This is a genomic window from Alteromonas sp. 38 (genome assembly GCF_902506055.1).
Lineage (GTDB): Bacteria > Pseudomonadota > Gammaproteobacteria > Enterobacterales > Alteromonadaceae > Alteromonas > Alteromonas lipotrueae.
Genome location: NZ_LR733300.1, coordinates 1326441 through 1787813, shown reverse-complemented (window position 1 = coordinate 1787813; position 461373 = coordinate 1326441). Strand labels below are relative to the sequence as shown.

Below are 461373 nucleotides of genomic sequence, written 5' to 3'. Positions count from 1 at the left end.
AGCACTCAACGGATGCAGCCAAACACCACCTTGTGAAGACATTGTAGAAGTAAATCGCCAATTGCATGTATGCAAAAGTTTGTCGAAAATTATGAATGACAACCGCTACCCGCAGCAAGCTATGTCAGCGAAAAAACGTTATGAAAGTGAATGCGAGAACTTCAGATACTATCGCGATGATTACGACACTATTTGTAAAGGAGACCAACAAGCCATTGGAAAAAATACGAAAGCGGTGGTTAACAAGGAAAGTTTGCCCCCTAAAGATCACTAAGTAGATGGGTCTTTTTTAATACCCAGCTTTATTATGGAAAGCCGTGCCTGCACCTTACAAACACGACTAGGTTTTATTGGCGGTGTGGTTTTGATTTAGCCATGTTACGGTATGGTGTAGCGCTTTGTTCGTAGTATCATCTATTTAATGAGGCGTTATCAAGTAGACGAGAAAAGGATATAAACATGTCGAAACGCGTTGCAGTGCTAACTTCAGGTGGTGATGCACCAGGAATGAATGCTTGTATTCGAGCTATTGTTATAGCCTGTGAGAGACAAGGGTTCACTCTGTTTGGTTATCAGCATGGATATAATGGCTTACTTGAGCAAGAGTACGAAATACTTGCGCCTCAAGCAACGCACAACCTCATACAACAAGGAGGTACCGTGCTGCACAGCGCCCGCTGTGAACCGTTCAAAACCGACGAAGGTGCAAAAACTGCGGCGACTAACCTTACTAAACTAGAGATTGATACCCTAATTGTGATTGGCGGCGACGGGTCTTTTAGAGGCGCTGATCACTTAGCAGATTTTTGGCACGGTCAAATTATTGGTATTCCCGGCACAATAGATAATGATGTTGCTGGCACTGATGCCACCATTGGTTATTACACCGCTATCGATACCGTTGTCTCATCAGTCGATAAAGTGAGAGACACCGCAGACGCTTTTGAACGCATTTTCATTGTAGAAGTGATGGGCAGACACGCCGGCTTTCTTGCATTAAATTCAGCCCTCGCCTCGGCAGCCGACTATGTTATTTTACCAGAAACGTTTAATCAATGTGACTTAGAACTAGACAAAATTACTGAGCAAATTGAGAAGAGAAGACAACGCAAAGGCGCAATTAGTTTTATCATAGTGGTAGCTGAAAATGTCTGGCCTGGTGGACTTAACGATTTGGCCGACAAACTGGTATATAAAACCCAGTCTGAAGTTCGCCCTGTTACGCTAGGCCATGTACAGCGAGGGGGGTCACCGGTAAGTCAAGACAGGTTACTTGCCACTAAGTTAGGCACTTATGCGGTGAGTTTAGTGGGCAGTGACACCAATGGTATTATGGTAGGTGAACTCAATGGTACGCCTAGTGAAATTGCCTTAACGGAAACATGGGAGAAGGATAAACCCTTAAATCCTTCGAGCATGGAAACTATGCTTTCTATCATGAATGAACGATATTAAAAACGTTCATTACATGATAATAGGCAGCAAAAAAGTTACGCATAACCAAATTTAATCTGTTAAATTATTAAGTTAGCTATATTCCTTTACGCACATAAAAATGCCCGATTTCTCGGGCATTTTTAATCAGCTTTTTTTCACTGCCAGCTGAAAGCTAACGCGCTCACGGCTTTTAGCTCTACATTTTCATAGCGGCTTTTACTTTGTCTCTATGACTTCGACTTACTTTTAGTTCGGTGTCATTTTGCAAAATAAGGTGATATTCACCACTAATATGACTTACCAACTTTTTCACGAAACGAATATTGGCGATAGCTGAACGGTGCACTCTAACAAACCATTGAGGGTTAAGCTCTTGCTCAAGCTCCTTCATGGTTTTACGCATAATGTGCATACCATCTAATGCGTGAACACACATATAATCACCCGCGGCATCTATCCACTGTATGTCTTGTACATTCACTCTGGTGACTTCAGAACCATCTTTGATGGCTAAAACATCTGGGTAAGGGTTGGTTTCTACCGGTTCACCATTAGCAAGCTTACGTAAAATTTCTTCACAATCGTCGCCAGTAAGTTCAGCCACTAAATTCACTAAGCGTTTAGACTGCTCATCTTGATGCTGTGTGGCGAAGTATTCTCTCACTTTCACTAAGGCATCTTTAAGGCGTTCGTCATCAGCTGGCTTTAATAAATAATCTAATGCATGTACATCGAATGCTTTAATCGCATAACTGTCATAAGCGGTGACAAACACGACCATTGGAATAGGCTGATTGAGCTCTCGCAGCTTATGAATAACCTGAAAACCATTTAGCCCAGGCATTTGAATATCAAGAAATACTAAATCAGGCCGAAGTTGTGAAATGCTACTTACCGCTTCTAGCCCATTTTGACACTCAGCAAGTACCTGAATGTCGTCATGACGTTCTAGCCTAGCGCGAAGTCCACGGCGGGCGAGTGGTTCATCGTCTACCACTAAGGTTTTAATTACTTGCTTTGTCATGCGCATACATCCTTTACTTCATAGGGAATACGAATTCGAACCCGTACGCCCGACGGCTGATTATCTTCAATAGAAAATGCGAAATTGCGTTGATACAGTGAATGCAATCTCTCTTTAATATTTGCCAGTCCAACACCATTTTCACGGCTTAACTGACCATCTATAATGTCGGCACCGGGCCCATTATCAGCCACATCCATTAGCAAATCGTTTCCAAACGCTCGGGCTGTTATAGCAATTTGACCGCCGTTCTCCATTTTAGAGATGGCGTGCTTAACCGAATTTTCAATAATAGGCTGTAATATCATGCTAGGAACAAGTGCGTTTTCACATTCTTCATCGATATTCCAAACCACTTCTAGTCTGTCATCAAATCGCACTTTTTCAATCTCAAGATATAATCGCAAGGCTTTTATTTCTTGGCCTAAAGGTACTCGCTTAATGGGGTCGTTATCCAAAGAATAGCGTAAAAAGTCGCTCAAGCGAGAGACCATCGCTTCTGCAGTATCGTTTTCTTTTAGTAACACCAAGGTAGAAATAGCGTTTAACGTGTTGAACAAAAAGTGAGGATTGAGCTGATAGCGCAGCATCTTAATATGTGCCTGATGAGCCATGGTGCTGGCTTTAAGCGCATTTTGCTTTTCTTTTTGTAACATCTGGAAGTTTTTAATGCCGAAGTAAACGCCACTCCAACAGCCCACCATGATGAGCGAATTAATAGTATTGGTAAAATACATATACCACGCATCGGGCCGATATCCGTGCTTGTAAATTTCCCAATAGTTTATGTTTTTAACCACAGCCCACAATAACGCTATCAAGTAACAGGACGCTATCACTGTCAACAGCATGTTTAACGGCGACTGTTTTCTTGCCCAGCGATAAACGTATCGCAATGGAATAGTTAGCAACCAGCCAGCGTACGCATTGAGTAATATTATAAATACCCAAATTGGTCGTACATCGTGAAGAAACGAGCCAATATAATAAATGATGGCAAAACCTGCCCAGCCTGCGCTGTGCAAAGTCCAAAATAACCTTTCGTTACTTTCAATAACGCGCTGAAAGCGGCTCACATGTTTACCAGTGGTTGAATTGATTGATAGATTATACGCAAGGTAAGCCCCTTGCGGAGCATCTTGGTCGTACTTCATATGCGACTTGTCGCACGCTTTGCTAAGATTAGTGACTGCAACTAATAACTAATATTCAATCTCTTAAGCCAATGCATCCACCACCATGCAGGACCCACAAGTAAAAATTGAAGATCTTCTAAAAATGAGGGCTTTTTACCTTCAATTTTATGACCTATAAATTGCAGTATCCACATTACAATAAACAGTGATAGACAGAACAGCCAAACACTTACGCCATAGTAGGCAATCAAATTAATACCACCGAAACAAGCTATGGTAAGCAGTGTCATGGCCGCGCCAATTGGCCCAGACAATTTGAAATAATAAAATAGGATTGGAATGGCGATAATATGCGCCCACGTCACATTGAAATCGGCAATGAAATCGGGCACCGGTACGGCCCAAATAAGTCCTAAAGTGACAAAATAGATGCTGGGCACCGCAATGGCATGAATAAGCACATTGGTTTTATTTTGATGGCTTTCGTTATATTGCAGTAATAGCTTTTCAATCGTTCTCATAGCAAATTCCACTTATTGTTATAATAATTGTTTTATTTTTTTGTTGTGAACATCGTATTAACTAATTAGCGTATGGCCTGCTAACAGCGTATTGACGGCATCGTCGTCGCTATCGAATTTCAAGCCATAATAAACAAAGTCTGATTCTAGCTGGTTATTTTTAACAGTGGCATTCAACGTGGCCTCTTTACCATCAGTTGAATAAACTAATGCAATTTTAGTTTCATCAATCATGATTGGCCATTCAGGCTTAAGAGGTAAGGCTATGCGGCAGCCATCGTTAGAAATATCCACTATAATACCGGTCACATGTTCAGACTCAGGAAAAGCTTCACAGGAGACTTTAACCGCAATACCAGGCTGCGCCCGCTTATTGGCACGAAGGCCTATCGATTCGATTCGACGAGGAAAGCTGGTAATCAACAACCCTGAGGGCTTAGCCAGTAATTTGAGTACTTTTACTCTAAACGCTATGACCTGCCCGGCGTCACCTTCCAGTACAAAGCGTACAACAACGTCATTGCCCACCGTCAGTAAGTCTCTAACAACCATCCATTTTGCAGAAGTGGGGATCTGGAATATCATGCAAGTAGCCAGTTCCATTCCTACATAGGCGGTTTTTACCCGCTTGGGCGCCGTTGGCGTCGTAATTTGTAAATCTACCACTGTACCAGGCGGCAACGCACACAAATTATCGACGTCTTCTCGGTTAAGTTGGCTACTTACTGCATTATCTGTCATGTATTTAAGAACGTTCTTATTATACTTAATGTAAATGTAACCAATTTTGTGTCGGCTGACAAAACCTTCTCTATCAGGCATGATGTCGCCATATTCTTAAGATACAAATAATTTCTCTATAAAGGCCACTATGAATAGTCCTTCACTTCACTACCAACTGTCAATTTACTCATGGCAACAACATTTGTTTGATGTAACGCTAACTGTGCCACCTCACGATTCACAAACTTTATCATTAACGTTACCGTCTTGGATCCCAGGTAGCTACATGGTGAGAGACTTTGCCAAAAATATAGTGTCGTTAACAGCTATAAATACTGCCTCGGGCGAACCGATTGCATGCACTAAGTTAGATAAACAAACCTGGCAAGCCGATACCCGTGGTGACGAAGTCACTATTACTTATCGAGTACATGCCAACGACTTGTCAGTACGTTCGGCGTTTATTAACGACGAATATGCGTTTATTAATGGCACCAGTGCATTCCTAAGCGTTGAAGGCTTTGAACAACAACCATGTAAACTACAAATCATTAAACCTGCTGTGGCTAATTGGCGTGCCTATACCAGCATGCCAATGACTGAAGATATGCCTGATAGCTGGGAATATGAAGTTAAAGACTATGCTGAATTTATCGACCACCCTCTTTATATTGGGGTATGTAACTTCCATAGTTTTGAAGTGCAAGGCGTTACCTTCGAGTTGTTATTCTCCGGCAGAAATAACCTAGACATCGAGCGGATCGCAAATGATTTGACCCCAATCTGTAAGCACCATATGCAGTTATTTGGCGACCCGCAACCTATTAAACGTTATTTGTTTATGACCTTGTTGGCAGATACTGGCTTTGGTGGTTTAGAGCACCGTGATTCCACCGCCCTACTCTTTCCTCGTTTCGACCTTCCCATGGTGGGCGAAAGCGATACCAAAACCGACGGTTACATTACGTTTTTAAGTTTGTGCAGCCATGAACTTTTCCATACATGGCATGTTAAGCGAATTAAACCAGAGGTAATGGTTAAACCTGATTTGCAAAAAGAAACTTACACCAATCAACTTTGGATTTATGAAGGCTTTACCAGCTTTTATGACGACGTAACCTTAGCTCGCGCAGGCACTATCGGGCCACAAAAATATTTAGATATTGTGTCACAGAACATAACTCGTCTGCTTCAAAATACGGGTAGGTTTAAACAATCGGTAGCAGAAAGTAGCTTTGATGCATGGACAAAATTTTATAAGCAAGATGCCAGTGCTGCCAACGCTATTGTCAGTTACTACACCAAGGGCGGCATTATTGCTTTTGGGTTAGATTTATTGCTACGTGAAAAATCGAACAATGAAATTACTTTAGATTTGTTATTGCGTCATTTATGGGATCAGTACGGCCGAGACGAAAAAGGTACTCCCGACAATGTTATTGCCACGCTGTGTAAGCAAGATTTTAACATTGATATTTCTGACTATCTAGCCGATGTGGTATACGGTACGCAAGATGTGCCGTTAGAGAATTGGCTATCGAACATTGGCGTTGAATTACTCACCCGTAGCAAAGTATCTGCTGACGATAAAGGTGGAAAAACAAGCGCCGAAGGCATGAAAAGACAATTAGGTGCTAACTGTAAGCCAGCCCCGCTAGGGTTAACGGTTACTCAAGTCTTTGAAGGTTTAGCTGCTGCCGACGCAGGTATCATGGTTAACGATATCATTATTGCCGTAAATGGTTTTGTAGTTAACCAAGCGAAATTACAGCGTATATTAGATGCGACAAATACTGGCCAAGTTAGCCTTTCGCTTATTCGAGATGGCCGATTGATTACAGGCCATCTTGATATAAGAAACGCACGAGAAGATGTGTGCAACCTTTCAATTGTGGATGAGAGCAAATTTTCTGCATGGTTGGGGCTTAACTAACCATTTTTGATTATTCTTTGCTTATGTAGATTTACGCCCTTGTAGATTGGCACCTTTGCAGAATCGCATATACGTTGGGATACTAGTAGATATAAAAAAGGGCTACCGTATGGGTAGCCCTTTTAATTTTTAGGAGATGGCGGGAGCCGTTAGCCTTTTCAGGCGTTCTCGCTCTATTCTGGCGTTCCCGACACTACCGTCTGTGGATCGAGGCGCATTTTGCCCAAGTTGATTCGCCAATCTAGGTGTGGACCCGTTGCTCTACCCGTAGCGCCAATGGTGCCAATCTGCTCGCCTTGCGCAACCGTATCGCCAACTTTCACAGTGATAGAGTCTAAGTGAAGGAAAGTAGAAAAAACACCCATTCCATGATCAAGAATTAACGTGTTACCTGAATAATATAAATCTTCTGCCAAGGTTACTGTGCCTTCAACGGGCGCGGTAACCGGCGCGCCTGTTGGCCCACCTACATCAACGCCAAAGTGTGGCCACTTTGGCACACCATTTAATACACGCTGGCTTCCGTATACACCGGTTATCGGCCCTTTTGCGGGCCACTCAAACCGCGTAAACAATGCGTCGGCATCGGTCACTTTACTTCGTGCAATAGATACATTGATGTTGTCTTGCCTAATTCTTTCAAGCACTGCTTTTGGTGGTGTCACCATCTTAGAATCAAGCCCGTCTATACGTTGAATGTTGTATTCACGTTTAGTAAGAGTAATATCCCGTGCTAATGTGGTGCCATCGGTAAGTTCAACTTTAAGCATGTGAGAAAGGCTTGCATCACGGGGGAAACCAAACACGAATTTGCCTTCGCTATTTAGCGCTAATGTTTCTCCATCAAGGGTAACGTTAGCATCAGGGGCAACTTGCCCTCTTATCAAACTCCCTTGTGTTAGGGTGCCATTTAGCGTAATCCCGTCTTGCTGCGCGTGAATAGCAGTCAAGCTACTACCAATTAAGAGTAAGGCTGACAAGCCAGCGGAACGCGCTGCTATTTTAAGTGAGTTAATTACACTAGATTGGATAGGCTTTACACCCATAACCCAAGAACTCATTACCACTCCTTTTCGTATTTTCATCGCATTTATTTCGTATTTATACCGTTCTTGTATCGTGTGTCAGCCAATAGCCTATACCGATTTTGCTTACCATACTGAAACAAAAAACGAGGTAATTAGTCAGACACCATAGCGCCTTTACCCACACCTTCATAAGCCACTACTTGGCAATGATTGTTGGGAGTACGTTTCTTTTGTTCAACTAACAGATACTGGGCTAAACATTCCACCGTCGAATCTGTGGTAATCACTTCACAATCGGCCTTAGGAATAAGTAACTCAAAGTAGCCTTGTGATGATTCGTAAGCGAATGAGAAGTAGTCGCTAGGTGAAGCGACTGATCCGGTTATTTTGCGGTCTTCGTAGGCTATTTCATCTTCGGTAGTCGCGATGTAGATATCGTCCCAGCGGTTTGCCCAATAAGCTTGTTCTTGTTCGCTAATTTTACCATCAAGGTAAATATCGATGCGTGAACGATGGCCATGCGCTATGCGCTGACAGTTTCCATCATGCTTTTTTAACCCGTGGGTATAATGATAATACGGCGACGCTATCACTTCGGTGCGAAGCTTTAATGTAATATTATCAACGTTTTCTGGTAAGTGGGTGGCAAGCACCTCTTTTAGGTAAACGCTCACCGATTCCATAGTCACCACATCTGAATACAAAAAGGCATAGGCTTCTGCTGGGCAGCGAAGCATGATTTCTCGGCCGTCTTCACAGGTAAAGCGCACTTCAACCTGTTCATTCACGTCATCATGGATAACTGTCGCGCCCGCATATTCTGCAGGCACAAGCAATTTATGATCGACATATTCATCAATCAGTCGTTTCAGGTCTTTCTTAACAATACCAAAATCCTGAACCATACTCTCTTCGTTGAGTTCACCGGTTAGGATTACATCGACAATCCAGCTTTCACCTACCATGCCGCGTTTGGGGCAAAGGTAAGAAAAGTCCATTACTGTCAAATCGTTTACAAATAGTTGCATGACACCCTTGTATCGTGTTCGTTTTCTGTTGTTAGTATACGTTTTTTACGTGTTAAACGCAGTGATTAGTCCATAGAAGATTGGCGATTAAGCTGATCTTTTAAATTGGGTGGTATACCACGAATAGTTAAGGTATCGGTGGCAGGGTCGTAAAATACCCGATCGCCCATCAGTTTGCGCTCAAAGCTTACCGATACGCCGCCGCCCTGCCCCGTAAATTTCGCAAGTTGTTTTAGTGCAGCGGGATCGGGCTGAATTTCTTTTTCAAGCGGTACTTCCATAGACTGGGTAAATGAAGAAAAGTTGCTGCTGGTTTCTTCGTTTGACGGCAGCCTGTTTGCTAACTCCTCTACCGATAAGCTTTCGCCTGCGTCTATTTTTTCTTTGAAATACGTTTTCACTTCTTCACGGTGCTGGTGTTGCTCTTGCGGATCTAACGACTCACTGGCCAAATAGGCATCTACAGAAGAAATCAGCTGCTTATTTTGCTGCTTCACATCAACCAGTTCTTCACAGCCAACAAATTGCATAAAGAAGTCAGACACTTTACGGCCCATACGGCCTTTAATAAAGCTAACATAACGCTGCTGTTCAGGTTGGATATCCCATTGGGTTAAGTCGATGCGAACCGCAAGTTGCATACGCGCCAAATCTAAATGCTCTCGAGAAGACAAATCAAGTGAATTAGTCACTTCAACGTGAGAGCGAGTATTTAACAAAGCAATCATTAAATATTGAGTCGCCAAAAACTCATACTGGCAAAAAATAAGAAACCCTGTTTCTACGGTGCCTGTATCTATTAACGTTTTCACTAATCGCTTAGTAGCTGATAACGAAAAGCTATGAAATGCTTCTTCTACATTTTCGCCGCCAGCTTTTTTCTGCGCTAGGTAGTTTTTCAAACCTTCGGAAAATTCTGCTACGTTATCTGTGTTTTCTTCATTGCTTTGCGAAACAAAGTGACCAACCCCTTTACCGGGTTTGGCATTAAAGCTGTGGTTTATTTGGTGTGCGAGAAGCTCAATTTCTGGCGTTACCGCCAAACAATTATCACGAGGAATAGCTTCTATTTTATCCTCGTTATTAACGACTAAACGGTGTACAACAAAGTGATGAATCAGTGCACTCATAGCGATTAGGGTGTCCTGTTGCTTAAAAAATGTTAGAAAAACTAACGGAATTGCGGGATTTTAGAATGAATGATTGTTATCACTCAAACAACGATTATAATCATTTTACGAGTAAAACCATTCTTTTTATCAAAGAAATCATGAAAAAGAGGCGTAACAGTGCCCCAGAACAGTCGTTATACCAATGCTGAATTTGAAACCTTAATGAATAAAGTCATTCTAACCCTCGAAGAGAACGATGCGGGAAGAGACTTATCGCTAATGGTATTAGGTAATGTAATTACCCATATTTTACAGACTCAGGTTAGTCCTGACAAACGCGAAGCCATGGCAGATCAGTTTGCTAATGTGCTCAAGAAGAGTGTTCAAGGTTAAATAGGCTTTTTTATGATTTTAGCCGAATCTCCTCGCCGCCAGCGAGTGACGAAATTAGTTAATTGGGGCCATTGGTTCGCGCTAGCGAATATCATAATAGCCATTGTTATAGCTTCTATTTTTGTGTTTTCTTCACCTATGCCAGGCACGGGTTTGGGTACACTCTATTTGCTTACCAATTGGTTAGGCCATATTGGCTTTATGACCTTTTTTGGTTTTGTTATTTTTATTCTACCGCTTTGTTATTTGGCAACGAACCCAAGGGCCATTAAAGCCAGTGCATCTATTATAGCTGCGGTTGGACTTGCGCTATTGGCATTTGATGCTTTGTTATTTAACCGCACCGGCTTTCATATCAGTTTTCACGCTGCCGATTTACTTAAAACAGAAGCTCAAACGCAAATAAGTGAATTCTACTGGCAACAGTGGGCTTATTTATTCATGCTTTTTTTAGTGTGGTTGGGTTTCCAGCTTATGCTAGCCAATGCTATTTGGAAAAGAGTCGAGCGTTTTTCACAGCATAAAATCGGTGTGCCGGTAGCTAGCTTTTTCGTGGTCTGTTTTGTCACCAGCCATGCAGTGCATGTTTGGGCCGATGCCGAACTGTATCAACCCATCATCAAGCAAGATAATATGTTCCCGCTGTCGTACCCTGCTACCGCTAAAACAACCATGTCTCGTTATGGGTTGCTCGATTTAGCCGCTTATGAAGAGCGAAAGCAACTGCAATTTAATACCGACATTCACAATATTAGCTACCCTGCAGAGCCTGTTTATTGTTCTATCGATTCCGGTAAAAACATGACAGTGATAGTGCAGATTGATGATGCCCCAATTTCTGGTATCGACACGCTAGGGCTCAATGCGTTAGAAAACTATCATTCTACCGCCAGTAGTTTACAGGGATTAATAACCACCACCTTGTTTGGTGTGCCAGAGATTTATCAAGACTCACTGAGTAGAAAGCGCCCTGTGCTGCTAGCCTTACCGGTAGGCCTAGGAATGCCTGTATCCATTCATTTTGATGAAAGTTTACCTGACGATTTGTTCGAAAGTTATCGCCAGCCTCTTTCAAACAATCATAATGGCTTACACTTAGCGTTTTTACCTGCATCTGCGATTGAGGGATACGTAACGCAAGGTATGCTGCAAACCAATAAGGTGATGATTGCTACCGGCTACGGCAATGAAAGTTCACAAGGCATGCTTTACAGTAACATGTCGCTAAGTGCCGATATTGCCAGCACTGAAGATCTTGCGCCAACGATTATGAACGCCCTTGGATGTGCGGCACCAACAACCTTCTACTCTACCGGTCAAAACTTATTGAACCCAAGCCGTAAGTGGTTAGTAAGTACCTCTGGTGAGCGTATCGTGGTGTTCCATAATGGTAAACGAACTGATGTGTTGAGTAATGGTAGTTACGAAATTACTGAGGTTGCAACGGGCAAGCGCAGCAATGCCCCGCTGAATGTCGATTTATTAAGCCAAGCTATCAAGCACTTATCTCGGTTTTCTAACCAAAACTAAAACGTAAAAGGCGCCAAATTAGGCGCCTTTTTTGTATCTATTCAATTTCATTTTATTACACATCCAGCGAAAATGCTTTGAGCGAACGGCTTTGTTTTCTCTTCATACTGGCTACCCGTCACTATGGACGCTTCATGCGTTAGCCATTAGCGAGCATGTATCAAAAAGTGGGTTATACGCTATTGGGAACAGGTATATCGTTCAAAGAGGTGACTTGAGTAACATTTTCTAACGCTGCAGTGGTCGGCGGGGCTTTGCGGGAAACATAATAACAGTGAGATAAACTAACGTCTTGCCCTGCTTGTATATCTCGCCAACTATCGCCAACCATGATGCTTAAAGGTAGTGAAATAGAATGGTCTTCTGCAGCCTGTTTTAGCATACCTGGACTAGGTTTTCGGCACGCACACTGTTTTTTGTACGCGCCAATACCATGCTCTGGATGATGAGGGCAAAAATACACAGAAACCTCACCAATACCAGCTCGGTGAAAGTCTTGCTGAACTTCGCTCATCAAAGCATTAAAATCGTCTTCAGAATACAAACCTCGTGCAATACCCGACTGATTAGTCACGATGATAATTTTATAGCCCGCATTCTCAAAGCGCTTTATTAGCGGGAAAATGCCGTCTACATAGTCAAAATCTTCGTACCGTCCCACATAACCATGGTCGACATTAACAATGCCATCACGGTCTAAAAATAAGGCTTTAACAGTGTGTGAACCCATTTTATCTTATCTCTTCAAATACATTCAGACGGTTTCAGCCAAGCTTGAACACGAAAATCAACAGTAACTTGGCTTAGTTTTTCAACAATGTCGGCCAATCTATCCGGTGGTAAACGCCAGTAATACGGCGTCATTTTTATCAACGCGATTTTTTGTTCATTGTTGTCGAAATGCAAAGGATAATTTACTGTTTCATCCATAGATTGTACGAAACCCACCCGTTCTTCTTTTTCTACAGCATGTTTTGCAGGGTTGTCATATACCAGCGACTTTAATTCGAACAAATGCATGGGTGCAGGATCCACGGTAAGCAAGAGCCCACCTGCTTTCAACACCCGTGCATACTCTTCACTGCTTCCGGGGGCAAAAACCTGAATAACTACATCTTGAGTATTCGATTCAATGGGCAAATCAAAGCTACTGGCGACAACAAACTGCTGTGATTTATAAGCCTTAGCCGCTAATTCCACCGCAATTTTCGCGATATCACTACCACTGCCAGTAGTGTGAATATCTTTAGCTTCTAAACCTGTTACTAGGGCGTTTAGGTAACTCCCTTCCCCACACCCTGCATCGTAGATCGCAAGCTCTGGGTTTGTATTCACACTGGTATTTTCACTATTGCGGTTATCGTTATGATATTGCGCCACTATATCGGTCATGCGTTGCTTCAACGGTCCATAACCATTGAGATCGTGGAACTCTCTTCGAGCGCGAACCATACTTTTGTCGTCACCAGGTGACTTCGAGTTTTTAAACTGTACAGGAAGAAGGTTAACGTAGCCGGCTTTCGCTTTGTCAAAACTATGGTTATTGCTGCATTGAATGACCGAGGCACTAATATCGATTGGGCTTCGGCAAAGTGGGCATTGCCACATAAAAAGAGTCCACTGTAAAACTGTCTAATACTGGCGGCGAGTTTACCAAACTTCACCGCCGGTGTCGTGACTGCTTCAGCGTTGCTACTAAGTTGTGAAAGAGCTTAACGCGAAGTTCCCCTCACACTATGAAACATGGCTACAAATCAGCCAATGGGTGAGCTTCATTGGTCCAGGGTGAGTCAAAGAAAGATGCAACCACCTCTTCTGGTACATCTTCTACTTTTTTGTACTTCCATTTTGGCGATAAGTCTTTTTCTATCAGTAGTGCGCGTACGCCTTCCTGAAACTCCCCGTATTGACCACAGCGACAAGACATAATTGCTTCCATACGAAAGCAGTCAGCTAAAGATAATTGTGCACCACGCTTGCACTCTTCAAACACTAAATGCGCGGTTATGGCCGACCCTTTAGCCAATGTAGATTGCGCACGGCTTAACCACTTATCTCCGCTAACATCTGCTGATAATAGGTTATTAACCACATCAGTAACGTTGTCTGGTTCACACCACTTCTCAATAATCGCTCGGTGAGATTCTACATTTGCAGGAAGCTGACTTTCTGGTGTGTTAAGGCCGTTTAAAATGGCGGTGACTTGCCCATTGAGTGGGGTTGATTCGTCATTGAGTTTCCACGAGTAATTCTGAAGCGCGTCAAACATAGCGGGTTGTTGGTCGGACGCTACCAACACGTCAGCTAATTCTACGTAACACGCGTCTGCTCCATTCATTTGAACACCGGTAAGCCCCAAGAAAAGACCAGTGTTTCCTGGTAAGCGTGGCAGAAAATAGCTGCCTCCTACGTCAGGGTACAATCCAATGGTAATTTCGGGCATTGCTAGGCGGGACGTTTCGGTAACCACACGGTGACTCGCACCACAGATTAACCCCATTCCACCGCCCATGACGATTCCAGAACCCCACACAATAATGGGTTTGGCGTAATGATGAATGTTATAATCTAGGGTATACTCTGTACGGAAAAAAGAGGCAAGAAAATCAGGGATTTCGCCATTTGATTCCAGCATTGCGTTGTACATGGATACAATATCACCACCGGCACAAAATGCTTTTTCTCCTGCGGCTTTTAACACTACGCAGACAAGATCGTTTCTATTTTCCCACGCTTGTAATGCGTTTAATAACAAACTCGCCATTTCTAAATCAAGCGCATTTAGGGCTTTGGGCTTATTCAGTGTAAGCACGCCAATAATATGTCCTGAGTGCGTTGCGATTTCTTCAACAACCACCACTGATTCTGTATGTTCCACTTTGTACTCCTTGTTGCATCACCGATTTTTGCCACCGCGCCTTATATCACAGAACGCTGGTTTCATCGCTTAGCAAGCGCCTACCAATGATGACTCGCATGATTTCGTTTGTGCCTTCCAATATTTGATGTACCCGCACATCTCTTACGTGGCGTTCTAACGGATACTCTTTGATATAGCCGTATCCACCATGTAACTGTAACGCGTCGTTACACACCTTAAAACCCACATCTGTCGCAAATCTTTTCGCCATTGCGCAATAAGTACTGCTATCGGCATGTTTGCTATCAAGCTTACTGGCTGCCATTCTCACCATTTGACGGGCAGCGACCAATTCAGTTGCCATGTCAGCTAGTTTGAATTGCAACGCTTGGAAAGTAGCAATGGGTTTTCCAAACTGCTCACGCTCAGTGAGATACTGTCTGGCGACATTAAGCGCTTGTTGCGCAGTTCCTATTGAGCATGTTGCTATATTAATTCGCCCACCGTCTAACCCTTGCATGGCCATTTTAAAGCCTTGCCCTTCATCACCTAAACGACACGACGCATCAATTTTTACGTTGTCGAAAGTGATCATTCTGGTTGGCTGTGCATTCCAGCCCATTTTCTCTTCCGCTTTACCGTAAATAATACCTTCGGCATCAGCGGGAACGGCAAAGGCGCTTATACCTTTTGCCCCGTCTCCCCCCGTACGAGCCATTACCACAAGTACATCGGTACTTCCTGCACCAGAAATAAACACTTTTGCGCCGCTAAGCACATAGCCATTTCCTACTGGCGTAGCTTTGGTTTTTAATGACGCAGCGTCTGAGCCAGCACCAGGTTCGGTTAAGCAGTAAGAAGCAAGTTTCTCCCCCGACACAAGTACCTCACACCATTGCTTTTTAACGGCTTCTTGGCCCCAAGTCGCAATCATCCACGTGGCCATGTTGTGAATTGTCAGCATGGCGGTAGTGGTGGTGCAACCCATGGAAAGCTGCTCAAAAATGATTGAAGCATCAAGGCGTGACAAGCCCAGCCCGCCTTCTGATTCAGGGGTATATAACCCACAAAAACCGAGTTCCCCCGCCTTTTTAAGTGCCTCAACGGGAAAGTGATGGTCTCGGTCCCATTGTGCAGCATTCGGTGCAAACTCCTGCATCGCGAACTGGCGAGCAGTTTCTTCAAAGGCGAGTTGATCATCTGAAAGGTCGAAATTCATGTTACTTGCCCTTCTGGGTAATAAAATTGGTAATTATTCACGGTTGATTTAAGTAAAATTCAACCATTGAGTATTTAGTCGTAATAACAGTATCTAACAACTTACCTTCACGTAAACGTAAACATCAAAAATAATTAAAGTTAATGTAAAATATTTGTGACAAATATGCAGGAATTTTACCCTGCTTTCTAACTTCACTAACGCAAAAATAATAAATAAAGACATACAGTTAGAAAGTTAAACTTACGGCTAATGCACTTTACGCCCAGCGCTGATAAGCTATGTTTATTAAAACACTACTAAACTGACATCTCTTGGATTATCGGATTGCTATCGTTGAAGATAACGCAACTGCGCGCACTACGTTGCGAGGTCATCTACTACCCATTGCAAAATTAAACGTTAGCAGTTTTGGATCAGGTGTTGAGCTTAAATCGGTGCTACGTAAGCAGCATTTCGAACTCATTATTATGGACTACCACCTAGGTCAAGGAAGAACTGGGGTTGAGTGGATACAGGGCCTTAAAGAGTCGGGATTTATTCGTCCTGGAACAGGCCTCATTTTTCTTACCTCAGATCGTTCGCCCCAAACCATTGGCCGTATAATGGATTTGCAACCTGATGCGCTAATTATAAAACCTTACACCATTGCGTCATTGTCCCGACAAATTAAGCACTATTTAAGCTATCGCCAATATATTGAGCCCGTGTTACGAGAAGTGGATAATAAACAGCGACCTTCTGCCATTACATTATTGCGTAAGAAATTGCGGGAGGGCGTTCCTCTCAGGCTTGTTTCAGATGTGGGTAAACTTTACGCCAAGCTCTTATTTGAAAACGAAGATATTTTGCCTGCAATGCGTGTGTATGAAGATGTACTCACTCGCTCAGATAAAGTGCTTTGGGCTCAATGGGGCAAAATTAAGTGCCAGTATGCGGCGGGTCTTTGGCCCGACTGCCAAGACGAACTCAGTGGCATGGTAACGTCAAGTCTAGCGCGTGACAGCGCATTTGAATGGCTGGCTTCTTTATCTTTTGAGCAAAAATCTTACGAACAAGTAGAAACCTATTTAGGTCAGATAAAATTCAGTGAACTTAGCTTACCTGCTACTAGGTTAAAAACTATCGCGTATCAAAAACAGGACAAAGTGGTAGAAGCCATTGACCTGTTACAAAAAAAGCGCGCTATGCATCGCAGTGCCAAAGACAGGTTTAACGATTTCACTTTCGAATTAGCGGAATTTTATTTACTACTTGCAGAAGAAGCGCCTAGTACGAATAGAGAAGAAAGCTTAAGCCAAGCTCGTAAGTTAGTTGGCTTGGCAGGTCGCAGTCAGAGTGATCGCCAACTATTACAAAAAAGAGATTATCTACTGGCCTTTTCAGCCATTTTAGACGGCGAAGATCATAAAGCTACTCACTTACTAGAAAGTGACTACATGGATGATTACCTTCGTACCGAGCCTTCAATGCTGGTTATTGCCGCTAAAGTACATCATGGCTTAGGCGAAGAAGGAAAAGCGAGCCAATTGCTTGCCCTTGCAAAGCAGAAGAATTCTGAGCTGCAGATCATATCGGAGCAGGTTGCTAACGACGACCTTATTTTTAGTGGTGGGGAGCGTCTGAGCCTTAATCATGACCAAGCAGTCATGCTAAATGAAACCGGTACCCAGCTGTTTATGGATAAACACTACTTACCCGCTATGAAGCATTTCTATGATGCATTGAATTTATCGCCAGAAACGGCAGCATTCGGGCTTAATTTACTGCAGTGTATGATTGAATCAGACACCGCCGTTTATCGTAAATACGGAATTCCTAAACTACTTCGCATTATTGCTGATATGGCACTTTCAGATAGTAATCATCATAGGCTCACCCAATTAAACCTAACGGCCCAAGCTAATGCAGAAAAGCTTATGGCCCCTGCTATCAACGAAGACAACAAGCACCATTAGACGTTAGGTATAAACTGACCGAGTGTGCTCATACTAATGGTATGTTATTTCAACCGCATTAGTAGGCTGGATGTATCCCAGCGATGGCCACCCATTTTTTGAACGTCACCATAATATTGGTCGACCAGGGCCGTTAGCGCTAATGTCGAGCCATTTCGACGCGCCTCATCAAGGGCAATAGATAAATCTTTTCGCATCCAATCAACCGCAAAACCATAGTCATAATGGTTTTCGAGCATAGTAGCCGCACGATTTTCCATTTGCCAAGATTGCGCAGCCCCCTTACTGATAACATCGATGACTGCATTACAGTCTAACCCTGCTTTTTGACCAAAATGAAGCGCCTCTGCTAGCCCTTGAACAATGCCGGCAATGCAAATTTGATTCATCATTTTTGCTAACTGACCACTTCCACTTTCACCTAACAATTGACTGTGTTTAGCATAGGCAGAAAATACAGCTTCAGCACGGTCATAAGCCTTTTGTTCCCCCCCCACCATGACTGTGAGTAAACCATTTTCAGCACCGGCCTGGCCACCTGACACTGGCGCATCTAAAAATGCGATGGACTGCTTTTGACATAGCGAAAACATTTCACGCGCTACTTCTGCCGACGCGGTAGTGTGATCTATCAGCAATGTACCCGGCCCCATCGTACCTAGGGCTTGGCTTGCAACGTCTTTAACATCATTGTCGTTACCTACGCACATCAACACTATATCAGCATCTTTTGCGGCTTCTGCTGGGGTTAGGGCAAGGGTGCCTTGACACTCTTTTACCCACTTTTCGGATTTCGCTTTTGTACGATTATACACAGTAACATTGAAGCCTGATTTTGCCAGATGCCCCGCCATGGGATAGCCCATCACACCGAGCCCTAGAAAACTGACGTTAATCGAAGCGTTATCGATAAGTGAACCTGCAGTTGAAGACGTTGTAAATGTATTATTTGGCATAGTGTAACTCTCTTCATAACTGATTATACTGAAGCGAAGTGTAACAAACTTTCTGATTACTAAAACACATCAATAACTAAAATAAAGAGAAGCGCTATGAGCATATACAGTCACCAAGTGATTAAAAATAACGGCGAAGCTATTGCCATGTCAGACTTCAAAGGCAAAGTGTTACTTATCGTTAATACCGCCAGTAAATGTGGTTTTACTAATCAATATGAAGGTTTAGAAAAACTCTATAAAGCATATAGTCCGAAGGGCTTCGAAATATTGGCATTTCCTTGCGATCAATTTGGTCACCAGGAACCGGGCTCAGATGATGATATTGCTCAATTTTGTAATATGAACTTTGGTGTTTCTTTTCCATTATTAAAAAAAACTGACGTTAATGGAACGCAAACCCATCCTCTTTACGTTGAATTAAAATCACAAGCACCTGGTTTACTTGGCTCTAAACGCATAAAGTGGAATTTCACTAAGTTTCTTGTCGATGCTAACGGAAACGTGGTTAAGCGTTACGCCCCAACCACGAAGCCGAGTGAAATAAGTAATGATATTGATGGACTATTGAAAGCCTAAATTTTTATCGTTTTTTGGATAGGGAGTGCAGTGTAATGAAAGTCGCGTTTTTTAGTGCCAAACCTTATGAAGAAATTGTTTTTAAGGCAGCAGCCACAAGCTTAGAAAAGGCCATGAGCCTAGAAGGGACTGAACGAGAAGACGGCCTTCCCCCTACTTTCTCCCCTATTTCTTTTACTTATTTCCCTCATCAACTCACCGCTGAGACTGCCTTGCTGTGTCAAGGCTACGATGGTGTCTGTGTTTTCGTCAATGATGAACTTAATGCGAAAACTTTATATATCTTGCATGAGGCTGGTATTAAACATATTGCGTTACGCTGTGCTGGCTTTAACAATGTCGACATCGCCACCGCAAATGAATTGAGCATCAGTGTGTCGAGAGTGCCCGCCTACAGCCCTGAAACGGTGGCAGAGCACACGCTAGCACTCATTCTTACGTTAAATCGCAAAACACACAAAGCCTATAACAGAGTAAAAGAAGGCAACTTTGAATTGGGCGGTTTACTGGGTTTTACTCTACACAATAAAACAGTAGGTGTGATAGGTACAGGACGCATTGGCCAAGCGGTTATTCGGATTTTAAAAGGTTTTGGTTGCAATATCTTATGCTACGATCCCTACCCCAATAAGCAACTCAAACAAGAAGGCGTAGTTTATACGTCACTAGAATCGCTTTTTAGCCAAAGCCACATTGTTACCCTTCACTGCCCACTTACCGAGCAAAGCTATCACCTTATCAATGAAGCGAGTATTGCCCTAATGCCCAAAGGCGCCATGCTTATAAACACATCACGGGGAGGATTAATTGATGATAAGTCGGTAATCAATGCGCTAAAAAATGGGCATTTGGGTTATGTAGGTTTGGATGTGTATGAGCGAGAGTCAGAGCTATTTTTTAGCGACCATTCTCAAGACATTATTCAAGATGACGTGTTTCAGCGTTTACTAACGTTTCCCAATGTATTGGTAACCGGGCATCAAGGCTTTTTCACCAAAGAAGCTTTGAGTGAGATTGCCGCCATAACCCTAGATAACTTGTGTTTTATCGCCGGTGACACACGACGAAACGTTCAAGACAATATGGTTAAGCACATAAGTTAACGGGCTTAAGGTAATGAGAATAGCTTAAAGGAAATAGTAGGAAAGTAGCCATTTCGCTACTTTTCCAAGACAAGATGAAAATACTTACCTAGCCACATAAACGGCTCTGTTTGGTTGTAGGTTCGTTCTAAGCTTAACAACCCTTCAAACTGGGTGGTTTGATGTTCTGGGTTCTTCAAGTAATCATGAAAACATCGTATGCCGGTTTTCGCTTTTACCTTAAAACCAATAGACTCACAAAAATCGCTGGCTTGTTTAGCCGGTAACGGATTTTTAGGGTTAAGGCGAACTTGGTTCCTGACTTTCATACCTTGCGCAATGTAATCAAAATTACCATAAATAGCGTTGGTCATTAAGTTTGCATCACGGTTAAAAAAGCTCAGGCTTAATATTGCTCCTTCACGCATGTTGTCATATAAAAACTGAATAGCTTGGTAGGGCTCATTCAACCATTCCAAAACAGCGTGGCAAACTACAAGGTCATAGTGTTCCATATTTTGAATATCTAACAAATATTGATGTTGAATATTCACGTTTGGAAACGTTTTTAAATTGTCTTTGGCATGAACCAATACATCTTCTGACCCATCAGTTAGGAACACACTATGCCCAAACGATGCCAAGTGAGCGGCCATCACACCTGTGCCGCCGCCCACTTCTAGCACCTTTTTAGGCAGTGCACTTTCTGTTACTTCAACGAAAGGGGCTAAGGCTTCACAAAGCATAATTTGCCTAAGTTTGCCTTTTGTAGTGCCATAGATGTTATCGGCAAACTTTGCGGCTATACCGTCAAAAATATGATCTAATTTTTGTGTCATGCTGGATTTGGAATATCGATAAAAGATACGTCGAGGTTAAACTCGATTTGAATGTGCTCGCCTAATGCCTTCACGCCGTAGCGTTCAGTGGCATGATGACCCGCCGCAAAAAAGCTAATGCCCATTTCACGCGCCGTATGAATAGTTTGTTCAGACACTTCACCGGTAATAAACGCATCTACCCCTGCCGCAACAGCTTGCTCGATAAAGCCTTGACCGCCGCCTGTACACCAGGCAACGGTTTTAATAGCTTTAGTATCATCACCTTCCGCTAATACAGCTCGTCCTAACTTATCAGCTAAAAGCTGCTGTAGGTCATGCTGAGACATTGGGCTTTCGAATTCCCCTTCCATAACCACACCCGTAGGTTTTACGCCGCTTAGGGCTTGCACCTTGTCAATATTAAGCAGTGCCGCAAGCTGTCGGTTATTCCCAAACTCGGGGTGAACATCTAACGGTAGATGGTATGCGTATAAATTGATATCGTGTGCAAGTAACGCCTTAATGCGCTTTTTCTTCATGCCGGTAATTGCTTGCGACTCGCCTTTCCAAAAATAGCCATGATGCACCACGATGGCATCGGCATTTTCTGCAATGGCGGCATCAATCAAGGCTTGTGAGGACGTTACCCCTGTTACTACACGTTGAATTTCTGGCTTGCCTTCAACTTGCAGACCATTAGGGCAATAGTCGCTAATCTCATGGGCTCTAAGTGTGCCATCTAGATAGCGTTTAAGTTCAAGGTTACTTACTGACACAAACACTCCGGTTAACTGTTATAAAATCAGTTCAACAATCATGTTAAACCTATAGAATTGTTAAGCATTATACTAATTTTGAACGGCTACTGCCGTCCTTTCTTATTACACATGCCAGCTACCACTCACCGTTCTTATTTAAAATATCCGTAATGGACTTTGCAATTTCCCAGCGCGGTGTATCACTTGAGTTACTCAGTATAATTATTGCGTTTTTACTGTCTGGATATGTAAGCACTAGCGATTTGTACCCACGAATACTACCTGGATGCCTAGCGACTTTCCCATATTCATTCTCATAAACCTGCCAACCTAGTGCCATGTATATTTCACCCCACGTGGTTTTTACTTGTGGCACTAACATCGCATCGAAGGAATGATTATCTAAAATGACAGGATTGTTGTTAAGCGTGAGCGTAAGCCATTGGCTTAAATCGTATACGTTAGCAATGAGGCCTTCACTGGGGTTAAAAGCTAAGTCATAGGGTCGCTGCTCAAGCTTGTCTATTAACTTTCCCCTGTAGGTTGGATGCGTTTCAGCTAAATTTTCATCTGAGCCATCATAAAAATGACTTTTTCTGATTTTTGCTGGCTTAAAAATATTGTCATAGATGAAAGCGTCATAGCGCTGACCACTAACTGAGAGAATGATCTCACCCAACAGATTATAATTAGTGTCACTATACACAAAGCTGTGACTTTCAGACTCTTCGGGGACAGCGCCTCCCATCAATTCTAAATAACGCTTCAGCGATCTACCTTGTTTAGCACTCGCAGGCCTAATAACGTCCGTTAAGCCTGAAGAATGGGTGAGTAATTGCTTTATAGTGATTTGAGACTTTTCAAGCTGTGGTATGTATAAACCCACTTCGTCATCGAGGCTTAATTTTCTTCGCTCTACTAATTTCATTATGGCTTGCGCAGTGAAAAGTTTAGAAATTGACGCAGCCCTGAATAGCGTTTTATCCGTTGTGGGCTTGGTTAACTTCTCATCTAGGTAGCCGAAACCTTCAATATAACTGACTTTGCCGGCAGTAATGATAGCTACTGCCATTGCGGGAATAGTAAACTCACCTCGAACTTCATCCAAGTACTGAGTCAGTTCCTTATGACCGCCTTGTTCGGCGGAAATAGCATTTACTGAAAAAATGAATAGTGTTGAAATAGTAAATTTACGGCATATATACCCAAACGCGTATTCAGTATTCACAAAGGGTTTCCCTACTCATAGCCAAAATTAAAAATAACTTCGGCTATGCCGTTTTAAAATGAAAGTAGCGGTTGATTCACGATGAAGGTAAAGGACGTAGTTACCAGAATTTTAATACGTTTGCTGCCAGATAACCTACACCTATACCAAAGCACATCATAGAAATTGTTCTAATGAACTTCAAAACCTTTGAAGCATCGTATATTTGTTTACCTTTGAGTAATGAATCAATTATATGATCCTGCCCCGTAATCGACAAAATAATGGAAGCCACGAAAAAACCGAGGGATACATAAAGATCTTTATCTGCTTCTATGGCTTTCAATTGAACAAGAACGACGATTGCACCAATAGCAGCGGAAGATAACCACGCATATTGTTTTAGTAATTCAAAATGTAATTCTGTGGTAAGGGTCTCATTTTTGATTTTATTCTGTTGGGCTGAATCTAGTTCCGGTTTTTCTTCTAATTCCAATGAATCCATTATAAACATCCAATTTTAATGTAGATCTACACTCATTGATGAGGCTAATAATACTTTTGCAATTTTCTTACAGGAGATGAACCAACAGCGTCTCATTAGTTGAGTTCAATTTACCGACTTTGTCTAGCAGGTTCAAACGTATCATATCTTGGCAGCGCAGCATCTAAGTTGTCCCAGTTTGCTTTTGACGTAACAAAGTTGTGAGAGATGGGTCTTTCTGAAATATCTGAATCTACAATACCAAGCCGAATTCTCAGTTTTTCAGGATTAGCTGCATTTGAACTATAAATGGGCGATGCACAGGTAGAGCAAAAATGTCTATTTTTACCTGGTTTAAATTCGTAAGTAGCAAGTTTCTTCTGTGGGTCTATTAGGCGGAATTCGTTAGCATTGATAAAGCCATTGGTGGCATAGGCAGTACCACTATTCTTTCTACAAAGTGAGCAATGACAATGAATGATGTCATCTATCGAGCCTAAAATCTCGACGCTTATTTCGCCGCACAGACAGGTTCCGTAATACATATATACTTCCTTTTACTTAATCCCCATCTAGAATGCATGTTATCCAACCTCGGTAACTTGACACTCTGACCCCATTTTTTAGTTATTTTGTGTGATGCTACCAGCAACACCTTGTGCTACAAACGGTACTAGGTGACTGATCACCTCTTCAATATTCACATGCTTGTGAAAATCTGACTCAGCGATTTCTGTCAACGCTCGACTTGAAGCCATTGAGAAGACAAAACTACCCATTGCAAAGTGCAAGCGCCAGAAAAGCGCTTCTTCAGGTAGGTCGGGTAAGCACTGTTGAATAGCGTCAACCAAGGCTCTAATTGTTTCGCCATAATCGTTCATAATGAAACGGCGCAAATGACCTTGGGTTTCGTTATACCCTCGACCCAATAGCTGAACAAAAATGGCTGTGCCCGACGGTCTTAGCACATTGAGTTTCAACATAGGAGGAATAAGTGCATACAATAAGGTAGCAACACCTTCGCTACCGGAAGATACTTTATTGTTGGCAAGGCAGGTATTCACTTCAGGCATCAAAACATCGAAATACCTTTTTAGCACTGCCTGAATAAGGTTCTTCTTACTACCAAAGTGATAATTGACTGACGCTAGATTAACCTCGGCTCGAGTCGTAATCTCGCGCATCGATGTCTGCGTGAACCCTTGCTCTGAAAAGAGCAGTTCAGCAGCATCTAAAATATCAGCTTTAGTTTGCTTCGCCATTTTTTATTTTTCTTTAACCTAAGTCTCATCACGCCCGTTCCTTCATGTAAAAACGACTCGGAACGGGGCAAAAAGGTTACACATAACCACAAGAGAATGCTGTAACCTATTATTTTATATTAATTATTATTAAAACCAGTGCCTTGCTTTGTTCCAAGTCTGCATGACTACCCGTTCTGCAACAGCTGCAACCGACAGCCCTAGTTTTTCTGCCACATTCTTTTTCAACGAGTACTTAACCTTAAATATTTCGCGCTCTGGGAAGTGCGATAAAATGTAATCGTCTGAGGTTGAAAGCGCATCTACCAAACCTAGTTCTTTTGCTTTAACACCAGGCCAATATTCACCCGTTGCCACTTTCTCAATGTTCATTTCAGGGCGCTGACTATGAACGAAGTCTTTAAACAACGTGTGAATTTCTTCAATTTCTTCTTTAAATTTTGCACGCCCTTCGTCATTATTTTCGCCAAACACGGTAAGCGTTCGCTTGTATTCACCTGCCGTATGTTGCTCAAATTCCACATCGTTCTTCTTCAATAATTTATTGAAGTTTGGCAATTGCGCTAACACACCAATTGAACCAATGTACGCAAATTGAGACGCTAACAATTTATCTGCCACACAAGCCATCATGTAACCGCCACTTGCCGCTACTTTGTCTACCGCGATGGTTAATGTAAGGCCTTTTTCTTTGATGCGTTGTAACTGGGAAGCCGCTAATCCGTAACCATGTACCACGCCACCGCCACTTTCTAAGCGAACAAGTACTTCATCTTTTTTGTTGGCTACACATAAAATAGCGGTAATCTCTTCACGTAAGTGCTCAACCTCATTAGCATCCATAGAGCCTTTAAAATCAATCACAAATAACCGAGATTTTTCTTCTTCATCGCTAGCTTTTTTACTTTTGCTTTTGGCCTTATCTTCTTTCTTCTGCTTTTTAGCTAGTTGCTTCAATGCTGCTTTGTCGAGCAACACTTGCTTCGCATAATGGGTAATGTCCTTTAGTTGCTCTGACAGTGAGATTATTTCTAACTGACCTTTACCTTGTTTCTGCTTACTTGCAACGCCAACGATGGTCGATACCACGATAATAAACGCGATAACCAAGGTAACGGCCTTAGCCACAAATAAACCGTATTCGTACAAAAACTCCAAACCTATCTCCTAGTACAAAATAAAAGGGTCTGTTATAAGACCCTTCATAACGACCTTATTGTCCGAATTAGAACTAACATTAAGGCGACTTTATATAATGGCGCCTATAATAGCAGTCTAATTTTCCTCTGACGATAGGGTTAATGTACTGATTGTATTTGCAGATATTTCTTCGTCGGTAAAATACAAATCACGTAACGTGGGTTGAGACGAATAAAGTTCAGTTTGATCAGTTGAATGTTCACTGCCATAAGCCCTAGATTGAGAGTATGAAAGAAGTCCCCTTCCTTTTGGCCCGTCTTCAGTAAAGTTAATGACCATCATCCAACTGCTACCATAATTTATATGATAGCCCTCTGCTTCTGCGCTCATAATGGTATTGCTGTTAAGCGGTGCATAGGTATGTCTTGGCAGTAAAGTTCCATTGTTGTTAGGCACAATACTAAAGACATTAAAACCACCTTCGATGTTATGTGCACCAGCCCATGGAAGTTTTACACCCGATGCCGTGCCATTTGGCAGGCTTCGCTCTACAAATTGTACTTCACCTAAGGTTGCATCAAGCGCTACACCGGCTTGGTTAACAACCTGAACTGCTGCAGCAAATTGATTAATTGTGGTGTCATTCTGCAATAAACCACTTGGCGTGGTAACAGGGTTATCAACAGAAAACGGTGTTTCCCACTGGGGATCCCTGTCAAATTGAAACGCAAACTCTCTAAATACGTGCGCCCCAACACTGTCTTTGTTCATGGTGCCATCCCACGAGGCCAATGCTGCACAGCCAGCGGAGATATCCACGTCTTCACCATTTACCGTAACAGGATCACTACCTTGGGCTGTACAAGCTTGAAGTAAGCTAGGCAACACCATATCGGCCAACATGCTTCGGTTGTTAAGTAGCAAGGTTTCCACTTCGTCAGGCGTAAATGTGTTGTCACTACCTGCTTCAGATTCTATAAATTGCTGAGCTAAGCGTGATCGCAGACTTTGTTGATTTTCCACATTGCCATAAAGTGGCGAAACTCCCGTGATAGGTGACGATAAATTTGTTAACCAAAAGCTGTTGTTTGAGTTTTGAACTGAATCTGTTCCCTCATATTTTGGTGCTTCCTCGTAAGGTACAGGTCCATCGAAATCAAACGCAGAGGCAAAACCGGGTAGAACAGTAAAACCCGCTGCTATTTTAGTTTGTACTAAAACAGGATTAGTGGTTAATTCTGAAATGGCGGTTTCAGTTAAGTTAGGGACGGTAGAATCGTCAATATAAAATACCTGACCGTCCGCTGAAGCAGACATGGTATTGTTAAAAATAACACCATCATAGTCTTTGAAGGCTTGTTTGAACTCCTCCATAGAGCCCGCCATATTCATCGCTAGCCAGTGATCAACAACATCCAAATTCGGCAAATTTGCATCTTTAATGGCAAACGCATTAGTGTCCGTCCACTCAAAATTACCCGGCACTTCAATCATAGGCCCGTAATTTGTGTAATAGGCTGTTTTGTTGAGCATGATGGTTTGGCCTGGTGCCACCGCTACCTCAATCTGCATTGGCTTCTCGTAAATGGTCCGTTTACTACCATCAACCCTATGAGTAAGGCCCGTATCATCATCTTCATCTAACGTTAATTGATAAACGACAAAGTGCTCAGCTGTAGAAAAGGTGTGTGTCCACGCAACGTTTTCGTTGAAGCCTATATTCACCGCACCTGGTAACCCCGTCAAAGAGCCACCTATTACGTTTAAATAACCTGGTATTTGCGTATGGAACTGCCAAAAACGTAAATTCCCTGTGTGAGGAAAATGGGGGTTCCCTAAAACCATTCCCATACCGTTAGTGGTTTTGTCGCTCCCTAGTCCCCAGCCATTTGACCCCATGTCTTGTGGATTTTTTTCCGGCAGTACTACGGTAGGGTTAATGTTAAACGGCACAGCGTTTACTTGCGTATTGGCCGCCATGGCAGTAGGTGATGCCGCTGCCTTTTGTGAAACGGTGCTCGTGCTTGCCGCAGGTGTAGGTAAGTAACTTTCCCCTTCAGGCGCAGCTAAAAACATTGGGCCTAAAAAGTTAGCAGCACCTGGTAATAACGCAACACCCAGTGAGTACGTTAATAAATCAGTACTGTCGATATCATTTACCCAAGGCTGCCCAGCACACGACTGATCTTGGTCAGCCACAGGCGTGTCCGCTAAGTAACGATTGTAACCTGCAGTATAACCTTGAAACATGGCTCTTGAGTTTGCTGACATGCGCGCCAAATTCTCTTCAGCCAATGCACGAATACCCAATGTTAAAAAGCCGAAATCATTAATAAGGTGCTCTGAATCACCACTGCCCGGTTGGTTGTCAGGACCGAAGTATTTCGAGCGCTCAGAATTATATTTAATAATTTGATCTGCCAAAATACATAAATTATCTTTAGCAAACGCATAACCCACCCCGTAGGCCATACTTTCTAGATTATCCGCTTTAACGTGAGGCACACCGTAAGTTGTCCACGTTATGTCAGCCGTTAATACACCATCTGTATCAAAAGCGGGTACCGGTGCTGGTGTAGGTTCAACGGGAGTTGGCTCAGGAGTGGTTGGCGTTTGCACGTTATCAAAATTATTATCGTTCCCTCCACAACCTATTAGTGTGGCAGCAATAGAGGCTGCGAGAAGTGTACGATATGGCAATATACGTTTCTTTGGTATGTTCACAAACTGTCCCTTATTGTTGTAATACTCGAAATCAAGATCCTGTATCCTTCTTTCTTCAACAGATCCGACCAATTAACACTACATTAACAATAAGAAACATTCAAACAACATTTTGATTTTTAGCTTAAATAAGCAAAAAAAAAGACCGACATAAGTCGGCCTTTTCATGTTTATGACTCAACTAGTTACATATCACTAATTTGATACAACAGTCTCATCAGTAATGGGTAAAACCGTAGCGTCAGAAGAGATATAACCTGCTACTTCTCGTTGCATTTCAGCCGTAACTGCCGTGCTCGCTGCTGGGCTTAAACTTGATGCATGCGCACCACTGTTAAATAAAACCAAGCCGCTTAATGCATCGGTACCCGATTGGGTAGTCGTCACCTGATTTAAACCAATGGTATTGGCAAGCGCTAACTGACCAGACAATGGCAAAGATGTACTTACTGGTATGACTTGGTCTGGTAAGTTTTCTTCCCCGCCGTCACCTACCACTGTCATCATGTGTACTGGTGTAGTTTCACCAAGCGTAGTGGCATAGTTAGTTGGGTCACCAGCGTCCATAACCGTTTGTGCAGCAAATGCGAATTCAGCAAATACCGCATTAACTTCTGCAGCTTGTTCATCGCTTAAGGCATCCATAAATGCGCTTACCGCACCCACTAACTGTGCTTCTGAAACATCAGTTGTGCCATAAAGCTGAGTTAACAAGGCAACAAAATCTTCAGACGACTGAGATAACAGCAATCCTTTGATAAGCGGACCAAAGGTAGCAGACTCAAGTAAGAACTGAGCTGCACCGCCTCCAGGAGACTCTAACGAGGCTTGTTTAACAGCATACATGCCGTCTAACGCGCCTAATGTCTCTCCCATGCTGGTGTTAGCCACTGCGGCAAAGTTACCGCCCGTAATAGCGCCTAATGATACACCCATGATAGATACACGAGACATATCAAATGACACGTTTTGGGTTGCAGTAGCATCAACTACCGCGTTCAAACCTAAACGTAGGCCCAATAAATCAGACACGCTTTGACGCAGGTTATCACGCGCAGTTGGCAAGCTTGCCAAGTTCATGTAATGAGTAGCGCTTACGGTTGTAGCATTGATGTCATCAGTGCCGTCGCCGTCTAAATCATAACCACGAGTACCGTGAAGTGGTTGGTCGATAGCCACTGAAGCAATACCTGCCAACGACAAAGTCCCCGTAATGGCTAGCATATCTTCTTTCTTACTCGTAATACCATGCGCTAAAATCACTACAGGCCAACCCGCTTCTGGCATACTGACAGAGAAGCCAAGTGCACCAGCAATCGCTGGGTCTGGAATTGTCACCTGCACATCTAACGTCTCTTCACCCATGTTTCCGCCAGTCATCTGAGGGAATGGGTTAAACTTAGTGATATTACGGGCGTTATCTAGCATTTCGCCATTAACACGTAAATCAGATAAGCCTAAACTTGAACACGTTTCGAAGTTTGGACCAGGTGTGGCACTAGCGAGTACTTCATCAGAAGCCGTTGCTAACACAATACCGCTGTCGCAGGCTGCTTGCCAAAATTCATTAACTGGCGCTGTTGGGTTTTCTGCGCTTGGAACACCTAGGAAATAAGGAAGCGACACGCTACCCTCATAGCGTTGTGCTGCACAAAACGGACCCGCTTCGGCAAGTATGCCAGTAGACACAGCCACAGCGAAATCGTTAACCGCACCCCATTGGGCAGATAACTGACCAGACACGGTACCCGCTAACCCAGCACACGTTTCAAGTGCACTGAAGTCAGTGGCTTCAATAACAGGTACTAAGGCTGCTGCCTCTGCTGGTAAGTTATCTATTCCGACTGAAACCGCACCAGCGACTACTTCTTCTGTGACTAAATTTAGCGCTTCCATCGCTGTAGGTGCGCTGTCAACGTCTCCTACTACAATAACAGGAAGTGCTTCACCCGCGGTTGGGTCTCCAGCAGCAGCGCGTGCTGCAAACTCACCTACCATTACTTTTTTGATGGTATCGAGTGAATTCGCAATTGATTGCGTGGTGAATGCAGAAACATAGGTGATATCTTCACGCTCATAACCTGCACCAATCACTGGGTTTACCAGTGAGTTCACAATGCCTTGAAGCAATAATTGATCATCACTTGATAATGGCAGTGTATTGATATCTTGTCGTGTTGAATCCCACGATGTAGAGCCTTGTACAGACTTACCAGACGAATCTTTCAACGCGGTGGTCATTACCAACATGTGACCTTGAGCCGGCTTCAGTGGCTTTAATGGCACAAAGGTAATTGTTGATTCATCAGCAAGAGAAAGCACATAATCTTCGCCGTAAACCAACTGATCGCCAAGCTTACAACCCGCAGAAGGCGTCGTGATTTGCGCGCAATCTGGATCGTTTAAATCCAACCCTAGGGTTGCTTCAAACATCAACACGCCAGCCGCCAAGGTAGACGCGTCAAGTGAAACACCTGCCGGCGTCTCTACCGATATAGCAAATGGATGCTGTGTTGACCATCCGTCTAGTACATTAAGTGCGTTTTGTGGGTCAGCAAAGTTAGTTGGATCGTCTACCGGAATGTTAAGGGTATAATCGAAAAAGCCGTCATCCCCTGGTAGCATTAGAAGATCATTAGGTATATTTAAATCGCCACTAGCGGGATCAAACACGATACGTGAAAATGGTGTTTGGACCTCTGTCTCGGCCTGAATATCGGACAGGGTATCATCGGAGCCGCCACAGCCTGTTAGACCCAGCGCAAGGGCCACACTGGAACTTAATATGAGTTTTCTCATTCTTACTCCCTACAAGCATTGTTGTTATTCTGTGTATCTAAAACTCGCATTGCTTGTAAGCTGGCACCTTTAACGCCTTGTTCTTACTGCAAACTCACCGAGCTTCAAACATGTTAGACCAGTTGTATCTCCCTCAATCTTATTAACTTTGTTGCAACTTTGCAAAGTTTTGTTAACGCTAAACGTTATTTTTTTTTACGTTTGGTGTTTTTATACTTCGAAAGTTTTACTTATTGCGTAGTGTGAGTATCATCTGCACCTATATAATTTGAACCTATTGCGCAGATAACTATATGCGAATTTATTAAGGATACTGATGAACGATTATCAAGCCCCTGCCGATTTATTAAAGGGTAAAGTCATTCTTATCACAGGTGCTGGCGATGGCATCGGTGCTCAAGCAGCGCGGACTTACGCAAAACATGGTGCCACCTGTATTTTATTAGGCAGAACCGTCTCTAAGCTAGAAGCCGTTTACGACGAAATCGTAAATGCTGGAAGTGCTGAACCTGCAATAGTACCGCTAGATATAAAAGGCGCAACACCGTCACACTATCAACAAATGACGCAAACCATTATAGACCAATTCGGTAAGTTAGATGGTGTGTTACACAACGCTTCTGTGCTTGGGCATTTAAGTTCTTTTAAAGATATTGAGCAACAAGAATGGCTTGATGTGATGCAAACCAACGTAAATGGTACGGTTTTCTTAACGCAGGCGCTAATCCCTGCCCTAGAAAAAGCTGACAATGCATCGGTTATTTTTACTACCTCTAGCGTTGGGCGAAAAGGTCGCGCGTTTTGGGGGACTTATGCGGTATCGAAGTTCGCTACAGAAGGTGTCATGCAGACGTTATCTAACGAGTATCAAAATAAGTCGCTACGCTTTAACTGTATTAACCCAGGTGGCACACGCACCAATATGCGCGCGCAGGCTTTTCCTGCTGAAAACCCTGATACATTGAAAACACCTGCTGACATCATGCCTATGTATCTTTACCTCATGGGTAACGACAGTATTGATGTGAATGGTCAATCTCTTGATTGCCAACCTAAGCGCTAAAAGTGACTACCAACACATAGCCATAGAAAAAGCCGCGTAAACGCGGCTTTATAATAGTGATACTTTATGTTTTCTTGATGGCGTGGCTTAGTCGCCTATTTTAGCCCACGTATCACGTAACCCTACCGTGCGGTTAAATACAGGCTTATCGTCTGTACTGTCTGCATCTAAACAAAAATAACCAGTACGCTCAAACTGCCATGCACCTGCTTCAGGCGCACGACTGGCAAGCCCAGCTTCAGCCCAGCCAGTCAGAACCGTTAATGACTCTGGGTTTATCACATCAGTAAAGTTCTCTTCAGCGGCGGGGTTAGGCACGTTGAACAAACGATCGTACAACCTAAACTCAGCTTGCTGCGCTGTTCCTGCGTCAACCCAATGGATAACGCCTTTAACCTTGCGGCCATCAGCCGGGTCTTTACCTAGCGTGTCAGCATCATAGGTACAGTAAACCGTGGTTACGTTACCTTCTGCGTCTTTTTCAACACGGTTAGCTTTAACCACATACGCATTACGTAAGCGCACTTCTTTATCTAGCACTAAACGCTTGAACTTTTTGTTTGCTGACTCGCGAAAATCTTCTGCTTCAATCCAAATTTCACGACCGAAACTAATTTCGCGTGTGCCCATAGCCTCATCACTAGGATGATTTGGCGCTATTAAAATTTCACTGTCGTTTTCTGGGTAATTTTCAATCACTAATTTAATAGGATCGAGAACTGCCATCGCACGAGGTGCGTTCACGTTTAAGTCTTCACGAACACACGCTTCTAGCATGGACATTTCTACCATGTTGTCCATTTTAGTCACGCCAATACGCTTGCAAAATTCACGTACTGAACCCGCGGTATAACCACGACGACGTAAGCCTGCCACAGTCGGCATGCGAGGGTCGTCCCACCCACTCACGTGATTTTCTTCAACCAGCTGAATTAATCGACGTTTGCTCAATACGGTGTATTCAAGGTTAAGACGTGAAAACTCATACTGACGTGGTGTGCTGTCAATAGTAATATTTTCAATCACCCAATCATACAAACGGCGGTTGTCTTGGAACTCCAAAGTACACAAGGAATGGGTAATACCTTCAATCGCATCCGAAATACAGTGCGTAAAGTCGTACATGGGGTACACACACCATTTGTCACCCGTTTGATGATGGTGGGCGTGTTTAACACGGTAAATTACCGGGTCACGCATGCACATAAAAGGTGAAGCCATATCTATTTTGGCGCGAAGGCTACACTCACCCTCTTTATATTCGCCCGCTGTCATCTTAGCGAATTCACGCTGATTGGTTTCAACGTCGGTATCACGGAATGGGCTGTTCTTACCTGGCGCAGTCAATGTGCCACGTAGTTCGCGCATAACGTCTTGAGTAGAAAAGTCGACATAAGCTAGGCCTTTGTCGATTAATTCATTCGCAAAACCATGAAGCTGATCGAAATAATTTGAAGAGTAACGCTCTTCACCATCCCACTCAAAACCCAACCATTTAACGTCTTCTTTGATAGAGTTAACGAAAGTAATGTCTTCTTTTGCTGGATTTGTGTCGTCGAAGCGCAGATTACAAGAACCTGAGTAATCTTGAGCAACACCAAAATTTAGGCAAATAGACTTTGCATGACCAATATGCAAAAAGCCATTTGGCTCCGGCGGGAACCGAGTTTTAATACTCTCGTGCACACCATTGGCAAGGTCTTTGTCGATGATCTGACGGATAAAGTTGGTCGGACGGTGCTCAGTCTCGGCCATTCGCGTGTTCCCCTTAGCGTTTGAATTAACGTTTAAAAATAATCTTAACGTTTAAAATTAATTAATATTGTGGATTAGTATAACACTGACCTAAAACTGACAACCACGTTTTATTACACCTAGCCTTACAAGTGATTAGTTTTAACGCGATGAAACGTTTTTTTACTGTTTCTTGTATTAAAAAAAGGCGTGTGACTAGCAAATAAAGCGTGGTTAGAGGAAAGTATGGTATCTTTCTTCTTGTCGACAACTCGGTCGTAGCAGACAAACATGGTGCCCATGAAAGAAAAAGCAACCTCTTTTGATATTGCACATTTGGCAGGCGTTTCTCAATCAACAGTATCAAGAGCACTGAATAACAGCCCCTTGGTAAATCAAGAAACCCGTGATCGGGTTCAGCGCATTGCTCGCGAACTTAATTATAAAGTTGATAAGAATGCCAGTAATCTACGCAAGCAAAAAAGTAGCACCATTGCACTTTTGTTGTTTGAAGATCCCACCTCAGATGATTCAATGATTAACCCTTTCTTCCTCGCCATGTTAGGAAGTATTACCCGTGCCTGTGCGGCTGCGGGTTACGACTTGCTGGTGTCGTTCCAAAACTTGGAAGATGACTGGCATGCAGAATATGAAGACTCAAATAAAGCAGATGGCATAATTTTATTGGGTTACGGTGATTACACCGATTATCGCAGTAAAGTGGCACAACTTGAGTCACAAGGCACACATTTCGTTCGTTGGGGCGCACCCGATGCCGCTCATCCAGGTGTGAGTGTTGGCTGTGATAATTTTCAAGGTGGTTACAGCATTACCGAACACTTAATCGCCCTGGGTAGAACTCGGTTTGCGTTTATCGGCGATTCAGGCAATGAAGCCCCTGAGTTTATGGCTCGTTTTCAAGGTTATACAGAGGCGCTAACAAGCCATAATTTATACGAAAGTTCGTTGCAAAGTGATGCGGTTTCTACCGAAGAAGCTGGCTTTGATGCTATTCAAGGTATGTTGAACGATGCTAAAACTAACGAAGCAGACTTACCTGACGCTATTGTTTGCGCATCTGATCTTATTGCTATGGGCGTTTTGAGAGCGTTAAGGCAAACAGCGCTTAAAGTGCCTGACGATATTGCAGTGGTAGGTTACGATAATATTGCTGTATCGGCCTTCACGACCCCTGCGTTAACTACCGTTCAGCAAAACACAAAGCTAGCCGGTGAATTATTGGTCAGTACGTTAATTAAAGCTATTTCAAATGAAAAGGTGGAAGATTTTCTCATGCCAGCGGAAGTCATAATTAGGCATTCATGTGGGGCAAAAACCTAGGCAACCTACGAGCCTTGGCTGCCTAATTTAATAAGCCTGGCTAACTCGCTAGGCTAACTATCTTAGGTTAGCTATCTTGAGCTGCTTAGTTATAGAATATGCCCCGCTAAAACATGATTTACAAATAATGAAAAGGCGCTTGTTGTTATTAGTATTAAACGAGCAACAAGCGCTTTTTTATTGCGAGGTAAAATTTACTGCGCCGACATTTCCTTAATAAGCGCCGCTTCTAGGGCATCTGAATCTAACGCCCCTTCCCTAACCCATACTTGAACGCCGTTGGCGGGCACTGAGGTTGTTAACGCGTCACCGGTAACCAATTCACGTGTTTCGCCAGACAACTGCTCAGTCCATGTGCCAGCTTGCATATATTCATCAACACTGAAATCGGCAGGTTTATCGGCCTTATTGAGCAGTACCAATGCGGTTTGTTGTGCACTATCACTTTGTAAAACACGGTAAAATGTGGCTTCATGCCCGGCTAATTCAAGATTGAACTGCAAACCTCGTTGAAGTGCTGGTGTGTTTTTACGCACATTTGCAATTTTAGCCAATTCGGTGGCAATAGGATGAGACTTTGCGTTGTCTATATTATCTTGGCCAAAGTAATTGCGGTTACCTTGGTGTTCAGACGTACCACGCATAAAGCCAATTTCTGACCCTTGATACACCACAGGAATACCACGAACCGTAAACAACCAGTTATGGGCATTAATAAAACCATTGTCGGTAGCGTTAATACGCGCCATGTCATGGTTGTCATAAAAGGTAGTTAAATCATAAGGGTTATTATAAGGCCCATGGGTTAAATACAAGGTGTCGGCTAAGGTAGCGAAGTCACTTTCAAGTGGCTTTTCGAACACCTTTACCATGGCTTCTTGCATCGGGAAGTCGAGCACACTTACCGCTCCATTTTTTGGAAGTGTGTGCTGCGCAATAAAGTTCGCATCATATTGGAAGCTTTCGCCGAACATAAAGAAGTCGGGATGCTCTGCCCTCACCCGGTCAGACATTTCTCGCCAAAAGTCATGAGGTACGTGTCGAATGGTGTCGATACGAAACGCATCCGCGCCTTGTGAAATCCAGTAAAGGTAACTATTGATAAGATAATCTCTTACCTTGGGGTTTTGATCATCAAGGTTAGAGAGTTTTACCAAATCTGGGTAATCATGAAAAAATTCATGCAAGGGATTATTTTTGGGGTCTAAGTCTTCAGGGGCTAGATTCTGGTGATCAGCAACTAATTCGCCTTCTGCATTATAAATTTCACCGTATCCAGGTTGGTCAGAGGGCATGGTAAAGCTTGGCGTACCGTGGTTTGCCACAATATCAAATACCGATTTTAAACCAAAGTTTTCACGCATTTGTGTGGTGTATTGCTTCACACTTAAGTCGCTACTTATCAAATGCTCATCAGCTTTATAAAAATTAGTCGCCCAATAACCGTGGTAGCCCGTTTTGCCGCCGTCTTTAAAAGCGCCGCCATAGGTGATTTGTTCATCTCCACTAAATGATTGGTTTGGATTTTCTAGCACGGGTGTCATCCATACCGCCGTAAAACCCATATCACGAATATAGTCGCCATTGTTTAGCACCCCTTTGAGGTCGCCGCCCATATAGCCGACATAGGCTTTTTCACCGTCAGAACTTTCCATAGGTAGCTGCCAAGTCGGAAACTCCCCGCCTTGTTCTTCATGGTTATTACTGGGGTCGCCATCAACGAATCTGTCAGTCATTACAAAATAAATTGCTTCGCTGGCAAACGGTGTGGTGGTGCCTAAAACTGTGACTTGTGTATTAGCTTTATTAGTAGAAGCTGCTGAAGCTGACATGGCAGATTTAGCTTCTGCCTTGAGCTGTGGCGAATCCGTAGAAATAGACGCAGACGAATTAGCACAACCTGTTATCGTGCCTACTCCCAAAGCAAGTGTAACGGCAACGGTAAGGTTTTTTACTTTATGAATCATTATGCTAGTTCCTTATCAGCGACTTCAGCTTCTACTACGTCGTGTTCTTTTACGAAAAATACAGCGATGGCCCCCAATAACATGGACGCTCCGGCGACAACAATAATGTATTTAGCTTCGTTATCGAACACACTACTTAAAATCCAGCCTGCGGTTAAGCCAGACACTATCTGTGGTGCGGCTACCGTGAAGTTAAATATGCCCATATAAACGCCGGTTTTGTTGGCCGGTAACGCGCCCGCTAGCATGGCATAAGGCATCGCTAAAATAGCGGCCCATGCAATCCCTACCCCAATCATTGGGATAAGAAGCTTCACTGCCCCAAGGGGCACGGTAACTTCAGTAATCAATAAGTTTACATTCACCATGGTGAGGTCTTGGAAGAACAGAAAACTAACGTAGCTTAAGCCACCTAAAATTAACGCCCCAGCGTAAATAGTTTTTCTGCCAAACTTGTCGGCGAGTCGAGCGAGAAATACTGAGAAGACGGCTGCGAATACCGAATAAGCAGCAAACAATATACCCACCCAGTCACCGGCTGCGCCTTTAGCGGCTACAATAGCGTCGGGTACTTGAGCAACTGAGGCAATGTGCGCTGGATCCCACCATATTTTGTCCACTCCCCAAATGTGCTGGGTAATTGCAGGTGTGGTGTATACCCACATAATAAATAGCGCAAACCATGAGAAAAATTGCACTACGGCAAGTTGCTTCATGGTTTTAGGCATATGAATAACCAAGGAAAAAAATGCTTTCATACGCTCGATAAATGGTGCTTTTGGCGTAATTTCTGGCTTAACGTCATTTTCAGTGCTTAGGCCTTTGTATCTATTGTACTCTTCGGGCGAGTATTCCTTGGTGCGAAAAACAGTCCAGATAACCGTACCAAGCAATACCGTAGCCCCAATATAGAAAGCCCAAATAACAGACGGTGCGACTTCTCCCATTTGCGCAGTATTTTCAAGGCCAACCACGTTAGTTAACACAAAGGGCAAAATTGAACCTATTACTGCACCAATATTGATTAGCAACGATTGTATGGAATAACCAATGTTACGCTGCGACGGTGGCACCATATCCGACACTAAAGAGCGGAAAGGCTGAAAGCACACATTAAACGATGCATCCATTAGCGCGACCATCAGCGCCCCCATTAGCATCGGCGCTAGAAAGGCCACAAATAAAGGCGCATTAGGTAATAAAATCATACCTAGTACTGCAGCTACAGCACCTGCAAGAATAAAAGGTCGTCTTCGACCTAAACGGTTCCAGGTTCTGTCAGACGCTGAGCCAACAATAGGTTGTACAATTAACCCCATAATTGGCGCTACTAGCCAGAAAAGTGATAATGAATGTAGGTCTGCCCCTAGGTCGGAAAGGATTCGGCTCACATTGGCATTTTGCAGCGCAAAGCCAAATTGTACGCCAAGAAAGCCAAAACTGACGTTCCATATTTGCCAGAAAGAAAGGCGTGGTTGAGTTGCTTGCATATTTTGCTCTATTTATTGTTTTACTTAGATAATTCGCATTAATGCGCAATAAAAACGGTTGCGGACATAGCCGGTAAAGATATGGTATCAGTGGTTTTGTATGACTTACCATCGCTTACACGCGTTAACGTTTTGTGTGAAGACAGCATTTCGTCATAGGTAGTCATCGGTAAATCCACAGTCTCTTTATTTAAGATAACCATAATTTTGTCACCTTGCGTTTCATTTGGCGTTAGTGCGCTAATCTTACTATTTTTCTTGCCCTCGGGTGTTGAAATAGGTTCACGGAAAAACGTATAAACACCATCAGTTGGGGCGTAATGTTTAAGAGAGCCTTCAAATTGTAAAGGGTGTGTTTTTCGCAGTTGAAGAAGTTGTTTGATCCGTTGCTGAGCCCAACGTTCATCGGTAGTTAATCCTTTGCCAGTAAATGCATTTTTCTTACTATCAGAAGGCCAACCGCCTGGAAAGTCAGAACGAATAATGCCGTGGTCCTCACTGCCCTCGTTTTGCATGAGTATTTCGGTGCCGTAAAACACCTGAGGTATCCCACGAGTCGTAAGCAGTAACGACATCGCCATATTCCACTTTTCTACATCATGACCAAGTTGTGTATAAATTCGACTCATGTCATGGTTGTCAGGAAATATAACCAAGTTGTTCGGATCGCCGTAAAGAAAATCAGTGGCGAGTGTCTCATATATACTGATAAACCCCGAATTCCAACTTTCTTCGTTAGTCAGCGCCTTAATGACTGCTGCTTGTAGTGGAAAATCCATGACGGAAGGCAACGCGCTATCGTAGTCATCATGTCTCTTACTCCCTGCTTGCCAATAAGCTGTTATAGCAGGGTTAACTGACCATTCTTCTCCTACTATATTGAGCTTCGGGTACTCACTGATTAGACGGTTCGTCCAATCGCTTAAAAAAGCTTTATCGGGGTACGAATACGTATCTACTCGAATCCCACTTAAATTAGCACTTTCAACCCACCAAATGGCATTTTGGATAAGATAGTTTGCAAGATGAGGATTGCGTTGATTTAAATCTGGCATGGTAGGTACAAACCAACCATCGCTAAACCCTTTGATATCACTTTTTATCGCATGAGGGTCGTGAAGTGACTCACGTTTATGCGTAGTACCAATAAACTTACTATCATTGTTTATCCAGTCACTTGAAGGGGTATCTTCCATCCATTTGTGATTGCTACCTATATGGTTGAGAACCATATCCATGATAACACCAATACCCCGTTTATTTGCTGCGTGACTTAACATCAAGAAGTCTTCGTTAGTACCATAGCGAGGGTCAATTTGGTAATAGTCTGTAGTCGAATAACCATGATAGCTATATGTATCCATAGCGTTTTCAAGAAGCGGCATGGACCACAGTTGGGTAAAACCTAACGCTTCTATGTAATCAAGATGCTGAATAATACCTTCAATGTCACCGCCATGCCGACCGCCTTTTAACGAGCGATCCGCCTTGTCGATAAATCCCTCAATATCGTCGTTGTCTTTGTCGCCATTAACAAACCTGTCTGGAGCAATCAAGTAGATAGCATCTCGCGGACCAAAACCTTTTCGTAACGCAGAACCATCCCTTCTCTTTTGCAACGAATAACTAATGTCGCGTGTAGAGCCATCAGTATCGACAAATCGGAGTTTGACATCTCCAGCTTTTGCTTTTGAAGTATCTAATGTAACGAACAAGTAGTTCGCGCTTTCAAGTGCATGCTTTTCTCGAAGCACAACGTCGCTATTAACAATTGTAACCGTATCATCAGCTATATCGTCGCCATAGATCATCAGTTCAACATTACTATCATGCATACCTACCCACCAGTTAGGTGGGTAAACGTCTAAACTACTTTCTTGTGATGAATAACAGTTAAATACGGGAAGTATTAATGCAGATGTAAAAAGTGCCATTAGAACACTTTTTCGCTTTGGAATGCCTATTGGACGAACGGCCTTATTTACGCGGTTTAAATTGAACACATCAACCCCATGTTAAAATTACGTTAAGTGAAAGACAGAATTCAGATACTAACCTGCGCTTTGATTTGAACCAATGTTATGCATACGTATTCACGAATCGACAAGTAAAAATCCATGCGAATTAACATAAATAGAAGGTTTTGATTCTGCAATCGAAGCAAAATTCACACAAGTAGTTAAAATTCGAATACTCTTGTTTCTAATCCGTTTAATGAAAGTGTCGCTGTGTAATTCGAACCACTGAGATTAAATGTTATTCCTTTATGAGAAAGTAAAGGCTCAAGAGTGAGTTCAGTGGTATTTTTTTGTAGTGTAGAAATAGGAATGGTTAACGTTATAGTGCCAGAAGATTCTGTACTAAAGTTAGCAATAACAACTATACCATGCTCATTTTTTTTTCTCACAAAAGCAAATTGCGTTTCCGTGTATGCTGTGCTGTCTGCGGCGAGATTCAATGCATGTAGGCTTTCATATTTTCCGGTTACAGCAGGATTAGTAGCTACAATACCCATAGTCTCTTTATAGAAATTGTGTAATGCTTTTTCTTCGCTTGAAGACTGGCCTGCGTCAAACTTGCCACCATTCATAAACCGCTGATGTGCGGGCACACCAATATAGTCAAAAATTGAAGTACGACTAGGGTCGCCAAACCCCGCTTCTTCACTACCGTCCTCACCTAAATCCTGACCAAAATACAATAGGGTTGGTGAAGCACTTATCAGTGCGCTAACGGCAAGCGCAGGTTTACCTTTTTCTGCACTTCCAGCAAATTCTGGACTAGCGATACGTTGTTCGTCGTGGTTCTCGAGAAAGTGCAGCATATGAGTCGCAATATCGCTAACTTCATCGTGCACACTAACCAACTCACTTACCTTACCCTCTCCTTTCATTATCGTTTTCAAGGTGTCATAAAAGCCCACTTTATCGTAGAGATAATCCATCTTTCCTAGCTGAATGTAGTCTCTGTATCTATCGGGTTGATAAACTTCCGCTAGCAAAAACGCATCCGGGTTTCTGTGTTTAATGGCGCTGTTTAAAAATGACCAGAATTCTACGGGCACCATTTCAGCCATGTCGAACCGAAAACCATCAACGCCTTTATCTAGCCAGTAAATGGCGATGTCTCTGAATTTGTACCACGAATCAGGTAACGATTTATCAGCCCAAAAAGCGGCATGCTCTTCTACAGGCATATTCCGATAGGCTTCTGGTAACTTAGGAAAGTCGTAGCTTCCGTCTGGTTTTACGCCGTAATTAATCTTAACGGTTTCATACCAGTCGTTAATATCGGGCTGTGGTGCTCGACTGCCGTTGCCCGTCCATTTAGCCGGAAATTCATCAAACTTTCCGTCAACCAAATGATGCTGATTTTTTTCAGTAGCTTTGCCGCCTAAAACGGTATCTGCAACGCCCTCTGGCAATACAAAAGGTGTTTTGGGTATGTAATAGAAATTATTGTCTCGAGAATACCCTTGCGATGTATCATCGTTAGCACCGAAGTTATCATGGCGTGGCGAAAAAGATTGATAACGGCGTGCAACATGATTAGGCACTATATCGATAACCACTTTCATACCGTGCTGATGAGTGCGCTGGATAAGCGCTTCAAATTCATGTAACCGATTTGCGGGGTTATCTGCTAAATCAGGGTTAACGTTGTAATAATCTTTAACTGCATAAGGTGAACCGGCACGCCCTTTAATAACATCAGGATCATCGTCAGTAATACCAAAATTAAGGTAGCTGGTAGCAAGGGCATGATGTGGTACACCGGTATACCAAATATGAGTGGTACCTAAGGCTTTAATACTTTGAAGCGCTTGTGGCGTGAAATCACTAAATTTCCCCACACCATTTTCTTCGATTGTGCCCCAAGGTTTATTGGTTGTATTGGTATTCCCGAACAATCGAGTAAAGACCTGATATACCACGGGCTTGCCAGAATTAGAGGGAATTTCTGTCACTGAGTTATTCGCGTTCTCATTTTCCATGAGATCGGCTCCTGACTGTGGGTAAGCGATACAGGATAATAGGCCTAGAGATAAAACCGCTACCGTTAATTTCTTAAACTTTGAGCTTTTGTCAGCGCTTATTAGAGGAGTTTGTGCCGCGTTTTTTGCCACACTTTTGAGCACGTGGAGGTGATTTGTATTTTTGATATCTAACACTACAAGCATACCTTTGTATTGGATTGCCAATAGCATACTCGTTAAGGGAATGTTAAAACAATTCCATACGTATTCAGTAATAAATTAATACGATGTGATTGCTTTGTTCCGTTTCCCTTGTTCTTCGATTTGTCCCTCAATCTGGAATATTTTAGTCGTCTATAGAGAAAAAAGTGCTCAAAATTATACAGATACTATGCCGCTTTACTGGCAGTAAATTCTTCTGCTTTCATGGTGGCACCAAACATATTTTCAGTTAAGCTGCCGGCAAGATCATTTTTAATTCGCAATAAAAAGCTACGCAGCGCCGGTGTTAATTCACTCTCGATAGATTTTGGCTTAATGCGATACACGGCACGCAAGCCGTTGTAGTCAATTGGGTCGCCCAAACGTTCAAAATTAAACCCAAACATTTTTAATCGGCGTGCCAATTTAGGCTCCATCAATACGTAGGCATATTCCATTTCCTGTTCAACGCAAATGCTTAGGGCGATGAAGTAGAGCGCCAAAGACAAATAAGGTATGTGTTCCAGCAGCACGCTTTCCGCTTTACTCACTTTCTGTTTACCAGAAGGCTTGAATGGCGCTTTAGCTTTAAGTTGTCTGACTCTAAACGACTTCGGAATAGCTAAACGAGAAATTTCACAGATTGAAGTTCTACCAAGCTGAGCGGGCACTAACGCTTTGTCTTCAATAGCGTGAATACACTTTTCCTCTAGCGGTAAGGCTTGGTTGCGAAGAGCAGGCATAATGATACGAATCGTTCCTGCACAATCCCCTGTTGGTAAGTGTTTGATGTAACAATTGACAGAATAGTCATCATATCTATCAATTTCCAAGCCCGTAGAGCGCTCTTTTTCGAAGTTCATTTCTTCACAATAAACTTCGTGCCTTGTGCTGAAACATGTCTCTCGGTCTTCGTTGTTTTGTGCTACCACAAGTGAGTAACGACTAAAGAAAAAATTTGATAGCTCATCCATCTGTTTTTTCTTTCTTTTGTTTCTCAATTTCTTCAAGTTAGAAGAAATATGGTTATGAATTGTTTTTAATTTATTTAGCGAAGTAGCGACACGTTTTTTCAATTTTTGGTCCTCTATAGATTTAGCAGGCCCAGTTTGAAAAGCATGACAAAAGCTCACCTTGTGCTCACACACAATTTCACTCTCGAATACAACGATTCAAACCGATTTATAGTTTTGATTGATTATTATTATCCCGGCTCTCACGTATGAGGCTATTACCTGAGATATACTCTGATTTTGCTAAACGATCGTAAAGAACAACGTTAGCGGTAGCAGCTAGATTCATACACGAATAGGTGGGTATGTAGACAACATGGTCACACCACTCAAGTACGCTTTTATCTAAACTGCCATCTTCTGGTCCGAAAATGTACATTGCATTTTCGGGGTGTTTAAATTCTGGTAAAGGTAACGCCCCTTCTACTAGCTCTATGGCTACTACACTTGCATTTTCTGGCACGACCTCTTTTAAGTCATCAACGCCAATAGTAGGGATCTTTTTATGGAAAGCCTTCGTATCAGCATTAAAGTTCTTTGCAATCCGGTATCTGTATCCGGTGTAAAACACACTTGATACTCCGTAACAACCTGCAGCTCGTAAAATTGAGGCAACATTAACGGGGTTTTTCGGGTTCACTAACCCGATACTTACTGTTTGCTTTGAAAGCGAAAGGGAACTCACACGACCTCTTTTTATTATTCTGTTATTTTATTGCGCAATAGTTTTTTGATACTGCCACTTTGGGTACTGCTATGTCACGCCATTCTAATTTATTAGTTAGCTAGGTATCGCTTAATATTGTTATACTTTAGTTTATTTACGCGACGGTTTTATTACTGTGTGTAATCTGCGATTCTACTTTCGAGTTCGATATAACTCGTCTTGCCATCCGTCTTCCCTGCCCATAGCCACGCAGTAATTTCTTTTTATCCATTGTTAAGCGCCTAACGCAAAATGCTTCATCAGGCGCTATGACCGTAATCGTGCAGTCAGACGGCGGATTTAAAAGAAAATTCAATGTTTCGTTATAAATATTTGATCTTTTCCTCATCTTATCTAGTAAGGCAGGTTGACCGCCATACATTTTTTCTAACAGCCACGCTGTTTTCACTGTAGGTTTTGTAAAGCCCTTAGGTTGAGAGAGCACCACAGTAATCTCACGGGCACCCATCTCATAAGCTTTTCTTACCGGTATAGCATCAGCTACACCGCCATCAACATAGCGTTTGCCCTCTATGATGGGCTGCTCTCTGAACGCTGTTGGAATGGCACAGGATGCCACCATCAATGCATCAACATTTGCTTCCGTTGCTTGAATGTATTCACATTCACCCGACTCGACGTTGGTGATCCCTACATACAATGGCATGGCTGCTTTTTCACCTGGCGCTGGTATACCTAGTGACTTCTTAGAATGGTGCAATAACCAATGTACATCAGTCATATGCCCACCCTTTATAAATCTCATTGGGCTAAAAAATTCTCGTTTAGTGGCGTATTGCGTAATAATGGTTTTGCTAAGACCGGGCATTCTAGCCACGTAAGTGGAAAGGTTAGTTGCTCCCGCTGAAACTCCTATAGCGAAATCGAACGGATAGTAGTTTTGTTCCATGAACTTATCCAATACGCCAGCTGCAAAAACTCCGCGCATCGCACCACCTTCTACCACTAAAGCTGATTTCATTGTTTCAATCTCCGTAAACGCAATATGTCGACCTTACTGCTTAATTAATCCATCTACTGTAGCGCCCCTAGCCATGTGAAGCCCAGGGATGACAATGTCACTCAAACAGACCTTTCGACGCGCATACCTTTCGTTAATGCGCAGCTGTGCATAATCATGCACTTTTACTATGTTGCAATGACATGTGGCGACCGCCTATAGCGTAGGTTAAATAAAGCAAACTATGTTCCAATAGCGCAAAATTTTATTTTGCCGGAATCGGACGAGAAAGATGTAAAAGAAAAGCTGATTTGCTTGTTGGAAAAAATGGTTTAACAAATGAAAAAGCCGTGGAAAACCACGGCTTTAGTTTTTAACTAAATTTTGAGGATTATTTAGCGTTTACGGTAAGTGTAGGCGACTGACCATTAGGGCCAGATACTTTAAATTCGTATAGCCCTGCATCACTGACTTCAATAACGAGATTATTGTTGCTAAATGACAACACTTTTGGCTGCCCTGGGGTCACAAGGTTAGATGTCGCATCATTTGGATTACCCAAGTTAACGGTATTCCAATCTTCTGATGCCACTTTAAACTCTGCACTTCCTACGCTGAGTTCAATGTCTACCGTGTATTCACCATCACCTTGATAGGTAAATAGGTCAGTGGTTCCCCACCCGTTCATCCCACCACGAACGTATACTTCCGTGTCACCGAAATAGGCCTCTTTATACACACCTATAGTAGGGTTATTCTCGTCATTCACATCAAAAACAAACACATAACGGTCAGCTTCTTCAATGGTCAGAAGCAGATTATCGTTTGTTCTTGCCAAGGCAGTCGTTTGGCCAACGTTTACATTTTTATCCGCGTCATCAGCACTTAAAGCACCAAAGTTAACCGTATCCCAATCTTCAGAAGCGACTTTGAATTCATAACTACCAGGGTCTATGTCCATTGTCACCATATAGATACGCCCCCCTTGATACAGAAGTTCGTCACTGGTGCCCCAATCGTTTACTGCACCTCGAATAAACACTGGTGTTCCAACATAGGGCTCTTCGTTAATCACCGTTAGCACCGGTGATTCAGATTCAGAGGCATTAATGGTAAATAAATACGTGGCGTTTATTGCTGGCGTGAATGCTAAATTATTGTTGGTCCGCGCTAACACTTTAGGCTCATTTTCTATCAGCGCAGCATCATCACCTTCTGCAGCACCAAAGTTAACCGTTTCCCAATCTTCTGAAGCAAACTTAAAGCCGTAAGTGGTTCCACCCTCAAGGGCAACGGCAACTTCGTATACGCCATCACCTTTATAAATGAATGGGTTATCAGTCGTCCAACCGTTCATATCGCCGCGAAGGTAAGGGGTAGTCTCGCCATAAGGCACAACATCCGGCGCACCAGAAGTTGCATAGGCCCATAACCCATAACCTTGTGCGCCTGATTGTGGCTTCACAAATACAGCAATAGTCAGTGCTGGAACGGTGAAAATACCATTCCCGTCTTCTGCTTCGTTAAACGTTGCCCCTCGAACCGCTTCATCACTTGAGTTCATTTGCAGTGCATGTAATGAAAACCCAGTTGCGGTATTAATACTAATGGATTTCGTTTCGTACCCCGTATTCACAAGCACAACAATGGCATCATTTTGCGTATCAAGATCGGCGCGGGCTTCTCCGTCAGTGTCAGCGTCAGAAGCAACACCGTCATCAATGCTCATGGCTATCAAACCTTTTTGCTGGTTTGAACCAATATTATGAAAGCCAATACGGTCGATGATGTCGTCAGCGGAGGTTAAACGAAATAACGGACTTTCCATACGAATGGCAAGCAACTCGTTAAATACCTCTGACGCAAATATGATGTCGACCATAGATGCATCACGTTCTGGGCTATAAATAAACTCCCCCATTTCTTCCCAACGAACTTCATTGTCTTCAGCTAACGGTAAACCCACGTTCCAGTTATTGGTTTCATAGGTAAAATCAACGAAATTGAACCAATCACCTGCGTCATAGGTGTTTCTGTCCATAGACTTAGATCGCAGTAAATCACCGCCCATCTGTAAGAATGGAATACCTTGCGACACAAGCGGAATACCGATAGCTACGTTTTGTGCACGTACGCGCTCACTCAACGAAATGTCCATTGGTAATGTATAGTTCAGCTGATCCCATAAGGTTTCATTATCATGTTTAGATACATAATTAATAATGTCGGCTGGGTCTAATGCGTAACCACCTAGGTTACTGGTATTGCTAGCTACGCCTGCCGAGGTTTCAAGCACATAGTCTTGCAGTGTGCCTATCATGCTCATTTTCACTTTGTCTTGGTCGCTTAACAGCGCGTCAGACTCAGGTGAAAAGATATTACCTTGGCGAATAGCTTCACGAATTCTATCGTTGTACGTGCCTATTTGCGTACCGGCCATATTCAACTGGTTCGCTTGTTCGTAGCCTCTGTCGATGCGCGTCCAGCCCTCACCGTAGAAGTAATTATCTTCATCTAATGCTTGTACGCTGTTGCGCAATTGCAACATCGTTTCTTTAGAAGCTTGGCTCATGATGTCAAAGCGAAAAGCATCGTATTTGTAATGCTCGGTCCACAGGAGTAATGAATCCAGCATTAATTTTTCCATCATTACGTTACGCGGTTCAGTATCATCACAGCAGGTTTCACGAACAATATCACCGGTGTCGGTTTCATAACGATGGAAATACCCAGGTACAACTTTGTCCAGTATAGATTTCGCAAACACGCCAGAAGCATTGGTATGGTTGTATACCACATCTAATGCAACACGAAGTCCCATCTCATGCAGGGCTTGAATCATTGCCCGCATTTCGACAATTCGTTCTACACCTTCTGCATTTGATGCATAGCTACCTTCTGGTGCGTTGAAATGATGTGGATCGTACCCCCAGTTGAAACCATCAATAGCACGCATATCACTTGTGAGCTGCTGTGCTTTCGCTGCTTCAGCGAGAGGGTCGTAGCTGTTATATACATCAATAAGTAATATGGCACTGTTTTCTTCCTCACAAACCACGGCATCCGCATTAAGGCGACATAAGTCTGCTACCGTGTCGAATAAACCAACGGTCTTTGTTGGGTCTTCATCAATGGTGGCAATATCGTTTGCGGGCAGCACATGGAAGTAGTTTAAGCCTGCCTCAACCAATTTTTGTAGATGTAAAACAGGGGCCGTGTTTTGCTCTGTAAATGCTAAATACTTACCACGATTTGCTTCGCTTGTAGACATATCGCGAATACTGAAATCACGAACATGGCCCTCATAAATAACCGCATCTTCAGGGTTTTCTAATGTAGGAATGTTCTGAGTATCCCACCCGTCTGGTTTTAAATCATCATCTGATAAGTTCACAAAGCGAGAGAAGCGGCCATTGGTGCTAAGGCTTACCGAATAAGGGTCTGTAACTTCAAGTACTTCTACCGCCCCCGTTTGCGGATGAAAAACCGTGACTTCATAGCGATAAAGTTGTCTATCTAACGACATATCGCCTTCAAATTGCCAGATACCTGTATTAGTGTCGCGCGTCATCGTATAGCGACTCGCCAGGGTTTTATTGTCGTTGTAAGTTAGCAAATCTACATTTTGCGCTGTGGGGGCCCATACCGATACAGCAATACCCGTGTCAGAATAAACGGCACCTAAACTTGCTTCGTTTGCATCTTCATCACCCGCGGTATAGATAGCATCTATAGCCTTTGCGTTTTGTAAGCCTGTTGCTGCTATTAGAACCCCGTCACTGTCATACCCCCCTACTACGGCCTGAGTGGTTAAGACAGTTTTAGCGTCCTCTAGGCTCCAGTCTCCTTCCCAAGCCTGAAGTGCCGCTAGGTTTTCAGCTTCAGCAGTTTGGTTTTCATCTAACGTGGCAGGCATTAACGCTATTGAGGTGCCGTTGATACCATCTTCCAGTGAACTCTCTAAGTCAGCATTCGCCGAATAGTGAAGCTTCACGGTAGATACGGTATCAGCCACATTCCACAATATCGTGTTAGCATCTAACCAATGTGCACCAAAACCTTCTATATCTACAGGCTGTGGCCCAAGAGACATAATGGGGTATTCAAACAATGTGGGCTCCCCTGACAACGTAAAGTTCATACGCACGTACGTTTCGTCATCTTGAACTAGCGAAGCTTGAAAGTCTGAACCGCCCAGCTCTTTACCGGCATCGTCAGTGCCTAAGTGAATGATAAAATTGTGGCAGTTATCAAAATTGTCTTTTAAATCTAATACCCAATACGCACCATAATTAGGATCGATACCCGTATGTTGACGTCCGTTTGCCCAGTCAGTATCTGCATCGGCATAAGCGTCGCATTCATCATTGTTCCATGTATGTAAACGCCAGCCTTCGTACGCGGGGTCGTTTGTGGAATTATCAGCATCAACAGCCGCGCGGTTGTAGTATAAAACTGCTTGATTATCGGCAGGGAAAAATACCGGTAGTGGCAAACTCGGATCGGCGCCAACTACACACGCATCATTAGTTTCATTAGGTACCGTGGGTGCATCACATTGAATAGGCGGCGGCGCGACGCACGCTGTGCCGTCTGCATTAGGTACGTTTGGTACATTACAAGTCAGTAAATTGTTCGAGCCAGACTCAACACCTGAGCCTCCACAACCTACTATAAAGAGCGCCGTTAGGATAAGCACTGCAATGCGCCACATCTTCAGCATTGATATTGGTTTTGTTAACATGGATAACTCCAAATTTTTCTTTTTCATAAACGCAGTATTGGCAGCGATAGCCTTTGGTTTCAGCTTCTGGGAGATAGGTAAAATGCTCATAATTGATATGTCATCCCCAAGTAATACTGCGTTCCGAAAAACTGAATGGTGCCGGTTTGTTCAGAAGAGGTGAAATAGCTTTTGGTAGGTTCGTCGGTAACGTTGTTAACTTGAAACAATACGCTCCAATTGTCGTTAATTTCATAGGATGCTTGGTAATCAACAACCAGTTCAGAATCAAAATTCACGGTTTGATCGTTTACTGCCACTTGCTCAGACACAAAGAAATCGCGATAACGCCCAGATAAGCGAGTTTCAAACCCTTCGTATTCCCAAAATAGCGTTACCGTGGCCACATTTTCAGATAAGCCAGGCAAGCTATCCGAATACACCGAACTACTCAACGTACGTTGAATTTCACTTTCCGTGTATGAGTAACTAGCGGTTACCCCTAAACCAGACCAGAAGCTTGGCAACATGCTATAAATTTCAGTGTAGGCAATTTCAACACCGCGAATATAGCCACCTTCAGCGTTATTCACTGCCGTGCTATAGCTGCCATTTTCTGTAGGAACCGTAACAAAAATAGGGTTGCCATCAGCATCCCGTGACAACTCAGCCTCTTGCCCTACAAATTCAGGCTCAAGATACACAGGAACCTGAACCGACTCTGGCACCACAATGCCGTTGCCACTAAAATCATAAGGTTCTATGTTAATTTCTTCGATGAAAGATTCTATGTCTTTGTAGAATGCCGCCAGTATTAACGCCCCTTCGGTATCATCAAAATAGTATTCCCATGAAATATCGTATTGGGTGGCATAAAAAGGTTCTAGGTACGGGCTATTTGTCGCGTTCCCGTTTACCTTGGCGGTAGGTTGCGACAAGGTCACTTCCCCGGAATCTCTATCTTGCACTGCGGTTACCGTTTCAACGGTGGTAGAAGCGTTTGCCGCAAATCTATTGATAGGCGCACGGCCCATCACTTTAGCTGCGGCTACTCTTAGTTGCGTATTATCCGTAAGCGCAAAATTTAGGTTGATAGACGGCAACACATCGTCGTATTCGTGAGTAAGCGTTGTGAAGCGATAAAAGTTGTTAATAAGGCCGGCATCGTCGGTAATGTTTTGCGCGCCAGCGGTGGGATCACTGACTTCAACTGTGACACCGGTTTCTGGATCGGTAATTAACGATGTGGCACGCTGGTAAGTGGTAGAGCTTTGTTTTGTTTTTACGTAACGAACACCCACATTTCCGGTTACAGGCATACCCGCAATCTCAGTACTGAGTCCCGCCATCAAATAAGCGGAGTTTACAGTTTCAAAGACCTGTCCACTTTCTTGCATAGTCCAAGATGTAGACGGCCCCGTACCTGGACCATTAATCACGCCAGCAGCCCCTGGCCCCCAGGTTTGAACTGGTTGAGGATAGCCACTTGGAAACCATGCATTAAGTGCACTGTTTAAATCTACCGACAAATAGCTTGGGAAATAACTAAAATCGCCAGCCCAATCAACTTGCTCTACCATGTCATCCGTTAAACGCAGCGGTGGCTCACTTGCAGAAAACGCACTGTCGTTTCCGTATTCAAATACCGAACGATCGTTACTGTACTCTCTATCGGAATAGCGATAGCCAAACTCCAACCCAGTCACGATGGGCATATCGACAAAATATTGGAAATCTACCTTATAAGCATCAAGCTCGTCTTTGTTAACAAATGGATAAATGCCGTATTTACTGACCATCACCCTATCGATATCGGAAAATGCATCTGCTTGATTAAAGGCTAAATCAGGAAGGTTGTTGCCATTCAACAAATACGAGATTTGAACGTTCTCATCAAACACTGGGCTGACAGCGTTAGCATCTTCACTGACTAAAGACCATAACAAGCCATTACGGAAATCACTTTTCGCGGTGGAACGAGACACATCAAATTGCACCGATAAGTCAGCACTAATTTCCCAATCTGCGTTAATACCAAAGTTTTCAACGCTATCGAAATCTTGGTTGTCGTCGTTAACTAACTCAACTCGAGTAAAGCTACTGTCTGTTCGTGAGAAAGTGCCACCAATCACACTATTGTTTACAATAACAGGGTTCGTGATGCCTGCCGTTATCCCCCCTAGCTTGACTCGATACCCACGGGCAAATTCTTCTGAATCGAACTTAGAGATAAACGCATCGGCTTTTAAGGTGAAGTTTTCTAATGGCGCCCACTCTATGGCTGCAACGTAACCGTCGCGAGTTTGCTCGCCACCCTTGTGTTGAATCTCAAAGCCTTCAGAAATAAGCTCACATTCTGGGCAGTCGGTGCCAGCTCTGTCGTTGTCACCTTCAATACCATCTACATCAACAGCCCCGTTATACGCTAAACCCACAAACTGAGTAGAAACACTGGGTTGGAATAAGCGTGCATAACCTAGGGATAAACCGACGGTGTCGTCCATGAACTTTCCTTGATAGGAAAAGCTCAATCGATGACCAAATTCGCTCGCATCCGATATCTCACTGGCTCGGTCGTTATACATGCCACGCATATTGGCACTGAACTTATGCTGCTCCTCCATGGCTAACGGGCTTGCTGTCTTCAGCTCTACCGTTCCAGCGATTCCCCCTTCAATCAGTGATGCTTTAGGCGATTTATATACACTCGCTTCGGTGATTAACTCTGAGGGGTACTGGTCGAACTCAATGGCTCTGCTTCCACTGGTAGACACTTGCTCACGTCCATTTAATGTAGAGAACACAAAGTCACCCGCTAAACCACGAATGTTAATCTCGGCCGCTTGGCCCCCTGTACGAACTGCAGATATACCTGGCAATCGGGTAAGCGCATCTGCCATAGATACATCAGGCAAACCGCCCAAATCATCAGCAGAAATTTGTTCTGACACCGTGTCAGAAAAACGCTTTTGGTTGAGTGATTGTATGAGGCTAGTACTAAACCCCCTCACCTCTATGCGTTCGAGCGTTTCCTCGGATATATCGTCGACCGGTATATCTTCACCTGTTAATTGGCTACTCGATTGATTGTTACTATTTATCGCAGATTCGCTGACTTCATCAATGGTGTCTTCTTGCGTTTGTTGAGCGTATGCTGGCAAAGTAAATGCCAACCCGCTGCTGACCAACGCCACCATGATGGGCTTAAGTTTGAATGTTCTCATTGGTGCCCCGTTCCTTATTTTTTATCAACGGTTTGGGAATACCACACCCAAACCCGTCACTTATGGTTCTGCCATAAATAGTATCGGGTTGTATAAAAAGAGAGCAACACTATGCATACGTATTCATTTACATTAAATTTACACAAAATTAAATATTAGCAGCAGCTAACTTAATTAGGATAAGTAAGATATTGAATTGCAATGAGGAAGGTCCCCCTCAAGAATAACTTAAGGGGGAAATGGAGTCGTTGACGGCTTCGGAATGTTAAATAACGAGGCGCGATTTATGGTGATTTACAGCAAGACACAGTAACTTGCATCACAGCACACAGGCCAATTAAATTAAAAGCTTACAGACGTTTTATTTGCACTATCAATCATTGATTGAATGTATGCGTCATGAGTGGGTAGCGATGCTATTGGTTCACGCTTAATGTTATACAACGACGATAGCATGGCTTGCGTTTTCTCATCTGAAAAGCTATTCGCTAACCCATGATAGTCTTCAGGGACTAGCCCTTGCCCATACATAACTTGCAGCCAAGAGCTCTCTAAAAATAAGTCATTTTGTTCACGCACTAAATTGCCATTTTGTTTGAACAACGCCATTTTGTGAGTTAACGAATCTGGCAGGGTTAAATGGCGCATATCGCGCCAAAAATCACTGTCTTCGCGTTCATTTAAACAATAATGTAATACTAGAAAATCTCGTATTTGTTCAAATTCTACTTTTGATTGTGCGTTGTATTCTTTAACCGCACTATCTGAGATACCTTGGTGCGGGAAAAGCTTAATTAACCTCACGATAGCTGATTGAATAAGGTGAATACTGGTAGACTCCAAAGGCTCTAAGAAGCCAGAAGAAAGCCCTACCGCGACCACATTTTTATACCATTGTTGTCTACGACGGCCAGTAGTAAATTTAATGAGTTTAGGATCGCCCAGTGGTTTAGTGTCAAGGTTAGCCATCAAGGTGTCGTGGGCTTGGCTATCACTCATATAGCGTGAACTATATACGTGACCATTGCCATTACGATGTTGTAAAGGAATTCGCCACTGCCAACCAGCACTGTGCGCGATAGAACGGGTGAAGGGTGCGGTATTTTCATGGCGTTCAGAAGGTACAGCAATGGCGGAGTCACAAGGCAATAAATGAGACCAGTCATCATAGCCTGCCCCCAGCGTTTCATTAATTAACAGCCCTCGAAAACCTGTACAGTCAATAAACAAGTCCCCTTCAATGGCATGGCCATTTTCGAGATGTAATGCTTTTACATTCCCACTGTGTTTGTGTCTTGATACGTAGCTGATTTTACCTTCAACACGTTTAACGCCCAGCCCCTCGCTAAGTTTACGCAGGTATTTAGCATACAATGAAGCGTCAAAATGATAAGCAAAAGGAAGCTCTAAAACCGGGTCTTTCGCGTTAATACGTGCAAATTTACCTGCCTCAGCCGCTAAATAGTTAAGGTCATATTCCCACAAATCATGTTTTAAACCCTGCTGACGTGCTTTTAGCCAGAAGTGATGGAAATGACAGAACGCCATGCTTTTGCCTGGCGCACCAAACGTGTGGTAGTACTGTTGCCCCTGTTGCTTCCAGTTTTCAAAGCGAATTGCCAGCTTAATGGTGGCCTTGGTATCGCGAAGAAAAGTGGCCTCGTCAATACCCAGCACTTGATTAACTAGTCTAATGGGCGGGATGGTGGCCTCGCCTACGCCTACTGTGCCAATAGCCTCAGATTCGACCAGGGTAATATTCACTGCGTCGCCAATGACTTTTTTGAGCAATGCCGCTGTTAGCCACCCTGCTGTGCCGCCGCCTGCAACTACAACACGTTTTACCGGCGTTTGCTTAGCTTCTTGGTGATCCCTTGAATGTTGATCGGTTGCCTGTTGGTTCGCTGCTGTTTTATTTGCTACTGCCATACTCAGCCCTTACTACTTACTTCACCACACTGTAGATGGTTTACTTGTGCTTTTACAATAAAAAACCACCTTTTGCTTCGCCGCCAAAATGCATATTCGAGCGCTGAAACAACAAGGTGGCTTGTATTTATTCTAATGTTAGCTTTCGCTCAACCATTAGAAGGTATAGTTAAAGCCCAACAAGTAGTTAGTACCGTAAGATTGATATTGAGTAATTTGACGAGAATCCGCCTGAGACGCTTGAATATCATCTTCATCAGTTAGGTTTTGCGCTTGGAAAGTAACACGTAGGCCTTCCAGAGACTCAATACCAGACTCACTAAAGTCGTATCCGATTTGGGCATCAACCAAGGTACCGCCTTGCTTAGTAGCATCTACCAATGCCAAGCTAGTACCACGTTCTTCCGTTAAGTAGTCATCACGCTTGGTTGCTGCAACACGGAACTCGAAACCATTGCTTTCATAGAAGAACGTCATGCTGTATGACTCTTCAGACAAGCCTGGAATACGGGTTTCTGTTTGCGTTGGTGCTGCGTCTACTTCACCTTCCATGAAGGTTGCACTTGCGAACAAGCCAAAGCCTTCTAGTGACTCATGAAGCAATTCACCTGGCAATGAACCTTGTAGTTCATAACCGCGCACATAACCTTCGAAACCATCTAGTACACTGCCTACAGAACCTAGGAAAGTAGCAGGCGTTTGCCCTTCTGAACCTTGGTGTAAATCAGGAATGTAAACATCAGAGAAATCCGTAAGTACGCTAGTATCGCGATGCCAGTTTTTAATATCTTTATAGAAGAATGATGCCGCTACATAACCCGTATCCGAGAAGTAGTTTTCATAAGCGATATCTAACTGGTTAGCTTCAAGGGGCTTAAGTTCAGGGTTACCTGAGCTACCACTCCAAGGGCCATTTTCAGGATCGGTACTGGTAATTTGGTTATCATTAAACGCGAAAGACGCTTGCGTATTTGGACGCATATCGTCCATACGTGGTCTTGAAATGACTTTACCTAATGCGAAACGTACAAATTGACCTTCGGCAACTTCTGCTGAAAGGTTAAGCGTTGGTAGTACATCAGTGTAATCAGCGCCGCCCGAAACCGGTACCGCTACTGTCATACCATCAGCATCTGACGTGGTTGAAAAACCCGTAGATTGCTGGTCAGCATTAACCACTTGTACACCCACGTTACCGCGAATATAGATATCACCTACTTCCATTTCTAAATCAAATTTAGTGTAGAAAGTCAGCAACTCTTCATCAACCGTATAGCTATCACCTAAACGATCGTTTTGCACCAGTTTAGCATCGGTAGCAATGTAATAACCGCTTTGATACAAACCTAGAGAATCATAAGCGAGAATTCCGTCTATACCAATGAAGTCCAGGGGTACTACACCCAGTACATCTGGAATAGCGGCATCACCAGGATAGCTTGGTGCGGTTAGATATGCGCCATCATTTTCTTTGGTTTTGCTACGATCTGAGTAAATAACACCCGCAGACATGCCAGTTACTACGCCCCATTCAACGTACCCTTTAGCATCGAAACGATAGGTATCAAGGTCTTCTTCATAATGCGGTTGGTTCACGAAACCGTCTTGTGCGTCGGCACCAATAATAGGTGCGCCCCAGGCTTGTGGACCTGCAAGACGAATTAAGCTTTCATCAGTAAGGTCGACAGGTGCAATGCTTGGGTGATCAGAATATACCGCGCCGGTAGACGTCATTTCCCAGCTACGAGCAGTAATAGGACGTCCATCAATTCCTGCACGGCCTACACCTGAATAACTTTCCACATCGATAATGTCTTTTTCAACTTTACCGGTAGAGTAGTCGAACTCTAAGGTCCAGTTATCATTTAAGATGTATTCTGCATTCACGCCTACCGTCGTTAAATCGGCTTCTTGAGTACGAGCATCGTTACGAATCACTGAATAGAAGCCATCGTAGTAACCTGAGGTTACTAAGCTATCTTCAACACCAGTAATGGTATATTCGCCAGTACCCCATTCAGCACCGCCTTCTTCAAGACCACGACGAACGTCATCTTCTACGAAGTCGATATAAAGCGCATCTACTTGAACATTTAGTTTATCTGTAGGCGCCCATTCAACTACAGCGGCGATAGAGTCACGCTCTAACATTGCTGAACGTGCAAATGAGTCATGCCCACCTAAAATGGTAGTACCTTCTGTAACGTCAACACCGTCAGCGGCATTATCCGCGTTTGCACCTGCATAACCCCAACCACGGAAATGTTGTTCTTGACGTGGTGATTCCATACTAGCAACAGTAAGAGCAAGACCAATAGTATCGTCAGCAAATTGATCAACGTAGTTTACTGAAATACGATGTCCGCTATTGTCGAAGTCTGGGTTTGGTGAATCTTCAGCATTCTTTTCGTAGGTGCCGTTGATAGCGAATGTACTTTTAGCTGCAAGCGGACTAATGGTTTGAAGGTCAATTGAACCACCAATATTCTGGGTGGTCATGCCAGCTTCTGCTGTTTTATAAACAACAATGCTAGAAATGATTTCAGTTGGGTAGAGGTCGAATTCAACGCCGCGGTTGTCGCCCATACCTAATAATTCACGACCGTTTAGTGATGTACCTACGTAGTTTTCGTTGAAACCACGTACTGAAATACCACTTGTACGACCGTTTCTACGCTCACCGGCTAAGCCAGGCAAACGTGAAATAGATTCTGCAATACTTGTATCTGGTAATTTACCGATGTCTTCTGCGGATAACGCTTCAACAATAGAGGTGCTATCCATTTTAATCGCTTGAGCGCGTTGCAAGCTGCCACGTATACCGCTAACTTGAATAACTTCAACATTAGCTTCATCAGCTACTTCAGAATTTTTTTCTTGTGCAAATGTAGGCGAACAACCAAAAGCTACGCCACCAGTGATCAGCGCAACCTTGATGAGATTTGGTTTAAATTGATTCATAAAACAGGTGTCCCATTCAGTTATATTTGTTGTCTTTTTGTTATTTTTATGACAATCGAATGACAATGTATCCAGTCGCTGATAATCCTATAGAGCACACGGGCTTTGCACAATTGCTTGCATACGTATTCATAGAAAATATTCAACACCTCATTAACATTAACTCTCATGAAATTATTGAAATTTAACAACAAAATTACGCAACATCGCCGCTAAACTGACCTTTTGTTGTAATTTTGTTACGGCACTTAGCCATTTTAAGACGGGTTATGCAAGGTTTTAAATATAGATGACGAATGCCAAATTAGGGATATTACTAGTAAGGAATTTTCTGTTGACCATCAATAATCAGGCACAAAAAAGCCCGCTAATTAGCGGGCTTCACTTAAACACTTGCGTGCGCTTTGCTAACTACCAACCCGTAGTTTCGCGAAGTGCCTTGCCGATTTCAGCAAGAGAGCGAACGGTTTTAACGCCCGCGTCTTCTAGTGCTTTAAATTTCTCATCAGCTGTACCCTTACCGCCAGCAATGATTGCACCAGCGTGACCCATGCGCTTACCTTCAGGTGCAGTAACACCCGCAATGTAAGAAACAACAGGCTTAGTGACGTTAGCTTTGATGAATTCAGCAGCTTCTTCTTCTGCTGTACCACCAATTTCACCAATCATAACGATAGCTTCTGTTTGAGGATCATCTTGGAATAACTGTAGGATGTCGATGAAGTTTGAACCAGGAATTGGATCACCACCGATACCAACACAGCTAGACTGGCCGAAACCTTCGTCAGTAGTTTGCTTAACCGCTTCATACGTAAGTGTACCAGAGCGAGAAACAATACCTACTTTACCAGGCTTATGGATATGAGCAGGCATGATACCAATCTTACACTCTCCAGGAGTAATAACACCTGGGCAGTTAGGACCAATCATGCGAACGCCTTTAGCATTTACGTATTCTTTAACGTAAAGCATATCAAGCGTTGGAATACCTTCAGTAATACAAACGATAAGCTCGATGCCAGCATCAGCAGCTTCAACGATTGAATCTTTACAGAATGCAGCAGGTACATAGATAACAGTCGCAGTTGCGCCTGTTGCTTCTACCGCTTCACGTACTGTATTGAATACTGGAAGACCTAGGTGCTCAGTGCCGCCTTTGCCTGGTGTTACACCACCAACCATTTGCGTACCGTAAGCAATGGCTTGCTCAGAGTGAAAAGTACCTTGACCACCAGTGAAACCTTGACAGATTACTTTGGTATCTTTGTTAATTAATACAGACATTATTTGCCCTCCGCAGCAGCAACAACTTTCTGTGCTGCATCAGTTAGCGACTCAGCAGCAATGATATCTAGACCAGAGTTCGCTAGAACTTCACGGCCAAGCTCTGCGTTTGTACCTTCAAGACGTACAACAACAGGAACACTAACGCCAACTTCTTTAACCGCGCCAATGATACCTTCAGCAATCATGTCACAACGAACGATACCGCCAAAGATGTTAACTAAAACAGCTGAAACGTTGTCGTCAGATAAGATGATTTTGAATGCTTCTGCAACACGTTCTTTAGTCGCGCCGCCACCAACATCTAGGAAGTTAGCTGGCTTGCCACCGTGTAGGTTTACGATGTCCATTGTACCCATTGCTAGGCCGGCACCGTTAACCATACAACCTACGTTACCGTCTAGCGCAACATAGTTAAGTTCGAACTCAGCAGCATGCGCTTCACGTGCATCTTCTTGAGTAGGATCTTGCATAGCTTTAACTTTAGGCTGGCGATATAACGCGTTGCCGTCTATAGCTAGCTTAGCGTCAAGACAGTGAAGGTCACCATCTTCTTTAATTACAAGCGGATTAATTTCAATCAATGCAACATCAAGATCTTCAAACATCTTAGCTAGGCCAAGGAAAATCTTAGTGAATTGTTTGATTTGAACGCCAGAAAGACCAAGTTTAAACGCCATTTCGCGGGCTTGGTAAGGCTGAGCGCCAACAATTGGGTCGATTTCAGCTTTAAGAATTTTCTCTGGTGTTTCTTCAGCAACAGTTTCAATCTCAACGCCACCTTCAGTAGAAGCCATAAACACAACACGACGGGTTGTGCGGTCAACTACTGCACCAAGGTACAATTCGTTAGCGATATCTGTGCAAGTTTCAACAAGGATTTTGCTCACAGGCTGACCATTTTCGTCAGTCTGGAAAGTCACCAAATTTTTGCCAAGCCAGTTTTCTGCGAAAGCTTTAATTGCGTCAGTATCTTTAACTAACTTAACGCCACCTGCTTTACCGCGACCACCTGCGTGGACCTGACATTTAACTACCCACTCACTTCCGCCAATGCGGTTAGCGGCCTCTACAGCACTTTCTGGAGTGTCTGCTGCGTATCCTTCAGAAACAGGTAGACCGTATTCTTTGAATAGCTGCTTACCTTGGTATTCATGCAAATTCATGGTGTTTCTATCCGATTTTTAGTAAGACAAAAGCCGCTTTCGCGACTTGATTAATTAGACTGATATTATAGGGCGAATATCAGCGTTGTGGCAGCAACGCGACTTACATTAATAAGAAACGCAGCTGCACACAAGACTAAGAGAGGAAAGCCTTACACGTCTAATAGAAGGCGTGTTGGATCTTCAAGCATCTCTTTGATTGTTACCAAGAAGCCTACTGACTCTTTACCATCAACAATACGATGGTCATAAGACAGGGCGAGGTACATCATTGGCAGAATTTCCACCTTACCGTTAACAGCCATTGGACGATCTTGGATTTTATGCATACCCAAAATAGCGCTCTGTGGCGGGTTAATGATAGGCGTAGACATCAATGAACCAAACACACCACCGTTAGTGATAGTAAAGTTACCGCCTTGAAGGTCTGCCATCGACAATTTGCCATCACGGCCTTTAATTGCCAATTCTTTAATTCCTTTCTCAACACCAGCCATACCTAGTGTATCCGTATCTTTTAAGATAGGCGTAACTAGACCGCGAGGTGTTGATACCGCGATAGAGATATCGAAGTAGTTGTGATAAACAATGTCATCACCGTCAATCGATGCATTCACATCTGGGAAACGTTTAAGTGCTTCAGTTACCGCTTTCACGTAGAAAGACATGAAACCTAAACGAATACCGTGACGTTTCTCAAAGCTCTCTTGATACTGCTTACGAAGTTCCATAATTGGCTTCATGTTAACTTCGTTAAACGTAGTTAGCATAGCAGTAGAGTTTTTAGCTTCAAGTAAACGGGTTGCAATCGTTTTACGAAGACGTGTCATAGGTACACGTTTTTCTGTGCGATTACCCGTAGGTAATTCAGCTGTTTCAGCTGCAGCTGATGGCGCTGAAGCCGCTGGTGCACTGCCACCCTTAAGGTGTTTTTCTACGTCTTCTTTAGTGATACGGCCATTTTTACCCGTACCTTTAACTTTCGCTGCATCTACGCCTTTTTCTGCCAATAAGCGGCGAACCGAAGGACTCAGTGCATCGCTGCTGTCATCTGAATCATCAGATGTAGCGTCAGACGACTCAGATGCTGCTGCACCTGACGTTGCGCCTTCAACAAATTTAGCAATCACTTCTTCAGCTGTCACTGTTGCGCCTTCTTCGGCAACAATTTCAGATAGTGAGCCATCAGCTGGCGCTACCACTTCTAGAACGACTTTATCAGTTTCGATATCAACCAAGTTTTGGTCACGGCTTACCGCTTCGCCTACTGCAACATGCCATGTGGCGATGGTTGCATCAGCTACCGACTCTGGTAATACAGGTACTTTAACTTCTGACGTTTTACCGCTAGCTGCAGGTGCTGCTTCTTTTTTAGATTCAGCTTTCGATTCAGATTTAGCTGGCGCAGCGCCACCCTCTTCTAATTTAGCAATAACTTGCTCGCCTAGTACCGTTGCACCCTCTTCATTAAGAAGCTCACCGATAGTTCCGTCGGCTGGTGCTACAACTTCCAGCACAACTTTATCAGTTTCAATGTCAACCAGGTTCTGGTCACGCTTTACCGCGTCGCCGGCCTTTACGTGCCAAGTTGCAATGGTGGCATCGGCAACTGACTCTGGTAGGACCGGAACTTTTATCTCAATTGTCATCATTGTTCCTTATTTAATAGTGAGTGCGTCTTCAACCAGCGCTTTTTGTTGCTGATTGTGAACGGAAACATAACCTACTGCAGGTGAGGAAGATGCTTCACGACCTGCATATGTTAATTTGGCGCCATCTGGAATTGCTTGCCAGAAGTGGTGTTGACTGCAATACCAAGCTCCTTGGTTTTGCGGTTCTTCCTGACACCAAACCCAATCTGTAACGTGGCTGTATTGTGCCACAACTTTAGCGCATTCTTCTTGTGGGAATGGATAAAGTTGCTCCAATCTTACGATTGCAACGTCTGTTTGTTCATTTTTACGGCGCTGGTCAAGCAAGTCGTAGTAAACCTTGCCTGAACACATCACCACACGCTTAACGTCTTTCGGATTAATATCGTCAATTTCGCTAATTACGTTGTGGAATTTGCCTTCTGCTAACTCTTCAAGAGAAGAAGTCGCAAGCGGGTGACGCAATAAGGATTTAGGCGACATAACAATAAGCGGTTTACGCATAGGCCGAACCACTTGACGACGAAGCATGTTAAATACTTGCGCAGGTGTTGAAGGTACACATACTTGCCAGTTGTGATCAGCACACATTTGCAAGAATCGCTCAAGACGAGCCGAGCTATGCTCAGGACCTTGACCTTCGTAACCGTGTGGAAGCAGCATAGTTAGACCACATAAACGGCCCCACTTTGCTTCACCTGAACTCAAGAATTGGTCAAATACAACTTGTGCGCCGTTTGCGAAGTCACCAAACTGAGCTTCCCATATAGTTAAGCACTCAGGTTCTGCAGTCGCATAACCATATTCAAACGCCATGACCGCTTCTTCTGATAGCACAGAGTCGTAAATCTCAATCTTCCCTTGGCCATCACGAATGTTTTGCAGTGGCATGTAGGTCGAGCCATCAGCTTGATTATGCAATACCGCATGACGGTGGAAGAAAGTACCACGGCCAGAGTCCTGACCTGTCATACGAATATCTTCACCTAAATCAACTAAAGATGCATAAGCCAGATTCTCTGCCATTCCCCAATCAAGTTTCTTCTCACCGTTCACCATGGCCTTGCGGTCTTGGTATAGCTTGTTTACACGAGATTGAAGTTTATGACCTTCAGGGAAACTTGTTAGCGCTTCGCCAAGTTCCTGAAGTTTTTCAACACTGATAGCGCCGTCATATGGGGTATCCCAATCATGACCTAGGTATGGAGACCAGTCTACACTGTGCTCTGTCATCGGACGCCATTCTTCAACGACACATGCACCATGATCAAGTGCAGCGCGATATTCTTCTAAATAGCGGTCAGCATCACGCTGCTCAATAACACCTTCAGCAATGAGCTGATCGGCATAAATAGCGCGAGGTACAGGATGCTTCTTCACTTTCTGGTACATAAGCGGCTGAGTTGCATTTGGCTCGTCAGCCTCGTTATGACCATGACGGCGATAACACACTAAATCGATAACCACATCACGCTTGAATTTATTGCGGTATTCAAGTGCGAGCTGTGTCACAAAAGCAACCGCTTCTGGGTCATCAGAGTTAACGTGGAAGATAGGAGCCTGAACCATTTTCGCAATGTCAGTACAGTATTGCGTAGAACGGGTATCTTCTGTTTTTGACGTTGTAAAACCAACTTGGTTGTTCACCACAATACGCACCGTACCACCCACGGCGAAACCGCGAGTTTGTGACATATTGAAGGTTTCTTGAACTACGCCCTGCCCAGCAATCGCTGAGTCACCGTGGATGGTGATAGGAAGTACGGTGTTAGTATCGTCGTTACGACGTTCAAGACGCGCACGAACCGAGCCCATTACTACCGGATTTACAATTTCAAGGTGAGACGGGTTAAATGCAAGCGCTAAGTGAACATTGCCACCTGGCGTAGCAAAATCTGATGAGAATCCAGCGTGGTATTTAACATCACCTGCGCCTAATGAATCATCATGCTTACCGGCGAATTCATCAAACAATACTGATGGGTTTTTACCCAACACGTTGACTAGTACGTTCAGACGACCACGGTGAGCCATACCAATAACCACTTCTTTAGTGCCTGCAGCACCTGCATTAGTGATTAGGTTTTTAAGCATAGGAACCAATGCATCGCCACCTTCCAGTGAGAAGCGCTTGGCACCTGGGAATTTAGACCCGAGGTACTTTTCCATGCCGTCAGCAGCCGTTAGCCCTTTTAGCAGGGTTAGTTTTTCATCTTTAGAAAACTCTGGCTTTGCTTGCACTGACTCAATTTTTTGCTGTAACCAGCGTTTTTGGTCTGTATCGGTAATGTGCATATACTCAGCACCGATAGAACCACAGTATGTTCGGTTAAGTGATTTAAATAACTCACCTAATGACAGCGAATCTTTACCAATGGCAAAAGACCCTACGTTGAACACACTGTCAAAATCTTTATCAGAAAGATTATGGTGAGACAGTTCTAAATCACGAACGCGCTCTTGTTTCCATAACCCTAGCGGATCGAGGTTGGCATGCTGGTGACCTCGGAAGCGAAAGGCGTTGATAAGCTGTAACACTTTAACTTGCCTGTCATCCGAGACCGGAGTGCCTTCAACTGGTGCGCTCGACATTCGTGCTGTCGGGCCTAGAGCAGCTAGCTTCCTAAACTGATCTTTAACACTAGTATGGTTGGTTTCAAGTTCAACGCCTTCGACCTTGGGGAGGCTATCAAAGATTTGACGCCAAGTATCGGAAACGCTCTGCGGGTCTTCCAAATACGATTCGTACAATTCTTCAACATAGGCAGCGTTGGCACCTGCCATATGCGAGGAATCCCACCACGCTTTCATCACGCTTTCTTGCATTTAATTTGCCTTGCTACGTTTTGTAAATTCTATTAACCATCGGTTTGTATTATAAGGTTATTCGTGACATAACCAAGCGTTATACCGATGAATACAAAAAAAAATAGCCATCACATCCGGATGGCTATTTAGAGCATTGCTTTCTGTTACTCAGAAGTAGACAGAATATAGTACTTAAACAGCCCGTTGTAAAAGCATAGACTTAATGTGTCCAATTGCCTTTGTCGGGTTTAATCCTTTCGGACATACACTTACACAGTTCATAATACCGTGACAGCGGAATACGCTAAATGCGTCATCTAGGTCGTTCAAACGTTCATCGGTTGCAGTATCACGGCTATCAATAAGGAAACGATAAGCGTGAAGCAAACCAGCAGGCCCGATAAATTTATCGGGGTTCCACCAGAACGATGGGCACGACGTAGAACAACATGCACATAGAATACATTCATACAGTCCATCAAGCTTAGCACGTTCTTCAGGAGACTGAAGGTGTTCTCTTGCAGGAGGCTGTTTATCATCGTTGATTAAGAATGGCTTAATCTTTTCATATTGGGTGTAAAACTGTGTCATATCCACCACAAGGTCGCGTACTACTGGCAGACCTGGAAGTGGACGAACAACAACTTTACCTTTGCCTAATGCAGACAATGGCGTAATACAGGCAAGACCATTCTTACCATTCATATTCACACCGTCTGAACCACACACACCTTCACGGCACGAGCGGCGGAATGATAACGTTGGATCCTGCTCTTTAAGAGCAATAAGTGCATCCAACACCATCATGTCACGACCTTCCTCTACTTCTAGAGTGTAGTCTTGCATGCGTGGCTTGTTATCAACATCAGGGTTGTAACGATATATCGAAAATTGTAATTGCATGATCGTTGCCTCTCTTAATATGAACGCACTTTAGGCGGGAAAGCTTCCCGAAGCTTAGGCGCCATATTGACATCACGTTTAAGCATTTTTTCAGTATTCGGATCGTAAACGCTGTGGCATAACCAGTTCTCATCGTCACGGTCCGGGAAATCGAAGCGACTATGTGCGCCACGGCTTTCCGTTCTGAAGTTCGCTGCTACTGCTGTGCTGTACGCGGTTTCCATAAGGTTATCAAGCTCAAGACATTCAATACGCTGAGTATTGAAATCGGCACTCTTATCATCAAGGCGAGCATTCTGAAGACGTTCACGAATTTCACCAAGTTGCTTAAGGCCGTCTGCCATGGCTTCACCTTCACGGAATACTGAGAAGTTAAGCTGCATGCATTCTTGCATATCTTTTTTGATTTGAACCGGATCTTCGCCCTTACCTTTCTCTGAGTTTTCCCAGCGATTGAAGCGAGACATAGCCAGTTCAAGGTCAGACTCTGATGCTTCGCGGAATGGCGATACATCAGAAAGGGTTTTACCTAAGTGTAGACCAGTCGCACGACCGAATACTACAAGGTCAAGTAGTGAGTTACCGCCAAGGCGGTTAGCACCGTGTACAGATACACATGCAATTTCACCACAAGCGAATAAACCGTTTACTACTTTATCGTTACCGTCTGCATCAACAGTTAGACATTGACCGTCTACGGTAGTGGGAATACCACCCATCATATAATGACACGTCGGTATTACAGGAATCGGTTCTTTCACTGGATCAACATGAGCGAACGTACGAGAAAGCTCAAGGATACCTGGCAGACGTGACTCAAGTACGTCTTTACCAAGGTGATCAAGTTTAAGTTTACAGTGAGGACCCCAAGGGCCGTCAAATCCGCGACCTTCACGAATTTCAGTCATCATTGAACGTGCAACAACGTCACGACCAGCAAGGTCTTTCGCGTTAGGCGCATAACGTTCCATGAAGCGTTCACCGTCTTTATTAAGCAGGTAACCACCTTCACCACGGCAACCTTCCGTTACTAGCGTACCAGCACCGGCAATACCCGTAGGGTGGAACTGCCACATTTCCATATCTTGTAGTGCGACACCAGCACGAATTGCCATACCAACACCGTCACCGGTATTGATGTGTGCGTTAGTGGTAGAAGCGAAAATACGCCCTGCTCCACCCGTTGCTAATACGACTGCTTTAGACTTGAAGTAAACTACTTCGCCTGTCTCGATATCAATAGCAGTACAACCAACAACATCACCGTCTTGGTTTTTAACTAGGTCGAGTGCATACCACTCAGAAAAGACCTTTGTTTTATTCTTTACGTTTTGCTGATAAAGCAAATGCAGCAAAGCGTGACCAGTACGGTCAGCGGCGGCTGCGGTTCGAGCTGCTTGCTCGCCACCAAAATTTCTTGATTGACCACCGAAAGGACGTTGGTAAACCTTACCATTCTCAAAACGTGAGAAAGGCAAACCCATGTTCTCCATCTCAATGATGGCTTCTGGGCCGGTTTTACACATGTATTCAATAGCGTCTTGGTCACCAATGTAGTCCGACCCTTTTACGGTGTCGTACATGTGCCATTCCCAGTTATCTTCATGGGAATTACCTAGCGCAACAGTAATACCACCTTGCGCTGATACCGTATGTGAACGGGTAGGAAATACTTTAGACAGTAGTGCACATGACTTTCCAGATTCTGAAATCTGTAGTGCTGCACGCATACCAGCGCCGCCAGCGCCAATAACTACTGCGTCAAACTCGTGAACGGGTAAACTCATCTTACACTCCCCACAATACAAACAGACCAACAGCGACGTAACCAAAAGCAATGATGTTTAGAACATACTGAATGATTGCACGCAAACCAGACGCCTTCACATAATCGGTAAGTACTTGCCAAAGGCCAATACGAACGTGGATCATGATGGCGATAAGTGCTGCCAATGTGAACACTTTCATCGCTAGCCCAGAAAATAATCCGCGCCACTCAATGAAAGTAATATTATCAGTGGATATAAAAAACCACGCCATGAATACCGTATAAGCAAAAATAATTGCAGCGGTAGTACGTAGTGAAACGTAATCTTGAATACCATTACGCTTTAAGCTTGCTTGGTTGCCTAGCATAGTGCTACTCCCAATACTACTGTCAGCACAATCCAAAGAGCGATAGCTATTTTGGCGCTGAGGTTTCCTGACTCCAACTCTTCCCAGTGACCTAAATCCATAACTACATGTCTTAGGCCGCCTAAAATGTGGTAAGTCAGCGCTGATAAAGTGCCTATTGCGATCACTTTTCCAATGATACCGTCCATCATCGCTTGTACGTTCGCAAACCCTTCAGGCGAGGAAACAGATACTGCCCATGCCCAAATAACAAAGAGTAATGCGAAGAACATTGCGACACCGGTAACACGGTGGAGAATTGACGAAATAGCGGCAGGCGGAAATTTAATAGTATTGAGTTCTAAATTTACTGGTCTTTGCTTTTTCACAATGTATGCCTGTTTAATCCGTAGGGATAATGAATTACTCACCGTTATTATGTCCTGTGCGAGTTAATTCGTTTATTACCTGTTAATTACCTCATCCAATGAGTTGTTAACAATTTGTGAATTATTCTTTAATACATTTAACAGAATAATTATTCTGTTTTAATGCACCGCTGAGTATATCCAGCACAGTATATAATTACAATTTTTTGTGCTGTAGTAAGACTTTAGTCTTTTTTGACAAATCTTCCTGATAAACACAAAGAAAAGTAGTCACAAATACTAACAACAAGCATGGAATGCTTAATAAACAAGGCACTAAAGTGTATCAGCACTAAACTAGAATAACACTATTTTCACTAGCAAAATTAAGGTCTTTTAATGAAAACGACCAATTCTCAATCGACAAAAGGTTAATTTTTCGGCTAAGCTGTTAATAAATTTGGTAAACGGTGGTTTACCTTTTGCCAAAAGACATTGATAATTACCCCGAAACGGGTTTAGTGCGATTACCAACATGTTAACGATAGAGATTCCGGCTGAGCATTATAAATCTCAGTAATTCGGAATATTTATTGTGCATAAATGCAATTAAATTGACTTATTGGTACATAATAAAGTACAAATACGCCACTTTTCCCCAACGAAACGAGCATTTTCGCCCGTTTTCGCTGCAAACAGAACCATTCTGAGGAGAGCATTTTATGGCAGATCAGAAAGCCATTCTTAAAGCCGGCGGTAAGGAAATCGAGCTTCCTATCTTGTCTGGCACCGAAGGACAAGACGTAATCGACGTTCGTTCACTTGGTCAACACGGTTACTTCACCTACGACCCTGGTTTTATGGCGACAGGATCTTGCGAGTCAGCTATTACTTACATTGACGGTGCTGCTGGTGTGTTACTACACCGTGGTTTCCCCATTGAAGAACTAGCGCGCGATGCAGACTACCTTGAAGTTTGTCATATGCTTCTACACGGTGATGCGCCGTCTAAAGAAGAATATGAAGAATTCAAATCGACAATTACACGCCACACCATGGTACATGAGCAAATTAACATGTTCTTCCATGGCTTCCGTAACGATGCCCACCCTATGGCAATGTTATGCGGAACTGTTGGTGGTATGTCATCTTTCTATCACAGCGACTTAGACGTTTCTAACGATGAAGAGCGTAAACGTAGTGCACATCGCTTAATCGCGAAAATGCCTACCTTAGTAGCCATGTGTTACAAGTACAACATTGGTCAACCGTTCGTTTATCCACGTAACGATTTGAGCTATGCAGCTAACTTCTTGAACATGATGTTCTCAGTTCCTGCTGAAGAATTTGAGATTAGCCCTGCGGTAGAACGTGCAATGGATCGTATCTTTACGCTTCATGCTGACCACGAGCAAAACGCATCTACCTCTACGGTTCGTCTAGCTGGTTCATCTGGTGCCAACCCTTACGCATGTATTGCGGCTGGTGTTGCTTCACTTTGGGGCCCTGCCCACGGTGGTGCGAACGAAGCATGCCTAAATATGCTTGAGGAAATTGGAACTGTTGATCGCATTCCTGAGTTTATTGCACGTGCTAAAGATAAGGCTGACCCGTTCCGTCTTATGGGCTTTGGTCACCGTGTTTACAAAAACCACGATCCTCGCGCAACAGTAATGCGTGAAAGCTGTCACGAAGTACTTAGCGAACTTAATGTTAAAGATCCACTACTTGAAGTAGCAATGGAACTTGAAAAAATTGCATTAAGCGACCCGTACTTCGCAGAGAAGAAGTTGTTCCCTAACGTAGATTTCTACTCAGGTATCGTACTTAAAGCTATTGGTATTCCTACCAACATGTTTACATGTATCTTCGCCCTGTCTCGTACAGTAGGTTGGATTTCACACTGGCATGAAATGATGAGCGATCCAAAACAAAAAATTGGTCGTCCTCGTCAGCTTTACACTGGTCACAACCAGCGTAAATACACGCCATTAAAATAAGCATGAACAAGTAAGTTTTTGTTCATAAAATAGCGCCTTACGGCGCTATTTTTTTAGCCTCGTTTTAATAAAATAACTCTTTGTACATTTATTTTATTGAAATGACGTCAGAAGGATTGTGTTATATGCCCTACTCTATTGTGTTGCTTGGCGTGGCTGGGCTCATCCCTTTTTTAGCTATGCCAATAGCCTACTCTCTTAATCTTTTGTCATTAACCCAAAGCGCTGTTTATTTTATGCAGTATTCTGCGGTTTTACTGTCATTTTTTGGTGGTATTCATTGGTGGGATTCCATCAGCAACCAGCGTTATGGTAATCAAATGTATGCCGCGATGTTACCCAGTATCATCGGTTGGCTTTGTTTGGTATTTAGCCACGACCCGAAAACCCTAGGGGTACTTTCGCTTAGCTACGTCGCAATATTAGTTTACGATAAATTCACCTTAAGTTTGCCTAAAGGCCAAATAGTGAGCTACATCAGTTTGCGTATAGCTCTCACCTCTGTTGTGGTGATCAGCCATGCTTGGATGATTTACCTTATTACCTAATTTTCACAGTAGATATAAAGCACTTATTGTTGGGTAATATCACTCGTGGACGCCAATTACTAAAACGGCACTTGCCGGTAACACAAAAAAAAGCGCAGTCATTATTAACATGACTGCGCTTTTTTATGTTCCGGGCTTTTTTATTTCAGTGCTTGCTCGGTGTGTTCAACAACTTAAAAGCAAACAGAGATATTATTCGTCACGTATAACCGAAAGCAACTCAGCAGTTTTCTCTTCCATCAACGCTATATCGCCTCGGCTTTCTACATTTAAGCGAATCACCGGTTCGGTGTTCGACTTACGCAAATTAAAGCGCCATGTGTCGAATTCCAACCCTAGGCCGTCGGTAGTATCGATAACCGATGCATGCGGTTTATATTTAGACGTCGCGCGCTCAAGCGCGGCATCCGCGTCTTTAAGCTTGCTGTTAATCTCTCCTGACGATGGAAACGCTTCAATACGCGCTTTAACCATGCTCGACAACGATTGTTTTTTAACACACACAAGTTCGGCAATTAACAACCAAGGGATCATGCCAGAATCGCAGTAAGCAAAATCTCTGAAATAATGGTGCGCACTCATTTCACCGCCATACACCGCGTCTTCTTTACGCATACGCTCTTTAATAAACGCATGACCTGTTTTCGACTTAATGGGTGTACCGCCAGCATTCGCTACTATATCTTCGGTATTCCAAAATACCCGTGGGTCATAAATAATTTTACTGTCTTGGTTCTTCTCAATGAACGCTGCTGCAAGCAAGCCAACAATATAATAGCCTTCAATGAAGTTGCCGTCGGCATCGAACAAGAAACAACGATCGAAGTCGCCATCCCACGCTACACCAAAGTCCGCGTTATGTTTAATAACAGCATCGGCGGTATCAGCTCTGTTCTCAGGTAACAACGGATTGGGAATACCATGAGGAAACGTGCCATCTGCTTCGTGGTGCACTTTAACGAAGCTAATTGGAACTTGTCTGCTCGCTAACTCAGCTTCAATAGCATCTAGCGCTGAACCTGCTGCTCCATTGCCTGCATTAACAACTATTTTAAGTGGTGTGAACGAATCAAGATTCACGTAAGACAACATGTGGTCTACGTAGGCTGACATACAGCTGTCTTCTACATAGCTTCCTGTATCAGTTAAATGTGAAACCTTAATGTGTGCATGACCATTATAGAAAGCATCAGCGTCAATCGCCTCGCCTTGGGTATAGTAGGCAAGACGCTGTGAAACGGCTTCATCGCTTAGCTGTTCAGCACGCTCTTTAATTGAATTTAAGCCAGTGTCGCCACTAATGGGTACAGAATCAGCTTTAACCAACTTCATGCCATTGTAGTTAATGGGGTTGTGACTAGCGGTCACTTCTATTCCGCCATCAACACCTAAGTGTTTAGTCGCGAAATATATCTCTTCCGTTCCTGCCATACCAATATCGGTAACGTTTGCACCAGCATCAATTAGCCCTGCGCTCAAGGCAAGTTTTAAGGGGGTAGATGTTAAACGAACATCACTGCCTACCACTACCGTTTTCGCTTTTAACTCTTCAGCAAAGGCATAACCAATGCGGTAAGCCGTTGCTTCATCAAGTTGGCTGTTAAGCTCACCGCGTATGTCATATGCTTTAAAGCATGTAATTGGTTTAGTCATGTATTAGAGTCTCTGTTCCCTGTTAAAGCTATCATTGGTCACTAATGTTACAAGAAAAGTAACGAATATCATTATAAAGTAGATGGTATAAAACCCCTCACCTTCGCGCAATGCGCTTTTGAAATTACTAAGCAATTAAGCTCACTTTATTTCTTCTCTGTTGTGGGGAGCCATCAAATCTTGTTTTGGGCCTACAGGAATAACTTGAGTAGGGTTTACCATGGTGTGACTGTAATAATAATGACGTTTGATATGATCAAAATTCACCGTATCCGCCACACCCGGATATTGATACAACTCTTTCATGTAGGCATACAAGTTCGGGTAATCCGCTATTTGACGAATATTGCATTTGAAGTGCCCATGATACACCGCATCAAAACGAATTAAGGTGGTGAACAAGCGCCAATCCGCTTCGGTAATTTGATGGCCCACTAAATAACGCTGCGTAGACAATCGTGTTTCTAACGTATCTAACGCTTCAAATAAAGTATTAACGGCGTCTTCATAGGCACTTTGCGTGGTAGCAAAACCCGCCTTGTACACGCCGTTATTAACAGCGTGATACACCAACTTATTAATATCGTCTATTTCTTCGCGTAGTGGCGAGGGATAAAAATCTTGTGTATCACCCGTAAGCGTATTGAAGTCACTGTTGAAAATACGAATAATATCTGCAGATTCATTATTCACTATGGATTGGGTTTGTTTATCCCATAAAACAGGAACCGTTACCCGCGTGGTAACATCATGTTTTGCTTTGGTGTATAGCTGATGCAGATAATCATAATGATATAGCTTATCACCGGTGCTACCTGGGTATTCAGTAAAACGCCACCCGTCACCTAGCATATCAGGGTTTACCACTGAAACATCAATATGTTCAGTGAGCCCCTTTAGCTGCCTTAAAATTAGCGCACGATGGGCCCACGGACAGGCATAAGCGACATAAAGATGGTATCGACCAGACTCTGGTGGGTGTTGGGCTCCTGCCTCACTGCCTATCGCACCTCTAAATTTCGACTCTTGGCGCTCAAACTTACCGCCGTTCTCACGCGTGTCGTACCATTTGTCTTGCCATAGTCCATCTACAAGCAATCCCATTTATTTCTCCAAGCATTCGTTTTAAAACGTGTTATTCAAACATGTATAGCTTTGAACGTAATGTCGGTATTTTTGGATTTAACTTCCTAGTTTTTAGAACGAATGGGTATAGCAAGTCTACGTAGTGTCCATTTTATCGATGATGGCTCTGGCAATGGGCATGGCGCTAGTAGCCGCAGGAGAAGGTGCATTACCAACGTGTAATACCCTATCAGTTGATAAGAATTCAAAGTCCCCCATCATTTTACCCGTTTTAGACACCGCTTGCGCCCTGATCCCTGGCCGATAGTAGTGTAAATCCTCTTCATTAATCGAGGGGCAATATTTTTGCACTAAACTTGCGTAATAAGATTTGCTTACGCTACTTTTGATTTCTGATATTACACTGGATTTAAACTGCCAGAGCAGTCGCCATAACCCTTTGTATGATAAGGTTCTGAAAATTTCGCTGTAGGAAGGAAGCGAGTGATAGGCTTCTCGACCAGGCGCTAACACCGCATTTGGCCCCACCGTCGTATAACCGCCTATCATTTTCGTTAAGTGAACGCCCAAAAATGGCATATCGGGGTTGGGTACAGGATATATTAATCTTTTGCTAACGTTATCGTACTTAGAAGATAAGCGATAATACTCCCCCTTAAATGGCACTATTTTGAAATCCGGGGTTATTCCTTGCTTTCTAATTAAGTCGTCTGCATACACACCCGCGCAGCAAATAACCCTATCAGCTTCTGTGCGTCGTTTTACACCATTCACTTCGGTTAACAGCGATACGCAGTTGTCATGTTCGTCGATGGCATGAACCCGTGTATTGAAGTGTGCAGTCACGTTTGAATTTTCGATTGCGACTGCCATTAGCGATTTTGTGATAGCCGTAAAGTCGGTAATGCCTGTAGAATTAACTAATACCGCTTCTTTACCCGTAATATTAGGCTCCATCGAGTGTAGTCTAGATTGAGTAATACGTTCAGGGCTTAAATCGTTTATTTCGCAGTTTTTGAAAAGGTTATCAAGCTTTTGCACTTCATCATTGTTGGTCGCCACTATGAGCTTACCGCATTGCTCAAAAGGTAAATGATGGTCTCTACACCACGCAATGGTATCTTGTAACCCTTGCCTACAATACGTAGACTTTAAGGAACCAGGCGAGTAATACACGCCAGCGTGGATCACACCCGAATTTCTTCCGGTTTGATGAAAAGCAGCAACAGGCTCTTTTTCAATTAACTGAACCTTGTGCTGTGGATTGCGCTTTTGATACTCATAAAGTACCGCAGCACCCACTATCCCAGCCCCTATAATGACAATATCGTACCGTTTTGACATGTCTTACTTACTGTTTAAAGAAGAACCCTTGCAATATTACGCTTTTTTGCGATCATGCGCCCCTTAAGTAAAAGCTTTTAATTTTTGTTTCAACTGCTGTGTTATTTTGCCCCCGTCAGGTGTTGGCGGAGCAGTTTTGACAGCGCGGTTTAGACAAAGCGACTATTGGCTTAGCAAGAACTGGAATACATAGTGAGTATATTGGAAAATCAAAGGTTTGGCGGCATCGTGCGCCTATACGGCGAAGAAGCCGCAGAAAAACTTTCAATGAGCCATGTGTGCGTTGTGGGGATTGGAGGAGTTGGTAGCTGGAGTGCAGAAGCACTTGCGCGTTCTGGTATCGGTAAAATCACCCTGATTGATTTAGATGACATATGTGTAACCAACACTAACCGGCAAATTCACGCTATGGCCGATACTATAGGCGAAGCAAAGGTCGATGCTATTGCACAGCGTATTAAACGCATAAACCCAAATTGCGAAGTGGTATGCATTGAAGACTTCGTCACACCAGAAAACACGGCAGAACTGTTAACCCAAGCTATGCATGCCGTTATCGACGCAACTGACAGCATAAGGGCGAAAGCTGCCATGGTAGCCCACTGCAAGCGCGCTAAAATACCCATTGTGACTGTGGGTGGTGCCGGTGGGCAAATTGACCCTACCCAAGTAACTCGGGGCGATTTATCGAAAACCACCCAAGATCCTCTTGCGGCCAAATTGCGCAGTGAACTGCGACGCAATTACAATTTCAGTAAAAATCCTAAACGCCGCTTCGGGGTTGAATGCATCTATTCAACCGAGCAGTTGCGTTATCCCCAACCTGATGGCAGCGTGTGTTATAACAAATCGGCAATGGAAGGCGGAACGCGACTTGATTGTGCAGGCGGTTTTGGCGCGGTTGTAACGGTAACAGCCACCTTTGGTATGTTCGCATCAGCCAGTGTAATCAATCGCTTAACGGGTCATAAATAGACAAACGGGAATAACTACCGCACAATGTTATTAGCAGGTTTAAAAATGACGATAGCTAACATCATAGTATCGCGTAAAGGTTAAAAGAGAAGGATAATAAAATGTCACCTATAGAGCTCGAACAATTAATGAAGGACTGCGCTGAAGATGCGGTTGCTGCAGCGCAAGAAGAGTTCAATTTAACCTTAGATTACTCTGCTGAAAGTGTTTCGCTTGTCGATGATATTTTACTTAGTTTTTTAGACAAATATCATGACAGCGCGTTAGAAGATGAAGCGGTTTTCACGATTTGTAATATCTTTGGGGCCTATTTAGGAGAAACGTTCCAGCGTTTTGTGGGTGGAACTTGGCTTTATGACCAATCGAACCCTGATGCGCCATACGTATTATTAGTAGTGGGTGAAAACTCCTATGCCTTTGCCGGTATTTGCTACGAGCGACTAGTAAACGACAGCCAAGTCAGCGTAAAGGCTTATTTCGATCAATCTGTGGGTAATCATCGCCAGTAAGCATTACTTTGTATTTTTCGTGTGGGGCGAATACCTTTTTGCCTCACGCGCTAATCACATTTTTGTCTTTCTGATTTATTAGTGATTTATTCCCATTTTATTCGCAAAGTGGCTTTTTCCAGTCTTGCACCATCCAGCGCAAATGCCGACTTCGGCTAATACAATATAAACTGATAATAGACACCACCACCTTAATGGCAGTTATCATCTCAAACCCCCAATGTACCGACACAATATGATAAAACTGCACACTCAACGACGCTATCACGCCCACTAAAATAAGTGGCAACAATGCGCGAGACCACCCTGTGATCCCCTTTTTCCATAGCCTTTCACGTTGCGATATAAGCACAAGCCCTAGCACTATCGGCACACTACTGAGTAACGCCAATCCTAAACTTTCACTTTGCGGATAAAATAGCTTAAGTAACGCTTCTGTTTGCGACCGCGAGGCCAGCGAAAAAATAAACGCAATCCAGTCCAAACTAAAGAGTGCCAGTATCACGTACAGCCATTTAGGCGGTAAAATTCGGCCAGATTCATCATAATATTTTAATGGCAGTTTAAGCATGAAAAACAAATAGCCTTGCTTCAGAGAATAATTAATAACCCAGTTATTATTGGGCTAATAATGCAAACTTAAAGCGCTAAAAGAAAATATCAGGCAATTTGGCATATTTATAAATGTTTTAATATAAACGACACGGCTTCAGGTGATTTAAACGAATTGTGCTTAGACACAACAATGAGTCTTTCTAAGGCCTCTGGTATATCGGCACTTTCGTAGGTCACCACGCCATCAGTGAGTAATAAACACACTTCCCTTCTTTCACATTCGGTTTCTTTTTTCGACCCAATAATGGAATAGGCTTTTCCTTGAATAGGCATAGGATACAGGGTGTTCATTAATGGGTGACCCGGCTTTAATGAATCAAGGCTCTTAAATTTAGTGTCGGTTAAATAGCTCTGCATGTCTGACTGAACAATGTCTACCCCATTTTCATCGAGCAAACCAACAAACATGTTTTTAAGTTCATAGGGTATTTGTACCAACGATGAACCAATATAACCTATCGCGGATGCCGCCAGCGCTGAACCTTTATGGGGCGTATCTAAATAAAAAACCGTATTAGTGTTGAACCTGGGTGCAAAGAAAAAAGTATCTCGAATATCTTCGGATATCGCTTTTTCAAGCTGCTCAGGAGGTACAGCAAAGGTGGTATTCCAAAAGGCGTCGCCAGGCGATACCGTAAGTAATTTGGTTATAAGCCCTCCTAAACTGTGCCCAATAAATACCGCTTCGCGAGTGATAAGTGGGTTATCAATAGTGGCCAGTAGCGCATCAAGCTCTCTTCGAATTTTCATAGCGCTATACAGTGGTGGTTGGCCTGAAGGGTAAAGCACATGCCAAATTTGATACCGTTCGTTCAACCATTCGTCATTCATTACTGCCATAGTCAAATAACGCCAAATTAATGGGTCGGAATTAAGACCATGGATCATAATAAGGGGAATTTTGGTGTCTGACATTTCCCCAATAACATAAATTCCCCTAAGGGCTTTTGCTTGCTTAGTACCCACAAAGCCTTTCCAGCGAAGCCCTCCGACTATCGCATCATTGAGTAAGGCTAAATAACTGGCACTTGGAGAGTACCGAGCCATGTAGGCGTTATTACCCACACGAACCGTGGTTCGGCCATGAATTTTCTGAGCATCTAACGTTATGTGCACCTCGTTACCGTCTAGCTTAATGTCCTGAAACATCAATGTGTAACTGCTGTACGTACCTTCTTGAGGGTAATAGGTCTGTTCAGTTTCTGTGGCTGCTTGTTCTCTTACTACCACGGCAACGCCGTATTCTCCTAGAATGTTGGGTTGCAGCGCATCTTCTGAAGGAAGCATTCTAGAAGCGAAAATTATGGGATGATCTAAATTTAAATGGGTGTGAAAATGGGCTTCATCTTCTTTTCCCGACATCCGCAATGTCAGCAAACTCATTAGCGCATCTCGATGACGTTTTAGTGCAAATTGGCGCTCGTCAGCACTAACATCATCCCGCCCAAGTAGCGCTTGTGTACACAACAAACTATTAATTAAGTCTTCTGACGAATGAGGCAATATGGTCACGCAACCCCAATAAAGTTCACGGGTGGTGTGCTCAAGAAAATCAAGGGTGTATTCTGGCGCATCAGACAAGCGCAAGGTAAGTGATGGTCGCTCAGGTTTATAATAGTCGGAAGAACATGATGCTAAACCAAGCATAACCAAGCTAAATAAGATGGGTAACGCATTGGTGCACTTATAACAGCCCATGAAGCCCTGCCGTAAATCCTAAATGAGAAGAGCAAAAGAGTATGATGAATTTTTGTTCAGTATTCCACTAATAGGCAGTAATGTTCTTAGTTGAAAAAGTTTTACCTCAAAGAGCTGCGAACCCGCCATACTTACTGTATAATCCGCGGCCATTTTAGGCACAAGTAGCGTCGTTTACCGGGTGATATTTTAGATGACTGTAGAAACCTTTAATCCAAGTAAAGCAGCAAACAAAACCACTACTTTAGAAACACCAGTCAAAACACTGACTGAAAATCGTAGTACAGGTGCAAGCAACGGCGCCCGCATTGGGTTTGTCAGCTTAGGCTGCCCAAAAAACTTGGTAGACTCCGAACGCATTCTTACGCAGTTACGTACCGAGGGCTACGATGTTGTTCCTACATACAACGATGCTGATTTGGTTATTGTTAATACCTGCGGCTTTATTGATGCGGCGGTAGAAGAGTCACTTGATACCATTGGTGAAGCGCTCAAAGAAAACGGCAAAGTCATTGTAACTGGCTGTTTGGGCATTAAAGAAGATGAAATCCGTGAAGTACACCCTAATGTACTGGCTATTACCGGCCCTCACGCTTATGAGTCGGTAGTTGAGCAAGTTCACGAACATTTACCTAAGCCTCAACATAATCCGTTTGAACATTTAGTGCCCGATCACGGTGTTAAACTTACGCCTCGTCATTACGCGTATTTAAAAATCTCAGAAGGTTGTAACCACAGGTGTACTTTCTGCATCATTCCATCGATGCGTGGCGACCTTGTAAGCCGCCCTGTGGGCAGTGTTTTAGACGAAGCAAAGCGTCTCAAAGCCGCTGGTGTTAAAGAGCTATTGGTTATTTCACAAGACACCAGTGCATACGGTGTTGATGTGAAGCACAGAACAGGCTTCTGGGATGGCATGCCCGTTAAAACTCACATGCAACAGTTGTGTGAAAAACTGGGTGAAATGGGCATTTGGGTGCGTCTTCACTATGTTTATCCCTACCCACATGTCGATGACCTTATTCCACTCATGAATGAAGGTAAAATTCTACCTTACCTTGATATCCCGTTTCAGCATGCCAATAAGCGTATCTTACGTTTAATGAAACGCCCTGGTAGTGCAGATCGCACCCTAGAGCGCGTTAAGAAATGGCGTGAAGCCTGCCCTTCATTGGTTATCCGTTCAACCTTTATCGTAGGTTTTCCGGGTGAAACCGAAGAAGAGTTTGAAGAGTTACTCGACTTTATTCGTGAAGCACAGTTAGATCGTGTAGGTGCATTTGCTTACTCACCGGTTGAAGGTGCTCGCGCCAACGACTTACCTGATCCTGTGCCTGAAGACGTTAAACAAGAACGTTTAGCACGCTTCATGGAAGTTCAGGGTGAAATTAGTGCACAGCGTTTACAAGCGCGCATTGGTAATGAATACCAAGTGGTTATCGACAGCGTAGACAGCGAAGGCGCTGTAGGCCGAACTTATGCCGATGCGCCTGAAGTTGATGGGCTAGTTCACCTTAATGGCGTATATGACGTGAAACCTGGTCAACGGGTGTGGGCTGAAGTCATTCATGCTAACGAACACGATGTGTGGGCGGTACTGTCTGAAGATCAAGACGAAGACGAAAGCCAAGATTAATCGTAGAAGAGGCCATTAGGCTTTCAACATGCTGATCGTAATAGTGACAATATAAGAAACAAAAAAACCGGTAGTTCCTAAAGAGTTACCGGTTTTTTAATCTTGTTATCGTATGTCAAAAACACAATCAGACACTAGTTGCCACGCACTTACCAAGGCAGTTCGTCGCCATTTGAATGAATGAATCGCCCTGCGTTATCAAGGGTCATTTCTTCGATACGAGCGACCAATCTCTCAGCCGAGGTATCGGCATCAATATCGCCGCTACCATTCACCATTTCAGTTTGAACAAACCCGGGGTGAAACAAACCAACCGCTATTCCTTGTGGCTTGAGATCGTTTGCTAGTGACACACCGGCTGCATTTAGCGCCGCTTTCGACATTCTATACCCGTAGTAACCGCCAGAAGTGTTATCAGTCATAGAACCCATTCTGCTGGTGATCATGGCTATCTTACTGTTGTCGGCCATTGATGGAAGAAGGGTTTGTGTGACAAGCAGAGGCCCCATGGCATTCACTCTAAACTGATAATCTATGGTATGGGGTTCCCAGTCTTCTAAGGTTTCTCTGCCTAACACACCCGCGTTATTAATGAGCAAATCAATCTTAACGTCTGTTAATTCCGCTAAACTATCTGCCAGCGTATCTGGCTGCGACACATCAACACCGGTTATCACTTTAACGCCAGCTGAATTCAGCTCATCACAACTATTGCGACAGGTGGCGTACACTGTCGCGCCTTTCGATTTGAATTGCTTAACTAGGGCTAGACCAATACCGCGGTTGCCCCCTGTAATGACTACGTTCATTTTAACGCTCCCTATTTATATGCTGCACGCTACAAATACCAATGCTATAAAGAAAAAAGTCGATGACATGTATTCACAATGAATGCCAGTGTTAACCAGTTATTGGCAACGCTTAATTAGCCTTTCAGCAGGCTAATCATTTTTGCATTTGAATACCGGAATATCTTTTGGCTTTTTTTGATGATTACTCGTTTTTTTCAGCCGCTAAAAAAGCGAATAAAAAGCGCGGCTTACCCTAATGATGCCAGCAAACGCGCAAGATCCTCAGGCGTGTCTATGCCAACGGGTGGTTTAGCATCTGCTACGTCGCAATGGATTTTGTCGCCATACCACAATGCCCGAAGCTGCTCGAGAGACTCAATTTGCTCAAGGGCACTAGGCTGGTAACTTACGTACTGCTGCACGTATTGTGCACGGTACGCATAAATGCCTATATGTCTAAAATACAACTTAGGATCAGCACTTTGACGGTTTTCCATCATACGATCACGTTCAAATGGAATGGCCGAACGAGAGAAATACATCGCCTCTTGATGTGCATTTACCAGTACTTTAACCATATTAGGATTGAATACATCGTCGCTTTCTAAAATGGGCGTAGACAAGGTCGCCATCACACATTGAGGTGCATTCGACAAATTATTTGCTACTTGCTTAATATTTGCCGCGGGTATGAAAGGTTCATCGCCTTGCACATTAACCACTATGCTATCAGCGGCAATGTTTTCTTTCTCTATCACTTCTGCTATGCGTTCGGTGCCTGACTGGTGTGTATCGGCCGTCATACAAACATGAGCAAATTGGTTAGCGGCATCGGCAATACGCATATCGTCAGTGGCGACTATTATTCGCTCAGCCCCCGCCTCAGTGGCTCGCTCCACCACATGCTGAATCATGGGTTTACCGTTAATATCAGCCAGAGGTTTACCTGGAAAACGGCTAGAGCCATATCGTGCGGGAATAACTACTGTAAATGCCATCACACACCTATCGCGTTGCGTCTACTTCATCGAGTGTCATTACCGTTGCTTTGCTTTCGATAAGCACCGGAATACCGTCTTTAATGTCGTAAGCCAAACGGTCAAAGCGGCAGATTAGCTTATCTTTTTCATCATTAAGCACCAACTTCCCTTTGCACACTGGGCATGCCAGTACTTCTAATAATTTGTTATCAAATGCCATTGTATTTCCTTGCTTGCTAAGGCGTCATTGTTAAGCCGGCATTAACCAGCTTGTTATCTATTTGTGTGAAAAACTTCTGATCGATATTTGCTGAAACGGGCAAATACCAACAATCGTTGTGGGCGATATCACTTACCTTCACCGCATCTTTTTCGGTCATTAGCACAGTACCTGATGGGATTTCATCTGCTGTAAATTGGTGATGGTCAGGGAAAGGTAACGTGCTTGACAGCGTTAGCCCCATACTCTTTAACTGCGAGAAAAAGCGTTCAGGCGCACCAATACCCGCCATGGCAGTAATAGTCTTACCGGATAAGCTAGTAAGCTCAGTCTGCTCAGTGGGCTTTGTTACAGAGCACACTTCTGAAGCCTCTAGGTGCATAAGGTACTGAGGTGTTTGGCCTGCTTTAAGGTTTGGTATCTTATTGTCAGCACGGTTATGCACGATGGCATCTACGGTTGCCAGCCGCCAGTGACCTTCCCTAAGCGGCCCCATAGGTATTAAAAAGCCACTGCCGGTTAACCGTTCGTCCATTACCACCACTTCAACATCTCTTGCTAACGCATAATGTTGAAGACCATCATCACAGATAATGAGGTCGCAATTAAGATCATTTGAAAGATAATCTGCGCCTCGGCTACGTATAGGGTCAATCACCACGGGTACTTGACTTCGAATGGCCAGTAGTCGAGGTTCATCCCCTACTTCACTGGCATCATCATTCGCGGTGACTTGACGAGGGTAATAGCTAGACTTACCGCCATACCCTCTACTTAAAATACCAACTCGAATACCTTTTTCGCGATAATACTGCGCGAGTGCAAGTACTACGGGGGTTTTACCGTTACCGCCAACCGAAATATTGCCTACTACAATAACCTTAGCACGGCCGCGATACACTTTTTTCAGGCCTGTAGAGAACAAAAATCTACGAAAAGCTGATATCAGCCAGAAAAGTATCGCGAGTGGCAATAACAGCCACACTAGCGGGTGACCAGCGTACCAGCGCTTCACCATACGGTTCACTTAGTTATCACCAAACTGTAGCGCGTGAAGCTGCGCATAATGCCCACCTTTTTCAAGTAGCTCCTGATGCTTACCACTTTCAATAATGCGACCTTGCTCAACCACCATGATAGTGTCGGCATTTTCAATCGTCGATAACCTGTGTGCTACCACAATACTGGTACAACGTTTTTGCAATGTTTCTAGTGCATCTTGAATAAGCCTTTCCGATTCCGTATCTAGCGCCGAGGTCGCTTCGTCTAAAATCAGAATAGGCGCATCGGCTAAAATAGCGCGGGCAATAGCGATACGTTGACGTTGGCCGCCAGATAACATAAGACCATTTTCACCAATAACGGTATCGATACCTTCAGGTAAATTACCCAAAAACTCATCGACGTGAGCCATTTTGCAGGCTTGCTCAATTTTGGCCTGCGACACGGTTTCTTTTGCACCATAAGCAATGTTATTGGCAATAGAATCGTTAAACAATGTTACGTTTTGCGACACTACCGCAAACTGCGCCCGTAGTGATTTTAAATCGATACTGTCTAAAGGGTTGTCATCCAACCTGACTTGCCCACTTTGCGGGGAATAGAACCGGGTAAGTAGCGACGAAATGGTCGACTTTCCGCTTCCAGAACGCCCTACCAAAGCAACAGAGTGGCCAGGTTCTGCGGTAAACGAGACGTTCGTTAACGCAGGCGAATGCTTGCCTGGGTAAGTAAAGGTCACATCATCGAATTCAATTTTTCCAACTGCACGCTCTACTTTTATGTCGCCTGAATCGGCTTCGTTTTCCCTATCTAATATTTCAAATACGCTTACGCAGGCAGTCATGCCTTTTTGAAACTCATTATTAATCGTCGTCAGTTGCTTCAAAGGTTTTAGTAGCATCACCATACAAAACACCACGTTGATAAATACACCCGCAGAGAGCTTTTCAACCATGCCCGGCGTACTGGCAATATAAAGCACTACGGCTAACGCAACAGACGCAATAACCTGAATAGACGACACACTTAAAATTTGGGTAACCGCAAGCTTCATGGTTTGTTGGCGGTTATTATTATTTTTCTGCTCGAAGCGTTTTTGTTCGATGGTTTGCCCACCAAACATAATGACCACTTTATGGCCTTTTACCGCCTGCTCTACCGCAGAGGTTAAATTGCCCATCGCTTGTTGAATGTTTCGACTCACCACTCTAAACCGCTTACTCACGAATGAGACAATAACGGCAACTAAAGGGCCAATTAACAAGAAGATAATAGATAACTGCCATGAGTAATAAAACATTACCGCGAGTAGTCCAATAACAAGCGCCCCTTCCCGAACCAAGGTTAACAAGGCTTTACCAGAAGCATTGGCAACTTGTTCGGTGTCGTAGGTCACTTTACTAATTAACGCCCCCACTGCTTGGGTATCGTGGAATGACACCGGTAAATGGATATATTTATCGAACAACTGTTGTCGCATACGCATGACGACCTGCGCACCAATCCACGTTAATGTATAGGTACCAAGAAAGTTAAATAGACCCCGTAACAAAAACAAAGGAACTATCGCATACGCAGCTAATCGTAAGTACGCCTGATCATTTTTCCCTAGTGACTCGTCAATCATGGGCTGCAATTGTGCAAATACGAAAGTATCTACTGCGGAGTAGCCCACCATGCCAATAACGGCAACGAAGAAAGGGAGTTTAAATTCACGCAGATAGCGTAAAAAGCGTTTAACCTGGAAGGCCGACGGATCGGTTTGTTGCATCAAAGTGTTTTAACCTGTTCGTTATTCATTACTTTCACCCTAGCTATTGTACTAGTACTTGAGTAATTTCCCTAATCAACCCCATGCTTTGCTTAGAAATTGTCCTCATTTTTCAATTCAGATTCTGAAGAAACAAGGTGCCTAGGCGTGTAACTTGGCAAATACCATCGGTTTTGGGTGTCCTTTCGTTCTGAACTAACTATATAGTCACCTTCTGCGAACTCAAGTCGAATGAAACCAAATTCGCTAGTGGTAAACTGGCGAACGCCATAATGCTGGTAGCGAGAAAAAACAGATTTGCTTGGAAATTTCCATCTATTTTCATACCCTTGGGTATAAATAACCACATCAGGGGAAACACTTTGGATCCATATATCGGTGGATGAGGTTTTACTGCCATGATGTGGTGCAATTAACACATCAGCACGTACTGTCATTTTTTTGTAGTTACTTTTATCATCTTGAAAGCCGTTTTTTCTCGCATCAACTCCCACTGCCATTCGCCTTTTTTCTGCATGCAGTATGGCATACTCACTTGCTCGTTCAATATCACCAGGAAGCAGAATACTGTGGTGTCCATCATCAATTTTAATCACGCAAGACATGGCATTACTGTCTTCTTGATTCCCTTTTACAGGCCATAAAAAGGTAAGTGTTAACCCTTGCCAGTTTATTACCCTACCGCGCTCACATCCCTCTATCGGGCTTATCCATGTTGGTTGAATACCTTTGTTGTCTAACCAGGCTTTGAATGGTTTTTCCCCCCCTGCGTGATCAGTATCACCATGACTATGAATAACCATATCTACTTGTTCACTGTTATTTCGCTTGAGGAATGCAGGTATAACCTTACTCGCTAATGGCGCTTCACCGTTATACATAGGCCCTGTATCAATAATGATGGCTTGGGGCCCCTTTGTTAGCGCAATTGCCGTTCCCTGCCCAGCATCAAACACATTTACAAACCAGCGAGTTGGAGAAGAATGAATAAAGGAGAAGGTAACGGGGAGTATTAGCAATAACACACAGACCCATTTGTATCGCCACCTGGGTAATATTGTTAATAACATGGCGATAAGCAGGCAAATCACTGTGCCTGTGGTGGGATAAAAGTGAATAGCGCTTATTGGCCAAGATGCCGCTTCGCTCAAACACGCTAAAAGCCAGCCTAATACCCTATCTATTTTGAGTAACACCCAAATAGCAAAACCTAAACTGGCAGGAATATAATACCCCGCCATCACGGCAAGCAATGCAACAGGAAGAATAAGTGTAATGATAGGCAATACAAAGAGGTTAACGAAAATCCCTATAGTACTAGCCGTACCAAACCATAATAGGGTGATAGGCGCCATCGCAATACTAACCCCTAACTGCATGCAGCATAATGCCTTATACCAAGGCATTGCTTGAAACCGAAATCGCCAATTAAGCAGCCAAATACTCATCACCGCGCCAATACTTAAGTAAAAGCTGGCTTGCAGCAACGACAAAGGAAACAACACAATACAAGTGAACAGCATGAAAACGCCCATATGAAATGGCCGTAACACACTATTGAATACAGCAAAGCCTATACCCACTAACAATAAAACAAAGGCCCTTACCACAGGCAGCGCCATACCGCTTAACATGACATAGAGGGCCGCACTAATAATCAAGGTTGTTAATACGTAGCCCCTTAGGTTTATAAAAGCATACTTCCCATTCGCCATGCTGCTGGCGAAAAGAATCACCGCACTACAGGCATAAAATGCCGTCATGGCGATAATGGATAAGTGCATTCCCGATATACTGAATATATGTGCGGTACCCGTTTGCCCAATGGTTTGCCAGTCTTCTTTGGTCAACAGACTACGTTCCCCAATCAATAACGCCTGAAACCAGCGCATTTGAATAAGGGGCAGTGTAGATAAAAAACTCGACATATTGTGACGAGTGCTATGGTTGTGAACCACGGTTTCACTGTGTAACTGTTTGATATAACCCGTAGCAACAATTTCTTGGCTGGCAAGGTATTGTTGCCGATTGAAGCCTACTGGGTTGAGGGTTCCGTAGGCAGGTTTTAATTTCGCTATGGCAGTAAATTTGTCGCCGTTGTGTAAGCATATGCCCGTCACGCGATGGCTCAATGTCATTTTTCGAGTGAATTTCAGTGCTATATCGTCTATGGCTTTGACGTTGACGACATACGCCATAAATCGCTGTTTATCTTTTTCATACCCTGCGCTTTGGGAAGGTTTAGATATTCCTACGTTTGCTACACTTTCGATTTTTTCCGAGGTTTGTGTATTTACTCTATTTTCTTGGCTACCCACGGCGCTTTTTTGACCACTGAGACAGCCGCCATGGTCAACTACCGCATTAATTGTGACATCTTGTTGAATTTTGCTCTGTGGTAGTTGCCAAGATAGGTGCCAATACCCTAAACTCGCCAACCATGTAGCACCTATTAACGCGCCACTAACTACAATAAGGCCAAATTTCATCCAACGAGTTTGCTCGTTACCACTTATTGTTTGTATGTGAAAATTACGCATTGAAAGGAACAGCAGTACACCACCACCTATGGCCAGCGTCATCACTACGTTTAGCGATGGCAACGTGGGCCATAAAGCTGCGGTTGTTGCGCTAACACAAAAACTGCCACACCAAATTGTGATACGATTTACCATTGTTTTACGTAGCAATAAATATAGTTGGCTGAATGTAGCCCACAAGTTGATAGTTAACGAACGAGTGTTATGCCAAAGAAATTTATTAGACGTTTCCTGCCCGAACCGCAGGCTGTAAAGAACAACAAAATTCTGCGCGTATTTGGCAGCGTTTTGCACGAACCTAATTTATGGCATTTAAACAGACGTTCAGCGGCAGGCGGGTTTTGTATTGGGCTGTTTTTTGCTTTTTGGCCTGTGCCCTTTCAAATGTGGCTTTCTGCGGGTGTCGCCATTCCTTTTCGTGCGAATTTGCCGCTATCGGTAGCCACAGTGTGGGTAACCAACCCCTTCACCATTCCGCCCATATTTTATGCTGCATATAAAATTGGTTCTACTGTACTTGGGACCAAGCCTGAACACTTTGAATTCCAATTCAGTTGGCAGTGGGTAGTGGAAAGTATCAGCACCATTGGCCCCGCATTTTTGGTTGGCTGCGCAATTTGTTCCATTATCGCCAGCGCTGTGGGGTACTTTACACTTAATTGGATTTGGCGCTTTCAGGTAAAGAAAGCATGGGAGCGCAGAAGATTGGCTCGTGCAAAAGCGAAATTGCAAGCCCAGTAGCGTGCTCACCCTGCCGACACCCAGGCAGACAAACACGTAAATAAACACGAAAAAGGCGCTTTTAAGCGCCTTTTTTACATTTGAATGGTTTACGTTCTGTTAATGCTGGCTGCTCATGCTGTACTAATTATAAAGGCTAGTCATGCTCTGCTAAAAAGGCGAGTAATCTAGCTTCATCCCACACGTCAACATCTAGCTCTTGTGCTTTGGTCAACTTAGAGCCCGCTTTTTCACCCGCGACCAAAAATGAGGTATTTTTCGATACCGAGCCTGCCACTTTGGCTCCCAACAATTGCAGTTTCGCTTTTACATCAGAGCGGCCCATTTCGCTTAGTGTCCCTGTTACTACGCAGGTTTTTCCATCCAGGGGTAACGCACTTTGTGGTTTTTTCTCAATTGCAGGCCAATTAATACCCGCCTCTAGTAAGGCGTCGATAACATCGGTGTTGTGCGGTTCGTTGAAGAAGTTATGCAAATGCGCCGCAACAATAGCGCCTACATCTTGCACTTCAATGAGTTCGTCTTCGCTCGCATTACGAACTGCATCAAGGGTTTCAAAGTGCATAGCAAGATTAGCCGCAGTAGCCTCACCGACTTCCCTAATGCCTAACGCATATAAAAACTTAGCAAGCGTTGTGGCTTTAGATGCCTCAAGAGAAAGCAACAATTTCGCAGCAGACTTCTCAGCCATTCGCTCAAGGCCTACCACATCGCCCAATTTAAGCTGAAAGAAATCTGCAGGGCTATGTACTAAATCGGCATCCACGAGTTGGTCGACCAACTTATCGCCTAAACCATCGATATCAAAAGCTTTTCGAGAGGCAAAGTGCTTTAACGCTTGCTTGCGCTGCGCTGCACATATTAAACCACCGGTACAGCGAGCAACCGCTTCATCTTCTAATTTTTCAACATTTGAGCCACAAACTGGACAGGATGTAGGAAAGGCAATGTCTCTCACACTGTCATCCCTTTTAGCTTGTACAACAGAAACCACTTGGGGAATAACATCGCCTGCACGTCGAATAATAACGTAGTCGCCTACTTTCACCCCTAGTCGGTCAATTTCATCTTGGTTATGTAGTGTGGCGTTTGACACAGTAACACCGCCAACAAACACGGGCTCTAATCTTGCCACTGGCGTTATTGCACCGGTACGTCCTACTTGAAACTCAACATCTAACAGTTTGGTTATTTCTTCTTGAGCAGGGAATTTCTGCGCAATGGCCCAGCGCGGCGCGCGTGCCACAAAGCCTAATGTTTGTTGTACGCTAATATCATCAACTTTAAACACTACGCCATCAATATCGTAAGGTAAGTCGTCACGAAGGGTCAATATACGCTGATAATACGCTAAGCAGCCTTTGCCTCCCTCTGCGGTGTCGATATCAGGGCATAAGGGTATACCCCACTCACCTAACTGCGCTAATCGCGCACTATGATGATGTGGAAGCTCAAAATCCTCAGGCGTAACCACACCCAAAGAATAGGCGTAAAACATTAACGGGCGTTTCGCTGTTACTTTTGAATCAAGCTGTCTAAGGCTTCCAGCGGCAGCATTACGCGGATTAGCGAAAACTTTACCGTCGTTAGCACGCTGATAATCATTAAGCGCTTCAAAGCCCTTTTTAGGCATAAATACTTCGCCGCGAACTTCCAATCGAGATGGGTAGTTTTCGCCGCGTAATTTAAGAGGAACGTTAGCAATGGTGCGAACATTGGTAGTAATGTTCTCGCCAACTTGGCCATCACCCCGAGTCGCTGCACGTACCATTTCGCCATTTTCATAAAGAATACTAACCGCCAACCCATCAAGCTTTGGTTCGCAACTAAAACCGAGTTCTTTATTGTCTTTCAGGCGATCGTAAATACGTTTTTCAAACGCCAATAGCGACACATCATCAAACGCGTTATCAAGTGATAACATAGGCACTTCATGGGTAACTTGCTCGAAAGCAGAAAGCGCAGAGCCCCCCACTTTTTGACTTGGCGAACTTACACTCTGCAATTCAGGGAATTGCTTTTCGATGCTAATGAGTTCCTGCATATCTCTATCATATTGCGCATCGGGCACTGTAGGGGCATCGAGTACATAGTATTGATAGTTGTATTCATTTATCTGCCCACGAAGTGATTCGGCGCGGGCTTTTGCTTGTTCTAACGTGTCTGACATGATGATACTTGCGTGTAATTTTTTAAAAGAAATGGCGGTTTCACTCTGCTAACTAAAACAAAAAGCAGCACGCTCACTCAATGCTAATTGAGTGACTGTACTTAACGCCAAATAATTGTCCTAATGGTAGCATGAGAAAACAAAAAAGGGCCGCTAAAAAGACAGGCCCTTTATGCAAATTTGTAGGAATTGACTACTGGCGGGTAATCATACGTTTGCGTTCAAACTCACGTATTTTTTCCATGTATTGCTGTAAACCTTGTTTAGTTAGCACACTACGACGTCCATCAAGCACTTGAGCACCGAACTCATCCGCCAACTTACGTGCAGCGTTGTGCATCATATTGAACACTTGATGAGGGTCGCCCTCAATGGGCAGGATCATAAACAGAGAAACACCCTGCGTGTTAAACGTTTCGAGACTATCAATATCGAAAATTCCAGGCTTAAACATATTAGCCAAGCTAAATAATACCGGCCCTTTACCATTTGAATTGACATGACGATGGAAAATATCTTGGTCACCAAACTTAAAGCCAAGCGTTAATAGCATTGGCAACAAGGCCGCGCCAGCTATTGGGTCGTCCTCGGGGGCTTTCACGTTGAGTACGAGTACTTCTTGCTCAACTTGCTCAGAAGCGCCGCCGTTTTGGGTGCGGCTGCCAGAAGCAGTAGCACTTTGCATACTGTTATCTTGGCTGTCTTTACTGGTACTTTCTGCGCTTCCTGCATTGGCTGCACTCCCTGCACTATCGTCAAAATCGATACGCATTTGATCATCGCCAAATTTAGGCTCTTGGCGCTTACGGGAAATAGGTTTGCTGCGCTTTCCTTTCATAAAGCGCTTAGCTTGTTCACCTAGGCCGCTGGCACTAACGACTTCAGCACCTTCGCTTGCCTGATTTGGGGTCTCTTTGTGGCCTGTTTGCGCAGTATTACCCGACACAGATTGTGTTGCCGGTGAGTCCAAACTGAAATCATCAATTTCTGGTGAGTTGTGTTCAGGCGTTGGTTGGCTATTGCCCGCATCAGGAGACACTGGTGTACTGTCTATAGCACTATAAGTCGCAGAAGGCTGGTTGGTAGCGGCAGTTTCAACTTCGCTAGCAGGTTCATCTTCGCCTTCTCGTAATAGAAAACCTGGCGGTTCTGGGAATGCATCTGAACTAAATCCATCATCTTCACTGGCAGGGGCGGAAGTGCTTTGAAGGTGTGGCTTTGGATTAGACACCACCGAACCATAAAGCTTAGGTTTATCGGCTACCTTTTCTTTCGGTGTATTAGTGTCGGAAGCGGAATCTTCAGCGCTCGATCCAGTACTAGAGAAATTAGCTTCTTTCTGCGTAGAATCAGCTAAAGGATCACCCGTTTCATTGTAAGGCGATGTTTTATCCGATACGTTATTAACATCACGCTCAACACTAGCATCGCTATCATCGGTGCCATCGCTACCATAAAAACTTTTTGCTTTGGAGGTACTCGCCGCAGTGTGATTGTCATGGCTAGATGCATCATCTACGTTTTGCTCATCGCTTGTATGAAAGCTGTCTTGTGAATTTCCTTCAGCACTGCCGGCGCTAACCACGCGAACTTGGCCAATACCTAACTCGTCAAAACCTTTTGATTGCGAACTCTCTTCCTCGCCAGTATCTGCCCACTGACGAGGTTCAACCCGAGGTTTACTGCTCGGCTTACCGTTTTTGCGAATTTTCCAAATACCGTGCGCAAGCACTGCAATTATAAAGCAGGTACCTGCAAACAATAGTGATAGACGTAATTCATCTTCCATTTAGCTTCGTCGCCCTTTGTTATGCTTCTGCGAAAGCCATTGCTTGTTCAACATCAACCGCTACCATCCTAGACACACCAGGCTCTGCCATGGTAACACCGGTTAAATGACTTGCCATTTCCATCGCAATTTTATTGTGGGTGATATAAATAAACTGTACCGTTTGCGACATTTCTGAAACCAAGTTACAAAAACGCCCAACGTTAGCATCATCCAATGGTGCATCAACTTCATCCAGCAAACAAAATGGTGCTGGATTAAGCCTAAATATCGCAAATACCAATGATAAAGCGGTTAACGCTTTTTCTCCACCGCTTAAAAGGTGAATTGTACTATTTTTCTTACCAGGAGGGCGCGCCATGATAGTCACCCCAGTTTCTAGCAAGTCATCGTCGGTTAACGCTAAATAAGCAGAGCCTCCTCCAAACACTTTTGGAAACAGGGTTTTCAAATCTTGGTTCACTTGCTCAAACGTAGTAGAAAAACGGGTACGGGTTTCTTTATCTATTTTACGTATTGCGCTCTGCAATGTGTCTAACGCATCGGTTAAGTCATGATATTGAGTATCAAGGTGTAACTTTCGTTCCGATTGGGTATCAAATTCTTCTACTGCTGCTAGGTTCACCGCCCCTAACCGTGACAAACTGCCCTGCGTGCTTTCAAGTTCCTTCTGACACTTTGTTTCATCTGCCGCGTCAGGCAGTGTTTCAAGTATAGATTTGAGCGACTGCTTGCTGTCTTCTAGCTGTTCCAAAATAGCGGAAGCACGCACTTTAAAGCCCTCAATCTCAATATTGAGCTTTTCAATGCTACTCGTGCGCTCTTGAATGTCTTTGGCTAACGCCTGTTGACCTTTTTCTGACTCACGCAGCATTTGTTCTATTTCATCATGCTTAGATTGGTACTCGGAACGCTTGTTTTCAAGTTCACTTTTTTGTGTAAGCAGTTCTTGTAGTTGGACTTTTTGAACCGCTTGTGGCGCCGACAAATCTGTAAGCTCTTTGCTTAGCGTATCTCGTCTTGATTGATAGTCGGTTAGCTGTTGTTGGTTACGCGTTACCTGTTGGGCGTATAAGTTCTGATGACTTTCCAATTGCTGTACTTTTAATGCCATTTCATGAGCCTGATGTGTTAACGACTCTACCTTACTACGAAGTTGCGCCACCTTATTATCAAATTGTTCTCGGTTATTTTGCGCTTCGCTAACGCGCTCTTCGTATTCCGATAACTGCGCTTCATGAATTTCAAGCTGTTCAGATAATGTTATAAGCTGCGCATCTTCTTTACTCAACATGACGTTTTGCTTGCTTAATTCGTCTTTAAGTTTTGCGCTTCGCGCCGCTAACTGCTCGTTTTGCATCACCAAGACAGACATGGCATTGGTATGCTGAACTAGGGTATTTTTAAGGTTCTCATAAGTGAGTTTGGCATGGTCACTTTGCTCAGTATTACGACTAACCAGCACAGTGGCCTCTTCTACTTTTGTCAGGGCTGATAATTTATCGTTTTCAATACGGTTAAGCTTTTCACTTAATTCAGCCAGCTTTGATGCTCTATGTAACACGCTGTTTTCAACTTCACCGCCCCGCACTACCCAATCTTTAGCACACCACAGACCTTCTTCTGAAAGTACGGACATTGTGTTTTGAAGGGTGCTGACCATATTCACTGCATCAGCGTTGGTTTCACACAATAGAATATGATTGAACGCTTCTGGCACCCGTTCGTTTGGTAAAACGGCAGCCAAGGTGTTGGGTTGTTTTACATCGGTGAAAGCTGATTGGGCAAACACCCGCCCCCCCATGGGCAAAAGCGGTATATGATTAACTAAGTCGTTTATTTCAAGAGAACCGGCAATATAAGGTTGATGCCAATAGCGCAATACGGTTTCCACACAGTCATTCAAATGTTCTGGCACATTCAGCTGCTGCCACAACAATTGTAAGTCGCTATGAATGTCTGAATTACTGGTAGCTGCATCGTCTTGTAGTGCAGACAGTGCCGCAATTGTAGATTGTACAGATTGTCGTTCGCCGTCTCGCTGTCTATGCAATGTGTCAGCTTGTGCTAAGGCTTGTTGACTGCTTTTAAGGGCTTCTTTGGTGTCGTTGTATTGTTCCAACGCCTCGCTTACCTGAACTTCGGCTTCATCAATTTGCGCGGACAACATGGCAATGCGATCGGCAATATCATCGGTATCAAGCTGGCTAAGCTCATCGTTCAGTTCACTGATACGCTGCGAAGTACGAAGCTGCATGTTCATTGTCGACTGAATTTGACTATGACAGGTTTGCACTTCTTGCTTTAAACGATGATAAATTTGTTCGTGCTCGCGACTTTGTGCACTGAAATCACGGCGTTCTTGCTCGGCATTTTCAAACATGTCTTTGGCTTGCGCCAAGGCTTCATCATTTAACTCTTGCTGGGGCACCAAGTTGTCTAAACCCGATTTAGACGTGGCCAATGCTTGGTTAGCTTCATCTAACCCAGTGACTAACAAGTTTGTTTGCTCATTCAACGTGACAAGTTCGGCCTCAATTTGCTGTTTGCGCTGCTGACTATGCAATTCGGTTTGTTCAATGCGAGTAATAGCGTTACTGGTGGTAAATAGCTGCTGCTGTACATCATCGGCAGCTTGTTTGTTTTGCGCCAGTTGCTCTTTGTAGGTGAGCATGCCCGCTTCATCGCCATGTTGCCGTAACACTAATGCATCAAGTGCTTGCTGGTGACCTTGCAGCGCCTGCTTTAAGTTTTCAGTTTGTTCGCTATTTTTTAAAAAGCGAATACCCGCTAATTGCCCCTTCAGTTCACGCACTTTCTCACGCAACATTTTATAACGGGTTGCAGTCGCGGCTTGGCGCTGAAGCTTTTCAAGTTGTTGACCAAGTTCATCACGCACATCATTTAACCGCGCTAGATTATCTTGGGTGTGGCGAATACGATTTTCGGTTTCCCGCCTTCTTTCTTTGTACTTGGAAATACCGGCCGCTTCTTCGATGAAAATTCGCAGCTCTTGCGGCTTAGATTCTATTAGCCGAGAAATCATACCTTGTTCAATAATGGCGTAAGAGCGAGGCCCTAACCCTGTGCCCAAAAACAAATCGGTCACATCACGACGACGACATTTAGTGCCGTTTAGAAAATAGGTAGATTGGGCATCGCGGGTAACTAATCGTTTTACCGACAATTCACTGTAGGTCGCATATTCGCCGCCAATTCGCCCTGCACTGTTATCAAAAAATAACTCAACACTGCACTGCCCCACAGGTTTGCGTGCGGTAGAGCCGTTGAAGATAACGTCGGTCATGGCATCGCCACGTAAATTCTTAGCAGAACTTTCCCCTAACACCCATCGTACGGCATCGATTACATTCGACTTTCCGCACCCATTTGGGCCGACAACAGCGGTCATTTCACTAGGAAAAGGAATTGTGGTTGGGTCTACAAAGGACTTAAAGCCCGCTAGTTTGATCTTTTTTAAACGCACAACAATACCTTACGCACTAAAGCTACGTAACAAGATGCGCCCCGTTGATATGGGTTAAATGTTATAAAAGAAATATTTAGCGTATTGGCTAAGTGCATTAGGAAGCACATTTTTATGGTTTTTATTATGCTTGGACTTTACCAAATCTAACAGCTTGTAACAATTACCATTTCGTTTGCGTTAGGGTGTTACGTATAATGTGTAAATAACTATGTTTTAGTAAAAGCTTTAGTAAAACCGTCTTAGTAAAACCGAGCACTGGAGTAATGATGAGTTCGCGAAGTGGTATACATTATTTTTTTGAAGGGTTTTCATTAATCAAAACTAAAGGCTTAAAACGCTTTGTTTTTGTTCCTTTGGCTATCAACATTCTGCTTTTTTCCGCCGCATTCTATTTTCTATTTGGTCAAATTGAATACGGCATAAGCTATGTGATCAACCTAGTGCCTGAATGGCTGGGCTGGATTAAAACAGCAGTGAATTTCTTTTTATGGCCGTTAGCGGTGTTAAGTGTACTGCTTATATTTGCCCTGATATTTGGCACACTTGCAAACTGGATTGCTGCGCCTTTTAATGGTGTATTATCAGAAAAAGTTGAGCGCCACTTAACTGGGCAAGCGATGGGTGACGATGGATTACTCGACCTTGTAAAAGACATTCCTCGCACCTTGGGCCGAGAATTCACAAAACTATTTTGGTATATCCCTCGTGCTATAGGCTTCTTAATACTGTTTATATTTGTGCCTGTGTTCGGACAAATTCTGTGGTTCTTATTTTCAGCCTGGATGATGGCAATTCAATACTGCGATTACCCTTACGATAACCACAAAATTGATTTCAAGCGTATGCAAAATCATCTATCGCAGCATAAAGGCAAATCGATGTCCTTTGGCATTATGGTGAATATCTTTTCACTTATTCCCGTGGTGAACTTTATTGTAATGCCAGTCGCCATCTGTGGCGCTACATCAATGTGGGTCAGTGAACTACGTGATGAAGCATTAAGAAATCGGGTTTAACACTCTATTCTTCGGTATTGGTTTTAGCGTCTGTATTCGCATTGGTAGCAGCATCGGCTGCTGCCTCCCCCGCATTCATTTCACCACTCGCCTTGTGGCTTTCGTAGGCTGCAAGCCATTGCCCGGCCTCTTGGGGTTGTCCGCTTTTATGAAAAGCCTGAAATAAGTTCATTGAAATAGGCCGCTGCGCCGCAGGGTTTGCCAATTGCCCTTGCCACAACGACAAATACAAATCGGGTATGACACCACTATCATGGTGCTCCATAAATGTGATCACACGGCTAGGCTTGTAACTAGTGACATTAATTGCACCACAGGTTTTAGCGGTACCTACCCGTAAAGGTAAAAATTTTTCTTTGGCTTTTGTTTCCCAGCGATTCACCGTGTTTTGAGGATAATAAGCAATGGCGCCGTCCATGGTAAGATTAGGCGGTGCAAACGTGTTTAACCCTTCTTTGGTGCAGTAACGCCTTGCGGCGTTGCGTGACAACGCATATTCATCAATAAAACCAGCGAAGTGCGCCAGTTCGTGTACCATCACCGAGTAAGCATCGCTTATATCTAAGTACATCACCCCATTTTGAACATTGGCTTTGCCCTGCTCCGATACCACGATGGCATGGGTAACATCCCGAGCCTTAACAATTGGCGCCAGTGGCTTCACGTTGCAGGCAAGATTACCTTGCCCTTGAAAATTAGCGTTACAATCAAGCACATTATTTTCAAGCCATAAAGGCGGCGCGATACATAGTGGCAGTTCACTCAACCGCTCATCGTTCACATAGTCTTTATATAACTTATCAGCACGAGCAATTGTGGCCAAAGAAGTGGCCACAAGTTGTATTCGCTGGTGACACGCCGTATTCGTTTGCCATAAATATTGAGGTACATTTGAAGGTGTTGTTGGGCTATAGCGCTTGATGACAGACGCCATCTGCTGCGCTAATTTATGACCTTCCTTAGCGGCGCGCTGAATAAATACCTTTGCGTCGTCACGATTATTTTCATCCCACAATAACCTGCCGTACTTAAAAGCACTTTGCATATCATCCATGGCCGTTTTTTGAAGCCAAGGTTTTGCCAATTCTGGTTGAGCGTGTAACAGATACCAATCAGCGAGTGCAGCTTGAGCAGGCATATAGCCTTGTTCAGCCGCTCTAATTAACCATTTCTCTCGTTTTTCTGGGTTCTCAGTCGCCATGGCAAAGGCGAGTTGCGCTTCGGCGACATTACCAAGGGCAGCTAAACGAACCAGCCGATCTGAAGCGGCCTCCTCACCTAGTAATTGGTATAACGCCCATGCTGCGTCAGCATTATTAATTGAGGCTAACTGCTCAAGCCAATATTGGGCATTATTTTTAGTTGCTACATTGATAAGAAGGTGTTGTGCTTCTTCGCTGGCATTGTCGTTGCCCTGACTTGTACCAGATTGTTCATGATTTTGCGCCGCAAGCCATAGCAGCGCGTAAACGCTTTGCTTTAACGGCCGAGCTTTATTTGATGAAAGTGAGTTACTCGCGGGAGCGCTAGCAGTTGAATCAGCGCTGGCTGAATTAGAGCTAAGTGGATCAGAACCGGCTTGTTCGGGTGCCAATGCATCAGATAACTTAGGCTCGGTTGTAATAGGTTCGGCTAAGAGAAATTGCTTATCATAAGCGTGTATTGCCGAGGTAGCATTACGCACTAACTGCTGCGTGTAACGGCCGCTGTCGCCCGCTATCAGCAACAGCGCTATTATCGCTAATGTTAATCCACGCATTGTCTAGACGCTGTTACTCTTCAGCGTCTGACGAACGTTGACGAAGACGGTTAAGCTCCATTCGAGCGTAACGATGTTCAACATAATCAAAGACGTTGGTGCTCAGCGCCAACTTAAAATAGTTAGAAGCGATACCATTGTTGCCATCTTGGCTATGGTACTTACCTAAATAAAAGTACGCTTCACACAGCCTATCAGTTAATGCTTTTTGACTCTTTACACCGTCGAGTAGCGAATTAAGCACTGCGTTTTCATCAACCACGCCTAAAAATAAATCGGTTAGTGTGGTGGCCCAATGTTCATTATTTAATTCTGGGCGAATAGCCGCTAAATAAGCCTGACCTTCTTCTGGCGATAAATCGTAATGGGCAAAATACGCCCACAAGGCACGAAACGGGTCAGAATTATCCTTTTGTAAAAACCGGCCTAAGTCTTCTATAGCCAATTCCGATCTACCGCCGTAATACAAGGCAATGCCACGGTTCAAAAAAGCGAAATCATATTCAGGGTTAATTTCTAGCGTAGAATCGAAAGAATCGTAGGCTTGTATAAAGTCACTTTGCTGAATGTAGTGAATGCCCATAGAGTTATAGGCTTCTGCAAAATCGGGCTTAAGGTTGATAGCCTGACTGTAATCAAACTGTGCTAACCCACCTAACCCAACGCTGTCGTATAGCATTCCGCGTTGTAGGTGAAGTTCTGCTTTGTCTTCATCAGACAAGGCGCTGCTACCCAAAATTTGATTGTAACGGGCAATAGCCATTTCAGAGCGAGGATTAACTGGCGCTGGCTCTGCTAACAGTAAATTACCCATTTGTGGCTGGCGAGAAACTTCTGGAGTTTGTGCACAACCGCCTAAAATACCAACAAGTATGAAAAAAAAGATGAGACTAACGTTTCGACGCATGGTAAAAAAGCATTCTTAAGTAAGAAAAAACATCCCGCGTTACAGATGCGTAAGCGGCTTTATATGCCGCCAACCTTCTCGCATTTAGTGTAAAAAGTAAAGTTATAAGTCGGGAGAATGTAGGTAGTTATGGATAATAAAAAGATAAAAAAACTAATAGAACAAGCACAAGAAGTACAACAACACTCGCACTCCCCCTATTCTAATTTCAAAGTGGGTGCAGCTGTACTTACTGAGTCGGGTGATATTTTTGCAGGCTGCAACGTAGAAAGTGCCGCTTACCCTCTTGGGCAATGTGCTGAGGCTAGCGCCATTGGAAATATGGTTAGCCACGGCCACAAACGCATTCAATCTATTGTTGTGGCAAGTCAGAACGATGAATTTTGCTTTCCTTGTGGAGGCTGTCGACAAAAAATTGCAGAATTTGCCCCAGACGATACCCCTGTGGTGATGGTCACTAAATCGGGTAAAACCCACGAAACCACCATTGGTGAACTACTGCCTAATGCGTTTAGAGCGCACGATTTAGGCAAGTAGTTAGGTTTAGGCTTGATATTTAGGTATAAGGTCTTACGCGGTTATTTTAAATTTTATAAAGCCGCGTAAGGCTTACGCTTTTCACCCGTGATATTCTATGTTTCATCCCCCCCCCTTTTATTTTTATGCATTGCTTAATTCACGCTCAACCCAAGTGCTTTTTTAATGACTAGATCTTGTCAGCACATTTTCGGCGCAGCAGAACGAGTAATATTTAAGATCAATCCATTTTGATTGAACGCTAATGCTACTTGGTCACCAATTTCAATGCCTGTGGCAATACGCTGATGCGCTCTCATACTCGCGACAAGATTATCAGATAGGGTTATTTGCTTTGACGAGCAATCTACTAACGTCCATTGATTATTGATGTTCGTAAGTGTCGCTACGCTTGTTCTTACCGCATTCAATGTGGCTAGCTGTTGTTCGTAAGCTCTGCTGTAAGCCTTATATTTTCTGTTGTAATCGTTACTATCTACATCGGCTATTTCATCGCTAAAACCGTGTATTTCAAGTGCAACATCTATAGTGGCGATATCTGCAGTATTGCTTACCTGGCTGTTAAAATCGTAAATGCCTACCAATATCACCAAAACAAAAGCAGCCGCACCAAATGCAAACCAGTCCTTATGCCAACTTCCTACAAGTTGCCAAAAGCGTGAACCTTGCCCAAAACGTGAGTATTCATGGTGTTTTGCATTATTTATTAACTTACGTTTAATGCGACCTGGCACTTTGCGTTGGTTTTTACTGTGCTGATATGCCTGACCGAAGTGTTCATTTTCGTCGTTCATGATTGTGACTCCAATGCTTTTTTAAGCTTTTCCCTTGCATAACGAAGACGTGTTTTCACTGTCTCATGAGGGACACAACAAATTGTACTTATCTCGTGTACGCTAAACCCTTCTTGCTGTAAGGAAAATGCTTCTTTCTGCTCGAAGGGTAACCGCTTTAACAGTTGGTGAAAGTCAGGTACCTCATCTAACGGATTACTATCAGACACCAAGCTTTCAACCTGATTACAATGGTTACTTTGTTGATATTGCTTTCTACGTTCATCTAGCAGGGTGTTGCGGCCAAGGGTGAAAAGCCAGCCCAGAAATTTTCCTTCCTGGCGATACAAGTGCTTTTTTTCTATTACCTTTAGCCACGTTTTTTGAGTTATATCTGCCGCCATATCTGCGTTACTCAACACCAGCAAATAGTAATACAATGCATTGCTATGTTGATCGTATAAACGAGATAACGCTTTAGGTTCCCCCGTACGCGCATATCGTTCCATTAAGCTTTCATCGCTTAAGGGTGCACTGAACCAATCTTTTACCGATATCAGCAGCCCTGCTCTGGCATAACTCATACGCGCTCCCTTATTCACCTTGAAGAACTAAGTAAAAACCAATCAAAACATGCTATTGACGAGCGGATTCAAAACGAAAATCTAATACAACAAACATATCATGTTGAGCCACTGGCACACCATTTTCTATTTTTGGTTTATATTTCCATTTTGACAAGGCTCTGCGGGCTGCACTGTCGAACACACGCTTGGGCTCGGCGCTAATAATATGAATATCTTGTACCGTACCATTTGACGCTACCGTAAAACCTAATTTCACCCATCCTTCTATACCATCTCGCAACGCCTCTTGGGGAAAAGAGGGATCTACTCGAAATTGCGGTGAAGCTTGCATATCCTTTTGTCCACTTTGAAAATTAGGATTTATATTCACCGTATTGTTGGTAAATTGAGGGGTAAACTTAAACGTTGTATCAGTATCATTGGGCGTAGGATCTGCTTTAGGTATTTCCATAGGCGGCTGAGCTACAGGCTTCTCCATGGGTTTTATAGGCGTACGTACAATCACTTTAGGATCGTCCAACGTCAGTACAATCGGCCCAACAGTTTGATACTCCGTCACTTTACCCCCAACCTGTTCGTTCTCTATCAATTTAGCCATAACGGCAAATAAAACAAAGGTGATAACTACACTCACTGCTATGTAAATAAGTGGCTTAACGCTGAAGGGGCGAAGTACATCATGTTCTGTAAAAGTGTTCATATTGCTCTCCCGTTTTCTTACATAACGAAACGCGATGGCAAAAGGGGTGAATTCTTTTTATATTTAAATTAAAACTGCATGCGGGCAACCACTGGTATGACCATTCAGATTGATAAATTGACTCTTCTTCATGTGCTAATACTATATTCAGTCTCGTAGACCGGTGAAACCTGAGCAGCTTACGCTTATTAATGAACGCTTATCAATAAGCTACGAATGCGCTAAAGCGGCTTGCTGACGTTTCCCAAATAAATTTTGCTGCGTTGATTGTTCGTTTAAAAACCTATCGAGTTTTTAAACACATTTTGCGCACTACTATGGAATATAACTGCCCATGACCACTAACACTCAAGCGTTATTTACCCCTTTTAAACTTAAAGGGCTATCGGTAGACAACAGAATTGTAATGGCACCGATGACTCGCGAATTTTCTCCTGAAGGGATTCCTACCACAGAAGTTGCTGATTACTATCGCCGCCGGGCAGAAGGTGGAACAGGACTAATTATCACCGAAGGCACTACGGTAAACGATCCGGTAGCCAATATGAGCCTTCGGATTCCGGTCTTTCATGGTGACAAGGCGCTTGCCGGTTGGGAAGAAACCGTAAAGGCGGTACATGATGTTGGTGGTAAAATTATGCCTCAGCTTTGGCACGTAGGAATGGCTCGTGTTGCTGAAAAAGCCCCTTTCCCAGAACTGCCTAGCGCAGGCCCTTCTGGCTTATTTAAGCCTGGTAAGCAAGGCGCAGAGCCAATGACTCAACAACATATTGAGTCTGTAATCGGTGCTTTCGCAACCGCTGCGGCAGATGCTAAACGCATTGGTTTTGATGGTATTGAAATTCACGGCGCACACGGCTATTTGATTGACCAGTTTTTCTGGAGCGGCACTAACGAGCGCACCGATGAATGGGGTGGCAGCATGGCGAACCGTGGTCGCTTTGCGGTAGAAATTATTAAAGCGATCCGCGCCGCAACCTCACCTGATTTTCCCATTGTGCTTCGTTATTCACAATGGAAACAACAAGATTACACAGCACGCCTAGCAGAAACACCGCAATTACTTGAAGAATTTTTAGCGCCGCTTAGCGATGCAGGAGTAGATGTTTTCCATTGTTCACAGCGCCGTTACTGGGAAAATGAATTCGAAGGTAGTGATTTAAACCTAGCAGGATGGACCAAAAAGCTTACCGGTAAGCCAACGATTACCGTAGGTTCAGTAGGTCTTAACGATGATTTCTTTGGTGCGTTTACGGGTAAAGGTTCTAACACGCGTGCTATCGATGATTTGATTGAACGTTTAGAAAAAGGCGAGTTTGATTTGGTAGCCGTAGGCCGCGCCCTACTCCAAGATGCCAGTTGGGCAAATAAAATCAAAAACAACCAGCTTGATGAACTAGAGGAATTCTCAGGGAAAGCCCTCGCGTCGCTTACATAAGCAGTTATACAAGCTCGTGCATAGGCAGTTCCATAAGCATTTATATTAATGTTTGTGGAACCTTTGCGCGTTCACTCAATAAATTCGCTAATGTTCTGGCTGACTTGCTCGCTAACATACGTGCACGTACATAGGATTGTTTAAGTGGCAACATCCAGAATGGCTGACAACACTACACTCATCATTGACCGTTTAACCAAGCAGTAATCTTCACTATGACACAACCCATGCCGTCTAATAAGTTAGCTAAAAATACACTGCTATTAGCCGCAGCTGCCATTGGTTTTGCGCAAACCGTTCTGTTCGCAATTTTAGCACCGCTGGGTAGAGAAATTGGCCTAATAGAAGTGCAAATTGGCGCCATTATTTCTTGCTCATCTCTCACATTATTTTTAATCAGTCCTTTGTGGGGGCGTGCTAGCGATCGCTGGGGTAGACGGAAAGTACTCTTAATAGGATTGTTTGGTTATTCTGCGGGTACTTTGGTTTTCGCGGGTGTATTCCAAGCTGCACTATTAGGCCTTCTAGCTCCTTTAGCAGCGCTTGTCTTACTTATCATTACGCGAGTGGGCAATGCCACGGTAATGGCTGCTGTATCGCCTTCAGCAAGTGCCTACATGGCAGATATCACTACGGTAGAAGAGCGAGTAAAGGGGATGGGCGCGCTAGGTGCTGCAACCAATATTGGCTCAATTTTGGGGCCTGCCATTGGTGGGTTGTTGGCCAGTATAAGTTTACTTACGCCGCTTTACTTTTCTGTGGGTGTAACCGTTGCCGTCGCGGTATTAGCCATGTTCTCTTTGCCCGTATTGCCTAAGCCTACACATACTTCAGCACCCAAGAAGCTTAAATACACTGATCCTAGAATATTTCCATTAATAGTAGCAGGCGTATTGTTGTTTATGGGCTTTGCCATCGTTCAGCAAACTATAGCCTTTCGGTTTCAAGACACCTTCGGACTAAACAGCACCCATACCGCCAAAATTGTAGGCTTCAGTTTAATGATTTCTGCCGCATCTGCGTTGTTGGTTCAAATGCTGGTTATTCCTCGATTAAAGCTTCGCCCTTTCACCTTATTACGGCTCTCAATGCCCATCATGATGATAGCGTTTGCTATCTTAGCTTCTGGTGAAACTAAACTTCAATTTATGTCAGCCATGTGCGTATTGGGTTTGGGGTTAGGCATAGCGGGGCCGGGTTTTATGGCTGGGGTATCGGTAGCGGTATCATCAGATGAACAAGGTGCTGTAGCAGGCATCGCTGGCGCCTGCCCACCTTTGGGGTTCGCAGTAGGCCCGCTTTTAGGCTCATATCTTTACGCTATAGATGCCTCGCTGCCCTACTGGTTTTCGTTCAGCTGTTATTTGTTGGTGTTTTTCTTCACGCTAAAATTTAAAACACGCCATTAAAACAGGCTATGGCATTAACTGGGCTCACTACTTTCTACTGGTCACTTCTAGTGGTAACTTTCTACTTAAATCGTTTTACTAACGTCTATGTAAGGCTCTTGATAAACAACAGCGCTGCTAAACATGCGCTATTTTCTGACCACAATCTCTTCGGCTTCTGTTACCGTTTTTGCGTCGGCCCGTTCAATAACTTTAAGTAATGTAGTTTGAATAGTTTCATCGGTTCTTGCGTCAGTCTTGCTGGCAAACTTCTGCTCTTGTGGCGCAACGCCTTCTTCGGCAATAAATCCCATCACTACTTCGTTTGCACAATCAGGCGTTTCGCCATAATACGTTAAAGTAATTTGTGGGTAGCCTTGAAATCCTTTCTTTACCCTTTTAGCAATGCGTTTTGTCGATTTATCTAAATTCATAATAGCTCTGGTAGGTCATTGTTCTAATGTTCAAAGCATTACATGTAACCTGTTCAATGTCGCAGGTTATTTACTAATAAATACCTAATTCACGGTAACTGGCATAACTGTTGGCTATTAAAAGTGGGTTATTATGAACAAGAAAGCTGATACAACGACGGCAAGGCCCACCAATGCACACCATGCATTACTGTGCTGATTACTACTACGGCCACCAAAATTTCGGCCTTCACTTTCCCGTCCGTTCTCACTTTCTGAGCGCCGTAGATTATTTTGTTTTGGGTATCCGCCAAACGTGACCGCTTTGCAAATAGGCCAACCTACCCAATAGCAAACTGTCCAAAAAAACAATTCAATAATTAGGTAACCAGCTGCCCTGAAGAGACCTTTGGCTACTTCCCCTACAATAACTTCTTCCATCATCATTCCCACGTGTATGTGACGCAGTTTGAGCCGCTTATAGATGCTTCTAGGTGAATTGAAAGCGACACGCCCGCTGCATTTAGCTTAAGAGCAGCATAAGCAATAGCTGCTTTGCTGACAAAGAGTGAGGTGTAACGAGATATGTTGCGTGCCTTTCTAGGTGTAGTCTTTCTAGGCGTAATCTAGAAGCTCAAAAATGGGCGTATAAGTTTGTGCTACTAAATTGCGCTAAACGAAAGCTTTAGCGGGCATGCTTCGTTAATCCAAGGTTATGTTTTTGACGTTTGCACATCGTTTTTTAGTACCAGTACGATTAGCAATATAATTGCTAACGGCGGCACGAGTGCAGCAAAGAAAGCTACGACTGCGGTAAGATTAGGCGATTGGGTTTTTCGCTTCCCTAAGTAATAGCCAAGCGCAGCCATGAGTAAAGCAAATACAACAATAACTTGCCCAAACAATGTCGCATTGATATTCATAACAAGCGTTCCATTTTATTATCTTAGTAAAATCAACCTTAGCGGAGGCGATGGACGTCTTACCATCGCCTTTACGTAAAGTTGAATATTTTTACACGAGGAGTTAAACGATAAAGAAGCGAGTGAAAGTGTAGCTTAGTTAACGTTAATGCTGCCTTTGTCTATCTGTTGTACTGCGGTGTATGGAATAACAATAGTGTCAGCCACAATAGAAAACGCTGCATCAATAACAAAGAAAGGGACATTCCCAAACGTAGAACCGATATTTTCACGTCGGCTTGGTTCACCGTTTAACAAACATATATTGTATGAAAAACCACTATATACACGAGGTATTTCTTCGCAGTAACTTTTCTTACCTTGATGTTCAATTTGAACATGGTTGTTGTCAGGAGAAATTGTTTTCACAGTCGCACAAGAGCAACATGCTAAAGATAAGATGGCGAGAGGTAAAACTTTCATATACTACTAATTCCATTTATTAAGTAAGCATTATCAAACTAATGCTGATTTCATCAAGAGTTTCATTAATCACCGGCACCATTAATCACCGGTCACCTTAGCGAACGGCAATGAGGGGTATCATTGCCCGGCCCAATACCCGATTAAGATACCCAATTAAGATACCCGACTAAAATTCACGACAAAGGCGTGAGTCATATTCATTTTTTAATGTTATCACTGCCTGGAGTTCATATTCAAATCCGATGCAGTTTAATCATTAAACTGTTATGTATTTAAATCAAACATTCAAAATGTTTGATAAAGGTCAAATTGTTCAATAAATAAACGACGTATTCTATTGGTGTGATAGCATCTTTTATTGAGCGAGCATCAAGTGACACATTCAACCAAAGAACAAATAGATGCGATGCATGTTGGCGTTATTGTGGCGGTAAGAGGGAGTATTGTTGATATCCGTTTTACTAATCAACTGCCAGACATCCACACCATCATTTACGCTAATGACGGTAAAATAACGTTAGAAGTGGTTTCTCAACTCTCGGCAGAAAAGGTACGCACTATTGCGCTAACGCCTACCCAGGGCTTAGCTCGCGGTATGTTAGTAAAAAGTTCACAAGGCCCGCTAAAAGTGCCCGTTGGTCCTTCAATACTCACCAGAATGTTCAATGTGTTTGGTGAAGCTATTGATGGCAAACCCTTTATTAATAACACAGAGCGGCGCAGCGTTCATCAATCCCCTCCTCCCCTTGTTAGTATTTCCAGCCAGCTACAGATATTTGAAACCGGCATAAAAATCGTTGATGTTCTGTGTCCGCTTGAGCGAGGCGGAAAAGCGGGCCTATTTGGTGGCGCTGGCGTGGGCAAAACCGTTTTGCTCACCGAAATGATCCACAACATGGTAAGCCACCAACAAGGCGTAAGTATATTTTGCGGTATAGGCGAACGCTGCAGAGAAGGTGAAGAGCTTTATCGCGAGATGAAACAGGCTGGAGTGTTAGACAACATGGTTATGCTATTCGGGCAAATGAACGAACCTCCTGGAAGCCGCTTTAGAATAGGTCACAGCGCGCTAACCATGGCTGAGTACTTTCGTGATGACGAAAAGAAAGATGTGCTATTACTCATCGACAACATATTTCGATTTATTCAAGCGGGTTCTGAAGTGTCTGGCCTAATGGGCCAAATGCCATCACGAATGGGTTACCAACCCACCCTCGGCACTGAATTATCAAGTTTAGAAGAACGTATCGCCAATACACAAAACGGTGCCATTACGTCTATTCAAGCAGTCTATGTACCTGCTGATGACTTTACCGATCCAGCAGCGGTGCATACTTTTTCTCACCTATCAGCAACCTTAGTACTATCACGCAAACGCGCTAGTGAAGGCTTTTATCCTGCCGTCGATCCGTTGCAGTCAAGTTCAAAACTAGCTACGCCTAATGTGGTTGGTGATAGACATTATCAAATAGCACAACAGGTTCGTCATATTCTTGCCCAATACAATGAATTAAAAGACATCATTGCCATGTTGGGGTTAGAACAGTTATCTAAAAGAGATCGAAATGTTGTGGCAAGAGCCCGTCGATTAGAGCGCTTTTTTACTCAACCATTTTTCACTACCGAGCAATTTACTGGCATGAAAGGAAAGTTCGTGACTATCGAACAAGCATTAGAAGGTTGCGAACGCATTTTAAGCGGTGAATTTGACGAGCATCCCGAAAGCGCGTTGTACATGATTGGCGATATTAATGACGCGATTAGCGGTCATAAAGCACCTAAAACAGCATCAGATGAGGCACATCATGCAGGTTAATATTCTTTTACCCAATCAAATATTTGCCCAGCTTTCAGGCATCAGCAATCTGATTGTTGAAACCCCTTCAGGAAGTTTTGGCATTCTGCCTCACCGTTTAGATTGTATCACCCCCTTGGTACCAGGAATTTTAACTTATCAATGTAATAACCAATCCCCGCAGTTTATTGCTATTGACCAAGGGGTGTTAGTGAAAACGGGAAAGCAAGTCTCTATTTCCGTTAGAAGAGCAATAAGTGGGAAATCCCTTGAAACCTTGCAACAAGCGGTTACCCAAGAATTTATTCATCTGGATGAAGAGCAACAAGCCCTGCGGGCTGTGTTAGCTAAGTTGGAAACCGGGTTTCTCAAACAATTTTCATCACTGTCTCAGCAGTAGCTTTATGGATAAACCACCCATTAAAGCTAAAAACAATAAAACGCCACGCTCACAGAACATGTCTCATCAAGTAGAAAAGAAAGTGGCATTAAAGTTATATGCTAAGCGCCATAAACACCCAGGCGTGTGGTTTGGATTAGGGTTAATGGGTATTGTGGGTTGGTCTGTAGCACTTCCCACACTTTTGGGTATTGCATTAGGCATTTGGCTTGACGCCAGTATTAGTGATTCTCGCGCTTATACGCTTATATTTTTGCTGGCAGGGTTAACGTTGGGCTGTTTTATTGCGTGGAATTGGGTTAGCAAAGAGTATGCAGCAATGCATAGCCCTACCGTCACCATGAAGGCCAACACTAAGGCTCCCACTAAGGCAAACACTGTGCCCAAAACGAAAACAAGTAAAGAAAACGAATAAGGAGCTACTTAGCAATGATACCCATCGAAAATTTAAGTTTAACCTCACTTATTTTGCCTTTTCTAATAGGCACAATGCTAGGTTGCTGTTTTTTCTATGCCCTGTGGTTTACCGTGAAAAAAGGCATGAATGCCACGCAGCCAGCGCTATGGTTCTTAAGTAGCTTATTGCTACGCATGGGGACGGCAATCAGTGTTTTTTACTGGGTGGGTAATAATGATATTTGGCGTCTATCAGCCTGCTTGGCAGGTTTTGTGATAGGCAGAATATTAATGACTAAAATCACTAATAACGCCAATCCTACCGGCGCAGAAAAAGGAGCACTACATCATGCACCTTAGCCCGGATGAAATTGTGTATTGGCAATATGGCGTAATTAAACTGAGCGCTACGCTTGTTTTTACTTGGGTCATTATGGCGATACTGGTGGTTAGCGCCTATTTTATCACTCGTAACCTCAATAAAAAGAATCACCGCTCACGCTGGCAAAATGCCTTAGAAATAATAGTCATCACCATCAATGACCAAATTTCAGATGCAGGCTTAGATAAGCCGCGACGCTACATGGGGTTTCTGGGTACATTGTTTTTGTTCATTGCAATGGCAAATCTATTGACTATTTTCCCTGGATTTGAGCCGCCTAGTAGCTCCCTATCCACCACCCTTGCGCTGGCTTTTTGTGTATTTGTATCTGTGCCTTTTTACGGAATAAAAAACAAAGGGGTGAAACAGTATCTACTTTCTTACACGGAACCCACGTATTTCATGTTGCCCTTCAATATTGTAGGCGAGTTGTCACGCACCCTAGCCCTTGCCGTACGCTTGTTTGGAAACATGATGAGTGGCGCCATGATCTTAGCCATTCTACTGGTTATTTCGCCGCTAATTTTTCCTGTTGTTATGTCACTGCTTGGCCTGCTGACCGGTATGGTTCAAGCCTATATCTTTTTTGTATTGGCATCGGTTTACATTGCCGCTGCCAGCACGGTTAGTGCGAAAGCCTCCCTTACCCTAACGCCACCACAACAAAAGGCAGAATAATGGACAGTCTTACGTTAATAGCAATTTGCTCAATTATCACCGCAGGTCTTACCATAGGTATTGGTGTGCTGGGGCCATCGCTTGCAGAAGGAAAAGCAGTTGCCAGTGCGCTAAACGCGCTTGCCCAACAGCCCGATGCGTCGCCCACCATTACCCGTACTTTATTTGTAGGGCTCGCCATGATTGAGTCAACTGCTATCTATTGCTTTGTAGTCTCAATGATTGTGTTATTCAGTAACCCGTTTTGGAATTATTTTATTGCCCAAAATGGAGGCTAAACCATGCCTATCGATTGGTTTACTGTTATTGCACAAATTATCAATTTTTTGATATTAGTGTGGCTGCTTAAGCGCTTTTTATACCAGCCTATTCTTGATGGCATTGATGCCCGTGAACATAAAATTGCTAGTGTTCTATCTAATGCCGAGACCCAAAAGAAACACGCAGAGAACCTTGAAGCTCAATATAAAGAAAAACTAACCAATATAGATGCTGAACGTTCAACCATTATTGAATTAGCCAAAGCAGAAGCACACAAAGCAACCTTAGCCGCCTTACAAGATGCAAAAGCACAAGCCGATGCGTTATCAATAAAACGCACCAATGCGCTGAATACTGAAATTCAAATGTTACAAAACGAAGTGATTGATAAAAGCGTGAAAGAAGTGTTTGCCCTTAGTCGTAAGGTAATAAGCGAACTCGCAGACCAACAACTTCAAGATAAAATGTTCGACAAACTTTTATCGCACCTTAAGGCCCTTAGCGAAGTGCAACACCATGAGTTATGCCTAGCTATCAAAAAAAACCAAGGGCATGCCACAGTACGTAGTATCGCCCCTTTATCACAACCACAATGTGAGCACCTAAAAGCATGTTTAGAAGACATACTAACTGACCACCCCTCCCAACGGGCTACTGAACAGGCTGGCGGCGATAGCCTGACTATAACCCTCAACTTAGTGGTAGACCCTCAGTTAATTGCGGGTTTAGCACTTAGCTTTGGCGGTTGGAAACTCAGTTGGAGCGCTAATGAAATGTTGAGTGCATTGCAGCACGAGGTAGAGCTGTCTATTGATGCTCAGTATGAAGACAATGGCGCAAATATGCCCGCCGACAACGAACACCATTCGTTAAGCGCTAACCGTTAAGGTCATAACATGAACGACGCTAACAACAATGCCTTAAAAAAACGCTATCAATATGTGTTCAATCAACTTGAGTATATTCGAGAATCGCATATTCCGGATTTCAGCTTACAAGAGATGGGCACCGTTGAAAGCGTATCCGCTGGCATTGCTATTGTGTCAGGCTTATTCGGGGCTGGTTTTGAAGAATTACTGCTTTTTCCGAACGATATTTACGGTATAGCATTTAATATTGATGAGCATGAGATTGGCGTCATTATGCTAGGTGACTACACAGCGCTGCATGCGGGTGATGAAGTAAAACGCACCGGCCGCGTGATGGATATAGCCGTGGGCAATGAGTTGATAGGCAGAGTTATCGATCCATTAGGCAATGCGCTAGACGCTAAAGGTAATATTGTTACCCGCGAACGGCTCCCCATTGAACGACCTGCGCCAGACATTATGTCACGTTCCCCTGTTACAGAGCCTCTACAAACCGGTGTAAAAGCATTGGATGCGTTGTTACCCATTGGTCGTGGCCAGCGAGAATTAATACTGGGCGACCGTCAAACGGGCAAAACAGCGATAGCTATCGACACTATTTTAAATCAAAAAGACGAAAACGTACTTTGCATTTATTGCGCCATAGGGCAAAAATCGGCGTCTGTGGCCAAAACCATCACCACATTACAACGCAACCAGGCATTAGAATACACAGTGGTTATGGTAACAGAAGGAAATGATCCCCCCGGGCTCGATTACATTGCACCTTACGCGGCAACCAGCATTGCCGAGTATTTCATGCAACAAGGTCACGATGTTCTTATTGTTTACGATGACTTAACGCAGCATGCGCGCTCTTATCGTGAACTATCATTACTCCTTCGCAGACCACCTGGACGCGAAGCATTTCCAGGCGATATTTTTTATCTGCATTCACGGCTGTTAGAGCGTGCCACACACCTAAACGAAGCACTAGGTGGCGGCTCACTCACCGCCCTGCCTATCATTGAAACTGAAGAGCAAAATATGTCGGCTTATATACCGACTAATTTAATCTCTATTACTGATGGGCAAATATACTTATCGCCTACTTTATTTTCTCTTGGTGTGCTACCCGCAATAGATGTAGGGAAATCGGTATCTCGTGTTGGCGGCAAAGCACAGAAACCAGCGTTTAGAAAGGTTTCAGGTGCCCTAAAGTTAGCGTATGCCCAATTTGAAGAACTAGAAACCTTTGCACGCTTTGGTGCACGACTAGACTCCGATAGTCTTTTGGCTATTGAACACGGCCTACGCATTCGAGCTTGTATGAAACAAGCGGAATCTCATCCCTTTTCAGTAGCCGCACAAATTGCCATTTTACTTGCTCTTACTAAAGGGCTGCTCGATACCGTTTCACTCAGGTTAATTGATAGCGCACAAGGTTCAATCATTGATGGGCTTGGTACGCTCGCCCCAGTATTGTATGAAAAATTAGCAACAGCACAGCCATTATCCGATGAAGAAAGCGACACTGTAATAACGATGATAAAGACAAAACTGGCAAGTGTGGCATCAACTTCGGATGTTAAAACGCTATCTGTCAACGAGCGCTAACATGGGAGAGCTAACATGGGAGAGTTAAGCAGCGGCTTACAGCGCAAAATTAATAGTGCCAATGACTTAAAGTCGGTGGTGAGAACTATGAAGGCAATGGCAGCAGCGAATATTAGCCAGTATGAAATGGCGGTTGCAGCACTTGATGATTATTACAAAACTGTACAGCTCGGGTTAGTTGCTTATTTTCATAGTAATCAAATAAATAGCAAAGCAGTAAACTATTCAACAGTGAACAAAACAACGTCTTTAGGCAAGGTAGGGTTCATCGCCATTGGTTCTGATCAGGGACTAGTCGGTAAATTCAACGACGCCTTGGTTTCCCATCTGCTTAACACTATGAACACGCTGCCAGGCGAAAAGCGGGTGTGGGCTATTGGTGAACGTATTCAAACTCACTTAAGTAGTTTGAATATACCTCTTGAGCAGCCTTTTGCGCTCCCTAGTTCAATTAATGCAGTAACAGGGCTGGTCACTTCATTGCTGCAAGAAATAGAAGCACTGCAGCAATCAAATGAACTATCTGCACTACACATTGTATTTAATCGTAGTTTACCCAACGCAAAATACGAGGCATGTAGTCAGAAGGTATTGCCGCTTGATAGCGAATGGCATCAAAAGCTAATCGTAACGCGTTGGCCTTCCCGCTGTTTACCTCAGTTGCTTACTGATACAAAGAGAACGTTTAGTGCATTAATTGGCGAGTATTTATTTTCTACCTTGTATAGGGCATGCACTGAATCATTGGCTAGTGAAAACGCAAGTAGATTAACTGCTATGCAACGTGCCGAAAAAAATATAGAAGAAATTCAAACCGAGCTTTCCCGACAATTTCACCGCCAACGGCAGCAAGGCATTGATGAAGAGCTTTCCGACTTAGTGAGTGGGTTTGAGGCCCTGTCTGAAAATTATAGAGATGCCAATTTTTGAAAAGCAAAATGAGTTGTTTGTTTAACAACTTAGGTGTTTTTAATCTCAGGGATTAGCTCCAGTAAATCGGTCGCCCCTACATCTAAACCGCGCTGCGATAGTAAGGTAGTAATTTGCCCACGGTGATGTGTTTGATGGTTGAATAAGTGCTGTATAAGCTGACCGAAGTTTTTTGTATATGGTGAGCCCGTAGTATCTCGAAATGACAAGTCAGTCGTTAGCACTTCGCTTGATAATGCATTGGCGAAGGCCACAATAGACTCATCCACTTTTGCTCTTACGGTACGAAGTGCTGTTAAATCCTCAAAAAGCATTTCATCTAGCGTTTTAGGAAGTGGCATTGCCACTACGCAGTCTAACTCGTTGAACTTATCAGGATGCTGTGCAAATCGCTGAAGCCAAATAATATCGGCAACCAATATGTGGTTAAGCGTGCCTAAGATAGATCCAAAAAAAGCCCCCACATCTTCACTCAATGCGGCTGGGCTCAATTGCGATGCAGCTGAATATACAGACTCGTTCATCCACTGATTGTATTGAGCCATCAATGTGAAGCTATTTTTTAAAGACATAAACGTTCCTAAGACATGTTGCTTCGTTTAGTTAACGCCAATTTAAGTTCATCTAAGTACCCTTCAAACGGTTTCCACTGCTGCATACCCGTTTTGTATATTGGCTGGCGTACTTGTTCTGAACTTGGGGTTTTAATCACTCGTTTGGTTTCATAGAAAGACAAACAAGCAGGTTCAAATGGCAAGCCACAAAAATCAAGAATACGATGTACTTGTCCTTCCAAATCTTCAAGCACATCTTCGTGCTGTACAGTAAGAATGTGATCGGGCAATACCTTATGCCAGTGGTTCATTAGCTTTTCATAAGCGCAATAATAACGGCCAATATCATCTAACGAATAGCTGAACTCCTGCCCTTCCCCGAATAACTGCTTAAAGCCACTGAAACAACAATCCATGGGGTCGCGTCTAGCATCAATAATTTTCGCGTTCGGTAAAATGCGCTTTATAAGCCCAATATGTACAAAGTTATTCGGCATTTTATCAATAAAGAAAGGCGCTGCTTGGCGATACGCTTGAGTTTGCGCCATGTATTTTTCGCCAAGGGCAATGCACGCTTCATCAGATAAATCGGCAAGATTATACGGGTACGCTTTCTTTTGATTACTTAAGCTAGAGGCAATGCCTAAAATATCATGTAGCTCCATGGTGCCATCTACCATAGAGTGAGACGCCAAAATTTGCTCTAGCAACGTAGAGCCCGCCCTTGGCAAGCCAACAATAAAAATAGGATCTGGTGCATCACAACCACTAAATTCACTCATTAATTCGGCATCGCAGGCCAATGCTTGCGCTTCAAGTGCCGCTTCTGTGCGGGTAATGTCGAATCGATGCGTGCGCTTTTTAAGGCTGTTACCTTTAGCATAATAATCAAACGCTTTGTCGGCCTGCTTGGCATCTTCAAAGCCTTTCCCTAGTGCAAAGCAAAGGTGAATTCTGTCGTCTAGCTTTGTCGTTTCTAACGCTTCTTGAAGTTGCATAACCGCCAAGGCGTTATCATCAAACCGATAAGTTTTCGTGTTAGCTAGGCTCCAATACGCATCGCCAAAATCAGGTGCGAAGTCGGCGGCTTTTTCATAAGAAGCAATGGCCTCTTTCACGTCTCCCTTTGCTTTTAACGAATGCCCGAGGGCAACCCACAGTGCGGGGCGGTCTTGTTTATCGGCCAGTAAGCTATGATAAATACCAATCGCTTCTTCTAACTCACCTACACCCACGAGAGCATGGGCTAAACTTACCTTTATAGAAAAGCTATTTGACTGTTGTGCTAAGCGCGCTCGTGCAACCTTTGCGGCTTGCGGAAATTTGCCCAGTTTTGCCAGTAGCCCCTGATAAGCCGCTTGGGCTTTATCGTTTTCAGGGTAAAGTGCAACACAGCTTTCTAGTAAAAACTCAGCATCGTGATACACCTTTAGCTGTACGCCTAATTCTGCCAGTAGCATCATTGCTTCAGGGTGATGTTTGTTTTTGGCTAAAAACTGACGGCAGACCTGCTCTGCTTTATGCAATTGACCTTCGTGCATAAGGTCGTGTGCGCCAAGCAAGGGTTTGGGCAAGCTTTGCAGGAAACTGATGTGCTGCTGCGCTAATAGAAGGGCTTGGGGTTGATTGTCACGCTGATATACCGCTTCAAGTTGCTGCCACGCAGCTAATAACGCTGGATTAAAACGGGTTGCTTGATAAAAAGCATTGGCAGCTTCGCTGTGGGCATTGTCGCGAGCATAGCAGTAGCCCAACTCTTGAAAGCCTCTACCATAATCAGGGAACAAGCCGACTAACTGTGAAAGCGTAGTAATAGCATTTTTGATATTCCCGGATAGTCGGTACGCCACTGCCATGACATACATGGCTTCGCGGGTTGCATCTTCGCTGGGTTTAGCATCAAGAAACTGCTTACTCTGCGCAATAACATGCTGATGATTAGACTGCATCAAACTTTGTTTTAACGCAGAAAGGGTTTGTTGTTCTTGTGAATTCATAAATACAGCATGCCTAAAAACATAAAAAAACGGCATACCCTAAGGAATGCCGTTTTAGGTAGGTGTAACATGTTACATCAAACTCAAATTACACCAAAGTCAGATTACACCCAATGGGCTTAGTAGTAATCGTAAGAGAAACGAACACCAATAGTGCGTGGACGATTCGTTACTACCTTAGGTGTAAACTGCTGAGTATCAATATTTAATATCGCGCTTTCATCAAACACGTTATCAACATAAAGCTCGGCTTTCCAGACATCGTTAGTCACACCAACGGCTAGGTTAGCTAGCATGTAAGATTCTTGTACGTAACGGCCACCTTCAAATACGTCACCGTTAGAGTCGGTGTAGGTTACCCCTTCGTAAACATCAGCATGCTTCTCAATTTTAAGGCCAGAACCTGTGCCGTAAATAAGTTGCGTCGCATCTTCCATTACGTAAGCGTCCATTACCATGCCAGCATAACGGTCACCCGTGTAGCTTACAGAGCCATTCACATAACCACGCTTGTCACCTTCTAGTTCGAAGAAATAACGCGCGTTGATGTTACCCGAGAAGCCTGCAGAATAAGGAAGCTCAGAGCCTACACCCGCGGCAATGCCTTCTAGTTCAGAATTTACGCTGGTTAGTTCAGTATTTAATAAACTAAATGCTGCGTTAATCACTAAGTCGTCTGTGGCTAACCAAGTAATGTCAGCATCCAAACCTTGAATCTCTGCATCACCAACGTTGTCGGTAAATACTAAGAAAGAAATGTTAGTTGGGTCGAAACGTGACGTTTGTAAGTCAGAAATTTCAGAGTAATACGCTGTAGCGTTTACACGTAGAATACCGTCTAAGAAGTCACCCTTCACACCTAACTCGTAATTATCGAGGGTATCTGTGGTTGAGTACACTGGAATCCGGAAGTTTTCAAATGCACCGTTTTGGTTTTTCGCCAAACCACCACCAACACGGTTGGTTACTGGCGGACGGAAACCTTCTGAATAGTTAGCAAACAATAGAACATCATCGTTAACTTTCCAATCTAGTGAGAATTTGAAGATAGTATCGTCAACGGTAAGTACACCATCGCTACCAAGCAAATCTGTTTCTAGCTGACCACTAGCAATAGCAGCATTTACTGCATCTGGGTCTAGGCCTACCGCAGCTAGCTCATCTGGGTCAAGTGAACCAAATGCTTTAACACGACGTGTTACGTCAACGGTAGAGGTTGAACCTGTGTAGATATCATCTATTTGATACCAACGGGCACCAACACTCGCGGTTAGTGAATCGGTAATATCGTATTCAAACTGACCAAATACAGCAATTTGCTCAACGGTATGGGTAATATCGTTGATAAAGCTAATTTCGGATGGGAACGGGCCTCCATCGCTGTTTATACCATCAGTACCTACTAGGGTTTTTTGTAGGTTGTTGAAGCCGTATTGTGTAAGCTCGCCGTCAGTATTAGCAATTTTGAACTGCCCTACTGTTGCCACTTCCTGGTCATCATAGAACAAACCAGCCGTTACGCGCCAAGGTGTATCCATGGTAGTCACAAAACGAAGCTCGTGAGTTGAACGGGTTGTGGTTGTATCTTCTCTAAAATACTTGGTTGGATCTAGACAACGCTGATCTTCAGCTTCAACGCCAGACTCATAGTGGTTACACACATAATACGCTGCGAAAGCACCGCCATTGGTGTAGCCCGTGTAATCAGCTAAGGTATCGATTTCACGATCTAAATAACCACCTGTGTACACAAGGTCTAGTTTTTCTAAACGACCTTCTAATGTCCAAGTCGTTAATCCGAACTCATCTTTGTTTTCTTCTTGAGCAAAACGAATTGCTGAGCTTTCGCCTTCAAGGGTTGGGTCGTAAGCAAATACACCTTCAGTATCTAACGTTTGTTGGGTGTGCTGAACTAGCAAATCCCAATCATCATTAAATTCATACAACAGACCAAAACGAGCACCTGTGTACAAAGCATCGTTGAAATCATCTTCAACTAACGCATCGTTCTGAGGTGATACTACAGAGGCTTCTTCGTTTGAATTGATAGCAGGGTTAGTTACGCGGTTTTGATCCATAGCAACCGGATCAGCAAGTGGGCCGCCAGAGATACGGTCGATAACTACCGCGCTTCCAATGTAACCACCTTCGCCTGGCACGTTCATCACGTTATCAATCCAGCCGCCTTGCTTATCGTTGTAAGCCGCAACGCGGAAACCTAACTTGTCGGTAAGTGGCATATTGAAGTAAGCCGTTACCGAGTTACTCATTTCACCGCCTTTGGTGAAACCAATATTGGTATCAAAACCAGCACCAAAACTGTTTAGGTCGGGTTTATTCGTGATCAAACGAATTGTACCTGCCTGAGAGCTTGCACCGAACAAAGTACCTTGTGGCCCAGGTAAGACTTCAACACGCGCAACGTCAGTAGCGTACACGTCTAGGTTACGACCAGCCATTGATACAGGCTGTTCATCTACATAGAAAGCAACGGAGGGTTGTAATGCTTGAACTGAAGATAACATGATATTTGATTGGGTAGTTGCCGCGCCACGAATATAAATTTCGTTTTGGCCCGGGCCTGTGCCCTGAAACACTACGTTTGGAAGGAATTCAACGTAGTCTTGAAAATTATCAATGCCTAAATTTTCGAGTGCTTTACCATTAAGTGCAGTAACGGCGACAGGTACATCTTGGATAGATTCGGCGCGTTTAGTGGCTGTAACTTCTATAGTTTCAAGTTTCGCTGGCGCTTCAGATTCTTGAGCGAGCAACGGTGAAGATGCCAATGCAGCAACAATTGCACAGCTAAGCTGAGTTTTACGCATAATGTGTGTTTTCCCTATTAGGTGATTTTTTATTCTTTGAACAGTGTTTACTTAAAACACTTATCAATAATAACATTTCTATTAACCCACAAACCAAGATTAATTTCTACTCTAACGATTATTTATTAACTTATACTTTAGTTTTTACCCGTTCTATAACGTGAATTTATAAAAGTGCTATTCATTTAAAGAATCAGCTCTAATAATTACAATCAAAGTTTATAAAAGTTGTTCCATACTGTATATTTCTGCGTAATAACTCTAAGTCGACAGAAAAGAGAAAGGACGAGTATTAGCGTGAGCGAAACTGAGAACACATCACCTTTAAACAAACCCGTGTTTTACACATCTTCCATAATTATTGCCTGCCTGCTCATTTTTGCGGCAGCTTTGCCTGAAACTGCAGATTCACTTTTCAAAACTATACAATCAGTCATTGTGACTAATGGCAGCTGGTTTTATGTACTTACGGTAGCAATTGTATTGTTATTTGTAGTTTATCTGGGCATGTCTCGCTATGGTGAAATTAAGCTGGGCCCCGACCACGCATTACCAGAATTCAAGTTCACTACGTGGCTATCTATGCTATTCGCTGCCGGTATGGGTATAGGACTTATGTTTTTTGGTGTCGCCGAGCCCCTGATGCACTTTTTAGCACCACCGACGGCCCAAGCTGAAAGTATTGATGCTGTGCGCGAAGCAATGAAAACGACCTTTTTCCATTGGGGTGTGCATGCTTGGGCAATTTATGCTGTGGTGGCGCTGATATTGGCCTACTTTGCATACCGACAGAATTTACCGCTAACCTTACGTTCTGCCCTATACCCGTTAATCGGTGACAGAATTTACGGATGGCCAGGCCATGTTGTCGATATTTTTGCCGTTACCTCTACCGTGTTTGGTGTTTCAACATCACTAGGGTTAGGCGCATCTCAAGTTAATGCGGGCTTTAATTACTTATTCGGCTTACCTTCAAATACCACTGTTCAAATAATAATTATGGCAGCGGTTATCGGCTTAGCCGTCATCTCTGTAGCAACAGGACTAGATAAAGGTATTCGTATTCTATCTGAGACCAACATGGTTTTAGCCATTTTACTGCTTCTTATCGTTCTAGTATTAGGCCCAACAGTATTTTTACTACAAGCCTATATGCAAAATACGGGGGCGTACTTATCTGACTTAGTTAGAAACACCTTCAATTTATTTGCCTATGACAAAACTGATTGGATTGGTGGCTGGACCATCTTCTATTGGGGCTGGTGGTTAGCCTGGGCACCTTTCGTAGGCTTGTTCATTGCGCGTATTTCATACGGTCGTACTATTCGTGAATTTATCTTAGGTGTGTTACTTATCCCATCTGCCTTTACGCTTTTCTGGATGACTGTATTTGGTAATGGTGCTATCGACCAAGTACTCGTGCATGGTAAGGATATATTAGCCACCATGGTCAACGAGGATAGTGCTGTCGCGCTATTCGTGTTCTTAGAGCAATTCCCGTTCTCGTCGGTATTAAGCTTTATTGCCGTAATAATGGTAATCGTGTTCTTTGTAACATCGTGCGATTCTGGGGCAATGGTAGTAGACATGCTATGTTCGCATGGTAGAAACGACACGCCACTGTGGCAGCGAATTTACTGGGCTGTTGGTGTAGGTGTGGTAAGTGCGGTTCTGCTCTATGCGGGTGGTTTGGGGGCACTTCAAACCATGACAATTGCATCGGCACTGCCCTTCGCAATAGTGTTACTCATAGCGATAGTGGGGCTGTTGAAGGCGCTACGGGTAGAAGCCTATAAGCGTGAAAGCTTACAAGTGCTTGCCGGAACGCCGCAGCATAATGACGGTGATAAAAACTGGAAAGATAGGTTAGAGAACATAGTAACCTTTCCCGATGAAGCCGTAGTTAGGCGCTATTTACAGAAAATTGTGAAACCCGCCATGACAGAAGTTGGGAAAGAGTTCGAAACACAGCAATTTGAAATTGTGATTGATGAAACCGAAGAGGCGTTGATGTTAACCGTCACTATGGGAAGCGATCCTGATTTTGTATACGCAGTGTACCCTTCGGTTACTCATCAGCCAGAATTTGGCCCGAGTGACATGCCAGAGGTAGACGAAGGCGAAAAGCCCACGTACTATCGCGCAGAAGTTCACTTAAGTGAAGGTGGTCAAAACTACGACATTATGGGATGGTCTAAGATCTCAGTCATTAATGACGTTATTGATCAATTTCAAAAGCATCAACACTTTATCCATTTGCTTAAGTAGTTTGGGTTAGGGTTGCAGATTTATTAGGAATAAAATGCGAAAAGAAGAAGAATTGTTGGTTGCTCTACGGCGCGTGATCCGCGCCGTCGATTTACGCAGCAAGCAGTTGAGTAAGCATGTTGGGCTAACAGGCCCACAATTATTGGTAATGCAAAATATTCAAGAGAAGCCAGGTATTATGGTGCGAGAAATTGCTGAGAACATAAACCTGAGCCCTGCGACCATTACTAATATTCTTGATCGCCTTGAAGGCAGAGATTTAGCAACCCGTATTCGAAGTACACAGGATAAGCGCAAAGTTGGCGTATTCCTTACTGAGAAAGGAAAGGTAGCAGTTGTGAACGCGCCTCGCCCACTTCAAGAACACTTCGTGGAGCGTTTTTCGCAGCTAAAAGAATGGGAGCAAAGCCAAATGGTTGCTACTGTTCAGCGAATTGCGAGCATGATGGATGCAGAAGATATTGACGCATCACCGTTTCTTGAGCTTGGTAGTATTTCAGAAAAACTTAACTAGCGCTTAGTGCAGATTGTTTGAGTTAATTAGCTCGGGCAGTGCTTACGATAAACTGAAACAAAACAGCCAGCATATGCTGGCTGTTTTTATTTGTACTCATAAAAACTTATTTCTACGGGTAGAAAATCTCTATTTAACGGGCTTAACCAAAGCTTCAATCAGTTTGCTTGCCAGTTTGTCTATCAGTGGCCTTCAAAGGGTTAACCCTGCCGCCAGTCACTTTATCGGCGCGGCCTTCTTCTTTGGCTTTTTCAGCGCGGCGTTTTCTAATTTCTTTAGGGTCGGCAATAAGTGGGCGGTAAATTTCTATTCTGTCGCCATCCTTAACAGTATCGCGCAATTTAACCACGCTGCTCCAAATGCCGACTTTGGTGCTCGATAAATCAATATCTGGGTATTCATTTAACAGGTTCGAAGCATGGATTACCTCTTCCACTGTTGCGCCTTCCTTTATCGACACATCAACCAAAGATTGCTTAGTAGGAAGTGCATAGGCCACTTCAATATGCATTAAGCCTTCACTCACGCGTAAACACTCCTAGCACGTTCGGTGAACGCTACAACCATATTGGCCGCCAAATTGTTGAAGATTTTGCCAAACGCCATTTCTACTAACTTATTGGTAAATTCAAACTCAAGGTTTAACTCTATTTTACAGGCTTCGTCAGATAACGCTGAAAACGTCCAACCGCCGGTTAAATAGCGAAACGGACCATCGACAAGCTGCATATCTATACGCTTACCTGGTTCAAGTTCGTTATGGGTAGTGAACCACTGCTTAATGCCTGCTTTTGCCACTAACAATGAGGCTTTCATGTTTTCACCAGATGCTTCTAAAACCTTGCTGTCTCGACAACCTGGTAAGAACTGCGGGTAAGCCGCAACATCGTTTACCAAGTCGAACATAGCCTGGGCGCTGTGTGCTACCAATGCACTGCGTTGTATACTCGCCATGTACTTCACTATATAAATACCGAAAGGCGCATTATATCATAGAAAAAATACCACAGAAAAAACCCTTCTCTCATCTTCGCTTTTTCCGTTTCGCCCCCACATCGTTATGTAAGGCCACAATACCTTTTTGCACTAAAAAATATTAGTAAATGAACTAATAAATATTGCTATAGGTATACAGACATTCTTACGACAATCAGTATAATAGCGAGCATGAAAAAGAATAAAGCCAACAAAAACACCACAGGTACCATCGCGCAAAACAAAAAAGCGCGCCACGACTATTTCCTAGAGGACAAATTTGAAGCAGGTATTCAGCTTCAAGGCTGGGAAATTAAAAGTATTCGCTCAGGTAAAGTTAACATTTCCGATTGCTATGTGATTATTCAAAATGCCGAAGCTTATTTAGTAGGTTGTCGCATAAGCCCGTTAAACCAAGCCTCTACTCACGTTGTGTGTGAACCTGAACGTGCGCGTAAATTGTTATTGAAAAAGCGCGAACTAGACCGACTTATGGGTGCAAGAGACCGACAAGGTTACTCTATTGTAGCCACCGCCATGTATTGGAAGAAATGCTGGGTTAAGTTAGAAATCAATCTTGCCAAAGGTAAGCATGAACGAGACAAACGAGACTCATTGAAAGATCAAGACTGGCAACGTCAGAAAGAAAGAATGATGAAACACAGCGTTTAACGCTGTGTTTTACTTTTAGCTGCTCATTATTTATTGGGCTGATGCGCCCTAATATCACTTGTACTTGCACTAACTGAACTAGCACTTACTTTACTCGTATTATCAGCGCTAACGTTTTTGCCACTGCTATTTTCTTGGCTAGCAAGCTGGACACTACCATTTTTAGCAATAACATCACGCTTAGTCATAGACTTGCGGTGCAACATATCAAGCACTAAGCTCCACAATGGCGATGGCGAACGCAAGGTTGTTAAATTATTACCTAAACGCCTTAGCTGACGGCGAACCATTGCCATGTTTGCTAAACTTGCTAACGATTTATCTTTCCACGTACAGTGTGGAATAACACCAGAATAACGCCATTCTTGCTGCCATTTCTTGGCTAAATCAGGGGTAATGGCCAACGCACTGGCTAAACCCACCAGTGAACAACCTTGCTGAATCACTTCTTCAGCAACCTCAGCCCGCTTGATCCCCCCCGTTGTCATTAACGGAATATCGGTTTTAGTTTCAAGGGTGTGCGCAAATTCTAAGAAGTAAGCTTCACGTGCAAGCGTGGTATCGTCTCGAGTTTGCCCTTGCATGGCCGGCGCTTCATAACTACCGCCTGACAATTCCACTACATCAACACCTAATGCTTCTAAACGGCGTACTACTTCACAGGCATCATCAAAACTAAACCCATTGCGCTGAAAATCAGCAGAATTAAGTTTCACCATAACAATAAAGCCACTTGGGCATACCGCGCGAATTTGGCTAACAATATTAATCAGTAAACGCGCACGATTGATAATAGAACCGCCCCACTCGTCTTGTCGCTGATTGGTTAGTGGCGATAAAAATTGGGTGAGTAGATAACCATGGGCCGCGTGAATTTCAACGCCATCAAAACCCGCTTTTTGCGCTTGCACTGCGGTTTCGACAAAGCGTTTGCACACATCGTGAATGTCTTGGCAGGTCATTTCTTTTGGAACGGCAAACAGTTTTGAGTGTTTACCCATCTTAAGAGGTACAGCCGAGGGCGCGATGGCTTTGCCTTGCATAGCCTTAAATACCTGACGACCAGGGTGATTAATTTGCATCACCGCCAGCGCGCCATTTGACTTAATAATTTTAGCCCAGCGCTCGAACGGTTCTAAGGGAGAGTTTTTATCTAGCACAACACCGCCCGGGCCTGTCATCGACTCGCGATCGACCATCACGTTGCCCGTAATAACCATGCCCAAGTTTCCATGCGCCCAGTACCGGTAAAGCGTATACAGCGCACTACCAGGAAGACAGCCCGCACTCGACATGTTCTCTTCCATCGCCGCTTTTACAAGGCGATTACGTACCACTACCCCGCAAGGTAAGGTATAAGGCGTATATATTATTGAGTCTGAAGGCATTGGCACATCAATTGTAATTTTAAGCCGGTACACTTTAATGGTTATTGACGATAAATGCATCTTTTGAAAGCAAAATATAAAGAAATCATTTAACCGCAAGCAAGTTATGTTATACTTCGCTTTCACACTCGGGGCTGATTAGGATTCGACAGGATCTTGGAAGCCGGAGGTGCATGCAGAGGTGCGGCTGGCCTCTTAAAAAAGCCGCATACAAATAGTCGCAAACGACGAAAACTACGCACTAGCCGCTTAATAACCGGTATAGGCCCTTCCACCACAGCTTTGTTTGCTAGCGTGGATTCGGAAGGTCATCCAAGCAAACTAGCGAGGGAAACTCTCCTGAGGTTGAACCGCGAAATAGTATCGGGACAGCTACCAAGAACCCTGTTTGTCGGGGTCTAAAGTAGTTAAAGAAAAGACAAACTAAGCATGTAGTACCAAAGGTAGACATTTTCTGGACGCGGGTTCAAATCCCGCCAGCTCCACCAATTCTACATTTAAAGACGTCCTAGGGCGTCTTTTTTTGTGTCCGCACCGCAGTAAAATCAATAACTTAGCGTATTTTAACGTTCAATAGCTTCCCTTAGCTTCTTTGATTTTTAGGTACACCATTGGGTACACTACGCAAACTAGATGAAATTGGTGTACCCATTATGGCAAAAGTTACTACACGACTATCTGATAAAGAAATCAAATCTGCAAAGCCAAGCGAAAAAGAATATAACCTGTTTGATGGTGATGGCCTACGACTTCGTATTAAGCCAAATGGTTCTAAAAATTGGATATTTAATTATTACAGGCCTACTAGCCGTAAAAGAGCTAACCTCAGTCTAGGCAAGTACCCTGACCTATCATTAGCGAATGCTCGTAAAGCAACGCTTGAAGCAAACGAATTACTTGCGCAAGGCATAGACCCTCAAGAAGAGCGCAAACGTCAGCAACAGGAATATATGTCTGTCCACCAGCATACATTCAGTAACGTAGCTAAAGAATGGTTTGAAATTAAAAAGGACGATATTACACCTGACTACGCGGTTGATATCTGGCGCTCTTTAGAGCTACACATATTCCCTTCAATATCGAAAGTTCCGGTAAGTGCTATTACTGCCCCACAAATTATCGACTTACTTAAGCCAATTGAGGCTAAAGGCAGTTTAGAAACAGTAAAACGCTTATCACAGCGTCTAAATGAAATAATGAACTTCGCTACAAACTGTGGATTTATTCAAGCTAACCCACTTGTAGGAATTAAAGCAGCGTTTAAAAAGCCGAAAAAGGAAAACATGGCTGCATTGAAGCCAGCAGAACTACCTGAGCTTATGGGAGCAATTGCTAACGCTAGTATTAAGCGAACCACACGCTGTCTTATTGAGTGGCAACTCCACACAATGACAAGGCCGAGCGAAACATCTGGTGCTATGTGGAAAGAGATTGATATGGAAAGTAAGGTTTGGACAATTCCGTCGGAACGTATGAAAAAACGCAGAGATCAGCGTATTCCACTTACTGACCAAATGTTGGCTATTCTCGAAGTTATGAAGCCAATCAGCGGCCATCGTGAGTTCATATTCCCATCTGACCGTGACCCCAAAAAGCCATGTAATAGCCAAACAGCAAACATGGCCCTCAAACGAATGGGCTTCGCTGACCGACTAGTTAGCCACGGCCTACGATCATTAGCGAGCACCACGCTAAATGAACAAGGTTTTGACCGCGACTTAATTGAAGCAGCCCTTGCCCATGTAGATGACAACCAAGTGCGAAGTGCTTACAACAGAACTGACTATATTGAACGCCGTCGTCCGATGATGAATTGGTGGAGTGAACATATTATAGAAGCCGCATTAGGTAGCTATTCTGTAACTAAGATCAGATACTAAAAAAACTTTCTAATGCATTCGTGAGACGGAACCTCACTTTACTTTTTAATATCTCAATACAAAAACACGTTTAGTCGGTGTTTCTCAGAATTTTTTGTACCGCCTCGGTGATGACATAATCTGGAAATCGCACGATTTCCGTTCCGTTTTCTAATAATTTTTTGGTTGGTTCACTGTGCTCTATACAAATTTTTAAACACCAGCCAAAAGCATGCTGCAAATCTAGGTCTTCAGGTACGTCATTCTTATAAAACTCGGAAACAGTCATAAATGTGATCCCTGCATCATCTCCCTTGAAAGTTTTTAATTGTGAAGTAAGTGTATTAAGCACTTCTTCGTGTTTCGCAAACCTTTCTTTAGTCTCTCGCTCGAGCCTTTCCCTCTCACCAATTTCCATCACGAGAGTTTTAGCAATTTTCATTACGTCAGATTCTTTCGTCACTATTGGAGGCGGGTACTCGCCATGTTTCAATATAGACGGCACTACATCATGATAGAGCCAGCGTTGAAATTTTTTACCTGCAGCACTTTTGTCGTGTGACAATACCCGGAACAACCCTGGTTGCGTCACGAATAACTCTTTTTTATCGAGATGGGAAAGCTCTTCATTTTCTATATAAATGAACTCGTCACTTTCTAAATCTTCTAAGCGACCTTTAATTATACTTAAGATCGACTGAGGCTTTTGTGTAACATCAATTTCCGTATTTTCACGATTCAGCGCGTTTTGAACATCTATAAGAGATATGTAGAGGATATCACCCCGCATAATAGTCTTGATGTCTGATAAACCTTCGGAGCCTTCGTAGCAAACCTTTATCAAACTGCTTTCCATTTCAACCCTTAAAATTTGATTAGATATTTAGCTCTATTCAAGAGCCACGATAGAGAGGTATATCACATCACTGAATGCTAAATTTTTCAAGTTTGCTGTGGTTTTACACCAGCTTTGTTCATTTTTCCGAGAGCGGTATAATAGCAACTAATTTTATAATAAATCAGGTCTATAAAATTTCAATGATCCTTCCCTGGTTTACATAGTATTTCAGATGGGCTAATAAATCACCAGCTTCTTGTTACATATTGTAAGCGCTACATGTTACTAACTTTGGTAAAAAAAATTGTTAATACACTCAAGCAAATTTTATTTCCACTAGTTTAACTTGATAAGTTTAGTCTTCATCTAATGAGATATAAATTCGTTCTATATTCCAAGGCTCAATGATTTTTCTATTTTTCTGTGAGTTCCAAAAGCACTTTCCAAACAATATTATTCCAGCACCTTCTACATCGCGTTTTTCAGCTATTTTAAAACGCTTAAGTAGGTTGTCTCTGTGTCTGCTAATTGGAATACCTATATCATCGCAATCGGCAGGATTTAACCACTCTATTTCTGAATCGGAATGCGAAATCGTGCCCCAAAACATCTTAGGCTTCGCACTTCTAGAGTTATCAGCAGCTTCTGCGTTAGCGAAATTTACAAACAAATTTTTAGCTTTGTAATGATACTTATCGTCTAAAAGAATCTTAGCTTCAGAGTCCCCCAAGTCGCTTCCGCGCATCAAGCTATTTAACGCTTTTTCCATACCTAACTTATTGTTTATACCAGCAGCAGTTGAGCTCGAGTTTGATTTACTGTCATTAATGTCCCTCGGTTCAGCCTGAACATTTCTAGCGTGATTACTTGTTATTGATAAGCTCAAATCACTCGTAAAAAATTCAAAATGTACTTCCTCTGAATGAATCAGAATTTCATTTACCTCCCGAGAGTGACTTACCTCGCGCTCGAGCTGCTTTGATGGACGCCCTTCACCGCAGCCTTCAACGTGATATCTCGATCCAAAGCAAGCGGCTTTACCATCCTTACTTTTTTTTCTATAGAAGGCCTCTGCTCCACATTTAGGATTTGGACACTGTAAATACTGCCTCAATTTCCCTATATCTGAATCTGATAGCCTCTGAAAACTTAAAATGTTGTAAATCTTGCGCTCTTCTCCATAAGTACACACAGCATCAATCATTTAATCGTCCTCTAAGTTAGTGTAACCTAATGCTTTTTCACCACTTATACAATCCAGTTGGAACGTATTACCACTTTGATAATACAAAATTTAAATAATAATAACTGGTATATAGATAATAACCATATTCACTTACTGCTTTCGAATGCACTATTTGATTGGTGACTGGAGAATAAATGTGACTAATTTGAATAAGCATCAAAAACTTGCCTGGTGCCACGCTGCTTTGATATTGACCAAAAAAGTTCCTATTGGCAGTACCTCTGCGAATAATAAACTGAAAGATATGTTGTTGAATATAGGCTCTTTGGAAAATATTTATGACCAATATTTTGGAATGTTTCCAATAGAAGAAAGTATCCATACTCAATTAGAAAAGTCTTACAGCAAACTCAATTTCGATTTTAAAGTAATCACAATAAAAGACCCTGAATATCCACGAAAGTTACTTTCTGTAAACGGCGCGCCTCCAGTACTGTATTGCCGTGGCGATTTAAACCTTTTAAACGCAGATAAAACAATCTCATTTGTTGGGACACGCGAATTATATAACCCAGAGCACATAGAGCACGGGGATATTGTGATCGCTAGATTAATAAAAGCCGGTTATCAAGCAATCGTCAGTGGGTTAGCTGCTGGGTCAGATACATTAGGGCACCAGTCTGCATTAAAACATTCAGGTAGAACAATCGCAGTTCTAGGAACACCTTTAGATAAATACTTTCCAAAAGAAAACAGAAAGCTACAGGATCTAATTGCTGAGCAACATTTGATTGTATCCGAGTACCCCATAGGTATTCGAAGTTTCGGCTCTTACTTTGCAAACAGAAATCTAACAACCGTAGGACTATCAAGTGAGGGAGTAATTGTGGCGCGCGCGGGTGATAGAAGTGGAACACAGCATGCTATCAAGCATTGTGTTGAGCAAGGTAAACAGTTATATGCATTAGAAAACAATATATATGAGCCTGATTATCAGTGGGTTCGGAAGTATAAAGACGTTTTGAAAATAATAAACCGATAAGTTTGAGATAATTACAAAGGACGGTAAATGAAGCTACTCATATTCGATTTAGACTTAACTCTTGTTAACACTACCAATTGCCAGGATTATTTAAAAACCGCAGCCGGCAGAGAACAGATTGTTACTCTGTTGAACACTAGGGAAGTAGCAACATCGTTGTATTTTCCTGATACCGCTGAATATATAAATTCACTCGTCGCGCGATTTGAAAGTGGTGAGACAGATGCGCTTCCAATTATTGTTTCAGATTCGCCAAAACCGTACTGCGAAGCAGTTTTAGCGCAACACGGAATTAATATAAATTCTGAATATATTTTTGGCTCATCTCATAAGCCTTGTGTAAAAATAGAAGAAATATATGCGACTATTGACTCTTACTGTCTGGATGAGCTTGGTCCAGAAAAGAGTTTGGTAATTGGGGATAGCGCGAGAGACATTCATTTTGCGCATATTATTGGTTCCCCCTCTATTTGGACCGCCTGGAGCTATATCGAATCTGATTATATGTTTTCGCCAAAAAGTGCTATACCGACTTACGATGTATCAAACCTAAATCAACTAAAAAATTTAGTAGAATCATATCTATCTGACTGGGAAAAAGCATGTGAGTATCAAAAAATAGATTTTAAGAAACACTGGAAAATTGAGTCAGTTAACATAGATAATTTTACTCAGCACCAAGTAGAAGATATTGGCTTTGTTAAACATTATGTCCCAGAAGCGCTAAACACTAACAATCAAGAATATATATCAACATTCTTTGAAGTTCATTGGATGATGAAACCGGCTAAAGATGTTCGTAAAAGTGATCTATGGAATAACACTCCACAACAATTTTTCACAAAGAATGGTCAATTCACTAAAGCCAACCGCTTGATGAGTGCAGCAGGAAGTTACAAACACCAATTTATGGAGTGGTTAGATCAGAAAGGTATAACAGGGAAAGTGTTACTTGTTCCCGTGCCAAGTAGTGTTCCAGCGGAATGTAATAGGACGCACACTATGAATCTAATAGCCCAATGGTGGACAAACTGGCTAAATGAAACAACGCCCAAACCAAACTATGAACTAGTACACCAAGAGCTAGTCGTAGAACGTTTTCAACCCAAGGAGCCTTCTCATAGAACGAATGGTGAACGGTCTATCGAAGTGCAGCTTTCCACGATGGGAGTCTTTACTGAAGCGAAGAGTGAACTTGTTGATGATATTTCAAGTGTCATATTTTTGGATGATGTCGCGACTTCCGGTCAAAGCATCAATGCAATGGCTACAATCTTTCGAGAGCTCGGTGTGGTGCACCACGATATTCCGCTGTTCGGCTATGTTTGGTTCAAAACCCACCACCCTACTCCAGACATTAATTTAGATGAGCTAATTGCTCTTGCCGATAGAGTCGCTGCTGAAAACTGAGAAAATGAAAGCCCTTTTTAAACGTCTCTTTAGGCGACTTACAAATGGGCTTACATTTATGCGTTTTATCGAGCTACTTTTTACAATTATTACCTGGGATAGGCTTTAAAATTTTCAGGTTTTAACTTGAAGTTTTGGTTCACTGGACCATTAATAGCATAAAACTCTGCTGTTTTATTTGCTTCATCTAAGTTGTAAACACGATAGATCCAGTACTGATCACCTTTTTCTAAGGAAACGTTACATTCGTTCTGTGATATGAAGAATGGAGTTCGTTTTGACAGTTTGGTTGTCTTTACCTCAATAAACTTCTTCGCACCATATACATCAAATGAGACAATGTCATAGCCTGCACAATCATTCGTCACGGCCTCGTGCTTCACCAGTTCTGCCAAATCCCACCGGCCCTGCGCTGTTAAAGTCTGAACTTCATGCTGTAATATTAACTTTTCACCTGCTAGTCCTAGGTTACGGTTCTTGTCATCCCGCTCGGCCCAATCTATTTTGGTTTTATGCGCTGATCTGCTTTTTAATTTTTGGCCTTCGTTAAGGTGAGTGGGCGCATCTCTTTTAACCAACGTCATAGAATCAACATCAGATATAAGTGAATCCGCTGATGAGTGACCATGGTCCCATTCATATAGTGATCTTAAAACTTCGGGCGCAGGTGACTGATAATTTAAAACCTTAAAAATAACCTCTACCGGTTTATCTTTTCTGTCGAGTGGATAGCTATAATTCACGTAATATAACTCCCCGACAAATGTGAATGGTTGTGATTTACCTCTAAGTTTTTCTTTGACTCGAGCAAAAAGAACCACAGGACTTCCATTGATAATCATTTGCATATGCGGGGTTTGAGGTGTGTTGTTATTTTGCGACTCCCATTGGAACATCTTTCCGCCAAGAGTGAATCTATCTCTATACTTATGCTCATTTTCTTTGCCACCCTTATCTAGAGTAACGAACAACACAACACAATTCTGAAAACGAGCCACTCCAGAAATATCTCTTCCTTGCCCGGGGACTAGGACTTCTCCAAAACTAAATGACTCTAACTTTGAAAATGACTGGCCAATTTTAAATCTCGAATAGTTAAAGAATTCATCTTCGCGCTTAAGGTTGATTTCTTTTTTCTGTTTAGATTCAATATTGAACCCTAAGTTTAAAAGAGCTCGGAAACACTCGCTTTCAACTCCACCTTTAAAGTGCTTAGAGAGAACTTTAAACCCATAATAATTGCTCAACGCTAGACCAAAAATGGCTTTTGGTGGATATCTCTTCTTTTTAATTATTACATCATAATTTGTTGAGTCATCGAAAGATTCTATTTTGCATCCAACGTTTTCATATTGAATTGCTGCTGCTTCAATATCTTGTGTTGATAGTGGTTTAGCTAAAGTGGAGATACCTTTAATTAAGCCGGATTTCTCAGAAATCGTGACGTTATTGCCTAACTTTTTTTTGAGTTCCATCGATATATTCCCTTTCATTACACTCTAGTATTAAACAGTTTTTTTTGGGATTTCCACAGGTGAATTTTATTTGTTCCAATGCCTTTTTACAGTCGCAATACCCAAGTCGAGAACCTCTGCAGTCCTTGACTGAGACAGCCCTTCAGCTTTCTTGGCCTGAACCGAGAGTGTTGTTGCCTTTGCCACTGGCCGACCGAGTTTTCTTCCCTCTGCTTTCACTCGCTCAAGCCCTTCTTTTGTTCTCTCTCTAATCCTATTACGCTCGAACTCAGCAAATGCTGAAAACATTTGCAGCATCAGCTTTCCTTCTGCGCTTGAAAGATCAGCCACCGGCAAATCTAAGCAAACTACTTTTACACCTTTTCCAGTTAGTAGATTTATAGTACTTTGTACATCTATGTTATCTCGCCCCAAACGATCCAGCTTTAGGACAACAAGCATATCCTCTTTTTCCAACTGGTGATTGATAAGCATCTTAAACTTCTCTCGCTTCAATGCTTCGACCGACCCAGAAACAGTTTCGCTAACAATTCGTGAATCAATCACTTCATAACCTTTCTGACGAATAGCTATGACTTGGTTTTCTGCCGTTTGCTCTGTGGTAGAAACTCGACAATAAGCAAATATACGCATTATATATTCAACTCTCTTTTTGGAATCATTTAATGGGGCATCATATACTTTTGGTATCATTTTTAAAAGACCCTATTTTAATGATACCGATCCAGTAATCAAAAAACTGGTATCAACATACGAATGTTTATTGATACCAGCTGAGATTGACCTACTTATGGAAATTATATATTCCCTTTCATTTGCTGGAACTGCATGAACTGTTTAAATTGTTCTTCCATATCAGGTGAAGTATTTTGTGTAGGCTTCGACAGTTTTCGAAGCAGTTCGGCTTGTTTATAGTCGGGAACATCTCCATAACTATAAAAACTTGTAAGTACACTTTCATGCCCTAGATTCTGACTCCACGCCTTAAACTCTTCTGGTGTCTGACAAAGCTTCTCACCTAATCGCACTAAGGTATTTCGAAAACTGTGTGGATTGAAATATGGTAATCCAGCTAGGGCGAACGCTTGCGCAAATATTTTACGAATCGGATTGGCATTGCTCCAATGCTCTTCAAGTAACCCTACCGCTTCAAATTGCTGATTAGCATCATGAGCCAGCTTTGTTTTTGGAAACAATGGTGAATTCTGTTTGTATCCTAATTCAGTCACTAAGTAATCAACCCAATCAGCTAGTATTTTATGTGGCAACTCTCCTACTGGGAAAAAGTAAGTAGTAAATGTTTTACTAAATTTAGTATTCACGTCTCTAGCATCTTGATAAAAGCTATTGTCAGCGAGGTCAACATGCTTAATTTTTGCAGAGGCAACTGCTCCGTCTCGCGCACCAGTCAATATAACAAATGCTATTAGAGCTCTGTCTCGCATTTCAATTGAAGTCGAACAAGCCATTCCTTCTAGAGTTTTAACGATTTGTTCAATTGTCGCCACACTCCTTTTACGCTTTGCATTTCCAATTCGAGTGTCTTTTTCCGATAGATTGAAATATTCGATGTCACTATAGTTAACTTTTGCGCGATATCCTTTTTGAGTAGCTAAGTACTGGAAAAACGCTTTTAGGTGACGGGTCGCTGTAAGCACAGTTGCCTTACTCAGTTTTTCACCAGTTGCTAGAGACTTTTTGCTAAGAAGATTCTTCTTAAAAGCAATCGCATGCTTCGCCCTAAATTTCCTAAAGTCTAAATACCCTGTGCAATCTTCAAAGCGATTTATAGATTTGAGAGCACCATCAACCGTCGAGTCATCTAAGCGCTTAGCTTCCTTCAAAAACTTTGTATATTCGTAGATAACTCGGGCATTATTTGTACTATTATTTTTCATCACTAGAAACCTCGCTGAAAGGACAATTTAAGAGCTTTTGTCCTCTTAGGACTATGTGTTTTTCTGCTATCGGTAATTTACCCTTCAGATCTTTCCAAATATCATTGACGTCGCGCCAAGAAACATATTTATTCATTCGAGTGTCACACTCTTCGCAAGCACCCGTCATGTGCGCCATTCCTGCTGGTTTAGCGATAAAGAGCACTGAATCGACTATGGGCTTCATTGGTTGCTTGCAACGGAAACAGCACATTTCATGATTCTCACAATCAAACATTGTTGCTCTACGCTTTTGCTTTAGATGGACCTTCAAATCTGCCCCATTTATCAAGAGAGGACGCTTGGCGTCAATGACTGGTAAGCCCACTCGAATCCAATTGCGTACTGTTTTATAGTGAACACCTAACGTTTCGCTGACATCAGCAACGGTATAGTTTCTATTGCTTTTGATACGGTTTGCTGTGAATCGTCTAGTCATGGCTACACTCCTTTGATTCAGCAACACGAGCATCAAGCCAATGTGCTATATCGGTGTGTAACCAACCTACAGCTCTCTCTCCTAAAGAAATGGAAAGCGGAAAGCTACCTTTATTCATACGTAGATAGATAGTACTGCGCGATAGACCAGTCACCTCAATGACTTCTGGTAACCGCATGATTTTATAAGACATAGTAAGTCCTCTTGGTTTGTTATTGGATGACCAAGAGGTTAAGATGAAAAGCTTGTTAAAAGGCTCATATGAGCCAAGCAAAAGCTCATATGAGTTTTTTACATAATCAAATAATTAGGGGTAATAACAACAATTTTGTGTTCGCCTTTCTCACAGTTTTGGAGCCATAGTCTATTGGCTACACCTTTTTAATTGCTGAGAAGGAGTTTCGATGTACTAGCTATCTTCATTCTAAATTGCTTACAATGTTCAACAATGAAAAAGCGAGAGAGCACTGGACTCCTCTGTCTTGCACTAGAACATTTTACAATCAACGAAGGGATTTTTAGCTAATGTATAACTTGCTAGTTACCGCGAGAGAAGGCGATTGGGATAAAGGACATTATGAGTTCGACAAGAGTCGAATTTTAGAATACACAAATGAAAAAATAGCCTTTGCTCTGAAAGATTTAACTAGCTCCAATATCGAAAAACTAAAAAGCTACCCAACTGTCTTCGCCTATGAGGGTGAGAAATCTGATTTTCAGATAGGCTCTATCCAATCTATCAAAGAGCGTGGCCGAAACATTCTGATAGAGTTTGAGTTTAGGGAGGATATCCCTCCTATTCCATTTGAAAAAATCAAGCCAATAGCGTCGCTACTGGATATCCGAAGTTGGGAAATGAACAGGACTCACTGGGCAGTTAAGGAAGAAAATCTATTCACAAGACTTCGGAAGATTGGCATAACAGTTAACGAGACGACGCCAAAAAAACTCAATCAGGGACGTCCAACAGCAGACAAATCGAAAAACCCCAAAATTACAACAGTACAGGGATTTATCGGAAAAGTACTTTCTCTTGAAGAGAGGGACGGCAACGAGGTCTTTTATAGAGGCCACTCTGATAAGATAAAGTACAAACTAGAACCATCTTTATTTCGGAGAGATGAAGAAGGAAATTACTTGTATAAAGACAATGAACACGTAATTTACCGAGAGTTGTTAGTTTCAAATTCAGCTGACTTTCAATCAGATGTTTATACGCTCGATAGTCTAGTACGAATGCAGCATTATTCACTTCCCACAAGATTGCTCGACATAACTTCTAATCCTCTAATCGCGCTTTATTTTGCTTGTAAGTCTTCGATTAACAAAGAAGGCGAAGTTGTGGTTTTTTCAATGAACAGAAAAAATGTGAAGTATTTTGACTCGGATGTTGCAAGCTGTGTTGCTAATCTAGCGCGTCTCCCTCAGACAGAGAAAGGCCAAATTGATTTCGATAGTGAGATTTTCAATGAGCAGCCAGCAATAAAGCGACTCCTTCATTTCATTAAGGAAGAAAAGCCTTTTTTTGAGCCCTCTATAAAGCCAGAAGATTTAAGAAGAATCATTTGCGTAAAAGGTAAACATAGCAATGATAGAATCTCATCACAGTCTGGTGCATTTCTGCTCTTTGGATTGGATGCTGTTTTTGATGAGGAAGGTACACCTGACATTAGCGTTTCGAGAATCACAGTTACAAACAAGAATTCAATACTTGAAGAGTTAGATTTACTCAATATTAATGAGAGTACTGTTTTTCCATACATTGAAAATTCAGCAAAATATGTTGCTCAAAAATTCAAGTTTGATAAAGCACGGTCATCGACGACTAAACATGATGGATGATTAAATAATATTTTATTTATACTTTATCTGGCTAAGTAAGAGTAAAAGGTTTCCCGTTGACCTTTTTAATTAATAAAATAAGCGTAGTTACTAAAAGGCGTTGTCTTACAAACAGAGAGAAGTTGAGCGTGACTCAGTATTCTCAGACCTCCCCCCTGTTTTATAAAGGAGTTTGAATGATCAAAATAGGATCAAAGGTGTGTCATATTGGGAGCTTAGAACATGGAATTGGAGAGGTAATAGAAATTGATGAGAATAATGGGAACTGTGAAGTAGTCTTCAAGAACGCTTCTTTTACAGGTGTCTCAAGTAAGAAGTTTGCTTTAGTAAGCGAGCTTTCTCCTGAACAAAAAGACTCTTTAACTAAAGTGCTCTCGAAGCAAGCACAGCAAAGAAATAGATTTAAGCCAAAGCAAAAGACTCCATCAATGAAGTTGCAAGATAAAGCCTTTGTAGTCATCGGGGGGATATTCTTTCTATTTTTCATTATGGTTGTAATTCGAGAGCTTTCTGGCAGCGGTATCCCATGTAATATTCAATATGAAAAGGCATGGGCTGCCTGTAACAATGATTATAACGGAAAGTGCGCATATTTAGGTCCTAAGTACAAACCATCATGTAGCGTTAAGAGTAATGAATTTTATCGTAACTAGTGGGTACAATCGTCACCAGCTAATTGATTTGAAAAAAATTAAAACTCATACCTGCTTAACAGGTATGAGTTGACCAAAACCTAAATATCTTCAACTTCACTCAATATTTTTCGCACAGTATTATTACATAGTGAGATCCCAGCATGATCCATCATATACCTTAATGGAGTTGTACCTCCCTTTTTACCAGGGTCTATACCATGTCCATGTAACAATACATTGATGAACTTTAGATAACTTCTTCTTTCTGGATGGTGAATCGGCCTATCTTCGTTTGTTTCTGATGAAGGAAGATTATTTATTGACGAAATAAAACGCTGAAGTTCCGTAGTTTTCAAAACGAGCTGATACGAATGTCTATCAAGCGGAATAGTGCTGCTGTTTTCGCCTTCCTTGAAAGGGTTGACTAATTCTGCAACTTGCTCAATTTCGTCAATACTGAAATTTTCAAATACTGTAAGCGGGTCATCAAACTGACTTCGACTCGTTAAGCCTTTCGACTTTAATAAGCTTTCTAACCTAGCCTCTTTTGATATTTGGGATTCTTCTGAGTTCGATACAAGGAGGGATTCCAAGAGTTTATAAACTCTGCCTTCGTGCTTTACATAGAAACCACTAAGTTCAGAAAGAACAGGACAATCTTCTTGAATCGCTAGTTGATAGAGCTTTCTTATTTCAAACCGTTCTTCGCCAACCATTGCTAAGTCATAGATACCGTCAAAAATATGTACTTGCTCATCAACTTCATCTGCCTGGACTGGTTCAATTTGTTCTTCATCATCTACCAGTTCAAGCGCTGGAACTAAATCGACTTTCTTAGCATAAGCCTGATTCGTTAAGCGGATTGATATACCCAAGTTGCCGTCTAACGCTAGCTCATATATGTCAGCGACTGATACCTGATCTTCAAAAGCCGAGGACAAATAATTGGCCGAGTCATTTAAAGAGAGATACTGTTTTAATTTCAAAAGTTTTTTCATTAATTTAACTTCACAGGTTTAGAAATTAGCAGCTACCGTTCAGATAAAAATTCACCTGATTACGTGCAACTACATATGGTTTATCAATTGGCGCTGACCGCCAAATTATCCCGTATCCTGAAGACTAAAACTATGAAAAATGAAGAAACTTAGGTTTAAGTAAAAAAGATAGGTACACCAGTGGGTACATGAAGAAAAATCAAACGGGGAATTATATTTAATATACAGATACTTACACAATCAATTCAACTTACGCCAGCCCACCAATTCAATAAATTAAGACGTCCTAGGGCGTCTTTTTTTATATGCCAATTCAACATTTAAGAACGCCTTATGGTGTCTTTTTTGGTGTTCGCTTTACGCATTGAAAAATCAATAACTTAGTGCACATTAAGGTTCAACAACTTCCTTTAGCTTCTTTAAATTGTAGGAACACGATTGGGTACACTATGTACAAAGGCAACCTACTACCAATCATCCAATCAGATAGGTTTACATTTACTAATAACCACAAGCAAAGCCGCATGCAACTTTTCTAATTTTAAATATGTCTGTCTTATTTAAAGCTCTGCCTTGTTTACCTGCTCTCGATAGGCTCGAAAACCTAACCCAGTCCATCTTTTAAATGCTTTCGCAAAGGCGCTGGCATCGTTGTATCCTAAGTATCGAGCAAGGCTTTCCTGTGTCACGTCTGGCCTTTGTATTTGACTTAGCGCATGTTGCTTGCGTATGGCCTGCGCCATAGTTAAGTAATTGGTTTCAGTCTCTTGAAGCCTACGTAAAAGCGTTCTTTCACTCACCGCTAAGCTAGCCGCTATTTGGCTACGAGTTAGCCAGGGCTGATTGAGCAATAGAGCTTCTACCTTTTCTAAGAAAGAGTGTGCAGTCAGTTGATTAAGTTGCTGACTTGCCAGTTCCAGCATTTGCGCTTGAATAGCGGGGTTCACTTCTCGTTGCTTAAAGTGCCAATCATTATCGCTGTATATAATGGCGTTTTGAGATTGATTAAAACTGACTTCCGCTTCACCAAAAACCTCATTATACAATGCTGTTGGTGCCTGCTGGTCGTGTTTAAAACAAACCGCTACTGGTGTGATATTTTTACCTGCTACCCATCTGGCACCTGTGGCAATACCCGCCATGATTGCTTCTATACGAACATCTACTGCAGCAGTAAACTTAGGTTCGTAGCGCACGCCCCACCCCAGCTTGTCACGAGACTTGGCAAATTGGCCTCCTTCTCCAATTAACGGTGAGTAACTAATAAGGCTGTCTACAGCCACACTTAGTGAGGGACTACTTAACAACAAAAAGCCCAAGGTGTCGAAGTTTTGTGGTTGCATGGCTAAACCAATGTGCATGCCAATGCCTTTGCTACCGTGTCGTTCGACCTCTAACCACAGTTTATCCTGAAGCATCAAAGGCAAGCGCTCTTCACCTTCGTGCTGTTGAATATTAGCCAGAAGCTTGCCTTCCATACGAATACCCAATTGTGCCAATTGGTTAAGAATTGCTTGCGTAAAGCTTTGAGTAACACTAGCTGCCATTATCTGCCCGAGTTTCCAAACTATTTTATAAATAGCATACTCAAGCTGTCCCAAATTAACTAGTTAATTGTCCTGTGTTAGCAAGGCAACCAAATCAACATCCTGTTAACCTTATTGTCATGTAGTTAACAGAGACATTCATCATGAATCCTTATGTGGTTATTGGAGCCGGGCCAATGGGCCTATGTACAGTGCGCCGATTAGTTGAAAAAGGCATTGATGTGCTGGGGTTGGAAGCGCACAGTGATGTGGGTGGGTTGTGGGACATCGATAGCCCCACCAGCACTATGTATCAATCTGCGCATCTTATTTCGTCAAAACGAATGACAGAATTTGACGACTTTCCTATGCGTGATGATGTGGCCACCTACCCAAAGCATGACCAGCTAAAAGACTACTTTCAGGCGTATGCGACGCATTTTGATCTTTATCGTCATTTCCAATTTAACTGTTGGGTAGAGTCGGTGGAGCCGCTCAATGGTCAGTGGCGAGTTAGTTATCGGCAAAATGATGCTCTACACCATATCATTGCCGCAGGTGTTTTACTTGCCAACGGTACGTTGCATCACCCGAATATCATAGACTTTCCCGGCAACTTTGAGGGTGAGCAAATACACAGTGCTCACTATAAAAATGCGGATAGTTTTGCTAATAAACGCGTGCTGATCGTAGGTTGTGGGAACAGCGGCTGTGATATAGCGGTGGACGCAGTTCATAGGGCGAAACATGTCGACATGGCAGTACGCCGAGGCTATTACTTTTTACCTAAGTTTGTCGCCGGCATGCCCACCGACACATTAGGCGGAAAAATTCGCTTACCCAACTGGTTAAAGCAACGTGTAGATGGCACCTTAGTGCGCTTAATTTCAGGTAAACCTAGCCATTTCGGGCTGCCAGATCCCGACTATAAAATGTATGAATCACACCCTGTGGTTAACTCGTTATTTTTACATCATATTGGCCATGGTGACATCACAGTTCGTCCTAATGTCGAGCGCTTAAGCGAAAATGGAGCGTATTTTACTGATGGTAGTTATGCACAATACGACCTTATTTTACAGGCGACCGGCTATAAGCTGAATTACCCCTTTATTGATAAACAGTATCTCAATTGGGTAGGCGATGCGCCGCAACTCTATTTAAATGTGTTTAACCCTCTACACCCCAATTTATACGTCATGGGTATGGTAGAAGCGGCCGGATTAGGCTGGCAGGGGCGCGATGAACAAGCCAAATTGGTGGCCAATGTCATAGATTTACAACGAAATCAAAATCATGCTGCAGAGACATTTTTTGATAAAGTGAAGCTACAAGCAAGCCAGCGAGTAGACGGCGGTATGCGGTATTTACCGCTAGAGCGCATGGCGTACTACGTGCATAAGGCTGATTATTTGGCGGCGTTATCAAGCGAAATGCAACAGTTGGGACAGGGAGTCTAAATGTCGTCAACTAGCCTCTTTGCTTTAAATTCTGTACTAGCCATGATGATGTTTGGCATTGCATTAAGCCTCACAACCGATGATTTCCGCCGAATTTCAAGACAGCCTGTAGGGCCGGTGGTGGGAATGACTGCACAATTTGCTTTATTGCCTGCTTTAACATGCCTGCTCACTTGGTTACTTCCTATGCCAAGCGAAATAGCGTTAGGCCTACTTCTGGTAAGTTGCTGTCCTGGTGGCAGCTTTTCAAATTTAATGACCTATTTGTCAAATGGAAATACCGCAATGTCGGTCAGTATGACCGGTGTGGCTAGCTTACTTGCCTGTGTACTCACACCACTAAACTTCATGTTTTACGCGGCTCTGAACCCGCGTACACAACACTTGCTAAATAGTATCTCGGTATCAACCACTGATATGCTGTCGGCGATTGCCTTTGTTTTAGCCTTTCCATTAGCACTTGGCATAACCTGCGCCCGAATTTGGCCGTTATTTGCAAGAAAAAGCGAGCCATTTTTTCGGTTTGTTTCTTTGTTGACTTTATTTGGGTTTGTGGCGATTGCGCTTTTCATGAATTGGGACAAGTTTATCGCCGGTGCTAGCCTCTTTTTGCTTGCCGTAGTAGCACACAATGCGCTTGCTCTTTTCATCGGTTGGTCTGCAGCTCGTATATTGCATTTGCCCCCTGCTGATACCCGAGCTATCACCCTAGAGGTCGGCTTACAAAATTCCGGCTTGGGTCTGGGCATCATTTTCACCTTTTTCGCTGACTTAGAGGCCATGGCGGTTATTGCCGCTACCTGGGGTATCTGGCACCTTATCTCCGGCTTGAGCCTAAGCACCTTTTGGCAATTAACGGATAGAAAAAAAGCCCTTCAACACACGTCTGAAAAGAAGTATTTCTATGGCTCTTAATATTTTAATTACTGGCAGCGAAGGCTATATAGGTCAACGTCTCATTAGCGCACTTGCTAGCAACCACAACACGGTGGGCGTAGATATACGACCATCTTCAAAACAAGCCTACCCTTATCATGAGTTGGACATCAGAGATCCACATCTAAGCGATATCATCGCTCAACACAACATTACTCATGTCGTCCATTTAGCCAGTGTGATGCAAGCGAGTGACGATCGCGTAAAAGATTATGATATTGATGTAAATGGTACGGCTAACGTACTAGCAAGTTGCATTAATAATCAGGTGAAGCATATTACGGTGTCTAGCAGTGGCGCCGCTTACGGCTATCACGCCGACAACCCTGACTGGCTGAATGAGCAAGAGCCTCTGCGCGGTAATGACCATTTTGCCTACAGTCAGCACAAGCGTTTAATTGAAGAGATGTTGGCAGAATTTCGAGTCGCACACCCTGCGCTCAAACAACTGGTTCTGCGCCCCGGTACGATACTAGGGAAGCATACCAATAATCAAATTACTCATTTGTTTACTAAATCAAAAATACTTGGAATTAAAGGGTCGCCCTCGCCTTTTGTCTTTATATGGGACGAAGATGTGGTGAATATTATTACGAACGGGGTAACTGAAAGCCTTACCGGACAGTTCAATTTAGCCGGCGATGGCGCTATGCCGATCTCTGAAATTGCCCAAGTCCTCAACAAACCTCTTGTACAACTACCGGCAACAGTTGTTGCTGCTCTACTTAGAGTCGGCCACGCTCTACGTCTTACCCAATATAGTGCCGAGCAAGTTGACTTTTTACGCTATCGCCCGGTATTGGACAATAATGCACTAAAGACAGGTTTTGGTTACGTGCCGAAAAAAACATCACGGGAAGTGTTTGATTACTATGTTGCGCATAATCCCCACGTAAGAAACGATAAATGAAGCAAAGCACACCAATGCGACCATGGGCGCTAGTAACCGGTGCAGCGTCAGGGTTAGGTTTAGATTTAGCTAAACAACTGGCAACGGACTACCAACTAGTTCTGGTAGACTTGCAAATTGATGCTCTGACTCGCGTAGCCAAGTCGCTTCAATGCCATCATCATTTCGTTTGTGACCTAGCCGATCCAGCTGCTATCGTCGCGTTGGCCGAGTCAATTGCACAACAACACATTACCCTTAGCGTGCTAATAAATAACGCGGGTATTACCCATCGTTCGCTCGCATCACTTACCCAGACATCTGTTATAGAAAAAGTAATGCGTGTAAATTATTTTGCGCCTGTTCAGCTTACCCAGATGCTTACGCCCCATTTAAGCCGAGACGCTAACATAGTGAATATCAGCTCTATGGCGGGTTGGATGCCGGTGTTGGGACGCGCTGGATATTGTGCCTCTAAAGCAGCCCTTCACCAGTACTTTGAAACCCTACGTGCTGAGTGGCAAGGTAATGGAAAGCACATTCTTATGGTGTACCCTAGTTTTTTAGATACGCCCATTGAACACAACGCTTTAAACGGGCTTGGTAGCAAAGCGACGCATAAGAGAACTATGGTTGGGGCCATGGGCAGTAGCAAAGACATGGCATCACAAATTATTTCAGCTATGAATAAAGGTCAACAGCGGTTAATGCCAGACTGGTTTACCCGTGTTTCCGCTTTGCTTTATCGCTTAACGCCTAACGTTTACTTGTACCTTATGCGCCGCCGCTTAAGTCGTGAATTGAGTTCACCACAATGAGCTTTGTTATCGTCGCTATTGGTGTATTTATTGCCTTTGCTGTGGAAGCTATGACAGGGTTTGGCAGCATCGTTATCGCCTTATCAATTGGTGCCTTAGTGATGGATATCACCCAATTGATGCAATGGTTGGTACCCTTAAACATAATGATGACAGGCCCACTGGTATACCAACATCGACATCATATTGATCATGACCTCCTGTTTAAACAAATTTTACCATTTATGGGAACAGGTACTTTAACCGGGTTGCTTGTAATAGATTACATACCCGCTGAATACAGCAAAGGGCTTTTCGCTTTAATAATTTGTTGGTTTGCTATTCGCTCGCTTGCCCAACTAAACGCCCCCGCCCACAACCATCTTGCCCGCAGGTCGTTAATATTCTCTGCCGGTATTACCCATGGCTTGTTTGCATCAGGTGGCCCGCTTCTGGTGTACGCCTGTGCAAGAACACCAATGGCCAAAGAAAGATTTCGCGCCACCCTATTAAGTGTGTGGCTCACTTTGAATACTGGCCTTTGTGTGTGGTTTTTGTTGTTTGAAGGACTAGCATCACAGACGAAATCCATCATGTGGTTGGTGCCTTGTGTTATAGCAGGTGCATTTTTGGGTAATGCTTGGCACAAAAAAGTGAGTCAGGCGTTCTTTTCTCGGTTGGTTTTCGTGATGTTATTGTTAGTGGGAGTACTCCTGTTAGTTAAAACTCTCAGTCAATTTCTTTAACGTTTAACTCTTTGAAACCTATCACTGCCTTTCAGAGCAACGCAGCTGCGCTTTCTATCAAGCAGATACTGATTTGTAGTATAGCTAAGACAGTCATAAAACGTATAACTAACAACATAAACCTGCTTATCTTGTTTAGTGTATTAAGCCCCAATGTAGGGGCTTTTTGCATTTAATGGGCAAACATAAAGTGAAACAATCATTTGAGCGATAAATCTAGACTTTCTGTGGCGCTAGCGATAGAAATATGATGCGTTAGTAGCGTATAATCGCTGCATAATAAAAAGCCACTATTCAATGTTGCTGCCTGAATATGTTTTGTTCACTAGGCTCACTTTGATTCAAAATATTCCTACTACACCAAGTTGCTGTATCGAACGTTAACGTAAATACGTTAACTGCTTTCTATTGCACAAGTTCTTACAACGTATTTGTGATTGATGAGGCATACATTATTCCTCACCATCAAATTTTAAGGTATTTATGTCTGCATCACCTTCAAACCAAAGCGCCGTGATTTGGCCTATTTTCGTTATGGCTCTGGGCACATTTGTTTTAGGGCTGACAGAGTTTTCATCTATGTCGATGTTGCCTCTCATCGCCGAATCTTTCGCTGTCACGCCATCAATGGCCGGTAATGTAATAAGCGGCTATGCCATTGGTGTAGTCATAGGTGCGCCGTCGTTTATGTTACTTACCAACAAGACGAATAGACGCACTTCCCTTATTATCTTTGCGGCAATGATGTGTGTGGCTAATGGCTTAAGTGCTATCGCCTCTAGCTTGCCAGAGCTGGTGTTTTATCGCGTATTGTCTGGGTTACCCCACGGCGCTTATTTTGGAACCGCACTATTAATTGCCGCTAATATGGCACCAGCTGGTAAACGGGCCAGCTATATGTCGATGGTGTTTGCTGGTTTAACTATCGCCACTATTGTCGGTGTGCCTATGGCAACCTTGATAGGGCAAAATATGAGTTGGAGAGTGTGTATGGCGCTAGTCGCAGCCCTTGCACTCGTTACCATTGCACTTATTTATATGTTCGTGCCTAGCAGCCCAGTCACCACGCCAACGAACTTACGAGAAGAGTTTGGCGTGCTTAAGAACAAACTCGTCTGGTCTATTTCGGGCATCATATTTGTAGGCTTTGGTGGCGTTTTTTGTATTTATACCTACCTTGCCGATACCATAATAAACGTGACTAAATCTCCGGAGGTAACCATTTCGGTTGCCATGATGATGTTCGGTATTGGTACCACCATCGGTAATTGGTTTATTAGTAAACTCGCTGATAAATCTCCTCTTCGCACCACAGGTATTGCGTTGCTATGCAGTATTGGTGTGTCTGTTATATATGTGTTTGCGGCGAGTAATATTTGGTGGCTTTACCTTACTGTATTTCTACTTGGCGCCAGTGTAGGCTTAGCCGCCGTTATTCAGTCTATGTTGTTAGATATTTCACCCACTGGGCACGCAATGATAGGTGCTCTGGTGCAGTGCGCATTTAATACGGCAAATGCAATTGGCCCAATGTTAGGCGGCGCACTGTTGGCATCGGGTGCTAGTTTCAATGAAACAGGCTACGGATCGGCTATGTTGTTCTTCGGAGGTTTTATATTGTGGGCGCTTAGTTATCTACAGCTGCGTAATCGCAATCCTGCCCTTGCCACTAGCTAAAAATAAAGGTAGCAGAGTACACTTGTTTTATTAATGTACTCTGCTACCACTTCTACTATGCTTCTATCAACTTTGTAGTACACAAAGTCCATAATCTACAAATCAACATATCCTCACCCCAAAGTTTTTTTATTTTCAGCTAGATTCATTTTTACAACCTTAAATTGAGTTGAACTAAAAGTTATTTTTAACAATCCAATCAAAATCTTAAAAATAAAGATCTGTAAAAAACAAAAAAGTCGCATCAGCCAAGTCAACGCTGGTGTTATATGCTAGCGTGATTCCGCAAGCATAAGCAATGCGCAAGCCCAGTGTCTATACAAGCAAAGTTACTTAAACATAACATCGCTGTTCCGGACGATATGTCTGCGATAGAGGCCGTAGTAGTTCAGGCGCGGTCAAAGAAGTCAGGTCGTTTCAAGTGTCCGGTGCAATTAAAGCTGAACAAGTCGTTCCAAAATGAGTTTTCCTATAAAAAATAAATCATGTTCGGCTAATATTTAAAATAGGTGTCTATATTTTGCAGGTAATTCATTTATTTTTCGAACAAAAATATCTTTGTAAAATATTTCAGCAGCCTCGCTCTGCAATTGAATTTGTCCCTCTCGTAAAGGAGTGATCATTCCTCGATCATCAACTGTACGAGAATTTTTCAGTACCATTACCACTTTTCCGTTGACTATGTGTAAACTTTTTCCTTCAAAACAAACCAATTCAATTTCATTCCATTCACCCTCAGGTTCCTCAAAATTCTCTTTGCGCAAAACAAAACCAGAGATATCTTGCCCTGAACCAACTGATATAAATTGTTGAGACTCATCTGCTATTGGATTCATTATGTGTTCTGGAATGTATGCGCGAACATCAATTGCTGAATTTCCCTGATTCCAGTAATCACCTACATGCCCTAGCATAATTTGGAACTCCTGAGAAACCTTCCAAGTTCGCCAGTAATCCTTGCCGTGCTCCCCAATTGCATGATAGAGGATACCGCTGTCTTTGAGTAGTTTTTCTCTAGGAGGGTAGACTTTCCTTCCCCATTTATACTTCAAGCGAAACTGGTAATTTCTATAGGACTTTTTTGTCGTCAACCCCCCATAAATCTCCCCACTTACCTTTAGTATCGGAGTATCTCCTTCTAATACAACATATATTCCGTAGTCATTTGGCGAGTCCAATAGACCAATCGGCTCTAAATTATTGCCATTGTGATCTTTTGGTATTGCTCCGTTATAGTTAATTTGGTGTTTATAACTAAGGAAAGCCTCCCAATCGCTTAATTCCGGATCAAGTAATGATTTCCAATTCAATTCTTGAGTATTATTTGACAATGCCAACGCTGAATAAAGAGAAAAAATTAAGATTGTCGCTATTTTTAGCATTAGATACCCCAAATTAATAATAGTCCCCATGAAATTGACCAAGCAAATTAAGGAAGAAGAAAATTTAAATACTTCACTACTATACTTTTTGTTTGCACGTATGATTTCGCTTGGTGGTCTCACGCGAATTCAATTCCCCAGTCCCCCAATACAGATAAAATATTGTCAGCTAGAAATAGCTTTTTGACGAATAGTTTCTATGTCTTTAAGGAAATTAAGTGAGTCTTTCCAAGTTACAACATCAGATTGTGTTTCGCCCTGTCTGATGCGTTTACAAGCGTGGTCAATTTGAAATTCAAAGCCGCTTCCTTTGCGATTATCTTGAAACCTTTCCTCTATCTTATCGTCTCTCATCAAAGAGCACTCTATGCTACGAAAAAAGTCAGGGATGCAAATTGTACCTTCGGTTCCAATTAAATGGCCGCTATTGGGTAGACGTGCTCTGAAAGACGTGTGCAAGCTTGAAATGCTATTCTCGTATTTAAGTTGCCAAATCACATCGTCATCTACCCCATTAGGTGCCCTGTGTATATTTCCTTGCATTTCTTTTGGAGCAGATGCATTGAATAGTCTATTGAAAGCGATTGGGTAGATTCCCATATCGAACAAGCAGCCCCCAGCGAGTTTTGGATCATATTCTCTGCCTGATTCACAGTAGGGAACGTGGTAGCCAAAATCACACTTTAGATGAATCAATTCGCCTATTTTTCCGCTTCTATACCAATCTCTCGCTTTTTTTATTGCAGGAAGAAACCATGTCCACATGGCTTCCATCAAGAATACTTTTTCTTCTGTGGCAACACTCATTAGCTCTAATAACTTGCTTTCACTGGTTGTAATGGGTTTTTCACAGAGGATGTGTTTACCTGCACGCATTGCCGCAACAGCATGCTCGAAATGAAAAGTATGAGGAGAACCTATATATACTGCATCAACGTTCTCGTCATTGAATAAAGCTTGGTAGTTGTCATAAGTGGTTTCTACTGAGTGCTCCAATTGAAACCGACGTGCTTTCTCATCATCTCGGCTTGCGACAGCGGCTATCTCGGTGTTTACACAATGTTTAATATCACGAGCAAATGTATGTGTGATCCGTCCAGCAGTAACCACTCCCCACTTTATTACTTTTTCTTTTTTAGCAGCCATGTATTTATCCCTAACCTATTTCAATAATATGTCTGGTCGATTCAAAATCCTCAAATGTCTCTTTAATGAATCCGGTAGCAATTGATTTTATGCTTTCAAGCTTGCAAGAATTCAAAAACAATGAAGTCCAGACTAAACGTACTTATTTGATGAACGTTTCTAATAATTCCGCTAAATTTTTATCATTCAAGTGGCTCATCAAAACGTCTTCCATTTGCCCCATGACATGGTCGAATACACAATGAATGTTAGAGCCTACTGGGCAGTTTTCGTTTCCAACACCTCTACTTGACATGAGCTTTGAATTGAAAGACGCCTCATATATTTGTTTCAACGATACTTCTTTTGCATCTTTCGCAAGAGCAACGCCACCCTTCTTACCTCTGTAAGTCTTAATCAAGCCAGCTTCATTCAAAGGAACCAGTAACTGGCGAATTAGTGTAGGGTTGCTCTTAGTGCTACTAGCCAGTTCACTGGATGACACTAGCCTCTCCGAGTCTCGTCGAAACATGTAAGCCAACGCCAACATAATGTGAAGCGAAGTTGAGAATCTGTAGTCAACCATATCGCACTATAACCATATTTCATATAATTGTTAATTTAAGAATAGCATTTAAACAAAAATAGTACTATTCTAATTTTAAATGCTATTCCTAAACTAACATTAAGGGTGAAAAAATGAAGAATCTAACTGGAAAAGTTGCATTAGTTACAGGTGGCTCTAGAGGCCTAGGCGTTGCTATTGCATTAGAGCTAGCAGAAGCTGGAGCAGATGTCGTAATCACTTACAGTCAATCTGCTCAAAAAGCAAAAGATGTAGTCAGTAAAATTGAGGCCCTTGGTCAACGTGGTCTGGCTATTCAGAGTGATCAGGGAGACATAACCGCTGCTGCCCCTCTCGTTGAGCAAGTTGTCAAAGAATTCGGCAGTCTGGACATTCTCGTAAACAACGCAGCACTGGCTAATCAAGGCAGCAAAATTGATGACCCGAACGCTGACACTCAAGCCTGGGATCGCATGTGGCAAGTTAATGTCTTAGGTGTTATTTCTACAATTCGAGCTGCGTCGAAAGTAATGAACAATGGCGGCCGCATAATTTCTATTGGTACTGGGTTAGCTACCCATATAGGTGTACCCGGTGTAACAGAATATGCAGCTACAAAAGCAGCTATCGTCGGTTATTCAAAAGGAGCAGCCAGAGATCTCGGTGCAAGAAAAATCACTGTAAACGTTATTCAACCAGGGATCATGCTGACTGATATGCAAGCGGGAATAGAGGATGTGCCGGACTTCCTTCTGAATATGAAAGCTATTCCAGAGGCTGTTGAAATTGAAGATGTTGCTGCGGCAGTTAGTTTTTTGTCTGGCCCTAACGCAAACAATATCACTGGTGCTGTCCTTGATATCAACGGGGGTTGGACTGCCTAATCAGTTTAATGAGTCAAAGATGCCAGCAGCGCATTGCCTTAGGGAAGTGTAATGCTGGTCATATTGATTAATCAATGTCGTACCACAGATAGTGAATTTCTGGTTTTAGTCAGCTCAATAACAATTCTTCCAAACTAGCTCGATTTTAGAACAACTTGTGTGGATTCAATCATAGCGTCAAAAGACGTCTTAGAAGACAAGAGGTTCAGAATGAAAACCGTTTTGATTAGAGGGTGTAATCGAACATTTGGTAGAGATATAGCACAATTTTTTCTCAACCAAAATTGGAGAGTAGTTGCTACGATGCGGGTTCCAGATGAAAGTCTGTTACCTCGGTCGACTAGACTCACCCTACTTTCGTTAGATGTTACAGATCAAAAGAGTATAAACAGAGTTCTAAGTAAATCTCCCCCAATAGATTTACTAGTGAACAACATGTTTTTTAACCTCACCGACTCATTCATACATGATAGGATTAGAAATCTTAACGATATTTATGAATCGAAATTTGCTGGAAGCTATATCATGTCCTTATCGCTTTTACCTCACTTTCGTAATCAAAAAAAAGGGGAAATCGTAAATATTATACCTTCTTGCAAGATGGGTAATAATCTTACAGACATAGGTATAATGATTAGAATTAAAGGCATTTATAATTTCACACATGCACTATCCGTTCTTCTGAAAAATGACAATATTAAAGTACACTTAGCTACGGAAGAAAACTTTTGTCTCGTTAAAAAATCTAGAGCTAACTTTCATCGAAATGGTGAAGCGGACTTTATTCATAACGTTCGCAATCTGATAAATAAGACTGAAATGGTTGTTTGATTAAATTTTCAACCACCAAATTTTCAAAAACAGAGTTAAATATTGAGACTTAAATAGACTTACTATGAATTAAGTGACTATGTAGTCAAATCCAGTTCTGTTCCTGAAGTATCCCTTCAAATAACATCGGGAAATTAATAAGGTAAAATAGATGAGGAACATTCATGACGTTTGGTGATCAGATATTTCGCCCAAAAAGTGAAGGTTAAACGCCATGAATGTGCTGTCTATTGTGAACAAACTCGTATCGCTTTTCCGCTTTAAAATGCATGAAACAACGCAAAAATCGGTTACTGCGAATCGATCAGACTTCTCTAGCTGCTATACTGCTTGGTATGGTGTTCGTTACCTCTAATAAATACCCGTAGCATCCAAGCAAACACTGAGATGAAAAGAGTGTAATTTCTCCCTACCTAGGGCTCAGGGCTATCGCCTGTCGGCTACAGTTTATTACCGACAATAGAAAGCTGCACTCAAGTGGGTACAACATAACCTGATAAATATCATAAGAGTCTCTTAGCGAAGAACTAACTTTGACTTTATAGTTTCTTCATTGTCTTCCCCCCACTTACAAAGTGGCCTTAACGTTTCTACCAAACTTTTTCCTAGTGGCGTCAATGAGTAGTCAACTCGTGGCGGTATTTCCTTATAATCAGTTCTAGTGATTACACCATTCGCCTCCAACTCTTTTAACTGTTGTATTAAAACTTTATCGCTAATCCCATTTACAGAGCGCTTTAGCTCGCCATATCTACACGCACTTTTTTGCAAAAAGTAAAGTATTAGAGGCTTCCACTTCCCACCAATCAGTCGCAACGCGGCATCCAAACCACACAAAAATGGAGAATTTGTATTCATTTAATTCAAACCTTATTTACCTGTCGCCAAATACCTGCTGACGATATGTTAATCATAAAAATTTATTCCCTATTTTTGAATGAAAAACAGGGCTGCCTCCCTACACACAAAAAGGTAAGTACTTGACTAAAAGTTATCATAAAATGAGAATGACTCCATAACATTTACTTAGCCTAATGGTGGGAGATTTATATGAAGATCGGTTTATTGGGTGCAGGAACAGTAGCGCAAGCGTTTGCTCGACATGCCATTGCTTCTGGCCATGAAGTTGTTTTCAGTAATAGTCGAGGTCCTGACACTTTAAAAAGCCTTGTCCAAGAATTTGGTGAAAAGGCATCAGCAGGAACAATGAAAGAAGTTGTTGAATTGGAAGTGGTTTTACTCGCTGTACCGTGGAAACATGTGCAGAGTGTCTTGCAGAGTCTCGGGGAATGGAAAAACCAAATTCTCATCGACCCTACTAATCCAATTGATGAAAATGGCGTTGTAAACCTAAGTGGTGAAAATACTTCTCAATTAATAGCAAGTTATGCTCCAGGCGCTCGTTTAGTTAAAGCAATGAACGCTAACTTCATGGAAAATTTTGAACAGGACCCACGCCAAGGTCAATTCAGAAGAGTTATTTTTGTGTCTGGTGACTACAAAGGCGCAGTGGAAGTTGTAGCTGACTTATTTGAAAGTTTTGGCTTGGCTCCAATTCTGCTGGGTTCCCTCGAAAGTGGTGGCCGCATGCAACAAGTTGGAAATACACTAGCCGGTCACGACTTTTTTATTCCCTGGCCAGCTCCTCGTAGCTTCCCTCAATTCAATGGCGAGCAATAAAGGCTATGTAATGGCAATACAAACATTAAGGGGAAGCCGACTTGATCATTATCGTTATGGTGAGCCATCTTCCGTGTTGAGTGTTGAGTGTTGAGTGTTGAGTGTTGAAAATATTAGCTCACACTATGAATTGTTGCCTGCAGAAGTAAAAGCTCGTATCACAAAGAGCATTATTCACCCAGAAGATCTTTAACTTATTGTAGCAAGATATGCCGCCCCATCTTTACCGTTCTTGCCCTTGATCTTTTACTTTGCTTATCACTTAAAATCGCTCATAGAATTACTACATTTTTCCTTAACTGTTAACAGAGCAGCCAAAGTCAATAACCTATCATATCGGAGACAATGGCAATGAGACACGATACTCCTCCCCAACAAAAAACTTTACTATTTTTACCAATTAGGTAATGCTGGTTAAGTGATAGATATAAGAACATAGGTAGACATGCATGAAGACAGTATTGGTTACTGGTGGCTCAGGTTTTGTTGGTAGTCATTGTTTAGCGGCAGCTCTAAAAGGTGGCTTTATTGTAAAAACAACTATTCGCTCAAAGGAAAAAATCGCTATTGTGAAGGAGATGCTCTCACATGCAGGCATAGATGATTTAACCAATGTGTCATTCCATATTGCAGATCTTAAGTACGATGATGGCTGGGAAGAAGCGATGAAAGATGTCGACTATGTCTTACACGTTGCCTCACCATTCCCTTCTAAGTCACCAACAGACGAAGAAAAGGTAACAAAACCATCTATCGAAGGAACGTTAAGAGTACTGAAACTGGCTTCAGATTTTGATGTTAAAAGAGTTGTGCTGACATCCTCTTTCGGAGCAATTGGCTACGGACACCCAAGATCCAAGAAATTTTTCACAGAGAACGACTGGTCTCCGTCTGATTCAAAAGATATCAGTAGCTATATAAAGTCTAAAATCGAAGCGGAAAAGATGGCGTGGCAATTTATCAAGGAAAGTGAGTCTAACCTGCAACTTACGGTAATCAATCCAGTAGGCATTTTCGGACCTATATTAGGCAAAAACCTATCCAGCTCCATACAGCTTATTCAAGGTATGTTGCAAGGGAAAATCCCTGCAACACCTAAGGTAAATTTTGGCGTAGTCGATGTCCGAGACTTAGCGCAACTCCATATAAAGGCAATGCTTGCACCAAACGCTCAAGGACAGCGAATAATTGCCTCGGCGACTGATTGCCTACCAATGATTGTTACCGCCAAGACGCTTCGCCAGTGTTTAGGTGCGCAAGCCGACAAAGTTCCGAAAAAACAGCTACCAGATTGGTTTGTAAAGTTGCTTTCCCTCGTAAATCAGCAAATGAAAGAACTTGTGCCAGAACTCGGCAGGGAAAAGCACTTGGATAGAAAAAAAGCCGTTGAGTTGCTTGACTGGCATCCCCGGCCTATTGAGGAAACTCTGTATGACACTGCTAAGAGTTTGTTCAATTTCGGTTTAGTTTGACAGAGAAACAAAGATGAATAATTTTAGAGTAACGACGATTGTTCTAGCCCTCTTGCTCTCTTTTTATGGTTTGCCATAGTTTTAGACCAAAAATACGGAGTCTGAATAAAGTACGCTAACATTCCAGAATCTACTGTACGAGGCGTAAATATTGGTAACCCATTAGTGCTAATAGCGATTCATTATAAATAAAAACCTGCAATAAACGGAAAAAACAAATCATGACGGAGCATTCACCGCATAATAAGACGCAAACCAGGACGGACATCAAGATTTTAAGTGCCGCGCTAACAGTTTTCGGGAATTACGGCTATAAGAAAACTTCAATGGAGCAATTAGCAAGAGCAGCAGATCTCTCTAAACCTAGTTTGTATCTGCATTTTTCCGGTAAGGAAGATATTTTTATCGAATCCATGAGGTTTTATCTCAGTGACGGATTGGGGAAAGTTGAATGTTACTTAAAGGACAAAAGTGTTTCTTTTAACGAGCGAATAGTAAACGCCCTAGACCATTGGTTTGGCAGAAATATCGACCTGTTCCATATCGACCCGCACGAAGTCATCACCGTCGGAAATAGAATTGCATACTCCGAAGTTAACGAAGTGAAAATGAAGTTTATTGATACCATTGCAACTGCAATTTCAGAAAACAGCAACGTTAACGGGATCAAGTTAACAACATCCGCCTTGGAATTGGCCAATGTAATCTTCTTGTTTGGGACGTGCTGGAAAGAAAATAAGCAAACACGGCCAGAATTCAGGAAGCACCTTGAGCTATTTGTAAAAGCACTCTTTTAACTGAAAGCTGTTAATTTTGAAACTTATAACCCGCTTGCTGATAAAAAGCGTTGCTGGAGATTCTCAACAACGCTTGGTAATGTAACAGATCGTTACTTTGTTTTAGACCCTTTGGGACCGCTCACCCAAAACATAAAGCCTGTAAAGACGCTACTCCCCCCGATTAGACGAGAAAAGGCCCAGGACAGATAACGTTAATCAACGCCTGAGAGTTTTCATTGACTGGCTAACTGAGAAAATTCTACCATCAGCCCCCCTGCGCTAGACTCTATTGAAGCTCATGAGACAGCTCATCCTCAGAGCAACATCCTCCTTCTTTGGCATCTGTTACCAATATGTCCAAGTGGCCAGCCACATGCTTTACATGCGACATAACAATATCCAATTCCGCCAGGTTTGATGAGTCAGCTTGGAGGCCTACAACATCGTTGCCAATTATGTTGGTCGCATTGTCGACTTCTCTCTGAGAGCGACCAGTAACAAAAACCTTAGCTCCTTGGATAGAGAATTCTTTGGCTGCAGCGAGGCGAATACCTTTAGTACCTTCAAGTACCTTCAAGTACCTTCAAGTACCTTCAAGTACCAATGCAATTTTACCATTCTTCTCAATAGTTTCATCAAGTACTTTAATGCCCCTGGGCCCCGTTTATCTGATACTAGTAATTTAACTAGAGTGGTTACTGCACGTAACTACCATCCCAAAACTCTTTGCTCATGCGCTATCGTTAGTGCATTAAGGAATTCTTGTTCAACCTGCTCACCGGATTCTCCACTCGCCTGCAATATCATTCTTCGGACACGACAAATTTCAGCAAATTGGTATTTAACGGGCCGACGGCCACCATCATTTTCGGTCGTTACAAATTGCTCTTTGTCAGACGCCACTATCTTCTCTGCCATAAGTTTTGAACGGATGATCTCGTTAAAAACATAACAAATATAAGTTTGTTGCCACATGGTAATTGCAAGAGCTTAAACCATGTTCTTTACAGTAACTTTCAAGTTTTTACGTGAAGCTTCATTCCATCCACCTATATTCTTGGTCTGAGGTAAAAGGTTCATGGCCGTGTATCAAGAGATGCCAGTAGCCGATTCCTGATTGCAGAATCCTCAACCATTTTGGAGCAAAGCATGAGTTACAGACTTATTAATAAAGTGATATTGATTACAGGTGGCACCAGCGGTATTGGTCTAGCCTCAGCCAAAGAATTTACTTCACAAGGGGCGATAGTGTTTATCACCGGACGCCGTAAAAGTTCCCTAGATGACGCCGTTGCAACTTGTGGACCTCGTGCAATAGGAATTCAAGCAGATGTCTCTAATTTGGTCGACTTAGACTCTGTGATGAACACAATCATTCAGCAAGCAGGTCACATTGATGTTGTTTTTGCGAACGCCGGTGGTGGTGACATGTTGCCGCTGGGTACGGTTACAGAAGAGCACTTCGATAGTATTTTCGATACAAATGTAAAAGGCTTACTTTTTACAGTTCAAAAAGCCTTACCTCTGATGAAGGATGGTGGCTCCATCATTCTGACGTCCTCCACAACAGGAAGCAAAGGCACTGAGAACTTCAGTGTTTATAGTGCCAGTAAAGCGGCGGTTCGAAACTTTGCACGTAGTTGGTTGTTGGAACTTAAACCACAATCGATACGTGTCAACGTTATCAGCCCTGGCCCTATTCGAACGCCAGGTTTAGGTGGGTTGGCGCCAGAAGGTCAACAAGAAGGCTTATTTGATTTCTTGGCTACACAGGTACCTATCGGTCGCTTAGGTCGACCAGAAGAAATCGCAAAAGCTGCACTCTTCCTGGCTTCAGATGACAGCAGCTTTGTAAATGGCATCGAATTATTTGTTGATGGTGGCGCAGCGCAAGTTTAAGGGGGCTCGTTGCTAATTGGAGATGAAGATGATTAATTTATACACGTGGTCAACACCGAATGGGCGTAAGGTATCGATAATGCTCGAAGAGCTTCAGGTTCCTTACCAAGTACATGCCATTAACTTGTCGAAAAGTGAGCAATTTACCCCAGAGTTTCTGCGCATTTCCCCCAACAACAAAATTCCCGCAATTGTCGACGAAAACCCAATTGGTAAACCTATTACCGTATTTGAGAGTGGAGCCATTCTGACTTATCTAGCAGAAACGTATGGGAAGTTTCTAGCGCCATCTGGCGAAGAACGCTACAAAGCAATTGAATGGCTTCATTGGCAAATGGGTGGTCTAGGCCCAATGATGGGACAGCTCGGATTTTTTGAGAAGTTTTCAAAAGAGAAATCACCTTTGGCCAGCGCCCGGTTTTTAGTTGAAGTAGACCGCTTACTTAAAGTGATGGATAAACGATTAAGCGATACCACCTATCTTGCGGGAGAGAGTTTCACTATCACTGACATAGCTTGTTACCCATGGATTTACAGTGCAACGACCTTCTTAGGAGATCTGCTTGCAGCAAGCCTTAAAGATAAAGAATCACTAAGACGTTGGCTAAAAGCTGTTGGTAATCGATCGGGTGTCCAACGCGGAATGACTGTGCCGTCTTAATTTTTAATTACAAATTTTCTAAGGAGAATCAAAATGACGAATATTTTAGTCCTTTATTATTCAAGTTATGGTCACGTAGAAACTATGGCCAATGCAGTTTCAGCAGGTGCGTCATCTGTTGAAGGCGTTACAGTTACAACTAAGCGCGTTCCTGAGTTAGTGCCGGAAGACGCAGCCATGCAGGCAGGAATTAAGTTAGAACAAGAGGCTGATATCGCCTCTCCCGAAGAACTTGCTGACTATGATGCCATCATATTTGGAACGCCTACGCGATTCGGAAATATGGCGGCGCAGATGCGGAACTTCCTAGATCAAACAGGCGGTCTTTGGTTTGGGGGCAAGCTAATCGGAAAAGTCGGTAGTGTTTTTACCTCTACCGGAACTGGAGGCGGTAATGAAACAACAATCCAATCTTTCCATACTACGCTTTTCCATCATGGAATGGTTCTAGTTGGCCTGCCTTACGCGGCTCAGGAACTTACCGATATTTCTGAAGTGAAAGGAGGATCGCCACTAGGTGCCGCTTGCATAGCTGGGTCGGATGGAAGCCGCCAGCCATCTGAGAAAGAATTAGCTCTGGCAAAATTTCAAGGCCAACACGTGGCTAATATCGCAACCAAGCTAAATTCTTAGAACCGTAAAATAAGGAAGCGTATTTCAGCTCTACACTTTCGTTTACCTCTAGTAAATAAATACCAATTAGCTTTCAAGTCGATTTGAAATTTAACTAAGGGCATAGATGAAAATTTACATTTAGCGCAAATTACACACAATAATTATGGTAATAACTTTACCCGCCTTTTAGAGGCGAAATGAACGTCCTGGAGGACAAACCTATGAACGCTATTTATACCGCAACAGCTACTTCTACCGGTGGTCGTGATGGCCGCTCAATCTCTTCCGACAATAAACTTGACGTTGCCCTTAGTACACCCAAAGAGCTTGGTGGCCTTGGTGGTGATGGTACAAACCCAGAGCAACTGTTTGCCGCTGGCTACTCTGCTTGTTTTATTGGCGCGATGAAGTTTGTCGCTGCGCAGCAGAAACTGCAACTACCAGATGACCTTTCCGTTACAGCAAAAATAGGCATCGGTGAAAATACTCGCGGTACCGGTTTTGCTATCAACGCTAATCTGAATGTTGTATTGCCTAGCTTAGACAACGATGTTGCTGAAAAACTCGTTGCAGATGCACATCACATTTGTCCATATTCTAATGCAACACGTGGCAACATTGACATGACCACAACCATTGCTTAATGAAAGAGGAGTATCAAAGTGAAAAAGCTACTTTTATCAGCGATGGTCGCCAGTACTTTTTTGGTATCTAGCGTTTCTTTTGCCGCCGGTTCACCTGGCACCGAAAAAAATACGCAAGCATTCTTGGAAATGTTAGAGCAAAGCGGTGGAACACCACTTGAATTGCTCTCTCCAAAAGATGCGCGAGCTGTCCTGACAGGCGCTCAAAAGGGAGCCACTCTGCGTGCTGCCGATGTTATGCACAAAACCATAAACGTTGATGGAGAGGCCATCGACTTGGTGATTGTTAAACCAGAAAACGCTCATGGCTCGCTACCTGTTTTTATGTATTTTCATGGCGGTGGGTGGGTTCTAGGTGATTACCCTACACATGAGCGATTGATTCGAGATCTGGTTGTTAATTCTGGTGCTGCGGCGGTTTACGTTGACTATACACCGTCACCAGAAGCAAAGTATCCAACGGCAATTAATCAGGCCTACGCTGCTACCAAATGGGTATCTGAAAACGGCCGTAAAATTGGTGTGGATGGTTCAAGGTTGGCTGTTGCCGGTAACAGTGTAGGTGGCAATATGGCTACCGTAGTTGCTCTAAAAGCCAAAGAAGCTGGTACGCCTAATATTGAATTCCAGTTGCTATTGTGGCCAGTGACTGATGCAAGCTTTTATAATGCATCATACTCAGAGTTTGCCAATGATCACTTCTTGACTAAAGGAATGATGGAATGGTTCTGGGACAATTACACAACTGATCAAATCGAACGCAATGAGATCTATGCCTCGCCATTACGAGCAACTACTGAGCAATTGGCTGGCTTACCTCCAGTGCTGATTCAAACGGCGGAAAAAGACGTACTGCGTGACGAAGCGGAAGCATATGGTCGGAAGTTAAATGATGCGGGTGTAACGGTAACCGTGACTCGTTATAACGGCATGATCCATGACTTCGGCATGTTGAACGTTCTGGCAGATGTACCTACTGTTCAAGATTCATTACTTCAAGCCGGACAAGCATTAAAATCACACCTAGAAAAATAATTATTAATTGAGGAGGTGGCTCCATTTTACTCAACAACTTCCCCTCCTCATTCCGTGAAGTTGGGCACGGAATGAGGAGAAGGCTCTATAGAAATTCAACAACTTAATTGTGTGCACTAGCCTGCCTTAATCACTAAAAAAAGTCATAAATTGCACCTTAAACAACCAACGAGGCATTGACAAAAAACACGCGGAAAGAGCCAATAAACCCTTCGTGATAGGTCGCAAAAACTGGTTGTTTGAATTTAGGTTAGAAAGTGTTGTGAATAAGAGTGGCTTTCGCTCTAAATTGACTTTTTTAATTCTAGTGCAACTTTCATATCAAGCGTTCCAACTTCTCTACCAAATTTATTAATTGTTTGTTCAAGTATTTCACTTGCCTCTCTTTTTCTTTTTTCTAATATTAGTAATTTAGCTAACGACGTAGCTGCTCGTAGTTCCCATCCTAAAACTCTTTGCTCCTGCGCTATCGTTAGTGCATTACGGTATTCTTGCTCAACTTGCTCAATAGGCTCTCCATTTGCCTGATATATCATTCCTCGGACACGACAAACTTCAGCAAACTGGTACTGTTCGCCTTGGGTTCGTGAAAATTGGTGAGCTTCTTCTAATATCGACAAGGCTTCATCGCCTAGATTGACCGTACTCAATGCACGGGCAAGAACGAGCAAGAACTCAGTGGAGAGAACTCTATGTTGCTCTTTTGAAAGCGTATTCAGTCCTGCTCGAAGATCTTCAATGCCGACACGCGGATCCCCCTTTAACACTGCCAAGTATCCTCGCATACTGACACCAACAGCCAGATAGGGTTCCAAAGAAAATTCTTTGGCGTTTTTTATCAACCGAGTAATACGAATGGTGGCAGTTGAGATATCTCCAGACCATAAAGAAACAGTCGCTGTGGACATTAACGCGATACATAAAGCAACACCGTAGTCCCTAGATTCAGCCACACGAATTGCCTCTTCACAGACCTGCTCAGCTTTAGACGGCCTCCCCCGAAGCCAAAGCACACGAGCCAAGACAATTAACCCTCGGCTAAGGTGATCAAACCCAAAAGCGTCTAAATAGAATGTTTCGGTAGTTGACCTTCTCATTGCTTTTTCACAATACTCATGAGCAAGCGTCTGATCGCCACACAAATGTATGGCGACACCCATCATCCATTCCGCCATCGCAGTAAAATAATCGCTATGAATTTTATCTGAAACGCGTATCGCTTGTTCTGAAATCCCCATTAACTCTTGAAACTCGCCGGTACGAGATTTATAGATGTGTAAGCCAGCGAGAAGTCTAAGCTCAGCCTCAAAGCTGTCTAGCTCACGTGCCAGTTCAATACCCTTGTTAATTGATTCCAGTGTTTGCTGTGAGTTGCCCTTGGTAAACATCACTGAAACCGCCAGTCCCTCCCAAAGGGCTAGCTCGACTTCTGTGTTTCGTTCATCAGCTGCCAGGCAATTTAAGGCTTGTTGAGTCCAATTTAGGCATTCCTTTAGCATTGACCTTCTTAGCAGCACTGGGGTTGTCAAAGCAACAAGTTTGGATACATACGCTTTGTTAGCATTGTCTTGCAAGCTACTCTCAATAGATGCACTAATATTACCAAGTACATCCGCTAGATCATTGTTCGCCACAAAACTGCGCTCATACCCATCACTTTTCGACCTAGCTAAAACAGCAATGAGGTACTGACGATGCTTTATTTCTATGGTTTGCATTTCGCCACTCTCACTCAGCTTTTCAGATACATAGCGCAATGTGGTAATAAGTAGCCGATACCCCCCCTCTATAACGCCACTGGATCTTGAGATTAACGACTTGTCACACAGACTTGCAATTGATAGTTCAACATCATCTTCACTCAACAGGTCATCGCAAATTACTTTTTTCGCCGCGTTAAGAGTAAATGCTCCGACGAATATAGACAGCCTTACTATTACCATTCGATCTCGGCGTTCTAGCAGTAAAAAACTCCACTCAACCATTGCCTTAAGCGACTGATGTCTGTTGATAGCGTCTCGTCGACCTGGTAACTGAATATTTTTTTTGCTGTTAATTAAGATAGATGTTCCGTCAATACCATGTTGCCCTACCCGACTACCAGCCAATTCAATTGCGAGTGCATTTCCATCTACACTTTCGCAGATTTTTGCGACTAACTTAGCGTCGTCATCGCTGAGTTCTCGACGATAACCACTCGAAATCGCTCGCTCCATGAAAAGCTGAACTGCTGGCCACTTCGTTATTTCTTTTGCTGTTAGATCTGATTCTTGTGGTGGCACTTTCAAAGAGCCTAAAGTAAAAACTTCCTCTCCTTCAACCTTTATTGCTTCCCTACTGGTGGTAAGGAGAAATAGCTGAGGTACTTCTCTAAACAGTTTTCTGAGAATAAAAGACACGTCATCAATCACATGTTCACAATTGTCTAGCAATATTAGCGTTTGTTTCTCTTTTAAGTGCGAAACCATTGATGCAACGGCATTCCGGCCTCTTAAAGATATTCCTAAAGACGACACTAATGCCGTTTCAATGAAATCTCCACGGGTCACAAGTGCCAGCTCCACGAAACAAACATTCCCATAGATTTTTTCGTCGAGCGATTTTGCAATGTTCAACGCCAAACTAGTTTTACCCACGCCACCTGGACCAGTAATACTCACAAACCGTTTCTTCAATAGCAGCTCTTGCACTGATGAAATTTCACTTTCTCGCCCAATTAGTTTGGACAGAAGCTTTGGTAGATTCGACATAGTTGGGGTCAACAGTGACGCTTGATTGATGATTTCTACCGGCTCGGTAAATAAATAACCTCTCCTTTGTACGGTTTTAATGTATTCAGTGTCAGCACCATTTTCGCGAAATAATTTTCTCAAAGACGCGATATTGACTCTAAGGTTTGCCTCTTCAACGAAAAGTTTTGGCCATGCCCTAGATATTAATATTTCTTGTGATACAACTTGACCAGAGCGCTCCAAGAGCGCGACTAAAATGTCAAATGCTCGTCCCCCGACCTCCAATTGTTGACCGTTATAACTTACATTTTGACCGTTGAGATCAACCAAAAACCCATCAAATTGGTATTTAACGGGCCTAAGCCCTCTATGTTTCTCGATTGTAGCGAACTGGTCGGTGTCAGAAGTCATTGTCTTCTCTGCCATAAGTTTTGAACGGATGGTCACGTTAAAAATATAACAAATATAAATTTGCTGCTACCTCGAAGTTGCAAGAGTATAAACAATGTTCTTTACAGTATATTTCAAGCTTTACATGAAGCTGGGAAGTCCAAACGTCATTTCTTCTACATATACTCTGAGGGAGATGGCCTTAGAGGCGACACCACCGACCCACATGCGTAAATGAAGTAACGTAATCTATAGGGTAAACCCACAGTCAAGAGGATTAATTGAGGATACTCACAGTCAAGAGGATTAATTGAGGATACTCACAGGAGAGTTAGCAAAGTTATCAGGATTGTCAAAAGACGGCGTTAGGCACTATGAAAAATTAGGAATAATCATGTCATGTCCGTTGCAAGCAGGTAGTCGTATTTACAAAAATTACCGTACAACTTGCCTGAAACGAATTGAACAAGCTAAACAAGCGCAATGAATTGGATTATCACGTAAAGACAATGGGCCCGATTTTAGACATACATGAAATTGAAGGATTAACAGAATCAGATACGGTAGCTTTTCTAAAGGACCGGCCACAGGGAGAATGATGAAGTGAGCAGCCCTTTGTGAAAGGAGCTATTTCGCTATTACCTCAACCCCATTCAAGCTCTCCCCAAAAGGACTGATAAACACTAATCAAATGTAGGAAGTGCGACACCAGTTCGAGCATTATTTGCACCCAAGTTCCTTTCAGCACTGGCCACATCAGGACGATACTTTAGATAATTCACGGATTGCGCAATCGGCAGTGGCTCACCGATACTCGGCAAGCTAGGATTATGACTCAGTTGTACTAGCTCAGTTGTACTCTGACACCCTTTGTTATTTTTAACTAAAACTGGCTCTCATCAACCAACTCAAGCCATATAGGGTTGGTATAGGCTTTACGGCCTTCATTATCTTCTACGACCAACGCTACCCAGCCCGAAGCTTGTGGAACTTCAAAGCTAACGGCATCACGCTCACCGGTAAGCGTTTTATCTTCAAGTACTACGCTGCTAGCAGCACTTTGCTTATTCATTGCTTTACTATCACTACCAATCAACTGTACCGACTTAAGTCCATTTACAGCAACCAAATCAAAACTTATTGTTTGCGGTTGTGCCTTTGCAATCTTCAACGTATCGCCAAACATTACGTTTTCAGGGTAAATCACAGGGCCAAAAGATACGTAAGAATGACCGTCTTTTGCTGCTTGTGCGAAGGCCTTTGCCGTCGGTTTGCTGCCGGTATATACAAACAACCGATTTAAACCACTGATTTGGTTTAACACATCGTGGGTGTCTGATCCTGCGGTGAAATAATACGGTACCCCTTCATTCCAAAACTGGTGCGCTTTATTAATTGTTGGCTCGTTATTCACCACGGCATTTAGCTCAAATAAATCTATGCTAGGGTTAAAGCCCCCTGGCGCAGTGCCTTTATCTAAACTGCTTAAATAGCCATAAGGTATGTAAGGGTGATTTGACGCAATAACAGTAGCGCCCATGCGCCGCACATCTTCAATAATACTGTGTATGTCATCTACACCTGGATCGACCGTTAATTGCGCCCCACTATCGATAGGAAATGCGTTGAAATGCCCCCAAGACGGTGACACTTCAATAGACGGTATAAAGGGCACATTGCGTGCATCGGCCAGGTTTTGAATGGTGTCGTTATTTTTAGTGGAATCATGATCACTTACAAATAATACGTTTAACCCAGCAGCTAATTGAGAACGTACCAAATTTGTAGGGTTTGTTGACCCTTCCAACACATCGGCATGATGGTGCAGGTCGCCGGCGTACCAACCATGCATCGTAGGATACGCCTTCACATCAACTGCAGTTGCTACAGTCGTTATTTTATTTGCATTAACGCTTGTCGCGATCATCGTACTTTTGGCGTTAAAGCCCGCACCATGTGAAACGCTTAATTCGTATTCCCCTGGTGCCAAACCAAATACGGCGTTGCCAATATTATCGAGGTCGGTGAAGAAGGTTCGTGCCCCTAAATATTCGATGAGTGGTTGATTGCCCTGCTCTATTGTAATTTTTGCATCTATGGGCTTCTGACTTTTCGCATCGGTTATATTAAGGCTTATTGCACCTGGGGCGCGAAGTGCATCGAATGAGAGTTTCTGAGTCACATTCTCTTCAACGGTAATCAGGCGCGTTTTACTGTCTGAATGTTGTTTGCCCGTAGCGTAAACTTCGTAGTCGCCTACCGGCAGCGTGAAATCCACATTCTTGCCGTTACCCATGGCCCACATATAAGGCACACCATTTTGCGACACTACAATGGCGGCTTGCTCAACGGTTTGCCCTTCCTGTGTACTTACGTGCGCTTCTATTGTTCCACTTTTAAGTGCTTTTCGCTTTATTTCGGCACTCACAACGGGCGCTAAGTTACCACGTGGCAACACCTGATAGTCACCCGAGAAAGTCACACTTTGTGAAGGGCCAAGGGTATGTGCCGCGTATAAATCACGTGACTGATTTTTAGTTTCGCGCATATAAGGTGCGTGCAATGCAATCGCCCATTCTTCGTCATAACCCACGAAGCGGTCTGATAACCATAAATTCTCAGATGATTTTTCGATAGTGTGTCTACGAGGAACAGCGAATTTGTATCCGGAATCTGGCCATAAGGTGTAGCCTGAAAGCGCTTCGATATCGCTATCACCTTTATTGGTCATTGTGGTTTCAACATGAATAAGATCTGCGCCCTCAGAAAGGCTGTAGGTTGTACTTATTTCAGCTTCGCCAAAGTCTCTTTTAATGTTAACAACCGCTTCTTGAGCACTGTCTTTAAGAATATCAATTTTGGTGTAAGTATTAGGCCAGCTTGACCAATTATTTGGGATGAAATCGGCAAAAGCAACGCGATCGTTGCTAAGTGCTCCATCCTCTTTCACATTAGCAATGTCGACTATACAGCCTCTTGCTACGCCCCACGGCGGCGCTGAATCTACTGCAATAGCGAATGCTAGTTTATCGTTTTGAATGGTTAAATCTTCGTTGGAAATAGCATTCCCATGTGGAATGGCCGTTTTCCCTTTTGTGATACTAACCGAGGCATGACTTACATGGGATAAAAGACTCCCCGATACCAATAATGAAATACCCAATAATGCAGGACTTAGCGTCGAAAGCTTCATAAAAACACCTTATGTGGTAATACAAGTCGTTTGAGTGAATGGCGCATGAAAAAGACAACAATAGCGCGTTAGTATGTAAACCGTGTGATAACATTTAAGAATAAAGCCGCAGCCAGTACGTCTGGTTGCGGCCTTATTATTTCGATTGTAAAGCGCTATGAATAACGCTTTTACACCTCTTTAATTACATAGCAACGCGTACGTTGAAAGAAGCGATGCGAGGGGCACCAATCCATCCGGCGTTTGCAGCAATGGAACCAAGGTAATCTTCATCGAACACATTGTTTACGGTAAAGCTTAGCTCCACGCTATCAATGCTGCCGCCAATGTCGTAAGCCGTTTTACCTACATACAGGTCACTTACAATGTAAGAGTCAGTTTCTTGTGTATTAGCTTGGTCTAGGAAACGCTCACCTACATATTTTGTGCTAAAGCCAGCGTAGAAATCACCTTTGGTGTAATCAAAACTAACTACGGCCATGTCTTCTGGTGAACCGATTACGGTGTTACCGCTAACGCCTTCGTCAGTGTAAGTCGAGTCGTTTTTAGTATATGAAACATAGATGCCTAATGAATCAGTAATGTTGTAATCAATAGATGCTTCTATACCATCTGATTCAATACCACCGTCATTGATGTAGCCGCCTGCAGCAGATTCTAAGAAGTCGATACCATTTACGTCTTCGTTACTTACAAAGGTAATGCGGTTTTCAAATTCAATCGTGTAATACGTTAAACTTGCATTAAATCCTGGCGTTGAATAACGCAAACCGAAATCGATATTGTCTGCGGTTTCTGGCTCTACCGTACTGATATCAGTGTCGTCACGCTCTAATACCGCATCTTTAACCGCTGCAAAGTTCTCTGCATATCCACCGAAAAGCTCTAAACCGTTAACCGGTAATGGTGCAACGAAACCAGCTGAAATAAGTACATCAGAATCAGAGGATATGTTTAAGTTATTTTCAGGGGTAAATTGGTCTTCTTTAGACACATCAACGTTAAACTGCTTTGCCCCTAAACGAATTTTCGCAAACCCTGCATCAAGTTCGTTTTCAACATAGTACATAAGCGTTTCAACCGGAAACTCTCGATCGTACTGAATCCAATAAGGGGTGTTTTCGTAGCGAGCGCTTGTTGAAGCATCAATGGTTTTGTGCCAATCGCGGTATTCGTCACGCTGATAATCTTCATACCAAAAACCACCACGAACTACGTTGTCCATATCAGCAATGGTTGTGTTCCATACGAAATCGCCGTTAATACCGTAGCGCTTCTTATTATAATGAGTGTGACGATTAGAGCTTACTGCAATAGCGCCTTGCTCATAGCAATTTGGATCAACTTCAGCGCCACCACCACCGTAAGGTGAACTGATTGAACTGACACAGTTATCAATAGGTGAAAGGGCTTCGCCAGCACTATTAACAAAGTAGATTAGGCCTAAGGTGCTGCCGCCGTTTACGGTGCTTGACGTATTTAATTCAGAATTTGCATTTCCTGCGCCGTCATCAGTTACATCGGCAATATAGTATGGGTTCCACTTACCTGCACCTTCGTTTTCGTGATAATAAACGTTAGTACTAAAATCAACACTTCCCACTGTGAAATCGGCTTTTAGATAGGTAAAGAAATTCTCGCGATCGGTAACCCACCCTTCGCGAAAAACCTGATCTTGATAAGGAATACCAGACCACGTATCAGTTAGTCCATCCCATTCCGGGTTTTGAGCATACTGGGCTAACCCATAAACACGTTGATAAGTGTATTCTTGTGCATCGTCGTAACTCACGTAGCCCGTAAGGTCTACTTCACCTATTGTGCTGATGATTTTACCTTCTAAATGGTCACGGGTATTAGTCACTGACCCATCCATGTAATCATCATTTTGCTGAGTAGACAACGAAAGCCATGCAAACGTATCTGGGGCAATCTCGCCTGTATCGTAACGAACATAAACTTTACTGGCGTTGTATTCTGCAAATGTGGTGCTTACTGTTAATTGCTCGTCCAGCGCAGGTCTAATGGTAGTAAAATCCATTGTTCCGCCAAGGGCTTCATTCGAACGAGAGCTAATATCAGCGGTCCCCTGAGAAACTACCGTGCCACGTAAGTTTTCAGTATCAATATATCGGCTGGCTTTAGTACCACCACCGTAGTTAGAGTTACCGTTAGCAATGCCATCAACGGTCATCCCAATTTGCTGAGAGTCAAGGTTAACCTGAAAACCACGAATTGAAATCGTAGTAGACCATTCATCAGAACCAAACGGGTCGCCTTCAGTTACCAATACACCTGGCAAATTGTCGATAAGTGCCAATGCGCTAGTCATCGGGGTCTGTTGCTTTTTCATTTCTGTTGAAGTTGCACTGTTAGCGTATGAAACATTACGCCCAGTCACTAATATTGATTCAACGTCTTTGTCTTCTTCAGCTGCTTGCGCTTCAGCTTCTTGAGCTAACGCATGCATTGACGTTAATGACGTCGCTGCAAGTACAGATAAAGCGATTAAGCTTCGCTTTTTTGGCACATAAGTGTTCATAAAACTCCCGTTGTGTGTTTTTTATTTTATTTTGTGTTTTTAGATAGATAGTGATGTTTTTATTTGAGGCTTTTACGAGCCTGAATCTATTTTTGTAAAATCTATTTCGTTGTCTTTAGGAGAACTATCGATATTTTTTACGGTTTTTGGTTTTCGGTAAAACATGAAAAATGCGCAGCTGAAAAATAGGCCGATGACTAATGCACCTACCCACTGAATTTGTAAAAACTCTAATTTAAACAGCAGAGTTAGTAAGGAAAGCATGGCTACATTCATAGCAATGTACTTAACCCTTCCGAAGCGTTTTACGGTTAAATTTAAGTTGTCTGTATACAAGCGAATAAGCGAATCTAATGAGTTAATGACAAACACAACCCCTACGAAGGCCATCGCAAAGTTCTTCAAGCCTGTGGTGGGTATGCCAGCTTCGTGATATTGATAAATAACGCTAAACCACACCGCAATAGGTATTGAAGGAAATATCAGCATGGCACCTAGCACTTGATAGGTGCGTAAACCTCCTACAAAACGCGAGGTAAACTGCCCAATCATGATGCTCCATGCGAACCACCAAAATAAGTAAAACTCATGGTATTCGTTTAGCGGCAATACAAAATGTTCAATGTTTCCAAAGTAACTGCCTATCAGCTCTAAATTATGTGTAAATGCGGCAATTTGGCTGTCATTTCCCAAGAAGGCGCCCGCCCACATGAAGCCGATTAACGCGATAAACAACCATGTTGTAGAGATACTTAATAACCGTACATATTTAATGTCGGTGCTGGAGTAAACCGCAAAGCAGATAGCCGCGAACACAATGAAATAGAAAGTAGGTATGATGGACTCACCATCGCCGATAGCAGGTAAATACCAGGGTAAATTCGACAACAGTAAAAACGCGGTAAAGGCGCAGGTACCAATAATGACCACGTTATTAATGAATTTAACCAGTGGTATTTCGAAGAACTTAACCTTGGGCTCTACCACGCAAAAATAAAAACAGGTAAGAAAGTAAAAGCCCCATATTAGAAAGCCCCAATAGCCAAACTCAATCGCGATAGGGTTAGTAAAGGCGTATTCAGGGTTCGCTGCTATGTTTGCATAGCCACCGAACTCGGTAAGCGGAAACATGATCAAGCCAACGTCTAGGCCCGAGGTAAATAGAATGGCGATAAAAGTGAAAAGCCTAACCGGCGTGACACCGATACACTTCACATTTCCCCATTTAACAAGAATAACCACAATGGCCAATAGGGTGAAAATGATCCCAGCATTAAGCCATAAGGTCATTACTACCTCCCCAAAACAAACGATAATGCTCCATCTTTCTTCCTGTTGTTATATTTTTCATACGTACCAAAAATGCCTTTTTGGTACGTGTAGGCCGCTCAGATTAAATCGTTGAATTACGCTGAACCGTTTCCCAGTTTGTTGATGTAGCAACGCTAACCGGTGAATGTGCTAGCGCTGGCTTGCCCAGTATTAAGTCAGCCGCTTTTTCTGCCACCATAATAGTGGGCGCGTTTAAGTTGCCGTTAGGTACAGTTGGGAAAATTGAAGAATCCACCACCCGTAGCCTCTCAATACCGTGCACTTGCGTATTGGAGTTCACTACGGCCATGGCATCTTCACCCATTTTGCACGAGCATGACGGGTGATAGGCGCTTTCAACCGATTGGCGCACAAAGGCGTCAATTTCTTCATCGGTTTGAATATGCTTACCTGGTTGAATTTCATCTTCTCGGTAGTCGTCAAACGCGCTTTGTTCAATGATTTCACGCGTTAAACGCACGCAGGCACGAAAGCCTTCAATGTCGTCTTGATGCTGCAAGTAGTTAAATTGAATTTTGGGTGCGTCGGTAGGATTAGCCGTTTTAATAGTAACGGCACCACGGCTTTTAGGCTTATTGTGACCAACATGCACTTGAAAACCATGGCCATCAAAGGCACTACGTCCGTCGTAACGCATGGCCGCTGGTAAGAAGTGATATTGAATATCTGGCCATTCAACACCAGGTTTCGAGCGAATAAACGCGCAAGACTCAAAATGGTTGGTGGCACCTAACCCTTTGCGGGTAAACATCCAACGTGCACCAATTAAGCCTTTTGAAATCAGCCCTAATTTACCGTTAAGCGTAATAGGCTGTTTGCACTTGTATTGAAAGTAAAACTCCAAGTGATCTTGTAGGTTCTGCCCTACCCCTGGCAAATGGTGCTTAACGTCAACGCCTGCTGCTTTAAGCGTTTCGCTGTCGCCAATGCCAGAAAGTTGTAAAAGGTGTGGCGAGCCAATAGAACCGGCGCTTAACACCACTTCTTTATTGGCTTTTGCGGTAACACGTTTACCGTTTACGCTGTACTGCACACCCACCGCTTTTTTGCCTTCAAGTATAACTTTTTCAGCCAGTGCACCGGTAACAAGCGTTAGGTTTTTGCGCGATTTAACCGGGTCTAGGTATTCACGGCTGGCCGAACTGCGCACGCCGTCTTTCACGGTCATGTGCATAGGGCCAAAGCCTTCCTGCTGGGCGGCGTTATAATCAGCCGTTGTAGCGTAGCCCGCTTCTTTTCCTGCTTCTATAAAGGCGGTGTATAAAGGGTTGGCCATTTCGTTGCCATTATTAACCCCTAATGGCCCATTGCCACCTCGGTATTCGTCGTTCCCTAGGTAGAAAGATTCAGCCTTTTGGAAGTACGGTAAGCACGCTTGGTAGTTCCAGCCTTGTGCGCCATGTGCTTCCCATTCATCAAAATCTTTTGCATGGCCGCGAACATACACCATGCCATTTATAGATGAAGAACCTCCTAATACCTTGCCTCGTGGGCAATGCATTTTACGGTTATCTAGAAACGGCTCTTCTTCAGTGTGGAACTGCCATGCGTATTTGTCGCTATTCATGGGAATAGACAATGCCGTGGGCATTTTAATAAAAATGCTTTTATCGCTACTGCCGGTTTCTAGCAAAAGCACGTTATGGCTTGCGTCTTCTGATAGCCGGTTAGCTAACACACACCCTGCAGAGCCAGCACCTACTATGATGTAATCATATGCTTGCTTACTCATTAAAACGGGCTCTCTATGTCGGTCATGCCCACATATACTGATTTGGTCTGTGTGTAGTGATCGAGCGTTTCAATTCCGTTTTCGCGGCCAATACCAGACTGCTTATAGCCGCCCACAGGCATTTCAGCCGGTGAATTACCATAGCTGTTTATCCAGCAAATACCGGCTTGCAGCTTGTGGATAACACGGTGTGCCCGTTTAATATCTTTGGTAAACACACCTGCAGCCAAGCCTAAGTGGGTATTGTTAGCACGCTGAATAACATCGGCTTCGTCTTCAAACACCAACACACTCATGACTGGGCCAAAGATTTCTTCTTTAACAATAGTCATATCGTCGGTGCAATCGGTAAATACAGTAGGTGCCACAAAGTAGCCGTTTGGCGCAGATTCAGGGCTAAGCGTTGTGCCGCCCGTTAGTACGGTAGCGCCTTCTTCAACACCTTTATTGATGTAGCTCATCACTAGATCTTGGTGATTTTTAGAAATAAGTGCGCCTAAATTCACGTTAGGATCGAGCGGGTCGCCAGCAACTATGTTTTGTTCTGTACGGGCTTTAAGCTCGTCAATAAAGGCTTGGTATACCGATTTATGCACGTAAACCCGTGTACAGTTTGTGCAAACTTCACCTTGGGTATAAAAGTTACCCAGCATGGCTGCGCTTACTGCTTGCGATACGTCGGCGTCTTCAAACACCAACAATGGCGATTTACCACCAAGTTCCATGGTGACGTCTTTTAATGAACCCGCTGCACTCGCCACTACCTTTTTGCCTGTACCGACTTCGCCAGTAAAAGACACTTTTTCAATATCTGGGTGTTGGGTTAACCATTGGCCAACTTCTGCTGCACCTTGTACAACATTGAACACGCCAGCTGGTACGCCCGCTTCAAAGAAAATTTCAGCAAGTTTAATAGCACCTAATGGTGTTTCTTCTGAAGGTTTAAACAGTAAGGCGTTACCTGCCGCTAAGGCAGGGCCAGACTTCCAACACGCAATTTGTAGCGGGTAGTTCCATGCACCAATGCCCGCACAAATGCCAAGCGGCTCTTTGCGGGTGTAGTAAAAGTCGTCACCCACCATTTGCTGTTGACCCACTTGCGTTGGCGCTAAGCCTGCAAAATATTCAATGACATCAGCACCGGTTTCAACGTCTACACACTCGGCTTCTTGCCAAGGCTTACCTGTATCTAGAACTTCAATTTTAGCCAGTTCATCGTTTCGTTCGCGTAACAATGACACAGCTTTTAATAAAATACGGCTACGCTCAACCGGTGTCATAGCAGACCAAGTAGCAAAGCCTTCTTTTGCGCTTGCTATTGCCGCTTGTTGCACCCCTTCGTCTGCCACTTCAACATGGTAAATAACTTCGTCGGTAGCAGGGTTTTTAACCGCAAACGTTTCGCCACTTTTATTGGCGATGAATTTGCCATGAATGAAATTTTGATAAACCGGTGTTGTCACATTAAAACCTATCTTGATAAGTGCCAGCAGATTAAAACATGCTGACATTGTTCAAATTCATTTTGTCAGGCGTGCAGACTACTTTACGCAGGCCTGATCTCTCGAAGTAACACACATACCGCTTGATTAACGTCTTGAATCCGTTATCTATACATAAAGCGTTTACAGATAAAGTTTCCACTTGAGATTACAACTGCTAGTTGAAAGCTTGTTTCCACAAACGGCACTATTCAGTATTGAAGACTAAGAAAGATATTCAACTCTATCTGAGAAATGTGTATTTTTTATTAATTGATCGTTCAATAAAAATAAATACTAAGGGATTAACACTAATAATTCAACGTTGACAAAAGCTGAATTTATTTAAAAATGATTTGAGCTAAATCTAAGACGCTTTGATTGAGCACAGACTAAAAGGTCAAAATGCACAAAAACTGATGCTTTATTGGTTTACTTTTCTTTATTTAGTATGATTTATATACTATTTTTGGAGCCAGTTATTTCGGTATAAATAAACTTTCGTCTGTTAGAAGTTACGATTAGATTGAACACGAACAATTTATTACGCTAAGCACTAACCTAAAAGCAGTTCATTAAACACTCAAAAAAGTTCTAGATACTATGCATGCCTGGAATAAGTACTAGTTAAATGGATGGGCATAATAAGTATCCTCAAATAATTTCAAAATGCATTGCCACCCTATATGGGTTAGATTATCCCTAGTATTCTTCTTAACAAAACCAAACTAGTGCATACTTTCGTAAGAAGCTGCAACACTGTGACAAACAAGGCGAAAATTACTTAAGTGCAAAAAATTAAACTTACACAAGATGAAAACCTATCTATTAGAGTCGATTATCAGCTGCTACCTAGCGATCATCAGCGTCTTGACCTGTTTTTTTCATTGCCTGACGACATGGGAATTAGCGCTAAAACCCTCACCGAAGAACAATATTTTCACCATAGCATTCAAAATCACAGTGCCTACTACTCCGATCAACTCCATGTACCACTGGTACGCAGTCGCTTTATCAGTCAGAAAAAAGGCGAGCAGAGTGATTACCGCTTAAACTTGAATTTGTACTCGTATCAAATACGTACCGCACTCGACACTGATATAAAACAAACCCTCAAGTTAAAAGACAGCAAAACCTTTTACCCCCAAGCTATAGAACTTGCAGAACAAACCTCTAGTTTGCTGAAAAAGCTCAGGCGTTATACACCCACTGATGAAAAATTAAGGGCTTACTTCGAAAATGCAGACAACTATTTAAGTTGGCAGGTAGAGCAGTCATTTTTGAAGTTGTTATCGGCTGCACCTAAAAGCAGTGATTATTCCAGTGAGCGAAAATTTCTTTTCGATTTTTGTCGCCGTGAGAACCAATACCGTGAAGATAATCAATACAATTCACAAATCACACTGGATGATCCCAATCGTATTACTAACAAAATGCGGTTATTACAGCGCTTAATTGAGTACGGCGTGGTGTTCCAGAAAAAAACCAAAAGTTTGAATACCTATTTAAACCGCCTAGTGCGTGGCACGGTTACCGCAATTATTATGGCTTTAGTGATGGTATTGGTGTTGAACGCTCGTACTAACTTCACTGAAGTTACCGTCGCCTTTGTAGGTATTCTTGGGGTTATTTACGGACTAAGGGAAATCTTTAAAGAAGACATTACGCGGGTAATTTGGCGGCGTATTCAAAAAGGGCTACCGAAATGGAAGATTATTTATAGCCACAGTGTGAATAAAAGCAGAATAGCCACCCAAACTATTTGGCTTGAATACATTCGCAATAAAGATTTACCGAAGCAAGTTGATAAGTTGTATCAAACCCGCAGGCAACAAAACAAACAAGCGGCACAGTTACTTCATTTTCGCAGCGACACTCGCGTAAATGCGAAAAACTTCCTGCCAGGTTACGACGACATACAGCAACGTATTTATTTTAACCTCACCCCCTTTGTTCGCTTTCTAAAGAAAGGTGAAGGTAGGCTGTATTCTTTAGAAAACAACAAAATTGCTAAACAAGCCGTTGAGCGACGCTATCAAATAAACGTTGTGCTGATGCATACCAACAAACAAAAGCAGCAGCAAGTACAGCGATTTAAGATAACCCTAAACCGCTCTACTATTATCAATATTGAAGCACTGGAAGTCCGTGAAAACCCGTGAATTTTTTACCTGCTGAATTATTCATCCTACTGTTGCGGGTTATTCTGATGCAGGCCAGTCTTCTTCACTTATCATTTCTTTTTCAATCAGCGCGTTTCTAAGCGTATTTATTTTCACCTTCAGTTCATCCCTAATTAGCCGTATAGCAGGCGTTATAAGTTGTCTGCTAGGTAACACCAGCCACATTTCAGTTAGGGAAATTTGATAAGCAGGCATAACCCGCTGAAGGCGCCCCGCCAGTAAATCCTCTGCAATATCAATAACCGATTTCTTTGCGATTCCCACCCCATCAACACACCATCGGCGCACAATATCGCCGTCATTCACTGCACGGTTACTTTTCACTTTAACTTTGAATTTCTCTTTGTCTTTATACAAATCCCAACCGTCGTGGGTTAGCTCGTACAATTTGTAAAGCAATGCATTGTGATTTGCTAATTCTTCGGGGCTAGTAGGTTCCCCATACTTTTCAATATAGCGTGGCGAAGCACAAATAAAGTGTGGAATATTACAAATTTTGAACCCATACATATTGAGCTCTTGAACCGCGCTTTTGGTCATGGCTCTTAGTGCAACGTCTACCCCGTCGCGGTAGAAATCCACACGGCTGTCACTTACCTGTAACCTAACTGATACGTCTTCATGTTCCGCCATAATATCGTTTAGCAAAACCCGCATTAGGTTACGTCCCATCTCCGAAGACATGGCCATTTTCACTTCGCCATTAATGTCTTGCTGCTCTTCACTAATACGCATAACACCTTGTTGCAGCAAGTCTACTGCTTGCTGACATAAGGGTAGAAAACGCTCACCTTCAGGGGATAATCGTATTTTGCGGGTAGTTCTCACAAACAGTTGAGTGCCAAGCTCTTGCTCTATACGCTTTAATGCTACGCTTGCGGCAGAGGAACTTATGTCTAGCTGGTTCGCTGCAGCAGTTATTGAATGCAGTTCTGCCACCTTGAGCAATACTTGCAAGTCTTCTATCTTCATAACATCTTCTTTTTTATTTAGTAGAATTTAGTTTTATTAACGCTATGGTTGTGTAACTACAATGGCATAAACTTTAGCCAGGTTCATTTCATTATAGCTAAAACCGAATCAATATCTTCAAGTACAGCAACTATTATCCACGTTTTAACGAAAGTGTATTGGCGATTAGCCCATTTATCCACTGCCTTTCAGCCCATAAAATACACCCAAGCAATCAAGTTAAAGGGTTTAAAAATGAAATTCACAGTTAAAGCAACATCGCTCGCACTTGCGTTTTCTAGCGCCGTGTCACTTTCAACATCATTTACAAGTACATCAGCGTTTGCCGCAGAAACAGCATCTAAGGTCGTAGCAGCAGATGATATTGAATGGGGTTACCTTAACCCGCTTCGCGGCGATAAGAGCCCAGGCGCAGCAGACCTTTGGGGCGACCGCACTAAAGATACTGCAACCGGTATGCTAGTACGTTTTAATAAAGGTTTTGAGTCTCCACCGCATATTCATAATATTACGTATCGCGGCATTGTGATTGAAGGTGCTATGCATAATGACGATCCTAGTGCAGGTAAAATGTGGATGCCTGCGGGTTCTTTTTGGACCCAACCTGCTGGCGAAGATCACACCACAGCAGCAAACGGCAGCGCCAATTTAATCTATTTAGAAATTGATTCTGGCCCTTATTTGGTACAACCATCTAATGAGCATTTTGATAATGGTGAACGCCCGTTAAACCTGCATAAAGACAACATTGTGTGGCTTAACAGTGGTGAGCTGCACGACATAACTGCAGCGGGTGTCTCGTCTACTTATTTGTGGGGCAGCTCCGGCGATATGAATGGCTCAATGGTAAAATTACCCGCTGGCTTTAAAGGCACTATTGGTACACGCGCCAGCGAATTTCGCGCTGTCGTTATAGCTGGCGACGTAGATTATCAGTCAGTAGAAGTAACATCACCTATATCGTTAAGTGCGGGTAGCTATGTGGAGTCTACTGGCACCTTTAACCATCAACTAGTGAATGAAGGTCAGCAAGAAGCGACTATTTATATTCGCACCGATAGTGCATACCGCGTATTCTAATAACCATAATGAGTGGGTTAAGCCTATAGCTTTAAAGGGTTAACTCACTTGTTCTAGTTTTTAGTTAGCCCGTACCGTAAAAGGCCGTGACTTGTGAGCTGTTGGTTGGCTTCTGCATTAAATTGAAACGCGTTCTTAATAGGCTATTAATAGGTGGAAAATTTTTCATTTGTTTATTAACTTATTCCTTCCTAATCAATTAGTTGAATAGCTCCCATATTTGGTTGACGAGTATATTAGAAGTTTGTAATAGTGTAGCATTACCTTATACTTTGCATTCTTCTTTGTGTTTACTTTTCCCTTGGCCAATCTCGGAGCACATCAATGAGAACATTTCTGAGAATAGCCAGTTTTGGCTTAGTTTCTTTTACCTCTAATGCATTAGCCCAAAGTACACCTTCAGAATTCGCTGAATTAAGCTTTCAAGCGTTGCTTGATATTGATATAAACGAAAACGATACTCAGCAATTTTCAGCGAATAAGTGGAGCTTCTCTGTACAACTAAAAGCCGCAGAATTTGATGGCTATAAAATCGATGATAGCGATATAAGTCTCGATGATGTGTTGTTCTCGCCTGGTGAAGAACCACGAACTACAAACAACTTTCCTGTTGTACCGACAATTATCGACCAGTACGCTAAAATTGTTCAACTAGGTTACCAAGTAAATGAAGGTCTAAAACTCGGAATTCAAGTTCCTTTCATTCACCAAGAAACTGACCATATCAGTGTAGTACCAGGTTACGAACATTTTGTTATTTCATCTTCAGGCATGGGCGATATTGCGCTTTCAGCAAGTTATGCGTTAGAAGACAATAGTGATTTTAGTTGGTGGGTAACAGCGGGAATTAGTTTGCCAACCGGATCCATCGATGAGCAAGGCGATACGCCTAGAGATGCAGGTAATCAACAACTTCCCTACACAATGCAGCTAGGCTCGGGAACCTACGACTTCCCTGTTGAAGTGAGTTATCAAAATAAGGGCGAGCACGCATTTACTATCACCCTATCAGCCATGCTCCGCACGGGTACCAACGATAGGAACTATCGCCTAGGAAACAACTATAAACTTAGTGGAAAATATAACTTCCCACTTTCCCAGAGCACAGCATTGTTCACTGGAGTCGCCTTTGGCTACTCAGAATCTATCCACGGGCAAGACGATGAAATCACGATAGGTGGTAACAACCCCTACCCTGCAAGTATTACTAATCCTGATCTGTATGGCGGAGAAAAAGTAAGTGTGTTCGGGGGGATTTCATTTGTTCCCATCGACTGGTTAAAAGTGGTTGCCGATGTCAGTAAGCCTGTATATCAAAATCTAAATGGCCCTCAACCCCAAGAGTTGTGGCGAGCTGGCCTTCAACTTTCTGTGTTGTATTAAGCGTTGTATATGCGTTCATTACTGATTGTTGTCGTTCTGACCTTAGGTGTCAGTCACTCAGCATTTGCTGACCTAAAAAAGGTCGACAAGCTTAAAGCGGCTTACATGTTTAACTTCACAAAATTTATGACATGGAGCAGTATTAACACTGACTCGGTCAATTTTTGCGTGCAGAATGATGAGGCGTTTCAGCAATTTTTAACCCAGTTAGTTGAAAGCAGGCCTAGTAGCAGTGTTACACCCATTCGCATCGTTGTGTTAGATGGTAAACAGAGCTGCACCTTTGCATTCCTAACCAAAAATGATGACAGCCTGTTAAACCTTACCACTTCAACCATCATTATAAGTGATTTACCTAACCTTATTGACCGCCCATCGGTATTTACGTTTTATGAGGAAAACAACCGGTTAAGGTTTGAAATTGATTTAGCAGAGGCTGAGCGTCTTAATTTATCGATTAGCTCCGAATTGTTGAAGGTAGCGAAAATAAAATGATATTTCGTTCTACGTCGTTTTTCACAAAACAATTGTTTGCCATCCTCTCGGTTAACTTCCTATCGCTATGCCTAGTAGCGGGTTTACTGTATTCCAATTTTGTGGATGATTACAAAACTAACTTAGTGAACGTGCTTAGCAGCCAGTCTAAATTGTTGGCTTCGGCCAGCCGTTCATCGGTACTTTTCAATGACGCTCAACCTACCCAAGATTTACTGTTTGCAGCATCGCAGTTGCAAGCTACGTTAACCGCCAAGGTTTACGATGCTGAATTTAACCTGTTCGCCGAATATGCCAGAGAAGGCGTCTTCGACTTAATCTCCCCCCAGCAGCTACCTTTAGGGGCCACCTTTAAAGACGATGCGCTTTACTTTTTAGAACCTATCATTTTCGATAAAGAAATTATTGGCTACCTTTTGTTATCGGCCAGTACGCACTCTCTTGATACACAACAGCATCAAGCAATGCTGGTAGTATTAAGCGTATTGTTGCTAAGCATGCTGCTCTCTTACTTGCTAAATTTTCGTTTACAGAAACTCTTTACCAGCCCCATCGACAAACTGATCGCGCTTATTAGAAAAGTCGCAACATCTCGTGAATATCACACTCGCCTGCCAGCAGTACGCAATGATGAATTAGGCGAATTATTTTCTGGCGTTAACGATATTTTAGCAACCGTTGAAAATCACCAAGAGCAGCTAAAGGCTCATAATACTGAGCTTGAGAGTTTAGTAGAGCTTCGAACTCGCCAACTTTACCAACGTGCCAATTATGATGCGTTAACGCACTTACCGAATCGCCACCTATTTTTGGATCAATTGGAACTTGCGGTAAACAAAGCTAATAAATATGGCAGCCCACTGGCCGTCATGTTTCTAGATTTAGATCGCTTTAAACTTATCAACGACAGTTTAGGGCATGATATTGGCGATAAGGTACTTATTGAAGTTTCGAAAAAGCTGACTGAAATTGTGAAACGACAAGACAGTGTATCTAGGTGGGGTGGCGATGAATTTGTTGTTATGGTTGAAGAAACTCACTCTAAAGATGATTTAGCGTACCTTGCGAATGAAATTATCGCGAGCTTGAGTGAACCGATGCTATTGGAAGGTCATCAACTTCACATTTCTACCAGTATTGGTATCGCAATATATGAAACTCAGAATGAAAACGGCATATCCCTCTTAAAGCATGCCGATACCAGTATGTATCATGCGAAAGAGAATGGACCAGGCCAGTTCTGCTTCTTCGATAACGGCATGTTAGAGAATTCATTAAATCGACTGTCTGTGGAAGGGCAACTTCGACAAGCGCTAAAACTTGAAGATGCTTTTCATATGGTTTATCAGCCCCAAATTTGTGCCCATTCTGGTCATGTTCAAGGCATGGAAGCGTTAATACGTTGGCAAGATGATGAAGGTAACTATATTCCTCCTTCACACTTCATACCTATTGCTGAAGAAGCAGGTCTTATCAATATGCTGAGCATATGGATTTTAAATCGTGTGAGCGCTCAAATGAATCAATGGCGTGCACAAGGGATTCCTATAGTGCCTATTGCGATTAACTTGCCAGCTTGTTTTATTACCCAATTAGATTGTGCCGAGCAAATTGCCGAGATTATGTCGTGTAACCAGATTCCGCCTGAATTCATTGAAATTGAACTGACTGAAAATACGTTTATAAGCTCTACCGAATTTGCATTAACATCACTGAAGAAACTAAAAAAATTGGGCTTTAAAGTATCCATTGATGACTTTGGTACCGGCTATTCCTGCTTAAGCTATATTTCTACGTTACCCATTGATAAATTGAAAATTGATGGCAGCTTCGTTAAAAAACTAGGCAAGTCAAAATCTAACGATGGTATTGTAAGCGCTATTGTTATGCTGGCCAAAGGACTTAACCTAGCCACGGTGGGTGAATGCGTAGAAACAGAAAACCAGCTTGTACGCCTGCGTGAAATGGGCTGCGACGTGATTCAAGGCTACTATTACCATCCTCCCTTACAGGTGGGTGCAGCTGCAACATTGATGCTAGAAACTATCGAGAACTAAATTTTTCCAACAAACCACCTAGCGGTAAGCCCGACCGCTAGCGTAATGACTACACTCGTTAATGTGCCCAGTAATACATATTCCGTTAGTTTCTTGTCTTCGCTTTTTGTCAAATCACCAAACCGAAAGATTGATTTAGCAGCAAGTAGAAAACCTATTGCAGCAAATTGATTGAGCAGTACAAAGGTAAGAATAAGCAAGCGCTCTAAATAGCCAATTCGCTGCCCTGCCATGGCGAGCGTATTTTGTATAGGAAGCTGAACCAGTGGGCTAGTTGTTTTAGGTTTGGCATGCTCATCAAGCTCTTTGCTCCATGGCGACAGAAGTTGTTTTATGAAAATGGACGTTGGTTTTAAAATAATTAAGTACGCCAAGAGTAAGGCCAGATGCTGGTGATTAACCAGTAAGAGTTGCTTAAACAATGCCCCGACCTGATTAGTAAGCATCGCCCATAAAATAACAATTACACCTATGTGCGCGGCTTGATCGACTGCAAACGCTAGTGTTGTGCTTCCCGCGTAAGACTTTATTGCATCAATAACAAAATGGCTTATTAATACCCCACCAGCTACCATCAATAATGCTGCAATATCGATATCCGCCATGCCCGCCTCTTTTGTCGTAAATACCGACACGGCGAACAACGTAATAAGTGCTAGCACACCATGCATTAGAGCATGAAGGTATAACGCAGGCGATTGCAGATGTTTAGTGTTTCGGCTTTCCACCCAGCGAGTTGGCTGAAAATAGAAGTCTCCCAGTAAATGGGCAACCAATAGCCCTATTACCATGCTAAGTTGCTCCATGCTTACTGCTCCGTTTTCACTTCTGTTGCCATGTAATGCAAATAATCACTAACTAGGTGATATTGACTCGCGATTAAAATACGGGTGATGTTGCTACGGGTTTTCCCCAGCGTATTCGCTATACTTTCGTGACCTTTATCTTTTGCTTTAATATAGGCAAGTAACGTTTCTGACTGTGTTTGCGTTAAGGAAGTCATATGACTATCGACAAATGCAGTCAATAGACTTGCGTGTTTATTAAACGCTTCATTGTCGCTTGAAAAAGCGAGGAATTGGGACTTCATACTATCCAGCGTCCTACCCGAGCGTACGAAGGCGTCACCATTTCCAGTTTTCACTTTTCCATCAGTAAAACTTACTCCACCAATCCCTACGCTAATACGCACATCTGTAGTCGGCGTGCAGGCTTTTAATGCTAACCTGATGCAAATGGCGACAAGCATGGCACTTTCAGGCTCAGGTATGACAACTTGAAAAGCATCACCACGAAATACGTCGTACTGCCCGTTGAATAATGCAGATTGCGCTTTAAGTTCGTTGGTTAGCACCTGTAACACATGTGCTAAATCAGTATCGCTTAACTGCTGTGAGTTTGCGATATCACCGGTTATCACCGCCTGCCGCTTTTTTGTATTATCCATACCTTCCCTTTTCGGTGACAGCTCGCTTTAGTTCATCATTAGCCAGTTTGCCCTCGTGTTCACGAACTTGCATCATAGACACGACTCAGATTGCCTGTGTTTTTATACAAGTGCAATATTACACGGCAGTTAGTTTGCTTAGTTATAAAGTTACTATAAATAATCACATTTAACAAAGTTACCATAAACAATCACTTATCGAAAGGTTACTCTAAACGGTAACAGAAACAGAATAACGACACGAATCAGCGCAAATTACTCACTCAAAAAAGGCCGTGTACGAAGGGATATTCCCCAATCTTATACTGCGACTTGCAAAGGTAGAATGATTGCTCTACCCTCACCTCATTAAAGTAGAGCAAATATTCTACCCGTCTCGTAGAAGTTGGCCAGAGATTGGAGATCAAAATGACACCCGATGAGCGAAAAAATGACATTGCCGCACGGTTAGAAAACGCATTTAGCGTTAATGGCTTCACCCAGCCTAATGTCGCCTCGTTAAAAGAACAAACAGGCACTACGCTAAAAACCTTATACAAATATTTTCCTTCTAAGGAAGAGATGATCATTGGGGCGCTCACCCATCGCCACCAGCGGTATTTATCATTTCTAGCAACAGACTGCCCGAACGATATGAAAGCCGCAGTACAGCATGTTTTTTCACGTTTGGCGTTATGGCTACAGCAATACGCCCCTAACGGATGCATGTCACTACAAGCCTTATCTAGCTACCCAAACTACACACAGATAACCACAGCCGTAAATACTCATAAAGCCGACGTACGCCAATGGCTTTACGACTTAACCCAAAGCGAATCACTGTCTCGTTCACTTTTCATTATGCATGAAGGTATGTCGGCTGCGTGGCCAACCATGGGCGAAGAAGCGTTAACCACAACGCAAGCTATGTTAGATCAAACACTTGTAGAACACGGTTTATCTTAAAGGAGACAATTTATGTCACAACTTCCCTCACACATGAAAGGGGTCGTACTTACACGCCATGGCGATCTTGATGCGCTTAGTCTTCGTCACGATCTCTCCCTGCCTATTCCAGCTACCACCGACGTTGTGATTAAAGTGGCCGCCGCGGGTGTCAATAACACAGACATAAATACCCGCAAGGGATGGTACACAAAGGACGATGGCACTGACGTGGAATCGTGGAATGGTGAACCGTTCGCACTTCCTCGAATACAGGGCGCAGATGTATGCGGCTATATTGTGGCTGTAGGCAGTGAAGTAGACACTGCACGCATTGGTGAGCGGGTAATGATTGAACCCTGCTTAACCGAAGCGGATGGTGCTAAATTACCTTCACCTTGGTATTTTGGATCTGAATGCGACGGTGGTTTTGCACAGTACACAAAAGTTGCTGCAAAACATGCGTATACCGTAAATACAACCATGTCAGATGCCGAACTTGCTTCCTTTCCATGTTCATATTCTACCGCTGAAAACATGCTGCACCGCGCTAAAGTAGCGGCGGGAGACAGGGTGCTTGTTACTGGCGCTTCTGGTGGCGTTGGCTCTGCTGCAGTGCAATTAGCAAAAGCACGAGGCGCTTTTGTAGTGGCTATCACCAGTGAATCAAAACAAGAAGCATTGAAAGCACTGGGGGCAGACGACACCCTAACCCGCGACTGTAATTGGTTAACGTATACGAAAGATAAGTCGTTTGATGTTGTTATCGATTTGGTGGCAGGACCAAGATGGCCTGAGCTACTTGATATGATGCGCCCCTTTGGTCGCTACGCAGTATCGGGTGCTATTGGTGGGCATAGCGTAACCTTAGATGTTAGAACCTTGTACTTAAAAGATTTACAATTACTGGGCTGTACTGTGATTTGTGAAGAGGTATTTGGCAACGTAGTGAAACGCATTGAAGCAGGCGATATTGGCCCACTTGTCTCTAAAACTTACCCCATTGAAGATATAAAACAAGCGCAAACAGACTTCGAACAAAAAGCGCATATTGGAAAACTGGTGCTTACGTTTTAACGCAGCGCTGTTTCACGGTTTTCCCATACATCGACGCGATTACGCCCTAGCGATTTAGCCAAATAAAGTGCAGCATCGGCACGCTGAATTAATTCATTAGGGCTCACTGGATGAGTAAATGCCATTGTGGAAGCGCCTAAGCTTATCGTCAGCCTGCTGTTGTAGCTTGACTGTTTGAACACAATGGCCGCTTGCTCAATATTGCTTCGAATACGCTCTGCTACTTTGAGTGCGGAATTCATGTCAGTAAATGGCATGATGACAGCAAACTCTTCTCCACCATACCTTGCCACTACATCGTCATTACCAACACAGGTTTCCTTCAGTATTTCTGCAACCTTTATTAACACACGATCACCCGCCACATGCCCATAACAATCGTTGTAAATTTTAAAGTGATCGACATCAATTAATAATAAGCTTAGTGGCATTTTACACTGAACGCTTCTTTGTATATCGCTTTGCAATGTATCGTCAAACAGCCTTCTGTTCGCTATACCGGTTAAGCCATCGATATTGGCAAGCTTTGCCAACTTGAGGTTGGCTTCTATAAGTTGTTGTTTTGCCTCATACAGAGCCCGTTCGTTATGCGCGTTTTGTAATGTGTTAGCCAACATCTGCGCGATACGCTCTAAGTACTTAATATCATAATCACGCCACGTATAAGGGCTACCCGTGATATCACAGCCAATGAAACCGAAAATGCCCTCATCCAATTCAATCGCGGCACAAAGAATTGAACAAATGTGCTCTCGCTCAAACTCCTCTTTTTCCCCCGCGGCTTCTCTTGGTAAATAGGCCACATTATTCACTTTAAAAAGGCCATCTTGCTTAATCTTTCTATCAAGGTAAGGCATGGTTTCCATCGGTAACGCTTGAAGATCATTTTTATAAGGCGTTACCCCTGCAGCTACCCATTCGTGGGTGTTACAGGCGAATTTTTTGTCGTCATAAAATTCGAATAAATAGCAGCGGTCAAGATCGCAGAATTCACCGAACGCGCCTAAAATATTCTCTATAAGACTATCTACTTTGTCACTGGTAGTATTTATAAGCTGCGAAGATAGAGTTGAAAGTAGCCCATTAAACGTAATGTGTTTGCCCACGGGTGAAGATTCTTCCGGCGCGATAAACAAATTATTTTGAACCGCCTTTGCGTTGATAACCACTAAGCTAACGCCGCCGACCGTGATAACCGCACTTTCTATAAAAAACTGAATCCCCCTTTCATAAGATTGAATGCGTACCCATTGGCAAAGGTGCAAGGTTTCCTCTGCTATAGCGAATGGATGATAGCTACCAGAAAGCTCATCTTTAGTAATAGGATCGAAAAAACGCAGGCTGTCTAAGAACGCATCAGATACCACTGCCTCACCAAACTGACGCGCAAATGCAATGCTTACGTCAAACGCTGTATCACCAAGACGTTTGAACAACAAACACGTAGGGAGTTGACGTAACAATGCAATGCCTTCATTTGGCTTCACATATCCCCCTTATGGGAAGTTAAACAATTAGCTTTTACTTTAGTACATATTGGTAAAACACGCTCCTTAGCCAATAGTCCAGAATGTAACAATTTTTGCAGTAAACCATTGCAAGAAACTTACGTAATAAATTACAGCAACTATGTTTCACCATAGTGTCATTCTTTAGGATGCGAGATAACTTACGAATGGGTCAACATGAATGAATCAATAAGTGGGCTTTTGGACAAGCTAGTTGATGAAGACGAAGGAAAAAAGCAAAGCGCAGGAGATATTATTGCTCGCTTCGAAGACAGAGGCTTTGGTCCACTACTACTCATACCTTCACTAATTGCACTACTGCCTACTGGCGCCATTCCCGGCGTGCCTTCCTTATGTGGTATCACCCTCTTTCTAATCTGTATACAAGTTGCTTTAGGCAGAAGTGCGCCTTGGTTACCAAATAAAATTACTAAACAAGAAATTAAACAAGACAAGTTAGAAAACGCGGTAGACAGAGCCAAACCTTACGTTAAAAAAACCGAGAGGCTGTTAAAACCACGTTTAACAGTACTATCAAAAACGCCATGGAAAAATATAGTTGCAGGTTATTGTGCTATAGCATCATTGTGTATGATCCCTCTTGAGGTTGTTCCTTTCGCCGTAGCACTCCCTGCTTTTGCGCTAACATTAACCGCTATAGGCATGACCAACCGAGACGGTGTGTTTATTGGCCTAGGGATGATAATTCAGCTGGGGACTGTGTATTTAGCTCTGAAGGTTTCTGGCTTATTGTAGAGAGTAATCACGTAAAACTTAGCGATTAAATGGTATTTTCAGCAATGCTATTATGCCTGCATTATCGTTTGTTGCTGGGTATTCTTTTTGGCCAATAGCAATATCTTCATCGCGCATGGTTGCGCGGCTTTTGAAGCTGCCAAAGAGTTTGTCCCACCAAGAGACGCTGAAACCAAAATTAGTATTAGACTCTGCTTTTGTCTGGCTGTGGTGGATGCGGTGCAGCCGTTGGGTAATGATAACCATCCCAATTCTGTCATCCCATTTTTGAGGCAGTCGGATATTCGCATGGTTAAACAAGGCAAATCCGTTCAAACCAACTTCGAAAATAACTATCGCAATAGCAGGCACACCGAACGCAATAACCACCGCCGCTTTAATGAACAAGCTTAATACAATTTCGATAGGATGGAAGCGAAGCCCTGTGGTGGTATCTACATGACTGTCTGCGTGGTGCATCTTATGAATACGCCACAGCAGAGGAATTTTATGAAATAGTCTGTGCTGCCAATAAATCACCACATCAAGCAGCAATACACTAAGCGCAACCACAACCCAATGGCTCAAACTTACGCGGTTAAATAACCCCACATTAGTACTATCCGCCCATAGAGCCACACCCACTAAACTGGCGGGCATCACCACTTTTGAGCACAGCGCGCCTAATACCACCATACTCAGGTTGCCTTTCCACCTGCTGGCTCGCCCCAATACCGATTGCCTAGCAGGCAGCCATGCTTCTAGCAAAGCCATTATCACGAAAATGCCTAAAAATAGACAGACTCGTACAAGTGCAGTGTTATCCACTATTGCTTCTCTTTCTCTTTATTAGTGCAGTAATCATCAATACCTTCTACAGCTTTAAGGGTAGTAAAACCACTGTAAACTCGGGTGATGATGGTAATGCCACACGCTACCGCAAAAACATAAGCCAACACCGGAAAATACGCTGGCCATATACAGAATGCTAAAAATAAGAGTATGGTTTCGGTACCCTCGGTAAGCCCCTGCATATAGTAAAAGCTCTTATTCTTAAACTGTGGTTTTTCGATATTAAATTTTTCTGCGGCTACGGCGAAGGCCAAAAAGCTACTGCCCGTGCCTACAAACGCGGCCATTAGCACTAGCGCAGGTACACCCCATTCGGCAGGGTTTGCTACACCAAACGCTAACGGCACGGCAGCGTAGAATAAAAAGTCTAAACAAATATCTAAAAAGCCACCTGCACTACTGCTACTTTGCTGAAAGCGAGCAAGTTCGCCGTCAATACCATCGGATACTCTATTTGCAACAATACATATGAACGCCATTGCCCACCACCCATTGATAATGGCAGGAACCGACAGCATACCAATAACAAAACCAGCCAAGGTAATTTGATTTGGGGTAACGCAGGCTTTGCTCAGCGCCAAAATCATGGGTCTTAACAGCGGCTTTATAAAAGGCGTAACTTTCGCATCTAACATGTTTCTATCTCAATTAAGCGCCCTTGGGCAGCTTCTACATCTTCACTATCGTGCGTGACTAATAAGGTGGGTAGACCACGGGCTTTAAGCTGACTAAATACCCAAGTTCGCATTTGAGTTTTGGTTGCAGCATCTAATTTACTAAACGGCTCATCGAGTAACACCACATTAGGTGCGGCAGCCAACGTTCGCAACAAGGCGATACGCGCCTGTTGTCCGCCCGATAAGGTCTGTACGGGTCGATGCTGTAAACTTTCAAGCCCCACTTCGGCTAACATCTCAGTCACCCGTTGATCACGCTGCGCTCTTGATAACGTTTTTTTACTAGGCGCATTATGAATCGAAGCTTTATCAAGCATATTGCTAGGCAATGCAAACGCAATATTTTGCCCAACTGTCATATGTTCAAAAAGCAAAGGGTCTTGATATAGCACGCCTACCCCACGATTATGAGCTGGCATGCCGTTAATGCACTTATCATTAATGTATATACTACCCTTCATGGAAAAAGGCGCAGTTAATTGCCCAGCAATTGCGTTAAGTAAGGTCGATTTGCCAGAGCCGCTTGGCCCCATGATAGAAAGCACTTCGCCTGGGTTAATCTCTTCATCGAGTGAAAACAAGGTATCTGTGTATCGAAACAAACTCACCTTATCTAATTTCAAGGTCATAATTTCGATTTCCGTGTTTGTAGAAGCGAATAGCGCCCCATCGGGTTAAAACAAACTGTGGGCAACCACCAGGCCAATACAAAGCCCAATAAGGGCATAAGCGTTTGTACTATCACATACACTGCAGTCAACCGAGCACTGCTACCCGATGCCGCGGCCACCGCTTCTGTGGTAACAGTAGCAATACGCCCACCGGTACTTAGCAAGGTAGGCAAATACTGGCTGAAACTAATAGCCAGCCCTAATGCAAAAGCCACCAGTATAGGGGCAAGCAATAACGGTAGCTTTATGTTCACAAATACCTGCCATGGTGTTTTTCCCATGCCATAAGCTACCTGCGCATACCTAGGGTCAAACTTACGATAAGCCACCGCCAACGAAATAAACACATAAGGCAATACATAAACAAGATGGCTAATAAATAAATGAAACCACACGGCCTCGTTAAAATAGGCTAATTGAAACCATACTAAGCCATATAAGAAGGCCACGCCTGGCACTAGCAGTGGTAAAAACAAAGTAAGTGACAGCAACGCCCCTGACCATCCGTTAAAGTAAGACGTAGGTTTGCTATTATGGTCTCCATGCCCGCTAACCGTTTCTGCTTCTAGCGCCATGATAGCGACTATCACCGAAAAGCCGCTCACTAACGTGGCTAGCAACAGGGTATTATTGAAAGGCTCAGCCAGTGCCCAAAGCGTGGTTTTCCAATGCAATAAGGTTAACCCTGCTGGTAAAAAAGCAGGAAACTGCCAAAAAGAGGCAAAAGACCAAAGTACGGTACTGACGATTATCGAGAGTACTATCACGGCGTAAACTGCAACTATGGCGTACGCCAGTAACGAGGAAAACACTTGACCTGTGTGCCTAAAGCCATTTGAGTAGAAATGCCCTTGAGCATACTTTGCTACGTGTTCACCCACAACCCATACACACAGTGCTACTAGCGTTACTGCTACTTGTAACAGTGCAGCTGCCGATGCCTGAAAGCGCATCGATAAATCAACATGGTTGAACCATTGCACCACTGCCACTGCTAGCGTGGGCGGGTTATTTGGGCCTAGTAGCAAGGGTATCTCCACATTCGCCGTGGCATAGGCTAACACAGCCAATATGGGTAAACGCGCTTGAGGATAAACGGTGGGGAAAATGACTTTAAAGAATACGGTTACCGGCGAGTAACCTAGCGCCGTCGCGCTTTTAAAATAGCCATCGAACTTACGTTTAACATGTGGCTGCGACATCACAGTTATCGCCATTAAAAATACGAAAGGTAATTCTTTAAGGGCCAGCGCAATAATAATAGAGATGCCGTAACTGTCGTACGGAAATGCCCACATCGGCGGTAATAGCGTACTAGCGCCACCTACACTAGCTGCTTCATCGGTTCCTATACTACTTAGTATGTTACTAAAATTTGCCGCGATGCTCGAAAAGAAGCCAGAGGGTGAAAGCACGAATAATAACGCAATGGCAGCTGCAGCATGTGGCAAGACTAATAACGGGCTAAGCCAAGTTTGCAGTTTATTGAGATAGGCTGAGCGGTAAAATACCGCCAACAGTAAAAAGGCACTAGCAACTGAAATTACGGTGGCTGACAAGCCTGTGATAAATGACAACAGCACCATTTTACCCATGCCATCTATCGCCAATAACTGTGCAAAAACAGTGAAGGTAAAATCATGCGCATCCAGTGCGGGAAAGTAACCAAAAGCAGGTAACATCACACCAACAAGCCCTGCTAATACCGGCAGGCTTAACAGCAAAACAAGTAGCACCCGTACGCTCAGCGTTATGCGTTGAAAAAGTGTCATGCTGCGAAGCAATGTGAATCGTGAGAACACCGACATTAGAACCGCTCACCGTAACGGTCAAACCATGCTTGTCGTATGGCATCTGTCCAACTGCTATGAGGCTCAGCGAAAAGTGGCACTGCCTCTTCTTTGTTTATTGCAGAAACGTGGTGCGAAACAGGTTTAAACATCGCTTTGTCGTTAGCAGCAAGCATAGAAAAGTCGAGTACTGAGTCGTCACCCCACACTGCCAATTGTTGTTTTTTCGCTTGGGCTTGGGGAGATAATAAAAAATTCACCACCTGCTTAGCAGCTTCAACATTTTCGGTGTTGTAAGTAATGCCTATGAAATGCACGTTCGCCAGGCTGCCGTCTTCCATCGCATAGGTACGAATGCTGCTAGGTAAGTCAAAACGATTTACTGCACTGGGTATTTCTGCGGCGGTAAAAGAAAAGGCCAAAAGTAATTCGCTGGTTCCCATTAAACGTTGTAGTTGTGAAGCCTGGCGCAGCATATAATCCCCTTGTTTATACATCAGAGGATGCAACGCATCTAGGTATTCAAAAAGCGCGGGGGTGATTTTCGCCAATGCAGTGTCAGTTACCGGCTGATACAGCAAGCCCTGTTGATCTTCATTTAACGCAATAGCCGCATACTTTAAAAAGCTTATACCTAAATAATCGTTGGGTATTGGGTAGGTGAATCGACCCGGGTATTGCTTGGCAAAGGCAAGTAACTCATGAATATTCAGCGGAGGCTTTTCTACAAATCGGTGATTATAATAAAACACCATAGACGCCTTGCCCCACGGTGCTTCTTGCCCGTCGGTAGCAATACCAAAATCGGTGATCATTGCAGGGTTTCGAGACGGATTAGTGAGTGCAAAATTAGGAATACTATTTGCCCAGTCTTTCAATAATAAATTATGGCGTTTCATGGCGGCAAAATTTTCGCCATTAATCCAAATTAAGTTAACGCTACCTTGGGTATGATTACCGGCGGCTTTTTCGGCAAGTACACGAGACACCGCATCGCTGGTGTCGGCTAGTTTCACGTGGTTTAAGGTTATATTATATTGCTTGCTTACTTGCTGGCTTACCCACTGAATATACCCGTTCACTTGAGCACTACCGCCCCACGCATGGAACTGCACCGTCGGCGCATCGCCTAAAATCTGATTTGAAGCTGGTGATTGATTTTGAGGCTGATCTTTTAATTGAGTACTTGTTTGAGCATCCGCATTTATTTGAGCCTGCGCTTGGGCGGGCTCAAGTGCGTAAGCCAACGTAATAGTAAACATTACGGTCGTTATTACGCTTAAAATGGCTTTTAAAAGGCCCGTCACCTGACCCGCAATATGAGCCACTAATCGAGCAATGACTTGAACGGCTGCTTCAACAGCTACACGAACACCTGCAGCCCCTCTTAAACTAATCCTTAGGGCATCGAACATACACAGTGGCATTAGACAAAACAAACTGCCTAATGCCACTAACGATAAATTACTCTTGGTCATTCAGCGCCCAGTTGTAATCCAAAAACTCAATGTCGCTTTTCCCTGACAGAATCGCTTTTATGTCGTTGTCATCGAGTGCCGAACCATCTTTGAATGAAAGCGCATTCTCATATTGAGCGATAAACCCCGTTAAGCTTGATGAATCACGCCACTTCATTTCAAAGTCTTCTTTGTACCAACTAAAAATTTTCGAAATGTGTAGGGTATTACCATCGTAATAATTGCGGCTATTGTCAGATAAAAAACGAACGGTTTGCTGTTCTAATTGTTCATTTAACTTATCGCCCACATAGGCTTCTTCACGTAATGCAGGGCAACCAATACTGGCGCAGTTTACTGCAAAGTGAATGCGAGGTTCGTTATACACTCCCTTTGCACGAATGAGACCGTGCTCTAAATCGTCGAGGGTACGCTTTTCACCTAACAGTGGCGCAAAAGCTTGCTTCCAAGGTGACGAAAAGAAACCGCCAATATCTCGAATAGAGGTTAAATCGGGGTAGCGGGTTAATATTAAATCGATGGTATACGCATTGTACGCATTAATTAAAAACGCTAACTGCGTGTTTTTATCCCACTGACTAAACGTATCTTTCGACACTGCCGATAAACTTTTCAGATAAGCAGAAAGCTCACTTTGCGAAGCTTTAAAACCCGCATAATCAACTTCTGTGCTCGTACCCTTAATTTCTACTCCATCACGCGTGGTCACCGGGTTAATAGGCACAACGTATTTAGCTAGCATTGCTGAAAAGGGAGTGTGTAACCCTTCTTCAGCGTGCGCCAGTGGCATAACCAGTAGCGCAGTTACGACAAGTAATTGGGTTGTTCTTTTTAAGCGGTTTAGGCCTAAAGATAGTTTCATCATAATTGCTGCCCTATTAACCACGACGCCACGTGTGGAATTTTTCCACGTAACTTAGCAATTTCTCTGGTTTATTCGCACGTTTCCATGCACCGGCAGTGTTTTTGGCACCCTCGGCCCACGTTGGGTACGCGTGAATAGTGCCAAGCAACTTGTTCAAGCCCAAATCGTGTTTCATGGCTAATACAAATTCCGCGAGCAAATCGCCAGCGTGTTCGGACACAATGGTTACCCCTAAAATTTTATCTTTTCCCGGCGGGGTAAGCACGTTAATGAAGCCTTTAACCGCGCTCTCAGCAATGGCTCTATCAAGTTCTTCAAACTCGTAGCGAGTGACTTCTACTTCAATACCCTGCTCAGCTGCATCGTTTTCATTAAGGCCCACTCGTGCCACTTCAGGGTCGATAAAAGTAGTCCAAGGAATAACGCGGTAATCAACTTTGAATTTTTTGAAGGTACCAAATAAGGCATTCACCGCGGCATACCACGCGTGGTGTGCGGCAACGTGAGTAAATTGATACGGCCCTACTACATCGCCCGCTGCAAAAATGTTTGGCATCAAGGTTTGTAGGTATTCATCGGTTTCAATAGTGCGATCAAACTGAATACCTAACTCTTCTAAACCAAAGCCGTTAAGACGTGCTTTACGCCCTACCGCTACAATCACTTCATCGTATTCGATAGCGCTTTCTTTGCCGTCTTTCGCTAATACTAAGGTTTTAACACCGTCTTTATTTTCAAAACGAAGGGCGTCGTGGCTGGTTAATACGTTTACGCCGCTATCGCGAAGTACAGTTTCTGAAAATTCAGCGACTTCTTTGTCTTCACGGCCCATAAGCTGTGGTGCTCGCTCAACTTGAGTGACGTCACTGCCCAAACGCGCAAAGGCTTGGGCTAGTTCGCAACCAATCGGGCCGCCACCTAATACAATCATGCGTTTTGGCGTTTCTTCTAATTCAGCAAAACGGCTCCATAACGTATCAGAAGTTACGTAGCCACTCTCTTCAATACCTGGCAATGGCGGTACAAACGGGCTTGCGCCCGTAGCCACTACAATGCTTTTGGTCGTTAAGGTTTGCATGCCGCCATCGTTTTGCTTTATTTCCACCGTCCAAGGATCGATGATTTTCGCGTAGCCTTTTACTACATCCACACCCAAACTGGTGTAACGCTCTACACTGTCTACCGGCGCGATAGTACCAATAACGTTATGTACACGCTGCATCACTGTTTTAAAAGACATGGTAGGTTCAACACTGTGCAAACCATAGTTTTCAGCTTGACGCATCTGGTTGGCTACTTTGGCAGTTTTGATGAGGGCTTTACTTGGCACGCAACCATAGTTCAAACAGTCACCGCCCATTTCACCGGCTTCCACTAGCGTAACTTTTGCTTTTACGGCTGCACCGATATAACTGGTCACCAAGCCACCCGCACCTGCGCCAATAACGATAAGGTTTCTATCGAATTTAGCGGGCTTTTTATAGCCTTTGTAAACGCGGCGGCGTTCAACAAACGCCACAATAGATTTGGCAATCCACGGGAATATGCCTAGCAATACAAACGATAGAATAAGCCCTGGCGATACAATGCCCGATAAGCTGTCTATCTGCGCAAGCTGGGTACCCGCATTTACGTAAACTACAGTACCGGCCAACATACCTACTTGGCTTACCCAATAAAATGTCCACGTTTTTATTGATGTTAAACCCATCAACAAATTAATCAGGAAGAACGGAAACACTGGCACTAAGCGCAAAGTGAACAGGTAGAAAGCACCCTGTTTTTCTACGCCTTCATCAATCTTTTTAAGCTTTTCACTAAAACGCTTTCTTACCATATCGCGAAGAATAAAGCGCGCCACTAAGAAGGCTAAGGTAGCACCTACGCTTGATGCAAACGATACAATAACAAAACCTTGCACTAGCCCAAATAAGGCACCCGCAGCTAAGGTAAGGATGGCCGCCCCCGGCAACGACAAGGCCGTTACCGCAACATAAATAGCGAAGAAAACTCCAATACTTATCAGTGGGTTTTCTTCAATTTGTTGAGTGAAGGTATCTAATGAGCCTTTCAAACCGTCAAGGGTAAGATAGGTATTTAAATCAAAATAAAAAAAACCAATTACGGCAGTAATCAATACGGCGACAAGTGCAATTTTCTTAAACATAGTTTATTCCTTAATTGCGCTTAAAACGCGTACTGCATAGTGAACTGAACGTGGCGAGGCGTATTCGGCATAGCCAAGGTAGCGCCAAAATAACCACCTTCAAACACAGGCTGCCAGTTCTCTTCATCGGTAATATTAATAATATCAACACGTAGGCGCATATCATCACTCACTTGATAACCGGCATTCACGTCAATATTGATTTGGTCTCGGATAAATACGGTTTGTAGAAAGTCTAGTGGGAACGACTTGGTGTACAAGGCCGATGCTCCAACTTGTAAGTCATCGGTAAGTTGCCAACCAGCATTTATTGACACGATTTGCGATGGAATGCCCTGCACCAATGAATCAGACGGTGCAAACGCCGCAAAAGACGGCGAACCTACGCCATTGCCCTCAATAATGTCTGGTCGACTATCGTCAAAAGCATCGGCCACTTGTGCGGTATCTTGAAACGCCGCTGAATCATCGAAGCGCGCATCCAAATAACTGTACGCCGCATTTACCCACACATCTTGCCCTTGATAGAAAATTTGCAACTCTGCGCCTTTGGTTTTCACCCCACTGTTGCTGCCATCGCGGTTACGCAAACTACGAGTCTGGTCAAATACCGACACTTCACCATACCAATGACTATCAGGAGAATACTTAAGCCCTACTTCGTAAAGGGTATTTTCAGTGGCAAAATTTAGCGGGTTAATTTCGTTGGCACTGGTAAGTGTAGTACCGCCTGCCATACTATTGGATGTGGCATCATTTTCTGACCACGCCACATAAGCATTGAGTGATTCTGTTAGTTTGTAAACCGCACTGAGTTGTACGCTTTCAAGTATATCGTTATAGGTGTCAGAAGCGGCGGCAACCCCTTCAGGTGCAAGAGGATCGCGCGCTTCTACATCATAATAGTCGAACCTAACACCGGCAATGGTTGAAAACGATGTTGTCCACTGAGAGCGCTGCTGAAATGCAAGGCCAGTTTGTAAGGTGGTTGAATCGGTGGTGTCAGATAAATTGTAGTCCCCTGCACCATCGCCATCTATATCGTACTGGGCACCCGGTGAAACAAATACACCGGGACTAAGCTCAACCAACCGTGCTTTTTGTGCATCGGTTAACGGAATTTCCCGGTTACTTAACGGGCCGGTTAAATCTACAGGGCTGTCAGCTTCAGTTGTAAATTGGCTGTAGCCTAATACATTGTTGTAACGTAATGCTAAACCGAATGTGGTGCTTTGCTTATCGTTCCAAACTAGGTCTAATTCAGTGCGATTCTCGAACGCATCTGCGCCATCGATAATCTCTACAAAACTATTTTGCGCAATTTCTTCACGGGTTAGGTGTTGATAGTAGGTTATGTTTCGTAGCACAAGGCTATCTGAAAATTGATGGGTTAAATTGCTGCGCAGTACAGTAGTTTCAGCACCATTAATATCATCAGGGTGGGTATACACCTGACTTCGGGGAATAACCACTTCACCGGTTGGTGAGATAATAGCGCCCGCTCCAGGTACGGCACTGCCATTCGCTTGTACGCCTTGGCCCGTTATATAAAGGTTGTTATCAATCAGGTTTTGCGTGGGGCGATTAATACCTGCAATGTCAGGATATTCGGCATCGTAATACTCTGCACTTACGTCCCATGTTGTGGCATTACTAGGTGTATATCGGTACGCAATAAACAGGTTTTTGCTTTCACGCTCGGCAAAATCAAAAAAGCTACCGTGATCTAGCCACTCAACACTGACTCTCACCCCACTTTTGCCTTCTTCAATGGTGGTACCATAATCAAGCTGCGCTGAGTATTGATCCCAAAGACCAGCCCTCAATGTGATATTACCTTCGCTATCTGCAGTAGGCGCAGTTTTGGTTTGCAGGTTCACAAAGCCACCATTTCGCTGCGTGCTGCCAAACAGCACGGGCGATGGCCCTTTCACTACATCTAGTTGTTCAACACTATTGAATGAAACCGGTAAACCAAAACCATTGTTACCTGATTGGCGGCGTATACCATCTTGAAATAGCTCGCCCAATTGCCCACGTATACTTGGCAAACTAGGGGTACCAAAACCGCTAGAAGCATAAGCGTTAGGCGCAGCTTTAACAATATCGTGTAAGTTATTGATGTTTAATGCATCCATAGCTTCAGCCGACAAAGATGTTACCGCTCGCGGCGTATCAGCTACCGACATGCCAGCGCCAAATAAACCACTTAACGTATTGTCGCCAGGGTTTAACGGGTTAAGCGCTTGCTGGTTTCCAGTCACCTCAACGACTTCTATGTCTTTTTTTATGTCATTTTTGTCGATGTTATCAAGCATGTCAGCTTGCTGAGCTTGCAGCCCTTGGCTTACAGATAGAGCCAGTGCACTGATGGCAAGCCCAATATTATTTTTCATTCGTATTTTTACCTTACAAGATTGCTTACTCGACAAGACCGACATCCGGCTAAAAATATTTCATAAGCATTTTTATTTTTTTCTATGAAAGTTTTTGAAATTTAATATGAAAACGCCCGTTCTTTATCGCTACACAAATAAATAGGAGTTAAAATGCAATCTCAACAAACCACTGATATTTCTAATCGCCTCAGTTGGTCTCTTTTCGCCCTTCGCGTTTCTGTTTTCATTGTTATGTTCGTATGGACATTAGACAAATTCGTTAACCCTGCACATAGCGCAAAGATATTTGAACATTTTTATTCAATTGGTGGCGTACCAGAGACGGCCGTATACATTTTAGGTGCATTTCAATTGGCACTGGTCCTTGCTTTCGTTGCCGGTATTGCAAAGCGTTATTCCTACGGCTTGATATTTTTGCTTCACGGCGGGTCAACCTTGTCGTCATTTCCGCAATACTTAGACGCCTTCAACAACATGTTGTTTTTCGCCGCATGGCCAATGTGGGCGGCGTGTTTTGCCCTTTATTTATTAAGAGATGCAGATACTCGTTTTGCTGTAGGTAAATAGTGCAACGCCAACAACTTACACGCCAATGATATCTTAGATAAATATTTACTTATATATAGCAGGTTTAGTTCATTTTGGCAGTAGTATAAAGCTGCTGCCATTCTGTTGCTTCCACCGGCATTATCGATAACCTCCCCCCCTTTTTTACCAAACCTATTTCTGTAATGTTAGGCATTGCCTTAATGACAGATAGCTGCAATACGCTTTCAAACTTTTCAACAAACTTTACATCTACCCGAAACCACCGCGGATTTTCACGCGACGATTTGGGGTCGTAGTAATTAGATACGGGGTTAAACTGGGTTTCATCTGGGTATCCGGCTTTAACGACTTCTGCTATCCCGGCAATGCCAACTGTTTTACAACTCGAATGATAGATAAAAACTTGATCACCAACGGCGACCTTGTCACGCAAAAAGTTTCTTGCTTGGTAGTTACGCACCCCGTCCCAAGGTTCAGTTTGGTCAGGCCGTGATAGTAAATCATCAATGCTAAATGCATCAGGTTCTGTCTTAAATAACCAGTAAGCCATATATTTTCTCGTTATTATCCTAATTGATATAGCAATGCAGTATAACAAAGGCGGTGAATTTAACGACAGCGCTATACCTTGGTTGCTGTGTACTGGTATAATAGGCGTTCGGTCTGCAATGTTTATATTCGCTTTAGGCAATTTATATTCGCTCTCGGCTATTTATTCTGGCTCTTGGCAGTTTTATATTTGCGATTAGCAATATGAACTATGATGTACTGACCTACTTAATTCTTTTTTTCTCTGCTATATGTGAATCTTATGCAAGCCACCATTAAGGCCGACCGCGGTCTATTTTCTTATCCTAAATATTGGCCGCACTGCCTTGGTACTGCGCCGTTTCTTCCCATGTCTAAAGAGGAAATGGATGCCCTAGGATGGGACAGCTGTGACGTTATCTTAGTGACTGGTGATGCGTACGTAGATCACCCAAGTTTTGGTATGGCGGTGATTGGCCGTGTACTTGAAGCCCACGGTTTTCGCGTAGGGATTATTTCTCAGCCAGATTGGACGAGTAAAGACGCTTTCATGACCCTTGGTAAGCCGAATTTATACTTCGGTGTTACGGCGGGTAACATGGATTCCATGATAAACCGCTACACGGCAGATAAAAAACTTCGTCACGACGACGCGTATACAGCAGGTAATGTTGGCGGAAAACGCCCAGATCGCGCTGTAACGGTTTACGCACAACGTTGCCGCGAAGCCTTTAAAGGCACGCCTGTTATTGCCGGCGGTATCGAAGCGAGCTTACGCCGTATTGCCCATTACGATTATTGGAGTGAGAAAGTACGTCGTTCTGTATTGTTCGACTCCAAAGCTGACATGTTATTTTTCGGCAATGCCGAGCGCCCATTGGTTGAAGTTACCCACCGCTTAGCGGCAGGTGAAACTATTGATGAAATGCGCGATATTCGCGGCACCGCCATTATCGTAAAAGAAGCACTACCTGAGTGGCAAGGGGTTGATTCAACCTCGTTAGATCGCCCGGGTAAAATTGAACCTATCTCAAGCCCTTATCAAATGGAGCCTGAGTGCGATTCGCAAGATAAAGATAAAACAAACAGCGAAGCCCCTGAAGCTGCACCTGTCGTGATACAGCCTCCGGAACGCAGGAAGCCTTGGGAAAATGTATACGTTAAGCTACCTGCTTACGAAACGGTAAAAGACAATAAAGTTTTATACGCCCATACCTCACGTATTTTGCACCAAGAAACCAACCCAGGTTGTGCACGTGCATTAATGCAGCGCCATGGCGATAGACATATTTGGATAAACCCACCCGCTATGCCTTTGGAAACAGAGGAAATGGATGCGGTATTCGACCTTCCTTATCAGCGTGTGCCCCACCCTGTTTATGGCGATGCCACTATACCCGCCTACGATATGATTAAGTTCAGTATCAATATTATGCGCGGGTGTTACGGCGGTTGTACCTTCTGTTCTATTACAGAGCACGAAGGCCGAATTATTCAAAGCCGCTCTGAAGACTCGATAATTCGTGAAATTGAAGAAATTCGCGATACCGTACCTGGGTTTACCGGTGTAATTTCAGACTTAGGTGGACCTACTGCAAACATGTATCGTTTGCGCTGTAAGAGCCCGAAAGCCGAAGCCACGTGTCGTCGCCCATCTTGTGTATATCCGAGTATTTGTGCGCATATGGACACCGACCATAAGCCTACTATCGATTTGTATCGTCGTGCTCGTGAATTACCCGGCGTAAAGAAAGTGCTTATCGCTTCTGGTGTTCGTTACGATTTGGCGGTTGAAGATCCTGAGTACGTAAAAGAGTTGGCTCTGCATCACGTTGGCGGCTATTTGAAAATAGCACCAGAACACACCGAAGACGGCCCGTTATCTAAAATGATGAAGCCGGGCATGGGCAGCTATTACCGTTTTAAAGCGTTATTTGACAAATATTCACAAGAAGCGGGCAAGAAACAATACTTAATTCCGTACTTTATTGCCTCGCACCCAGGTACCACAGACGACGATATGTTGAATTTGGCGATTTGGCTGAAGGAGAATAAGTTTAAGCTTGATCAAGTGCAGAACTTCTATCCTTCACCAATGGCCACAGCAACGACTATGTACCACACCGAAGTAAATTCACTTCGTAAGGTCACAAAAGACAGTGAAGACGTGCCTTCGGCAAAGGGTGAAATACACCGACGCCTGCATAAAGCTATGCTTCGATATCACGACCCTAAAAACTTCGCGCAAATTCGTGAAGCCCTTAAGCGTATGGGCCGTGAAGATTTAATAGGCCGTGGTGCTCAGCACTTGGTACCGCCGGAAACCGCAGATGAGAAACGCAAAAAAGCGGCGAAAGGCAGAAATGGCGAGCGTGGGTTAACTAAACATACTGGCTTGCCGCCAAGTTTTCAACGTAAAGCCCGAGGCAAAAACAATGCAACTGGTCGGGATAACGACGCATCTAACAGAGGTGGAAATAAAGCCGATAACCGAAGCGGCGGCAAAAATAGCGGGCAAAGCATGCCTAGTTCACAGCGAAGAGGAAAATCAACAGCAAAACGCTAGTTTCCCCTATCGCTGAATGCTAACGATTGGTTAGTTATTTCTTGTAAGCACTTTTTGTAGGCACAGCAATACCTTTGCTGTGCCACTTAAATACCACAAAGATTAAGTCTACTTCTCCGGTATTTTTCACCCCATGTTCATCCCAAGGGGCAGCGTATAGCATGTCGCCGGTGTTAGCTTTAAACACTTCACCTTCAACGCTCCATTCCCCACTCCCCTGAGTAACCAATAGAAACTCTTCGTCACTATGTTCGTGAGGCGGGTGTATTTCCACACCAGGCTTAATAACAGCCATACCCGCTAATGATTGGCTAGTACCAAAGGTTTCATCATTGTGGTAGCTATAGAATATCCAACCCTCGCCTTCATCAATGGCTGCATTGGCCTGTGGGATCACTTGTGTTTTGAAACTGTCGCCAGAGGTTACTTTGTCGGTGTCATTCTTATTAACCGCAAGAGTATCGGCCGCACAAGCAATAAAGAAACTGCCTAAAACAGATAAAATAACAGTTAGCACTTTAGGTAAATTTCGCTTCATTCATCCTCTCCCTTTGGTAAATTTGCTTTTTCAACCACCGCCACATATGAGGCAGTTAAACTGCTAATGTATAGCATATCTGCCGTTTCTAACACCCCTGTTGTTAGCGGATAATTTCCACTTGGGTCTTGTAAGTCACTTGTCACCTTGCCTTGTTCATTTAATTTTATTACATGGCTGTAGGCTTTTGCTTTTGGGCGCAATGATGCAGGCAACCGCTGTACCACTTTACGCAAAAAGGGGGTGTTTGATAAATCGTCTAACGAGGCGGAACGGGGTGAAGCAAACCCTATCCAATAACCGCCATCTGGCGCTGTGGCAATATTATCGGGAAAGCCAGGTAAGTTATCGATGAACACATCCACCAAACCTGTTTTAGGCCCAGCAATAAAGTAACGTAACACACGGTAACTGCCTGTTTCGTTCACTAAGACATATTGTTGGTTTTCGCTGATGGCGACGCCATTAGCAAAGATTAACCCATCCATTAATACAGACGTAACTTGGCTAGTTGGATTGTACGCTAGCAATCTGCCATTACCTTTGTGCTCTAAAATTTCTAACAAGCTGCCGCTTAGGGTTCCGCCATAGGCTTTTGCACTAAATTTAGTGGTAGCGTCAGAAAAATATATCATGCCATTTTCTGCTACATCTACATCATCGGCATACACAATGCGCGTGTCATCAACGGTGTCTGCTAGCAAGGAAATATCACCTGATGGCGAAACAGAAAGTAACCCTAGGTAGGCATCTGCCACTATGAGATTATCATTGGCATCGAACTCTAAGCCTAGCGGCCGCCCGCCCGTGTTTATCCAAGGTGTAAAGTGCGTATCGTTAGGGGCTAATAGCATGATGGTGCCAGAATGCGTGGCCGTGGCAATGGCGCCATCACTTCGCAGTGCAAAATCTTCGGGGCCGTATTCACTTTTTATTGGGTTTGTTTCTTTATTACTAAGGGCTGTTGGCTCGCTTAAGGCTATAGCATGGGCGAAGGATAGCTTATCGTTGGCTTGATGCACGCCGCTATACCCTTTGTCTTGTGGGGCACTCCATGCTTCGGGCTCAACTGGCACAGGCCAAAATGCTAAATACCCCATCACGGCCAGCAAACCACTTATGATTAATATTCGCATTCACTACCCTTATTAAGTCCATCAAAGAATGTAGATGGCTAGCAATAGCATGTTCTTACCCGAGGGTTAAATTTAGATTGGTGATTATTCAATATGTCCAACGGCTATAAGTAGCATACACTCAGCACAACGATGGCCAAAAGGGATGCGAATGCATTATTAATACATGAACAGCAACTTGCCAGATGAAGGTTTAAATTTAGACTCAGATAATAAGACATAAAAAGCGCGGCTTTCACATTTAGTTAGTTAAACGAAGTAAAAGCCACGCTGTATTAGTTCACATTATCAATACGCTCGTGTTTGTTAAGCGCTTTAAGCCATTGGCGATTGCGGTTCCGTCGATACTGATGTGCTCTTGTTGCCATTGCCATCAATATTTTGCGTTGTTGTTTGATCTTCTTTTTTAAAATTCGACAAAAGAGTTTCACGCTTAAGCAACGTATTACCACGCCATATACTCCACACCACATACACGAACATTGGCAAGTTCAATTGCAACGATGCCACCGATAGTGAATGTTCCCCGTTCACAGCGCTATAAATAAGTAAAAGCATTAACACACTGATACCTGAAATTATCAGCCACACTGGTTTGGTAAGCCGCTTTACCGCAACCGTAAGTGCCACATTTAAAACCATTACTCCCCAGAATACTGCAATTAACGAACCCGCAAAGAATATATCTGCTATTGCCGTGAATGCCAATGCACTCACGCTGCCCCACACCGTGCAATACCATAAACGCGTGGCCAACACAGGATGGGCTTTTTTAGACAACCACACTTCCATACCCGATACGCACAGCATGGTTAGCATGATACCCAAAACAAAATACAGCACCTTACTTGGTACTCCGGCAAAGTCACCAAAGTGGAGGCGATAAACAGCCCATAACAATTGCTTACCCCAGACGCCATCGTCATAGCCTGCGGTACCTAAATAATTACCTGCGGTATCAAATCGGTAGGCTTCACCGTATATCATTCGCCCCGGTACTTGTGCATAAATTTCAATAAACTGCTCAGGTTTGTTTACCTCATGAACAGTCACAAATATAAGCGGGTTTTCTGGCGCAATGGTTTCCATTTGCGCGATGGCTTTACCTATCGCAGGTTTACCTTCTTGCGCCTCTATAACTGGATCGGGCGTAAATACTTGGTTTATTACCGCATCCCTATCACCGCCATAATTAAGTTGTGCCACCAACACCAGTACGATACCAGCCAACCCAAAGTAAGCACCCGTCACACCAATAATCAAATGAAATGGTGCAGCCCAAAGGCCAAAGCGATTGTGTAAATCAATTTGATTTTGCTGACCATTGCCGCCGCGCCGAAATTTAAACGCGTCTCTTGCTAAACGTTTATGCGCAATGATACCCGTTACAATGAGTGTACAAATAATCGCACCTAAGGCACTGACTAATATCATGCCCCAGCTATGGGGTAGATTGAGATATAAATGTAAGTCCACCAACATTTGAGTGAAAGGCACGCTTTCCTTCTCAAGCAAATTTCCCTGTGCATCAGCGAAATAAGCAGCATGATCGTTTTCTACCACTAACCGTGGTATCCCTGATGTAGGAAGCACCACAAATAGATGATCCGTTTCTTCGGGATGTTTAGCTAAAAAGCGGTCCATCGCCTTTTCTACTGCCCCATCCTCGACGGATTCAAACTCGGGAATATGCGGTTGTTCCCAGCGTTCAAATTCTAAATGGAATACAGCAATAGTGCCTGACAAGCACACTAAAAAGAGCAATACACTTAAAAATACGCCTACCCAACTGTGTGCATTTAGCGCTGACTGTTTTGTTGCTTTTTTCATTTTTATTCCTAAATTGGCATTGCCATCAGTATTGCTAAACTTACTGCTGTTGCTACAAGGTAGCCGCCAACCGTTTTAATTTTCTTAGATGTTGCTAGGTAGTGGTAGACCGCAAGCCCCCAAATAATGGGCGATATCACCATACAAATTGCCAGTTGACCGGCTATTTCAAGGGGAAGTAATGCACTAAGTGCTAAGGAAGCCACCACACTAAATATCAGCATTAACATCAACACAATGATGGAATGAAGAATATGCTGTATTGAAGTACTAACGGAAAGATCGAGTTTTCTAGGTTCAGGACGTTGTTGCGTTGCGGGGGCAGCACTCTGATTCGCCGCGATAAATGGCCATACTAACAATCCGGGTAAGCAAAGTGCGTACACTACACCAAACTCCCACCCAACCGACATTGACCACGCAATGGACGACATTAACCAAATAGCAACCCCGATATAGAGCATCGGTGAGGTTTGGCGTTGCCAACTTTTATAGACAGCCGCCATAGACACAACTGAGAGGCCGCTTGCGGCAAATAACATGAACATAACTTACCTTCGAATACGAATAATGAATGCCGAATAGTTGAACGCTTAAGTAGGATAAAATAATGCACAGCAACGCCTTTTCTACATTACCCTACCGACTCATTTATCGCGCTTTTTCATCGACTGATTTTTATGTATAAATTACCAAATATCGCCAAGCAATGAAAACAATAATTATTCTTATTTAGTGTTTTTTTAGCTATCCTCATGGGTTACATACAAAAAGGCCGACTTACAGCAGTAAGTCGGCCTTTAATAGTAAAGTCGTTGCGTAAAAACGTTTTACGCAGCTTGTGTTTCTTCTTCCATTTCAATAACTTCATGGCTTAGCAAGTATTCAAATGCGGCAAGTGAAGCTTTTGCACCCTCGCCCATTGAAATAACGATTTGCTTATAAGGAACCGTTGTTACGTCACCCGCCGCAAAGATACCTGGCGCTGAAGTATTGCATTTGGTATCAATCACAATTTCGCCATATTTGCTCATATCTACGACACCTTCCATGAATTGGCTATTTGGCACTAGGCCAATTTGTACAAATACGCCCGAAAGCTCAAGGGTATGTAACTCATTGGTATTGCGATCTTGATACTCAATTGCGTTAACTTTGCCATTCTCAGCCTTAATCTGATGGGTAGCTGCGTTTCTGATAATCGTGATATTTTCGCGTTTTTCAGCTTGGTCAATCAGTACTTGGTCAGCCTTAAGTTCTGGCATAAATTCAAATACCGTTACCGATTTAACAATACCCGCTAAATCAAGCGCCGCTTCAATACCCGAGTTACCACCACCAATGACTGCAACGTCTTTACCTTTAAAGAAAGGACCATCGCAGTGTGGGCAGTACGCCACGCCATTACCTACGTTTTCTTTCTCACCTGGAACACCAAGTTCTCTCCAACGTGCGCCAGTAGCAACAACAATTGAACGAGTGCGAATTTGTTCGCCAGACGATAACGTAATAGTTTTAACGTTACCTTGTTCTACAGAATCAACACGAACGTGCTCTTTAAGCGTGATATCGTAATCGTTCATGTGTTCCATTAAGTTACCTACTAGCTCAGGGCCAGTAGTTTTAGATACCGAGATAAGGTTCTCAATACCCATTGTATCTTTCACTTGACCACCGAAACGATCGGCAACCACAGTCACTTTTAAACCTTTACGTGCGCTGTATATCGCTGATGCCACGCCCGCTGGACCACCACCGATTACGGTAACGTCTTGTAGCGGTAACGACTCACCTTTGTTCGCATCTTTCAGCGACGGGTCACGTTCGATAAGTTTATCGATAAGAACCGATGCATCTACCTTACCATTAGCGAATAGCTCACCATTAAGGTAAACGCTTGGAACGCCTTGAATATCACGTTCTGCGACTACGTTTTGATACAATCCACCGTCAATCATTTCAGACGTAATGTTTGGATTAAGTAGTGCAAATTGGTTAAGCGCCTGAACGACTTCTGGGCAGTTATGGCAGCTTAAGCTGATAAATACTTCGAAGTTAAGTTCTTCTTTAACGCCTTTAACAATCGCTTTTACGCTGTCATCAATTTTAAGCTCGGTACCTGATGCGTGAAGCATACCTAAGATAAGCGAGTTAAATTCGTGACCGCCAGGAATACCAGAAAAGCGAATACCTGTATCTTCACCATCAGCTTCTAGTAAAAAACTGATAGAGCTGCGTAATACACCGTTAGTGTCACGCTCTTCAAGGCTTAGTTTGTCACTTACACCAGCAATGTCGGACAGAAACGACACAAGCTCTTCACGCTTGCTGTGTTCACCGGTCTGTACGACGAAGGTTACGTTTTTCTGCATTGACTCAGCATAGCCTTTCAACGCTTGTAAAATTTCTTTAGTTAACACGGTAGTCTGCCTTATTTTCGACACGCCGATCCCTGCCAACCATTTTTCAGGCTAACAACATAAGCAGGAATTGGAAATTAATTTGATAGGGAGTGGAGACCCACTCCCATTACTTACTTATAAGCGCTAAGCGGTTGCTTAGATTTTGCCTACTAGGTCAAGAGAAGGAGCTAGTGTAGCTTCGCCTTCTTTCCATTTAGCTGGGCAAACTTCGCCTGGGTGAGAAGCAACGTACTGAGCAGCTTTGATTTTGCGAACTAGGTCGTCTGCATCACGGCCGATACCTTCAGAAGTGATTTCCATCGCTTGAACGATGCCTTCTGGGTCAACAACAAATGTTGCACGGTCAGCAAGACCCATAGTTTCACGCATACAATCGAAGTTGCGAGTGATTTCACCAGTAGGGTCGCCAATCATTGCAAACTTGATTTTGTTGATAGTGTCAGACGAATCGTGCCACGCTTTGTGAGTAAAATGAGTGTCAGTTGATACTGAGAATACTTCTACGCCACGAGACTGAAGCTCTTCGTACTTATCAGCAATGTCGCCAAGTTCAGTTGGACATACAAATGTGAAATCTGCTGGATAGAAAACAAATACTGCCCACTTACCGCTGATATCTTCGCTGCTTACTTCGATGAATTCGCCGTCTTTAAATGCTTGTGCTTTGAACGGTTTGATAGCAGTGTTAATTAATGCCATGTTTACTTTCTCCATTTAGTGAGTGTTGTTTTGTACTTACGACACTTGGTCTATAAATACAACAGTACGAAAAATTACAAAGCCCATTTTGTTTTCAGCGCTTTGCTGTTTTGCAAAATCGACTTCGTTGAAACTGCTGATAAGAATAGCGCGGATTTTTTAAAAAAACTAATTGGTATTTTTGAATGTTTCAATCAAGTTTACCAATCAATAATATTAAATAACCGCAAAAATCCCGAACGAGCGAAATTTCTCACATTCCACCTCCCCACGCAAGCCTCGCATTCAAAAACCAATAAAGGTAATGTTAACGCCATCATTGTTACAACGGCATTGCAGTTATGGATCGCGCGAAATTTCTTAATCAAGAAATTGCCAGAATTGATGGCACCTTACCTTCTCCTCACTTAGCTAAACATTTGAAAATGGCCCAAAGCCCCTTCGTGTTTTACCGCGGTAGCGCACAATTATTTTATGCGGATTTAGCGAATCACCATTTACCAGTACCAGACGCTTGTTTTTCGATGTCACTGACCAGTGTTATGGGTGATTGCCACACGTCTAACTTTGGCTTTATTACTGAGGAAGGCTCACACGGCGATACCGTTATTTTTACGCCGAACGATTTTGACGATGCCTGTGTTGGCTATGCACATTGGGATATTCTTCGCTATCTTACTTCACTGTCTCTCGTAGAAGCCCATTGCAAAGGTATTTCTGAAGGCCGCTTTTTGATAGACATGCCAGACCCGCTAAAACCTGCGGTAGACCGCCATCAGGTTAAACATGCTCAATCCCTTTTCATTCAAGAGTACGTGGCAACATGCCAGCGCGTAACTGAAAAGGCGACCGTTATTAATGAAGCTATGGAGCAAGAGCCCGATGGCAAATTGAAAAAATTCTATCGCAAAGCATTGGAGCGCTCTTCTTGTGGTGAAAAGTTCGAATCTAAAAGTGCGTTAGCAAAAGCGGTACATTTAACGCAGGATGGACTTAAATTTAAGCACATCACCGATAAATACACGCCGTTGAGCCCAACGGAACATCAGCAGGTCTTAGCGGCATTCGCACCTTATATGGATGATGACATTGTCGATATCACCAGCAGAGAAAATGCCGGAACTGGTTCGGTAAATATGCGCCGCTTTTATTTTTTAGTTGGCCCCAAAAAACCGCATAACGCTGAAAGTTTTCGTTATTGCCATATTGTTGAGGTGAAACAACAGCGCAAAGCCGCGCCCTTATTCTACTTCGATAATGTGTGCCCGGTGAATAAATTGAACCCTGCTCATTTAACCGCCCGCAGCCAACGACGAATGCAACGCCGCCCAGACCTATTGTTAGATGAGGTTATATGGGACAATGCACACTGGTTAATTCGCTCTCGTCACCACGCTAAAGTGGGGCTAGATCCTCATGATATTGGTATGGGAAATAAAGCGCTAAACGGTGACTTTGGATACTTTGCTAAACTCTGCGGTTACACCCTTGCCTTAGCGCATTGCCGAGGTGATAGGCGAAGTACACGCTTTGCCAAAAGTGCGGTAAAGGCGTTAACCGACGACACCAATAACGCTCTAATTACTAATGCTAATCACTATGCAAGGCAGGTTATCGATGACCACAACTGGTTTTGCGATACGCTAAAACACAGTTAACGCAGGGGTTTATCGTTTGACGACAACCAGAGCGCGCTGAAAACTATTTAGTCTTTGTAGTGTTATTTATCGACGCCGAATTGCCATTTATGACGAGCCAATGTCATAAATAACTTTATTTATATGAGTTAACCCATTGATTATTATATTTTAATTAAAAATAAACTTGAATAACGTTAAGTCATTCCTGCGTTGGCATTATCGTTATAGGCTAGGTCTAGCAATAACAAAGAGGGTCTGCTTTGACAGACCTAATAATAAAAGACCTAAGAGGGAAACAACCAGTGAAAACTCCATTGTCACTTATAACAGCAGGTATTCTTACTGCATTTTCGGCCAATGCCAGCGACTTAGTTATCAGCGGTGTTGTCGATGCATCACTCACCGGCGGCGTTCCTAAAGCTGTTGAGCTTTACGTTGTAAACGATATTGCCGACTTATCAGTATACGGGCTTGGCTCAGCCAATAATGGCGGCGGTACTGATGGTGTAGAATTTACGTTTCCAGCAGATAGTGCCTCAGCGGGTAGCTATATTTATGTAGCATCTGAAATTGATGGTTTTACGGAATTTTTCGGTTATGCACCAGACTATGATTCATCCGCCATGGGAATTAATGGCGATGATGCGGTAGAGCTTTTCGAAAACGACGCGGTTATCGATACTTTCGGTGACATTAATGTTGACGGGAATGGCACAGCTTGGGAATACCTAGACGGCTGGGCTTACCGAAAAGATGGTTCAGTCGCTAATGGCGGTACGTTCTCATCTGACAACTGGACTTACAGCGGCGTGGACGCATTAGATGATGCAGCAACCAATGCTGCTGCAGCGACCCCCTTCCCTGTTGCTACTTTTAGTACTGAAGGCGGCGGTGATGATGAAGTTCCACCAGAAGAGCCTGTCATTGAGCTAGGTGTTTGTGCTGACGCAGCAACCCTTATTAGTACCATTCAAGGGAGCGGCGATGCTTCAGAAGAAGTTGGTAACAGCCATATTGTTGAAGCCATTGTTACGGGCATGGGTGCAGGCGGTTTCTTCTTACAAGAAGAAACAGCAGATAGTGATGGTGATGATGCCACTTCTGAAGGTATTTTCGTTAATGGTAGCACTACCGTTGCGGTAGGTAACGTTGCTCGCCTATATGGTGAAGTTGTTGAAAATTACGGCATGACTACGCTGAACCTAGACAGCGATGTAACTGCACTTGATTGTGGCGCAAGCGATGACGTATTGATGACAACTATCGATATGCCTTACGATTATTCTCTTGAGCCATTTGAAGGCATGCTAGCTTCTGTTGTTGATGCTACGGTAACTAGCACAAACGATTTGTGGCGTTACGGCGAAATTCAAGTAAGTGACAGCGTTAAACGCCAGCCTAGCGACGTAGCAGCACCACTTTCAGACGCATACGTTGAAGCAGTTGCAGCCTCAGAAGCCAGCTTACTTAAGATTGAAGATAACAGCAGTTCTAGTTACCCAGACACCGTTAACTACTTCCCTACCTTTAGCTACGCAAATGCTATTCGTATTGGTGATACTGTGTCTGCAAGCGGCCCGCTAAACTATAGCTTCGGTGCGTTTAGAATTAACCCTACCGATGTGATAACAGTAACCTCTACTCGCGAAGCGAACCCGGTAGTAACTGAAGGTAACTTATCGATTGCTACCTTCAACGTATTGAACTACTTCAATGGCGAAGTAGATGCTAACGGCGATGTAACTTTCGATTTCGATGCAAACCGTGGTGCAGAAGACGAAACTGAATTTGCATTACAAGAAGCCCGTATCGTTGAAGCCATTGTTGGCTTAAACGCTGACGTTGTTGGCTTAATGGAAATTGAAAACGACGGCTTTGGCGATGACAGTGCTATTGTCAGCCTAGTGGCTGCGGTAAACGCTGAACTTGCCGATACCGAACAGTACTCATTTATCAGCACAGCTGATAGCACAGAAATTGGTACCGATGCTATTACCGTTGGTTTGTTATACCGCGCTTCTATTGTAACGCCTGAAGGTGATGCACAAGTAGTAGATATGCCAATTCAGCAAATTGATGAAGACAGTGTGGCACAAATGCGCCCTTCTTTAATTCAATCGTTTGCGCACCTTGAAAGCGGTAAAACCTTTGCTGTTGCCGTTAACCACTTTAAATCGAAAGGTTCACAGTGTGGTGAAGATATTGCTGAAGAAGTGAGTGAAACTGATGCTATTCAAGGTAGCTGTAATGCACTACGTGTATCTGCTGCTATTACCCTTGGTGAAGCATTAAGTGATGAGAGCTTACCTGAGCGTATTCTAGTGTTAGGTGACTTGAACTCATACAGCGCTGAAGATCCTGTTGCTGTTCTTACCGACTACACCGCTGAAACCCAAGGCTACACGGTAATGACCGCAGCAAATACAGGTATGGACGATGGTGCCTCTGTAGAAGTAACCGCTAATTATGGTTACGTAAATCTTGCAGAAGAGTTTGATGCAGAAGGTTACTCTTACTGGTTCTACGGTACAGAGCAAGTAGGTAGCTTAGACCATGTGCTAGCAAGTGAAACCATGCTTGCTGATGCGGTAGATGGTGCACATTGGAGTATTAACTCTCCTGAAGTTTACCAATTCCAGTATGATCAAGCGCTGACCTATTACGCTGATGAAGACGGCTATGCATTTACTGATGTAGGTCCATTCCGTAGCTCAGATCACGACCCGTTCATTGCAACCTTCAACTTAGAAGCAGAATTACCAGATGAAGGTGACGATGTAGTTGAAGTTGATAACGATTCTGGTGGTTCTATGGGCTTCATTTTAGCACTAATGGCGGGTGTGCTAACCTTTCGCCGCCGTTCAGCTAAGTAAATTCATCAAAAATAACCCCCGTAAATAAATGCTGGCGGTTTAAAACTAAAAAAGGGATGGTTTAAAAACCATCCCTTTTTTATATCTGCTTTATATCCGAGTATTATTTAGTTTATGCAGGCATAACTATACGGAGCAAGCCTCACTGTCCAATGTATTCATTTATGCTGTAGGGTGACCAAGAACGCCCAAGGCTTCCTTATCGTGAGGCGCTTCTACCTCAAGCCCTAACTTATCAATATACTGATCGCGCTTGTCTGCTTGTGAAGCTGATAACTTTTCGTTAGTTAACATGCGTGCTGCCAGTGTGACCACTTCCAATTGCTCATCACTTAAGGGTTGGGTACTGTGCAATTGAAGCAATACCTTCATTAAGCTCAATGCAATTTGTTTATCTTTTGGCGAAATGGTGAGTGCTTGGCGCAAATTATTGTAAGCAGGTTGCAACCGGTTCTCTTTATAATGCACCGTAGCCATATTCTTCAGTTCTTTAGTCGTGAATTGTATCTCTGTGCGTTCAATAGACTCTTGTTTTAGATATTCATCGACGACTTGCGAGGAAAAAGTATCACCTTCAATTTGCGTTTTAAGCTTCTCCAGTATGCTGATGCACTGCTCACGCATGCCTAGTTCATGAAAGGCTTTCATTTTGTCTAGGTTATCTTCCATCGATTGCCCAGTGGTGCGAACTGAACTGGCGTTCATGATTTCTTCGGCCGACTTCTTTTGATTTCGAAGACACAACATACGCGCTTTAATTACGTCAATTTGATCGCCAAGTTGGATTTGAACCCCTTTTTGCTGACTGAACTCTTCTAAGTCATTTTGTGCACGCTGTATGTATCTATCACCTTCCCCAGCACCAAGGCTAGTGGCTAAATCGATAGTAGAACGAATTACATTTAAAGAAAGTTCCGGTGAGTCATGAATAGAATTCTTGGCAAACTTCGCCATATTTTGAACCGCAGACAACTGACCTACTTTGTCGTGGTTGAGCCTTGCCAAATCCCACAATCGCTTATTGCGTTCAATATTACGAGGCGCTAACTTACTCGCTTCTTTCATTTGTTCGTAAGCTAACTCAAATTGTTCTTTTTCAATAAAGTACTGTGCCAACAGGTCATAGGTTAAAAAACGGGTATCTCGACGAAGTAATAAATCTTCAACCATTGATTGCGCTTCTTCCAACTCATCCTGTCGTAACAACGAACGGGCTAAACCAATATGTACCCACGCATGATCCATGGTTTGCAGTAATTCACGGTAATAATTTTCAGACGTTTCATAATCACGCAGTTGCAGCAAACACTCGCCAATAAGGCGCCTAATTCTGGGGTGATAGTCTAACAGTGACACGTCTTTTAATTGACGTTCGGCATAGTACATCGCAGTAGAATAGTCGCCAATCTTCATACAATGGAGCATTTTATGAAGCTTATAGCGTATCTGAAGTAAGTAATTTAAACGAGACTCTATACTGCTTGGCGTTAATGGTTTTACCCAGAAATCATCGGGCTGCAACTCAACAATGCAATTGACCAATTCAGGCGAGGTTTCGGCACTCAAAAAGATAACCGTGGTGGTATCATTGATATGATTTAAGTGCTTAAGCTCTTCGAATAAATGAAAGCCGTCTTTATCATGACTAACATTGAATGCAAGCAGCACGAAATCAAAACGCTTTTCTTCACACAAACGAATAGCGTGAAAGGCATTAAATGCACTCACTACATGTTTGATACCAATAGCATGCAACGCAGAGGCTACTACATCGTGCACTAAACCCTGGTTGTCGATGACCAGAACGCGCAAATCCTCTTTAGAGGTGGGGGCAGGAATTTTTTCCAACATTCAACTAATCACTTTTTTCTTGTCCCTAAGACTTACCGTAGTTACCGCATCTGTTAAATGGAGGGTTTAACTATCTACGATATTATAAGTCAATAACCTACTGTTGGGGTGTAACAGTAACCGCATCACTTGGGAATTATACTTTTGACTTATATTCTCGATACTAGCATTAGAAGCAAGGGTTTAGCTATAGGTGAATTACTTTGGTGGATCAATATTTTCATTAATGCTGGTATTCAACCTAAACCACCCCGCAACGGAGTGTCTCTCACGTTTTGCGGTGAGTACCTCGTGCGGGAATAGATCACTAAGAAAAATCGCAATAGTGCCTTTTTCAGGTAACACCCTAACCCCAATGTCATCCTGCTCACTAGTATATAGTACTAACTCACCACCGTCGGTAGTTTGCCAATCTTCATTTAGATAAGTCACCACCGATAACATTCTATTGCTTTGACCTTTGAAAGCATCTAGATGACGTTTGTAAAAATTACCGGGAGCATAACAAGCAAAATGGCTCTCGAATGAAAATAACCCCATGAACAAATGGCGATTAATGTACAGCCTTAAAGCCTCACACCATTCTAGCCACAATTGGCCTTCTGACGAGGTACCGTCTATCCAGCATATTTCGTCGCTTCTGACTTTTTCTAGGTGTTGAAATTGTTCAGCCCGACCAATTCCGGCGCGCCGATATGCTTGCTTAGACAATGTATCTTGACAAGCGACCAGTGCATCTATAACAAATTCAGGTACGCCTAACGGCCTAATACTAAAGCCCTTTTCGAGTAAATCGCTCACGATACTACTGAAATAATCTTCATCAAAAACATAAAGAGGTGAAGGTAAATCTAACGAAAAACGTTCCATGATTGATTCTGGCTTGGCGCAGCAGTGGCGCGCGTAAACGGATGCGGGTTTATACGCCTAAGTGACCGGTGCAGCAAGCGATAAATGCACAGTTTACGAACAATTGTGAAAGACCCAATCCCTCTAGTTGTAAAGCATTGGTTTTAATGGGAATAAAACTTGCTTCAAAAGCTTGGTCAAACAAGAATTAATACCGTTAGCCCCACGGAAATAATTATGCTCAAATATGAAAAACAACCACTGGTGGTAAAGGCATGAGTCAGGATCAAACAGTCATTGAAGAAACCGAACATCATCTAGCGCTACGTAACTTGCGCTTAGACGATTACAACGACGTTAAATCATTAATGGACAACGTGTATGCAAACGTTGGGGGGGCTTGGCCTTATAACAACTTCAAGGCGCAAGTAACCACATTCCCTGAAGGTCAAATTTGTATTGAAGACAAAGGCAAGGTGGTGGCCTTTGCTATCTCTGTCATTGTGGACTACGACCAATTCGGCGACAAACACAGTTACGATGAAATTACTGGCGATGCCTATCTTACTACCCACGATCCAAACGGTGATGTGTTGTATGGCGTTGAAGTCATCGTTTGTCCCGACTATCGAGGGCTAAGACTAGGTCGACGGTTGTACGAAGCGCGCAAAGAGTTATGTAGAAACCTGAACTTGAAGTCAATTATGGCTGGCGGGCGTATTCCTACTTATAAGAATTACGCAAAAGAACTGTCACCCTATGAATACATTGAACAGGTAAAATCTAAAGACATATACGATCCTATCCTTACTTTTCAGCTGTCTAATGGTTTTGAGGTAAAACAGGTTCTCAGTGCCTATTTGCCCGAGGACGAAGCGTCCAAAGGCTATGCAACGTTACTGCAATGGCACAATATCTATTATGAGCCGAATAATCCGTCACTTATTACTGGCCGTAAATCGAGCGCGCGTATCGGTTGTATTCAGTGGCAAATGCGTTACTTCAATAATGTGGAAGAACTCCTTCAACAAGTTGAATATTTCGTAGACGCGTTATCGGATTATTCCTGCGATGTGGCATTGTTTCCTGAGTTTTTCAACGCGCCATTAATGGGGCTAAGTCCGTCTGATACTTCGATAGATGCAATATGGCACTTGGCCACTTATACCGACGAGATTCTTACCTCCATTTCGCATCTTGCTGTGTCTTACAACATCACTATTATTGCTGGCTCCATGCCAGTGGTAGAAGAAGACGAACTGTATAACGTGAGTTATATCTGTAAGCGCGATGGCACTATAGAGAGTCAGTACAAATTACACCTTACCCCACACGAGAAGAAAGATTGGATAATGAAAGGCGGCAATAGCCTTAAAGTATTCGATACCGATTTCGGAAAAATCGGAGTACTGATATGTTACGACGTGGAATTTCCTGAACTTGCGCGGTTACTGTCTGAACAAGAGATGCAAATTCTGTTCGTTCCTTTTTGGACAGATACTAAGAACGGCTATTTACGCGTTAGACGTTGTGCACAAGCCCGCGCGATTGAAAACGAATGTTATGTGGCCATAGCTGGCAGCGTGGGTAACTTACCCAAAGTAGACAACGTTGATATTCAATACGGTCAAACTGCGGTATTTTCACCTAGCGATTTTGCATTCCCCCATGATGCTATTGTGTCTGAAACTACCCCAAACACTGAAATGACGCTAATCGTGGACCTAGATTTAGATAAACTCACTAAGCTTCAAAATGAGGGCTCCGTGAGGAATTATCTAGATCGCCGCCGCGATTTGTATCGTGTAGAATGGTTTGATAATGATACGTAATCGCCATTGGTATTTATAATTAATTCAATATAATATCGATGTTATTGTGCGCGATTAATTATATTTTCGGTTGCTGCGCCTACAACGAGGTAGGTTGCAGTTAACCCAATGCTTAAACGAGATAAAATAGAGAACTTATGGCAAATAATTCGAACAACGATGATTTTCCAACTATTCGCTTAGATGATGAAGATCGTCGCGATTATCAAAAAAAGCGTCAGCCTTCGCCAACCAAGGCATCTTCGAATTCCTCATCGCCATCCAGCCCCTCCCCCAAAGCCCCTGAGAATAGCAGTGGCGGCGGTAATGGCCTCTGGGTATTCCTAATCGCACTTATTGCCCTTGGTGCCTGTGGCGGATGTTACTACCTGTACACATTGGTAGAACAGCAAAAAATGGTGGCTTCTCTCGCTGAAAAGCGCATTTTTGAATTAGAGAAAAAGCTTTCTGCCACGGGTGAAGAAATGGGCGAATCCACCGTGGCTTTGCAAGTTAAAGTTAATGAGTTAGCCAGTAAAACCAATGATTTGTGGGAGCAGATGGACAAACTTTGGGCTTCAGCCTGGCGCCGAAATCAAAAAGAAATTGCTGACCTAGGTGATAGAGTTGGTAACGTTCAAACTGCGCTTCAGGGCAATATTAAGAAGGTTGCCGATGATGTGACTAGCCAGCAGGGCCAAGTTGGCTCGGTGAAAAATCAACTGGCTTCATTGGCTGACGAAATTCTTGCCTTTAACGTTCAATTAGAACAAGTCTCTGGTGATAAACGCAGCAGTGAACAACAAGTTCGGAATTTGTCAGACAAATTATCAGTCTTAGAGCAGCGTAACAGCTCTCTTTCTGGGCGCATTACTAGCCTTGAAAATGAACTAAGAGAGATAGCCACCAAAGTAGTTTCTCGAAGCACAACGAGCGCTACAAACTCGGCGCCCTCTTCAACTGCGAGCGTATCGGAAGGCTAATCTTAATTTTAAACGTGTATAAATCGTTAAAGGAGCTAAATGGCTCCTTTTTTTTTCGCTGAATTTATTGACCATAAGTAGCATATAATCTGCCTCTCTTCGATGCTATAAACATTATATCCGTGGGTAGCCTTGTGTATTGCTATTTTCAGGCTATTTTTTTGCTCGAGTAAGAACAGGCTGCAACTATGATTCACCAATCCAACGCTAGTCATATAATCGACAACAATAACGTAAAAATTATTGGTTCAGGGACAAAGACGCTTATGCTTGCACATGGGTTTGGCTGTGACCAAAACATGTGGAAATACCTTACCCCCTATCTTGAGCAAAAGTACAAAATTGTGCTTTTTGACTATGTAGGTTGCGGAAAATCTAATGTCAGTGCTTTTGATAAAACACGGTATGAAGCGTTAGAAGGATATGCACAAGATGTCGTCGATATTTGTGAAGCACTTGAGTTAACTGAAGTGACATTTATAGGCCACTCGGTAAGCGGTATTATTGGTTATCTTGCTTCAATTTCTGCCCCGCAGTATTTTTCAAGCTTCGTATTAGTATGCCCCTCTCCATGTTTCTTGAATCTACCACCGGATTATTTCGGCGGTTTCGAAGAAGCAGACTTGGCAGAGCTTATTAACTTAATGGACAAAAATTATATTGGGTGGGCGAGTTACCTTGCGCCATTGGTGATGGGGGGAGAGAACGATCCCGGTTTAGTGAAAGAGCTTGAAAGCAGCTTTTGTTCCACCGACCCCAAATATGCAAAACCTTTTGCTAAAGCTACTTTCTTTTCTGATTATAGAAATATTCTTCCAACCATTGCTTTCCCTTCACTCATTTTACAAAGTAGCAGCGACTCATTAGCGTCAGTAGAAGTCGGGAAATATATGCATGAAAATACGCCCTTATCATCGCTTGAAGTTATCGATGCTCACGGTCATTGTTTGCATATGACAAACCCCGCAACTATTGCAGAAAAAATAGAGTCTTTAGTACCTTGAAGGACGATAAGCTCGACCTTTTTCCTAGTTTACTTTTAGTCTCTGATTTAGACTCCGGGAATATTAATTTTTGCAACAAAGATGCTTTGGACCTGCTTGGTTATTCTCGCGAAGGCGTTACGGATAGTAACGTTTCCAACATTATTTCGCGGGCGAGTTTAATTTTTTTTGAAAGCTATGTGAGACCTTCTTTGCTCGATTCGGGTAGGTTTTCGGAACTTCAATTAACTGTCATTACTGCGCAGCATGAACGAATACCAATATTGGCTAATGTTATACTGCATGGTGAGCAACTCTATTGGTCTATGCACACAGCGAAGAGTCGCGACAAGCTCTATCAAGAGCTAATAGAAGTGAGAGACAGCTTGGAATTAAAAACCGACGAGCTCACATTACTCTCCCGTCTCGATCCGCTTACTAATTTACTCAATCGTCGTGCTGCCTCTGCTGATATTCGTAAGCTACTCGATCAGGTAAACCGAAAGTTTGTTCCTGTGTCTTTTTTACTTATTGATATTGATTTTTTTAAAAATATTAATGACAAACACGGACACGATATAGGAGATGAGGTTATTGGTGTACTTTCACATACGTTGAAAACGGCCACACGAAAAACCGATGTTGTTGCCCGTTGGGGCGGCGAAGAGTTTCTGATAGTGCTATATAACTCAACCCAGGATAATGCCCGACTCTATTGTAAGTATTTGCATGAAAGGATTGCAGAATTACGTTACTCGCGAGCAGATAACATTACGGTGAGTATTGGCGTGACGCAAATACCCATGCCGCAACATAACACTGTTTTACAAGTAGAAACATTAATTAAAGAAGCCGATGATGCGCTTTACCGTGCTAAAGGCGAAGGCAGAAATCGTACTATATTCCACACAGACAGACACGCCAAAATCTAGGTAAAAACCCTCGCTAGGCCTTTGTAAACGTAGGCATTAACACTAGGTTATCTGATACCCATCAGTCATTGTAAGATGCGCTTTCAGCATTCTCTATACGTGCTTTTGTTGAGGGGTGAGATTGAAACCAACTATTTTCAGAGCCCTGCTGCTCACTGTCGTTCGATAATTTACGCATTACGTCTGCAAAGTCAGCGGGATCGCGTTGCATTAATTTTAATTGTGAAATAGCAAAGTTGTCAGCCTGCCATTCATGCTTTTGTGAGTACTGGTTTTGCACAACACTAGAGCCTATTCCCATAAAAGACTCAATTGCTCCGCTTAAATCACCGAAAAAGTAACTTATCGCTAGAGTTGCAAATAAAGACTCGGCTATCAATTGCATGGAATGGTTTTGTGCCACATGGCCAATTTCGTGTAACAAAATAGCATCAAGTAATGCTTGGTCGCCATCTACCAGTGTTACCAAGTCATCGGTAAACACTATGGTGCCGTCAGGTAACGCAAAGGCATTGGGTCCAATCAAATCGGAATATCTAAAGTGAACCCGAATATTACTTTCGATACCGAGTCCGCTAACTTGCTTTACAACAGTGTCAAAGCCCATCATTAACTGCTCACGTTGCAAATCAGGTAGCGTGCTAGGCTCCAACATTGAATAATCTAATGCGCTCAACGTATGCTGTGAAGCTACGGATTTAATAGAGTATGGTATCTGGTTAGCAAATTTAACGGCCGCCCATGGCATGCCTTGTACGAAAATAACATAGAGTAAAAGTGGTACTAATAAAACACTCGCAATTAGCCAAGGCTTTTTAGTTTCCATTTGAGAGATACGACTACCTGCCCCACCATCTAACCACTGATCTAACAGGGGCGATGGAGAGCAAACCAGTAAGCGGTCGTTAGGTAGAGTAATTTCTCGAGGCAAATTACCCAGCTTCGACTTCGCATTGACTTCAAATTGCTGAAACCTTAGCGACTCAGTGCTTTCACTTCTGCCAACGCCGGCACTTTCACCACTGTCAGCAATATCGCTCGCGTCTATTTCTAGACGGCTTGTTGTCACACATTGCTCATCCTTAACACGCTTGTCACCATTTAATAAACGAATGATCAATGTATTTTTTTCAATATTCGCGATAACTGATGTTACCGCTGAATCTTTTGATTGATATAACTGCCCGGGTATCACTAGGCTAGCCTAATGCGACATCAACATCGAACAACGTAGCCGCTTCTTCAGCTGTCGCGCCCACAGAACCGGTGTTAACGGACGTAACGCTATCAATACCTGATAACACAGTGACCTCAGTGGCATTAGCAAAGAAATGAGCACTGCGAATTTTCGCCCAGGGAATAGCAAAGCCTAAGGAAAGAACGATAGCGATAACGTTGGTTGTTCTAAGCCATACCAACGGCAATACACCCACATTGGACTTGAATTGCGCCACGTTTGGTATTTCACTACTTTCATAAATATGATTGCGGATAAGCGCGGTATAAAAGCTAGATGAAATAGCATAGGCAATAAGATACATGGCGAACAAAGTGAACATCACCAAAGGAGCACCGTTTTCTAGTGTTTGAATAAGACTAGTAAAGCCAAATCCCATTATACTTGCACCTACCAAAAACACAGCCACCACAATGCCCACAGCGCCGAGTGAGGCAACGTAATAAGATCCCGTGCTCAATTTGGTGGTAAAACTACTGTCACCGAAGGCTGATTCGTCAACGAGGTATTCGTCTATCTTCTTAAGCGCCCACGGCAACATCAAGTACATGGTAAATAAGCTAACGAATGGCAACACCACGAAAACTACAAACGCGTCACCAAAGCCGCCATTGAATTTAAATCGAACATTTCGATACCCTGTCATACGCATACTGAAACGTTGACCTAGTACTATCATAAAGGGCGTGAATAGCATTAAGGCCAACACCATAAACGCACCCGCAATAGGGCTTATTGCGCTTAAAATAAAGTAACTAGCAAATAAACACACCGCAATAATACGGCCTTTTAAAATTTGTAAAGGATTCGCTAGATAAGAAAACCGATGACCATCAATCTCGGTATTTCCATAAAAGTATCGGTTGGTTCTTACTTTTGCCCACGCAGAATAAATACCTAATGTCACAATAGTGAGCAATAAATTCACAATCCAAATAGAAAAGAATTCTGACGCTTTACCATGAAAGGAAACCTTACCCTTTCTTAAAACACTTGCGGTCGATACTGTGGAAGAAGCTCCTGTAGATGGAGCTTCTGTAGATGAATTCTCTGGTAATTCTAACTGCGCGATTCGCTCTTCCAACTCTTGCGCCCGTTCAGGGTGCTCAATATCGTCAATAGCGGCGCGAGCTTGCTTCAATTCTTCCAGTGAATACGTTGAGTAATCAATATTTGATGACATACATCCCTCTTATTATCAGTAATTTCCATATGCTTAAAGCATTACCAATACTAAACATACGCAACATTTACTATGGGGGCAACGTTTTACAGACATAAAAAAAGCACCCTAGGGTGCTTTTTTCATTAAAAACTTAAGCTTATCGACGTAGGCCAAGACGCTTAATTAGGTCAAGATAACGCTCAGCGTTCTTGCCTTTAAGGTAGTCTAGAAGCTTACGACGCTGGCTAACCATACGTAGAAGACCGCGACGTGAGTGGTGGTCTTTCTTATGATCAGCAAAATGGCCTTGAAGCTTGTTGATGTTGTGAGTTAACAACGCAACTTGAACTTCAGGTGAACCAGTATCACCTTCTTTTACGCCATAATCAGCAATGATTGTTGCAGTTTCGTCTTTAGTTAGTGACATAACATTCTCCTAAATTATGTCCGGCCGATCACTAATTCAGCCAGACGGAATGAAGCGCGTATTATAATGACAGCGCGCGAGTTAGCAAGGGAAAGTGTAAACTTTATTGGTTGTACACAACCCGTCTTTTCGGATTGACAAAAATATCGCCATTAGACCCAACTTGGTCTTTTGGATCTTGTACGCCTTCACCTACGCCTAAAAACAAACCTTGTTCGTCTTCACCGAAGTAAACCCGGTAAGGCTGACCGACGACTAACGCTTCGTTGCACGTGCCTTTAATACTTTGACCGTTGTCGAAACGATGTTTTTCAGCATCGTTAATACAAACCAGAGGCAGTCTACTTACTGCGGTATCCATGGGGATCATAAATGCATCTAGTGCTGCAAAGTCACCCTCATCTAGTGCTTCTTGAGTCGCAATTAGCGTATCAAGAGACACCATTTTATCGGTTGGATAATCGGCTACTTCAGTGCGATGCAAACGTGTTACATAAGCGCCGCACTCAAGAATTTGACCAATATCGTCTACTAACGAACGAATGTAGGTTCCTTTACTGCATTTAACGCGCATATCTACTTCTGGTAGCGCAATACGAGTAACTTCAAGCTCGAATATTTCAATATCTCTCGCTTCACGCTCAACCGTTATTCCCTGACGAGCATAATGATAAAGAGGCTTGCCTTGGTGTTTTAGCGCCGAAAACATAGAAGGCACTTGTTTGCTTTTGCCTAAAAATTGCAAACATGTGTTTCGAACCGTCGCTTCATCTACCGTCACCGGCTTTTCTTCAACGACTTCACCGTCTGCATCAGAAGTGCTGGTGCGAATACCTAGCGTTGCGGTCACTTCATAGGTTTTCTCCGCATCTAATAAGAATTGCGAAAACTTAGTAGCTTCGCCTAAACATAAAGGCAGCATACCGCTGGCTAAAGGGTCTAGCGCGCCTGTATGCCCCCCTTTTGAAGCTTTGAACAACCAACGTACCTTTTGAAGAAGTTGGTTTGAAGAACCGCCTAATGGCTTATCTAGCAATACTATGCCGTTAATATCACGGCCTTTACGACGCCTTGCCATTTATTCCTTCTCTTCTGACTCGTCGGTATCTCGCTTCGCGTCATCTGCCGCAACGGTTTGCGATACCAAGTTAGAAATGCGCATACCTTCAATAATTGATTTATCTTCAAAGAAATGAAGATGTGGCACAGAGCGCATGCGTAAACGCTTAGCCAAAATACTACGAATAAACGGCTGAAACTCGGCCAGCTGTTTTATTTGTCTTTTGCCTTCTTCTTCTGTGCTGTTATAGATAGTCACATATATTTTAGCGTGGGCTAAATCTCGTGTTACATCTACATCAGACACAGTAATAAGCGGCATATCGCCAACGCGGTGTTTGTATTCATTTTGCAGAATGCTAGCTACTTCTTTATGAACTTGCTGCGACACTCTGTCGGTACGTGAAAATTCACGAGCCATAACTTTCTCCTGTCTTTAAATCAGCGATAGTCGCCAGTCACTCAGGCTTTTATAAGCTAATCCGCTTTTAGGCATAGCCTTTTAAAGCTTAGCCTATAAACAACCTAGTCTCATTTTGAAAAGTGACAGACAAAAACGGGGGCTTGTGCCCCCGCTTTATTTATACTGATTTAGTTAGGCAATTAGATTTCGCGTTTAACTTCAACGATTTCGAAGACTTCGATTTGGTCTCCAACTTTTACGTCGTTGTAGTTCTTAACGCCGATACCACATTCCATACCGTTACGTACATCTTGTACGTCATCTTTGAAGCGACGTAGAGATTCTAGTTCACCTTCATAGATTACTACGTTTTCACGAAGTACACGGATTGGATTGCTACGCTTAACCACACCTTCTGTAACCATACAACCAGCGATAGCACCAAGCTTAGGCGATTTAAATACATCACGCACTTCAGCCAGACCAATAATTTCTTGTCTGAACTCTGGCGCAAGCATACCGCTCATTGCTGCTTTCACTTCGTCGATTAGGCTATAGATAACGCTGTAGTAGCGTAAATCAATTTCTTCAGCTTCTAGTACGCGACGTGCAGTTGCATCGGCACGAACGTTAAAGCCAAGTACGATAGCGCCAGAAGCTGCTGCCAATGTCGCATCAGTTTCAGTGATCCCACCTACGCCGCTACCAACAATATTAACTTTAACTTCTGCCGTTGATAGTTTAATCAACGATTCAGCAATCGCTTCAACAGAACCTTGTACGTCAGCTTTAAGTACGATGTTAAGTTCGCTAACGTCACCTGCTTCCATGTTCGCAAACATGTTTTCAAGCTTGGCTTTTTGCTGACGAGCTAGTTTAAGCTCACGCTTCTTCTGATGACGTTTAGCCGCTACTTCACGGGCTTTACGCTCATCTTTCACTACCGCTGCATCTTCACCAGCTACTGGAACACCAGATAAACCTAGTACTTCAACAGGGGTAGACGGGCCAGCTAGCTTAAGCTCTTGACCATGCTCATCGCGCATTGCACGAACACGTCCGTACTCTTCACCACACAGTAGGATATCACCGGCTTTCAGCTCACCTTCTTGGATAAGTACTGAAGCCACTGGACCACGACCTTTATCAAGACGTGATTCAATAACGATACCGCGACCAGGACCTTTAGCTACCGCTTGTAGGTCAAGTAATTCAGCTTGAAGGTTAATGGCTTCTAAAAGACCATCAACACCCATACCGGTTTTAGCAGAAACGTTACAAAACTGGTGTTCACCGCCCCACTCTTCTGAAATAACTTCCAGTTGAGAAAGCTCAGTTTTAACACGATCTGGATCGGCTGATTCTTTATCCATCTTGTTCACGGCAATAATTAACGGAACACCCGCTGCTCGAGCATGTTGAACCGCTTCTTTCGTTTGTGGCATTACGCCATCATCTGCCGCAACAACCAAGATAACGATATCGGTAGCCGTTGCTCCACGAGCACGCATTGCAGTAAACGCGGCGTGTCCAGGCGTATCTAAGAAGGTAATTTCGCCATTATCAGTTTGTACTTTGTAAGCACCGATATGCTGGGTAATACCACCGGCTTCACCGTCAGCCACTTTCGCGCGACGAATGTAATCAAGTAGTGATGTTTTACCGTGGTCAACGTGACCCATGATCGTGACTACAGGTGCACGTGAAGTTTTATCACCGCCTGTGCCATCATCAGCTAACAATTCTTCTTCAAGCGCGTTGTCGTTAACCAGTTCGAATTTATGACCCATTTCTTCGACAACAAGTACTGCTGTGTCTTGGTCAAGAACTTGGTTAATTGTCGCCATCTCACCCATTTTCATCATGGTTTTGATAACTTCGTTCGACTTAATCGCTAACTTGCTAGCAAGTTCGCCAACAGTGATAGTTTCACCAAGCTTAACGATACGCTCTACAGGTTGAGCTGGCTTATTGAAGCCTTGCTTCAAGTGCTCACCTGCATTTCGCTTAGACTTTCTGCGACGGCGTGAAGAACGCTCAACTTGCGCGTCTTGCTCGTCTTCTGCTTCTTGAGCATAGCGATTTGAATGTAAATGCACTTCTTCAGCTTCCGCTTTCTTACGAGCTTCAGCTTCTTCTTTCCAACGACGCTCGTTTTCTTCTGCTAATTTACGCGCTTCATCAGCGGCTTTCTTAGCATCTTCTTCAAGCTTCTTCTGTGCTTCTTCTTCCTGAGCCTTACGAAGACGTTCTTCTTCAAGACGAGCAGCTTCTTGAGCAGCTTTTTCTTCAGCAGACATTTCAGGCTCATCTTTCTTACGTGCTTCAGCCTCTTTCTTCGCTTGTTCAGCACGACGAGCACGTTCTTCTTCAGCAGCCTTTCTTGACTCTTCCGCTTTACGTGCTTTTTCTTCAGCAGCTTGTTTTGCTTCAGCAGCAGCTTTTTCTTCTGCTTCACGTTTCAAACGTGCTTCTTCGGCTAACTTCGCTTCTTCTTCCGCTATGCGTTGTTGCTCTTCAGCATCAGTACGCTTAACGTAAGTACGCTTTTTACGTACTTCTACTTTAACTTCTTTCGACTTGCCTACGCTAATAGTACTGGTTGTCTTGCGTTTAAGTGTCATGCGCTGTGGTTCGGACGCGCTGCCGTGTTGCTTGCTTAAATGATCCAACAGTTTCTTTTTCTCTTCTTCATTAACCTGAGCGCCGGCATTCTTTGTAATACCCGCGTCTTTAAACTGGCCAACCAATCGGTCAACGGTCGTACCAATGTCGCTGGCGAGCTTTTCAATAGATACATCTGCCATTACGTATTATTCCCCCTGTTGACCTTTACTCTTCATTGAACCAAACGATATTACGTGCTGCCATAATTAGCGCACCCGCAGTAGCTTCGTCTAGTTCATCAATATCACTAATTTCATCTGTGCCTTGCTCGGCCAGTTCTTCAAGGTCGGTAATGCCGCGGCTGGCCAACACATAGGCCACGTGCTTACTCATTCCTTCAAGGCCTAGTAAGGCTTCGGTAGGCTCTGCGCCTTCAAGCGATTCTTCGTTTGCTAATGCACGGGTCGTAAGGAATGCACGTGCACGATTACGCAATTCTTCAACGGTATCTTCATCAAGTCCGTCAATGGCAAGAAGCTCGCTTGCTGGCACGTATGCCACTTCTTCCAATGTAGTGAAACCTTCATCAACCAACATAGCAGCAAACTCTTCGTCTACATCTAAGCCAGCGGTAAAGATGTTCAACACCTTCGCGTTTTCTTCTTCATGTTTCTTGTTCAGATCTTCTACTGTCATCACGTTCAGTTCCCAACCAGTTAACTGGCTAGCAAGGCGAACGTTTTGACCGCTACGACCGATTGCCTGAGCAAGGTTGTCAGCTTCTACCGCTACATCCATCATGTGGCTGTCTTCGTCCACAACAATAGAGGCAACTTCTGCAGGGGCCATGGCGTTAATAACAAATTGTGCTGAGTTTTCATCCCACAATACGATATCAACACGCTCACCACCCAGTTCGCCCGATACTGCTTGTACACGTGAACCACGCATACCCACACATGCACCAACTGGATCTAAGCGTTTGTCGTTAGTTTTAACGGCAATTTTTGCACGGGAACCCGGATCACGGGCCGCCGCTTTAATTTCTAGTGTTTCTTCAGCAATTTCTGGTACTTCAAGTCTGAATAGCTCCACAAGCATGTCAGGATGAGTACGGCTGATAAACAATTGAGCGCCACGTGCTTCAGGGCGGATTACATAAAGTAAACCACGAACACGGTCGCCTGGTCTGAATGTTTCGCGAGGAAGCATATCGTCACGGTAGATAACACCTTCAGCGTTATTCCCTAAATCGATGATAATGTTGTCGCGGTTTACTTTCTTAACCGTACCGGTGACCAACTCGCCGACTTTATCTTCGTATTCCGCAATCATCTGCGCGCGTTCAGCTTCACGTACTTTCTGTACGATAACTTGTTTCGCGGTCTGCGTAGTTATGCGGTCAAATTTGATAGATTCAATCTGATCTTCAACATAATCGCCTAATTGAAGCTCAGGCTCTTCTACTTGCGCAGCAGAAAGGGTAATTTCTGCGAATGGGTTTTCTTGTTCCTGGTCATCAGGAATAATTAACCAACGACGGAATGTGTCGAAGTCGCCAGAGGTTCTGTCGATACTTACTCGAACTTCGATATCGCCTTCGTTTTTCTTTTTGGTGGCACTGGCAATTGCAAATTCCAGCGCTTCAAAAATCTTCTCTCTAGGCACTTGTTTTTCATTTGAAACGGCTTCCGCCACTAACAAAATTTCTTTATTCATTTTAGCCTCACTCAAGCTTTCGTCGATGAAAGCATTGCTGTTCCGTTATTCGAATGTGGGAACAACGTTACCTTTTTCGATATTCGCCACAGCTAACTGGAACTGCTGGCCATCCACTTCAATACTGACTACGCCATTGTCGCATGCCAATACCTTGCCTTTAAAATTACGTCTGTCGTCCATCGGCATTGATAAACGAACCTGAACAACTTCACCTACAGAATCAACATAATGCTTTTCTTTGAAAAGCGGTCTATCCATACCCGGTGAAGATACTTCAAGGTTGTATTCTGTGCTAATTGGATCTTCAACATCCAAAATTGCACTCACTTGATGACTTACATCTGCACAATTATCTACGGAGATACCGTTTTCATGATCAATAAAAACGCGAAGAATTGAATGTTTCCCCGCTCGTACAAATTCGATCCCAACCAATTCAAACCCTAAAGCTTCTACACCAGGGTTGAGCATTTCGGTTAGTTTCTCTTCAAGTTTTGCCAATGCAAACCTCCAAAAACGAAAAAAGGGCCTTAAGCCCACCTGTCATCACCTAGCTCAGCTAGGCTGACTCCAGGGTCTAATACAACAAAAAGCCCCGGACTAGCGGGGCTTTTATTAAAATTCTGAACCCATATCTGTCACAAAGACAAATGCAAACACATGGGTAAAAAACACCGGTAGGTGATAGTTTGCTAATAATGGAAGCGTTACTTTCCTTAACACTGAGGGAGCCCGCTACCATCACTTAATGAGTGTATTATACTGATTGGTGCCACATTAAGCAACAGCACTCGAGTATTAGTTGTTAGACCATGTTTGACAATACAATATGATTAGTCCTCGTCTTTCCACTTTTCTTTTATTTCTAGTATCTGAGGCAATTTTAACATCAGCAAATCAATGAGTGCCGGATCAAAATGCTTACCCTTCTGGCTCTCCATAAACGCGAGTGTTTTTTCTACGCTCCACGGCTCTTTGTAAGGCCGTTTACTGGTAAGCGCATCGAACACATCAGCCACGGCACATATCCTTCCCTCTATAGGAATATCTTCACCTGCTAGCCCGTTGGGATATCCACTACCATCCCATTTTTCGTGGTGGGTAAGTGACACTGACTTAGCTATCACTAATAACGCGGAATCGCACTCCCCTAAAATTTCGGCACCAATTTCAGGGTGTGTCTTCATGATTGCAAACTCTTCGTCTGTCAATTTACCTGGCTTCAACATGATGCTATCAGAAATACCGATTTTACCAATATCGTGCATTGGCGCAGCGTGCAGCAATATTTCAGCTTGTTCATCACTAAACCCGTATGCTAACGCCAACTCTTTCGAATAATGGCTCATGCGCAATACGTGCATACCGGTTTCGTTGTCTTTATATTCAGCCGCGCGGCCTAAGCGCTGTACCACTTGCAATCGAGTGCGCATTAATTCGTCAGACTGCACTAACGATAAATGGGTTTTCACTCTGGCTTTTACTACCGGTGGTGAAATGGGTTTAGTAATATAGTCTACTGCGCCTACTTCAAAACCTTCCGCTTCATCGTGCTCATCATTTAACGCGGTTACAAATATAACGGGAATATGACGTGTGTCATCTCGGCCTTTTAATATTCTACATACCTCGAACCCTGTTAGCCCTGGCATCATGATATCTAACAGAATAAGTTGGGGTTGTCGTTGCGACGTTATTCTAATCGCCTCTTCACCGTTTTTGGCAAAAATCAGTTGGTAATCTGCGGCTAACAGTTGCTTTAAGACTCTTAAATTTACGGGCTCGTCATCGACGACCAGCAAGGTAGGTTTTTCAATAGTTTTAAGCATTATTGCGTTTTAGTCTCTCTGGCCAAAGTATCAATTAGCTCGACGAGCTGCACTGTGGCACGTTCGAACTCAAAATCATCAATATCCATGATAATGGAGGCTATGGTGTCTTTGTATTCGCCACCAGCAAGCGTCTTAACTTCTTGTAATTCATCTTCATCAAGCATGTTTTGCTCAACACTTTGCTTTAATTTAACGAGGTGCGCTAACAACACAGCGTAGTCGACGTCTTGCTTAACTTGCACCGTTTGAGTCTCAGTAGTGCCTTGTAGCCATGTTATCACTTCGTTGAATGATTTTTTAAGCAATTGTACTGTGGAAATGTCTAATTCACCAGCCTGTGCATTTTTCTCAATATCACGGCATACCGACATCAAAGGGTCCAAACACAAGTTTCCGGCAACCCCTTTAATGCTGTGGGCCAATGATGCTGTTTTTGATGCATCGTCATCGAGAATAGCAGTTGTTATTTGCGCAATTTTAGCTTCATTTTCGCGGGTAAATCTCGCCACTTCACTACGATGAGTTTGCGCATCGCCCCAAAGCATAATGGCTCGATTTAGGTTAACGACTTTGCTTGATTTTGGTTTCTCCGACTTGTCATCATTAACAATTAATGTGGCTGATTCATCAATTTCTTTGCCCAGTACGCGTGCCATTTCTCGGGTAAGCACGGGGTAATCGATAGGCTTATTAGCAAATCCGTCCATTCCCGCATCGGTGGCGGCATGTCTATCCTGCACTAATACACTGGCTGTTAACGCAATAATTGGCATTGGAGGTAGGCTATGCTCAGCTTCGTATTTTCGTCTTTGCATCGATGCTTCCAAGCCATCTAATACAGGCATCTGTAAATCCATTAGCACCAGTTCGATACCGGGTATATTCATTTTCAACAGCGCTTCTTGACCATCTCTTGCTACCTCAACGGTATGACCAGAGCGAGTTAATAACAAAGACAACAAATCTATATTTTGCGCAATATCATCTACGATAAGAATATGCATTGGTGGCAATTGGGCGGGCTTGCCCTCTTCCACTACCCTAGGGGCAATTGCAGGTACTAACGGCAAGCGGAAGGTAAAGGTGCTACCTACACCGAGTTCGCTTTGCGCACATATGTTTCCGCCCATCAACTCAACAAGTTGTTTAGATATGGTAGTGCCTAACCCAGTTCCGCCATATTTTCTGCTCATTGAGGCGTCAGCTTGAGCGAAAGCGTCGAATACACGAGTTACCTGCTCACTATTCATGCCAATGCCCGAGTCTTTTACTTTAAAGTAAACAAATGAGCTATCGCTGGATACGTCTAAAACCACACTTCCATCACCAGTAAATTTAACTGCATTACCAATTAAGTTATTTAGCACCTGCCTGATACGCTCAGGAACACCATGGTAGGCCTCGCGAACTTCACTTCCCACCTGTACTTCTAAGGAGATTGTTTTGCGTTTGGCTTCTAGCCAAAATGTCGACACCACCGTATCGACTTCTTCGCGAATGATGAAGTCGCGATACTCTAAATCGAGTTTGCCTTTGTCTAACTTTGCGCTATCTAGAATATCGTTTAATAGATGTAGCAGTGAACGTGCAGAGCGATTTACCGTGGTAAGATGGCTATGCTGTTCTGGCGGCATTTTTTCAGCAAGCATTAAATCGCTGAACCCGATAATGGCATTCATTGGGGTTCTTATTTCATGGCTCATATTAGCAAGAAAGTTCGTGCGAGCTGCCGCAGCCTGCTCTGCTTTTTCTTTTGCCGCTTTAAGTTCCTCTTCCATTTCCCTTCGGGCGGTAATATCAGAAATAAAGCCATCTAAGTAAATGGTGTTGCCTTTCTCATCAAGCACATGAACACCGTGTTCGGTCACCCATCTAATATCACCCGCTTTATTAAAGATGCGGTACTCGATACTAAAGTCTTTTTGACCAGCTACTTCCTCTTCTATTCGCTCCATATCATCAGGGTGACAAAGGGAACCAAACGTTATTTTAGGGTTGGGTAGAATAAAGTCATCAGCGGTATATCCCGTTATTTCACACACTGCGTCGCTGATAAATACCATGGGCCAATCAGGCTCATTCAAGCACCGGTATGCGATACCTGGAATATTAGAAATGAAACTTCTGAATTTAGCTTCACTCTCACGCAACGCATCTTCCATTGCTTTGCGTTTTCTTAAATCGGAAAAAAAACCAACGAACAAGGCGTTACCATCTAGTTTGGTATAACCAATCCCAACACGAACAGGAACGATCTCTCCACTTTTACCGACGATGGCCACCTCTCGGCTAGTACCAATTATTTGTTCAGTCGGCACTGATTTTTGTTCGAAAAAATCTCTGTCGTATATTGATTTTTTATCGGCTGGGGCCAGTATTGCCCCGTGTTGTCCAATGAGCTCTTCCGGCGTATAGCCTGTCACCGCGGTGACTGCAGGGTTAGCCGTTTTGATGATGCCTTTACTGTCTACCGTAATAATGCCATCTACGGCAATATCTGTAATAGCTCGCTGAATTTTTTCGCTTTCGATAGCACGGAAACTCACATCTTTGTACTTGAACAACAGGGTAATACCCAGCACCAGCGCAATAAGTGTAACCGTTACCATGGCGATGGTAAGTGCCAAGTAAATTGATATTTCAGAGGGTTGGGAAGAAAACTCCATACCTGGCGGCATGACAAACCTAGCGGCTGACATTCCAGTGTAATGCATGCCAGCTATAGCAAGCCCCATGACAACGCTCGAAATAAACGCATCCCTTCCCAAGCTCGACTTTTTTGTCCCTACAGCGGTTAGACCGAATTTGATCCAAAGTGCCAGCATGGCCAGGCATACCGCAACAACAATAGACAATAAAAATAATGAAGGGTTATAACGAAGCAAAGGCGACATTTCCATGGCCGCCATGCCACTGTAATGCATTGTGCCGATACCTGAGCCAACTAAAACGCCACCAATTAATATTTCAGTGAACGAAATAGTTGACCTTGTCATAAGATAGAGCGCGACCCAGGCCGCCGCTATACCCGGTAAGGCAGACGCTAAGGTTATCCCTACGTTGTAGGAAACGGCGGTACATAGTTCAAAGGCGAGCATACCTAAAAAGTGCATGGCCCAAATTCCGCCGCCCAAAGCAAAACTGCCTGCACTAAGTAATGCATATTTTCTGAATTTATTGGTGGAAGTCGCCGCCTGAGTAGCAACGTTAAATGCCATAAACGACGCAAAGATGGCAATCATTAATGACAGTGCTACTAAGCCAAAGTCATATTGTCCGTCGAGCAAAGTGACTTCTTGCTCTATCATGAAAAATTGTTGAATCATACTACCCATCAGCGCATTTAAAAGCATAAGTGATTTAGGAACTTACAAATATACATGCAGTATATTTTTCCCTTTTTTACTGTTTAATACTTTTACCATCTTATGCACGCTAATTAAATAAGCATTACCAATTAAATTAACCAATAGGTGTTGGAAGGCATTACCATTTGCATGATTTTAACGACCAGGTATACGAGGTATAAGAAAGCGCCAATATGACATTTGCGCAATCACACTAACATGTCGAATTAAGTGTTATTGGTAAAGAGGCTAATATCGAGAATATAAAGAATGGTTAAAAATAGATTTACAGATACAAAAAACCCCGGCATAAGCCAGGGTTATAATGTGGTTGCGGGAGCAGGATTTGAACCTACGACCTTCGGGTTATGAGCCCGACGAGCTACCAGACTGCTCCATCCCGCGTCTGTTCTTTTGAACTACTGCTTGTCTCTATACTTAGACAACTCAGTATTTAAATCGTTTAATTTTCTGTGGTTGCGGGAGCAGGATTTGAACCTACGACCTTCGGGTTATGAGCCCGACGAGCTACCAGACTGCTCCATCCCGCGCCAGAAAATAACGTTGTTGGCTTGAGGTGTTTGATGTCTCCCTTCAACGTGGGGCGTATTATACATACGCACTTTTGTAACACAAGGACTTATTACTTAATTATTTCACTTTTCTGACTGAACGCTTTATTATTAATCGTTATGCTTAATCGCCAAGCAATTCAAGGTTGAAAATTAAACGTTTAGGGTTTAAAGCTTTCCATTTTTGTTGCCAGTTTAAAATCTAATTCGCTTAAACCACCCACATCATGAGTCGTTAATTTCACTTCAACCCGGTTATAAACATTAAACCATTCCGGATGATGTTTTAATTTCTCTGCCCAAATAGCAATTTGTGACATCCAACCAAATGCACGAATGAAACTTTTAAAGGTAAATGTCTTCTCAATAGCATTGTCGTTCAATGCCCACCGTTCATTTTCCTCTAGACCTTCATTTAAGGTTTCGAGGTTTACTTGAATTTCTTCACGGGTTAGTAGCGTACTCATATAGCCCTCCTTCACTTGAAGTAAACAATGTAAACAATACGCTTTATGAATTCAGCTTTTTAGATAAGAAAGTGTGGAAGTAAAAATACTAATGTTGGCGAGAAATCTTTACATAAAAAAGCGACCTATGAGAATGCGCATTTTCATGAACACTCAACATAGGCCGCTAGGGTTTTGTGGGTTAAGAAAGTTAAGTTTTAAAACTCTACCGCTAACCGTGCATATATTTGACGCCCACGGGGGTCATGCACTTTTGAATCAAAACCGCTATTAGTAAACAACTGAGGGGGATCTTCATCAAACAAGTTCAATCCGCCTACGGTGACAACATAACTTTGTTCCGTCTCAAACAGTGAGCCTAAGTCGATATTGTACTGAGCATCTACTGTGACATGGCTGTCTACTTCATAGAAACCATCAGCGCATCCACCGATATTTGCAGTCCCATCAGAACAGTTTTGATCATCGTCATAAGATGAGATGTAACGAACGAATAAGTTTGCTGCATGAATGTCATTTTTCCATGCAAGACCAAAGTTCATTCTTAGTTCCGGTGAAGATACCCCGATATTGTTGAAGTTCCTGCGCCCTGCCCCGTCAATATTTTCAGCTTGAGGATCATTTAAGTCATACTTTGTGATGTAAGTGGCGTTTAGGGTTGGTGTAAAGCTACCCACGCCAGTATCAATTTTATAACTAGTGACGAAATCAATACCTGATGTTTCCATCTCACTTGCATTAACGTAGGTATTGTTAACCTGTAACACAGGGCCATTTAACGGGTCGCCAGCACGAATAATGCGATCGGTATCAGTTGGATCTAAGTTCAACACTGCTTGTGCGTTTTCTTGAATAATCAAATCTTCAAACTTGAAGTTCCAATAATCAACCTCTACAGAGAAATCGCGGAAAGGCTCGTATGAAAAACCAATATTATATGCAGTAGATTCTTCCGGTTTTAGATTTTCGTTACCTGAGGTTCTTACCGCAACAAACGCCGTAGCACCTTGCACTGGGTCAATAAGTTGCTGCAATGAAGTAGCGCCACCTTGCGCTAAGAACACAGTAGGTGCTCTAAACGACGTAGACACGGAGCCCCGCAGTGAAAACTCATCGGTAGCGCGATAGGACACTGCGAGTTTAGGGTCCACTGTACTACCTATGCTACCGCCGTAATCTTCATATCGAACGGCGAGTTGCACATCTAAGTCTTCGCTTAATGGTAAAGCAAGTTCACCAAAGGCAGCCCATACATCTTGGCTTCCATCAATATCTGGATTACCAATAACGAAGGTGAAACTGTCTTGGTTAGCCAAATCATCATAATCTTGGCTTAACTGTTCTTCGCGATATTGCACACCTACTGCTAGTGCGGCAAAACCACTACTCATTTCAAAGATATCAAATGAAGTAAACGCTTCGAACACTTCAAGATCAGCTTTTGAATCTATGATTTCTGTGCCCGTGAACGAATCTACCACGTAGTCTGAGTTGGGCGCTGACGTATAGGAAGTAGCAAAAGGATTGAAGAATTCACAATTACCTTCGCCTGGTGTTCCCGCGATAGGATCACATGCCGAGCCACCCAAACCGTACAACGCTAGCTGGAACTCAGTGTTTAATACATCAGGCACTTTGAATAAGAAATCATTCACTGCACGGGTATAGCTCACCTCCCAGAAACCGCTGTCAGTCACACCTTGTAAATTAGTGCTGAATCTAAAAGTATCTGATTCTGTGTTGGCTGGATCACCATCGAATCCATTTCCTTCAGCGCGGCCAAAGAAGGCAACAGACTGACCGAATGGGTTTTGTGGGTGATAATCAGGAACAATCGGTGATGTTAGAATCGGGAAACTTGGCGCCCCGCCACGTTCGGCGCGGTTACGCGCCATGCTGAGCTCGGCTGTCCATGTAATATCATTGTCAAACTCATAGTCTGCTCTTACATAGGAATTTATTCGACTTTCATCTGCAACATAGGAATAGAACTTACCAAAATCGAAGCCGCAGAAACCAACTTCTAAGCCTGGAATCGTTCCACTGGGAGCAAGTAAATTAGGTGCACCACCAAATTCCTCACACCCATAAGGGTCGATTATAGGTAATGTTCCAGCGCCTGGAATAGTTACAAAATAAGATGCTGGGTTACCTAACGCACTAGTGTCATCTTGAGGGCGACTTAAACGTCGGTCACTTAAAAATAACGGTGAACGGTTCGTGTAGCTGATGGCAGCTAGCACACTACCATTGTCGCCTGTAGCGCCCCATAAACCTTGAAATATATATTCTTTGTTATCACCATGGGCACCGTCTTGATAATCAACACTGACCATCGCACCATCGTAATTGCGTTTAGTAATGAAGTTAACCACCCCTGCAACCGCATCTGAACCGTATAAGGCCGATGCACCGTCTTTTACGACTTCCATTCTATCAATGGCAATCATAGGCACGAGTGAACTTGTATCAACGAAATTTAAACCCTCGTTTGTAGGCTGAGCAGTAACGACTTGGCGTTTGTTATTTAATAGTACCAAGGTAGAAGCAACCCCTAACCCGCGAAGGTTAATATTTGAGGTACCTGCGGTGGCATTTTGCGTAAAGGCATCAGGGTTATTCTCTGCGCCAGTATTAATTGTTAATGTTTGCGTAATATCCGCAATATTTTTTGCACCTATTGAATCGATAGCTACGCTGTCTACTACCGCTAAGGGTGACGGTGACTCAAAGTTCTCACTGCGACGAACAAAGCTCCCTGTAACAAGAATTAACTCTACATCTTTTTTATTTTTAGATTCAGCTTCAACTTCTTCGTTAGCATCTTGCGCATTCGCTAAAAAAGGAGAACAAAATAAGGCAGAGCTGACTAAGGCAGCTACTGCAGTCTTACGCGTTTTAAATTTCATAGTGTGATTCCAAATCTGGGCGCATCACTACCGGTAAAACCCACACTTTCCGCTAGCAACAGGCTGGACGATTTCTCATTGTTATTGTGAAAGGTCAATGAACAATCTTTGACCTGCAATATTGATGTTAAGCGTCAATACATGCTTTGTAAATTTATTGTGAATAATATATTTACATTAATTTTACACATGGTCAGACCACTGTAACTTTTGTCTAGCCTCTATGAAAATTCATTTAGTTATTGCGTAGTTATTTCTCACCCTTGTATTTTTTTCTTATCACTTTTGTATCCATACCAGTCCGAAATTTATTTTCACTAACAAAAACAGCAGCATAACAACATTTAACGACGGAATAATTCTTGAATAGTCACTGTCATATTGTTAGAAAATAAAAGAATTTTATGGATTTTCCGAATATTGACGACTTTTACCAACTGATCAACCAGAAGCTAGAGGGTTGGATCGAGAGCGGAATTAAGCACCTACCCAACTTTGTAGTCGCTATATTAATCGCTATTGTTTTCGGAATACTGGCAAAAGTGGTAGGGAATATTGTCGGAAAGGTAATGCGCAGAGCATTCGAATCTCGTCAAATCGCTAAATTACTTACCTCTATCATCAAGTCACTCATTATTGTTTTCGGTATTTTCATTGCGCTGGATTTTGTTGGCCTCAAGGGCACGGTCACATCACTGCTTGCTGGTGCGGGTATTGTAGGTTTAGCCATTGGTTTTGCATTTCAAGATATGACAGAAAACCTCATTGCAGGGATTGCGATGGGTATACGTAAACCCTTCGAAATTGGTGATGTGGTTGAAGCTGAAGGCGTTTTCGGAACGGTAGAGGAAATTAACCTGCGAAACACCTTAGTCGCTACTTTTTACGGGCAACGTGAAATCATTCCCAATAAAATTCTATTTAGAAATATTTTAACTAACTATTCAGTTGAAGGTATTAGGCGTATTGAGGTTCCCGTGGGCATTTCCTACGCCGATGACATTGAAAAAGCCGCCGAAGTCATTACCGACGCAATGAATGAAAAAGACTACGTAATAAAGAAAGACGAAACTGCGGTTTACGCTGCGTCATTCGGTGATTCAAGTATCAATCTATTGCTATGGTTTTGGATACGTTACCCAGGCGACCCTGGCTTTATGGTGGTGCGCCACGAAGCTATATGTACTGTTAAACGTGTATTAGAAGAAAACGACATCTTAATTCCCTTCCCTATTCGTACGTTGGATTTTAATTCCAAGGGAAGCGATAAGCTTAACAGTATGCTTGAAAAGAAAGAGACCACTTCAGGCACCGAATCATCCCCAACGCGCAATTCTGGCGATCAAGTAAATGGGGATAGCGAAGCGAGTGATGAGTAAAGAAACTAAATAACGTTAATTATTAATATCAGGAGACATGTCATGAAAAGGTCAGTTTTGTCGTCATTTTTAAAGTCGAAATTACTTAGAGGTAGTTTCACCGCGCTATTGTTTTCATCTGCTGTGGTAGGTGTAAATGGATGCGCTACTGTAGAAGGTGCAGGGGAAGATATACAAAGCGCTGGCGAAGCCATTGAAGAAGGTGCTGAAGACGCATCTAATTAATTTATCACTTTGTTGTTCTGGTTAAGCCACGCTGTAGACTTCTATAGTCGTGGCTTACAACAGTGGCCTTAAATATATTTGCTTAACACCAGTTAACGTCTTTCTATCGCGGGAATTTCAATATAGGCATCTGGATCAGATTCCTTTAATGCTTCCAGTTTATTCTTTCTTCTCGCTCTCTCGTCAATGGTTTCACCAAAAACCTGAAAGTGTAAGTCAGCGATAAGCGCCTGCCCTTGCTTTTTACTTATTACGCCAAGTAGTTCGCCTGCGTGCATAAACCCTTGCACTCGGTATTTATCGGCATCTACGTTTTTTCCCTCTTTACTTGCCGTGTATAAATTTACGAGCTGAGTAGTGCATGCCTCTATAAACTTGGTTACTTCTCTTTCGTTATACATCGCAGTGCTCCTTTTAATTAACTAACAATGGCCTCTACAGTAGCTTTCAATTACTTTAAGCCGATATCCCTGCATAAGAGTTTACCTATTTAAGTGAACAAAGTGGAATGTCTTATTTAGCCGTCGCTTGCGCACTTCAACTAAAGTTCATTGGTGAGGTGTGAATATCGTGCCTACGCTGTAGAGAGTGCTAGAAGAGGTCTTTCTAGGTATTCACTATAAAAGTAAGTGAGCACATCATGCGAGCACAAATAGCGATAGGATTGATTACAACCTTGGCGTTTGCCCCCTCCGTTGCTGCAAAAGGAAAGGCTCATCATTGGCAAACGTCCCCTCATCATTTTTCCGCTCTAGTAGGCACAACATATACAAAAGAATGTGGAAACGCGTTCACCGTAGGTATTGATTACGAATATCGTGTTACCGACTTTTTAGGGCTTGGCTTTGTGGCCGAATACGCATTCGAAGATTTAGACGCCTACACATATTTGCTGGTTGCGGATCTACACATTACTACCAATTTTATCGCACAGATTGGTCCTGGGGTAGAGTTCCACGGTAGCCATAAAATGGAAGTTGTCCGATTGGGCTTTTTATATGAGTTTGAGGTATCTGGTGTTAGTGTTTCGCCCCAACTGCACTATGACTATCATCGAAATCACAAAAGCGCTGTTGTTGCCGGTATCGCTATTGGTATGTCTTTTTAAACAACCTTTAGAACATGCGTATAAAAATAGGCAATTCTGATTACCGGTTACGTTAGTTCTTTATAAGTTTGGTACCTGACAAGTATTTAACTCGCTTGATTAAATAGTAAATCCTTATTGCTTTGCACAAATTTAATGCACTCGTTTAGCATTGAAGCAAGCGACTTCCCTTTTCATGCATCTTCTGCTTCCGTCCGCCACCTACTGCTATCGCCCGTGTTGAAACGCTCCAGGGGAAAATGACTCCCCCTTTTTAGCGTTAATGCCCTCTAGATTCTTTTGTGTGAATTTGGCTGGAACGTTAATTGCTGCACATAGTAGTGTTTGTATTCACACTGAGGTTCTAAAACGCCCTTAGTATGAATGGCTTAATTGTGTATCCATATGTTATTGGTCAAGGGAAAGCCATGCCAGAAGTTAACTTCGCAGGTTTAATGTTAGTGCCTGAATTAGTTATCACCGTTACTGTGATACTTGCTAACCTATTCATGTTCTTACTTAAGCGCATCTTTTTGCGCAAGTTTTTGCTGCTTACCGACCGTACTTCACATTTCTATGACTCTTTGCTAGCCCACTCGTTAAACCTGCCGCTCACTATCCTTATTTTTGTTATCGATATTTGGATTTTAAATTGGCTGTTCGACAAGTACGATATTGTGAATGCGTCCTATGCCAGCTCAATATCGCTTGCCTCTAAATTATTGCTGATCATTGCCGCTATTCTTTTCTTAAATCGTTTTGCCGTGGGGTTACTTGCCAACCAAACACAGCGCTCAGATTCTCTTCGAAGTAGCACGGGCATAATTAAAGGCATTGTGAAAGGTCTTATCGTGGGTATTGGCCTATTGATTATGTTGGGTACATTAGGGATTTCAATTACGCCCATTGTTGCGTCGTTAGGTATTACGTCACTGGCTGTTGCCCTTGCCCTTCAACCCACCTTGGAAAACTTCTTTTCAGGGGTTCAACTGGTCATGGACAAGCCTATTAGAGTTGGCGACTTCATCGAATTAGAGAGTAAAGAACAAGGTTTTGTAGAACGTATTGGTTGGCGCTCAACGTGGATAAAGATGCTACCCAATAACACCATTATTGTGCCAAATAGTGTATTAGCTGAATCAAAAATAATTAACTATTTCTACCCGAGTAAAGAGTTATCAGTACCGGTTGATGTAGGTGTGCATTATAACTCTGACCTTGAGCACGTAGAGAGGGTTACCCTTGAGGTCGCCAAAGAAATATTGGTTTCTCACGAATGGGGAGTAGGCGATTACGATACCTTTGTGGTGTACCACACCTTTGATAATTCCAGCATCAATTTCACAGTGATGTTAAGAGCAAAAGAGTACTTCCATCGGTTCTTTATTAAATCGGCATTTATCAAGGCATTACATAAGCGCTATGCCGCAGAAGGTATTATTATTCCCTACCCAATACGGGCCATTAATACCGACCAAGAGAGCCCGCGTATTGATGTTCAAACTACCAACATCCCCAACAACGCAAACGAGCCTCCTAGCCGGTAGAATGCAGAGTACAACATATAGAATACTCAGCGCTAATTGCTCACTAGCTAGGTTGCATTACTGCCAGCATCAGAAACGTTCCTACCAGTGCAGGTTTGCCTGACGAGGCTAGCACGCAGCTTGATTCCATTTTAAATAGTTTCCCCGCAGGCTTATTAACGACTTCTACCAACTTGAAGTGATATTTTATCGCATCGCCTGATTTTACAGGCTCTAAAAAACGTAATGAGTCAATACCATAGTTAATGGTTGATGCAATTTTGTCTGATGGTGCGAGTACACCTTCAAACGCTTTGGGCATAACTGACGCAGTTAAAAAACCATGTGCAATAGTGGTTTTAAACGGGCTCTCCTTTTTACACCGTTCAGTATCAAGGTGTATCCATTGATAATCCCCTGTAGCTTCAGCAAATTGATTAATCATGTCTTGTGAAATGGTAAGCCATTCAGCTTGTTCAAGGGTTTCTCCAACTGCTAAGTCGATGAGTGTTTTCATAATTTTTGACCAATGGTAGTTAATTTAAGACGAACAGTACTATTGATGTATTGAATATTTCAATTAACTTTTAATAATAGGTATTTATAAATAACCTTGTTACAATGAGGTAAAAATAATATTAACCAAAGAATTCGCCGGTTACCTTTTAGGTATTTTCATACTGGCACTCGCCAGACAAGGATTGCGCAATGAATCTAAATAGAATTGATTTAAACCTTTTCGCCGTATTCGACGCCATATATACAGCGGGAAGCCTAACTAAAGCAGCGGATGTGCTATGTATTACCCAACCTGCGGTGAGTAATTCACTGGCTCGTTTACGGGAAATGTTGAACGACCCTTTGTTCGTCAGAACCGGGCATAGTATGACACCCACCCCGGTTGCTCAGAACATTATTGTACCTGCGAGACAAGCCTTAGCATTGCTAAGAAAGAGCGTGCAAGAGAGTCATACGTTCGATCCTTTAACAGCAGAAAAGGCATTTAACTTTGCCAGCAGAGATTTGCTAGAAGTTAGTATTATGCCAAGGTTGGTTTCGCGGTTACAAAACTTAGCGCCCAATATTAGCCTTACCAATTATGAAATTCCTCGTAGCCAGATAGTATCTGCGATGGCCAGTGGCACCTTAGATTTCTTTGCCGATGCATCTACATTTAGTGACCCGCATTTGTGCAAAGAGAAGATAGCGCAAGACAGGTTTGTGGTATTAGCACGAAAGAATCACCCTGCTTTAAAGAACGGGTTAGATTTGGACACCTTTCTACGCCTCGGTCACATTAATGTGTCGCAACGAAAATCAGGTGCAGGTCCTATAGATGTCGCCCTGGATAGAATGGGTAAACGCCGTAAAGAAGTCATGAGAAGCCAACACTTCTTAACCGTGCCCAGCACAATCGTGAAAACCGATCTTATTGCTTGCTTGCCATTTCATTTAGCTAAGCACTACGATTTAGCCATTTATGAATTACCCTTCGACTTACCTACCGTTGAATACTTCTTATACTGGCACGTGAGTGCAGATCATGATTACGCTCATATGTGGATGCGTGAACAGATAATGGAAGTATCAAGCCACTTTAAAAGCCACTAACTTTTACTACTTGTTTTTGAAGGCACACCTCTTTAAGTGGTGTGCCTTTTTTATTTGCATCTTCCCTTTCTATTCCGCTTAGATATTAAACTCTATACCTTAGTATTAGACCCACTCTTTCTAATCTTAATAGTTTTGCGTTTAATAGAACCCAACGAACGAACATACTTTTAAATTAAACCGAGGAATTGACCATGTTGAAAATCGTTAAAACTTCGCTAGTTATCGCAGCAACTTTGGGTGTATCTGGCATGGCGCAAGCCAACGTAAACGAAGCATTAGCAAACATTTGTACTATTGTACAAGCAGATGATAAAGGTGAGCTACGCAAAAAAATGCGTTCTGTAGAATCAGATTACCGCCTTAAATTAAAAGATTATTATTCAGGTGTTAGCTGTAACGGTAACAGCCTGATACGCACAGCAATGCTGAGCAACGCTGTAGAAGCAGGTTCGCTTCTTGTTAAGAAAATGCCAAAGAGTGATTTATCAGCACCAGAAACTGACGGTAAAACGTTGCAAGCATGGGTTTCTGAGAATGGCTTGGAAGGTAACGAAATTGCCACAGTCTTGAGCGGTCGTTTGTAAACAGCCTTGAGCGAATAAACAGTCTTAAGCGAATAAACAGTCTTAAGCGAATAAATAGCCCTGAGCGGAAGATTGTAAGACTGACTAAAAAATTCACATACCATGTGAAAAGATTCAACATGGTTGCAGAGTAATCTGCACTTAAAGAGGCGACCATAAGGTCGCCTCTTTTCTTTGTGCCTGTTACACGAGCGCCGGCTCGCTTGGCGCACTCGTTAACGATTTGGCTATGTCTAGAATAGACTCACCGCTATAAATACGGCTCAAGTAATCTTTAAACAAAGGCGTAAAGCCTGACTCATCACTTAAATCACCGAAAACACTGGTCACTTTCAAGAAAGACAAAGGATCATCTTGGTAACGTGAAGCAGCCTGGTGCAATTCATCTGCAAGTTGATCTTGAATAACTAGGGGCGTACCTTTTTGCGAAGTACGCTTGTCTGAATAGAAACTCCACGCTGCAAGTATTAAGGCGCTAATATCAACTTTTCCACCATTTGCTAAATTCTCACGAATGGTAGGTAGTAAAAATACAGGAATTTTTGCTGAGCTTTCTAAACAAATTCTGGAAAGCGAATCTTTAATATACGGATTTGCAAATCGTGCTAACAAAATATTTTTGTAATCGTGAACATCAATACCTGCAACCGGGTCTAGTGTTGGCATGACTTCATCTACCATGAAGGTGGCAAGAAGAGAACGAAGTTCCGTTTGCGCTACGCTTTCATGAATTGTATCAAGATCGGCAAGTGAACCCGTTAACCCCAATACAGAATGACCCGCGTTCAGCATTCTCAGCTTCAACTTTTCGTAAGGGGCCACATTATCGACGAACTGTGCGCCAACATCTTCAAACGCGGGGCGTTCATTACAAAACTTATCAGCAATAATCCATTGATCGAAGGGTTCGCATACCACAGGCCAGCTGTCTTCAATGCCTGAATCAACTAATGCCGCTTTGTCTTCATCTGTTGTTGCTGGGGTAATACGATCGACCATTGAATTAGGAAAGCTTACGTTTTCCTCAACCCACTGTGCGAAATCGGTATCCGCAAGACGAATATAAGACAGCAACATGGCTTTAAGTACATCACCATTATGTTGAATGTTATCGCACGACATGACAGTAAAAGGTGCAATACCCATTTCTTTACGCTTTTTAAGTGCAGCGGTTACATAACCAAAAACTAATTTCGGCGATTCAGGATTCGCTAAGTCATGCTGTACATCGGGGTTTTGTGCAATAAATTCCCCGGTAGTTGGGTCGAAGTTATACCCACCTTCCGTGATAGTCAGCGAAACAATTTTAATTGCCTCCGACGCCATTTTATCAATGATGGCCACGGGGCTATCGCCCGCAATTAAAAAGTCAGTAAGTGCACCAATAACACGCGCTTTGCGGTCGCCATTGGCGTGCTTCTCTACCAACGTATAAAGGTAGTCTTGCTCTTTTAATCGTGATTGCATTTGGCGGTCGGCTTCACGCAGCCCTACCCCACAAATACCCCACGAGGTGTCACCTGTTACGTTCATATACGCATCTACGTACATGGCTTCATGGGCGCGATGAAAACCGCCCACACCAACATGAACAATACCGGCTTCTACACGAGATACATCGTACTGAGGTACAGCGATGCTCTCATCAAGAGAAGGTAACGCAGTACGGTTCAAACGCATATTAGTTGCTGGTTGCATAAAAAACCTCTATTTCGCAAGTGCTTTGTGGCGACGCATTGACCAGTAAGCAGTAGTAAAGTAAATAATTGTGCATATGAAAGCCAAGTTAAAGAACAGCTCTCTGTTGCCTTCGTAATTCGCTATATCTGGGCTTAGCGAAAACGTATTAATGGCTAATAACGTCGTCGCTAATAGGCTACCCCAAGACACAACTTGTAGTAATTTCGATAACAATGATGTGTCAATTGCAGGTGCTGGAATCTCAGCGGCTTGGCGTTCCTGTTGCACTTCAACTTCTGTATAAAAAGCATCCATTTCTGCTTTTTCTTCAACGTATTGACGCTTTGCACCATACTTTGCTGCCAACAAGGTGTAGACAATAATGGTAAATATCCACGTTGGAATAAATAGGTAGTAGAATGAAATAATATCTAGTGCGTTTAGACCAAAACCAAATACAAGCCCTAATCCCCAGGTCGCCACCGCAGGTGTACTATGCGTTAAGTTTTGGAAATGTGCCCAGTAACGTGTGTAACCAATACGTGGGAATATTACGTGTTCAGCGAATACAATCCCGCCTACAGGCACAACGAGTAATCCAGCATACGTGAGTAACGGAAGTAGCTTAGTAAATACGAAAGGGAAACACGCGATAACAACGGTAACCATACCTACTGTGGCGGTGGTTTTAATCCGAGATTTATCTTTAAAAATAGCCTGTGCAGCCAAACCTGCACGGTACAAGTTAGCATTCGCTGTTGTCCAACCAGCAACAATAACGATGACCAAGCCAGATAAACCCAATGCGTGGAAGGCTACATCGCCTGGGTCTAATTCAGTAATAGATTTTTGGACGATAATGGCAGTTCCTGCCCCCATAATACCGGCAGAAATCCATGCCACATAGTGACCGAAAAGCATACCCGCAGAAGTAGTAAGACCGTAGACTTTACGCTTTGCAAAACGAAGCATAGCCATATCAATCAATCCGAAATGGGTGATTGTATTTGCAGCCCAAGAGAAACCAATAACTTCAAGCAAGCCAATGCCCTGCTCACCAGAGGGGGTTAAACCAGTCCATACCGACACAGACCCTATGTGCATGAAGTCAGCCCAACTTGTTAGGAAGGTTTGACCAATTACTGCATCAGCCAAAGCTGGCATTAGCACTAATGGACCACACACAAACATAGTGAATAGCCAAGGTGCACAAATACGAGAAAAATCAGACACCGCGTTAAAGCCGTACATGGCAACAAACACCACAATAACGCCAACCGCTGCAACAACACCGACAAACGCAAGGTTCGTTGGATACCAATCTAGTTGCGCAGGAATATTCAATGCGAATCGAACCGCGGTAGCTGATACCGTGATCATGGCGGCAGATATAACTGTAAATATGATGACATTAGCCCAGTTATAGAGCTTGGTCATCGAATCACCGGCAATTTTGTGCAAGTAAGTATATAAACTTAGGCGTGTATCTACGGCAATGGGCGTAGTGATCAGCGTCCAACTAAGCACAGCCAATATGTTACCGATGAGTAAACCAAACAGAATGTCGGTCATGGTTGCGCCTAGGGCAACAAACGTAGCACCAAAGACAAACTCGGTGGCTGCAACATGCTCACCAGCATAAAGTCCCATGAAGTGCTTCCAGCCCTTCAACTGGTGTTTAGCAACAGGGAGTTGCTCGTCACCTATCTGTGCAATATCGACATTGCTTGAATTCGTTTTCATTTTTTATCTCGCTACTTGATTCATCACTTTGGGACAACTCGCCGAGCATTTTACTGCCATGTACCAAAACTAAACTTGTAATGAGCGCTATTATTTTCACGTTAACACTCATAAAAACGATACCAAGACCTAAACTACCACTGAAGATTAACAGGCTTGGCTTAGTAACTTCTGCCCACTTGAGCATTTGCCACTTAACTGGGTTATTTCTCAAATGGCAATACTTACATATCGATGTTTAAATGTAAACGGAATTAACAAGCCTAACGTTATAATTCGGTTAACAAGTTAATTTGTATCCAATAAATGTTATTACTAATAGGTTCGTATTGGGGTGAATCTAACTGCTATTGCTATGTTTATGGGCCGTTTGTTGACTTAAAAACGCCGTAAGGGCACGATATGTTATGCGTAAGTAAATTAAGTATATTGAAGTCATAAGCCTGACCGCCTGATTAATACACCGCCCGCATTTACTTTTTAGAACTTATTCTATCGATTGGAATAGTGAAAAATGGCGAAGCTAGCGTTGTTTTGTCTCAGTTGTTGCACATTACTCAAAAAGACGTTTGCCCCTACGTTTACTCATGGAGCTAAATAGCTAAATTAAGTAAAATTGAAGTGGTTTCTGGCTGGGCTTGTACGTAAAATTCCCTCCTTGTGAAGTACTAAGCCTCTCTGGAAATCGCTATGGGAAACACTACGGAGATCACACGCTGCGACACATTCATTCGGGCTATATGCCGTTTTAGCAATATATAAGTGGGCATAAGGAATAACATGACAATAGAAAGCAGCCTTGTCATTTTCGACTGTGACGGTGTGTTAATTGATAGTGAAGTGTTATCGATGAAAAGCTGGCAGCAGTTACTTGAAAACTATAAAGTGTCTATTAGCGCGGACTATTTTATCAGCAACTTTCTTGGCAAAAGTATGCAACATGTTGAACAGCAGATTCAGCATGATTTTGGCCTGACTGTTACCACTCAAATTAAAGATGAATTTCATGTTTTGCTGAATAAAAGCTTTGCTGAAAACTTAATGCCGACACCGGGCATTATAAGTCTGCTGACAAGGCTCAATGTTCCCTATTGCCTTGCAACTAGCAGTTCAGCCGAGCGCACAGAGTACGCCTTATCTTGTACTGGCTTAAGCCAGTATTTCACTGGCAATATATTTACACGTTCTCTTGTGAAACATGGGAAGCCAGCCCCCGATCTCTTTTTATATGCGGCTGAAAAAATGGGGGTTACGCCTAAACAATGTATTGTCATTGAAGACTCCCCTGCGGGTATTGAAGCTGGGATTGCCGCAAACATGCAGGTTATTCATTACACAGGGGGGAGTCATTTAAAGGATATGCCAACAAACCACACGACAACCTTCTCACATTGGGATAACTTTATACAAGCCTACCCTATGTTGGTATCTGATTGATGGAACAAGAATAAATGAGTAAAAAACAACACCTAGAAAATCAACGTCTCGATGAAGCCGCGCGTGCTGGGTGGCTTTATTATGTAGGCGGTAAAACACAAGACGAAATTGCCAAACGCTTAAATACCTCTCGACAAAGTGCCCAGCGCTTAGTGGCGTTGGCCATGTCTGAAGGGCTAGTGAAGGTACGACTCGAGCACCCTATTGCCCGCTGTATGGAGTTAGCTGAAACCATTCAACAGCGTTTTGGGTTGCAGTTTTGTGAGGTAGTCCCCTCTGTGGTTGGCGACGAAAATTCTACCTTGGGGTTGGGACAAGCCGGTGCCAGTGCTATAGAGCGCTCACTTAAGTCTGACTCACCGCAAACTATTGCGTTTGGTACTGGTCGCGTATTGCGTGCTTGTGCTGACGAACTGGCGTTGATGAACTGCCCCCAGCATAAAATTGTGTCTTTAGTAGGGAATATTGCTAACAACGGTGAAGCCACTCGCTATGATGTAGCAGTGCACATTGCCGATAGAGTGAGAGCTCAACACTATCCAATGCCATTACCTGTTATTGCTGGCTCTGAAACCGAGCGCGAACAATTGCATCAACAAGCTCATATTGCGCGTATTCACGAACTGGCTCGGCAAGCCGATATTACTTTTGTAGGCATCGGTAATTTAGGGAACACATCGCCCCTGCATGTAGATGGCTTCATTAGTGATAACGAAACGCAAAGCTTGTCGTCATTGGGTGCCGCAGGTGAAATCATTGGGTGGGTGTACAATCGTGAAGGCGCTATTGTTGATTGTGAAGTGAATCGAAGGGTAACCAGTAGCAAACTCACTCTAGCTTCCGAGAAGCCAGTTGTGGGTATCGCAGCAGGTATGAATAAGAAAGACGCCATACTCGGTGCCTTGCGATCCAAGCTTATCAATTCACTCATTACCAATGAAACTACTGCTCAAGCCTTACTTAATAGCTAACGAGCTTTTTCATAGCGCGTAGATAGGTAACCTTGTTGGTTATTTATCTACGCCTATTTATACTGCAATTCAATAACGCCACCATTACGGCCATTCTTCTTGTGAACAAAAAGCGGATTCACCTATAACGCTGCTTGTCATCCAACGAAATTCAAATAAAGTGAAAAAATTAGCGATTTTGAGCAAGCTGGGCGGTGAAAATACTCCTTAAACTAACCTTTCTAGCTTATTTTTGCGCATTTTTACTGATTAATTGCAGTAGAACGCCCAATTTCAACTTTTCTTATACTTTAGGTTGGCACCTTACAAATAAAGGCCTAGAACCCGACACCCGCCCTACAACTTTGGTATAAGGTATACTTTGGGATACCTTGTTATTCCCTTGCATGTTTTCTGACCTGCCCATTTGGTTTTTAATTACTCCCGAACCGAACAGACAAACTTTAAATTAAACATTAAATACGAAAGGAAATTAACCATGTTGAAAATTGTTAAAACTTCTTTAGTTATCGCAGCATCTACTCTAGCTTTCTCTAACGCAGCACAAGCCGATGTAAACGAAGCGCTAGCGAACATTTGCACTATCGTTCAAGCAGACGATAAAGGCGAGCTACGTAAAAAGATGCGTCGTGTACAATCAGATTTCAAATTAAAATTGCATGATTACTACTCAGGTATTTCGTGTAACGGCAACAGCCTAATCCGTACTGCTATCGTAAACAACGCGGTAGATGTAGGTACACTTTTGGTTAAGAAAATGCCAAGTCGTGAACTACAAAACCCAGAAGCAGACGGTAAAACACTTCAAGCGTGGATTGCTGAGCAAGGTCTACAATCAAGCCCTATCTCTAGCGAACTTAACGAACGTATCTAGTTTTTAAGATACTTCGCACCATGTAAAGATACAGCAGTTCAACATGGTAACGGCAGGATGCCGTGCTTGTGGCCCCGAAAGGGGCCACGCCCCTTTCCCATATTGCTTTTCAAAAAATGCTTACGTTATAAAATCCGTTATTTCCCTTGCCGCCCAGCTCGCTTGCTCTCTATGTACCCAATGTGTCGCCGTATCGTGATACACAATTCGTAGGTCGGGAACGTAAGTTGCTAAACCATTCAAAATGCCTTCATCAAACGCATCATCTAAACGCCCCCATAATACCAATGTAGGTAAACTGACGCGTAGAAGCGGCACATGTATACGTGACAATTCAGCGTCAGGTGCATGCTCATCCGGTGCCATTTGTGGCATTTCTCGGTAATAGTTCAGCATGGCTGTTAATGTTTGGTTATTGCGCCAACTACGAAGCAACCTTGCCCCATAGCTTTTTTCGTTAGCCTTGTGACCTGAACTTTCAAACATGGCAGTACCCAGCATATCCTTAAGCATGGCAAAATCGGTCTGCTGTAAAACTATCTCTGCATCTTCTGCCGCTAATGCTTTTATGTATTCACTTTTCTTACGCTGTGCACTACTTGCTTTAAGCGCTTGAGTGAAAGTGCTGGGGTGCGCTGCATTTATAATAACCAGCTTAAGAAACAAATCAGGTTGAAAAGCCGCTAGCGGCCAGGCTATCGCCCCACCCCAATCATGACCCACCAATATCGCTTTTCGGCCTTGGCTTACCGTACGAACGAATTCACCCATACGAGTAACCAGCGAAGGAACTTGGTAATCGCTGCTATCTGGTAATGATTCTGATTGATGGTATCCCGGTAAATCTGGCGCAATAATATGATAATTACTTGGTAATACATTGATGAGCGCTTCCCATGCATGGGCATTTTCAGGGAATCCATGAAATAAAATCAATAACGGGCTATCTGAGGTTCGCCCTTTTCGTTCTAGATAATGAATAGAATGGTGTTGGATGGAAACGGCGTGAGATGTTACTGCGTTTAGTGGCATACCTAGCCTTTCGCAAAACAGTAAAAAAGAAAAATGCCGAGCAGGTGCTCGGCATTTCATTACATATCGTATTTACTCGATAGCAAACATGCTTTCTGGCATAGACATAAGGTTGTCTGAGCCTGAGTGCATGGCTGATACAAGTGAACGGGTACGCGTTAGTAAGCGATCAAAATAGAAACCAGTGGTTAATATTTTGCTCTTATAGAACTCGGTCTCAGTACTACCTGCATCAAGTTGCTCTTGTGCTTTAACGGCCATTTTCAGCCAGAAATAAGCAACTGTCACATAGCCTGAGTACATAAGGTAATCGACCGACGCGGCACCAATCTCATCAGGATTGGAGGCTGCTGCTTTACCAATATCCATGGTAAGTTGCTGCCACTCATCTAAATGAGACGTTAATGCATTTGTCCATGCACTGAACTGGGCCTTACCGCGAAGCGATTCGCAATATTCACGTACTTCTTGTACAAATACATTGAGCAATTCACCATTAGAGCCCATCACTTTACGGCCTAATAAATCGATAGCCTGGATACCCGTAGTTCCTTCGTACATAGTACAAATACGCGTATCACGCGCTAACTGCTCCATGCCCCACTCTTTGATGAACCCATGGCCACCGTAAACTTGCATACCGTAGCTGGTGCTTTCTTGCGCTGTTTCTGTCAAGAAGGCTTTAACAATAGGTGTTAATAAAGCAAGCTTAGTATCAGCTAGCTTCTTCTCTTGTGCATCATCACCGTAAAGGGTCACATCAACCAACTGCATGCAGTAAGCTGCTAATGCACGGTTACCTTCTGCAAACGCTTTTTGCGTAAGTAGCATACGGCGTACATCGGGGTGCACAATAATTGGATCTGCAGGACCATCTTGGTTCTTACGACCAGTTAATGAACGAAATTGAATACGATCTTTAGCGTAACGCAATGCACCTTGGAAAGACGCTTCAGAAGCAGCTAAGCCTTCAAGGCCAGTACCGATTCGGGCAGTGTTCATAAAGGTGAACATGCAGTTAAGGCCGCGATTAGGTTGGCCAATCAAGAAGCCCTTCGCACCGTCGAAGTTAATCACACAGGTTGCACTGGCCTTAATACCCATTTTGTGTTCAATACTGCCGCACGCAACGGCGTTGCGATCTAGCTTTTCGCCGTCATCAGACACGTTGAACTTAGGTACTACAAATAACGAAATACCTTTAGTGCCTTCTGGCGCACCAGGCAAACGCGCGAGTACAATGTGAACGATATTTTCAGACATATCGTGCTCACCGGCTGAGATAAAAATTTTCGTCCCCGTTAAGCTGTAGCTACCATCGTCTTGTGGTTCTGCACGGCATTTAAGCATGCCCAAATCAGAGCCACAATGGGCCTCTGTTAAGCACATGGTACCTGTCCATTCACCGCTAATAAGCTTTGGTAAATATTGATTTTGTAGTGTTTCAGTACCGTGGGCTTTAATGGTTTCCATACACCCTTGGCTTAAGCCAGGGTACATAGCCCATGAGTGATTTGCACCCGAGAACCATTCAGCAATAATAGATGATAATGAGTACGGCAGTGCTTGACCGCCAAACTCTTCAGGATGAGACATACTTGGCCAGCCTCCTTCAACGTATTGTTGATAAGCTTCTTTAAAGCCAGCAGGGGTAGTGACTTCACCGTCTACCCACTTACACCCTTCTTCGTCACCCGACATGTTGATGGGTGCTAGGCTATTTTCAGAAAACTTAGCCGCTTCAGAGAAGATAGCTGATACTAAATCTTCTGATGCTTCATCAAAGCCAAGCTTTTGATAATGTTCTTGATAGTTTAATAGCTCATGTGTAACAAACATGGCGTCGCGTTGTGGAGCTTTATAACCTTCCATACCAAATACCTATATAACTTCAAATAAACCAGCAGCACCCATACCGCCGCCAATACACATAGTACAAACAACGTATTTCGCACCACGTCGTTTGCCCTCGATTAATGCATGACCCACCATACGTGCGCCACTCATTCCGTAAGGGTGGCCAATTGAAATAGCACCACCGTTTACGTTTAATAATTCATCAGGAATACCCAGCTTATCGCGGCAATAAAGCACTTGCACTGCAAAGGCTTCGTTAAGTTCCCACAAACCAATATCGTCCATGGTTAAGCCGTGTTGCTTTAATAGCTTAGGAATAGCGAACACAGGGCCAATCCCCATTTCATCCGGTTCACAGCCTGCTACCGCAATACCACGGTAAATACCTAATGGTTGCGCTTGGCCCTTAGCAGCAGAATGCTCATCCATAATCACGGTTGCACTAGCACCATCTGATAATTGGCTAGCATTACCCGCAGTAATACACCCGCCTTCAATCACAGGGTTCAATGAACGCAAACCTTCAAGCTGGGTTTCAGGGCGGTTACCTTCGTCTTTCGACAACGTGACTTCCTGCTCACTGGTCTCGCCGGTTTCTTTATTGAAAATGGCTTTAGTGGCCGTAATTGGCACAATTTCGTCGTCAAACTTACCCGCTTCTTGACCCGCCGCTGTGCGCATTTGGCTTTGGTAAGCGTATTCGTCTTGCACTTCACGGCTAATACCGTAACGCTTGGCCACAACTTCAGCAGTTTGCAGCATAGGCATGTAAATATTCTTATGCTTTGCCACTAATTGTGGGTCTACCGCGCGTGACATGTTCATGGCTTTGGTTTGAACCAAAGAAATAGAATCTAACCCACCAGCTACCATAATATTGGTGTCGCCAGTACGAATACTGTTTGCCGCATTAGCAATGGCATACATACCAGAGCTACATTGTCTGTCTAATGTCATACCTGCAACGGTAACCGGCAAGTCGCCTGCTAATGCGGCTAAGCGACCAATGTTCATGCCGCCACTGCCTTGTGTTAGGGCTGCGCCCATGATCACATCGTCAATATTGGCAGGATCGACACCTGCACGTTGTACCGCATTGCGAATAGCATGACCACCCAATGTAGGTGCGGGTAAATTATTAAGTGCGCCTTTATAGGCACGGCCAATAGGTGTTCTTGCGGTACTTACTATTACTGCATCGCGCATAGCGTACTCCTTAGTTTTTAAATTTTGCGAAGCTGCTGCGCTCTTGCGCCAGCTTGATTAACAGATCGCTGGGTTGTAACCACATTTTTCCATAGTCACCCAATCTCTCAGCGTAGGTAGATAGCTTATCGACGATATCCCCAAGACCGATTTCATCGGCATACTGCATAGGGCCGCCGCGATAAACTGGGAAGCCATAGCCATACACATAGATAACATCGATATCGCTAGACTTAGCCGCTATGCTTTCTTCAAGAATGCATGCGCCTTCATTAATTAGGGTGTATAGACAACGCACCAGGATTTCTTCATCGCTTATGTCATCGCGCTGCGTTACCCCTAGGCGAGCAGCTTCTTGTTTAGCAATCTCGAGTACTTCAGGGTCTGGAATGGGAACACGACTTCCTGCTTCATACAGATAAGCACCACGGCCTGTTTTAAGACCGTTACGATCTTTTTCTACTAAACGGTCAGCCACTGCACCGTATGAAGGGTCGTGTGAAATAAAGGCTTGGCGAGACTGACGTACGTAGTACCCAATGTCTAAGCCTGCCATGTCACCCATGGTGAATGGCCCCATAGGCATACCAAACTGTGTGAGCACGCGGTCTACTTGCTCAGGGCTTGCACCTTCTAGCAATAAACGGTTAGCTTCACGGCCGTAAGGTTCAATCATGCGGTTGCCAACAAAACCGAAACATACGCCAACCAATACCGCTACCTTCTTAATGCGCTTGGCTAATTTCATACAGGTTTTGATAACGTCAGCCGACGTATCTTCAGCTTTAACCACTTCAAGCAACTTCATAACGTTAGCTGGCGAGAAGAAGTGAAGACCGATAACATCTTGTGGACGTGAGGTACACGCGGCAATTTCATTCACATCAAGGGTAGACGTGTTAGACGCTAAAATAGCCCCTGGCTTACAGACTTTATCTAAGGTAGTGAAAACGGTTTTCTTCACTTCCATTTTTTCAAATACAGCTTCAATAACAAGATCTACATCGGCTAAGTCGTCATACGTTGTAGTGCCGCTTAACAGCGCCATACGTGTTTCCACTTGCTCTTGGGTTAACTTGCCTTTTTTGGCTGAGTTTTCGTAGTTTTTACGAATAAGGGCCAAGCCTTTATCTAGCGCTTCTTGCTTAAGCTCTAGCATAGTGACAGGAATACCCGCGTTCGCAAAGTTCATGGCGATACCGCCCCCCATGGTGCCAGCACCAATAACCGCAACTTTCTCAATACTTCGCTCTGGTGTGCTTTTATCAAAGTCACTCACGTGACCCGCTGCTCGCTCGGCAAAGAAGAAATGTTGCTGTGCACGGGCTTGAGGGGTGTTCATGCATTCCATGAACAATTTGCCTTCGTGCTTAAGTCCATCGGTAAAAGCTAATGTGTATGCGCCTTTTACCGCTTCAATACATTTTAAGGGCGCAAAAAAGCCCCGTGCTGCTTTTTTCGTTTGTGCGGTAACGGCGTCAAATACGCCCTGCACTTCTTCAGACATTGTCAGCGTAATATCACAGGTGCGTTTAATACCACTCTCAGTATTCAATGAACCAAGGTACTGCTTGGTGTCTTCAAGCAAATGCTCAGGCTTGTCTGAAATTTTGTCGAATACACCTGGAAGCTTCACTACCGAAGTAGGCTTACCTGTAACAATCATAGTTAGCGCGGTAGCAGGATCGGCTAAACGCGGTAAACGCTGCGTTCCACCCGCGCCTGGCAATATACCTAAGTTGACTTCTGGAAGGCCCACTTGGTTTCCAGCAAAGGTAATTCTGTGATGACACGCTAGCGCGACTTCTAATCCGCCCCCAAACGCAGGCCCTGGCAATACTGCCACCACGGGCTTGGTAGCATTTTCAATTTTATCGAGGACTTCAGGAAGATTTGGCGATAAATCGCCACCGGAGAATTCACTAATATCAGCGCCACCTGAAAATAAGGCGAGAGAAGAAGTGATTACAATAGCACTAACACTGTCGTCGCTTAATGCGCTTTCGATGCCATCTATTAGCCCAACTCGTACTGCGCGAGAAAGTGCGTTTACTGGCGCGCTTTGCATAGTAATAGTTGCTATGCCCTGTTGGACTTTGTAGTCCACTGCCTTGTTTTCCATCTCTGTCATAACGGTATCCTGTTATTCACGTTAACCGGATGTTATTGCAGTGTTGTCAATCATCCAAGTTTATTGGTGTTATAGACATTCATCACAATATTTAATATGGACAGCAACCCCTTTATTTGTGCCCAACTGCCCTTAAGCGCATATTCGATGGGGTATAAGGAAGAATTGACAGATTACCTCGCTAGTGTTTTTGTTAATGAACACACTAATTAGTTACATCTGATTCACATTTGAGGTGGGCAAGTATGCAAGTTTTAAAAACCCCTGAAAGTGCATTCTCTTCTATTACCGACTTTCCCTATGAGCCGAGGTACGTACACGTTACCGATACCGTAAGCGGCGAAATAGTCATGGCCTACTATCAGTGCGGACCCAAAGATGGCCACACTATTCTTCTTCTGCACGGCGAGCCTTCTTGGGCTTACCTGTATCGCACCATGATTCCGATACTAGCCGATGCAGGCTTTAATGTGCTAGTACCTGATCTCATCGGCTTTGGCCGTTCAGATAAACCCACTAGGCGAGAAGATTACACCTATGCCCGCCACCTTATTTGGCTTAAAGACTGGTTTAATCAAACCGTTGAAGGAAAAGTAACCCTCTTCTGCCAAGACTGGGGCGGATTGCTAGGCTTAAGACTGGTAGCCGACATGCCCGACCGCTTTGCTGGCGTCATGGCATCTAATACGTTTTTACCTACCGGTGAGCACAAGCCCCCCGAGGCATTTTTGAACTGGCGTCGCTTCTCGCAAGATGTTCCTGTATTTCCCGTATCAGGTGTGGTTAAGGGGGGAACTGTATCTATGCTTTCTCAAGAAACTTTGGATGCTTACGACGCCCCTTTTCCTTCTGAAGAATATAAAGAAGGGGCCAGACAATTTCCGTTATTAGTGCCCGCCACACCCGACGATCCACAAACTCAAGCAAACCGTGAAGCATGGGTAAGGTTAAAACAATTTAATACACCATTTATGACCGCATTCAGTGACAGCGACCCAGTTACCGCTGGCGGTGACAAGCTAATGCAGTCATTCATACCTGGCTGTCGCGGCGTGCCGCACACCACAGTAGTGAAAGGCGGACACTTCGTGCAAGAAGATAAAGGCCCGGAATTGGCCGATCTTCTTATCACTTTTATTAATTCAACTGGACAAGCTTAAGGAAACCACTATGGATTCATTATTAGATTTTAGCGATAAAGTGATATTGATCACTGGCGCGGGCAGCGGTTTCGGCCGCCTATTAGCAGAAGGCCTAGGTAGCCGAGGTGCCAAACTGGTGTTATCGGATATTAATGAAGAAAACTTGGCGTCATGTCGCGCTGACGTGGCGAGCTATACTGATGTGGTAACGAAAGCAGGCGATATTGCCAGTGAAGAATTAAACAAAGCCTTGGTGGCGTTGGCAAAAGAGAAGTTTGGTCGCCTAGATATCGCCATCAACAATGCGGGTATCGCTCATGTACCTGCCCCCATGCATGAAATGACCGAAGAGATAATAGACCTTCAGTTTGCTGTAAACGTAAAAGGCGTGATGTTTGGCATGAAGTACCAACTTCCACAAATGTTATCGCAGAAGCAAGGACATATATTAAACGTTAGTTCCCTAGCCGGCTTGGGTGGCGCCCCAAAAGGTGGCGCGTATGCCGCCGCTAAACATGCAGTTGCCGGCGTGACCCGAACTGCCGCTGTTGAATACGGTCGCAAGAATGTACGCGTAAATGCGGTGTGCCCTTTTTACAGCCCTACCAATATATTAAACGTGGATGGTTACAACACTAAAGAGGCACAAACTCAGCTTGGCATGGGAAGCCCAATGAAACGCTTGGGCGAGCCTCAAGAAATTGTGAATGCCATGATCCTCATGTTATCACCCGGTAACAGCTACATGAATGGACAAACTGTCGCGGTAGATGGCGGCGTAACTGCTTGGTAGAACCTTGGTTGATGCCTGTTGATGGTTTGGACGGGCATCCAAAAGTATTAGATTTCATACCTTAGTATAAATGGTGATGTTTTGTTTTAGTGCGACTTTAGTTGTAATGAAGGGGAACAAACAAAACCTTCGGACGAAGCGACTTGTTAGTCGCTTCTGACTTTTTACCTAACCGCACTATACGCTGGGAGTACTTATGAAAATGACATTAAGACACTTCATTACTATGAGTAGCATTGTTGTTGGTTTAGGCCTATCTTCGAACGGTTTAGCTAACGAACTATCAACGCAATTCGCAACGTCTTCTTCAGTTCAAACATCTGATTTTCAGCATGTAAACCCTACGCAGAATTCGCCAGTGACGGTTAAAAAAGTACGAAGCCAGTCTTCTTCTTTTGTGCTTAAACGTTTGATTTCTGTTTCAACACAAAAGCCTTCTGCTTCTAACGCTACGCGCCTGCTACATACTGCGTTACCACAGGGTATTGTTGTAGCCGAGTAATTGCCGTAAACGTTAGCATGCCCTGTTTCTAGCCCAACTTACCTGTTTTTCCCCCTGCTTATTCAAGCCTATTGGCATGTACAGTTTGTGAACAACCGCAAAATGCGTTATCGATAAATCGCCGAATATTTTTTTATACTGCGACTTTCTACTATCGATGCCATCAGTATGCCACAATAACTTGAATAGTCATTTAGCCATTGGTTGGAGAAGCGCATGGGCGTTGACCACATTAAAGTATTCATTCCCAGTAAAGATTATGTTGTATCGAAAAGGTTTTACACCCAAATTGGCTTTAAAGGTGAATTTGTTTCCGATGCGTTAACCTTATTTGAAAATGGTGACTGCCAATTCTTTTTACAGAATTTCTATCAGGAGGATTTGGCTAACAACTTCATGCTGCAGATATGTGTACTGGATATTGAAGCGGCACATTCATTATGTAAAAAAGCCACCGACAAACTTAAGATATCAGACGTTTCAATAGAAGCCTGGGGGAAGGTATTTTATTTGTGGGGGCCAAGCGGTGAGCTATTACATATCACTGAGCTTCGCAAATTCTAGGCAATAAAAAAGGCATGGTACGTAATGGACTGCTTACCCAATCGTTGACCATACCTTATCGTTTTAGCTACTAGTGCCTTTTAAGCTGCTCTCTTAAGTGACTCATTCAAGTATCTCTTTTTACAAGCTCATTTTTAAACGCTATGGCGTGATAACCATTTTACCTTTCACTTCTCGGTTCATCACTTTAGCCATGGCTTCGGTGGCACGCTCCATGGGTAAGGCTTCATCTACCACCACTTTCACTTTGCCTTGCACATACCAGGTTAAAAGCTCTTTCATGTTGGCGGCAAAACCCTTTGGATCGTGCTGGGTAAACGACCCCCAGAATACACCTACTACCGAGTAGCCTTTCACTAACGATAGATTCACAGGGAATTGAGGAATTTCACCACCCGCAAAGCCCACCACAAGCAAACGTCCTTCCCACGCCATGCTGCGGCTACAGGCGTGAAATGTATCGCCGCCAACACATTCGTAAACCACATCGGCGCCTTTGCCATTGGTGGCTTCTTTAATGGCATCTTTTAAGTTCTTTTGTTTGTAATTAATAAGTATATCCGCGCCATGCTCTTTGGCTAACGCAAGCTTTTCTTCGGTAGAACAAACGGCAATGACGATTGCCCCCATTTCTTTACCAATTTGCACTGCGGCTAAGCCCGTACCACCGGCTGCGCCCGTTACCACAAGCGTTTCTCCCGGTTGAATGTTTGCACGCTGTTTTAGTGCATGATGGGCAGTAGCATGTGCGGTAACTAAAGCAGCCCCCTCTTTTACATCGATAGGATCCGGTAGTGGCATAACATGCGTGGCAGGCACCAGTACTTTCTCAGCAAAACCACCTAGATTAGATAACGCAATGACGCGCTGGCCAGCAGTTATATGCTTTACACCTTCGCCCACTTCGGCTACCACACCAGCTACTTCATTACCTGGCACAAATGGGCATGGCGGTTTCATTTGATATAAACCTTGTACAAGTAGCCCATCAGGAAAGTTAACACCGGCCGCTTCTACGTTAACGACTACGTGACCTGGCTTAATTACTGGGTCATCAATTTCCTTGCATTTTAAATCGTCTATCGGTCCAAATGCTTCACATACAATCGCTTTCATAGCCACTCCTAATAATTCGTTTCTTTGCTTACCGCTCGCTTATTAATAGGCGCTCGGTGGTCCATAAGTGCACCTCAATGTCATTGAGATCCACAGCCGTGTTCGGTGGTTTAGCTGTTTTGATGAATCGTTTTATTCGCAATTTGTGCCAGAGGGCGCACCATAGCGCCTAACTGCATTGCCTTGTCGCTTGATGCGTTGCCATCATGTGCCCGTTTAACTACTCCTTGCAGAATGGCTGCTAGACGGAAAAAACTAAACGCGAGGTAAAAGGTCCAGTTGTCTATTTTGTCAATGCCGCGTCGCTTGCAATATGCACCTACGTATTCTTCTTCACTAGGAATACCTAACGCGTCTCTGTCTAACCCACCTAAACCAGACGCATGGGCGATGTCACTTGGTAAACGCAGCTGCATGCATTGATAGGCTAAATCGGCATACGGGTGCCCCAAGGTAGATAACTCCCAATCAAGCAACGCAATCACTTTAGGTTCATCAAGGTTAGACATATCAAACATCATATTATCCAACCTAAAATCACCGTGAACCAAGGCTATTTGCCCATCATCTTCAGGCAAATTTTCTTCTAAATAGGTAATAAGCTGCTCAATGTCTTCTACATGCTCTAGCTCAGAAGCACGGTATTGCTGAGTCCACCGGCTTAACTGGCGAGAAAAGTAACTTCCTGGCTTGCCGTAACTCGTTAACCCAGCGGCGTCAATATCAACACCGTGCATCACTGCCAGCACGCGGTTCATTTCATCGTACATAGCGCCCCGAGTTTTTGGGCTCTCTACTTCCGGTAAAGCGCTGTCCCAATAAATGGTGCCTTCAACGTAGGCCATGATGTAAAACATACTGCCAATGATGTCGGCATCTTCACACAAGTGATAAACCTTAGGCACAGGTACTTCTGTGTTACTTAGTGCATTGATAACGCGATACTCGCGGTCAACCGCATGGGCAGACTTGAGCAGTTTCCCCGGCGGTTGGCGACGCAGCACGTAAACGCCAGAATCAGCATTTAGTTTAAACGTAGGATTAGATTGCCCACCTGAGAATTTCTCTGCCGACAACACCGTGCCTATTTCTGGGCACGCCTTATTTAGGTAGTGATTTAACGTTTCTATATCTAGCGTGTGCGTAGCCACAGATACTCCTTAAGCGTTCTTTTCGGCAATCAGATTGCGACCCAATTGCATCATGTGCACTTGGTCAGGGCCATCGGCTAAACGAATGGTCCTAGCATACGCGTACATGGCAGACAATGCGTAATCTTGACTTGTACCTGCAGCGCCATGCATTTGGATAGCTTCGTCAATAACCCTACACGCCATTTTGGGTGCAACAATTTTAATGGCGGCAATAATATCTCGAGAGACTTTATTGCCGTATCTATCCATTTTGTCGGCAGCCTTAAGTGTTAGTAAGCGCGCTTGCTCAATATCACAATGCATTTGTGCAATACTTTCGCGCACCGACTGCTGTTTGCTAAGTGGCTTACCAAATGCTTCACGCTGATCTACTCGCTCACAGGCTAAATCTAAGGCGCGCTGTGCGCAGCCAATTAAGCGCATGCAGTGATGAATACGGCCTGGGCCTAAGCGACCTTGTGCAATTTCAAACCCGCGACCTTCACCGAGTAGCAAATTACTTACCGGAACCCGTACGTTATCGAACAATACTTCCGCATGCCCTACAGGCTCATCAAAATAGCCCATCGCAGCCATGGGGCGCACAATGGTGACCCCCTTCGTATCCATTGGCACTAAAATTTGCGACTGTTGCTGGTGACGAGCAGCTTCAAAGTCGGTTTTACCCATTACCACCATGATTTTGCAATTTTCGTTCATGGCACCACTGGTGTACCATTTGCGCCCATTGATTACGTATTCATCGCCATCTCGGGTAATTGACGTTTCAATGTTAGTCGCATCACTTGACGCAACTGCTGGCTCGGTCATGGCAAAGGCAGAACGAATTTCGCCATTAAGCAGTGGCTCTAGCCATTGTTTTTTCTGTTCTTCATTTCCGTACTTCGCCAACACTTCCATGTTGCCCGTATCAGGCGCGCTACAATTGAAAATCTCTGAGCTAAACAACACACGCCCCATCTCTTCACACAAAGGGGCGTATTCAGCATTTGATAACCCAGCGCCGTAAGGCTTATATTCCTCTGGAAGGAAGAGATTCCAAAGGCCGGCGTCTTTTGCGCGTTGTTTGAGAGTTTGCATCATAACGGGAGTTTGCCAACGGTTTTCACCATTTTCTACCGCGTGAACATACTCCTTCTCAATTGGATACACTTCTTCTTGCATGAAGGCTCTTAATTTCGTTAAAAGCGTTTGTGTTCTTTCATTGTATTCAAAGTTCATAACTGTCCTTATCCGCTGATGGCGCTGTTTAGCTGTATGTCACAGCGTGCAATCTATCCACAACATCTAAATGTGGTACGCTGTTGAAATTGTTCAAATGCACACCACGAGTATTCGCGAAGCACTGAGAAAAACTCGCATTTCTAATCTGCAAGTTCATGTTAATAACCGTGGGGGCGTCGTAACCGAGTATGTGCTTTAACATCATGGCAATGGCCCCCCCTGAACTTACCACCAACACTCGCTTTGCCTGTGTGCTTTGGAGCGCGCTTAGCATAGTGGCCACCCTATCTTCGAAGCCTGCCCAACTCTCATCCAATAAGTTATGGTCGAGATCATTGGCTGCCCATGCCAACATGGCTTTTTTAAGCAACCGATAATATTCTGCCCGAGACGCACCTTCTGGCACTTTTTGATCTGGGTATCGGGTTAAAAACGCTGTTGCCACTGCTTGAAAGTTAAATTCGTTCAATTCACTGTTGATGTTCGCTTGGGGTAAAGAGCCTATCCCTTTTGCAATACCTTCGGCGGTTTCTCTGTGGCGCACCATGTCACCCATAAACACACTATCGAAAGTAATATCGCGCTGCTTGAAGTAGTGCCCAAGCCACTGGGACTGCTGTGCACCTAGATCACTAAGCTTGTCGTAGTTTGCTGCGCCAAAAGATGCTTGTCCGTGGCGTACTAGGTAGATGTCAGTCATACTACTCTCTGATGTTATCAATATGTTAACCATGGTAAGAAAAGTAGCACCATAAGTTTAATTGATATTTTGAATGGGAATACATCATGTTAGGCTATGGGGAACAAAGGCGACTAAACACGCCCAATAGCGTTGAGGCAGTTGGTTTTCAGAATATTTCTACTATCGTTGTAGCGACTTAAAATTACTGCAACACTAAGTTGTTACGTTGTTTTTTGCACATTGATGCAAAGTGAAAGATTACTGCTAAGGTTCTAGCTGTAGTCAAACGACGCTATTCGTTTGAAATGGGTTAGATGTTAGGTAAAATAAAAATGAAAAAATTGCTGCCCAAGCACACATTCGTCGCACTAGGTATAGCTGCGAGTTGCACATCTTCACTTGCTTACTGCCAAGATAGCGCCTTAGAGCATATCACCGTTCAGGCACAAAAAACGGCACAAAATTTACAAGCAGTACCTGTTGCCGTGACCGCCCTTTCCGGCGACGATTTAATTGAAACCGTGGTGAAAGACGTCTTTGATTTGCAAAACTATGTGCCTGCATTTGGTGCGTTTCAAAATCAAAGCGTGACTAATTCAGGGTTTTCCATCCGCGGTATTGGCACATCATCACAAAATTTCGGCTTCGAATCTTCTGTGGGCTTATATGTGGACGGGGTTTATCGTTCACGGCAAAATGCCCTTATCAACGACTTAGTTGATATTGCTGCTATCGAAGTACTACGTGGCCCACAAGGTACCCTATTTGGTAAAAATACTGCAGCAGGCGCAATGACCCTTACCTCTGTGGCGCCAAGTCATACCGATACCGATGGTTTTGTAGAAGTATTGGCGGGTAATGATTCATTATTAAGATTAAGTGCAGGCGCGTCGTTCTCGTTGATTGACGATATATTAGCCATGCGTATTTCAGGGTTTAAAACCGATGGTGATGGCTATATTACCGATGCCACTTCTGGGCAGAGTTTAAATAACAAAAACCGCTCAGCCATAAAGGCTCAGTGGCTTTATACGCCTACAGAAAATGTCAGCGTTCGCATCATTGCCGATTACGGTGAATTAAATGAGCGTTGTTGCGGTGCACTTACTTGGCAAAACAATTTTCAGGCAAATGACATCCCTGGCAAATTTGGCACAGATGCGTTGTTATCTCAGCCCCCGTTTAACGCCACCATTTACAGTACTGACGATTTCTACGATTTCACCACATCGTTATCTCAACCCCCTATTTCAAAAATGGAAGATAAAGGTGTTTCGGCGCAAATTGATGTAGTGCTTAGTGAGCAATGGTCTTTGGTAGGTATTACGGCTTATCGCGCCTTTGATAGCATCGATATTGTAGATACCGATTTTTCAGATGCGGATTTATTAACCGCCACTAACGATGCAAAACAACAGTCTTTCTCTCAAGAGTTTAGATTGCATTATAAAAGCGATAAAATTCGTGGCCTTTTGGGTGCCTATTACTTTAGCCAAAATTTAGATTTAACCTTTAACACCACGACACAGTTTGCATTCGATAGCTTTTTTAGCATTGCAGGTGCTGAATTACTTCCCTTGGCAAGTGCGATTGATGGACTTAGTGCGGCCACTGGCGGGTTAATAGCCCCTTCTGGGGTGGCAGCACCAAGCAATACCGTATTTATGCACACGGCAAATCAAGAACAAGACAGTGTTGCATTTTTTGCCCAAGCTGACTGGTTGCTGTCTGACACAATCACCTTGACGACTGGCATGCGTTTTACCGATGAAAAGAAGTCGATAGCTGGCCGGTACACCGAACAAGGCCCAGGTATTGATGGCTTGAGCGGCGCTCCCGAAAGCAGGCCCAATATAGGTGCTGCGGTAACAGCGTTAAATGATATTGGCGTAGCGCTCAATACTGGTACTGCAATTAGTCCAACCTCGCTAAATGCCCTAGCGCCTTTTCAACAGGCGGGATGGGGGTATTTTTTCTTGGGTTCATCAGCGGTACTGCCACGACCTGATTTAAACGAAGCAATAGATGATAGCCAGTTAACGGGCACGATAAAGCTTGCTTATCAGGCCAATAAAAACCAACTAATTTATGCCAGCTTAGCCTCTGGTTATAAAGCAGGCGGCACTAATACTGATCGTATTTTACCGTCTTTAGATGCCACTTTTGAGGCCGAAAAAGCGCGTAGTGCAGAAATAGGCTTGAAACAGGATTGGCCTGATTATGGTGTGCGGGTAAATGTTGCGGCGCATTATTCAACCATTGAAGATTTTCAAGCCACCACTTTCACAGGTACCGGTTTTAACCTGCAAAACGCAGGCGACATTCATGTGAAGGGACTGGAGCTTGAAACCACTTGGTTAATGAGTGCAAACACGGAACTTCAGCTTATTGCATCACGCACGTTAGCCAATTTTGATACCTTCAAACAAGGTACATGTTGGGTGGCCTATTCATGGCATACGGGTATTGACGATCCGGGCCGTGCGTCACCTGCCGACCCGTATTGTGCACGAGACGGTGACAGAGTGGGTTTTGAGCCTCAAAATAGCCTTTCAATTATGCTAAACCATCATTTTTTAGTAGCGAGTTACGACGCCACAATAAGCGCAGATTATCAGTATACAGGGGAAGTATATTTGGATGATTCCAACGACCCCTATAAACAGTCTGGTTCATACGAGATTATTAATGCACGACTTTCACTTCAGCTTGAGGAATGGGACACCGAAATTATTGTATGGGCTCGAAACCTTTTGGATGAAGAATATATCGCTAGAAGTGGTTTTGATGTGCCAGTGCAAGAAGGAAAACTGATGGCCTACCCAGGCGCACCTCGCTCCTATGGTATATCGGTAAGAAAGCGTTTTTAACTATTGCGTTTGTTAAAACAAAAGCGATGTAACCTTAAATAAAAAGCCCCACTTATTCATCTACTTTGGGGCTATTTATCTACTTCGTGGCAGTTATGGACGAAGTTATGGAGGCAGTTATGGAGGCTTTATGGGGCTTGCACGGGGCTTTTACTGAAGCCATGTATAAGACTTTTAAGGAGTGTGTATATAAACTGCGTGTTGCACATAACTACTTTAATGTCGGAAATTTGTTTGCCAGTACTGCATGGCACTGAGCAATAATCGACAACGCGATGCTTTCTGGCAAGTCGCCACCGATATTAAACCCAGCTGGGCTGGCGAAGAAGCCTTTAAAATCACTTTCTTTAACCCCAGCTAACGCGAACATTTCTTCTTTACGGTGAATAGGCCCTAACATGGCCACGTACTTCAGCGGGTACCGAGATAACATTGCTAAGGCATTACTGTCTATTTGTCGGTGATGAGACATCAACACCGCTGCATCGATATTGTGTTCTGCGACATGCAAATTCAGTGCTTCGACTTCTGTCGACTCGACAATAAAGTTAGCATCACCGAAGTGCTCTACCCTTGCCTGTGCTGGCCTAGGATCCCATACGCTCACCGACCACCCTTGCTGCACTGCCATCTTCACCACAAAAGTGGCATCGTATCCACCGCCAACAATAAGTAGGTGTGGAGGCGGTTCACAAGGTACTGTTAGAAAGCACTTACCGTTTTGGGTATCAAGTAAAGCGGCCGTTTTTTTAGCTTCAGGCTTCACACGAGTGGTGTTGTCAGCCTGTTCGCTGTTACTCGCTTGCTGGTTGTCGCAAACGCTAACTGAGGAGGAAAGTTCGCCATTAACTTCTTGCTTCCATAAACAAGGTTGCCCGCTCACCAAATATGAATACACAGTATGTAACTGTAAATAGTGATTATCACTAGTTACAGGTAACAGCGCTAAATGTACAACCCCGCCGCAGCCTACACCTAGTTTAAAGGCAATGTCTTCTTCATCGTTATCATCGTAAACTGCTGTACGATGCTTACCATCTTGCATTACCCGCTGGGCTTGTTTGTTAATGTCTGATTCAAGGCAGCCACCACTTAACACACCTAGTTGATGCCCAGCATTGCTGAACAACATGACAGCCCCCGCTTTCCTGTAACAAGAGCCTTCCGTCTTATATATAAGCCCCAGCACCCACTGGTGGGCATCCTTTAGCGGATGCCACTGGGCTAAAAGGTGTATTAGCTGATTACTCATTGCTCAGTAGATGCCTGAACAATAAATTGCGCTAACGTCTCTGGGTCTTGTGCACCCGCAACACCGCTATTACCAATCACAAAAGTAGGTACGCTTTGAATACCACGTTGCAACCATAAGTTCTCGTGCTCTCGAACGACATCTGCATAGGTTTGATTGGCCAGAAGTTCACTTACCTCTTGCTCGTTTAGCCCCACAGACACCGCTTCGCTTACTAACACGTCTATATCATTCACGTTTTTTCTTTCACTGAAATAGGCGGCAAATAAGCGTAATTTTAGCGCTTCTTGCTTACCGTTTTCCCCTGCATAGTGCAGTACTTGGTGTGCATTGAAGGTATTCGCCATACGCATGCCGTCGAAGTAATCAAACTTAAAACCAACCGATGCACCTGCATCAATAAGTTGTTTTCGGTTTTGATCACTTTGTGCTGGAGTAAGCCCGTATTTTTCCATTATATGTTCACGAACGTCCTGTCCTTCTTGCGGCATGTCCGGGTTAAGTTCAAACGGGTGAAATTGAATAGTTACTTCAATATCGTCTAATTGCGCGATGGCTTTTTGTAGACGTTCGTAACCAATAATGCACCAAGGGCAAACTACGTCTGACACCATATCTATCGTTACTCTTTTCATTGCACCTCCAGCGCGAAGCCGTTAAATATTGTTGGTTTTAAACACCTACTAAATGAATAATGTATTGTAGGGGTGAACCTTTCAGCTTCAACCAACATTGCTATTTTTACCGACCAATTCATCAAGTTCTTCGTTCACTAACTTCACAACAGCGTTAGACCACAATTGATAGCCTGCAACTTGCGGATGAAAGCCATCTTCAGCCATGTATTTGAGCGTGTTGTCTGATTGATCATTACCTATTGGGTTTAAGGTTAGTGTGAGTACGTTAACCCCATGATATTTGTTCACCAGCTTAAGCAAGGCGGTATTGAGGTACTTCGCTCTTTGCCCTAACACCCAACGTAACGGTTGGGGTAGCGCGGGAAATTCGTGCATAGGAGGCAGTGCGGTAAATACAACTGACCTGCACTGGTATCGCGCTTTTAGTATTTCAATTATTTGCGTGACATTACTACGCCACCGGCGCAAGGACGTAAAACCCGTTACATCATTTACCCCTATTGAAATAACCGCCACGTCGAACGATCTGCATTGAAGAGGCGTGTCGAAACTATGGGTAGAAGTGATTGTTGAGAGGGACGTTGAATTAGCATCATACGTAGGATCACGGTTGGGTTTAGCCCGCTGCAACATGGATAACAAATCCGTACTGTTAACCCCTGTCTTGGCCTTTAATTCCCAATCAACGCAAAAGTTTTCCGACAAACTGTTAATTAACCAGCCAGACAGTGCTTGTTCTTGAGTAGATACACCCACGCCAGCGGCAGCGGAATCTCCCGCAATAAGCAACGCCAAGGGAGCCTTCATTTGCTGACAGCTTACCGGAACGCCGCTATGCGCATCGCCTTTAAGATGCACCTTGTTGGGGGCATTGCTAGCGCACTGGCAGCAACCCACTCTTTTACCGGTAGGTTCCGGTAATTTGAGCGTTTTTTTCCTTACCAGCAGGCCTTGTACTAGCAAAATTGGAAAACTGACTATAATGAGTATGTTTAAGAGCAAAACCTTGAACGAGATCAATAAACACCTTACTAGTTTGCATTATTATCAATGATGAAATGGGTTTACCACGAAAGAAAGGCCACCTGTATAAGTGTCTTTCGCTACTTTACTAGCAAACTAAGCAGAAAATACCTATGAATTCGCCAATTGATCGCGCCACAAGTACAATTACAAAATATGCACAACAGGCGCCACGTTACACTTCTTACCCTACTGCGCTTAAATTCGAGTCGGTGAACGACGGGTTATTAGAGAGCGCGTCTGAAAACTGCGGCGCCGATACCATAAGCTTATATATTCACATCCCTTTCTGCGAACAGCTTTGCTATTACTGTGGCTGCAATAAAATAGTAACTCGCCACAACGAAAAAGCCGACCATTACCTTAGCTACATTGAAAAAGAGATGGTAGCGAAAAAATCGCTTTATAAAGATAAGAAAGTGGTAGCCCTTCATTTAGGTGGAGGCTCCCCAAGTTTTCTTTCAACTATACAACATACCTATTTAATGTATCTGATTAAGAAACACTTTCTTATTTCCAGCGAAGCTGAATTTTCAATTGAGTTAGATCCTAGAAATGTGACTTGTGAATACTTAAAAGATTTAAATGAATTAGGTTACACCCGTGTTAGCTTTGGTGTACAAGATATTAATGTAGATGTTCAGCAGTCTATCAATCGGGTTCAAAGTACCGCACACATTGCCAAATTAGTGTTTGATGCAAAAAACATAGGCTATACCTCGGTCAATTTGGACTTAATTTACGGTTTGCCCAAACAAACTATGGAGAAGTTTCGCACCACGGTAGTGGCGGTAAAAGCCATGTCACCCGACCGAGTGTCACTTTTTAGCTATGCCCACTTACCAGACAGATTCGCAGCCCAACGCAAAATACCGCTAGATACCCTAGCCACCCCTGATGAAAAAGCGGCAATGCACCAAATGGCAGTAGAAAGTTTTTCTAAAACAGGCTTTGAAATGATTGGTTTAGATCACTTCGCGAAGCCCAGCGACACACTAGCCATGGCTAAGCATAACCACGTATTGCACCGAAACTTTCAAGGCTACACCACGCATAAAAACAGTGACTTACTTGGTTTGGGCGTATCTGCCATTAGTACAATAGGCAATGCATATGGCCAGAACCCCAAACAACTTAAAGACTATTACAACCGGTTGGACAACGACATACCGCTAACCGCCAACGGCATTGCGTTAACCCTAGACGATCGCATTCGTCGAGACGTGATTATGTCTTTAATGTGTAATTTGTATTTAGATAAGAAAGATATTGAAGACAAGTACAATATTAAATTCAATGGCTATTTCTGTATTGAATTAACGAGCCTTAAATCGTTAGTAGACGACGGTATTATTGAACTTCGCGATCGATATATTAGTGTGCCAGATAAGTCTCGCATTTATATAAGAGCAATATGTGCAAGATTCGACGCTTACCTAAACAAAGGTCACCATATTTCACGCTATTCTGCGGCAATTTAGGCAGTGGGAGTTTAGGGCCGGGAATTTAGCACCTAGTAATAGTAAACGCAGCGCTTTAAAACGCTTTGCAAACCTACTGAAGTTTGAACCTAGCTACCACGGATAAACCAGGTTCAAGTTTCAACCGTTCAATCGACAAGGTGCTTACTCTGGCATACAACGCTTGATTACCATGGGATAGCACCACGATTGCGGTTTGTAGTTGATGTTCTTTAGATTGCGGTGTTTCAGAGAAGTAAATTTCCGCCACTTCGCACGGTAACGCGTTTAAAATACTGCTAGAGGGCACATTCACTTGTGTATTGGTATCAATACTCACCTCGCTGGCAAAAACGGCTATTTTTCCTCGCTGCGGATACTGGTAAGTGCCTACCCTTTGCTCATCTTTGTTTTCCGTATTCAGTTTATTATCACATTGCACGGTAGCTTTGGCGTAAAGTACGTTGCCGCTTACATTCAAACGTGTAAATGGATAAGGAAAATCTTTCGACTTTTGAATTACCTCGCCTTCTAAAATTGCACAGGGATTTTCTACACTTCCCTGGCTGGCGATTTTCGCCATAACGTAAGCTACTGAACCCGTCGCCTCTACCGCGCCATCAACTACAGATATCAGCCCATCACAGAATAGAGCCAAGTCTTGAACATCGTGAGACACCATGATCAATTTTATATTTAAGCGGCCACAGGTTTTGACTAGAAATCGCAGAATTTTGCTACGTAAAGCTGCATCTAATGCGCTTAACGACTCATCAAGCATCAGCACATCTGGGCCATTAACCAGTGCACGCGCTAATGCCACCCGCTGCGCTTCACCACCTGAAAGGCTGCCTATTGATTTATGCAGCAAATGTTCGCACTCACAACCAGCAATAGCATGTTCAACTGTTAACGCCTTTGAGCCAGCATGACGTTCGGCCAGTGCTAAATTACCTTTTACATTTACATGAGGAAATAGCATAGGCTGCTGAAATACCAAACCTACCCGCACGCGGATGGGCGCGCTATTTACGTTTATTTCCTTGGTTGCTGAATGCGCGTTAACTGTTGCGCTAGCAATAGGTTTAGCATCTTCAGCAAACCAATTAACACTTACTGATGCTTCTTGTTCGAACCCAGCTAGCGCACGAAGCAAGCTGCTTTTACCCGCACCTGATGGCCCGGTAATACCCACTACCTGCATGGAAGATGGTAATGCGGCTTTCGCACTAATGCGGTTTTCTAACGAGATATTGAACTCCAACCTTGCCCTCCTTTTCCATTAAAGCGATACAGCAGCGTAAGCAGTAAAAATGAAAACAATAGTAGCCCCAACGAAAGTGCATGTGCTTGGCCATATTCTAAGGCTTCAACATGTTCATACAATGCAATTGAGAGCACTTGGGTTTCGCCTGGAATATTCCCCCCAATCATTAGCACCACACCAAATTCACCAATGGTATGGGCGAAACTAAGGCCAAATGCCACTATAAATGGGGCTTTGCACAAAGGAAGTATGATGCTGAAAAACGTCTCTATTTTTCCAAAGCCTAATGAATGCGCCACTTCAACATACCGTTTATCGAGTTGAGTAAAGCCGCTATACAAGGGCTGCAGCGCAAAGGGTAATGAGTAAATAAAAGAGCCTATCACTAAGCCTTCAAAACTAAACGCTAGCTGATGGCCGGTGAGCCATTGCCACCCTTCCCCAACTGGGCTTTGGGGCGAAAAAGCCACCAACAAGTAAAAGCCGAGCACGGTGGGGGGAAGCACTAAAGGTAATGCAAGTACCGACATGAATACGGGTTTTAATTTATGTTGCCAGTTTGCCAACTTCCACGCCAGAGGAGTAACCAATACCATTAACAGCACGCTGGTTAAAAAGGCCAGTTTTAGGGTTAACCCTACCGCAGTAAAGGCGCTATGTTCTAGCATTTATGGTATACCCCTAGTGACTCTGTTATCTACTCGCTTGTTCTCATTAATACTGGAAGTTACGCTAACCGATAATGAATCATCAGCGGGTTGATAACCCCAATTGGGCAAATTTCCCTGTACGTCTAATGACAATAAGTAACGAGCAAATGCAGATGCTGCGGCTTTTCTGTCGGCTGCGGCGGTAACTGCAAGGCTTTGTAATATTGGTTGATGCAGGGTGTCGGGAATGAGTATTGCCCCATCGCCTTCAACATCGCCTTCAACATAAGCATTGCGCCCAGAAATATTTTGCTCATCAGCCTCATTTATTCGCTTATCAGTCCAATTAATTCGCTTGTCAGCTAGGGCGAGGGAGTATGCCACCAAGGCATAATCGGCGTTACCTGTAGTAAAAAACTGATAGGTTTGAAGTACGTTTTTACCCATCACAATATGGGGGGAAACAGCATTCCACTGATTGGTATTAACAAGATACTGCTTTGCTGCGTTGCCATAAGGAGCAAGTTTAGGGTTAGCGATAGCCAGCTTTTTCCCAGCCAATGCCCCAGCAGTAAAGTGTGGTGTTGAAGCTGTAGTATGAGAAGACAGAAAGGCCAACCTACCTTTAGCGTAAACATGCACATCTTCAGCGTTAACACGCCCTGCCTTTATTAACGCATTGGGCCTAGCAGTATCGGCAGAGAGGAATACATCAAATTGAGCACCATGGGTAAGCTGCGCAAATAGGGTTCCACTGGAAGAAACGGTAACACTGACTTCTTGCCCGGTTTTCTTGAAATAATCATTGGCGATACTGCGTAAAGGCTTGGCAAAATTTGCGGCTACAGCAATTTGTAATGGCGAAGATAATATGGGTACTGCCGTGTCATAAGTAGCGGCGTCTTCCTTAGAAGCGACTATTTCATGGTGTTCATCATGCTGATGGTTGTTTTTGGAAATAGCATTATTATCAGCAATGGCATTTTTATAAGCGTCGGTCTGTTCATATGAAGAGAGATTAGTGTCTGATACTGCCGCATTACAGACAATACACAGAGTAAAAAAAACAACAGATAGAAACGTACCCGCGCGGCCTTTAGGTTTACCAACTTGCATGCTTAAAAACGCGGGGGAAATTCTTAAATACGCGAGTATCATTTTTAAACACGCCGGTATCTTTGCGCCAACCGCCATTGCTATTTTTCTCTCAACCAGGCCAAAGCGGCCTTATCGTCTGAGGACTTTACGTCAACCCATCGTGAATCATCTCGGGTGAACTCTTTTTTCCATAAGGGTACCGATTGTTTCAGCATATCCATCAAAAAGTTAGCACCCTCAAATGCCGCCGCCCGATGCGGTGCGGCAGTACCAACCCAGACTATTTGCTCATCATTATACAAACGGCCTACACGGTGAACCGCGCCGGCAGAGGTCAGTGAGAACCGGGTTATTGCTTGCTGCACTAAGTCGGTTAAGGCTTGCTCTGTCATGCCAGGGTAATGCTCAAGTTCAATGCCTAAAATATTGCCATCGGCATTATTGTCACGCACCAAGCCGGTAAAGGTAACAATTGCGCCCACGTTACCTTTGGCTTTTTGGCTAGCTTCTTGACGTAAGCGATTGTATAGCCACTGTTGATCGAAGTCGGCGTTGCCAATTAATGCGAACATGGTTACCCCCCTGTAACTGGTGGGAAAAAGGCAAGCTCGTCGCCTGCCTGTATAAGCGTCTTTGTATCGCACAGTTGCTGGTTGCGCGCCATAAGCACATTGCTATTGCTGCCCATATCGACTTTTTCACTGTTGCTAGCACCCAGGGCTTGCGCCCAGTTATTACTTCGGCTTTTTAGCAGGCTAATAACATCCCCCATGTTGGTGGCGTTGTCGGGCAGCGTTAACGTAAAGCAACCTTCTTGGGTAATTTCACGTAATTGTGCAAAGGTTTTCACGGTTACATTCATTTTATTTCCTATGAAGGTAAATTACTCACCTAATGTTTTTTTGTCGTTGGTGTGGCTGCTAGTCGATTCATTATCACTTTTCCAATGCCCTGTTTTTCCGCCTTTTTTATCAAGTACCTGAATGCCTTCTAAGCGCATACCAGGATCGATAGCCTTACACATATCAAACAAGGTAAGCAGGGCCACGTTCACACCAGTAAGGGCTTCCATCTCTACCCCTGTTTTGCCATTTAGTTTACAAAAACAGGTGGTTTTTATGCGGTTATTTTCGGGCTCGATGGCAAAGTTTACATCTACTTTCGAGAGCGCAAGAGGGTGGCACAACGGAATGAGATCGGCGCATCGCTTTGCCCCCTGAATACCTGCAATACGCGCAACGGCAAATACGTCGCCCTTAGCAATAGTGGCATTGCTTATTTGGGCGATAACCTCTGGACTGGTATATAAATACCCTTGGGCAGTGGCTTCTCTGACGGTTACTGCTTTATCGCTAACATCCACCATGTTAGCTTCGCCGCCTGCATTTAAATGACTAAATGTGGCCATTACGACACCAAGTGTTTAACGAAATTACAGGGTTTAAAATCGACATCTAACTGGCTAGCAATAATTTTTTCCCAACCGGTTTTACAAGCGCCTGTAGAGCCGGGTAAGCAAAAGATGACAGTATTGTTGGCAAAACCAGCAATAGCGCGAGACTGAATGGTAGAAGTACCAATTTCTTGGTAGCTTACCTGGCGAAACAATTCACCAAAGCCATCGACCTGTTTATCGAACAACACACTGATAGCTTCTGGCGTAGAGTCTCTGTGGGTGAAGCCCGTGCCACCAGTAATTAATATACCGTTAATATCGGGGTTTGCTATCCACGCCGACACTATAGCGCGCTGCTGATAGATATCGTCTTTTACTAAGGCTCTGTCGCCTAAGTTATGCCCCGCAGTATTTAATGCGTTAGTTAAATAATCCCCTGACTTATCATTTTCAAGTGTGCGGGTGTCAGAAATGGTAAGTACCGCCAAATTAAGCGGCTGACTAACTACAGACATAAGAAATCCTAAATTGATATGCGACATTTATTCAGGCTTTGATAAAGTACGCCTAAATTAATACATCATGTTACGTTCAGCTTACCACATTGATGTATGCGGCAACATATACTGCGCCAGCGGCGCTCCGGTTTTTTAGTCAGACGCTGAGCTGTTATAAAGAGTCGATTTTATAACATGCTGCGCCCAACCTGAAAATTGTTGTGGATTGGGAGCATGACTCATTGCCTTGTACCAATATGAATTAAAAATAGTGGTAAAGCTAAAAAGCACAACGTAAATAATACAATTTATCTATGAGGGTAAAAGCATTGTATTCAATAGCTTGGATGTCAATTACTTGGGCAACCAGTTTCCTTTTTGCTACTGTGCCTTACTTGCTCACTTATTTTTACACTAAGGTTAATGCGTAAATGAAAACCCCGCTATCTACTAAGCAGGTAATGCGATACAACCGGCAAATTGTACTGCCTCAAGTTGATATTGATGGTCAGGAATTGTTGGCGTCGTCTCGCATTCTAATAATTGGTGTAGGCGGTTTAGGTAATGCGGCGGCCACGAACTTATGTGGCAGTGGTGTGGGCAAAATTACGCTGATAGACAACGATATTGTTGAGCATACCAACCTCCCCCGCCAAACCTTGTTCGATGAAAGCCAAGTTGGACAGTCAAAAGTGATGGCAGCGAAAGTCAGACTATCGCAAATGAATAGCGATTGTGAAATTGTCAGTATTGAAGCGAGTTTGCTTCAAGACAATATGCCATTTATTGCTGGAAACCGCGCGGGAGAAGAACGCACTGAGACAAACAGCGCAGAGGGTTGGGCTACTAAGACAGGTGCGACTGAATTAGAGAAAGCTGAAATCAATACCCACAAACTGTTTGGCGAGCACGACATTGTGCTTGATTGCACCGATAATGCTCAAAGCCGCGACCTTATAAACCGCTTGTGTTATAAACACGGCGTTCCTTTAATTTCTGGGGCAGCCATTCGCTTTGAAGGTCAATTATTCGTAGCTAAACCCGGCGAAAGCCAATGCTATGCGTGTTTACGTAGGTTATTTAGCGCGCCTGAATTAAGCTGTACCGAAGCAGGTATTTTTTCGCCCATCGTGAACATTGTAGGGACCTACCAAGCACTGCTTGCCATGCAGGTATTAATGGGAGTAGGTTCAGTTCCGGTAAATACCTTGTTGACCTTCGATGGTTTGCAGCATGAATGGCAACAATGGACGCTACCCGCCACACTGCAGTGTGATGTTTGTGGTAATCAGAATAAAGATGTTGATGAAGGTTAGCGCATATGAGTAACAAAAGTATTAGCATGGGCGTCTATAAGTTCCTGCATAAGCACTAATATAAGTACTAATATAAGCACTAGCATTAGCGCTAACGAGAGCATCAATAACTAACAACGACATGAATAACAACGAATTAAAAAGAGAGAGTTATGACAACTGAGGTTGTTAAGCAGCATATTGTCGTGGCGCAAAACGCCTCTGGCAGAAACATGAATGTGCCCATTTATAGAATGCGAGGCGCAAGACCCGGCCCCACCGTATACATTCAAAGTTCGATACATGGCGCCGAAGTGCAAGGTAACGTAGTGATATACCACCTTATCCAACGCTTAAAAGACATGGATATTTGTGGCGAAGTTATCTTGGTACCCAATTGCAACCCTGTAGGCACTAATATAAAAGCCGGCGAATACACCATGGGCCGTTTCGACCCCGTCAACGGCACCAATTGGAACCGAGGCTATTATTTTGACAAAGACAGTGTTGAGCAATTTGCTAACACCGTTACCCCAGAAGAGTCGATACAAGGCATAAAGCAGCGTTTCAGAACGTTTTTATCAAACGCTATCGATACCAAGCTTGCCACACCTTGGGGTTTGGGCTTAGCACAGCAGCTAAACTTAAAACTACAGCAATTAGCGGTGAATGCTGATTTTGTACTGGATTTGCATAATGGCCCTGTTTCAACACGCCATATTTATGTGCCTGAGTATGCTAAGCCCAGCGCTAGCCTGTTTAACATACCCCACTGTATTTTTATTCCTAATGTTTTTGCTGGCGCATTAGATGAAGCTACTTTTTGCCCATGGTGGACGCTACAAGAAAGTATTGAGGCAAACCTGCAGCGAAATATTGAGTTTAACGTTGAAGCTTTTACGCTTGAAATGGGTAGCCAAGAGGTGATTAATTTCACCGAGGGTGATGTGGATGCACTTAGTATACTCAGTTACCTAAATGCAAAAGGCGCACTACACAATTGTGATGTTAAGCCTAATGATATGACTCGGTTAGGGGTAATGCTAAAAGACTATAAAACCCTTTTTACTGACTGGGGCGGCATGGTGGAATACCTAGCAAAACCGGGGGAAAGCATTAAGGCTGGTGAGCCCCTTGCGAAAATTCTAAATATTGACGAGCTTGATAACGATAATGGCAGCCGCTTATTAAACGCTCCTTGCGATTTAATCCCTATTTTGCACTTTCCGTCTGCATCGGTATTAAGTGGCACACAGCTTTATAAAGTATTTACTAATTACGAAACGCTCACCTAACAAAGGTGAGCAGCATGGCGCTAGTGGTCAAATGCGCCTTTTTGTAAAAAGTAAATAGTTTGCTTTGCCACTTCTTCGCTATATCGCATTTGAGAATGGCCAACGTCGATGGTGATAAAATCAGTCATGCCCTCCAATTTAGTAGACTCTACTGATACCAGACCATCGTTTGGCCCGTTGAACCTGTCGTTCGTTAAGCCTAACGGCTTGGTGCCCGCAATAATGCCAATAGTGAAATCTACCGCATCAAGGTTATTGCCCAAGCTTCTAGTGCCAGTGACTAACGCACGGCTAATTCCCCCACCTAGGTTCATTAACCAGCTGTCATTATAATGATCGGCTAATTCACTGCCTTTGTTTGGTGTACCTACCAGTACTACCTTTCCCACGTTCACGACTTCTAAGGCTTCTTCATGATTTTGCAAGTATGCTCTAATGACTAAACCACCAAGAGAGTGCCCTACAAAATGTACTTTGGGGGCATTTTGTAGGCACACATCTATTTGGCTGGCTGTTTCATCTAATACCGAAGCCACACTCACCCCGATGGTAGTGTAGTCTAATAGACATACTTTATAGTTCGCGTTCTCCAACCGCTTAGCAAAACGCCACATTGCCCAATCACTTCTACCCAACCCGTGGGCTAGCACAACAATCTCATCATCTGCTTGGTAATTAAGCGGCTTCGCTTCAGAGTTAGCACAACCCGTAGTTAGAAAAAGCACTAGCAATAAAACCGTTAAAACAACTGTTCGGAGCATCATTTAACCTACATTTTTACGCACCTAACCGATAACATATAACTCTTTTTGAGTTTAGTTCGGCGAATTTCTCCCTTATGAGAGTTCCACCACGAATAGGCAAGTGTTCTAGCAAAAGCTTCTTTTTGAGTGGCATTACTGCTTGTCCAAAACTCAGTATACATGCCTTGGGTTATATACCAATTACCAAGCTTTACACCCGCTGGCGTAGCAGAAAATTTATACTTATTGACTTGGGACTGGTCAAAACGCTTGAACAAAGTATTTGGCTGCGCAGCTTTAAGTGTAATAGACACGTCTTTCTCGCCTCTCCATCCTTCTTTATCAAGATCAGATTCGGCAATACCAATAGCTGCCTCTAGCGATTTCCAGTCTTCATCTGATGCCACTCGCCATCCCGCAGGACAAATATTTCGCGAGTTGGAAACATCATTCCAATCATAAAGCCTGCCATAGCTTGATAAATTTTTGTCGTTATCATCCGGAACGAAACCCGTATTAACCGGGGTACCGTCCTGAAATTTAGTCGATCTTAAATTCTCAGCCAGCCAGACTCTATCGCCAATTTTCACAGTGCGATAAACATTACCCTCAATATCTTGTATTAAGCTTTGAGCGGAGTTTTGTTCAGGGCTTTGAGCAGCCTGTTGAGTATTGCTTAACTGACTACTATTGTTAGCCGATGAATCCATTGTTATTAACATACTGATACCCACACCAAAAATTAATTTTTTCATCTTTGAGCCCAAGCATAAAGCGCCTTTCTTATTAAATTAAAGCGGCCAGTTAATAGCAGTTTCTTTCTCAGAAAGCGCCCACAACCGAGTTAACGCGTCTTTCTGCACAACAAATGATTCAAGCTTCCCCTCACCTACCGGGCCACCAAAATTCATTAGCCCCGTTGGGCCATAATAAGCACACTCTTTTAAGTTTTCTTCGGTGGCACACATTACCTCTGGGTACGCGCCCTTTTCAGCCGTTTGCGCCAGGCCGATCTTAACCATAAATGCCCACGAAATTCGGGTCATTAAACTTGCGCTTTCCCTGATAAGAGAAGTATTAGAAGCCCCAGGGTGACAAACGTATACCTTCACATTTTTTCCAGCCGCTTTGATTTTGTCCTGAAGTTCATAGGCAAACATCATTTGAGCTAGCTTACTTTGGCTGTACACTTTATTTGGATGGTAGTTCTTATCCCAATTCATATCATCGAATTGAATGGCTCTTAATCCCATTTTGTGGCCTTCACTAGACACCACTACAATTCTGCCTTTTGATGCTTCAATTCTTTCAAAGAGCAAACCACATAATAAAAAATGACCGTAATGGTTTACCCCTAACTGACTTTCAAACCCATCGACAGTTAGCTGTTGTGTGGAGATTTGAGCAATTGCACCATTACACATAAGCGCATCGATTTTAGGCACCTTTTCTAGTATTTCTTGCGACGCGCGCCTTACTGACGCCAATTCCGCTAAATCTAATTGTATAAAGCTGACTTTAGCTTCATCACCAAACTCGGTTTGTAGCTTGGCGATGGCAGCTTCTGATTTACTAAGGTTACGATTTAGCATTACCACGCTCCCCCCTTTCGACAACAAGATTCGCGTAGCCTGAAACCCCGCCCCACTATTTGCGCCAGTGATTAGAAACGTTTTTCCCGAAAGAGACCCCAAACGCTCGGGAGTCCAACCTTTAGGGCCAAATGGGTTATTCGTCGCCATAAAATTACCTGCCAATGTTGATTATTCAGTCACCGCCTTGCTTGTGGTAACCCGTGTTAGTCTTTGTTACGTGCTTTAAATTCAAACCGCACAATAAAGTGCATTATAGTGCTTGAAAGCTAGATTTATCAGGCGTAATAATCGCTAAAAAATGCCTATTTGTATCAATAAATTCATTTTTAGGTTTGCTTACAGTAAGGGGATTACTATTGCGGAATTTAAGATTTATTAGACAAAAATAACTTTGCAAAAATACTGTTTATTTATACAGGCTCATATTCAGTTGCATAAGTCCGATTTATTACGGAATTTTTCCGCCTTTCTTGTGGTGTGCTTTAGGGGTTATAAATAATGACTTGCCAATCAGGAGCTTAAAAAATAGACTGGGACAATAAATCAATGAAATATGGAAATTTTCCACCTTGCATAAAGGATTTTTTCCGTACACTAAATTGTTAGAAGGCGTCAGCCTAAACTGCATTTGGCTTAATACAAATATCAGTTCAACAGCCCTCACCTGTTGTTCGCAACATCGCTCTGGCTTTAGGTGCTTTTAACTTCGCCGCTTTAAATTCAAAGGTTATCGGAACGCTTTTCTTTGTTCCAATAGCGGGCACAGAGACTCAGTGGCTTCGTTTTGAAAAGGCCTAACAAATGCATCAAGCGGATTTTGGCAAGAGCGGCCAAAACCGCTTATGCAAAGTGTTAGGCATACACATATGAAACTTAGAGTTCTCGTATCTTTTTTTATTTTTACTAGCTTGAGTTTTTTAGTTGGGTGTCGTGATCAATCAGTAGAATTTCAATCAGCATGTTTCAATAATGAACCGAATCCGAAAAAGGTTGGTGTGTGGATGTACCAGGCTGGAAGTTGGCAAGATGGGAGAAAAGAGAGTTCTGAGTGGTTTGCGCTAGGATACGAATCTGGTGCAGCAACACTACAACGAGAGGAATTGCTATATTGCTTTTTCGTTTTTGGAGATCTTGCCGACGAGATGAGTATTTGTAAAAACGGAGAGTTAAATATTCTGAGTGCAACTGATACAGAACTAAAAGGCAATTATAATCTAAAGTTAGAAAGTGGGTTAGAGCTTAGAGGTGTTTTTAATGCTAGTTACTGTGCGCCTGAATGATAGCGATGCCTAACAAGAAAATTGAAGCGGACATTGCCAAGAGCGGGCAACGCCGCTTAATTTGGTGTTATGCACCTAGGAGACATCGGAAGTGATTTCACACATTACGTTAGGAACTAACGATCTTAATAAAGCTATTGAGTTTTATGACCAAATTCTTGGTCTAATCGGTGCAAAGCAAGTAGCAAAAACAGAAGACGTTGTGTTTTATGCATTTCCAGGCTCTGATACAAAGTTATCCATTACTAAACCACACAATAAAGAAAATGCAACATTCGGTAACGGAACTATGTTGGCTCTCAAAGTTAACAGTAATGAACTTGTTAAGAAGGTCTATCAGCTAGCAATCAGCTTAGGCTCGACTTGCGAAGGCAAGCCTGGCCCTCGAAATGATAATGCTTATTATGCTTGTTACATTAGGGATTTGGATAATAATAAAATCGCTATTTTTCATAGAGATAACAGTGTAAGTGCATAACAAACCACTCAAGGTACTCGCGCTGCTCGCTGGAGAGTTCCCCCTATACGCGGGGCGGCTTCGCCATTATGCCCCACGTATCTGCGCCCCTTAGCTTAAAGTTAGGTGCTACAAGTATGCTCAAACGTATGTTTGATTATTTTAAACTCAAACCTAAAGTACAAAGTGAAATTTCAAACTTTGTTTTTATTGGTATCATACTGGGCATCTTTCCATCGTTTAGCTTTATTGCGTTTGTGACAAAAGAGTTCGGACTTTCACCTGAGATGAATTTACATCAGGTTGAAAGTGGTGGGTTAATAATGACTGGACTTATATTTTTACTTATAGCCACCATGATATTGTTTATACTCTTGGGAGCTATCATTCATGCTGTATATCTAGGGAAGATGCGAATAAGTCCCAGATGTGAGATCATAGCAGTATAGTAAATCGCAACGACCAACACCCATGAGCCAACAGTTAACTTTTGCCGACAGTGAGTTTTCCAGCAAGCGGCGTCAGACCCGTAAACCATTCCGTCAATAAGGATGACGTTAGCCGGTTCAACAGGCTATGAGCCAACAAGATGGTGGCAGAGATACTAGTGAGTTAGGACGTTTGGCTAGACGCTTTAAAAGCAAGTGAATGACGATATTACTCATAATGTGAGCCATCGCCATCCTGCTAGAAAGGCCTGCCTTACTGACAATGAGACTCTTATCAGGATGACTAGAATTGAACACAGTTTACTATTCTGAAAACAATTCAAAGATCAAATTCCGAAACCAGACATTGCCCGTGTCCTGATGATAACGGCGATGCCAAAACATATTGATTTGCGCTGGAGGAATATCGACAGGATGGGCTTTCACGATTAAATTCAGATTTTCGGCCGTTTGTAGACCCAGCTTTTCGGTCACGGTGGCAATAAGATCGGTTTTTGCCACAATGTAAGGTGCCGAAATAAAGTGCGGGAGTTTCAATTTACTGACTCGTAATACTCCACTTTTTGCTAATAATTTCTCCACCCTACCATGTCCTGTATCTTGAGCCTCTATTATAATGTGCTCTGATTTAGAGAAGTCTTCTAAGCTTAACTTACCCATCGCACAAGGGTGTCCTTCTCGCATCAAACAAACATAATCTTGATCGAATAAACGACGCTGATAAAAACCCGCTTCCAGTTGTGGTAACAGTCCAATAGCCAGATCCACACTGCCTGTTTCTAGCTCTTCTTTTAGGGAGTGTCCTTGGTCTCTTACCGTGCTGACCGAAATATTAGGGGCGTGCTCAGCAAGGTAGGCCATCAGACGCGGCAACATATAAATCTCCCCTAAATCCGTCATATTGATGCAGAAAGATCGGTCACTCGACAAAGGATCAAAACGCTCCTGATAATTTAATCCGTCTTGCAATGTACTCAACGAATAGCCAATAGATTCCGCAATACTATCTGCAAATGGCGTAGGTCTCATACCTCGCGCCGTCCTTTCAAATAACTCGTCATGCAAGGCCAGCCTTAGCCTCGCAAGCGCATTACTAACCGCAGGTTGTGTCAATCCTAGGTGCTCTGCTACCAAACCAGTTTTCCGTTCTCGGTACATTAGTTGAAAAACAACCAGCAAATTTAAATCAATATCTTGTAGTCGAATCATGGTAGAGATCTCACTGATGTGAATAATTATTATTAGGATTATTTTATATCTGAATATTTCAATAACTTCTATAGTCAATTCCATGCAAAAGCATCGCACATAAATCAAACAATAATAAGAGACCTTTTCACGTCATCACAGTAGCCGTATAAAGATCTCAATAAATAAGAGCGACCATGGAAATACTCATTAAACCTGTCAATAAAACGATCAGTGCCTCACAAGGCAGCACCTTGCTAGAAGCGTTTTTGGAAAATGACATTGCCATTTCCTATAGCTGCCTCTCAGGTCGATGTGGAACCTGCCGCTGTAAAGTTATTGAAGGTTCAGTGAACGGACCAGCGGCTGCAGAAGGACGTTTAGCACAACATGGCCAATTCGTTTTAGCCTGTCAAAGCCGTGTTGAAACGGATTCGATTATTGAAATCCCAGAACCTGATGAAATCGTTACACACCCAACAAAGACGATAAAAGCGGAAATAGTTTCTTTCGATATATTATCGAAAGATGTACGTAGATTAAGACTCAAAACCAACAAAACCTTCGAGTTTTCTCCCGGTCAATTCGCCAACCTAACCTTTTGGCGTGAAGACGGTACTCGATCTTACTCTATGGCAGGCACAACGGACGATGATTCGTTAGAGTTCCACATTCGTCTTGTGCCAAATGGTCGAGTGACATCCAAGCTCGATGAACAAATCAAGATTGGCGAATCCATCAAACTCAATGGCCCACTTGGAGCCTCTTATCTTAGACGTAAAAATACCGACCCTATGTTGTGTATTGCTACCGGGACAGGGCTTGCACCTATCCTTTCAATTGTCCGAGGCGCACTAGAATCTGGAATGCAAAATAACATTCAACTGGTGTTTGGCGCGCGCACTGAAGAAGACTTATACGGCTTGGATTATTTGGAAAAATTGGCCTCTGAATACGCCAACTTCCAGTACCTAATTGCCTTAGATCATACAAAACCCAATAGTCCACATTTTCGAGGTCTGGTAATCGAGGCCATCACAGAACGTTTTCCAGAACTTAAAAATTGGCGCATTTATTTAGCGGGAGCACCAGCCATGGTGGAAGCCGCCTCTTTGGTTTGCAGCAAACGCGGAGCCGATATCGATCGTATATATGCCGATGCCTTTTACCCTAGCGGGGTTTAACAGCATTTATCTAATTTTTTGACATAAAAGTAAGGCCTTTACAGGAAACCAGTCATTTCTTTTTAAGGCCAATATTCAACCCATAATAAAGACCAAAAGGGCGAATAAAATGAGTCATGAAAATCCTATTCCAATGGCACCTGTTTGGGAGCATGAAGACACCAGTCGAATTCCCTTTTGGGCTTATACAGACGAAGACATACACAAGCAGGAGCTTGAGAAACTCTTTTATAAAAAACATTGGTGTTATGTCGGATTAGAAGCCGAAATTCCACAACCTGGCGACTTCAAACGCACGGTTATTGGCGAACGTTCCGTCATTATGGTCCGTCATGAAGATAACAGTATTTATGTGGTTGAAAACGTTTGCGCCCATCGGGGCATGCGTTTTTGTCGAGAAAAACATGGCCATGTCAAAAGCTTTACCTGCCCTTATCACCAATGGAATTACGACCTAGAAGGCAAGCTGCAAGGGGTTCCTTTCCGCCGAGGTGTCAAACAAGATGGCAAAGCAAAAGGCGGCATGCCTAAAGATTTCAAAACATCTGATCATGGCTTAACCAAACTATTAGTCGCAACGCGCGGCGGTGTTGTTTTCGCCAGTTTTGACCAAAATGTTGAGTCATTTGAAGATTTTCTTGGCCCCACTATGTTGTCCTACTTTGATCGGATGTTTAATGGTCGCAAGCTCACCTTGTTGGGTTACAACAAACAACGTATTCCAGGCAATTGGAAACTGATGCAGGAAAACATCAAAGACCCTTACCACCCAGGTTTACTGCATACCTGGTTTGTCACTTTTGGCTTATGGCGTGCAGATAACCGCTCTGAGTTAAAAATGGATGAACATTTTCGCCATGCCGCGATGATCTCAACACGAGGCTCAGGCGGTAAAGACACACAAACCACGAATGTTTCCAGTTTTAAAGAGTCCATGCAGCTCAATGACCCTAGCTTCTTAGATGTCGAAGTCGAGCCATGGTGGGATGGCCCGACCGCCGTCATGATGACCCTCTTCCCAAGCGTCATTCTGCAACAGCAGGTTAACAGTGTCAGTACCCGTCATATTCAACCAAACGGCCATGGTTCATTCGACTTTGTTTGGACGCATTTTGGCTACGAAGACGATACCCCCGACATGACCGAGCGTCGTTTGCGCCAAGCGAACCTGTTTGGCCCTGCGGGCTTTGTTTCGGCGGATGACGGTGAAGTTATTGAGTTTTCTCAACAGGGTTTTGAGCAGAAACCTTTCCATCGTTCACTGGCAGAACTGGGCGGGAAAGAAATAGAAGAAACCGATCATATGGTCTCTGAAACCTTAATCCGAGGCATGTACGCCTACTGGCGCAAAGTGATGGGAGTATGACAATGAAAGCCGACAACTACCTAAAACTGACTCAATTTTACCAAAATTACGCCGCTATGGTTGATCAAGAAAATTGGGACGCATGGCTCGACATGTTTAGCGAAGATTGCCTTTACAAGGTTCAAGCCAGAGAAAACTATGAACGCAACTTGCCCATGGCCGCGTTATCACTCACCAGTAAAGGCATGCTGAAAGACCGTATTTACGGTATCACAGAAACCATATTTCACGACCCTTACCACCAGCTGCATCTGGTTTCATCGCCTCTGATATTAAGTGAATCAGATGACGGCATCATTGAATCACAAGCTAATTACACGGTTTTTCGAACCAAGAATAATGGCATTGCTGAAGTCTATAACGTCGGTCGTTATCTGGATCATTTACGCCTAACGGAACAAGGTATTCAGATCAAATCTCGACTCTGCATTTTTGACAACGAGATGATTCTTAATTCTTTGATTTACCCAATTTAATACTCGAAAAAAGAGGTTTTCCATGAGTGACAACTGGATAGAGACCATCAGCATTGACGATGTTCCTGAAGACGATGTCATTGGCGTTACGGTCAATGGTCATCAAATCGCGCTGTATAAAGTCGAGGATGAAATCTTTGCGACAGACAATGTCTGCACACACGGGCATGCCCTATTAAGCGATGGATTTTTAGAAGACGGACAAATCGAATGCCCGCTTCATCAAGGGAGATTCTGTATAAAAACGGGAAAAGCCATGAGCGAACCCTTGACTGAGGATATCAAAGCGTACGCAACTCGAATGGAAGACGGGCAGGTTTTCCTAAAGTTTAGATAAGGTTAATACCTCGTTCGTAGAACCATCGCGAATCACTTAGCCAGCAAACAATAACTATAAATAACCTGGAGAGAACAATGAAAAAAACAATATTATCGCTGATCACTGCGAGCGTTATTACACTAGTCTCTAGCAATATATCGGCACAAATTTTGTCGATCGCGTCACCACCACAAGGTTCTATTTGGAACACCATGAGTAACGGCATAGCCAATGTTGCGCGCTCTAAAGCCAATATCAATTTGGTTGTTCAACCCTATAGTGGTAATCGCGCTATGATGGATGCCGTTAACCAAGGCTTAGCCGAGTTTGCTATTAATGATATCAATGACGCCATTGTCGCGGTACAGGGAAAGGCAGATTATAAAGGTAAACAACGTCGTCATTTAAAAGTAGCACTGCGCATTAGCCCTCAGCCGATTGGCATTTTTGTCAAAAAGCAATCCAAAATTGACCGCATCGAAGACCTAAAAGGGAAACGAGTCGCTTCGGGGTGGAATGCATTTCCGATTGGCCGCCCGCACATGGGAGCCATGCTGGCGACTGGCGGTTTAACTTGGGAAGATGTAAAAAAAGTTCCTGTCCCTGACCTAATCCGTGCCGCAGACAATCTTTCATCAGGCCGACTGGACGCCACTTATTTTGCCATTGGTGGACCAAAAGTAGCGGAAGTAGATGCTTCCGTAGGCGGTGTGAAATTCTTACCGGTTAACACAGATCCAGCAGCACGCGATGCCATTCTTAAAGTACGTCCAGCCTTTTATTTTTCCGAAGTAAAACCAGCGCCACATCTAGTTGGCATAGACCAACCAATCCAAATGCTGACTTGGGATAACGTTCTAATCGTTAACGATAAAGTATCTGACGAAGATGTTTATCACATGGTAAAAGCCATTCTCGAGAACAAAGACACTTTAATCAAAATATTCCCAGGTTTTAAAGCACTCGCAGTTAATACCGTGAATAAAAACTATCCGGGGATTCAATATCATCCTGGTGCCATTCGTTACTTATCTGATCAAAAAAACAGCATCAAAACCGTCACCTAATTCGACCCAATCATAGGAAAAAACCATGCAGTTATATAACTTTTTTAACAGTTCAACCTCCTACCGAGTGCGAATTGCACTCGCCTTGAAAGGACTAAGCTACGAGCATCATGGCGTCAACATTCGTATTGGTGAGCAAGCAACCGAGAGCCATATAAAACTCAATCCAGCAAAGGGCGTCCCTGTGCTGATTACGGATGACGGCCAAACACTCACACAATCCATGGCTATTTTGGACTATTTAGAACTCACCTACCCTGACTCGCCGTTACTGCCTAAAGACTCATTAGAACGGGCAAGGGTTTTAGAAATCTGTCACATGATTGCAAGCGACATGCATCCGGTTAATAACCTTCGCATCCTAGGCTATCTCAAGCAGCAACTAGAGGTTACGGATGAACAAAAAACGGTGTGGTATCAACACTGGATTCAAGAAGGGTTCGAAGCACTGGAAAGCCGTTTAAACGAATACGGCTATGGTGATTATTGTTTTGGCGATCAGGCCACATTGGCAGATTGTTGCTTAGTCCCACAAGTGGCCAATGCTCTGCGTTTCGGCTGTGATTTGTCGGCCTTTACGAAAGTCTTAAGCATTTATGAGCACTGCCAACAAAACACGGCTTTTCAACAAGCCGCGCCCAACCAACAGCCCGATTTCATCGTTTAATTTTGTGAAATTGAAAAATAAATAATAAGGAGTTTCCCATGCAATCATTAGGTACTCTTGAGGATTTACCTCAATCCTACCGCGATAAATTAATCGATTTAAACCTGGTGCCACTCTGGCCCAATATGCGTGCCGTTTTGCCTCATAAGGTCCCGAGCCGTAAAACCCAAACGTTAAATTGGCAATTTGACACACTTCGTCCTCTGTTAATCGAAGCAGGGGATTTAACGCCGATGGAAAAAGCCGAACGTCGCGTATTGGTGCTGGCTAATCCAGGACACGGGCTAACCAACATGCAAGCCACTCCCAGTATTTATATGGGGTTGCAGTTAATATTACCGGGCGAAACCGCCCCCAATCACCGCCATACACCCAACGCCGTACGCATTATCATTGAAGGCGAAGGGGCAACCACCATTGTCGACGGCGAGCCTTGCATCATGGAACGAGGTGACTTGATTCTGACGCCATCTGGAAAATGGCACGAGCACCAGCACGACGGCGACGGACCGATTATTTGGTTAGACATACTCGATCTGCCTTTGATGTATCAACTAGAAGGCTCTTGGGCAATTGAGGGAAAAACTCAGACCAAGGTGCTTGAACGGGATAAATCCTTTGCCGAATACAGCGCCGCAGGCGTGGTGCCTGAATTGGATTTTAAAAGAGAGAATACGGATTCGCCGATGCTGCGCTACCCATGGACAAGAACACGGGCTTGTTTGATGGAAATGGCTCAGCACTACAGTGACAGTCCAATCCGCATCGCTTATGTCAATCCAGAAAACGGAGCCAGCTTATTCCCCAGCATTGGCTTTGGCGCCATGATGCTACGCCCTAACGAAACCCTATCTTTGCCTAAACGCACAAGCGCCTGTGTTTTCCATATTGTCGAGGGTCAAGGCACTCTACAAGTGGATTCAAACGACGCTTTGCAATGGACAGAAAAGGACACGCTCAGCGCGCCCGGTTACAGCGAGGTAACGCTCAGCAACACCTCTGCAACTGAGCCTGCGTTCATTATCACTGCCGACGAAGCGCCACTACATCGTTACCTCGGTATTTTTTAACCCTTATCAATACAGCATTTATAAAAGGAAAAACATGACAAATAAACTCGTATTCCCCGCTAAAGAAACCATTTTGGCGCCCATTGAAGGCTCTGATAGCCTGTTTCCTATCCATCGTATTTTTTGTGTGGGACGAAATTACCATGCTCATGCGGCGGAAATGGGTGCCACCGTTGATAAAAGTGTACAAAGTCCTTTTTACTTTATTAAGGATGCCAGTACTTACGTGGCAACAGGGGCAAGCATTGATTACCCACCCCAAACAGACAACTACCATTATGAAATGGAATTTGTCGTTGCGATTGGTGAAGAAGGCTTCAATGTCAGTGAAGAGAAAGCCGAAAACATCATTTTCGGCTACGCATGCGGTTTGGACATGACCCGTCGAGATCTCCAGTTAAACGCGAGAGAAACAGGCCGTCCTTGGGATCTGGGTAAAGACTTTGAAGAGTCTGCGATTCTGGCCCCCATTGTGCCAATAGGTAAAACAGGTGTGTTAAATGACGGCAAAATCGAATTGGCCGTGAATGGTGACACCAAACAATCTTCGGATATAAATTTGTTAATCTGGAACGTGCGTGAAATTATCGCCGACTTGTCCAAATTTTACCATCTACAACCCGGCGATTTGATTTACACTGGTACGCCAGATGGCGTTGGGCCTGTCGTTTCTGGAGACAAAATAAGCGGAAGTATCGAAGGTATCGGCGATATTCAGCTAACCATCCGTTAATCCCCCCGTCAAAACATCATCAATAAAAGCTCCTAAATTAATGAAACATAGGGAGCTTTTTCTTAAGTGCTGAAAAACGACCATGACGGGGTAGTTTGGACATTCCCTCTTAATTTTTCAATTATCTCTGTAGCCCCTATCAGACTTGACATGCAGAGGACTGTCAATTTTCAATAATTTGATGTGATGGCCTATACTCTCAGTATTTGGGCAAAAATGTCTTTTGAAAAACGACTGAGCATCCTTTACCAATCCGAAATAGACGATCTTTACGGTATTCCCGCGCTTGATGACGAACAAAGACGTCAATATTTCTCGCTGAATAGTATTGAAGGAGATGCAGCTACTCGCATCCGCAATATTTCACATCGATGTTTCTTTGTTGCCTTACTGGGCTACTTCAAAATCAAACCCATCTGTTTAAATGCGTCATTTGGTGATACTGAATCCGATCTTCGTTTTATCGCAAGTGAACATTATGATAAGACAACTTTAAAACGTTTCACGGTGAGTCCTGCGCAAATCTCGCGGTTCTATAAGCGTATATTTGAACTGCTTAACCATCATGAATGGAATAAATCATGGCAATCCCGATTATCCGCGCATGCCAATGAAATTGCGGTTACGTGTATAGAGCCAAGATATTTATTTGATGCATAAATTTGCGCGGTTCCTTCCCTAAAACTGGTTTGTAAAACTGCCTATCCCACTTTTCAATGTCTTGAATAGTGGTATGAAGACCGCCATCACCAACCCAAAAAACGTTAGCCATGTTGTTGATGTATTCACCTGACAGACTAGCGGAAAAAGAAGATAAGAGCGTAATTCTTGCTGAAAATCAGCACGAAGAGGCTGGTATTACGTTGACATCACGGGAGCGTCCATATATGTCTCGATAGTAGCTCGCAGATACTGACAAACCTGAGTTCTGGGTAAGTAATGCCTATCTGTCATCGTAATGTGGTTGCAAAGTAGAATAACCCAAGGCAAAGTTATATTCACAATAAAATCAATTTAGAAGCCGTAGAATGATGGAAAACAAATCGGCTTTTTTCAGCCTCGATAAATTGCTGTACGTTGATTGCCGCAAATGGCTATTATTTAAAAACTATTAACAGGGGTGAATAAATAGCAGGTTCTGGCCTATTTATCGCACCAATAATCTGCTGAGATAGAGCGCCGTAGTATGCTTAATATCAATTTCCGTTTCTCTCAAGCGCTCGTGATGTTGACGTGTTTGATGTCTTTAGTAGGCTGCATGATGACGTCAAAAGATCCACAGCCAAGTGTCGTATCGTTTGGGCAATCGCATGAAAAAGCGCTGAGTGTCGCCACAAATATTTTACCTAAGTTGCATATTCGCAACGGGCGCAGCGTTTTCTTCGTGGATAATAAGCCTTTTTTGATGCTTTGCGCTCAGACAAATAATTCCAGTAATTATGTGGCCGCACTGCCATCAGTGTGGGAGAGTGTCGAGGCGTTGGGTGCCAATACACTGCAAATCCCCGTTTCATGGGAGCAGATTGAGCCGATTGAAGGTGAATTTGATTTCTCGTTTCTCGATACGTTATTAGAACAGGCACGAACACGAAATGTACGTGTTGTTCCTTTGTGGTTCGGTGCTTTTAAAAATACTTCTCCAAGTTATACTCCTCCTTGGGTTAAGCTAGACAATCAGCGTTTTCCTCGAATGATACGACCTGACGGGGATAATCACTATGCGCTCTCGCCGCACAGTCAGGAATTATTTATGGCTGAACGCAAAGCATTTACGGCGTTTATGCGGCATTTGAAAAAGTATGATCGTCAACACACGGTAATCATGGTGCAAGTAGAAAACGAGGTCGGTGTATATGGCCTCGTTCGCGATCATTCAGCGTTGGCAAATTCAGTGTTTGAAGCGCCGGTTCCGCCTGAACTTTCGAAAAATTTAGGCCTTAAAAACGGTATTTGGCGCGATGCTTTTGGTAAAGACGCCGAAGAAATGTTCACGGCTTATGCGTTTGCTCGTTACGTAGGCCGACTCGCTGAGGCTGGGCGGGAAGTTCTGAATTTACCGATGTATACCAATGCGGCGCTTCGTCATCCCACGGCCAAGCAATCACCGGGGCAATACGCCACTGGTGGGCCAACGTTTAACGTTCTCGACGTGTGGAAGGTAGGCGCCCCTGCAATAGACATGCTAACCCCGGATATCTATTTACCCAAATCTCATGACTACAATGCAGTATTAGACCAGTATGCACGGATTGATAACCCGCTTTTTGTTTCTGAAACGGGAACTCACGATGCCTATCCTCGTTACTTTTTCGAAGTTTTGGGTCGCGGTGCCATAGGCTTCTCACCTTTTGGTATCGATGATGCTGACTACAAAGTTCACCCTAATGATATAACGGGGTTTAAACCTGACGATATCGAAGGGTTTGCGGCAAACTACGCCCTGATCAAAAATGCTGCCAGTGAGTGGTCACGTCTGGGTTTTGAGAACGGTATCTGGGGTGCAGCACGCGGAGATAACAACGGTTCTCGTCATTTTAATCTTGGGAGTTGGCTTGCCGAGGTTAGCTTCGATGAGTGGCCATTCGGTTATCGGGCCTGGTCCGCGTCAAATGCAACAGGACTCAAGCAGCCGAATGAGTTCAAAAATGCCGGTGTCCTTATCGCAAAAATGGATGAGAACGTATTTTTAGTGACCGGGAAAAATGCCCGAATTGAATTTAAGAAAAACAACGAAACACTACCAAACCAACAAGCGATCTTTGTGTCCGTTGAAGAAGTTGAATTTACAGACGCAGAGTGGCTTTTTCAGCGAATGTGGAACGGCGATCAAACGGACTACGGAATCAACTTTACCGATCTGAACAAGACCTTTCGAATTACGCTGGGGAGCTATAATTCGAAAAGTGCTCAACGTTCAAAACCTAAGTCTTATTAAATGCGAATATTGATTGACCCTGTGACCAAATGAAGTAAACATCCACTCGAACGAATATTTGTAAAGACATATATCCGCTTGCGGAGTTATAGAAAAAGGAGAGTCGACAGATGGAGTTAAAGTCAATAGAAGATATCAAAGCTCTTAATTAATATGTAAAGATAGAGCAAATTCAAAGAATCGAAAAGAAGTATCATCGACTTGGTTTAGTGCCATATATAACTTTTGGTACGCTATTGGTTTATTTTATTTTTCTTAGCACTTCCGTTTATTGTAAATCAGTCGAAATTCCTCGTAGCGAAACTGTCAGTTTAATTGAAAAATCAACATCTAGAGTTTATCCGCTGTTTATCAAAACGCCACGTTCTTACTCGCCAAATACTGACAAAACATACCCTGTTATTTATTTGACTGATGCCCCATACGCTTTTCAGTTGGCGTCTTGGGCTACACGGTTTCCAATGAGCTCTGGCGCTATGAAAAAGGCTATAATTGTTGGTATATCATATTCAAAAGGTGAGTAGAAGTAAAACTAACGCTACCCTTCGTTACAGCTGGCTTTTAGGTTGGTTAGATGTTCATTGCTAAGATGGTTTAAGCATTTTGGTTAATAGGACAGTTGTCATTGTTTGATCTTTTCAAGCCTTTGGTACAGCAATTTTGGAATTCGAGCGCAAGCTGCCCTAGCATGACAGGATTTATTTCTTAGTATCTTATTTTGCTTTTGTCTACGCCCCAAAGTTGAAGTCGCGCTGAACCAGTTTCTCATGCTTGCAGTCGTCACAAACTACACGCAAAAAGCCATGCTCAAGCCGACCACACCTAAGAAACTCTTCAAACTCTTTTTCCACATGGTGTGGTAACGACTTTCCTTGATGTCCAAGCTGCTTCAGAAATTCTGGATAGTGATGTTCGACCAATTGATACAGTATTGTCTGCTCTGGACGATGTCGTTTAAAGGTATGAGAGTGAGTTGCTAGCAATGGCATCCTTGCCATGAATTGGCATCAAAGTGTGTCAATGAATTTCATGTAAATCTACTGATCAATAGGGTGGGAAATGCATTGCGCCAAGGTCCGCTCAACGCACATATTACTGCCGTTCTAATACAAACGTGTGATCGGACGCAACTGGCAAATTTCTGAATTTCGGGTTAGGTAAAAATAGCCTATACCTTAACCCTAAATTGAAACCGCTAAATAATGCCTTTTATTGATGTAGTTAAGTGGCGACGTTTCTCAGTATCGTTTAATGACGCTTGTCCATTGCCGAATATATTGATGCACTGTAACTTCAATTATTCATTGCAGTGTAAAGTCTGATCGATTCAAGTAACCAGATTCATATGTAGTACAATGCCGTCTAAATCAAACGTTTTAAAGGGGCGCCAATGTTAGACGATCAAGAAAATAAAACTGAACAGCCAATTCAAACTATTAGCGACCTTGCAAAATACGTTGATTATTCGTTTCTAGGCAGCCTGGTTGTGGATCCGCACGCGCAAGAAGACGGCAATGAGCATAACCCAAGGCAGGTATTCTCTGGCCATTATGTACCGGTAACGCCCACCCCTATTGAAAACCCCATGTACGTTGTTCATAGCCAAACGTTCTTCGAAGAATTAGGGTTTAATAATAGCCTTGCCCACACGCCTGAATTTATGCGCTTATTTTCTGGCGACATGTCTTCCCTTCCCGCCGAAATAAGGCCTTATGGGTGGGCTACCGGCTACGCTTTGTCAATTTATGGCACCGAATATATTCAGCAATGCCCATTTTCAACGGGCAATGGGTACGGAGATGGACGAGCTCTTTCAGTACTAGAAATTGTTACTAATGGAAAGCGCTTTGAAATGCAGTTAAAGGGCGCAGGAAGAACACCCTACTGCCGAGGTGCAGACGGCAGAGCGGTATTGCGCTCCAGTGTGCGAGAGTTTTTAGTACAAGAGCATATGCACGCATTGGGTATCCCTACTTCTCGCTCTCTCAGTTTATTTATGTCTCAATCTGAAACTGTCGACAGACCTTGGTATTTAGAGGGCTCTAACTCTCAAGACCCAGAAGTCGTGGTGCCAAACCTTGTGGCCATCTCAACTCGCGTTGCTCCTTCTTTTATTCGCGTGGGTCAGCTAGAACTTTTTGGAAGACGGGCAAGAAGCAACGAACACCCTACTGCTTTAAATGAGCTTCAGCTTCTGGCAGCACATTTGATTGAACGTGAGTATAAAGGTGATATCGATACAGCCCAACCATTTGAAGCTCAGCTTGTTGCCCTTGCTACTGCCTTTCAAGACCGACTCACATCACTTGTGGCGCATTGGATTCGAGTAGGTTACTGCCAAGGAAACTTCAATAGCGACAACTGCGCGGCAGGAGGCTATACACTAGATTACGGCCCCTTTGGATTTTGTGAGTTGTTCGACCCGGCTTACCAACCATGGACTGGTGGAGGACGTCATTTCTCGTTTTTAAACCAGCCTGTAGCGGCAGAAAAAAACTTTGATATGTTCTGTCGTGCCATCGAGCCCTTGCTCACCAATGCACCAGCTGAACTAGAAGCATTACGTGATGTGAACAGCAATTTTGCCTCGGCCATGCAAGAAAAGATGGACAACATGTGGGCCGCAAAACTCGGGCTTAACGCTTACGATAATGAGCTGCTGCTTCAACTATTACACTTAATGATGCGCACTGGTGTGGACTATAACCACTTTTTCAGAGAGCTATCTAACCATCCTAAGGATGTTGAAGCACTAAAAACAAGTTTTTATACTGAGCTTAAAGAAAGCTTGGTTTTTGAATGGAATGAGTGGCTAAAAAGTTGGCGAGCTCAACTTGAAAAGTCGGGTGATATTAACGAAAGCGTTAAGAAAATGAAGCTTACCAACCCTAAGTTTACATGGCGTGAATGGTTAGTGGTGCCGGCGTATAAAGACGCGGAAGTTGGCAATTTTGATCGCATTCACGCGCTACAAGACGTGCTTACTAAACCCTACGAAGAACAATCAGCGCAAACACAAAGCCATTATTACCGTTTGCGCCCTCCAGAATATTTTAACGCTGGCGGTATTTCCCACTACAGTTGTTCTTCGTAGAAGGTTAGCCCTTTATTAGGGCTAGCCGTTACAGTAAAGCTAGAAACTATAACGAGCAGTTACTTTGCTTCAACAAAGCGCGTTTCTAAATAGCCAATAATCGCTTTAGAGTCATATAACCACTCAACGCTATCTTTATTTTCTATTCGAAGACATGGCGTTTGAATTTTTCCGCCACCTTGTAACAACTCCTCTCTATACGGCGACCCCTCTGATACGTTTCGCTTTTGAATAGGCACATTGTATTTGTACATTGCTCGGCGAGTTTTAATGCAGAAAGGGCAACCAAAGAACTGGTATAAAGCCAAATTTTGGCTTTCTTCAGCCACCTGCACTTGTTTTTCTGGCGAACGTTTTAGTTTAGTGCCACGGGTAATGACATCTATAAAAGCAATGATGGCCCCGAGTAGGTTGCGAATAAGGGTTATAAAGAATTTCATTTTACGGCTCTACTAACGAATGATGAAATAAAAACGTGATTGTACTACTTGATGCCGCCCTTTGATAATTAAGATCATGAAATTTATTCATGTATCGATTGTGTAAATCTGCTTATTCAAAAGACTTTTAATTTTGGTGTATCGATAAGCTGAGTTTGAAACATATTATACCTGCACAACTTACGTCTTTAGATCTTACGCCTTCACGACTAACAAGCTAAACACCAAACAACACGCAGACAGGTGAATAGTAAAAAGGTAGAAAACCTGTGTTAATCTGTAACTGAAGTACAAAGCGATGTTCAAACACAAAGAGAAATTATGAAAAAGCGGTATTGGCTACTTTGTTCGTTACCTCTAGTAGGTTGCTCTACTATCCCACCCGAATTAGGTGTCAGCGGCGAAACCCTAAAAGATTGCCCTATTACTCCTAACTGCCATAGCAGTATGGATAAAAACGCTCAAGATATAGCACCTATTTTATTTAAAGGCTCAAGGGCGCAAGCGAAAGAGAAATTAGTGGGCATTATTAATTCGCTACCTCGAACCACAATAGTTGAGGAGCAAGATAACTACCTAAGAGTAGAATTCAGGTCGCACTTAATTGGTTTTGTTGATGATGTTGAATTTTTGCTTTCACAAAAAGCTGGTGATAGAACGCAGATTGACTTTAGATCGGCATCGCGGCTGGGCATTTCTGATCTTGGCGTAAACAAAGCGCGAATGAAAAAGATTAAAGTTTTGTTCGCACAGTGATACTGAAAACTTTAAAACCCAAATAACTGAGGTTTTTTATGTTTAAAACGAGTGAGGTTTTTATTTCTTAAAGTGTTTACCAATCATAGAATTACAAACACAAAAAAGCCCCGCTCTTCGCAAGGAAAACGGGGCTTTTTTTATTTGGCGGAGAGAGAGGGATTCGAACCCTCGTTAGGTTTAACCCTAAACACACTTTCCAGGCGTGCGCCTTCAGCCACTCAGCCACCTCTCCAAACTTTGTGCTATTTGCGGTGAACGCAAACAACGAAATACTGCTTGGTAATTACCTTACGCGCGGACAATTCACCTTAAGCGCGCGTATAGTAGGTAAAGCGAGTGTCTTAATCAAGACGTTGCGCGAAAAAACACGCTAACTGCTGAATTATTACTCGCCTTTGCCTTATTAAGCGTTACAGGCCGCCTTTCGCTTTCAATTCTTCCGAGAAGTTGAGCATACGGTCGAGTGGGATTAAAGCGCCCTCACGCAGGCTGTCGTCAACGAAAATCTCATGCCCTTCATACGTAGCACCTAATGAGGCTTTTATCGCCTCAAGGCCGTTCATGGCCATCCATGGGCAATGAGCACAGCTCTTACACGTTGCGCCGTTTCCACCAGTAGGGGCTTCAATAAACGTTTTGTTTGGCGTGAGTTGCTGCATTTTATAAAAAATGCCTTTATCGGTTGCCACGATGAAGGTGTCGTTAGCCATAGTTTGCGACGCTTTAATCAGTTGGCTAGTTGAGCCTACTGCGTCAGCCATGTCTACCACACTAGCGGGTGATTCAGGGTGAACCAATACTGCCGCGTTAGGATACAGCGCTTTCATATCAGCCAGCTTCTGCGCTGAGAACTCATCATGAACAATACATTCGCCCTGCCACATCAACATTTCTGCGCCAGTTTGTTTGGCAATGTACGAACCTAGGTGGCGGTCAGGCCCCCAGATGATTTTTTTACCTTGGCTATCTAGGTGCTCAACAATCTCTAGCGCAATACTTGATGTAACCACCCAATCAGCTCTGGCTTTCACGGCAGCCGAAGTATTCGCATAAACCACGACCGTGTGATCGGGGTGAGCATCACAAAACGCACTAAACTCTTCAATGGGGCAACCTATGTCTAAGGAGCAGGTTGCTTCCAGTGTAGGCATAAGTACTGTTTTTTCTGGGCTGAGTATTTTTGCTGTTTCACCCATGAAGCGAACGCCCGCTACGATTAACGTTTGCTCTGCGGCATCACGACCAAAGCGCGCCATTTCTAAAGAATCAGCAACACAACCACCGGTCTCCTCCGCTAATGCCTGAATTTCAGGATCGGTATAGTAATGCGCAACCAACACAGCATTTCGCTGTTTAAGCAAAGATTTAATCTCAGCTTTAAGCGATGCTCTACGGGCATCTGATAATGGCTGCGGTTTAGCGGGAAAAGGATACTCTACCTGTTCCACTCGAAAGGCTACTGACATTGACCTACATCTCGGTTGTGACAAGGGCGTGGATTATACCCAACTGTCATAAAAAATACATACTACTTAGTTAAGGATGATTGACCAATTTTCAACCATACCATCCTAAAAAATTGAATTACAGATAGAATAAATGCTAGTAAGGAACTAACGCAAAGCGGCAACCACATTTTTTCGGAATTGTTAGCAGAAGATAGCCTGACAGCGCTAAGTTTATTTTACTTTGATATTGTGTTCTGGAGCAGCCTTAGCACAGACCCGTAATAGGTAGAAGGCATTTTCTGGAGATGACGCTTTGGGGTTGATATTTGTAGTAAAGAAAGCGTGGTAGAAAGCGCTTTAAGAAATGATGGTGGGTCGTGCTGGATTCGAACCAGCGACCAATTGATTAAAAGTCAACTGCTCTACCAGCTGAGCTAACGACCCATCAAATAACACATGTACTACTCACATATTCACACGTGAAGCGGTGAGCAAACAAGCTGTTGGTATTAGCTTGATTTAACTTCGCTTTCAAATGATGGTGGGTCGTGCTGGATTCGAACCAGCGACCAATTGATTAAAAGTCAACTGCTCTACCAGCTGAGCTAACGACCCGTCATTTGGAGCCAGGAGAAGAATTGGTGGGTCGTGCTGGATTCGAACCAGCGACCAATTGATTAAAAGTCAACTGCTCTACCAGCTGAGCTAACGACCCAATCTTTCCTGATGTTGCCTGTGTCTTGGCAACGGCGGCATATAATACTCAGATTTTTTTCTGACGCAACCCAAAAGGCATTTTTATTTTGATTTTTGTAGTAAAAAGCTTTCAACCGCTCAAAATCAACACAAATCGCGCATAATTCCTACCACAAAACCAGTACAAAACTTTTTTAAACCGACAAAATGCCACCGAGTTAAGTCTAAAAAAATGCGTGTTTTTTGGATTTTCCTTGAAAAATATACTCATAAGTATTGTTGATGGTTCAGTACAACAGAGGTATAAAATTTCAAAGGGGCGAAAAAAAACCTCTCATTAGGAGAGGTTTTTCATTATAGATTATTTAATCTAGATTCCGCTAACCGCTTTGCGGAAGAATTAGGGTATTCGCTTATAACTTGCTGAAAGAAATTTCGTGCCCCACTATTGTCGCCCGTGCGTTCGGCAATGACACCTAACTTTAATAATGCATCTGGACGCTTCACTGAATCAGAGAAGCGGTTTGATACGATATTAAATTGCTCAATAGCGTCATTCCATTGCTGTTTATTAAACAACAGCTGACCGAGCCAGTAGTGCGCATTCGGTGCATACTCGCTATTCGGAAACCGCTGTATGAATGACTGAAAAGCAGGAATTGCTTTATCGTACTCACGAGATTTCAGGATAAGATTAACAGCACTGTCGTACGCTTCGTCCTCCCCCTCTTGTGGGGATGATGAGCCTGTGGAGGGGGTAACCCCTGCAGAATTACCTAACGGGGCGCCAGCGCCACCAGCGTTAGCTAAACCGCCTTGTTTAAGTGCCTCAACACGCTTATCTATCTCAAGGTACAATTCACGCTGACGTTCAAGCACCTTTTCCAGCTCGTTGGTGTTAACTTCGACAGACCCTCGCAATTGGTCAACTTCGCTTTGCATGTTGTCCAATTGGGTTTGTAAGCGATGCTGCATTTCAGTTCTGCTTTTAACAATACGCTCTAAAACAGCAATACGCTGTTCTAGATTGCTGCCGCCATTGGCATCTACCACTGGCGCCTGTGCGAAGGCAGAACTTGAAATAGCAAAGGCGGCACACAAGGTAACGCCTGCTTTAATAGTGTTAATTGCTGTAAAAGCCATTATCGGTAAACAACCACTCCGCGGCGATTTTGCGCGAATGCATATTCAGTTGAACCCATTACCGCAGACTTCTCTTCACCGTATGAAACAACCGTAATTTGGCTGCTGCTTACACCCGCGTTCATTAGGTAAGTTTCAACAGACTGGGCACGACGCTCACCTAGTGCAATGTTGTACTCTGGTGTACCACGGCTATCAGTATGACCTTCGATGGTCACCTTCATGTTAGGGTTTTTCACCAAGAACGCTGCGTGTTTATCAAGTAAACGTTGAAATTCAGGCTTGATGCTAGCGCGGTCGAAATCGAAGTAAACCGTTTGTTCGTTTTTCAACGCTTCCATTTCTTGCTGAACCATTTCTTCTGAACGCTTCATGCGTTGAGCAGCTTCTGCTTCTACGCGTTGTGCTTCAGCTTGACGAGCATCTTGCTCTGCTTGTGCTTGTTCTTGTGCAAGACGGTTACGCTCAGCAGCTAGCTCTTCTTCGCTAGGGCCAGACGAACAGGCCATCATGGTCACCACTGGCAAGGCGATAATGAAGCTCTTCATTAATTTATTCATTTGCATCCTACTAATCCTTAAATGTTATTGTTTGATATTTCAATTGTTAGAACAAAAATGGTGACCAACTTGGCGATTTCACTTGCCCATCGGCTGCCGGTAATCTGGCTTTAAAGCGTCCATCAAGTGAAACAAGTGAAAGTACTTGTGTCCCTTCATGAAGGGTACTATAAATAATCATACTACCGTTAGGCGCTACACTGGGTGACTCATCCAAAAAGGTTCTTGTCAGTACCTGAGGAGAGCCGCCGTCTAATGCCTGCTTAGCAATATGGTAGTTTCCATTGGTTTGATTAACCACTACCATTTGCTTACCGTCGGGCGTTAATGTAGCACCCAAGTTCTGTTCGCCTACAAAAGTAACGCGTCTTACCTTTCTAGAATTTAAATTTACGCTATATATCTGGGGTTTACCACCCCGTTCAGAGCTAAAAATTAAACCACTACCGTCAGGTAGCCATGAAGGCTCTGTATCGATGGCACGGTTGCGCGTTACTCTGGTTAAATTTTTCGTCGCAAGATCCATAACATAGATCTCAGGGTTCCCATCTTTCGACAAAACCATTGCAAGTTGCTTGCCATCTGGTGAAAACGCTGGGCTTCCGTTAATTCCAGGGAAATCAGTAACCGTTGTACGTTTGCTTGTATATATATCCTGTATGAATATTTGAGGTCTACGGTTTTCAAAGCTTACATAAGCTAACTTTTCACCGTCTGGTGACCAAACCGGAGACATCAATGGTTCAGGTGACGACAACAGGCGCGTCTCGTTCTCGCCATCATAGTCTGAAATCACTAGCTGATATGGTTTCTCGTACGTATCTCTGTCACGTACAATAACATAAGCTATACGGGTTAAGAATGCACCGCGTACACCTGTCAATTTCTCATACACTACATCACTAATGCGGTGTGCGTATTGCCTAAAGTCTCTAGGGCTAATAATAGATTGGCGCGCCGCTATAACGTGTTCGTTACTTACGACTAACTCACCGTTTTTCAATACCTGAGACTGGCCACCGTCTAACTGCCCTTTTAGTACATCAACCAGTTGGTAAGAGACTAAATATCTATCGGTACCTTCAGGTTCAATACTTCCGACCAAAACCGTATCAACCCCAAGAGACGCCCACGCAGAGTAGTTAACCTCATCAGCGGTTTCAGGCATTTGGGGCATTTTACTTGTCGCAACGGGGCTAAATTTACCGCTACGCATCAGGTCAGCCATAATGACTTCAGAAATATCGCTAGGCAATGTGCCAGCACCTTTCCACTTAAACGGCACTACACCAATAGGTCGAGCACTGTTTATACCTTCGGTGATCACAATCTCTAACGTCGCGAATACCTTGGCACTAAATACCATCGCGATGGCGGCTATCCATAAACCTGTTTTTTTCATTGCACTACAGTTCCACTTTTAAGTTAATATCTTTTAATTGCTCATAGACGTCGGCCGCATCCGATACCGGCAGTTCTTCTGCACGGCGTACGGCACTTTCTGCTGCTCTGCACAAGGCGTCATGCCCGCCTAAGATACGTATGCTAGTCACATAACCTGTGGTAGCCAATTTGATATTCAATCTACATACCTTACCTTTAAAGCTGTCATCGTCGTACAAGTTACGTTTTATCGTTTGCTGAATTAATGCGGTATAGCGCTCTACTTCAGTCAGAACTTGTGCACGTCTTCGTTGCTGCTGAGCCGCTTGCTCTTGCGCAAGTTGCTCTTGCATAATTCTCTCCATCTCAGCATTTTCAGCAGCTTCTTTTTTCTTACGCTCTGCATCGGCTTTCGCTTTAGCTTCACGTTCTTTGCGCTGTTGCTCCTTTTGCGCAGCCAACTGTTCTAACTCTTTTTGACGTTTGAACTCGGCTTCTTCAGCTTGCTTCTTCTCTCTAGCTTGCTTAGCCTCTGCCGCCCTCTTACGCTTAGCTGCAGCAGCTTGCGCATCTTTCTTCTTTCTTTGCGCTTCTGCCTCTCTTGCCTGCGCTTGTGCCTGCGCTTGTTCTCTCTTGGTATCAGCGATGGCTTGAGCATCAATGAAGGTAGCTTCAATAACCGGCGCATTAGTGGCCATTGTAGGCAAGGGAGAAGGTGAAAAGCTGACGCTAATTAGCAACACTGCAGCCACAACAAGGTGCAGTGCGATAGATTTATAAATGCCAACAGAACTTGCAGTCATCAATAAACCTACTCTGGCTCAACGGGGTCTGTCATTAAACCTACAGAAGGCACACCCGCGCCTTGCAATAACACCATAAGTTGAATGACCTCATTATAAGCAACTTGCCCATCTCCTTTTACTACCACGGGAGTATTAGGATCTTTTTGTAGCTGAGCTTGTACCAAGGCTGCTAAGTCTTCTTGTGCCAGTGGCGACTCTTGGTCGTCTCCCACGTTAAGAAAGTAGCGGCCTTTAACGTCTACTGACGCAATAATAGGTGGATTATCTTCTTGCTCAATTGGGTTCGCACTTGCTTTAGGTAAATCAACTTTAACCCCTTGCGAAATAAGCGGAGCCGTTACCATAAAGATAATCAGTAGTACCAACATCACATCGATGTAAGGTACTACATTAATTTCAGAAACCGGCCTACGGCGCTTTCTTACATACATAATAATTCCTCTCTCACCAGTGAGTTAAGCTCGCATCAATGTTCGCATTTACGCTTGCGGCTGCTGAGCTTGACCAGATACTGCCTGACGGTGAAGAATGGCAGAAAACTCTTCCATAAAGTTACCGTAGCTGTTTTCCAATTTCTCAACTTGGTGACTGAAACGGTTATACGCAATAACCGCAGGAATGGCCGCAAATAAGCCGATAGCCGTTGCAATAAGGGCTTCCGCAATACCTGGCGCTACCATGGCAAGGGTGGCTTGCTGTACTTCACCTAAAGCGATAAAGGCGTTCATGATCCCCCACACCGTACCAAATAGGCCTATATACGGACTAATAGAACCGGCCGTTGCTAGAAACGGAAGACGACTTTCTAATTCTTCCACTTGGCGAGACATAGTTACCCGCATTGAGCGGTAAGTACCATCAACAATAGCATTGGTGCCTGAATTCGATTTGCGCAAGCGGACGAACTCTTTAAAGCCAGCACAAAAGATAGTGCCAATACCCGATAAGTTAGGGCGAGCAGATAGCTCTTGATAGAGTCGATTTAAATCAGCACCCGACCAAAACTTGTCTTCAAACTGACGCATCTCTTCTCGTGCACTTGAAAGCGCCTTACTACGCTGAAAGATAAATGTCCAAGACGCAACTGAAACGCCTAATAAAAGCAACATAACAAGTTGAACAATAAAGCTGGCCTGCAAAAATAGGCCGATAAAAGTAAGATCAGATGACACGCGTTATTTCCCCTAACAATGTACGTGGTAGTCGTCTGGGCTTCATCGTCTCCAGACTGACACAAGCAACTTGAATATCGGCAGATACTAAAGTTACATCTTGTTTATTTCTAATGGTTTGTTGAAACGTCATACTCGCTCCTTTCAATTCTACAACCTGCGTTTCAATACTCAACAGGTCATTAAACCGAGCAGGCGCATAGTTATGCATTTCAACGCGTTTGACGACAAAAGCCACTGATTGTTCCATTAATCTATCTTGTTCGAAGCCAAGGGCTCTAAGCCACTCGGTTCTTGCCCTCTCCATAAACTTGAGGTAGTTGGCATAATATACAATGCCCCCCGCATCAGTATCTTCGTAATACACTCTTACTTGGTGTAAATGCATAAATATTCTTTCACCGTCAATAAAATTAATCGTTAACCTTGGTTATTTATCGTATTACAGACTTACAAAAACGATAATATTCACCCTACACACCCCATTTTCAGAAGAATTTAATGATAAAATGATAAACCATTAACACCACTGCAACACATTAGTTTTTCTAAGGCTAAAAAACAATTTTACTCAATTGTAAGAATTCAAACTAAGCCTATAATACGCAGCATCAGTTCTACAGAGCGTAATGGTGTATCACACGGTTATGCAAGAGTTTTTCTCCTGTTAGATATGAGTTCCCTGGATTTATTTCCTTTAACACTTGTTGTTTTGGCCCGTTCATTGAGCGGGCTTTTTTTTATCTGAAGAAAAGTGAAAGGGTGTGCTAAATAACAGAAACTAAGCATGAGCAAACATAGGGCTTGCTCATACAAATACACAAAGGGTAAGCCGCTAAACAGAAGGTGTAAAACCGAAGTGAAGATAGGCGCGTTGCGAGACGATACGCCCACGCGGGGTACGCTGTAAGAAACCTTGCTGAATTAGAAAGGGTTCAATAACATCTTCAATAGTCTCTTTCTCTTCACCAATCGCCGCAGCTAAATTATCTAGCCCTACTGGGCCGCCATCAAATTTCTCTATAATGGCACAAAGCAATTTCCGATCCATGTAATCGAAACCTTCTTTATCTACATCAAGCATATCCAATGCCTTTGCTGCGGTTTCAACGCCTACCGTACCATCAGATTTAATTTCTGCGTAATCTCGAACCCGTCGTAATAGCCTGTTGGCAATACGCGGTGTACCTCTAGAGCGACGTGCAATTTCCTGTGCGCCTTCTGGGCTCATATCCAAATTCAAGTAACTCGCACTACGAGCCACAATGGTGGTGAGATCTTTAACCGAATAAAACTCGAGTCGTTGAACTATGCCGAATCGGTCTCGCAATGGCGATGTAAGCGAACCTGCCCGCGTTGTAGCTCCCACTAAGGTGAAAGGTGGTAAGTCAAGTTTGATAGAGCGGGCTGCTGGCCCCTCGCCTATCATAATATCCAGCTGGTAATCTTCCATGGCGGGATACAGAATTTCTTCCACTACAGGGCTTAATCGATGAATTTCATCAATAAAAAGCACATCGTTGCGTTCAAGGTTAGTCAGCAATGCCGCTAGGTCACCTGCTTTTTCAAGTACGGGACCAGAGGTGGTTTTAATGCTGACATCCATCTCGTTCGCCACAATATTTGCTAGGGTGGTTTTACCTAACCCTGGCGGACCAAATATTAATAAGTGATCAAGGGCATCGTCACGCTTTCTAGCTGCCTGAATGAAGATTTCCATCTGCTCACACACGTGAGGCTGGCCTGTGTAATCATCAAGCATTTTAGGGCGAATAGCACGGTCGATAACTTCATCTTCGGTACTCGCGTCGGGCGTAATTAATCTGTCAGCTTCTATCATTAGGGCTCTGCTTTAATGTAAATCGGCTACGTAGGCCTATCGCGCTAGCTTGTTTTAGTCTTGGCTTCTGTTTAAAAAGGTTTAAATAGCGGCTTTTAACGCTTCACGAATTAGCGATTCGCTTTCCATGCCTTCTTTATAAACACTGTCGATAAGTTTACTGGCCTGCGCAGGCTTATAGCCTAGTGCCACTAGCGCGCTCTGGGCATCTTCTCTCGTGTCGTTTACTTCTACTAGCGTATTGGTGTTAAGTAAATCCCCACTGGGCGGTGGAATGACAATACTTTGTACTTTGCCAAACTTCGCTAACCTATCTTTTAACTCAACCACTAACCTTTCAGCCGTTTTCTTACCAATGCCCGGCAAGCTCACTAGCGCAGAAACGTCTGCATTTTGAACCGCTGATAAAAATTGGCCTGCGGACATACCCGATAATATGGTTAAGCCTAATTTAGGGCCCACCCCATTCGCTTTAATTAGCTCTCGGAATAATCCTCGCTCCATTTTATCGGCAAAACCGAACAGCAATTGCGCGTCTTCTCGCACGACGAAATGGGTATAAACTACCACTTCCTCACCTACGGCTGGCAATTGATAGAAGCTGGTCATTGGCATATGAATTTCATAACCTACCCCATTTGCATCTACCAATATTTCTGGGGGCTGCTTTTCGGCCAATGTACCGCGAATACGTCCAATCATGACTGCTCTCTTACCTGGTATTTTCCCAATGTAGGGAAATAAAACGAATAGGAAGGTTCTATTAGTTACAAAAAAGTGGTTACCGCTATGCGAGTTTTTAACAACGCTAGAGCAAACAAAACAATTAACGCAAACGGCCTCGCACGGTTTTGCGTGCTTGCCCTGCCATATTAATCAAGCTTTGCTCGGTATGAGCATGACATAGCGCTACCGCAAGAGCATCAGCTGCATCAGCTTGAGGTGTACCACTTAAACTCAACAAATGCTTCACCATGTGCTGCACTTGGGTTTTATCTGCACTACCCTTACCTACTACTGCTTGTTTAATTTGCCTAGCCGAATATTCTGCTACTGGCAAATCACCTTGAGTGGCTGCCACAATAGCGGCACCGCGGGCTTGCCCTAACTTTAAAGCAGAGTCGGGATTTTTTGCCATAAACACTTGCTCGATAGCAAATTGTGCAGGGTTGTACTGGCGAATAATATCGCTAATGCCGGTATAAATATTGGCAAGCCTGGACGGTAAGTCTGCCGTTCCAACGCGAATACAACCGCTCGCCACATACACAAGTTTACCCTGCTTACGCTCAATAACGCCGTAGCCTGTAACCCTAGAACCTGGATCTATACCCAGTATAACCATTAAGGTACGTTTGGTACAAACATTGATACCGCCTCTTTGTTTGAAGGCGACCAAAGTCGCGCTAATGCTTGTGCTTTATCTACCCACTCATACTGCAAATGTTCAGTAAGCACCAACGGCAAGGTACTGTCTACTTGAAGAGAAAAAACGTGTTCGGTGTTAAACCGTGTTCCGGGGGGATATCGATGCAACCAGCGGCTGCGAATTTCGTATTGGTTTTGTCTATTGTGGTTAAACATTTCTATAGACAGTTGTTTGGCGTCAATCCCTGTTTCTTCCGCTACTTCTCGGTATGCGGTTTCAATAGGGAGCTCGCCATCTTCCATTGCGCCGGTAACCGACTGCCAAAATTCAGGGTCGTCATTGCGCTGTAGCAAAAGTACCTTATGGTGCTGATCGTACAACACCACAAGGACCGACTCGGGCTTTTTATAAGCCATCGTTTACGACGGCTTTTTTACCGTTGCAATCGCCAACTCTTCCAACTGCTGTGGATTCGCTGGACTTGGCGCAGATGTTAATGGGCAAGCCGCTGTCGTGGTCTTAGGGAATGCCATTACATCTCGAATAGAACTAGCACCAGTCATAAGCATAACAAGGCGATCTAAACCGAACGCTAGACCTGCATGAGGCGGCGCACCAAAGCGTAAAGCATCAAGTAAGAAGCCAAATTTATTCTTCGCTTCTTCTTCTTCAATACCCAAAATCTCAAACACGGCAGATTGCATTTCTTCGTTGTGAATACGTACTGAACCACCACCAAGCTCGCAACCATTTAATACCATATCATAGGCATCAGACAATGCGCCAACCGGGTTGGCTTTAAGCTCTTCTGCGGTTAAGCCGCGAGGTGCAGTAAACGGATGGTGTATAGCATGAAGCTGTCCATCGAATTCTTCAAACATAGGGAAGTCGACAACCCACAACGGCTTCCACTCACCTTCTAACAGCTCGAAGTCTTCACCTAGCTTAAGGCGAAGTGCGCCCATAGCTTCGGTAACTACTGTGTTAGTGTCGGCACCGAATAACAAGATGTCGCCAGCTTGAGCACCAGTACGCTGTAAAATACCGTCGGTAATATCTTCGCTTAAGAATTTAAGAATAGGTGATTGTAAACCTTCTTGGCCAGGTGCCATTTCGTTTACTTTCATCCATGCCAAACCTTTCGCGCCGTAAATGCCTACGAACTTGGTGTACTCGTCAATTTGCTTACGAGACATGCTAGCACCGCCTGGTACGCGAATAGCAGCAACACGACCTTTAGGATCGTTAGCTGGGCCACTGAATACTTTAAACTCAACAGTTTCAAGTAGGTCAGCAATATCGGTAAGCTCTAGTGGATTACGTAAATCAGGCTTATCGCTACCAAAACGCTTCATTGCTTCGGCGTAGGTCATGCGTGGGAAGTCACCTAAATCTACGTTCAACATAGTGCTGAACAAATCGCGGATCATGCTTTCAGTGATCGCCATTACGCCATCGGCATCTAAAAACGTAGTTTCGATATCGATTTGAGTAAATTCTGGTTGGCGGTCGGCACGCAAATCTTCGTCACGGAAGCATTTTACGATTTGATAGTATCTGTCCATGCCAGACATCATCAGCAATTGCTTAAACAGTTGTGGCGATTGCGGCAGTGCAAAGAACTCGCCTTTATGCGTACGACTAGGTACTAAATAATCACGAGCACCTTCAGGTGTCGCTTTGGTCAAAATAGGGGTTTCAATATCTAGAAAGCCTTCGCCTTCTAAGAAACGACGTACTGCACCAGTTACCTTAGCGCGGAACTGCAAGCGCTGGCTCATAACAGGGCGACGTAAATCAAGGTAACGGTAGCGTAAACGCTGCTCTTCAGAGTTCTCTTGGTTCCAATCAAGTGGCAGCGCATCAGAGCGATTGATGATTTCTAGGCCTGTGCCCAAAATTTCAATTTCGCCGGTACGCATATCTTTATTCATTTGACCTTCAGGACGAGCACGTACTTTACCGGTAAGCTTCACGCAGAATTCACCGCGAAGTTTATTCGCTACGCTTAATACCTCTGGTAAATCAGGGTCGAATACCACTTGAACGATACCTTCGCGGTCTCGTAAGTCGATGAAGATAACGCCACCTAAATCACGGCGTTTGTTTACCCAACCACATAGGGTGATTTCTTGCCCAATGTATGATGAATCGATGTTCCCACAGTAATCTGTGCGCATGGTCGTTGACCCCTGATATTCTTATCTTGCGTTACACGATGGTTGGCAAACCCTTGAACCTGCTTGCCATTACTCTACAATGAGGCGATCGCGCCCCTTGCCATCATGCACTATGTGTTAAATTAAGGTCGCATAGTATAAACAAATGCGCACTAAAGCCCAATGACAAATACAAACAATCCTGCAGTAACTAAATTATCAACTTCTTCGGCGCTACCCGAGGTATTTATTGGCCTGCCGCAGTGGCAGCATAGTCATTGGCCAAAAACCTGGTTTGCTAATTACCCAAAAAGTGACAATCAACTGGTTCATTACGCTAATGAGTGTAATACGGTTGAGGGAAATACAACCTTTTATTCTCTCCCCCATTCAGATGCGGTAGCACGCTGGGAACAATCTGTAGGTAGCGACTTTTCGTTTACCTTTAAATTTAACCAGCAAATCACGCATGTTCACCAATTATTGCATTGCGAAGATGAAGTGAACGAACAATTACAAATTCTTGCGCAACTTGAGCACAAACTCGGTGTGATGCTGTTGCAACTTCCTGCAAGCTTTGGCCCTGAAAAACTCGAGCGACTGGCTTCGTTTTTAAGTCATTTACCACGCCATATTAAGGTGGCCGTTGAGGTTAGGAATTTGGCTTTTTTTAAAAAAGGCGATGAAGAGAAACAGTTAAACCAATTATTAATTGAGCACAACGCCAACCGCATTATTATGGACACCCGCGCCTTGTTTACCGGCCCTGTTTCAAGGCTAGATACAGGGGCTAATACAAGGGCTAGCAACAGTGCGCTATTAAGTGAGGTACGACATAAAAAACCTAGAGTCCCGGTGAATGTGATTGCCACCGCGAATAACCCTGTCGTTCGTTTTGTAGGAAATGATACGGACGAAGATAATATTGCGTGCTTAACGCCTTGGGTGAATAAAATTCATCAATGGCGGCTAGAAGGAAAAAGCCCGTATTTCTTTTGTCATCGACCCGATAACAAAGACGCCCCGTGGTTGGCGCAGCAGTTTATTGATTTGTACAACCAAAAGCATGGTGATGCGGCAATTCCTAACCTTGCCATTAAACAACAGCCGAGCCAAAACGCCTTGTTTTAGCGTGCATTTGCTGCGCATAAATTTCGCTAAAAGTGCTGCTGTTTTAACTATTTTAAATAGCAAAGCCATGCACCATACATTAAGAATATTAACTAGTGCTTATGCTTACCTTCCTATAAACTGAAAGCTATTGAGACAGTCTCAATAGTAACTTTTTATTTAAGTGAAATAATTAATGGAATTACCAACGCTTGATCGCGAAACCTTGCGATTAAAAGCCCTAGAAAATTTAAACATTCTAGACACCAAACCCGACGCACAGCTAGATGCCGTTACCAAAGCAACCCAAGAATATTTTAAATGCAAAATTTGCTTGGTGAGCTTAATTGCCGAAGACAGACAATGGTTTAAGTCTCGCCAGTGTTTAGATGTGTCAGAAACACCGCGCAATATTTCATTTTGCACTTACGCAATAGCGGAAGAAGAATATTTAATTGTAACCGACGCAACAAAAGACAGCCGTTTTGCAGGCGGCCCCTTGGTTAAAGGTGAGCCTTACATTCGCTCTTATGCTGGCGCTATTCTTCGTTCTAACGATGGGTACGAGCTTGGTACATTATGTGTTATTCATGATGAACCGAGAGAGTTCTCTGCTGAAGAAATTCTTATGTTAAAAGAGATGGCCAAGAAAGCGGAAACCATCATTAATGAGAATCAATGGTAGATTAACAATCGCTAACAAGGCTATTAAAGCCCACTAATCTAAAAGAAAAAAGCTGCCACATTAGGTGGCAGCTTTTACGCTTTACGCTTCAAAGATACTTCCAGTAGGGGTCGTACTAACGAAAGTCTCCCGCATCTAAGTCATGCTTCTTCATTAACTTATGCATATCGGTTCGGTTACGACCGGCTAACTCAGCCGCGCGGGTTACGTTTCCATCCGTCATTTTCAAAAGCTTGTTCAAATACTGTTGCTCGAAGGCATCACGGGCTTCGGTCAGCGTTGGCCAACTTTGTTTGGTAGCTGATAGCGCTTGTTCTACAAGATGCAGAGGCACTACCGGGGTTTGTGTTAAGGCAACACATTGCTCTACCACATTCACTAATTGACGCACGTTTCCTGGCCAAGATGATTTCACTAACAGCTGCATAGCATCGTCTGAAAACTGACTAACATTCACGCCATGACGCTGAGCACTTTGCTGTAACAATGAACGAGCAAGTAATGGAATATCTTCGCTACGCGCTTTCAACGACGGAAGCTTTAAGTTCACCACATTTAAGCGGTAATATAAGTCTTCCCTGAAAGTGCCCTCTTCCATTTCTTTGAGCAAATCTTTGTGAGTAGCCGAAATGATACGAACATCAATATCTACATGCTTGCTGCTGCCTACAGGCCTGATTTGACGCTCTTGTAACGCACGTAATAGTTTAACTTGTAGTGTCATTGGCATATCGCCAATTTCATCTAAAAATAGAGTACCGCCATCGGCTTCTCGAAATAAACCTGGGTGAGCGGCTACCGCTCCAGTGAAAGCACCTTTTGCATGCCCGAATAACTCTGATTCAAGTAAGTTTTCTGGCAGTGCGCCACAGTTAATAGCAACAAATGGCTTGTTACGTCGATCGCTTGCCTGATGCATTGCATTCGCTAGTAACTCTTTACCTGTTCCACTTGCTCCGCTAATGAGTACGCTAACTTCTCGCTGTGCAATTCGGTACGCTTGATCAAGTACATTAAGCATATCTTGAGAGCGGGTAACGATACTTTTCGCCCACTCACCGGGCTGGGCTGCTTGTGACTGACTTAATGCTTTTTGTAATAAGGTACGCAGTTCATCATGATCGACTGGCTTTGGAAGAAAGCCAAAAACACCTCGTTGGGTGGCCGCAACCGCATCAGAAATGGTTCCGTGAGCGGTCATCAAAATAACGGGAATATCTTTTCGAATGCCCATGATTTCTTCAAATAAACTTAACCCGTCAAGGCCAGGCATACGCAAATCACTGAGGACTACGTCAAAAGCATCATTTTGAAGTTTTCTTAACGCCGCATTACCATCTTCAACGGCAGTAACTTGATAACCCTCACCTTCTAACCGAATGGTCAAAAGACGAAGTAAACTTTTATCATCATCAACCAACAATAAATGGGGTTTGTTCTTACTACTTTCACTCATTGTTAGTTGTTCCTGTTTTTATCCATAAGTGTTGCTTCAATTTGGAGGAGTTCTTCTAGTTTTTTCTGCTGAGCTTTAAGCTCAGCATACAGCTTTTGTAATTCTTGACCTCGAAGGGTATTTTCTTTGCTTAATACACTCAACGCAGACTCAAGTTCCATTAACTGTTTGTTTGGGTTACTTACCACAACTTGAATGACCAACGCGGCGGCGTCGGTAAATTCAGGCATTAAATCATCTATAGAGAGTTGGGCTCGTAGCCTATCTTGATACGGGGTGTCACTGGATAAGGATAAAAGGTAAGCGTGAATTTTGTCTTTTTTCGATTGACCAAGCGCTGTCAACTGCGCTTTACGCTCTATCCAAGGCGTGGCATCAGCTTCAAGCCAAACTTCCAACCAGTAAGTCATGTTGCAATTGTAATCAAAATTTTCTGGTTCTGAAGTGAACAGGCAAATATCGTCGTCTACAGCCACTTCAATGATCTGGGGTAGTGGAACATCAATTTTCTGTTCGATTGGCTGCTTAGACAACACACTGCAACCCGACATCATCGTCAGGGCCAGTATCATACAACTTATTCTCATTTTATTTTTCCTGTTGAGGAATCGTCACCCTAAAGCACACATCAGCATAATCAACATCGACAACTTGCACGTCGCCATGCATCAGTCGCGCACAATCCGCAACAATTGATAAGCCTAATCCTGTACCTATAACATTGTCATTTCTCGGCTCAGCGCCACGGGTGAAAGGTTCAAACAGTGTTGCAACCGACTCTTTGGCAATCCGCTTGCCTCGATTTGCAACGTCCAATATAGCAAAGTTATTATTTAAATATATATGTACATTAATGGGTCGTCCTACTGCACCATGTGCTACCGCGTTAGACACCAAATTGTCGAGTATTCGTCGAAATAACTCTTCGTCAGCCCAAATATGGCTATTTTCTACCGATACGGTAACTTCTCGCTCTTGCAGCGCGAGGGCGTAATCCCCCAGACATGCATCAACCAACTTCTTCGCATCAGTATTGACGATGTTGGGCTGAGCTTGCTGTAACAACAAGTTATAGTCGAGTAATTTTTCAATTAATGTGTTCAATCTCTGAGTACTTGCGCTAAGTAGCGACAACACTTCACGTTGAGCATCATTTAAATCGCCCACAACATTTTCCGATAATAAACTACATCCTTCCTTAATACTGGCCAACGGTGTTTTCAATTCGTGAGCAGCATGCCGCAATAGTGCTGTGCGTATATGCTCTAACTGACCAAGCCGATCGTACAGCCAATGTAGATCTTTCTCCACATCTATTAGCTCTCGCGGCGCTTGGCGAGATAAAGGAGGAAGATCACCTTGCTGATGAGCCACTATCCGTATTATCTGCTTTAGTTTATTGACTGGATTAACAATCAGTTGGCTTCCCAAAAGGATAAGCAGCAAGGAAACACTTACCAACATCGCCGTAGACCATGCCTGCTTTGCTTGCATCGCGTTTAAGTCATCTTGCTGAACTTTGACCCGCTCGGAAATCGCGAGTTCCACGTCGTCACGAAGTTGTGAAACACTTCGTGATACGTTAGCAAGGTAGGCATTGAGTAGGAGTTGATCTTCAATTAAGCGGTAATCAGAAAGATCGCCTAATTGTTCAGACAACCTTTCACAGGTTCCCTGAACAGATAAGGCTTGGCAAAGGTTATCTGCGGCCACCGCGAACTGGTCGAGTGCATTGTCGGATAACGTGGCAACTTTCTCGGTTCGAATAACGGCGTATTGGCGAATACTTCGCTCTAAGTCCACGACGGCACCGTCTAGGCGTTGCATATCCCCCACGACATCAACCACGTAACGGGTTTCCAGCGTGGTCATTTGCCCTACTTTGGCTAAATCACTTTGACTTTGCCACAACAGCGCAATTAATGGGATTAACGCCAGCACGAAGCTACCTAGCGTGAGTTGACGTAAAGAGCCTAGCTGAACCAGCCGTTCACCAAATGAAAATTTCTCAATCAGAGTGGTATTCCTTCAAACAAGCACCGGCAGGCGCATCTGCTAGGCTATTATTTATTTCATACGCTAACGGCAGCTATTTACTGACGGCAGATTTTGCATTTCCTGGTGTTAGTTTACTTTTTGCTAATTCGGCTTCAGTTAATTTGCCATCTTCATTGTCGTCAATTAACCCAAAGTTACGCAATAGTTCGGTATGTCGAACCGCTTCCTTCAGTGATATTAGGCCGTCTTTATTAGTATCTAACTGCTGCATCAACGTTTTCGCAGGTGACGCGTGCGCTTCAACTACCGAAATAGCTTGTATCGCCGCGATAGTAAGTAAAATCAGAAAAACCTTCTCTAGTCGTTTCATCATGAATCCTCCGCATTACTGCTTGTTTATAAATCCCTTAAACTAACTTCGATAACTCTGTTAACTCTGATTTGGTAAGCTAAAATTGAGCCAAAAATACAATACAACTATATATCAAGTACTTACAATACGTAAATCAACTAACCTCCTGCTCACTGTATCTATAAACAGACACAGTTACACGAACAGTTGTAAATGTATCCAATAACCTGATAATGCTTCAAAATAGGTTGCTGAAACAGTCTTTTAGAACAGTTGGTTAACATAACCTAATAAAAAGCGCAATGCATTGGCATTGGGTGTCTACCTACGCTTCACTATTATCAGTATTACCTATGTAAAACTGTTTAGGTGACTGAACGAGCTCATCCATAGGAATGGGTTTGCTAAACATAAACCCTTGAATGTAGTCACAACCGTGATCAATCAAATAATGCCACTGGGTTTCATTCTCAATACCTTCAGCACATACAGACAGTGAAAGACGTTTGGCCAAATCGATAATAGCGCCCGTTACTAACCGGCTGCGTTCGGACGTTTCTAACTCGTGTACGAATTGCTTATCAATTTTTAAGGTATCGATACTAATTTGGGTTAAATAGCTTAGCGAAGAATAACCCGTGCCAAAATCGTCAAGGGCAATGGCGCACCCCATGTTGCTCATGCGTTTAAAGAATTTATTTGAAGACGCAAAATTCTCTAAATAAGCAGACTCAGTTACCTCGAATTCTACGTATTCCGGGTTTACATTGTGGCGCGTAAAAATCTCATAGATATTGTCAAATAGATTACTATCACGAAGGTCGTGACCTGATAAATTTACTGACACACGAAAACGATGGGGAAGCCATTCTCTTAATTTGGGTAGGTCAATACAGACCTTTTCAATTACCCACCGGGTAATGGCAGATATTTTGCCGCCTTGTTCCGCAATGGGAATAAACTCATTCGGCATGACTAAACCATATTCAGGATGTTGCCACCTAAGCAGTGCCTCTAAGCCGATAACTTTCCCTTTATGATCGACTTTAATTTGGAAGTACACCATAAACTCATTGTTCTTTAATCCTTGCTCTATGGCATTGGCTAAATGGAATTTACGCTTATGTGACTCCACCATATCGGGCGTAAATATGGTAAAGCTACCACGCCCTTTGGCTTTAGAGCGGTACATGGCAAGATCTGCGTTGCTCATGAGTTCACTTAAATCATAGTCGGCGTCTATGGCTCGCGCTACGCCCACACTAACGCCAACAGACAGCGACAGCCCACGCAGTTCAAAAGGACTGGTAAAGGCATTAATCAATCTACCCGCCATATTTTCGAGACTGGTATCTCGCGTTTCCCTGTCTGGTAATACTAAAAACTCATCGCCCCCTAAACGGGCGACCAAATCCCCTTCTCGCAACAGGGCGCTAACCCTATCTGCTACTTCTATCAATATTAAATCGCCGGTCTCATGACCTAGTGAATCGTTTATTCCTTTAAACCCATCTAAATCGAAAAACAGAAGCGCAAGATCATCATCATTTCTTCGCGCTCGGGCTAATTCTAACCGCAAGTTATCAAGCACAAATTGTCTATTGGGCAACCCCGTTAGGCTGTCATAGTTAGCCAGGCGAATCATAGTTTCCTGTTGATCGACCAACGTTTGATTTTGTTCATGATTGATGAGTAACTCAACCTCAATCATTTCTAAAAGGCGATTGATGTTTTCTCCTAATTCTCCTATTTCATCTCTCGACGTTAGGTTTTGTCGCAGCGCATAATCTTTTGTATCTGTGACTTGTTTGGTGAAAAAACTCAACTCACTCAAAGGGCGAAATACACGATGAATGAAAAACAATGTGCCTATTATACTTATTACCCACAGCACGAAGATAAGGGGTAACACATTCAACAATAAGCCCTTAATACTTCCCGAAAGCGGTGCCTTGGCATCAACGAACAGTACCAAGAAACCATCAGGCTTTTGCGAAGAGCCTATTACCCGTCGTGCAATAATCACGTCATTTTCTGAGGATACCCCTTCGGGTAATCCTAATGGGTCAAGCATATTGAAAAAGGGCTCGTTCAACCTAATAGCAGATGGGCCCTCTTCTTCTAGTAAAAGAGTAAAGTTACTATCATAAATTCTTGCTGCGATAACATGTTCATGCTCCTTTAATAGGAGCAGAACATTTGAAATAGAGGAGGACTTTTCGGTATTCAATAACATGGATGGCGCTATGTTCTTCACCACGCCATTGCCAAGAGAAATCGTATGAGAATGGGCCAAATTGAGATAAAGCGCTTTGTGCTCTATTACCGCAAACCACAACACAGCTGCAGCCATAACTGACATAGACAAAGTTACGACAATACTAATTGGGGCCTTTATAGACTTAAATACACCCACTTGCTTAAACACCACCCGCGTTATACATTGCAATCATGTTTTAAATAAATCTTACGTTATTATCACAATCTCGACGATGTCTGAGACCACAGAAAATCATGATTTATTTATAGCATTATTTTTCACTAATTACCTGTGTAACAAGAACTTTTTACATTATTAATAGCGAGCAAGTGTTTCAAGTACTGTATTAATTTTCTGGTGAAACATGCAGTTTGGCTTTAATAAAATGGGAATGCGGCACATGTAGTAAATCTGATATACGCCGTATTGTATGCTCTTCAATAGGAGCAAGTTGATTATCTGCATAAGCAATAACCCATAAGCCTTCGAGAATATCCCGCTTTTGGTCTGGATCACACGTTTGATTAATTATCTTAGTAAATTGTACTAAATCGACAGCTTCTTCTGCTGACATACGACCTTCTTCCATTAGCAATTTTAGCTCATCATCAGAGAGCTCAAACTGCTTATATAAGTGCGTTTTGTAAGCTTTAAGCTCACTGTCTGTAACATTATCGTCAGCCCGCATAATTTCACTTAACAATGCAGCAGTGGCAAGTTCGACAGTATGTTTCTGTTGCTCTTCTGACTCTTTCGTTTCGAAAAGCTGTAACAAAGATTTAAGCATTAGGCGCTCCAATTAAACAACGACGCTATTGCATAACATATCCACCGTTCTGAAGTGGGAATATACGGCAAATCGTTGGCATTTTTAGTTTAGTGGTAGTTATTCAACGGCTGTATTGAGCAAACAGTTTATTTTTCGCCCGCCTTTTTCAAACCACACTTTACTACTTAGCGCTCTAATAAGGCCCAGCCCTCTTCCGAATGAGTCATTACTTTCGGGGCTGGCTTTACGCTCCCAATCAAAACCATTGCCGCTGTCTTCTATTGAAAGAAAGACAACCTTTTTCACAGGATCAAACTCAATACTAATAATAATCGTCCCTTCATCTAGGGCGCTCAGCAGCTTTTCTCGCTGCTCATAATATAGTTGAAAGCCTTCTGGTGAGTGCTTTAAACGTGAGTCCATGTTCAAAATACCGTGCTCTAAGGCGTTGCTAAACATTTCGGAAACCACGGTAAAAAGCACCGAACGAACATGTTCAATACCGCTACACTGAGAGGTTTGGTGGAGCATACGGGTTTGAATATCGGGCTGCTTCAAATGCTTGGCACTCAAGGTAATAACTATATTCAATGGAATATCGTCGGTAGCTCTATAGGGCTGCACGCCTTCTAACGACTGACTTTTAAAGATAACCACAGAAACATCGTCGTCAAAACTAGGCGTAGCCGAAAATGCTTTAGCGTGATTAAAAATCCCGTCGGCAGTAATATCACTAGCATCAGCACACCATTGTTTTACCCCCTCTTCGGTTAGCATATTTCCGTCAGCATCAACCGCTTCTGTTAGTCCATCGGAATAGATAATTAACTTGTCATTTGCCAGCATTTCAAAAATTTCGCATTCACTGTCAAACTCATGTTGCTCAAGAATACCCAGTGCCATATGAGGTGAAGAAATCGTTTTGATAAATCGCCGTTTGCCTGACACCACCATCATCTGTGGCATACCACCTTGCCACAAGGTGATACGTGAACCATCAGAGCCAACCTCGCCGACAACCGCAGCCATAAACATATCGCTGGGTAAAAATCGCAATAGTATTTTATTAAACTCTGTCGCCATTTCATTGACCGACAGCCCTTTTGCTGACATCTCTTGAAATGCCCGGGTTACCGGCAGTGCACCAATGGCTGATGCAAGCCCATGCCCTGTAAAATCTCCCACTAAAAAGTACAGGCCGCCACTTGGGCTAGCTTCACACACAAACACATCGCCATTAAATGTTTCCGCAGGCGTTAATGCATGATCGAAATATTTAAGAACGTGACCTTTGTTAACAATGGCATGACTAAAAATATGCTCAACAATCGCATGTTCCCTTGCTACCCGCTGTTGATAAAATCTAAGCTCTTCATTTTGTTGTTCAATATGAGCGCTTAGGTTACGAATTTTTTCGTGAGCGCGAATTTTAGCGGTGAGAATATGTTTGTCGAAAGGTTTCGTCGCAAAGTCATTCCCCCCTACCTCTAAACATTTAACCAGACTTTCTTTGTCATCCAGCGCGGTGATGAATAAAATAGGTAAGTATCGGCCACCGGCTAAGGTTCTAATTTGTGGTGCAACCTCGAAACCACTCATACCGGGCATGATTACATCAAGTAATACTAAATCGGGTATCGCTTGTTCAACTATCGTTAACGCGTCCTCACCGCATGCAGCTTCAACACAATCAGTGAACCCCGCCTCGCTTAACATGCTAACTAACATGGTGCGATTTATTGGTTCGTCATCAACGATAAGAATTTTCATGTAATGTTAGCGCCCTGTTGCTGACTTACCGCTGCGTCTCAACGAATAATAAATTTTTTGTCAAAACGCGATATTTTTAGTATTCGCTCCACGGGTGGTCGGCTATTCTCAATACTAAATGTCAGTGACCTTTGTGATAATACCTTTTGCATATTAAGCAACATACCTAAGGCTGAACTGTCCATGTATTCTGTCTTAGCTAAGTCAACGGTGATGTGCTTAACATCAGAGTCTAAATCTTGATAGGCTGAGCGAAATGCTTCCACTTTGCTGAAATCGAACTTTTCGCCCATCTCTATGATTAAAGTCTCTTGCTCATTGACCTTATCCTTTAATACATTCATTTAATCACTCCTTCTTCCGTTAACTACACTGCTTCCCCATTTCCTTTTATCCCGTATTATTCTAGGAATGAACTCAGCGTATATTTAGGCTTTACTAGAATTTATTCTAGCGCAGATATTTCAGCATGCCATGCTACAATTGTAGATAAGCCTAAATATGGCTCGTTTAACGCACAGGAAAAAATCAGAGGGTAAAATGCAAGATTGGCAAGATGCACTGCTGGTATACAGTACCGATACAGGTAAAGTTAAACCTTCGCCTAAAGAAGCAAAGCGTTCCACTTCCGACGATGGTATTGTTCGTATACACAGAGAAACAAAAGGCCGCAAAGGAAAAGGCGTGTCTATAATTAAAGGGCTTGATTTAGCCCCCGATGCGTTAAAAAAACTGGGCACTGAATTAAAAAAGAAGTGTGGCTGTGGTGGCGCGGTTAAAGATGGACACATTGAAGTTCAAACGGATGACCGCGAGAAGTTAAAAGCTTTACTGCAGGATAAGGGCTTTAGCGCTAAAATTGCTGGGGGTTAATTCACCCCCCTTACTTTCCTTGAAAATACCAAAAAGAGAACGGAATGGAAAAGCTGTCAATTTCTGATTTACACATCATATTAGTTGAACCCTCTGATACACAGAGGAAGATTATTACTACCCTATTGTTGAAAGAAAAGGTAAGGGAAATTGATCCTGTTAGTACCCTTTCTGAGGCTATGTCAGCGGTTAAAGCGCACGGTGCAGACCTGATTGTTAGCGCGATGTATTTCGAAGACGGCACAGCATTAGATTTACTCAAGTTCATTAAAGAAAGTGACGAATTTAAATCTATTCCATTCATGCTGGTATCAAGTGAGAACAGATTAAGTAAACTGGAAGAGTTTAAACAAGCAGGTGTTGCAGCCATTCTTCCTAAACCTTTCGAGCCCCTTCATTTGTCTCGTGCTCTAAACGCTAGCCTTGATTTAATCAATCACGACGAACTTGAACTAGAGCTATTCGATATTCACGATGTTAGGGTGCTGCTTGTTGACGACAGTAAATTAGCGCGCAACCACATTCGCCGTGTACTTGAAGGTATGGGCCTACAGCGCATAAAAGAAGCTGAAAACGGTGCAATGGCACTCACGTTTATTAAAGATGAAGCCTTCGATTTAGTGGTTACCGATTACAATATGCCAGAAATGGATGGCCGAGAACTCTCTGAGTTCATCCGTTTCAACCCTGAAACCACGCATATTCCTATCATCATGGTAACGTCTGAAGCAGCCGATAGTGCCCATATGTCCAATATTCAACAGACCGGTGTGAATGCGCTATGTGATAAGCCATTCGAACCTACGGAAGTTCGTCAAATGCTAGCGGCCTTATTGGGTAACTAACATTACGAATTGCAAATAATCTCCCCATATTGATTAAAGCAGAAAACCGACACCATAGCGTCGGTTTACTGCTTTAAGGCAAATTCGTTATTCGCCCTACCCCTTCTACTAGTATCTATCAAGCCCTCCCCCCGATAAAAATCAAAACCAATGTAAAAACAGGTTGACACTGAAACGCTGTACGCATAAAGTCAATCGTATGAAACAGAATAATATACATGCAGTGGCTATCTTTTTTGCGTTTATGCTCTTTAAATAGGGAGGCGCAGCTACATGCATAAAAACCTCCCTCAAGGGAGGTTTTTTTTTAGCTAATACGATAAGTGGAAAACTATGTCTGACAACGCCTTAGATGCTGTAAGAGAGCGCATAACATCATTAGATAGTGAACTTCTAACCTTATTGGCTGAGCGCCGTGTGCTCACCAACGAGGTTGCTGAAACTAAAATTAAGCACCATATTCCAGTTCGAGATCAGAAACGTGAAGAGCAACTGCTTGTTCGCCTTATTAAAGAAGGTAAAGATGTAGGTCTTGACCCACACTACGTTACTCAGATTTTTCACGTCATCATTGAAGACTCAGTGTTAAACCAGCAGGCAATGCTTGCTGAACGCGCGAACCCTGGCAGTACGCTTCCACTAAATCGCGTGGCTTTCTTGGGCGACAAAGGCTCTTACTCGTACCTTGCTACCCAGAAATATTTCTCTCGACGTCCGGGTGAATTGCTGGAAATAGGTTGTCAGAGTTTCAGTGAAATTATTCAAAAAGTAGAGAATGTAGAGGCCGACTATGCGGTTCTGCCTATTGAAAATACAACCTCAGGCAGTATTAATGAAGTTTATGACCAACTTCAACATACTCACTTAAGCATTATTGGCGAACTTACTCACCCTATTCGTCACACCTTGCTTGTTGGCGCAGATACGACCGTAGATAAAATTAAAACCGTGTACGCTCATCCACAAGTATTCACACAATGTAGCCACTTCTTGGCTGAGCTTGGCAACATTGAAGTGAAAACCATGGACAGTACATCATCGGCTATGTTGACAGTGAGTGAGCTACAGCGAGATGATATTGCAGCTATTGGCAGTGAGGCTGGCGGAAACCTATATGGACTTACAGCAATAAAAAGTAACTTGGCCAACCAAAAAGAAAACCACAGTCGCTTCATCGTAGTTGCTCGAAAAGCCGTAGTAGTTCCACTTCAAGTACCCGCTAAAACCACACTGGTTATGTCAACGGTCCAAAAGCCCGGCGCATTAGTTGAAGCGCTGTTGGTGCTAAGTGAAAACAACATTAATATGACGAAGCTAGAGTCTCGTCCTATTCCAGGTAATCCTTGGGAAGAAATGTTTTACATTGATGTGAAAGGCAATGTGGAAGATGGCCCTGTACAAAATGCCATTGAAGCCCTTAGAAACATTACCCGTTACATTAAAATACTGGGCTGCTACCCTAGCGAAGAAATCAGCCCCACAAAAGTAGCGGCAGCTAGTGCGCTAGCGGAATAATATAAGCCAGCTTTAAGAACGGTACTACGGGGTTTATGACCATCGAAGTACCGTTTTTATTAATCGCTAGTTCGCAGAAAACATACCCTATTACTTCTTACGCAATAGCTGGCCGTCATCGGCTTTTAATAACAATTGTTTACTATCTATCAGACAGTTTTTCGCGTAGCTGCCAAACCAGTTTCCTATGGTTAAAAACTGCTTGATAAACGCTTTTTTATCGCCCTTTTCCAGCAAGATTAAGGCTAAACCGAAACGGTCATAGAAACGGCGGAGTAAAGCGAAGTTTTCAGGGTTGTTGAAAATAATATCGGCGTACAACTCGGGGGCTTGCGCGAATAATCGGCCAACCATAGCTAACTCTAATCGATAGATAGGCGAGCTAAACATAGTGAGGGATTCAAGATCGGGATCTTCTCCACGTAAATGCTCACCATACACGAAAGTATTGAAATGGCGCATTACCTGAATATAAGCCATAGATTTATCATGCTCTTCGGCGGTGCTATTGTGAATAGTTGCCCCCCAAATTCGCATTTGATCGATAAGCCAACCATAAGCGCTCTCGTCGCGTCCCTCACACACCACCACAACCTGTTTAATCATACCTGGAGCATCAGGCCCAAACATAGGGTGCAAGCCAACCACGGGGCCCTTATGCACTGCCATCATAGCTTCTATGGGCTTAACCTTGATACTCGTGATATCAGCTAAAACACAGCTTTCAGGTAACATAGAGAGCTGACCTATCACCTGTTCAGTGAGGTTAATTGGTACAGCCACCACCGCTAATGCGGCGGTTGAAAGCACGTTAGCAGCATGGCCACTTTCCCAATCTTCCCTTTCGACGACAGAAACAGAGTAACCGCTTCGCTCGAACAAGCTGACGAATATTTTACCCAGTGCACCTGCTCCACCAATAACCACAATGGTACCGACATCAGCATTTACCCCAAGGTATCGATTATTTTGCGTATGATAAGACTCGCGCATGATGCGGCGTAATAAGTCTTCGGTAAGATCAGGGGAAACGCCTAACGATTCAGCTTGCGCTCGCCGCGAAGCGATGAGTTCTTTTTCTCTGGAAGGTACATAAACAGGCATACCAGCTTCGGCTTTTACCTGACCCACTTGTGTAGTAAGTGCATTGCGTTTTGCGAGAAGTTCAACGAGCTGGGTATCCAGCTCGTCTATTCCTTCACGCAGCGTATTTAATTGCTGCGAAAAATCGGCCATTCAGTATGTCCCTCAAATCAAATGGCACTGACTACCTCACCTATTAGGCAACATCGGTGCGCTTATTTTGGCGTAAGGGTAGCACAGTTATTAATTTATCTCTGGTTTGGGCAATAAGCGATTCTGTGGTTTCCCAATCAATACAGCCGTCGGTGATAGACACACCGTATTCCATTTCGCTTAGCTTTTTCCCATCAGATTTTTGGTTACCCGCTTTTAAGTGGCTTTCTAACATTACGCCAATAATAGACTGATTACCTTCTAGTATTTGATTCACTACGTTTTGTGCAACCAGAGGCTGACGTCGATAGTCTTTTGAAGAGTTCGCATGACTACAGTCGACCACTAAGCCAGCTGTTAGGCCCGCTTCCTGCATTTCAACTTCACACTCAGATACACACACTGAATCGTAGTTAGGCTGTTTACCACCGCGTAAAATAATATGACCATCTGGGTTGCCACTTGTCGCAATAACGCTAACTTGGCCTTGTTTGTTAATGCCCATGAAGCGGTGACCTGAAGCTGCTGATTTAAGGGCATTCAACGCGATATCTAAACTGCCGTCAGTACCATTTTTAAAACCAACTGGCATCGAAAGACCACTCGCCATTTCACGGTGAGTTTGTGACTCAGAGGTGCGAGCACCAATTGCAGACCAGCTGAATAATTCGGCTAAGTACTGAGGGCTAATTGGATCTAGCGCTTCGGTCGCGACCGGAAGTTCGAGTTCAGCCAACCAAATCAATAGTTCTCGGGCTTTACGCAGGCCAGTTTCAATATCGAATGTGTCGTTAATATGAGGGTCGTTAATTAACCCCTTCCAACCCGTTGTGGTACGGGGCTTTTCAAAATAAACGCGCATCACAATGAATAAGGTGTCTTTGCATGATTCATGCAGTTCCTTTAACTTAAGCGCGTATTCTTTAGCTGCTTCAACATCGTGAATAGAACATGGCCCACATACGACCAACATACGATGGTCACGGCGGTGAATGATATCAGAAACAATCTTGCGAGATTCTGAAATAGCTGCAAGCGCTTTCTCTGAGGCAGGCAACTCAGCGCTTAAAGCTTCTGGGGTAATAAGCACATCTTCAGCGCTTACGTGGATATTATTTACTGTGTCCTTGATCATGGGGCTCTCTTAACTACTAAAAACGGAAAAAATGAAACGTCAAAAGAGTATATTTTCGCATGTAAACTTATTTGTACAACAGGCATTTTCTAATTTTCTTTAACGTCATTGACTTTTTAACAACAAACGAATAAGCAAGCAAGCTTTAACGTATAATACTTTGCTTTAAGTCCAACAAATATGTTTTTCACCTGACGATCAGTTAAGTTCACGCCTATTTAGTTTACTTTTCAACCAAAGGTGAGTGTTAGCTCTTCGGCGTGTATCCTTTCTTAAATATGTTAGGTTTCCAACCCCAATGTAGCGAACCTAGACGAATAAATACGGTTGTTATTAGTGAGCCAAAAATACACCACGCGTAGGGTGCATCTAATGCAAACAATGCCGCATACGCTAAGCCACCAGAAAGGCACGCGGTTGCATAAAGGTCGCCGCGCATGACTAAAGGAACCTCTCTGCAAATTACATCCCTTAATAACCCGCCAAATATCCCTGTAGTCATTCCCATGGTTAGCGCCACTATCATTCCTGTACCTTCTATCAGTGCTTTTTCTATGCCCATGATGTTAAAGATGGCAAGCCCTGCCGCATCCATCAAAATAAAATAATAGTTAGATAATGGCGGTAGATAGCGAATGGATAATACTGTGAGTACCACTGCACCATAGGCAGAGTATAAATAAGAAGGCGTTTCTACCCAAAAAATAGGTTGGGTAAGCAATAAGTCTCTGATGGTTCCCCCGCCTAATGCAGTGACCGACGCCACCACTACCACCCCAAAACCATTAATGCTTTTTTCGTGCCCCATCAGTGCGCCAGAAACCGCGAAGAACGCCACCCCAAATAGCCCTAAAAAAAGAAAGTAATCTGCCGTCATTCCTGTCTCACTTGCGTTTTTGTTATAGGTTTATTCTGAAAATAGTTGAGTACAGATCGTTAATTTACGAATTTCGTGTCAGTATTATTGTTTTAAGTATGCAAACCTATCTTGTAGATGAAATTTATACTCATTTTATTCTTTGTTGTTACTACAGTTAACGCTCAGGCAGCGTCCAGCGAATATGCGTTCCCAAATAGTATAGACCCTGCCAGACGCTACGTTTTCTATTCACATGGCTTTATTGTAGAAGGGGATGATCTAACGCCCATACATCCTAGGTGGGGTGTATACAATTTTCCTAGCGTTCAAAAAGCACTTGATGACGATAGCTATGTTTTAATAGCACACCACAGACCAGAAGGTGTAAGTCCTATCGATTACGCTAAACGCCTTGCTGGAGAAGTTAAACAACTTATCACCGCAGGTGTGCCCCCACAGAACATTACCCTTACCGGGTTTTCACGCGGCGGCGCGATTACAATACTCGCGTCAAACGAGTTAAAAAACGCTCGGGTTAACGTTGTGATTTTAGCGGGCTGCGCAGGATTGATTAATCGTAAGCGGGATATTCAGCTATACGGTCGTGTGCTTTCTATTTATGAAACTTCTGACGACGTAGGCTCATGCAACCTCTTAGAAGCTCGAAGCCGTAAACTAAGGGAATTTAAAGAGATAGCCATCTCAACAGGAAAAGAACATGGTGCGTTTTATCGTCCTATGGATGAATGGGTGATTCCGCTAAAACGTTGGATTAGTGAATCAGGCCCCCAAAACGCACAATAGCACTCATGCTTACTGCTGCGCTTTCACGTGTGGTTTGCTTGCGTAAAGCCAATCTACCCCCTGAATTGTTGTGGTGGGAAACGCCGTAGCGTGAGTGGCCTCACCAATGAGTGTGAACTTCAGATTTACCTGATTATCATTCTGCTGCGTTATTTTTTGAGCTAGTTTTTGTGCTCCTTCCACCATATTTTGCCTTTCACCATATTCGGGACGTTCTAATTCGCCTACAGCAAGGAAGACCTTAACTGGCGTTTTAGGTTTAACAACCGGTTCAGACAAAATGGCATTGTCGCGAAACCATACCGATGGGCTGCCAATAATGTAACTACTAAACATATTTGGACGGGTAAAAAGCACATAGGCACTAAACAACCCACCTAAAGAATTTCCCACTAACGTTCTATGCATTCCCTTCACGCGATAGTTATTCTCCATGTAGGTAAATACCGTGTCATTGATAAAGTCAGCATGTTGCCCCGCTTTGCCAGTTTCAAGCTTCCAGTCTTCAGCAAGATAAGGGGTATAGTCGCGAACGCGACTAGAGGCGCCTTTAGACCCTTTAGAGTAGGATATGGCCACGATGATAGCCTGTTCCATTACACCGCTATTCATGGGAAATCGTGTTCCCCCTGACACAACCTGAAATGCATACGAACCATCCAACAAATAAATGACAGGATAAGATGCTTTGGTATTAGCTCGATAGCTTTTCGGTAACTTAATAAAAATGGGGTAAGTTCGGTTAGATTTATTGTCTTGAAGTTCCACAACAGTACTTCTAGGTATTTTGAATTCAACGTCAGCATTTGCCACGGTACTAGCCATAGCACTAAAGACAAACACCGTTATTACCCAGAAAAAACGCAATCGCATGGGGCCACTCATTGTTTTAATTATCTATTTTCAACATCTTATCTCGCAAACGTGCATTGAGCAATTGTGCCAACACCAAGGAATACATTCCGGAATGCTATGTAGTTGGCAGTGACCTTCCAGCGCATGGATGCGCTGACATAGCGCCCATGGATGGGTTTATGACGCACTACTTCATGGTACGGGTCAGCGTTTATAGGAGCGGGAGTCGCCCTCATCAGAAGCCTTCCACAACATGGAGCTATTGCGAAAACTCCATAGATGGATTCGCGCCTCGTTTCACGTGGACTTCTACTGGCGACTAATATTAATATTCAACGGTGAGCCTTAACCGGCTGTTCAGAAGGAAGGGCTTTGTGCGCCTCGGAAACTCTCTACAGCATGGATGCTGTAGCGAAGGCCCCATGGATGGGTTTACGCCGGGTTTCAGAGGCGCACAAAGCCCTTCCCCTAACCAACTCATGCTACAAAGTGCGACCGGAGGGATGCGGTGTAGGTGCCGATGACCTTCCAGCGCAGGACGCGCTGGCAGAGCCCCCATGGATGGGTTTACGGCGAGTCATTGGCACCTACACCGCTTCTCTCCCGCTTTTTTGCAGACACAAAAAAGCCCGCTAATAAGCGGGCTCTTTCGAAGTTAACAATAACGCAAGGATTAGTAATCTTAGTTAAGCTTTTCTTTGATACGTGCAGATTTACCTGAACGTTCACGAAGATAGTAAAGCTTAGCACGACGAACCGCACCGCGGCGTTTAACTTCAATTGAAGAGATAGCCGGGCTGTGTGTTTGGAACACACGCTCAACGCCTTCGCCGCTAGAAATCTTACGTACGGTAAAAGACGAGTGCAGACCACGGTTACGCTTAGCGATAACAACACCTTCATAAGCCTGAAGACGTTCTTTGTCACCTTCGGTAACGCGAACTTTAACAACTACTGTGTCACCCGGGCCGAACCCTGGAACATCAGATTTAAGCTGTGCTTGCTCAATTTTCTTGATGATATCTTGACTGACTTTGCTCATCATATCCTCTCGTCCTAGTTAACTGTCATCTCGCTGCAACTGCGTTTGGAATATTTCCAATAACCGCTGCTGCTCCTCAGTCAGAGCTAGGTGATTTAACAAATCAGGGCGACGCAGTAAGGTTCTACCCAAAGACTGCATTAATCGCCACTGCCTAATTTTTTCATGATCACCACTTAACAACACATCAGGTACCGATTGACCATCTAGTACTTCTGGCCGCGTATAATGCGGACAATCCAGAAGACCATCGGTAAAGGAATCTTCAACTGCTGAAGCTTTATGCCCCAACACGCCGGGAACTAATCTGGCAACTGCGTCCATTAAGACCATTGCCGGCAGTTCACCGCCACTTAGAACGTAATCACCAATGGAGACTTCATCATCTACATGGCTTTCGATTACGCGCTCATCAATTCCTTCATATCGACCACAGATTAAAATCGTACGGTCAATGCCAGCAAGACGTTGAACGCCTGCTTGGTCAAGGGGTTTCCCTTGGGGTGATAAGTAGATCACGCTACTGTTTTCGCCACCAACTTTCTTGGCAGCTTGTATAGCATCGGTAAGCGGTTTAACCATCATCAGCATGCCGGGTCCGCCACCATAGGGGCGATCGTCAACTGTGCGATGGCGGTCATGAGTAAAGTCGCGGGGGTTAAAGGTATCAACCGATAATTTACCAGACTTAACTGCCCTGCCGATTACACCCTGCTGGGTGAATGGCGCGAACATATCTGGAAACAGGCTAACTACCCCGAACCATTTTTCCGGTGTCACTTAAAACCCCGGATCCCAGTCAACTTTAATGACCTTCGCTTCCCGATCTACCTCTTGTACAACGTCGTCGAACACAAAAGGTATTAATCTTTCTTTTTGACCAAAAGCATCGCCTACATTCGCTTTAACGTGAACCACGTCATTGGCACCTGTATTAAATACTTCTTTCACCACACCTAAGTCGTAACCTTGCGTAGTTACCACTTTCATGCCAGTGAGCTCGCGCCAATAAATACCATCGTCCCCTAAATCGGGAAGTTGCGAAGCGCTAATGTTTATATCCAAGTTTTTGATGCGTTCTGCATCATCTCGGCTATCTACACCAACAATCTTTGCTACCAGGCCTTTACCATGCGTTCGCCATTGGTCAATTTGGTATTCGTTTTCTTCGCCAAGGAACCAAGGCAAGTACTCAAAAATACCTTCTGGTGTTTGTGTATAGCTGTTGATTTTGACCCAACCTTTCACACCGTAAGGTGCACCGATTTTGCCAACAACCACAATGTCAGACGCTAAACTCATCTATACTCACCAGTTAATTGCAACTTACGCTGCAGATTTTTTAGCTTCTTTTACCAAGCTAGTTACGCGCTCAGATAAGCTCGCGCCAACACCAACCCAGTAATCAACACGTTCTAGGTCAACGCGTAAACGCTCTGCTTGACCTTGTGCAGTTGGGTTGAAGAAACCAACGTTTTCAATAAAACGACCGTTTCTTGCACGACGGCTATCAGCCACCACTAGTTGATAAAATGGACGCTTTTTCGCGCCACCACGCTGTAAACGAATAGTAACCATAAATGCCTCAAACTCGTTGTAGCGTTACCGTTAACTTAAGCCTTCTTTCAACGCCTATAAATTAAGCGCCTAAGAGAAGGCCGCCGAATTATACGGATATGGGGTGTGAATGCAAGTATAAATGCGGGTTAAATAGGGATTATGCATCCCTATTTGCCAATAAGATGATATTAGTGCAGATAAAGCACATTGTGCGTAGTGTTATTGGGTATAACTCTCACCTAAGCGATAAATTAAAATAGCGGCTTTATGCATGTTTTGCGCAAAAGTAGACATATCGGCCACTTCATCTTTGGTGTGCCCACCGTCCCCCATTAACCCTAAGCCATCAATTGCCATGTCTACATGATCTGCAGCGAATGAAATATCAGCTGCGCCTGCGTTTCGCGGATTTACTGGCGCAACAGGGCCATAACCTAAAGATTCACTCACATCGCTATACATTTTCAACAACGCATAGTTTTGATCGGTCGGTGACATTGGTGGGTAACCATCGGCAAACGTTAAGGTTGCCGATGTATGTAAAAGGTTGTCTGCTACAATGTCTTGCATCACCTTTTTAGCTTTTGCTAGCTCATTAGAGGTTAAGGTACGAATGCCCCCTTTCACGGTCACTTCTTTGGCCACCACATTAGTTTTACCAAAGCCTTGAACAATGGAGTTTTCGGGCTGTATTTGCACTTCCGTACCACCCGCGATAAGGCCAGGGTTAAAGGTAATATTGCCTACGCCCGCTAATTGCTCACGAAAGCTATTTAAAATACGAGCAGTTTCAAAAATAGCGCCATAGCCCACATTGTCGGTAAATATTTGTGATGAGTGCGCAGGCTTACCTACCACATCTAGCTGCCAGCCTATAGAGCCACGACGAGCAACCACAGCGGTTTTAATATCGCCATCGGCATCTTCAAACCCCAGCGCGATATCTGCCCATATTGCCGCATCAACCAAAGCTTTCTTAGATAACGAAAGTGGGCGGCCACTACTTTCTTCATCACCCGTCATCACTACCTTAATACTCACATTATCTAGCAAATTTAAGGCTTTCAGCGCTTGCAGTGCAGCTATAATAATTACGTCACCGCCCTTCATATCAGTAATACCGGGGCCTGCAATATGGCTGTCATCTACAACGCTGTAATTTTGAAATGCATCGTCTTTAGCAAATACTGTATCTAAATGCCCTATCATTAAAATTTTCGGCCCCGAATTTCCATAACTTGCCACTAAATGACCCGCGCGATTAAATTTACTTCCATCAACCCATTGGGTATCAAAACCCATTGCATCGAATTCAGCTTGATAAATAGCCCCCACCTTTTTAACACCGTCGAAATTCATGGTGCCACTGTTAATATTTACCGTTTTTTCCAACATCGCTTTCGACTTAGCCAGATTTTTATCGATGTACTGTGCGATTTCTTTCTCGATAGTGGTATTCGCCAAAGTGGTATGACTGAATAAAAATAAAAGGCTAATAAGTAGGGTAGATTTTATTATGTGTTGCATCACTGATGTCATCCTTTGCAAGTCGATGGAAAATGGAAGAGTAACGAGAGTAATTCGACAGCGATATAATGTCCATATTGCTTTCTTTAAGGAAATGAACCCCAGTGACCTACCTTCCCCTTTAGCTATGCGTTTACTCAACTTATTGACACGCCTAAAATTATACATATGATAATTCACATGTAACTTAACACAATGAAATACCATGCAATTAAGAAACGCCACGTTAGAAGACGTTAATGCGATATGCGCTATTTACAATAAGGGAATACAGTCAGGTAGTGCGACATTTGACACTTCTATGCGCACGCCAACGGATATAGAGAATTGGTTAGCAGAACAAAGTAGATACCCTGTAATTGTTGGTATAGAAAAAAACAACGTTATCGGGTTTGCCCGACTGTCTAAATACAGCGATCGCGATTGCTATAAAACGATTGCCGAATTTTCTATTTACCTTGCTGACGAAGCCAAGGGTAAAGGTTTAGGAACAAAATTACTTTCAGCGTTATTAAGCGCGGCGAAAAGTGGGGGGGTTAATAAAGTGCTTTCACGAATATTTACCTTTAACCACGCCAGTTTGTCTCTATGCGAGAAATTGGGGTTTAGAGAAGTCGGTATTTATCAGCGCCATGGTAAAATAGATGGTAAATGGCTTGACGTCGTTATAGTCGAGAAGCTTTTGTGATATTCAAAATCAAGCAAACTAATAGCTTGCCCCATGTAACTTTCTTCCAATAATTCATTTTTGAGTCTGTCGGCTCTTAGGGCCCATTCCAAACTGAAAAGGGCATTTAATACTGTCAATATGCATGCTTGATAGAAGCCTATGTGGTGATCTGCGTATTGAGTGATAACTTTTTATTTACAACTTACACGTTAATGCTTCTCAAGGAACGATTTTTGAACTACTTTAGGTAGACGTCTAAACGTCTAAAATCCAAATTAACTTTTAAGGTATGTTCAATGAAACCAGAAACCATTGCATTACACGCAGGCTATACTAGCGAAGAAACCACCAAAGCGGCAACCACACCTATCTATCAAACCACCTCATTTACCTTTGATAATACACAGCATGGCGCTGATTTGTTCGACCTTAAAGTACCAGGTTATATCTACAGCCGAATAATGAACCCGACAAACGCGGTGTTAGAGCAGCGTTTAACTGAATTGGAAGGTGGTGTGGGCGCCCTAGCTGTAGCCTCTGGCATGGCCGCTATTCGCTACGCCATTGAAGCTATCGCAGAAGTGGGAAGTAATATTGTTAGTGTTGGGCAGTTATACGGTGGCACCTACAACCTATTTGCGCATACTTTTCCTCGCCAAGGTATTCAAACGACCTTTGTACAAGCCAATGACTTCGAAGGCCTTGCCGCCGCCATTGATGAAAATACGAAAGCGGTATTTTGCGAATCTATTGGCAACCCTGCAGGAAACGTAGTTGATATTAAACGATGGGCCGATATTGCACATGCCGCAGGCGTGCCTTTAATTGTTGATAACACGGTAGCCACGCCTATTCTCTGCAAGGTGTTCGACCATGGGGCTGATATCGCCATACATTCGCTAACCAAATATATTGGCGGTCACGGTACGACTGTTGGCGGTATTATTGTTGATTCAGGTAACTTTGACTGGGCTTCTCAGCCAGAGCGATTCAGTATGCTGACCACTCCCGATCCAAGCTACCATGGTGTTACCTACACCGAAGCCCTTGGCCCTGCCGCGTATATTGGCCGTTGTCGTGTCGTTCCTCTTCGAAACACGGGGGCAGCGCTTTCAGCACAAAGTGCGTTCAATATTATGCAAGGTTTAGAAACCTTATCGTTGCGCATGGAGCGTCACTGCGAAAACGCAGAAAAAGTAGCTGCGTTCCTGCAAAAACACCCTTCAGTGAACTGGGTTAACTATGCGGCCCTGCCTGATAGTGAACACTTTGAAACCTGCCAACGCATTTGTGGCGGTAAAGCGGCCGGTATTATTAGCTTTGGTATTCAAGGTGGGTTGCCAGCAGGCGCTCAGTTTATCGATGCCCTACAACTAATTTTACGCTTGGTTAATATTGGTGATGCAAAGTCTTTAGCATGTCATCCTGCCAGTACAACACACCGTCAATTGAATGCTGAAGAACTCGCGTCGGCCGGTGTTAGTGAAGATATGGTGCGTATTTCGGTAGGTATCGAACATATCGACGATATTGTGGCTGACATCGAGCAAGCGCTTATCGCTAGCCAAAGCTAAACACTTGAAGCAGTTACGCTTTGTATTTTAAAGCGCTTAATTGCACTTAGGTATGTCGGGGTTCTGGATTTCAAATGGAGCCCCGGCGTCTTGCCTATTCTCTTTATTCCGCCGTTTGTTCCTTGACTCGTGTCTTTTCCTCACTTTCGGATTGTCTAACAAATTTTTAATTTAGTCTGTGTCAGTAAGGTACAAGCAAGGCTCCACCCACCTGATTTACTGCAACTGTAGTCGCATGAATAAATCAACTTTTCCTTATTCAGCGTATAGTCTTATCGGTTAATCGTTCTCGACCAATGGTCGAACACATCGATAGCGCAAATTAGATACGGTTTTCCGTAATGTCGCTTTACCCGGTTAAAAATTTAAAAGAGGTTATTTTGGCAACACCGTTAAATGAAGTGTCAACAAAACAAGTACTGCAGTGGATAGGTTCACACTTAAGCCAATACAAAACACGTGTCGCTGGGGCCATTATCGCCTTGTTTACTGCCGCTATAGCATGGTTAATGCTAGGACAAGGCATTAAATACGCCATCGATAGTGGCTTTGTTGAAAGCGCCTCTGAAACCTTAAACCAGGCCACGGTTATTGTACTGGTGATAACGTTGATTGCCTGCATTGCTACCTATGCCCGCTTTTACTTGATGACATGGTTGGGCGAGAGAGTCAGTGCCGATATTAGGAATCAGGTTTACTCTCATTTGCTCTCACTTCCCCCATCGTTTTTCGCAGAGCTTAGAACCGGTGAGGTTATTTCACGCTTCACCAGCGACACGACGGTCATTCAAACTGTGGTGGGCATGAGCTTATCAATGACGCTTCGCTCGGTAGTAACATTTGTTGGCGCGTTGGTGCTAATGGGAATATCGAGTCCCCTACTTACCTTTTGCGTCATCATTGCAGTACCCGCGGTACTTGTCCCCATCAAAGTGTTGGCACCGCAAGTGCGCAAGTTCGCTAAAATTAGTCAAGATAAGGTGGCAGATTTAGGCTCGCACATAGATGAAAGCCTGCATGAAATTATGACGGTTCAAGCGTATACCGCAGAAGACAAAGAACGTGCCCACTTTTCATCTCGCGTAGAGTCTGCCATGGATGCGGCCAAGCATCGTATCCATTACCGCTCTTTATTAATTGGCTGCATTATGTGCTTGAGCATGACAGCCATTATATTTATTGCTTGGGTAGGCGCACGCCAAGTATTAGAAGGCAAAATGACCGTCGGGGAATTGTCTGCTTTTCTATTTTACGCGGTGATGGCAGGTGGCAGTATCGCCACTGTGAGTGAAGTAATTGGTGAAGTGCAACGAGGCGTAGGCGCAAGCGAACGCCTTTATCAGCTACTGAATGCAACATCAGAAGTGACCTCGCTGTCTGAACATTCGGCTTCATCGCAAGTACCTCAGGTAGCGCCTGCTATTGCGTTTAAAGACATGAGCTTTGGTTATCCCGGTACTAAGCCTTTATTTAACAACCTAAACGTAAATATTAAAGCCGGTGAGAATCTTGCTTTAGTGGGAGCGAGTGGCGCTGGAAAGTCGTCTCTATTCCAATTGCTGATGCGTTTTTACGACCCCTCTAGCGGTGAAATCACTTTTGATGACACTCCCATTATCGGCATGCCGCTAAGCTGCTTGCGCCAACATATTGCCATTGTTACCCAAGAGCCTGTGGTATTCGCCAATAGCGTAATGGAAAACATTCGCTATGGCAGCCCCAAAGCAACGGATGACGAAGTAATGAGTGCGGCCAAAAAAGCTTTTGCCCATGAGTTTATCGATAATCTGGAAAATCGCTATCACACTCAATTGGGGGAGCGTGGCATCAAGCTTTCTGGCGGGCAGAAACAGCGCATCGCCATAGCCCGTGCAATATTAGCCAATCGCCCTATCCTTCTTTTAGATGAAGCAACAAGTGCGCTAGATGCCATGAGTGAGCGTATGGTTCAACAGGCAATGAACCGTTTAATGGAAGGCAAAACCAGTATTGTTATCGCACATCGACTTGCCACCGTTCAACATGCTGATCGTATAGTTGTGATGGATAAAGGCAACATTGTCAGTATCGGTACACACACACAGTTAATGAAAAGCGATACCCTGTACAGAGAATACGCTGAACTGCAATTGCTTAGCTAAGCCGCCTATGGTGCTATAGCACTAGAATTTTGCTTGTGTTAAGTGGCGAAAAAAGAACGCAAAAACAGCCACTAATTATCATCACTAAAAAAATAAAAACTAAAAGATTTCGGAAAAAAAATGACAAATATGATCTCCCGATACGCGAGGGTATCGGCGTGCTGTGTAGTATTGGCGCTGACAAGTGTACCGGCTTACAGCCAATTTATGGGTGACAAACAAGCTAAGTTAGTCGTGACTGAACCGGTCTCTTTCATGTATGAAACCCGAAAAGTGGAAGCGGTGGGCAGTGCCGAGGCGCTCCGCTCTATTGCACTTTACCCTGCCGTTGCCGACGAGGTCATAGAAGTCAATTTTGTTCCTGGCCAACTGGTTGAAGCTGGGAAAGTATTAATAAAGCTAGACAACCGTAGGCAGAAAGTTGCAGTAAAACGAGCCGAACTAACCCTTAAAGATGCACAACGCACGCTTGATAGGCTTGTTACTAGCCATGCCCAAGGCGCGGTGCCCATCAGTGAGCTTGATCTTGCACGCACCCAGCGTGACCTAGCCGAGGTTGCTTTAGAAGAAGCCATTGTCGACTTAGATGACCGTTTTATAAAAGCACCTTTTGATGGCGTTGTTGGCATTACTGACATTGAAGTAGGCGATAGAATAAATGAACAAACGTTAATCACCACGCTTGACCATAGAAGTAAGCTTTACATTAACTTCAAAGCCCCAGAAGCGGCTTTACCTGTGCTGATGAACGCGCCGGATGTGACGTTAGAACCTTGGAGCGATCGCGAAGTGGCTATTAAGGCCGAAATTGCACAAATTGACTCACGCATTAACGAAGCTGATCGTACCTTACGTGCCCGCGCGCTGTTAGACAACTCTGCAGACAAATTCCGCCCTGGTATGAGCTTTCGGGTAAATTTAAGCATTAAAGGCGACCGCTATGCTGCTATTCCAGAAGCCGCGTTATTGTGGGGTGCCACTGGCGCGTACATTTGGCTTGCAGAATCTGGAAAGGCGAAGCGTGTCGATGTAAACGTTCATCAACGTTTACGCGGTGCAATTTTAGTGTCTGGCGCCATTAGCGAAGGAGACACGCTAATTGCTGAGGGCGTGCAGCGTCTTCGAAATGGACAAGACATTACGACGGAATTGGTTGGGGGCCCCTCCAATGAGTAACACGCCTGTAACCAACGATCTCCCCTCGTTATCAATTCGACGGCCAGTACTCATTGTTGTTCTTAACTTACTTATTGCGATTGCCGGTTTATCGGCATTAAGTGCACTAGAAGTTCGAGAACTCCCCGATGTAGATACACCAAGAATTACGGTGACCGCCACCTACCCAGGTGCGTCACCGGAAACCGTTGATGCAGAGGTCACCAGTCGCTTAGAAGGCGCAGTAGCCCGCGTTAGCGGCGTAAAGAATATTTCCGCACAAAGTGAAGAAAACTCAGCAAGAATAAGGGTAGAGTTTCGCGCTGGCGTCAACTTAGAAGATGCCGCCAACGAAACCCGAGAGTCAGTGAGTCGCGTTCAACGACAACTACCGGATGACGTTGAAGAGCTTGCTATTATTCGTGCAGACAGTGACGCGCAAGCGGTGGTAAGCCTTGCGATTTCAAGTGAAACCCTAGACATGGAAACCCTAACTGAGCGTGTTGATACCGATGTCGCTCCGCTTTTTTTAAGCATTCCTGGGGTGGCGGATGTCAGCATGAGTGGCGACAGAGAACGTGTACTTAGGGTATCCGTTGACCCCCTTCGTTTAACCAGCTTTGGGCTATCGATGGCCGAAATTGCCAGCGCATTAGAACTCGCGCCTTTTGATGTGCCAGCAGGCAGTATTCAATCTTCCGATCAAGCCTTAATTGTGCGAGCAGACGCTACATCAGTCAGTGCTGAAGATGTAGGTAACATTGTCGTTTCAGGTGATATACGAATCAGCGACGTCGCTAGTGTGTATTTTGGCCCTGCCGATTCCAGCAGTATGGTTCGACTTGATGGCCGGCCTGTTATTGGCTTAGGCGTTATACGCCAAGCCAGTTCGAACACCATTGAAATTTCAGATGAAGTGCTTTCTATGGTGAAAGACTTAGACAAACGCTTTACGGATATGAAGATTGTAGTGACGTCTGACGACGCCGAATTTATTCGAGATTCGGTAAAAGAAGTAGTAGTGTCGTTGAGTCTTACCGTAGCCTTGGTTGTTCTTACTTTATTAGTGTTTATTGGCTCTTGGCGCGCCACTATTGTGCCAGCACTGAGTATCCCGGTCTCACTTGCAGGTGCGTTAGGTATTATTTGGGCCATGGGCTTTTCGGTTAACATCCTAACCTTATTGGCGCTAGTCCTTGCCACAGGCATGATTGTTGATGACGCCATTGTGGTATCTGAAAACATTCAGCGCAGAAGAGCTATGGGGCTTGGTCCTCGGGCAGCCGCGGTTATTGGTACCCGTGAAGTATTTTTTGCGGTTATTGCTACCACAGCAGTACTAGCCTCGGTGTTTATACCTATCGCATTTTTGCCATCTACCGCAGGGCGCTTATTCAGAGAATTCGGCGGCGTGCTAGCGGGAGCAGTCATTATTTCATCGTTTGTTGCTTTGTCGTTAGTACCCGCGCTTACCGCTCGGCTCTCGAAAAAGCAATCGACGAAGTCGGGCTTTTTCGATGCCACCTTTGGCCGCTTCGGTCACGCCTGTTTACGGATGTATCAAAAGTCATTAGTGGTCGCGCTAAAATATGCGTGGGCGGTAGGCATACTAAGCTTATTGGCTGGCGGTGGTGCGTATTTACTGGCAAAAAATATCGATAATGAATTAATGCCAAGTGAAGATAGAGGCACTATTCGTATATTTGCTCGTGGGCCCGATGGTGCAGGCTTGAACTTCATGGACCGACAGGCCGAGAAGATGGAAGAAATGCTATTCCCTTATGTGGAAAACGGCACCATAGACTCTATTTACACAGTAGTGGGACAGTGGGATCCTAACATTGTATTTATTACTGTTCCGCTTAAACATTGGGATGACCGCGACAAGTCGCTACAAGACATCGTGGGTGAAATTCGCCCTGGCTTGCAAGCCATTCCAGGTGCGCCGGGCAATGCCTTTGGTGGAAACAGCCTTAATTTACGTGGCCAAGGTGGTGGACTAGAACTGGCACTCACTGGCGATACTTATGAAAATATTCATAAAGCGGCATTGGCTTTTGCTAACGAGATAGAGAATGCGTTACCTGAAGTAGGTAGGCCGCAAATAAGCTACGACCCTACGCAGCCTCAAATGCGAGTTAATATAGATAGGCGACGAGCAGAGGAATTAGGTGTGCCACTGCCTGATATTGCCAGCGCCCTTCGCGCTGCGGTTAACGGTGATGATATTGCTGATTTAAACGTGGGTGACCAAGCCATTCCTATTATGCTGCAAACTAATAATAGAAATTCTATTAACCCATCAGATCTGACTAACCTGTATGTGAAAAGCAGTACCGGCAACCTAGTGCCATTATCCAGTGTCGCATTTATTACAGAAGAAGGTGTGGCGGCAGAACTTGAACGCCAAGCGCAGCGCCGTGCCATCAATATCGAAATGGATTTACCAGAAAACTTAGCCTTAAGCGATGTGGTAGACAGTATTCGTGAACTTGGCAACGAAACGTTACCAGATGGCATGGGGTTGGTATTCTTAGGTGAAGCACAAACCTATGAAGAAACATCTAAGCAAGTCGCCCTCACCTATGTACTCGCGTTTATTATTGTACTGCTAGTATTGGCAGCGCAATTTGAAAGTGTGAATTCAGCCGTTGTGGTTATGTTGACGGTCCCCTTCGGTATTGCTGCGGCTATTTATGCCCTATACCTAACCAGTACAAGCATTAACATTTACTCGCAAATTGGCTTGGTGATGCTAATAGGTCTGCTGGCGAAAAATGCCATCTTACTTATTGAGTTTGCTGATCAGTTACGCGACAAAGGCTACAGCGTTTACGATGCCATTATAGAAGCGGGTCGCGTTCGCCTTCGCCCCATTATGATGACATTAGTGTCTACAATATTAGGTGGCTTGCCCCTTATACTTTCAACCGGTGCTGGTGCTGAAGCGCGAAATGCTATTGGCTGGGTTGTGTTTGGTGGGCTAGGCATTGCGGTAGTCTTTACCTTATACCTAACCCCAGTGCTATATCTTGCATTAGCCCGATTTACAAAACCTCGCGCCGATGAAAGCCAGCGGTTAGAAGGGGAAATGCGAGAGGCTGAACTGCGCGAAGAAGCCAGTGTAAGTTAAGGCCAATACAGACGGCGTGAATATTCGCTTACTCCTCTGTACCTAAAGTATCTTTTAAAAGCCTCGTTTTTAACGGGGCTTTTTTATAACTCAGCGGCTTATAACCGCTGCACTATTTAAGCTTCATCATGCTTATAATTGTCGCCGATTATGTGATGGGTAATTCACTTTTTCACTTTTCCATAGGTGATAGCAAAAAGTTATCACACTGATAGTTAAAACATCCCAAAAAATGGGGCTTTCATGCCTATCTCACTGTTTATTTTACTCTCTAACTCTTACAATCCGCGCGAATAAAAATTGCTGCTAGGAATCGACACCATGTTAGACGTGGCACTCATTGTCATCGCCATTCTTGCACTACTGTGCGTTATCTTTGAAGACCTCATTCATATAGACAAAGCCAAAACTACCTTATTACTAGGCACTATTTCTTGGTTACTTCTGTTTATATTTTCTTCGTCTATTTCTCAGACTAAGCACATCAATGACGCGTTAATGAGTAACTTCACCGAAATTTCCACATTATGGTTATTTTTGGTGGCAGCGATGACATTCGTGGCGTATTTAAACCGAAAAGGCTTAATTGAAAATGTGATGAATATTGTGATGCCAGAGAAAATCAGCCTAAAAGCATTACTGTTCTTTACTGCTATTTTCAGTTTTTGCTTCTCCTCATTAGCCGATAACATTACAGCAACGCTGGTATCAATTGCGTTAGTGCTGTCTTTGGGCTTGCCATTAAAACAGACCATCCGCTTTTCCGTTTTGGTGGTGTTCGCCGTTAATTCAGGTGGGGTATCATTGATTACCGGCGATGTCACAACGCTGATGATTTTTCTGCAACACAAAGTGTCTATTACCGAACTGCTCATGCTGATAGTCCCATCCTTTATCACCGTGATGTTGCTAGCAGCATTGCTTAGTATTGGCATTACTGGCGAAGTAAGAATTAAGAAACAGCGAAATGATATCGCAACGGTTGATTACATGATTGCCGCCATATTTCTTGCGACCATAATATTTACCCTGGCCGCTAATGTCATGTTTTCCATTCCGCCTGTACTTAGCTTTTTAACCGGTATGGCGGTTATGTTTATGGTGGCAACGCTCAACGGAAAACACAACGACAACGACCCCATACTCAACTACATTCGTTATATTGAATTCGACACCCTGTTGTTTTTCTTAGGTGTGCTATTGCTTGTAGGCATGTTGGAACATATTCACGCACTTAACGGCTTTATGTATTTATACGATTCACTGCCTGTGAGCGTAGCTAATTATCTGATGGGGATAGTATCGTCTATGATAGATAACGTACCTTTAACCGCAGCGTTGTTAAAAGCGGAAATAGCCATGACGACACCTGAGTGGTTATCGTTCACTTATGCGGTGGGTGTGGGTGGCTCTTTATTAGTCATAGGATCGGCAGCAGGTATTGTGGCCATGAGTAAAGTGGAAGGGCTAACTTTCGCTACCTTCCTACGTTACTCTGCCCTATTACTTCTTGCTTATAGTGTTGGCTACACTATGGTATTGCTGTTAGCTAATGCGTTGTACTAGCAAGGCCAAGTAGTGAAAACACTATTCAGTGATCCCACGCTTTGCTACCGACGGTTAGTAACTTGTGTATATTGCATCTCGCTGAGCACTTGGCGTCTAGCTAAGCTCTAAGTGTTTAACCAGCTCTAGGCAGTTAGTGCGGAGCTTGGCTATTAACCTGACTGGGCAGTGCACTGCTGCCTGCTATCAATGCTTTTGCCAATAGTTTATGGGTAAGTACCGATAATAGCTCTGTTTCTGCTTCACTTCGCTCTCCATCAACGCCTGTGATTGCCATGGCGACCTCCAAGGTTTTTTCCGCGTCAAAAGATAGGTCATCTTTTAGCGCTCGCATGAACTTAAGCTCATCGCCAGTATCAATAGCTTGTCTAGTTTGATAAATCGTATCGTTCAAGAAAGCTTCCCGGCAAATTGGGCTTTGCCAGTCTAATTCTTCAACCATTGAATTGAGATAGTCTTGTTCGGATAACGTCACCATACCGTCTACTTGGTAAAGTAGTACTGACAATTTGATAAGTGCTTGATTAAAGGTTTGTTGCTGTGAAAGTTGCATAGTTTCATCCTCTTCGTGCCATACGCATTGGCACCACTACTTGCCCGCATCCTGCTAGGCAGTTTATTGTTTCTCACGAGAGTTTTAATGTTGCTCCTACTCGTTGACAGCTATATTACGCCACCATGAACAATTAAGTTCAACATGTGAAATTAATGTAAAACAACTGTTATTATTATAGTCCTTTTCCTACGGGTTCCAAGTAAACTTGCGTATAAGAAGCCCAAAATAAGTGTAAAGATGATTGTAAAGAATAGAGCTGCTAACGCAGCCCTAGCGTGATATCGTTAATGTAGAAATTGCCAGTAAACGTTTTGTCATTTTCACCATGGGGATCGAGTGCAAAAAATTGCTTTTCCTGATCGGCAAGCGCTTGATAGCCACCAATCACTTGATACATCCATACCTCTTGATCAAAGCCTAATGCTTTTTCTTCATAGTAGGTTAACGCTGTTTTCGGTTGGCCTGAATCAATGACTTCGCAGAAGAAGTCTTCTATGGCCAACTGCAATTCATCCTTTTCAAGAGATACCGTAGATTGTGCGGTTACATCGATATCTTGTTGTGCTTCAGCATCATCTTGTTTAGTAGCACGTTGATGAATATGCGTAAGCGAGGACACAATCTCTTGATAATCGTTCTCGTGCTCAACGTTATTCACGTCTGGCGCAGCTGCACTAATCACGCTGTTCGATTGATTAAACAACACTGGCACTTGGGTCAAGTTAGTGTAGTTACCCGGCGCAAAGTCAGGGTGTTGCTCCATGTGTAGCAAGTAGCCTTTAAGTAAGCGAGTACGACCTTGGAATTCCCGAAACCGGCCAAGCAAATCTATCAACCGCGCTTGTACTACCGAGAGTTCTTGCGCGGCTTTTGAAAAGCGCTGTTGCAAAGAAACCACCAGCAAATGGCGAAGCTCTCGGTTTGAGCCAGCTATTTCACTTAATTCGTCAAAGCGGAAACATTCCAGCTGTGACAACAGATCAGTAACTTGCCCTTGCGCCAGTTCGTTTTCGCGAATTTTCGCATCTACCGAAGACACATAACCAAACTCATTGGTAATACGCCCGAATAATACACGTACGCTATTCGATAATGACTCAGACAGTTGATACACATGCTCGGTTAAATCGCTCATGTGAGCAGCAGACTCATTGTACTTATTGTAATGCAGCGCTTCTTTATAATGCTCAGCCAAGGTTTTTAAGCTCGCTAGCGACGCACCGATATTCGCATTAATCGTGCGGTTTCTTTCATCTTGTAAGCTACCTTCTAGTAACGTACGCACCGCACTTTTAAGCCGCAACTCACTTTGCGACTCGGGACGCCAAAGCACTCCCAGCTGCACCAATTGCTCTAAAACCTTAGGGCTGTGTTTTTGCTCATCAACGGTGCCGTTTATATACACCTGCATAATAAGGTCACTGTGCTTACCCAATGCATTCAGTAAGCGAGTGCCTGTTTGAATAAGCGCTTGGCTCATAACAAGCTACCTTGGGTTATAGCTGCATCAGCTTGCTCAGATAAACTTAGCGCTTCGGTTTCATCAATAAAACGCAGCATTTCATAGAGGTGCTCTACTTTACCGGTAGCAAGGTAAATCTGCTTTTCTGGGTTTGGCCTAGTTAAGTACCCCATTTCAGTTAAGCGTTTAAATACCTGCTTTAACTGACCATCTAAATTTACGCTGGTAGAACCAAACATGCGGTAACGAGAAATTTTCTCTAGTTGCTCGGCATAGGCAGGGGTATCTTCAATAGTAGTTTGCAGTTCGTTCAAGCGAATAGCATTGCCCATGGTAACCGGCATATCAGATTCATTGGCCTGTTGTACTAACAACAACCATTCCACCAGCGGGACTAAGTTCGACGCGGTATCTTGAAACTGTTGAGTTAGCATTTTGCGCTCTGTCTCACCAATGGTGAGGTAACTGGCAAAAAACACATCGCCTTCAGCTGTGCTTGAAAGCGTGCGATTTAGCATGGCTAAATGTGGCTCTAGTTGCTGGGCTTTTTCACGGTTTTTCAAGAAACGCCATGCTTCTTCGTCAGTAACCTGACAAATAAACGTCCCTTGCAATAGTGCGCTTAACACGCGGCCTTGTTCAGTCATCATGATAATGTCTCCTGGCTAGCGGCGTTCCCTTTATCTTTTGCTTTTTTAGCTTGTAGGCGAGCAGCAATGCCACTGGTTCTAGGCTGAACCACCTGCAACTGGCGGGTTACTTTGTCAATTAAGTAGCGGTTTTCAAACAAAGTAAGTACTTCCGATTCTGGGTTAGGAAACGCCCCGACTACGCTAATGTTATTATTCTGACAGGCATCAAATATTTTCTTCACATTGCTTTGATGCAGCGTACCTAGTTCATCAATTGGCCAGTGTACGGTTGCTTCTGCGTCGCCTCGCAGTAAACGGGTAAAGGCCAGTAAGAACTTACACAAAATAAGGTAAGCCATACCATGACTAGACGATTCATTAAGCTGACGATCGGTTCGGATAACCAAGTCGCTTTTGCCTTCACGTAAATGAAGTTCGATATCAAGCAACTTGCTGATGCCGCCAGTTAGTGCTGCGCGGCCTAAAATATCTAGCACACGGCGCATACTTAGCCCGTATTCTTCTTCAGGTAAGGTATTGGCGCCCTCTTCCATCCAATGCTCGTAAAGCTTTCTAAACTGCTCTAGCTCTGGCCAGAATTCTAGCTCACTTATGCGAGAGCGAATTTTAACAGCTGAATCAGACACACCATCTAGGAACAGCTCACCGTCGACTTCTTGGGTAATTCGGCGGCTTTGCGACACAATGCGCTTATCTATATCGGCAAGTACAAAGTAGTACTGAGACAAGTCAGCCCCGAATATTCTGCCCTGCTCACGTAAGCCTTGCAGTTTCTGAGGCACTATCACATTAAGAAGCTGAGATAAGTGAGATACCATGCGGCGATGGTCGAAGCTCTTTACACCGTGGGCGTTAATAGTGGCGCATTCTTCACGTGCGCGCTCCCATGTATCAGAAAGCCCAGTTCCAGCTTGCGCTGCAATCAACTGATCGAACCTTTCTACATAAGCTCGAATATCACTATAAAGTGTATCTCGTTCTTGTAAGTGCCCTTGAACTTCAGAAATACGCTGGTTCACACTGACATCGTCATGCTTAATTTCAGTAAACTCTTTCGCTGCTTGCAGGGTAAGCTTACTGAGTGATTTACTTAATGTTCGAACTTGTTCTAGTTGATCCGTTGCTGTCTTCAGCCTAGTTTCAAGTGAAGCTTGCTGTTCTTGTAGTTGTTCGCGCGTCGCTTTGTACTCGCTTTGCTTTTGAGCTAAACCGCGTTCAGATTCCCCTAAAGATTTCCGTGCTTTAGCTAGTTCGTCCTGCCATACCACTTTTTGTTTAGTGAAAATGGTGGCATACCAACGTTCATAGTCAGCCACTTTATGGCGGTGGGCTTCGGTGCGGTTTATGTCCTCTTTCAGCTTATTAATTTGCTTTTTAAGCTGGCCTATTTCGTCTATATCTACACCGCGATTATTTAGCTCATTTTCAAGCCACTTTTGCATGTCTTCACGGTCGCGAGCAGCATTCGCTTTTGCCTGCTGCATGTCTTTATCAATTTGTGCAATACGGCCTGTACTGTCGGCGATAAGTTGTTGCCAATGGAAGCTATGTTCTGTTTCCGACTCTCGCTGCTGATCTTTTATTTCATCGCGGCTAAGCTCATATTGGGCTTTGGCTTGTTTTTGAGCTTGAAGGTTAGCTTCAAGCTTGGTTTTCGCCTTTTGCTTACGCGCTGAAAGCGCCTGCTGGTATTCGCTTAATAAGCTATCTCGGTCTTGTTGCGCACGCTTACGGCTAGCCTCGGCACTTTTCACTGCATTGTCTTTTTGCGTCATCGACAATTCAGCATTACGCACATCTTCATTGGCTTTAGCTAAACGCGTTTCGCATTCATTTTGCGCAGCAAGCGATGCCGCTTGACGAGTTTCGGCTAATTGAAGTTGTTGCTTTAAGGCTTGTTCGGTTTGTGCGTATTCAGGTATTTCAAGTTCTGATAGGGCTAGACTAACGCCCATCAGCGACGTATTTGCTTCGTCAGTGTCCGACTTTTGGTCCAATTTGGCTTCACCAGCGGCTTTAACCACGCTGGGGTTCAAGTCGTTTCTGTCTAACAATTCAGGGCGAAGCACCTTACCTAACGATAATTCCCAATCATCGACATTGGCTCGCAAGAATTCTAGCAGTGAGCCCTCTCCGGGGTACAACAAACCATTGATTTTTGAAACTGCACTCTCTTCTTTTTGAAACGCAACGCGCGCTTTATCAAGGGCGTTTGAGGCATCTTGCCTAAACTGCACCGCTTTACTGTGGGCTTGCTGAGTTTGTCGGTAAGCCGCTCGAGCTGCATCTTCGTTAACCGACGCTTCTTTTGTGGCGCCATCAAGCAAATCTAATTGCGACTGTTCAAATTCGTTGTAACCCGCGTTAGATAGCGAGGACTTAAGTTCAGCTTCAGCGACTTTAAGCTCACCAGACGCGGTTTGATAATTTGCTTGTAAGGTGCTGAGCTGGCCTGCGTAGTCGTCTCGAATGCGAGCAATGGCTTCATGTTCTTGTTGTGTTTGCTCTGCTTTGGTTTCCGCTTCCTCTTGCCTTGCCGCTGACAGTGACTCTAACGAGAGTGACAACTTATCGCCTAGTTCAGCCAATCGTTTGTTGTAGGCTGATTCAATATCTTGGTGCTTTTCGGTAAGCAATAGATAGCGGCTGTCGGCCAGCTCGCGCGCGTTTTGCCACTGCGCTAGATTGGCCACGTCTTCTTTTAGTTTATCGATATTCTGGTCTTGCCATTTATCGAATTCACGCTCAACGGTATCGAGTTCACTGGTGTATTTTTCAACATCAGCACGGGCAGACGAAATAACTTGGTTAAGGTGATCACGGGTATCGTGCCACTGACTATCCGTTTGTTTACGCTGAAATGTGTTCTCATCTAATTCGTTTTTAGTGGTATCAACGCGAGTAGATAGATGCACTTTATCCAACTCAAAGCTGTGCTTTAAGTTAGCTAATAGTTGCTCAGTGCTGCTTAACGCCATATCGGCTTGTTCAAGTTTACTGAACTCAGGACGAATATTGTCGAACTGTTTGATTAACTGGCATTCTTTAATCCAGTCATCAACACGGTGACGGCTTAAACCTGAAGTAGGCGGTGTTACCCCGTCTTCTTCCAAAATAGCGGCAATCATGGCTTTGATGGTTTCCATCTTGCCTTCTTTTGAATGCACCGCTTTTGCAAGTTTTTCGATATGACGCATGTGCTTGCTTGGCTCGCACAGGCTAAATATTTTAGCGTAACCTAACAGCTCACGCCCGTTACCGCTTTGGTTTAATACACCATGGTCGTTTTGCACAATCGCGCGGAAGTCTTTGGTATTAAGTAAGCTGGTTACCATCACGTTGTTGCGTTTCATGGCGCGGGCAAGTTCGGCGCTACTTACGCTAACGTGCTTACCACTTTTTTGTTTAATTAAGTAATCGTCGATATCGAACGGCTTGCCCACTAAACGATAGTTAACACCCGAACCGTTGGAGCTTAAAACCGCTTGGCATAAATCACCATCGGCGCGCGCATACTCATAAATAATAAAACTGGATAAACGAGGTAAGTACCAACGCTCAAAACTATCGCGAGTGGCAGGTACAACACGACTAGGATATTCACCGTAAAAAACCGGAATGAGCCGCTGCAAGGTAGTTTTACCCGATGCGTTCGTACCACAGATGTTGGTATGCCCATCAAGCTTTAATTCAACCACACCCGGCAAATGGGTATCGATGAGAACAATACGTTTTAAGCCTGCCATTCAGTATCCTATTATTTGAGTATCAGCACATTGCCCTTTTGGGGCTTCAAGCACGTCTATCTATATTAAACGTTTTATTTTTTGCAATTAACAAGCCGCACTCAGGCACTGCTTGTAAACCGATTAATGAGCCGTTCAGTGTATTATGAAATGAATGATTTGCACAGACAGTATGAGGGGACAAACACAGCAGAATGAGTGACTGCTGCTTTTTTGCGCTAAGGTGATAGGTGTTGTAGTGAAAAGAGAAAAATTAAGCAACTACCTTAGCAAGGTTAACGTGAAAACCATGCTTTGAAAGCCATTCAAAACCTTCGCTTGAATGTTCGACATGGCATATATTGTCCTTTTGTTTCTCTGCATCTAACATGCGATTAAGCTGGTACGTTTTAAGCGCGTGATCTTTATAGACCCTCGCGGTGTGCGTCATATTATTAATTTTTGCCCAAACAAGCATTTCGTTAATGACAGGTTCTACGTCTGGGGTAGACAACGCCCACTCGTCGAAATACACAAGGTGTGCCCAAGGGCTGGTGTTAAGCTGACGGCCTAAGCTTTTAAATTCCTTACTAAATCTCTCAGCAATAGAAAGATCCCAAGCGCCTTTGACATGTACAATGACAACATTATTGTCTGCTCTAATGACGTAGTTCGCTCTTATCATTATTGCCTCGCATCAAAAATTAACAGCGTTGGACACTATTATAGCTCAGGATTGTCAAAACCATAATATTCTCGCAAGATTGTACCTCCTCGTTTCTACATCTAAGAATAGAAACTCACACACAAAACTGCCCACAATTAACGACTTTCGCTTACTTACCACAATTAATTTTGCACGCTCTCAGATTAGGTAGACCCGTGTAACTGCTTACGTCCTGTTACTTAAACCAAACAACTCGCCTATAGAATGAGACGCGAGAAAATAAAAAAAAGCCCCATCTTGATGGGGCTTTTTAAATTCATTTCTATTTAACGGTTAGCGTGGAGGGAACATTCCGCCACCGCCGCCGAAACCACCTGGGCCTCCGCCACCAAATCCACCTGGACCGCCCGGTCCACCTGGAGGCATCATACCTTTCATCTGACGCATCATTTTCTTCATGCCGCCGCCAGACATTTTTTTCATCATCTTCTGCATTTGAGTAAACTGTTTAAGTAAACGGTTCACATCTTGAATCTGGGTACCAGAACCTGCGGCAATACGTCGCTTACGAGACCCCTTGATGATATCAGGGCGAGAACGTTCAGCGGGTGTCATCGAGTTAATAATGGCTTCCATCTGATTAAACTGCTTGTCGTTGGCCTGTTCTTTGATTTTTTCAGACATACCGCCCATACCCGGCAGTTTGTCCATCATTCCCATCATGCCGCCCATGTTCTTCATTTGCTCAAGCTGATCTTTAAAATCTTGCAGATCGAAGCCTTTGCCTTTTTGAACTTTCTTAGCCAGTTGTTCTGCTTTATTGCGGTCAACCTTACGTTCCACTTCTTCAATTAAGCTGAGTACATCACCCATGCCTAAAATCCGTGAAGCGATACGCTCTGGGTGGAATGGCTCTAGCGCATCTACTTTCTCGCCCATACCGATAAACTTAATAGGTTTACCCGTAATATGACGAACTGAAAGCGCTGCACCGCCTCGTGCATCACCATCGGCTTTCGTTAAGATTACACCGGTTAATGGTAGTGCATCGTTGAACGCCTTTGCTGTATTGGCAGCGTCTTGACCTGTCATGGCATCAACCACGAACAAGGTTTCAATTGGCTTCACGGCAGCATGTAAATCTTTAATCTCGTCCATCATGTCATTGTCGACATGTAAACGACCTGCAGTATCAACTAGCAGTACATCAAAGAAGTTTTTCTTCGCTTCGTCAATGGCGCCTTCAACAATGTGAATTGGCGTTTGCAAAATAGTTGATGGATGAAAAGCAACGTTAACTTCGCTAGCAAGGGTTTCCAACTGTTTGATCGCCGCTGGGCGATAAACATCGGCACTCACTACCATAACCTTTTTCTTTTCACGCTCGGTTAGGTATTTAGCAAGCTTACCTACAGAGGTGGTTTTCCCTGCCCCTTGAAGGCCAGCCATCAAAATAACCGCAGGAGGCTGAGTGGCAAGGTTTAGCTTTTCATTTGCTTCCCCCATCACCGCTTCTAGCTCAGACTGAACAATCTTGATAAAGATCTGTCCTGGCTTCAGGCTCTTGGTAACTTCAGTCCCTACCGCACGCTCTTTGACTTGTGCAACGAAGGATTTGATAACCGGTAATGCAACATCCGCTTCAAGTAACGCCATGCGCACTTCGCGAAGCGTTTCTTTAATGTTGTCTTCTGTAAGACGCCCCTTACCACTGACATTTCGTAATGTCTGGCCTAAGCGTTCTGATAAATTTTCAAACATAGTATGAAACTTCTATTTATTTCAGACGTAATGCGCCTATTGTAACGTAAAAGGGCGACTTAACGTACCGTCTAGTGAAGGAAATTTCTTTCCTCTGTCTACTGCTCACGCATACAAGCTTGCTATGAGCCACCATTAAACTAATTCAGGTCGTTATTGTCTCATCTCAAAGACTAGCTTGCGAGAAAATTAAACGAACGCTATTGCCCCAATACATGGTACTTGCATAAAGAAAAACAAGGAGATGGTTGAATTTAAGCCCAACTTCCAGTATCAATACCGCCAGTATTGGTGATAAACACCATTTTTTACAGGAAACATCATGAACACCGCTTTCGCCATTGCCGCCGCTGCGCTTTACGCTATGGCCGCCATTGTTTTACTTGGCAAGTTTGTACATCAAGAAGGCCCAAACAAACGCTTAGGCCTAGGCATTGCTAGCTTAGGTGTTGTTGCGCACATTGCGTTTTTGCTTAACGTTATTATGGTGGCGCCTGGGCAAGACATGAGTATTACCAATGTACTTTCACTAGTGGCGTGGATAATCACCACCGCCATGCTGATATTTGCTCGCGCTATTCCAAACCTTATTTTGCTTCCGGTGGTATTTGGGTTTGCTAGCTTATCAGTGCTGGCCTCGCTATTTATTCCCGTGTCTTACATCATGCATATAGAGCTGCAACCAGGGCTAGTTGTGCATATCAGCTTGTCTCTGTTTGCTTATTGCACATTGGTTATTGCCTTTCTTTATGCCTTGCAGATGTCATACATCACCTATCGATTGAAACAAAAAGGCGCAGCGCTACTACATTCATCTTTGCCACCTCTGATGTTGGTAGAAGGCATATTGTTTAAGCTTTTGCTGGTGGGTACATGCTTGTTATCTGTGTCGCTTCTTAGCGGGTTTGTGTTCTTAGATGACATGTTTAATAAAACGTATGCGCATAAAACGGTACTATCGAGTGCCGCTTTAGTCGTGTACTTAATATTATTGGTTGGTCAAAAGCTGAGAGGATGGCGAGGAAGACAAGTGATATTTATGACAGTACTCGGCGTTATTTTACTGTCACTTGCGTACTTCGGTAGTAAATTGGTTCGCGAAATATTGCTATAAATCACCTATTATCTAAATGAATTAATCAAATTTACGTGCACACCTTGCGTATGCTGCGTATATTGCACATGTAGACCCAATTTCAAATTATATTATTTGAACATCAATAAATGATAGGAACCCAATAGTTGGACGACATATCTACGAGTACGCTGTTTATCGCGCTCGGCGTACTCATATTACTTTCTGCGTATTTCTCTAGTTCTGAAACAGGCATGATGTCGATAAACCGTTATCGCCTGAAGCACCTGCAAAACGAAGGCAATAAATCTGCCCAACGGGTTCAAAAACTGCTCGACCGCCCTGATAGACTTATAGGTCTTATCTTAATAGGGAACAACCTTGTTAATATCGCCGCGTCATCGTTAGCGACAATTATTTGTATTCGCTTGTTTGGCGATTATTGGGGCTTATTTGCAGCCACCTTTGGTCTAACCTTAATTCTACTTATTTTTGCGGAAGTCACCCCGAAAACATTAGCCGCCCTTTACCCAGAAAAAGTGGCCTTCCCAAGCTCGGTAATACTATTGCCCTTGCTAACGATACTTTATCCATTTGTGGCTTTTATCAATGGCATCACCAATGGCATTTTAGCTCTGCTTAAAATTAGTCCAGCAGATGGCAATGATGACTCTTTAAGTCGTGAAGAATTACGTACTGTGGTATACGAAGCGGGGAGCCTTATCCCGAAAAAACACCAAGATATGCTGGTAAGTATTCTTGATTTAGAAAGTGTCACAGCTGAAGATATTATGGTGCCAAGAGCTGAAATTGTCGCCATAGATATTAACGACGAATGGAAGCGGATTCAGAAACACCTTACTCACGCCCAACATACCCGCGTATTACTTTACCGCGATAGTATCGATGATGCAGTAGGGTTTGTTCATGTGCGAGATGCACTGCGTTTATTATCAAAAGATCAGTTTACCAAGTCGAGCCTACTGCGTGCAGTAAGAGAAATATACTACACGCCAGAGTCAACGCCATTGCATACGCTAATGTACAAGTTCCAAGCTGAGAAAGAGCGCATTGCACTGGTTGTCGATGAGTATGGCGACATTATGGGCTTGGTCACATTAGAAGATATTCTTGAAGAAATCATCGGGGACTTCACGACCAGCATGGTGCCCGATCACAGCAAAGAAGCGCACGTTCAGCAAGATGGTTCTGTGCTGGTGGACGGAAGTGCTAACATTCGCGATCTAAACAAAGAAATGGATTGGAACTTGCCTACTGAAGGGCCAAAAACGTTGAATGGGTTATTGCTAGAGTATTTAGAAGAAATTCCTGAGAACAAAGTGAGTGTTCGCTTGGCAGGTTACCCGTTAGAGATTGTGGATATTACAGAAAACATGATCAAAACGGTTCGTATTATGCCGGAGTACTTCAACGCCCCCCAATCTGGCGCTTCAGACTAGATTTTATCTACTGCTTTTTGAGCACGTTTGGCAAGCACTTGCGCTTTTGCAGCCGCAACCTTGTCAGACAATGTAGATAGTTTTGTAATAATGTCCTGCATCTCCTCGTCTTCGCGCAAATCTGCTTCCGCCATATGCGACTGCAATGAACGCTTGAGGAGTTCAGGAATAGATTTGCTGGTCATTCCCCACCCTGCTTTCGAATAAACGTTGACACTCTCAATATTAATTATCGGTCAAAAACAAAACTTCTGAAGCAAAATCCGCGAATAAATCTTTAGTCTAATGTAATCATAAGCTTTCAAGCCAGACACACCGTGTACCCCAGCCTATTTTAGCCATTAAACCTTCAGCCTTGGTAATGCGTTACCAAGGTACCTTTTTGTGTTCTAGGCGAGTATCGGATGACAGCAATGGAAGCGGTAGCGAATAAACTGGTTGTGTAAGACTGACACAATGCGTCAACCAAATAGCTGACTAATGGCATATGACTGACCACCAATATTCGCTTGAGGGGCTGTTTTGAATTAACAGCGCTGTGTATCCGCGCCGACAAATAATCGCTAACCAATTCTGCCGAACCGTCGGGAATAATATCTTCATTGACTTCGATTTTATCAGCGACGATATCAAGGGAGACCATATCAAGGGTTTGGCGAGTTCTACGATAAGGACTGATTAGCGCCAAATCCACGGCGTTATCAGGACAATAATTCGCACACAACCACTGCGTGGCGGCCGACGATTGCTGTCTACCAACTTGGGTGAGCTGCCGACTTTTGTCATCCAAACGCGGCGCTTCTGCCTCTCCATGGCGCATGATAAATAAAAAAATGTCGTCGTTGCTACTTTGACCTGACATAACATTACGCATACTATGTTTTATGTGCAGTTACGATAACAGAGTGCTTTAATTACGCATAGCACAAAACCTAAATAGTGGTTATTTAACTGTATTATTTCATTTCAGGGATTGTGAGCAGTTCGTGGTTTTCCTGACAATTTTGTCTTGAGTTTTTACAATGAGATCATGTGACTAACGTTCAAAAATTTGATAATGCATATCATTTTACCTTGCCCAACGGTCTTAGGGTTATGTTATGCTATGAACCACAATCCAGCACTTCCTATGTTTCTATGGCGGTTCGTGCGGGTCATTTTTACGATCCAAACGATTGTCAGGGGCTAGCCCACTTGCTAGAACACATGCTCTTTATGGGAAGTCGACATTTCCCAAACCCTAATAGTATCAACGGGTTCATCGAGCAATATGGTGGTAATATAAACGCGTGGACAGGCACTGAATATGCGAATTACCATTATCAGTGTGACGGCTCTGCCATTGCGCAAACTCTTCCAGCCTTTGCCGATATGCTGCGCCAACCCATCTTAAATGAAACTGCGCTGACAAACGAAATAAAGTCTATTGATGCAGAGTTTCAGTTTAAAATTAAAGACGACTTACGCCGGCTTTATCAGATTCACAAAGAAACGTGTAATCCGGCTCATCCCTTCTCAAAATTTTCTGTTGGCAATGCCGATATATTTTCAAAACACGAGGTTGGCAGTCTTCGAGAGGCATTAAGAGCCCTACATAAACAGTATTATTGCGGTCGTAACATGTGTTTATGTATATCAAGCCCAGTTCCCATTGCTCAGTTAGAAGCGTTAATAACACAAAGCTTTTCAAGTTTTGAGGCCGGAGCGTTAGCCAATGATTCATGGCCTGCGCTGTATTCCTCTTCTCAGCTTGGTATTCAAATTAATATTAAACCGCTGCAAACTGCGCGGCGAATGATTGTAACCTTTGCATTGCCTGGTATTCACAACGATATCGATACCAAACCGCTAAATTATATTAGCCATTTACTTGGCGATGAGGGCGAAGGCAGTTTACTTGCGTATTTGAAGAGCCAAAACTGGGCGGTAAATCTGATCGCTGGCTCGGGTATTGAAGGCGATAAATTTAAAGACTTCAATATAAGCTTCCAGCTAACAGAACTAGGATTAGCAAAACAACAAGATGTTGTGATGGCATTATTCAGTTACCTAGAATTGGTTAAACAATCTATTAATGACTCGTGGCGATTCGAAGAGAAAGCGCAACTTACTGCGCTAGCACTAGAGTACGAAGAAAACGTCAAGCCGCTAATGATGGTGAGCGAATTTGCCCAGCATCAATTTTTGTTCACGCCAGAGCAGCTTAGAAAACTTCGAACAAGTATCGGCAGCTACGACGGCACTGTCATGAAAGAGGCCTTGTCGTTCTTTACGCCGTGTAACATTCGATTAAAAGTAATCTCTCCGGATGTAGAAACCGATAGAAGTTGCGCGTATTACAACGCAAGATACCGTGTTCAACCTATTGCTGACGATCAATTGAATGCCTTTGCGTCACCAATAACGATAGATGCATTATCGCTTCCCCCTCCGAACCCCTATTTAGGGGAAAGCTACGCGCTAGTATTACCAGAAACGGGAGTTGATAACCCGACCAGATTGGTTGAGAAAGACGGTGTGCGTTTTTGGTTTGCACAAGACCAACAGTTTTTTAGCCCAAAAGGCGACATTTATGTCTCGTTTGATATGGTGCATTTCTCTGATTCGTTAACCGCGGTTGCTGCTAAACGAATCTGGTTAAGTGCATTAAATGACTACCTTCAGGCCAAGTATTACCGCGCCGAAATTGCAGGGTTACATTATCGAATTTATGGTCATCAAGCTGGCTTTACGCTGCATACCCGAGGCTTTACCAATCAGCAAATGTTGTTAGCAGAGCAGTTATTAGAAGCCGTCTTATCATTCAAACCTTCTGAGTTTAATTTTCAGCATTACAAACAAATGCAGCTTCAGAATTTACAGAACTCACTGCTGAACAAACCGACTAACCGCTTGTTCTCTAGGTTAAGCGTGTTGATACAGCGTAATACACAAGCCCCTGTGGAATTACTGGAAGCGGTAGCAAACACTTCCTATGAAGACATGATTAACGTGCGTGAAAATGCATTTGATGACTATTTCATAGAAAGCTTTGTGCATGGCAATTGGGCCAGTGAACAAGCAAAGGACTTCGCGAAAAATATTGATAGTAAATGTGTTAATACCAGCGGCTCACCTTTGTCGCGCGCGGTGTCGAAACTTCCTGTTGGTGAAGCTTTTTATCATCAAGTCACCTGTGAACACGACGATGCTGCTGTAGTGCTGTATTTGCAGGCACCGACTGCAGACCTGCACGACACTGCACTTTGTATGGTGTTGGAACAAATGCTAGCGGCACCATTTTTCAATGCACTTAGAACAGAACAACAATTGGGCTACATTGTGGGAACCGGTTATGTTCCCCATAATCAACACCCGGGGATGGCATTTTATGTACAAAGCCCTAATAATAGTGCCAAAACGTTACTTGATGCGATGACGTTATTTTTGTTTCAGCAGTTAGAAGAAATCGAGTTCTATCGTTTTTATTGGTCTACCATCAAACAGAACTTATTGAAGCAACTAGAAGAACGCGATCTTAATTTATCGATGAAGTCGCAAAGACTATGGATAAGCTTAGGGACGCAGGATTTAAGCTTTAATAGAAATACCCAACTTGCTGAATGTATTAGCGCATTGAGGTTTGAGGATATACAAAGCTACGCGCACCAACTTGCCAAGCGAGAACGGTGCGGAGAGTTAATTCTTTTTGCACAAGGCAAGTACGAAAAACTAGAAACACCAAAGCAAAGAACCATCAATGGAATTTCCGAGTTTAAATCCCAAATTCCCTATTACTAGCAAAAGGTGGTTAACAATTGAACCATCACCCTCCGATAACTAAAAATCGCTTGTAGAGCCCGCGTTATTTCGGCATATTTATTACTCTGGCTGTTAGGGATGCGGCCAGCCTAACTATAAATTATAATGATAAGGCGTAATGCCAAAGGTGTGTAGGTGCGCTCAACCCTAGCTTACTCAGTTATAGTCATATGGCTTCAACTGCTCGGAGTAATTTTCTCCGATGCGGCAGCCATAGAAGTTGCTGATTTACAATTTACTGAGTTAGATAAACGAGACGGTTTATCCAATACTGTTGTCCTCGATATTGCAGAAGACGACAAGGGATACATATGGCTTGCGACAATGAATGGCCTAAATCGTTATTCCGGGTATGATATAAAGCAATACCACCCTTCTGATATCGATCCCAATGCTCTTCCGAGTGGTTTTATTCAAAAGTTATTTGTTGACTCAGGGGGGACGCTCTGGATAGCCACTCATTCTGGATTGGCTAAATACCAACCTGAAACTGATGATTTCAAAATATTCTCTAGTACAAACTCCTCTATAAAACTTGAATTAATTACTACCATCGGCGAGTCAAAAAACGGTGATATACTTTTTACTGATTCAAAGTTTCTCTACTCACTTTCTAAAGAAAAAGAAGAGGTAAGAATAGTAACAAAGGCTTTTGATACACCAAGTAATATTAAAGTAGTTTTCGATGAAAGCTCAAAAATTTGGATTGGATCGAATGAAGCTGGCGCTAAAATTTTTGATAAGTCAGACTCTAAAATATATAGCTTAGACAAAGTCAATCCCTGGGGAATCAATATTTCGATAGGCGCATTACATGATATTGATGTCATCGAGGGAAATTATTGGTTGGCCACTAATAAAGGCGTTTTCATTTTAGGGAACAGGGGCAATTTAATTCGTTCAATTGATAAGAAGTTATTATCTATTGAGCATGATGTGAATGTACTCAGCATCGAGCGAGTTTCAGACTCAGTTTGGATTGGAACAGATGCGGGGCTATTGATAGTCCATGAAAATATAAACGAACCAGAAAAAATTACCCCTTCCAATCTAACCCATGTCGATGCATCCACAGAAAATGTAACTGGATTGAATCAAAACCTTGTCTTTAATCTTCAAAAAGACAGTACCGGAGGAGTATGGCTAGGTACCCTTCAAGGCGCCTTTCGTTACCACAAGAATTACTCTGAAGTTAAATTTCATCCTAGTTTTAAGGAGAGTAACTCTGTTAAGCCCGTCGAAGCTACGATTTGGGGATTAGCTCAGAATTCTGAGGGTGAAATTTTATTCGCATCTCAAAATCGCGGTGTTGGCGCCTTACATGAAGTAACAGGAAAACTTTCTTACTTAACAAAAACTCCCAAACCTCGAGAAAGTACAACCTTTTGGGATTTAGCCGTTGACCAGAATAATACTTACTGGGTTGCGTCCTCTGATGGTCTTTTAGCTTACAGAAGAGAAAACAATAACCTTTATCTAGTTAATCATTTCTTCCAAGGGCAATTTATAGATTATATACATCAAGATGCAAACTCTCTTTGGGTATGGTTAGACGAAGATGGGCTGTATTCAATTGATTTAAAAAAGCCTAGTACTCAGACATATGAGTCACTGGTTACGAAGCGAAAAGTAGAGTCCAACTCGACGTTTCACCTACCGATCTTCACCGATTCTAATAATCGAGTTTGGCTTCGCCATAAAGATGGCGTCTTAATATACAGCTCAAAGAACGATCAAGTAGAGCAAGAGCTAAATAAACAGAGTGGTATAAATTCACTGGTATACAGCGTTTATGAGACATCAGATGCTCTTTGGCTAACGACTCGTTCAGACGGTGTAGTAAAGTTAAACAAAAGTACTTTTGAAGTCATTCAAAAACAGAGCAGAGATGGTGGAAACGGTTATATTTTCTCTTCTGTTGGAGTAATGGATTCCATCTGGTATGCAGACAGCGCAGGTGTGCATCAAATAGAGCTTCCCTCTCTCCAAGAAGTCACAACAATATCAAATGCCCAATTAGAGTTTAATTCCCTTGGTGAAAGCGCAATCTTGGCTACTTTTGAGGGCGATATATATTTCGGCGGAAATAAAGGCTTCAACAAAATTGCTAAATCATCATCCAACTTTGACCATGAAGTAAAAACTTTAGCACCAGAGCTTTTTGGATTCAGTGTATTTGGCCAACCCAAGTTTAGTGGACAAGAATTACTTAATGCTGAAAATAGCCTAATAGAGAGTGATGTCTCTAAAGTAGAAAATATTACTTATGATAAGGCAAAAGTTTTAGAGTACTTTGAGTCGAGATTTAGCGTTTCATTTGGACTTATTAACCCAGTTTACCCTGATGAAGTTTCTTATCGATATCGTCTTAAAGGCTTAGATAATATTTGGGTTTACAACAACAAAAATAGAAAAGCTCAATTTAACAATATCTCGTTCGGTAATTATTTATTCGAAGTTCAAGCGAGAGAGTCAGGTAAAGGCTGGTCAGATAGTCGAACTCTTCAGCTGAAAATATCTAGACCCCCTTGGTTACATTCCGTCGCATTAGTTTTTTATGCACTTATTCTAACCATTGTTCTGGCCTTTATTATTCGACAGTACCAATTGCGTAAATCGAATCAACTTTCCATCCGTGAATCAGAGGAACGCCTTAAACTTACCTTATGGAGCTCTGGCGACGAACTATGGGATTGGGACGTGTATCGCGGGCAAGTATATCGAGCAAACACATGGGGGACTTTAGACTTCCCACAAGACGATATAAGAACCACTGGCGCCTATGATGCGAATATCCACCCCAATGATATAGGTCGCGTTAGGGATACATTACGCAACCATTTAGAAGGTAAGAGTGACTTCTACGAGCTTGCCTATCGCGCTAAAACCTTTAAAAACCAATGGATATGGCTACTAGATCGTGGAAAAGTGGTTGAGCGCGATCATAATCAGCAGCCGGTTCGTATGACCGGAACGTTGAAGAATATCAACCACCTAAAGGAAGCAGAAGAACAGCTAAACCTCTTTAAGCGTTCAATCGAAAATATCTCTGAGGGTGTATTCATTACCACCACACAGTTTAAATTTATTTCAGTGAATAACGCTTACTGTAGCTATACAGGTGAAACTAGAGAACAAGCACTTGCCAGCTACCTACATTTCCATTTGTATCCCGATGCGTTTACAGAAGAGATTAAAAAGACCCTGAAAACCAAAGGTAACTGGTCGGGTGAAGTAGAATCAGTTCGCGTTAATGGCGAACGCTATGAAATGGAATTAAACATAGATGCGGTACACGACGACGATGGCAAAATAAGTCATTTCGTTGGTGTATTCAGCGATATCACCTCTCGTAAGAGTACCGAAAAAGAATTACTTAAACTGGCCAATGTCGACCCTTTAACTGAACTGCCTAATCGCTCGTTTTACCAAGCTAGTCATCAAAATTTAGTCCGTAAGGGCTCGCCACACACCTTGTTGTGTTTGGACATGGACAACTTCAAGAAAATAAATGACTCGCTAGGCCACCAAACTGGTGACATATTAATTAAACAAATTGCCAAACGCTTACAACGTATTACAGGTAAAAATGCCACTTGTTATCGCCTTGGTGGCGATGAGTTCAGTGTCTTAATGGAAGATAGCGCAGATATTCATACGGTCACCCATTACGCACAAAACTTACTTGATACACTCGCTCGCCCTTTCATCATCAATAAGCAAGAGTTTGTATTGGGCGCAAGCTTAGGCATAGCCTTTTTCCCTGACGACGGTAATACGCCACAAGAAATGCTAAAAAATGCCGACACCGCCATGTACTTTGCGAAAAATAATGGTGGCAACAGCTATCAATTCTTCAGCGGTGAAATGAATCAAAATGCGGTTCGTCAGTTGCAAATTGAAAACTTAATTCGCCACGGAATTAAAGACGACCTATTTACGGTTTACTACCAACCAAAAGTTGATATCGCCTCTGGTAAACTGGTCAGTATGGAAGCGTTAGTCCGTTTTGAACACCCGCAAAAAGGCATAGTAAGCCCAGGGCAATTTATTCCCCTTGCTGAGCAAACAGGCCAGATTATTGAAATTGGTGAGCAAGTATTACGTAAAGCCTGTATCGATACCAAACGCTGGGTATCTCAAGGCTTGTTTACCGGCCGAGTAGCCGTGAATATCTCTGTTAAACAATTCGAACTTCCAGATTTAGACGACAGAATTAACCGAATTTTAAGCGAAGTGGGCCTATCCCCACTGCACCTAGAGTGTGAAATTACCGAAGGAACGTTAATGGAAGACCCTGAAAATGGCCTTCGTATGATGAGTAGGTTAAGAGAGCGAGGCATACACCTTGCCCTTGATGACTTTGGTACTGGGTACTCTTCCTTAGCCTATTTGAAGCGATTCCCGCTCAATACCCTTAAAATAGATAAAGCGTTTATTGACGATATCGCGAAAAGTAGCGTTGACCGTCATATGGCAGCAGCAATAATTAACATTGCCCATAACCTAGGCCTAAAGGTAGTGGCTGAAGGGGTTGAAGAAGAAGAGCAGCTTAATATCTTGCGTCGCTATGATTGCGAGATGCTACAGGGCTTTTTATACAGCCGCCCGCTTAATGCCGAGCGTTTTGAAAAACTACTTACTGAAAATCAAAAACTTCATAACCTGCTTGGCCATTCAAACATCTGACTTTTTTTTGGCGCTTACTACTTTTGACTAACTAAAGTGTCAAAAAACGCACCAAATACAACTTTAACCATTTAAAATCAACAACTTAAAAAGTTGGCACATCTCTCGCAGTATCTTCTGTAACCGGTAAACATCCTTTCTATCGGTTTTGTTTGTTCGTTCTTAAAATAAAAAGTCAGAGGAATATTAAAATGTTAAAAGAGTATGCTGTTGCATTAGTACTATCTACCGCTACCCCTGTTGCTGCTGATAACCAAGAAGGCGCTAAACAAGCCCCTGAACAGCAAAAAGAGTCTGTTACTCAGCCTCAAAGCTACCGCCCGAAAAGTGGTAACGGTTACGGTGTAGGCTTATAAGAGCTTGAAAGAATTCCAAAAAAGAGAGCATAGACTCTCTTTTTTTATACCTGTAATTCAGCTGTGCGCTTAATGTATAGATTTACTGGGAATTAGAGAGGGCTGAAACGCTTTAAACTCGCCAGGGCTTAGCTCTAGACATTGTCTAGTCGTTCTGTTGTCGTTTACGCTTCTACCATTAGATTATTAAAGCCTGCTGCCCTTCGCCAATGTATGTGTCTGGCAATACCAAATATAGGGAATACAAAAGGCCCTATCACTAAAGCAAGCACTGCCCAATACTTAGCATTCATTCCCCACTTCACAGCCTCTACATAAAAGAAAACACTACTTAATAGGCTTATCGATATTAAAACAAACAAGAAGCACTCCTACTTAGCTCACTATTTAAGGGGATTGAAAAACTCTATTAAATACAACGCCAAAATTTTGACTTGTATTTTTTCGAAACTGCCGGATTGTACTGAAAATTGGCTAGCAAACCAGCAAAATTACTCATTACACACAAAAAAAGCCGAGAACCTTTACGTTTCAGGCTCCCGGCTTTTTATATGTCGCTTACATACTAGTAAAAGGTGCAGTTCTCTTCAGCCATTTTCACCAATACATCTGCAGGTGCGAATTTATCACCTACGGAGCTAGCGTAATGATTCAAACGCTCAACAACATGTTTGATTCCTAACGTGTCCATATAACGGAAAGGACCGCCTAGGAAAGGTGGAAATCCGATACCAAAGATAGCACCAATGTCGCCATCACGGGCATTGCGAATAACACTCTCATCTAAACAACGAGCAGCTTCATTAAGCATCATAAGAACGCAGCGTTCAGCCACTTCTTTTTCACTTAATTTCGTTGACGGTGTTAAACCCAGGAGTGAGTAAATACTTTCATCTACTTCTTTACCTGGCTTCTTACCTTCATAGCTGTAAAAACCTTTTTGGTTCTTTTTACCTTTACGACCATCAGCCAGTACTTTATCGAAAGCTGAAGGCGCCGTAAAACGCTCTCCAAAGCTTTCTACTAGGAAAGGAATGATCTTAGTACCAACATCAATGCCTACTTCATCAAGTAACTTCACAGGCCCAACGGGGAAGCCAAACTTAACGAGGGACTTGTCGATGTGCTCTATAGGCTCACCAGCAAGAATTAAGCTAGCCGCTTCATTCATGTAAGGGGCTAAAATACGGTTAACATAAAAGCCTGCGCCGTCTTTAACAACGACGGGGGTTTTGCCCTGCTTTTTCGCAAATTCAACGGTAGATGAAATAACCTGATCCGACGTAGTTTCATGAGCGATAACTTCGGCTAATGGCATTTTATCTACAGGTGAAAAGTAATGAAGACCAATCACGTTTTCAGGGCGAGCTGATTTAGCAGCAATTTGGGTAATTGGAATAGAAGAAGTGTTAGAGGCAAAGATGGTGTTCTCTTTGCAGTTTTCTTCAATATCCGCGACCATTTTTTGCTTAAGATCTAAATCTTCAAATACCGCTTCAACCACAATATCGGTATCTTGGTAGCCGCTATAATCTAAGGTGCCAGTGATAAGCGACAGTTGCTTTTGCATTTCGCTACTACGCATGAAGCGCTTCTTCACTTTCTTATTCAAAATGTCGTAGCTGTACTTCATCGCGTTAGCAATGCCTTCAGGGCGAACATCTTTAATACGAACAGGTACGCCGGCTTTAGTAGAGGTTACAAACGCAATACCCCCGCCCATTAATCCGCCGCCTAGTACGCCAACTTTTTTCATCTTCTCTGGCGCTACGCCTTCAATACCGTTTTCTTTCTTCATGTCGGTAGTCGCGAAGAAAATCTGACGCAATTGAAAAGATTCAGGTGTCATCACTAACTTACCGAATGCTTCCGCTTCAGCTTTAAGGCCAGCTTCAACGCCATCACGCATGCCAGTTTCGATGACATCAATAATGTAACCTGGCGCAGGATAGTTACCTTTAGTTTTAGCAAACGTTGCTTCGCGCGCTTTTTTGAACATCATGCCGCGGCCTGGGCCGGTATTTTCAAGCATTTTGTCCATCACGCTTTTTTGCGGCGCTTCGCGCTCAGGCTTACGTTTAAGGGCGAACTGCTCAGCCACTTTTAGCAACACGCTTTGCGGTACTACATCATCAACAATGCCGTACTTTTTCGCTTGCTTTGCCCGTGCTGGTGCACCAGTAAGCATCATTTTCATGGCTTGCTGTATACCAATTAAACGAGGTAGTCGCTGTGTTCCACCACTTCCAGGCAATAAGCCAAGTTGAACTTCAGGAAGCCCTACCTGAGTGCTGGGAGAGTCGGTACAAATTCGATAATGACACGCTAGGGCTAGTTCTAAACCACCGCCAAGTGCTGGGCCATTTATGGCTGCAACAAAGGTTGCTTTCATGCGTTCGATACGCTCAAAAATAGCTTGGCCGCCAGCCGCGATGGTGGTGGCATCTTCTGCAGTATTACAAGCAGCTAGCATGCTAATATCGGCACCGGCTACAAACGAATTTGCTTTACCACTTACCAGCACAACACCTTTAATACTGGTATCAGTATCAATGTCATCCAGCATGGCAGATATTTCATCGCCAAAAGCGGCTTTTAGCGTATTCATAGACTCACCAGGTACATCCATGGTGAGTATGGCAACGCCATTGTCTTGCTTGGTTAACGTAAATGCACCAGATGTTGCTTGAACGTCATTTGTCATTGTTGTGTCCTGACTCATATTATTCTGTCTCCACAATCATAGCTGCACCTAAACCACCCGCTGCACAAGCGGTTAGTAGACCAGTACCACCACCGCGACGGTTAAGTTCGTTAAGCATTTGGGTAATCATTCGCGTGCCTGTTGCCGCAAACGGGTGACCGTAAGCAATAGAACTTCCCATAACGTTAAATTTGTCCATGTCGATTTCACCGGTAGCTTTTGCACGACCAAGTTTTTCTTGGGCAAATTTATCGCTGGCGAACATTTTTACGTTCGAAAGTGTCTGCGCGGCAAAAGCTTCATGCATTTCGATAAGCGTAATATCGTTTAATGTCATGCCTGCACGATCTAGCGCAATTGGCGTGGCGTAAGATGGCCCCATCAACATGTCTTCCCATACATCAATGGCAGAGAAAGCATAACTCTTAAGATAACCTAATGGCTTATAGCCCAATTCTTTAGCACGGCATTCCGTCATCATAATAACAGCTGAAGCACCATCAGTTAGCGGGGTAGCGTTAGCCGCAGTTACTGTACCGTATTTTTTATCAAAAACAGGGCGAAGCTTGGCATAGCCTTCAAGCTTAGAATCGAAACGTACGTTGTTGTCGCGAGATAACGCACCTTTGTACGGTTCTGCGTAAGCGGTCATTACTTCACTGTCTAATTTACCCTCTTCCCAGCTTTGCGCGGCAAAACTGTGTGAACGATGCGCAAGTGCGTCTTGTTCTTCACGTGAGATATGGTGGGATTTCGCCATTTGCTCAGCAGTTTGTCCCATAGACAAACCTGTTGAGTATTCTGCAACCGCTGGCGGCACAGGCGCTAAATCTTTAAGGCCTAAACGCTTAAAGATATTAAACTTCTGACCCAAAGTTTTGGTTTTTTGAAGATCGACCAATGCGCGCGCTAGGTTTTTAGATACACCAATTGGCGATACAGACGTAGAGTCAGCACCACCAGCAATACCTACCTGAACGTGGCCAGCCATCATACTTTCGGCAATATTAACGGTAGACTGGAAGCTGGTTGCACATGCACGAGAGACGCTGTAAGCATCAGTATGCACATTCATGCCAGTACCCAATACGATTTCACGGGCGATATTCGGCGCTTCAGGCATTTGAACAACCTGACCATAGACAACCTGATCAACCCATTCTTTTTGAATGCCATGGCGAACGAGCAGTTCGTTTACGACCATTTTACCTAAATCGACAGCGGGAACACCGTGGAAGTATGTCGCCATTTTTGCAAACGGAGTACGTAACCCCGCCACAATGGCGATACGATCACCCTCGCGGGTAGTAACAGATTGTCTTGTTGACATAATGCACCTAAATTAAGGACCACGGGAAATAAGTGGTCTGACCTGTAATAAACCCAATTTTTACAAACAATGAACAAAATAGCAAATTATCAACGTTCACGGACAGTTTTCAGCCTATTTGTGTCGAATAATCGTCGCCTATCTGAAAATTAGATGTTTTTAACGACTTGAACTAGACGACAAGGGAACCATATAAGAAAAACATAGTCTGTTTTATGCCAATTTATCTACTCGTAACATACATTTGGGCGAGTTAATTGGTTTACTTTTCCTGATAACTAGAATTTCAACGGAATAATTGCATTATGGCAGCGGAACAATTTCAGCAACTGCAGAAGTATTTAGATCAGCAAATCATTGGTCAAAGTGCACTTACCAAAAGCCTCCTTATTGCGCTTTTAGCTGATGGGCACCTTTTAGTAGAAGGGCCTCCAGGTCTAGCAAAAACCAGAGCAATTAACGCGCTTGCTAATGGTATCGACGGTGATTTTCATCGCGTTCAGTTTACCCCTGATTTACTGCCTGCTGATTTAACCGGCACTGATATTTATCGCCCTGAAACCGGTGAATTTGTTTTTCAAAAAGGCCCACTATTTCACAACTTAGTATTGGCTGATGAAATAAACCGTGCTCCAGCTAAAGTACAGTCGGCGCTGCTAGAAGCTATGGCTGAGCGCCAAATAACGGTAGGCAGCAAGACCTACCCGCTTCCCCCTTTATTCTTGGTAATGGCGACACAGAACCCTCTAGAACAAGAAGGGACTTACCCATTACCAGAAGCTCAGCTCGATCGCTTTTTAATGCACGTCGATATTGATTATCCAGATGCCGAAACAGAGTTAGAGATTTTGCGTTTGACCCGCGGAGAAGCATTATCAGTTCCGCCGGTAACGCCGCCTAAATTAACCCAGCAAGATATCTTCTCTTCACGTAATGAAGCGCTAGCACTACATATGGCGCCCGAACTTGAGCAGTATTTAGTGCAATTGGTGATGGCTACCAGACAGCCAGCTAAGTTTGATGCAAATCTTGCCGAATGGATTGCGATGGGCACTAGCCCTCGTGCCACCATCAGTTTAGACAGATGCGCACGTGCACACGCTTGGTTGAGTGGCAGAGATTTTGTTGGCCCTGATGATATTCAAGCGGTGGTACATAATGTACTTCGCCATCGCATTATTTTGTCTTATCACGCAGAAGCACAAGGCATTACTATGAATGATGTGCTTAACCAAATTGTTGCTACCGTAGCTGTTCCATAAACGATGAGTGATGTTCATTCGCAGTTAGCGTTACTGCAAACCAACGGGGTTAATTTGTCTACTGCTGAACTATTGCGGTATCAGCAGTTGGCAAAACTATTTAGTCTTTCTCCTAAGCGCTCGCCACAAGCTCGCCTTGCAGGCAGCTATTTGACCAAGCACAAAGGTCGAGGCATGGAGTTTGACGAGGCTAGACATTACCAACCAGGTGACGACATTCGTGCAATCGACTGGCGTGTTACCGCCCGCACCGGTAAAACCCACACCAAAATATATCGTGAAGAGCGAGAACGCCCTGTATTTTTGTTTTGCGACTTCTCCCCTTCAATGATGTTTGGCACACGGTTACTGACTAAGTCTATGCAGGTTGCCCATATCTGTTCGTTAATAAGTTGGTCTGCAGCTGCTCACGGCGACAAAGTAGGCGCATTACTATTTAACCAAAGCCAGCACAAAGAAGTGAAGCCCCTTGCTCGTAAACGGGCTGTTTTGCATATTTGTCACGAATTGATGGACTTGCACGCCACCAGCCATGAACAGTTGGCGAATAAAGAAGCCGATACCCAATCCTTTGCCGATGCCTGTGCTCGACTTCGTCGTTTGGCTCGCCCAGGTAGCTTAGTGTATCTACTGTCTGATTTTCAGCATTTAGGCAGTGCGGCTCAGCAACATTTAAGTCAGCTTTCACGCCATTGCGAAGTGAGAGCCATTATAGTTGACGATCCTATTGAGCATACACTGCCTCAAACTCGCTCCATTCAACGGGTAAGTGTTTCCGATGGCATTAACCAACAGCGATGGTTATTAGGTGACAGAAAAGAAGAAGATACCTATCAACGTTGGCGTGAACAACAAAACAGTGTAATGGAACAATCACTTAAACAAGCTAATATTTCTCGTTACCATATTTCTGCGGGTCTGCCTATTGATACCCAAATTCAAGGCATGCAACAGGAGCGCTTTTGATGCAATCAGCCCAAGGTATGCCGCAAACCGATCCTCTTGCACAGCTTAAAGATATACATGTTCCTGACAATGTAGACGTCTGGCCTCTGGACTGGGGCTGGTGGTGCTTAATTGCGTTATTTTTAGCGGGGGCAATAAGCCTCATTGTTTATCTCGTCAAAAAGCATAAATTTAACAAGCCCCGTCGCGATGCACTAAAACTGCTTGGAAGTATCTCATCTTCAGATGAAAACTGGCCTATGCAAATCAACAATGTATTAAAACGTACCGCCGTGACGTATTTTACGCCCCAACAAGTTGCAGGGCTTTATGGTAACAGTTGGCATGAGTTTCTATTGAAAACGCTGCCAGACAGACGCAAAAATACGATGAGCGATTCACTATCAACGCTGCATTCGCAGCAGTACGTGCCCAAATGCGATAACAAACATTTTAACGAATGTAGTAAAGCTGCAAATGCGTGGGTGAAACACTTTAAAGTCACCTCGCCTTCGAATAATAAGAGATTGCGCGCTTCACAACAGCCATCATCGTTTGAACAGCAAAAAGGTAAGGAGGCAACCCATGCTTGAGTTCGCATGGTGGTGGGCTTTGTTCCTACTCCCCCTTCCTTTACTTGTTCGATACCTAGTGCCGGCAAAACCCCAGCACGTAATGGCTGCCCTACAAGTGCCTGCTTTAAGGCCGGGTATTCAAGAAACGCCATCACCGCTTAAAAGTAGCAAAATCCCGGTCGTTATTGCATCGCTAATTTGGCTCTGCGTGGTTATCGCAGCAGCACGTCCTCAATGGCTAGGTGAGCCAATTAGCATTCCAAGTGAAGGCCGAGAGATGATGTTGGCGGTAGATTTATCCGGCAGTATGAAAATTGACGACATGGAATTAAATGGCAGGCAAGTGAATCGTCTGACCATGACAAAGTCTGTGCTGTACGATTTTATCCAGCGCCGCGTGGGTGACCGTTTAGGCTTAATATTGTTTGCTGATACCGCTTATCTTCAAGCGCCACTTACTTATGACAGAGACACTGTTTCTACTTTACTGAGCGAATCCGTGATTGGTTTGGTGGGAGAACAAACCGCTATTGGCGATGCTATCGGTTTGGCTGTTAAACGGTTTGATGCAAAAGACGAATCGAACAATGTGCTTATTTTGCTTACCGATGGGCAAAATACCGCAGGTTTCATTACCCCTGAGCAAGCAAAAGAGTTGGCAGTAAATAAAAAAGTGAAGGTTTACACCATTGGCGTAGGCGCAGATAAAATGCTTATTCAAAGTTTCTTTGGTAGCCGACAGGTGAATCCCTCTCAAGAGTTAGATGAAGACATGTTAAGTGACCTTGCTACCTCAACTGGTGGTCAATACTTCCGTGCTAGAGACGTAAAAGAGCTAGAAGCCATTTATGCAAAATTAGACGCGCTAGAACCTATCCAAGGTGAAGCGAGGAAAATGCGACCGCTAACAGCCCTCTTCTACTTTCCATTGGCGGTAGCCTTTGCTTTATCTGCCTTATGGGCATTAATAATGATTGGAAGTACATTGATTAAATCACTGTCACGCACACCTATTTCATCTAGCGATAAAAAGGAAAGTGTGTAATGGAAGACTTTACTAACAATGTCCATTTTTTGCGACCCGAGTGGTTTATAGCGCTTATTCCCGCGCTTATTCTCTATATAGCCCTTAAGCGAAATACGTCGAAAAAGTCGGGCTGGCAGTCGGTTATTCCGTCACATCTCTATCAGCATATGGTGGTAGGGAAATTTACGAAAGGACAGAAGCCCCCATTCTGGCTGCTTGCATTAGGATGGTTGCTTGCCGTTGTTGCCTTAGCAGGCCCTACATGGGAACGGCTACCGCAACCGGTTTACCAACTGAAAATGGGGCATGTCATCGTAATGGATATGTCGTTGTCGATGCGCGCTACCGACATTACCCCAGATAGACTTACCCGCGCTAAATATAAAGCCATTGATCTTGTAAACCAGATTGGTGAGGGTGAAATGGGATTAGTGGCCTATGCAGGCGACGCGTTTGTAGTGAGCCCACTCACTCAAGATGCAGCTAACATCACCACCCTACTTCCGAGCTTGTCACCGGAAATCATGCCCGTTCCTGGCAGCGACCCTTTGTTAGGCGTTGAAACCGCTGCTGAGTTATTGACGAACGCGGGCTACAGCAAGGGTATGATTTACTGGATAACCGATGGTATTGATTTACGCCAGCAACAGGAGCTTCAAGAATACGTTGCCGACTTATCTTTCACCTTAAATGCACTTGCTGTAGGTACAGATGACGGTGCCCCTATAAGGCAGATAACAGGTGAGTTACTTAAAGATAGAAGTGGCGCTATTGTGATCCCTAAACTTAATAGCAGTGCAGTCAATGCTATTGTCCGTGCTAGCGGCGGTAAATTTAGTGAAATCACCACTAATGATGACGATATTACTTCACTCGCTTCCTTGTCGTTACTCGATAGAGACAGCGAATCTGAGGAAGATGCGAGTGATACTGAAGGCGACCAATGGCGCGAGTTTGGCCCCTATCTATTATTGGGTTTACTTCCCTTAATAGCCCTTGGGTTTAGGCGCGGATTAGTGTTTGCAGTCATAGCAGCCATCTACATGCCGATGAGCAGTGAATCAGTAATGGCGCAATCTGTCGCCCAAGAACCACCGTCAGAGAATTCGACTTCCCCTTCTGTGTCGTGGTGGAAAAAACCTTTTTTAAATGCCAATCAAGAAGGGTTAGCAAACTACGCTGATAACGCATTTAATGAAGCAGCATCTACTTTTGAAGACCCTGCTTGGCAAGGCGCGGCACATTACAAGGCCGGCGACTACGAACAGGCACTTGTCGCTTATCAACAACAAGGCGGTATTGAAGGTTTGTACAACCAAGGCAATGCATTGGCTCGGTTAGGCAAGCTAGATGAGGCCATCGCCAAATATGATGAAGTGTTATCACTAGATGCTAATTATCAAGATGCTGCAGAAAATAAAGCATTATTGGAACAGTTGAAGCAGCAACAAGAAGAACAAGAACAGCAAAATCAAGAAAATCAGCAATCGAATGAGGGTGACAACCAACAAGATTCTGGTGAAGGTGAAAATCAAGAAGGTAGCGACGATAGTAGCCAAGATAGCCAAAGTAATGATGGTTCAAACAGTGAAGACTCATCTGACGAAAATAGCGAGCAGAACGCGGCTGATAATCAGAATGCTAACGATGAAAATGATAGCCAAAATGATCCCCAATCTTCACAAAATGAAGGGGGTGAACAAGATGATACCCAGAACCCAAATGAGTCGGACGCGCAAAATGGTGCCAACGGTGAAGAAAACGACAAAGAAGACTCAGGCGCCCCTCAAAATACTGGAAATGAAGAAGGTACCGATGAAACCCAGCAAGAAACCGATGCAGCTATGGCTCAAGCTGGTGAGATGACAGATGCTGAAAAAGAACAACAGCAACGTCTTGAAAATTTAATGCGCAGAGTACCAGATGACCCCGCGTTCTTATTAAAACGAAAAATGCAATTAGAAGCGCAGAAGCGCCAAAGACAACGCATGCCTTCAAATCGGAGTGATTGGTAGATGAAAGCAATTTTATTCACTACAACCCTTTTCTTACTTTTACGCAGCATGGTTGTGCTGGCAGATGTGACTTCGGTTGAAGCCACCATCGATAAAAATCCGGTTATGCTTGATGAGGCTATTCGGTTAACCGTTGTGGCAAATGGCGGCGCAGATCGGGAGTCTTTTGATAGCTCAATATTACTAAAAGACTTCGTTGTTGGTAGAACATCGGTGAGCAGTCAAACATCTATTGTGAACTTTGATACCAAGAAAACAACGACCTGGACTACCACCCTCTTTCCGCGTAAAGAAGGTACGTTCACCATACCGCCTATAAGCATAGAAGGTAAAAAAACAGCGCCTATGTCGGTGAATGTTATTCCGGTTCAACAGTCTGATAATGTCGCGCGCGATTACTTTGTAACTACCGATATTGATTTAAAAGAAGCCTTTTTAAACCAACAGCTTTTCTATACCATAAAACTGCATTTGGCGACGAATATTGAGCGCGGTAGTTTGCAATCACCCACCATGCAAAACGCCGAAATAAAGCAGTTAGGTGATGACAAACAATATACCGACATTGTAAATGGTAGACGTTACCAAATTATTGAACGCCAGTTTGCCATTGTGCCCCAAGCATCAGGTGAATTTACCATTAGAGGGCCAGTTTTCACTGCAGAAGTGGCTGCCGCTAATACCAATCAACGTTTCGGTCTATTCAATCGAACTCAGCAAGTTAACCGTGTTGGACCCGACATTACGGTAAATATTAAACCGATTCCCGCGGGTATTGATTACCCCTGGTTACCCTCTGAAATGGCGCGGGTTGATGAAGAGTGGCCTCAAGGCGATGCCTTTGTAGTTGGCGAGCCTATTACTCGCGTGGTCACGCTTACGGCCCTAGGCGTGGTGGAAGAACAGTTACCAGAAATACCGGAGTTTTACCCTCCCCACTTTAAGTTGTATCCAGATCAATCCTCCACTACCACGGTAGAAAAAGACAGTACACTGATTGCACAGCGCAAAAGCTCACTGGCGGTGATCCCAACTCAAGCAGGCAGTTTTGTATTACCGGAAGTGACTATTCCTTGGTTTAATACCTTAACCGAGCAAACAGAGTATGCGACCATCCCTGCCCGCACAGTCACTGTTCAAGCAGCCAACGTTCAACCAGATGCTGGGGCAACGTCACCTACTATGCCTACACAGTCAGGTTTTGATAATCAACCGGCTAGTAACGCGACTTCAATTACCGCTAATCGAGCCGGAGCAACTGAAAGTGATAGCGGGCTAAATAGTGAATCACAACATTCAGTAGCCAATAATGGCGAAGCGCAAACTCCCCATTACTTAACTTGGCTATTTGCAGCCCTCTGGGTGATCACGGCTATCGCTTGGATAGTGACTTATCTAATGCAAAGAAGACAAAAAACAAATTATACGGCCGCTTCCGCTAATACTTTTTCAGTAGCGAATTCAGGTGATGAAGCGGCGGCATTTAAGTCGTTAATGGCGTCAGTAAAAGCGAGCAATACATCGGCAATTACACCAGCATTGCAAGCCTGGTTGAAGTGTTTATACCCCAATCAAAGAGGATTTATAAATCCATCCGACCACGGCGCAACTAGCGAGATTCAGTCTCATTTGAATGCATTGCAGCAAACACGGTTTAGTCAGTCGAAAAGCGATTGGAAACCCGAATCAATGCAAAGCGCAATTAAAAACGCCAGAGATTCTTGGTTAAAAAACAAGAAATCTGGTAAAAATACCTTAATTAATTTGTACCCCTCTACCTAGATACTGCGCAAAGGAAAGGCGCTTTACTTGGACTGCTAGGCACGAGTGGCTTAATAATAGGCATTAACTCGTGCCAAGGGTTACGAATTTAAAGATAAAGCTAAAAAATAGACGGTAGCAATACTACCGCGACCACCTAACCAGGAGAACTCATGAAAGCACCACTGTTATCGCTATCCCCCATTGCTATTGCAATGCTTGGGCTAATGGCATGTTCACCCGCGCCTGAAACAAACCAAACCACCAAGCAACCGGCCCCAGCAATAGAAACTGAAACTCAAACTGACTCCGTACGGGTTAATGCTTTTTTTGAGCGTACTTTCGAAGAAGACCTTAAAAGCTCGCCAATGTTTCAAAGCTACCTAGGCATTAAGTGGGACTACGACAAGTGGAATGATGTTTCGGAGGAGCAAAAAGAAAAGAACATAGCGAAAGCAAAAAATCGCCTAGAAACCATTGAAAGTTTTGATACTAGTACGCTGAGCGAGCAAGAGAAGTTGAGCCTACGATTATACAAGTTAGGTATCGAACGCGATTTAGCCAACGATGAGTTCCGCCATCATACCTATGTAGTACATCAATTTCGTGCCGCACATACGCAGGTGCCTAGTTTCTTAATTAATATACACGGCGTAAAAAGCAAAGAAGACGCCCAAGCTTATATAAGCCGTTTAGACAATGTGAGCGAGTATTTCAAGCAAGTCATTAGTCAGATGAAGCTACGTGAGCAAGCTGGCGTATTCCCCCCTGCTTGGGCTTATGATCAGATGATTGCTGCATCACAAAACGTGGTTACAGGCGCCCCTTTTGATACCAGCGATACGCCTTCCACTATTTGGGAAGACTTTAATGCCAAGGTTAATAACCTTGAGCTTGATGATGTAGAGAAAACAACCTTGTTGGGTGAAGCAAAAGCTGCGCTAGTTACTTCTGTTATGCCGGCTTACAAAGACTTTATTCAAGAATTAGAACATCAAAAAACCATTACCCCTGAAGGTGATGGTGTATGGCGCTTGCCTGATGGCGATAAATGGTATCAGAACCGCTTAAACTGGTTTACTACCACTGATTTAACCGCCGATGAAGTGCATCAAATAGGCCTTGATAATGTTGAGCGTATCCATACAGCTATGCGCGATATTATGAAAAAGGTGGAATTTGAAGGCACGTTGCAAGAGTTCTTCGTATTTATGCGTGAAGATGAACAATTTTATCTTCCTGCCACTGAAGCCGGACGTCAACAATATTTAGATGACGCAACAAAAGCCATTGACGATATGCGCGACGCACTACCAGATTACTTTGGCATTCTTCCTAAAGCGCCAATGGTGGTTAAACGTGTTGAAGCGTTCCGTGAGCAATCAGCCGGTAAGGCGTTTTACCAAAGCCCTGCGCAAGATGGCAGCCGCCCAGGCACTTATTACGCAAACCTTTACGACATGAGCGCAATGCCAACCTATCAACTAGAAGCATTGGCGTACCATGAAGGTATTCCAGGTCACCATATGCAACGCGCAATTGCACAAGAGCTGGAGGGTGTGCCTCAGTTCCAAAAATTCTTAAGCTTTACGGCCTACACCGAAGGTTGGGGGCTTTATTCCGAAGAGCTTGCTAGAGATATGGGCTTCTACCAAGACCCTTACTCTGACTTTGGCCGCCTTGCGATGGAATTATGGCGTGCATGCCGACTGGTTGTTGATACCGGTATTCATGCTAAAAAGTGGAGTCGCGAAGAAGCGGTAACCTACTTAGTTGAAAATACGCCTAACCCAGAATACGATGCACAAAAAGCGATTGAGCGCTATATCGCCATGCCAGGTCAAGCAACAGCCTACATGATTGGCAAGCTTAAAATTATGGAACTTAGAGAAAAAGCGATGGCTGAGCTAGGTGATAATTTCGACTGGGCCGGATTCCATGATGAAGTACTTAAGCATGGGCCTGTTCCGCTTTCAATCTTAGAAGAAAACATCGATGCTTGGATAGCCAGTAAGAAAGTAGGCTAAATCTGTAATATATTTTTAAACGCCTTTGTATTAAATCGGTGCGCTAGGCGATTTAATAACTAGGATTAGTGAGAATTAAAGCAGCCTTTAGGATAAGCCTTATGGCTGCTTTTTTTATGCCATAATAAAAAAAATAAAAAATAGCGGATTTTTTATGTTTGCACGAAATAGATCTGGAAGTAGTCGGGTCTTATCCAACATGAAAGCAAAACACAAACGATACGAAGCGCTCGTCAATGCGTTTCATGCAGATATATTTCGCTACGCGTACTGGCTGGTTAAAGACCGCTCGGTGGCGGAAGATATTGTGCAAGAAACCTTTTTAAGAGCATGGCGCTCACTCGACTCACTCAATGATGAAAAAGCGGCCAAGTCATGGTTAATTACCATATTGCGCCGCGAGAATGCGCGACGCTTTGAGCGCAAACAATTCGATACTGTCGATATCGATGATGTGTCGGTGCATGATGAAACTCAAGATGCAGAAGGCGATGTTCAAGACCGAGAGCTACACCGTTTATTGGGTGGGCTAAGTGACGAATACCGCGAGCCTCTGGTCTTGCAGCTTATATTTGGTTTTAGCGGTGATGAAATATCACAGCAACTGAATTTGAATAAAAATACCGTGATGACACGATTATTCCGTGCAAGAAACCAATTGAGAGAGGCATTAGAAAGGCAAAATGAACAGAGAGGTCAGGCAAATGGATGAATTAGAATTTAGGCGTCGAATTTACGCCGATCCAGAAACCACTGACAGTGATGTTATCGCCGCAGCGAAAGCTGATGAAAGCAAACGTAAATTCTGGAACGAACAAAAGCAATTCGATAAGCAGTTAAAACAAGCGGTAAAAGTAGATGTACCTGAAGACTTGAAGCATAAGCTCATCTGGCAGCAGTCGGCAAATGAATTTGCAAGCTATCAGAAAAGAAGTCGCTGGTATGTGGCCATGGCCGCCAGTATTGCCTTTACGGTGGGAATAGGTTTTACCATGTGGTATCACCAGCCGGTTAGTATTGGCGGGCAAGCACTTGCGCATATGCAATACGCAGAAACTGAGCGGGCGCATTCATTATTGCCAGTAGATTTAGAGCAAGTAAATGCAAAACTCGCCAGCTTTGGTGGCAGCTTTACAGACATGATTGGTGATGTTGAAGTGGTAAACTACTGTCACTTAAGCACAGTAAGAAGTTTGCACCTTATTGTTGATACCCCGCAAGGTAAAATGTCAGTGTTTATCGTGCCCGAGCGCGGTGATGTGAGAGTACCGGCTGAGTTTGAAGACAAGCAATACCATGGCGAAAGCATAAAAATGCATCACGCTAATATTATGGTGGTTGGTAATAAAGGTGCTGACTTAACTGAAATGAAAAAAGCCGTTACCGACAAGATTCACTTTTCTGCCTAGCCTATTCTGTATTAGCTTTGGCTGTTTTAGCTAAGATTGAATAGTTTAACGGTATTCAGTAAACCCATTTTTTATCGGCCCTAGCGGCCGATTTTTTATACCTGTGTATATGATTAGCTATATTTACATGACGTCGGATATTTCAACACTGAGCAGCTTACTTTATACTATCGACTAATAAGAATAACATCTGGTTTCGTTTTCGCTGCTATAGAGCTAATCCTAGCGGTAGTAAGAAAACGAGTATTACCCTATGAATATACGCTTTAGCCGTGCGGCTTCACCTCTATTTCACTTCTTTTTTCAGAAGACCCGCTTCTGTCTTTTCGTAGTAATAGTCTCTCTTACCTCCGTTAATGCTGTTGCAAACAACTTTCTTAGCGAAGAAGAGAAATTTCGCAAATTAGGCAATCTTGTTAACACCGTCATGTATATGTGGAATAGCCCTCCTGGGCTGAATAATGATGAGATTACTCAATTAATCATAGCGAGCGAAATTCAACAGGACTCATCAGCGATTGGAAAGGTAATCAAAACCGTTCTTTACCACTTAGACGCTTCTTTATCTACATCAGGCTCGAAGCTTCCCTTAGATTTGGTTGACGAAGCATCGCCAGATGATTGGACGTATCTCAAGAACATTAATGCAAGTCGGTATTTTGCTTTAAAAGCAGTCTTTATTATGTATAAAACTGCGAATGCGCATTTAGAAACTAGTGAACGTTTAGAATATAGTATTCCCCTACTCTATTCGCTCAAACAAGAAGCCTTAAAAACCACAGATCATCATGCGGTCGCCATTACTAGCATCTGGCTTGCTATGGAATACTCCGAAATAAACCAAATGAAAGCGGTCGTGGAAATTGAATATGCACTGCCCTTTTTGAAACATTTCGATAAAGAGTACAACCTAGAGACTGCACTTAATAAAAGAATGGCGCATTCATGGCTCGCCGATGCTTACACCAATCTAAATATTTATAGTCGCGCTGTCGCTCACCAGAAATTCGTCATAGAAGATAGCAAGGAACATGATATTGCGACGTCATACGTTTATGTCGGATTAATCAATAGTCTAAACCACTTACAAAGATTTGACGATGCTTTCACAATGGTGGACGAATCAGAGCTAGTTTCTATCGAAAATCGAAGTGTTCAACAAACGCTATTCAGTTTATGGTTAAGAGTCAGTGTTTACCTTCACCGAGATAAACAGGGCGATCGTGAGAAAATAGCGGCGCTAACTGAAAACTTATCTCATTTTGAGGGTGTTACACTTCCCACAGACATAAATCTATTGCCCGTGTTATCTTCTCTTCAAGCAACGCACTTGGCACTTAAAGGCAGTGGCACTGAATTTGAAATGGCTATGGATGCGTTAACGTCGGATTTTGATTTACAAGCCAAGAATTCTTCTTACAGTTCGTCAATTTTGCTAACCAAGCACGCCCATCTTAGGGATCTACATAGATTAAGGGGAAATTTCAAAAAAGCGCTTTTCCATCAACATCGATACGATTTTCTTAGAAACCAGCCAAATAGATCAGTTAAACACTTGGATGAAATAAACATCGATTCACCGTTGCAACGAGACATTACCATTAACAAGTTGCAAGAAATGGCACGATTAAAAGACAAACAAACCTTAAAGTTAAAAGCGGAGCGATTCCAAGCTCTCACTTTTGCGTTAGTTGCCGTGATGTCGACGTTTTTACTATTCTGGTTTTGGCGTAGACAGCGCTCCCGTGCTCAAGCTAGTGAAATTGATGATTTGACTGGTGCTCTTGTCAGGAGGGCCATGTTTAAGGCAATTGCGAAACCTATGTCTAGCAAGGTGACATCTTGTTTAGTGCTTCTCGACTTGGACCATTTCAAAAAAGTAAATGACAGGTACGGTCATGTGGTAGGTGATGAAGTACTAACCAAATTTGGGAAAGTTGTCCGCCAACGAATTAGAAAGACAGATAAGTTCTGCCGCTATGGCGGGGAAGAATTCTTATTGTATCTACACGATACAACAGAAGAAAACGCGAAAGCCTTGCTAGAAGACGTAAAAATTTCGATAGAGAGCCATCAAGATTGGTCAACAACTGAGGCGACTTTCAGTGCCAGCTTCTCGGCCGGTGTCATTCAGGTAAAAAGTGAGCGAAATATCAATAAGATTATAAAGGCATGCGATAACTTGCTCTACCGCGCCAAAAGTGCCGGTAGAGGTAAGATAGAAACCATGACGTTCCCCGCTTATTTGAACGAGAATTTATAACATTCACTCCCATTTTGAATCTGTCAGCTTTCTGAATTTAGCAAACTTTATTGGGGTTTATACGTACTCAAGATATTCAAGGTTAATGACTTACGTAGAGAGTCTTTGCTATTGATGGTAGCATTGCATGAAAAAACATAGGGAATTTATATGGCTACGGGTACGATCATTTCATTGGGACTCTATTTTGCTGTCATGCTGGGTATCGGTCTTTTCGCTTACCGGCAAACAGATACGAATGTAGAAGGCTACATGTTAGGTGGCCGGCAACTCGGCCCTGCGGTTACTGCGCTATCAGCTGGTGCATCAGACATGAGCGGATGGATGCTCATGGGTCTTCCCGGTGCGATGTACGTTTCAGGTCTTTCCGCTGCGTGGATAGCCGTTGGCCTTGTACTTGGTGCATTAGCCAATTACATTTTAGTTGCTCCTCGTTTGAGGGTTTACACCGAGGTTGCTAATAATTCGATTACCCTTCCTGATTATTTTGAAAACCGTTTTGCTGACAACTCTCGATTACTTCGTGTTATTGCCTCTGTGGTTATTGTTATTTTCTTTACCCTTTATACTTCGTCGGGCGTAGTCGCTGGCGGAAAGCTATTTGAGACCTCATTCGGTCTTTCCTACGAAGTTGGCTTATATGTAACTGCAGGCGTAGTAGTTGCTTACACACTAGTAGGCGGCTTTATGGCGGTGAGCATGACCGATTTCGTGCAAGGCTGTATCATGTTCATATCATTGATACTCGTGCCTGCAGTGGTCATCACTGAACTTGGTGGTATAGGCGCTTCTATTAACGCCCTGGATAGTATCAATCCAGCCCTCTTCAATGCCTTTATGGATGCGTCTACTAATGAGGCCATCTCGGTTATTGGTATCATATCCCTGATGTCTTGGGGTTTTGGTTATTTCGGACAACCACACATTATTGTACGTTTTATGGCAATCCGTTCTGTTGAAGACATTCCCACCGCACGTAGAATCGGCATGAGTTGGATGATAGTTTCTATTATTGGTGCGCTCATGACAGGCTTGTTTGGGCTGGCCTACGTTACTGGTAATGGAAATAGTATCGACCCTGAAACCATTTTTATCTACCTTTCACAAATCCTGTTCCACCCACTTATTGGTGGATTCCTACTTGCGGCTATTTTAGCGGCCATTATGAGTACTATTTCTTCACAGTTATTAGTGACATCAAGTTCTCTGACGAGTGATTTTTACCAAGCATTTATCAGACGTGATGCGTCCGATAAAGAGTTAGTAATTGCTGGGCGCGGCAGTGTGGTAGCTGTTGCCTTGGTCGCTATATTTCTCGCTTATGACAGAGACAGCAGTATTCTAGATTTGGTGAGTAATGCATGGGCAGGCTTTGGTGCTGCATTTGGCCCGCTAGTATTATTCAGCTTGTTTAAACGTGAAATGACCCGTCGTGCAGCCCTTGGCGGTATGGTTGTAGGTGCAGTGACCGTATTATTATGGATTTACCTACCAGTGACAATTAATGGAGAATCGTTAGGAAGCTGGATGTACGAAATTGTACCTGGGTTCATTCTATCTAGTCTGACCATTTTAATATTGAGCAAATCAGGGTCGCCTCGAGAAGGGGTACTTGAAACCTTCGATGCTTTTCAGAAGAAACTTGAATCTCATCGGTAACTCGCTTAAACCTTTTAATTAGCTAGTCAATAACATCGCCAAAAGCCCCGTACAACGGGGCTTTTTTATACATTCCTCAAACTGTATTAAGCGCCCTTTTCTCACTGCAGTAGCTACTGATTATGCGTCTTGGCCGACAGATAAGACCGCGCTTATGCCCAATTTATATGACACTTTTATTTCTTGGTATAAGCCAGCTATTTTAAATAGCAAAATCGCATACTACATTGAGAATTAAATGTGTTATTGTTCTATGCATAAAAATAACTCGCATATAACTTAATCTTATATAACATAAATCGGACTCGAAAATGACTGCAAGTATCCCGTCTGTTACGCATCTGAAACAACTCGAAGCCGAGAGTATTCAAATTTTCCGTGAAGTTGCTGCGGAGTTTGATAATCCGGTAATGCTTTATTCTGTTGGAAAAGACTCTTCGGTGTTGTTGCATTTAGCGCGCAAAGCTTTTGCTCCTGGTAAAATTCCATTTCCATTGCTTCACGTTGACACTACGTGGAAATTCCAAGAAATGATTGAGTTTCGTGACCAGCAAGCCAAGAAACATGGTTTCGATTTGCTAGTACACATTAATGAAGAAGGCGTTGAACAAGGCGTAGGCCCGTTCTCACATGGTTCAGCAAAGCACACTGATATCATGAAAACTGCTGCGCTTAAGCAAGCCTTAAACAAATATAAGTTTGATGCTGCCTTTGGTGGGGCGCGTCGTGACGAAGAAAAATCTCGCGCGAAAGAGCGTGTTTACTCATTCCGTGATAGCAACCACCGTTGGGATCCTAAAAACCAACGTCCTGAGCTTTGGAACATCTACAACTCGCAAGTTAACCCAGGTGAAAGCATCCGTGTATTCCCTATGTCTAACTGGACTGAGCTTGATATCTGGCAATACATTTACTTAGAAAACATCGACATTCCTCAGCTTTACTTGTCGAAACCTCGCCCTGTTGTAGAGCGTGATGGTGTATTGATTATGGTTGATGACGAACGTATGCCAATGAACGAAGGCGAAACGCCTGAAATGCGTTCAGTACGCTTCCGTACACTGGGTTGTTACCCATTAACTGGTGCGGTTGAATCTACTGCGGCTACCTTGCCAGAAGTAATTCAAGAAATGCTACTTACTAAGACTTCCGAGCGTCAAGGCCGCGTGATCGATCACGATAGTTCTGGCTCTATGGAGAAGAAGAAAATGGAAGGGTATTTCTAATGGCCACCGACAACGTTGTTTGGCACAAGCATGAGGTGAATAAAACCACCCGCGCTGCAAAGCTGAATCAATCGCCTCGCGTGTTCTGGCTTACCGGCCTAAGTGGTTCTGGCAAGTCGACGTTGGCCAACTTGCTTGAGAAGAAACTTCACGAGCAAGATAAGCACACTTACCTATTAGATGGTGACAACGTGCGTCATGGCTTGTGTGGCGACTTAGGCTTTAGCGATAAAGACCGCGTGGAAAATATTCGCAGAATTAGTGAAGTTGCAAAACTGTTTGTAGATTCTGGCACGCTGGTATTAACAGCGTTCATCTCTCCTTTTAAAGCGGATCGCGACTATTGCCGTGGCCTTTTAGAAGACGGTGAGTTCGTTGAAGTGTTTATCGACACACCTATCGAAGTGTGTGAAAAGCGCGACCCGAAAGGGCTTTATAAAAAAGCGCGTAGCGGTGAGATTAAAGATTTCACTGGTATCGACTCTGCTTATGAAGCACCGGAAAAGCCTGAGATACATTTAACGTATCAAGATGAACCTGCAGAGCAAACTGCTGAACGCTTATATGCGTTACTGCAAGAAAAAGGACTTGTGTAATGGCCCAGGCTAATACAATGACTAATACACTGGCACAAACCATTCTTCGCATTGCTAAAGAAGCAGGCGATAAGATAATGGCGATTTACGATAAAGATTTCGCCATTTACGAAAAACAAGATACTAGCCCGCTAACCGAAGCTGACTTGGCGGCGCACAACGTAATTGTTGATGCCCTTGGAAAAGAATCCGACCTTCCTATTTTATCGGAAGAGTCGGCAGATATTTCATGGGATGAGCGCAAACAATGGCAGTCTTACTGGCTTGTTGATCCGCTTGACGGCACGAAAGAATTCATTAAAAAGAATGGTGAATTCACGGTGAACATTGCGTTGATTGAAGACGGCAAACCTACCATGGGTGTGGTGTACGCACCAGCACTTAACAAAAGTTATGTAGGCATTGTGGGTGAAGGCGCATGGACTGAAATAGATGGCGAATTTACTGCTATTTCTGCACGTAAACACGATGGTGCTGAAGTATGGAAGATTGTAGGAAGTCGCTCTCACCAAAGCCCTGAAATTCAAAATTTACTGTCTCAATTAGAGGGTGAAACCGAATTAGTGGCCATGGGTAGTTCATTAAAGTTATGCCTAGTGGCTGAAGGTGAAGCTCACCTTTATCCTCGCTTAGGCCCAACATCTGAGTGGGACACAGGCGCAGCCCATGCTGTAGCCCTAGCCGCAGGTGCCAATGTAACTGTGCTAGACCCGAACGATCCGTTAAATGACAACGCCGACGCTCTTACTTACAACCAAAAAGAGTCTGTGTTAAACCCCTTTTTCCTTGTGAGCGCATAACATGAACAACGAAAACAATTTATTAAAGCAAGACATACTGTCTTACCTTGAGCAACACGAACAAAAAGACATGCTACGTTTCCTTACATGCGGAAGTGTAGATGACGGTAAAAGTACCCTAATCGGTCGCCTACTTCATGACTCAAAAATGATTTATGAAGACCAACTTGCTGCCATTACTAAAGACAGCAAAAAGTCAGGTACGACTGGCGAGAAAGTCGATTTAGCCTTATTGGTTGATGGCCTTCAGTCAGAACGTGAGCAAGGTATTACGATTGACGTAGCGTACCGCTACTTCTCTACTGATAAGCGTAAGTTTATTATTGCTGATACTCCAGGACATGAGCAGTACACACGTAACATGGTAACAGGCGCATCTACATGCGACCTTGCCATCATACTTGTTGACGCCCGTGGCGGTGTAAAAGTACAGACTAAACGTCACTCATTCCTCGTATCTTTGTTAGGTATTAAGCACGTTATTGTTGCTATCAACAAAATGGACTTGATGGATTACTCTGAAGAAGTGTACAACCAGATTAAGCAAGACTATCTGAAGTTTTCAGAGCAATTGGATATTCCAGATATTCAATTCGTACCACTTTCTGCACTTGAAGGTGACAACGTAGTAAACGTGAGCGAACACACACCATGGTTCGATGGTATTCCGCTTATGCAGATGCTAGAGAACACGAAAATTGGTGAAGACGATAATCACGATGATTTTCGCTTCCCTGTTCAATACGTTAACCGCCCTAACCTAGATTTTCGTGGCTTTGCAGGTACGGTGGTATCTGGTCAAATTGAACCAGGCGACGAAGTAACTGCACTTCCTTCTGGTAAAACGTCGAAAGTAAAATCAATTGTGACTTTTGAAGGCGACCAAGAGCGTGCTTACGTACCTCAAGCGGTTACCCTTACGCTGGAAGATGAAATTGATATTTCACGTGGCGACATGATTGTTAAGTCAGGTAACTTACCGCTACTTTCTACTCAATTTAAAACACATTTGGTATGGATGGACGAAGAGCCACTTATGCCAAACAAGCAGTTCTTGTTTAAGTTTGCGACCAAGTCAACAACAGGTGTTGTGTCTCATATCGATAACCAAATTGATGTGAACACCCTTGAAGAAAAAGACGCGATGCACCTTAACTTGAATGAAATTGGTGTGGTAGATGTGAAATTTACCCAATCCGTCGCGTGCGACCCGTACAAGCGTAATCGCCCTACTGGTTCTTTCATCGTTATTGATCGCATGACTAACAGTACTGTTGGCGCAGGTATGATCATTGATGAACTTGCTAAAGATGCACAACACGCTTCTCCAGACTTCTCAGAGTTTGAATTAGAGTTTAATGCGCTAGTACGTAAGCACTTCCCTCATTGGAGCGCTGTGGACATTAGCAAGCTGTAAAAGCAGGACTGGAAAATATATGGATATTAACCAGTTTATCGTGCTGGCGATTTTCGCCAGCACGATTTTTGCGCTGATTTTTTCAAATCAGCGCCCGTCTACTGTTTTTTCAGGCGCCGTGTTATTACTATTGGTTTCACAACAATTGTCACTTGATGACATTTTGTTGAACCTAACCAACAAAGGGCTGATTACCCTTGTCTTGCTGTTGCTCGTCAGCAGTGCAATAGATAAAACTGCGTTAATAAAGCGTATTGGTAGAAAACTAGTGAGTACGAGCTTCTCTAAGTCGTATTGGAAGTTGTTTTCACTCACCTTCATTTCATCAGCGCTGTTAAACAATACCGCTATTGTGGCCAGCCTTATAGGCCCTATTAAGCAAAACCAATATCACCCTGCTTCGCGTTTACTTATTCCGCTTTCTTATGCCGCTATTTTAGGTGGAACCGTTACCTTAATTGGTACTTCAACCAACCTGATTGTCGATAGCTTTTTACAAGAGCATGGACACCCTGGCTTTAACTTTTTCGACTTCACATTATACGGGCTAGTGGCCGGTTTAAGCTGCGGCGTACTGATGTTTGTGCTTACACCGTTACTGCCTAATATTGCGAACAAGAATGACAACTACCAAGAGTACATGGTGGAAGCTAAAGTAAATACGGGTTCAGAGCTCATTGGCAAAACCGTTGAACAAAACCACCTTCGTAACTTACCTGAATTATTTTTGGTTGAAGTGGTTCGCGACGGAAACCTTATTTCTCCCGTGGGCCCCGACTTAGTGATTGCAGAAAACGATAAACTTATCTTTACCGGCAATGTTCAAAAGCTTGATAACTTAAGCCACATAAAAGGGTTAACCACCTTTGCCGAAACCGATGGTATTTTGCGTGAAAGCTTAACGGAAGTGGTTGTGGCAAACCGCGCACAAATTATTGGGCAAACCATTAAAAACCTCGGTTTTAGGGCATTGTTCGATTCGGCCGTAGTGGCTATTCGCCGTGACGGCGAGCAACTATCAGGTAAGCTCGGTGAAATTAAGCTTAAAGCGGGTGATTTTCTGTTGCTTGCGGCTGGGCCAGATTTCAATACGCGACAAAATTTAAGTAAAAACTTCTTTATATTGTCTGAGCAGAAAATCTCTCGCCCGCTAACCAATCGACAGGAATGGATAACCCTTGGTGGATTTCTAACTGTAGTGACGTTAGCCGCGGCAGATATTATTTCACTTGCGATGGGTTTGTTGTTTTTGGCGGCTGTATTGATTGGCTCTAAGGTAACAAACAACGGTGAGATGAAGCGTAATTTACCGCTGAACCTTATTATTGTGATTGTTGGTGCGTTAAGCTTAGCCACCTCATTAGAGTCGTCGGGCGTTATTGCCATTTCGACTGCGCAGTTAATTCCCTACTTAGCCGACACCGATTGGTTTATTGCGTTAATCGTGGTGTATTTTACTACCCTACTGTTAACCGAATTTGTGACCAATAACGCAGCAGCTGCGCTCATGTTCCCCTTTGCATATGGGCTGGTTGAAATCATCGGTGCCCCACTTATGCCGTTTGCGTTATCGGTTGCTTTTGCAGCGAGTGCTAGCTTTATATCGCCGTTTGGATACCAAACTAACCTGTTAGTGTTTAATGCGGCTAATTATAAATTTAGCCACTTTATCCGAATAGGGTTACCTATCTCGCTACTGTATAGCGCAATCGTGCTCTGCTTATTGAACTTAACGTATTTAAGTCATTAAACGATACCCCCTTTACGAAGTATCAGTTACGCAATAGACGATGTTATCAAAAGGCCAGTATTTAATACTGGCCTTTTTACGTTTGTGGCATTGCTGTGAGCACGGTTAAGTTTCTCAACTAGGCTCTCGACACAAGTTTTTACTAAAAACAGGTACAGTTCTTTAAACAGCTCCTGTACTTAGCTTCGCTATATCAGTAACCTAACCCAAACGAATATAATATTTTATCTCGGAGCAACGGATGCAGTCAGTATCAAACCCCTTTCAAGCGTGTAACGATATATTCTTTCGGCCCAATGGCGTATTTAAAGCGGTTGGCGAAAAAAACAATTGGAGTTGGTTTCCTTTTCTTATTGTTATGATGATGACGTTGGCGTCTCAATATCTATACGTTAACTTCGTTGATATTGAATGGTTTGCGAATATTAATATTGCCGCCCAAGATGCAATGAGTCCCGCAGAAGAAGACCAAATGCGCGCCTTTTTCACCAGAAACACCCTAATGCTGACCCAATTACTAGGCGCATTCTTTGCACTTACTGTGGTTAACGCTATTTTTGCCGTTTATTTGAATTTAACGACACGCAGTGATGACAGTCACGTTTTTGGTTTTACAGACTGGTATGGCTTTACGTGGTGGGTATCTATGCCTTACGTAGTAACAGGCCTTATCGCGGCGACACTAATTATGTTTGCGAGCGATCATCAAATATCACCGGCAATACTTGCTCCACTGTCACTTTCTTACCTACTCGGTGTCGAAATGACATCACCATGGTTTGCATTTGCTCAAGCTATTCGTGTTGAGTTATTTTGGACTATCTATCTCACCATGGTAGGTATTACCCAATGGACCTCATTTTCTACGAAAAAGGCGGCAATTATTGCTTCTGCTCCATACGTAGTGATTTACGGTATTTGGGGTGTGTTCGCGCTTATCTAGTATGCTATACCACTTACAACGCGCTTCTTACACCTAAGCTTGGGGTAAGAAGCGCGTTGCAGGTACTAACACAAAAAGTGTGAGACCTTGTATTGAACTTACTGTGCTGAATTGACGATTTTGATTGAAGGGTGTTGGTTTAAGGGGATCGTCGCCAGTATGCCCTCATCAATCTATTATCAAAACGTCGTTATGTCGAAAAGCGGTAACTGAATAGAAGGTTTCGCCCCCGCCCTAAGGGGCCTAAAGTATTCACTATTGTTATAAAAAGCTTCATCTTGGTTTTCGTACCACCCTGGTACGCCAAGCAAAGGAATAGGCTTTAGTAGCGGAGCTTTGTTAAACGCATCAAGCTCAGTAATACGTTTCACCAACGATTTGTCTACCTCTCGGCGCTGTTCCCATTTATTCATCTCGCTAAACCCTTTAGGCACATTCACTGCCAACCACTTCCCCGTAAGTCCGATAAAAGGCGAGAGCATCATCTCAAGGTTTGCATGCCCAAAAATAAAGGGGGTCATGTGGGATCCCCACTCATGTCTATGAATAACAAAGCTATCCTGCCATTGATGTTGGGCTAACGTATTCAGCAACATGTTGGATTTACTGGCATCCCCTTCCTCAAGCGCCAGTACTACGCCGCATTCGTCAAAATGCGTAATGCGGTTTCGTCGCTCGGTTCTTGGGTGTGTGCCATGGTGCGCAATATCTTGCATGTGTAGCGTATTCAGTAACGCTTTTGTAGCGGGAAATTGTATCCAAATAAGTGCATTGAACAAATCATGCCAGCTATTTTCCCGCGTAGGTACGCAGTTATCACTCGCGATAATTTCTTCATAGTAACGGCTATCGTTTTCACTGCTGTTTGTATCACAGCTGTTATCACTTATCTTGTTAAGATCCCCTTGTGCTATAAACACAGGGCCCTGCCATTGCGGCTGAAATACTTCACGTAAACGATTGAGTTTTGCAGCACTAGGAAAGTCAGCGTCGTCTAATAACATAAACTCTTTCAACAGCGTATGTACGGGTAAAGACGCATTATCTTGAATATGGTGTTTACACCAAGGAGTAACAGGTATTGGCATACTTAATATTGGTTCGTCTTAAGGTTTTCTCTATACTGGGCGGTATTGTAGAGCAAACAGAGACTAACAATGAAAAAAATGTTTTTGCCCTTGCTGGTAACTGCCGTATCAGCGGTAAGTGCTTGCAGCCCCAATAACGCGCCTGAAAACGGCTCGACGCAGCCTGAACCCCAAACTCAAATCCAAACTCAAAAAAAGAATATCGCGACTAATTTCGACGCAGTTTACGCCAGCATTTCAGATGCAGATATTCGAGAACCATTAAAAATATTGTCATCTGATGAATTTGAAGGTCGCTTGCCCACCACCATTGGTGAAACCAAAACACTGGATTATCTCACCCGTGAGTTTGAAAAAGCGGGATTGTCACCGGGTAATGGCGACAGCTACCTTCAAAAAGTCGCGTTAATGGAAATGACCGCTAACCCTGAAATGGCCATGACAATTGGCGATAATAGCTTTGCGTATAAAGAAGACATGGTTGCTTCATCTAAACGTGAGCAAGAAACCGTATCACTTGAAAACTCAGAACTGGTATTTGTGGGCTACGGCGTTAACGCTCCCGAATACGATTGGAACGATTATGAAGGCCTAGATGTTACTGGCAAAACCGTCGTGATATTGGTGAACGACCCAGGCTTCGAAAACCCTGAGAGCGGGAAATTCCAAGGCACAACGATGACCTACTATGGTCGCTGGAGTTACAAATACGAAGAAGCTAGCCGCCAAGGCGCTGCCGGCGCATTAATTGTTCACGAAACGGCTCCAGCCTCTTACGGTTGGTCAGTAGTGGCGAATAGCTGGAGCGGCCCTCAGTATGGATTAGTATCAAAAGACAAAGGCGCTAGCCGTGTTGCCATTGAAGGTTGGCTAACCTTAAGTGCTGCAGAAAAAGTATTTGCTGATGCAGGCTTTAATTTTCAAGAAGAAAAGAATCAAGCCAAGCTTGGGCCTTATCATAAAGCGATGGATATTAATGCTTCGGTAACCGTGCGAAATACATTTAAAAAATCTCAAAGCCACAATGTTATTGCCACACTACCTGGCTCAGAGTTACCCAACGAGCACGTTATTTACACCGCGCACTGGGATCATCTAGGAAAAGATGAATCTAAAGAAGGCGATAATATCTACAATGGTGCCCACGATAACGCCACGGGTAGTGCTGCTATTTTGGCTATGGCAAAAGCCTACGCCAACTTAGATATTGCGCCGAAGCGTTCTGTATCTTTTTTGATAGTCACTGCTGAGGAACAAGGTTTGCTGGGCAGTAAATACTACGCAGACAACGCCGTCATCCCGCTGGAAGATACGGTGGCCAATATTAATATGGATGCCATGAACGTGTTAGGCAAAACCAAGAACGTGGCCGTGGTAGGTATGGGTAAATCAGACTTAGAAGATTACCTTAAAACTGCTGCCGATAAACAAGGCAGAACCCTTACTCAGGAAGACCGTCCAGAAGCAGGTTATTACTATCGCTCTGACCACTTCAGCTTTGCAAAAAAAGGCGTACCTGCCCTTTATGCAGAAGGTGGTAACGAACCTGCTGACGAAACAACTGCTAAATATCGTAAACGGATGAATGTGATTGTGACGGGCTGTTATCACCAGGTATGCGATCAATACCGTGACGATTGGGATTTAAGCGGCATAGTGCAAGACACCCAACTGTTGTTTGATGTAGGTTTTAACGTAGCTAACGCTGAACAATGGCCTTCGTGGAAGGAAACCAGTGAGTTTCAACGTGAAGACTAATTTCTATCGTTGACCCTTATTTAACGCAAACAATTTAAGCTAAAAAAGCCCTGTTAATACAGGGCTTTTTTGTAGTGAGCTTTTTTACATGAACAACCCTTTGAGTTCTTCAGCGCCAAACGTCGCTATTTCAAACGCAATCAAGATAATAATTATCCATTCCAAAAACGATGAATGTTTATGATTTAGCTCTTCAGCTAACATCTCGAACAACTCATGAATAACATTCAGCTTGTTTGAAAGCACATCTACCCTTGGACGAATATCCAAGTACCGCGCCGTGGCATTATAAGCATGTTCATATTCTGGGTATTCCCAAAAGAACTCTGGTGTATCAAGCAACCCATAATGCAAAAAGATGTCACTCTTTGTACTAAACAAATGCCCACGTATCTTTGCCAAAGCAGGGCGACGCAATGTTATTTTGCCCGTTTCGGCCAACGCTTTCGGCAAATACGCATAGCGAGTAATAGTATCTTGCGCTTTGTACTCATATTCATTGAGCTTAATTGATTGCGCTAATCCATGGCTAATTGATAGCCGAAGTAATGGATCGTCAATCGAAAGCGTAATTAAGTCCCGTTGCAGCCTAAGCACATCGCTTGTAAATGCAAATTGCAGATGCTCTTGGTGAATACCAGACAATAACTTAGGGCTAACCTGTAACCTATTTAGCAAGGCAACACGCTCTTCTTCTACTACGCCCCAAAAAACCACTACGCCGTACTCAAAAAGCCAAGCTTCACCGCCTGTCACTTCAATGTGCATTGCATCACGATAGCGCGCCCCCTGAACACTCGTGTCCAATTGAAGGCTATCTACATCAGGAATAACATAAACCGAAACTCGGTCGTTTGAAAATTGCATACCCTTTACCAGGTGTTGAAAAAACCGGCAGATTATGCACCCAAAGAACGCAAAGAGATACAAATATAAATCATTTTAAATCATAAGGTTATAAAATGATTTTCGATATAAGCACAGTGAGTAAAACTTGTATCCTGCCTAGTATTTGTGCGACATATTATCTATCGCCTCTAAGAGCAGTGACGCTTTCACCAAAGAACATAGTGTTTTGGAATAACAATTTCCATTTTCTCATCATATTGTACTTGCAATTTCCTGTCAGACTGGCACATTCAAGGCATGCGAAAGCGCGATTAAAAAAAACAACAATACCTTCGCCAACTCGTTCGCGAGTACCCGACAGAAAAAACCTCAATTATTTTTCAACAAGTGAACAGAGAGAATCCGTTTTATGTGTGGTATTTTCGGTATCCTTGATATCAAAACCGATGTGTCTGAACTCAGAACCCAAGCCCTCGAATTAACAAAATTATTGCGCCACCGTGGCCCTGACTGGTCGGGAATCTGGAATAATGACAATACCATTCTTTGTCACGAAAGATTGGCTATTGTTGATGTGGACACCGGCGCTCAGCCGCTTATCAGCCAAAATGGCAAACAAGTTTTAGCCGTCAATGGCGAAATTTATAATCACAAGCAACTCGCTGACGATTTAGCAGAACCTTATCCTTTTAAAACTCGCTCAGATTGCGAGGTTATTCTTCCGCTTTATCAGCAAAAAGGTGTGAGCTTTGTTGATGAATTAGAAGGCATGTTCTCATTTGTCCTTTATGATGATGAACAGGATGCTTATTTAATTGCTCGCGACCATATGGGTATTATTCCTCTATACACAGGTTACGATGAGCATGGCAACTTCTACGTTGCTTCAGAAATGAAAGCGTTGGCGCCTATTTGTAAAACCATTAGCGAATTTCCTCCTGGGCATTACCTATGGAGTAAAGACGGACAGATCACGAAGTACTACAAACGTGATTGGATGGAATACGATGCAGTAAAAGACAACACCACTAACCTTGACGATTTACGTGTAGCGTTTGAAAAATCAGTGAAGTCTCACATGATGTCTGACGTACCTTATGCGGTATTGTTATCGGGTGGTCTTGACTCATCGTTAGTCTCTGCCATTGCGGCAAAGTATGTTGCTAAACGTGTTGAAGACGAAGATAAAACAGAAGCATGGTGGCCTCGCCTGCACAGCTTCGCGGTAGGTCTTGAAGGTGCACCCGATTTGAAAGCTGCTAAGAAAGTGGCTGATATGATTGGTACGGTACACCACGAAATTCACTTCACCATTCAAGAAGGGCTTGATGCCATTCGTGACGTGATTTTCCACCTAGAAACTTATGACACCACCACTATTCGTGCGGCAACGCCAATGTACCTAATGACCCGTAAGATTAAAGCCATGGGTATTAAAATGGTATTGTCTGGTGAAGGCGCCGATGAGATTTTTGGTGGGTACTTGTACTTCCACAAAGCGCCGAATGCAAAAGAGTTCCACGAAGAAACGGTACGTAAACTAGATCGCCTTCACTTGTTCGATTGTGCTCGTGCAAACAAGGCAACATCAGCATGGGGTGTTGAAGCCCGTGTACCATTTTTAGATAAAAACTTTATCGACGTGGCCATGCGCTTAAACCCTCAAGATAAAATGTGTCTTGATGGCAAAATGGAAAAATGGATTTTACGCAAAGCTTTCGACAACGGTGATACCTTGCCTGCTGAAGTGCTATGGCGTCAAAAAGAACAGTTCGGCGATGGCGTAGGCTACTCTTGGATTGACTCTATCCGTGATTTCGTAGAGAACGAAGTATCTGACCAACAATTTGCTTCTGCCGAGTTCCGCTTCCCTGTGAACACGCCAGATACTAAAGAAGGTTACTACTACCGCACCATCTTTGAAGGTTACTTCCCGCAAGAAAGCGCGGCTCGATGTGTACCTAGTGGCAAATCTATCGCTTGTAGTACGGTTGAAGCACTTGAATGGGATGAAAGCTTTAAGAACAATGCCGATCCTTCAGGTCGTTCAATGAAAGACGTGCACTCTGGTGCTTCTGACTAGTTCTGAGCACCTGAATTTTTAAGTAAAAAAACGCGGCTAAAGCCGCGTTTTTTTATGAGGGTGACGTCTTGTTATTGCCGCTGTTTATCAATAACGTACCAAAGCCGCTCATCGGCTAACGGCGTTTCAGACGGTAATAAGGGGTTATCAAGTGTATAGATTCGTCTGTTCTTAATATCTAGCTGCTCTAAAATGGCTTCATTTGAAGATTTAAATAGTGCTTCGAAAGAACCGTCTTCAATAGCGCGATTCAATCCTGTTTCAATTAGCCGTGCTAACGTTGGATTACTCTTATTGACGAAATAATACATGGCGGTAGGGTAATAAACTGCCATCTCGGGTTCTAACTTAAGTGATGCCGATCGCCCTTCAAGTTCAGCTGATACCTCAATGACAGAGCGAGGAAAGAAATCCCCCTTGTTTTGAAGTAACAATGAATAAGCATCTTTGAAATTAGGTACCGTGGCGACATTAAAGCCGTTGGCTTGCAGTATTTTAGTGTCTGGCCATTCTTCACCCTGCAATGGCGTGAAGTTCATTAATTCGTTTTTTGATGAAACCCGCGCAAATTCAGCTTCCCTATCTACATTGATAACAAATACCCGCAGGCCAATGAGCCCTTTCGCAATCGGGATTCGAATGGGGAGAAGGTCTTTTTCGCGTTGACTATCCGTCATACTCCACACCACATTCACCTCACGATTTTCACGCAGTTGACGCAGTGCCTTTCCAGACAGAAGAATGCGATCTGAAGGTAATAACTCGTAATTTACACCTGTTTTATCAAGGGCAAGTTTGAGCAAGGCAATGGGGTATTCGGCGCGAGCGTCAGAGTCATCTAGCGGTTTGGGGTAGTTAATTGTCCACAATGCCGCGGCACTTTGTGTTGATATAAGCAACGCACACAAATGCAGTACCGTTTTTACATACTTCAACGCCATTATCGAACTCCTTTGCTCACGCTTAAGTAATTTATTCTATACCAATATATTTATGTGTTTGTAAGGATAGTCGCCAATTACGGGCTATGCAGGTTTGTACTGCAAGTTGGGTGGCCCGTGGTTGCTGACTTATCGGCTGTAGACAAACCTGCTTACCTGCTAACGAAGTTACATCTGCTAGTAGCGCATCTAACTCATCAATATGTTTTTGCATGGCAATAGGGTGTTTTATTTCATTCGCACGCTCAAGGGCACTCAGCAAAACCGGCATGCCCCCTTTCATATTAATTTTTGGTGATACCGTCACGTAAGTCCTATCATCACACAACACTTCATAAGTGCCACTTGTTTCTATTTGAGTGGAAAAGCCGTTGTCATGTAACAACGTGGTAAGCGGGCGCAAGTCATACATACAAGGTTCACCACCGGTGATAACCACATGCTTTGCCACATAACCTTGTTCAGAAAACAGCGACAATAACTTGTTTTCATCGATTTCAAAAAAATGCTCAGACTCGTTGGTCTTATCAATAACCTGTTGTGCTGTCGTTACCAAGGCGTTGTCCAGCGTCCAAGTATGTTTGGTATCGCACCATGGGCAACCCACAGGGCATCCCTGTAAGCGAACAAAGATAGACGGAATACCGGTATGTGCCCCTTCTCCTTGGATGGTTTCGAACATTTCATTTATATTCAGCGTGGTTAATTTCGACAAAATGTCACCCTTTAACGATTGTATGTTTCGATTTTACCAAGGATCACATAAAATTCGGGCATAATTTCTCAAAACTTTAAAACTATGTCAGAAAACGTCGTTGTTATCTATTCAGGTGGAATGGACTCATTCACTGTTTTACACAAAGCTTTACGTGATGGTAAGACCGTTCACGCCCTCTCTTTTGATTATGGTCAGCGCCACAAGAAAGAATTAGATTATGCGGCAGCGGTGTGTAAATCGTTAAACGTGCCTCACAAAATTGTGGATATCAGTGCTATTAATAGCTTGATAGGCGGCTCATCGCTAACCTCTGATATCGATGTACCAGAAGGACATTACGAAGAACCCAGCATGAAGCAAACGGTCGTGCCTAATCGTAATATGATTTTGCTGTCGCTAGCAGTGGGCTATGCCGTAAGCCTAGAAGCTAACGAAGTGTATTATGGCGCGCATTCTGGCGATCATGCCATTTACCCAGATTGCCGCCCTGAGTTTGTGGAAAAGATGAGTGATGTTTGTCGCATTGCCAACTACACCCCAGTCGAGATTGTTACGCCTTATATTAAAGACAGCAAAACAGCGATTTTAACCGACGGGTTGAAAATGGGCTTAGACTACGGCGAAACGTGGACGTGTTATAACGGAAGAGAGAAAGCTTGCGGCAAATGCGGGGCCTGTGAAGAGCGCTTAGAGGCGTTCAGAGAGAATCACTGTACTGACCCCCTTAGCTACGAATAATCGATTTGGCGCCTACTCAGGCGCCTTTTAGCTTATTCACCGTTATGCGAAGTGAGTGGCTTATGGCCACTGAAATAAAAGCACTACACCCCAGTGCACCACCAATTCCATCTAGCAATGGCATCAACACCATAAAAATGACGGCAAAACATAACGACGAAATAGTTAGCAAGTAATACGAAAAACGATGTGGTGCGCTCATACCTACAAAACTACCTCCGAAAAACACCGTTGCCCAACATTCTGCTGTTTCTGATGAGCGACTTTCGCTCACTAGCACGTTCTGGAGAAGTAGCACTGAAAAGTAAAATAAAATAGTGAGTAAACTGGATGCTCGAATTACATTAAACCTTGGCAGTTTCGCTAACCGGTAGGTGGCGAATGCTCCGGCAAGGGTAGCTATAACAACTAATAGTTCCGTCAAAACAACGCCCTTAGAAGAATAAGGCTACTGACCGCGGTAAATGCAATAGCCCCTAGCCGCCCCCCAAAGCCTTCGAAAATATTACGGGTTAAGGTATAGACGCCTGCCCCTACCACAGAAATAAATAATAGCGCTTCCCACCCAGTAATAATTGCACTTGAGCACATACCCGCGAAGGCTCCCGCATAAATCGCCGCTTGAGGGTGGTTGCCATATTTATTAGGCCAATGCCAAAAACTGCCTACTAAACCCGTAAAAGCGGCAGCCAACACCACAGGTACGTCAAAATAATGATGCAGTGAAAAGCACAAATACGTTCCGAAAAAGAACGACACTAATTTAACTAAGAAGAAGATAAACCATTCCTTTTTGGTTGAAACGAAAAACGCCCTGTTTTCACAAGGCGTTTTCATACTTTATTTTTGTACCTAACTTACTTTTGACTTTCAGCTATAAAGTAAGTGAGTTCTTTTATGCAGTGTCGTAACACTGGGTTCAATCGTGTGTTCTTGCCATTCATTACAAATAGATCGTGGCTAAAATTATACAAGCTGCCATTGGCGATAGGTACTAGCCCTAGCGCTGCGCCTTGCTCTTTAGCCATGTAATCGGGTAACAAACCAATATACTCACCCGTCATGATGGCTGACATTGCAGCGTCGAAGGAGTCTGAAAAGGTTTGAATAGCAAGACGAGACTCATTATCGATGTAGTTTGCCGAAGATAAACCAGAGATACCAATGGCCGGAAAATCTTCAATTTTTATATTTTCAGGCAGTGCAGTATCACGATATTTGGCTAACGGGTGTGTAGGTGAGCAATATAAACGCCCGTCTGTTGTGATCCCGATAGGATGAAAAGTGACAGATTCGGGTTTTACCATATCGTAGGTCGATACCACCAAATGGCATTCACCAGATAAGGCAACATGCTCTACTTCATTGTATAAACGTGTTTGGATATTAACGTGGATATCATCAAATTTTTTCATCGTGCTTTTAACGGCTTTACTCACCGCTAAATGCATAGAAAGCGGCAGGCCTGCCATAAGCACGAGCGTAATGTGACCTGAGTAGTCATCGTGCAATGATTTCAAATTAAACACAAAATTATCGAAGGCGTTGAAAATACGCTTGGTTTCTTGGAAAACCACTTCGCCTTCTTTTGTCATTTGAAAGCCACCACGACCGCGGTGGCATAATACCAAATCAAGTCGTTCTTCAAGCTTCTTAATTGCAGCACTGATATTCGGACGTTGCATACGCAACACGGGTTCTGCAGCAGTGAAACCATTACAACTTGCCACCGCGTAAAACACGCGTAACAATTTAATATCCGACTCTTGAAGACGATTCAGCATAAAGGCACCATTATAGGTATAGTTATAGATACTTAAGTATCAACTATATGCAACTGGCGCCCCGATTACAACGACAATTTCAGGCGAATTTCTGCAATAAACACAATGTTATAAACAACTAAAATAAAAACGCTGCGTTTGCTTTACCTTCAATAACGCTCAATCAGTTCATCAAGATAATGCAACAACCTGTTTACGAAGTGCTTCTACATCATCTCTCAACGAAGCCGCCTTTTCGAATTCAAGCTCTCTGGCATATTCAAACATCTGCTTTTCAAGCTCGGCAATTTGATCCATTAACTCTGTCGCACTTGCCGCTTTCTTCTGTTTCTTCTTCTCTTCTACTTTGCGAAGCCTCACTTTACCGGACGCAGGATGAGCCCCTTCCCCCAAATCCATAATATCGGTAATCGGCTTGTTCAAGCGCATTGGTGTTATATTATTAGCCTTGTTGTATTCAACTTGCTTTTCACGGCGACGTTCAGTTTCGTCCATGGCTTTTTTCATAGACTTGGTAATTTTATCGCCATATAAAATGGCTCGGCCATTGATGTGACGTGCCGCCCGACCGATAGTCTGAATAAGCGAGCGTTCTGCGCGTAAAAAGCCTTCTTTATCGGCATCAAGAATCGCTACCAATGAAACCTCTGGCATATCTAGACCTTCACGAAGTAGGTTAATACCCACCAGCACATCGAACTTACCAATACGCAAGTCGCGAATAATCTCAATGCGTTCTACCGTGTCGATATCTGAATGCAAATACCGTACTTTAACGCCGTGCTCATTTAAGTATTCACTTAAATCTTCGGCCATTCGCTTAGTGAGCGTAGTAATAAGTACCCTTTCATCAAGGGCCACTCGCTTGTGAATTTCTGATAATACATCATCCACTTGGGTAGCTACTGGGCGCACTTCAATGATGGGGTCTAATAACCCTGTAGGGCGCACCACTTGTTCTACAATGTCACCATGAGTCTTTTTAAGTTCGTACTCACCGGGTGTAGCCGACACATAGACCGTCTGTGGACAAATTTGCTCAAATTCTTCAAATTTAAGTGGACGGTTATCAAGCGCTGAAGGTAAACGGAACCCGTATTCCACCAAAGTTTCTTTTCTAGAACGATCGCCTTTGTACATGGCACCAATTTGAGAAACCGTGACATGGGATTCATCAATGAACATGAGGCCATCAGCAGGAAAGTAATCTAATAACGTTGGCGGCGGCTCGCCAGGCGCTCGGCCAGAGAGGTAACGTGAGTAGTTTTCTATACCCGAGCAATAACCAAGCTCCATCATCATCTCAATATCAAATTGAGTACGCTGAGAAATTCGCTGCTCTTCTATTAACTTGTTAATTTCTAGCAGCTGCGCCTTTCTAGACTTCAATTCCCCTTTTATGTGATCGATGGCATCAAGGATTTTTTCTCTTGGGGTTACATAATGGGTTTTCGGAAACACCGTTGCCCGTACAACAGACTTGTCGACTGCACCTGTCAGTGGATCGAACAAACTAATTTTATCTATCTCATCGTCAAACAGCTCAACACGCACCGCTTGTTTTTCTGAGTCTGCAGGGAAGATGTCAATCACATCGCCGCGCACACGGAATGTACCCCGTTCGAAGGCTAAATCGTTGCGCTTGTATTGAAGCTCGGCAAGTCTGCGCAAAATATCTCGCTGATCCATGGTATCGCCCTGTCGCAAATGCAAGAGCATTTTCATATACGACTCGGGGTCACCCAAACCATAAATAGCAGAAACACTGGCAACAATCACAACATCTCGGCGCTCCATCAATGCCTTTGTCGCAGACAAGCGCATTTGCTCGATATGATCGTTTATCGATGCATCTTTCTCAATAAAAGTATCGGTACTAGGTACGTATGCTTCTGGCTGATAATAATCATAATAGGAAACAAAATATTCAACCGCATTGTTAGGGAAAAAGTCTTTCATTTCTCCGTATAACTGTGCAGCTAGTGTTTTGTTATGAGCCAGAATGAGCGTTGGCCTTTGAACTTCGTTAATAACATTCGCCATGGTAAAAGTTTTACCAGAACCGGTAACCCCTAAAAGGGTTTGTGCTGCTAAGCCACTTTCTAACCCATCAACCAAGGTTTCTATGGCTGCGGGTTGATCGCCCGCTGGCTTGTAGCTTGAATGAAGTTCGAAACCTTTACTCATTTATTAAATACCTTATTTACCTTGCCACCTAGGTAGCATGTTGTTCCTGTTTAAATACCGAGAGCGTATTTTTGAATACGACAAAAGACACGGTCGCCATGGCAATGTTTGCCACTACCGTTCCCCAATACAATCCGGTTAAACCGAAAAAGTAACTTCCCGCGATACTTATTGGCACAAAAAATACAAACAATCTAATTACACTCAACGCCAATGCACTCAAGGGGTGGTGCATCGCGTTTAACGAAGAATTCGTTAGAATTATAATACCCTGCATGCCATAGCCTAAAGGCACGATCATCAAAAACAATTGAATAAGGCGGCTAACCTCGGGTTCACTGGTAAAGGCAACGGCAATCCAGCCCGAACAAACCCACATAACAACGAATACGAATAACTGCCAAAAAAGCACAAATTTTAGCGACACCATATAAGCGCTATGTACTCTATCGAATCTATTTGCACCAACGTTTTGGCTAATAAATGGGGGTAACGTCATAGAAAGGGCAAGTACCACAATGCTAGCAATGGACTCCATTCTACTTCCTACTCCCCAAGCCGCTACGGCTTCAGCACCATAACTGGCCACCACTGCGGTCATTACGCCACCGGCTATCGGCGTAAGCATATTAGCCCCAGCTGCTGGCAGGCCTATTTTTAAAATATCCCCGCTAATTGCTTTTAGTTCAAGCAATGAAAGAAGTCGAGGTAGAATAAGGTTTCGTTTAACCGCCAATAAATAAAGTATCCAAGCTGCGCCCACCATCCACGCTAATAACGTAGCCAGTGCAGCGCCTTTGATACCCATCGCGGGAACCGGACCTGCGCCGAAAATAAACAAAGGGTCGAGTAAGGCATTTAAGCCACCTACGGTTGCCATTACAATGCTTGGGGTACGGGTGTCGCCACACGCCCTTAATACACTATTGCCCACCATTGGCAGCGAAAGAAAAATACTAGATGCATACCACAATGCCATATAATCTCTTATATAAGGTAACAAGGTTGGCGAAGCGTTCAACAGCGTAAAAATGGGTTCAATAGTGAAGTAACCAATTAACGCTAACGTCCCCACCAAAATGGCAGAAAGCATAAGGGAGCCTGTCGCGTAATTTTTTGACTCACTTAATTCGCCACTGCCCTGCAGTTTGCCAATAATAGCTGACGTACCAATTCCCAAACCAATATTTAAACTAATGACGGTAAAGGTGACGGGAAAGGTAAAACTAATGGCAGCAAGAGGTTCAGTGCCTAGTAAACTAACAAAAAAGGTATCAATTAACCCGAAGCTCATCATCATGACCATGCCCAGTATCATAGGTATAGTCATGCGTTTTAGGGTAGAAGGAATATCACCGTTTAAAAGATTCGCTGCTCGGCTCGGGGACTCGTCTGTTTTCACAAACCCTCACAATAGTTGATTGGTAGAAATAAGTGGCGCTAATAAATTACTGACTTTTGTATATAACTAAACTTGCCTTGCAACAAGAAGCTGACAGTAGTCTATGTGAGACTGACCACATTGGCTATGTTAAATCGACCAAGCTAAGTTTACGCTAGCTCAGGTGTCGGTTTTCCCACCTAACCACATTTTCAATTTAATACTAATGACTAATTTACACGTTTTAAGCGGACATTTGCGCAGATGTCGCTGAACTCAGTTTTTTAATAGTTAAAGTTTCACGCGTTGTCAGTTTAGTTTATGAAATAAGCCAATTTAGTGTAATGACAATTTCATTACGGCTAGATTGCGCTTTTAAGACAGTCTATCGGTTGATTAACCGTGGATAAGCGTTGAAGCTAAACCAAACAAAAAATGTAAAATTTATGTAAACCATTCATTTCTGACTGTTATATCGTCGAAAAAGTAACTGATAGTCGACGAATTAACACACAAGATATTTTTTGTCCAATTGATCTATTAAGATCTTAATCAGAGATCCCGTAATAACAAATAACCGCTTGAAATATAAGTTTTTTAAGTAAAAACGGCTAGGGCGAGTTCACGATCATGACCACGATGATCTTACCAATTTGTCTTCACGCTAATAACTATCAACATAGTTATCCACAGAATTAGTGGATAACTAGCTCTACCCCAGCAATTACGCCCTATGCTGGGTGACCCCTTCCTAATTATGTAAGTGAAGACTAACCTTGAGATACTAAGCGCTAGGTTACATATTTATTAAACACTGTACATAATATCAGTATACAAAACATTTTTTATTCTTTTTTATTATATAGGTTTCGTATTTCGCTACTGCATAACATCAGTCACTATTCTTAAAAATTCATTCCTTTGATAATGCAGTTAAATACGTCGATACGAATACTCGCTCAGTAATTAAGCACTACTTTCTCGCTTTTGGTGCAAATTTGAACACAAAACCCCTGAAAAGCTATTTTTTGACCACTTAGCATAAAAAATTCATTAAGGTTGTTGACAGAAACCCAGATGCTCTTTAATATTCCGCCCCGTTGAAAAGCAGGTCCCCTTTAGCTCAGTTGGTTAGAGCGACGGACTGTTAATCCGCAGGTCCCCCGTTCGAATCGGGGAAGGGGAGCCAACTTTTCATCGACAACTTTAAGTGCAATTCCCCCTTAGCTCAGTTGGTTAGAGCGACGGACTGTTAATCCGCAGGTCCCCCGTTCGAATCGGGGAGGGGGAGCCACTTGGTTGGCTCATTACCGCTTTATCCTCTTTTTACTATCTCATACGTTTTTCTTTCTAATACCGCTTATATATTCATTAAATAACCCTAATTCAATCAAGTTGTTAATCTGCGCCTAAAAAGCGATAATAGACAAATTATTCCTGTTTCAATTTCGAGTACGGCCATTAAGCCAAGACTCAACTAATTCCTGGTAGGAATTGCGATTTTCATGACTGAATTTTTATTACTATTAATTGGTACCGTATTAGTTAATAACTTCGTGCTGGTGAAGTTTCTTGGCTTATGCCCTTTTATGGGTGTGTCGAGCAAACTCGAAACCGCCATGGGCATGTCTATGGCCACCACGTTTGTATTAACACTAGCCTCGGCCACAAGCTACTTAGTAGAGACTTATCTACTTGCGCCTTTAGGTATTGGCTACTTACGAACATTAGCGTTTATTCTAGTGATTGCTGTTGTGGTTCAGTTCACGGAGATGGTAGTGCATAAAACCAGCCCTACCCTTTACCGCTTATTAGGTATTTTCCTTCCTCTTATTACCACCAATTGCGCTGTGCTTGGTGTTGCTTTACTGAACCTTACCGAGCAGCATAACTTTATGGAAAGCCTTATTTATGGCTTTGGTGCGGCTGTTGGGTTTTCCTTGGTACTTGTTCTATTTGCGGCCATGCGAGAACGTTTAGCTGCCGCCGATGTACCCGTTTCATTTAAAGGGGCGTCAATTGCTATGATAACGGCGGGCCTTATGTCACTGGCGTTTATGGGCTTCAGCGGTTTGGTGAAAGTATAATGACCATGACATACGCCATCATCGCTTTAGGCGCGCTTGCACTTCTGTTCGGTCTCATTCTAGGTTACGCCAGTATTCGATTTAAGGTGGAAGGCGACCCACTGGTTGATCAAATTGACGAAATATTGCCCCAAACTCAATGTGGCCAATGTGGCTACCCTGGCTGTAAACCCTATGCAGAAGCCATTGCTAATGGTGATGAAATTAACAAATGCCCCCCTGGTGGTGAGTCGACAATAAAAAAACTTGCCGATTTAATGGGGGTAGAACCAAAACCTTTAGATGCGGCTCACGGCGAAGAAGATACAAAAAAAGTCGCCTTCATTCGAGAAGACGAATGTATTGGTTGTACCAAGTGTATTCAAGCATGCCCCGTTGACGCCATATTAGGTGCAGCAAAGCATATGCATACGGTAATTGTTGAAGAATGTACGGGCTGCGATTTATGTGTAGATCCCTGCCCCGTAGACTGTATCGATATGGTGCCTGTTACACCAACCACAGCAACATGGAAGTGGGATTTTTCCTCATCACCCAAAGGTGACATTCCAATTAAAATGGTGTCGTAAGCGTTGAACTATCCAGATTTTGATAACATTATTGAACGCCTAAATTCCGGGAAACTATTTTCTTTCCCTGGCGGCGTGCACCCTGATGATAAAAAGCGATTGTCGAATAAAGCTGCCATTGTGCAACCATCAATGCCAGACCTGCTTACATTACCTATACGTCAACATGTGGGTTCAGAAGGCATATGCTGCGTAAACGTAGGTGACTATGTTTACAAAGGCCAACCGCTATCCAATGCTACAACACCTTATGCTGTGCCAGTTCATGCACCCACTTCGGGGCACATTGTTGCTATAGCACCGCACGTGGTAGCCCATCCCAGTGGCCTTACGGAAATGTGCGTTAGCATTAAACCCGATGGTAAAGATACCTGGGGCGAGCTTACACCGTTAGCTGATTATACCGCAGTAAATAAAAATACGATTGTAGATGCCATTTGCCAAGCCGGTATTTCAGGCATGGGGGGCGCTGGCTTTCCTACCCATATTAAAACCGCAACGAGCAAACCCGTTGAGTTCTTAGTGCTAAATGGCGTGGAGTGCGAACCATACATTACCGCAGATGACCGCCTCATGCGTGAACACGCGTGGCAGATTCGCCAGGGCTTAGATATTCTAGCGCACATTATCGAACCTAAAGCGATTGTTATTGCCATTGAAGATAACAAGCCTGAAGCCATTCAAGCACTTAATATAGCCTGCCAAGACAAGGACGCGTATCGGGTAGTACCTATTGAAACGAAATACCCTGCTGGTGGTGAGAAACAATTAATTCAAGTTATCACGGGCCGCGAAGTGCCCCGTAACGGTCTTCCGGCAGACATTGGCGTAATGATGTTTAACGTGGGGACATGCTTTGCCATTGCCGATGCTATTTTACACGGTAAGCCACTTATTGAACGTATTGTCACGGTAACCGGTGATGCCGTAGCTAAGCCTGCTAATTTTCGAGCTTTACTTGGTACACCAGTAAAGCACTTGCTAGAAGAAGCCAGCTACCAAGCTAAAAAGCAAACGTCGCCTAAAGTGATTATGGGCGGCCCTATGATGGGCTTTGCCTTGGCGGATGCCACCATACCTGTGGTGAAAACCACTAACTGTTTATTAGTACCCAGCAAAAAAGAACTGGTAGACGATAACGCCGAACGCCCATGTATTCGTTGTAGTGCGTGTGCTGACGCATGTCCGGTTTCTTTACTACCACAACAAATGTTTTGGCACGCCAAAGCAAAAGAATACGACAAAGCTGAAGACTATGATCTTTTCGACTGTATCGAATGTGGCGCTTGTGCGTATGTATGCCCCAGTGAAATACCTTTGGTTCATTATTACCGCCAAGCTAAATCTGAAATACGATTGCAACGAGACGAAAAGAACAAAGCAGAAAAAGCGAAACAACGTTTTGAAGCGCGAAATGAGCGCCTGGAACGGGAAAAAGAAGAGCGTGAAGCGAAACACCGCCGCGCTAAAGAAGCACGACTTGCTGCAAAGAGTAATTCCGATAGCCAATCTGCATCACCTGCCCCTTCTACAGAGCAAAATAGCTCTAAAGATAAAGTCGCGGCTGCATTAGCCAGAGCCAAAGCGAAAAAAGCAGCCCTTCAGAGCGCTAATTCTGACGGAACAAGCGTAGTTGACGCAAAATCTGCAGCCACAACTAGCACATGCACTACCGCAAGCTCACCCGCTGATGATAAAAAAGCGCAAGTTGCCGCCGCCATAGCACGCGCTAAAGCTAAAAAAGCCCAGAAGCATAAAGAATCGGCGTCTGAAGCAGCTAAAGCTGATGAAGTTTTTTCAGAATTTCAATCGACAGCACAGACAGATCAACAAGCGACTGAAACCCAAGTTGAAAACCAAACTGAAAATGTAAGCACGGCTGCCGACGATAAGAAAGCGCAAGTTGCCGCCGCCATCGCGCGAGCAAAAGCCAAAAAAGCAGCACGCCAACAACAAGACAAAAGCAGCACTGAAGTAATTAGAAGCGATTTACCACATAGTCAGGCAAAGGAAGAAGTTTCTGAATCAGCTTCATCAACGCAACTGCAAGATGAGAAAAAAGCCCGGGTAGCCGCCGCAATTGCTAAAGCAAAAGCTAAAAAAGCAGAATTACAAAAACAGCAGAACCGTGGCGATTTAAAAACGCCTAAAACAGCGTCAGATGATGCTGAAGCTACTGTTGAAGCCAAAGCTAGCCGTATTGATACAGAACACGAAAAGCTTCTTGAAAGGCCAAACAGTAGTGCTGACAACGCCGAAAAAGAGCCAAACAACGAAACCACGAACACCGCGGATGACAAGAAAGCCAGAATAGCTGCGGCGGTAGCAAAAGCTAAAGCGAAAAAACGTTTAGCTGAAATTCAGAAAACGCAAACTGATGATTCAGGCACTGCTAGTCAAGATGTTGAGCCTGAGCAGGTAAAGGTATCAGAGAAAGCCGAGTTATCTCCCCCTACAAGCGAAGCCGAGCAAACCGCTCCACAATCAGTACTATCTGAAGAAGCAAACGATCCTGCTCTTGAGAAAAAACGCCGTATTGCAGCGGCCGTCGCTAAGGCTAAAGCAAAAAAAGCAGCGGCAGAAAGTGAGAACAATCAATCATGAAATTAACCTTATCTAGTTCTCCCTATCAAAGAGTGAAGCGCGATACTGGCCAGGTCATGCGCTTGGTCATTTATGCCATGGTGCCTGGTATTATTGCTCAAACCGTATTTTTTGGATGGGGTACATTCATTCAAGCCTTTTTAGCGGTCGCCAGCGCCCTCGTTTTTGAAGGGGTTATCCTCTGGTTACGTAAACGCCCTATCGAGCGTACGTTAACCGACTACTCCGCCATACTAACCGGCCTGCTAATTGCTATTAGCATTCCGCCTACTCTGCCATGGTGGATGACGATTACAGGCGTATTTTTCGCCATTGCCGTCGCCAAACAAGTATACGGTGGCTTAGGGTTTAACATTTTCAATCCAGCGATGATTGGCTATGTAGTACTGTTAATTTCATTCCCGGCCGCCATGAGTTTATGGTTACCCCCGCAGCACCTAGCTAGCTTAACACCTAGCTTCTTAGACTCTGCGGCACTTATTTTTACCGACTTTTCGACCACAGGTTACGATGTTACCCAGTTACGGACTGTGGCAGACGGTGTAACAATGGCCACACCGCTCGACACCCTAAAAACTGACTTAACCTTGGGTATTACGTACTCAGAATCATTGCTCAGACCTATTTTTTCCACGGGGCTATTTCAATCTGCTGGTGCAGGTTGGGGATGGGTAAGTTTAAGTTATTTACTTGGCGGCCTGTGGCTTGTGAAGTTAAGAGTGATTAGCTGGCATATTCCAGGCAGCATGTTGGCGTCAGTGGCAGTTTTTGCATTATTGCTTTATATGATTGATGCCGATCATTATGCATCGCCGCTGTTTCATCTCATTAACGGTGCAGTGATGGTAGGCGCATTCTTTATTGCCACCGACCCGGTATCTGCGTCAACCACACCAAAAGGGCGCATAATTTATGGCGCAGCCATTGGCTTTTGGGTGGTTATCATTCGAGTTTTTGGCGGTTACCCAGACGCGATTGCTTTTGCAGTCATTATTATGAATATGGTTGTGCCGCTGATTGATTACTATACCCGCCCCCGTACATACGGGCATCAGGTTACTAAGAAAGCAAGGCGAGTAGAGTAAATGGTAAAAGAGACGCTAGTAAAAAATGGTTTGATGCTAAGTGCGTTTGCGATAATTGGTACTGCGCTCATCGCCCTCACCTATAACGGTACAGCCGAACGTATTGCACAACAACAAAAGCAAAAATTGCTTAGTATATTAAATGAAGTGGTGCCGCATGAGTTACATGACAATGAGCTTTATGCTGATTGCACGGCGGTGGTAAGCTCCAATTTAGGCACCCAAGAACCTCATACGGTTTATCGAGCACGGATAAACGGCGAACCTACAGCTCTAGCCATTGAAGCTACCGCACCAGATGGTTATAGCGGTGATATTGCGCTGGTCATTGGGGTAGATACGCAAATGAATGTGCTTGGTGTTCGCGTGTTGGAACACAAAGAAACCCCAGGGTTGGGTGATAAAATAGAATTGGCGATCAGCGATTGGATAACGTCATTCACCGGAAAACACTTTTCAGTAAGTGCCTTGCCTGTATGGCAAGTGAAAAAAGACGGCGGTGAGTTCGATCAATTCACTGGTGCCACAATAACGCCGCGAGCGGTGGTTAGCGCGGTTAAAAATGCACTGCTTTACGTGCAAGATAACCAACAAACTTTATTTTCAGCCCCTAATTTGTGCGGCATTGAAAATGACGTATTACCAACCAATGAGGTGTTAAGCGAATGACAGATTATCGCGACCTTACCCTCCAAGGTATTTGGAAAAACAACCCAGCCCTAGTACAACTTCTAGGCTTATGCCCTTTGCTGGCGGTAACCGCCACCTTTATAAATGGACTAGGGTTAGGCTTAGCTACCACGCTAGTATTGATTGGCAGTAACGTTACCGTTTCATTGGTACGTAATATTGTTCGAAACGAAATACGCATTCCTGTATTTGTTATGATTATTGCCGCTTTTGTTACCATAGTGCAGCTTTTAATGAACGCCTTTACCTACGAGTTATACCTTGCGCTGGGCATATTCATTCCATTGATTGTTACTAACTGCGCCATCATCGGCAGAGCGGAAGCTTTTGCCTCTAAAAACAGTGCGGGCGCATCAGCGTATGATGGCCTAGTGATGGGATTAGGGTTCACCTTCGTACTTGTTGTGCTTGGCGGTATGCGAGAAATTTTAGGTGCTGGAACCTTGTTCGCAGGTGCCGACAGGCTATTCGGCAGCATTGCCAGTAACTGGACACTCACCTTATTTGAAACCGATTCTCCTTTCTTGCTGGCAATTTTGCCTCCCGGCGCGTTCTTAGGCATGGGACTGTTAATTGCCTTTAAGAATATGATTGATGCTCGAATAGCGGCCCGCGAGACTACGGTAAAAGAAAAAGCCACTCGCGCACGTGTTACCGCCGACGCATAACAAATGCTAAGCGGCTAGTTGCAGAGAATATGACTAAGCCTGAATAGCTAAGCCTGAATGGAAAAGCCCGAGTGGAAAAAGAACGAGCTAAATAAAAATGAATAACACAAAAAGACGTGAAATCTTAACCCGACTTCGGGACGATAACCCCCACCCTACTACTGAGCTTAATTTCTCCACGCCCTTTGAGCTGTTGGTCGCGGTCACCTTGTCGGCGCAATCTACCGATGTTGGCGTAAACAAAGCTACTGACAAACTTTTTCCGATTGCCAATACCGCTCAGGCTATCTCTGCTCTTGGTGAAGATGGGTTAAAGGAGTACATAAAAACCATTGGTTTATTCAACTCAAAAGCCAAAAATGTACATCGCTTAAGTGAAATTCTGGTCGAAAAATATAATGGTGAAGTACCCGAAAGCCGAGAAGCCTTAGAAGCTCTGCCAGGCGTTGGCCGTAAAACGGCTAACGTAGTACTGAATACCGCGTTTGGCTGGCCTACCATCGCTGTAGACACCCACATCTATCGCGTAAGTAACCGCACTAAATTGGCTATGGGTAAAACCGTTGAGAAAGTTGAAGAAAAGCTGCTAAAAGTGGTTCCTAAAGAATTTAAAGTCGATGTGCACCACTGGCTCATTCTGCACGGTCGTTATACTTGTGTAGCCCGAAAGCCTCGTTGTGGCTCTTGTATCATTGAAGATTTGTGTGAGTTTAAGGATAAATCAGAATAAGTTTTTTTTAGTTTTTAGTATAAAAGAAAAACGAACATTAGCTCTCATAAAGTTAATGTAGAGTATTATAAACTTTTTGTTTCACACTTCTTGCTAGTTCCATCTTTTTCAATACAGGGATGTCAGTGTCTAATGTAAACTCAATACCTGAATGATAAGACCGAGTAACGCACATTAAGCAAAGTTTGCTCACTGCGAGATGCCATGAAAACACTTAATAGACAAAGTAATGCCTCTAGAAAACCTTATCTTAAATACACTGAGTGAACAGAGGTAAAACTTTAGATTAGCTAGGCTCATTGTTGTATTCCTTTCGGCGAGTTAGAGCCTGCGGACTAAATTGCACCCACCTAAATAAATACATTATTACTACTTTTGTTATTCCACTGGTAATCGCAAGAACCATTAACGGCCAACCCATTTTAAGGCCCATCGTTAAAGCGAAAGCAATAGTTGAAATATCCATCATAAAGATAAACTGGCTCATTTTTAAATCTATGGCTCCGGTACTACCAGACTGTACAATTAACTTTATTTGATGGTAGTAACCTTGAGCCATTAATAATGAAATTGTCAGTATGAGAGTTGTCGACACATATCGACCTTCATCTGCAATTGTGTCACCCCAAAAGAGTCCAATAATGCCAAAACATAAGAAGAGCAAAGCTACCAAGAGCACATAAAAAGATGATTTTGTTTTTCTATCCAGCCAAATTTCATACAAAATAGTTCCCACTAGTAGTGTCGCGATCAATCGAGGCCAAACAATATAGTGATTAAACGGCTCGATCGAGTAACCATAAATAAAGAATGAAAAATAAGCTAAGTAACTGACGGTGAATTGATTAATCGATAGTAATTCTGTTGCTCCGCCACTTGAAACATACTGCTTTCTTAGCCAAATCATATTCACTTGTGACAAAACGCCAAATAGGCTTATGAAAATAAATAGCGTATTAACAGTGCCAAAAAAATTATAAGCCCCCATAACTACCTCCCAAATTAAAGTGACACAATTAAAACACACACTGTCGACAATAAACAAGAATAAATTAATTAGAGAGGCAATTAAAAGAAATTACCAACGATATTGTCGACAATTGAACTTAACCATGAACTCATTAGATCATTCAAGGTTACGATAAATGAATGCACGAAATCTAAAACCTCTATGTTACTGGTTTCTTTGTCGGCATAGCGCCTGACTGAAGCTTGCTTGTTCACTTCTCCCTCATCTAGCATCCGTATACTTTGGCTGGCCTACCATCGCTGTAGACACCCACATCTATCGCGTAAGTAACCGCACTAAATTGGCTATGGGTAAAACCGTTGAGAAAGTTGAAGAAAAGCTGCTAAAAGTGGTTCCTAAAGAATTTAAAGTCGATGTGCACCACTGGCTCATTCTGCACGGTCGTTATACTTGTGTAGCCCGTAAGCCGCGCTGTGGCGCTTGTATTATTGAAGACTTATGCGAGTTTAAAGATAAAACTGAATATGCTGAGTAGCTTACACAAGGATCTTAACCTGTCAGACAACTCGCTGAGAGTGAGTAGAGAGCTAGCTGAGATATTGTAATAAGTTACCTGCCAAAAACGTCTATCGCAATGCTGCCCGCCTGGTAGAAAACCTCTCGTCCGAATAGCGTTACTAGCCAACGCTTATTAAAAAGCGTCAGATACACTTTACATAGCCTGAACAATATTTAATCGTATTCGATTCAAGTTGTTTAATGAAGGTTCCGGATATCGGTAGGGCTTTTCCGGAATGTAGGAAGTCAAAGTCGACTAACTAATATTATATTTTGTAACATTTAAACTGTTCAATATCTTGTGCTGAAAAATGTTCTGTTTTAGGTTTGTAAATATCAATTACTTACTACTTGGTTAACTCGTTGTCTTCTGTATTTATACGCATCAGCCTGGGAATTATTGCGATATTGGTAACCGGTGTATTGGTGATTACCGCTCTGTATTTCACCCCATTAGCGCCACCACTTGTTCAAAACGAAAAGCAAGATTTAATCATTATCGATAACGTCAATATCGTCGATGTGATTGGCGGAACGATACTGAAACATAAACAAGTCATCATCGAAACAGGGATCATTACAAACATTCGAGAAGCAGAGTCTCGTTTTCCAAAAGACAATGGCTATATCGTGGCTGGTAATAACCAGTATTTGATGCCGGGCTTGTGGGACATGCATTCCCATCTTGCTTTTAACGAAGCGCCACAAATAACAATGCCCCTTTACATAGCCAATGGCGTTCTGCACTTGCGCGATATGCAAGGCATTATGAATATTGTCGAAAAGAGAAGACGATGGGCTGAATCAATCAATAATCACGAATTACTCGGCCCCAGAATTGTCGGTTCCGCTGATCATATCGTAGGCGATAATTATGACCGTCGCGATGTCGAAAAAGTGGTATTAAAAACATCAGAAAGTACGAATGCCTTTATAAAAATATACAGTCAGATAAAAGAACCTCGTTTTCTCAAACTAGCGGGATTGGCAGAGCGACATGATGTCCAATTTGCAGGTCACTATCCGTTAAGTATTGATCCAATTTTGGCATCCAATGCTGGTCAACGAAGTTTTGAACACGCGCATTTATTCATTGATAACGCGTCCACAAAGGCCCCCCTCTTGCGTCAATATTACAGTGAAACATTCTCAAATAACGGCGTAGCAAAGACTCACCGACCGACGAAGATAGAAATTCTTGATACATTCGAACAGCAGAAATTTAACTTACTGGTTGCCGCAATGGTGCAAAACAACACGTATTTTGTGCCAACTCACATTACTAAACGATATGAGGCATTTAGCCACGACAATGAATTCCTATCAGATGGAAAACTCAAATATATTCCATTTATGGTTCAAAATCTTTGGGCAGATGATGCCCAAGGCATGAAAGCGTACTCTGCAGACACACTCAGTCAATATTACCGTAGAGGTCTTGAGTTAACGGGGCAAGCCCATCGACAAGGGGTTAAGATACTCGTAGGGACAGACACCTATGATCCTTACTCATTTCCGGGCTTTTCGCTTCATACTGAATTAGAACAATTGACAAAAGCCGGCTTATCAAATGCCGAAGCACTCGCATCAGCAACAATTTTGCCAGCAACCTATTTTCAAAGGCAGCTAAAAATGGGAAGTGTAGATATAGGCAAAATGGGTGATGTTATTTTGCTTGATAAAAATCCTTTGGCTGACATCCAAAATACCAAGAGTATCAAGATGGTCATTTATGATGGCGCGGTGTATGACGAACAAGACTTGATGCGGCAAAAAGATTATGTAGAGACTAATGTCAGTGGTGTTAATAACCTACTAATCACGGTCAAAATGATAGTCGCAATGCTTCAAGATAATACCCCGGAGGCTAGAAACGCCGGATACTAATCTCTGAGGTTATTTATGTTATAGATTTATTAGCATTTGCCCAGCTTAACACTGCTGTAGACACGCTTATTTTCGAGTACTAGAACCGCACTAAATCGACCATGGCTAAAAACATTGAAGTTAAACATAATGCTACCCGCCTGTTAGAAAACTCTTCGTCCGAATAGTGTTACTAGTCAACGCTTTAGATTCCGATTAAACTCCTATTTAAAAGTAAAAATCTGCACATGGTTGTAAGCAAATATATAAATCATTAGGAATTATTTATCATCTTTGTATTGATTACTGCTGTCATTGTAGGATTGATGATTATTTTATCGACTAAGCGGCGACGTATATTAATTAGTCGATTAATTTTTGATTTTGTTAATCAAGTAGAAGCAAAACTCGCTAGATTGCATTGTGAAAGCCGTTCTATTTATGGGCTAGACGTGTTCTATCATAGCAACACGAAACACTTTTCTAATGATAAGCCTGCGCTGGTGCTTTTACACGGATTCAGTGCTGATAAGTATGTGTGGAATCGCTTTGCCAAAAGGTTCTCTTCTCAATATCAATTAATTATTCCGGATCTTAAAGGCCATGGCCAAACGGCTTACAGCCCCACTGATGATTATTCTGTACCCAGCCAATGCCGGATGTTATTGGCGCTATTAGCGCAATTGAACATTACGCGTTTTAGCATAGTGGGTAATTCTATGGGCGGAATGATGGCAGCTAAACTATTCGATGAAATGCCTGACCGTATTGAAAAAGCAGTTTTAATCGATCCTGCTGGCGCTAAGTCACCGTTCGCGCAAAACATGATAAATAACAATATAAACCCTTTTGAACACAATAATGAACAGGATTTTTTTAATTTTTACGATGTAATCATGGCAAAACCGCCATTTGTGCCAAGGTTTATTTTACGTGCACTGGCATGGGAATTTATTAATAAGCGTGAGCAATACACGCACATGTTTACTCAATTTTTCAACTTACGCGATTTTTATTCTCGTGATTATCGATTCGATTACTCTCAGTCGATGCTGATATGGGGTCTTAACGATAAGTTGTTGCCGGTAGACGATTTCACCCACTGGAAAATGATGCTCAATTCAAACACCCTTATTTATGAAGATCTTGGTCACATGCCCATGGTTGAAGATGTGAAGCGTGTGTCTAAAGATATTTTGGAATTTTTGAATAAGCAATAAAAGGGTTTGTTAGAAGTGGGTTATCTGGAACACCTGTTTTGGTAAGTTAAAAAAGTAAAAAGCCCTATTACTCAAACAGCAAATAGGGCTAAGTTTTTTCTATATTTTAATAAAACAAACTTCTAATCTTCTTTCTCTTCACTCTTTTTGTCGTCTTTGTACTTATCAAACCACGCTAAAATGTAGCCAACTTTACGTGCAAGGTTCGAAGGTTTGGCAGCGATACCATGATAAGCCCCTTGAATACGTACCAGTGCGCTATCGACGCCCTGTAGACGTAATGCGCCATAATACTGTTCGCTTTCAGACATCGGCGTACGTACGTCTAGTTCACCGGTAAGTACCATGGTTGGCGTTGTTACATTCCCAACTAATGATAACGGCGAACGGCTCCAATATTGCTCGTAATCATTCCAAGGTAAGTCTGTAAACCAATACTTGCTCATATAAGCATAGATATCAGAGGTACCAATCATGCTTGTCCAGTTTATAACTGGTTTTGCTACTACGGAGGCTTTAAAACGATCCGTTTTACCGATGATCCAAGAGGTCAGCGTACCGCCGCCAGAACCTCCCGTAACAAACAAGTTCGTCTCATTCACATAACCTTTGGCAATAGCAGCATCAACCATATCCATAAGGTCGTCATAATCTTGTGATGGATAATTTTTATCGATTAAATTAGCAAACTCTTCACCTTGAGATGTAGAGCCTCGCGGGTTGCCATATAAAACCACATAGCCAGCAGCTGCCATTAACTGTATTTCTGTTGAAAAGCTTGGGCCATACGCGGTGTGCGGGCCGCCGTGTATTTCTAAAATTAATGGGTATTTTTTTGCAGGATCAAAATTGGGAGGGGTGACTACCCAAGCCTGTAAATCTCTATTATCTACACTGCTTTTTAGCGCCATCAATTCTGGCTTATTCACTGTTTTATGGTCGAACACATCCCCATTTAAGTCAGTCAGTTGTTTAACTTTTCCCTTACTGGTCACTATCGCAAGTTCAGCGGGGCGATTTCCTAGCGACGCGGTATAAACAACACTGCCTTTAGACGTTACATCATAATCGCCCGATGTGTACGGCCTACCTAAGCTAGTGCCACCTACGCTACCCGTTTTTGTGGATATTTCACCTGACAAACTAACATAGCCCACATTTTTCTTACCCATATCGTCATAACTAAAATATAACCCCTTACCGTTATCTGCCCATTTAATGGCACCGACAGAGCGGTCTAACTTGCTTGTTAGGTTTGTAATGTTCGTGCCATCTGGATTCATTACGTATAACTGGCTTAGCTGATTTGACTTGCCATTATCTTCATTACCAACAAAGGCGATTCTCTTACCGTTAGGACTCAAATGAGGGCTGCGCTCAGGGCCACTCATATCGGTTAAATTTGTCACTTTTGACGTGTTTATATCAATGCTAAACAAATCGCTATTAAGCATATCGAATTCCGCTTCATCTCTTGTGTTTGCTGAGATGATTATCTGTTGGCCGCTTTTAGACCATGCAATGGTACCTGCGTGATCGTGTTCACCTGAAGTAATTTGCCTTGGTGTACCGCCAATGGTTGGCACAACATATATTTGCATGTTGCCGGGACGTTTCATTCCCATGCCATCTCGTTGGAAATTGGTTTGGTCAATATACTGAGGGTTTTCGGCCCACTTGGCCCCTTTAGGTTTAAAATCTAAATTAAATAACGGTTTGGCTTTAGTGGGTGTGAACATAGCAAAAGCTAGATATTTACCGTCGGGTGAAAAGCTCATGCTGCTAGGGCGCATTGCAACGTCGGTTACACGGGTTGTGCTGCTTGATGCTAAATCTTTCAAATAAACTTGAACCTTACCTTCTTTGCTTGAAAGATAAGCCATTTTAGCGCCGTCAGGTGAAAACACAGGGCTAAAGTGATTTTTACTGTCAGAAAGAATAGGTAAATGAGCACTACCATCTAAGGCTATTGACCATAGATTGCGCCGCATTGAATCAGTCATAATATCCATGCTGCGACGCTCGTAAACAACATGTTTACCATCAGGCGTCACTACAGGGTTAGCAGCGTACTCAAGATTAAATACGTCATTTAAAGACAAAGTACTACTTGCCGCTTCGTCTGCAAACGCTGAATGAGTGGTAAATAGTGTACTTATTACCAGTGTTAAAGCCGACTTGGTTAAATATTTCTTATTCATGGCGCGTGTGCTCTTATTGTTTTAATTCGATAAATAAAATTAGCATTGTATGCATTAACATAGCGTAAATAATTGTATATACACCTTATATTTTATTCGAAAAGTAGTATTTATAAGGTGAATTTCATATTCTGTAGGCACAAGACGCTGTAAGGGCTTTCTTCTTCTGTCTGGCGTTTAACATTCACAATTAAGCCTCAATGTCGGTATTATTGGCTAATTGAACTCGCAGCAAAAAAGAAAGCGATCTACCTTTATCATTCGTTTGACAGAGTGACAATTGGTGTAAACACCGTCATATACCTAACTACATCCTTGATGGAGAACACATGCATCAACTTAAACATCTCACTTTTAGCGCTGTGGTGGTTTTTTTCAGTTTTCCGATACTGGCGGCTTCTAACGTTATAACAAACGAACAAAAACAAACGGCTAACGACCTGATAGAAACGGCACTTGAAAGTAACTTAGGCATGGAAATCGTAACCTCGCTGACGACAGAGATAGGCCCTCGATTGGGCGGCTCTGAAACGGAAGAGCGTGCCAGAGACTGGGGCGTAAAACTGGGAGAACGTTTAGGCTTCGATGAAGTTCGTATTGAGCCGTTTACAATGCCTTTTTGGGATAGAGGCCACTTACATATTTCGTTAACCTCACCTTACCAACAAGATTTATACGGCACAGCGTTAGGCGGCGGAGCACCGACAAAAGAAAATATAAATGCCGATGTTGTGTATTTTAGAGACATTCACGCGTTATCAGGTGTTAAGGATGGAAGTCTGAGTGGAAAGGTTGCTTTTGTCGATGGCGACAAAATGGTTAAAAGCCAAACGGGCGCGGGCTATGGCCAAGCTAATCAACGTCGTAGAATTGGTTGGCAACATGCGCAACGTGCAGGCGCTAGCGCATTGGTTGTTCGCTCTGTTGGTTCAGACTCACATCGGTTTCCACACACTGGAATGATGAGTAGCGATGGTGATAACTGGGCGAACATTCCTGTTATCGCTATTTCAAATCCTGATGCTGACCATCTTCGCCGCTTACATAATTTAAGCAAGCCTATGAGTATTTCATTGCACTCAGAATCAAAGTGGAAAGGCGAAGTAAAAAGCGGGAACGTTATTCTTGATTTAGTTGGAAGTGAAAAACCTGAAGAAATCGTACTTATTGGAGGCCATTTAGACAGTTGGGATTTAGGTACTGGCGCAGTTGACGATGGTGCAGGTATTGCCATCACAACCGCAGCTGCCGCCTTAATTGCTAACTTACCAACTCGCCCCAAGCGCACAATTCGTGTGGTGATGTTTGGTGCAGAAGAAGTAGGTCTACTTGGGGCATTCGCCTATGCTAAACAGCATGATGCAAACTTAAAAAACCATGTTTTGGCAACCGAGTCTGACTTTGGTGCGCAAACCATTTGGCAATTAGTATCAAACGTTAATCCAGAAGCTACGTTGTTGATGGATGAAGTAGGAAAAATCCTGTCGCCTCTTGGCATAGTTAGAGGAGGAGCCGATGTACCTGGCGGTGGCCCTGATATTATTCCCTTGGCTAAAAAAGGTGTACCCACCATTCGATTAAACCAAAATGGACGGGATTACTTCGACTTGCATCATACGCCAGATGATACCCTTGATAAGATTGATCCAAATGAACTAGCACAGAATATTGCGGCTTATGCAGCAAGTATATATTTGATTGCCGATTCAGATGTGGTGTTAAAGCCTTAAGAAACTATTAGCGGGTGGCTAAAGCAAGCTGCCCGCTAAGCTTTTCCTCTTTTCCGTTTTCCCTTTTTGCGAAAAAAGAATACGAAAATGCGCGTTATTATTACTATTTCCTACGTGTAGCTCGCGGGGCATTTTCACTTTGTATTTCACGTTCAGTGTCGTTGTTTCTCGCCTGCTCTCTTAATTTAGCTCTCTTAATTTAGCTCTCATTGACGAAAGCACGTAATGCTTCAAGGTCTACCGGTTTGATAAAGTGAGCATTGAATCCCGCGGCTTCTGCCCGTCTTTTATCAGCTTCTAAACCGTAACCTGTAAGGGCTGCAAGGGGCAACGTCTGCGATTGCTTACGTATATGTTTGGCCAGTTCATACCCGTCCATGCCTGGTAAACCTATATCTAATAACATAACATCTGGCTCAAACACCTTTAACTTCGCTAATGCACTAGCCCCATCATGTACAATTGCAACCTGGTGCCCTGCAACTTCCAGTAACAGGGATAGGGTTTCAGCAATATCTTGATCGTCTTCTACAACTAGTACCCGCTTGGGGCGAACCTCGTTTTCTAGCTGTTGTTGTGGCAATGGTTTTACAGCAGTTTGACTAGCTGCTAGCGGTAAAGTAACAATAAACTCTGACCCTTTATTCAACCCCTCACTATGCGCCTCAACAGTTCCGCCATGGAGCTCCACAAGACGATGAACTATAGTAAGCCCAATTCCTAGTCCACCTTTAGCGCGATCTAATCCACGTTCCGCCTGCCTAAAGAGGTCGAAAACATGCTCCAATACCTCTGGAGTCATACCTATTCCCGTATCCGTTACGCGCAACTCTACACTCTCCTTGTTCCGCTCTAGCGAGAGCGCAATCGTTCCACCGGGATCGGTATACTTTGTGGCATTGGTAAGCAAATTCACCAATATTTGCTCTAATCTCACCGGGTCACCCAAGACCATCAAAGGTTCGTTTGATAATGAGAGGCTTAGTGTATGTTCATTTTCAACTATCTGCGTTTTCACGCTCTCTTGCGCGTAAGAGGTAATCTGAACAATATCTACCAGCTCCTCATTTATATCCACAAGACCGCGGGTAATTCGAGAAACATCCAGTAAATCGTTTACTAGCCCTTTGAGGATCTTAGACTGACGATTAAGGATATCGAGATAGCGTCGATTGGGTTCTTCGCCACCTTGTTCCATAAGAGTAACTGTATTACTAATTGCACCTAAGGGGTTGCGTAGTTCATGTGCCAGCATCGCCAAGAATTCGTCTTTACTACGATCTTCCTGCTTAAGTCGTTCATTAACGATACGTAGTGCCTCAGCTGCCTCTTTGCGCACATGGGCGAGATCTAAACACGCGCTAATTCTAGCCGTTAGTTCACGTGCTGCAAAAGGCTTCACCAAATAATCATCGGCACCCGCTTTAAGCCCCTCTACGCGCGCTTCCTCACCAGCTCGCGCAGAAAGAAGTATTACAGGTATACCTTTTGTCAGCCGATTATTGCGTAGTTTACCTAGTAGTTCGAAGCCATCTATCCCCGGCATCATTACGTCTGTTAGTACTAAGTCGGGGAGGTCTTCTATAATTCGCTCATACGCAGCATGGCCATTACTGACGGTCTCTACATTCCAATAGTCGCCTATCAACCTGTGCAAATATTCGCGCATGTCAGCATTGTCGTCTACCACCAATACTCTTGCCTTTGGAAAACGAGATAACCTATTGCTAATATCTAGCGTCGAAGCCGATTCAGCTAGGGCATCACTTTCTTTGTGAGCTTTCCGGTTAGGTTCATTTTCATCTAAATCTGGTAGCCAACGAAGTGCTTCGTCAATATAAGGCTGAGTACCTATTGCTGTGGATGAAAGTTTCTGCTGCGAGCCAATATCTTCAGATTGCAGATGGGCACCGCCGAAGGGAATACGTATAAAGAACGTTGTTCCCTCACCCACGCAACTCTGCACTTTTATCGAGCCTCCGTGCAAACTCACCAACTCGTGCACAAGAGAAAGGCCAATCCCCGTACCTTCAAATGTGCGCCCGCGTGCATTCTTTACCCGATTAAATCGCTCGAAAATATGAGGCAGCTTGTCGTCCTCAATACCAATTCCTGTATCTTGCACTTGTAGCTCAACCTCACTCTCAAGGGGAAGTAATGAAACGCGAATTTCGCCCTCAAATGTAAACTTCAAGGCGTTTGAAAGCAGGTTCAAAACCACTTTCTCCCACTTATCGCAGTCGACATAGACCTTTTCGTTAAGCTCAGGGGTATCTAACACTAATGTAAGTCCCGCTTTTTCAATCGCTGAGCGGAAGTTACTGGCTAGGTCTTGGGTTAACCGCGAGAGATCAGTAGGCGCATAATTCATATCAGTGCGTCCCGCTTCAATACGCGAGAAATCAAGCAGTGTATTAACCAACTTGAGCATACGTAAGGCGTTTCTGTGCACCATTATTAATTCATCTGGCGCAAGGGCTTGCTTAGGAGAGCGAAGTGCATCCTCAGTGGGCCCTAGCATCAGTGTTAGCGGTGTACGTAACTCATGACTTACATTGAGGAAAAAGGCAGTCTTAACACGATCTAGCTCTGCTAACGCTTCTAATCGCTTGCGTTCTTCCTCATGAGCGCGTGCACTCGCTATCCCTCTTGAGATTTGGCCTGCAGCGAGGCGGATAAGCTCATTATAACTATCATTAAGCGCACGTAGTGGGCTTACTCCTATCACTAAATAGCCATAGGGTTGACCGCCAGAGCCAGTCAGCGCCACAGCAACCGCCTTTTCGGGTGATGTATCCCAACAACCAGTGGGCATTTCACCTACCAGTGTCGACACATCTTCTACCACCAGAAAGCTGTCGCCAGAGACCTTGAATAACGGCCAAACTTGATTGCTCTTTTCGTTTAGTGGAATACTGGATGGCTGGCCAGCCCCCATATAGTTATCCAGCCCTGCAGATGCCACAAGATTTGCTTTGCTACCATTGTCATCAACCAGATAAAGTAGCGAAAATGGGAAATCAGCATTATTGGTGGCCAGTACCTCAGCGGCCATCTTACAGGCGTCCTCAGCAGAGCTAGGAGTGGGCTGCGCGCCGAGATCTCGAAGCAAAAGTAACTGGCGTTCACTTTGAACCTGTACCGTAGTTTCCTGACACGTCACCAGCACCCCGCCGATGCCTCCGTCATCATCTCTCACCGGACTGTAAGAAAAGGTGAAGTAGGTTTCTTCTATGAAACCTTTACGATTCATAGGCAGAAGTAAGTGCTCATTCCACGTCGCGCCTTTGCCGCTGAGCACGTGTTCTGATTGTGGTCCAATTATATGCCAGATTTCCTGCCATACTTCGGCTCCTGGCGCCCCCATAGCCTTCGGGTGCTTACCTCCCAACACAGCCACATAAGCATGATTGTAAATATGTAGAAGCTCAGAGCCCCACCAAAGGGTCATCGGAAAACGATTCTCAAGCACCATGGCGGCTATAGAGCGAAGACTTGCCGGCCAATTTTCGTAGGGGCCGAGCCTGGTACTAGACCAATCGAATGCTTTCATGCGGGTCGCTAGGTCTACCCCATCGGTCAGCAGTTTGTTGACGTGTTGCTTATCCACTAATACTCACTCCATACAATACTGCCCGACTTCTTATACGTTCGTGTTTTTCACGTTCGCTCTCTGACTAGTTTATAGAACATCTACCAGAGAGTAGAAAGGCCTGTAGTTTAATTCCATTTCTCAAAAATATATCAATACGTCAATGTATAGGCAAAAGATTAGATAAAGGTAATGGAGAGGGTTAAATCGGTGTTATCCTCAGGATGTAGAGAGTCGAGTTGCGAAAGTATAGGGCGTAAATAGATAACGCTTCACGCGCTAATTCATTTTTTTATGAGTAGATTTGTATCGATACATACGCTTATCTGCGAGGGAAATACATGCTTTAGCTGAATCACACTCAAGGCTTGTTGCAATGCCAAAGCTAACTCCCGCGCTATACCATGTTTTACTCAACTCCTCAGATATTGTCAGCATTAAAGAGCGCGCTTTATTTGTTAATTCTTGCGTATCGGCCGCAGACTTAGCTTTCAGTATACTGACAAATTCGTCCCCGCCAGAACGGAATATACCACCTCGAGGATAGAACGATTGCTGCATTAGGCTTGCCGTTTCAACAATGAGTTTGTCCCCTTCTTGATGCCCTTTCTTATCGTTTACTGTTTTTAAGCCATCGAGATCTACATAAACCACAACATAAAAACCGCTTAACTGGGTAACATATTCTGTAAGCGCAAATCGATTACCGAGTTTAGTCATCGCATCAGTACGAGATAAATAGTAGTTTCGGTTAAATTCGACTTGTTGAAGCTTAAACCATTCAGCTAAACATAATAATATGCAGATGCAATCTAACGACAACGCAATCACTACAACCGACTCTGAATAAGGAAGATCGCCGAAATACTGGCTGTGCGCGCCTACGTAATAGCCAAGTGAACTACTGTAAAGTAAGTTGCCCGTCAGAAAATACTTGGCGCGGAAGTCTTTTAACTTGAGCATACCGATGCCGACGGCTAACGTAACCACCACCCAAAACATCGCTATTATATGCGAGATTAAAAACGCCGTTGTGAACGGTAAGAACCACATTGCTATACCTAAGGCCACACTCGTTACGCTTAACCAACGCATAAAGCGGAATAGTTTTTTATGATTCGATTTGCAGTCGAAAAGATCTGAAACGAACTGTGCCGCACACGCTATAGCAAAAGGAAATAGTTTCATTCCCCAATAGCTACTGTTTATTGACATATCGAACAGGTCATCAATAAGCCCCGAGGCCGCTGCCCAACCAACACCATGTAGGCCCAAATAGCCAGCACAGGTAAGTGCTACCCGTTTCCGTGTACTCAAAAATGCGAGTAGCGCTAAAAGTGCGAGCAAAATCATTGTAGTTATAGCGGCAATCGATAACCCATTGTTATAAATCTGAAATGTGTAAAATGAAGCCGCGTCGAAAATAGAAATAGAAACAGGCGTGGGAAATTGTTTCGCTTCAATAAGCACCCATAACTCAATGGGGTTATTACGCTCAGCTTGAACAGCAAAACCCTGAAAGTGCAAAATCTGGGGCGTTTCGCCGTCTGCCAACTGCGAAAACACCGTAACGTTGGCTTGTTGGCTCTTTGATGAATAAGACGCTATACCAGTATCAATAAAGTTGGCGTTAATCATCACGAAGTATTGGCCAGTCTTGGAAGGACTTAAAGTTACTTTGGTTAAGTAGGAGCCAGACTTTCCACCTAATGCAGACCTGATAGGCAAAGTTGGATAGCCCGCCTGTACCATTTGAAATTTTTCAGCACTGTCAATATCCCTATAATGCATATCGACAGGTAAGCTTCGCCACAGGCTGGAGTCTGGAAGGGTAACTTTACCATTGCTCAATGACACAGATTCATTTCCTAGCGCAGGGAAAACTATGGCTAGGATAAGGAGAGACAGCCCCCTTGAAATTCGAAGGTTAGAAAGCAAATACTCGCCCCTGTTACCAATGTGGGTAGTAGACGAATTTGACTTCATTGACTACCCCTCGCTAGGTGGAATACAACTAATCAAAATATATACACAACGTAGCAAGATAACAATGGAGATTTTGGCTCTTAGTTTTACCTCAGGTAAGTTCAACTCACCACTTTACGCGCATCTTACTTTTTGAAGGTTACCCGTCTTTTCGTGTGCGCTTAAACTTTGGAGTCTAGCAAAATACACTAAGCGTAAATACTCTCAACCGTGGTATTAAGTAACCAACGTAAAAATACTTTCGTATCTTTGTTGTTATGAAATTGAACTGACTTTTGACACTCTTTATCGGTAAAAACAACGTTGAAGTTATTTACTGAAATTGTCGAAATAGGGGGAAGTGTACGGAGCGAAGCGCCGTTAATAGTATGAGACATATAATTTTTCTTTGTATAATAATGTTGCTAGTTTTTTATTCGTTTTAAAATTCCTTTCAAAATTCTGTTTTTATCAAACCAAAAATAAATAAAAATGTTAGTACTGCACAATTAAAAAAGGCTAAGTAGAAACTTAGCCTTTTGTCGTTGTATTTTAAAGTTCTACTTAAAGAACAACAACGTTTGCAGCTTGAAGGCCTTTTTGACCTTGTTCTACGCTGAAGCTTACCGCTTGGCCTTCAGAAAGCGTTTTGAAGCCGTCAGAAGCGATTGAACGGAAATGTACGAATACGTCTTTACCGCCACCGTCTTGAGTAAGAAAACCAAAACCTTTATCTTCGTTGAACCATTTAACTGTGCCGTTTACTGTATCAGACATGTTTGTAACCTTATATATTTGAAGTAATTGGTGAAATTCACCGGATAGCAATAGATTTAACTTACTAGTAACGCAAATGTATATCTATTAAAACTTCGATAAAACTGAAGAATAAAAGGGTACAACGCAGTAGTAGAAAAAGCTTTTAATTATCTAAAGCGGGCGTAATGTACATCTTTCAGTCAGGTAAGTCTACCGATATCGCTATTTATTTCTCTTATCGCGCAACATCTTGCTGTACAAGTTCCATTACAATCGCACACATATCATAACCCTCGTGCCCTCCCCTGCATTCACCATCAATTGACGTCGCAATCCTGCTGTCAACTTACATACGTATGTTGATAGGAATCCCCCTCTATATTAGCTAGGCTCATGTTCTTGTTACGCTAACGCGCTTAAAGATCACAACACGAGTAGAGGCTGTATGTCACAACATTATGTATTAAAAGAGAAAGTGGCTATTGTTACTGGCGGCGGTAAAGGCCTGGGTAAGTCGCTTACTCTGAGACTACTTCAAGAAGGTATGAAGGTCGCTATTTGCGGAAGAACCCCTGCCACTATAACCAACACAGTAGCAGAGCTTAAAGCCAAATTCGGTGAGCGGATTTATGGCCAGGTTTGCGATATTAGTGATGCATCTGCGGTAAGCCACTTTATAGGGCAAGTACGTTCACAGTTCGGCGATATTCAAGTATTGGTGAATAACAGTGGGTTTGGCAAAGGAACCTTAATTTGTGACACCAGCGAAAGCGACTGGGATGACGTTATGGATACCAATGTTAAAGGTACATTTTTGATGTGCAAAAACGTGGTGCCCAATATGATTAAGCAAAAGGAAGGGTACGTGGTAAATATTGCCTCTCAAGCTGCGTTAAACGGCTATCCGAATGCAGGCGTATATTGCGCGTCAAAGTTTGCCATGGTCGGTCTAGGCAAAGCCCTTCAAGAAGAAGTGCACGAGTACGGAATTCACGTTCACTCACTTAACCCTGCGCTTATTCAATCACAAAAAGCCCCTACGGATGAAATTAACACTGGGCTTATTCAAAATGATGACCTTAGTGATATGCTCGTTTATTTACTTCAGCAACCCCGTCGTCTTAAAATAGACAATATTGGAATGTGGGGCTTTTAGTTATCTTTTTTACTAGCTGTTTAACGATAGGCGCTTGCAGCCATTGCATCGGCGCCTTAGTGTCTCATTCCTTTCATATACCCATAGTAAACTGATTTATATGATGTCCTTAGAAGGACCGGGAGAGTGAAATGAGAATGCTACATACCATGCTTCGCGTTGAGGATCTTGATGCGTCTTTGCACTTCTACACCAACTTGATGGGTATGAAGCTGCTGAGAAAGTCTGAAAACCAAGCTTATGAATACACACTCGCTTTCGTGGGTTATGGCGAAGAAACTAACACTACGGTGCTTGAACTCACTTATAACTGGGGCGACGACACTTACGATAAAGGCACGGCTTACGGTCACATTGCTATTGAAGTAGACGACATTTATCAGTTCTGTGAAAACCTTGAGCAAAATGGCTGTGATGTCTATCGAAAGGCTGGTCCAGTAAAGGGCGGTTCTACTGTCATTGCTTTTGTTCGCGATCCAGATGGCTACGCCATTGAACTTATTCAAACAAAACCATAAGTCACTATTACAAAATACAGCGGCCCTATTAATAAGGATATTGCCATACTATGCTAAAAATTCCTCACGCGTCACTGACTTGCTCGTTAGTTTTCTCGCTTTTTATCTCTATTTTTGCAAGCCCAGTGCTATTGGCGAAAGACTTTGATGTTATAGCCCATAGGGGTGCCTCAGGTTATCTGCCTGAGCATACATTAGAAGCCGCCACACTTGCTTTTGCCATGAACCCTGACTTTATTGAGCAAGATGCGGTTATTACCAAAGATGGGATTGCCGTGGTGTTGCATGACATACATTTAGAAACAGTAACCAACGTTGAGCAGGTATTTCCTGAGCGAGCGCGTAAAGATGGTCGCTTTTACGCTTTAGACTTCACGCTAGATGAGCTTCGCACCCTGCAAGTACATGAACGAGCCAACAACAAAGGCGAGCAAGTTTTCACAACACGTTATACGGGGAATACGGCGAACTTTACCGTAGCAACCTTGGATGAACATTACGAGCTTATCACTCAACTCAATCGAGAGTTCGAAACCGATGTAGGGGTTTATACGGAAGTAAAGTCACCAGCGTGGCATACCGAACAAGGCGTAGATGCAAGCCAAATTGTAATTGCCTCCCTAACTCGCTTTAATCTTGCCAGTAAAAACGCCAACAGTTACTTGCAGTGTTTCGACTTCAATGAAATAAAGCGCATTAGAAACGAACTAAACTATGCGGGCAAAGTGGTCATGCTAATCGGTGAGAACAGCTGGGCGGAATCAACCACAGACTACGGTTGGATAAAAAGTGAAGCCGGCATGAAAGCAGTAGCTAAATATGCCGATGGTTTAGGCCCTTGGTTAGGGCAACTACTAGATCCGCAAGCGATGAAAGCGGGTAAACTGGTGCCGGCACCTTGGCTTGAACATGCCCATTCAGAAGGTTTCGTTATTCATCCATACACTTTTCGTGAAGATGCTCTGCCGCCAGGCATGACAGCAGAACAGCTTCTCTCTACCCTGAAACACGTGGTGAACGTAGACGGCGTATTTACCGACCATGTGCCACCAGTCAAAGCGTGGCTTGAGGCACAAGGCGAGTAGCAATAATAAATTAAGCTATTATACAACACACAAAAAAAGCGGCTAATAGCCGCTTTTTATATTCGAATCACAAAATAAATTTTCAATTCAGTCACTGAGTCAATCACTAGGATTTAGATAACCGTACCACTACCCTTCTATTTTGTGCTCTTGATTCGCGGGTATTGTTATTCGCGATATGACGCTTCTCGCCGTGCCCCGTAAGTTGAATTCTGTCATCGGGCACACCAATAGTAGTTAAGTAGCTTTTTACTTCATTGGCTCGGCGTATAGATAGTTGTTCGTTGTTCCATCGCCCGCCATAACTGTCGGTATAGCCATCAAGCAAAACTAACTCTAAGTCACTATCCTCTTTTAGGTATTCCCCAATCATTGTTAGGCGCTTTTGCGAATACTTAGTCAGTTCGGTACTGTTTTTCTGATACGACAACACCGTGTAGGCAATATCGTCGAAATTATAAGGCAATAAATTAGACACACACTCAACGAAGTCTCGATACACCAACGAGAAATTACTGGCGTTTAATGCAACGCTCACTTTATCGTATTCGTTGTACCAGTCTTGATAATAAATGGTGGGCCAGAAGCCTTTCTCAAGTTCACTTAACATAGTCCATGCGGCGTCTTGTGGAAGGTCACCATTATATTGCGTTCGCAATGTCATATCGGCGATAGTTTTAGGCGCAACACCCGGCATCCACTTTGGCGGTACAGAATAGACAGCAGCCACATCGAAGCGATTAGGCAATAAGTGCATATCTAGCTCGAATTCCATATTAAGCCGTTTTGAAGCCACGCTAGTAAACATGGCATCGCCGTACCCTGGTAAAGGATGGTTCAAGGTACATTGCAAACGCGATGCATCAACCACTTCCCAGTTCGACGTTTCTACCGTAGCCGAATACTGACGCATAGCACCGCTTGCGACCGTAGTAAAAAACAACGGAATAAGTAAACCGAATTTACGCTTCACAACTATACCCACTCAACTGATAAACCATACCTAACGAAAAGGCGCTTACAGAATATATCGTCCTTAGTGTAGAAAAGTTTAGCCTTCTATTCCATCAATTATACATTGAATTGCAGCTTCCATAGCCCGTCATTTAGTCCATCAACGAAATTCAGGCTGGATACCGTGTGTTATCCTTGCCATAATCGCTCCACTTTCCGTAGCATTTTTATATTGATACAGCCGTGTTACGTAACCAAAAAACCTGCTAAGAGAAACTATGTCTGAGTTGCACCATTCCCTTCCTCATCGTTTTAGAGGCTACTTTCCTGTTGTTATTGACGTCGAAACCGCTGGTTTTAATTCTGGAACCGACGCCTTACTTGAAATCGCTGCCGTCACGGTAAAAATGGAAGAAGATGGGCTAATTTATCCTGACCAAACTTTTCATTACCATGTCGACCCTTTTGAAGGGGCCAACTTAGAGCCCGCAGCGCTAGAGTTTAACGGTATTGACCCTCACTGTGCTCTGCGCGGAGCCATTGAAGAAAGTGAAGCGATGAAGTCACTGTGCAAAGGCATTCGTAAAGCGCAAAAAGATGCGGATTGCCAGCGCTCGGTGATTGTGGCGCATAACGCCACCTTCGATCAAAGTTTCGTGAACGCAGCCATAGCCCGCTGCAACATTAAGCGCACGCCTTTCCACCCATTTGTATCATTTGATACCACCAGCCTTGCAGGTTTAACATTAGGCCAAACCGTATTGGTTAAAGCCTGCCGAGCGGCAGGTATCGAGTTTGATCAAAAAGAAGCCCACAGCGCATTATATGATGCGCAAAAAACCACAGAGCTATTTTGCTTTATGGTAAATCGCTATAAAGCACTGGGCGGCTGGCCCTTGGCAGATCAACCCGCCAATCCTGATCAGCCTTGCTGATAAGCAATATCTAAAATGGAGGCTTAGCGGCAAACCCATTTCATCAAAATCGATTTGATAGAAATAAAAAACAGCGCCGAATGGCGCTGTTTTAGTATTAGGTAGACGCATTTGCGAAACGCTTAGCATGTTTTTTTACATACTTAATATAGTTGCGTTCGGCACAGCGTTAATTATTATAACTTGTCAGCTTCTGCTGCAAGGTACTTAGCCACGCCTTCCGGTGATGCATCCATACCAGCTTTACCTTGTGTCCAACCCGCAGGGCAAACTTCGCCATGATCTTGATGGAATGCTAGCGCATCAACCATACGAAGCATTTCGTCTACGTTGCGGCCTAGCGGAAGGTCGTTAATCACTTGGTGACGTACAAGGCCTTCTTCATCAATCAGGAAAGAGCCACGAAATGCCACGCCATCTTCAGGGTGCTCTACATCATACGCCTGGCAGATTTCATGTTTTACGTCGGCCACCAAGGTGTATTGTACTGGGCCAATACCCCCTTCGTTTACTGGCGTATTTCGCCATGCATTGTGAGAAAACTGTGAATCGATAGAAACACCAATCACTTCTACGCCACGCTTTTTGAATTCTTCAAAACGCTTATCAAAAGCAATCAGTTCAGAAGGGCAAACAAAGGTAAAATCTAGCGGATAGAAAAATAGTACCGTTTTTTTACCTTTAATGGTTTCAGATAGTGAAAATGAGTCAACTATTTCACCTGAATCTAATACTGCAGCCGCGGTAAAATCCGGCGCTGGACGACCAACTAATACACTCATGAGTATCTCCAATTTATTTAAAAATTTAATAATAAGTAAAACGTCTTATTACTAGGCGTTTTCTATCTGTCTTTATTGGTACTTAATTTTAGATAACAAGCTATAACGCATTGTACTTTCGCTAATTTCTCATGAATATTTCACTCATCGTACCAAAGCACACCTTTTTTAATGATTTATTGAGTGTGAATACGACTAAATCTCACTTGCATTAGAATGAAATAGCAATTATTATCATTTACAGACTTATTTGGAGTGTTTTATGTTTGTATGTATGTGTTACGGCGTTACCGATAAAAGTATACGCGCCGCAGTACAAGGTAATGGCGTAGGCAACATGCGTGAATTGCGTGAACATATGGAACTTGGTTCCCAGTGTGGGAAGTGCATCCAAATGGCACAACAGATTATCGATCAAACTATTATCGATGACTCTATGTTTAAAAACGTAGGCTAACCCCCCTTTGCCCCAAACGTTTTCCTAACGTCTACCAAAAATTTATCTGACGTTCTATTTCAACCCACTAATAAGTCGTTAATCTACGCGGTATTCCAGCCCTAAATAATAGAACGCACCATTAATTCCACCTGGTGATGTTGGCGGGTATAAAGATCCGACTTCCCCACTGAATGGATTACTATCAGGCTTTGAATCAAACAGATTTTGCGCGCCTAACGTAACTCGCCACGACGGTGAAAAATACCATGCTACTTGCACATCTGCCGTTAGCGTATCGCTTCCAAAAATATCCATTCCCGCAGAAGCATCTAGATGGTCTTCGTAATATTTTCCGTAATAATTCGCCCGCCACGTAAAATTGAAATCTCCAATGTACTGTTCCAGCGTTAAACTGCCTCTGTGAGCAGGCAAGTTATCTTCTAGCATTCTGATGCGCTGTGGTGTCAGGTTTGGCATCAAGGTTAATTCACCTTCAACCATGGTGGGGTACAAGGTCACTCGCTCTACTTGCGTGTCTGTCCAATTGTAAGCTAACAATAAAGTCTGCTTCCAATCTTGCACCATGAAGTCATAGTGAATCACTAAATCAACGCCCTGAGTTTGCGTATCGAAATCGTTGGTAAAGAATTTAGCGGCATTGTATTTCGCCGCATCATCTCGCCCCTTTGCGCTGAGTATTTGTATGTCTTCATCGGTAAGAGGGATGGCCGATGTAGTACTGATCCTGTCCATCAGTCGAATATTGAAGTAATCCAAAGTGGCAAAAAATCTGTCACTTATGTGCATCACCACACCTAGACTAAAGTTGACCGACTCTTCTGGTGTGAGCGGTGTTGCACCTAGTTGTAGTGATACCAAATCGGTGGGTGGCAGTGTGGCTTGGTCTTCTAATCCATTGGCACTATATGCCGTAGTAACATTAATAACATTACTTTGACCAACTGTGGGGGCTTTAAAGCCGGTATTGATAGAACCTCGAAGGGCAAATAAGTCGTTCACCTTGTATCGCGTACTCAGCTTGCCATCAAAGGTAGAACCAAAATCAGTAAAGTGTTCAACTCGGGTGGCCACACCAAATTGCCATGCTTCAGTTAAGAAAAACTCCAAATCTATGTACACCGCCCAATTACTTCTATTCCAGTGCCCTGCCGATTGAGGCTGATAGCCTGGAAATCCGTTCGAGCCAATACTGAACCCTTGAGATGCGCCCGTTGTAGGGTCAAAAGCAAGCGAACCTGCGGCATAAGAGGCATCATCACCGGCTTTTTGAAAGTAAGTTTCTCTGCGCCATTCTGCGCCCATGGCAATACTGATAGGCTCTTCAAACACGGATTGAATTAGCTTAGCGAAATCAAGGTTGAACGTCCGCTCTACTTGGCTGACAGAACCAGGAGTATAAGACAGCGGAGAGTCAGGCCCTAAAGAAGGGTTTACAGTGCCTGATAGACGGTAAGCGATATCTGAATACCCTACACTGGCACTTAAATCCATTGCCCAGCCATTGTCTAGTTCCGTTTTTATGCCAGCAAATACTGACGCGTCAGTAATTGTGCCACCGAATTGTGGTGTAAACCCCCCAGGGAACCACTCGTTAAACGCAAAGCAATTAGCACCAAGTGCTGTTGAATTGTCTGCAATGCGCAAATAATCGGGGTTTTCCAATACATTGGTGTCATCAAGGAAAATAGTGGGACAGCTAATCCCCTGCCCTATACCGTCTAAATCCCCAACCAGTAGGCGGCTTTCACCCGTTTCTTCGTTAGTTTCAGAAAAAACACCTTCTCGAGTTTGTGGGTTGCGAAAGTAAAAACCGCCACTTATTTCACGATGCGCATACGTTGCTAATGCGTAACCTTCGAAGTTTGGCGCAATATCCCAGCCCGCATTCACCGACATTTTCATGTCCTCGTTAACGTCTAGCGCGCCCCATATTTGCGCAGGGCTACTGATGAACATGTTGCCTGCGTCAATGAGGCCTTGTGCATCATCACGCTGGACAGAGCGCGATGTACCTTGTTGCTGTCGATATTCTACCGTGGCATTTAAGAAGCCGTTCTCACCTAAACGAAACCCTTTATTAGCCTGTATCTGAAATAACTCACCATCACCTTCTGAATAGGTTCCCGTTTTAAGTGCAACGCTGCCACCTGAATCGCTGTCATTGAGTACGAAGTTAATCACGCCAGCAATCGCATCTGAACCGTATTGCGCGGCAGCACCATCTCGTAATACTTCAATTTGCTTTAGTGCATAAGCAGGGATAACCGAAATATCAGGCCCCTGTGCGCCATCAGACAAGCCTCCGCCAAGAAAGGTAATCACCGCCGAGCGATGCCTGCGCTTACCGTTCACAAGCAATAATGTGTGATCTGACGCCATACCTCGTAAATTAGCAGGTCGCACTAAACTGGTAGCATCATTAATGGGCTGATCGTTTACGTTTAAAGAAGGCACCATGGTGCTAAGCATTGAAAGCGCATCGCTGTTGCCTTGAGAATGCAAGGATTCTGACCCAATAATGTCTAGCGGCACTGGGGATTCGACCACACTACGTGGAGAGCTTCTGGTACCTACCACAGCAATACGCTCAAGCGCATTACTCGTGTCTTCTTCTTGAACCTTAGCCTCCCCCTCACCGTCTATGTTTTGAGCAACCAATTCACTGCGAGAGCGAATACTGACCTGCCCTGCACTGTCGGTCACCACAGCAAGTTCGGTGCCATCAAGCAATTTTGAGAGGGCTTCGTTGAGGGTAAAATTACCTTCTAAAGAGTTGGTTTTAACCGTTTGTGCTAAGTCGAAAGGAAATAACAGTGTGGTATTGGCTTGCTTTGCTAATTCTGTCAGCGCATCGTCGGCATCTTGGGCTGGAATTGAAAACTGGAAGGCAGTTTGATTAGATAGCTTTATTGAGCCTTGCGCTTTTTCTTGCGAGTTATGTTGCCCAGTTTGTGGTTCCACCTTTGATACTGGCAGTGGGGCGTTATCTTGCGCGCTATCTTTAGCCACCTGTTGGGCATATACGCCCTCTACATGACTTGAACACACTGCTAACATAAGGCAAATGCCAGCCTTGCGCGCACTATTATAGCTACGCACTACTACACGAGAAAAATTGACTGAACGCAAAAGGTGCAAGATGAGAAATCGTACTTATTATTTATTTTATTATATTGTCACAATACGTAAGCTTATGCCAAGTAATGCACGTGCATTGCTTTTATTACACACGCATTACTAGCGTATGATTCGTCTGTTATTCAATTATCATTAACCTTGAATCACTAACTCCGAGTTATCTGCGGATTATCCTAGTATTAACTTTAAACTAGCCTTGAGAAACAGATAGCTGAATACTGGTATCAGATACTTTCTCGTATTCAATGTTAAAGCTATTTTTAAGCGCAGCTAGCAAACCATCGATATCACCCACTTTAAAGTAGCCTGCAACACGGCGGCTTTTAAGCGATTCGTCAGAAATCTGAAAATGTACCTGAGTATATCTACCAATTTCAGCAAGCACGGCTTCTAAGCGCTCACCTTTGAATACAATCATGCCTTGCTGCCATGCTAAATCATCATCAATGTCGTTTTGCGATAAACTCTCGCGGGCATCAACATCGCCTTTAACTGTGGCTTTTTCACCCGCAAACATAAGCAGGCCTTCACCTTCAACGGGCGCTTTGGAAAACAATGACTGATTACTACTGAATGCACTAAATCTGTCTTTAACTAATACCTTTCCATCGGTTACCACTAATTCGAAAGCGTTGTCGTCAACATACTGCATGTTAAACGCTGTACCCACTGCGGTAACCGTATTATTACCTGCGGTTACAGTGAAAGGTCGCGTGGTATCGTGCGCCACTTCAAAATGCGCTTCGCCTTTTAGCAATACAATGTTTCGCACATCGTCAGAAAAATCGACGGTAACCCGTGAGTTTGTGTTTAACAGCAGTGTGGAACCATCAGAAAGCACGAGGTTTTTTTGTTCACCAATACCGGTTTCTATTTTTTCAGACACGTGTGCAACTACATCTGGCTCTTCTAGCCAAATACGATCAACGACAACACCTACTGCAATCGCCATAACTAAAAACGCTGCAGCCACGCTCATACGGGCTTGAGTAACTATACCCACGCGGCGCTTTTGGCGCTTATGGGTTTCGGTTTTATTCTGATGATGAGGAAACAAGCCACTTAACTCGTTAAGTACTGACATGTCGTCCCATAGGCTTGCGGCTTCCATGAGTGCCTTACGATGATTTGGGCTTTCGGCAAGCCACACATCAAGCTGTGCTTTTTCGTCTTCGCTAAGTTCGCGATCGAGACGGCTTATCCATAAGCAGGCTTGCTCTTGGATATCTTCTTTGCTGGAAAACTGACGAATATTGTTCATGTTAACTACGGCTTATGTCCTGAGTCGCATTACGAGATGTGCGCACGGGGGCGTCATCTTTAGATAGCTCGGCTAAATATTTCGAGCACAACATTAATCCTTTTGCGACATGCTTTTCGACCGTACTTTCGCTTAAACCAACCAATTCAGCGATGTCTTTTTGGCGCATGCCATATACTTTCTTAAGTAGGAAAACCCGTTTAACATCCGGTGAAAGTGTATCTGTCGCGCGGCAAAAATGGATGAAACGTTCTTTGCTTTCTACATTTTTTTCTAGGCTGTAACCCACCAATTCGTGGGGTAAAATATCCATATCATCAATAGGCTGGTTATTCTTATTTTCAGCTCTGGCAATATGATTTAATGCTAAGTTACGTGCTGTTTTCAGCATGTACGTGCGTTCAAAACGAATCTCTTGATTCATCTCTGCTTCATAACTTTTTATGAACGCTTCTTGAACGATGTCTTCTATATCGTCGGCACCCACAATAGTACTTACCGCACGCATTAGCTTAGCGCGATATTTTAAGAAGGATTCTGTGACTGTCGACTTTCTGGTCATATTAAAATTTTGCAGGTGTTTCAAATTGCTTACAGTTATTTCACCATCATGCCAATTTATTGGTCTGCTTGCACGATGAAATCTTATATTTTTAGCATTTAGAGAAATAAAAGGAGGCGAACGCCTCCTTTTACCTGGTTTCCGTTTTTAGAAAGTGTAAACACCTCTCAGGTAATAGAAACCGCCATTGATACCGATGGGAGACGTAGTCGGATACAACGAACCTGCAATACCTGCATACTGCGTGTTTTCATCTGGGTACTCATCAAACGCGTTTTTCGCACCCACTGTTACGGTCAACTCTTCGGTGAAGTTATAAGCCATTTCCAAATCAATCGTAATTTCAGACCCTACTTTATCGATAGGCAATGCTGAATCTAAGTGATCTTCATAGATGCTACCGAAATAGTTCAGGCGAGCAAGGAAGCGCCAGTCACCATTCGTATGGTTAGCCGTTGCGCTGTAGCGTACTGCCGGAAGGTTATCTTCCAACATGCGGATACGTTCAGCTGAAATATTATCAGATGCTCTATCTACCTCGGTAGAAGTCCAGTTGTACGCTAGCGAGAACTTTGTTTCGCCTTCAAACATATCCATGCTGTAGTTTGCAACTACATCAAGACCTTCGGTAGTGGTATCGAAGTCATTGGTAAAGAAACTAATTTCAGTGAAGCTAGATGCATCGCTGATACCTTGATCAAGCAAAATCGCAATATCTTCATCGGTCAGCGCAATACCAGAAGCGGTACTGATACGATCCGTTAATTCAATGTTGTAGTAATCAGCAGTAACGAACAAACCGTTATCAAAGTCTGCCACTACACCAAACGTAATACTTTTAGATTCTTCTGGTGTTAACTGCTCACCACCCTTAAGTTGTGAAACAGGATCGGTCGGAGGAAGCGTAGCACGGTCGATAAGCTTGCCATCAGTACCAAACGCAGTTGTTACGTTACGTACGTTACTTTGTCCCAACGTAGGTGCTTTAAAGCCTGTTGAGAAAGCACCACGGAATGCGATGTTTTCAAGCGCTTGCCAGCGGAACGCCACTTTACCTTTGGTAGTATCACCGAAGTCTGAGTAATCTTCATAACGAATCGCACCCGCCAACATGAAGGTTTCAGTAATGTACGCTTCTGCATCTACGTAGAACGCGATGTTATGACGAGACACTAGACCTTGGCTGTTTGCTGCCAAACCAGGGAAACCATTTGAACCAATACCAAAGCCTTGTGAGGCTAGTGGACCAATTTCATACGATGCAGTATCACCAGCAAAGCTTTCATAGCTTTCATGACGGTATTGGAAGCCACTTGCTACGAATAACGGCTCATACAAGCCAATTTCAAAAGGTTTAGTGAAATCTACGTCAAGGGTTTGCTCTGACTGCGTATAACGACCTGGGCTAAATTCAAATGGCGTATCGGGACCAAGTGATGGGTTAATTGTGTTGCTGATAACAAAATCAACTTCGTTTTCACCCAAGTTCAAGCTTACATCGTATGTGATGTCATTCGCCAGTTCACCACGGGTTCCAAATACCAATGACATATCAGTAACTGTTCCACCAAAGCGCGGTGTGAAACCACCCGGTAAAATCTCGTTGAACGCAAAGCAGTCAGGGTTATTGGCCACTTCGTTGATGTAACGTTCGTTGGTCAACACGTTGTCGCCAGGGATGATGTCGGTAGGACAGTTACCTGAAAGGTCGTCGGTTAAGTCACCCACCAATAGGGAACCGTCATCAGCCGCGTAAACACCGCCACGAGTATGCGGGTTACGGTAGTAGAAACCCCCTTCCACTTCACGCTCAGCGAAGTTACCGAACATATAAGCTTCTGCGGTATCACTTAGCTCTAACCCTAAGTTAGCGAAAAGTTTATAGTCGTGTTTAATTTCAGGAGAACCCCAAATTTGCGCAGGATCGGCAACAAAGGTATTTCCACCCGCCACTAAACCTGCCGCATCATCACGCTGAACGCTGCGAGAAGTATCATCAGCTGTACGGTACTCTGCAGAAAGGTTAATGAAACCTTTGTCAGATAACGGCATACCAATGTTTCCAGACAGCTGAATCATGTCGCCGTCACCTTCATAATACGAGCCGTAACGGGCTTCAAATGAGCCGCCTTCTGACGCGTCGTTTAATACGAAGTTAATAACACCAGCAATGGCGTCTGAACCATACTGTGCCGCAGCACCGTCTCGTAATACTTCAATTTGTTTTAACGCCGCTGCTGGAATAACCGAGATATCAGGGCCTTGTGCACCATCAGACAAGCCACCACCTAGGAATGTGATTACAGCAGAACGGTGACGTCGCTTACCGTTTACTAGCACAAGGGTGTGATCTGAAGCCATACCACGAAGGTTAGCAGGACGAACTAGTGTAGATGCATCATTAATCGGTTGATCGTTAACGTTAAACGACGGAACAACCGTTTGCATCATAGAAACAACATCGGTGGCACCCTGATTTTTAAATTCTTCATCAGAGATAATATCGATAGGTACTGCAGATTCTGCTACAGAACGTGGAGCTGCGCGTGAACCTACAATGGCGATTTGTTCATAATCTTCAGCGCTCGCTTCTGCTGCATCTGGCGCTTCTTGGGCATGTACTGGCGCAATGGCCATAACAGAAAATGCCGCTGACGCCGCAAGTACGCCTCGAACGTGTTTGGTCAATAAAGACAAAGATGTATTCATAGTGGTTTCCCGGGATTTTCCCCCTGTCACCTCTACGCTTTTATGAACGTAATAAGTGCAGCGAGTGATAGTTATTTTATACCTTTAACACTGACTATATACTTGTCAGCACCCACGTTTTATAAGATGTAAACTCTTATAAAACAAACGTTTTTGCACAAAATAATTATTTATTTTCAAACCATAGAGGATTTTGTTTTCTGATCTGTCTATTAGTATTTACGGGAATTGAAAGTGGTGAGGTTTTGCGGGGGTTTAATCAAAAAAGCCGGCTAATCGCCGGCTTTCTAATCTTATTCTTCAGTCTTGTGTTTCTCTGCCGTTTCTTTAATTAACGGCTGCAATTCGTTTTGTTGAAACATTTCCATGATAATGTCGCAACCACCTACTAACTCGCCGTCAACCCATAATTGCGGGAAGGTTGGCCAGTTCGCATACTTTGGAAGTTCAGCGCGAATATCTGGGTTTTGCAAAATGTCTACATACGCAAACGGTTCACCACATCCCATTAATGCTTGTGATGCTTGTGAAGAAAAACCGCAACTTGGCAGCTTTGGAGAACCCTTCATATATAAAAGAATAGGGTTTTCTTCAATTTGTTGCTTAATTCTGTCTACGGTGGATTGTGTTTCAGTGTTATCCATCAGGTCCTCTCAGCGGAAAAGTTATTCCCTATAAGTGGGAATGAGCGTGCAGATTTCAAGGGTAATATTATCATAGTTTCTTTCAGGGGTTTATACTCACCGCATCTGAAAAGGGTAATTTATGTAGCCTGTAATGCCCACGCTCATAATGAGTAGCATTAATCTCATATAGCTTAGTCGCATTGGTAAGATGAAAGTGATCTTATATCTTACGCTGATATTACTTACTATCAGTACCCTAGTTTCTATCGTATGCATAGTAGGTGCTTCGCAGCATAACTTAGCGTTCACGATATGAGGATTTCCAGGGCGATCATTATTACCTAGACAAGAATTTAGAATTTTCATAAATTTGTCATTGAGTTATACAAATTTGCCCCTACATCTACAGCATGCTTTTGCTATTATAAAATAAGCATCTTAGATAAAGTATTTATACAGGCTCGTTGAACAGGCATTGCGAGCTTAAATTAACGTTGTTTAAAAACATTAAACCAACATGGAGACCGATATGGCTTTTGAATTACCAGCATTACCATACGAAAAAAATGCACTTGAACCGCATATTTCTTCTGAAACGCTGGACTATCACTACGGCAAGCATCACGCTACTTACGTTACTAAATTAAATGGTTTAGTTGAAGGTACTGATTTGGAAAGCAAAAGCCTAGAAGAGATCATCAAGTCTTCTGAAGGTGGCGTTTTCAACAATGCAGCACAAGTTTGGAACCACACGTTCTACTGGAACTGCTTAAGCCCAAATGGCGGCGGCGAACCTACTGGTGCACTCGCTGACGCAATTAATGCAAAATGGGGCTCATTCGCTGACTTCCAGGCTGCATTTAACGACAAAGCAGTGAACAACTTCGGATCTAGCTGGACATGGTTAGTAAAATCTACTGACGGTTCTTTAGACATCGTGAATACAAGTAACGCCGAAACACCAATTTCTGGTGACGAGCTTACGCCTGTATTGACTGTTGACCTTTGGGAACACGCTTACTACATCGATTACCGTAACGTGCGTCCTAAGTATCTAGAAAACTTCTGGGCACTTGCTAACTGGGAATTTGCTAGCGCGAATTTCGCGTAATCGTTTTCAGATAAATTTTAAAAACCCGCCTATGCGGGTTTTTTTATGCCCATCATTAAATAATATACAGACTTTTAAGTAATACTAATGGGTGTATTTGACTCTATTTTAACGAAAAAATTCCATTTTTCGTTAGACCAAACATTTCACGTCTATACAAAAGTTTACTATGATTTTTGTTTCCTATTTCTAAATACCGACTAAGCTGAAATTACGGGCAACCGTTTTTTTAAGAGGTATTCATGGGTATTTTCGAACATTACCAAAACCGATACGAAGAACGAAAGCAGGAAGAGTTTACCATTGAGGAGTTCCTTGAGATTTGCAAGGACGACGCAGCAGCTTATGCAAATGCTGCTGAACGATTGCTAAGTGCCATTGGCGAGCCTCAAATGATAGACACCGCGACGGATCCCGCACTGAGTCGCATATTTTCAAACCGCGTTATATCTCGCTACCCCGCATTTAATGAGTTTTATGGTATGGAAGAAGCTATTGAGCAAATAGTCTCTTACCTTAAACATGCCGCACAGGGGTTAGAAGAGAAGAAACAAATTCTCTATTTACTTGGGCCTGTAGGGGGCGGTAAGTCGTCGTTAGCAGAACGTTTAAAAGAACTGATGCAACACGTACCGATTTATACCATTAAAGGTTCGCCGGTAAATGACCATCCATTTTGCTTGTTCGACGCTAAAGAAGACGGCCATTTACTCGAGCAAGAATATGGCATTCCTAAACGCTACTTAAAAACCATCATGTCGCCTTGGGCTCGAAAGCGCCTGCATGAATTTAATGGTGACATTACCCAATTTAAAGTAGTACGTGTCTACCCTTCTGTGCTTGATCAGGTGGGTATTGCGAAAACTGAACCTGGCGATGAGAACAACCAAGATATTTCAGCCTTGGTAGGTAAGGTAGATATTCGTCGCTTAGAACAATACGCACAGAACGACCCAGATGCTTATAGCTATTCAGGCTCACTGTGTAAGGCGAACCAAGGGTTGATGGAATTCGTAGAAATGTTTAAGGCACCAATTAAAGTGCTACATCCTCTACTTACCGCCACCCAAGAAGGGAACTATAATCCTACGGAAGGCTTTTCAGCGTTGCCTTTCGATGGTCTGATTTTAGCCCACTCAAATGAGTCAGAATGGCAAACCTTTAGAAACAATAAGAATAACGAAGCCTTTTTAGACCGCGTTTACATTGTTAAAGTGCCCTACTGTTTGCGAGTAAGTGAAGAAATTCATATTTACCGTAAACTGCTAGATAGCAGTGAACTTAAAGGGGCACCGTGCGCACCAGATACCTTGGAATGCTTAGCGCAGTTCACTGTGCTATCTCGATTGAAAGAACCCGAAAACTCGAGCTTGTTCTCAAAAATGCGGGTTTATGATGGGGAAAGCTTGAAAGACACTGACCCTAAAGCAAAGTCGTACCAAGAATACCGAGACTATGCGGGCGTAGATGAAGGTATGGAAGGGTTATCCACCCGCTTTGCTTTTAAAATACTTTCTCGAGTATTTAACTTCGATCACCAAGAAGTGGCTGCCAACCCTGTGCATTTGTTTTATGTACTTGAAAGGCAGATTGAGCGTGAACAGTTTCCAACTGATTTAAGTGAGCAATATTTAGAGTTTTTAAAAGGTTATCTGATACCTAAATATGTTGAATTTATCGGAAAAGAAATTCAGACCGCGTATTTGGAATCTTACTCAGAGTACGGACAGAACCTTTTTGACCGCTACGTCACCTATGCAGACTTTTGGATCCAAGACCAAGAGTATCGTGACCCTGAAACCGGTCAACTATTTGACCGCGCGTCACTAAATGCTGAACTTGAGAAAACCGAAAAGCCTGCGGGAATTAGCAATCCAAAAGACTTCCGTAATGAGATAGTGAACTTCGTACTTCGCGCACGAGCCAATAATGGCGGTAAAAACCCATCGTGGACAAGTTATGAAAAATTACGCACTGTGATTGAAAAGAAAATGTTTTCCAACACGGAAGATTTGCTGCCAGTTATTTCGTTCAATACTAAAGGGTCGGCCGACGAACAGAAAAAGCATGACGACTTTGTAAATCGAATGACGGAAAAAGGCTATACACAAAAGCAAGTCAGACTATTGTGTGAGTGGTATTTACGAGTTCGTAAAGCCTCTTAATGGGCTATTTACTCGTGGTTCACCCTATGACAAGCAGGTGGTTATGGCGCATTTCATCGACCGAAGACTTAACAGTAAAGGCAAAAGCACAGTAAACAGACAGCGCTTTATCAAACGCTATAAACAACAAATAAAGCGTGCTGTTACTGATGCCGTTGGTAAACGCTCTGTTACCGACCTAGACTCGGGCGAGCAGGTAAGTATTCCTACTCGCGATATTTCTGAACCTGTTTTCCACACCGGGAAGGGAGGCAAGCGAGATATTGTTCACCCCGGAAATGACCAATTTATTGCTGGCGACCAAATTGACCGTCCCCCTGGTGGCGCGGGTCAAGGCTCCGGTGAAGGCGAAGCGGGGAATCGCGGAGAGGGTGAGGATGAATTCGTATTTTCCATCTCGAAAGATGAATATTTGGATATTTTATTCGACGACTTAGCCCTACCAAATTTAAAGAAAAATCAGTTCGACAAAGTTATCCAACATGAAACCTATCGTGCTGGGTATCAAACTGACGGCGTGCCGAGTAACTTAGACATTGTTCGCTCTCTTAAGGGCTCCGTTGCCAGACGGATTGCGTTAACCGGTTCTACCCGTAAGCGCATTAGGGAGTTAGAAGCACAGTTAGCCTTATTTAGTGCAGCCCCTAAAGATAATGCACTAGCCATTGAAGAGATTGAAAAAGAACTCGCACTACTTAAAGCCAAAGTCGCTAAAGTCCCTTTTATCGACACGTTCGATTTACGTTTTAAAAACTACGACAAGCGCCCTATCCCAACGAGCAAAGCAGTGATGTTTTGTTTAATGGATGTTTCTGGCTCTATGGATCAAGCTACCAAAGATGTAGCCAAGCGCTTTTATATTTTGCTGTATTTGTTTTTGACCCGAACCTACGAGAATGTAGAAGTGGTGTATATTCGCCATCATACACAAGCAAAAGAAGTCGACGAACAGGAGTTTTTCTATTCACAAGAAACCGGCGGTACTATTGTCTCTAGTGCACTAAAGCTTATGGATGAAATAGTGCGAGAACGGTTTAGCGACGGTAATTGGAATATCTATGCCGCTCAAGCGTCAGATGGCGATAACTGGGCAGATGATTCGCCCTTATGTAGCTCACTATTAGTCAACAACCTATTACCCGCCACCCGCTACTTTGCCTATATTGAAATAACCGAACGCCAACACCAAACCCTATGGCGAGAATACGAAAAGGTAAGTCAATCTTTCGACAATATAGTCTGTAAACACATCCAGTCTCCGGATGATATTTACCCTGTATTCAGAGAAATATTCAAGCGTACCGAGCAGTTAAGTACGCAAGGAGGTTAGCCCATGTCTGCAAGTGCAGCGCGTCAAAAACATAAATTAGATGATGGCCCAGATTGGACATTTTCGTTACTGACCGACTATGAAACAGAAATCGACCGTATTGCTAAAGAGTTTAAGCTAGACACCTACCCTAACCAAATTGAAGTTATTACCGCCGAACAAATGATGGATGCCTATGCCAGCATAGGTATGCCACTAAACTATACCCATTGGTCATTTGGTAAAAAGTTTATTCAAACCGAACAACAGTACCGCAGAGGCCAAATGGGCTTGGCCTATGAAATTGTGATTAATTCCGACCCTTGCATTGCGTATTTAATGGAAGAAAATACCATTACTATGCAAGCGTTAGTGATGGCCCATGCCTGCTATGGCCATAATTCTTTTTTCAAAGGTAATTATCTTTTTCAAACCTGGACAGATGCCAGTTCCATTATCGACTATTTGGTTTTTGCCAAGAAGTACATTTCTAAATGTGAGCAAAAACACGGTGTTGAGGAAGTCGAGAACATTCTTGATTCTTGTCACGCCTTAATGAATTACGGTGTGGACAGATACAAAAGGCCACAAAAAATATCGCTTCAGGAAGAGAAAACCCGTCAAGAAGAACGTGCTCAGTATTTACAGTCACAAGTTAATGAGCTGTGGCGAACCTTGCCGAACAACCCTAAAAGCAAAGACACAAACACCCTACGCTTTCCTTCCGAGCCACAAGAAAACTTACTGTATTTCATTGAAAAAAATGCGCCACTATTAGAACCCTGGCAACGAGAGATTGTACGCATTGTGCGCAAGGTATCTCAGTACTTCTACCCTCAAAAACAAACACAAGTGATGAATGAAGGCTGGGCCTGTTTTTGGCATTACCACATTCTAAATAAAATGTACGACGAGCGATTAGTCAGCGATCGTTTTATGATGGAGTTTTTGCACAGTCATTCCAGCGTTGTCATGCAACCCGATTACAACAGCCCATACTATTCTGGCATTAACCCTTATGCGTTAGGATTCTCGATGTTCATGGACATCAAACGGGTGTGCCAAGCTCCCACTAAAGAAGACTATGAATACTTACCGACTATCGCAGGTAAAGATTGGCTTGAAACTGTGCATTTCGCCATGCATAACTTTAAAGATGAAAGCTTCATTAGTCAGTTCTTATCACCCAAACTAATGCGAGATTTTAAATTATTTGCGTTGGAAGACGATGCTAACAATTCCTATGTGAGCGTTAGCGCTATTCACGACGAGAACGGCTATCAGACAATTAGAGAAAAGCTCTCTGCCCAATATAATTTAAGCAATCTAGAGCCTAACATTCAGGTATATAACGTTGATGTGAGAGGCGATCGTTCTTTGACCCTTCGCTACGTTCCTCAGCACGGCATTCCGTTAGGTAACTCCAAGGGTGAGGTTATGCGTCATCTTCATAGATTGTGGAAGTTCGATGTAAGACTTGAACAAGAAAACAATACAGGGCTTCCGACCCTACTTGCCGAGTGTCGAACCAGTAAGTAATTGAATGTTGCCATCTTCTGTTATTTACGGGGGTGCCGCGTATGTGGCTGACGCACTTCGGCAGAGGCTGGGGTATGTCAGGCATTCAGTGTTTTAATTGTTTGATTTGGCTTAGGCTCGTCAAAAAAGCCGTTTTCAGAGGCGTACAGAAAAGCGTCGTCAATGCTTTGAACGTGAAAGCTGACGTAGTCTTTGGCTCTTTCGGGTAACATTTTAGCCAGTTGGTATCGTTTGATTGGGTTGGTTTGATACACATAGAACGACGCTTTTACGCCATTCTCATAACACCACACTCCATATTGAGTAAAGTTTTCCATGGCATCAAAAGTGGTTAAATCCCACTTATCTAACAACACGATATGCAGCCAACGCATGTTAAATCTTGCGGTTACCTCTTGCTTAACATCCCCAATATAACTATTCGATATTTCAGTAGACCATTGACCATCTAATTCACTAATAAGCGTAGAGCCAGCAATTTCAATAGTGTAAGCGGCATGGGGAAACTTTTTACTACACACCATATCAGAGCGTGTATTCATGCTAACACTCCTCTTTAATACAAGAAGAATGCTGACAATAAAACCTATATCTATGGCGCTGAGTATCGCTCCATGATGCCATCGATTCTTCCTACCTTTTTCGTGCTGCGTCTATCTCAGTATAGTCAGTTATTGTAAGTTGGCTAATTTTGGGGGACGGCTTGGAACAGTAAGCTTTGATAGAAATACCTTCTACATAAGCTGCTTACGCTTACAGAAAAACAAGGAGGCCGCACCTATCGCCGAGAACACCGCCGCAGTGGCAAAGGTTTCATAAGCATTGGCTCCTTGGTCCCATTGCTGCCCTGCCATGTAATTACCGAACGCACCACCGAATCCAAATGCCACGCTAATATAAATGGCTTGGCCTCGGCTGTGAAAAGGAGGTGGTAAAAATTGATGAATGAAGTACACAGAAACCGCATGGGTTAACCCAAAGCTTAATGCATGAATCACTTGGCTGAGTAATATCACCGCCATGCTATCGGCAGCAGATGCCAATGCGTACCAACGCAACGCAGTTAGCAGCAAGCTGGCGAATAACAGATTCCACACGCCAAAACGTGCGGTTAAACGGCTAGCAATAAGAAAAATACCCACTTCTACCAGTACGCCTAGGGCGATGAATAAACCAGTTTGCTGGCCGCTGTAGCCAAGGTCACGCATATATAACGCGAAAAAACCGTAATAAGCACCAAAGCTAATTTGTAAGCATATAGACGCAAAGATGAAAACTACAAAGGGACGCTGTCTGGCGTACTGCCAAATGCTGCCTACCGCAGTGTGTTTCTCGGCACTCGCTTTCGGCGCTTGAATGAATAGCGTGGTCACGAACAATAGCAGTAGCACGCCCACACTCACGATTACCGGTGTTTCAGTAGAAAAGCTATCTAGGGCCTTGCCTACACCTACCGTTAAGCATATAAAGCCGATACTTCCCCATAACCTTATAAGCCCATAGCTGGCTTTAGTGCCTTCTACTGACTTCATAGTGATAACCTCTAATTGAGGTAATACCGCCGTCCAGAACATCATCATTAAGCCGAAAGACAGCGTTAGCCCCCAGAAGCCTTCAAATAAAAATACCGAACAAAAGGTGGCTACCGTAAGAAAACTACCCAGCCTTAACACACTTACCGCGTTGCCTTTTTTATCAGCAATGCCCGCCCATAGTCCTGGCCCTAAAATACGAGCAAGGGTTATTACCGCGAAGAGCTCCCCTATTTCAGCAGAGCTAAAGCCGCGACCATCAAGAAATATACCCAAATACGGGACTAAAACACCCAGTTGACCAAAATACAGCCAATAGGTTAACGCGAGAACAATGAGTGATTTATGGTTAGCAAAGGGCAATTTAGCGAATGGCACTGCACAACTCCGTATGCGATAGCGCCACAGGTAACGTTACCTGTGGCGTATGAAGGGGATAAGCTGGATGATGACTATTATACTGACGCGCTGTTTTCTTATCGCTTAGTTAGCGCTTATTCAGCTTTACCTGCCTGACCTGCAATAGGTACGGTAGTCGATACCACAGAAGCGTTTTGTGCACGGTGACGCAAGTAGTGATCCATCAATACAATCGCCATCATCGCTTCAGCAATAGGCACCGCACGAATACCTACACAAGGGTCGTGACGACCTTTCGTGACGATTTCGATTTCTTCACCCTGCTTGTTGATGGTTTTACCTGGCACTGAAATACTAGATGTTGGTTTAAGTGCCATATGGACTTCAAGATCTTGCCCTGTTGAAATACCGCCTAGTACGCCACCCGCATGGTTTGATTGGAAACCTTCAGGTGAAAGCGTATCACGGTGCTCACTTCCTTTTTGGTTAATAACCTCAAAACCGTCGCCAATCTCTACGCCTTTAACCGCATTAATGCCCATCATAGCGTGCGCAATATCGGCATCTAATCTATCGAATACTGGCTCGCCCAACCCCACTGGAACATTTTTAACCACGACTGAAACTTTAGCACCGATGCTATCGCCAGATTTCTTTAGCTCGCGCATGTATTCATCTAGCGCTTCGAGTTTGCTTTCATCAGGGCAGAAAAAAGGATTGGTATTCGTCACCGCATGGTCAACGTTTTCAACGCTAATAGGCCCTAATTGAGAAAGGTAGCCATGTACTTCAACGCCATGCACTTCTTTTAAATACTTTTTGGCAATACCACCCGCAGCAACACGTACCGCAGTTTCACGGGCAGACGAGCGACCACCACCACGATAATCACGTGAACCATACTTTTGATCATAGGTATAATCGGCATGGCCTGGGCGAAAACGGTCAGCAATATTTGAGTAGTCTTGGCTTCGTTGATCTTTGTTTTTAATCAACAAACCAATACTGGTACCCGTCGTTTTTCCTTCAAACACGCCAGACAAAATTTGCACTTCATCATCTTCACGACGGGCGGTGGTATAACGGGATGTACCAGGCTTACGTCTGTCTAAATCGCCCTGTAAATCAGCTTCACTTAACGTGAGGCCTGGAGGGCAACCATCAACAACACCGCCAATGGCGATACCGTGGCTTTCTCCAAATGTGGTAACGGTGAAGAGTTTTCCAAAGCTGTTGCCTGACATAATCGAGAATTAATCCTTGCTGTTAAAATAGTTTTCTAATGTTGAGTTGTTCACGGCAAATATCCCCTGCCCGCCATTTTCAAAGCTTAGCCAAATGACTTCAAGGCCTGGGAAGCGAGTGTCCATATGCACTTCGCTGTTACCTACTTCAATGAACAACCAGCCGTTATCGGTTAAATATTGTGGTGCTTTACGTAGCATAATATCCACGAGTTCTAACCCGTCATCGCCGGCCGCTAATGCTAGCTCTGGCTCATGATGATATTCATCAGGCAAGTCGGCCATGTCTTCAGCATCAACATAAGGTGGGTTTGATACAATTAAATCGTACTTCTGCCCGGTTAAATTAGTAAATAAATCAGAATGGATAGGGTAAACACGGTGACTTAATTGATGCTCTTGAATATTAATATCGGCCACTTCAAGGGCATCTTCGCTTATATCTACCGCATCAACCTGTGAGTCGGGGTACGCATGCGCAAGTGCAATAGCGATACAACCACCACCGGTACACATATCTAAAATATGAGTCGGTGCTTCTTTAACGAAAGGCTCAAAGTTATTTTGAATCAGTTCTGCAAACGGAGAGCGAGGAATAAGCACGCGCTCATCAACATAAAATGGCATGCCGCAAAACCAAGCTTCGTTGGTAATGTAAGGCAGAGGCATACGGGTTTGTACCCGTTTTAAAACAAGCTCAGCAATTTTTTCGCGCTCACTTTTTGTGAGTCTTGATGACAACATACTGTCGCCAACATGCTCAGATAACGAATGCGGCAAGTGTAGCGCTTGCATGGTAAGGCTTAATGCTTCATCCCAAGCGTTATCGGTACCATGACCAAAATAGAGGGCGGCGTCGTTAAATCGACTGGTAGCCCACCGAATCATATCAAGTATTCTGTGTAAATCTTCGATGGCTTCTTCTAAGTAAAACTTGTCGGTCATAAGAGCTTGGGTACATCAGGAATATGAAAGCTGGTATCATACCCAAAGATAACGCCTGCGCCCACGTTAATTTGCATATCGGTTCATAATGAAAGTATTTAAAAAAGAACTAAAAGCCATGAAAAAAGGCACTGAGAAGCCAAAAGTGATTGAAGATACCTTCTCATTTGCTGATGCTGTGCAAGGTGTAAAGCCCATGGAGCAGGACAAGATTGTTCCGAATAAGAAAGTCGCCCTTGAAAAGAAAAAGCAATTAGCAGGGGTTAAAGACCTAAAAGGCAGTAAGCAGGTAGCGGCGAGTTTTAGCTTCTCCGATATGTACCAAGCTGTACTTCCGCAAGAAGGCCCCATGCGGTATTGCCGAGAAGGCGTGCCAACGCATGTACTAAAGCAGCTTAGACGAGGAGACTATTCCCCTGAGTTTCTGCTGGATTTGCACGGTATGACCCGAGAAATGGCAAAAACCGAAATAGCCTCATTAATTTATACCGCCCGAAAAGAGTCGGTAGACTGTGTTTCCATCATGCACGGGTTTGGACAGGGCGTTTTAAAAAATGCACTCCCCCACTACTTAATACAGCATCCCCACGTGAATGCATTCCACCAAGCGCCACTTGAATACGGCGGACAAGCGGCATTGCTTGTGTTGCTAGATGTGCCCACGCCAGAATATAAGCGATAGTGAACGTAGTTATAGTTACTGAGTTCTAGACCTAACATTGACCTAATTCTTGTCAAACGCCGCGACTTAGGGGCAAAACGGTATTTACTTATCAAGCTCTGCGCTGTTGTGCATAAATAGATAGGTATAGAACACGCCCATTCCAATAATAATACTGATACCTAAAAGCGAGCCCCATACAACGGGATCTGAAATCATACTTAGTAACATGGTGTTTCTCCTCACAGGGTTAATAAGTTAATGATAGCGATTTCCTGATGATGGTTTGTGATCTGGATCAAGCCTGAAATCCGGTAAATAGAAGGCTTGTATAGAAGTTGATCGAGATCAATATAGAAATAAATTGAAAATAACTCAAAATGCCATTGCAAATCATTCTCATTTACAATACATTATACATGCCTGTTCGACGTAGGTTAAAAACGGTCTTGGCTTAGCGTCGTAAGGGGAACAGACGCCCGTCTGTTCCCCTCTTTTTTTGTCTGCTACTTTGTCGTTTTATCAATAATAAAACGTACACACAGTCCTTTGTCTTTTCGGTTTTGAATCACTAAATGGCCATTATGCGCATCGGTGATTTCTCGGCATAGCGCCAACCCTAATCCACTCCCATTAGCTTTAGTGGAATAAAAAGGAACCAGCGCATTAGTCATCACGCTATCCGTCATGCCTTTTCCCCTATCGAGCACTTCTATAATAACTTGAGAGGCCGTTTGCTTGATGACGAGCTCCACATCCTGTGGGTTTCCTCCCGACTCATGGGCATTTTTAAGTAAGTTAATTAATAACTGCTCTACTTGAACTGCATCGGCTTTCACCTCGACAGACTCTGACATGGTTAACTTGAAGTCACATTGATTGCTGAGTTGTGCCGTTATTTTATCCCAATCAATCGTTACCAAAACCGGTGGAGGCAATTTTGCAAACCTTCCATATCCTTGAACAAATTGATTTAAATGGGCAATACGTTCTTCAATGGTATGGAACACACGCACTAGACGGGCATCACCATTTTGCTGGCCTACGATTTGGCCGCTATGCAATAAGCTAGAAATAGGCCCCAATGAATTATTCAGCTCGTGACTAATCACCCTTATCACTTTTTTCCAAACCGACACTTCTTGTCTGTTTAGCTCCCGTGTCATTTGCTTAAGAATATAAAGCCGGTGAGTTTGATTATTTAACAAAAACGTTCCCGTAGCCATATGCCACGTTTGAATGCCGCTAGCACCCTGAGGCAAGGTAAATAGCCCTTCTCGGTTTTCTAGCAAGACATCTTTTAGGGTGTCTGGTTTGTTTTTGAGTAACGTGCCGAGGGTGTAACCTTCCAAGCTTCTGGTACCCAACTTACTGGCACCAACGACACTTTCCTCAGGGTCACTATTCCCAATATTATTTGTTGAGAAGAAGAATTCGCACGCTTGGCGGTTACTCAGTACCACATGCATCTGATCGTTCACTAATAGCAAAACGTCAGGTGAACTATGCAGCACTTTGTCTAGCATCAGCTCTCGCTGATACAACCACTGTTTTTCTCGGCGAAGGGTTTCTGCAGTATCGTTATAAAGCTGGCATAAAGTTTCAAACTCGTCATCAGTTTTACAAGCTAGTGTTGATGAAAACTCACCGTCTTTAAAATTGAGCAAGCCTATTTTAAGGGCCTCTAATTGCTTGGTTATCTGCACCGTACAGACTTTCACTGCAATCGCGCTCAAGCACAAAGACGAAATGACAAGCAGGGCTTTTTGCACAACCGATAGGTCGCTTACATACAACATAGGCGCTATACCTATTGCCGTAGCGCAAAGCGCAGCTACCAGAAGCTTATTTTTAATTAACCTCACGATTTATAATCAATTCCATATTTATCTAGCCTGCGGTAAAGCGCTTGTCTGGATAACCCCAAGTACCTTGCCACTTTAGATATAGTGCCGTTAAATTCTGTTAGCGCCGCCTCAATCTCTGATTTGCTGGGCTCTTTTCCACTTTTTTGCTCTGTATTCACCTCACCACTAATAGAGGGTAAACCGAAGTCCTCAGCATCCAGCGTACCATCTGGATGTAATATACTGACTCGTCGACATACATTCTCAAGCTCACGTACATTTCCTGGCCACGCATAGGCTTGTAGTGCCTGCTGCCCAGTGAGGCTAATGTCTCGACCTGGTAGGAAATGCTTTGCCAAGGCCAACACATCATCACCCCGTTCATTAAGTGGCGGCACATTAATTTCGATGACATTTAGGCGATAAAACAAATCCTCGCGAAATGCGCCGTTTACGATGTCGCGAGTTAAATCAGAATTGGTGGCAGATATAATTCTTACGTCTGTTTTTTGTGTTTTCACCGACCCCAGTTTTTCAAATTCACCGGTTTGCAGTACGCGCAATAATTTGACTTGGCCAGACAAAGGCAAGTTGCCAATTTCATCTAAAAACAAGGTGCCTTGGTTAGCGGCTTCAAAGCGGCCAATTCGCGTTTTATTAGCGCTGGTAAACGCGCCTATTTCTGCGCCAAAGAGCTCTGCTTCAATAAGTTCTTGAGGAAGGGCCCCCGCATTGACCTTTACAAATGCCGACTGATTAAGGGGTGATTGAGACTGAATAAGTTCGGCAATTTTTTCCTTTCCGCTTCCATTAGGCCCAGTAATAAGTACCGGCACATCAGATTTAGCCACCTGCACCGACATATCTACTACCCGCTGCATGGCTGCGCTTTCGTACACTAACCCAATACTTACTGCTGCTTGACGCGTATTGTCAAAATTTGCCGCTTGTTGCTTCAACACTCTATTTTGGCTGGCGGCCTGCCCTAGTGCCACAAGATTTTTAATGGTGGTAATAAGCTTGCTATCATCCCACGGCTTTGGAATGTAGTCAGCCGCGCCTGCTTTCACCAACTCTACCGCTTGTTCCAATTCCGTCCACGCCGTGATGAGAATAATGGGTAATAGCGGATTTAACTGACGCAGCGCGAAGAAGAGCTCGCGCCCTTCCTCGCCTGAGGTTGTGTCTGCACTGAAGTTCATATCTTGCAACACTAGCCCGATAGCTTGGTAATTGACTATCTGCAGCGCCGCTTTTGGCGTTGTGGCTGTCACCACTTCGTAACCATGAATTTCTAGCAATAGTGATAACGCCTCTAATACAGCGGCGTTGTCATCAACAATTAACACTTTGGTCATGTCTACACTTCTTAAATACGACTTATATACTGCGAGTAGCAATACTGGGTGAAATATTAGCGGCTCGCATAGCGGGGAAGATAACGGCAAATATACTCATTGCAAAAATGAATATGGCGGTACCCACAATGAATTCTAGCTCAAGTGATGAGATGGAATAAGTCTTCATCATCACATCACCTAATACCACTGCTGCCACTCCACCGATAAATAAACCCGCCATGCAAACCATGGTATTTTCTATCAAAAAATATCGTACGATAGCAGACTTTCTTGCCCCTAACGCTCGGCGGGTGCCAATCTGCTTAGTACGTTTACTAATATTAAATTGGGTAAGTCCAAATATACCAAGAGCCGTAATCAGTAAAAGAATCACAACAAGTACAATCAACATACGCATCATGAGCACATCGGTGGCGTCATAGTTTTCTTTGGTTTTATCTAACCCATCCACATTAATAATGACTCGCTTATCATAAGCGTCCAACATATTTTGTTCTATATTGGCCATGATGTTTGCGCGCTCATTTTTGTCTGCTCGAACGACTATATGCTGATAATTCTTTGCATCTATAAAGGGCACTAAGGCAGTGATCTCGTCTCGATCACTGCTTGGCCACGGGCTTTTCATCGTTTCCACAATGCCGATTATTTGTAATGGCCGGTTTGAAAAGTACACGGTTTGGCCTAGCGCGTTACCATCGGGGAACAGTGCCTCTACAAAAGGTTGCGAGACGATAATAGTATTTGGGCCATTCCCATTAAAGTCATCACCAATGATTACCTCTTCGGGTCTAAAATTACGCCCTTCAATGAGCTTAACCCCAAAGGTCTCTAAGCCATGTTCATCGGTATTATAGTAAGCAACACTAACAGATTTAGACGTTTCTGGAGAAGGGCGCAACCGCATTGTGGAGGTTGAACCTCCGCCTGACAATGGCACGGCTTGTGATAGAGTTGCGTTAATGACGCCGGGAAGGTTTCGGATCATCGTTTCATCAACTTCGGCTTGCTGACTAAGCGAGCGATCTTTTCCAAAAGTCATTACGGCGAAGCTAAATATTTCCTTTTCCGGAAACCCTGTATCTTTGCGTAGATAAGATACATGATCGTTAATCATAAATGCAGCATTGCTAACAATCGACATGGTAAGGGCAATTTGAAGCAATAGGAGCACGGCGCCAATTTTAGAGCGACGTATGGCATTGAAGATGGGTTTAATGTCTAACATAGCATGCCCCTATTGGCTTTTTAAGTAGATGGCTGGCTGTGTTCTGCACACTAACCAGGCTGGGTATATCCCCGCCAAAAAGCTCGCCGTTAAGGCAATAATCGGCGCTGTAAGTAACATTGAGACATCCATGTTAGCTAGGGCACCATAATAGCTATTGGTCACACGAACGCCCCATAAGCCAAGCTGAGCTATGGCTATTCCTAGTAGCCCCCCCGCGAGTCCGATTACTGATACTTCAACGATGTGCTGAGCAAAAATATGACGCTTACTCGCCCCTAGTGCTCGCCGGACACCCACTTCTGGCGCCCGCTTTAGAAACTTCGCCAGCAACAGCCCTAAAATGTTGGACACACACACTAATAGGAACATAAAACTCAACCCCACTAGAATACGATTGTCTTCAGATACCACCTTGTTGTATTCCAGCCACTCAGTGACATTTCGAAGCTTAAACTCCAAAACTTCTCGATTGAATCTACCCTTTTCTCTTTGATCATCCATATAGGAAATGAGGTAATCACCAAACTGTTGCTTTTCTTGCATTGTATTAAGTTGAGCCCAAAATTGTATCCAAACTCTCTCAGAGGCCAATAGCCCTTGATATCCCTTTGAGTTCTCATGTTTCCAACCATTCATGTTGCCCCACGTCCCTATTTCCTCTAATGGCGCAATGGAAAAGGGAATATAAAGTTGTTCTGCGACGTTAAACGCGCCGTTGTTTACGTCGTAGTACTTCACATGATGTTCCCAATTTGCCGAGACACCCACAATGCGATAACTATTGTTATCAAGGTATATATGTTGCCCAACCGAGTTTTTTCCTGCAAATAAACGGTCGTTTATTTTTTCAGAAATGACCACTACATATTCATGGGTGTCTTGTGAATCTCGAGACCAAGGCGCACCGTAAACAAATGGTCGGTCGAAAATGGTAAAAAATTCTCTATTCACCAAGCGAGCCGGCTCCATAGTAGGTTTTACTTCTGGAGAATTAAGGTGCACAGAGAACCCACTTCTAAAACTCGGCGATTTTAGTACTGGGATATCTGCATTGTAGAGATTAATGGCATCTTGATAAGTGAGCTGATAAGGCAGGTTATCAGAGGAATGCCACTCATTGCCATCATCCATAATATTCAGCTGCGGATAGAAAATATTACCACTTTTATGTGGAATGGGGTCCATCGACATCATGTGGTAAACAGACAAGCTCGTCATGGTAAGACCTATTCCAATAGCGATAGCAAAAACCATCAGAAAGCTAATTACTGGCGTGCGCTTAATGCTTCGCCAACTCAAATCAATATAATGGAGAAACATATTATACTCCTGACGCAACAACGGTTTCATTGTCGCGGGTGGCTGCTAAAGTCGGCTTACCTTGATATAAGGTGAAGTCAGCTAACTGGCCATCTACCACTTGTATATTACGAGGAGCTCGGCGCGCTAACTCGGCATCGTGGGTTACCATCACAATTGTTGCGCCATTTTTGTTTATCTCTTCAAGTAGTTCCATAACTTGGCGCGCCATAAGGCTATCCAGATTTCCCGTAGGTTCATCGGCAAGTAAGAAGCGAGGTTTGCCCGCCAGAGCACGAGCTATAGCAACACGCTGTTGTTGCCCACCAGACAACTGTTGCGGTAAATGTTTAGCTCGGCTGGCTAAACCAACTTGCTCTAAACATTGTTCAATTCTTATTTTACGTTCTTTTGCGGCAATGCCTCGATAGCGCAGGGGCACTTCGACATTTTCATATAAATTCAAATCAGGTATTAGATTAAAGCCCTGAAATATATATCCAATTTTTTGGTTTCTTAAATCGGCAGTTTGATTATCAGACAATCCGCCGATATCAACGCCATCTAAGGTATATTGGCCTGACGTGAACGGCTCCAGCAAACCGGCAATGTTTAAAAATGTTGTTTTCCCAGAGCCAGAGGGCCCTGTAACCGCAATAAACTCGCCTTCATTTACGGTTAACGAAAAGTCCCTTAGTGCATGAGTTTGTACGCTGTTCGTTTGGTATATTTTGCTTACGTTGTTCATGGTTAACATTGCTGTTTATCCTTTTTATTAGCGCAGAAGTACTGTAGACGCTTGATTAAACTGTTCGTAATTTGAAACTATTATTTGGTCGCCCTCATCCAGGCCGCTGAGAATTTCGACTTCTCGAATGCTGGTTGCGCCAATTTGAATGTCTATTCGCTCGGCCAGATCACCTGTAACAAGATAAGCTGTGGTGCCTCCGGCTTGAAGGAAACTCCCACGCTCTACCTTGAGTACATCACTTTTGTTCTCTAACAATATCCGTGCTGACACTTGTTGATTCTGGCGAATTGATTGCACGCTATTTTCAGGAAAGCGTACCCTTGCAATAACTTGTCTATCGACAACTTCTGGGGATATTGAAGCCAGTGTGCCAATCACTTTTTGGACACCCACTTTTAATTCAACACTCATCCCTAACCCCAGCTCATTTGCATAGCTCTCAGCAACATTGAGTTCGGCTTCATAAGCGGTTAAATCTACTAATTTCATTAATGGCTCATTTTTAGCCACAAGTGCATTCGGCTGAATTAGTACATTCCCCACGACTCCGGACACGCCGGCTCTAATAGTTAAATCGGCAAGTTGACGGGTAAGGTCATCTACAACTAGAGCTTGCCTGGCGACCTTCTCTTTCGTGGTCTTAAGTTCAAAAGCTAACGTATCTGTTGCTAATTCAATTTCACTAATGGCGTGCTTATAAGTCACTTCTGCTTTGGCTAAATTATCTAGCGCCTCTTCTAAATCTATCTGACTTATGAGGTGATCTTTGATTGACAATTTTGCTCTTTTTTCTTCTCGCTGGGCCGCAACCAATTCTACGTTGGCAATATCAGCTTGTTTGTTTAATAAAAGTGCCTGTCTACGTACATCAAGCTCTTGCCTAGCAAGCTCACTTTCCAAGCTTGCTAGCGCTGA

386 protein-coding genes, 8 tRNA genes, 1 other RNA gene and 2 pseudogenes (2 of these 397 running past the window's edge) are annotated in these 461373 nt (G+C 43.4%); 164 read left to right on the top strand and 233 right to left on the bottom strand.

The window, feature by feature from the left end; genetic code table 11:
• Both FLAVO9R_RS07645 and FLAVO9R_RS07640 read left to right on the top strand, forming a co-directional pair.
• On the top strand, positions 1-274 hold the 3' portion of the coding sequence (locus FLAVO9R_RS07645) for a hypothetical protein (RefSeq protein ID WP_159530179.1). 56 nt of this gene lie to the left of the window's left edge; only the last 274 of its 330 coding nucleotides appear in the window; the start codon falls outside the window, past its left edge; it ends in the stop codon at positions 272-274.
• Between the two features lie 185 nt (positions 275-459).
• A complete protein-coding gene (locus tag FLAVO9R_RS07640) occupies positions 460-1455 on the top strand; it encodes an ATP-dependent 6-phosphofructokinase (protein WP_159530177.1) in 996 nt (331 codons plus the stop codon).
• 178 nt (positions 1456-1633) lie between these two features.
• Here the strand turns inward: FLAVO9R_RS07640 and FLAVO9R_RS07635 are convergent, their stop codons facing one another.
• The 4 genes from FLAVO9R_RS07635 to FLAVO9R_RS07620 form a co-directional block, all read right to left on the bottom strand.
• On the bottom strand, positions 1634-2461 hold the full coding sequence (locus tag FLAVO9R_RS07635) for a LytR/AlgR family response regulator transcription factor (protein ID WP_013784030.1): 828 nt from the start codon (positions 2459-2461) through the stop codon (positions 1634-1636).
• Positions 2458-3537 carry a sensor histidine kinase gene (locus FLAVO9R_RS07630; protein ID WP_159534487.1) on the bottom strand — a complete coding sequence of 360 codons (1080 nt, stop codon included), beginning with the start codon at positions 3535-3537 and terminating at the stop codon, positions 2458-2460. Before FLAVO9R_RS07630 ends, FLAVO9R_RS07635 begins: the two co-directional genes overlap by 4 nt.
• Before the next feature lie 119 nt (positions 3538-3656).
• Positions 3657-4118 (bottom strand): Mpo1 family 2-hydroxy fatty acid dioxygenase, encoded by a 462-nt coding sequence (locus FLAVO9R_RS07625; RefSeq protein WP_013784028.1) that lies wholly within the window; start codon positions 4116-4118, stop codon positions 3657-3659.
• Between the two features lie 57 nt (positions 4119-4175).
• On the bottom strand, positions 4176-4940 hold the full coding sequence (locus tag FLAVO9R_RS07620; protein ID WP_232370605.1) for a PilZ domain-containing protein: 765 nt from the start codon (positions 4938-4940) through the stop codon (positions 4176-4178).
• Positions 4941-4989: 49 nt separating this feature from the next.
• Between FLAVO9R_RS07620 and FLAVO9R_RS07615 the strand changes: the two genes are divergently transcribed.
• The gene (locus tag FLAVO9R_RS07615) at positions 4990-6774 is read left to right on the top strand and encodes a M61 family metallopeptidase (RefSeq protein ID WP_159530175.1); all 1785 of its coding nucleotides are present in this window, start codon (positions 4990-4992) and stop codon (positions 6772-6774) included.
• Between the two features lie 173 nt (positions 6775-6947).
• Here the strand turns inward: FLAVO9R_RS07615 and FLAVO9R_RS07610 are convergent, their stop codons facing one another.
• The 3 genes from FLAVO9R_RS07610 to yejK all read right to left on the bottom strand — a co-directional run bounded on the left by FLAVO9R_RS07610 (position 6948) and on the right by yejK (position 9960).
• A complete protein-coding gene (locus FLAVO9R_RS07610) occupies positions 6948-7835 on the bottom strand; it encodes a M23 family metallopeptidase (protein ID WP_201299247.1) in 888 nt (295 codons plus the stop codon).
• A gap of 119 nt (positions 7836-7954) precedes the next feature.
• Positions 7955-8830, bottom strand: a complete 876-nt coding sequence (locus FLAVO9R_RS07605; RefSeq protein WP_159530173.1) for a 6-pyruvoyl trahydropterin synthase family protein — start codon at positions 8828-8830, stop codon at positions 7955-7957.
• 65 nt (positions 8831-8895) lie between these two features.
• The gene (gene yejK / locus FLAVO9R_RS07600; protein WP_159530171.1) at positions 8896-9960 is read right to left on the bottom strand and encodes a nucleoid-associated protein YejK; all 1065 of its coding nucleotides are present in this window, start codon (positions 9958-9960) and stop codon (positions 8896-8898) included.
• A gap of 159 nt (positions 9961-10119) precedes the next feature.
• On the opposite strand from yejK, the gene FLAVO9R_RS07595 reads away from it, so the two are divergent.
• Complete coding sequence (locus FLAVO9R_RS07595) at positions 10120-10335, top strand: DUF1414 domain-containing protein (RefSeq protein WP_013784021.1); 216 nt, start codon at positions 10120-10122, stop codon at positions 10333-10335.
• Positions 10336-10347: 12 nt separating this feature from the next.
• Positions 10348-11865 carry a DUF3413 domain-containing protein gene (locus FLAVO9R_RS07590; protein WP_159530169.1) on the top strand — a complete coding sequence of 506 codons (1518 nt, stop codon included), beginning with the start codon at positions 10348-10350 and terminating at the stop codon, positions 11863-11865.
• A 172-nt stretch (positions 11866-12037) separates the two neighbouring features.
• On the opposite strand, the gene FLAVO9R_RS07585 is transcribed toward FLAVO9R_RS07590, so the two are convergent.
• The 4 genes from FLAVO9R_RS07585 to FLAVO9R_RS07570 all read right to left on the bottom strand — a co-directional run bounded on the left by FLAVO9R_RS07585 (position 12038) and on the right by FLAVO9R_RS07570 (position 15944).
• Positions 12038-12595, bottom strand: a complete 558-nt coding sequence (locus FLAVO9R_RS07585; RefSeq protein ID WP_159530167.1) for a D-glycero-alpha-D-manno-heptose-1,7-bisphosphate 7-phosphatase — start codon at positions 12593-12595, stop codon at positions 12038-12040.
• 14 nt (positions 12596-12609) lie between these two features.
• Positions 12610-13473, bottom strand: a complete 864-nt coding sequence (locus FLAVO9R_RS07580; protein WP_159530165.1) for a putative RNA methyltransferase — start codon at positions 13471-13473, stop codon at positions 12610-12612.
• A gap of 139 nt (positions 13474-13612) precedes the next feature.
• On the bottom strand, positions 13613-14743 hold the full coding sequence (locus FLAVO9R_RS07575) for an enoyl-CoA hydratase/isomerase family protein (RefSeq protein WP_159530163.1): 1131 nt from the start codon (positions 14741-14743) through the stop codon (positions 13613-13615).
• A gap of 46 nt (positions 14744-14789) precedes the next feature.
• Positions 14790-15944, bottom strand: coding sequence for an acyl-CoA dehydrogenase family protein (locus tag FLAVO9R_RS07570; RefSeq protein ID WP_159530161.1), 1155 nt, complete (start codon positions 15942-15944; stop codon positions 14790-14792).
• 314 nt (positions 15945-16258) lie between these two features.
• Between FLAVO9R_RS07570 and FLAVO9R_RS07565 the strand changes: the two genes are divergently transcribed.
• Positions 16259-17902: a response regulator gene (locus FLAVO9R_RS07565; RefSeq protein ID WP_220099873.1), complete on the top strand. Its 1644-nt coding sequence runs from the start codon at positions 16259-16261 to the stop codon at positions 17900-17902.
• Positions 17903-17946: 44 nt separating this feature from the next.
• On the opposite strand, the gene FLAVO9R_RS07560 is transcribed toward FLAVO9R_RS07565, so the two are convergent.
• Positions 17947-18858: an NAD(P)-dependent oxidoreductase gene (locus FLAVO9R_RS07560; RefSeq protein WP_159530159.1), complete on the bottom strand. Its 912-nt coding sequence runs from the start codon at positions 18856-18858 to the stop codon at positions 17947-17949.
• 96 nt (positions 18859-18954) lie between these two features.
• Between FLAVO9R_RS07560 and FLAVO9R_RS07555 the strand changes: the two genes are divergently transcribed.
• Positions 18955-19437 (top strand): glutathione peroxidase, encoded by a 483-nt coding sequence (locus FLAVO9R_RS07555; RefSeq protein WP_159530157.1) that lies wholly within the window; start codon positions 18955-18957, stop codon positions 19435-19437.
• 35 nt (positions 19438-19472) lie between these two features.
• Complete coding sequence (locus FLAVO9R_RS07550) at positions 19473-20540, top strand: 2-hydroxyacid dehydrogenase (RefSeq protein WP_159530155.1); 1068 nt, start codon at positions 19473-19475, stop codon at positions 20538-20540.
• Positions 20541-20596: 56 nt separating this feature from the next.
• Here the strand turns inward: FLAVO9R_RS07550 and FLAVO9R_RS07545 are convergent, their stop codons facing one another.
• The 9 genes from FLAVO9R_RS07545 to FLAVO9R_RS07505 form a co-directional block, all read right to left on the bottom strand.
• Positions 20597-21358, bottom strand: a complete 762-nt coding sequence (locus FLAVO9R_RS07545; protein ID WP_159530153.1) for a methyltransferase — start codon at positions 21356-21358, stop codon at positions 20597-20599.
• Entirely contained in the window at positions 21355-22116 is a 762-nt protein-coding gene (locus FLAVO9R_RS07540) for a Nif3-like dinuclear metal center hexameric protein (RefSeq protein WP_159530151.1), read from the bottom strand. The genes FLAVO9R_RS07545 and FLAVO9R_RS07540 overlap by 4 nt, the downstream gene beginning before the upstream one ends.
• A gap of 118 nt (positions 22117-22234) precedes the next feature.
• Positions 22235-23326, bottom strand: coding sequence for a serine hydrolase domain-containing protein (locus FLAVO9R_RS07535; protein WP_159530141.1), 1092 nt, complete (start codon positions 23324-23326; stop codon positions 22235-22237).
• Positions 23327-23426: 100 nt separating this feature from the next.
• Positions 23427-23810 carry a hypothetical protein gene (locus FLAVO9R_RS07530; protein WP_013784008.1) on the bottom strand — a complete coding sequence of 128 codons (384 nt, stop codon included), beginning with the start codon at positions 23808-23810 and terminating at the stop codon, positions 23427-23429.
• Positions 23811-23920: 110 nt separating this feature from the next.
• On the bottom strand, positions 23921-24334 hold the full coding sequence (locus FLAVO9R_RS07525) for a GFA family protein (protein WP_126872316.1): 414 nt from the start codon (positions 24332-24334) through the stop codon (positions 23921-23923).
• A gap of 78 nt (positions 24335-24412) precedes the next feature.
• Entirely contained in the window at positions 24413-25051 is a 639-nt protein-coding gene (locus tag FLAVO9R_RS07520) for a TetR/AcrR family transcriptional regulator (protein WP_159530139.1), read from the bottom strand.
• A 129-nt stretch (positions 25052-25180) separates the two neighbouring features.
• Positions 25181-26209: a protease SohB gene (sohB, locus tag FLAVO9R_RS07515; RefSeq protein ID WP_159530137.1), complete on the bottom strand. Its 1029-nt coding sequence runs from the start codon at positions 26207-26209 to the stop codon at positions 25181-25183.
• Positions 26210-26326: 117 nt separating this feature from the next.
• Positions 26327-28915, bottom strand: coding sequence for an acylase (locus FLAVO9R_RS07510; protein WP_159530135.1), 2589 nt, complete (start codon positions 28913-28915; stop codon positions 26327-26329).
• Between the two features lie 195 nt (positions 28916-29110).
• Positions 29111-31714: a VolA/Pla-1 family phospholipase gene (locus FLAVO9R_RS07505; RefSeq protein WP_159530133.1), complete on the bottom strand. Its 2604-nt coding sequence runs from the start codon at positions 31712-31714 to the stop codon at positions 29111-29113.
• 316 nt (positions 31715-32030) lie between these two features.
• Between FLAVO9R_RS07505 and FLAVO9R_RS07500 the strand changes: the two genes are divergently transcribed.
• The gene (locus tag FLAVO9R_RS07500) at positions 32031-32777 is read left to right on the top strand and encodes a YciK family oxidoreductase (protein ID WP_159530131.1); all 747 of its coding nucleotides are present in this window, start codon (positions 32031-32033) and stop codon (positions 32775-32777) included.
• A gap of 87 nt (positions 32778-32864) precedes the next feature.
• On the opposite strand, the gene glnS is transcribed toward FLAVO9R_RS07500, so the two are convergent.
• Positions 32865-34532 (bottom strand): glutamine--tRNA ligase, encoded by a 1668-nt coding sequence (gene glnS, locus FLAVO9R_RS07495; protein WP_159530129.1) that lies wholly within the window; start codon positions 34530-34532, stop codon positions 32865-32867.
• 279 nt (positions 34533-34811) lie between these two features.
• Here glnS and FLAVO9R_RS07490 point away from each other — a divergent pair, with 279 nt between their 5' ends.
• Complete coding sequence (locus FLAVO9R_RS07490; RefSeq protein WP_159530127.1) at positions 34812-35852, top strand: LacI family DNA-binding transcriptional regulator; 1041 nt, start codon at positions 34812-34814, stop codon at positions 35850-35852.
• A 194-nt stretch (positions 35853-36046) separates the two neighbouring features.
• Here FLAVO9R_RS07490 and FLAVO9R_RS07485 read toward each other — a convergent pair whose 3' ends face one another.
• From FLAVO9R_RS07485 to sdhC, 19 genes are all read right to left on the bottom strand, one after another.
• A complete protein-coding gene (locus FLAVO9R_RS07485) occupies positions 36047-37684 on the bottom strand; it encodes an alpha-amylase family glycosyl hydrolase (protein WP_232370723.1) in 1638 nt (545 codons plus the stop codon).
• Between the two features lie 134 nt (positions 37685-37818).
• A complete protein-coding gene (locus tag FLAVO9R_RS07480) occupies positions 37819-39309 on the bottom strand; it encodes an MFS transporter (RefSeq protein ID WP_159530125.1) in 1491 nt (496 codons plus the stop codon).
• Between the two features lie 38 nt (positions 39310-39347).
• Positions 39348-41243, bottom strand: coding sequence for a glycoside hydrolase family 13 protein (locus tag FLAVO9R_RS07475; RefSeq protein ID WP_159530124.1), 1896 nt, complete (start codon positions 41241-41243; stop codon positions 39348-39350).
• 245 nt (positions 41244-41488) lie between these two features.
• Entirely contained in the window at positions 41489-43303 is a 1815-nt protein-coding gene (locus FLAVO9R_RS07470) for an alpha-amylase family protein (RefSeq protein ID WP_232370604.1), read from the bottom strand.
• A 371-nt stretch (positions 43304-43674) separates the two neighbouring features.
• Positions 43675-44460, bottom strand: coding sequence for a PEP-CTERM/exosortase system-associated acyltransferase (locus FLAVO9R_RS07465; RefSeq protein ID WP_159530122.1), 786 nt, complete (start codon positions 44458-44460; stop codon positions 43675-43677).
• Between the two features lie 208 nt (positions 44461-44668).
• Complete coding sequence (locus tag FLAVO9R_RS07460) at positions 44669-45184, bottom strand: RNA methyltransferase (protein WP_057791637.1); 516 nt, start codon at positions 45182-45184, stop codon at positions 44669-44671.
• 136 nt (positions 45185-45320) lie between these two features.
• Entirely contained in the window at positions 45321-46187 is an 867-nt protein-coding gene (locus tag FLAVO9R_RS07455) for a patatin-like phospholipase family protein (protein ID WP_159530121.1), read from the bottom strand.
• Between the two features lie 370 nt (positions 46188-46557).
• Positions 46558-50910, bottom strand: coding sequence for an alpha-1,6-glucosidase domain-containing protein (locus FLAVO9R_RS07450; protein WP_442858569.1), 4353 nt, complete (start codon positions 50908-50910; stop codon positions 46558-46560).
• 86 nt (positions 50911-50996) lie between these two features.
• Positions 50997-54113 (bottom strand): TonB-dependent receptor, encoded by a 3117-nt coding sequence (locus tag FLAVO9R_RS07445; protein WP_159530119.1) that lies wholly within the window; start codon positions 54111-54113, stop codon positions 50997-50999.
• 342 nt (positions 54114-54455) lie between these two features.
• Positions 54456-56042: a tryptophan halogenase family protein gene (locus FLAVO9R_RS07440; protein WP_159530117.1), complete on the bottom strand. Its 1587-nt coding sequence runs from the start codon at positions 56040-56042 to the stop codon at positions 54456-54458.
• 156 nt (positions 56043-56198) lie between these two features.
• The gene (locus FLAVO9R_RS07435; RefSeq protein ID WP_159530115.1) at positions 56199-59003 is read right to left on the bottom strand and encodes a TonB-dependent receptor; all 2805 of its coding nucleotides are present in this window, start codon (positions 59001-59003) and stop codon (positions 56199-56201) included.
• Positions 59004-59414: 411 nt separating this feature from the next.
• Entirely contained in the window at positions 59415-60287 is an 873-nt protein-coding gene (gene sucD, locus FLAVO9R_RS07430; protein ID WP_159530113.1) for a succinate--CoA ligase subunit alpha, read from the bottom strand.
• Positions 60287-61453: an ADP-forming succinate--CoA ligase subunit beta gene (sucC, locus tag FLAVO9R_RS07425; protein WP_159530111.1), complete on the bottom strand. Its 1167-nt coding sequence runs from the start codon at positions 61451-61453 to the stop codon at positions 60287-60289. The genes sucD and sucC overlap by 1 nt, the downstream gene beginning before the upstream one ends.
• 152 nt (positions 61454-61605) lie before the next feature.
• Positions 61606-63102, bottom strand: coding sequence for a 2-oxoglutarate dehydrogenase complex dihydrolipoyllysine-residue succinyltransferase (odhB, locus tag FLAVO9R_RS07420; protein WP_159530109.1), 1497 nt, complete (start codon positions 63100-63102; stop codon positions 61606-61608).
• A gap of 9 nt (positions 63103-63111) precedes the next feature.
• The gene (gene sucA / locus FLAVO9R_RS07415; RefSeq protein WP_159530107.1) at positions 63112-65931 is read right to left on the bottom strand and encodes a 2-oxoglutarate dehydrogenase E1 component; all 2820 of its coding nucleotides are present in this window, start codon (positions 65929-65931) and stop codon (positions 63112-63114) included.
• A gap of 174 nt (positions 65932-66105) precedes the next feature.
• Positions 66106-66816 carry a succinate dehydrogenase iron-sulfur subunit gene (locus FLAVO9R_RS07410; RefSeq protein WP_057791623.1) on the bottom strand — a complete coding sequence of 237 codons (711 nt, stop codon included), beginning with the start codon at positions 66814-66816 and terminating at the stop codon, positions 66106-66108.
• Between the two features lie 14 nt (positions 66817-66830).
• A complete protein-coding gene (sdhA, locus tag FLAVO9R_RS07405) occupies positions 66831-68603 on the bottom strand; it encodes a succinate dehydrogenase flavoprotein subunit (RefSeq protein WP_159530105.1) in 1773 nt (590 codons plus the stop codon).
• A 1-nt stretch (position 68604) separates the two neighbouring features.
• A complete protein-coding gene (gene sdhD / locus FLAVO9R_RS07400) occupies positions 68605-68952 on the bottom strand; it encodes a succinate dehydrogenase, hydrophobic membrane anchor protein (RefSeq protein ID WP_126872334.1) in 348 nt (115 codons plus the stop codon).
• Complete coding sequence (gene sdhC / locus FLAVO9R_RS07395) at positions 68946-69320, bottom strand: succinate dehydrogenase, cytochrome b556 subunit (protein WP_013783979.1); 375 nt, start codon at positions 69318-69320, stop codon at positions 68946-68948. The genes sdhD and sdhC overlap by 7 nt, the downstream gene beginning before the upstream one ends.
• Positions 69321-70021: 701 nt before the next feature.
• Between sdhC and FLAVO9R_RS07390 the strand changes: the two genes are divergently transcribed.
• Together FLAVO9R_RS07390 and FLAVO9R_RS07385 are read left to right on the top strand one after the other, a co-directional pair.
• The gene (locus FLAVO9R_RS07390; protein ID WP_057791619.1) at positions 70022-71299 is read left to right on the top strand and encodes a citrate synthase; all 1278 of its coding nucleotides are present in this window, start codon (positions 70022-70024) and stop codon (positions 71297-71299) included.
• 125 nt (positions 71300-71424) lie between these two features.
• A complete protein-coding gene (locus tag FLAVO9R_RS07385; RefSeq protein ID WP_159530103.1) occupies positions 71425-71847 on the top strand; it encodes a DUF3429 domain-containing protein in 423 nt (140 codons plus the stop codon).
• 192 nt (positions 71848-72039) lie between these two features.
• Here FLAVO9R_RS07385 and FLAVO9R_RS07380 read toward each other — a convergent pair whose 3' ends face one another.
• The 3 genes from FLAVO9R_RS07380 to lhgO form a co-directional block, all read right to left on the bottom strand.
• The gene (locus FLAVO9R_RS07380) at positions 72040-73500 is read right to left on the bottom strand and encodes a phosphomannomutase CpsG (RefSeq protein ID WP_159530101.1); all 1461 of its coding nucleotides are present in this window, start codon (positions 73498-73500) and stop codon (positions 72040-72042) included.
• A gap of 141 nt (positions 73501-73641) precedes the next feature.
• Complete coding sequence (locus tag FLAVO9R_RS07375) at positions 73642-74604, bottom strand: glutathione S-transferase family protein (protein ID WP_159530099.1); 963 nt, start codon at positions 74602-74604, stop codon at positions 73642-73644.
• Between the two features lie 117 nt (positions 74605-74721).
• Positions 74722-75930 carry an L-2-hydroxyglutarate oxidase gene (gene lhgO / locus FLAVO9R_RS07370; RefSeq protein ID WP_159530097.1) on the bottom strand — a complete coding sequence of 403 codons (1209 nt, stop codon included), beginning with the start codon at positions 75928-75930 and terminating at the stop codon, positions 74722-74724.
• 192 nt (positions 75931-76122) lie between these two features.
• Between lhgO and tcdA the strand changes: the two genes are divergently transcribed.
• Both tcdA and FLAVO9R_RS07360 read left to right on the top strand, forming a co-directional pair.
• The gene (gene tcdA / locus FLAVO9R_RS07365) at positions 76123-76905 is read left to right on the top strand and encodes a tRNA cyclic N6-threonylcarbamoyladenosine(37) synthase TcdA (protein WP_373996588.1); all 783 of its coding nucleotides are present in this window, start codon (positions 76123-76125) and stop codon (positions 76903-76905) included.
• Between the two features lie 101 nt (positions 76906-77006).
• The gene (locus FLAVO9R_RS07360) at positions 77007-77414 is read left to right on the top strand and encodes a hypothetical protein (protein WP_159530095.1); all 408 of its coding nucleotides are present in this window, start codon (positions 77007-77009) and stop codon (positions 77412-77414) included.
• Between the two features lie 97 nt (positions 77415-77511).
• Here the strand turns inward: FLAVO9R_RS07360 and FLAVO9R_RS07355 are convergent, their stop codons facing one another.
• Together FLAVO9R_RS07355 and FLAVO9R_RS07350 are read right to left on the bottom strand one after the other, a co-directional pair.
• On the bottom strand, positions 77512-77985 hold the full coding sequence (locus FLAVO9R_RS07355) for a DUF2919 family protein (protein WP_159530093.1): 474 nt from the start codon (positions 77983-77985) through the stop codon (positions 77512-77514).
• Positions 77986-78092: 107 nt separating this feature from the next.
• Positions 78093-79727 (bottom strand): esterase/lipase family protein, encoded by a 1635-nt coding sequence (locus tag FLAVO9R_RS07350; protein ID WP_159530091.1) that lies wholly within the window; start codon positions 79725-79727, stop codon positions 78093-78095.
• A 193-nt stretch (positions 79728-79920) separates the two neighbouring features.
• On the opposite strand from FLAVO9R_RS07350, the gene rimO reads away from it, so the two are divergent.
• A complete protein-coding gene (gene rimO / locus FLAVO9R_RS07345; protein WP_126872340.1) occupies positions 79921-81363 on the top strand; it encodes a 30S ribosomal protein S12 methylthiotransferase RimO in 1443 nt (480 codons plus the stop codon).
• A 149-nt stretch (positions 81364-81512) separates the two neighbouring features.
• On the opposite strand, the gene FLAVO9R_RS07340 is transcribed toward rimO, so the two are convergent.
• From FLAVO9R_RS07340 to FLAVO9R_RS07315, 6 genes are all read right to left on the bottom strand, one after another.
• Entirely contained in the window at positions 81513-82172 is a 660-nt protein-coding gene (locus FLAVO9R_RS07340) for an SDR family oxidoreductase (RefSeq protein WP_159530089.1), read from the bottom strand.
• Between the two features lie 230 nt (positions 82173-82402).
• Positions 82403-83152, bottom strand: a complete 750-nt coding sequence (gene kdsB / locus FLAVO9R_RS07335; RefSeq protein WP_159530087.1) for a 3-deoxy-manno-octulosonate cytidylyltransferase — start codon at positions 83150-83152, stop codon at positions 82403-82405.
• Positions 83153-83159: 7 nt separating this feature from the next.
• A complete protein-coding gene (locus tag FLAVO9R_RS07330; RefSeq protein ID WP_013783967.1) occupies positions 83160-83354 on the bottom strand; it encodes a Trm112 family protein in 195 nt (64 codons plus the stop codon).
• Positions 83355-83370: 16 nt separating this feature from the next.
• The gene (gene lpxK / locus FLAVO9R_RS07325; protein ID WP_159530085.1) at positions 83371-84372 is read right to left on the bottom strand and encodes a tetraacyldisaccharide 4'-kinase; all 1002 of its coding nucleotides are present in this window, start codon (positions 84370-84372) and stop codon (positions 83371-83373) included.
• 9 nt (positions 84373-84381) lie between these two features.
• Positions 84382-86127: a lipid A export permease/ATP-binding protein MsbA gene (gene msbA, locus FLAVO9R_RS07320; protein WP_159530083.1), complete on the bottom strand. Its 1746-nt coding sequence runs from the start codon at positions 86125-86127 to the stop codon at positions 84382-84384.
• Between the two features lie 92 nt (positions 86128-86219).
• The gene (locus FLAVO9R_RS07315) at positions 86220-88802 is read right to left on the bottom strand and encodes a DNA internalization-related competence protein ComEC/Rec2 (RefSeq protein ID WP_159530081.1); all 2583 of its coding nucleotides are present in this window, start codon (positions 88800-88802) and stop codon (positions 86220-86222) included.
• 69 nt (positions 88803-88871) lie between these two features.
• Here FLAVO9R_RS07315 and FLAVO9R_RS07310 point away from each other — a divergent pair, with 69 nt between their 5' ends.
• Positions 88872-89408 carry a DUF2062 domain-containing protein gene (locus tag FLAVO9R_RS07310; RefSeq protein ID WP_159530079.1) on the top strand — a complete coding sequence of 179 codons (537 nt, stop codon included), beginning with the start codon at positions 88872-88874 and terminating at the stop codon, positions 89406-89408.
• 136 nt (positions 89409-89544) lie between these two features.
• Here FLAVO9R_RS07310 and ligA read toward each other — a convergent pair whose 3' ends face one another.
• The 3 genes from ligA to smc form a co-directional block, all read right to left on the bottom strand.
• Positions 89545-91578, bottom strand: a complete 2034-nt coding sequence (ligA, locus tag FLAVO9R_RS07305; protein ID WP_159530077.1) for an NAD-dependent DNA ligase LigA — start codon at positions 91576-91578, stop codon at positions 89545-89547.
• Positions 91579-91771: 193 nt separating this feature from the next.
• The gene (gene zipA / locus FLAVO9R_RS07300; RefSeq protein WP_159530075.1) at positions 91772-93367 is read right to left on the bottom strand and encodes a cell division protein ZipA; all 1596 of its coding nucleotides are present in this window, start codon (positions 93365-93367) and stop codon (positions 91772-91774) included.
• A 19-nt stretch (positions 93368-93386) separates the two neighbouring features.
• Positions 93387-96854, bottom strand: coding sequence for a chromosome segregation protein SMC (gene smc, locus FLAVO9R_RS07295; RefSeq protein WP_159530073.1), 3468 nt, complete (start codon positions 96852-96854; stop codon positions 93387-93389).
• A gap of 269 nt (positions 96855-97123) precedes the next feature.
• Between smc and cysZ the strand changes: the two genes are divergently transcribed.
• Positions 97124-97873: a sulfate transporter CysZ gene (cysZ, locus tag FLAVO9R_RS07290; protein ID WP_126872387.1), complete on the top strand. Its 750-nt coding sequence runs from the start codon at positions 97124-97126 to the stop codon at positions 97871-97873.
• 4 nt (positions 97874-97877) lie between these two features.
• Here the strand turns inward: cysZ and FLAVO9R_RS07285 are convergent, their stop codons facing one another.
• Positions 97878-99632 carry a tetratricopeptide repeat protein gene (locus FLAVO9R_RS07285; RefSeq protein WP_232370603.1) on the bottom strand — a complete coding sequence of 585 codons (1755 nt, stop codon included), beginning with the start codon at positions 99630-99632 and terminating at the stop codon, positions 97878-97880.
• A gap of 13 nt (positions 99633-99645) precedes the next feature.
• Positions 99646-100539: a lipoprotein NlpI gene (nlpI, locus tag FLAVO9R_RS07280; protein ID WP_159530071.1), complete on the bottom strand. Its 894-nt coding sequence runs from the start codon at positions 100537-100539 to the stop codon at positions 99646-99648.
• A 129-nt stretch (positions 100540-100668) separates the two neighbouring features.
• Between nlpI and cdd the strand changes: the two genes are divergently transcribed.
• Entirely contained in the window at positions 100669-101076 is a 408-nt protein-coding gene (gene cdd / locus FLAVO9R_RS07275) for a cytidine deaminase (protein ID WP_159530069.1), read from the top strand.
• Between the two features lie 179 nt (positions 101077-101255).
• Here cdd and FLAVO9R_RS07270 read toward each other — a convergent pair whose 3' ends face one another.
• From FLAVO9R_RS07270 to FLAVO9R_RS07260, 3 genes are read right to left on the bottom strand one after another with little or no spacing between them, the layout of a single operon-like run.
• On the bottom strand, positions 101256-101870 hold the full coding sequence (locus tag FLAVO9R_RS07270; RefSeq protein ID WP_159530067.1) for a hypothetical protein: 615 nt from the start codon (positions 101868-101870) through the stop codon (positions 101256-101258).
• Positions 101867-102433, bottom strand: a complete 567-nt coding sequence (locus FLAVO9R_RS07265) for a sigma-70 family RNA polymerase sigma factor (protein WP_232370602.1) — start codon at positions 102431-102433, stop codon at positions 101867-101869. The genes FLAVO9R_RS07270 and FLAVO9R_RS07265 overlap by 4 nt, the downstream gene beginning before the upstream one ends.
• 52 nt (positions 102434-102485) lie before the next feature.
• Entirely contained in the window at positions 102486-103136 is a 651-nt protein-coding gene (locus tag FLAVO9R_RS07260; protein ID WP_159530065.1) for an energy transducer TonB, read from the bottom strand.
• A gap of 334 nt (positions 103137-103470) precedes the next feature.
• Here FLAVO9R_RS07260 and FLAVO9R_RS07255 point away from each other — a divergent pair, with 334 nt between their 5' ends.
• Positions 103471-104574: an NADH:flavin oxidoreductase gene (locus FLAVO9R_RS07255; protein WP_159530063.1), complete on the top strand. Its 1104-nt coding sequence runs from the start codon at positions 103471-103473 to the stop codon at positions 104572-104574.
• 215 nt (positions 104575-104789) lie between these two features.
• Positions 104790-105983, top strand: a complete 1194-nt coding sequence (locus tag FLAVO9R_RS07250) for an MFS transporter (protein WP_159530061.1) — start codon at positions 104790-104792, stop codon at positions 105981-105983.
• Between the two features lie 128 nt (positions 105984-106111).
• On the opposite strand, the gene FLAVO9R_RS07245 is transcribed toward FLAVO9R_RS07250, so the two are convergent.
• The 4 genes from FLAVO9R_RS07245 to FLAVO9R_RS07230 all read right to left on the bottom strand — a co-directional run bounded on the left by FLAVO9R_RS07245 (position 106112) and on the right by FLAVO9R_RS07230 (position 107760).
• Entirely contained in the window at positions 106112-106396 is a 285-nt protein-coding gene (locus FLAVO9R_RS07245) for a hypothetical protein (protein ID WP_013783897.1), read from the bottom strand.
• A gap of 117 nt (positions 106397-106513) precedes the next feature.
• On the bottom strand, positions 106514-106816 hold the full coding sequence (locus FLAVO9R_RS07240) for a hypothetical protein (protein WP_013783896.1): 303 nt from the start codon (positions 106814-106816) through the stop codon (positions 106514-106516).
• 272 nt (positions 106817-107088) lie between these two features.
• Positions 107089-107298 carry a hypothetical protein gene (locus FLAVO9R_RS07235; RefSeq protein WP_159530059.1) on the bottom strand — a complete coding sequence of 70 codons (210 nt, stop codon included), beginning with the start codon at positions 107296-107298 and terminating at the stop codon, positions 107089-107091.
• A gap of 135 nt (positions 107299-107433) precedes the next feature.
• Complete coding sequence (locus tag FLAVO9R_RS07230) at positions 107434-107760, bottom strand: YceK/YidQ family lipoprotein (protein ID WP_159530057.1); 327 nt, start codon at positions 107758-107760, stop codon at positions 107434-107436.
• A 409-nt stretch (positions 107761-108169) separates the two neighbouring features.
• Here FLAVO9R_RS07230 and atpD point away from each other — a divergent pair, with 409 nt between their 5' ends.
• The 9 genes from atpD to FLAVO9R_RS07185 are packed head-to-tail and all read left to right on the top strand — an operon-like array spanning position 108170 to position 115070.
• A complete protein-coding gene (atpD, locus tag FLAVO9R_RS07225) occupies positions 108170-109579 on the top strand; it encodes a F0F1 ATP synthase subunit beta (RefSeq protein ID WP_159534469.1) in 1410 nt (469 codons plus the stop codon).
• On the top strand, positions 109569-109958 hold the full coding sequence (locus FLAVO9R_RS07220; RefSeq protein WP_159530055.1) for a F0F1 ATP synthase subunit epsilon: 390 nt from the start codon (positions 109569-109571) through the stop codon (positions 109956-109958). The genes atpD and FLAVO9R_RS07220 overlap by 11 nt, the downstream gene beginning before the upstream one ends.
• A gap of 4 nt (positions 109959-109962) precedes the next feature.
• Entirely contained in the window at positions 109963-110373 is a 411-nt protein-coding gene (locus FLAVO9R_RS07215; protein WP_159530053.1) for an AtpZ/AtpI family protein, read from the top strand.
• 14 nt (positions 110374-110387) lie between these two features.
• Complete coding sequence (locus FLAVO9R_RS07210; protein WP_159530051.1) at positions 110388-110714, top strand: ATP synthase subunit I; 327 nt, start codon at positions 110388-110390, stop codon at positions 110712-110714.
• A complete protein-coding gene (locus FLAVO9R_RS07205; protein ID WP_159530049.1) occupies positions 110704-111414 on the top strand; it encodes a F0F1 ATP synthase subunit A in 711 nt (236 codons plus the stop codon). Before FLAVO9R_RS07210 ends, FLAVO9R_RS07205 begins: the two co-directional genes overlap by 11 nt.
• A complete protein-coding gene (locus FLAVO9R_RS07200) occupies positions 111414-111692 on the top strand; it encodes a F0F1 ATP synthase subunit C (protein WP_013783888.1) in 279 nt (92 codons plus the stop codon). Before FLAVO9R_RS07205 ends, FLAVO9R_RS07200 begins: the two co-directional genes overlap by 1 nt.
• A 3-nt stretch (positions 111693-111695) precedes the next feature.
• The gene (locus FLAVO9R_RS07195) at positions 111696-112562 is read left to right on the top strand and encodes a F0F1 ATP synthase subunit B family protein (RefSeq protein WP_159530047.1); all 867 of its coding nucleotides are present in this window, start codon (positions 111696-111698) and stop codon (positions 112560-112562) included.
• A gap of 9 nt (positions 112563-112571) precedes the next feature.
• Positions 112572-114140: an alternate F1F0 ATPase, F1 subunit alpha gene (locus FLAVO9R_RS07190; protein ID WP_159530045.1), complete on the top strand. Its 1569-nt coding sequence runs from the start codon at positions 112572-112574 to the stop codon at positions 114138-114140.
• Between the two features lie 15 nt (positions 114141-114155).
• Positions 114156-115070 (top strand): F0F1 ATP synthase subunit gamma, encoded by a 915-nt coding sequence (locus FLAVO9R_RS07185; protein WP_159530043.1) that lies wholly within the window; start codon positions 114156-114158, stop codon positions 115068-115070.
• Between the two features lie 29 nt (positions 115071-115099).
• Here FLAVO9R_RS07185 and FLAVO9R_RS07180 read toward each other — a convergent pair whose 3' ends face one another.
• The 3 genes from FLAVO9R_RS07180 to FLAVO9R_RS07170 all read right to left on the bottom strand — a co-directional run bounded on the left by FLAVO9R_RS07180 (position 115100) and on the right by FLAVO9R_RS07170 (position 120449).
• The gene (locus FLAVO9R_RS07180; protein WP_159530041.1) at positions 115100-115642 is read right to left on the bottom strand and encodes a DinB family protein; all 543 of its coding nucleotides are present in this window, start codon (positions 115640-115642) and stop codon (positions 115100-115102) included.
• Between the two features lie 8 nt (positions 115643-115650).
• Positions 115651-117621 carry a tetratricopeptide repeat-containing sulfotransferase family protein gene (locus tag FLAVO9R_RS07175; RefSeq protein ID WP_159530039.1) on the bottom strand — a complete coding sequence of 657 codons (1971 nt, stop codon included), beginning with the start codon at positions 117619-117621 and terminating at the stop codon, positions 115651-115653.
• A gap of 119 nt (positions 117622-117740) precedes the next feature.
• Positions 117741-120449 carry a TonB-dependent receptor gene (locus tag FLAVO9R_RS07170; protein WP_159530037.1) on the bottom strand — a complete coding sequence of 903 codons (2709 nt, stop codon included), beginning with the start codon at positions 120447-120449 and terminating at the stop codon, positions 117741-117743.
• Positions 120450-120746: 297 nt separating this feature from the next.
• Between FLAVO9R_RS07170 and FLAVO9R_RS07165 the strand changes: the two genes are divergently transcribed.
• Both FLAVO9R_RS07165 and FLAVO9R_RS07160 read left to right on the top strand, forming a co-directional pair.
• The gene (locus FLAVO9R_RS07165; protein WP_159530035.1) at positions 120747-122717 is read left to right on the top strand and encodes a BCCT family transporter; all 1971 of its coding nucleotides are present in this window, start codon (positions 120747-120749) and stop codon (positions 122715-122717) included.
• A 34-nt stretch (positions 122718-122751) separates the two neighbouring features.
• Positions 122752-123231 carry a MarR family winged helix-turn-helix transcriptional regulator gene (locus FLAVO9R_RS07160; RefSeq protein ID WP_159530033.1) on the top strand — a complete coding sequence of 160 codons (480 nt, stop codon included), beginning with the start codon at positions 122752-122754 and terminating at the stop codon, positions 123229-123231.
• Positions 123232-123385: 154 nt separating this feature from the next.
• On the opposite strand, the gene FLAVO9R_RS07155 is transcribed toward FLAVO9R_RS07160, so the two are convergent.
• Together FLAVO9R_RS07155 and FLAVO9R_RS07150 are read right to left on the bottom strand one after the other, a co-directional pair.
• Positions 123386-123757 (bottom strand): RnfH family protein, encoded by a 372-nt coding sequence (locus FLAVO9R_RS07155; protein WP_159530031.1) that lies wholly within the window; start codon positions 123755-123757, stop codon positions 123386-123388.
• Entirely contained in the window at positions 123754-124185 is a 432-nt protein-coding gene (locus tag FLAVO9R_RS07150; protein WP_013783879.1) for a type II toxin-antitoxin system RatA family toxin, read from the bottom strand. The genes FLAVO9R_RS07155 and FLAVO9R_RS07150 overlap by 4 nt, the downstream gene beginning before the upstream one ends.
• Before the next feature lie 213 nt (positions 124186-124398).
• Here FLAVO9R_RS07150 and smpB point away from each other — a divergent pair, with 213 nt between their 5' ends.
• Positions 124399-124878 carry an SsrA-binding protein SmpB gene (smpB, locus tag FLAVO9R_RS07145; protein WP_013783878.1) on the top strand — a complete coding sequence of 160 codons (480 nt, stop codon included), beginning with the start codon at positions 124399-124401 and terminating at the stop codon, positions 124876-124878.
• 26 nt (positions 124879-124904) lie between these two features.
• On the opposite strand, the gene FLAVO9R_RS07140 is transcribed toward smpB, so the two are convergent.
• On the bottom strand, positions 124905-126266 hold the full coding sequence (locus FLAVO9R_RS07140; RefSeq protein WP_232370601.1) for an NADH:flavin oxidoreductase/NADH oxidase family protein: 1362 nt from the start codon (positions 126264-126266) through the stop codon (positions 124905-124907).
• Positions 126267-126396: 130 nt separating this feature from the next.
• On the opposite strand from FLAVO9R_RS07140, the gene ssrA reads away from it, so the two are divergent.
• Both ssrA and FLAVO9R_RS07130 read left to right on the top strand, forming a co-directional pair.
• Positions 126397-126754: a transfer-messenger RNA gene (gene ssrA / locus FLAVO9R_RS07135) on the top strand.
• Between the two features lie 165 nt (positions 126755-126919).
• Entirely contained in the window at positions 126920-128146 is a 1227-nt protein-coding gene (locus FLAVO9R_RS07130) for an integrase domain-containing protein (protein ID WP_159534467.1), read from the top strand.
• Positions 128147-128216: 70 nt separating this feature from the next.
• Here FLAVO9R_RS07130 and FLAVO9R_RS07125 read toward each other — a convergent pair whose 3' ends face one another.
• Positions 128217-128981 (bottom strand): BRO family protein, encoded by a 765-nt coding sequence (locus tag FLAVO9R_RS07125; protein WP_159530027.1) that lies wholly within the window; start codon positions 128979-128981, stop codon positions 128217-128219.
• Positions 128982-129318: 337 nt separating this feature from the next.
• Positions 129319-130167: a hypothetical protein gene (locus FLAVO9R_RS07120; protein WP_159530025.1), complete on the bottom strand. Its 849-nt coding sequence runs from the start codon at positions 130165-130167 to the stop codon at positions 129319-129321.
• A gap of 178 nt (positions 130168-130345) precedes the next feature.
• Between FLAVO9R_RS07120 and FLAVO9R_RS07115 the strand changes: the two genes are divergently transcribed.
• The gene (locus FLAVO9R_RS07115; RefSeq protein WP_159530023.1) at positions 130346-131191 is read left to right on the top strand and encodes a DNA-processing protein DprA; all 846 of its coding nucleotides are present in this window, start codon (positions 130346-130348) and stop codon (positions 131189-131191) included.
• Positions 131192-131218: 27 nt separating this feature from the next.
• Positions 131219-132601: an HAD family hydrolase gene (locus FLAVO9R_RS07110; RefSeq protein WP_159530021.1), complete on the top strand. Its 1383-nt coding sequence runs from the start codon at positions 131219-131221 to the stop codon at positions 132599-132601.
• Between the two features lie 89 nt (positions 132602-132690).
• Here FLAVO9R_RS07110 and FLAVO9R_RS07105 read toward each other — a convergent pair whose 3' ends face one another.
• From FLAVO9R_RS07105 to FLAVO9R_RS07085, 5 genes are all read right to left on the bottom strand, one after another.
• The gene (locus FLAVO9R_RS07105; protein WP_159530019.1) at positions 132691-134076 is read right to left on the bottom strand and encodes a DUF3427 domain-containing protein; all 1386 of its coding nucleotides are present in this window, start codon (positions 134074-134076) and stop codon (positions 132691-132693) included.
• Between the two features lie 66 nt (positions 134077-134142).
• Positions 134143-134709: a recombinase family protein gene (locus FLAVO9R_RS07100; RefSeq protein WP_159534465.1), complete on the bottom strand. Its 567-nt coding sequence runs from the start codon at positions 134707-134709 to the stop codon at positions 134143-134145.
• A 164-nt stretch (positions 134710-134873) separates the two neighbouring features.
• Positions 134874-135974 (bottom strand): tyrosine-type recombinase/integrase, encoded by a 1101-nt coding sequence (locus FLAVO9R_RS07095; RefSeq protein ID WP_159530017.1) that lies wholly within the window; start codon positions 135972-135974, stop codon positions 134874-134876.
• Positions 135964-136452 carry a helix-turn-helix domain-containing protein gene (locus FLAVO9R_RS07090; RefSeq protein WP_159530015.1) on the bottom strand — a complete coding sequence of 163 codons (489 nt, stop codon included), beginning with the start codon at positions 136450-136452 and terminating at the stop codon, positions 135964-135966. The genes FLAVO9R_RS07095 and FLAVO9R_RS07090 overlap by 11 nt, the downstream gene beginning before the upstream one ends.
• Positions 136445-136645 (bottom strand): helix-turn-helix transcriptional regulator, encoded by a 201-nt coding sequence (locus FLAVO9R_RS07085; protein WP_159530013.1) that lies wholly within the window; start codon positions 136643-136645, stop codon positions 136445-136447. The genes FLAVO9R_RS07090 and FLAVO9R_RS07085 overlap by 8 nt, the downstream gene beginning before the upstream one ends.
• Before the next feature lie 332 nt (positions 136646-136977).
• Here FLAVO9R_RS07085 and FLAVO9R_RS07080 point away from each other — a divergent pair, with 332 nt between their 5' ends.
• Both FLAVO9R_RS07080 and FLAVO9R_RS07075 read left to right on the top strand, forming a co-directional pair.
• Positions 136978-138294: an FRG domain-containing protein gene (locus FLAVO9R_RS07080; RefSeq protein WP_159530011.1), complete on the top strand. Its 1317-nt coding sequence runs from the start codon at positions 136978-136980 to the stop codon at positions 138292-138294.
• Positions 138295-138470: 176 nt separating this feature from the next.
• On the top strand, positions 138471-138947 hold the full coding sequence (locus tag FLAVO9R_RS07075; RefSeq protein WP_159530009.1) for a hypothetical protein: 477 nt from the start codon (positions 138471-138473) through the stop codon (positions 138945-138947).
• Between the two features lie 80 nt (positions 138948-139027).
• On the opposite strand, the gene FLAVO9R_RS07070 is transcribed toward FLAVO9R_RS07075, so the two are convergent.
• Both FLAVO9R_RS07070 and FLAVO9R_RS07065 read right to left on the bottom strand, forming a co-directional pair.
• Positions 139028-139927 carry a hypothetical protein gene (locus tag FLAVO9R_RS07070; protein ID WP_159530007.1) on the bottom strand — a complete coding sequence of 300 codons (900 nt, stop codon included), beginning with the start codon at positions 139925-139927 and terminating at the stop codon, positions 139028-139030.
• 560 nt (positions 139928-140487) lie between these two features.
• Positions 140488-141474 (bottom strand): AraC family transcriptional regulator, encoded by a 987-nt coding sequence (locus tag FLAVO9R_RS07065; RefSeq protein WP_159530005.1) that lies wholly within the window; start codon positions 141472-141474, stop codon positions 140488-140490.
• 143 nt (positions 141475-141617) lie between these two features.
• On the opposite strand from FLAVO9R_RS07065, the gene FLAVO9R_RS07060 reads away from it, so the two are divergent.
• The 6 genes from FLAVO9R_RS07060 (at position 141618) to FLAVO9R_RS07035 (ending at position 147958) form a co-directional block, all read left to right on the top strand.
• Complete coding sequence (locus FLAVO9R_RS07060) at positions 141618-142913, top strand: flavin-containing monooxygenase (RefSeq protein WP_159530003.1); 1296 nt, start codon at positions 141618-141620, stop codon at positions 142911-142913.
• A complete protein-coding gene (locus tag FLAVO9R_RS07055; RefSeq protein WP_159530001.1) occupies positions 142914-143828 on the top strand; it encodes a bile acid:sodium symporter family protein in 915 nt (304 codons plus the stop codon).
• Positions 143818-144759 (top strand): SDR family oxidoreductase, encoded by a 942-nt coding sequence (locus tag FLAVO9R_RS07050; RefSeq protein WP_159529999.1) that lies wholly within the window; start codon positions 143818-143820, stop codon positions 144757-144759. The genes FLAVO9R_RS07055 and FLAVO9R_RS07050 overlap by 11 nt, the downstream gene beginning before the upstream one ends.
• Entirely contained in the window at positions 144756-145556 is an 801-nt protein-coding gene (locus FLAVO9R_RS07045; protein ID WP_159529996.1) for an SDR family NAD(P)-dependent oxidoreductase, read from the top strand. The genes FLAVO9R_RS07050 and FLAVO9R_RS07045 overlap by 4 nt, the downstream gene beginning before the upstream one ends.
• Positions 145553-146281, top strand: coding sequence for a TSUP family transporter (locus FLAVO9R_RS07040; protein ID WP_159529994.1), 729 nt, complete (start codon positions 145553-145555; stop codon positions 146279-146281). The genes FLAVO9R_RS07045 and FLAVO9R_RS07040 overlap by 4 nt, the downstream gene beginning before the upstream one ends.
• Positions 146282-146764: 483 nt before the next feature.
• On the top strand, positions 146765-147958 hold the full coding sequence (locus FLAVO9R_RS07035) for an MFS transporter (protein WP_159529992.1): 1194 nt from the start codon (positions 146765-146767) through the stop codon (positions 147956-147958).
• 500 nt (positions 147959-148458) lie between these two features.
• Here the strand turns inward: FLAVO9R_RS07035 and FLAVO9R_RS07030 are convergent, their stop codons facing one another.
• The 3 genes from FLAVO9R_RS07030 to FLAVO9R_RS07020 form a co-directional block, all read right to left on the bottom strand.
• The gene (locus FLAVO9R_RS07030) at positions 148459-149463 is read right to left on the bottom strand and encodes a 3-keto-disaccharide hydrolase (RefSeq protein WP_201299245.1); all 1005 of its coding nucleotides are present in this window, start codon (positions 149461-149463) and stop codon (positions 148459-148461) included.
• A 42-nt stretch (positions 149464-149505) separates the two neighbouring features.
• A complete protein-coding gene (locus tag FLAVO9R_RS07025) occupies positions 149506-150486 on the bottom strand; it encodes a Gfo/Idh/MocA family protein (RefSeq protein WP_159529990.1) in 981 nt (326 codons plus the stop codon).
• A 142-nt stretch (positions 150487-150628) separates the two neighbouring features.
• Positions 150629-151051 carry an Rrf2 family transcriptional regulator gene (locus tag FLAVO9R_RS07020; RefSeq protein ID WP_159529988.1) on the bottom strand — a complete coding sequence of 141 codons (423 nt, stop codon included), beginning with the start codon at positions 151049-151051 and terminating at the stop codon, positions 150629-150631.
• 113 nt (positions 151052-151164) lie between these two features.
• On the opposite strand from FLAVO9R_RS07020, the gene FLAVO9R_RS07015 reads away from it, so the two are divergent.
• On the top strand, positions 151165-151914 hold the full coding sequence (locus FLAVO9R_RS07015; RefSeq protein ID WP_159529986.1) for an SDR family NAD(P)-dependent oxidoreductase: 750 nt from the start codon (positions 151165-151167) through the stop codon (positions 151912-151914).
• 210 nt (positions 151915-152124) lie between these two features.
• Positions 152125-152745, top strand: coding sequence for an SDR family NAD(P)-dependent oxidoreductase (locus FLAVO9R_RS07010; RefSeq protein ID WP_159529984.1), 621 nt, complete (start codon positions 152125-152127; stop codon positions 152743-152745).
• A gap of 516 nt (positions 152746-153261) precedes the next feature.
• Here the strand turns inward: FLAVO9R_RS07010 and FLAVO9R_RS07005 are convergent.
• Positions 153262-153603 carry a winged helix-turn-helix transcriptional regulator gene (locus tag FLAVO9R_RS07005; RefSeq protein ID WP_159529982.1) on the bottom strand — a complete coding sequence of 114 codons (342 nt, stop codon included), beginning with the start codon at positions 153601-153603 and terminating at the stop codon, positions 153262-153264.
• Positions 153604-153795: 192 nt separating this feature from the next.
• Here FLAVO9R_RS07005 and FLAVO9R_RS07000 point away from each other — a divergent pair, with 192 nt between their 5' ends.
• The 3 genes from FLAVO9R_RS07000 (at position 153796) to FLAVO9R_RS06990 (ending at position 156694) form a co-directional block, all read left to right on the top strand.
• On the top strand, positions 153796-154425 hold the full coding sequence (locus FLAVO9R_RS07000; RefSeq protein WP_159529980.1) for an NADPH-dependent F420 reductase: 630 nt from the start codon (positions 153796-153798) through the stop codon (positions 154423-154425).
• 449 nt (positions 154426-154874) lie between these two features.
• A complete protein-coding gene (locus FLAVO9R_RS06995) occupies positions 154875-155897 on the top strand; it encodes an SDR family oxidoreductase (protein ID WP_159529978.1) in 1023 nt (340 codons plus the stop codon).
• Between the two features lie 221 nt (positions 155898-156118).
• Positions 156119-156694 carry a TetR/AcrR family transcriptional regulator gene (locus FLAVO9R_RS06990; RefSeq protein WP_159529976.1) on the top strand — a complete coding sequence of 192 codons (576 nt, stop codon included), beginning with the start codon at positions 156119-156121 and terminating at the stop codon, positions 156692-156694.
• 268 nt (positions 156695-156962) lie between these two features.
• Here FLAVO9R_RS06990 and FLAVO9R_RS06985 read toward each other — a convergent pair whose 3' ends face one another.
• Both FLAVO9R_RS06985 and FLAVO9R_RS06980 read right to left on the bottom strand, forming a co-directional pair.
• Positions 156963-157253 (bottom strand): SDR family NAD(P)-dependent oxidoreductase, encoded by a 291-nt coding sequence (locus FLAVO9R_RS06985; RefSeq protein WP_159529974.1) that lies wholly within the window; start codon positions 157251-157253, stop codon positions 156963-156965.
• A 131-nt stretch (positions 157254-157384) separates the two neighbouring features.
• Positions 157385-157594: a hypothetical protein gene (locus FLAVO9R_RS06980; protein ID WP_159529972.1), complete on the bottom strand. Its 210-nt coding sequence runs from the start codon at positions 157592-157594 to the stop codon at positions 157385-157387.
• Positions 157595-157825: 231 nt separating this feature from the next.
• On the opposite strand from FLAVO9R_RS06980, the gene FLAVO9R_RS06975 reads away from it, so the two are divergent.
• The 5 genes from FLAVO9R_RS06975 to FLAVO9R_RS06955 all read left to right on the top strand — a co-directional run bounded on the left by FLAVO9R_RS06975 (position 157826) and on the right by FLAVO9R_RS06955 (position 161530).
• Entirely contained in the window at positions 157826-158575 is a 750-nt protein-coding gene (locus tag FLAVO9R_RS06975) for an SDR family NAD(P)-dependent oxidoreductase (RefSeq protein WP_159529970.1), read from the top strand.
• Positions 158576-158603: 28 nt separating this feature from the next.
• Complete coding sequence (locus FLAVO9R_RS06970; RefSeq protein ID WP_159529968.1) at positions 158604-159236, top strand: glutathione S-transferase family protein; 633 nt, start codon at positions 158604-158606, stop codon at positions 159234-159236.
• A gap of 33 nt (positions 159237-159269) precedes the next feature.
• The gene (gene wrbA / locus FLAVO9R_RS06965) at positions 159270-159869 is read left to right on the top strand and encodes an NAD(P)H:quinone oxidoreductase (RefSeq protein ID WP_159529966.1); all 600 of its coding nucleotides are present in this window, start codon (positions 159270-159272) and stop codon (positions 159867-159869) included.
• A 203-nt stretch (positions 159870-160072) separates the two neighbouring features.
• The gene (locus tag FLAVO9R_RS06960; RefSeq protein WP_159529964.1) at positions 160073-160495 is read left to right on the top strand and encodes an organic hydroperoxide resistance protein; all 423 of its coding nucleotides are present in this window, start codon (positions 160073-160075) and stop codon (positions 160493-160495) included.
• An 18-nt stretch (positions 160496-160513) separates the two neighbouring features.
• A complete protein-coding gene (locus tag FLAVO9R_RS06955; protein ID WP_201299244.1) occupies positions 160514-161530 on the top strand; it encodes an alpha/beta hydrolase in 1017 nt (338 codons plus the stop codon).
• A 284-nt stretch (positions 161531-161814) separates the two neighbouring features.
• On the opposite strand, the gene FLAVO9R_RS06950 is transcribed toward FLAVO9R_RS06955, so the two are convergent.
• The gene (locus tag FLAVO9R_RS06950) at positions 161815-164673 is read right to left on the bottom strand and encodes an ATP-binding protein (RefSeq protein WP_159529962.1); all 2859 of its coding nucleotides are present in this window, start codon (positions 164671-164673) and stop codon (positions 161815-161817) included.
• Positions 164674-164962: 289 nt separating this feature from the next.
• Between FLAVO9R_RS06950 and FLAVO9R_RS20570 the strand changes: the two genes are divergently transcribed.
• Positions 164963-165139, top strand: a complete 177-nt coding sequence (locus tag FLAVO9R_RS20570) for a MerR family DNA-binding transcriptional regulator (protein ID WP_159529960.1) — start codon at positions 164963-164965, stop codon at positions 165137-165139.
• Between the two features lie 396 nt (positions 165140-165535).
• On the opposite strand, the gene FLAVO9R_RS06940 is transcribed toward FLAVO9R_RS20570, so the two are convergent.
• The 5 genes from FLAVO9R_RS06940 to betB form a co-directional block, all read right to left on the bottom strand.
• Positions 165536-167845, bottom strand: coding sequence for a CehA/McbA family metallohydrolase (locus FLAVO9R_RS06940; protein WP_159529958.1), 2310 nt, complete (start codon positions 167843-167845; stop codon positions 165536-165538).
• Positions 167846-168029: 184 nt separating this feature from the next.
• Entirely contained in the window at positions 168030-170387 is a 2358-nt protein-coding gene (locus tag FLAVO9R_RS06935) for a TonB-dependent receptor domain-containing protein (protein ID WP_159529956.1), read from the bottom strand.
• 72 nt (positions 170388-170459) lie between these two features.
• A complete protein-coding gene (locus FLAVO9R_RS06930; RefSeq protein WP_159529954.1) occupies positions 170460-171677 on the bottom strand; it encodes a BCCT family transporter in 1218 nt (405 codons plus the stop codon).
• Between the two features lie 103 nt (positions 171678-171780).
• Positions 171781-173451, bottom strand: coding sequence for a choline dehydrogenase (betA, locus tag FLAVO9R_RS06925; protein WP_159529952.1), 1671 nt, complete (start codon positions 173449-173451; stop codon positions 171781-171783).
• Positions 173451-174914 (bottom strand): betaine-aldehyde dehydrogenase, encoded by a 1464-nt coding sequence (betB, locus tag FLAVO9R_RS06920; RefSeq protein ID WP_159534459.1) that lies wholly within the window; start codon positions 174912-174914, stop codon positions 173451-173453. The genes betA and betB overlap by 1 nt, the downstream gene beginning before the upstream one ends.
• A gap of 806 nt (positions 174915-175720) precedes the next feature.
• Between betB and FLAVO9R_RS06915 the strand changes: the two genes are divergently transcribed.
• Positions 175721-177094, top strand: coding sequence for a hypothetical protein (locus tag FLAVO9R_RS06915; protein WP_159529950.1), 1374 nt, complete (start codon positions 175721-175723; stop codon positions 177092-177094).
• Between the two features lie 39 nt (positions 177095-177133).
• On the opposite strand, the gene FLAVO9R_RS06910 is transcribed toward FLAVO9R_RS06915, so the two are convergent.
• Positions 177134-178087 (bottom strand): LysR family transcriptional regulator, encoded by a 954-nt coding sequence (locus FLAVO9R_RS06910; RefSeq protein WP_159529948.1) that lies wholly within the window; start codon positions 178085-178087, stop codon positions 177134-177136.
• A gap of 234 nt (positions 178088-178321) precedes the next feature.
• Here FLAVO9R_RS06910 and FLAVO9R_RS06905 point away from each other — a divergent pair, with 234 nt between their 5' ends.
• From FLAVO9R_RS06905 to FLAVO9R_RS06890, 4 genes are all read left to right on the top strand, one after another.
• On the top strand, positions 178322-179167 hold the full coding sequence (locus FLAVO9R_RS06905; protein ID WP_159529946.1) for a DUF4437 domain-containing protein: 846 nt from the start codon (positions 178322-178324) through the stop codon (positions 179165-179167).
• Between the two features lie 324 nt (positions 179168-179491).
• Complete coding sequence (locus FLAVO9R_RS06900; protein WP_159529944.1) at positions 179492-180550, top strand: hypothetical protein; 1059 nt, start codon at positions 179492-179494, stop codon at positions 180548-180550.
• Between the two features lie 9 nt (positions 180551-180559).
• Positions 180560-181045 carry a YfiR family protein gene (locus tag FLAVO9R_RS06895; protein WP_159529942.1) on the top strand — a complete coding sequence of 162 codons (486 nt, stop codon included), beginning with the start codon at positions 180560-180562 and terminating at the stop codon, positions 181043-181045.
• A complete protein-coding gene (locus FLAVO9R_RS06890; RefSeq protein ID WP_159529940.1) occupies positions 181042-183102 on the top strand; it encodes a bifunctional diguanylate cyclase/phosphodiesterase in 2061 nt (686 codons plus the stop codon). Before FLAVO9R_RS06895 ends, FLAVO9R_RS06890 begins: the two co-directional genes overlap by 4 nt.
• Here FLAVO9R_RS06890 and FLAVO9R_RS06885 read toward each other — a convergent pair.
• Entirely contained in the window at positions 183099-183908 is an 810-nt protein-coding gene (locus FLAVO9R_RS06885) for a DUF3307 domain-containing protein (protein ID WP_159529938.1), read from the bottom strand. The genes FLAVO9R_RS06890 and FLAVO9R_RS06885 overlap by 4 nt on opposite strands.
• Positions 183909-183910: 2 nt before the next feature.
• The gene (locus tag FLAVO9R_RS06880; protein ID WP_159529937.1) at positions 183911-184549 is read right to left on the bottom strand and encodes a hypothetical protein; all 639 of its coding nucleotides are present in this window, start codon (positions 184547-184549) and stop codon (positions 183911-183913) included.
• A gap of 408 nt (positions 184550-184957) precedes the next feature.
• On the opposite strand from FLAVO9R_RS06880, the gene FLAVO9R_RS06875 reads away from it, so the two are divergent.
• Together FLAVO9R_RS06875 and FLAVO9R_RS06870 are read left to right on the top strand one after the other, a co-directional pair.
• Positions 184958-185494 (top strand): TetR/AcrR family transcriptional regulator, encoded by a 537-nt coding sequence (locus FLAVO9R_RS06875; RefSeq protein WP_159529935.1) that lies wholly within the window; start codon positions 184958-184960, stop codon positions 185492-185494.
• A gap of 12 nt (positions 185495-185506) precedes the next feature.
• Positions 185507-186550: an alcohol dehydrogenase family protein gene (locus FLAVO9R_RS06870; protein ID WP_159529933.1), complete on the top strand. Its 1044-nt coding sequence runs from the start codon at positions 185507-185509 to the stop codon at positions 186548-186550.
• On the opposite strand, the gene FLAVO9R_RS06865 is transcribed toward FLAVO9R_RS06870, so the two are convergent.
• On the bottom strand, positions 186547-188037 hold the full coding sequence (locus FLAVO9R_RS06865; RefSeq protein ID WP_159529931.1) for a sensor domain-containing diguanylate cyclase: 1491 nt from the start codon (positions 188035-188037) through the stop codon (positions 186547-186549). The genes FLAVO9R_RS06870 and FLAVO9R_RS06865 overlap by 4 nt on opposite strands.
• A gap of 198 nt (positions 188038-188235) precedes the next feature.
• Between FLAVO9R_RS06865 and FLAVO9R_RS06860 the strand changes: the two genes are divergently transcribed.
• Complete coding sequence (locus FLAVO9R_RS06860; protein WP_159529929.1) at positions 188236-188814, top strand: exopolysaccharide biosynthesis protein; 579 nt, start codon at positions 188236-188238, stop codon at positions 188812-188814.
• Between the two features lie 18 nt (positions 188815-188832).
• On the opposite strand, the gene FLAVO9R_RS06855 is transcribed toward FLAVO9R_RS06860, so the two are convergent.
• Genes FLAVO9R_RS06855 through FLAVO9R_RS06820 form a run of 8 tightly spaced genes read right to left on the bottom strand, consistent with a single transcriptional unit; the run spans position 188833 to position 199689 of the window.
• The gene (locus FLAVO9R_RS06855) at positions 188833-189621 is read right to left on the bottom strand and encodes a sterol desaturase family protein (protein ID WP_159529927.1); all 789 of its coding nucleotides are present in this window, start codon (positions 189619-189621) and stop codon (positions 188833-188835) included.
• Positions 189621-190280, bottom strand: coding sequence for a CDP-alcohol phosphatidyltransferase family protein (locus FLAVO9R_RS06850; protein WP_159529925.1), 660 nt, complete (start codon positions 190278-190280; stop codon positions 189621-189623). The genes FLAVO9R_RS06855 and FLAVO9R_RS06850 overlap by 1 nt, the downstream gene beginning before the upstream one ends.
• Positions 190274-190951: an ATP-binding cassette domain-containing protein gene (locus FLAVO9R_RS06845; protein WP_159529923.1), complete on the bottom strand. Its 678-nt coding sequence runs from the start codon at positions 190949-190951 to the stop codon at positions 190274-190276. The genes FLAVO9R_RS06850 and FLAVO9R_RS06845 overlap by 7 nt, the downstream gene beginning before the upstream one ends.
• Positions 190948-192801 carry an ABC transporter permease gene (locus FLAVO9R_RS06840; RefSeq protein ID WP_232370599.1) on the bottom strand — a complete coding sequence of 618 codons (1854 nt, stop codon included), beginning with the start codon at positions 192799-192801 and terminating at the stop codon, positions 190948-190950. Before FLAVO9R_RS06840 ends, FLAVO9R_RS06845 begins: the two co-directional genes overlap by 4 nt.
• Complete coding sequence (locus FLAVO9R_RS06835) at positions 192801-194261, bottom strand: ABC transporter substrate-binding protein (protein ID WP_232370598.1); 1461 nt, start codon at positions 194259-194261, stop codon at positions 192801-192803. The genes FLAVO9R_RS06840 and FLAVO9R_RS06835 overlap by 1 nt, the downstream gene beginning before the upstream one ends.
• Entirely contained in the window at positions 194248-195126 is an 879-nt protein-coding gene (locus tag FLAVO9R_RS06830) for a DUF547 domain-containing protein (RefSeq protein WP_159529921.1), read from the bottom strand. The genes FLAVO9R_RS06835 and FLAVO9R_RS06830 overlap by 14 nt, the downstream gene beginning before the upstream one ends.
• Positions 195127-195139: 13 nt before the next feature.
• The gene (locus FLAVO9R_RS06825; RefSeq protein ID WP_159529919.1) at positions 195140-197293 is read right to left on the bottom strand and encodes an FAD-dependent oxidoreductase; all 2154 of its coding nucleotides are present in this window, start codon (positions 197291-197293) and stop codon (positions 195140-195142) included.
• Positions 197294-197313: 20 nt separating this feature from the next.
• Positions 197314-199689 carry a TonB-dependent receptor gene (locus FLAVO9R_RS06820; protein WP_159529917.1) on the bottom strand — a complete coding sequence of 792 codons (2376 nt, stop codon included), beginning with the start codon at positions 199687-199689 and terminating at the stop codon, positions 197314-197316.
• Between the two features lie 153 nt (positions 199690-199842).
• Here FLAVO9R_RS06820 and FLAVO9R_RS06815 point away from each other — a divergent pair, with 153 nt between their 5' ends.
• On the top strand, positions 199843-200259 hold the full coding sequence (locus FLAVO9R_RS06815) for a hypothetical protein (protein WP_159529915.1): 417 nt from the start codon (positions 199843-199845) through the stop codon (positions 200257-200259).
• Positions 200260-200323: 64 nt separating this feature from the next.
• On the opposite strand, the gene FLAVO9R_RS06810 is transcribed toward FLAVO9R_RS06815, so the two are convergent.
• Positions 200324-200791, bottom strand: coding sequence for an EVE domain-containing protein (locus FLAVO9R_RS06810; RefSeq protein WP_159529913.1), 468 nt, complete (start codon positions 200789-200791; stop codon positions 200324-200326).
• 261 nt (positions 200792-201052) lie between these two features.
• Between FLAVO9R_RS06810 and FLAVO9R_RS06805 the strand changes: the two genes are divergently transcribed.
• Entirely contained in the window at positions 201053-203335 is a 2283-nt protein-coding gene (locus tag FLAVO9R_RS06805) for a YgiQ family radical SAM protein (protein WP_159529903.1), read from the top strand.
• Between the two features lie 34 nt (positions 203336-203369).
• On the opposite strand, the gene FLAVO9R_RS06800 is transcribed toward FLAVO9R_RS06805, so the two are convergent.
• The 6 genes from FLAVO9R_RS06800 to ahpC all read right to left on the bottom strand — a co-directional run bounded on the left by FLAVO9R_RS06800 (position 203370) and on the right by ahpC (position 209961).
• Entirely contained in the window at positions 203370-203873 is a 504-nt protein-coding gene (locus FLAVO9R_RS06800; protein WP_159529901.1) for a cupin domain-containing protein, read from the bottom strand.
• A complete protein-coding gene (locus FLAVO9R_RS06795) occupies positions 203870-205009 on the bottom strand; it encodes an SMP-30/gluconolactonase/LRE family protein (protein ID WP_159529899.1) in 1140 nt (379 codons plus the stop codon). The genes FLAVO9R_RS06800 and FLAVO9R_RS06795 overlap by 4 nt, the downstream gene beginning before the upstream one ends.
• Positions 205010-205324: 315 nt before the next feature.
• Entirely contained in the window at positions 205325-206839 is a 1515-nt protein-coding gene (locus tag FLAVO9R_RS06790; protein WP_159529897.1) for a PepSY domain-containing protein, read from the bottom strand.
• 8 nt (positions 206840-206847) lie between these two features.
• Positions 206848-207387, bottom strand: coding sequence for a hypothetical protein (locus FLAVO9R_RS06785; RefSeq protein WP_232370597.1), 540 nt, complete (start codon positions 207385-207387; stop codon positions 206848-206850).
• 282 nt (positions 207388-207669) lie between these two features.
• Positions 207670-209259 (bottom strand): alkyl hydroperoxide reductase subunit F, encoded by a 1590-nt coding sequence (gene ahpF, locus FLAVO9R_RS06780; protein WP_159534451.1) that lies wholly within the window; start codon positions 209257-209259, stop codon positions 207670-207672.
• Positions 209260-209397: 138 nt separating this feature from the next.
• Positions 209398-209961 carry an alkyl hydroperoxide reductase subunit C gene (ahpC, locus tag FLAVO9R_RS06775; protein WP_013783827.1) on the bottom strand — a complete coding sequence of 188 codons (564 nt, stop codon included), beginning with the start codon at positions 209959-209961 and terminating at the stop codon, positions 209398-209400.
• A 341-nt stretch (positions 209962-210302) separates the two neighbouring features.
• Here ahpC and FLAVO9R_RS06770 point away from each other — a divergent pair, with 341 nt between their 5' ends.
• Both FLAVO9R_RS06770 and FLAVO9R_RS06765 read left to right on the top strand, forming a co-directional pair.
• The gene (locus FLAVO9R_RS06770) at positions 210303-211619 is read left to right on the top strand and encodes a DUF2252 family protein (RefSeq protein WP_159529895.1); all 1317 of its coding nucleotides are present in this window, start codon (positions 210303-210305) and stop codon (positions 211617-211619) included.
• A gap of 284 nt (positions 211620-211903) precedes the next feature.
• Positions 211904-214474, top strand: a complete 2571-nt coding sequence (locus tag FLAVO9R_RS06765; RefSeq protein ID WP_159529893.1) for an ExeM/NucH family extracellular endonuclease — start codon at positions 211904-211906, stop codon at positions 214472-214474.
• A 162-nt stretch (positions 214475-214636) separates the two neighbouring features.
• On the opposite strand, the gene FLAVO9R_RS06760 is transcribed toward FLAVO9R_RS06765, so the two are convergent.
• Both FLAVO9R_RS06760 and FLAVO9R_RS06755 read right to left on the bottom strand, forming a co-directional pair.
• On the bottom strand, positions 214637-216325 hold the full coding sequence (locus FLAVO9R_RS06760) for a response regulator (RefSeq protein ID WP_159529891.1): 1689 nt from the start codon (positions 216323-216325) through the stop codon (positions 214637-214639).
• A gap of 198 nt (positions 216326-216523) precedes the next feature.
• On the bottom strand, positions 216524-217195 hold the full coding sequence (locus tag FLAVO9R_RS06755; RefSeq protein WP_159529889.1) for a 2OG-Fe(II) oxygenase: 672 nt from the start codon (positions 217193-217195) through the stop codon (positions 216524-216526).
• Positions 217196-217449: 254 nt separating this feature from the next.
• On the opposite strand from FLAVO9R_RS06755, the gene FLAVO9R_RS06750 reads away from it, so the two are divergent.
• The 4 genes from FLAVO9R_RS06750 to FLAVO9R_RS06735 all read left to right on the top strand — a co-directional run bounded on the left by FLAVO9R_RS06750 (position 217450) and on the right by FLAVO9R_RS06735 (position 221883).
• Positions 217450-219006, top strand: coding sequence for a carbon-nitrogen hydrolase family protein (locus tag FLAVO9R_RS06750; RefSeq protein WP_159529887.1), 1557 nt, complete (start codon positions 217450-217452; stop codon positions 219004-219006).
• A 137-nt stretch (positions 219007-219143) separates the two neighbouring features.
• The gene (locus FLAVO9R_RS06745; RefSeq protein WP_159529885.1) at positions 219144-219968 is read left to right on the top strand and encodes a hypothetical protein; all 825 of its coding nucleotides are present in this window, start codon (positions 219144-219146) and stop codon (positions 219966-219968) included.
• Between the two features lie 188 nt (positions 219969-220156).
• A complete protein-coding gene (locus tag FLAVO9R_RS06740) occupies positions 220157-220972 on the top strand; it encodes an alpha/beta fold hydrolase (RefSeq protein ID WP_159529883.1) in 816 nt (271 codons plus the stop codon).
• Between the two features lie 263 nt (positions 220973-221235).
• Complete coding sequence (locus FLAVO9R_RS06735; RefSeq protein WP_159529881.1) at positions 221236-221883, top strand: GGDEF domain-containing protein; 648 nt, start codon at positions 221236-221238, stop codon at positions 221881-221883.
• 61 nt (positions 221884-221944) lie between these two features.
• On the opposite strand, the gene FLAVO9R_RS06730 is transcribed toward FLAVO9R_RS06735, so the two are convergent.
• The 14 genes from FLAVO9R_RS06730 to FLAVO9R_RS06665 all read right to left on the bottom strand — a co-directional run bounded on the left by FLAVO9R_RS06730 (position 221945) and on the right by FLAVO9R_RS06665 (position 239630).
• The gene (locus FLAVO9R_RS06730) at positions 221945-223078 is read right to left on the bottom strand and encodes a M48 family metallopeptidase (RefSeq protein ID WP_159529879.1); all 1134 of its coding nucleotides are present in this window, start codon (positions 223076-223078) and stop codon (positions 221945-221947) included.
• 4 nt (positions 223079-223082) lie between these two features.
• Positions 223083-224303 (bottom strand): YjgN family protein, encoded by a 1221-nt coding sequence (locus FLAVO9R_RS06725; RefSeq protein WP_159529877.1) that lies wholly within the window; start codon positions 224301-224303, stop codon positions 223083-223085.
• Positions 224304-224442: 139 nt separating this feature from the next.
• On the bottom strand, positions 224443-224712 hold the full coding sequence (gene rpsO / locus FLAVO9R_RS06720) for a 30S ribosomal protein S15 (RefSeq protein WP_013783816.1): 270 nt from the start codon (positions 224710-224712) through the stop codon (positions 224443-224445).
• 103 nt (positions 224713-224815) lie between these two features.
• Positions 224816-225790 (bottom strand): tRNA pseudouridine(55) synthase TruB, encoded by a 975-nt coding sequence (gene truB, locus FLAVO9R_RS06715; RefSeq protein WP_159529875.1) that lies wholly within the window; start codon positions 225788-225790, stop codon positions 224816-224818.
• Complete coding sequence (gene rbfA, locus FLAVO9R_RS06710) at positions 225791-226192, bottom strand: 30S ribosome-binding factor RbfA (protein ID WP_013783814.1); 402 nt, start codon at positions 226190-226192, stop codon at positions 225791-225793. It abuts the gene before it with no gap.
• A gap of 182 nt (positions 226193-226374) precedes the next feature.
• Positions 226375-228981 carry a translation initiation factor IF-2 gene (gene infB, locus FLAVO9R_RS06705; protein ID WP_159529873.1) on the bottom strand — a complete coding sequence of 869 codons (2607 nt, stop codon included), beginning with the start codon at positions 228979-228981 and terminating at the stop codon, positions 226375-226377.
• Between the two features lie 25 nt (positions 228982-229006).
• Positions 229007-230500: a transcription termination factor NusA gene (gene nusA, locus FLAVO9R_RS06700; protein WP_013783812.1), complete on the bottom strand. Its 1494-nt coding sequence runs from the start codon at positions 230498-230500 to the stop codon at positions 229007-229009.
• A 45-nt stretch (positions 230501-230545) separates the two neighbouring features.
• On the bottom strand, positions 230546-231004 hold the full coding sequence (gene rimP, locus FLAVO9R_RS06695) for a ribosome maturation factor RimP (protein WP_013783811.1): 459 nt from the start codon (positions 231002-231004) through the stop codon (positions 230546-230548).
• 332 nt (positions 231005-231336) lie between these two features.
• The gene (locus FLAVO9R_RS06690; protein ID WP_159529871.1) at positions 231337-232332 is read right to left on the bottom strand and encodes a response regulator; all 996 of its coding nucleotides are present in this window, start codon (positions 232330-232332) and stop codon (positions 231337-231339) included.
• Positions 232332-235661 (bottom strand): MHYT domain-containing protein, encoded by a 3330-nt coding sequence (locus FLAVO9R_RS06685; RefSeq protein WP_159529869.1) that lies wholly within the window; start codon positions 235659-235661, stop codon positions 232332-232334. Before FLAVO9R_RS06685 ends, FLAVO9R_RS06690 begins: the two co-directional genes overlap by 1 nt.
• Positions 235662-236010: 349 nt before the next feature.
• Positions 236011-236087: transfer RNA gene (locus tag FLAVO9R_RS06680), tRNA-Met, on the bottom strand.
• A gap of 69 nt (positions 236088-236156) precedes the next feature.
• A tRNA-Met gene (locus FLAVO9R_RS06675) sits at positions 236157-236233 on the bottom strand.
• Positions 236234-236415: 182 nt separating this feature from the next.
• Positions 236416-236721, bottom strand: a complete 306-nt coding sequence (locus FLAVO9R_RS06670) for a 4a-hydroxytetrahydrobiopterin dehydratase (RefSeq protein ID WP_159529867.1) — start codon at positions 236719-236721, stop codon at positions 236416-236418.
• A gap of 197 nt (positions 236722-236918) precedes the next feature.
• Positions 236919-239630 (bottom strand): TonB-dependent receptor plug domain-containing protein, encoded by a 2712-nt coding sequence (locus FLAVO9R_RS06665; RefSeq protein ID WP_159529865.1) that lies wholly within the window; start codon positions 239628-239630, stop codon positions 236919-236921.
• A gap of 404 nt (positions 239631-240034) precedes the next feature.
• On the opposite strand from FLAVO9R_RS06665, the gene FLAVO9R_RS06660 reads away from it, so the two are divergent.
• Together FLAVO9R_RS06660 and FLAVO9R_RS06655 are read left to right on the top strand one after the other, a co-directional pair.
• On the top strand, positions 240035-241009 hold the full coding sequence (locus FLAVO9R_RS06660; protein WP_159529863.1) for a mechanosensitive ion channel family protein: 975 nt from the start codon (positions 240035-240037) through the stop codon (positions 241007-241009).
• Between the two features lie 42 nt (positions 241010-241051).
• Entirely contained in the window at positions 241052-241234 is a 183-nt protein-coding gene (locus FLAVO9R_RS06655; RefSeq protein ID WP_201299243.1) for an entericidin A/B family lipoprotein, read from the top strand.
• A 92-nt stretch (positions 241235-241326) separates the two neighbouring features.
• Here FLAVO9R_RS06655 and FLAVO9R_RS06650 read toward each other — a convergent pair whose 3' ends face one another.
• Complete coding sequence (locus FLAVO9R_RS06650) at positions 241327-241635, bottom strand: hypothetical protein (protein ID WP_159529861.1); 309 nt, start codon at positions 241633-241635, stop codon at positions 241327-241329.
• A 239-nt stretch (positions 241636-241874) separates the two neighbouring features.
• On the opposite strand from FLAVO9R_RS06650, the gene FLAVO9R_RS06645 reads away from it, so the two are divergent.
• Both FLAVO9R_RS06645 and FLAVO9R_RS06640 read left to right on the top strand, forming a co-directional pair.
• The gene (locus tag FLAVO9R_RS06645; protein ID WP_159529859.1) at positions 241875-242342 is read left to right on the top strand and encodes a hypothetical protein; all 468 of its coding nucleotides are present in this window, start codon (positions 241875-241877) and stop codon (positions 242340-242342) included.
• A gap of 407 nt (positions 242343-242749) precedes the next feature.
• A complete protein-coding gene (locus FLAVO9R_RS06640; RefSeq protein ID WP_201299242.1) occupies positions 242750-243868 on the top strand; it encodes a mechanosensitive ion channel family protein in 1119 nt (372 codons plus the stop codon).
• Positions 243869-243911: 43 nt separating this feature from the next.
• Here FLAVO9R_RS06640 and FLAVO9R_RS06635 read toward each other — a convergent pair whose 3' ends face one another.
• On the bottom strand, positions 243912-244364 hold the full coding sequence (locus FLAVO9R_RS06635) for a MaoC family dehydratase (protein WP_159529857.1): 453 nt from the start codon (positions 244362-244364) through the stop codon (positions 243912-243914).
• Between the two features lie 191 nt (positions 244365-244555).
• Here FLAVO9R_RS06635 and FLAVO9R_RS06630 point away from each other — a divergent pair, with 191 nt between their 5' ends.
• Positions 244556-245458, top strand: a complete 903-nt coding sequence (locus tag FLAVO9R_RS06630) for a LysR family transcriptional regulator (protein ID WP_013783800.1) — start codon at positions 244556-244558, stop codon at positions 245456-245458.
• Between the two features lie 194 nt (positions 245459-245652).
• Positions 245653-246045: a DUF3718 domain-containing protein gene (locus tag FLAVO9R_RS06625; RefSeq protein WP_159529855.1), complete on the top strand. Its 393-nt coding sequence runs from the start codon at positions 245653-245655 to the stop codon at positions 246043-246045.
• Positions 246046-246228: 183 nt separating this feature from the next.
• On the opposite strand, the gene FLAVO9R_RS06620 is transcribed toward FLAVO9R_RS06625, so the two are convergent.
• Together FLAVO9R_RS06620 and FLAVO9R_RS06615 are read right to left on the bottom strand one after the other, a co-directional pair.
• The gene (locus FLAVO9R_RS06620; protein ID WP_159529853.1) at positions 246229-247743 is read right to left on the bottom strand and encodes a mannitol dehydrogenase family protein; all 1515 of its coding nucleotides are present in this window, start codon (positions 247741-247743) and stop codon (positions 246229-246231) included.
• A gap of 9 nt (positions 247744-247752) precedes the next feature.
• Positions 247753-249468 carry a purine-cytosine permease family protein gene (locus FLAVO9R_RS06615; RefSeq protein ID WP_159529851.1) on the bottom strand — a complete coding sequence of 572 codons (1716 nt, stop codon included), beginning with the start codon at positions 249466-249468 and terminating at the stop codon, positions 247753-247755.
• Positions 249469-250248: 780 nt separating this feature from the next.
• On the opposite strand from FLAVO9R_RS06615, the gene FLAVO9R_RS06610 reads away from it, so the two are divergent.
• The 3 genes from FLAVO9R_RS06610 (at position 250249) to FLAVO9R_RS06600 (ending at position 252750) form a co-directional block, all read left to right on the top strand.
• Positions 250249-250905, top strand: coding sequence for an HAD family hydrolase (locus tag FLAVO9R_RS06610; protein ID WP_159529849.1), 657 nt, complete (start codon positions 250249-250251; stop codon positions 250903-250905).
• A 14-nt stretch (positions 250906-250919) separates the two neighbouring features.
• On the top strand, positions 250920-251876 hold the full coding sequence (locus FLAVO9R_RS06605) for a sugar-binding transcriptional regulator (protein WP_159529847.1): 957 nt from the start codon (positions 250920-250922) through the stop codon (positions 251874-251876).
• Positions 251877-252354: 478 nt separating this feature from the next.
• Positions 252355-252750, top strand: a complete 396-nt coding sequence (locus FLAVO9R_RS06600; protein ID WP_013783794.1) for a DUF3718 domain-containing protein — start codon at positions 252355-252357, stop codon at positions 252748-252750.
• 120 nt (positions 252751-252870) lie between these two features.
• On the opposite strand, the gene FLAVO9R_RS06595 is transcribed toward FLAVO9R_RS06600, so the two are convergent.
• From FLAVO9R_RS06595 to FLAVO9R_RS06580, 4 genes are all read right to left on the bottom strand, one after another.
• Positions 252871-253782: an alpha/beta fold hydrolase gene (locus tag FLAVO9R_RS06595; RefSeq protein ID WP_159529845.1), complete on the bottom strand. Its 912-nt coding sequence runs from the start codon at positions 253780-253782 to the stop codon at positions 252871-252873.
• A 72-nt stretch (positions 253783-253854) separates the two neighbouring features.
• On the bottom strand, positions 253855-255654 hold the full coding sequence (locus tag FLAVO9R_RS06590; protein ID WP_159529843.1) for an acyl-CoA dehydrogenase C-terminal domain-containing protein: 1800 nt from the start codon (positions 255652-255654) through the stop codon (positions 253855-253857).
• A 9-nt stretch (positions 255655-255663) separates the two neighbouring features.
• Complete coding sequence (locus tag FLAVO9R_RS06585) at positions 255664-256845, bottom strand: acetyl-CoA C-acyltransferase (RefSeq protein ID WP_159529841.1); 1182 nt, start codon at positions 256843-256845, stop codon at positions 255664-255666.
• A gap of 10 nt (positions 256846-256855) precedes the next feature.
• Positions 256856-258976: a 3-hydroxyacyl-CoA dehydrogenase NAD-binding domain-containing protein gene (locus FLAVO9R_RS06580; protein ID WP_159529839.1), complete on the bottom strand. Its 2121-nt coding sequence runs from the start codon at positions 258974-258976 to the stop codon at positions 256856-256858.
• Between the two features lie 245 nt (positions 258977-259221).
• Between FLAVO9R_RS06580 and FLAVO9R_RS06575 the strand changes: the two genes are divergently transcribed.
• From FLAVO9R_RS06575 to FLAVO9R_RS06560, 4 genes are all read left to right on the top strand, one after another.
• Entirely contained in the window at positions 259222-260136 is a 915-nt protein-coding gene (locus FLAVO9R_RS06575) for a haloalkane dehalogenase (protein ID WP_159529837.1), read from the top strand.
• Positions 260137-260146: 10 nt separating this feature from the next.
• Complete coding sequence (locus FLAVO9R_RS06570) at positions 260147-260911, top strand: SDR family NAD(P)-dependent oxidoreductase (protein WP_159529835.1); 765 nt, start codon at positions 260147-260149, stop codon at positions 260909-260911.
• A gap of 196 nt (positions 260912-261107) precedes the next feature.
• Positions 261108-261413, top strand: coding sequence for a hypothetical protein (locus FLAVO9R_RS06565; RefSeq protein WP_159529833.1), 306 nt, complete (start codon positions 261108-261110; stop codon positions 261411-261413).
• A 216-nt stretch (positions 261414-261629) separates the two neighbouring features.
• Complete coding sequence (locus FLAVO9R_RS06560) at positions 261630-261977, top strand: lactoylglutathione lyase (protein ID WP_159529831.1); 348 nt, start codon at positions 261630-261632, stop codon at positions 261975-261977.
• A 141-nt stretch (positions 261978-262118) separates the two neighbouring features.
• On the opposite strand, the gene FLAVO9R_RS06555 is transcribed toward FLAVO9R_RS06560, so the two are convergent.
• From FLAVO9R_RS06555 to FLAVO9R_RS06540, 4 genes are all read right to left on the bottom strand, one after another.
• On the bottom strand, positions 262119-263093 hold the full coding sequence (locus FLAVO9R_RS06555; RefSeq protein ID WP_159529829.1) for an NADPH:quinone oxidoreductase family protein: 975 nt from the start codon (positions 263091-263093) through the stop codon (positions 262119-262121).
• A gap of 110 nt (positions 263094-263203) precedes the next feature.
• Complete coding sequence (locus tag FLAVO9R_RS06550) at positions 263204-264244, bottom strand: phosphotransferase family protein (protein WP_159529827.1); 1041 nt, start codon at positions 264242-264244, stop codon at positions 263204-263206.
• Between the two features lie 9 nt (positions 264245-264253).
• Positions 264254-265468 (bottom strand): acyl-CoA dehydrogenase family protein, encoded by a 1215-nt coding sequence (locus FLAVO9R_RS06545; protein WP_159529825.1) that lies wholly within the window; start codon positions 265466-265468, stop codon positions 264254-264256.
• Between the two features lie 28 nt (positions 265469-265496).
• Positions 265497-266171 carry a histidine phosphatase family protein gene (locus FLAVO9R_RS06540; RefSeq protein WP_159529823.1) on the bottom strand — a complete coding sequence of 225 codons (675 nt, stop codon included), beginning with the start codon at positions 266169-266171 and terminating at the stop codon, positions 265497-265499.
• Between the two features lie 314 nt (positions 266172-266485).
• Here FLAVO9R_RS06540 and FLAVO9R_RS06535 point away from each other — a divergent pair, with 314 nt between their 5' ends.
• The gene (locus tag FLAVO9R_RS06535) at positions 266486-269023 is read left to right on the top strand and encodes a TonB-dependent receptor (protein WP_159529821.1); all 2538 of its coding nucleotides are present in this window, start codon (positions 266486-266488) and stop codon (positions 269021-269023) included.
• A 211-nt stretch (positions 269024-269234) separates the two neighbouring features.
• On the opposite strand, the gene FLAVO9R_RS06530 is transcribed toward FLAVO9R_RS06535, so the two are convergent.
• From FLAVO9R_RS06530 to FLAVO9R_RS06520, 3 genes are all read right to left on the bottom strand, one after another.
• Positions 269235-270275 carry an XdhC family protein gene (locus FLAVO9R_RS06530; RefSeq protein ID WP_159529819.1) on the bottom strand — a complete coding sequence of 347 codons (1041 nt, stop codon included), beginning with the start codon at positions 270273-270275 and terminating at the stop codon, positions 269235-269237.
• On the bottom strand, positions 270272-270910 hold the full coding sequence (locus tag FLAVO9R_RS06525) for a DsbA family oxidoreductase (RefSeq protein ID WP_159529817.1): 639 nt from the start codon (positions 270908-270910) through the stop codon (positions 270272-270274). Before FLAVO9R_RS06525 ends, FLAVO9R_RS06530 begins: the two co-directional genes overlap by 4 nt.
• 87 nt (positions 270911-270997) lie before the next feature.
• Positions 270998-271810 (bottom strand): SGNH/GDSL hydrolase family protein, encoded by an 813-nt coding sequence (locus FLAVO9R_RS06520; protein ID WP_232370596.1) that lies wholly within the window; start codon positions 271808-271810, stop codon positions 270998-271000.
• 239 nt (positions 271811-272049) lie between these two features.
• Here FLAVO9R_RS06520 and hemN point away from each other — a divergent pair, with 239 nt between their 5' ends.
• The gene (hemN, locus tag FLAVO9R_RS06515; protein WP_159529815.1) at positions 272050-273417 is read left to right on the top strand and encodes an oxygen-independent coproporphyrinogen III oxidase; all 1368 of its coding nucleotides are present in this window, start codon (positions 272050-272052) and stop codon (positions 273415-273417) included.
• A 73-nt stretch (positions 273418-273490) separates the two neighbouring features.
• On the opposite strand, the gene FLAVO9R_RS06510 is transcribed toward hemN, so the two are convergent.
• Genes FLAVO9R_RS06510 through moaB form a run of 7 tightly spaced genes read right to left on the bottom strand, consistent with a single transcriptional unit; the run spans position 273491 to position 278322 of the window.
• A complete protein-coding gene (locus FLAVO9R_RS06510) occupies positions 273491-274660 on the bottom strand; it encodes an ATP-binding cassette domain-containing protein (protein WP_159529813.1) in 1170 nt (389 codons plus the stop codon).
• A complete protein-coding gene (gene modB / locus FLAVO9R_RS06505; RefSeq protein WP_159529811.1) occupies positions 274639-275331 on the bottom strand; it encodes a molybdate ABC transporter permease subunit in 693 nt (230 codons plus the stop codon). Before modB ends, FLAVO9R_RS06510 begins: the two co-directional genes overlap by 22 nt.
• Complete coding sequence (gene modA, locus FLAVO9R_RS06500; protein WP_159529801.1) at positions 275332-276507, bottom strand: molybdate ABC transporter substrate-binding protein; 1176 nt, start codon at positions 276505-276507, stop codon at positions 275332-275334. It lies immediately after the preceding gene.
• A 2-nt stretch (positions 276508-276509) separates the two neighbouring features.
• The gene (locus FLAVO9R_RS06495) at positions 276510-276983 is read right to left on the bottom strand and encodes a molybdenum cofactor biosynthesis protein MoaE (RefSeq protein WP_159529799.1); all 474 of its coding nucleotides are present in this window, start codon (positions 276981-276983) and stop codon (positions 276510-276512) included.
• A gap of 2 nt (positions 276984-276985) precedes the next feature.
• On the bottom strand, positions 276986-277273 hold the full coding sequence (locus FLAVO9R_RS06490; protein WP_159529797.1) for a MoaD/ThiS family protein: 288 nt from the start codon (positions 277271-277273) through the stop codon (positions 276986-276988).
• Positions 277274-277294: 21 nt separating this feature from the next.
• On the bottom strand, positions 277295-277819 hold the full coding sequence (gene moaC, locus FLAVO9R_RS06485) for a cyclic pyranopterin monophosphate synthase MoaC (RefSeq protein ID WP_159529795.1): 525 nt from the start codon (positions 277817-277819) through the stop codon (positions 277295-277297).
• Positions 277819-278322 carry a molybdenum cofactor biosynthesis protein B gene (moaB, locus tag FLAVO9R_RS06480; RefSeq protein ID WP_013783769.1) on the bottom strand — a complete coding sequence of 168 codons (504 nt, stop codon included), beginning with the start codon at positions 278320-278322 and terminating at the stop codon, positions 277819-277821. Before moaB ends, moaC begins: the two co-directional genes overlap by 1 nt.
• A gap of 413 nt (positions 278323-278735) precedes the next feature.
• Here moaB and FLAVO9R_RS06475 point away from each other — a divergent pair, with 413 nt between their 5' ends.
• Positions 278736-279620: a HesA/MoeB/ThiF family protein gene (locus tag FLAVO9R_RS06475; RefSeq protein WP_159529793.1), complete on the top strand. Its 885-nt coding sequence runs from the start codon at positions 278736-278738 to the stop codon at positions 279618-279620.
• Positions 279621-279772: 152 nt separating this feature from the next.
• On the top strand, positions 279773-280894 hold the full coding sequence (locus FLAVO9R_RS06470) for a succinylglutamate desuccinylase/aspartoacylase domain-containing protein (protein ID WP_159529791.1): 1122 nt from the start codon (positions 279773-279775) through the stop codon (positions 280892-280894).
• 20 nt (positions 280895-280914) lie between these two features.
• Here FLAVO9R_RS06470 and FLAVO9R_RS06465 read toward each other — a convergent pair whose 3' ends face one another.
• Genes FLAVO9R_RS06465 through FLAVO9R_RS06455 form a run of 3 tightly spaced genes read right to left on the bottom strand, consistent with a single transcriptional unit; the run spans position 280915 to position 283379 of the window.
• Complete coding sequence (locus tag FLAVO9R_RS06465) at positions 280915-281655, bottom strand: lipase family alpha/beta hydrolase (RefSeq protein ID WP_232370595.1); 741 nt, start codon at positions 281653-281655, stop codon at positions 280915-280917.
• 8 nt (positions 281656-281663) lie between these two features.
• A complete protein-coding gene (locus FLAVO9R_RS06460; RefSeq protein WP_159529787.1) occupies positions 281664-282392 on the bottom strand; it encodes a fibrobacter succinogenes major paralogous domain-containing protein in 729 nt (242 codons plus the stop codon).
• A gap of 36 nt (positions 282393-282428) precedes the next feature.
• Positions 282429-283379, bottom strand: coding sequence for an SDR family oxidoreductase (locus tag FLAVO9R_RS06455; protein ID WP_159529785.1), 951 nt, complete (start codon positions 283377-283379; stop codon positions 282429-282431).
• Positions 283380-284098: 719 nt separating this feature from the next.
• Between FLAVO9R_RS06455 and FLAVO9R_RS06450 the strand changes: the two genes are divergently transcribed.
• From FLAVO9R_RS06450 to FLAVO9R_RS06440, 3 genes are all read left to right on the top strand, one after another.
• Positions 284099-284512 carry a hypothetical protein gene (locus FLAVO9R_RS06450; RefSeq protein ID WP_159529783.1) on the top strand — a complete coding sequence of 138 codons (414 nt, stop codon included), beginning with the start codon at positions 284099-284101 and terminating at the stop codon, positions 284510-284512.
• Positions 284513-284603: 91 nt separating this feature from the next.
• On the top strand, positions 284604-284990 hold the full coding sequence (locus tag FLAVO9R_RS06445) for a VOC family protein (protein WP_159529781.1): 387 nt from the start codon (positions 284604-284606) through the stop codon (positions 284988-284990).
• Between the two features lie 116 nt (positions 284991-285106).
• A complete protein-coding gene (locus tag FLAVO9R_RS06440) occupies positions 285107-285418 on the top strand; it encodes a hypothetical protein (protein ID WP_159529779.1) in 312 nt (103 codons plus the stop codon).
• A 303-nt stretch (positions 285419-285721) separates the two neighbouring features.
• On the opposite strand, the gene FLAVO9R_RS06435 is transcribed toward FLAVO9R_RS06440, so the two are convergent.
• Positions 285722-286627 carry a LysR family transcriptional regulator gene (locus FLAVO9R_RS06435; protein ID WP_159529777.1) on the bottom strand — a complete coding sequence of 302 codons (906 nt, stop codon included), beginning with the start codon at positions 286625-286627 and terminating at the stop codon, positions 285722-285724.
• 176 nt (positions 286628-286803) lie between these two features.
• On the opposite strand from FLAVO9R_RS06435, the gene FLAVO9R_RS06430 reads away from it, so the two are divergent.
• The 10 genes from FLAVO9R_RS06430 (at position 286804) to FLAVO9R_RS06385 (ending at position 296423) form a co-directional block, all read left to right on the top strand.
• Positions 286804-287790 (top strand): 2Fe-2S iron-sulfur cluster-binding protein, encoded by a 987-nt coding sequence (locus tag FLAVO9R_RS06430; RefSeq protein WP_159529775.1) that lies wholly within the window; start codon positions 286804-286806, stop codon positions 287788-287790.
• Between the two features lie 109 nt (positions 287791-287899).
• A complete protein-coding gene (locus FLAVO9R_RS06425; RefSeq protein ID WP_159529774.1) occupies positions 287900-289156 on the top strand; it encodes an aromatic ring-hydroxylating dioxygenase subunit alpha in 1257 nt (418 codons plus the stop codon).
• Complete coding sequence (locus FLAVO9R_RS06420; protein ID WP_232370594.1) at positions 289153-289632, top strand: aromatic-ring-hydroxylating dioxygenase subunit beta; 480 nt, start codon at positions 289153-289155, stop codon at positions 289630-289632. Before FLAVO9R_RS06425 ends, FLAVO9R_RS06420 begins: the two co-directional genes overlap by 4 nt.
• 22 nt (positions 289633-289654) lie before the next feature.
• On the top strand, positions 289655-289969 hold the full coding sequence (locus tag FLAVO9R_RS06415) for a non-heme iron oxygenase ferredoxin subunit (protein ID WP_159529772.1): 315 nt from the start codon (positions 289655-289657) through the stop codon (positions 289967-289969).
• Positions 289970-290046: 77 nt separating this feature from the next.
• Positions 290047-291018, top strand: coding sequence for a TAXI family TRAP transporter solute-binding subunit (locus FLAVO9R_RS06410; protein ID WP_159529770.1), 972 nt, complete (start codon positions 290047-290049; stop codon positions 291016-291018).
• Positions 291019-291043: 25 nt separating this feature from the next.
• Positions 291044-291685 carry a maleylacetoacetate isomerase gene (gene maiA, locus FLAVO9R_RS06405; RefSeq protein WP_159529768.1) on the top strand — a complete coding sequence of 214 codons (642 nt, stop codon included), beginning with the start codon at positions 291044-291046 and terminating at the stop codon, positions 291683-291685.
• A gap of 38 nt (positions 291686-291723) precedes the next feature.
• A complete protein-coding gene (locus tag FLAVO9R_RS06400; RefSeq protein WP_159529766.1) occupies positions 291724-292755 on the top strand; it encodes a cupin domain-containing protein in 1032 nt (343 codons plus the stop codon).
• Between the two features lie 34 nt (positions 292756-292789).
• Positions 292790-293488: a fumarylacetoacetate hydrolase family protein gene (locus tag FLAVO9R_RS06395; protein WP_159529764.1), complete on the top strand. Its 699-nt coding sequence runs from the start codon at positions 292790-292792 to the stop codon at positions 293486-293488.
• A 216-nt stretch (positions 293489-293704) separates the two neighbouring features.
• The gene (locus tag FLAVO9R_RS06390) at positions 293705-294148 is read left to right on the top strand and encodes a DUF4158 domain-containing protein (RefSeq protein WP_159529762.1); all 444 of its coding nucleotides are present in this window, start codon (positions 293705-293707) and stop codon (positions 294146-294148) included.
• 598 nt (positions 294149-294746) lie between these two features.
• Entirely contained in the window at positions 294747-296423 is a 1677-nt protein-coding gene (locus FLAVO9R_RS06385; RefSeq protein ID WP_159529760.1) for a DUF5597 domain-containing protein, read from the top strand.
• Positions 296424-297178: 755 nt separating this feature from the next.
• On the opposite strand, the pseudogene FLAVO9R_RS06380 reads toward FLAVO9R_RS06385, so the two are convergent.
• Positions 297179-297421 (bottom strand): annotated as a pseudogene (locus FLAVO9R_RS06380) (transposase zinc-binding domain-containing protein); the annotation flags it as partial.
• Positions 297422-297813: 392 nt separating this feature from the next.
• Here FLAVO9R_RS06380 and FLAVO9R_RS06375 point away from each other — a divergent pair.
• Positions 297814-299517 carry a protein adenylyltransferase SelO family protein gene (locus FLAVO9R_RS06375; RefSeq protein ID WP_159529758.1) on the top strand — a complete coding sequence of 568 codons (1704 nt, stop codon included), beginning with the start codon at positions 297814-297816 and terminating at the stop codon, positions 299515-299517.
• A 59-nt stretch (positions 299518-299576) separates the two neighbouring features.
• On the opposite strand, the gene FLAVO9R_RS06370 is transcribed toward FLAVO9R_RS06375, so the two are convergent.
• Complete coding sequence (locus tag FLAVO9R_RS06370; protein WP_159529757.1) at positions 299577-299957, bottom strand: glutaredoxin domain-containing protein; 381 nt, start codon at positions 299955-299957, stop codon at positions 299577-299579.
• Positions 299958-300278: 321 nt separating this feature from the next.
• On the opposite strand from FLAVO9R_RS06370, the gene FLAVO9R_RS06365 reads away from it, so the two are divergent.
• Positions 300279-300713 (top strand): DUF1499 domain-containing protein, encoded by a 435-nt coding sequence (locus FLAVO9R_RS06365; RefSeq protein WP_159529755.1) that lies wholly within the window; start codon positions 300279-300281, stop codon positions 300711-300713.
• Between the two features lie 145 nt (positions 300714-300858).
• Here the strand turns inward: FLAVO9R_RS06365 and FLAVO9R_RS06360 are convergent.
• The 17 genes from FLAVO9R_RS06360 to aspS all read right to left on the bottom strand — a co-directional run bounded on the left by FLAVO9R_RS06360 (position 300859) and on the right by aspS (position 313313).
• Positions 300859-300948, bottom strand: a tRNA-Ser gene (locus tag FLAVO9R_RS06360).
• A 178-nt stretch (positions 300949-301126) separates the two neighbouring features.
• Positions 301127-302182, bottom strand: a complete 1056-nt coding sequence (gene nadA / locus FLAVO9R_RS06355; RefSeq protein ID WP_159529753.1) for a quinolinate synthase NadA — start codon at positions 302180-302182, stop codon at positions 301127-301129.
• A gap of 350 nt (positions 302183-302532) precedes the next feature.
• A tRNA-Lys gene (locus FLAVO9R_RS06350) sits at positions 302533-302608 on the bottom strand.
• A 95-nt stretch (positions 302609-302703) separates the two neighbouring features.
• Positions 302704-302779: transfer RNA gene (locus FLAVO9R_RS06345), tRNA-Lys, on the bottom strand.
• Positions 302780-302803: 24 nt separating this feature from the next.
• A tRNA-Lys gene (locus FLAVO9R_RS06340) sits at positions 302804-302879 on the bottom strand.
• 335 nt (positions 302880-303214) lie between these two features.
• Entirely contained in the window at positions 303215-304003 is a 789-nt protein-coding gene (gene ybgF / locus FLAVO9R_RS06335) for a tol-pal system protein YbgF (RefSeq protein WP_159529751.1), read from the bottom strand.
• Complete coding sequence (gene pal / locus FLAVO9R_RS06330) at positions 304003-304569, bottom strand: peptidoglycan-associated lipoprotein Pal (RefSeq protein WP_159529749.1); 567 nt, start codon at positions 304567-304569, stop codon at positions 304003-304005. The genes ybgF and pal overlap by 1 nt, the downstream gene beginning before the upstream one ends.
• Positions 304570-304609: 40 nt before the next feature.
• The gene (gene tolB, locus FLAVO9R_RS06325; RefSeq protein WP_159529747.1) at positions 304610-305965 is read right to left on the bottom strand and encodes a Tol-Pal system beta propeller repeat protein TolB; all 1356 of its coding nucleotides are present in this window, start codon (positions 305963-305965) and stop codon (positions 304610-304612) included.
• A gap of 4 nt (positions 305966-305969) precedes the next feature.
• Positions 305970-306749: a cell envelope integrity protein TolA gene (gene tolA, locus FLAVO9R_RS06320; protein ID WP_159529745.1), complete on the bottom strand. Its 780-nt coding sequence runs from the start codon at positions 306747-306749 to the stop codon at positions 305970-305972.
• A gap of 8 nt (positions 306750-306757) precedes the next feature.
• On the bottom strand, positions 306758-307183 hold the full coding sequence (gene tolR, locus FLAVO9R_RS06315; RefSeq protein WP_057792958.1) for a protein TolR: 426 nt from the start codon (positions 307181-307183) through the stop codon (positions 306758-306760).
• A gap of 48 nt (positions 307184-307231) precedes the next feature.
• Complete coding sequence (gene tolQ, locus FLAVO9R_RS06310) at positions 307232-307924, bottom strand: protein TolQ (RefSeq protein WP_159529743.1); 693 nt, start codon at positions 307922-307924, stop codon at positions 307232-307234.
• On the bottom strand, positions 307914-308312 hold the full coding sequence (gene ybgC / locus FLAVO9R_RS06305) for a tol-pal system-associated acyl-CoA thioesterase (protein ID WP_159529741.1): 399 nt from the start codon (positions 308310-308312) through the stop codon (positions 307914-307916). The genes tolQ and ybgC overlap by 11 nt, the downstream gene beginning before the upstream one ends.
• Before the next feature lie 447 nt (positions 308313-308759).
• Positions 308760-309764 carry a Holliday junction branch migration DNA helicase RuvB gene (ruvB, locus tag FLAVO9R_RS06300; protein WP_057792964.1) on the bottom strand — a complete coding sequence of 335 codons (1005 nt, stop codon included), beginning with the start codon at positions 309762-309764 and terminating at the stop codon, positions 308760-308762.
• An 81-nt stretch (positions 309765-309845) separates the two neighbouring features.
• The gene (gene ruvA, locus FLAVO9R_RS06295) at positions 309846-310466 is read right to left on the bottom strand and encodes a Holliday junction branch migration protein RuvA (protein ID WP_159529739.1); all 621 of its coding nucleotides are present in this window, start codon (positions 310464-310466) and stop codon (positions 309846-309848) included.
• Between the two features lie 124 nt (positions 310467-310590).
• Positions 310591-311109: a crossover junction endodeoxyribonuclease RuvC gene (ruvC, locus tag FLAVO9R_RS06290; protein WP_159529737.1), complete on the bottom strand. Its 519-nt coding sequence runs from the start codon at positions 311107-311109 to the stop codon at positions 310591-310593.
• Entirely contained in the window at positions 311109-311549 is a 441-nt protein-coding gene (gene nudB, locus FLAVO9R_RS06285) for a dihydroneopterin triphosphate diphosphatase (protein ID WP_013784877.1), read from the bottom strand. Before nudB ends, ruvC begins: the two co-directional genes overlap by 1 nt.
• Before the next feature lie 3 nt (positions 311550-311552).
• Positions 311553-313313 carry an aspartate--tRNA ligase gene (gene aspS / locus FLAVO9R_RS06280; RefSeq protein WP_159529735.1) on the bottom strand — a complete coding sequence of 587 codons (1761 nt, stop codon included), beginning with the start codon at positions 313311-313313 and terminating at the stop codon, positions 311553-311555.
• Between the two features lie 162 nt (positions 313314-313475).
• Here aspS and FLAVO9R_RS06275 point away from each other — a divergent pair, with 162 nt between their 5' ends.
• Positions 313476-314423, top strand: a complete 948-nt coding sequence (locus FLAVO9R_RS06275) for a DUF72 domain-containing protein (protein ID WP_232370593.1) — start codon at positions 313476-313478, stop codon at positions 314421-314423.
• 175 nt (positions 314424-314598) lie between these two features.
• Positions 314599-315087, top strand: a complete 489-nt coding sequence (locus FLAVO9R_RS06270; protein ID WP_159529733.1) for a GAF domain-containing protein — start codon at positions 314599-314601, stop codon at positions 315085-315087.
• Between the two features lie 115 nt (positions 315088-315202).
• Here the strand turns inward: FLAVO9R_RS06270 and FLAVO9R_RS06265 are convergent, their stop codons facing one another.
• The 8 genes from FLAVO9R_RS06265 to FLAVO9R_RS06230 all read right to left on the bottom strand — a co-directional run bounded on the left by FLAVO9R_RS06265 (position 315203) and on the right by FLAVO9R_RS06230 (position 324036).
• Entirely contained in the window at positions 315203-316543 is a 1341-nt protein-coding gene (locus FLAVO9R_RS06265; protein WP_159529731.1) for a sigma 54-interacting transcriptional regulator, read from the bottom strand.
• Between the two features lie 2 nt (positions 316544-316545).
• Positions 316546-317130, bottom strand: coding sequence for a hypothetical protein (locus tag FLAVO9R_RS06260; RefSeq protein ID WP_159529729.1), 585 nt, complete (start codon positions 317128-317130; stop codon positions 316546-316548).
• Between the two features lies 1 nt (position 317131).
• The gene (locus tag FLAVO9R_RS06255) at positions 317132-318529 is read right to left on the bottom strand and encodes a sensor histidine kinase (RefSeq protein ID WP_159534439.1); all 1398 of its coding nucleotides are present in this window, start codon (positions 318527-318529) and stop codon (positions 317132-317134) included.
• Positions 318530-318632: 103 nt separating this feature from the next.
• Positions 318633-318914 carry a calcium-binding protein gene (locus FLAVO9R_RS06250; RefSeq protein ID WP_232370592.1) on the bottom strand — a complete coding sequence of 94 codons (282 nt, stop codon included), beginning with the start codon at positions 318912-318914 and terminating at the stop codon, positions 318633-318635.
• 304 nt (positions 318915-319218) lie between these two features.
• Positions 319219-321255: an EAL domain-containing protein gene (locus tag FLAVO9R_RS06245; protein ID WP_220099803.1), complete on the bottom strand. Its 2037-nt coding sequence runs from the start codon at positions 321253-321255 to the stop codon at positions 319219-319221.
• Between the two features lie 244 nt (positions 321256-321499).
• Positions 321500-321940, bottom strand: coding sequence for a tellurite resistance TerB family protein (locus FLAVO9R_RS06240; RefSeq protein WP_013784886.1), 441 nt, complete (start codon positions 321938-321940; stop codon positions 321500-321502).
• A 99-nt stretch (positions 321941-322039) separates the two neighbouring features.
• Positions 322040-323692 carry an ATP-binding SpoIIE family protein phosphatase gene (locus FLAVO9R_RS06235; protein ID WP_159529725.1) on the bottom strand — a complete coding sequence of 551 codons (1653 nt, stop codon included), beginning with the start codon at positions 323690-323692 and terminating at the stop codon, positions 322040-322042.
• A gap of 38 nt (positions 323693-323730) precedes the next feature.
• Entirely contained in the window at positions 323731-324036 is a 306-nt protein-coding gene (locus FLAVO9R_RS06230; RefSeq protein WP_159529723.1) for an STAS domain-containing protein, read from the bottom strand.
• A gap of 196 nt (positions 324037-324232) precedes the next feature.
• On the opposite strand from FLAVO9R_RS06230, the gene yciH reads away from it, so the two are divergent.
• From yciH to pheA, 3 genes are all read left to right on the top strand, one after another.
• On the top strand, positions 324233-324565 hold the full coding sequence (gene yciH / locus FLAVO9R_RS06225) for a stress response translation initiation inhibitor YciH (protein ID WP_159534435.1): 333 nt from the start codon (positions 324233-324235) through the stop codon (positions 324563-324565).
• A 44-nt stretch (positions 324566-324609) separates the two neighbouring features.
• The gene (locus FLAVO9R_RS06220) at positions 324610-325410 is read left to right on the top strand and encodes a response regulator (RefSeq protein ID WP_126871870.1); all 801 of its coding nucleotides are present in this window, start codon (positions 324610-324612) and stop codon (positions 325408-325410) included.
• Between the two features lie 333 nt (positions 325411-325743).
• The gene (gene pheA, locus FLAVO9R_RS06215) at positions 325744-326925 is read left to right on the top strand and encodes a prephenate dehydratase (RefSeq protein ID WP_013784891.1); all 1182 of its coding nucleotides are present in this window, start codon (positions 325744-325746) and stop codon (positions 326923-326925) included.
• Positions 326926-327015: 90 nt separating this feature from the next.
• Here pheA and tyrA read toward each other — a convergent pair whose 3' ends face one another.
• The 3 genes from tyrA to FLAVO9R_RS06200 all read right to left on the bottom strand — a co-directional run bounded on the left by tyrA (position 327016) and on the right by FLAVO9R_RS06200 (position 330173).
• Positions 327016-328161 carry a bifunctional chorismate mutase/prephenate dehydrogenase gene (gene tyrA, locus FLAVO9R_RS06210; protein WP_159529721.1) on the bottom strand — a complete coding sequence of 382 codons (1146 nt, stop codon included), beginning with the start codon at positions 328159-328161 and terminating at the stop codon, positions 327016-327018.
• 43 nt (positions 328162-328204) lie between these two features.
• On the bottom strand, positions 328205-329296 hold the full coding sequence (locus tag FLAVO9R_RS06205) for a 3-deoxy-7-phosphoheptulonate synthase (protein ID WP_159529719.1): 1092 nt from the start codon (positions 329294-329296) through the stop codon (positions 328205-328207).
• Between the two features lie 247 nt (positions 329297-329543).
• Positions 329544-330173 (bottom strand): trimeric intracellular cation channel family protein, encoded by a 630-nt coding sequence (locus FLAVO9R_RS06200; protein ID WP_013784894.1) that lies wholly within the window; start codon positions 330171-330173, stop codon positions 329544-329546.
• 117 nt (positions 330174-330290) lie between these two features.
• On the opposite strand from FLAVO9R_RS06200, the gene FLAVO9R_RS06195 reads away from it, so the two are divergent.
• On the top strand, positions 330291-330959 hold the full coding sequence (locus FLAVO9R_RS06195; protein ID WP_159529717.1) for an alpha/beta hydrolase: 669 nt from the start codon (positions 330291-330293) through the stop codon (positions 330957-330959).
• Positions 330960-330968: 9 nt separating this feature from the next.
• On the opposite strand, the gene FLAVO9R_RS06190 is transcribed toward FLAVO9R_RS06195, so the two are convergent.
• Entirely contained in the window at positions 330969-331832 is an 864-nt protein-coding gene (locus tag FLAVO9R_RS06190) for an alpha/beta hydrolase (RefSeq protein ID WP_232370591.1), read from the bottom strand.
• Positions 331833-332186: 354 nt separating this feature from the next.
• Here FLAVO9R_RS06190 and FLAVO9R_RS06185 point away from each other — a divergent pair, with 354 nt between their 5' ends.
• The gene (locus FLAVO9R_RS06185) at positions 332187-332450 is read left to right on the top strand and encodes a hypothetical protein (protein WP_218395391.1); all 264 of its coding nucleotides are present in this window, start codon (positions 332187-332189) and stop codon (positions 332448-332450) included.
• 46 nt (positions 332451-332496) lie between these two features.
• Here FLAVO9R_RS06185 and rplS read toward each other — a convergent pair whose 3' ends face one another.
• The 5 genes from rplS to FLAVO9R_RS06160 form a co-directional block, all read right to left on the bottom strand.
• Positions 332497-332856, bottom strand: coding sequence for a 50S ribosomal protein L19 (gene rplS / locus FLAVO9R_RS06180; RefSeq protein WP_013784897.1), 360 nt, complete (start codon positions 332854-332856; stop codon positions 332497-332499).
• Positions 332857-332874: 18 nt separating this feature from the next.
• Entirely contained in the window at positions 332875-333636 is a 762-nt protein-coding gene (trmD, locus tag FLAVO9R_RS06175) for a tRNA (guanosine(37)-N1)-methyltransferase TrmD (RefSeq protein ID WP_013784898.1), read from the bottom strand.
• Positions 333637-334158, bottom strand: coding sequence for a ribosome maturation factor RimM (gene rimM / locus FLAVO9R_RS06170; protein ID WP_159529711.1), 522 nt, complete (start codon positions 334156-334158; stop codon positions 333637-333639).
• Between the two features lie 24 nt (positions 334159-334182).
• A complete protein-coding gene (gene rpsP / locus FLAVO9R_RS06165; protein WP_013784900.1) occupies positions 334183-334434 on the bottom strand; it encodes a 30S ribosomal protein S16 in 252 nt (83 codons plus the stop codon).
• Between the two features lie 201 nt (positions 334435-334635).
• Positions 334636-335943 (bottom strand): M20/M25/M40 family metallo-hydrolase, encoded by a 1308-nt coding sequence (locus FLAVO9R_RS06160; protein WP_159534433.1) that lies wholly within the window; start codon positions 335941-335943, stop codon positions 334636-334638.
• A gap of 205 nt (positions 335944-336148) precedes the next feature.
• Between FLAVO9R_RS06160 and FLAVO9R_RS06155 the strand changes: the two genes are divergently transcribed.
• The 6 genes from FLAVO9R_RS06155 to nhaD all read left to right on the top strand — a co-directional run bounded on the left by FLAVO9R_RS06155 (position 336149) and on the right by nhaD (position 346182).
• A complete protein-coding gene (locus tag FLAVO9R_RS06155) occupies positions 336149-336631 on the top strand; it encodes an arsinothricin resistance N-acetyltransferase ArsN1 family A (protein ID WP_159529709.1) in 483 nt (160 codons plus the stop codon).
• A 278-nt stretch (positions 336632-336909) separates the two neighbouring features.
• Positions 336910-338187 (top strand): O-acetylhomoserine aminocarboxypropyltransferase/cysteine synthase family protein, encoded by a 1278-nt coding sequence (locus FLAVO9R_RS06150; protein WP_159529707.1) that lies wholly within the window; start codon positions 336910-336912, stop codon positions 338185-338187.
• 380 nt (positions 338188-338567) lie between these two features.
• Positions 338568-340328 (top strand): ABC transporter transmembrane domain-containing protein, encoded by a 1761-nt coding sequence (locus FLAVO9R_RS06145; protein ID WP_159529705.1) that lies wholly within the window; start codon positions 338568-338570, stop codon positions 340326-340328.
• Positions 340329-340457: 129 nt separating this feature from the next.
• Positions 340458-341504 carry an efflux RND transporter periplasmic adaptor subunit gene (locus FLAVO9R_RS06140; protein WP_373996580.1) on the top strand — a complete coding sequence of 349 codons (1047 nt, stop codon included), beginning with the start codon at positions 340458-340460 and terminating at the stop codon, positions 341502-341504.
• The gene (locus FLAVO9R_RS06135; RefSeq protein WP_159529703.1) at positions 341497-344616 is read left to right on the top strand and encodes an efflux RND transporter permease subunit; all 3120 of its coding nucleotides are present in this window, start codon (positions 341497-341499) and stop codon (positions 344614-344616) included. Before FLAVO9R_RS06140 ends, FLAVO9R_RS06135 begins: the two co-directional genes overlap by 8 nt.
• A 321-nt stretch (positions 344617-344937) precedes the next feature.
• A complete protein-coding gene (nhaD, locus tag FLAVO9R_RS06130; RefSeq protein ID WP_159529701.1) occupies positions 344938-346182 on the top strand; it encodes a sodium:proton antiporter NhaD in 1245 nt (414 codons plus the stop codon).
• Positions 346183-346315: 133 nt separating this feature from the next.
• Here the strand turns inward: nhaD and FLAVO9R_RS06125 are convergent, their stop codons facing one another.
• The 6 genes from FLAVO9R_RS06125 to ffh form a co-directional block, all read right to left on the bottom strand.
• Positions 346316-346735, bottom strand: a complete 420-nt coding sequence (locus FLAVO9R_RS06125; protein WP_159529699.1) for a tellurite resistance TerB family protein — start codon at positions 346733-346735, stop codon at positions 346316-346318.
• A gap of 262 nt (positions 346736-346997) precedes the next feature.
• A complete protein-coding gene (locus FLAVO9R_RS06120) occupies positions 346998-348218 on the bottom strand; it encodes a phosphoenolpyruvate carboxylase (RefSeq protein WP_159529697.1) in 1221 nt (406 codons plus the stop codon).
• Complete coding sequence (locus tag FLAVO9R_RS06115; protein ID WP_159529695.1) at positions 348215-348850, bottom strand: condensin complex protein MksE; 636 nt, start codon at positions 348848-348850, stop codon at positions 348215-348217. The genes FLAVO9R_RS06120 and FLAVO9R_RS06115 overlap by 4 nt, the downstream gene beginning before the upstream one ends.
• A complete protein-coding gene (locus FLAVO9R_RS06110) occupies positions 348847-352599 on the bottom strand; it encodes an ATP-binding protein (RefSeq protein WP_159529693.1) in 3753 nt (1250 codons plus the stop codon). The genes FLAVO9R_RS06115 and FLAVO9R_RS06110 overlap by 4 nt, the downstream gene beginning before the upstream one ends.
• Positions 352600-352852: 253 nt before the next feature.
• On the bottom strand, positions 352853-353263 hold the full coding sequence (locus tag FLAVO9R_RS06105; protein ID WP_159529691.1) for a hypothetical protein: 411 nt from the start codon (positions 353261-353263) through the stop codon (positions 352853-352855).
• 315 nt (positions 353264-353578) lie between these two features.
• Positions 353579-355006, bottom strand: a complete 1428-nt coding sequence (gene ffh / locus FLAVO9R_RS06100; RefSeq protein WP_159529689.1) for a signal recognition particle protein — start codon at positions 355004-355006, stop codon at positions 353579-353581.
• A 322-nt stretch (positions 355007-355328) separates the two neighbouring features.
• On the opposite strand from ffh, the gene FLAVO9R_RS06095 reads away from it, so the two are divergent.
• Both FLAVO9R_RS06095 and FLAVO9R_RS06090 read left to right on the top strand, forming a co-directional pair.
• A complete protein-coding gene (locus tag FLAVO9R_RS06095) occupies positions 355329-356120 on the top strand; it encodes a cytochrome C assembly family protein (RefSeq protein WP_159529687.1) in 792 nt (263 codons plus the stop codon).
• A gap of 128 nt (positions 356121-356248) precedes the next feature.
• Positions 356249-357541 (top strand): HlyC/CorC family transporter, encoded by a 1293-nt coding sequence (locus FLAVO9R_RS06090; protein WP_057793021.1) that lies wholly within the window; start codon positions 356249-356251, stop codon positions 357539-357541.
• Here FLAVO9R_RS06090 and FLAVO9R_RS06085 read toward each other — a convergent pair.
• Together FLAVO9R_RS06085 and sixA are read right to left on the bottom strand one after the other, a co-directional pair.
• Positions 357538-357726 carry a hypothetical protein gene (locus tag FLAVO9R_RS06085; RefSeq protein ID WP_013784916.1) on the bottom strand — a complete coding sequence of 63 codons (189 nt, stop codon included), beginning with the start codon at positions 357724-357726 and terminating at the stop codon, positions 357538-357540. The genes FLAVO9R_RS06090 and FLAVO9R_RS06085 overlap by 4 nt on opposite strands.
• A gap of 164 nt (positions 357727-357890) precedes the next feature.
• The gene (gene sixA / locus FLAVO9R_RS06080; RefSeq protein WP_232370589.1) at positions 357891-358403 is read right to left on the bottom strand and encodes a phosphohistidine phosphatase SixA; all 513 of its coding nucleotides are present in this window, start codon (positions 358401-358403) and stop codon (positions 357891-357893) included.
• Positions 358404-358573: 170 nt separating this feature from the next.
• Between sixA and FLAVO9R_RS06075 the strand changes: the two genes are divergently transcribed.
• From FLAVO9R_RS06075 to FLAVO9R_RS06065, 3 genes are all read left to right on the top strand, one after another.
• Entirely contained in the window at positions 358574-361321 is a 2748-nt protein-coding gene (locus tag FLAVO9R_RS06075; protein ID WP_159529683.1) for an insulinase family protein, read from the top strand.
• A gap of 156 nt (positions 361322-361477) precedes the next feature.
• A complete protein-coding gene (locus tag FLAVO9R_RS06070) occupies positions 361478-366031 on the top strand; it encodes an EAL domain-containing protein (protein ID WP_159529681.1) in 4554 nt (1517 codons plus the stop codon).
• A 191-nt stretch (positions 366032-366222) separates the two neighbouring features.
• Positions 366223-366387, top strand: a complete 165-nt coding sequence (locus FLAVO9R_RS06065; RefSeq protein ID WP_201299241.1) for a hypothetical protein — start codon at positions 366223-366225, stop codon at positions 366385-366387.
• A 164-nt stretch (positions 366388-366551) separates the two neighbouring features.
• Here the strand turns inward: FLAVO9R_RS06065 and FLAVO9R_RS06060 are convergent, their stop codons facing one another.
• The 3 genes from FLAVO9R_RS06060 to fadI form a co-directional block, all read right to left on the bottom strand.
• Entirely contained in the window at positions 366552-366749 is a 198-nt protein-coding gene (locus FLAVO9R_RS06060; protein WP_159529679.1) for a hypothetical protein, read from the bottom strand.
• A 203-nt stretch (positions 366750-366952) separates the two neighbouring features.
• Positions 366953-369091, bottom strand: a complete 2139-nt coding sequence (fadJ, locus tag FLAVO9R_RS06055) for a fatty acid oxidation complex subunit alpha FadJ (RefSeq protein WP_159529677.1) — start codon at positions 369089-369091, stop codon at positions 366953-366955.
• Positions 369092-369110: 19 nt separating this feature from the next.
• Positions 369111-370421, bottom strand: coding sequence for an acetyl-CoA C-acyltransferase FadI (gene fadI / locus FLAVO9R_RS06050; RefSeq protein WP_159529675.1), 1311 nt, complete (start codon positions 370419-370421; stop codon positions 369111-369113).
• A 305-nt stretch (positions 370422-370726) separates the two neighbouring features.
• On the opposite strand from fadI, the gene FLAVO9R_RS06045 reads away from it, so the two are divergent.
• The 17 genes from FLAVO9R_RS06045 to FLAVO9R_RS05965 all read left to right on the top strand — a co-directional run bounded on the left by FLAVO9R_RS06045 (position 370727) and on the right by FLAVO9R_RS05965 (position 392096).
• On the top strand, positions 370727-371683 hold the full coding sequence (locus FLAVO9R_RS06045; protein ID WP_159529673.1) for an AAA family ATPase: 957 nt from the start codon (positions 370727-370729) through the stop codon (positions 371681-371683).
• Between the two features lie 3 nt (positions 371684-371686).
• The gene (locus tag FLAVO9R_RS06040) at positions 371687-372649 is read left to right on the top strand and encodes a DUF58 domain-containing protein (protein ID WP_159529671.1); all 963 of its coding nucleotides are present in this window, start codon (positions 371687-371689) and stop codon (positions 372647-372649) included.
• Positions 372649-373221 (top strand): DUF4381 domain-containing protein, encoded by a 573-nt coding sequence (locus tag FLAVO9R_RS06035; protein WP_159529669.1) that lies wholly within the window; start codon positions 372649-372651, stop codon positions 373219-373221. The genes FLAVO9R_RS06040 and FLAVO9R_RS06035 overlap by 1 nt, the downstream gene beginning before the upstream one ends.
• Complete coding sequence (locus FLAVO9R_RS06030; protein ID WP_159529667.1) at positions 373214-374248, top strand: vWA domain-containing protein; 1035 nt, start codon at positions 373214-373216, stop codon at positions 374246-374248. Before FLAVO9R_RS06035 ends, FLAVO9R_RS06030 begins: the two co-directional genes overlap by 8 nt.
• Positions 374248-376245, top strand: a complete 1998-nt coding sequence (locus tag FLAVO9R_RS06025; RefSeq protein WP_159529665.1) for a vWA domain-containing protein — start codon at positions 374248-374250, stop codon at positions 376243-376245. Before FLAVO9R_RS06030 ends, FLAVO9R_RS06025 begins: the two co-directional genes overlap by 1 nt.
• A complete protein-coding gene (locus FLAVO9R_RS06020) occupies positions 376246-378027 on the top strand; it encodes a BatD family protein (RefSeq protein ID WP_159529663.1) in 1782 nt (593 codons plus the stop codon). It abuts the gene before it with no gap.
• Positions 378028-378179: 152 nt separating this feature from the next.
• A complete protein-coding gene (locus FLAVO9R_RS06015; RefSeq protein ID WP_159529661.1) occupies positions 378180-380033 on the top strand; it encodes a DUF885 domain-containing protein in 1854 nt (617 codons plus the stop codon).
• Positions 380034-380187: 154 nt separating this feature from the next.
• Positions 380188-380745 carry a sigma-70 family RNA polymerase sigma factor gene (locus FLAVO9R_RS06010; protein ID WP_129737289.1) on the top strand — a complete coding sequence of 186 codons (558 nt, stop codon included), beginning with the start codon at positions 380188-380190 and terminating at the stop codon, positions 380743-380745.
• On the top strand, positions 380717-381442 hold the full coding sequence (locus tag FLAVO9R_RS06005; protein WP_232370588.1) for a DUF3379 family protein: 726 nt from the start codon (positions 380717-380719) through the stop codon (positions 381440-381442). Before FLAVO9R_RS06010 ends, FLAVO9R_RS06005 begins: the two co-directional genes overlap by 29 nt.
• Positions 381443-381695: 253 nt before the next feature.
• Complete coding sequence (locus tag FLAVO9R_RS06000; protein ID WP_159529657.1) at positions 381696-383705, top strand: GGDEF domain-containing protein; 2010 nt, start codon at positions 381696-381698, stop codon at positions 383703-383705.
• A 150-nt stretch (positions 383706-383855) separates the two neighbouring features.
• On the top strand, positions 383856-385364 hold the full coding sequence (gene putP, locus FLAVO9R_RS05995; RefSeq protein WP_159529655.1) for a sodium/proline symporter PutP: 1509 nt from the start codon (positions 383856-383858) through the stop codon (positions 385362-385364).
• 311 nt (positions 385365-385675) lie between these two features.
• A complete protein-coding gene (gene cysD / locus FLAVO9R_RS05990; RefSeq protein ID WP_013784935.1) occupies positions 385676-386590 on the top strand; it encodes a sulfate adenylyltransferase subunit CysD in 915 nt (304 codons plus the stop codon).
• Complete coding sequence (gene cysC, locus FLAVO9R_RS05985) at positions 386590-387186, top strand: adenylyl-sulfate kinase (RefSeq protein ID WP_159529653.1); 597 nt, start codon at positions 386590-386592, stop codon at positions 387184-387186. Before cysD ends, cysC begins: the two co-directional genes overlap by 1 nt.
• Before the next feature lie 17 nt (positions 387187-387203).
• Positions 387204-387986, top strand: coding sequence for a 3'(2'),5'-bisphosphate nucleotidase CysQ (cysQ, locus tag FLAVO9R_RS05980; protein ID WP_129740574.1), 783 nt, complete (start codon positions 387204-387206; stop codon positions 387984-387986).
• 1 nt (position 387987) lies between these two features.
• The gene (gene cysN / locus FLAVO9R_RS05975) at positions 387988-389403 is read left to right on the top strand and encodes a sulfate adenylyltransferase subunit CysN (protein ID WP_159529651.1); all 1416 of its coding nucleotides are present in this window, start codon (positions 387988-387990) and stop codon (positions 389401-389403) included.
• Positions 389404-389422: 19 nt separating this feature from the next.
• Positions 389423-391153, top strand: a complete 1731-nt coding sequence (locus tag FLAVO9R_RS05970; protein WP_159529649.1) for an SLC13 family permease — start codon at positions 389423-389425, stop codon at positions 391151-391153.
• Between the two features lie 241 nt (positions 391154-391394).
• Positions 391395-392096, top strand: a complete 702-nt coding sequence (locus FLAVO9R_RS05965) for a YIP1 family protein (protein ID WP_159529647.1) — start codon at positions 391395-391397, stop codon at positions 392094-392096.
• Positions 392097-392275: 179 nt separating this feature from the next.
• Here the strand turns inward: FLAVO9R_RS05965 and FLAVO9R_RS05960 are convergent, their stop codons facing one another.
• A complete protein-coding gene (locus FLAVO9R_RS05960; RefSeq protein WP_159529645.1) occupies positions 392276-393184 on the bottom strand; it encodes a DUF3025 domain-containing protein in 909 nt (302 codons plus the stop codon).
• A gap of 69 nt (positions 393185-393253) precedes the next feature.
• On the opposite strand from FLAVO9R_RS05960, the gene FLAVO9R_RS05955 reads away from it, so the two are divergent.
• Complete coding sequence (locus tag FLAVO9R_RS05955) at positions 393254-394942, top strand: M28 family metallopeptidase (protein ID WP_159529643.1); 1689 nt, start codon at positions 393254-393256, stop codon at positions 394940-394942.
• 84 nt (positions 394943-395026) lie between these two features.
• Here FLAVO9R_RS05955 and FLAVO9R_RS05950 read toward each other — a convergent pair whose 3' ends face one another.
• A complete protein-coding gene (locus FLAVO9R_RS05950) occupies positions 395027-395809 on the bottom strand; it encodes an RMD1 family protein (protein WP_159529641.1) in 783 nt (260 codons plus the stop codon).
• Positions 395810-396200: 391 nt separating this feature from the next.
• Here FLAVO9R_RS05950 and asnB point away from each other — a divergent pair, with 391 nt between their 5' ends.
• Positions 396201-397874: an asparagine synthase B gene (gene asnB / locus FLAVO9R_RS05945; RefSeq protein WP_159529639.1), complete on the top strand. Its 1674-nt coding sequence runs from the start codon at positions 396201-396203 to the stop codon at positions 397872-397874.
• Between the two features lie 71 nt (positions 397875-397945).
• Here asnB and FLAVO9R_RS05940 read toward each other — a convergent pair whose 3' ends face one another.
• Positions 397946-398815 carry an amino acid ABC transporter substrate-binding protein gene (locus FLAVO9R_RS05940; RefSeq protein WP_159529637.1) on the bottom strand — a complete coding sequence of 290 codons (870 nt, stop codon included), beginning with the start codon at positions 398813-398815 and terminating at the stop codon, positions 397946-397948.
• A gap of 31 nt (positions 398816-398846) precedes the next feature.
• Positions 398847-399497: a 7-carboxy-7-deazaguanine synthase QueE gene (gene queE, locus FLAVO9R_RS05935; RefSeq protein WP_159534429.1), complete on the bottom strand. Its 651-nt coding sequence runs from the start codon at positions 399495-399497 to the stop codon at positions 398847-398849.
• Between the two features lie 117 nt (positions 399498-399614).
• Here queE and queC point away from each other — a divergent pair, with 117 nt between their 5' ends.
• Positions 399615-400271 carry a 7-cyano-7-deazaguanine synthase QueC gene (queC, locus tag FLAVO9R_RS05930; RefSeq protein WP_013784947.1) on the top strand — a complete coding sequence of 219 codons (657 nt, stop codon included), beginning with the start codon at positions 399615-399617 and terminating at the stop codon, positions 400269-400271.
• Positions 400272-400287: 16 nt separating this feature from the next.
• Here queC and FLAVO9R_RS05925 read toward each other — a convergent pair whose 3' ends face one another.
• From FLAVO9R_RS05925 to FLAVO9R_RS05905, 5 genes are all read right to left on the bottom strand, one after another.
• Positions 400288-400695 carry a hypothetical protein gene (locus FLAVO9R_RS05925; RefSeq protein WP_159529635.1) on the bottom strand — a complete coding sequence of 136 codons (408 nt, stop codon included), beginning with the start codon at positions 400693-400695 and terminating at the stop codon, positions 400288-400290.
• Complete coding sequence (locus FLAVO9R_RS05920; RefSeq protein ID WP_309475307.1) at positions 400692-401108, bottom strand: hypothetical protein; 417 nt, start codon at positions 401106-401108, stop codon at positions 400692-400694. The genes FLAVO9R_RS05925 and FLAVO9R_RS05920 overlap by 4 nt, the downstream gene beginning before the upstream one ends.
• A gap of 20 nt (positions 401109-401128) precedes the next feature.
• Positions 401129-402055: a LysR family transcriptional regulator gene (locus FLAVO9R_RS05915; RefSeq protein WP_159529633.1), complete on the bottom strand. Its 927-nt coding sequence runs from the start codon at positions 402053-402055 to the stop codon at positions 401129-401131.
• Positions 402056-402226: 171 nt separating this feature from the next.
• Positions 402227-404242 (bottom strand): excinuclease ABC subunit UvrB, encoded by a 2016-nt coding sequence (gene uvrB, locus FLAVO9R_RS05910; protein WP_159529631.1) that lies wholly within the window; start codon positions 404240-404242, stop codon positions 402227-402229.
• 28 nt (positions 404243-404270) lie between these two features.
• Positions 404271-405560, bottom strand: a complete 1290-nt coding sequence (locus FLAVO9R_RS05905; protein ID WP_159534425.1) for an MATE family efflux transporter — start codon at positions 405558-405560, stop codon at positions 404271-404273.
• Between the two features lie 1175 nt (positions 405561-406735).
• Between FLAVO9R_RS05905 and FLAVO9R_RS05900 the strand changes: the two genes are divergently transcribed.
• The 9 genes from FLAVO9R_RS05900 (at position 406736) to nth (ending at position 414056) form a co-directional block, all read left to right on the top strand.
• Positions 406736-406812, top strand: a tRNA-Asn gene (locus tag FLAVO9R_RS05900).
• A 28-nt stretch (positions 406813-406840) separates the two neighbouring features.
• A tRNA-Asn gene (locus FLAVO9R_RS05895) sits at positions 406841-406917 on the top strand.
• Positions 406918-407128: 211 nt separating this feature from the next.
• Positions 407129-407710, top strand: a complete 582-nt coding sequence (gene rsxA / locus FLAVO9R_RS05890) for an electron transport complex subunit RsxA (RefSeq protein ID WP_013784953.1) — start codon at positions 407129-407131, stop codon at positions 407708-407710.
• Positions 407710-408279 (top strand): electron transport complex subunit RsxB, encoded by a 570-nt coding sequence (gene rsxB, locus FLAVO9R_RS05885; protein WP_013784954.1) that lies wholly within the window; start codon positions 407710-407712, stop codon positions 408277-408279. The genes rsxA and rsxB overlap by 1 nt, the downstream gene beginning before the upstream one ends.
• 3 nt (positions 408280-408282) lie before the next feature.
• Positions 408283-410883 carry an electron transport complex subunit RsxC gene (gene rsxC / locus FLAVO9R_RS05880; protein ID WP_159529629.1) on the top strand — a complete coding sequence of 867 codons (2601 nt, stop codon included), beginning with the start codon at positions 408283-408285 and terminating at the stop codon, positions 410881-410883.
• Entirely contained in the window at positions 410880-411968 is a 1089-nt protein-coding gene (gene rsxD, locus FLAVO9R_RS05875) for an electron transport complex subunit RsxD (RefSeq protein WP_159529627.1), read from the top strand. The genes rsxC and rsxD overlap by 4 nt, the downstream gene beginning before the upstream one ends.
• Entirely contained in the window at positions 411969-412637 is a 669-nt protein-coding gene (rsxG, locus tag FLAVO9R_RS05870; protein ID WP_159529625.1) for an electron transport complex subunit RsxG, read from the top strand.
• Positions 412634-413326 carry an electron transport complex subunit E gene (locus tag FLAVO9R_RS05865; RefSeq protein ID WP_159529623.1) on the top strand — a complete coding sequence of 231 codons (693 nt, stop codon included), beginning with the start codon at positions 412634-412636 and terminating at the stop codon, positions 413324-413326. The genes rsxG and FLAVO9R_RS05865 overlap by 4 nt, the downstream gene beginning before the upstream one ends.
• 97 nt (positions 413327-413423) lie before the next feature.
• Entirely contained in the window at positions 413424-414056 is a 633-nt protein-coding gene (gene nth, locus FLAVO9R_RS05860; RefSeq protein WP_159529620.1) for an endonuclease III, read from the top strand.
• A gap of 286 nt (positions 414057-414342) precedes the next feature.
• Here the strand turns inward: nth and FLAVO9R_RS05855 are convergent, their stop codons facing one another.
• Together FLAVO9R_RS05855 and FLAVO9R_RS05850 are read right to left on the bottom strand one after the other, a co-directional pair.
• Positions 414343-415044, bottom strand: coding sequence for a hypothetical protein (locus tag FLAVO9R_RS05855; protein ID WP_159529618.1), 702 nt, complete (start codon positions 415042-415044; stop codon positions 414343-414345).
• An 80-nt stretch (positions 415045-415124) separates the two neighbouring features.
• Entirely contained in the window at positions 415125-415298 is a 174-nt protein-coding gene (locus tag FLAVO9R_RS05850) for a hypothetical protein (RefSeq protein WP_159529616.1), read from the bottom strand.
• Between the two features lie 8 nt (positions 415299-415306).
• Here FLAVO9R_RS05850 and FLAVO9R_RS05845 point away from each other — a divergent pair.
• The 3 genes and pseudogenes from FLAVO9R_RS05845 to FLAVO9R_RS05835 form a co-directional block, all read left to right on the top strand.
• Positions 415307-415561, top strand: a pseudogene (locus FLAVO9R_RS05845) (endonuclease III); the annotation flags it as partial.
• Positions 415562-415947: 386 nt separating this feature from the next.
• Positions 415948-417471, top strand: a complete 1524-nt coding sequence (locus tag FLAVO9R_RS05840) for an amidohydrolase family protein (protein WP_159529614.1) — start codon at positions 415948-415950, stop codon at positions 417469-417471.
• A 305-nt stretch (positions 417472-417776) separates the two neighbouring features.
• Positions 417777-418670 carry an alpha/beta fold hydrolase gene (locus tag FLAVO9R_RS05835; RefSeq protein WP_159529612.1) on the top strand — a complete coding sequence of 298 codons (894 nt, stop codon included), beginning with the start codon at positions 417777-417779 and terminating at the stop codon, positions 418668-418670.
• 122 nt (positions 418671-418792) lie between these two features.
• Here FLAVO9R_RS05835 and FLAVO9R_RS05830 read toward each other — a convergent pair whose 3' ends face one another.
• On the bottom strand, positions 418793-420871 hold the full coding sequence (locus FLAVO9R_RS05830) for a S9 family peptidase (RefSeq protein WP_159529610.1): 2079 nt from the start codon (positions 420869-420871) through the stop codon (positions 418793-418795).
• 329 nt (positions 420872-421200) lie between these two features.
• Here FLAVO9R_RS05830 and FLAVO9R_RS05825 point away from each other — a divergent pair, with 329 nt between their 5' ends.
• Positions 421201-422601: a M20/M25/M40 family metallo-hydrolase gene (locus tag FLAVO9R_RS05825; RefSeq protein ID WP_159529608.1), complete on the top strand. Its 1401-nt coding sequence runs from the start codon at positions 421201-421203 to the stop codon at positions 422599-422601.
• Positions 422602-422800: 199 nt separating this feature from the next.
• Here FLAVO9R_RS05825 and FLAVO9R_RS05820 read toward each other — a convergent pair whose 3' ends face one another.
• From FLAVO9R_RS05820 to cspE, 4 genes are all read right to left on the bottom strand, one after another.
• Complete coding sequence (locus tag FLAVO9R_RS05820) at positions 422801-426211, bottom strand: ATP-binding protein (protein ID WP_159529606.1); 3411 nt, start codon at positions 426209-426211, stop codon at positions 422801-422803.
• Positions 426212-426472: 261 nt separating this feature from the next.
• Positions 426473-428179, bottom strand: a complete 1707-nt coding sequence (locus FLAVO9R_RS05815; protein WP_220099804.1) for a GGDEF domain-containing protein — start codon at positions 428177-428179, stop codon at positions 426473-426475.
• Positions 428180-428367: 188 nt separating this feature from the next.
• Positions 428368-428556 (bottom strand): hypothetical protein, encoded by a 189-nt coding sequence (locus FLAVO9R_RS05810; protein WP_159529604.1) that lies wholly within the window; start codon positions 428554-428556, stop codon positions 428368-428370.
• A 166-nt stretch (positions 428557-428722) separates the two neighbouring features.
• Positions 428723-428935 carry a transcription antiterminator/RNA stability regulator CspE gene (cspE, locus tag FLAVO9R_RS05805; RefSeq protein WP_013784966.1) on the bottom strand — a complete coding sequence of 71 codons (213 nt, stop codon included), beginning with the start codon at positions 428933-428935 and terminating at the stop codon, positions 428723-428725.
• 427 nt (positions 428936-429362) lie between these two features.
• On the opposite strand from cspE, the gene FLAVO9R_RS05800 reads away from it, so the two are divergent.
• The 3 genes from FLAVO9R_RS05800 to glpQ all read left to right on the top strand — a co-directional run bounded on the left by FLAVO9R_RS05800 (position 429363) and on the right by glpQ (position 431676).
• Entirely contained in the window at positions 429363-430073 is a 711-nt protein-coding gene (locus tag FLAVO9R_RS05800) for an SDR family oxidoreductase (RefSeq protein ID WP_159529602.1), read from the top strand.
• A 131-nt stretch (positions 430074-430204) separates the two neighbouring features.
• Positions 430205-430591 (top strand): lactoylglutathione lyase, encoded by a 387-nt coding sequence (gloA, locus tag FLAVO9R_RS05795; protein ID WP_159529600.1) that lies wholly within the window; start codon positions 430205-430207, stop codon positions 430589-430591.
• 50 nt (positions 430592-430641) lie between these two features.
• Positions 430642-431676: a glycerophosphodiester phosphodiesterase gene (gene glpQ / locus FLAVO9R_RS05790; RefSeq protein ID WP_159529598.1), complete on the top strand. Its 1035-nt coding sequence runs from the start codon at positions 430642-430644 to the stop codon at positions 431674-431676.
• Positions 431677-431782: 106 nt separating this feature from the next.
• On the opposite strand, the gene FLAVO9R_RS05785 is transcribed toward glpQ, so the two are convergent.
• Positions 431783-432589, bottom strand: coding sequence for a flagellar protein MotY (locus FLAVO9R_RS05785; protein WP_159534411.1), 807 nt, complete (start codon positions 432587-432589; stop codon positions 431783-431785).
• 319 nt (positions 432590-432908) lie between these two features.
• Between FLAVO9R_RS05785 and rnt the strand changes: the two genes are divergently transcribed.
• A complete protein-coding gene (rnt, locus tag FLAVO9R_RS05780) occupies positions 432909-433565 on the top strand; it encodes a ribonuclease T (RefSeq protein WP_159529596.1) in 657 nt (218 codons plus the stop codon).
• Between the two features lie 176 nt (positions 433566-433741).
• Here the strand turns inward: rnt and FLAVO9R_RS05775 are convergent, their stop codons facing one another.
• Entirely contained in the window at positions 433742-434347 is a 606-nt protein-coding gene (locus tag FLAVO9R_RS05775; protein WP_159529594.1) for a peroxiredoxin, read from the bottom strand.
• A 262-nt stretch (positions 434348-434609) separates the two neighbouring features.
• On the opposite strand from FLAVO9R_RS05775, the gene FLAVO9R_RS05770 reads away from it, so the two are divergent.
• A complete protein-coding gene (locus tag FLAVO9R_RS05770) occupies positions 434610-434804 on the top strand; it encodes a bacterioferritin-associated ferredoxin (RefSeq protein WP_013784972.1) in 195 nt (64 codons plus the stop codon).
• A gap of 78 nt (positions 434805-434882) precedes the next feature.
• Here the strand turns inward: FLAVO9R_RS05770 and FLAVO9R_RS05765 are convergent, their stop codons facing one another.
• The 5 genes from FLAVO9R_RS05765 to FLAVO9R_RS05745 form a co-directional block, all read right to left on the bottom strand.
• Positions 434883-437864: a TonB-dependent receptor gene (locus FLAVO9R_RS05765; protein WP_232370587.1), complete on the bottom strand. Its 2982-nt coding sequence runs from the start codon at positions 437862-437864 to the stop codon at positions 434883-434885.
• Positions 437865-438135: 271 nt separating this feature from the next.
• A complete protein-coding gene (locus FLAVO9R_RS05760) occupies positions 438136-439206 on the bottom strand; it encodes a FecR family protein (protein WP_159529591.1) in 1071 nt (356 codons plus the stop codon).
• Between the two features lies 1 nt (position 439207).
• Entirely contained in the window at positions 439208-439768 is a 561-nt protein-coding gene (locus FLAVO9R_RS05755; protein WP_159529589.1) for an RNA polymerase sigma factor, read from the bottom strand.
• Between the two features lie 147 nt (positions 439769-439915).
• Positions 439916-442477, bottom strand: coding sequence for a TonB-dependent receptor plug domain-containing protein (locus FLAVO9R_RS05750; protein ID WP_159529587.1), 2562 nt, complete (start codon positions 442475-442477; stop codon positions 439916-439918).
• A 293-nt stretch (positions 442478-442770) separates the two neighbouring features.
• The gene (locus tag FLAVO9R_RS05745; RefSeq protein ID WP_013784977.1) at positions 442771-443121 is read right to left on the bottom strand and encodes a Grx4 family monothiol glutaredoxin; all 351 of its coding nucleotides are present in this window, start codon (positions 443119-443121) and stop codon (positions 442771-442773) included.
• Between the two features lie 511 nt (positions 443122-443632).
• Between FLAVO9R_RS05745 and sodB the strand changes: the two genes are divergently transcribed.
• The 4 genes from sodB to FLAVO9R_RS05725 all read left to right on the top strand — a co-directional run bounded on the left by sodB (position 443633) and on the right by FLAVO9R_RS05725 (position 449227).
• Positions 443633-444214 (top strand): superoxide dismutase [Fe], encoded by a 582-nt coding sequence (gene sodB / locus FLAVO9R_RS05740; protein WP_159529585.1) that lies wholly within the window; start codon positions 443633-443635, stop codon positions 444212-444214.
• A gap of 242 nt (positions 444215-444456) precedes the next feature.
• Positions 444457-446379: a PrkA family serine protein kinase gene (locus tag FLAVO9R_RS05735; protein WP_159529583.1), complete on the top strand. Its 1923-nt coding sequence runs from the start codon at positions 444457-444459 to the stop codon at positions 446377-446379.
• 43 nt (positions 446380-446422) lie between these two features.
• Entirely contained in the window at positions 446423-447709 is a 1287-nt protein-coding gene (locus tag FLAVO9R_RS05730; RefSeq protein ID WP_159534409.1) for a YeaH/YhbH family protein, read from the top strand.
• 3 nt (positions 447710-447712) lie between these two features.
• The gene (locus FLAVO9R_RS05725; protein ID WP_159529581.1) at positions 447713-449227 is read left to right on the top strand and encodes a SpoVR family protein; all 1515 of its coding nucleotides are present in this window, start codon (positions 447713-447715) and stop codon (positions 449225-449227) included.
• 77 nt (positions 449228-449304) lie between these two features.
• Here FLAVO9R_RS05725 and FLAVO9R_RS05720 read toward each other — a convergent pair whose 3' ends face one another.
• From FLAVO9R_RS05720 to prmB, 4 genes are all read right to left on the bottom strand, one after another.
• Positions 449305-449769 carry a hypothetical protein gene (locus tag FLAVO9R_RS05720; protein ID WP_159529579.1) on the bottom strand — a complete coding sequence of 155 codons (465 nt, stop codon included), beginning with the start codon at positions 449767-449769 and terminating at the stop codon, positions 449305-449307.
• 192 nt (positions 449770-449961) lie between these two features.
• Positions 449962-451137, bottom strand: coding sequence for an MFS transporter (locus tag FLAVO9R_RS05715; RefSeq protein ID WP_159529577.1), 1176 nt, complete (start codon positions 451135-451137; stop codon positions 449962-449964).
• Positions 451138-451253: 116 nt separating this feature from the next.
• The gene (gene aroC / locus FLAVO9R_RS05710) at positions 451254-452363 is read right to left on the bottom strand and encodes a chorismate synthase (protein ID WP_159529575.1); all 1110 of its coding nucleotides are present in this window, start codon (positions 452361-452363) and stop codon (positions 451254-451256) included.
• A gap of 9 nt (positions 452364-452372) precedes the next feature.
• Positions 452373-453308 (bottom strand): 50S ribosomal protein L3 N(5)-glutamine methyltransferase, encoded by a 936-nt coding sequence (prmB, locus tag FLAVO9R_RS05705; protein WP_159529573.1) that lies wholly within the window; start codon positions 453306-453308, stop codon positions 452373-452375.
• An 88-nt stretch (positions 453309-453396) separates the two neighbouring features.
• Between prmB and smrB the strand changes: the two genes are divergently transcribed.
• Positions 453397-453990 carry an endonuclease SmrB gene (smrB, locus tag FLAVO9R_RS05700; protein WP_159529571.1) on the top strand — a complete coding sequence of 198 codons (594 nt, stop codon included), beginning with the start codon at positions 453397-453399 and terminating at the stop codon, positions 453988-453990.
• An 84-nt stretch (positions 453991-454074) separates the two neighbouring features.
• Here the strand turns inward: smrB and FLAVO9R_RS05695 are convergent, their stop codons facing one another.
• The 7 genes from FLAVO9R_RS05695 to FLAVO9R_RS05665 all read right to left on the bottom strand — a co-directional run.
• Entirely contained in the window at positions 454075-454200 is a 126-nt protein-coding gene (locus FLAVO9R_RS05695) for a DUF3149 domain-containing protein (protein ID WP_013784987.1), read from the bottom strand.
• Positions 454201-454475: 275 nt separating this feature from the next.
• The gene (locus FLAVO9R_RS05690) at positions 454476-455834 is read right to left on the bottom strand and encodes a sensor histidine kinase (protein WP_159529569.1); all 1359 of its coding nucleotides are present in this window, start codon (positions 455832-455834) and stop codon (positions 454476-454478) included.
• Positions 455831-457174: a sigma-54-dependent transcriptional regulator gene (locus FLAVO9R_RS05685; RefSeq protein ID WP_159529567.1), complete on the bottom strand. Its 1344-nt coding sequence runs from the start codon at positions 457172-457174 to the stop codon at positions 455831-455833. Before FLAVO9R_RS05685 ends, FLAVO9R_RS05690 begins: the two co-directional genes overlap by 4 nt.
• A 22-nt stretch (positions 457175-457196) precedes the next feature.
• Complete coding sequence (locus tag FLAVO9R_RS05680) at positions 457197-458405, bottom strand: ABC transporter permease (protein WP_159529565.1); 1209 nt, start codon at positions 458403-458405, stop codon at positions 457197-457199.
• Between the two features lie 9 nt (positions 458406-458414).
• Positions 458415-459728, bottom strand: coding sequence for an ABC transporter permease (locus FLAVO9R_RS05675; protein ID WP_159529563.1), 1314 nt, complete (start codon positions 459726-459728; stop codon positions 458415-458417).
• A gap of 1 nt (position 459729) precedes the next feature.
• On the bottom strand, positions 459730-460464 hold the full coding sequence (locus FLAVO9R_RS05670; RefSeq protein ID WP_159529561.1) for an ABC transporter ATP-binding protein: 735 nt from the start codon (positions 460462-460464) through the stop codon (positions 459730-459732).
• 18 nt (positions 460465-460482) lie between these two features.
• A protein-coding gene (locus FLAVO9R_RS05665) for an efflux RND transporter periplasmic adaptor subunit (protein WP_159529559.1) crosses the window boundary here: on the bottom strand, positions 460483-461373 show its 3' portion. 366 nt of this gene lie beyond the right edge of the window; 891 of the gene's 1257 nt are visible here — the last part of the coding sequence; its start codon lies beyond the right edge, outside the window — the gene reads right to left on this strand; the stop codon is at positions 460483-460485.

Coding starts and splice junctions, on each gene's coding strand:
- FLAVO9R_RS07640 (WP_159530177.1), top strand. CDS start 460: ATGTCGAAACGCGTTGCAGTGCTAACTTCAGGTGGTGATGCACCAGGA.
- FLAVO9R_RS07635 (WP_013784030.1), bottom strand. CDS start 2,461: ATGACAAAGCAAGTAATTAAAACCTTAGTGGTAGACGATGAACCACTC.
- FLAVO9R_RS07625 (WP_013784028.1), bottom strand. CDS start 4,118: ATGAGAACGATTGAAAAGCTATTACTGCAATATAACGAAAGCCATCAA.
- FLAVO9R_RS07620 (WP_232370605.1), bottom strand. CDS start 4,940: ATGCCTGATAGAGAAGGTTTTGTCAGCCGACACAAAATTGGTTACATT.
- FLAVO9R_RS07615 (WP_159530175.1), top strand. CDS start 4,990: ATGAATAGTCCTTCACTTCACTACCAACTGTCAATTTACTCATGGCAA.
- FLAVO9R_RS07610 (WP_201299247.1), bottom strand. CDS start 7,835: ATGAGTTCTTGGGTTATGGGTGTAAAGCCTATCCAATCTAGTGTAATT.
- FLAVO9R_RS07605 (WP_159530173.1), bottom strand. CDS start 8,830: ATGCAACTATTTGTAAACGATTTGACAGTAATGGACTTTTCTTACCTT.
- yejK (WP_159530171.1), bottom strand. CDS start 9,960: ATGAGTGCACTGATTCATCACTTTGTTGTACACCGTTTAGTCGTTAAT.
- FLAVO9R_RS07590 (WP_159530169.1), top strand. CDS start 10,348: ATGATTTTAGCCGAATCTCCTCGCCGCCAGCGAGTGACGAAATTAGTT.
- FLAVO9R_RS07585 (WP_159530167.1), bottom strand. CDS start 12,595: ATGGGTTCACACACTGTTAAAGCCTTATTTTTAGACCGTGATGGCATT.
- FLAVO9R_RS07580 (WP_159530165.1), bottom strand. CDS start 13,473: ATGTGGCAATGCCCACTTTGCCGAAGCCCAATCGATATTAGTGCCTCG.
- FLAVO9R_RS07570 (WP_159530161.1), bottom strand. CDS start 15,944: ATGAATTTCGACCTTTCAGATGATCAACTCGCCTTTGAAGAAACTGCT.
- FLAVO9R_RS07560 (WP_159530159.1), bottom strand. CDS start 18,858: ATGCCAAATAATACATTTACAACGTCTTCAACTGCAGGTTCACTTATC.
- FLAVO9R_RS07555 (WP_159530157.1), top strand. CDS start 18,955: ATGAGCATATACAGTCACCAAGTGATTAAAAATAACGGCGAAGCTATT.
- FLAVO9R_RS07550 (WP_159530155.1), top strand. CDS start 19,473: ATGAAAGTCGCGTTTTTTAGTGCCAAACCTTATGAAGAAATTGTTTTT.
- FLAVO9R_RS07545 (WP_159530153.1), bottom strand. CDS start 21,358: ATGACACAAAAATTAGATCATATTTTTGACGGTATAGCCGCAAAGTTT.
- FLAVO9R_RS07530 (WP_013784008.1), bottom strand. CDS start 23,810: ATGGATTCATTGGAATTAGAAGAAAAACCGGAACTAGATTCAGCCCAA.
- FLAVO9R_RS07525 (WP_126872316.1), bottom strand. CDS start 24,334: ATGTATTACGGAACCTGTCTGTGCGGCGAAATAAGCGTCGAGATTTTA.
- FLAVO9R_RS07520 (WP_159530139.1), bottom strand. CDS start 25,051: ATGGCGAAGCAAACTAAAGCTGATATTTTAGATGCTGCTGAACTGCTC.
- FLAVO9R_RS07505 (WP_159530133.1), bottom strand. CDS start 31,714: ATGAGAAAACTCATATTAAGTTCCAGTGTGGCCCTTGCGCTGGGTCTA.
- FLAVO9R_RS07500 (WP_159530131.1), top strand. CDS start 32,031: ATGAACGATTATCAAGCCCCTGCCGATTTATTAAAGGGTAAAGTCATT.
- glnS (WP_159530129.1), bottom strand. CDS start 34,532: ATGGCCGAGACTGAGCACCGTCCGACCAACTTTATCCGTCAGATCATC.
- FLAVO9R_RS07490 (WP_159530127.1), top strand. CDS start 34,812: ATGAAAGAAAAAGCAACCTCTTTTGATATTGCACATTTGGCAGGCGTT.
- FLAVO9R_RS07485 (WP_232370723.1), bottom strand. CDS start 37,684: ATGTCAGCTTCAGCAGCTTCTACTAATAAAGCTAATACACAAGTCACA.
- FLAVO9R_RS07480 (WP_159530125.1), bottom strand. CDS start 39,309: ATGCAAGCAACTCAACCACGCCTTTCTTTCTGGCAAATATGGAACGTC.
- FLAVO9R_RS07475 (WP_159530124.1), bottom strand. CDS start 41,243: ATGGCACTTTTTACATCTGCATTAATACTTCCCGTATTTAACTGTTAT.
- FLAVO9R_RS07470 (WP_232370604.1), bottom strand. CDS start 43,303: ATGGAAAATGAGAACGCGAATAACTCAGTGACAGAAATTCCCTCTAAT.
- FLAVO9R_RS07465 (WP_159530122.1), bottom strand. CDS start 44,460: ATGGATGAGCTATCAAATTTTTTCTTTAGTCGTTACTCACTTGTGGTA.
- FLAVO9R_RS07455 (WP_159530121.1), bottom strand. CDS start 46,187: ATGAAATCAGCTTTAGTGGTAGAAGGTGGTGCGATGCGCGGAGTTTTT.
- FLAVO9R_RS07450 (WP_442858569.1), bottom strand. CDS start 50,910: ATGTTAACAAAACCAATATCAATGCTGAAGATGTGGCGCATTGCAGTG.
- FLAVO9R_RS07445 (WP_159530119.1), bottom strand. CDS start 54,113: ATGAGAACATTCAAACTTAAGCCCATCATGGTGGCGTTGGTCAGCAGC.
- FLAVO9R_RS07440 (WP_159530117.1), bottom strand. CDS start 56,042: ATGGCAGTAGCAAATAAAACAGCAGCGAACCAACAGGCAACCGATCAA.
- FLAVO9R_RS07435 (WP_159530115.1), bottom strand. CDS start 59,003: ATGAATCAATTTAAACCAAATCTCATCAAGGTTGCGCTGATCACTGGT.
- sucD (WP_159530113.1), bottom strand. CDS start 60,287: ATGTCTGTATTAATTAACAAAGATACCAAAGTAATCTGTCAAGGTTTC.
- sucC (WP_159530111.1), bottom strand. CDS start 61,453: ATGAATTTGCATGAATACCAAGGTAAGCAGCTATTCAAAGAATACGGT.
- odhB (WP_159530109.1), bottom strand. CDS start 63,102: ATGACAATTGAGATAAAAGTTCCGGTCCTACCAGAGTCAGTTGCCGAT.
- sucA (WP_159530107.1), bottom strand. CDS start 65,931: ATGCAAGAAAGCGTGATGAAAGCGTGGTGGGATTCCTCGCATATGGCA.
- FLAVO9R_RS07410 (WP_057791623.1), bottom strand. CDS start 66,816: ATGCAATTACAATTTTCGATATATCGTTACAACCCTGATGTTGATAAC.
- sdhA (WP_159530105.1), bottom strand. CDS start 68,603: ATGAGTTTACCCGTTCACGAGTTTGACGCAGTAGTTATTGGCGCTGGC.
- sdhD (WP_126872334.1), bottom strand. CDS start 68,952: ATGCTAGGCAACCAAGCAAGCTTAAAGCGTAATGGTATTCAAGATTAC.
- FLAVO9R_RS07390 (WP_057791619.1), top strand. CDS start 70,022: ATGGCAGATCAGAAAGCCATTCTTAAAGCCGGCGGTAAGGAAATCGAG.
- FLAVO9R_RS07385 (WP_159530103.1), top strand. CDS start 71,425: ATGCCCTACTCTATTGTGTTGCTTGGCGTGGCTGGGCTCATCCCTTTT.
- FLAVO9R_RS07380 (WP_159530101.1), bottom strand. CDS start 73,500: ATGACTAAACCAATTACATGCTTTAAAGCATATGACATACGCGGTGAG.
- FLAVO9R_RS07375 (WP_159530099.1), bottom strand. CDS start 74,604: ATGGGATTGCTTGTAGATGGACTATGGCAAGACAAATGGTACGACACG.
- lhgO (WP_159530097.1), bottom strand. CDS start 75,930: ATGTCAAAACGGTACGATATTGTCATTATAGGGGCTGGGATAGTGGGT.
- FLAVO9R_RS07360 (WP_159530095.1), top strand. CDS start 77,007: ATGTCACCTATAGAGCTCGAACAATTAATGAAGGACTGCGCTGAAGAT.
- FLAVO9R_RS07355 (WP_159530093.1), bottom strand. CDS start 77,985: ATGCTTAAACTGCCATTAAAATATTATGATGAATCTGGCCGAATTTTA.
- FLAVO9R_RS07350 (WP_159530091.1), bottom strand. CDS start 79,727: ATGGGCTGTTATAAGTGCACCAATGCGTTACCCATCTTATTTAGCTTG.
- rimO (WP_126872340.1), top strand. CDS start 79,921: ATGACTGTAGAAACCTTTAATCCAAGTAAAGCAGCAAACAAAACCACT.
- FLAVO9R_RS07340 (WP_159530089.1), bottom strand. CDS start 82,172: ATGAACGTAGTCATTACAGGGGGCAACCGCGGTATTGGTCTAGCCCTA.
- kdsB (WP_159530087.1), bottom strand. CDS start 83,152: ATGGCATTTACAGTAGTTATTCCCGCACGATATGGCTCTAGCCGTTTT.
- FLAVO9R_RS07330 (WP_013783967.1), bottom strand. CDS start 83,354: ATGGCATTTGATAACAAATTATTAGAAGTACTGGCATGCCCAGTGTGC.
- lpxK (WP_159530085.1), bottom strand. CDS start 84,372: ATGGTGAAGCGCTGGTACGCTGGTCACCCGCTAGTGTGGCTGTTATTG.
- msbA (WP_159530083.1), bottom strand. CDS start 86,127: ATGCAACAAACCGATCCGTCGGCCTTCCAGGTTAAACGCTTTTTACGC.
- FLAVO9R_RS07315 (WP_159530081.1), bottom strand. CDS start 88,802: ATGGTAAATCGTATCACAATTTGGTGTGGCAGTTTTTGTGTTAGCGCA.
- FLAVO9R_RS07310 (WP_159530079.1), top strand. CDS start 88,872: ATGCCAAAGAAATTTATTAGACGTTTCCTGCCCGAACCGCAGGCTGTA.
- ligA (WP_159530077.1), bottom strand. CDS start 91,578: ATGTCAGACACGTTAGAACAAGCAAAAGCCCGCGCCGAATCACTTCGT.
- zipA (WP_159530075.1), bottom strand. CDS start 93,367: ATGGAAGATGAATTACGTCTATCACTATTGTTTGCAGGTACCTGCTTT.
- cysZ (WP_126872387.1), top strand. CDS start 97,124: ATGAGTTCGCGAAGTGGTATACATTATTTTTTTGAAGGGTTTTCATTA.
- FLAVO9R_RS07285 (WP_232370603.1), bottom strand. CDS start 99,632: ATGCGTGGATTAACATTAGCGATAATAGCGCTGTTGCTGATAGCGGGC.
- nlpI (WP_159530071.1), bottom strand. CDS start 100,539: ATGCGTCGAAACGTTAGTCTCATCTTTTTTTTCATACTTGTTGGTATT.
- cdd (WP_159530069.1), top strand. CDS start 100,669: ATGGATAATAAAAAGATAAAAAAACTAATAGAACAAGCACAAGAAGTA.
- FLAVO9R_RS07270 (WP_159530067.1), bottom strand. CDS start 101,870: ATGAACGACGAAAATGAACACTTCGGTCAGGCATATCAGCACAGTAAA.
- FLAVO9R_RS07265 (WP_232370602.1), bottom strand. CDS start 102,433: ATGAGTTATGCCAGAGCAGGGCTGCTGATATCGGTAAAAGATTGGTTC.
- FLAVO9R_RS07260 (WP_159530065.1), bottom strand. CDS start 103,136: ATGAACACTTTTACAGAACATGATGTACTTCGCCCCTTCAGCGTTAAG.
- FLAVO9R_RS07255 (WP_159530063.1), top strand. CDS start 103,471: ATGACCACTAACACTCAAGCGTTATTTACCCCTTTTAAACTTAAAGGG.
- FLAVO9R_RS07250 (WP_159530061.1), top strand. CDS start 104,790: ATGACACAACCCATGCCGTCTAATAAGTTAGCTAAAAATACACTGCTA.
- FLAVO9R_RS07245 (WP_013783897.1), bottom strand. CDS start 106,396: ATGAATTTAGATAAATCGACAAAACGCATTGCTAAAAGGGTAAAGAAA.
- FLAVO9R_RS07240 (WP_013783896.1), bottom strand. CDS start 106,816: ATGGAAGAAGTTATTGTAGGGGAAGTAGCCAAAGGTCTCTTCAGGGCA.
- FLAVO9R_RS07235 (WP_159530059.1), bottom strand. CDS start 107,298: ATGAATATCAATGCGACATTGTTTGGGCAAGTTATTGTTGTATTTGCT.
- FLAVO9R_RS07230 (WP_159530057.1), bottom strand. CDS start 107,760: ATGAAAGTTTTACCTCTCGCCATCTTATCTTTAGCATGTTGCTCTTGT.
- atpD (WP_159534469.1), top strand. CDS start 108,170: ATGCATGTTGGCGTTATTGTGGCGGTAAGAGGGAGTATTGTTGATATC.
- FLAVO9R_RS07220 (WP_159530055.1), top strand. CDS start 109,569: ATGCAGGTTAATATTCTTTTACCCAATCAAATATTTGCCCAGCTTTCA.
- FLAVO9R_RS07215 (WP_159530053.1), top strand. CDS start 109,963: ATGGATAAACCACCCATTAAAGCTAAAAACAATAAAACGCCACGCTCA.
- FLAVO9R_RS07210 (WP_159530051.1), top strand. CDS start 110,388: ATGATACCCATCGAAAATTTAAGTTTAACCTCACTTATTTTGCCTTTT.
- FLAVO9R_RS07205 (WP_159530049.1), top strand. CDS start 110,704: ATGCACCTTAGCCCGGATGAAATTGTGTATTGGCAATATGGCGTAATT.
- FLAVO9R_RS07200 (WP_013783888.1), top strand. CDS start 111,414: ATGGACAGTCTTACGTTAATAGCAATTTGCTCAATTATCACCGCAGGT.
- FLAVO9R_RS07195 (WP_159530047.1), top strand. CDS start 111,696: ATGCCTATCGATTGGTTTACTGTTATTGCACAAATTATCAATTTTTTG.
- FLAVO9R_RS07190 (WP_159530045.1), top strand. CDS start 112,572: ATGAACGACGCTAACAACAATGCCTTAAAAAAACGCTATCAATATGTG.
- FLAVO9R_RS07185 (WP_159530043.1), top strand. CDS start 114,156: ATGGGAGAGTTAAGCAGCGGCTTACAGCGCAAAATTAATAGTGCCAAT.
- FLAVO9R_RS07180 (WP_159530041.1), bottom strand. CDS start 115,642: ATGTCTTTAAAAAATAGCTTCACATTGATGGCTCAATACAATCAGTGG.
- FLAVO9R_RS07175 (WP_159530039.1), bottom strand. CDS start 117,621: ATGAATTCACAAGAACAACAAACCCTTTCTGCGTTAAAACAAAGTTTG.
- FLAVO9R_RS07170 (WP_159530037.1), bottom strand. CDS start 120,449: ATGCGTAAAACTCAGCTTAGCTGTGCAATTGTTGCTGCATTGGCATCT.
- FLAVO9R_RS07160 (WP_159530033.1), top strand. CDS start 122,752: ATGCGAAAAGAAGAAGAATTGTTGGTTGCTCTACGGCGCGTGATCCGC.
- FLAVO9R_RS07150 (WP_013783879.1), bottom strand. CDS start 124,185: ATGGCGAGTATACAACGCAGTGCATTGGTAGCACACAGCGCCCAGGCT.
- smpB (WP_013783878.1), top strand. CDS start 124,399: ATGAAAAAGAATAAAGCCAACAAAAACACCACAGGTACCATCGCGCAA.
- FLAVO9R_RS07140 (WP_232370601.1), bottom strand. CDS start 126,266: ATGCCTTCAGACTCAATAATATATACGCCTTATACCTTACCTTGCGGG.
- FLAVO9R_RS07130 (WP_159534467.1), top strand. CDS start 126,920: ATGGCAAAAGTTACTACACGACTATCTGATAAAGAAATCAAATCTGCA.
- FLAVO9R_RS07125 (WP_159530027.1), bottom strand. CDS start 128,981: ATGGAAAGCAGTTTGATAAAGGTTTGCTACGAAGGCTCCGAAGGTTTA.
- FLAVO9R_RS07120 (WP_159530025.1), bottom strand. CDS start 130,167: ATGATTGATGCTGTGTGTACTTATGGAGAAGAGCGCAAGATTTACAAC.
- FLAVO9R_RS07110 (WP_159530021.1), top strand. CDS start 131,219: ATGAAGCTACTCATATTCGATTTAGACTTAACTCTTGTTAACACTACC.
- FLAVO9R_RS07105 (WP_159530019.1), bottom strand. CDS start 134,076: ATGGAACTCAAAAAAAAGTTAGGCAATAACGTCACGATTTCTGAGAAA.
- FLAVO9R_RS07100 (WP_159534465.1), bottom strand. CDS start 134,709: ATGCGTATATTTGCTTATTGTCGAGTTTCTACCACAGAGCAAACGGCA.
- FLAVO9R_RS07095 (WP_159530017.1), bottom strand. CDS start 135,974: ATGAAAAATAATAGTACAAATAATGCCCGAGTTATCTACGAATATACA.
- FLAVO9R_RS07090 (WP_159530015.1), bottom strand. CDS start 136,452: ATGACTAGACGATTCACAGCAAACCGTATCAAAAGCAATAGAAACTAT.
- FLAVO9R_RS07085 (WP_159530013.1), bottom strand. CDS start 136,645: ATGTCTTATAAAATCATGCGGTTACCAGAAGTCATTGAGGTGACTGGT.
- FLAVO9R_RS07080 (WP_159530011.1), top strand. CDS start 136,978: ATGTATAACTTGCTAGTTACCGCGAGAGAAGGCGATTGGGATAAAGGA.
- FLAVO9R_RS07075 (WP_159530009.1), top strand. CDS start 138,471: ATGATCAAAATAGGATCAAAGGTGTGTCATATTGGGAGCTTAGAACAT.
- FLAVO9R_RS07070 (WP_159530007.1), bottom strand. CDS start 139,927: ATGAAAAAACTTTTGAAATTAAAACAGTATCTCTCTTTAAATGACTCG.
- FLAVO9R_RS07065 (WP_159530005.1), bottom strand. CDS start 141,474: ATGGCAGCTAGTGTTACTCAAAGCTTTACGCAAGCAATTCTTAACCAA.
- FLAVO9R_RS07060 (WP_159530003.1), top strand. CDS start 141,618: ATGAATCCTTATGTGGTTATTGGAGCCGGGCCAATGGGCCTATGTACA.
- FLAVO9R_RS07055 (WP_159530001.1), top strand. CDS start 142,914: ATGTCGTCAACTAGCCTCTTTGCTTTAAATTCTGTACTAGCCATGATG.
- FLAVO9R_RS07050 (WP_159529999.1), top strand. CDS start 143,818: ATGGCTCTTAATATTTTAATTACTGGCAGCGAAGGCTATATAGGTCAA.
- FLAVO9R_RS07045 (WP_159529996.1), top strand. CDS start 144,756: ATGAAGCAAAGCACACCAATGCGACCATGGGCGCTAGTAACCGGTGCA.
- FLAVO9R_RS07040 (WP_159529994.1), top strand. CDS start 145,553: ATGAGCTTTGTTATCGTCGCTATTGGTGTATTTATTGCCTTTGCTGTG.
- FLAVO9R_RS07035 (WP_159529992.1), top strand. CDS start 146,765: ATGTCTGCATCACCTTCAAACCAAAGCGCCGTGATTTGGCCTATTTTC.
- FLAVO9R_RS07025 (WP_159529990.1), bottom strand. CDS start 150,486: ATGGCTGCTAAAAAAGAAAAAGTAATAAAGTGGGGAGTGGTTACTGCT.
- FLAVO9R_RS07020 (WP_159529988.1), bottom strand. CDS start 151,051: ATGGTTGACTACAGATTCTCAACTTCGCTTCACATTATGTTGGCGTTG.
- FLAVO9R_RS07015 (WP_159529986.1), top strand. CDS start 151,165: ATGAAGAATCTAACTGGAAAAGTTGCATTAGTTACAGGTGGCTCTAGA.
- FLAVO9R_RS07010 (WP_159529984.1), top strand. CDS start 152,125: ATGAAAACCGTTTTGATTAGAGGGTGTAATCGAACATTTGGTAGAGAT.
- FLAVO9R_RS07005 (WP_159529982.1), bottom strand. CDS start 153,603: ATGAATACAAATTCTCCATTTTTGTGTGGTTTGGATGCCGCGTTGCGA.
- FLAVO9R_RS07000 (WP_159529980.1), top strand. CDS start 153,796: ATGAAGATCGGTTTATTGGGTGCAGGAACAGTAGCGCAAGCGTTTGCT.
- FLAVO9R_RS06995 (WP_159529978.1), top strand. CDS start 154,875: ATGAAGACAGTATTGGTTACTGGTGGCTCAGGTTTTGTTGGTAGTCAT.
- FLAVO9R_RS06990 (WP_159529976.1), top strand. CDS start 156,119: ATGACGGAGCATTCACCGCATAATAAGACGCAAACCAGGACGGACATC.
- FLAVO9R_RS06980 (WP_159529972.1), bottom strand. CDS start 157,594: ATGGCAGAGAAGATAGTGGCGTCTGACAAAGAGCAATTTGTAACGACC.
- FLAVO9R_RS06975 (WP_159529970.1), top strand. CDS start 157,826: ATGAGTTACAGACTTATTAATAAAGTGATATTGATTACAGGTGGCACC.
- FLAVO9R_RS06970 (WP_159529968.1), top strand. CDS start 158,604: ATGATTAATTTATACACGTGGTCAACACCGAATGGGCGTAAGGTATCG.
- wrbA (WP_159529966.1), top strand. CDS start 159,270: ATGACGAATATTTTAGTCCTTTATTATTCAAGTTATGGTCACGTAGAA.
- FLAVO9R_RS06960 (WP_159529964.1), top strand. CDS start 160,073: ATGAACGCTATTTATACCGCAACAGCTACTTCTACCGGTGGTCGTGAT.
- FLAVO9R_RS06950 (WP_159529962.1), bottom strand. CDS start 164,673: ATGACTTCTGACACCGACCAGTTCGCTACAATCGAGAAACATAGAGGG.
- FLAVO9R_RS06940 (WP_159529958.1), bottom strand. CDS start 167,845: ATGAAGCTTTCGACGCTAAGTCCTGCATTATTGGGTATTTCATTATTG.
- FLAVO9R_RS06935 (WP_159529956.1), bottom strand. CDS start 170,387: ATGAACACTTATGTGCCAAAAAAGCGAAGCTTAATCGCTTTATCTGTA.
- FLAVO9R_RS06930 (WP_159529954.1), bottom strand. CDS start 171,677: ATGACCTTATGGCTTAATGCTGGGATCATTTTCACCCTATTGGCCATT.
- betA (WP_159529952.1), bottom strand. CDS start 173,451: ATGAGTAAGCAAGCATATGATTACATCATAGTAGGTGCTGGCTCTGCA.
- FLAVO9R_RS06910 (WP_159529948.1), bottom strand. CDS start 178,087: ATGAAGATAGAAGACTTGCAAGTATTGCTCAAGGTGGCAGAACTGCAT.
- FLAVO9R_RS06905 (WP_159529946.1), top strand. CDS start 178,322: ATGAAATTCACAGTTAAAGCAACATCGCTCGCACTTGCGTTTTCTAGC.
- FLAVO9R_RS06900 (WP_159529944.1), top strand. CDS start 179,492: ATGAGAACATTTCTGAGAATAGCCAGTTTTGGCTTAGTTTCTTTTACC.
- FLAVO9R_RS06895 (WP_159529942.1), top strand. CDS start 180,560: ATGCGTTCATTACTGATTGTTGTCGTTCTGACCTTAGGTGTCAGTCAC.
- FLAVO9R_RS06890 (WP_159529940.1), top strand. CDS start 181,042: ATGATATTTCGTTCTACGTCGTTTTTCACAAAACAATTGTTTGCCATC.
- FLAVO9R_RS06885 (WP_159529938.1), bottom strand. CDS start 183,908: ATGGAGCAACTTAGCATGGTAATAGGGCTATTGGTTGCCCATTTACTG.
- FLAVO9R_RS06880 (WP_159529937.1), bottom strand. CDS start 184,549: ATGGATAATACAAAAAAGCGGCAGGCGGTGATAACCGGTGATATCGCA.
- FLAVO9R_RS06875 (WP_159529935.1), top strand. CDS start 184,958: ATGACACCCGATGAGCGAAAAAATGACATTGCCGCACGGTTAGAAAAC.
- FLAVO9R_RS06870 (WP_159529933.1), top strand. CDS start 185,507: ATGTCACAACTTCCCTCACACATGAAAGGGGTCGTACTTACACGCCAT.
- FLAVO9R_RS06860 (WP_159529929.1), top strand. CDS start 188,236: ATGAATGAATCAATAAGTGGGCTTTTGGACAAGCTAGTTGATGAAGAC.
- FLAVO9R_RS06850 (WP_159529925.1), bottom strand. CDS start 190,280: ATGTTAGATGCGAAAGTTACGCCTTTTATAAAGCCGCTGTTAAGACCC.
- FLAVO9R_RS06845 (WP_159529923.1), bottom strand. CDS start 190,951: ATGACCTTGAAATTAGATAAGGTGAGTTTGTTTCGATACACAGATACC.
- FLAVO9R_RS06840 (WP_232370599.1), bottom strand. CDS start 192,801: ATGTCGGTGTTCTCACGATTCACATTGCTTCGCAGCATGACACTTTTT.
- FLAVO9R_RS06835 (WP_232370598.1), bottom strand. CDS start 194,261: ATGACCAAGAGTAATTTATCGTTAGTGGCATTAGGCAGTTTGTTTTGT.
- FLAVO9R_RS06830 (WP_159529921.1), bottom strand. CDS start 195,126: ATGATGAAACTATCTTTAGGCCTAAACCGCTTAAAAAGAACAACCCAA.
- FLAVO9R_RS06825 (WP_159529919.1), bottom strand. CDS start 197,293: ATGTTTAAGAAAATTGCACTTGTCGCCGTATTGATTACTGCCGTAATT.
- FLAVO9R_RS06820 (WP_159529917.1), bottom strand. CDS start 199,689: ATGAAAAATAATATTGGGCTTGCCATCAGTGCACTGGCTCTATCTGTA.
- FLAVO9R_RS06815 (WP_159529915.1), top strand. CDS start 199,843: ATGCAATCTCAACAAACCACTGATATTTCTAATCGCCTCAGTTGGTCT.
- FLAVO9R_RS06810 (WP_159529913.1), bottom strand. CDS start 200,791: ATGGCTTACTGGTTATTTAAGACAGAACCTGATGCATTTAGCATTGAT.
- FLAVO9R_RS06805 (WP_159529903.1), top strand. CDS start 201,053: ATGCAAGCCACCATTAAGGCCGACCGCGGTCTATTTTCTTATCCTAAA.
- FLAVO9R_RS06800 (WP_159529901.1), bottom strand. CDS start 203,873: ATGAAGCGAAATTTACCTAAAGTGCTAACTGTTATTTTATCTGTTTTA.
- FLAVO9R_RS06795 (WP_159529899.1), bottom strand. CDS start 205,009: ATGCGAATATTAATCATAAGTGGTTTGCTGGCCGTGATGGGGTATTTA.
- FLAVO9R_RS06790 (WP_159529897.1), bottom strand. CDS start 206,839: ATGAAAAAAGCAACAAAACAGTCAGCGCTAAATGCACACAGTTGGGTA.
- FLAVO9R_RS06785 (WP_232370597.1), bottom strand. CDS start 207,387: ATGTTCATGTTATTTGCCGCAAGCGGCCTCTCAGTTGTGTCTATGGCG.
- ahpC (WP_013783827.1), bottom strand. CDS start 209,961: ATGGCATTAATTAACACTGCTATCAAACCGTTCAAAGCACAAGCATTT.
- FLAVO9R_RS06770 (WP_159529895.1), top strand. CDS start 210,303: ATGGATCGCGCGAAATTTCTTAATCAAGAAATTGCCAGAATTGATGGC.
- FLAVO9R_RS06760 (WP_159529891.1), bottom strand. CDS start 216,325: ATGTTGGAAAAAATTCCTGCCCCCACCTCTAAAGAGGATTTGCGCGTT.
- FLAVO9R_RS06755 (WP_159529889.1), bottom strand. CDS start 217,195: ATGGAACGTTTTTCGTTAGATTTACCTTCACCTCTTTATGTTTTTGAT.
- FLAVO9R_RS06750 (WP_159529887.1), top strand. CDS start 217,450: ATGAGTCAGGATCAAACAGTCATTGAAGAAACCGAACATCATCTAGCG.
- FLAVO9R_RS06745 (WP_159529885.1), top strand. CDS start 219,144: ATGGCAAATAATTCGAACAACGATGATTTTCCAACTATTCGCTTAGAT.
- FLAVO9R_RS06740 (WP_159529883.1), top strand. CDS start 220,157: ATGATTCACCAATCCAACGCTAGTCATATAATCGACAACAATAACGTA.
- FLAVO9R_RS06725 (WP_159529877.1), bottom strand. CDS start 224,303: ATGTCATCAAATATTGATTACTCAACGTATTCACTGGAAGAATTGAAG.
- rpsO (WP_013783816.1), bottom strand. CDS start 224,712: ATGTCACTAACTAAAGACGAAACTGCAACAATCATTGCTGATTATGGC.
- truB (WP_159529875.1), bottom strand. CDS start 225,790: ATGGCAAGGCGTCGTAAAGGCCGTGATATTAACGGCATAGTATTGCTA.
- rbfA (WP_013783814.1), bottom strand. CDS start 226,192: ATGGCTCGTGAATTTTCACGTACCGACAGAGTGTCGCAGCAAGTTCAT.
- infB (WP_159529873.1), bottom strand. CDS start 228,981: ATGGCAGATGTATCTATTGAAAAGCTCGCCAGCGACATTGGTACGACC.
- nusA (WP_013783812.1), bottom strand. CDS start 230,500: ATGAATAAAGAAATTTTGTTAGTGGCGGAAGCCGTTTCAAATGAAAAA.
- FLAVO9R_RS06690 (WP_159529871.1), bottom strand. CDS start 232,332: ATGCTTAAAACTATTGAAAAACCTACCTTGCTGGTCGTCGATGACGAG.
- FLAVO9R_RS06685 (WP_159529869.1), bottom strand. CDS start 235,661: ATGATTCAACAATTTTTCATGATAGAGCAAGAAGTCACTTTGCTCGAC.
- FLAVO9R_RS06670 (WP_159529867.1), bottom strand. CDS start 236,721: ATGAGTACGCTACTAACCCGTGAAGAAATTCAAGTAAACCTCGAAACC.
- FLAVO9R_RS06665 (WP_159529865.1), bottom strand. CDS start 239,630: ATGAAATTTAAAACGCGTAAGACTGCAGTAGCTGCCTTAGTCAGCTCT.
- FLAVO9R_RS06660 (WP_159529863.1), top strand. CDS start 240,035: ATGGATTTTCCGAATATTGACGACTTTTACCAACTGATCAACCAGAAG.
- FLAVO9R_RS06655 (WP_201299243.1), top strand. CDS start 241,052: ATGAAAAGGTCAGTTTTGTCGTCATTTTTAAAGTCGAAATTACTTAGA.
- FLAVO9R_RS06650 (WP_159529861.1), bottom strand. CDS start 241,635: ATGTATAACGAAAGAGAAGTAACCAAGTTTATAGAGGCATGCACTACT.
- FLAVO9R_RS06645 (WP_159529859.1), top strand. CDS start 241,875: ATGCGAGCACAAATAGCGATAGGATTGATTACAACCTTGGCGTTTGCC.
- FLAVO9R_RS06640 (WP_201299242.1), top strand. CDS start 242,750: ATGCCAGAAGTTAACTTCGCAGGTTTAATGTTAGTGCCTGAATTAGTT.
- FLAVO9R_RS06635 (WP_159529857.1), bottom strand. CDS start 244,364: ATGAAAACACTCATCGACTTAGCAGTTGGAGAAACCCTTGAACAAGCT.
- FLAVO9R_RS06630 (WP_013783800.1), top strand. CDS start 244,556: ATGAATCTAAATAGAATTGATTTAAACCTTTTCGCCGTATTCGACGCC.
- FLAVO9R_RS06625 (WP_159529855.1), top strand. CDS start 245,653: ATGTTGAAAATCGTTAAAACTTCGCTAGTTATCGCAGCAACTTTGGGT.
- FLAVO9R_RS06620 (WP_159529853.1), bottom strand. CDS start 247,743: ATGCAACCAGCAACTAATATGCGTTTGAACCGTACTGCGTTACCTTCT.
- FLAVO9R_RS06615 (WP_159529851.1), bottom strand. CDS start 249,468: ATGAAAACGAATTCAAGCAATGTCGATATTGCACAGATAGGTGACGAG.
- FLAVO9R_RS06610 (WP_159529849.1), top strand. CDS start 250,249: ATGACAATAGAAAGCAGCCTTGTCATTTTCGACTGTGACGGTGTGTTA.
- FLAVO9R_RS06605 (WP_159529847.1), top strand. CDS start 250,920: ATGAGTAAAAAACAACACCTAGAAAATCAACGTCTCGATGAAGCCGCG.
- FLAVO9R_RS06600 (WP_013783794.1), top strand. CDS start 252,355: ATGTTGAAAATTGTTAAAACTTCTTTAGTTATCGCAGCATCTACTCTA.
- FLAVO9R_RS06595 (WP_159529845.1), bottom strand. CDS start 253,782: ATGCCACTAAACGCAGTAACATCTCACGCCGTTTCCATCCAACACCAT.
- FLAVO9R_RS06590 (WP_159529843.1), bottom strand. CDS start 255,654: ATGGAAGGTTATAAAGCTCCACAACGCGACGCCATGTTTGTTACACAT.
- FLAVO9R_RS06585 (WP_159529841.1), bottom strand. CDS start 256,845: ATGCGCGATGCAGTAATAGTAAGTACCGCAAGAACACCTATTGGCCGT.
- FLAVO9R_RS06580 (WP_159529839.1), bottom strand. CDS start 258,976: ATGACAGAGATGGAAAACAAGGCAGTGGACTACAAAGTCCAACAGGGC.
- FLAVO9R_RS06575 (WP_159529837.1), top strand. CDS start 259,222: ATGCAAGTTTTAAAAACCCCTGAAAGTGCATTCTCTTCTATTACCGAC.
- FLAVO9R_RS06570 (WP_159529835.1), top strand. CDS start 260,147: ATGGATTCATTATTAGATTTTAGCGATAAAGTGATATTGATCACTGGC.
- FLAVO9R_RS06565 (WP_159529833.1), top strand. CDS start 261,108: ATGAAAATGACATTAAGACACTTCATTACTATGAGTAGCATTGTTGTT.
- FLAVO9R_RS06560 (WP_159529831.1), top strand. CDS start 261,630: ATGGGCGTTGACCACATTAAAGTATTCATTCCCAGTAAAGATTATGTT.
- FLAVO9R_RS06555 (WP_159529829.1), bottom strand. CDS start 263,093: ATGAAAGCGATTGTATGTGAAGCATTTGGACCGATAGACGATTTAAAA.
- FLAVO9R_RS06545 (WP_159529825.1), bottom strand. CDS start 265,468: ATGAACTTTGAATACAATGAAAGAACACAAACGCTTTTAACGAAATTA.
- FLAVO9R_RS06540 (WP_159529823.1), bottom strand. CDS start 266,171: ATGACTGACATCTACCTAGTACGCCACGGACAAGCATCTTTTGGCGCA.
- FLAVO9R_RS06535 (WP_159529821.1), top strand. CDS start 266,486: ATGAAAAAATTGCTGCCCAAGCACACATTCGTCGCACTAGGTATAGCT.
- FLAVO9R_RS06530 (WP_159529819.1), bottom strand. CDS start 270,275: ATGAGTAATCAGCTAATACACCTTTTAGCCCAGTGGCATCCGCTAAAG.
- FLAVO9R_RS06525 (WP_159529817.1), bottom strand. CDS start 270,910: ATGAAAAGAGTAACGATAGATATGGTGTCAGACGTAGTTTGCCCTTGG.
- hemN (WP_159529815.1), top strand. CDS start 272,050: ATGAATTCGCCAATTGATCGCGCCACAAGTACAATTACAAAATATGCA.
- modB (WP_159529811.1), bottom strand. CDS start 275,331: ATGCTAGAACATAGCGCCTTTACTGCGGTAGGGTTAACCCTAAAACTG.
- modA (WP_159529801.1), bottom strand. CDS start 276,507: ATGGCGGTTGGCGCAAAGATACCGGCGTGTTTAAAAATGATACTCGCG.
- FLAVO9R_RS06495 (WP_159529799.1), bottom strand. CDS start 276,983: ATGTTCGCATTAATTGGCAACGCCGACTTCGATCAACAGTGGCTATAC.
- FLAVO9R_RS06490 (WP_159529797.1), bottom strand. CDS start 277,273: ATGAATGTAACCGTGAAAACCTTTGCACAATTACGTGAAATTACCCAA.
- moaC (WP_159529795.1), bottom strand. CDS start 277,819: ATGGCCACATTTAGTCATTTAAATGCAGGCGGCGAAGCTAACATGGTG.
- moaB (WP_013783769.1), bottom strand. CDS start 278,322: ATGTCTGTAGTTAGTCAGCCGCTTAATTTGGCGGTACTTACCATTTCT.
- FLAVO9R_RS06475 (WP_159529793.1), top strand. CDS start 278,736: ATGAAAACCCCGCTATCTACTAAGCAGGTAATGCGATACAACCGGCAA.
- FLAVO9R_RS06470 (WP_159529791.1), top strand. CDS start 279,773: ATGACAACTGAGGTTGTTAAGCAGCATATTGTCGTGGCGCAAAACGCC.
- FLAVO9R_RS06465 (WP_232370595.1), bottom strand. CDS start 281,655: ATGCTCCGAACAGTTGTTTTAACGGTTTTATTGCTAGTGCTTTTTCTA.
- FLAVO9R_RS06460 (WP_159529787.1), bottom strand. CDS start 282,392: ATGAAAAAATTAATTTTTGGTGTGGGTATCAGTATGTTAATAACAATG.
- FLAVO9R_RS06455 (WP_159529785.1), bottom strand. CDS start 283,379: ATGGCGACGAATAACCCATTTGGCCCTAAAGGTTGGACTCCCGAGCGT.
- FLAVO9R_RS06450 (WP_159529783.1), top strand. CDS start 284,099: ATGAAACTTAGAGTTCTCGTATCTTTTTTTATTTTTACTAGCTTGAGT.
- FLAVO9R_RS06440 (WP_159529779.1), top strand. CDS start 285,107: ATGCTCAAACGTATGTTTGATTATTTTAAACTCAAACCTAAAGTACAA.
- FLAVO9R_RS06435 (WP_159529777.1), bottom strand. CDS start 286,627: ATGATTCGACTACAAGATATTGATTTAAATTTGCTGGTTGTTTTTCAA.
- FLAVO9R_RS06430 (WP_159529775.1), top strand. CDS start 286,804: ATGGAAATACTCATTAAACCTGTCAATAAAACGATCAGTGCCTCACAA.
- FLAVO9R_RS06425 (WP_159529774.1), top strand. CDS start 287,900: ATGAGTCATGAAAATCCTATTCCAATGGCACCTGTTTGGGAGCATGAA.
- FLAVO9R_RS06420 (WP_232370594.1), top strand. CDS start 289,153: ATGACAATGAAAGCCGACAACTACCTAAAACTGACTCAATTTTACCAA.
- FLAVO9R_RS06415 (WP_159529772.1), top strand. CDS start 289,655: ATGAGTGACAACTGGATAGAGACCATCAGCATTGACGATGTTCCTGAA.
- FLAVO9R_RS06410 (WP_159529770.1), top strand. CDS start 290,047: ATGAAAAAAACAATATTATCGCTGATCACTGCGAGCGTTATTACACTA.
- maiA (WP_159529768.1), top strand. CDS start 291,044: ATGCAGTTATATAACTTTTTTAACAGTTCAACCTCCTACCGAGTGCGA.
- FLAVO9R_RS06400 (WP_159529766.1), top strand. CDS start 291,724: ATGCAATCATTAGGTACTCTTGAGGATTTACCTCAATCCTACCGCGAT.
- FLAVO9R_RS06395 (WP_159529764.1), top strand. CDS start 292,790: ATGACAAATAAACTCGTATTCCCCGCTAAAGAAACCATTTTGGCGCCC.
- FLAVO9R_RS06390 (WP_159529762.1), top strand. CDS start 293,705: ATGTCTTTTGAAAAACGACTGAGCATCCTTTACCAATCCGAAATAGAC.
- FLAVO9R_RS06385 (WP_159529760.1), top strand. CDS start 294,747: ATGATGACGTCAAAAGATCCACAGCCAAGTGTCGTATCGTTTGGGCAA.
- FLAVO9R_RS06375 (WP_159529758.1), top strand. CDS start 297,814: ATGTTAGACGATCAAGAAAATAAAACTGAACAGCCAATTCAAACTATT.
- FLAVO9R_RS06370 (WP_159529757.1), bottom strand. CDS start 299,957: ATGAAATTCTTTATAACCCTTATTCGCAACCTACTCGGGGCCATCATT.
- FLAVO9R_RS06365 (WP_159529755.1), top strand. CDS start 300,279: ATGAAAAAGCGGTATTGGCTACTTTGTTCGTTACCTCTAGTAGGTTGC.
- nadA (WP_159529753.1), bottom strand. CDS start 302,182: ATGTCAGTAGCCTTTCGAGTGGAACAGGTAGAGTATCCTTTTCCCGCT.
- ybgF (WP_159529751.1), bottom strand. CDS start 304,003: ATGGCTTTTACAGCAATTAACACTATTAAAGCAGGCGTTACCTTGTGT.
- pal (WP_159529749.1), bottom strand. CDS start 304,569: ATGCAAATGAATAAATTAATGAAGAGCTTCATTATCGCCTTGCCAGTG.
- tolB (WP_159529747.1), bottom strand. CDS start 305,965: ATGAAAAAAACAGGTTTATGGATAGCCGCCATCGCGATGGTATTTAGT.
- tolA (WP_159529745.1), bottom strand. CDS start 306,749: ATGACTGCAAGTTCTGTTGGCATTTATAAATCTATCGCACTGCACCTT.
- tolR (WP_057792958.1), bottom strand. CDS start 307,183: ATGTATGTAAGAAAGCGCCGTAGGCCGGTTTCTGAAATTAATGTAGTA.
- ybgC (WP_159529741.1), bottom strand. CDS start 308,312: ATGCATTTACACCAAGTAAGAGTGTATTACGAAGATACTGATGCGGGG.
- ruvB (WP_057792964.1), bottom strand. CDS start 309,764: ATGATAGAAGCTGACAGATTAATTACGCCCGACGCGAGTACCGAAGAT.
- ruvA (WP_159529739.1), bottom strand. CDS start 310,466: ATGATTGGACGTATTCGCGGTACATTGGCCGAAAAGCAGCCCCCAGAA.
- ruvC (WP_159529737.1), bottom strand. CDS start 311,109: ATGGTTATACTGGGTATAGATCCAGGTTCTAGGGTTACAGGCTACGGC.
- nudB (WP_013784877.1), bottom strand. CDS start 311,549: ATGGCTTATAAAAAGCCCGAGTCGGTCCTTGTGGTGTTGTACGATCAG.
- aspS (WP_159529735.1), bottom strand. CDS start 313,313: ATGCGCACAGATTACTGTGGGAACATCGATTCATCATACATTGGGCAA.
- FLAVO9R_RS06275 (WP_232370593.1), top strand. CDS start 313,476: ATGACAAATACAAACAATCCTGCAGTAACTAAATTATCAACTTCTTCG.
- FLAVO9R_RS06270 (WP_159529733.1), top strand. CDS start 314,599: ATGGAATTACCAACGCTTGATCGCGAAACCTTGCGATTAAAAGCCCTA.
- FLAVO9R_RS06265 (WP_159529731.1), bottom strand. CDS start 316,543: ATGAGTGAAAGTAGTAAGAACAAACCCCATTTATTGTTGGTTGATGAT.
- FLAVO9R_RS06260 (WP_159529729.1), bottom strand. CDS start 317,130: ATGAGAATAAGTTGTATGATACTGGCCCTGACGATGATGTCGGGTTGC.
- FLAVO9R_RS06250 (WP_232370592.1), bottom strand. CDS start 318,914: ATGATGAAACGACTAGAGAAGGTTTTTCTGATTTTACTTACTATCGCG.
- FLAVO9R_RS06245 (WP_220099803.1), bottom strand. CDS start 321,255: ATGTCAGTTATGGCTGCAGCTGTGTTGTGGTTTGCGGTAATAGAGCAC.
- FLAVO9R_RS06240 (WP_013784886.1), bottom strand. CDS start 321,940: ATGCTTAAATCTTTGTTACAGCTTTTCGAAACGAAAGAGTCAGAAGAG.
- FLAVO9R_RS06235 (WP_159529725.1), bottom strand. CDS start 323,692: ATGAAAATTCTTATCGTTGATGACGAACCAATAAATCGCACCATGTTA.
- FLAVO9R_RS06230 (WP_159529723.1), bottom strand. CDS start 324,036: ATGAATGTATTAAAGGATAAGGTCAATGAGCAAGAGACTTTAATCATA.
- yciH (WP_159534435.1), top strand. CDS start 324,233: ATGCAAGATTGGCAAGATGCACTGCTGGTATACAGTACCGATACAGGT.
- FLAVO9R_RS06220 (WP_126871870.1), top strand. CDS start 324,610: ATGGAAAAGCTGTCAATTTCTGATTTACACATCATATTAGTTGAACCC.
- pheA (WP_013784891.1), top strand. CDS start 325,744: ATGTCTGACAACGCCTTAGATGCTGTAAGAGAGCGCATAACATCATTA.
- tyrA (WP_159529721.1), bottom strand. CDS start 328,161: ATGGCCGATTTTTCGCAGCAATTAAATACGCTGCGTGAAGGAATAGAC.
- FLAVO9R_RS06205 (WP_159529719.1), bottom strand. CDS start 329,296: ATGATCAAGGACACAGTAAATAATATCCACGTAAGCGCTGAAGATGTG.
- FLAVO9R_RS06200 (WP_013784894.1), bottom strand. CDS start 330,173: ATGACGGCAGATTACTTTCTTTTTTTAGGGCTATTTGGGGTGGCGTTC.
- FLAVO9R_RS06195 (WP_159529717.1), top strand. CDS start 330,291: ATGAAATTTATACTCATTTTATTCTTTGTTGTTACTACAGTTAACGCT.
- FLAVO9R_RS06190 (WP_232370591.1), bottom strand. CDS start 331,832: ATGCGATTGCGTTTTTTCTGGGTAATAACGGTGTTTGTCTTTAGTGCT.
- rplS (WP_013784897.1), bottom strand. CDS start 332,856: ATGAGCAAAGTCAGTCAAGATATCATCAAGAAAATTGAGCAAGCACAG.
- rimM (WP_159529711.1), bottom strand. CDS start 334,158: ATGAGTTTAGCGTCTGACATTGTGGTTGTTGGCAAAATCGGTGCACCT.
- rpsP (WP_013784900.1), bottom strand. CDS start 334,434: ATGGTTACTATTCGTTTACAGCGTGGTGGCGCGAAAAAGCGTCCATTT.
- FLAVO9R_RS06160 (WP_159534433.1), bottom strand. CDS start 335,943: ATGCAACACATAATAAAATCTACCCTACTTATTAGCCTTTTATTTTTA.
- FLAVO9R_RS06155 (WP_159529709.1), top strand. CDS start 336,149: ATGCAATTAAGAAACGCCACGTTAGAAGACGTTAATGCGATATGCGCT.
- FLAVO9R_RS06150 (WP_159529707.1), top strand. CDS start 336,910: ATGAAACCAGAAACCATTGCATTACACGCAGGCTATACTAGCGAAGAA.
- FLAVO9R_RS06140 (WP_373996580.1), top strand. CDS start 340,458: ATGATCTCCCGATACGCGAGGGTATCGGCGTGCTGTGTAGTATTGGCG.
- FLAVO9R_RS06135 (WP_159529703.1), top strand. CDS start 341,497: ATGAGTAACACGCCTGTAACCAACGATCTCCCCTCGTTATCAATTCGA.
- nhaD (WP_159529701.1), top strand. CDS start 344,938: ATGTTAGACGTGGCACTCATTGTCATCGCCATTCTTGCACTACTGTGC.
- FLAVO9R_RS06125 (WP_159529699.1), bottom strand. CDS start 346,735: ATGCAACTTTCACAGCAACAAACCTTTAATCAAGCACTTATCAAATTG.
- FLAVO9R_RS06120 (WP_159529697.1), bottom strand. CDS start 348,218: ATGAGCCAAGCGCTTATTCAAACAGGCACTCGCTTACTGAATGCATTG.
- FLAVO9R_RS06115 (WP_159529695.1), bottom strand. CDS start 348,850: ATGATGACTGAACAAGGCCGCGTGTTAAGCGCACTATTGCAAGGGACG.
- FLAVO9R_RS06110 (WP_159529693.1), bottom strand. CDS start 352,599: ATGGCAGGCTTAAAACGTATTGTTCTCATCGATACCCATTTGCCGGGT.
- FLAVO9R_RS06105 (WP_159529691.1), bottom strand. CDS start 353,263: ATGATAAGAGCGAACTACGTCATTAGAGCAGACAATAATGTTGTCATT.
- ffh (WP_159529689.1), bottom strand. CDS start 355,006: ATGTTTGAAAATTTATCAGAACGCTTAGGCCAGACATTACGAAATGTC.
- FLAVO9R_RS06095 (WP_159529687.1), top strand. CDS start 355,329: ATGAACACCGCTTTCGCCATTGCCGCCGCTGCGCTTTACGCTATGGCC.
- FLAVO9R_RS06085 (WP_013784916.1), bottom strand. CDS start 357,726: ATGACCAGCAAATCTATTCCTGAACTCCTCAAGCGTTCATTGCAGTCG.
- sixA (WP_232370589.1), bottom strand. CDS start 358,403: ATGTCAGGTCAAAGTAGCAACGACGACATTTTTTTATTTATCATGCGC.
- FLAVO9R_RS06065 (WP_201299241.1), top strand. CDS start 366,223: ATGTTAAAAGAGTATGCTGTTGCATTAGTACTATCTACCGCTACCCCT.
- fadJ (WP_159529677.1), bottom strand. CDS start 369,091: ATGACAAATGACGTTCAAGCAACATCTGGTGCATTTACGTTAACCAAG.
- fadI (WP_159529675.1), bottom strand. CDS start 370,421: ATGTCAACAAGACAATCTGTTACTACCCGCGAGGGTGATCGTATCGCC.
- FLAVO9R_RS06045 (WP_159529673.1), top strand. CDS start 370,727: ATGGCAGCGGAACAATTTCAGCAACTGCAGAAGTATTTAGATCAGCAA.
- FLAVO9R_RS06040 (WP_159529671.1), top strand. CDS start 371,687: ATGAGTGATGTTCATTCGCAGTTAGCGTTACTGCAAACCAACGGGGTT.
- FLAVO9R_RS06035 (WP_159529669.1), top strand. CDS start 372,649: ATGCAATCAGCCCAAGGTATGCCGCAAACCGATCCTCTTGCACAGCTT.
- FLAVO9R_RS06030 (WP_159529667.1), top strand. CDS start 373,214: ATGCTTGAGTTCGCATGGTGGTGGGCTTTGTTCCTACTCCCCCTTCCT.
- FLAVO9R_RS06025 (WP_159529665.1), top strand. CDS start 374,248: ATGGAAGACTTTACTAACAATGTCCATTTTTTGCGACCCGAGTGGTTT.
- FLAVO9R_RS06020 (WP_159529663.1), top strand. CDS start 376,246: ATGAAAGCAATTTTATTCACTACAACCCTTTTCTTACTTTTACGCAGC.
- FLAVO9R_RS06015 (WP_159529661.1), top strand. CDS start 378,180: ATGAAAGCACCACTGTTATCGCTATCCCCCATTGCTATTGCAATGCTT.
- FLAVO9R_RS06010 (WP_129737289.1), top strand. CDS start 380,188: ATGTTTGCACGAAATAGATCTGGAAGTAGTCGGGTCTTATCCAACATG.
- FLAVO9R_RS06005 (WP_232370588.1), top strand. CDS start 380,717: ATGAACAGAGAGGTCAGGCAAATGGATGAATTAGAATTTAGGCGTCGA.
- FLAVO9R_RS06000 (WP_159529657.1), top strand. CDS start 381,696: ATGAATATACGCTTTAGCCGTGCGGCTTCACCTCTATTTCACTTCTTT.
- putP (WP_159529655.1), top strand. CDS start 383,856: ATGGCTACGGGTACGATCATTTCATTGGGACTCTATTTTGCTGTCATG.
- cysD (WP_013784935.1), top strand. CDS start 385,676: ATGACTGCAAGTATCCCGTCTGTTACGCATCTGAAACAACTCGAAGCC.
- cysC (WP_159529653.1), top strand. CDS start 386,590: ATGGCCACCGACAACGTTGTTTGGCACAAGCATGAGGTGAATAAAACC.
- cysQ (WP_129740574.1), top strand. CDS start 387,204: ATGACTAATACACTGGCACAAACCATTCTTCGCATTGCTAAAGAAGCA.
- cysN (WP_159529651.1), top strand. CDS start 387,988: ATGAACAACGAAAACAATTTATTAAAGCAAGACATACTGTCTTACCTT.
- FLAVO9R_RS05970 (WP_159529649.1), top strand. CDS start 389,423: ATGGATATTAACCAGTTTATCGTGCTGGCGATTTTCGCCAGCACGATT.
- FLAVO9R_RS05965 (WP_159529647.1), top strand. CDS start 391,395: ATGCAGTCAGTATCAAACCCCTTTCAAGCGTGTAACGATATATTCTTT.
- FLAVO9R_RS05960 (WP_159529645.1), bottom strand. CDS start 393,184: ATGCCAATACCTGTTACTCCTTGGTGTAAACACCATATTCAAGATAAT.
- FLAVO9R_RS05955 (WP_159529643.1), top strand. CDS start 393,254: ATGAAAAAAATGTTTTTGCCCTTGCTGGTAACTGCCGTATCAGCGGTA.
- FLAVO9R_RS05950 (WP_159529641.1), bottom strand. CDS start 395,809: ATGCAATTTTCAAACGACCGAGTTTCGGTTTATGTTATTCCTGATGTA.
- asnB (WP_159529639.1), top strand. CDS start 396,201: ATGTGTGGTATTTTCGGTATCCTTGATATCAAAACCGATGTGTCTGAA.
- FLAVO9R_RS05940 (WP_159529637.1), bottom strand. CDS start 398,815: ATGGCGTTGAAGTATGTAAAAACGGTACTGCATTTGTGTGCGTTGCTT.
- queE (WP_159534429.1), bottom strand. CDS start 399,497: ATGTTCGAAACCATCCAAGGAGAAGGGGCACATACCGGTATTCCGTCT.
- queC (WP_013784947.1), top strand. CDS start 399,615: ATGTCAGAAAACGTCGTTGTTATCTATTCAGGTGGAATGGACTCATTC.
- FLAVO9R_RS05920 (WP_309475307.1), bottom strand. CDS start 401,108: ATGAAAACGCCTTGTGAAAACAGGGCGTTTTTCGTTTCAACCAAAAAG.
- FLAVO9R_RS05915 (WP_159529633.1), bottom strand. CDS start 402,055: ATGCTGAATCGTCTTCAAGAGTCGGATATTAAATTGTTACGCGTGTTT.
- uvrB (WP_159529631.1), bottom strand. CDS start 404,242: ATGAGTAAAGGTTTCGAACTTCATTCAAGCTACAAGCCAGCGGGCGAT.
- FLAVO9R_RS05905 (WP_159534425.1), bottom strand. CDS start 405,560: ATGATACTGGGCATGGTCATGATGATGAGCTTCGGGTTAATTGATACC.
- rsxA (WP_013784953.1), top strand. CDS start 407,129: ATGACTGAATTTTTATTACTATTAATTGGTACCGTATTAGTTAATAAC.
- rsxB (WP_013784954.1), top strand. CDS start 407,710: ATGACCATGACATACGCCATCATCGCTTTAGGCGCGCTTGCACTTCTG.
- rsxD (WP_159529627.1), top strand. CDS start 410,880: ATGAAATTAACCTTATCTAGTTCTCCCTATCAAAGAGTGAAGCGCGAT.
- rsxG (WP_159529625.1), top strand. CDS start 411,969: ATGGTAAAAGAGACGCTAGTAAAAAATGGTTTGATGCTAAGTGCGTTT.
- FLAVO9R_RS05865 (WP_159529623.1), top strand. CDS start 412,634: ATGACAGATTATCGCGACCTTACCCTCCAAGGTATTTGGAAAAACAAC.
- nth (WP_159529620.1), top strand. CDS start 413,424: ATGAATAACACAAAAAGACGTGAAATCTTAACCCGACTTCGGGACGAT.
- FLAVO9R_RS05855 (WP_159529618.1), bottom strand. CDS start 415,044: ATGGGGGCTTATAATTTTTTTGGCACTGTTAATACGCTATTTATTTTC.
- FLAVO9R_RS05850 (WP_159529616.1), bottom strand. CDS start 415,298: ATGCTAGATGAGGGAGAAGTGAACAAGCAAGCTTCAGTCAGGCGCTAT.
- FLAVO9R_RS05835 (WP_159529612.1), top strand. CDS start 417,777: ATGATTATTTTATCGACTAAGCGGCGACGTATATTAATTAGTCGATTA.
- FLAVO9R_RS05830 (WP_159529610.1), bottom strand. CDS start 420,871: ATGAATAAGAAATATTTAACCAAGTCGGCTTTAACACTGGTAATAAGT.
- FLAVO9R_RS05825 (WP_159529608.1), top strand. CDS start 421,201: ATGCATCAACTTAAACATCTCACTTTTAGCGCTGTGGTGGTTTTTTTC.
- FLAVO9R_RS05815 (WP_220099804.1), bottom strand. CDS start 428,179: ATGAAGTCAAATTCGTCTACTACCCACATTGGTAACAGGGGCGAGTAT.
- FLAVO9R_RS05810 (WP_159529604.1), bottom strand. CDS start 428,556: ATGTCTCATACTATTAACGGCGCTTCGCTCCGTACACTTCCCCCTATT.
- cspE (WP_013784966.1), bottom strand. CDS start 428,935: ATGTCTGATACAGTAAACGGCACAGTTAAATGGTTCAACGAAGATAAA.
- FLAVO9R_RS05800 (WP_159529602.1), top strand. CDS start 429,363: ATGTCACAACATTATGTATTAAAAGAGAAAGTGGCTATTGTTACTGGC.
- gloA (WP_159529600.1), top strand. CDS start 430,205: ATGAGAATGCTACATACCATGCTTCGCGTTGAGGATCTTGATGCGTCT.
- glpQ (WP_159529598.1), top strand. CDS start 430,642: ATGCTAAAAATTCCTCACGCGTCACTGACTTGCTCGTTAGTTTTCTCG.
- FLAVO9R_RS05785 (WP_159534411.1), bottom strand. CDS start 432,589: ATGCGTCAGTATTCGGCTACGGTAGAAACGTCGAACTGGGAAGTGGTT.
- rnt (WP_159529596.1), top strand. CDS start 432,909: ATGTCTGAGTTGCACCATTCCCTTCCTCATCGTTTTAGAGGCTACTTT.
- FLAVO9R_RS05775 (WP_159529594.1), bottom strand. CDS start 434,347: ATGAGTGTATTAGTTGGTCGTCCAGCGCCGGATTTTACCGCGGCTGCA.
- FLAVO9R_RS05770 (WP_013784972.1), top strand. CDS start 434,610: ATGTTTGTATGTATGTGTTACGGCGTTACCGATAAAAGTATACGCGCC.
- FLAVO9R_RS05765 (WP_232370587.1), bottom strand. CDS start 437,864: ATGTTAGCAGTGTGTTCAAGTCATGTAGAGGGCGTATATGCCCAACAG.
- FLAVO9R_RS05760 (WP_159529591.1), bottom strand. CDS start 439,206: ATGAACAATATTCGTCAGTTTTCCAGCAAAGAAGATATCCAAGAGCAA.
- FLAVO9R_RS05755 (WP_159529589.1), bottom strand. CDS start 439,768: ATGACCAGAAAGTCGACAGTCACAGAATCCTTCTTAAAATATCGCGCT.
- FLAVO9R_RS05750 (WP_159529587.1), bottom strand. CDS start 442,477: ATGAATACATCTTTGTCTTTATTGACCAAACACGTTCGAGGCGTACTT.
- FLAVO9R_RS05745 (WP_013784977.1), bottom strand. CDS start 443,121: ATGGATAACACTGAAACACAATCCACCGTAGACAGAATTAAGCAACAA.
- sodB (WP_159529585.1), top strand. CDS start 443,633: ATGGCTTTTGAATTACCAGCATTACCATACGAAAAAAATGCACTTGAA.
- FLAVO9R_RS05735 (WP_159529583.1), top strand. CDS start 444,457: ATGGGTATTTTCGAACATTACCAAAACCGATACGAAGAACGAAAGCAG.
- FLAVO9R_RS05730 (WP_159534409.1), top strand. CDS start 446,423: ATGGCGCATTTCATCGACCGAAGACTTAACAGTAAAGGCAAAAGCACA.
- FLAVO9R_RS05725 (WP_159529581.1), top strand. CDS start 447,713: ATGTCTGCAAGTGCAGCGCGTCAAAAACATAAATTAGATGATGGCCCA.
- FLAVO9R_RS05720 (WP_159529579.1), bottom strand. CDS start 449,769: ATGAATACACGCTCTGATATGGTGTGTAGTAAAAAGTTTCCCCATGCC.
- aroC (WP_159529575.1), bottom strand. CDS start 452,363: ATGTCAGGCAACAGCTTTGGAAAACTCTTCACCGTTACCACATTTGGA.
- prmB (WP_159529573.1), bottom strand. CDS start 453,308: ATGACCGACAAGTTTTACTTAGAAGAAGCCATCGAAGATTTACACAGA.
- smrB (WP_159529571.1), top strand. CDS start 453,397: ATGAAAGTATTTAAAAAAGAACTAAAAGCCATGAAAAAAGGCACTGAG.
- FLAVO9R_RS05695 (WP_013784987.1), bottom strand. CDS start 454,200: ATGTTACTAAGTATGATTTCAGATCCCGTTGTATGGGGCTCGCTTTTA.
- FLAVO9R_RS05685 (WP_159529567.1), bottom strand. CDS start 457,174: ATGACCAAAGTGTTAATTGTTGATGACAACGCCGCTGTATTAGAGGCG.
- FLAVO9R_RS05680 (WP_159529565.1), bottom strand. CDS start 458,405: ATGTTAGACATTAAACCCATCTTCAATGCCATACGTCGCTCTAAAATT.
- FLAVO9R_RS05675 (WP_159529563.1), bottom strand. CDS start 459,728: ATGTTTCTCCATTATATTGATTTGAGTTGGCGAAGCATTAAGCGCACG.
- FLAVO9R_RS05670 (WP_159529561.1), bottom strand. CDS start 460,464: ATGTTAACCATGAACAACGTAAGCAAAATATACCAAACGAACAGCGTA.